Here is a 461,373-nt window from a genome sequence, read left to right on the forward strand (position 1 = left end):
AGCCAAGCGCCGACACCGCCGCTGGCCAGCCAGCGTAGAACGCCAGGTGGGTGAAAACTTCGGCGATCTCCTCTCTGCTCAGGCCGTTTTGCTGGGCGAAGTCGATATGCCAGGGCAGCTGCTGCACCCGTCCCAGCGCCGTCAGGGCGGCCAGGGTGATCAGGCTGCGTTCACGCGGGGAAAGCCCATCACGTTTCCAGATATCATCAAACAGAACTTCCTTACTCAACTCAGCCAGTTTGGGCGCGACGCGGGACAGGGTTTCAGCCGTCAGTGATTTTGCCATGGTGTTTTCTCCGTATTGACAGTCAGACGATACTGGCGCGATAGTTTCTTCCTGAAAATCAAATTATATGCGGCCCACAATCCCGTATTTCAGGACGATCATGAATAAACTCCCCCCGACGCTCGACCTCGACGCCCTGCGCTCTTTCGTTACTGGCATAGAGTGCGGCAGCTTTGCCCAGGCCGCCCTCCACCTGTGTCGCTCCACCTCGGCGGTGAGCGCCCAGCTGAAAAAGCTGGAGCAGCAGTGCGGGGCCGAACTGGTGATGAAAAAGGGCCGCGGCCTGGTGCTGACCCGTGACGGCGAGATCGTCATGGGCTATGCCCGGCGGATGCTGGCGCTGAATGATGAGATGCAGAGTACCCTCAGGGGCGAGCTGGTGCAGGAGGAGATCCGTATCGGCATGCAGGAGGATTTTGGCGAGTCGCTGATGCCGGACATTCTGGGGGCGTTCAAACGTCATCATCCTGGGGTGCGGATCGTTGCCCGGGTGGATCGCAACCGGCCGCTGCTCACCGCCTTCGATGACAATGCCCTCGATATGATCCTGCTGTGGCAGACCCCCGGCGAGCAGCGGCAGGGCCGAACGCTCGGTCAGAGCCAGTTGACGTGGATCCAGCACCCGGATCTCGACATCAGCGCCCTGCTGTCCCGGGGCGAACCCCTGCCGCTGGTGATGTTTGAACACCCCTGCCTGATGCGCGCCCATGCCATCGACTGTCTGAACCGGGCGGGCATCCCCTGGCGGGTGGTGTTTGTCAGCCACAGCCTGAGCGGGATCTGGGCGGCGGTACAGGCGGGGCTTGGCATCACGCTGCGCACGCGTATCGGCATGCCGGGCAACCTGCGGCTAGCCGGGAGCGTACTGCCTACGCCGGGGAGCCTGGGGATCGCCCTGCAACAGAAGGACGTGAGCAAAACCCAGACCCTGCTGGCGCAGCTGATGGAGGAGGCGCTGGTCAGGGTGATGTGATGTGGCGGATCCTCGCCACAGGTTGTCAGTTTTGCGCCAGTACCCCGCCCCCTTTTTCGCCAGGATAAAAACACAACATCACCTGGAGAAAAACCATGCTGCCCAACCCCTCGAAAAAGTACGCCGCCTTTGCCCCCATCGCCTTACCCGATCGCCAGTGGCCGGACAGGACCCTGACCCAAGCCCCGCGCTGGCTCTCCACCGACCTGCGCGATGGCAATCAGGCTCTGGCCGAGCCGATGGATGTCCCGCGTAAGCTGCGCTTCTGGGAGCAGCTGCTGAAATGCGGATTTAAGGAGATCGAGGTGGCGTTTCCCTCCGCCTCAGAGACGGACTTTCAGTTTGTCCGTCAGCTGATTGAGGAGCAGCGCATCCCGGACGATGTCACCATTCAGGTGCTTACCCAGGCCCGCAGCGATCTGATTGAGCGCACCTTTGCCTCGCTGGACGGCGCCAAATGCGCCACGGTGCACCTCTATAACGCCACCGCGCCGCTGTTCCGCGAGCTGGTGTTCCGTCAGAGCAAAGAGGAGATCGTGCAGCTGGCGGTCAGCGCCACGCGCCAGATCCGCGCCCTGTGCGAGGCCAACCCGCAGACGCTTTGGCGCTACGAATACTCGCCGGAAACCTTCTGCTTTACCGAGCCGGAGTTTGCCCTGCAAATCTGTGAGGCGGTGGCGGATGTCTGGGAGCCCTCTTCCGCACGGCCGATGATCATCAACCTGCCCGCCACGGTGGAGGTCAACACCCCCAACGTCTATGCCGATCAGATCGAATACTTCTGCCGCCACTTTACCCGCCGAAGCGAGGTGTGCATTAGCGTCCATCCCCATAACGATCGCGGCAGCGGCGTGGCCAGCGCCGAGCTGGCCCTGCTTGCCGGGGCCGACCGGGTGGAAGGTTGTCTGTTCGGCAACGGGGAGCGCACCGGGAACGTCTGTCTGGTGACGCTGGCGATGAATCTCTATAGCCAGGGGATTTCACCCCAGCTCGATTTCAGCGATATGAAGCAGGTGGTAGAGCTGGTGGAGCAGTGCAACCAGCTGCCGGTCCATCCGCGCCACCCTTATGCCGGTAAGCTGGCGTTTACCGCCTTCTCCGGCTCGCATCAGGATGCGATCAAAAAAGGGTTTCACGCCCGGGAACAGTCGGCCTCCCCGCGGTGGGAGATGCCCTATCTGCCGGTTGACCCGAACGATATCGGCTGTAGCTATGAGGCGGTGATCCGCGTCAACAGCCAGTCCGGCAAAAGCGGCGCGGCCTGGATGCTGGAGCAGAATCATGGCCTGGTACTGCCCCGGGCGTTGCAGCAGGATTTCAGCCGCCACGTTCAGGCGCATACCGACCGGGAAGGGAACGAGATGACGCTGAGTGCCCTGTGGCAGCTCTACCGCGAGCTGTATGGCCCGCATCAGCATGCCCCGCGACAGCTGCTGGATTACCGGACCGAAAGCCAGGCGGACGGTGGGCTGGTACTGTGGGCCCGCGTGCAGACCGCTGACGGGGTGGTGACCTTAGAGGGGAAAGGCAACGGTCTGCTGTCTGCTGCCGCCAGCGCGATAAAAGCCAGCTTCAGTTTGACGTTCGCCATTGAGGATTATCATGAGCATACCCTCGGCAGATGCAGCGAAAGCCGGTCGGCGGCCTATATCCGCTGCAGCTTTAAGCAGGGGGTGAGCCGCTGGGGAACCGGCATCGACAACGATGTCTCCCGGGCGTCGCTTCAGGCCTTGCTGAACGCGTTGCCGGAGAGCGATTCGGGCTGGAAGTAGTCGCTGGGGGCCATGCCAAGGGTGCGACGGAACATGGCGCTGAAGGCGCTGTGACTCTCATAGCCGAGGTCCAGCGCCACCCGCAGCACGGACTGCCCCTGGGCCAGGCGGTTCAGCGCCTCCATCAGCCGCGCCCGGCGCAGCCATTCGCTGAACGCCAGCCCGGTCTGCTGGCGAAAGTGCCGCAGCAGGGTGCGCTCGCTGATATTTAACTGGCTGGCCGCCAGCGCCGTGGTCCAGCGGGTGCCCGGCTCGGCCTGGATCTGGCGACAGAGCGCCAGCAGCGCGGGCGTCACCGGCTCAGGAAGGTTGAACGGCAGCACGCTTATCGTGCGGATTTCATCGAGGATCAGCTCGTAAATGCGCTCTGCCCGGCTGCCCGCCGCATAGCTTTCCGGCAAGTGCAGCGAGGCGATAATCAGCTCGCGCAGCAGGGTGGAAATCTGCACCACCTGACAGACCGACGGCAAATCCGCCCGGGCAAAGGGATCGATAAACAGCGTCCGGGCCGCCACGTTGCCGGTGATCAGCAGGCGGTGGCGGGTCCCGGCAGGCAGCCAGACGCCCCGTCCCGGCGGCACAATCCAGAACCCCTGGGCAGTCTCCACCCGCACCACCCCGCTCAGGGTATGCAGAAGCTGGGCGCAGGTGTGGCTGTGCCAGGGCTCCGTTTCACCATGGATATAATCATGGGCAAAGGGCACCAGCGGGCGCGTGGTAAAGCTGAACTGCTGTTGGGTGGTCATGGTTTATGTATTTTGCGCTATTTGTAGGTTGAGAAAGTCAAAGATCTCTGCGGCTTCGCTGGCAGAAGCAAAAACCCGTTCAGGGATCACCACACAATTATCCTTCTTCATATGGATAAAAATAAACCCATTTTTCCTGTAGCTGTCCTTAACCTTTTTCCAGGTGATCTTGCCGCTGGCATCAGGAGTTATATTTTCGTAAAAGACGCTATTTTTGGTATGACAGAATCAAAGAAAAAGCAAAAATATATCCAAAAGAAGAATAGTCCGAATTACGCCTCCCGGAAATGTGTCTCTCGTCACAATGGCTATTATTTATATTCAATAACTAAGGAGGCCGGAATGACATCAGGAAACACCACTTCAAAACACTACCCACGTCCACCTTTTGTGGAGCAACCACAACAAATGCCTGGACTGGCATCTGAAATGAAACCCATTCCGGATCATGGTGAGACAAGTTATATCGGGTCAGGAAAGCTCGCGGGCAAAAAAGCGCTTATTACCGGGGGTGACTCGGGGATTGGGCGTGCCGTGGCGATCGCTTATGCCCGCGAAGGTGCCGATGTGGCCATTGGTTATTTACCGGAAGAAGAGGCCGATGCTGCGGCGGTTATCGCGCTGATTCAGGCTGAAGGGCGAAAAGCGGTCGCGATCCCGGGTGATATTCGCGTGGAGTCCTTCTGCGATACCCTGGTTGAACGGGCAGTGAGTGAACTGGGCGGTCTCGATATCCTCGTCAACAATGCCGGTCGCCAGCAGTATTGTGAGTCCATCGAAGAGCTGACCACCGCGGCTTTCGATGCGACCTTCAAAACCAACGTTTACGCCCCCTTCTGGATCACGCGTGCCGCCCTGCGCCACCTGACGGAAGGCGCGGTGATTATTAACACCTCCTCGGTTCAGGCCTTCAAGCCCAGCGAAATTCTGCTGGACTACGCCCAGACCAAAGCCTGCAACGTGGCGTTCACCAAATCACTGGCTAAACAGCTGGGTCCGAAAGGCATTCGGGTGAATGCCGTGGCACCGGGCCCTTACTGGACGCCTCTGCAATCCAGCGGCGGTCAACCTCAGGAAAAAGTGCAGCAGTTTGGTGCCGATACGCCACTGGGGCGTCCAGGCCAGCCGGTTGAAATCGCGCCACTCTATGTTCTGCTGGCGTCTGATAGCTGCTCCTATGCCTCTGGTCAGGTGTGGTGCTCCGACGGGGGTACCGGCGTCGCATAATCGGTAATTAAATCTGGCGCGCCTGATGAAGGGTCAGGAATATTATAAAATCCGTTACCTTAAGCGGTAACGGGTTTTTAATCAGCGAGGCTCATTCCTGACATATTTCCCCAGGTGGATGTGTTGCGCAGGAAATTGGTGACTCCCACGTCATCCCGCCGGTACGCTTATTTATTTGAAGCAAAACGTGTCCGGTATAAATTTATCAACTATCCTTAGAGCATTGAATGGATTTCAATATTCAATTTTCAGCTGTTTTATTTTCTTTAACTTTTAGCGATGGTCTCGTTATAAGTTGTATCGATCGGCCCTGAAAGCGTTTCAATGTTGAAGTTGATAATGTTTGCTGTTTTTTCAATCAGTTCCTGGTACTGAACGCATAACAGACCTGCGTTCCGGCGTAAGATTATTTAAAGGACAACAGCTATGACTCACATTCACGATCATTCCACGGTTAACACTCAGTATGTTGATCCGCGTCTGCCCCTGCCCGACGCGAGCAGCAGCAGTGCCGTATCATGGGGCGCCATCTTTGCTGGCGCGGCGGCGGCGGCCTCCCTGTCACTGATTATGCTGATGCTGGGCGCCGGGTTAGGCCTGACGTCCGTTTCGCCATGGGAAAACGAGGGGCTTGATGCCGGAACGGTAGGTATAGCGGCGATAGGGTGGCTGACGTTCACCCAGATCGTGGCGTCAGGGATGGGCGGCTATTTAGCCGGCCGACTGCGCACCAAATGGGTCGGTACCCATACCAATGAAATTTACTTCCGCGATACCGCGCATGGCTTTTTGGCCTGGGCAGTAGCTGCGCTGGTCTCGGCCATGTTGCTGACCTCCACCGTCAGCTCCATCGTGGGAGGAAGCGCTAAGGTCGTGGGTTCCGTGGCGGGCGGTGCTGCCGCAGCCACCGTAGGCGGCGCGGCGGGTATGGCGAATGCCTCCTCCGAAGGCTCAGCTTCACCTATGGACTATTTCGTTAATTCCATGTTCCGCCCGGGTGCCCCGGCTGCAACGCCTGCAACACCTAATACATCTGTCTCGCCAGATGCCTCAGGTGCGGCTCCCGCTGCTCCAGCACCTTCCGCGCCTCAGCAGGATCTCTCTCCAGCACAGATGAAGGAAGTGACCGGTATTTTTGCCAACAGTATCAGCACTGGCCAGTTACCTCAGGAAGATCGTCAGTATGTCGCGCAGCTGATCGCACAACGTACCGGGATCAGTCAGCAAGAGGCTGAGCAGCGGGTACAGGCCACCTATGACAAAGCCCAGGCTAAGTTAAAAGAGACCAAAGAGAAAGCGCAGCAAGCGGCTGATACCGCACGCAAAACCACCAGCTATCTCATGCTCTGGACGTTCATTTCTCTGCTGGCGGGTGCTTTCGTAGCCAGCCTGTGTGCGACCTTCGGTGGCCGTCAACGCGACCTTTAATACTTAATTTTTCAGGAGGTTTATATGCGCTCATTGTTACTGTTCTTTTTAGGCGTTCCGATCCCAATCATTATCCTGATTGCGCTGTTCTGGCACTGATCAGTATCTGACCGGATACATTCAGTTGAAACATAAATGCCCGAAAGGGCATTTATGTTTTCTGCGTGGGTTGCTCCCCCTCCATCAGGAAGGGGGCGTTGCGCAGATCCCGGCGCAGCTGTCCTGGCTTTCAGGTTATTCGCGGACGATAGCGCCCGCATCCTGGCGGATCGTCGGCCCCTCTTTCACCTTCAGGCTGAGTCCTTTGGTCTCAAGTTCGGCGTTGCGAATACGCAGCCCCTGAGCGGCCTCAATACTGACGTTAGTAAAATGGAAGCCGCTGAGCGGAGCTTCCGGGGTGCCAATGATATAGGCTGCCGCCTTGCTGTCACCGGTGGAGGTTAAATTTTCCACGGTGATATTACTGAAGTGTGGCGTGGTGTATTTGTCGAAGGGTTGTTTTGGATCGCTGTCCGGCGGATAGATCTGCTCTCCGAGGGTGAAACCACCCGCCTGGAGCAGCTTGTCGACCTCAGCCTCGACAATAGGCGCGGCTTTATAGTAGGCGGAGAAAACCAGGGGCACTTCGACGTTGTGCATTTTGGTATTGCGGTAAACGATGTTTTTCACCTCGCCCCCCTTACCACGCGGGCTTTTAATGCGGATGCCGTACATCGACCCCTCGAAGGAGTTGTTTTCCACCAGCACGTTATTCACCCCGCCCGCGCTCTCGCTACCGATGGAGATCCCCCGGCCCTGCTTCAGGGTGTTATTGGCGATGTAGATATTATCCACCACACCATTCGGGAAACGGGGGTCCGCTTTTTCCGCTTTGATGGCGATGTGATCGTCGTTGCAATCGATGTAGTTATTGGTGATACGAATATTCTGGCTGTCGATGGGATCAATGGCATCGGTATTTGGCGCATGCCAGGGGGAGAGGATACGCGTCCCGTTAATATCGACATCGTGCGCATAGCGCGTCACCACGTGGAAGCTGGGTGAATGGGTCAGGGTGACCCCATCGATAAGCACGTTGTTCGAGCGCGTAATATAAATCAGCCGTGGCCGATCGGTTCCCCCCTTCTTACCGGTTGCGCGAATGTTTTCCCGCCAGCGCTCCCACCACACGGCACCCTGACCGTCGATGGTCCCTTCTCCAACGATAGCGACATTTTGCGCATCTGCGATGCTGATAAACGGCAGCCAGCCGTTCTCCGCTTCGGCATATTTTGTCTCTTCACCGGCACGATAAGCCGAGACTTCGGTTGATGCGACCAGGGTGGCGTCTTTCTCCAGCTTCAGCTGGATGTTATTGCGCAGAAAAAGCGGGTTGGTCAAAAAATTGCCTTTGGGTACCAGCACGGTACCCCCGCCCGCAGCGGCGCAGTCGTCAATCGCCTTCTGAATGGCCCCGGTGTTGAGGGCAATCTGTAATCGATGCCCCTCCGCGCCATAGTCGGTGACATTACAGACTTTATCGGGAAACTTAACGGAACTCGCAGCCTGCACAGCGTGTAGCGGTATCAGGCTGGCAACAGCGGCGGCAACACACAGAGGTAAAGCGCGGGAAATCATAGCGTCATCCTTTTATGGTCTATTGTTTTGCAAAATTAGCACCGATGTTTCTTTTCTGTGAGTGTGCCGATCACGCTTTACTGCATGTCGTTATTTCGCCTGAAAATTGCGCTGAATTTTTAGGCGCATGACCAGGTTTTCCCGACCTATACCTACCGCAAAGATCAAAAAAACCGTCGCCAATGGTTGCATTATGAAACCAAATGGCGCAGGCTTTATTTAGTTTCATTTTAAAACCAATTAACGTTATCTGAGGTGTCACAATGAGTACGCAACGTTCAACGGCCTTGATTACAGGGGCATCTTCCGGGATTGGCGCGGTCTACGCCGACCGTCTCGCTGCCCGCGGTTACGATCTGGTGCTGGTTGCCCGCCGGGAAGCGCGTCTGCTGGCGCTGGCGGAACAGCTGGAGCAGCGCTATGGCGTGAAGGTGTCCACTCTGACGGCGGATCTTACCGATGAAACGGGGATCCGCGCCGTGGAAGACGTTCTGCGCAGTAACACGGCTATCGACACCCTGGTCAACAATGCCGGAACCGCCCAGATGGCCCCGTTCCTTGCGGGGGATGTGGCGCAGCATCAGGCGATCAACATGCTTAACACCACCGCCCTGATGCGCCTGACGTATGCCCTGCTGCCGCGGCTGGCACAGAACAATCGCGGGACGCTGATTAATATCGCCTCGGTCCTGTCGATCCATGCCCGGGCGGGCAGCGCGCTCTACAGCGCCACCAAAGCCTGGGTGCTGAATTTTACCCGCGGATTGCAGGAGGAGTTTGCCGACAGCCAGGTGCGGATCCAGGCGGTATTACCGGCGGCGACGGCCACCGAGATCTGGGAGCTGTCCGGCATCAGCGCTGACGACCTGCCCGCCGGGTCGGTCATGACCACCGACAATATGGTGGATGCGGCGCTGGCGGGGCTGGATCAGGGAGAGTTGATCACCATCCCGCCGATGCACGATGAAACCCTGTGGACGCGCTACGAAGAGGCGCGGCTGGCGCTGTTTGCCAGCGCCCGTACCGGCGAACCGGCACCGCGCTACCTGTCGCGCTGAGGATTACTGCTTAAGCTGGTCGCCGTACTCGTTCATCCAGGCGGCCAGCGGCGCAAGCGCGCTTTGCAGGGTCAGGCCGAGGTCGGTGATCTGGTACTCCACCCGGGGCGGGATCTCGGCAAACACGGTGCGGGTGACCAGCCCGCGCTGTTCAAACAGACGCAGCTGGCGGGTCAGCTCTTTCTGCGTAATCGGTGCCGCGGCGCGGAGCAGATCGCCAAAGCGCACCGGCGTATTGAGCACAATCAGTCGATAGATAATCGGGATCGCCCACTTGCCGGAGAGCAGACCGATAAAACGGGTCATCGGGCAGGGTTGATGCTGACAATTTTTTTCATCCGCGCAGTTCAGTAATTCCGCCATCGCACACCTTTCGCCTCTTTAGTATCCATTTGGTACCTGGTTTCTTTTGGATACTAACGTTTCTATAGTGCTTTCTCCAGTGACAAATCAGGAGAAGCAAAATGGCTCGTTTAACTGATAAATATACGCTGATCACCGGCGGCACCAGCGGCATTGGTCTGGCAACGGCGCAGGCCTTTCTCGCCGAAGGCGCCCACGTGGCGGTGACCGGGCGCAACCCCCAGACCCGCGCCGAGGCGCAGCGTGTGCTGGGCGATACCGCCTGGGTGATCGACGCCGATGCGGGCGACATCAGCGCCCAGCAGGCGCTGGCGGATACTCTTGCCACACGCTGGCCGCGGCTGGATGCGCTGTTCATCAATGCCGGAGACGTGACGCATGCCCCGCTGGAGGTCTGGCAGGAGGAGACCTGGGATCGGCTGATGGGCACCAACCTCAAGGGGCCATTCTTTTTGATTCAGGCGCTGCTGCCGCTGCTGAACAATCCCTCGTCGGTGATTTTATGCGGTTCGGTCAGCGCCCATATCGGGCTGCCCACCAGCAGCGTCTACGCCGCCAGCAAGGCAGGACTGCTGTCGCTTGCCCGCACCCTCTCCGTTGAGTTATTGCCGCGTGGGATCCGCGTCAACGGCCTGAGCCCGGGCCCGGTGGAAACCCCGGCGCTGAGCAAATTGGGGTTAGACGATGAGGCGCTGAAAACCCTGCAGAGCGATATCGCCAGACTGGTGCCGCTCGGGCGTTTAGGCCGACCTGACGAGCTGGCAAAAGCGGCGCTGTACCTGGCGTCGGACGAGTCCAGCTATACCGTCGGCACCGAACTGCTGGTGGATGGCGGGACGGCTGTCGGGCGGTGATCCCAACCCTGCGACATCGTTGTCGCAGGGTTGCGGTCTCTCTGGCATAGTGAGACAGACGCAACCTGCTGAAAGGAAGAACACTGTGCTCGAACTTCGCCCGAACTGTGAATGGTGTGACCGTGACCTGCCCCCTGACGCCCAGGACGCCAGAATCTGCTCCTTTGAGTGCACCTTCTGCGCCGACTGCGTTGAAACCCATCTCAACCATCGCTGCCCCAACTGCCAGGGCGAGCTGGTGCGCCGCCCGGTGCGCCCGGCCAATAAACTGATCACCTCGCCGGCATCCACCGTGCGGGTCCACGCGCAAAAACGTTCCTGACTCCCCCGCTTCTGACGATGAGGTAAATGATGATCCAGCTGCAGACCGTCCCGGCACCGCGCACTTTCACCGATGTACCCCCGGTGTTGCTCACCGATGCGACGATGCTTGAGCGCAAAGATAAGGTGCTGACCCGCATGAACGAGGCGGGCTATGACGCCCTGGTGATCTATGCCGATAAGGAGCACGGAGCAAATTTCGAGTACCTGACCGGGTTTGTGCCGCGCTTTGAGGAGGGTCTGCTGATTGTGGAGAAAACGGGCGCGGCGACGGCGATCCTGGGCAATGAAAACCTGAAGATGGCGCAGCATTCGCGGCTCCCGGCCACGCTGAAACACTGTCCCTTTTTCTCGCTGCCGAATCAGCCGATGGAGAATGAGGCCTCGCTGGAGACGCTGTTCAGCGACATTGGCCTGCACAAGCTGGAGCGAATCGGGCTGGTCGGCTGGAAAATGTTTACCTCTGCCGGGGCCGATAACCGGCTCCTCTTCGATCTGCCGTACTTTATCGTCGAGGCGCTCAAAAACAGTACCCACGCACAGCTGGAAAACGCCGCGCACCTGTTTATCCGTGGCGATAACGGGGCCCGCGTAACCAACAACGCGAACGAAATCGCCCATTACGAATATGGCGCTAACCTCGCCTCCGGCTGCATGTTGAACGCCTTGAACGCGGTAGAGCCGGGGATCCGCGAAACGGAACTCGGCGCAATGCTCGCGGCAGAGGGCCAGTATCAGACGGTGGTGACCATTGCCGCCGCCGGACAGCGCTTTGAGAAAGCCAACTTCTATCCGACCTATAAAAAGCTGGAGCGCGGCCAGCCGCTGTCGATGACCACCGGTTTTAAAGGCGGGCTGTCGAGCCGGACGGGGTTTGTGATTGCCGACGAGAGCGAGCTGCCTGACGCGCAAAAAGATTATCTGGATCGGGTAGCGAAACCCTATTTTGCCGCGGTCGCCCGCTGGCTTGAGACTCTCCGCATCGGGATGCCGGGCGGCGCGATGTATGCCCATATCGAACAGCACCTTCCCAAAGCGCAGTATGGCTGGCACCTCAATCCGGGGCATCTCAGCGCCGATGAAGAGTGGATGTCCTCGCCGATTTACCCTCACTCCGCCGAGACGCTGAAGAGCGGCATGATCCTGCAGATTGATATTATCCCCTCCGTGCCGGGCTACACCGGGGTTAGCGCCGAGGAGAGCATCGCCCTGGCGGACCCGACGCTGCAAAGCAACATCCAGGCGGCCTACCCGGCGCTGTGGGCGCGGATCCTGACCCGCCGGGCCTATATCCGCGAGGTGCTGAAGATTAATCTCGCGGATGAGGTGATCCCGCTGTCGAATACCGTGGCCTACTTGCGTCCGTTCCTGCTGGCGAAGGAGAAAGCCTTTACCTGCTGAGGCGCTTTTTTGCCCGGCAGCACTGCGCTTGCCGGGCCTGCGAAAGGTCCGGGCAATACATTGGTTGAAGGTAAATATGATCAGAATAATGTGTGATGCAGACGCCCCCGCGCTGGCCCAGCTGTTTCTTGAGGCGCGACGCCGCACCTTTTACTGGGTGGATCCGTCCCGGTTTCAGCTGGATGATTTTGCCCGTCAGACCGAGGGTGAGCAGATTTGGGTGGCAGAGCAGAACGGGCGTCTGTGCGGTTTTATCGCCATCTGGGCTGAAGAGAACTTCGTCCACCACCTTTATGTCGACGAAGCCTGTCACGGTCAGGGGCTGGGGCGCGCCCTGCTGGCGCAGGGGCTGGCGGGCGCGACGCAGCCAGCCTCGCTGAAGGTGGCGACCCGCAACGTCCAGGCGCTGGCATTCTATCACCGGCTGGGCTGGCAGGAGACCGATGAGATGGGCTTCTGTAACATCACCGGCCCGTGGCGCAGGCTGGTGCTGCCGATTTCATTACACTTTCTCAATACTCGCCGGTAATCCCTGGCGCACCGAGGATCCCGTCACCCACTCCAGCCACGGGCCCGGCACTTTGCGGGTGGGGTCAGCAAAACCGAGATCGTTGAGATTTACCCCGAAGGCAATCTGGCTTCGCTGCGCCATCGGCTCGCCATCCAGCCAGTGCTGACGCGCCCCCATCTCCCTGTGTCCGTAGCCATGCTCCATGGCAATCACCCCCGGCATGACGCCGGAAAGTAAGCTCACCTGCGCCTCCACGTGGCCGCCCGGGGTCTGTATCCGTGCAAGGTCGCCGTGTAGCAGGCCAAACCGAGCGCCATCCTGGGGGTGGATAGCCACCAGCCCCGTCGGCTTAACGTGGTGTAGCCGTTCCACGACGGTGCTTGAGCTGCTCATCACGTTCGATTTAAATGACATCAGCTGCATTGGCCACTCCGCGGACGGGTAGACCGCTTCCAGCGGCTGGCCATCAGACAGACGGGCCGGATACCAGGTCGGGCACCCGCTGAAGCGCTCGCCAGTAATGGCATGTTTATAAGCCGCCACCTGCGGGTTCCAGATATGCATCGGTTTCGCCCACTCCGCCCCTACCGTCTCCTCTTTGCGGCCCGAGGCTTCCGGGGCAAAGCGTCCTCCCCGGCTATAGAGAAACGCCACCGGCAGTGCCTCCCGGATCGTTAAAGTCTGTGTGATTGTCGGGAAGATGCGATCCACGCCCGACAGAGCCATATCCTGTTCGTTTGCAGCGGGGAGCGGCTTCTGTCCCGCAAAGGCGATATTGGCAGCGACGCGCAGGTAGTAATCCTCCGCGCGATGGAGAGGGTGCATTTTCCCCTGCGCATCCGGGATGGCGTGGTCGCCAAACCCCGGGAGCTGCATCCGTTTTGCTACCGCGATGCAGAACGCCTCCATGGAGACCGGCTCGCCCCCGGCGGTTTTTGCCGTCGCGGGATCCACCACCGGCCAGCGGGCAGTAGACGTTTTACTTGCCACTCCGCCCCAGGGTGCACTGAATCCCCAGCTTTCGAAATTATGGGTGTCCGGGACGATATAGTCCGCCAGGGCGGTCGTCTCATTCATAAACGCATCGATGGCGATAAACAGCGGCAGGCGCTGCGGATCCGCCAGACGCGCCTCGATCACGGCGCGTAATCCGGGTACGCCGTACAGAGGATTGGTCATGTTGGAGATCCACGCCTTCAGCGGATAGGGATAGCCGTCCAGCGCGGAGGGAAGCAGTTCGGTAAGCTGCCCGGCAACAAAGGGATACCAGGGGGCCCGGGCAGGCCAGGGCGACTGGCCCGCGGCGATTTTCGCCTGGTACTCCTCCGAGCTGGCATAATCCGCTTTACTGCGGGCAATATTTAACCCTTTTGGCGCGACCTTGCCAGGGAACTGCTCCAGGTTGTAACAGGGCCCGTTGGCTTCGCCGTTGAACTTGCCGCCCCCGACGAATACCCCGCCGTTGAGGCTCATGTTCCCCAGCAGCACGTTTAGCATCATCACCGCCCAGGCGTTATAAAATCCATTACCGGACATCATGCCGCCATGGGTGACTACCGCCGCCTTACGCCCATAGCTCGTGAAGGCCGTGGCCAGCGCGACGATCTGATCCACTGCCACCCCGCACTGCTGGCTGTAGGCTTCCAGAGTAAAACGCTGCGCCGACTCTTTCAGGCACTGGAAGCTGCTTTTCACCGTCACCCTGGAACCATCGTGCAGGGTCACCTGCTGCGTCACGAAAAGCGCACCGCGCTCACACTGGCTGACGGGCACCAGCCCGCCCGCCTCATTCATCACCAGTGCCTCATCTGCCTGCCCGTCCCCCCCGTTGAGGTGGGAAAGGTGCAGATGCTGTCCCGCAAGAGGATGGTTTTCATCGGCGATCACCAGCCAGGTGGCGTTGCTCCAGCTCTTCTCCCCGGCGCGGGCCATCGCCTCACGGCTGGTAAGCGTCAGGTACTCTGCGGTATAGCGCTCGTTATCAATGATCCAGCGGATCATCGCCATCGCCAGCGCCGAATCCGTCCCCGGCTTCACCGCCAGCCAGTGACCATGATCGTCCGCCAGCACCGTGGTCAGCGGCAGGGCCGGTGAGACTACCACGTAGTTAAATTTTCGCAGTCGGGCGCTGGCAAGCTGGCGGGCCTGGCGCTTGAAGGGATTACCCGACTGAGCCGGTGAGGTGCCCATAAACAGCGCAAACTCGACGTTTTCCCAGTCCGGTTTGACGTGCGGGTTTTTATCCAGATCGCCCATCAGCGCCCCGGACCCGGCGCGGTAGGCCAGCCCGCAGTAAGCCCCGTGGGCACCAAAGTTCTTCGATCCAAAGCTGTTGAGAGCAAAACGGCGCAGGAAACCATCCCGGCCCTCATCGCTGGTGTTGGTCACCAGCAGCTGATTGGCCTTCGGGCCCCAGGCAGGGTGACGGGCATCCACCGGAGTCGTGAGATCGCGAATGGCGCGCAGCCCGTCCACGTGTCCCTCCCCGAACAGATCCCCACCCTCCACAACCTCTTCGATCAGCTGCTCGAAGCTAATGCGCTGCCATTTCCCCTCGCCGCGTTTGCCCGCGCGTTTCATCGGCGTAAGGAGCCGCAGCGGGCTGGTCAGGCTTTCCAGGAGAGTAGCGCCCCGTGCGCAGGCGGTAGAGCGCGATTCCAGCCCGCTTTCCCCGGCAAGCCGGGTCATCGCCTCGGCAAAGGGCATGGTGCTGGGGAAGGGTTTCTCATGGGAGAGCGGATGCCAGGGGTTACCGGCGATGCGCAGCACCTGGTTAGCCTGTTTGTCCACCCGCACCCGGATACCGCACAATGTCCAGCAGCCAAAGCACTGGGTCATGGAGACGGCCTGGCCGGGGGTATTCTGCCAGCCGTTGCGGACGCTTCCTTCCGGCAAAAGCGAGTTACCGTGGATACGATCGCGAGTCACTTTACCTGAGGTGCCGTTGACCAGCCCCTCAACGGCTCGCCGGGCGACATCACGATAGCTCAGACCGAATGCGGCAAAACCACCGGCGGCTACGCCGATTTTTAGCCATTGACGGCGGGATAACTTAGGCATGCGGGTATCTCCTTGAAAGCCAAGTCACACACTCCCCGAGGACGATCGACAGGGCCAGCCATAAACCAAAGGTGCCGATGATTGCCAGCAGGCCGTCGGTGCCCATCGGCAGGGAATAGTCATTCGTCAGGGCGTTATATTTCGGGATAATTTGCCCACCGATCAGCACTGTCCAGCGCAGCATCCAGCAGAGGATCGCCACCAGCAGCATGTTTGCGAGCATGATAAACAATGAGGGGCGATGTCGACTGGCATACAGCGACATCGTCAGCGTCACCGCCCACAGCAGTATCAGGGCGGTCAGATAAAGGCGGATCTCACCGCCGGGCCGCCACTGCTGACGCAGCGCCTCCCCCGACAGGGTATTACCCAGATACCATGCCAGCATTACCGCACCGAGCAGGACGAGGGTGACAGCTTGCCCCTGCAACAGTCGTCGGGCGAGATCGCGTAGCGCCAGGCCGAGCATCGCCAGCAGCGCGCTCATGGCGCTTAAGAACATCGCCACCGGCAGCCAGTAGCTGAACCACACCGGCCTGGCGTGCACGACGGAGACTTCCCGCCCGGTATAGAGCAGCAGACCGATGGCCGTCAGCGCCGTCGCCAGCGCCAGCGCGCGCAGCAGTCGGGTATTGCCCTTGCGCAGATGAAAAAGCAGGAACCACAGCCCCAGCAGCAGCGTGAAGAGCGGCAAAAAGAGCGCGCCCCAGGGCATCCATGACCAGGGGGTTGGCCAGGCGTAAAAGTGCCAGAAGCGGGCGGTCTGATGAAGATCGGCGGTCAGCGCCAGCGGGGCGGTGATCCCGCAGGTGAGTGCGATGAACAGGCACACCCGCTCAAACTGCTCGCTGTGCCGGTGTCGCAGCCAACGGGCGGCGCAGGCGAGCAGGACGGCGCAGGCGGCAATCCCGATAAAGAAAAAGTACTGCACGGCCCAGGGCAGCCAGGTGATGGGCTGGGGTTGAGCCAGCATCTCAGTAATGATCATATTCCACCTCCTGCCAGAGTGCGGGCTGGGCGCGTCCCTGCAGCGGCGAAACAAAGGTCTCATCCAGCCCGAGATAAAAGACGTGCGGACGGGTGTTATTTTCCGGCTTCAGTACCTTAATGTCGTCCCGGTGCGTTGCCAGCATCCGGCTAAGGGTGCTGCGGGGATCTTTCAGGTCGCCGATGATACGGGCTCCCCCCACGCAGGACTCCACGCAGGCCGGCAACAGTCCGGCTTCAAGGCGATGTGCGCAGAAGGTGCATTTATCCGCCGTCTGGGTGGCGTGATTGATAAACCGGGCGTCATACGGACAGGCCTGGACGCAGTAGGCGCAACCGACGCAGCGAGTGTTGTCGATCACCACGATACCGTCCTTACGCTGGAAGGTGGCCTGCACCGGGCAGACCGGCACGCAAGGCGGATTATCGCAATGGTTGCAGAGCCGGGGCAGCAGCACGTTGGTTACCGCCTCAGAGTCGGCAAGGCGGACCTGATACTGGTTGACGGTAGTGCGAAACGCCCCTTGCGGCGTCTGGTTCTCAATGGTGCAACTCACCGTACAGGACTGGCACCCGATGCAGCGGCGCAGATCGATCAGCATGGCGTAGCGATGCCGATCGGAGCCTTCATGCCGCTCAGGGCCGAACGCAATGCCCGCCTCAGCCAGCGGTATTAGCGCCGCGCCGGCCGTGACAACGCCCATTTGCTGTAAAAACTGGCGCTTACTGATGTCCATATTGCCCTCCACTCAGTGCGCGTAAGAAAAATATCGGGGATGGTATTACCTGACCAAATGTGGTTATTTACAGTCTAAAAATCTGGCCGGGTGGCTCACTATTGTGGTTAACCACATAAACCCGTTGGGCTTGATCTAACGCAAAAGAAAGGGGCAGGTATTGCATGGAACGCAGCGTAAAGATCCTTTTGTTCCTGATGGTTACCAGTCTCACCTCCCCGTTGCTGGCGGCCGAATGGACCATCGGCATCCTCGCCTTACGCGGTGAAACCATCACTCGCACCCAGTGGCAGCCCCTGGTCGACTCGCTTAATCAGGCCGTGCCCGAAGCCCACTTCCGCCTGCTGCCGCTGGATCTCAACGGCATGCGGGAGGCGGTGAACCAGGGCACCATCCAGTTTGTGCTGACCAATCCGGGACAGTTTGTCCAGCTCAACAGCCACTACCACCTGCGCTGGCTGTCATCACTGCGCTCCGGACAGGGCACCACGCTGGAGAGCATGACTACCGGCAGCGCCATTGTGGTCAGAGAGGCCAGCGACATCACCCGCCCACAGGAACTGGTCGGGAAAACGCTGGGGGCGGTAGATGCCCAGGCCTTCGGCGGTTATCTGCTCGGCTATCGGGCGCTGCGCGACGCCGGAGTACAGGTGGATGAAAGCACGGTGCGCTTTGTCGGCTTCCCGGCCGATGCCCTGCTCTACCTGCTGCGTGAGGAGGCCATCCAGGCCGCCATCGTGCCGGTCTGTTTACTTGAGAGCATGGACAGCGAGGGGCTGATCGACAAAAGTCAGTTTCGCGTGCTGCTGCAAAAAAACGTCGCCTTTCACTGTTTGACCAGCACCCCGCTCTATCCCGACTGGTCGTTTGCCGCGCTGCCCGGGGTGGACGATCGGGTGGCGGATGCGGTGACCCGGGCTCTGCTGAGTTCTCCCCGCTGGGGTGCCCCCACCTCCACCAGCGACACCGAAGCCCTGCTGCGCGAACTCAACCGACACCCGGAGCAGCAGCGGATTGGGGAGACGGTTCTCGACTGGATGCGCCAGCACCGGCTGGCTATCGGGCTCTGTTTACTGCTTGTCGTGCTGTTTATCGCCAACTATGGCTGGGTGATGGTGCTGGTAAATCGTCGCGGCAGGGCACTGGAGCAGGCAAACAGTCAGCTGCGCAACCAGCAGCAAACCCTGGAGCAGGCCCGGCAGATGAACATGCTGGGGGAGATGGCCTCTGGATTTGCCCATGAGCTTAACCAGCCGCTGGCGGCAATCCGCATGTATGCCCAGGGCGGGCTGAACCATCTGTCCGCGGCTGAAAACCGTGCTGCCGTAGAGAAGGCACTGGTTAATATTGAATCACAGGCCGAACGCTGCGGGTTGATTATCCGCCACCTGCGGGAGTGGGCCAACCCGGCGCGGCAGGCCGAAAACGCGACGGAAGATTACGCCCCCTGCGATGTTGCCGGGACTATCAGACAGGTGTTAACCCTCCTCCAGCTGGATAAGACCTCACCCGATCTGAGCGTTTATCTTTATAACCACCAGACCGTTCTGCTCGCTCTGCCTCCGGTAGTACTGGAGCAGGTGCTGGCGAATATCATTCTGAACGCGGTTCAGGCGGGTGCCGGCAACCTGTGGATAGACCTGAGTCGCGATGAGCACCAGTATCACATTACCCTGCAGGACGATGCTGGCGGCATCCCCGCAGAGCAGCTTCCTGACCTGTTCCGTCCTTTCCATTCCGGTAAAAAAACGGGGATGGGGCTGGGGCTGGTCATCTGCCAGCGGCTGCTGCGTGGCATCCATGGCGATATCGACGTACACAACCGCCGCGCGCCGGACGGCAGCGAGGGGGTATGCGTAACCCTCAAATTCCCGGCTGACGATAACAACGGAAAACGGCAATGATTCATTTAGTTGACGACGACGAGGCGGTTACCAGCGCCTGTAGCTATTTACTCGAGAGCCTGGGCCATAGCGTCCGCTGCTGGAACCGAAGTGAGCAGTTTCTGCACGACGCCCCGCTGGATACAACGGGCGTCGCCTTGCTGGATATGCGGATGCCGGAGATGGACGGGCATGCGCTCTTTCAGGCCATGCGCGAGGCCAACAGCACCCTGGCGGTGGTTTTTCTCACCGGGCATGGTGACGTGCCGATGGCCGTTCAGGAGATCCAGTCTGGTGCAGTCGATTTTTTACAGAAACCTGTCGCCGCCGGAGCCCTGAAATTGGCCATTGAGAAAGGCTATGCTCACTCGGCGCGCCTGACGCAGACCCACGATCTCAGGCTGCGCTACGCCACCCTTACGCCAAAAGAGAAAGAGGTCGCACACTGCGTCGCCGTCGGCCTGATGAATAAAGATATTGCGCTGAAGATGCATATCGCACTCCGCACGGTGGAAGTTCACCGGGCGCGGGTGATGGAGAAAATGGACGCGAAGAGCATGGCGGAACTGGTGTTGCAGATTAACCGTTCAGGGGTATAAAAAAGCCTGCCGAAGCAGGCTCCTGACTTTACTGCAGCGCCTCCAGAATCTGATACGCCGCCTTCACCCGTTCCGGGTTGGGGTAATTTTTATTCGCCAGCATCACAATGCCGAGATTCTTTTCGGGGATAAAGGCGATGTAGCTGCCAAACCCGCCCGTCGCCCCGGTCTTATGCACCCACGAGGCCCTCACCGGCGGCTGCGCCGGAGTGATGGCTTTAGTATCCCGCGCGGCCAGGGCGTATTGGTTATCTGCCCCCTGCTCCAGCGTCCGGGACGTCACCGGCCAGTTCAGCATCTCCCAGCCCAGTCCCTGATACATCTCCCCTACCTGCCAGTAGCGTGACTGGGCGATCGTAATCCCTTTTTTCAACGACGCGTCCTGGATGTGATCCGGCTGGATGTTGGCCTGCAGCCAGCCCGCCATATCGACGATAGAGGTTTTCACTCCGTAGGCTTCGGCATCCAGCATACCCGGCGAGACGTGGACGGCCTTGCCATCCCGGTAGCCCCAGGCATAGTTCGCCTGTTCACTGGCCGGGACCGTGACCCAGGTATGGTTGAGGTTCAGCGGTTTCAGCACCCGACGGGTGAGCGCCTGCTCAAAATCCATCTTCGAGGGTTTCACCGCCAGGGCGCCGAACAGGCCGATACTGGCGTTGGCATACTGGCGCTTCGTGCCCGGAGCCCACTCCGGCTGCCAGGTCTGATAGTATTTTTCCAGCGACGCGGCGTCGGTGACGCTCTCCGGCACCTGCAGCGGCAGGCCGCCCGCAGTGTAGGTCGCCAGATGCAGCAGCGTGATGCCTTCCCACTGCTTGCCCGATAACGCCGTCCAGTATTTACTGGCCGGATCGCTGAGGGCAATCTCCCCACGCGCCACCGCGTCGCCGCCCAGCACCCCGGTAAAGGTTTTGCTCACCGAACCCAGCTCAAACAGCGTCTGGCGGGTCACGGGTTTGTTCCCGGCGACGTCCGCCTGCCCCCAGGTGAAGAAGTACGGTTTGCCCTGATACAGTACCGCTACCGCCATACCCGGGATCGCCTGCGCCTTCATCAGCGCCGTGATGGTGGGGTTAACCACCTGCGCGACCTGCGCCTCCTCCGGCGTGGTGGCCAACGCGGAGCCGGAGAGGCAGACAAGGAGCATACAGAGCAGAGATTTTTTCATCGGGAGGATCTTTATCGAAAATGGAGGAGGCTATTTTGCAGATCCGACGGAGGAATGTAAAACAGACCAGGGAGCCTGCCCGGCCCCCTGTGGTGATGCTTGATGGTTCCCGTTCCCATTCGGAAAGGGCCCTGTCTGTATCATCAGGCCAGGCTTTCAGGGCAATCGCTTATCGCCCTGGCAACGGGCTCCGCCGCCTTTAAGCAGGTCGCGATATGCATCCATGATGTAATAGCGGAGCTGATCTGCAGGAACAGCCCCCGTCAGCCGGATACCGGCAATATCAAAGGTGGGCACGCTGTTGATATCGCCCTGCCGCGCCAGGTCTTCCAGCTGGATCACCTCCGCCTCTCCTGCGGTACTGAACAGATAATGGCGCGCAGCTTCTTTGTCCATCCCGCACTCGCCCGCCACCTCCGCCAGAACTTCAGAGTCGCCAATATCTCTCCCCTCTTCGAAGAAGGCCTGAAACAGGCGCTTAACCAGCAGGGATCTGGTCAGACCGGCAGGCGCAAACAGCGTCAGTCGATGTGCCGCAAAGGTGTTAGGAACCCGCTGAATGGCCGGATAGTTGAAGGTGACATCGTCCGTTTTCCCCTTCTCGACGGTGTGCTCATCCAGCTGATGTGAATATTCCCAGCTCCCGAATTTAGCCCGGCGATAGGCGACTCGGTCCATGCCCTCCCGCGGCATACCCGGGTTGAGTTCAATGGGCAACCAGTCAACCTCGACCTCAACGTCTTCAGGCAAGGATTGCCGTGCCTTTTCCAGGCGCGCGTCGGCAATCCGGCACCAGGGACAAATAAAATCGGACGTCACTTTGATGGATACTTTCATGTTTCACCTCTCACTGCGGAGAAGGCTAACACTGTTATTTAAAGGTGATAATATGGTTAAAACAGCTAATAGAGTTGCGTAAGGCGCAACGATGCGGGGAGAGTAAAAATGGATATGCTGGCGTCGCTGGAGGCCTTTATCACGGTGGTCGAAGAGGGCGGATTTGCACCGGCGGGCAGAAAGCTGGCCCTGGCGACCTCCTCTGTCACCCGACAAATTGACGGGCTGGAAAAAGTGCTGGGCACGCAACTCCTGACCCGCTCGACCCGAAGCGTGACGTTGACAGCGGCCGGGCACGTTTATTTTGAGCATGCGGTCAGGATCCTCAACGACCTGGAGTACGCCAATCAGGAAGTACGGGACCAGACGGGGGAACCCCGGGGGGTGTTAAGGATCAGCCTGCCGGTCTCGTTTTCCAGGCTGCATATCGCGCCGCTGCTGGCCCCCTTCTCTCGCCGCTATCCGTTAATCTCGCTCGATCTGACCTTTACCGATGAAGTCGTCGATCTGGTGGAAAAGCGGCTAGACTTGACTGTCCGACTGGGCAAAGTCGACTCCCCCAATCTGATCGCGCGCAAGTTGCTCTCCCAGCGTCGGTGCGTCTGCGCCAGCCCGGACTACCTGAAAGCACAGGGTTCACCTGATGCACCTGGGGATCTTAAAAATCATAACTGCCTGATCTTTTCCTACTCTTCCGGCAAAACGAAGTGGTATTTCAACGGGGAGAGCCAGGTCGCCATTGATGTGAAAGGCACGCTGAAGTGCAACAACTCGGAAATATTGCGTGAGGCGGTGTTAAGCGGCTATGGCATCGCGTTGCTGCCTGACTGGCTGATTGGCAAAGATATTGAGGAAGGGAAGCTGATCAGGTTACTGCCGCAATGGCGCGCGGAAGTGAACGACGGGGAGGATGATTCCGCGATTTATGCCATCTACCACCCCACCCGCCGGAACACCAAAAAAGTGAAGGTGTTTGTCGATTTTCTGATCGCGCATCTCGCATCAGAAGCGGAGAGTGAATAGTGCAGATGTCGCAGCATTGCGTCTGACGCAACGTACTTTTGCGTAAACCTCAGGTTCTGTTATCGCTGGCTGTGGGGTATGTTGATGAATATTCAAGGATAAAAATCGCCATATTTGATTTCTAACGCTGCAATCTGGAGTGACATGTATGTCTCAACCGAAGCTGTTTACACCGTTACGTATCCGCAATCTTGAACTTGAAAACCGTATCGTGATCGCCCCTATGTGCCAGTATTCCGCCGATGAGGGCTGCATGACTGACTGGCACACCCTCCATCTGGGGCAACTGGCGCTGTCCGGCGCGGGCCTGCTCACCATTGAGGCGGCGGCCGTCTCCCCCGAAGGCCGCATTACCTACGCCGACGTCGGGCTTTATGATGACAAAACCGAGGAGGCGATGGCCGGGGTGCTGAAGACTATCCGTAAGTGGTCAGATATCCCTGTCGGCATCCAGCTGGCCCATGCGGGCCGGAAAGCCTCAACGTACAAGCCCTGGGATAAGCACGGGCAAATTCCACCCGAGCAGGGAGGCGGCTGGCAAACCTTAGCCCCGTCTGCGGTGCCTTACAGCGAGGGTTATACCATCCCCACCGCCCTCGACAGCAACGGGTTAGCCGAAATCCGCAGCCAGTTCGCGGACGCCGCCAAACGTGCCGCCAGACTGAACATTGACCTGATCCAGATCCACGCCGCGCATGGCTATCTGTTACATCAGTTCCTGTCCCCGCTCTCTAACCAGCGCACGGATAATTACGGCGGATCGCTGGAAAACCGCGCCCGCTTCCCGCTGGAGATCGTCGACGCGGTGCGTGAAGCCTTCCCTGCCGATAAAGCGATCAGCGTGCGTATCTCCGCGACGGACTGGGTCGAGGGCGGATTTAACCTTGAAGAGGCCGTGGAGTTCTCAAAAATGCTGGAAGCTCGTGGAGTGGATGCGATTCACGTCTCCAGCGGCGGTCTGCACCCGGATCAGAAGATTGAGGTCTACCCTGGCTATCAGGTACCGCTGGCGAGAGCTGTGAAAGCGGCCGTGAAAATTCCGGTGGTGGCGGTAGGCTTAATCACCGACCCTGAACATGCGGAGTCCATCGTTGCCAGCGGAGATGCGGATATCATCGGGATCGCGCGTGGCGCGCTCTACAATCCGCGTTGGCCGTGGCATGCCGCGGCGGAGCTGGGTGCCCAGGTGCATGCACCGGATCAGTATCTGCGCTGTCAGCCGCACCAGCTGAAGAATCTGTTTAAGTCCTGATTCTGGTTCTGGGGAGTACTCGTGGCCTACGGGTACTCTTCATGCCTCAGCCCAAAAATGAAAAAACACATACCACTCACAGGAATATGAATTGACGCCAAATCATATATGCCGTGAAGAGGATAAACAAAATAACAAATAGCCAGCTAAACCAGTAAAACGCATTACTTGCTCCCAGGCCCGCGCGCGAGACAACGGCATTATCCCTTGAAACGAAAGCCCCGGACGTCTTACGAAATTGAGCAATATAATAAATGCAATAACCGGGCATGAGGAATATAAAGAGCAGACCACCGGCCTGACGGGAAAAGATCGCGAGCAGCACGCTAACGACTATTATGCCCAAATAGACTACCGCTGCAGTCGTTTCCATTTTTTTTAGTTTATTTCTGATGGCGCTATCATGTAGCCCTTTCCAGCGTCGAAGCGTACTCATACTGAAGGCATATTTTTCGCACAACTCTTTATCAGTGACGCCTTCTTTCACCTGTCGAAGAAAATCTGCGATCTGTTCTTCAGTAAAACGCTTTCTGCTCATAGAGTCTTTTCCTTCGCAGAACAGAGGTGGGATTTGCCCTCATCAGAACGATGAGAAACTGACAAGATGCTGAGTGAGAAAGGGACAGATTTTAGATACAAAAAAGCCCGTTTTCACGGGCTTTTATGCAGGAGAAACGAAAACTTATTGTCAGTATCGATTTCGCCATGAATTTGGCGGAAGCGTAGAGATTCGAACTCTAGAACCCTTTCGGGTCGCCGGTTTTCAAGACCGGTGCCTTCAACCGCTCGGCCACGCTTCCAAAGTGAGGCGCACTATAAACATCTCTGCGCGCTATGTAAAGAGGCAATTGAAGAATTTGATTTTCTTCCAGTATATTGCCCGGCGGCGCTGCGCTTGCACGGGCCTACAAAATTAGCAGGCCGGGTAAGCGCAGCGCCACCCGGCAATACTTACCTCAGAACCAGGCCTCCCACATCGCGCCGACGTTGAAGTCGTCGAGCGTCTCGTCCTGGGTGTTGTTCACGCGCGCGGTGCGTTCGTTATCCACCTTGCCGCCGGTGACGTAGAAGCGCAGCATCGGACGGAACTCCGGCCCCATGGCGATGGAGATGTTCTGCGACAGGGTCAGCTTCCAGCCCTTGTTATCCCCGCCCTTGTCGTAATCCACATGCTGCCAGCCCGCTTCCAGCCAGGTGGAGTGCACGTCGTTCCACCAGTGCATCGGACGCACGATGGCGTTGTAGTTCTTGCGGTTGTCGGTGCTGTCCCGGCTGTTGTCGTAGTCGTGGAAGGCCAGAATGTACTCCACCTGGGTCGCCGGGGTGAACTTGTGCAGCCCTTCGAAGCTGGCGTACACCGTGGTCAGGTCCTCGGTTTTGTTGAACACGCTGTTGTCCGAGTTATCCGAGTAGCGGGCAATCACCTTGTTCACGCCGCTGTCGTTGGTGTGGCTCAGGACCACGCCACCCTGCCAGGCGTTGGTGCGCTCTTCGGTGTCGATGGCCTTCGAGTCAAAGCCGTAGTTGGCGTACAGCTCCAGGTCGACGGGACCGAGCTTCATGCCGTGAATTTTGGAGGTGGCGGCATAGTTGCCCTTGTCGCCGGTGCCGGAGCCGCCGGTACAGGTGATGCGCGACGGGTTGGCCTCGTCATTCATCACCTGCGGGCTGCAGGATTCCACCGCCGCCACGGTGGCCACGTCAAACTGCACGCCGCCGATGTCGAAGTTCTTCACCCCGGCCCCCTGGCCGTCGTGGTTCATCCAGAAGTAGTCGTTGATGCCCTGCTGCGGACGCTGGTGGAAGTCACGCCCGGCCCACAGATAGGCGTTCGGGTTGGATTCCAGAATGTTGGTCACCCCGGCGTAGGCCTTTTTCAGGTTAACCTCGTCGCCCCAGTGGTCGATCATCACGTTGACGTCCCAGATGGCGCCGTTTTCGCCCCTGAAGGCCTTGGAGAGCTGGAACTCGCCGCCGTTGCCTTCGTTACCCAGACGACCAATCGCCGAGGCGCCGTTGTAGGAGCCGTCCACCGCGACATATTTCTGATCGGCGGCCTGGAAGTGCGCCCCGTAGCGGGCATAGCCGGTAAATTTAATCCCGAACGGGATCGCCATGTCCGGGGACTGGGCGGCGCTTTGCGGCTCGGTCACCACGTCGGCTTTTTTCGCCACCGCAGCGTCCATTTTCGCCTGGCGATCCGCCAGGGCTTTATCCACCGCTTTGGCCACAATGGCGTCGATTTGCTCCTGCGTGAACTCCTGGGCGAGAACAGAAATCGGGCAAAGCGCGGCGATAACCGCCATTGTTAATGGAAGTTTTTTAATCATATTCATGGTTATCTCAATATAGTTAAATTTTATTCAGACAATAACCACCCGGTTCCGGACTGACAAAATATGTCGCTATCATCAGAACAAGTTGATTTTATTTTTTTAGGGGCTAGAGGTTTCACACAATTATCGTAAGGCTATCTCCTTCACTCAGATTTATTATTCAAAGCGCGCTCTCGCCAAACGTAGAATGCGACAAATAATTGGCTGGGACATACCCTCTATTTTCCTGGCCGCCTGCTCAATTACGTTATTTCACTATCCGGGTAAGATAATGCTCAAACGTGAAGCGCGTCGCAAAAATACCCTTATGTTTCGACGATCACAGAAGTAAAAAAACATAATTAATTAATTTAAAAACGTAATGGATACCCCGGGCCACCTGTGTCAGAAAGAGCTTAACATTCATAAAACAAATCGGAGATCGGATTAGAATGCGTAAAACGATAATGCAAAGCCGGCATGATGAATATCATAAATTATCGCGTGGCGAGCGTATTGGCTACGGGATGGGGGACTTTGCACAAAACCTGGTGTTTGGCACTATTGGTGGTTTTCTGGCGCTTCACATGTTGACGGTAAATACCATCGGCACTGCGACGGCAGGATTTATATTTCTTTTTGTACGCATCATCAATGTGTTTTGGGATCCGATGGTGGGCACCTATGTTGATAAAAGAAGTTCATCGGCTGGCAAATATCGTCCCTGGATTTTAAGAGCGGGCGTTCCACTCGTTATTCTTTCCGCTTTACTTTTTGCGCCTATTCCCGGCGTAAAAGGTTCCGTTCCCTTTGCTTTTATCGTTTATCTGGCCCTGGATCTGGTTTATTCCGTGGTGAACATTCCTTATGGTTCATTGAATGCTTCCCTGACGCGCGATCCTGAATCTATTGATAAACTGACCAGTACGCGCATGATGCTGGCGAACAGTGCCAATCTTCTGGTTTATACCCTCTTCCCCATGTTTGTCCAGATGGCCTCGCCGAAAGATCGCAGCCTTAAGGATACGGGTTTCTTTGGGCTTGAACTTAATATGGGGAACTATACCGATCCCTCGGCGAATTACGCCTGGTTTGGCGTTTACGCGATCTATATGATAATTGGCGCGGTGGCATTGTTCATTTGTTATAAATTCACCAAAGAACGCGTTGTTGCCTCTGCTGAACAAACGGCCAACGTCAAAACGACAGATTTATTCCTTGAACTCAAAAATAACCGCCCACTGGTTATTCTCGGGCTCTTTTTCATGCTGGCCTTTACCTTCATGTTCTTCATGAATACGGTAAATGGCTTTTTCAATCAGTTTGTGGTCGGCCATTCCGAATGGATGGGTGCAGTTGGCCTTGTCGCGTCCATTCCGGGCATCCTGTTCCCCATTTTTTGGCCGAAACTCAAGAAAATTTTTGGTAAAAAAGGCTTCTTCCACGTTTTCCTCGGCATGTTTATTGTCGGGGAGTTACTGACTTACGTCTGGTCACGCGAGGGTATGCATGATGCGCTCTGGCTGGCTTACATCGCCACCTTCATTAAACAGTGGGGCTTAACCTCGGCGACCGGGTTCATGTGGGCGCTGGTCCCTGAAGTGATTGCTTATGGTGAATTAAAATCCGGCAAGCGCAATGCCGCTATTATCAATGCCATTATGGGGCTCTTTTTCAAGATTGGTTTTACTATCGGCGGAGCGATTCCACTGTGGTTACTGGCGGCCTATGGCTTTAGCGAAACAGGGGCACAACAAAGTGCCAGTGCTATAGACGGAATTATTATTACCGCAGTTTGGATCCCCATCGTATTAGCGGTGATCTCAATGATCGTTATTCATATTTATCCCATCTCAGATAAACACGTCACCGATATCAACCGTCAGCTGGATGAGATACGCGTGTAATTCAAAGATAATTTAGAACTCTGAAAATTAATGAGAAAGGTAGAATGATATGTCACTTATTCAGAACCCTGTCCTGCCTGGTTTTAACCCGGACCCCAGTATTATTCGTGTCGGAGACACCTACTATATCGCAAACTCAACCTTTGAGTGGTTTCCTGGCGTTCGTCTGCATGAGTCAAAAGATCTGCAACACTGGAATCTGCTGCCCAGTCCGTTGTCTACCACCACCCTGTTAGATATGCGCGGCAATCCTTCATCAGGCGGGATTTGGGCTCCGGCGCTCTCTTACGCCGACGGTAAATTCTGGCTGGTTTATACCGATGTGAAAATCACGGAGGGCGCTTTCAAGGACATGACAAATTATCTGACCACCGCCACCGATATTCGTGGTCCCTGGACAGATCCCATCAAACTTAACGGCGTCGGTTTCGATGCATCACTCTTTCATGATGAAGACGGGCGTAAATACCTGGTTCAACAGACCTGGGATCATCGGGAGTATCATCATCCCTTTGATGGCATCACCTTGACGGAGCTGGATACCCGGACACTCAAATTAAAACCAGAAACCGCACGGACGATTTATCGCGGCACTGCCGTGGCACTGGTTGAGGGGCCACATCTCTATAAACTGAACGGCTATTACTATCTCTTTGCCGCTCAGGGGGGGACCGTGTTTACCCATCAGGAGGTGGTTGCGCGTTCCAGAACCTTAGAGGCCAACAGCTTTGAAACAGAGCCAGGCGACGTATTCTTAACCAACGTCGATACGCCGGACAGCTATATCCAGAAGCAGGGGCATGGAGCACTGGTCTCTACCCCCGGCGGGGAGTGGTATTACGCCTCGCTTTGCGCCCGTCCGTGGAATCGTCCGGGTGAGTCGGTTTATGATCCCCGCGGCTGGTCAACGCTGGGCCGGGAAACATCCATTCAGAAAGTGTACTGGGATGACGAGGGCTGGCCACGTATTGCAGGAGGTCATGGTGGCAAGACCTTTGTTGAAGGACCAGCCGATGCCATTTATACAGAAAGCGCTAAAGATCATAGCCAGCACGATGATTTCACCGCTGCGGAACTCGATATTAACTGGAATACCCTTCGCGTTCCGTTCACTGAAAAAATGGGAACCACGGGCGATGGAAGGTTAACGCTAACGGGACAAGGTTCTTTAGCCAATACCCATGATCTTTCGCTGATTGCGCGACGCTGGCAGGCCTTTTATTTTGATGCTCAGGTTAAGGTCAAATTCAATCCATTCAGTTATCAACAGATGGCTGGCTTGACGAATTATTATAATGACCGCCACTGGAGTTTCGTTTTCATTACCTGGAATGAAATTAACGGCCCGGTAATTGAAGTGGGGGAAAATAACCGTGGCAAATATACGTCTTATTTGAAAGATAACGCCATTAAGATCCCGGAAGGAACAGAGTACGTCTGGTTCCGCACCAAAGTTCGCAAGGAAAGTTATACCTATGAGTACAGCTTTGACGGCGTCAGCTTGACTGAGATCCCGGTCAAATTAGATGCTGCGGTTCTTTCCGATGATTATGTCCTGCAAAGCTACGGTGGGTTCTTTACCGGTGCCTTCGTTGGCCTCGCGGCTGTCGACTACTCCGGTTACGACGCCAGCGCAGAGTTTTATGATTTCGTTTATCAGGAGCTGGGGGACAGGTTGACTGGAAATGACGCGTACAGCTGGAACGCAAGCGAATCACGGTTTGGTTAAAGACTGACATACCTGCGTTATCGCAATGATAACGCAGGTTTTAAGGGTCTATCAGGTACGGATGATTTTCAGAATATCTCTTAGTGCCTGACATTAGCACCATGATTATTAGTAGGTTTATCATAAATGATTCAGGTATTGTTGCTGAAATGATTATCATATAATACTTTGAAATTTTCATAGTAACGCTGGTTTTTAAGAAGTTGATTAAATCATTAAGTTTCCTAAAAATATATGCTTAAATTAGCTTCGCGATAGAGTATATGAATAGATGGTTTATGGCGAGTTATATACTTACAGCAAATACAGCATTACTAATAAGAGGCAATAAGATGAAGAAGACACTATTCATAATAATTTTATTGGGAATGAGCGCATCGGTTACTGCCGGTGAAGCGCATTTTTGCGGTTCGCCTGAAGTCAGCGCTCTGGCAAGCGGTCGCCAGGATATTGATGACAGCACCGTTTTCACCTGCGGTGGTGGTGTTAAAGGCACTCTTCCAGAACTGGCAAAACAGGGCTGGAAAATTGTGCAAGTAAGCGATCAGATGGCATCAACTTCCCAGATGGATCCGAGTAAAGCCACTGTCTATTCGCGTTTGATTATACAGAAAGACTGAATGCTTTCGATTGCAGTATATTCTTTATAAACTTAGCGCTACGACAGAACAGAGATTCCCGGCACAAATACCGGGAATCAGAAAAACATCTAATGTCATAAAAGAATAATTGGACAGGATCTTAATCAAAGATAGGGGAACATTTTAAAAGCCGACCATAGGGTATCATTGAGGGCAACAAGCCCAACGGAAATATAGGCCAGTAGCGCGAGAAATCCTGTCAGGTATAAAATGGGCTTTTTAAGTTTTCGCCGGAATTTATAAAAAACGACTGTAGTGATCGCCATCATAATGGCCTGCCACATCAAATGTGTACCCGGATCGTAGGGATTAACCACACTTCCAATCATCATAGGTACAGTAAGAATCGTATAAGCCCCCTTCAGTACAAACCATACGATCCCGCCAGGAACTGCGAGAATACCGCCCTGATAAACTAACATACCCGCAGAATTGAGCCCGGGAATGAGAATTAATCCAAAAATAATTGCCCAAACCATACAGGCGACTATGAGATACCCAATTGCCTGGCCTATAACCTGATCGCCCTCGGGCGACGACTTAAGAGCGGTGTTAGCAAGTTCTGACTGATATTTTTCTTTCCCGTCTGCAATTCGCGCCTGTGATTCAGTATCGTACTGTACATGAGGCCGGGCATTTGTTACATAATTCCCATCACCATCTTGTCTTACACCCATAACAAACCCTCTTTATTATAATTAGCCTTGATGTTTAGTTAACTACTTATTTTCTTATGAGAATTTACTCAAATCTATCTTCAGGTGGATATTGTAACTAAGTAGGAAAGAAAATGAAGATACCAGAGATATTATATTTTCATTGCAATATGAATGATTTTATTCTTAATTGCCATTACTGTTGATTAAATCATTCTTGTCTTAATCCCTGCCCTTACGGCTGGCGGCCGCAAAATTGACCACTGCCTGTCATGACCAGTGGGACCCTGCTCATTGAGCTGGTTAAACTCATTGTTCAAATGACATCAGCTTTTAGTAAAAACAGCAAAACAAAAAGCCCTGCGATATTGCTATCGCAGGGCTTTCAAATTTGGCGGAAGCGTAGAGATTCGAACTCTAGAACCCTTTCGGGTCGCCGGTTTTCAAGACCGGTGCCTTCAACCGCTCGGCCACGCTTCCTAAGTGAGGCGAACTATAAACACCTCCGTATGCGCTGTAAAGTCTGCGCACAATCGTTCGCCTGAAAAATAGTCAAAATGCGTTTAATCGGTTGAACAGACGACATTCTGACCATTTTATCAGCACAAAATCTTACCGCCGATCCTCAGTGCTTTTTGATGTACATGTCTTTGGTGAAATAGTACCCCAGCTTATCCGGCGTAAAGCCCCCTACCCAGGGTTTGACCAGGTGGGTACGAACGTAGTGATAGACCGGGATTGCCGGTACGTCCCGGGCCAGCAGATCTTCAGCCTGCTGATAGAAGGTGCCGCGCTCGGCGGTGGTCTTCGCTTTTGCGGCGTTGTCCAGCGCCTCATCATAGGCCGGATTGCTGTACTGGCTGGTGTTCTGACTGTCGCCAGTACGGAAGTTATTCAGGAAGGTGGCCGCATCGTCGTAATCGGCGATCCAGGCGTAGCGCACCGCATCAAAGTTGTGGGTGTGCATGGTGTCCAGCATCGTTTTCCACTCCTGGTTTTGCAGCTTCGCCTCCACGCCGAGGTTTTTCTTCCACATCGAGCTGGCAGCGATGGCAATCCGCTGGTGCGACTCCGAGGTGTTATACAGCAGATTAAAGCTCAGCGGATGGCTGTCGTTATAGCCCGCCTCGTTCAGCAATTTTTTCGCTTCGGCAATGCGTTTTTCCAGCGGCCAGCTGGCGTAGTCCGGATTGTGCAGTTTGACCCCGCCGATATCCGGCTGGCTGATGACCCACGCCGGACGCTGCCCCTGCCCTAACACCTTCCCGGCGATAATGTCTTTATCCAGCGCCAGGTTCAGCGCCTGACGCACGCGCGGGTCGTTAAACGGCTTGCGGGTGGTGTTGAATTCGTAGTAATAGGTCGCCAGCTGCGGGGAGACATCCAGCTCGCTGCCCAGCGTTTTTTTCAGCTGGGCAAACTGGTTGATCGGCACGGTGTAGACAATATCAATTTCGTCCGCCTTGTAACGGTTGACGTCGGCGGCTTCGGAGGCGATCGGCAGGTATGTCACCTTGTTGATCACCGTATGGGCGTTGTCCCAGTAGCGCGGGTTACGCTCGGCGATGATCCGCTCGTTGACCACCCACTGGCTGAGGGTATAGGCCCCGCTGCTGACAAAGTGCTCCGGCTTGGTCCACTTATCGCCATAGCGGCCAATCAGCACTTTATCGACCGGCACCAGCGACGGGTGCGCCAGCATGGCAAGGAAGGCGGCGTTAGGCTGGTTCAGCGTCACTTCAAGGGTGCTGTCGTTCAGGGCTTTAACTCCCAGGGTGTCAGGAGATTTCTTGCCCTCGGCGATATCGGTGGCGTTCAGCAGATGCATGCTGCCGGGGTAGCTGGCGTACGGCGAAGCAGTTTTGGTATCCACCAGCCTTTGCCAGCTCCAGACCACATCCTGAGCGGTGATGGCGGTGCCGTCGCTCCAGGTGATGCCCGGGCGGAGATGGAACGTCCAGACGGTGTTGTCTTTGTTCTCCCATTTTTCCGCCAGCCGCGGCTGGATCTGCCCGTCCGGCGAGACGCTGACCAGCCCGTCGAACAAATCGCTGATAATATTGAATTCGACGTCGCTTTCAACTTTATGGGGATCGAGCGATGCCGGTTCATTGCCATTATTCCTGACCAGTTCCTGCTTCTCTGCCAGCTCAGTTCCTGCCGGCACGCTGGCAGCAAAGGCCGTTGCGCTTGCGCAAAGGATCCCTGCCGTCAGCAAAGAGAGGGTAAATGTAGCGCGTGATGATGGTTTCATGTCCTTCGCCTTATAGTTTAGTTTTGACGATGCCAAATAACTCTTAGCGTTGCGTCCGGAATAAGGCAATATATTTCAGTGACCTATAAGAGCTTGATCTGATTAATCCTGACGAACCGCAGTTCGTTCTGCATAGATTGCGTTGTGGAATATTTCATGCTGGCTCTACCCCTAACACGCTGAGTAAAGATGGGTAAAACCACTTTGTAACCGGCGCGTCGTTTTCTATTCTTGCCGTTAATTACATCTGTCATAAGAGAGTGACTCATGGATCGTATTATTAGTTCTTCACGCGACCGCACATCGCTGCTCAGCACCCACAAGGTGCTGCGTAATACCTACTTTATGCTCAGCCTGACGCTGGCCTTCTCCGCGCTGACGGCAACCGCCAGCACCGTGCTGATGCTGCCGTCTCCGGGGCTGATCCTGACCCTGGTCGGCATGTACGGTCTGATGTTCCTGACCTACAAAACCGCCGACAAGCCGGTTGGTATTCTGTCTGCGTTCGCCTTTACCGGTTTCCTGGGCTACATCCTGGGGCCAATGCTTAACACCTATCTGTCGGCCGGTATGGGCGATCTGATTGGCCTGGCGCTGGGCGGTACGGCTGCGGTGTTCTTCTGCTGTTCTGCCTATGTCCTGACCACCCGCAAAGACATGTCTTTCCTCGGCGGTATGCTGATGGCGGGCATCGTGGTGGTGCTGATCGGTATGGTGGCGAACATCTTCCTGCAGCTGCCGGCTCTGCACCTGGCCATCAGCGCCGTGTTCATCCTGATCTCCTCCGGGGCGATCCTGATGGAAACCAGCAACATCATTCATGGCGGCGAGACCAACTACATCCGCGCTACCGTGAGCCTGTATGTGTCGCTGTATAACATCTTTGTCAGCCTGCTGAGCATCCTCGGCTTCGCCAGCCGCGATTAACCGACAGTGCTGTATCAAAAGCCCCGCTTATGCGGGGCTTTCTTTTTTGGTAAACTGCCGCGGTTTTCGATAAACCTGTGATGATTATGCTGAACTTTGAAGGTAAAGAGATTGAGACCGATAGCGAAGGCTATCTGAAAGAGACCAGCCAGTGGAGCGAAGGGCTGGCGGCTGTCATTGCCGAAAAAGAGTCTATCGCCCTGACGCCGGAGCACTGGGAAGTGGTGCGGTTCGTGCGTGATTTCTATCTGGAATTTAATACCTCTCCCGCCATTCGCATGCTGGTGAAAGCGATGGCCAATAAGTATGGCGAGGAGAAAGGCAACAGCCGCTATCTGTATCGTCTGTTCCCGAAAGGCCCGGCAAAACAGGCGACCAAGATCGCCGGCCTGCCTAAGCCCGTGAAGTGCATTTAATAGCGAATACCGAAATTAACGTATTCCCGCTCGGGTTGATGTGGTTCTGACAGGACCTTTTCAACCCGGGCGATGCGCGGCCCGCCCGCCTTAAGCCAGGCGAGCAGTTTGTCGACCTGCTCCGCTTCACCGCAGGCTACCACCTCGACGCTGCCGTCATCCATATTGCGCGCGTACCCGGTCAACCCCAGATCTGTGGCTTCACGCTGCGTGCTGTAACGAAAGCCAACCCCCTGAACCGTGCCGTGAACCCACGCGATAGTGCAGACTTTTGCCATACTCTTTCCCCTTATCCGTGCCAGGCCCTGACCACAAGAATAGCAAATTATGGCCTGACGATTAGCGTAACGTTTTGGGTAAACAGCCGTAATGCTGGCGAAAACGGGCCGTAAAACGCGAGCTGGAAAGATACCCGCACTGCATAGCGATCTCACCGACCGGCAGCCGGGTCGACTGAAGCTGAGAGAGCGCCACCGCCATACGCACCTCCTCCACAATCTGGCGAAAGCTGTGCGACTCTTCGCGCAAGCGCCGACGCAGGGTCGGCACGCTGACGGCCAGACGACTGGCAACATCCTGCGCGGTCCATGCCCGGCCGGGTGACATCATGATGAACTGTCGCACCTGTTCCGTGAGATTGATATTGCGCTCGATAAGCAGCGGCCCCGCCACCCCGTCGTGCAGCAGCGCCAGCAGCAGCCCGAAGGCCTGATGCTTTTGCAATTCGTCGGGAAAATCATGCCGCACCGCATGCAGCAGATTGCCCCACATAAAGCCCAGTCCTTCGCTGAGCGGTGCGCAGAGCGAGTCGGTTTTGCTCCGCGGCCACGCCTGCAGGTAACGGGTTTTAAACTCCGCAATAATGTCCGGTGACAACAGCAGCAAATCAGAATGAAAAATACCCTGCGCAGGCTGATTAATGATTTCCATCGGCGTATTGGCCGGGATGATGATTAACTCATCGGGCGTGGCGACCAGGCGGCTATCCTCATGAATAATCACCTTACTGCCGTGCGTAATATGACAGATGGCAGGATAGAAAAGCTTAACCTGGTGCAGGCGATGCATTTTGCTGGCATTGACCTCAGCCGCGGTCAGATGTTTATGTTGAAAATGAAAATCCTGCACCGGGCCACCCCTATCTTGCGTATGTTGCGGTTAATTGCGCCTTCGCCAGCGCGTGGCTGTTGAGCATAAAGCCGACCAGCGCGCCGCTGGCGTTTTCATCAATGGGCAGCTTATCCACATCCAGCGCCCAGACGGTGATCTGGTACGGGTGAGGCTTGTCTCCCTCCGGCGGGCACGCACCGCCAAAGCCAGAGTAACCGAAATCATTACGTCCCTGTACCGCCCCTGCGGGTAATTTCTCGTTATTCTGGTTTCCGGCACCGGCGGGCAGGTCCCGGGTTTGTGCCGGTATGTTCACCACCGTCCAGTGCCACCAGCCGCTGCCGGTCGGCGCTGCGGGATCATAAACGGTAATGGCAAAACTTTTGGTGCCCGGCGGCTGGTTTTTCCATGTCAGCTGCGGCGATTGATTGTCGCCATGACAGCCAAACCCGTTGAAGACCTGATTCTGTGTTAATCGCTGTTCAGCCGAAATATCCCGGCTGTTGAGGCTGAAAGGTAATGCCGCTGAGACAGTAAAACTCATCCCCGCCAGAGTGACTGCTGCGATTGCAATGTGCTTTTTCATTAGAGTTTCCTTTTGCTGAGCTGGAAACCACACTGTAAATCCCGCAGCAAAGGGGTAATGTGCCAGAGCGATTTTGATTTGTGCCGAAACGCTCAATAGTGTCCGCAGATGATTGCCACTGACCATCTGTGCTACTCTACGCGCCATTTCCCTGGAATCGACAGAATAGTAAATTATGAGTGTACGTTTAGTGTTAGCCAAAGGGCGCGATAAATCCTTGTTGCGCCGCCATCCCTGGGTCTTCTCCGGCGCGGTTGCGCGTATGGAAGGCAAAGCCAGTCTCGGTGAAACCATCGATATCGTTGATCATCAGGGGAAATGGTTAGCGCGCGGCGCATACTCGCCAGCATCGCAGATCCGCGCCCGCGTCTGGACCTTCGATAAAGATGAAACCATCGACATCGACTTCTTCGTTCGTCGTCTGCAGCAGGCACAGCAGTGGCGTGACTGGCTGGCAAAACGCGACGGGCTGGACAGCTATCGCCTCATCGCCGGTGAGTCCGACGGCCTACCGGGCGTGACCATCGACCGTTTCGGTAACTTCCTGGTGCTGCAGCTGTTAAGCGCCGGGGCTGAATATCAGCGCGCGGCGTTAATCAGCGCCCTGCAGGCGCAGTATCCCGAGTGCGCCATTTACGATCGCAGCGACGTTGCGGTGCGTAAAAAAGAGGGAATGGAGCTGACCCAGGGCCCGGTCACCGGTGAACTGCCGCCTGCCCTGCTGCCTATCGAAGAGCACGGCATGAAACTGCTGGTGGATATTCAGGGCGGCCATAAGACCGGTTACTACCTCGATCAGCGCGACAGCCGTCTGGCGACCCGCCAGTATGTTGCCGATAAACGTGTACTGAACTGCTTCTCCTACACCGGCGGCTTTGCGGTTTCGGCCCTGATGGGCGGCTGCAGCCAGGTGGTGAGCGTGGATACCTCGCAGGAAGCGCTGGACGTGGCAAAGCAGAACGTTGAGCTGAACAAGCTGGATCTGAGCAAAGCCGAATTTGTCCGCGACGATGTCTTTAAACTGCTGCGCAAATACCGCGACCAGGGCGAGAAGTTTGACGTGATCGTGATGGATCCGCCGAAGTTCGTGGAAAATAAAAACCAGCTGATGGGGGCCTGCCGCGGCTATAAAGACATCAACATGCTGGCGATCCAGCTGCTTAACCCGGGCGGGGTGCTGCTGACCTTCTCCTGTTCTGGCCTAATGACCACCGAATTGTTCCAGAAAATTATCGCCGATGCCGCTGTAGATGCCGGGCGTGATGTACAATTTATAGAGCAGTTCCGTCAGGCGGCCGATCATCCGGTGATCGCTACCTATCCGGAAGGGCTGTATCTGAAAGGATTTGCCTGTCGCATCATGTAACTTGAAAAGTGGAATGTTGCCCTCACCTATAGAGTAAGTAACGTTTCCCGGGAGGTGACTATGATTGCCAGCAAATTCGGTATCGGCCAGCAGGTCCGCCACTCCCTGTTAGGATACCTGGGCGTGGTCGTGGATATCGACCCGGAATATTCCCTCGACGAACCGTCAGCCGATGAGCTGGCGGTGAACGCAGAACTCCGCGCCGCCCCCTGGTACCACGTGGTGATGGAAGACGACGAAGGCCAGGCCGTGCATACCTATCTTGCCGAAGCCCAGCTCAGTGGCGAGCAGCAGGATGAACACCCTGAACAGCCTTCCATGGATGAACTGGCGCAAACGATCCGCAGACAGTTACAGGCCCCGCGCCTGCGCAACTAACGAAAAACCCGGCAGCCAGGCTGACCGGGTTTTTTTTATTACTTCGCCATCCCCAGGCGAGGGATCTCAATTGCCGGACAGCGGTCCATCACCACATTCATGCCTGCGTCTCGCGCCAGCACCGCCGCCTGTTCGTTAATCACCCCGAGCTGTAACCACAGGGTTTTCGCCCCGACCGCAATGGCTTCCTGGGCCACGCCCCAGGCGGCTTCCGAATTACGGAACACATCCACCATATCGATTTTTTCCGGTACCTCCGTCAGGGTGCCATACCCCTGCTGACCTAACAGCGTTTTACCTGCCACTTTTGGCGATACCGGGATCACGTGATAGCCCTGTTCGAGCAGATATTTCATTACCCGGTAACTGGGACGATCGGGCTTGTCGCTCGCGCCTACCAGCGCAATGGTTCGGGTGGTGGAAAGGATCTCCGCAATATCGTTCTGTTTCATGAAATTCCTCCTGGCGTATTCAACATCAATATCAATGCAGTGAGAGCAACCGGCTATCCCATACGTCTGTATGAGGGCAAATTGCCAGATCATATCTATACGTTAGTAAACATGATTGAAGAAAAATTTTGATACATTATTCGAGACGCGAGTCTTTTAAGAGGGCTTTTTATGAAAACCGGCATTGCCTGGAGTCTGTTTGCGCTGCTCATGCCGGTTTGCGTTTTTGCCACAACGCTGCGGCTCTCTACGGACATCGACCTTCTGGTACTGGACGGAAAAAAAGTCTCCAGTTCCCTGCTGCGCGGTGCGGACAGCATCGAGCTGGATAATGGCCCGCATCAGATTGTATTTCGGGTAGAGAAGACCATTCGCCTCGGCAATCATGAAGAACGGGTCTACATCTCCCCTCCGCTGGTCGCCAGCTTTAACACCCAGCGCATCAGTCAGGTTAATTTTAGCCTTCCCCGGCTGGAAACAGAAAAAGAGTCGCAACTTTTTGATCGTTCGCCGCATATTGAATTACTGGATGGCGATGCGACTCCGATTCCGGTGAAGCTGGATATTCTGGCAATTACCGATACGCCGACCGGCGTGAACTATGAGTACGATACCGAGCGTTACAACAAAGCCGGTCATAGCGCCTCGATACCGGAATTCTCCACCACGATGGCCGATGATAGTACCCTGCTGTCCGGCGTATCCGAGCTGGATATGCCGCCACCGCAGTCGCAAAATCTGACCGAGCAGCGACTCAAATACTGGTTTGCTCAGGCCGATCCTGAAACCCGCAGCCGTTTTCTGCAGTGGGCGAAGCAACAACCCTCGTCCTGAGCCGCAATTTTTGCCCCTTTCTCTTGCAGCGTCAGGTGCTTCCAGTAATCTGTAACCAGTTAACTAACGGATAGAGATTATGGAACTCACAACCCGCACACTGCCGGACCGCAAACATATCGCACTGGTGGCGCACGATCACTGCAAACAGATGCTGCTCAACTGGGTGCAGCGTCACAAATCCCTGCTGGAAAAACATCAGCTGTCAGCCACCGGAACCACCGGTAATCTGATCCATCGCGAAACCGGGCTGCAGGTGAATGCCTTGCTGAGCGGCCCGATGGGTGGCGACCAGCAGGTGGGCGCGCTGATTTCAGAGGGGAAGATTGATGTGCTGATCTTCTTCTGGGATCCCCTGAATGCCGTCCCGCACGATCCGGACGTTAAAGCGCTGCTGCGTCTGGCGACGGTGTGGAACATTCCGGTCGCCACCAACCTGTCGACGGCGGACTTTATCATCGCCTCGCCGCAGTTTAACGACCAGGTGGAGATTTTGATCCCGGATTATCAGCGCTATCTGGCTGAACGTCTGAAGTAAGTATCCGCATTGCCGGGTGGCGGCTTCGCCTTACCCGGCTCAGGGTTTGCGCGCCACCGGCACATCGATGTTTTTCAACATGTCGACAAAACGCGAAGGCTGCTCTTTGTTAAACAGCAGCCAGACGCGGTGACGGGCGCGGGTCATCGCCACGTACAAGAGTCGCCGCTCTTCCGCATCGGGAAACTCTTCCACCGCCGGCAGCAGGGCCTGTTCCATCACCGATTCACGCGCAGGTGCCGGGAAACCATCGCTTCCTTCCTGCAATCCCACCACGATCACGTAATCGGCCTGCTGCCCCTTGCTGGCGTGAATGGTCATAAAATCGAGCTGCAGTTTCGGCCAGCGGGTCGCGGCTTTCTCGAGGCTGGCGGGCTTAAGGTGGTGATAGCGCGCCAGCACCATAATGCGCTCTTCCGGCCTGGCGTAACCGCTCAGTTTATCCAGCAGGGCATCGAGCTGATCCTCTGCCAGCAGCGTGACCGCTTTTTTGTCCCCTGCCGTCAGGCTGTTCAGCGGTTTTGCCAGCTGATGCGGGTTCTGCTGGATAAACCGGTTGGCGATCTCGCCGATCCGGTTATTGAAACGGTAGGTGGTATCAAGATCGCAGCGATCGCCCTCGCCAAAGTAGTGGTGGAACGCCGTGGTCAATGACAGCTGCGCCCCGCTAAAGCGGTAGATCGCCTGCCAGTCATCGCCTACGGCAAACAGAGTGGTGTGCTTGTTCTGCGCCCGCAATGCTGCCAGCAGCGCCGCGCGCTGAGGGGAGATATCCTGAAACTCATCCACCAGGATGTGCTTCCACGGACTGATGAAGCGGCCTTTCTCAAGAATAACGATCGCCTGATGGATCAACCCGGAAAAATCGACAGCATTCTCCTCCTTGAGGGCGGTTTTCCACGCTTTTAACAACGGGGCCATTAACTTCACCCGTTTTGTGAACAGGGCCCGCACCTCTTCGGGCGCGCCGGCAATCATCTCGGCCTGCGCACCGCCGTGCATGCGCATCAGGCTCACCCAGCGATCGAGGCGCGGGGCCAGCCGACGTGCCAGCTTCTCGTTTTGCCAGAAACTGCCTTCCGGTACGCTCCAGTCAAGCTCCTCTTCCAGCCACTGACGCCAGCCCTTGGCCTGCGCTTTTTTCTCGCTGCACTGCTGTTGCCATGCCTCGATAAATATCTGCTGTCGCGCCACGGTGTCATTCTCAAGCTTGCTGACGACCGGCACTTTTTTGCTTCCCTGCTGGATGATGTGCAGGGCAAGGGAGTGGAAGGTCCTGGCGGTAATATCCCGGGTGTGCAGCCGGGCCTCGATCCGCTCGTCCATCTCCTGCGCGGCCTTGCGGCCAAACGCCAGGAGTAAGATTTGCTCGGGAGCGGCTTCATTGCGGGTCAGGAGCCAGCCTGCCCGGGCAACCAGCACCGAGGTTTTACCGCTACCGGCTCCCGCCAGCACCAGCAGCGACTGCTCACCGTTAACCACCGCCCGGGCCTGGGCCGGGTTCAGCGGGGATGACTCAATCCCGGCAAAAAAGTCGGCATACTGGCTGAGCATGGCGGTGGTCCACGCCTGGTTATGCGCCAGCCGGCTCTGGTCAATATCCTCCAGCCAGGCCCGACACTGACGCCAGGCTTCCCGGCAGTTATCAAACTCTTCCAGACGGGAAACCGACAGCGGGAGAGCCTGAATCGCCTGGTTAATTTTCTGCTGCAGGCCCAGGGTTTTGTCCCGCGTCAGCCAGCTGTTTTGCGCGTTGCTGGTGGCAATGTCATTCAGCGCGTTTTGCAGCACCTGCGCTGCCACCTCACTCATTTCAGCACTCCATTGCTGCCAGAGCGTGTTCAGATGGTGGTGAAAACGCTGGGTCTCCGCCCACTCCGTCCCGTGCAGACGCACCACTTTCTCTTCGGGCAGGACAAACTCCAGCTCGCCCCAGACCAGGCCGCGCTTACAGTGAATGGCCAGTAGCTGGTTGAAGGGAATAAGATATTCATGGCGTTCACCGGAGACTTTCACTCCGGCGTTGAGCAGAACGACTTTGTCGTACGGATGTTGTGCCAGGCGTTTGCCTAACGAAGTTGCTTTCAGTTCCATGTCCAGCCCGATCCACGACGTGAGTAATTGCCTGATAGTTTAACTGCCAGTTTTCAGGTGCTCCAGCGCAAAAAAACGTTACAATCAGCAGGGCTTCAACATTACGGAAAGAATTGAGGTTTTATGCGTACCGTTCTGAATATTTTGAATTTTGTCCTGGGTGGTTTTGCCACCACGCTCTCCTGGCTGCTGGCGACGCTGATCAGCGTGGTGCTTATCTTCACCCTGCCGCTGACGCGCTCCTGCTGGGAGATCACCAAACTTTCGCTGGTACCTTACGGTAATGAAGCTGTCCATGTCGACGAGCTGGAGCCTGGCAGCAAAAACGCGCTGATGAATACCGGCGGAACGCTGCTTAACATTCTGTGGCTGATCTTCTTCGGCTGGTGGCTGTGTCTGATGCACATTGCGGCGGGTATCGCCCAGTGTATTACGCTTATCGGGATCCCTGTCGGGATTGCCAATTTCAAAATTGCAGCCATCGCCCTGTGGCCTGTCGGACGCCGGGTCGTCCCGGTTGAAGTGGCTCGCGCCGCGCGGGAAGCCAACGCCCGCCGTCGTTTTCCGTAACAAGGACCCCGTGCGCTCATGCTAAGCCCGCTGCTTCGCCGCTACACCCTTAACAGCACCTGGCTGTATAACGCCAGGATCTTTATTGCCCTGTGCGGCAGCACTGCCCTGCCCTGGTGGCTGGGCGATGTGAAGCTGACCATTCCCCTGACGCTGGGCGTCGTGGCCGGGGCGCTGGCCGATCTGGATGACCGTCTCGCCGGTCGGCTGCGCAATCTGGTTATCACGCTGATCTGCTTTTTTATCGCCTCGGCATCTGTGGAACTGCTTTTCCCCTGGCCGTGGCTTTTCGCTATCGGCCTGATGCTCTCTACCAGCGTCTTTATCCTGCTGGGCGGGCTGGGTCAGCGCTACGCTACCATCGCCTTTGGCGCGCTGCTGATTGCTATCTATACCATGCTGGGAGTCTCGCTTTACGACCAGTGGTATCAGCAGCCGGTTCTGCTGTTGCTGGGGGCGGTCTGGTATAACCTGCTTACCCTCTTCGGGCATCTGATCTTCCCCATCCGCCCGCTGCAGGACAACCTGGCCCGCAGCTATGAGCAGCTGGCGCACTATCTGGAGCTCAAGTCCCGGCTTTTCGACCCGGATATTGAAGGTGATGGTCAGGGACCGCTGTACGATGTCGCCCTGGCAAACGGCCAGCTGGTGACCACGCTGAACCAGACTAAGGCCTCGTTGCTTACCCGGTTGCGCGGCGATCGCGGTCAGCGCGGTACCCGCCGAACGTTGCACTACTACTTTGTGGCGCAGGATATTCACGAGCGCGCCAGCTCCTCGCATATTCAGTACGCCGATCTGCGCGAGAAGTTCCGCTACAGCGACGTGATGTTTCGCTTCCAGCGCCTGCTCTCCATGCAGTCCCAGGCCTGCCAGCAGCTGTCGCGATCTATCCTGCTGCGCACGCCCTATCAGCACGATCCGCATTTTGAGCGGGCCTTCACGCACCTGGATGCGGCGCTCGATCGTGTCCAGGCCAGCGGGACCTCTGCCGAACAGATGAAGGCGCTGGGTTTTCTGTTGAACAACCTGCGCGCCATTGACGCCCAGCTCGCCACCATTGAATCTGAGCAGGCGCTGGCCATGCCCCGCAATGATGTGGAAAACCAGCTTGCCGATGACAGCCTGCACGGTTTTAGCGATATGTGGCTGCGGTTAAGCCGCAATTTTTCGCCAGAATCGGCGCTGTTTCGTCATGCGGTGAGGATGTCGGTGGTGCTCTGTATTGGCTATGCCTTTATACAGGTAACCGGCCTTAATCATGGCTACTGGATTTTACTGACCAGCCTGTTTGTCTGCCAGCCCAACTACAATGCCACCCGCCACCGGCTGGCGCTGCGTATTATCGGTACGCTGGTTGGGGTCGCCATTGGGCTGCCGATCCTCTATTTCGTCCCTTCTCTGGAAGGCCAGTTGATCTTAATTGTGATCACCGGGGTGCTGTTTTTTGCGTTTCGCAACGTCCAGTACGCGCACGCCACTATGTTCATCACCCTGCTGGTGTTGCTCTGTTTCAATCTGCTCGGTGAAGGCTTTGAAGTGGCCCTGCCGCGTATTGTCGATACCCTGATTGGCTGCGCCATTGCCTGGGCGGCGGTGAGCTTTATCTGGCCGGACTGGCGTTTCCGTAATCTGCCCCGGGTGCTGGATCAGGCGATGAATGCCAACTGCCGCTATCTGGATGCCATCCTCGAGCAGTACCATCAGGGCCGCGATAACCGCCTGACCTATCGTATCGCCCGACGTGACGCTTACAACCGCGATGCGGAACTGGCGTCGGTGGTTTCGAACATGTCCAGGGAGCCGCGGGCGACAGCGGAAACGCGTGAAGTCGCGTTCCGTCTGTTGTGTCTGAACCATACCTTTACCAGCTATATCTCGGCGCTGGGTGCGCACCGCGAACGGCTGACCAGCCCCGCCATCCTGGCCTTGCTTGATGATGCCGTCTGCTATGTGGATGATGCGCTTCATCAACGTCCGGCGGATGAACCCCGGGTGCAGCAGGCACTGTCCGAACTGGCGCAACGCATTTCGCATATTGAACCGGGTGCCGAGAGCAAAGCGCCACTGGTGCTGCAGCAAATCGGTCTGCTTATCGCGTTGCTGCCAGAAATTTGCCGATTACAGCAGCACGTTAATCAACTGCCGGAGTGAGGGGGGTTCTCCACCGGCAGCTTTTTGTACCACTCCACCAGCTCCCGGCGCCTGTTCTCCGGGAGCGCCGCTTCATGCAGCCCGACAATCGCCCCTTCCAGCGCAAACAGCACCTTGTAGCTCAGGTGCTTGTTAAGCGCTCTGATCTTCAGCCAGCACTTTTCGGCGCCGAGGGTGCGTAACGCTTCTTCGTTGATGATGCCTGCCTCGTTCAGCAGGATCTCAAGCTGAAAGGTGAGATTGGGTAAATCTTTCAGCCTGTCGCGCTTGTATCGCTCGCGGCGCTCCCGCCGCGCGGCTTCGAGGGCAAATGAGGAGAGCTGCAGGAGTTTATCCCGATCCTGCCAGAGCGCCTCATCAACGCGGTAATAGTTCAGCAATACCGCGCGCCCCCGTTTTACCAGCGTTAAGTAAGAGGAGGCATTGTTGACGCAATACTGTGCGCTCTCTTCACAGGCGCGCAGGTATAACTCCCCGTCTGAGACCATGGCAAAGACCGCGTCATCCACCGCCAGGGTGTAGCCGCCAAACAGCGCGCGGTGCTCAACATCACCCAGGGATGAAAGGTATTTCGTAGATTGATAGATCCGCTCATATGATAACTTTTTCATGATATTTCCCTTGTAAATCATGCAGTAATAGTGAATTCATTTGTTAACGGATCCGTTAGCCAAAAAATAGGTAACTTACGATCGAACGGCAAGATGATTTTTCAATCCGTCTGAATAACGAACCAAATTTGCGAGGCGCTTTCCGAAAATGAGGTTGATCTTTAGACGTACAGGGGTTACTGTATATCCATACAGTAACTACAGGGCTGGATTGATTATGTACTCTTCAGGCTATGCAAATCGTTCAACAACTTTCTCTTCTTCCGCGGGCAAAAGTGCACGGAGTTCCGCTGCTGCGTACATGTCCACCGGGTTGATCAGTGAAGTGCTTTACCGTGAAGACCAGCCCATGATGACGCAGCTGTTATTGTTGCCTCTGTTACAGCAGCTTGGTCAGCAGGATCGCTGGCAGCTGTGGCTGACGCCGCAGCAGAGATTGAGCCGGGAATGGGTGCAATCGGCGGGATTACCCCTGACTAAAGTGATGCAGGTGAGCCAGATGGATCCCTGCCATACTGTAGAATCGATGGTGAGGGCCCTGCGTACCGGGAATTACAGCGTGGTGATTGGCTGGTTTACGGAAGAATTAACCGAAACGGAACAACATCGCCTGGCCGAAGCGGCCGAAGAAGGTAACGCACTGGGCTTTATTATGCGTCCCGTACGAATGAATGCTCTGGGCAACGGACACCTTTCTGGGCTAAAAATTCACTCAAATTTGTATCATTGAGTAAAAATAAGAGTTTTCCTGGAATTTTTTTTGCACGCGCTGTACGCCATTGGTTCCCTTTCTAAAAGCCGCGACAAGTCTTGTCTGCCGCGGCTTCCTCCAGTTTAGCATGTCCAAAACTTCGCCATAAATGTTAAATATTGTGTATACAAAACTTTTTTTTTCATATGCCTGACGGAGTTCACACTTGTAAGTTTTCAGGTACGTTGTAGACTTTACATCGCCAGGGGTGCTCGGCCTAAACCGAAGATATCGGTAGCTTTACTCTTTGTCCCCGCCCCCCGGTGAAGGATTTAACCGTGACTCTCATTGAGATTCTCATGGCGATTTTTGGATGATAACGAGGCGCAAAAAATGAAAAAGACAGCTATCGCGATTGCAGTGGCACTGGCAGGTTTCGCTACCGTAGCGCAGGCCGCTCCGAAAGATAATACCTGGTATGCTGGTGGTAAACTGGGCTGGTCTCAGTTCCATGACACTGGCTGGTATAACGACGCTCTGAATAACGACGGCCCAACTCACGAAAGCCAGCTGGGCGCAGGCGCGTTCGGTGGTTATCAGGTTAACCCGTACGTTGGTTTCGAAATGGGTTACGACTGGCTGGGCCGTATGCCTTACAAAGGCGACAACGTTAACGGCGCATTCAAAGCTCAGGGCGTTCAGCTGACTGCTAAACTGGGTTACCCAGTAAATGACGCTGTAGACATCTACACCCGTCTGGGCGGCATGGTATGGCGTGCAGACTCCAGCAACAGCATCGCTGGCGACGACCATGACACTGGCGTATCTCCAGTATTCGCAGGTGGCGTTGAGTGGGCAATGACCCGTGACGTTGCTACCCGTCTGGAATACCAGTGGGTTAACAACATCGGCGACGGCAACACCGTTGGTGTTCGTCCAGACAACGGCATGCTGAGCGTTGGTGTTTCTTACCGCTTCGGTCAGCAGGAAGAAGCAGCGCCAATCGTTGCTCCAGCTCCAGCCCCAGCTCCAGAAGTACAGACCAAGCACTTCACTCTGAAGTCTGACGTTCTGTTCAACTTCAACAAAGCAACCCTGAAACCAGAAGGTCAGCAGGCACTGGATCAGCTGTACACCCAGCTGAGCAACCTGGATCCTAAAGATGGTTCCGTAGTGGTTCTGGGCTTCACCGACCGTATCGGTTCTGACGCTTACAACCAGGGTCTGTCTGAGAAACGTGCTCAGTCCGTTGTTGACTACCTGATCTCTAAAGGTATCCCGGCTAACAAGATCTCCCCACGTGGTATGGGCGAATCTAACCCAGTTACCGGTTCTACCTGTGACAACGTGAAAGCTCGCGCTGCACTGATCGACTGCCTGGCACCAGATCGTCGCGTAGAGATCGAAGTTAAAGGCATCAAAGACGTTGTAACTCAGCCAGCGGCATAAGTTATCGTCTTATAAAAAAACCCCGCCATGTTGCGGGGTTTTTTATTGCCTGAAGAAAACTGAAAGGCTACTTCTTACCGGCCAGCAGCGCCTGTAGATCGGTTTTCAGGGTCGACATCTGACTGGCGTACTTCTCTTTATGTTCCGCATCTTCAATCAGTTGCACGATGGTCTCTGACAAGGTTTTTCCGCGACGCTGGGCAAGCCCGGCCAGACGTTGCCAGACCATAAACTCCAGATCGATCGATTTCTTCCGGGTATGCTGGTGCTCGGCATTAAAATGCCGTTTACGCCGCGCGCGGATGGTCTGCTTCATGCGGTTAAGTAGCGCCGGATTGATGTGTTTATCTATCCAGCCGTTGACCAGAATGGGTTCGTTTTCGAGGGTCAGCAATAAATCTACAGCTTCTTTTGCAGCACTGGCTTCGAGGTAGCACGTGATCAATTCCCCTTCACGGTGTTTTTTGACCAGATACTTCCATTTCCAGCCGCTTTCGAGATTTTCCAGTTGTTGGTATTTCATTGCGATCTCAGTGTGACCGTGTAACTGTGTTCAGAATATCAGTTTTTTGGCAATCTGCTGAAAAGAAATCATATCCTGTGACACGCGGTGATGCATTCATCGCTGGAAACGCCCATTCCCTCATGGGCAGAGCCTGCGCCTTACGGTATACTCCATCGTTTTACTTCTGACTAAAAAACATCAACTTTGACCATTACGAAACTTGCATGGCGTGACCTGGTTCCGGATACCGAAAGCTATCAGGAACTGTTTGCACAGCCAGATCTCGCGAACGAACACGAATATATCCTCAGCGACACACAGCCCCGTTTGCATTACGCAATGGAGCAGATGTTGAGCCCGTGGGCAACTTCACCATTCATGTTATTGAAAGCGCCAGACGAAGCGGAGTATCTGAGTCTTCTGGCGGATGCCATGCGGCAGCTGCAACCAGAAACCGGGACGGTCTTTGGGGGTGAATACAGCATTGATGGGCGTACTGTTACCTTTGCACCGGCAACCGTACCCGATGGCCGTTTTGCGGTCACAGGCAACATTGTTTCGGCGGGCTGGACAGAAGCAGAACAGCTGTTCGGCTGCCTGCGCCAGTTTAACGGTGAGTTGACCCTGCATCCCGGCCTGGTCCATCAGGCCAACGGCGGTGTGTTGCTCATCTCCCTGCGCACGCTTCTGGCCCAGCCTCTGCTGTGGATGCGCCTGAAAAACAGCGTCAGCCAGCAGCGCTTTGACTGGGTGGCGTATGATGAGTCGCGCCCTCTTCCGGTCGCCGTTCCTTCTATGCCGCTCTCTCTAAAAGTGGTGCTGATTGGCGATCGCGAAGCGCTGGCCGATTTCCAGGAGATGGAACCCGAGCTGGCCGACCAGGTGGTGTACAGCGAATTCGAAGACAGCACGCAGATCGCCGATGCCGAAGATATGCTGCAATGGATCCAATGGGTACATGCCGTCTGTCAACGCGCGCAGTTGCCAACGCTGGCGGCCGACGCCTGGCCGGTGCTGATCCGCGAAGCGGTGCGCTATACCGGCGATCAGGAGACCCTTCCGCTTTGTCCTCTGTGGCTTGGCAAACAGCTGCGTGAAGCTGCGGCCATGACCGATGACGGCATCCTTACCGGCGAACAGCTCTCCCAGATGCTGGTGCAGCGAGAGTGGCGTGAAGGCTACCTTGCGGATCGCATGCAGGACGAGATCCTGCTGGAGCAGATCCTGGTCGAAACCGAAGGTGAACGCGTCGGACAGATCAACGCCCTGTCGGTGATTGAGTTCCCTGGCCATCCTCGCGCCTTTGGCGAGCCCTCTCGCATCAGCTGCGTCGTGCACATCGGTGACGGTGAGTTTATCGACGTGGAGCGTAAAGCCGAGCTGGGCGGAAACATTCACGCCAAGGGCATGATGATCATGCAGGCTTATCTGATGTCGGAACTGCAGCTTGAGCAGCAGATCCCCTTCACCGCCTCCCTGACTTTCGAGCAGTCCTACAGCGAAGTCGATGGCGACAGCGCCTCGATGGCAGAGCTCTGCGCGTTAATCAGCGCCCTGGCCGATGTGCCGGTGAATCAGAGCATTGCTATTACCGGTTCAGTGGATCAGTTTGGTCGCGCGCAGCCGGTCGGCGGTCTGAACGAAAAGATCGAAGGCTTCTTTACCGTCTGCCAGCAGCGCGGGCTGAGCGGTAAACAGGGCGTCATTATTCCTCTGCCGAACGTCCGTCATCTCAGCCTCAGTCAGGAGCTGCTGACCGCGGTCGAAGAGGAACAATTCAGCCTCTGGGCGATCGAAGATATAGCAGATGCGCTACCCTTACTGACAAACCTGGAGTGGGATGCCGAAGGGCAGACGACGCTGATGCACACTATCCAGGAGCGTATTGCGCAGGCAACACAGCAGGAAGCACGTCACCGTTATCCCTGGCCGTTACGCTGGTTGAACTGGTTCACGCCAAACTGATCGGACTTGTTCAGCGTACACGTGTTAGCTATCCTGCGTCCTTCACTAAAATAAGGCATACTGAGAACATGGTAGATAAACGCGAATCCTATACAAAAGAAGATCTTCTTGCCTCTGGTCGCGGTGAACTGTTTGGCGCAAAAGGCCCGCAGTTACCGGCCCCGAACATGCTGATGATGGACCGTGTCGTGAAGATGACGGAAACCGGCGGCAACTTCGATAAGGGTTACGTAGAAGCAGAGCTCGATATCAACCCGGACCTGTGGTTCTTTGGGTGCCACTTTATTGGCGATCCGGTGATGCCAGGCTGCCTGGGTCTGGACGCCATGTGGCAGCTGGTTGGTTTTTACCTCGGCTGGCTGGGTGGTGAAGGCAAAGGCCGCGCCCTGGGCGTTGGCGAAGTGAAATTCACCGGTCAGGTTCTGCCGACTGCGAAAAAAGTCACCTACCGTATTCACTTCAAACGCATTGTTAACCGTCGCCTGATTATGGGCCTGGCGGATGGCGAAGTGCTGGTCGATGGTCGTCTGATCTACGCCGCAACTGACCTGAAAGTGGGTCTGTTCCAGGATACTTCCGCCTTCTGATTTTTGCTTTTACACAAGCATAAAACGGCGAAACCTCCGCACTGCGGAGGTTTCTTTTTTTAAAGAGACGCTATCAAGCAAGTACTGCCCTGTCTCCGATGGCTTCTCGCCAGCCCCCTAACCATTGCGACCTCTGATTGATGGTCTGATAGGGACACATTTCTTTAGAACGTCCGGCGATGCCAGCCTGATAACCACGTTGATGAGCCCTTTCAAGGCGATCTCGTTTCTGTCTCTTCATGCCTCGTTTCCCTCATTATTTGATCTGGTGGAAAAGAAAACAGTGATTACAAAACGTGCAATCACAGATAACGAATACCCTGATTCCCGCTTAGCGTCAATGCGCAAAATTCACGCCAGTGTCATAAATGTGACCTGGTCAAAAATTCATTTGTACAAAAAGTGTGACGCGGCACAAGTAACGGCCTGAGTGTAAAACGAAAAAAAAGCCGCAATTAGCCTGACGCTAACTGCGGCCCGGTGCGATGAATTTTACTTATGGCAGACGGGAAATCTCTCTGGCGATACTGGCTGACTCCTGCGCCCAGCCTTGCGCCAACACTTTCACCATCTCATCGTAACCATCCTTCTGCTGCTTCAGCTCCAGATGGAAAGGCCGCTTAATCAGCTGGCCCTGATGGTTGAGCAACCACTCCCCGCTGACGATCACGCTGCCATCATAGCGGCCATGGAAGTTGGTCACATTGACGTTGAGCGTATCCTGATCGCTGCCCAGCGGCTGCGACGCCACCACCCATCCCGGCAGCTGGCTGCTGAGATTGGCGACCAGCGTGTTGCGCAGCTGCTGATCCAGCGGGCTGGCCCACAGGTTGTTGTTAGCGATGACATACTGCACATCGCTGGTCTGATAAACCACGCCGTTACCGGCCAGGTAATCCGGCACCGCCACCTGCTCTACCCACAGCAGGCGATTGCCCTGGCTGGCGACACTTTGCCCCCCCGCCTGCGCCGCCACTGGCAGCTGGTAGTAGCTCTTGTTCTCTGCTGAGCTACAGGCGGTCAGGAGCGCTGCCACTGCGGTGATCGTTAGCCATTTTTTCATTATTTAGCCCCCTTCGGCTCAGGGTCCTTTTTGTCTTTCGCTTCGAATACCAGCGCGTTGCTCTTCGTGTTCAGCGTCTTGAGCACCGGCTGGAGCTCACGCAGAACCTGATCGAGGCGCTGCATATCTGCCACCATCTTGTTGTACGCCGCTGAACCCGGCTGGAAGCCCTGCATACTGCGGTTCAGCTCGCGCAGCGTTTTCTGCATGTCCTGCGGCAGTTGCTGCATGGACTGGCTGGCGGTCAGCTTGTTGAGGTTATCCAGCGTGGTTTGCAGACGACGCATTGTCGCCTGGCTCTCGCTAAGCGTATTGGTGGCCTGCTGAATCATTGGATTGAGCGGCAGGCTGTTGATCTTATCCAGCGTTTCCATCAGACGCTGCTGGATCTGCGCCAGACCACTGCTCACGGTCGGAATGATTTTATAACCCGAGAACTCGCGGATCTCTTTCACCGGCGGCTCTTTCGGGAAGAAGTCCATATCCACGTACAGTGCCCCAGTCACCAGGTTACCGGTTTTGAGCGAGCCACGCAGGCCACGCTTCATCAACCCGTCGATATGCTGAGCGATATCAGGCGTATCGCCAATCTGGTTAATCAGACGCTCCGGCTCGATGCGGATCAGCACCGGAATTCGGAAATCATCATCCAGCATCTGACGCATTCCCGGCGCGAAGAACGGCACTTTGCCGACGGTACCAAGACGGATGCCGCGGAATTCAACCGGCGCGCCCGGCTGCAGGCCACGCACAGAATCCTTGAAGAACATCAGGTAGTCGATATGGTCGGTATAGAGGGAATCCTGAATGCTCTTCTGGTCGTCATACAGTCGGAACGCGGTTTTTTGCGCCACCGGCTGCCCCTGATCCATCCCTTCCGGTACGTCAAAGCTCACTCCGCCGCCAAACAGCGTGGAGAGGGATCCCATCTCGACGCGCATCCCGGCGGAGGTTAAGTCCACGGCGATACCGCTATCTTTCCAGAAGCGGACGTTGCCGGTGACCAGACGATCGTTCGGCGCGTTGATAAACAGCTGGTAGCTGATGGTGCGTTTTTGGGTGTCAAAGGTGCTGGTTTCCACGGAACCTACACGATATCCGCGGAACAGCACCGGATCGCCCGGGCTCAGCTGACCGGCTTTTTTACTGTCGAGGGTCACCCGAATGCCTTTCGCGTCCGGCGGTGCCAGCGGCGGCGAGTCCAGCAGCTGATACTGCCCCGGCTGCGAGCCCTTTTTCCCCGGCTGCAGTTCGATATAGGCCCCGGACAACAGGGTGCCCAGACCGCTGATGCCTTCACGACCCACCTGGGGTTTCACCACCCAGAACACCGAGTCGCCATGCAGCAGCTTCTCCATCCCGGCGTTGAGGCGGGCTGTAATTTCGACGTGCGTCAGGTCGTCAGTGAGGGTTGCGCTTTCGACCACACCCACATCCACGCTGCGGCTCTTGATGGTCGTTTTACCGCCCTCAATCCCCTCAGCGTTGGTGGTGATCAGCGTCACGACCGGGCCCTGGTGGCTGTAATGATAAAACAGGATCCAGGCACCGATCAGCGCGGTCACGATGGGGAAGATCCACACCGGCGACCAGTTCCTGACCTTCTGCACTTTCGCCTCTCCACTCTTATTTTCCATGCTTATTTTCATCCTCATGGCTCGACTGTGGCGCACGATCCCACGATAAACGCGGATCGAAGGTCATGGCCGCAAACATGGTCATTATCACGACCAATGCAAACATTAACGCCCCTATTGCGGGGTAAATACTCATTAGCCCGCCTATCCGCACCAGTGCAGACAGAACGGCAATCACAAACACGTCGATCATCGACCAGCGTCCGACAAACTCGACAACTTCATAAATCAAATGCATCCGCTCGCTATCCCGCTTGCCATGTCCTTTGGCATCCCAACAGAGCCAGGCAATAGCGATCATTTTGAGCGTCGGTACCATGATACTGGCGATAAAAATCACCAGCGCCACGGGATAGGACCCCTCCCCCCACAGCAGGATCACCCCGGCCATGATGGTCGAGGGCATTTCATCGCCCAGCAAATCGGTGATCATAATCGGCAGGATGTTGGCTGGGAGATAGAGCATGACCGAGGTGACGAGCAGTGCCATCGTCCACTGAAGGCTGTTTTTACGCCGCACGTGCCCTTTTGTTTCACAGCGCGGGCAGATCTCCAGGTCAGCCGGGAGGATCGCCGTACAGCAGGGGCAGCGGCGCAGGTTCTGGTTGATCCCCGGCACGCCGACCTTCAGCGTTTGCGGTAGCGCCGGTGCAGGGGCGATATCGTCCCATGCCCAGCGGCGGTCGACACACTGAAATGCACGCAGTTGCAGGATGCAATACAGGCACCAGGGAATAAAACTGAGCCCGATCCCCACGTCGCCGTAGGCCATCAGCTTAACGAAGCTCACCAGTATCCCGGCAAGGAAGATCTCCGCCATTCCCCAGCTTTTTAACTGGAACAGGATCCGCGCCAGCAAGATTTTTAATGCCACCGGCATCTGCACGCGGTTGACGAGCAGTAAAATAATCGTCAGGCAACACGCCGGTACGATCTGGACGAACAGCAGGAAGAACGTACCCAGGCTGGCGTAATCTTCCGAGAACATGACGCGGGGTATCTCCAGTAAATCGACCTCACTGGTGATACCGCCCACTTTCATATAGATAAAGGGAAACAGGTTGGAGAGTAACAGCATGAACAGCGCTGCAATAGCATAAGCAGTGGGACGCTGCCGCGGCGCGTCCCACTCGGTTGTCAGCGTTGCCCCGCATCGTGGGCATGCCGCTTTGTGTCCATGCTCGAGCGCGGGAAGCGCCACGAGCATATCGCACTGGGAACATAAAATATGCCGATCGGCATGGTGATGTTCGCACATACTGGCTCCATGTTTAACTTATGCGCCGTTTTTCAGAGCCTCAAGATATTCCCAGCGTTCAAATGCCTCTTCCAGCGCCTGCTCAGCCTGGGCCATATCGGCCAGGACCTTTTGCGTATGGTCATGCGGCTGGCTAAAGAATGACGCGTCGGCCACCTGAGCCTGCAAACTTTCGAGACTGGCTTCGAGCTCTTCCAGACGCTGCGGCAAGCCTTCCAGTTCGCGCTGTAGGTTATAGCTTAGCTTGTTACCGCCGCGTTTGACATTTTCTGCTTTGGTTACAGCAACTTCCGCTTCACTCTTCACTTTTGGCTGTTTTGTCGCCAGGGACTGCGCCTGTTGCCCACGGGCATCGTGGTAACCGCCCACATAGCGCCCGATACGGCCCTGGCCTTCGAAGATCCAGCATTCGGTCACGGTATTGTCCACGAACTGACGATCGTGGCTGACCAGCATCACCGTTCCCTGATAACTATCAATCAGTTCTTCAAGAAGTTCCAGCGTTTCAACATCAAGATCGTTTGTCGGTTCATCGAGGATCAGCAGGTTGCTGGGTTTCAGGAACAAACGCGCCAGTAACAGGCGATTACGCTCCCCGCCGGAGAGCGCACGAACCGGGGTCATGGCCCGTTTTGGATGGAACAGGAAGTCCTGCAGATAGCCCAGCACATGGCGCGGTTTTCCGTTCACCATCACCTCCTGCTTACCTTCTGCAAGGTTGTCCATCACCGTTTTGTCCGGGTCCAGTTCGGCACGGTGCTGGTCGAAGTAGGCTACTTCCAGCTTGGTTCCGCAGTGGATGCGGCCGCTGTCGGCCTTCAGCTGGTCCAGCATCAGCTTCAGTAGCGTGGTTTTGCCGCAGCCGTTCGGGCCGATAAGCGCGATTTTGTCCCCGCGCTGTACCTGTGCGGAGAAGTCTCTCACCAGCACTTTGCCGTCAACCTGATAGTTAACGTTTTCCATCTCAAAGACGATTTTTCCGGAGCGGCTCGCCTCTTCAACCTGCATCTTCGCGCTGCCCATCACCTCACGGCGTTCGCTGCGCTCACGGCGCATCGCTTTCAGGGCGCGGACGCGGCCTTCGTTACGGGTACGACGGGCTTTAATGCCCTGACGGATCCATACCTCTTCCTGGGCCAGCTTGCGGTCGAACTCGGCGTTTTGCAGCTCTTCTACCCGAAGATTTTCCTCTTTTTCCAGCAGGTAGGTGTCGTAATCGCCCGGATAGGTCACCAGCTTGCCGCGGTCAAGATCGACAATGCGGGTCGCCATGTTGCGAATAAACGAACGGTCGTGCGAGATAAAGATGATGGTGCCGCCGAAGGTTTTCAGGAACCCTTCCAGCCAGTCGATAGTTTCGATATCCAGGTGGTTAGTCGGTTCATCGAGCAGCAGCACTTTTGGCCCGCTGACCAGTGCCCGGCCCAGCGCCGCTTTACGCAGCCAGCCGCCGGAGAGGGAGGCCAGCGGCATGTCCGCTTCCAGCCCTAACTGTGCCAGCACTTCGTTGATGCGATTTTCCAGCTGCCACAGGCCGTGGTGATCCAGCAGCTCCTGCAGACGCGCCATCTCGTTGAGGTTTTTGGTGCTTGGGTCGGTCATCACCAGGTGCGAGATCTCGTGGTAGCCCTTCAGGTACTCCGCCTGCTCGGCGATGCCCTCGGCCACAAAATCATAGACGCTGCCCTGCACGTTACGCGGCGGATCCTGTTGCAGACGCGCCACCACCAGGTCCTGCTCGTAAACGATACGTCCGTCATCCAGCCCCTGCTCGCGGTTCAGGATCTTCATCAGGGTCGATTTACCGGCGCCGTTACGGCCTACCAGACAGACACGTTCGTTATCTTCGATATGCAGTTCTGCGTTATCGAGAAGCGGTGCGTCGCTGAATGACAGCCACGCGCCGTGCATACTAATTAATGACATTTACTTTTCCTTTCAGGCGGCGGTAATCAGCCAGCAGTTGTGGATCTGACGGTTACGGGCAAAATCCTGGGACAGGGTTTTTTGACTGATCTCTTGTGCTTTCAGCCCCAGTTGTTCCAGCCCGTCGTGATCCATGCGGAAGCCGCGCTTGTTGTTCGAGAACATGATGGTGCCGCCCTTACGCAGCATCCGTTTGAGAGCCTTCATCAGCGCCAGGTGGTCGCGCTGAACATCAAAAGACTCTTCCATGCGTTTGGAGTTGGAGAAGGTTGGCGGATCGATAAAGATCAGATCGAACTGCTCTTCCGATTCGCGCAGCCAGCCCAGCACGTCGGCCTGCAGCAGACGGTGCGCCCGGCCGGTCAGGCCGTTGAGACGCAGGTTGCGCTCTGCCCACTCCAGATAGGTGCGGGACATGTCGACGGTGGTGGTGGTGCGTGCGCCGCCCAGACCCGCATGCACGCTGGCGCTGCCGGTATAGGAGAAGAGGTTCAGGAAGTCCTTCCCTTTGCTCATCTGGCCCAGCATGCGGCGGGCGATACGGTGGTCGAGGAACAGACCGGTATCGAGATAATCGGTCAGGTTGACCCACAGGCGCGCATTATATTCGCCCACTTCGATAAACTCGCCCTTGCTGTTCATCTTCTCGTACTGATTTTTACCCTTCTGACGCTCACGCGTTTTCAGGATCAGCTTGTTCGGGGCGATGTTGAGCACGCTGATGGTCGCGGCAATGATATCCAGCATACGCTGACGCGCTTTCTGCGGATCGACGGTTTTTGGCGGGGCGTACTCCTGCACCACCACCCACTCGCCGTAGCGGTCGACCGCCACGTTGTACTCCGGCAGATCGGCGTCATACAGGCGATAGCACTCAATGCCTTCCTGCTTAGCCCATTTTTCAAATTTCTTCAGGTTCTTACGCAGACGGTTGGCGTAATCTTCCGCGATGCTGGCCGGCTTGCTGTCAGCCTCTTTCTCGGCCAGATGGTAGTTCTTCTGCACGCAGTCCAGCGGGCCGTTTTTGGCTTTGAACTGACGCTCGGCGCGCAGCTGCAGGCAGCTCAGCAGCTCCGGCGAGGCGCTGAACAGGGAGAGGTTCCAGCCGCCAAACAGATCCTTCATGGTGCGACCCAGCAGGCTATGCAGGGCAATCAGCGCTGGTTCGCTGTCCAGACGTTCGCCGTACGGCGGGTTGCTGATCACCGTCCCGTACGGGCCTTTCGGCAGCGGATTGGTGAGCTGAGAGACATCCTTCACCTCGAAGGAGACCAGATCACCAATCCCGGCGCGACGGGCGTTGCTGCGTGCGCGTTCAATCACGCGGCTGTCGCTGTCGGAGCCGTAGAAACGGGATTCATAGGCCGCCAGACCTGCGCGGGCGCGGGTCTGGGCTTCGGCTTTGACGTCCTGCCAGGTGGCTTCGTCGTGCTGCGCCCAGCCCTTAAAGCCCCACTGACCGCGGTGCAGGCCCGGTGCGCGGTCGGTTGCCAGCATGGCCGCTTCAATCAGCAGCGTACCGGAACCGCACATCGGATCGAGCAGCGGCGTACCCGGCTGCCAGCCGGAACGCATCACAATGGCCGCCGCCAGGTTCTCTTTGATTGGCGCGATACCCGCCCGGTCGCGGTAGCCGCGCTGGTGCAGGCCTTCGCCACAGAGATCCAGCGCGATACTGGCGATCTCTTTATTCAGACGCACGTTGATACGCAGATCCGGATTTTCACGATCGACGTTCGGACGCTCAAGATTTTTACGGGTAAAGCTGTCGACGATGGCATCTTTCACCTTCAACGCGCCGTACTGGCTGTTGCGGATCTCGTCGTTCAGGCCGCTGAAGTGCACGGCAAAAGTGGCGCCCGGGGCAAAAATTTCTGTCCAGTCGATAGTCTGCACGCCCAGATAGAGATCGAGATCGCTGTAAACCTTACACTCTCTCATCGGCAACATGATGCGTGACGCCAGGCGACTCCACATCAGGCTCTGGTAAATAAGCCGCGTGTCGCCCTGAAAATGGACACCACCCTGAACCACCTGGCACTCTTGCGCGCCCAGGCTTTCCAGTTCAGTTTTTAACAGCTCTTCCAGCCCACGGGCCGTACTGGCAAACAGAGAATTCATATCGTCACTTTTACTCTAAGAAAATTGCTGCGCATTATAGCCAATCTGGGCTCTATGTCATAAAGTTGAGGGCTTATTTTCATTTGAGGGGACGGTGCCGTGGCAACGTTATCCAGGCTTTTCATTCATCCGGTCAAATCCATGCGTGGTATTGGGCTCACGCATGCCTTCGCAGACGTCAGCGGTTTTGCCTACGATCGCATTTTTATGGTCACCGAAGCGGATGGCACGTTCATTACCGCACGCCAGTTCCCGCAGATGGTTCGCTTCACCCCGGCCCCGGTTCAGGATGGCCTGCATCTCACGGCGCCGGACGGTTCCAGTAGTATCGTTCGCTTCAGCGATTTTGCGCCAGCGGATGCCCCTACTGAAGTGTGGGGCAACCACTTTACCGCACGTATCGCCCCGGAGGCGATCAACCGCTGGCTGAGCGAGTTCTTCTCCCGCCCGGTACAGCTCCGCTGGGTCGGGCCTGAAATGACGCGCCGCGTCAAAAATTATGCCGCGGTGCCGCTGTCGTTTGCCGATGGCTTCCCGTTCCTGCTCACCAACGACGCCTCGCTGCGCGATCTGCAAAAGCGCTGCCCGGCCAGCGTACAGATGGAACAGTTCCGCCCGAATATGGTGGTCACCGGCGCAACGGCCTGGGAAGAGGACACCTGGAAAGTGATCCGCATCGGCGACGTCATCTTTGACGTGGTGAAACCCTGCAGCCGCTGCATCTTTACCACCGTCAGCCCGGAAAAGGGGCAGAAGCACCCGGCCGGTGAGCCGCTGAAGACCCTGCAATCCTTCCGCACCGCCCAGGATAACGGCGATGTGGATTTCGGTCAGAACCTGATCCCGCGCTCCAGCGGCGTGATCCGCGTGGGCGATGAGGTGGAGATCCTCTCAACCGGACCCGCCCGGCTCTACGGCGCAGGCGCTGAAGAAGAGGCTACCGAGGTGGAGACGCAGCCCGCAACGGCGGTAACCATCCAGTGGCAGGGTCAGACGATACGCGGTAACAATCAGCAGGTGTTACTGGAGCAGCTGGAACAGGCCGGTATTCGCGTGCCCTATTCCTGTCGTGCGGGGATCTGCGGATGCTGTCGCATCACGCTGGTCGAAGGCGAAGTGAGTGCGCTGAAGAAATCGGCCATCGGCGACGACGGCACCATTTTGTGCTGCAGCTGTGTACCGAAAACCTCCCTCCAGCTGGAAGCTTAAACGGCCTGCTCGAGACTGAAGCTGACCGGCTGGGGTTTCAGTCGGTCGTTCATCACTTTAATCGGGTCGCCCAGTTGCATAGTGCGCCCGGCAATGGTCACCGCTGGCTGCGCCAGCAAACAGAGGGCGGCGTTGTCGCCCGGCTCCACCACCAGCAAATTCACCTGCTCGGCATTTTCGCTCAGGCTGACGCAGGCGGCATCGCCAAGGGTCGGCGACCAGCGCTCACCGTGAGCGAGGAAGTGCCAGCTTTTTGGCATCTGAGGTTTAAGGAAGCGGATCGCCACCAGCGCATTGAGCACCAGTTCGGCGCGTTGCTCTTTCGACAGCTCGAGGTCACGGCACTTCTCTTCAAAGTAAAAATAGAGTGCGGCGTCATCGACGCAAAAACCGGTATCGGCAAAGGCGTCCGGGGTTAACATCCGACGGGCAAAACGAGAACGAAACAACATACCATTGGCAAGATCGAGCATCATACGATCGTGCTCGTCACAGAAATACCAGCGCCAGTTATCGTCAGGTTTAATTCGCATCTGTCTCTCCCGTTCCCGAAACGTCCTGTCTTAAGAAAGTCCTTATTGCCGCTTCGCTTTTTTAACTTCAATAATCAAAGACTACAATGTCTAATAAAGCAACAGTCCGGGAATATAAAACAACCAGAGCTGGAAATAAAGCCCTGGTTGTTAGTGATGCTTAAAGATTAGATATGATTAACGATTTCTTTAATCAGCGGCGGGCCTTTAAAAATAAAGCCGGAATATATCTGCACCAGCGAAGCGCCAGCCGCCATTTTCTCGCGCGCGGCTATCACCGAATCAATCCCCCCCACGCCAATAATCGGCAGGCGACCCATTAATTCCTGCGACAGACGACGAATAATTTCGGTACTTTTTAACTGCACCGGACGCCCGCTCAGGCCACCCATTTCGTCGCAATATTTCATCCCCTGAACCAGGGAACGATCGAGGGTGGTATTGGTGGCAATAACACCATCAATATTATGGCGAACCAGACTGTCGGCAACCTGCGCCAGCTCTTCTTCGGTCAAATCCGGGGCGATTTTAACGGCCACCGGGACATATTTATGGTGCGTCGCCTGGAGTTCATTTTGTTTATTCTTGATGGCGAGTAATAAATCGTCGAGCGCTTCACCGTATTGCAGCGTGCGCAGGCCCGGGGTGTTAGGGGAAGAGATATTCACCGCGATATACCCGGCGTAGGCGTAGACTTTTTCCATACAAATCAGATAGTCATCTTTGCCCTGCTCAACCGGCGTATCTTTATTTTTGCCGATATTAATGCCCAGCACCCCGTCGAAATGGGCTTTTTTTACGTTCTCAACCAGGTGATCGACGCCGAGGTTATTAAAGCCCATGCGGTTGATCAGCCCTTCGGCCTCGACCAGGCGGAACAGGCGCGGCTTGTCGTTACCCGGTTGCGGGCGCGGCGTGACGGTGCCGATTTCGATTGAGCCGAAGCCCATCGCACCCAGTGCATCAATGCACTCACCGTTTTTATCCAGCCCCGCCGCCAGACCCAGTGGGTTTTTAAAGGTTAATCCCATGCAGGTAACCGGCTTCTCCATCACCCGCTGGCGCACCAGCGCTTCGAGTGGGGTTCCGGTAATACGGCGTAATTGCTGGAACGTTAATTCATGAGCGCGCTCAGGATCGAGCTGGAAAAGGGCTTTACGAACGAAGGGGTAGTACATGAACTCTCCTGGATTCCCGGTGTGCAAACCGGGGGCGTATTATCTTCGATCGCAGCGGGAAAGGGAATTGACCTGCGGCAAAAAAAGCGTCATGCCACGCAATCGTTTACTTTTAACCCCTCCTTTATTCATTTTTTGGCATTTATCTTGCGGATAAATCATTTAGTGGAATAAGTCAGCGATGCCACACTGCCAACAAATGTTATCAATGTTAGATAAAAGCAAACAATTGGTTATAAGGAGCATCTATGCGCGTCATAACGTTGGCCGGCAGTCCGCGATTTCCTTCCCGCTCCAGCGCGCTGCTGGAGTACGCCAGGGAGCAACTGACTTCCCTGGATGTGGAAGTGTTCCACTGGAATCTGCATAACTTCGCCCCGGAAGATCTTCTCTATGCCCGCTTCGACAGCCCGGCGCTGAAAACCCTGAATGAGCAACTTAAGGATGCTGACGGGCTGATCGTCGCCACTCCGGTCTATAAAGCCTCCTTTTCCGGTGCCCTGAAAACCCTGCTCGATCTGCTGCCGGAGCGCGCGCTGGAGGGGAAAATCGTTCTGCCGCTGGCCACCGGCGGCACCGTGGCCCATCTGCTGGCGGTGGATTATGCCCTGAAGCCGGTGCTCAACGCTCTGAAGGCACAGGAGATCCTGCACGGCGTGTTTGCCGACGACTCTCAGGTGATCGACTACCAGCACAAGCCCCACTTTACCCCGAATCTGCAAACCCGTCTCGACAGCGCCCTGGAGACCTTCTGGCAGGCGCTGCACCGCCGTGACGTCCAGGTTCCCGCGTTTGGTCTGCACAAAGGAGTTGCCCATGTTTAAATCCCTTGCACGTCTGAGCCTGGCGGGCCTGATTGCTCTCTCCGGCCTGGCGCAGGCTGCCGAGCCCGCGCCCGAGAGCCTGCGTATTGGTTACCAGAAAGGCAGCGTCAGCATGGTGCTGGCGAAAAGCCATCAGCTGCTGGAAAAACGCTACCCGGACACCAAATTCTCCTGGGTGGAGTTCCCGGCAGGCCCGCAGATGCTGGAGGCGCTGAACGTCGGGAGTATCGATCTCGGCAGCACCGGCGATATCCCGCCAATCTTTGCCCAGGCCGCCGGGGCGGATCTGGTCTATGTCGGCGTTGAGCCGCCAAAACCGAAAGCCGAAGTGATCCTGGTGCCTGAAAACAGCCCGATTAAAACCGTGGCGGATCTCAAAGGCCACAAAGTGGCGTTCCAGAAGGGTTCCAGCTCGCACAATCTGCTGTTGCGTGCCCTGCAGCAGGCGGGTCTGACCTTTAAAGATATTCAGCCGATTTATCTTTCACCGGCAGATGCCCGCGCCGCCTTCCAGCAACACAACGTCGATGCCTGGGCAATCTGGGATCCTTACTACTCCGCGGCCCTGCTGCAGGGTGGCGTGAAGGTGCTGAAGGATGGCGAAACCCTGAAACAGACCGGCTCCTTCTATCTGGCCGCTCGCCCTTATGCAGAGAAAAACGGTGAATTTGTGCAGGGCGTGCTGAATACCTTTAGCGAAGCGGATGCGCTCACCCAGAGCCAGCGTCAGGCCAGTATCGCCCTGTTAGCCAAAACGATGGGTCTCCCGGAGCCGGTCATTGCCAGCTACCTGGACCACCGCCCGCCAACCGTCATCAAACCGGTGGATGCCAAAACCGCCGTGTTACAGCAGCAAACCGCTGACCTCTTCTATGACAACCGCCTGGTGCCGAAAAAAATCGATATTCGCGACCGTATCTGGCAACCCACTGCGCAAAAAGGAGCTAAATCATGAGTCTGAATCTGTTCTGGTTTTTACCTACCCACGGTGACGGGCACTATCTGGGCACCGACGAGGGCGCGCGCCCGGTGGATCATGCTTATCTCCAGCAGATTGCCCAGGCCGCAGACCGGATTGGCTTTACCGGGGTACTGATCCCGACCGGACGATCCTGTGAAGATGCATGGCTGGTGGCGGCGTCGATGATCCCGGTGACCCAGCGCCTGAAGTTCCTGGTGGCCCTGCGCCCGAGCGTGACGTCACCGACGGTAGCCGCCCGCCAGGCCGCAACCCTCGACCGCCTGTCGAACGGACGCGCCCTGTTTAACCTGGTGACAGGCAGCGATCCGCAGGAGCTGGCAGGCGATGGCGTCTTCCTCGATCACACCGAGCGTTACGAAGCCTCCTCTGAGTTCACCCACGTCTGGCGTCGCCTGCTGGAGGGGGAAAACATCACCTTCGAGGGTAAACATATTCATGTTCGTGATGCCAAACTCTTCTTCCCGCCGATCCAGCAGCCGCGTCCGCCGCTCTATTTTGGCGGTTCTTCCGACGTCGCGCAGGATCTGGCCGCCGAGCAGGTAGACCTCTACCTCACCTGGGGCGAGCCGCCGGAACTGGTTAAAGAGAAGATCGAGCAGGTGCGCGCCAAAGCCGCGGCCCATGGTCGTAAAGTGCGCTTCGGGATCCGTTTGCACGTGATAGTGCGCGAAACCACTGAAGAGGCATGGCAGGCCGCCGATCGCCTGATCGCCCATCTGGATGATGACACCATTGCTAAAGCCCAGGCCGCCTTTGCCCGTACCGACTCGGTGGGGCAGCACCGGATGGCCTCCCTGCACAACGGCAAGCGAGAGCACCTGGAGATCAGCCCGAACCTGTGGGCCGGCGTGGGGCTGGTGCGCGGCGGCGCGGGTACGGCGTTAGTGGGTGATGGCCCCACCGTGGCGGCGCGTATCAATGAATACGCTGACCTCGGTATCGACAGCTTTATTCTGTCCGGCTATCCGCATCTGGAAGAGGCGTACAAGGTGGGCGAACTGCTGTTCCCGCATCTGGATGTCTCCATTCCGCAGATCCCGCAGCCGCAGCCCCTGTTGCAGCAGGGTGAAGCGGTCGCTAACGAATTTATTCCGCGCAAAGTCGCCCAGAGCTAAGGAGATCCTATGGCTAACCCCTCCCGAAAATGGCTGCTGAGAATTGCGCCCTGGCTGCTCCCTGTGGGTATCGTCCTTATCTGGCAGCTGGCATCCTCTGTGGGTTGGCTGTCGAACCGCATTCTGCCCTCCCCGGAGGGCGTTGTGGAGGCGTTCTGGTCCCTGAGCGCCAGCGGTGAGCTGTGGCAGCATCTGGCGATCAGCTCCTGGCGCGCGGTGATTGGTTTTTCCATCGGCGGATCGATTGGCCTGACGCTGGGCCTGATTAGCGGCCTGTCCCGTTGGGGCGAGCGTCTGCTGGACACCTCCATCCAGATGCTGCGCAACGTGCCGCACCTGGCCCTGATCCCGCTGGTGATCCTGTGGTTTGGTATCGACGAGTCGGCGAAGATTTTTCTCGTCGCCCTCGGCACCCTGTTCCCGATCTATATCAATACCTGGCATGGCATTCGTAATATCGACCGCGGGCTGGTGGAGATGGCGCGCAGCTACGGTTTGTCCGGCTTCGCCCTGTTCATCCATGTCATCCTGCCGGGTGCCCTGCCCTCGATCATGGTCGGCGTGCGTTTCGCCCTCGGCCTGATGTGGCTGACGCTGATCGTGGCGGAAACCATCTCCGCCAACTCCGGGATCGGCTACCTGGCGATGAACGCCCGCGAATTCCTGCAAACCGACGTGGTGGTGGTTGCCATCGTTCTCTACGCCCTGCTCGGCAAACTGGCAGATGTCAGCGCCCAGTGGCTTGAACGCCGCTGGCTGCGCTGGAATCCGGCCTACGCGATAAAGGAGGCACACGCATGAATACGGCTCGCTTAAATCAGGGCACACCGCTGCTGCTCAACGGTGTCACCAAACGCTACGGCGAAAACACCATTCTCAACGAACTGGAACTGCACATTCCCGCCGGGCAATTCGTGGCGGTGGTGGGGCGCAGCGGCGGCGGTAAAAGCACCCTGCTGCGTCTGCTGGCCGGACTGGAGCAGCCGAACGGCGGTGAGCTGCTGGCCGGAAATACCCCGCTGGCGGAGATCCAGGACGATACCCGGATGATGTTCCAGGACGCACGTCTGCTGCCGTGGAAAACGGTGATTGATAACGTCGGGCTGGGGCTGAAAGGCAACTGGAAAGCGCAGGCGCTACAGGCGCTGGCCGCCGTCGGGCTGGACAATCGCGCGGGTGAGTGGCCTGCCGCCCTTTCCGGTGGCCAAAAACAGCGCGTGGCGCTGGCCAGGGCGTTGATCCATCGCCCGGGGCTGTTGCTGCTGGATGAGCCGCTGGGGGCGCTGGATGCGCTGACGCGAATCGAGATGCAGGATCTGATCGTCTCGTTATGGCAGGAGCACGGCTTTACGGTCCTGCTGGTGACCCACGATGTGAGCGAAGCCGTAGCCATGGCCGACCGGGTGCTGCTGATCGAGGATGGCAAGATTGGGCTGGATCTGACGGTGGACATTCCCCGTCCTCGCCGGGTGGGTTCGGCGCGGCTGGCGGAGCTGGAAGCAGAGGTGTTGGATCGGGTGATGAAGCGTGGGGCCAGTGAGGTGCACGCCAGAAAGCACGGATAAAAAAGCCGGGCGGCGCTTACGCTTGCCCGGCCTACGGTTACGTTTTGTAGGCCGGGTAAGGCGAAGCTGCCACCCGGCATTTACAATCAGGCCAGCGCCTTGCTGATCTTCTCGTACAGATCCCCGGACAGATTCTCCAGCCCTTTCAGCTGCTCCAGCGCGGCACGCATCTTCGCCTGACGCTGGGCATCATAGCGCTTCAGACGGATCAGCGGCTCAATCAGACGTGACGCCACCTGCGGGTTACGGCTGTTGAGTTCGGTCAGCATCTCCACCATAAACTGGTAGCCGCTGCCATCTTCCGCATGGAAGGCGGCCGGGTTGCTGCTGGCGAAGGCACCAATCAGGGAACGGACGCGGTTCGGGTTGCTCAGGGTGAATGAGCGGTGGTTGAGCAGGCTGCGCACCTTATTCACCACGTCAGCGGCCGGGCTGGTGGCCTGCAGAATGAACCACTTGTCCATCACCAGACCATCCTGATGCCATTTGTCGTCATACTCCTGCATCAGCGCATCACGGCATGGCAGCTCCGCGGCGACGCTTGCGGCCAGCGCGGCCAGGGCGTCAGTCATGTTGTCAGCCGTGTGATACTGCTGGCTGACCAGCTCGTTGGCGAGCGCCGTCTCGCCAAACGCCAGGTAGCGCAGGCAGGTGTTACGCAGCGCACGCTTGCCGATATCGGCATGCTCAACGCGGTACGCATCCAGCTTGTTGTGGTTGTAGATGGCGAGGAACTCATCCGCCAGCTCGGTTGCCAGGGTACGGGTCAGGGCTTCACGCACTGCCACGATGGCAATCGGGTCGATAATGTCGAACAGCTCGGCGATCTCCGTCGCGGACGGCAGAGTCAGAATTTCAGCCGCCAGCGCCGGGTCGATCTTCTCATCCAGCAGAATGGCGCGTAAGGCATCCGCAACATGGACCGGCAGAGAGAGCGGCTGGCCCTGCTGATGACGGTTAACGTTCAGCTTGATGTAGGTTGCCAGCAGGCTCTGGGCAGCATCCCAGCGCGAGAAGTCGTTACGCGCGTGGCGCATCAGGAAGGTCAGCTGCTGATCGCTCCACTTGTACTCCAGCTTAACCGGCGCGGAGAATTCACACAGCAGCGCAGGCACCGGCTGGAAGTAGACGTTATCAAAGACAAAGGTCTGCTCGGCCTGGGTCACGTTCAGCACGTTATGCACCGGGTGACCGCCTTTCTGCAGCGGGATCACCTTGCCTTCGTTATCGTACAGCTCAATGGCGAACGGAATATGCAGCGGGTGCTTCTCTTCCTGCTCGGCCGTCGGCGGCGTGCGCTGGCTGATGGTCAGGATGTACTGCTCGGTTTCCGGGTTGTAGTCGTCTTTGACGGTCACAATCGGCGTACCGGCCTGGCTGTACCAGCGGCGGAAGTGGGACAGATCGACGTTAGAGGCATCTTCCATCGCCTGCACGAAATCGTCGCAGGTGGCGGCGCTGCCGTCATGACGCTCGAAATAGAGCTGCATCCCTTTCTGGAAATTCACTTCCCCCAGCAGGGTGTGGATCATGCGGATGATTTCGGAACCCTTCTCGTACACCGTCAGGGTGTAGAAGTTGTTCATCTCAATCACTTTGTCCGGACGGATCGGGTGCGCCATTGGGCTGGCATCTTCGGCAAACTGCAGGCCGCGCATGGTGCGCACGTTGTTAATGCGGTTAACCGCGCGTGAGCCCAGATCGGAGCTGAACTCCTGATCGCGGAAGACGGTTAAGCCCTCTTTCAGGCTCAGCTGGAACCAGTCGCGGCAGGTAACGCGGTTGCCGGTCCAGTTATGGAAATATTCGTGACCGATGACGCGCTCGATATCGAGGTAGTCTTTATCGGTGGCGGTATCGGTACGCGCCAGCACGTATTTGGAGTTAAAGACGTTAAGACCTTTGTTCTCCATCGCGCCCATATTAAAGAAGTCGACGGCGACAATCATATAGATGTCGAGGTCATACTCGAGGCCGAAACGCTCTTCGTCCCACTTCATGGAGTTAATCAGCGAGGTCATCGCCCACGGGGCACGATCGAGGTTGCCGCGATCGACAAACAGCTCCAGCGCCACTTCACGGCCGTAACGGGTAGTGAAGGTGTCGCGCAGGACGTCAAAATCGCCCGCCACCAGCGCAAACAGGTAGCAAGGTTTCGGGAACGGATCCTGCCACTGCACCCAGTGACGACCGTTTTCCAGATCCCCCTCGCCGACGCGGTTGCCGTTGGAGAGCAGGAAGGGATAGGTGGCTTTATCAGCAATGATTTTGGTGGTGAAGCGGGCCAGCACATCCGGACGGTCGAGATACCAGGTAATGTGACGGAAACCTTCAGCTTCACACTGGGTACAGAGGGCGACACCCGACTGGTATAACCCCTCCAGCGCGGTATTGGATGCCGGGCTGATTTCATTGACGATGCGTAAGGTAAAACGCTCCGGCAGGTTGTCGAGCACCAGCTGGTTGTTTTCTTCTTTATAGTCAGTCCATGCGGTGTCGTTGACGTGCACCGACACTAAGGTCAGATCTTCGCCATCAAGACGCAGCGGCACCGCCGTGGCGTTATGGCGTGTCACCTGGCTTACCGCCGTGACAACGGTTTTTGTGGCATCCAGGTCAAAAGTCAGATCGATATCGCTAATCAGGTAATCCGGCGCACGGTAGTCGTGGCGGTATTTGGCTTGAGGCTGTTGTGTCATAGAAAACCTTTTGCATCGTTTGTCGAATAACGAGTCAGTCTATTCCTGTTGTGGAAAACGCGCTATGCAGAATGTTCATCTTTTCAGTCACAAACACTCTATTTGCTACATTTATATAACATGCGGCACGAAATGCACTCGACCCGGGTTTAGGCTTATGGTGTGATCGGGGTTCAATAAATCGCTAAACAGGGTATACTCCAGCGGTTTCAATAGTTGTTTATTGTACTAAACGCTCCCGTGAGAGGATGCTATTGCGCGCCTATGACTCGATTCGCTTCACCTGTTCTGCATACGCTGCTGGATACCGACGCGTATAAACTGCACATGCAGCAAGCCGTTTTTCACCGCTACCACGACGTACAGGTGGCGGCTGAGTTCCGCTGCCGGGGTGATGATTTGCTTGGGATCTATGCTGATGCCATTCGTGAGCAAGTCGACGCTATGCAGCATCTCCGTCTGCGGGACGAAGAATTCCAGTGGCTTTCCGGCCTGCCCTTCTTTAAAGAAGACTACCTGCAGTGGCTGCAAAATTTCCGCTACGACCCGACCCAGGTGCAGATCAGCAATGATAACGGCAAGCTGCATATTCGCCTTGAAGGCCCGTGGCGGGAAGTGATCATGTGGGAAGTGCCGCTGCTGGCAGTGATCAGCGAGCTGGTACACCGCTACCGTTCCCCGGAGGCTGGCGTTGAGCAGGCGTTGGCTGAGCTGGAACACAAGCTGGTTGATTTTGCCCAACTGACCGACTCGCTGGATATGTCGCGTTTCCGCCTGATGGATTTCGGCACCCGCCGCCGTTTCTCCCGCGAGGTGCAGCAGGCCATCGTCGAGCGTCTGCAGCAGGAGCCGTGGTTTGTCGGCACCAGCAATTACGATCTGGCCCGCCGTCTGAACCTGACCCCGATGGGTACCCAGGCGCACGAGTGGTTCCAGGCGCATCAGCAGATCAGCCCGGAACTGGCGACCAGCCAACGTGCGGCGCTGGCGGCCTGGCTTGACGAATACCCGGACCAGCTCGGTATCGCCTTAACCGACTGCATCACGATGGATGCCTTCCTGCGCGATTTCGGCCCGGAGTTCGCCACCGCCTATCAGGGGCTGCGCCACGACTCCGGCGATCCGCAGGAGTGGGGTGAGAAAGCCATCGCCCACTATCAGAAACTGGGCATCGACCCGATGAGCAAAGTGCTGGTCTTCTCCGATAATCTCGACCTGCCAAAAGCGGTAGCTCTGTACCGGCACTTCTCCTCACGCATTAATCTGGGCTTTGGCATCGGCACCCGTTTGACCTGCGATATTCCTCAGGTAAAACCGCTGAATATCGTCATTAAACTGGTGGAATGTAACGGCAAGCCGGTGGCGAAACTCTCCGACAGCCCGGGCAAAACCATTTGCCATGACAAAGCCTTTGTGCGGGCGCTGCGCAAAGCGTTTGACCTGCCGCAGGTTAAAAAAGCCAGCTGATTCTTTTCAGGGAGCCTGCCAGGCTCCCTCGCCTGATTTATTTCTTATTTCTTCCCTTATCATTGCGAATTCTGCTTGTCTGATGGCGGATGCCAGGTAACATAGATATCCCCCCATTGAAGGGGATACAGATTTTATTTTTGGACTACATAGAGAGACTATTATGAGCGTTGTGCCTGTAGCCGACGTACTCCAGGGCCGCGTTACCGTTGACAGCGAAGTCACCGTGCGTGGATGGGTGCGTACCCGCCGAGATTCAAAAGCTGGCTTTTCATTCCTCGCCGTTTATGACGGTTCCTGCTTTGATCCTGTACAGGCCGTTATTAATAATTCTCTGCCCAATTACAATCAGGAAGTGCTGCGTCTGACCACCGGCTGTTCCGTGGTAGTGACCGGCAAGATCGTGGCCTCTCAGGGTCAGGGTCAGAGCTATGAACTGCAGGCCACCTCGATTGAAGTGACCGGCTGGGTTGAAGATCCGGATACTTACCCGATGGCGGCAAAACGCCACAGCATCGAGTATCTGCGTGAAGTGGCTCACCTGCGCCCGCGTACCAACATGATTGGTGCCGTGGCCCGCGTTCGTCACACTCTGGCGCAGGCGCTGCACCGTTTCTTTAACGAGCAGGGTTACTTCTGGGTTTCCACTCCGCTGATCACCGCCTCCGACACTGAAGGCGCTGGCGAGATGTTCCGCGTCTCCACGCTGGACATGGAAAACCTGCCGCGCACCCCGGAAGGCAAAGTGGACTATGACAAAGATTTCTTTGGCAAAGAGTCCTTCCTGACCGTATCTGGCCAGCTGAACGGCGAAACCTACGCCTGCGCACTGTCCAAAATCTACACCTTTGGCCCAACCTTCCGGGCCGAGAACTCCAACACCAGCCGTCACCTGGCGGAATTCTGGATGCTGGAGCCGGAAGTGGCCTTTGCCGACCTCGATGACGTGGCTGGCCTGGCGGAAGCGATGCTGAAGTACGTCTTTAACGCGGTGCTCACCGAGCGTGCGGACGACATGAAATTCTTCGCCGAGCGCGTCGACAGCGATGCGATCGCCCGTCTGGAGCGTTTCGTCTCTGCTGATTTCGCCCAGGTTGATTACACCGATGCGGTGAAGATCCTCGAAACCTGCGGCCAGAAATTTGAGAACCCGGTGTACTGGGGTGTTGACCTCTCCTCCGAGCACGAGCGCTACCTGGCTGAGAAACACTTCAAAGCTCCGGTGGTTGTTAAAAACTATCCGAAAGACATTAAGGCGTTCTATATGCGCCTTAACGAAGACGGCAAAACCGTCGCCGCGATGGACGTGCTTGCCCCGGGCATCGGTGAAATCATCGGTGGTTCTCAGCGTGAAGAGCGTCTGGATGTGCTGGATGCGCGCATGGCGGAGATGGGCCTCAACAAAGAGGACTACTGGTGGTATCGCGATTTACGCCGTTACGGCACCGTTCCGCACTCCGGTTTCGGTCTCGGCTTCGAGCGTCTGATCGCTTACGTGACCGGCGTTCAGAACGTGCGTGATGTGATTCCTTTCCCGCGTACTCCGCGCAGCGCCACATTCTGATTAAGTAATACTCAATGGCCAGCCTCTGCTGGCCATTATTTTATCCTGCACTGTCAACTTATGTCAGTTGAAAGTCATCCTCCTTAAAGAGCAACCCCGCAAAATCCTCTTCACTGTTACGCTTTATTTCCATGAAATATCTTTGCACATAAAATAAACTGTAGTCTTATTGCGCCTAATACTCTTCTCAAGCATTAGCACACTTTTTGTGCAAACACTCAGCTATCCAGACGTCTATATTCCGTAATAAGAAAAATAGTGCGCTAATGCTTCGGATCATAAAAAAAGTCATTAGCTAAAATTAAGATAAGCAATTCATATAGATAGAATTAGTGAAGCTTTAATTTTCGCCATTCAACTCTGAACTTTGAGATGCCTCACAAAGTTCCTCAAAATACATGTTTTGTTACACATATTTTCTTTTTGTAACTCTATCTTGATGTTTGTAGCACTTTCAGGGTGGCGGAACGGTAATTTGAATGGAAAGATGCCTGTCAGACACATAAAGACACCAAACTCTCATCAATAGTTCCGGAAATATTTATTGACAGAATTTATTGACGGCAGTGGCGAGTGTCATAAAAAAACCAATGAGGGTAATAAATAATGATGAAGCGCAATATCCTGGCAGTGGTTATCCCTGCCCTGCTGGCAGCCGGTGCAGCTAACGCAGCAGAAATCTATAACAAAAACGCTAACAAGCTGGACTTCTACGGTAAAGCTGTAGGTGAGCACATCTGGACCACCAACGGTGACACCAGCAACGAAGACACCACCTATGCCCGTATCGGCTTCAAAGGCGAAACCCAGATCAACGACCAGATCACTGGTTACGGTCACTGGGAATACAATATGGATGCTTCTAACACTGAAGGTTCTCAGGGTACTAAAACCCGTCTGGCCTTTGCTGGTCTGAACTTCGGTGATGCAGGTTCTATCGACTACGGTCGTAACTACGGCGCAATCTACGACGTCGCAGCTTACACCGATATGCTGGTTGAGTGGGGCGGTGACTCCTGGGTTGCTACCGACAACTTCATGAACGGTCGTGCTACCGGCCTGCTGACCTACCGTAACAGCAACTTCTTTGGTCTGGTTGATGGCCTGAGCTTCGCTCTCCAGTACCAGGGCAAAAACGACCGCAGCAACGCAGTTTCTGCAACCTACACTGACGACGGCCAGCTGATCAACATCGGTCGCGGCGGTAACGGCGCTAAAGGTAACGGCGACGGCTTCAGCTCCTCTGTACAGTATGATTTCGGCGAAGGCTTCGCGCTGTCTGCCGGTTATGAAACTGCTGACCGTACCAACGAGCAGGTTGCCGCTGGCACCTCTGCTGCATGGGCAAGCGCAGGCGGTGACCGTGCTGAAGCATGGGCAACTGCTGCTAAATACGATGCAAACAACGTCTATGCTGCGGTTCAGTACGCTGAAACCACCAACATGACTCGTGAAGCTGACAACAACTTCGCTAACAAAACCCAGAACATCGAAGCTGTGGTTCAGTACCAGTTCGATTTCGGTCTGCGTCCATCCGTGGGTTACGTGCAGTCTAAAGGTAAAGACCTGAAAGCACGTGGCACCTTCTCCGGCGGCGATGCTGACCTGGTGAAATACGTGGAAGTGGGTACCTGGTACTACTTCAACAAGAACATGAACGTGTACGCTGCGTACAAATTCAACCTGCTGGACGACAACAACTACTCTGAGTCTGCTGGTCTGGCGACCGACGACCAGGCTGCTGTTGGTATCGTTTACCAGTTCTAATCAGTACACCACTTTGTTATATGTCTAATAAACAGGGCTTCGGCCCTGTTTTTTTATGCCTGAAAGCCAAAAATGGCGACTTTTGAAAAGCCGCACGCTTTTTGTAGCAAACGGTTGGCATTTTGTAGAACTATCGTTAACCTGATAGCGGATTTCACTTCCGTAACCACAATGGAACTTCGTCATGTTTGAGAACATTACCGCCGCCCCTGCCGACCCAATTCTGGGCCTGGCCGATCTGTTTCGTGCCGATGACCGCCCTGGAAAAATCAACCTGGGGATTGGTGTCTATAAAGATGAGACCGGCAAGACCCCGGTACTGACCAGCGTTAAAAAAGCTGAGCAGTATCTGCTGGAAAACGAAAATACCAAAAACTACCTCGGCATCGACGGTATTCCGGAATTTGGTCGTTGCACTCAGGAGCTGCTGTTCGGCAAAGGCAACGCGATTATCAGCGATAAACGTGCCCGCACTGCACAGACCCCTGGCGGTACGGGTGCCCTGCGCGTGGCGGCGGATTTCCTCGCCAAAAACACCAGCGTAAAAACCGTCTGGGTGAGCAACCCAAGCTGGCCGAACCATAAGAGCGTCTTCAACTCTGCCGGTCTGGAAGTGCGGGAATACGCTTACTACGACGCGGCGAACCACGCTCTCGACTTTGACGGTCTGCTGGCCAGCCTGAGCGAAGCGCAGGCGGGTGATGTGGTGCTGTTCCACGGCTGCTGCCATAACCCGACCGGCATCGATCCGACGCTGGAGCAGTGGGAACAGCTGGCGAAACTGTCCGTCGAAAAAGGCTGGCTGCCGCTGTTCGACTTCGCCTACCAGGGCTTTGCCCGCGGTCTGGAAGAAGACGCCGAAGGCCTGCGCGCGTTCGCCGCGCTGCATAAAGAGCTGATTGTTGCCAGCTCCTACTCCAAGAACTTCGGCCTGTACAACGAGCGCGTAGGTGCCTGTACGCTGGTCGCTGCCGATGAGCAGACCGTCGATCGTGCGTTCAGCCAGATGAAATCCGTTATTCGTGCTAACTACTCCAACCCACCGGCTCACGGTGCGTCTGTGGTTGCGACCATCCTCAGCAATGACGCGCTGCGCGCCATCTGGGAGCAGGAGCTGAACGACATGCGCCAGCGCATCCAGCGTATGCGTCTGCTGTTCGTGAATACCCTGGCGGAGAAAGGTGCGGATCGCGACTTTAGCTTCATCATCAAGCAGAACGGCATGTTCTCCTTCAGCGGCCTGACCAAAGAACAGGTTCTGCGTCTGCGTGAAGAGTTTGGCGTGTACGCGGTGGCTTCCGGACGTGTTAACGTGGCGGGGATGACGCCAGATAACATGGCGCCGCTGTGCGAAGCGATTGTGGCTGTGCTGTAAAACGTTAAGCCGGGCGGCACTGCGTTTGCCCGGCCTGCACGTAGCCCCGGTAAGCGTCAGCGCCACCGGGCAAAAAAAAGCCTGCTTTGAGCAGGCTTTTTTAATGTTCGTTACCAGACCGGCAGTTCATCCTGCAGGAACGGGTTATGCAGCCGCTCGTGGCCCAGCGTCGACATCGGGCCGTGGCCAGCGATAAAGGTCACATCATCGCCCAGCGGCAATAACTTCTCTTTGATCGAGCGGATCAGCTGCGCATGATCGCCACGCGGGAAGTCGCTGCGCCCTACTCCGCCTTTGAAGATCACGTCGCCGGAAATCAGCAGACGCGACTGGTCATCAAAGAAAACAATATGGCCTGGCGTATGGCCCGGGCAGTGTAAGACCTGTAACGCTACATTACCGACGCTGACGGTCTCACCTTCATTCAGCCAGCGATCCGGCGTCAATGGCTGACACTCATCCAGACCAAACATGCGGCTTTGTGCCGGCAAGCCCTGCAGCCAGAACTCATCTTCTTTTTCCGGACCCACGATGGGCACACCGTAGTGTTGCGCCAGCTCGGCCGCGGCACCCACGTGATCGAGATGACCGTGGGTGAGTAAAATCTGCATTAAGGTCACGCCAGCGGCAGCGACTTCCTGTTTGATTTTCTCGGCATCGCCACCGGGATCGACCAGCGCCGCCAGTTTGGTTTGTTCACACCAGATAATCGAACAGTTCTGGGAGAACGCGGTGACCGGAATAATACGGTAGTTCATACTGCTCCTGATTTCGTTATTACCAGTGCCGCAGTGGCCCGGTATCAATATGCACAAAGTTGCTACGTGGGTAATATCCTACACCACCTGCGCGCATAGATAACGCAGCTTTGCGAACATTGGCTAACGAAACGCCTTCAATATGGAAATCCATCGCCTGCCCTTTGGTGTGATAACTTTTTTTAGCGACACCACGGCTGTGGGCGCGTAGTTCGTTATTGGTATCAAGGGAGCGGTAACCGGAGATGAGCTGGACCGGTTTACGGGTGCCCAGCAGGCCCTGCAGGCGGTAAAGCTGATCGAACAATCCTGGATCGATGGCTTTAATCTTATTTGCGCGGAAATCGCGGAAAAAATGATTAAGCTTTGCTAATTCATCCTGAATATAGCCCCGGCCATCAAAAAACTCCGCTTTTATCGACTCACCTGTATGCAGGTTATTTAGCGTCAAAATGCGTGGACGAGGGGTAGAGAGCGTGGCAAATGATGGCGTCGGTAAGATGGCAGCGCCCAGCGCAATGCCCCCTAACGCCAGCAACTTACGGCGATTAGCGTCGAATTTGTCCATGGTAATCAGGTCTACAGGTCAGAGTTATCGTCTATATGCACTACAGCGCACGAAGGGCACCTTACCGGGCAAACCTGTCACCGTCAAGGTAGCCGAATCCAGGAAATACGGGGCTTGCAGCCGCAAGCCCCGTTTTTTTTTCCACTCAGGCTACCAGATTTTTCCGAACTTCTTCATTTACCTGATCAATTGCTCTGCCCGGGGGATAATTTCTGTGTTGGACCGGGCGATCTCATCATAATTGTAAATATCTGTACGATACTGCGTCCGACCGTCCTTGCCGACGAAAGCCGTCAGATAGTACAGATTAACCGGAATATTTTGGCGGATATTCACATAACGCGTGTCGCCCTGCTTCAGCGCGTCGGAGATACGTGTGTCGTTCCAGCCCGCGTCCTGTAACAGCATGTTAGCCAGTTCTGACGCTTTATTTACCCGCACGCAACCGGAGCTGAGTGCCCGAACGTCCTTCTGGAACAGGTTGTGGTTAGGCGTATCGTGCAGATAGATGGCATCCGAGCTGGGCATGTTGAATTTATAACGACCCAACGAGTTATGCGCTCCCGGTGCCTGCTGGAAACGGAACGGCAGATTCGAAGGCGTAATGGTCGCCCAGTCTACCCGCCACGGATCGATGGCCTCTTTACTGTTCCAGCCCCGCAGGACGGTATAGTTGTGGCGTTCAAGATAGCCCGGGTCATCCCGCAGTTTCGGCAGAATATCATTGCGTGCCAGCGTCGGTGGCACATTCCACGGCGGGTTGACCACCACGTTGTTCAGGGCGCTGCTCATCATCGGCGTTTTACGATCCGGACGGCCAACGATGACTCTCGATGCCAGCACTTCGTTGCCGTTCTGATAGTAGACCAGTGAGAAGGCCGGGATATTCACCATAATCCCGGTGGAGAGCGTGGCCGGCAGCAGGCGCAGACGCTGGATGTTCAACGCCAGCACCCCCGCACGCTGAGCAGGAGTGAGATTCAGCGCGTCGCGCGTCCCCTGTCCAATCACGCCGTCCGCGCCCAGCCCCTGGGTGGTCTGGAAGGCTTTAACGGCCTCAACAAGGCTGCGGTCATAGGCGGCCGGCTTGCTGGCGACAGATTTCTTTTTCTTCTCAACCGGCGGGGCTGAAGGACTGACAACCACGCTTTGCGGATCGTCGCCCGGCAGGGCAATTTTAGGCCCGCCGTCAATCACGCCGGAGCGTTGGAGGATTTCACGCAGGGCCGGGACGTCGCTGCTCCACTGCCCCGGACTCAGCCTGGCGGTGCCCTGCAGCTTCGGCCAGGGGCGCGTATCGGCCACCAGCTGGAGTAGCGACTGGTGCATCACCGCATACTGCGGATGCGCCGGGGCAAGTCTGGAGATAAAGTTCGGTACCGTCCCGTTATCCAGCGCCAGCTGCCACTGGTTAATCACCGACAGCGGCGGGGTCGCCATCTTGTAGGGTTTGGTACTGTAGAGCCAGCGGTTGCCGTTGACCGGGATCCCCGCGACAAACTGCAGGTAGCCCATCATCGCATCGGAGAGGATCACGTCCCGCGCCATGCCGGTAACCGCAGGCTGAGTCAGCAGTTCCACCCAGGCGGTAAACTGCGGCTGGAAGCCGGCGATAGCGACTTCGGCAAGCTGCTGCTGGAATGCCCGCACGGCATCGCGATCGTCCCACATGGGCTTCATGTCGCGGGCGGCATACAGCAGCGTAAGCTGATTGAGATAGACCGGAGAGTAGCCCGCCGGCAGCGACGACAGCAGCTGTTCGCGGCGTTGTTCCGCGCTGACATCGGCAGGCAGCGGCCGGATACCGGCCATGATGGCGGTGGCTGGCGATTGTTCCAGCGGTTGTGACAGCGACGTAGGCTGTGCACCCATCGTGGCGGAGCTGTCGACCGGAACCAGTTCGGGCTCATCGGCCCGGGCAGAAAACAGTGGAGCCACTACTACCGTCAGGCACAAACTGAGTGCCGACAGCTGACGACCGTACATTTTTTTCAGCAACATCCCTTGCCCCCTGTTTGCTTTACGACGAGCCCTCATCACCGGGGCTTCAATTCATTATAGGAAGACAGACCGGCACCAGCCTTGCCTTATGTAAAGAAGTTTAAAGTTAACGCAGCCGCCAGTACAAGCTCAAGGAATAAAAAAAGGCGGCCCGGAGGCCGCCATGGTGCACTTTCAGAAACATCAGGACGCGTCAGCGGTCCCCGGAAGAGATTCCGGCGGCTGCGGGGCAAAGCCACGCAGGCCGACAACGTGAACGTGCTCGCTGTTCTGGTAGACCTTACGCACCAGTTTATAGGTGGTGCCTTTCTCCGGACTGATGTTCTCCGGCGCCGCGATAATCAGCTGCATATCCAGACGGTCGCACAGCTCAAACAGGGTGGCAATCGAACGGGCATCCAGACGCGCCGCTTCATCGAGGAACAGCAGGCGGCATGGGGAGATGTCCTTGCCGCGCAGACGCCGGGATTCATCTTCCCAGCTCTGCACCACCATCACCAGAATGGACATCCCGGTACCGATAGCTTCCCCGGTCGACAGGGCACCGGATTCCGCACGCAGCCAGCCGTCGGAGCCACGGTTAACTTCCACCTCCATCTCGAGGTAGTTGCGGTAGTCCAGCAGCTCCTCACCGATGGTTTGTGGCGTACGCTGGCCCATATCGATCTGCGGGTTCAGACGCTGATACAGCTTCGCCAGCGCTTCGGAGAAGGTCAGGCGGTTGCTGTTAAACAGATCCTGATGCTGCTCGTGCTGTTCAGCCAGCACGTCCAGCAGCGTGGCGTGGGCTTCACGCACGTTGACGTTCAGCCGCACGCTGTTGACCTGGCCGAAGGAGACGCTCTGCAGGCCCTGGTTCAGCTGACGAATACGGTTCTGTTCGCGCTGGATCGTCTTGCGGATAATATTGGCCACGCTGCGGGAGCTGATTGCCAGCTTCTGCTCGCGGGAGGTCAGCTCTTCCGTCAGACGGCCCAGCTCGATCTCCATCTGCTCGATGGCTTCGACCGGGTCATCGGTACGAATGATATCCTGACGAATACGCTCGCGCAGATGCTGATAGACCGCCACGAAGAACTGAATTTTGCGCTCAGGACGTTTCGGATCTTCCGACATGCGCAGCACATCGCGCAGGTGTTCGTTATCCGCCACCGCCAGACGCAGTGCACCCAGCGCTTTATCCGACATGGACCGCAGCTCATCACCGGAAAGATAGGCCAGCTCGCGACGGTGCAGACGGCGTTCAACGCCGTTGTCTTTCACCATTCGCATCACGGCGCACCAGCCCGCTTTGGCGGTAACCACCTGCTCGCGCTTCTCGTGGTAGTCGCGTTCCAGCTTGCGCAGGCGACGGGTCAGGTTATCCATCTCTGCTTCGCAGAAGGTCAGCGCTTTTTCCAGCTGGTTGCGACGCGCGCGGTTGTTGCTGAGCTGGGCATGCAGTTCGTCACGACGAATACGCGCCCGCTCCTCTGCCCCGCTGTCGGCGCGCACGCCGATATCCTGCAGCTCTTTGTGCAGGTCGGTCAGCAGCTCTTTCTTGGTATCAAACGAGCTTTTCAGCGACGCCAGCACCTGGCTGTACTGGCTCAACTGGGCGGCATGGCTACGCATCGCCTCACGGGCGCGGGTACGTTCCGCTTCCGCCTGCTCCAGACGGTGGCGCAGCTTCTCGTTCAGATCGCTGTTGCCGTTCAGCATTTCCGCCGAGTCGGAGTAGCTGAAGTGCGCCCGGCGTTGAGCCACTTCGGTCAGGGCAAAGGCCTGCTGACGGGCTTCGCGCTGAACCTGCTGGGACCAGGCGTAATCTTCTTTCAGCTGTTCGAACTGTTCCGGGTCGCTCTGCAGGACGGAGAGCATCGGCTCCAGCCTGGCCAGCTGGTTGCCGTGCTGCTGCACAAAGCGCGCGGCTTCCTGCGCTTCATCGAGGCGCTCCTGGATCTCATCCAGCCGATCGGCAAGGGTATCATCCGCCAGCAGGTTAAGGCGCGGCAGAATGCGGTTCAGGGCAGCGACGCCCTCTTTGGCCTGTTCAAACTGAACGCGGCTCTGCTGGTTGTCGTTTTCGTGAGCGGAAAGCGCCCGTTCAAGCTCGGTACGACGAGTGGTGAACTTGCGGATCTCCGCTTCCGGATCGGCTTCAAAGGCGACGGCCAGATGGCTGCCGATAAAGCGGCTGAACGCCTGGTGCAGGCGCTGGGTTTTCTGCACATCGAACGACAGCGTGGCAAAGCGCTCAGACAGGGACTCGCGCTCGGTATGCAGGCTCTCGATGCGGCTTTCCCGCGCGGCACGGCCAAACAGCGGCAGCGACGGGAAGCGCGAATAACGCCACTGGCGATCGGCGATCTTCACCACCACCGCTTTTTCCAGCTCGTCGACGCCAAAGACGCTGTCATCGAACGACTGCGGATCCCCTTCGATCAGATAGAGATCTTCCGGGCAATCCTCCAGACCTTCGAGCTGGTCGGCGATCAGCGACAGATCCGGCACCACGATAGCGTGGCGGGACGGGCCGTACAGCGCAGAGTAGTACGGCGCATCTTCGAGGCTGACGTCGTCATAAATTTCGGACAGCAGCACGCCGCCAAAACGTTCGGCCAGGGTGTTCAGGCGCGCATCTTCTGCCCCGCCCGGCTGGCTTAACCGCTCAATTTCTTCATCGACGGCACGCTTGCGCGCGCCCACTTCGTCACGCTCAACAATGGCTTCGCGTTCACGCTCCAGCAGCTGCTGGAGGTACTCGGTCACGTCCTGGCTGGATTCGAACTCCTCGCCGCACTGCTCGCTGAGCTGATTGAGGCTGCTCTGGGCTGCCAGCCAGATCGGGGCGCGCTGCATCAGGGTTTGAATTCGCGACTGCAGCTGCTCCAGCTCCTGGCGCAGCGCCATACGCTGTTCACTGGCGCTGGAGACGCTGTCGGACAGCGAGGCGATACGGGCTTCCAGCTCCTGGTGCAGGGCTTCCAGATCGTCAATATCGACCCGTTTCCCCTGACGCTTGCAGAACTCGGCCAGCAGGCGTTCCGCCTCCTGCTGTTCGCGCAGACGTTGTTCCAGCTCGTTCAGGCGCATACGCAGCGGCTGAACCTGTTCCGCCATATGACGCTGATTGACGCCATCGCGCAGCAGCTCGCGGGCCACTTGCCACGCTTCAGCGCGCGCCAGCGGGCCGTTAATGGCCGCCACCAGCTGATAAGCCTGCTCAAACTGGCTATGTGCGGTTTGCGCCACGCTCATTTTCTGCTCGAGATTCAGCAGCTTCTCGGTGGCTTCCTGCTCCTTGGCCTGGAAGGTTTCAAGCCACTGATCCGCGCTCTCCGGAGTCAGATCCGGCAGATGGCAGAGGTCTTTCGCGCGCTGCAGAGCCTGCAGGGCCTGGTTGTACTGAATGGCACGGGTTTGCTGAACGTCAAGCGCCTGCTGGTAATCGGCAAGCTGGCTTTTCAGCTCATCCACTTCCAGCTCGGCGGCTTCGGCGCGTCCTTCGTTCTCTTCCTGCTTGTCGGCAGCTTCGGCCACCACTTCGTTCTGCTCTTCCAGACGAATTTGCAGCTCATCGAGATCCGCTTCGTAGCGCTCAATCTTTTCCTGCTGACGCAGCGCAGTCTGCACCAGGTTCAGGTGATCGCTGGCGGCCTGGTAATCGGCCTCCAGGTCCCCTTCCGCGCCGTTGTGCTCTGACAGCTCACGGGCCATCTCGACGTGCTTGTACTGCTCGGACGCCAGCTGCTGGCGCGAGGTGAACAGCTCGCGGCGATACTCAAGGGCCTGATCCAGATGGATGCGGCGCTCGTTGGCGTGGCGCATGTAGTCGGCCGCCACGTAGTTAGTGGCTTCGCTGATCAGATGCTTGAACAGATCGCGGTCCGACTGGGTCACGCGGATCGCTTCCAGCGTCATGCGGTTTTCACGCAGCGCCGCTTCCATATCCTGGAAGGCCTTACGTACGCCGCTGTTCTCCGGCAACAGGTAGTCGCGCAGGGAACGGGTGATGGCGCTGGAGATCCCGCCATACAGCGAGGCTTCAATCAGGCGATAGTACTTACTACGATCCGAGGCCGAACGCAGACGACGCGCCACGATGCCCAGATCGAACATCAGCGAGTGATAATCGGTAATGGAGTTGAACTGCTTAAACTGCACGCCCTCGATGGCTTCCAGCTTATCTTTCAGCTCCTGGAGCGTCAGCACGCGCGCCTGACGTTCGTTAAGGGTTTCCGTTAACAGGGAGGTTGGCTGAACGGAGGTCGGCAGCCCCTGAATGGCGAACGGCTTAATGTCCACCTTGCGGTCACGCCCGGCGACCTGCTGCAGACGTACGCCGACCACCACGCGCTGGTGACGGGAGTTGATCACGTCCAGCACCGAGTAACAGACACCGGCTTTCAGCTTACCGTGCAGCCCCTTATCGCGGGAGCCGCTGGTCGCACCGGCTTCGGTGGTGTTACGGAAGTGCAGCAGCGTCAGATCCGGTATCAGGGCGGTGACGAACGCCGCCATGGTAGTGGATTTCCCGGCCCCGTTACCGCCCGAGAGCGTGGTCACCAGCTCATCGAGATCAAAGGTGCGGGCAAAGAAACCGTTCCAGTTAATCAGCGTCAGTGAGCGAAATTTACCGCGTTCAATCATTACTCTTCCTCCCCGCTATCCGGCAGATTGTCTTCATGCTCGTCATTGAGCTGCAGATGGTTTTCCACCGGCATCGCTTCGCCATCACGGATCATGCGCAGCTGCGCTTCGCGGGCGTCGTCACCCACGCGCACGTCGGCACCGAAGCGGAACACCGATTCCGTGATGCGGAATTTACTGCTGTCATGGCCCATAAACCACACCATGCCCAGACGGCGCAGGCGGTTCAGGGAGGAGCGCACTTTTTCCTGTAATTTCTGACGGTCAACGTCGGATCCGGTGGAGCGGTTATTCACCAGCTTCAGCAGTTTGCCTTCGTCCGCCAGCGTCAGCAGCTCATCATAGAGCTCCTGCTGGGTGAAGATGCCTTCGTTGGCCAGACGCTCCGGGCTGAGATAGAGGTAGCAGAGTATTTTGCCGACCATCATGTCCAGCTCGGACAGCACCGAGCGCGGGATCAGCGTGGTGGAGCGCGGGCGCAGGTAGAAGAAACCTTCCGGGGCGCGGATCAGCTCCACGTTATAGCGGGCGTAAAACTCTTCCAGGTATTCCTGAAAATCCATCAAAAAGGCGTGATTATCCAGCTCGTCGAGACCAATGTGACGACCGGCACGCAGCTGGCTGTCCAGCGCCGGAAAGATCGGATTTGCCAGCGCCTGGGCCAGCTTAACTGGCATCACGTGTTCAATATTTGTCAATGACATGCGCCTGTACCTTGGCTCCGTAATCGTTAATCGGCTGCCACTTCGGCGGCAGGCCGGTGAAATCTGCTTGCGCGACGCCCAGGCGCACCGCCTGATCGACCACGATGCGGGCAATATCGAAATGGCGCGCACGCGGGTATTGTGCGAGGTAGTCGCGTACCACCAGACCGAGATCCAGCGGGGTGTTTTTGGCTTTGAAGATCGCCAGCTGCGCCTCGATCATCGCCGCAAGCTGCTCCCGAATTTCGTTAAATTCTTCGTATTCCAGATCGGCCGGCAGTTCCCCGGTCACCTCTTCGTCACGCAGGCTCATCTCTTCGTCACGCATATCAAGCAGACGGTCGGCACTGGCGTAGGTCAGCGCCCACGGCGCATCGAAGTAGGTCTGGACCGACTGGCGCAGACGCTGGGCAAAGACGCGGTTTTTATCCATATCGATGGCGGTACGGATAAATTTATGTACGTGGCGGTCATAGCCGATCCACAGGTCGATAGACTGCTGGCCCCAGCTAATAATGCGGTCGAGTTTGCTTTGCAGGTCGAAGACCAGACGATCGACAAAATGCAGGTTGTCATGGGCCAGCGTGGCATCCTGGATGCGCAACAGGTTGGCCTGCAGCTTGTCACCCGCGGCCTCCAGCGTATCCTGCAGTTCACGCAGGGTACCGGAGGTCTCTGACAGCAGCATTTCGCAGCTGGAGATCGCCGCCCGCCAGTCTTTGTTCAGCAGCTGGGCGATGTCGTCCTTCACCAGCTGCTGCTGCTCGTCCATGATGCGCTGGGTCAGATCGATACTGTCGAAAATTTCGGCCACCGAATATTTCAGCGGCGCGTAGACGTTGCGGTGCCAGTGGAACTCGTCGCCGTCTTCGTCAGCGGCATCGGCCGCACGCTTCAGTTCGCCCGCCACAATGGAGAGCTGCATCGAGAGGCGCAGGGTCGAGAATTCGCGCTGGCGAATGTAGTAGTCGGTGATGCCGATGCCCAGGGGCGTCAGGCGATAGATGGCGTTCCCTTCCGCCTGCTCGCTGGTAAAGCGGTTCAGCAGACGTTGACGCACCATATCGTTAATCGCGTTATTGGCACGCACATTAATGGTTTCGCTGGTTTGCTCAAACGCATCACTGACATGGCGGAACGCATCCACCAGTTCGCCCTCGCTCATTTCTCCATCGAGCCGTTCGCCGTTCAGCGTGGCAACCGCCAGCAGAAAAGAGAGTCTGTCTACCGGCAGCGAGAGGGAGAAATCGTTTTTTCGGGCCCAGGCAACCAGTTCGGGGACTGTCTGGGAAAATTCACTCATAAGTTATCCTTGCTCTGCGGCTTGTACGCGGTGACATGTATGTAGCGGCCAAGGCTAATCCAGGGCTCCTGGCGACAGTACCGCGTCTCTAATTCTGTGAGGGCGTCAAAGCACTCATGCTGCTTTTGTTTATCACGCAGATAATCGTGAAACACCCTGATGCCGGTTTTCCCGGCGATCTGCCAGCCCATCGCTTCCAGCCAGCCGTAAACCTGCTGCGGATCGCGCGGAAAGTCCGGCGAAAGCGTGCGCCGTTTCTTTTTGTACATGCCCTGCTGCACATAGCCAAAATTGCCCACCAGCACGTTACGCATCAGCAGGCCGTTGGCGTTGTAGAACATCAGCGACAGCGCGCCGCCGGGGCAGAGTATCGACCACAGCGTCTGCAACAGCGCCTGGGGATCGGCCACCCACTCCAGCACCGCATGAGACAATATCAGATCAACCGGGCTTTCCAAATGTTGAGCGATGTCCTGAGCGGCGCAATGTATAAATTGCATGTTATCGCTCACACCTTTCTCCACCGCGGCGCTTTCGGCACGGGCGATCATCTCTGCCGACAGGTCGCACAGGATGACATGGTGTCCGCGCTCGGCCATTTTTATCGCCGTTTGACCTTCACCGCCACCGGCGTCGAGAACGCGCAATTTTTTCGATCCAAAGCGGGCAAGCAGGATGTCCAGATCCTGCCAGAGGATCGTTTGACGCAGCTGGCCCTTGGTTGTGCCATAAATATTGCGGGCAAACTTTTCCGCGATGTCATCAAAATTGCGATCCCGCATTGGGAGAGCTCCACCCGCTAACAACAAAACCGCTATTTTGTCACAGCCGGGCGGAGAATGAACCTCTCTGGTGTAATATCGCTAACAATCCTCAGCTGTATGGTCAAAAAAGGAGCCAGAAAGGATGCTTTTTACCCTAAAAAAATATATTGGCGGCATGATGCTTCCCCTCCCTCTTCTTCTGCTGTGTATCGCGCTGGGCCTGGGGTTGCTGTGGTTCAGCCGCTTTCAGAAAACCGGTAAAATTATTGCCACGGCCGGCTGGCTGGTGCTGCTGCTGTTAAGCCTGCAGCCGGTGGCGGACGGGCTGCTACGTCCGGTGGAAAATAAGTACCCGACCTGGCAGGGAAATCAGAAGGTTTCGTACATTGTGGTGCTCGGCGGAGGCTATACCTGGGATCCGGACTGGGCGCCCAGCTCTAATCTCATCAATAACAGCCTGCCGCGACTCAACGAAGGGATGCGCCTGTGGCTGGCGAATCCCGGTTCGAAGATGATCTTTACCGGGGCGGCGGCGCAAAGTAATCCGGTGAGCACCGCTGAAGCGGGTGCACGCGTGGCGCAGTCACTGGGCGTGCCGCGCGAGGACATTATCACCCTCGACAGCCCGAAAGATACCGAAGAGGAAGCCGCCGCGGTGAAGCAGGCGATCGGCGATGCCCCGTTCCTGCTGGTGACCTCGGCCTCGCATTTGCCGCGGGCGATGATCTTCTTTGAACAGCAGGGATTACATCCGCTGCCCGCCCCGGCCAACCAGCTGGCGATTAGCGCCCCGCTCAACCCCTGGGAACGGATTATTCCGTCCCCGGTCTGGTTGATGCACAGCGATCGTGTGGGGTATGAGACGCTCGGGCGCGTCTGGCAGTGGCTGAAAGGCCCGTCAGGCGAGCCAGGGCAGGAGTGATTTCGACGCCAGATCGAAGTTGGCGCGGTTAAAGCGTCCGGTATTCACCAGCTGCGCCACTTCGTCCCACAGCAGGTACAGCCAGCGCCGCCAGAGGAATGACTCGGAGACCGGCGCGCGCTGCAAATAGTGCCAGAGGAGATCCTCTGCCAGCCCGCTCTCGCTGAGCCGAAACAGCTCATACTCCCGGGGGGCCCACAGCATCACGCCGGGCCCGACCATCGCCAGCAGCTGATCGCTGCGCGGATCCTTAAGCATACTGCGCAGGGTGAAGTTACCGTGGATCAGCACGCTGTTGTCGTTGAAGCCGTCAAACAGGGCGGGCAGGCATTCGCGGGTCCGAAACAGGATCCGTTTGTCCTGCATGGTCAGGCCAGTGTTGCGGTACTGATTCAGCGTCCCCCACAACACCTCGACCCGCTGGCGATACCAGAGCGGCCACAGGTTCTCCTGGGTGCTGTCCACCGCCCCGACCAGCCCGCCGCTGTCCATCCGGTGCCAGGCCAGCAGCGCTTCGACAATCTGATCCTTAAGCTGTTCCCAGCGTTCCGGCGTGCGGGCCGGGGCTTCAACCGGGACGCCGCGCAGGCGCTCAAGCAGCAGCACGTCAGGCCCAGGATGCTCTTCATGAGTCATCACGCCATACACGGTCGGCATTCTGACCGTACCGCTGCGGGCCAGCATGGAGATTTTCCATGCCAGCTGTCGCGCGACATCCGGTGAAGAGAAGCTTCGCGCCAGTAACGGCATGGGGTTTCCCTGGCTGTCATATAACGACCACAACGTGGTATCCGCTTTTTCATGCACGCATTCCACACGGCTCAGTTTTTCACCCAGCAGATGGCTGAGTTCGGCACGTAGCTGTTCCATTTGATATTACCCCCATTAAGACTACTGCTTTTATAATGAGCGTCTGGCGGGCGGATGTCACTCTTGTGAGGCGATTCTGATGAAGAAATTCGGAAGATAAAACATCCCCCCGAATGGGGGGATGGCGGGAATTAACGCATCTCGGCGCGAACGCGGGCGAGATCTTCTGGCGTATCAACGCCTGTACCAGGCACTTCCTGCGCGACGGCAACATGGATCTTCTCGCCGTACCACAGCACGCGCAGCTGCTCGAGCATCTCGATGTTTTCCAGCGGGCTCGGCTGCCAGGTCACGTAACGGCGAATAAAGCCGGCGCGATAGCCATAAATCCCCAGATGACGCAGGATACTGTCACCAATTTCTTCGCGGGATTGAGCAAAGCGGTCGCGATCCCAGGGAATGGTCGCGCGGGAGAAATAGAGCGCGTAGCCTTCGCCGTCCAGCACCACTTTCACGGCGTTCGGGTTGAACGCCTCTTCGGCGCTGTGCACCGGCACCGCCAGCGTCGCCATCCCCACCTGACGCTGGGCGAGGTTTTCGGCAACCTGGCGAATAATAACCGCCGGGATCATCGGCTCATCGCCCTGCACGTTGACAATCACCGTGTCGTCGCTGAAACCGCATTTCTCCACCACTTCCGCCAGACGCTCGGTGCCGGACTGGTGATCGGCGCGGGTCATGCACACTTCGCCGCCCGCCGCTTCAACCGCACGCGCTACCTCTTCATGATCGGTGGCGACAATAATGCGCTCAGCGCCGGACTCGCGCGCGCGCTCCAGCACGTGGACGATCATCGGCTTACCGTTGATGTCGACCAGCGGTTTACCCGGCAGACGCGTGGAGGCAAAGCGTGCCGGAATGATGACAACAAAACTCATGGTTTGCTCTCTTCGGCCGCCAGCGAACGGGCTTCGGTTTCCAGCAGGACGGGAATGCCGTCGCGCAGGGGGAAGGCAAGGCTGTCCAGTTTGCAGATTAACTCCTGCTTATCCTGGCTGTAGTAGAGTTTGCCGTTGCACACCGGGCAGGCAATAATTTCCAGTAAACGGTGATCCATAGTTCCTCCGTATCAATGATCGGTAAAGCTTACCATATTCCTTTTTCAGACCGCGTCTATTTCCCAGCCACTTCGACAGGCGGCAAAAAGTCCGTCAGGAAGATGACCCAGCGCGATCCGTGTCGCCCCCTGCCAGCCCGCAAAATCGCTGATTGCGGCAGTGAGCCCCTTTTCCAGCGCGGCGCTAACCCGGACACCCTCTTCCAGAAAGAGGGCGATAATCTGCAGCTCACCGGTTTTGCGGTGCATTTTGGCATCCATCCGCCCCACCAGCTGCCCTTTGTGCAGCAGCGGCAGGACGAAATAGCCGTACTGACGTTTTGGCGCCGGGGTATAGCACTCCAGCCGGTAGCTGAAGTTAAACAGCTGCTCTGCGCGTTTGCGATCCCAGACCACCGGATCAAACGGCGAGAGAACGGCGCTGTGGGTGGCGGTGAGTTTCCCCTCTTCGGCCAGGGGAAGCAGCGGCAGCAGATCGGCATGCAGCCACATCTCTCCCAGGGTCTCCACCTCGACGCGCACCACCTGCTGTTGCGCCTGCCAGCGTTCAAGAAGCGGGGCCAATACCGGCTGGCGCAGGCGATAGTAATCGGCTAACCACTGGCCGCGGAAAATGCCTAAGCTGCGGGCGCTGTTTTCCAGCATCACGGCCTCGGCCGCCGCCTGGGTCAGCATATCCCGTCTGTCATCCCACTCCGGCATCACCCGGTGGGTGAGATCGTACACGCGCTGGAAGTTACGCCTTTCGACCACCATTACTTTCCCGGCGGTAAACAGCCCCTCAAGATGACGTTTGTGCGGCTTCCACTCCCACCATCCGCTGGCCCCTTTGCGGGGATGTTCGAAATCGGCGGAACGTACCGGCCCCTTCTCGTGAATATGGGCGATCAGCTGTTCGATTTCCTCCGCGTGTTCCTGCATCCAGGCCTGGCGATATTTCCAGCCCATTTTATCGGGGGAGAGCATCCGGTGACGCACCAGGGCGAAATCGCTGCGCGGCAGGAAGCAGGCCTCATGCGCCCAGTACTCCATCAGCTCGCCCTGACGCAGGGCGTTATCCAGCCATTCGGGCTGATAGCGGCCAAGACGGCTGAACAGCACCAGATACGGGCTGCGGGCCACGATATTGATGGTGTCGATCTGCAGCAGCGACATGCGCTGGATGGTGGTAAGAATATCGGCGGGCTGCGCGCGGCGACGGGGCTTTTTTAAAAGCCCCTGGGCGGCGAGATGAAGATGACGTGCGGCTGAAAGCGTGAGTTGCGGTAAAGCCATGCCATTTCCTGTCAGTTAGTGCGCGGACGAAGCCTCGTTAACCTGGCCTGCGAGGGCGAGAAGTTCCTGTATCAATCGTTCAGGCTGTTCGCCCTGCAGTTCAGCATCAACCGGTAAATACCACCAGTTATCCCGGGCAAAGGCGCGGCATTTCACCGCATCTTTTTCGGTCATGATCAGCGTCTGGCCGGGTGCAGTAAAACCCGCAACCTGCTCCAGGCTCAATGCCTGATGGTCGGCCAGCGGCACCGTATTGAGGAGCCGGGCACCGCAGGCTTCGAGAGTGGCAAAAAAGCGTGGGGGATGGCCGATCCCGGCCATCGCCACCAGATGATTAAGTTCAGCCACGTCGCGTCGTTCGCCGGTCAGCAGATTTACGGCAAGCCCAGGACGAAGCTGCATCGGGATCTCCCCCGCCTGCGCCGTACCGCCATTGACGATAACCGCATCCACAGAGCGCAGACGAGACGCGCGCTCGCGCATCGGCCCGGCAGGTAACCACCAGCCGTTACCAAAGCGGCGCACGCCGTCAATGACTACTATCTCTTTATCCCGGGCCAGGGCGTAGTGCTGCAGCCCATCGTCGGTGATCACAATCTGCACGTTCGTCTGGGTCAGCAGGGCCTGTACCGCCTCGCTACGTACCGGTGAGACCGCCACCGGCGCACCGGTGCGCTGAAAGATCAGCACCGGCTCGTCCCCCGCTTGCGCGGTGGTCGTTTGCGAGGTCAACAGCAACGGATAGCGCTCCGCCTTACCGCCGTATCCCCGGGAGACAACCCCCACGCGAATACCGCGTCGGGTCAACTGTTCCACCAGCCAGATCACCACCGGCGTTTTGCCGTTGCCGCCAGCGGTGAGGTTGCCCACCACCACTACCGGCACGGGAGCACGCCAGGCCCGTTTGAGCCCCACTTTATAGCTGAGGCGGATCAGGCCGCTGACCAGGCCATACAGCCAGGAGAGCGGCAACAGTAGCAGCCAGAGCGGAGACTCACCTGACCAGATGCGGGCAATCATGCGCCAAACTGCATCTTATGAAGTTGCGCATACACACCCTGATGTGCCAGCAGATCGGCATGGCTGCCGCGCTCGACGATGTAGCCATCTTCCACCACCACGATTTCGTCGGCTTTTTCGATGGTCGACAGGCGGTGCGCGATCACCAGCGAGGTACGGTTCTTCTGCAACTCATCCAGCGCAGACTGGATGGCACGTTCGGATTCCGTATCCAGCGCCGAGGTGGCTTCATCGAGGATCAGGATAGGGCTGTCACGCAGCAGCGCACGCGCAATGGCGATACGCTGACGCTGACCACCGGAGAGCAGCACGCCGTTTTCTCCGATAATGGTATCCAGGCCGTTATCCATCTTATTGATGAAGTCCATGGCGTAGGCCATCCGCGCCGCGGCTTCAATCTGCTCACGGCTGTACTCTTCGTTACGGGCGTAGGCGATATTATTGGCTACGGTGTCGTTGAAAAGATGCACATTCTGGGAGACCAGCGCGACCTGATTACGCAGCGACCGCAGGGTGTATTCGCGCAAATCGTGACCATCAATCAGGATCTCACCCTCATCAATATCGTAGAAGCGGGTGATCAGGCTGGCGATGGTCGATTTACCCGAGCCAGAACGGCCCACCAGCGCCACGGTTTTGCCTGCCGGGATCTTCAGATTAATGTTGCGCAGAGCAGGCGTATCGCGACCCGGATAGGTAAAGGTCACGTTGCGGAACTCCACATCGCCGGTTGAGCGCTCGATTACGCGTTTACCTTCGTCTTTTTCCTGTTCGGAATCGAGAATGGCAAACAGCGTCTGACAGGCTGCCATCCCGCGCTGGAACTGGGCGTTAACGTTGGTTAACGATTTCAGCGGACGCATCAGGGCAATCATCGACGAGAAGACCACGGTAATGGTACCGGCGGTTAAGGTTTCCATCACGCTCGGGAAGCTCGCGGCATAGAGCACAAACGCCAGCGCCAGGGAGGCAATAAGCTGAATGATCGGATCGGAGATAGAAGAGGCAGAAACCATCTTCATCCCCTGCAGACGCATCTTATTGCTGACCTTATCGAAGCGCTTGGTTTCCACTTCCTGGCCGCCAAAAATCAGCACCTCTTTGTGCCCTTTCAGCATCTGCTCTGCGCTGGTGGTCACCTGCCCCATCGTGTTCTGCATATTTTTACTGATGCTGCGGAAACGTTTGGAGACGACGCGGATCGCGATCGACACAATCGGTGCCAGCACGATCAGGATCAAGGAGAGCTGCCAGCTGTACCAGAACATCAGGACGAACAGGCCAATGATCGAGGCCCCTTCACGCACCACGGTGATCAGCGCGCTGGAGGAGGAGGAGGCAACCTGCTCGGAGTCGTAAGTAATACGCGACAGCAGAGTACCGGTCGACTGCTTGTCGAAGAACGCTACCGGCATGCCCATCATGTGGCTGAACAGGCGACGGCGCATGGTCATGACCACTTTGCCCGATACCCAGGAGAGGCAGTAGCTGGAGATATAGCTGGTGATGCCGCGTAAAATCATCAGGCCGATAACCACCAGTGGCATCCAGAGCAACACTGAGCGATCCGTTTTACCAAAACCGTCGTCCAGTAACGGTTTGAGGAGCGATAACATGAAGGTATCGCTGGCTGCGTTGAGGATTAACGCTACGCCCGCCACGATAAGGCCCGTTCTGAAGGGTGCAATCACCGGCCAGAGTCGGCGGAAGGTCTGCCACGTGGAGAGATCTTTGTCGTTATGCATTCAAAAAACCAGCATTTGTTGAAATAGCCGCATATTCTACCCGTTATCTCCGGGCGCGCCAAACCACTGATGATACCAACGGGGTAAAATTTGATCCCGTAAGCGTTGGATTTGCCAGCCATGTTGCGAAAATGAAACCGTGATTTGTCCAGATCGGGGCGTTGTTAACCAGAGATACCCCTCCTTTCTGTAACGGCGAGCCACCTTGCCCGAAGGCAGTCGCCACGCGTTATAGCGGGATGCAGACACCAGGGCGATACGCCCACCCACGCGCTGCACCAGAGGGAGTGACGAAGAGGTATTACTGCCATGGTGAGGCACCTGGATAAGTGTAGACGCAAGATATTGCCAGTGATGGCTGAGCATCGCTTTTTCTCCCTGCGCCTCAATATCCCCGGTTAACAACAGGCTATGAGTACCGTCCTCAATTTTGACCACGCAGGAACCGTTATTGCCGCGCTGCGGTGTGGTGGCGAGGGGCCAGTGCGCGCTGAAAGTGAGTCCCTGCCACTGCCAGCGTTCACCGCGAAAACAGGGCTTATGTCCGTCCTGGCGCAGCGGGCTGCGTATCCACATAGCGGGCCACGCCTGACGTAACGACGCCAGCCCACCGATATGGTCCAGGTGTTCATGGCTGACAATCACCCCCTCCGGGCGTAAATGGTGCCAGCGCAGCCAGGGGATAATCAGCTGCTGCGCGCTGTCCCCGCCCGGCCATGCAGGCCCGGTGTCATATAAAATCGCCTTCCCCTGGCGCTCGATAACCACTGCCAGCCCCTGTCCGACATCCAGCATATGCACCTGCCACCCTTCCGTTGTGCTGCCCCGCCATAATGGGCTGGCAGCCAGCACCAGCGCCGACGCACAGACCACCGGGTAAGTTCCTGTGCCGCGCATCCGCCAGGCGATAATGGCGCCCCAGGGCAGCAGAGTCAGCCACCGCCAGCGTTTATCGACCGGGATCCAGCCGTCAGGCAGCGTGGTCAGGAAGCTAAACAGCAGGGACAGCGAGCCATCCGCCAGTGTCCAGACAAGGTGTTCCGCGAGGGGCCATATCCCGAGGTGCAGCCACATCCCCAGCAGAATGAGCGGCACCGAGATAAAGGTCACCAGGGGTACCGCCACCAGATTTGCCACCAGCGATGAGAGGCTAAATCCGTGGAAGACCAGCACCTGCACCGGGAGTAACAGCAGCAGCATGCCAAGCTGCAGGTGCAGCAGATTCACCCCCGCCCTGACTGCCCACGGCCCGGACAGGCGGGGTTTAGGCACCCACTGATACCAGAAAATTAGCACCGCCACCGCAAAGGCCGACAGCAGAAGGCTGTGCGATAAGACTGCCAGCGGATCGACCAGCAGAATGGCGGCGATGCAGACTCGCCATATCTGCCAGGGTGACCAGAGACGCCCGCTCAGCTGTAGCGCCAGGTAGGCCCCCAGCGAAACGACGGTGCGCAGCGCGGGAGGCTGCATCCCGGTGAGCCAGGCATAAAAAGCAGCAAAGCAAAATCCTGCCACCAGCGGGGCGCGCCAGCCCACCCAGCGGGCGGGAATGAAAAATTGTATGCCACGTACCAGCAGCCAGATAACGGATGCCGCCAGCGCAATGTGCAATCCCGAGATCGCCATCAGATGCGATGTGCCCGTTTCCCGCATCAGATTTTTGATTTCTGGCGTCACCGCCAGCCGCTCCCCCATGCCCAGCCCCAGCAAAACCGGGCCCCAGGTATAAGACGAGAGCCGGGTCGTCAGGGTTGCCAGATACCTGGCGCGCAGGCTGCAGCGGGCATCCACCACTTCTGCGGCGGTAAAACGCCCGGTCAGCGGCTGATGCTGCGCCAGGGCGTAACGCTGGGCATCGAATCCGCCTTCATTAAGCTGCCCGTGAACGGGCCGGAGTGTTAGCGTCATCTTCCAGCGTTGCCCGGCGCAGCCCGGTTGCGGCAGCGCGTTGCCATACAGCGTCACGCCCACCGCGGGCAGCTTCGCCCTGCCGTTAAGCCGGACAATACGCGCGTGGTAGATCGTGTCGCTTCCGGCCGCCAGGATCTCTACCACAGCCTTCTGCGGCCCGGTGGTCAGATGCTGCATCGGCCAGACGGCGCTCAGCGCGGCAAGCCCGCCCCAGACAAAAAAGAGCAGCCAGAAGGCCAAATAGCGCGCTATCTGATGGCGGATTAAGGCCAGCAGTATTCCGGCAACGATCGTGGCCTGAAGTACCGGCAGCGCTGGCAGCGCGGGCAACCAGAGCAGCGGTAAGATGGCCAGGATCAGACATGTCGCGAGCGTTGACAAACACATTCACACCTCCCTGTATCAGGGCAGTGTGCGGCGGAATGCATGGCGTGTCAGCCAGGAGAAGATATGGTTGCGGCGCAGGCTGGTGGGAAATGGTCGGTTTGCAGCAAGCGGCCGCAAAAGTTGCGGTGTCGATTCAGGATCGGGAAAACAGAAACAAAAAAAGCACCCGCAGGTGCTTTCTTGAGGTCACTCAGTTTCGCCCGCAGGCCAAACTCAGTCGCCGTAAATATTGGCGCGATCGCGCAGTTCTTTACCCGGCTTAAAGTGCGGAACGTATTTACCTTCCAGCTCTACTTTGTCGCCAGTCTTCGGGTTACGCCCGGTGCGTGGAGCACGATAGTGCAGAGAAAAACTACCGAAACCGCGGATTTCAATGCGCTCGCCCTGTGCAAGAGTGGTCGCCATATGCTCCAGCATCTCTTTTACGGCATCTTCCACTGCTTTAGCAGGTATGTGCGATTGCTGGCTGGCAAGTCTTTCGATCAATTCTGACTTGGTCATGATTCCTCCGGTTCCTTCAAACCCATTAGCTAAACAGCTTAAACAAGGGCGGCCGTAGCCGCCCTTTGTTATTGATTACAGGACGAATCCTGCAATCTGTCAAGTTACTCTACGAGTAACTTATTCGCCTTTAGCTGCTTTGAAAGCTTCAGCCATTGCGTTGTTAGAGAAGTTTGCATCTTCCTGTTTGTTAACAGTTGCGATTGCATCTTTCTCATCAGCTTCGTCTTTAGCACGAACAGACAGGCTAATTGCACGGTTTTTGCGGTCAACGCCGGTGAATTTAGCTTCAACGTCGTCGCCTACGCTCAGAACCAGAGTTGCATCTTCAACGCGGTCACGTGAAGCTTCAGAAGCGCGCAGGTAACCTTCAACGCCGTCAGCCAGTTCTACGGTTGCGCCTTTCGCGTCAACTGCAGTCACTTTACCGTTTACGATTGCGCCTTTCTTGTTCAGTGCAACCCAGTTGTTGAACGGATCTTCTGCGAGCTGTTTAACGCCCAGGGAGATACGCTCACGCTCTGCGTCAACCTGCAGAACAACTGCTGCGATTTCGTCGCCTTTTTTGTATTCACGTACTGCTTCTTCGCCTGCAACGTTCCAGGAGATGTCAGACAGGTGAACCAAGCCGTCGATGCCGCCGTCCAGGCCGATGAAGATACCGAAGTCAGTGATAGACTTGATTTTACCTTCAACACGGTCGCCCTTGTTGTGGGTTTCCGCGAACTGCTGCCATGGGTTGTTTTTGCACTGCTTCAGGCCCAGGGAGATACGACGACGTTCTTCGTCGATATCCAGAACCATAACTTCCACTACATCACCAACGTTAACAACTTTGGATGGGTGGATGTTTTTGTTGGTCCAGTCCATTTCGGAAACGTGAACCAGGCCTTCAACGCCTTCTTCGATTTCAACGAAGCAGCCGTAGTCGGTCAGGTTGGTAACGCGACCAGTCAGTTTAGTACCTTCTGGGTAACGTTTAGCGATAGCAACCCATGGATCTTCGCCCAGCTGTTTCAGGCCGAGGGATACACGAGTACGCTCGCGGTCGAACTTCAGCACTTTAACAGTGATTTCGTCGCCCACGTTCACGATTTCGCTTGGGTGCTTAACGCGTTTCCACGCCATGTCGGTGATGTGCAGCAGGCCATCAACGCCGCCCAGGTCAACGAATGCGCCGTAGTCAGTGAGGTTCTTAACGATACCTTTGACTTCCATGCCTTCCTGCAGGTTTTCCAGCAGCTGATCGCGTTCTGCGCTGTTTTCGGATTCGATAACGGCACGACGGGAAACAACAACGTTGTTACGCTTCTGGTCCAGCTTGATTACTTTGAACTCAAGCTCTTTGCCTTCCAGGTGCAGGGTGTCACGAACTGGACGAACGTCTACCAGTGAACCTGGCAGGAACGCACGAATACCATTCAGCTCAACAGTGAAGCCGCCTTTAACTTTGCCGTTGATAACACCGACTACAGTTTCAGCTTCTTCGTAAGCTTTTTCCAGCGTGATCCAAGCTTCGTGACGTTTAGCTTTCTCACGGGACAGCAGGGTTTCACCGAAGCCGTCTTCTACTGCATCCAGAGCAACGTCAACTTCGTCACCAACCTGGATTTCCAGCTCGCCCTGGGCGTTTTTGAACTGCTCTGCCGGAATGGCGGACTCAGATTTCAGACCGGCGTCAACCAGTACTACGTCTTTGTCGATAGCAACAACAACACCACGAACGATGGAACCCGGACGGGTTTCGATTGTTTTTAAGGATTCTTCAAATAGTTGAGCAAAAGATTCAGTCATGTTTAATCTTCAGGTTAATATTAACGTCCACCTGGCTCCATGCCGGATGGGGTTGTTTCACATACCCGCCGTCAATCCATTGCAGCGGGGGTACTGCTAAATCGGTCGCGATTACGCGATTGCCAGTTTTTGGCGCGCATATTGTAGCGCTTTTTCAATCACTTGCTCAATAGTTAAACTGGTAGAATCCAGAACTAAAGCATCATCTGCAGGAACAAGCGGTGCAACGGCGCGATTGCGGTCGCGATCGTCGCGCTCTTTTATCTCAGACAAAAGACGTTCAAAGTTAACACTAAAGCCCTTTTCCTGCAACTGCAGCATGCGGCGCTGCGCACGCTCTTCCGAGGAAGCGTCAAGGAAAATTTTCACCGGCGCATCAGGGAAAACCACGGTTCCCATGTCGCGTCCGTCAGCGATCAAACCTGGCGCATCGCGGAAGGCGCGCTGGCGGCGTAACAGCGCCTCGCGAACGCGCGGAAAGGCCGCGACCTGAGAGGCGGCGTTCGCCACGTCCTGGGTGCGGATCTCACCGCTGACGTCTTCCCCTTCCAGGATCACTTCAAGGTTGCCGTTGGTGGAGACAAAACGCACGTCCAGATGGGCGGCCAGCGGCACCAGTGCCTCTTCAGAAGCCACATCAACATGGTGATGCAGAGCAGCCAGCGCCAGCACACGATAGATTGCGCCCGAATCTAAAAGATGCCATTGCAATGCTTCCGCCATCGCTTTGCACAGGGTACCTTTACCTGCGCCACTCGGCCCGTCAATGGTGATAACCGGGGCAATTGCCGTCATCTTTTTCTCCTTAAATTAGGCATACCGTTGTGTAAACGCCGCGCATTATACGCGTCAACGCCCACAACTGTTACCTTTGCGTGTAAATTACGAAATGTTTGAAGCTGAGTGTAGAAGAAATGGACGATGACAACGTCAGGAAGCGTAAGTAAATAATTTGCCGCACCGGGCGGTGCGGCAGGAGATGATCAGGCGAGCGTACTGATACGCGCCAGCTGGTCGAAATAGTCCGGGAAGGTTTTCGCGGTGCATTTCGGATCCAGAATGGTGACCGGTGTATCTGACAGGGCCACCAGCGAGAAGCACATTGCCATCCGGTGGTCGTTGTAGGTGCCAATTTCCGCCGCCAGCAGCTGTGCCGGTGGCGTGACGCGGATGTAGTCTTCGCCCTCTTCCACTTCAGCACCCACTTTACGCAGCTCGGTGGCCATGGCGAACAGGCGATCGGTCTCTTTCACACGCCAGTTATAGATATTGCGCATCGTGGTTGTGCCTTTGGCGAACAGGGCCGCCGTGGCAATGGTCATCGCCGCATCGGGAATATGGTTCATGTCCATATCGATGGCGTTCAGTTCACCCCGGGTGCAAGAGATGAAGTCTTCACCCCAGGTGACCACCGCGCCCATCTTCTCCAGCACATCGGCAAAACGAATATCGCCCTGCACACTGTTGCGGCCAATACCGGTCACTTTGACGGTGCCGCCTTTAATGGCACCCGCCGCCAGGAAGTAGGAGGCCGAGGAGGCATCGCCTTCCACCAGGTAGTTACCCGGCGTCTGGTACTGCTGCCCGCCGCGCACCACGAAACGCTGGTAATTGTGGTTTTCTACCTCAACGCCAAAGGTCTTCATCAGGTGCAGCGTGATATCGATATAGGGTTTGGACACCAGCTCACCTTTGATGGTGAGAGTGGTGTCCTGCGGTGCCAGCGGTGCGGTCATCAGCAGCGCGGTCAGGAACTGGCTGGAGACGCTGCCGTCCACCGCCACGTCGCCACCGGTAAAGCCACCGCGCAGACGCAGCGGCGGATAGTTTTCCTGTTCCAGATAATCAATCTGCGCGCCGCCCTGGCGCAGCGCATCCACCAGATGGCCAATCGGACGCTCTTTCATGCGCGGCTCGCCGGTCAGCACGATGTCGTTGCTGCCCAGACAAAGAGCCGCCGCCAGCGGGCGCATGGCCGTACCGGCATTGCCGAGGAACAGCTCCAGCGGCTCAGCAGCGTGCAGTGCCCCGGCGTTGCCCGTCACTTCGCAGCGGGTGCGATCGGCGGACAGGGTATAGTGGACTCCCAACGCTTTCAGCGCATTGAGCATATGGCGAACGTCATCGCTGTCCAGCAGGTTAGTGAGAACAGTGGTGCCGTTAGCCAGCGCTGCCAGCAGCAAAGCGCGGTTCGAGACACTTTTTGAACCAGGCAGATTAATGGTGCCATCTACCCGCGCGATAGGTTGTAACGTCAGGGATTCCATGAAACTTAACTCTCAATTCAACATAATAAAAACCCCGCAGCCAGGCCACGGGGGAATGAACACGGGCGTGATTAACCGTGGCGACGTTCGAAGTCAGTCATGAAGTCGGTCAGCGCCTTAACGCCTTCAATCGGCATGGCGTTATAGATAGACGCACGCATCCCGCCCACTACACGGTGGCCTTTCAGCGCGTGCAGACCTGCAGCGAAGGACTCTTCCAGGAACAGCTTATCGAGATTGCTGTCGGCCAGCTGGAACGGCACGTTCATGCGGGAACGGTTGGCTTTGGCAACGTCATTACGGTAGAAGTCGCTGCCGTCAATCACGCTGTACAGCAGTTCAGATTTCTGCTGGTTGATCTTATCCATCTGCGCCACGCCGCCGTTATTTCTCAGCCATTTAAAGACCAGGCCAGAGAGGTACCAGGCAAAGGTCGGCGGGGTGTTGAACATGGAGTCGTTATCGTTCAGCACGGTGTAATCCAGAATCGACGGGCAGGATTTGTGGGCTTTGCCCAGCAGATCGTCACGAACGATCACCAGCGTCAGACCGGCCGGGCCGATGTTTTTCTGCGCGCCAGCGTAGATCACGCCATAGCGACTGACATCCAGTGGGGAAGAGAGAATAGTGGAGGAGAAGTCCGCCGTGACGACCACGTTCTCACCAAAGTTGGGCTCTTCGTGGATGGCGATCCCGTCAATGGTCTCATTCGGGCAGTAGTGCAGATAGGCCGCATCTGCGGAGAGCTGCCATTCGCTCATTGGCTTCACCGCACGTAAACCGTCGACGGTGACTTTGGCATCAATCACGTTCGGGGAGCAATATTTGTGCGCTTCTTTAACTGCGCTGGCAGCCCAGTAACCGGCATCAACATAGTCCGCGGTGGTTTTGTCGCCCAGCAGGTTTAGCGGAATGCCCGCAAACTGACCGCGCCCGCCGCCGTGGCAGAATAATACTTTGTAATTGGAGGGGATATTCAGCAGGAAACGAAAATCTGCTTCTGCCTCTTCTGCCACCTGAATAAACTCTTTACCCCGGTGACTGACTTCCATCACCGACGTGCCAAGACCGTTCCAGTCGCAAAGTTCCTGTTGCGCCTGTTTGAGCACTTCCGCCGGTAACATTGCCGGACCTGAACTAAAATTAAAGACCTGAGCCATTTCCCCTCACCACGCTAAAAGCCATAAGTTATAACTGTGGATATCGGTTTTATCATTCAGTGACACGCGCCGCAATGTCTAAAGCTTATGACCCGGAAAATGTGCCCGCCGTCACACAATACATTCTGCCAGCGGGCTGTCACAAAACCGACAAAATGGCTGTCAGGTGATCCGTTTGGCCCGACTTACCTTCGTCCATTCCGGATTCGTACACCGTGGGCATAATTGATGCGCCCCGGCCTGTAGCGTCTCAACATGACCACAACGTCGACAGGCATAGTCGCCGACTTCCGGTATTGTCATAAAACGTTCCACAAACTCATCCGGCAGTATGCATAACCCGGGCTTAACCTGGTCATCGTCGTAAAAGTAGACGCTTATCTGCCCGTTGGTCTCCATAATGGCAAGCTTAACCTGCCCCAGTTGCTCGACGCTGCTCACCCGCAGTTCCATAAAAAATTCAAACTCGGTCATGTTGGCACGCTGTACTTTTTCCCAGGCCAGTTTGCCCTCTTCAATAATGGCTACCGGTTTTCCCTCAAGCAGATCTTCCAGTTTTTCACTTTTTGACATCAGCCACATTACCAGCCGGTAAAGCAATGCCAGGGTGACAAAAACGATAAAGACGGGAATCATCGGTACATCGTCATAAAACGCCACGTCACCCGCCGCCGACCCCAGCGTCAGAATGATTAATACTTCAAAGAGCGACATCTGACGCACGCCACGACGCCCGGTAAGTTTGAGGAACAGGAAAACCAGTACAAAGGTATAAAGACTTCGCAGCGCGACCTCGCCTAAAAACTCAACGGGTACTTTATCAAAGGCCATTCGTTGAAGATCGAATGCTTTCATTTTTTATATTCCTTTACAGTAGGTTACTGAATATAAGCATAGCCCAGCCTTTTATTTTCGCCGAAACCGCCGGGGAGATAGCGCCTGCCCTGCAAAACCCGTATCATTGCGCGCTTTCCGTACGATATAAGTGATCGCCATGACTCAAACGTTTATCCCCGGCAAAGACGCCGCCCTGGAAGATTCCATCTCTCGCTTCCAGCAAAAACTGACCGACCTGGGCTTTAACATCGAAGAGGCCTCCTGGCTCAACCCGGTTCCCCACGTCTGGTCCGTGCATATTCGCGATAAAGAGTGCGCGCTGTGCTTTACCAATGGTAAAGGCGCAACCAAAAAAGCGGCGCTGGCCTCTGCGCTGGGTGAATATTTTGAGCGTCTGTCCACCAACTACTTCTTTGCCGATTTCTGGCTGGGCGACACCGTGGCGAATGGTCCATTCGTTCATTACCCCAATGAAAAATGGTTCCCGCTGACCGAAGACGACGAGCTGCCGGAAGGGATCCTCGACGATCGCCTGCGCGCGTTCTACGATCTGGACAACCAGCTGACCGCCAGCATGCTGATCGATCTCCAGTCCGGTAACGAAGATCGCGGTATCTGCGCCTTGCCGTTTACCCGTCAGTCTGACAAGCAAACCGTCTATATTCCGATGAACATTATCGGCAACCTGTATGTCTCCAACGGCATGTCCGCCGGTAACACCCGCAACGAAGCGCGGGTTCAGGGCCTGTCCGAGGTGTTTGAGCGTCATATCAAAAACCGCATTATCGCGGAATCCATCAGCCTGCCGGAGATCCCGGCTGACGTGCTGGCCCGCTACCCGGGCGTGGTGGAGTCGATTGCCAAACTGGAAGCGGAAGGTTTCCCAATCTTTGCCTATGATGGCTCGCTGGGCGGTAAGTACCCGGTGATCTGCGTAGTGCTGTTCAACCCGGCGAACGGCACCTGCTTCGCCTCCTTCGGCGCACACCCGGACTTCGGCGTGGCGCTGGAGCGTACCGTTACCGAACTGCTGCAGGGCCGCAGCCTGAAAGATCTCGACGTGTTTACCCCGCCGACCTTCGACGATGAAGAAGTGGCTGAACACGCCAACCTGGAGACGCACTTCATCGACTCCAGCGGCTCTATCTCCTGGGATATGTTCAAGCAGGACGCAGATTATCCGTTTGTTGACTGGAGCTTCGCGGGTACCACCGAAGAAGAGTTCGCCACGCTGATGGCAATCTTCACGGCTGAAGACCAGGAAGTGTATATCGCGGATTACGAGCACCTGGGCGTCTATGCGTGCCGAATTCTGGTTCCGGGCATGTCCGATATTTATCCGGTGGAAGATCTGTGGCTGGCGAACAACAGCATGGGTGCGCACCTGCGCGAAACTTTGCTGGCCCTGCCGGAGAGTGCGTGGGAGAAAGAGGACTATCTGAACCTCATCACCCAACTGGACGACGAAGGCCACGACGACTTTACCCGTGTACGCGAGCTGCTGGGCCTGGCGACAGGCAAAGATAACGGCTGGTACACCCTGCGTATCGGTGAGCTGAAGGCGATGCTGGCACTGGCGGGCGGCGACCTGGAGCAGGCGCTTATCTGGACCGAGTGGACCATCGAATTCAACGCCTCGGTGTTCAGCGCTGAGCGCGCGAACTACTACCGCTGCCTGCAGACGCTGCTGTTGCTGTCCCAGGAAGAGGATCGTGAGCCGCTGCAGTATCTTAACGCCTTTACCCGTATGTACGGTGCCGAAGCGGTAGAGAACGCCAGCGCAGCCCTGAGCGGCGAAGCGCCATTCCACGGCCTGCAGGCGGTGGATAGCGATCTGAAAGCCTTCCCTGCTCACCAGTCGTTACTGAAGGCCTATGAGAAGCTGCAGAAGGCCAAAAGCAGTTACTGGGCAAAATAACGTCACATAACATGACAAACAGTAGGCGTATACAATCACCTACGTTATATTACGGGGCAATTTTATTGCCCCGTTTTTTTTATTCCTGCGGCAATAAATTTAATTGTAATAATTAAGTTAAATATTGGTAGCTATAATAAAGGCGTCCTGTCGGTTATTGTTACTTTTTATATGAAATACTCCATTATAATTAACTGTCTCAGGGAGCCGTCAGAGAAAAAAATCAAATCATTTTGTAACTTTTAAAATTTATTTTTATACGGATAATCAAACACTTATTCCGCATTTGCTGAAAAACCACGCACTTTGCGGGCCTATAAGCCAGGCGAGATATGATCTACATCAATTTCTCTTCTATAATGCTTTGTTAGTATCTCGTCGCCGACTTAATAAAGAGAGAGTTAGTGTGAAAGCTGACAACCCTTTTGATCTTTTACTCCCAGCTGCCATGGCAAAAGTTGCCGAAGAAGCGGGTGTCTATAAAGCAACGAAACAGCCGATGACGACGTTCTTCCTGGCCATCACTGCCGGGGTATTCATCTCCATCGCCTTTGTTTTCTATATCACCGCCACCACGGGTACTGCCGGGATGCCTTTCGGTATCGCGAAGCTGATTGGCGGCATCTGTTTCTCACTGGGTTTGATCCTCTGCGTTATCTGCGGCGCTGACCTCTTTACCTCGACGGTGCTCATCGTCGTTGCGAAAGCCAGCGGTAAGATCACCTGGGGCCAACTGGCAAAAAACTGGCTCAACGTTTACGTTGGAAACCTGATTGGCTGCCTGCTGTTTGTCCTGTTGATGTGGTTGTCGGGTGAATATATGACCGCCAACGGCGCGTGGGGGCTAAACGTCCTGCAAACCGCCGACCACAAAGTACACCACACATTTATTGAAGCCGTTGCGCTGGGCATTCTTGCCAACCTGATGGTCTGCCTGGCCGTCTGGATGAGCTACTCCGGACGCAGCCTGATGGACAAGGCCATGATTATGGTTCTGCCTGTCGCCATGTTCGTTGCCAGCGGCTTTGAACACAGTATTGCAAACATGTTTATGATTCCTTTCGGTATCGTAATCCGTGACTTTGCCAGCCCGGAATTCTGGACCGCAGTAGGTTCCAGTCCGGAGAGTTTCTCTCACCTGACCGTTATGAACTTCATTACTGATAACCTGATCCCAGTCACAATCGGGAACATTATTGGCGGTGGTCTGCTGGTTGGGTTGACATACTGGGTCATTTACCTGCGTGGCGATAACCATCATTAATGGTTTTCTCAGGCAGTAAATAAAAAATCCACTTAAGAAGGTAGGTGTTACATGTCCGAACTTAATGAAAAGTTAGCCACAGCATGGGAAGGTTTTGCCAAAGGTGATTGGCAGAATGAAGTCAACGTTCGTGATTTCATCCAGAAAAACTACACCCCATATGAAGGTGACGAATCCTTCCTGGCCGGTGCTACCGACGCGACCACTGCCCTGTGGGACAGCGTTATGGAAGGCGTTAAGCAGGAAAACCGCACTCACGCGCCTGTTGATTTCGACACCTCCATCGCGTCCACCATTACTTCTCACGACGCGGGTTATATCAACAAATCCCTCGAGAAGATCGTTGGTCTGCAGACTGAAGCGCCACTGAAACGTGCGATTATCCCGTTCGGTGGTATCAAAATGGTTGAAGGTTCCTGCAAAGCGTATAACCGCGAGCTGGACCCAATGCTGAAGAAAATCTTCACCGAATACCGCAAAACTCACAACCAGGGCGTGTTTGACGTTTACACCAAAGACATCCTGAACTGCCGTAAATCAGGCGTCCTGACCGGTCTGCCAGATGCGTATGGCCGTGGCCGTATCATCGGTGACTACCGTCGCGTTGCGCTGTACGGTATCGACTTCCTGATGAAAGACAAATACGCCCAGTTCCTTTCCCTGCAGTCTGACATGGAAAATGGCGTAAACCTGGAAGCCACTATCCGTCTGCGTGAAGAGATCTCCGAGCAGCACCGTGCGCTGGGTCAGATCAAAGAGATGGCTGCCAAATACGGCTACGACATCTCCGGTCCTGCAACCAACGCTCAGGAAGCTATCCAGTGGACCTACTTCGGTTACCTGGCGGCGGTTAAATCTCAGAACGGCGCAGCAATGTCCTTCGGTCGTGTATCCACCTTCCTGGATGCTTACATCGAACGTGACCTGAAAGCGGGCAAAATCACCGAGCTCGACGCACAGGAAATGATTGACCACCTGGTCATGAAACTGCGTATGGTTCGCTTCCTGCGTACCCCTGAGTATGATGAACTGTTCTCCGGTGACCCAATCTGGGCAACTGAATCTATCGCCGGTATGGGCGTAGATGGCCGTACTCTGGTAACCAAAAGCAGCTTCCGCTTCCTGAACACCCTGTACACTATGGGGCCGTCTCCGGAGCCGAACATCACCATTCTGTGGTCTGAAAAACTGCCACTGAACTTCAAGAAATTCGCTGCTAAAGTCTCCATCGACACCTCTTCTCTGCAGTACGAGAACGATGACCTGATGCGTCCTGACTTCAACAACGACGACTACGCGATCGCTTGCTGCGTAAGCCCAATGGTTGTTGGTAAGCAGATGCAGTTCTTCGGTGCTCGCGCTAACCTCGCGAAAACCATGCTGTATGCAATCAACGGCGGCGTTGATGAAAAACTGAAAATCCAGGTTGGTCCTAAATCTGAACCAATCAAAGGCGATGTGCTGAACTTCGACGAAGTGATGGATCGTATGGATCACTTCATGGACTGGCTGGCTAAACAGTACGTTACCGCACTGAACGTCATCCACTACATGCACGACAAGTACAGCTACGAAGCCTCTCTGATGGCGCTGCACGACCGTGACGTTGTTCGCACCATGGCATGTGGTATCGCAGGTCTGTCCGTTGCGGCTGACTCCCTGTCTGCTATCAAATATGCGAAAGTTAAACCAATTCGTGACGAAGACGGCCTGGCAATCGACTTCGAAATCGACGGCGAATACCCGCAGTTTGGTAACAACGACGCTCGCGTTGATGACATGGCGGTTGACCTGGTAGAACGTTTCATGAAGAAAATTCAGAAACTGACCACCTATCGTAACGCTATCCCGACTCAGTCTGTTCTGACCATCACCTCTAACGTGGTTTATGGTAAGAAAACCGGTAACACCCCAGACGGTCGTCGCGCTGGCGCGCCATTCGGTCCAGGTGCTAACCCAATGCACGGTCGTGACCAGAAAGGTGCTGTTGCCTCTCTGACCTCCGTTGCTAAACTGCCGTTTGCTTACGCGAAAGATGGTATCTCTTACACCTTCTCTATCGTGCCAAATGCGCTGGGTAAAGATGACGAAGTGCGTAAAACCAACCTCGCGGGTCTGATGGATGGTTACTTCCACCACGAAGCGTCCATCGAAGGTGGTCAGCACCTGAACGTGAACGTGATGAACCGTGAAATGCTGCTGGATGCGATGGAACACCCTGAGAAATATCCTCAGCTGACCATCCGTGTTTCTGGCTACGCGGTACGTTTCAACTCGCTGACTAAAGAACAGCAGAAAGACGTAATTACCCGTACTTTCACTCAGTCCATGTAAGTGGATTTGACTGAAATCACGCCGTAAAACGCGTACAATAAAGGCTCCACGCAAGTGGGGCCTTTTTAACACCTGCCGCACCATAGTCTCTTTTGCCCGCTATCTATAATTAATGGATAACAGCCAAAACAGACTCGACACAGCCGCTTGAGTTGTGCACATACACAGGCCCCGGACGGGCCGAATCTGGAGATATCACCGCAATGTCAACTATTGGTCGCATTCACTCCTTTGAGTCCTGTGGCACCGTCGATGGCCCAGGCATCCGCTTTATCACCTTCTTCCAGGGCTGCCTGATGCGCTGCCTCTACTGCCATAACCGCGACACATGGGATACCCACGGTGGCAAAGAAGTTACCGTTGATGAATTAATGAAAGAGGTGGTGACCTATCGCCACTTTATGAATGCATCCGGCGGCGGCGTGACTGCCTCCGGCGGGGAAGCTATCCTGCAGGCAGAGTTCGTTCGCGACTGGTTCCGCGCCTGCCATAAAGAGAGCATTCATACCTGCCTGGATACCAACGGTTTTGTCCGTCGCTACGATCCGGTGATTGATGAGCTGCTGGAAGTGACCGATCTGGTGATGCTGGATCTCAAGCAGATGAACGACGAAATCCACCAGAATCTGGTCGGCGTCTCTAATCATCGCACCCTGGAGTTCGCGAAATACATCTCCGCCAAAGGCATCAAAACCTGGATCCGCTATGTCGTGGTGCCGGGCTGGTCAGATGATGACGACTCTGCCCACCGCCTGGGTGAGTTCACACGTGATATGGGCAACGTTGAGAAAATTGAATTGCTGCCGTACCACGAACTGGGCAAACATAAATGGGTGGCGATGGGCGAAGAGTACAAGCTGGATGGCGTGAAGCCGCCGAAGAAAGAGACCATGGAACGCGTAAAAGGCATTCTGGAGCAGTACGGTCACAAGGTCATGTATTAACAAAACGCCCGGCTTGCACCGGGCGTTTTATTTATTAGTCAAAGACACCATTAATAATGGTGGTCACAATCGCCGTACTCAGCGCAATTAAGACCAGATCCTTTCCGACCACCCGCCATTCATAGCCCGGATAAGAGGGTAATTGACCCAGCATCGAGGCCGGTACAGCCTTTTTCGCGATGCCCGGAGGCAGCGGTTTACCCCGCGCGAGGTTTTTCGCAATCCCCGGCGGCAGGGAATCATAACCCGTTAAGCCATAATTCAACGCCAGATGCCGGGCATGGTCGTAACTGACGCGCGCATCGACATCGTCTTTAACGCTCTTATTTGATTTGCCAGAGTTCTGGTGACCGTTATTTTGCTTGTTACCATGGTTATCAGAATTTCCTTTGCCGGAGTTTCCGTTGCCATGATTGCCGCTATTACCTTGCCCACCACCATTGCCGTGGCCATTTCCATTCCCAGGATTAGCCATAACAGGCGCAGTTGCAAAGGTTAAAGACAACACTACTGCCAGCGCTGTAGTGGTAAAACGACGAGTAGACATGATCGCTGCCTTTGAGTGGTAGAACGCCTCTGAATTATCGCCTCACGCAATAAACAAACAATGCGTAAAACTCTTAGATGTGACAGAGACAAAAAAGCCTGTCAGCGACAGGCTTTTATTTATTCAGGCATGGGCCACCGGCGTGGGATGTTCGCCCGCTTTGCGCAACAGCATGAGCAAATAAATGAATGACACGCTGGCGATCATAATAAACAGCAGATTGTCAGAATAGTTCTGCATCAGCATGGCGGTAAAGGTTGGGCCCAGCAGACTACCGATGGTATAGCTCAGCAGCAGCGCCTGGTTCATGGCCACCAGCTGATGATGCTCCACTTTCTCACAGGCCCAGGCCATCGCCACCGGATAGAGGGTGAAGCCCGCCGCACCCAGAATAAACAGTGCCGGTGCCATGGCGGCATTACTCAGCATGGCGAGACAGCCCATGATCACCACAAAGACCTGAACGCGCAGCACCAGCAGACGCCCAAAGCGGTCGGCAAGGCGGCCAACCGGCCACTGCCCGACAATCCCTGCGCTGACCATCACCGCCATCCAGAATCCGATCCCGGAATCACTGACGCCCTGATGGTTCAGATAGAGCGGCATCAGACCATAGAGCGAGCCCAGCACAATCCCGGAGATAATACAGCCGTTCACCCCGAGACGCGCATGGCGCAGTCTCAGCATCGGCCAGATATGGGTTGCCTCCTGATGCTCGCTGCTCTGGTTCACAATACGCGTAAAGAGCAGCGGCAGAATGGCGGCCAGCACCATGCCGGTTACCCACGGCAGGACGCTCATCAGATCGGTTGGCAGTTTGCTGACCATCAGCTGGCCAAGCACGGTCCCGACGTAATAGACCATCATATAGGCCGCAAGCAGACGGCCACGGTTGCGGGAGGTACCGCTGCACATCAGGGCGCTTTCCACTACCACCCAGATCATGGCGCAGCCGACACCGGCAATAAAGCGCCAGGCCATCCAGCTCCAGAAACCGACCATCAGCCCTAACCCGGCGCAGCCGGCGGCAAAAATAAGTGATGCCAGATAATAACTGCGGTTAAACCCAAAGCGTTTAATCAGGCTTCCCGTCATCAGGGTGCCCAGCAGATTACCGGTGAAAAAGGACGAGCTGACCATACCCACCTGCCAGGTCGGTAAGTTTTCATGGGCGAGCCACAGCGGGACGAGCGTATTTAACACTGCGATCGCGAGGGTCAGCAAAAGCAGGCCACAGAGCAACAGGAGCACTGGCCGGGTATAGGTCGACATGGGTTAAACCGTGAGGAAGTTCAGATTTCGTGCGCATCATGCCACTGGCAAAAACAAAGTCAATCCACCCGATCGAGCCGCGCGCACAATATGTTGCCTGTCGATTTAAAAAACTCATCCTGCTAATGCAAAGTCTGCTATCAATATTAATTATGTATTTGTTTTTGTTTATTTAAGGCCAAAATTAAAACCAAACGACAGTTGAAAAATTTCATGATTGAAAAAAGAAAAGCCGGGCACTAAGTCCCGGCTTTATATAACAATAATCAGCGTTAACTGGCGATAGCCATTCCAACGGTCATATGCAGACCGTAAAACACTCCGCGCCCAATCATCTCTCCCGCCAGCACTAACAAAAATGCCAGCGACAACAGCGGGATTGCGGGCTGATAACCTTTCAGCTGCGGCACGATCCAGCACACCAGCGCCGCCGCCAGCAGTACCACGCGCCAGGCCATCAGCGAGCCGTAATCCGGTACCAGGGCTGAAGCCTGCTGAATAGAACTGTGGATCGTTGCCAGTTCCGCGCCCTGCATCAGCGCCACGACCGTACTCACCGCCAGCGCCAGCAGGGAGACGGCGGGCAGTAAACGCATTGCCCAGCCATCAACGCCCGCCACCCGCAGGAGCAGGAAGCCCAGCAGCGGCCCACCGATAAACATCGTCAGGAAGAAACTCATCGGCGTCCAGACGCTGTACCAGGTCGGAACCGTGTCGATGGTGTTATAGACCCGCACCATCATCCAGACGAACACCACGCCCAGCACCATGGTCACAATCAGCCACAGAGTACGCAAGCCTGCCGGCAGTTTTTTCATTGCCGCCAGCAGCCAGCCCAGCCCGCCAACGGCAAAGAACAGCGCTCCGCTGGCGATCTCGTTACTGAGCGAGGACGCCCCCACGCGGTTCAGCGAGTTGAACGCGCGCAGGGGTGAACCGAGGTGCAGCGTGGAGGCGATAAACCCGATCCCCATCAGCACCCATAAGCCAAACATGCTCAGCACCAGCCGCTGCTGTTGCTCCCGGTTCAGATTGCCGTTTAACAACGCCAGGGCGAGGACGATAAAACCGCCCGCCACACACTGTCCGAAGACCGTAAAAATCATCAGCGGCCATTCATGCCATCCATTTCCCATCTCACACCTCCTGCGGATTGGCCAGATAGCCGGTGATATCACCCGTGGGTCGGCTGTTGGCATTGGGTTTTATCACGATACTCGGCTTCGTGAAGTGCGCCGAGGGCAGCGGGGCGACGGCGGCCAGCTTGCCGTGTTTCTTACGCAGCTCCTCAATCGGGCCGAAGTCCAGCGCCCGCAGCGGGCAGGATTCGACGCAGATTGGCTTGTGGCCCTCTGCCACGCGCTCGTGGCAGCCGTCGCACTTGGTCATATGGCCTTTGGCGGCGTTGTACTGCGGCGCCCCGTACGGGCAGGCCATGTGGCAGTAGCGACAGCCGATGCAGACCTCTTCATTCACCACCACAAAGCCGTCCTCACGCTTGTGCATCGCCCCGCTGGGGCAGACTTTGGTGCAGGCCGGGTCCTCGCAGTGGTTACAGGCAATCGACAGATAGTAGGCAAACACGTTCTGCTGCCAGACGCCGTTGTCCTCCTGCCAGTCGCCGCCCGCGTACTCGTAGATGCGGCGGAAGCTGACGTCCGGGGTCAGGTCCTTGTAATCCTTGCACGCCAGCTCGCAGGTTTTGCACCCGGTGCAGCGGCTGGAATCAATAAAAAATCCATACTGAGTGGTCATCGGCTACTCCTTACGCCTTTTCAACCTGAACCAGGTTACTGTGGGACGGATTGCCTTTCGCCAGCGGCGACGGGCGCTGGGTGGTCAGCACATTAATGCAGCCCGCCTGATCGACGCGGTTTGCATCCGGGTTGTACCAGGCACCTTCGCCTAACGCCACCACACCGGGCAGGATGCGCGGCGTCACTTTGGCTTCGATATGCACTTCGCCACGGCCGTTGAAGATCCGCACCCGGTCGCCATTGGCAATCCCGCGCTGCTTTGCGTCGAGCGGGTTAATCCAGATCTCCTGACGACATGCTGCCTTCAGGACGTCAACGTTGCCGTAGGTGGAGTGCGTTCGCGCTTTGTAGTGGAAGCCGGTCAGCTGCAGCGGATAGTCTTTGCTCTGCGGATCGTCGTAGTTCTCGAAGCCCGGGCTATAAACCGGCAGCGGATGGATCACATCCCCCTGCTCCAGCTCCCAGGTCGCGGCGATCTGCGCCAACTGGGCAGAGTAGATCTCAATTTTGCCGGACGGCGTGGTGAGCGGATTGGCGGTCGGATCGGCGCGGAAGGCTTTATAGGCCACGTGATGCCCTTCCGGGTCACGCTGCTTGAACATACCCTGCTGACGGAACGCATCAAAGGATGGCAGTTCAGGAATGGCCTGCCGGGACTGCTCATACAGATGGCGCATCCACCCTTCCTGCGTGCGCCCTTCGGTGAACTGCTGTTCAACGCCCATGCGTTTCGCCAGCGCGGTGGTCATCTCATAGATGGTTTTGCACTCGAAGCGCGGTTTAATCGCCTGGTCAGCAAAGATTACGTAGGACATGTTGCCGCAGGAGGCATCCAGGGCGAAGTCCATCTGCTCAGAGGCGGTGCAGTCCGGCAGCAGGATATCGGCATACTTCGCCGAGGAGGTCATATGACAATCCACCACCACAATCAGCTCACATTTTTTGTCGTCCTGCAGAATGTCGTGGGTGCGGTTGATCTGCGAGTGCTGGTTGATCAGGCAGTTCCCGGCGTAGTTCCAGATCATCTTGATCGGTACGTCGAGTTTTTCTTTGCCGCGCACCCCGTCGCGGGTGGCGGTCATCTCCGGACCACGTTCGATGGCGTCGGTCCACATAAACATCGAGATACTGGTCTGAACCGGGTTTTCCAGAGTCGGCATGCGCACAAACGGCAGGGAGTACGAGCCTTCACGCGCCCCGCTGTTGCCGCCGTTGATCCCCACATTGCCGGTCAAAATCGCCAGCATGGCGATAGCACGGGAGACCAGCTCGCCATTAGCATGACGCTGCGGGCCCCAACCCTGGGAGATAAAGGCTGGTTTCGCCGTGGCGATTTCACGCGCCAGCTTAACGATACGCGCTTCAGGAATACCGGTAATGGCCGCAGCCCAGGCCGGGGTTTTGGCAATCCCGTCACTGCCCTGGCCCAGAATCCAGGCTTTATAGTGGCCGTTCGCCGGTGCGCCTTCCGGCAGCGTTTTCTCGTCGTAGCCGACACAGTATTTATCGAGGAACGGCTGATCGACGAGGTTCTCTTCGATCATCACCCAGGCCAGAGCAGAGATCAGCGCCGCATCCGTTCCCGGACGGATCGGGATCCACTCATCCTCGCGCCCTGCCCCGGTGTCGGTGTAGCGCGGGTCGATAATGATCATCCGGGCATTCGATTTTTGCCGCGCCTGTTCAACGTAGTAAGTCACCCCGCCGCCGCTCATACGCGTTTCACCCGGGTTGTTGCCGAACAGCACCACCAGCTGACTGTTTTCAATATCCGACGGACTGTTGCCATCGGCCCAGCCGCCGTAGGTGTAGTTAAGACCGGCGGCAATCTGCGCGGTGGAGTAGTCGCCGTAATGGTTGAGGTAGCCCCCACAGCAGTTCATCAGGCGGGCGATCAGGGTTTTGCCCGGCGGCCAGGAGCGGGTCAGGGTCCCGCCGAGGGTGCCGGTGCCGTAGTTGAGATAGATAGACTCGTTGCCGTAGTCTTTAATCAGGCGCTGCATATTACTGGCAATGGTGTCGAAAGCCTCGTCCCAGCTGATGCGCTCGAATTTGCCCTCCCCGCGTTTGCCCACCCGCTTCATGGGATATTTCAGGCGATCGGGGTTATAGACGCGACGGCGCATGGAACGACCGCGCAGGCAGGCGCGAACCTGATGTAAACCCTCGTAGTTATCATCCCCGGTATTGTCGGTCTCGACGTACTTGATCTCGCCATCGATGACATGCATTCGCAACGGGCAGCGACTGCCACAGTTCACCGTACAGGCACTCCAGACCACTTTTTCATCCGGCTTAACCGCAGCAGCGACTTCAACCGCCGATGCCAGGCGGGAAAAAGGCAAAGACAATGCGCTACTGGCAACCGCCAGGCCACCAATCGCGGTGGTTTTCATCAACCCGCGACGGCTCACCTCGGCAGCCAGCAAGGCTTCAGGCGTTTTTATTTTCATAGACTCTCACTTTGATTGCTCACAAAGATCCCTGTGCGGCAGCAACCGCTATATAGATTTTTATATAAGGAGTGATTGCGTTAGCAGAGGTTTATGCTAACCAACTGCCAGGGGAGTATTACCCCTTTGGAGGGAGGGGGTATTGCCTGATGTCAAAAGCGGGGCATAAAAAAAGCGCCCGCAGGCGCTTTTTTACGTTAAGGCAGATTAGCCGATGTACTGCTGACCCTTCATGTAAGGGCGCAGAACTTCAGGAATTTCGATACGACCGTCAGCCTGCTGGTAGTTTTCCAGCACGGCAACCAGCGTACGGCCAACAGCCAGACCAGAACCGTTCAGGGTATGCACCAGACGGGTTTTCTTGTCAGATTTGCTGCGGCAACGTGCCTGCATGCGACGCGCCTGGAAATCGCCAACGTTGGAACAGGAGGAGATTTCACGGTAGGTGTTCTGCGCCGGAACCCACACTTCGAGATCGAAGGTTTTGCAGGCACCAAAGCCCATATCACCGGTGCACAGCGCCATACGACGGTACGGCAGACCCAGCAGCTCCAGCACTTTTTCCGCGTGACCGGTCATCTCTTCCAGCGCATCCATGGAGGTTTCCGGACGCACGATCTGCACCATCTCAACTTTGTCGAACTGGTGCATACGGATCAGACCACGGGTATCACGGCCATAAGAGCCCGCTTCAGAACGGAAGCACGGAGAGTGGGCGGTCAGTTTAATCGGCAGATCGTCTTCGTCGATGATCTCATCACGCACGAGGTTGGTCAGCGGCACTTCTGCGGTTGGGATCAACGCGTAGTTGCTGCTGTCGGCCTCTTCGTCCAGCGGACGGGTATGGAACAGATCGCCGGCAAATTTTGGCAGCTGGCCAGTACCGTACAGGGTATCGTGGTTCACCAGATAAGGAACGTAGGTTTCGCTGTAGCCGTGCTGCTCGGTGTGCAGATCCAGCATGAACTGGGCCAGCGCACGGTGCAGATGGGCAATCTGCCCTTTCATCACCACAAAGCGAGAACCGGTCAGCTTAACCGCGGCCGCAAAATCGAGCCCCGCGTGCATTTCGCCCAGCGTGACGTGATCGCGAACCTCGAAATCGAACTCGCGTGGGGTGCCCCAGCGTTTCACTTCGACGTTGTCGTTTTCGTCTTTACCAACAGGTACGCTGTCGTCAGGGGTATTCGGGATCGCCAGGGCGATATCACGAATTTCGGCCTGAAGAACGTCCAGATCGGCTTTCGCCTGATCCAGCTCTTCACCGAGTTTGTTTACTTCCAGGCGTAATGGCTCAATGTCTTCCCCGCGCGCTTTCGCCTGGCCGATGGATTTCGATCGAGAGTTACGCTCTGCCTGCAAGTTTTCGGTTTGTACCTGCAGAACTTTACGACGCTCTTCAAGAGCGCGCAGCTTATCTACATCCAGTTTAAAGCCCCGGCGTGCCAGTTTTTCAGCGACTGCGTCTGGCTCGTTACGCAGCAGATTGGGATCGAGCATGCTTATCCTGTGCTTATCGAATTAAAAAATAGGAGGAAATGACCGCAGCCTGCGGTCATCAGATACATTGCCAACATTACCGCAACGATCGCCCTAACGGTAGCGTTTTATAGGGCTATTTTGATCCTGTCCGGCAAGCCAGGTGAGCTTTTCGCCAATCTTGCCCTCAAGGCCTCTGTTTGTCGGGCGATAATAGCGCGTTTGTGCCATTTCCTGCGGGAAATACTCCTCCCCGGCGGCGTAGGCGTTGGGCTCGTCATGGGCGTAGCGGTATTGCTGACCGTAACCAAGCTCTTTCATCAGTTTGGTCGGGGCGTTGCGCAGGTGGTCAGGGACATCGTAATCAGGACGTTCGCGGGCATCGGACATCGCCGCTTTGAAGGCGGTATAGACCGCATTGCTTTTCGGGGCACAGGCCAGATAGACAATCGCCTGGGCGATGGCGCGCTCGCCTTCGGCAGGCCCGACGCGGGTGAAGCAGTCCCAGGCGGAGATCGCCACTTGCATCGCACGCGGATCGGCGTTGCCGACATCTTCCGAGGCGATCGCCAGACAGCGACGGGCCACGTACAGCGGATCGCCCCCGGCGGTGATAATGCGCGCATACCAGTAGAGCGCGGCATCGGGTGCGCTGCCGCGTACCGATTTATGCAGCGCCGAGATCAGATCGTAGAAACGGTCGCCTTTATTATCAAAACGCGCGCTGCGTTCGCCAGCGATTTCGGTCAGCAGTGCCGGGAGTAGCACCCGCTTGCCGCTGTCGTCGGCTTCGGCCATATCGGCCATCATTTCCAGGGTATTCAGCGCCCGGCGGGCATCCCCGTTTACCAGTTCGGCAATGGCGCGACGCGTTTCGTCAGGCAGGACAATATCCTGGCCGCCATAGCCGCGGGTCTTATCGTCCATTGCCTGGGTCAGCACCTGCTCAATGTCTTCGGTGGTTAAGGATTTCAGCAGATAGACGCGGGCGCGGGACAACAGCGCGGAGTTGAGTTCAAACGAAGGATTCTCGGTGGTGGCACCGATAAAGGTGATGGTGCCATCTTCAATGTGCGGCAGGAAAGCATCCTGCTGGCTTTTGTTGAAGCGGTGCACCTCATCGACAAACAGGATGGTGCGGCGACCGGCGTTACGGCTCTGGCGGGCACGCTCAATGGCTTCGCGGATCTCTTTCACCCCGGAGGTGACGGCGGAGATGCGCTCGACGTCGGCATCGGCATAGCGGGCAATCACTTCTGCCAGCGTCGTTTTACCGGTGCCCGGCGGCCCCCAGAGGATCATGGAGTGCAGATGCCCGGCCTCAATGGCGCGCGGCAGGGGTTTGCCCGCAGCCAGCAGATGCTGCTGGCCGATATACTGCGCTAAATTTTCTGGCCGCATACGGGCGGCCAGAGGTTGAAACGCATTATCTGAAAAATCGAGCGACAGGTTGCTCACGCACGCCTCTTACTTATTACGTTGGTCATCCACCGTTACGCCCTTCGGCGGGGTAAAGGTGAATTTAGATGCATCAACCGCCCCATTCTGCTGGGATTTCAGCTGATAGCTGCTGCGCTGATCGTCCTGCTCAACCGCACCGAACTGATTGATGGTCCCGTTCGTGCTCACGTTAATGGTGAACTGCTTCAGGTTGCCGTTGTTGCCTTTCGGGGTCAGGACGAAGTCATCGCCGTTCTGTTTAATGTTGTACTGCTGCCAGTCACTGGACTGGTTACGGGCGATCAGCATAAACGGCGTGTTGCTGGCGGCATCTTTCAGCCAGGTCGCCGTGGCCTGCTCAACAAACGGGTTGAAGAACCACAGGGTTTTCCCGTCGGAAACCAGGATGCTCTCGTCCGGCTGCGTCATGTGCCAGTTGAACAGATTTGGACGTTTCACCCACAGGTCACCCTGACCTTCCTGCACCGCATTACCGCTGCCATCAGTCACTTTCTGGGTGAAGCTGGCGTGGAAGCTGCTGACCTTGTCCAGACGGTTTTTCAGGTCGCTGGCGGCATCAGCCCAGACGCTGCTCGCCACAAAGCTGGTCAGTAATGCACAGGTGATAGCAATTTTTTTCATTGGTAGTCCTTACAAAGCGTCATCCCGAAATGGGGGTTTTCTGTCAACCATTCTGGACCTGCCCGCAGGCAGGCGACAGAAGAAAATGCTTAATTATTGCTGATTTACCCATCTTTGCAATCGAGGGGCATTATTCAAACGGCGGTGGGGCAAGCACTTCACGGTTGCCGTTATGCCCCTGCTCGCTGACGATGCCCTGCGCTTCCATCTGCTCGATGATACGCGCCGCACGGTTGTAGCCGATGCGGAACTGACGCTGAACCCCGGAGATGGAGGCTTTGCGTTTTTCGGTGACGAAGTTAACCGCCTGATCGAAAAGCGGATCCAGCTCTTCACCGCTATCTGCGCCGCCGCCACCGCCGCCTTCGCTTTCGCTGTCGGAGGTGATGCCATCGATATATTGTGGACGACCGCGCGCCTTCCAGTCCTGCACCACGGCATGGACTTCCTGGTCACGCACAAAGGCACCGTGGACACGCACCGGCGAGGTGGAGTTCGGACCGGAGTAAAGCATATCCCCCATGCCGAGCAGCGATTCCGCGCCGCCCTGGTCGAGAATGGTACGGGAGTCGATTTTGCTCGACACGGTAAAGGCGATACGGGTCGGAATGTTGGCTTTGATCAGGCCAGTGATCACATCCACCGATGGACGCTGGGTAGCCAGCACCAGGTGGATCCCCGCCGCACGCGCTTTTTGCGCCAGGCGGGCGATCAGCTCTTCCACCTTCTTACCGACGGTCATCATCAGGTCAGCGAACTCATCCACCAGCACCACGATGTACGGCAGTTTTTCCAGCACCGGATGCTCGGCATCCATGCTGTCGCCTGGCTTCCAGTACGGATCCGGGATCGGACGTCCCATCTTCGCCGCTTCGGCGATGATCTCGTTATAACCGGCGAGGTTACGCACGCCCAGCGCGGACATCAGCTTGTAGCGACGCTCCATCTCATTGACGCTCCAGCGCAGGGCGTTGGCGGCATCTTTCATGTCGGTCACAACTTCGGTCAGCAGGTGCGGGATACCTTCGTATACCGAGAGTTCCAGCATTTTCGGGTCGATCATGATGAAGCGCACATCTTCTGGCTGCGCTTTATACAGAATGCTGAGGATCATGGCGTTCACACCGACGGACTTACCAGAGCCCGTCGTACCTGCCACCAGCAGGTGCGGCATTTTCGCCAGATCGGCCACCACCGGCTCACCGGCAATATCTTTACCCAGCACCACGCTCAGCGGGGATGGGTTATCACGGAATTTGGCGTTATCCAACACTTCGCGCAGGTAAACGGTCTGACGTTTTTTGTTCGGCAGCTCCAGGCCGACATAAGGTTTGCCCGGAATAACCTCGACCACGCGCACGGCCACGGTGGAGAGGGAACGCGCCAGGTCGCGGGAGAGGTTAGAGATACGCGCAGCTTTCACCCCCGGGGCAAGGTTCAGCTCGAAACGGGTGATCACCGGGCCTGGGGAATAGTTCACAACATCCGCTTTAATACGGAAATCGGCCAGGCGGAGTTCAACCAGACGCGCCATCTGATCGAGGGCGAAGGTATCCACCGGTTCGACTTCCGTTGGCGGCGGTGTTAACAGATCGAATGACGGCAGCGGCGTAGTCGGTCTTTGCAGCGGACGGCTGTCGCCGTTACGCATCAGCAGCGGATGGATCAGACTCTGCTGAGCCTGAGGCTGGGCCGGTGGCTGCTGCGGCTGTACGGGCTGCTGCGGCTGAGCATATTGCTGTGGCTGAACAGGCTGCTGAGGCTGAGCATATTGCTGCGGCTGAACAGGCTGCTGAGGCTGAGCATATTGCTGCGGCTGAACAGGCTGCTGAGGCTGAGCATGCGGCGGCGGCGTATAGGCCTGGCGCGGCGGCTCGGCTTCCGGCATCACGCCCGGCGTGAACAGCGGTTCGCTTGGCGTATCATCCACCAGATCTTTCATCGGTGAGAATTCAAAATCCGCCAGCGAGAAGGGGTTCGCCCCTGTCGGCTGTTCACCGGCATAACGCTGTTGCTGCGTGGCGGCAAACTGGCGAGCCAGCTCCGCTTCGGCGGCATCATCTTCGTCATCCTGAGTCTGATACTGCTGCGGCTCAGGCTGATATTCCTCGCCGTAACGCTGCTGTTGCTGTTGGGCGAACTGGCGGGCCAGCTCGTCCTGCTGCATTTCATCAGCATCATCTTCGTACTGATCGTCATCATACTGCTGACGACCGGCTTTACGTGCTTCCTCTTCTGCCATTCGCTGAGAAGGCAGCTTGATGCCATACGAGGCCAGTTCACGGCGGGTAGGAACACGCACGCGGTTAGGACGCGGCAGTTGCGGACCAATGCCCTCTTTCACCTGCGGACGCGGAGCGCCGCTGGTTGCCAGGCTGAATAACGGTGCGGCAGCGCTGGCCGCAGCGGCGCCCGCGGTCGTTGCCTGCTGCACGTTCGCCGCAACCGGTGCGACGACGGACGCAGGCTCAACGGCCGGAGCTGGTACAGATGGGATTTCCACCGCTTTGACCGGGGCAGGCTCTTGCACTGGCTCCGGTACCGGCTGATACCAGGCCGCGAGCTGTTCGCGCTCACGGGCACGTTTCTCTTCCACTTCTTCAAAGTAGTAAAGCGGCGGGCGGGACGGTTTGACCTCTTCAGCCGGCGGCGCGTCGACGACCGGCGGAGTGACCACCGGCTCAGGCTGATAGACGGCCTGCTGCGGTTCATACTGCTGCGGCTGCTCATACTGAGGTTGTTCGTACTGAGGCTGCTCGTACTGAGGTTGCTGATATTGCGGTTGTTCGTACTGCGGCTGCGCGTACACCGGTTCAGGCTGATAAGGCGGCTGCCACTGCTCCTGCGGCGCGGCGGCGGCATAAGGCTGTGGCTCCGGCGCATAGACCGGCGCTGCGGGCGCGGCAGGTTCCGCATGCCATTCAACCGCAGGCGGCTGCAGATGGGCATCCGGCATCGACGGAGTGGGTGGCGTCACCGGATCAACCGGGGCAGCAAAGGCCTGCGTGGCGGTAGTCGCCGCGGCAGCAGCGGCAAGCGGCTCTGCTACCGAATGGCCGTTGAGCAGCGGATCGTACTCATCATAGTCGGAGGCCAGGGCGCGATTGCCGGAGAACAGCACATCATCCGGATCGGCAGCCACGCCACGGGCGCTGTAAGCCACCTCTTCGTCGTCCATCCGCTTCCCGGAAAACAGGGCTGCGTCTGTCTTGCGTCCTAATGGATTGGCAAATTTTTCCGCTACGCGCTTACGGCGCGCCAGTGCCCCGCGCATAATGCGCGCGCGACGGGATTCACGGCGCTCGGCGACCGGCTCAGCGTCGTCGTAGTCGTCGTCTTCATACTCTTCGTCAACCCAGGTGTCATCGCGACGGGTACGGTTGCTGGCAAAAGTCAGCACGTTGAGGATCACGCTGCCGATTTTTTCAGCAATGCTGACCCAGGACCAGCCGGTAAACAACGTCAGCCCCGCGCCCCAGATGCAGAGCAGCGCGATGGTGCCACCGCTGCTGTGCAGCATCGGTTGTAAGGCGGTACTCAGCAGGCTGCCGATCACGCCACCGGAGGCAAAATACCAGATGTCATCGGCGTTAATCGCCGCCAGACCGCAGGATGTCAGGATCAGCGCCAGCGCGCCAATCAGGCGCAGCGAGACGGCAAAATAGTCGATGTAGTCATCGTTCTGGCGATGACGCCAGGCAAACCAACAGCCACCAATAATGATGACGGGAAGGGTATAGGCCATCACGCCAAAGATGAAGAACAGCGTATCCGCCAGCCAGGCGCCCGGTACGCCGCCTAAATTATGGATAGGCTCGTGCCATGCGGTCTGTGACCAGCTGGGATCGGAGGGATTGAAACTGAGTAAGGCTGCCATCAACCAGACGGCAAAAAGAGCAACAAGGATCAGTAACGCCTCAAGGAGTCGGCGCCCACTGCTGAGCTTGGTTAAATTGACTTCTTTGTCTTCGGTATATTCCTGGCTCAAAACAGGCTCTCCAGGTATCAGGCAATTCCTGCCTGAGTGCTAAACGGACAACAGTGCCGGGAGGCCCGACACTGTTGCTGTATGGATTACCAGGAGTGTAATCAAAGTACGCTGATAATGCACCTGTTCCGTGTTAGCGCGTCTTAATAACCAGACGATTGCTCTGTTTGACTTCTTCCATTACCACGTAGGTACGGGTGTCGTTCACGCCAGGCAGTCGCAGCAGGGTTTCGCCCAGCAGCTTACGGTATGCAGACATATCAGGTACGCGGGTTTTCAACAGGTAGTCGAAATCACCGGAAACCAGATGACACTCTTGAATTTCTTCAAGTTTTTGCACGGCGGAATTGAACTGCTCAAACACATCCGGCGCACCACGATTCAGAGTAATCTCAACAAAAACCAGAAGTGAGGCATCCAGGTAATGCGGGTTCAGCAGCGCTGTATAGCCCTGAATAAAACCCTGTCTTTCCAGTCGGCGCACACGCTCGAGGCATGGCGTCGGGGAAAGTCCCACACGTTTTGAAAGCTCGACGTTGGAAATACGCCCATCCTTTTGCAATTCATTAAGAATGTTACGATCGATACGGTCGAGATCTTTGCCAGGGCGCTTCTTGCTATCTACCATTATTATTGTCTCTCTGTATTCCTTCCCTAACTCCTGCCAGGACCCTGTGCACTTCACTGTTCAGAGTCTTTCCCCGCGGTTAATCGCATCGCCTGTTTTTTAGTTTGCGCGATCCGATTGGGGTTATGTGGTATGAAGACCGTTGCCCAGAGGCGGTCATCAACATCACGTATGGCATCTGTCCACACCATGCGTAGATTTCGCTGACCCGGTAAAAATGGTGATTTTGTGCATGACTATGCGTTACACAAAGACCGTTTTTTTTCTTCCTTGAATGTTTTCGCAAAAGCGCAGGGGATTGTCAAAGCAAAACATCGATTTTTAGTACAACATGCCGGATATTCATTACGACCGGCGATTAAACCTCATTTTATCGCCGTCGTTTCGAGCGATTAGCCATGATTATTGTTATAAAATCACCTTCTCTGCTCCGCCGTTGATTGGCGAATTCTATTACACACATCGTTAACAAAATCGCTACGCCCTTTTTTTACGACCGCAAATTCCCTACAATCCGGGAAAATGTCTGCCAACAACAATGGGGATCTCATGGGCACGGCCAAACACAGTAAGCTGCTAATCCTTGGTTCTGGACCTGCGGGATACACCGCAGCGGTCTACGCTGCACGCGCTAACCTGCAACCGGTACTGATTACGGGCATGGAAAAAGGCGGTCAGCTGACCACCACCACCGAAGTAGAAAACTGGCCAGGCGATCCTGAAGGCCTGACAGGGCCGCTGCTGATGGAGCGCATGCACGAGCATGCCACCAAATTTGATACTGAAATCATTTTTGACCACATCAACAAGGTCGATCTGCAGAACCGTCCGTTCCGCCTGACCGGTGATAACGCAGAATACACCTGCGACGCCCTGATCGTTGCCACCGGTGCTTCTGCCCGCTATCTGGGCCTGCCGTCCGAAGAAGCCTTCAAAGGTCGCGGCGTTTCCGCCTGCGCCACCTGCGACGGTTTCTTCTATCGCAACCAGAAGGTCGCGGTCATCGGCGGCGGCAATACCGCCGTAGAAGAGGCGCTGTACCTGGCGAACATCGCCTCTGAGGTGCATCTGATTCACCGCCGTGATACCTTCCGCGCGGAAAAAATCCTGATCAAGCGTCTGATGGATAAAGTGGCCAGCGGCAACATCGTGCTGCACACCCACCGCACGCTGGAAGAAGTCACTGGCGACCAGATGGGCGTGGCGGGTCTGCGCATTCGCGATACGCAGAACACCGACAACGTCGAAACGCTGGAAGTGGCCGGTCTGTTTGTTGCCATCGGTCACAGCCCGAACACCGCCATCTTCGACGGTCAGCTGGAGCTGGAGAACGGCTACATCAAAGTGCAGTCGGGGATCCACGGCAATGCCACCCAGACCAGCATCCCGGGCGTGTTCGCTGCGGGCGATGTGATGGACCATATTTATCGTCAGGCGATCACCTCTGCGGGCACCGGTTGTATGGCGGCGCTGGATGCAGAACGTTATCTCGACGGACTGGCCGATCAGAGTAAATAATTTTTACAAATCAGCAACAAACGTAAAAAAGGCGGCGATAAGTCGCCTTTATTGTCTCTGCGTTGTAACATTGCCGTGCCCAATACCTAATAACATCACCTGCTAAGCACGCAATGGAAAAAACCCGTCAACAAGAGCTAACACGCTGGCTGAAACAGCAAAGCGTTCTTTCCCGCCGCTGGCTGAATATTTCCCGTCTTTTAGGGTTTATCAGCGGTGTGTTGATTGTAGGCCAGGCATGGCTGCTGGCTCGCATTCTTAACCATATGATCATGGAAAACATCCCACGCGAGGCCCTGCTGCTGCCTTTCATCGTGCTGGTTCTGGTCTTCATTCTGCGTGCCTGGGTGGTCTGGTTGCGTGAGCGCGTGGGTTTTCACGCCGGACAGAACATCCGCTACGAAATACGCCGCCAGGTGCTCGACAGGTTGCAGGAAGCCGGTCCCGCCTGGATCCAGGGCAAGCCTGCCGGTAGCTGGGCGACGCTTATCCTCGAGCAAATCGACGATATGCATGACTACTACGCCCGCTATCTGCCGCAGATGGCGCTGGCGATCTTCGTTCCCCTGCTGATCGTGCTGGCAATCTTCCCGTATAACTGGGTCGCGGCGCTGATCCTGCTGGGTACCGCGCCGCTGATCCCGCTGTTTATGGCGATGGTCGGCATGGGTGCCGCCGATGCTAACCGCCGCAACTTTCTGGCATTGGGTCGCTTAAGCGGCCACTTCCTCGACCGCCTGCGCGGCATGGAGACGCTGCGCATTTTTGGTCGCGGTGAAGCCGAAACCGACAATATTCGCCATGCCTCTCAGGACTTCCGTCAGCGCACCATGGAGGTGTTACGCCTGGCGTTCTTATCCTCCGGGGTGCTGGAGTTCTTTACCTCCCTGTCGATTGCGCTGGTCGCCGTCTATTTTGGTTTCTCTTATCTGGGTGCCCTCGATTTTGGTCACTACGGCACCGCCGTCACTCTCTCGGCGGGCTTCCTGGCGTTAATTCTGGCCCCGGAGTTCTTCCAGCCGCTGCGCGATCTGGGCACCTTCTATCATGCGAAGGCCCAGGCCGTGGGCGCTGCCGACAGCCTGAAAACCTTCCTTGAAACGCCGCTGGCGCATCCGCAGCGTGGCGACGTGACCCTGAGCACCAGCAAGCCGGTCAGCATTGACGCAGAGAATTTCTGCGTGCTGTCGCCGGAAGGTAAAGTGCTGGCGGGGCCGTTAAACTTTACCCTCGCTGCAGGTCAGCGCGTGGTGCTGGTCGGCACCAGCGGCTCGGGCAAAAGCTCGCTACTGAATGCGTTATCCGGCTTTATGGCTTACAGCGGGTCGCTGCGCATCAACCAGGCCGAGCTCTCCGCGCTCGATCCTGACGAATGGCGCACCCATTTAAGCTGGGTGGGTCAGAACCCGCAGCTCCCGGCGGCCACGCTGCGTGAAAACGTGCTGCTGGCGCGCCCGGATGCCAGCGACGAAGAGCTGCAGTCGGTGCTCGATCGCGCCTGGGTCAGCGAGTTCCTGCCGCTGCTGCCGAACGGCGTGGATACGGTGGTGGGCGATCAGTCGGCGGGGCTTTCCGTCGGCCAGGCGCAACGTATCGCCGTGGCCCGCGCCCTGCTTAACCCCTGTCAGCTTTTACTGCTGGATGAGCCCGCAGCCAGCCTGGACGCGCACAGCGAACAGCGCGTGATGATGGCGCTGGATGCCGCCTCGCAACAGCAAACCACGCTGATGGTGACCCACCAGCTGGAGGGCATCTCCCGCTGGGATCAGATCTGGGTCATGGACAACGGACAGCTTGTCGAGCAGGGTGATTACGCCACGCTCGCGGCGGCACAGGGGCCCTTTGCGGCCCTGCTGGCGAACCGTCAGGAGGAGATCTGATGCGCGCTTTACTGCCTTATCTGGCGCTCTATATGCGCCACAAATGGATGCTAACCCTCGGCGTGGTGCTGGCGATCGTCACCCTGCTGGCCAGTATCGGCCTGCTCACGCTTTCAGGCTGGTTCCTCTCTGCCTCGGCGGTGGCCGGGTTTGCCGGCCTATACAGCTTCAACTATATGTTGCCCGCCGCAGGGGTACGCGGCACGGCCATCACCCGTACCGCCGGACGCTACTTCGAGCGTCTGGTCAGCCATGACGCCACCTTCCGCGTGTTACAGCACCTGCGCGTGACCACCTTCAGCAAGCTGCTGCCCCTCTCCCCTGCCGGGCTGGCACGCTATCGCCAGGGCGAACTGCTGAACCGTGTGGTCGCGGACGTCGATACCCTCGATCACCTCTACCTGCGGGTTATCTCCCCGCTGGTGGGTGCCCTGGTGGTGATCGTGGTCGTTACCCTCGGCCTGTGCCTGCTGGACGTTAACATCGCGCTGGTGCTCGGCGGGATCATGCTCCTGACGCTGTTTCTTCTGCCGCCACTGTTTTACCGCGCCGGGAAACCGACCGGTGAAAACCTGACCCGTCTGCGTGGCGAGTATCGCCAGCAGCTGACGGGCTGGCTGCAGGGACAGGCAGAGCTGACCATCTTTGGCGCCAGCCGTCGCTACCGCGCGCAGATGGAAAACACCGAGCTGAACTGGCACGAAGCCCAGCGCAAACAGTCGGAACTCACGGCTCTGTCTCAGGCGTTGATGCTGTTGATCGGCGGGTTCGCCGTGATGGCGATGCTGTGGATGGCCTCCGGCGGGGTGGGCGATAACACCCAGCCGGGCCCGCTCATTGCGCTGTTTGTCTTCTGTGCGCTGGCGGCGTTCGAAGCGCTGGCCCCCGTCACCGGGGCCTTTCAGCATCTGGGCCAGGTGGTGGCCTCCGCGCTGCGTATCACTCAGATCACCGGTCAGGAGCCTGAAGTGCAGTTCAGTACCGCCGATTCCGACGTGCCTGAGCAGCTGGCTCTCCGTCTTACGGATGTGAGCTTTGCCTATGACAGCCAGGCTCAGCCCGCGCTGGACCATATTAACCTGACCATCCCCGCAGGCGCGCACGTTGCGGTGCTGGGACGTACGGGCTGCGGTAAGTCAACGCTGCTGCAGCTTCTGACCCGGGCCTGGGATCCGGCTCAGGGCCAGATCCTGTTCAACGACACGCCGCTAACAGCGATGAGCGAACCTGCGCTGCGCAAAACGGTGAGCGTGGTGCCGCAGCGGGTCCACCTTTTCAGCGCCACCCTGCGGGATAACCTGCTGTTAGCTGCGCCAGGTGCCGCCGATGACGTGTTAAGCGCAATGCTGGAGAAGGTCGGCCTGCACAAGCTGCTGGAAGACGAAGGTCTGAACAGCTGGCTCGGTGAAGGGGGGCGTCAGCTCTCCGGCGGCGAGCTGCGTCGTCTGGCGATTGCGCGCGCGCTGCTGCACAACGCCCCGCTGATGCTGCTGGACGAACCTACAGAAGGTCTCGACGCAACGACTGAGCGGCAAATCCTTGATTTACTGGAAAAAGAGATGCAGGGCAAAACGGTGCTGATGGTGACGCACCGCCTGCGTGGACTGGCGGATTTCGATCAAATTATTGTGATGGACAACGGACAGATTATTGAGCAAGGTAGTCACGCAGAGCTGTTAGCAAAACAGGGTCGCTACTACCAGTTTAAACAACGTCTGTAGTCTATATTTGAACCGATCCCCACTTCGCGTACTGGAGTTTTGTTGTCATGCGCTTGGTCCAGCTCTCTCGTCATTCTCTTGCGTTCCCTTCTCCGGAAGGGGCGCTGCGTGAACCTAATGGTTTGCTGGCCCTCGGCGGCGATCTGAGCCCGTCGCGTTTATTAATGGCGTACCAGCGCGGGATTTTTCCGTGGTTTTCCCCCGGAGATCCGATCTTATGGTGGTCGCCCGATCCCCGCGCCGTACTGTGGCCGGCACAGTTTCATATCAGCCGCAGCATGAAGCGCTTTCACGCTCACTCCCCCTATCGCGTCACCCTTAATCACGCCTTTGGTCAGGTGATCGAGGGGTGCGCTGCCGATCGCTTTGAAGGAACCTGGATTACCCCCGAGGTGATCACCGCCTATCACCGCCTGCACGAACTGGGTTACGCCCACTCGATTGAGGTGTGGGATAAGGACGAACTGGTGGGCGGGATGTACGGCGTGGCACAGGGCACCCTGTTTTGCGGCGAGTCGATGTTCAGCCGCGCGGTGAATGCCTCGAAAACCGCTCTGCTGGTTTTCTGCGACCGCTTCACTCGCAGCGGCGGCCAGTTGATTGATTGCCAGGTGCTGAACGAGCATACCGCCTCGCTGGGTGCGGTCGAGATCTCCCGCCATGAATATCTGGCTCAACTGGCGACGCTGCGGATGCAGAAATTACCGCAGAATTTCTGGGTCCCCGGCACGTTATTTACGCCTCAAAGATAAATGTTTTCCGCATATTTTTCCTCAAGGTGCTATAATTCTGCCGCAGAGTAGGTTCTGCCTGTTGCCCCGCCGCCGTTTGGGAATAGTTCGCATCCGATAACGCCCTATCGTTTATCCTGCCACCTCCCCTTTACGTATGCGCTTTTCGTACGGTCGAACCGTGACGTCCGGGTAATACGCTGAAACTGCTTTGCTGCGTTTTAAACGCGCAAATCTTTACTTAATTGATGAATTTCGGCATTATCTTGCCGGTTCAAAACTTGGTAGTGATACCCCAGAGGATTAGATGGCCAAAGAAGACAATATTGAAATGCAGGGTACCGTTCTTGAAACGTTGCCTAACACCATGTTTCGCGTAGAACTGGAAAACGGTCACGTTGTTACCGCGCATATCTCCGGTAAAATGCGTAAGAACTATATCCGTATTCTGACGGGCGACAAAGTGACTGTTGAGCTGACCCCGTACGACCTGAGCAAAGGCCGCATTGTCTTCCGTAGTCGCTAAGAGTTTTTCGCCGCGAATGGCGTAGTGTAGTAAGAATAATCAAGGCCGGGATATCCCGGCCTTTTTGTTTTTCTGAACGGTCTTAGTGAACATGCACCACGGTCAGATCGGCCAACATTGCATGGCTGATCTCGTGCAGCAGGCCGGTGAGATGCGGGAGCATATCGCGGTCGAAATGCGACACCAGCAGCACATGGTTTAGCGCCCGGCAGTAATCGCACTGGGCTTCGGTGCTGTCCAGCAGCCACTCCTGTTTGTGCGAAGGTGGGATCTCATCCTCCTCAAGCACGCGAAAATCGCTCATCGATTTTTCCAGTTCACTTCTGAATGCGTCCAGGTATGCCGCAAGACAGCGGCAGACGGGCTGCGTTTGCGGTAGCGAATTACAATCGACCAGGATTTCGGTGAGCAGATTGCAGCGCGCGGCAAGGATGGAAAGATCGAGCGTGCTGAGTTCGAGTTCGCTATAAAGCTGGGTGATGCTGTCATTATCCATAATCATAATCTCCGAAAGTAATTTTTTGCTGACCACCCGAACGCCAACTCAGGCGGTGGACTGAACCAGGTTGGCGTACCGATTACCCTCGGAAAAATCGGCGCTTCAGAGAAGCCCGGGCCCAGCCCACCATATTCTGAACATGCGGATTATATCCGCAGCTTTCAAAAGAGTGAACGAAACCGCTGATGGTTGCGCATGCAACATCATTTCCGAGGTTTGGTCAGGACGCCAATCCTGGCACCTGATTTTGCAGGTGCATCGCCATTCTATTACTGGGGTTTTATCCAGCAATATCTTCATTCAAATTCTGGATAATGACTCGCAAAGTTTTGATGTTGGGTAAGGTGAATATGCGGCTTAAGTAGTCGTTCCGTTCACCTTACGTTCCTTGCTTCTCTGATACGCCTGAACCGGTGAACGTGCCAGGGGGGCTCGCCGCCTCCCCCATGGCAACCCCGGCTCCCGGCAAAGAAAATCGCCGCTTCGCGGTTCCCTCAGCTTATTCCTCCAGGCTTTCGGGTCGGGCACCAGCCTGCATCCATGCAGGCTGGTGCCCTCTCGGCGCGTCCATGCGCCTCGCCCCGGCCTTCCGGAAACGCTTCGGCGATTTTCAGCCGGGCCTGGTCATCGCTGTAACTATCAATTCACCTTTAATAACTTTATCGCTTCAGGTACCCAAAATTACCAACCCGGCCACATCGGTAAAAAACCATAAAAAAACCGGGCTTTCGCCCGGTTTTTATCATCACTCGACAGACTTAGTGAGCCGCTTCCGGCTTGTGCTTCGCCGCACTCTGGAAATCGTACGTCAGCTCGTTCTTCGCCTGATCCAGCGCAACGGTCACCTGACCGCCGTCCACCAGCGAGCCAAACAGCAGCTCGTTAGCCAACGGTTTTTTCAGGTTGTCCTGGATGACACGCGCCATCGGACGCGCACCCATCGCACGATCGTAGCCTTTCTCCGCCAGCCAGTCGCGGGCTTCCTGACTCACTTCCAGGGAGACCCCTTTCTGATCCAGCTGAACCTGCAGCTCGACGATGAACTTATCCACCACCTGATGGATCACCTCGGTAGACAGGTGATCGAACCAGATAATGTTGTCCAGACGGTTACGGAACTCCGGCGTAAAGACCTTCTTGATCTCTTCCATCGCATCGGTGCTGTTATCCTGGTGGATCAGGCCGATGGATTTACGCTCGGTTTCACGTACCCCGGCGTTGGTGGTCATCACCATCACCACGTTACGGAAGTCCGCCTTGCGCCCGTTGTTGTCGGTCAGCGTCCCGTTATCCATCACCTGCAGCAGCAGGTTGAAGACGTCCGGGTGCGCTTTCTCGATCTCATCGAGCAGCAGAACCGCGTGCGGATGCTTGATCACCGCGTCGGTGAGCAGACCGCCCTGGTCAAAGCCCACGTAACCCGGAGGCGCACCGATCAGACGGCTAACGGTGTGACGCTCCATATACTCGGACATATCAAAGCGCAGCAGCTCAATACCCAGCGCTTTAGAGAGCTGCACCGTCACCTCGGTTTTCCCCACGCCGGTTGGACCAGCGAACAGGAAGGAACCAACAGGCTTGTGCTCATGCCCCAGCCCGGCGCGGGCCATCTTGATGGCTTCGGTTAAGGCCTCGATGGCCTTATCCTGCCCGAAGACCAGCATTTTCAGGCGATCGCCGAGGTTTTTCAGCGTGTCGCGGTCGCTCTGAGAAACGCTCTTCTCAGGGATACGCGCGATGCGGGCCACCACGGATTCAATATCCGCCACGTTGACCGTTTTCTTCCGCTTGCTGACCGGCATCAGACGCGCACGCGCGCCCGCTTCGTCGATCACGTCAATCGCTTTATCCGGCAGATGACGGTCGTTGATGTATTTCACCGCCAGCTCCACCGCCGCACGCACCGCTTTCGCGGTATAACGCACGTCGTGGTGCGCTTCGTACTTCGGTTTCAGGCCGTTGATGATCTGCACCGTTTCTTCGACCGACGGTTCAGTAATGTCGATTTTCTGGAAGCGACGCGCCAGAGCACGGTCTTTTTCGAAAATATTGCTGAACTCCTGATAGGTGGTCGAGCCAATCACCCGGATCTTGCCGCTGGAGAGCAGCGGTTTGATCAGGTTGGCGGCATCCACCTGGCCACCCGAGGCCGCACCGGCACCGATGATGGTATGGATCTCGTCGATAAACAGGATGCTGTTAGTATCCTGCTCCAGCTGTTTCAGCAGCGCTTTGAAACGTTTTTCAAAATCACCACGATATTTGGTACCCGCCAGCAGCGAGCCGATATCCAGCGAGTAGATGGTGCAATCGGCAATCACTTCCGGGACATCGCCCTGCACAATGCGCCAGGCGAGCCCTTCGGCGATGGCGGTTTTCCCGACGCCCGATTCCCCCACCAGCAGCGGGTTGTTCTTGCGGCGGCGGCACAGTACCTGAATCGCCCGTTCCAGCTCTTTTTCGCGGCCAATCAGCGGGTCAATACCGCCGACGCGGGCAAGCTGGTTAAGATTGGTGGTGAAGTTTTCCATACGTTCCTCCCCGCCTGCCTGCTCTTCGCTGTTGACCTGATGGCCGGAATCCGATGCCTGATTCGGCTCGTCTTTTCGCGTTCCGTGAGAGATGAAGTTCACCACGTCGAGGCGGCTGACTTCGTGTTTGCGCAGCAGGTAGGCGGCTTGCGACTCCTGCTCGCTGAAGATGGCAACCAGCACGTTGGCACCGGTAACTTCGCTACGTCCGGAGGACTGGACGTGAAATACCGCACGCTGGAGTACACGCTGGAAGCTGAGCGTCGGCTGCGTGTCGCGCTCCTCTTCACTGACGGGCAGTACAGGTGTGGTCTGTTCGATGAAGGCTTCAAGTTCCTGACGCAGCGCCACCAGATCCACGGAGCAGGCTTCAAGCGCTTCGCGGGCGGATGGATTGCTGAGCAGTGCAAGCAGCAAGTGCTCGACCGTCATAAACTCATGTCGGTGCTCACGCGCTCTGGCGAAAGCCATGTTTAAACTGAGTTCCAGTTCTTGATTGAGCATAGGCACCTCCCCCAATTTTCATTGCCTTATTCAGGCTTTTTCCAGCGTACACAGCAACGGATGCTCGTTCTCCCTTGCATACTGGTTCACCATCGCCACCTTCGTCTCTGCGACTTCTGCAGTAAAAACACCGCAGATGGCTTTGCCATGATAGTGAACGGTAAGCATCAGTTGCGTTGCACGTTCTACATCATAAGAAAAGAACTTTTGTAGCACGTCAATAACAAATTCCATCGGCGTGTAGTCATCGTTCATTAACATAACTTTATACATAGATGGCGGTTTTAGCGCGTCGCGCACTTTATCTTCCGCCAGCTTGTCGAAATCGAGCCAGTCGTTCGTCTTACCCATTGTCAGTCGTCATCTTCGTTTACGCTCTCCGGTCGCGGTGCTGATGCTGACAGGAGGCTATACATAACCTGAATCTACCTCAGATGTCAGATAACTCACATCTATTATTGCCATCCGCGATGTCTGTCACAATACCCATCAATAGCGTTAACTGCTTCAAATTTTGACGCATTTTTACCCTCACTTCCCCGGCAAATGCTTGACGCTGCCTTTGGTTTATCTAAATTGTACAGGCGTGAGTTGGCGAGGTTTTGAACAGCCCCCACTCCAGCACCGGTTCATTACATCTAACTCAATAAGATTTACGAAGGATGTCGAAGCATGGAAACGGGTACAGTTAAGTGGTTCAACAACGCCAAAGGGTTTGGTTTTATCTGCCCTGAAGGCGGCGGCGAAGACATCTTCGCGCATTACTCCACCATTCAGATGGATGGTTACAGAACGCTGAAAGCCGGACAAGCCGTTCGGTTCGATGTACACCTCGGGCCAAAGGGCAATCATGCCAGCGTTATTGTGCCCGTCGAAGCAGAAGCGGTGGCGTAGCCCTCTGTTTCATTGTGTACACCCCGCACTCAAAATGCCAGCCCGATGCGCTGGCATTTTTATTTGTGGGCTTCCGTAAGGCCTGTTGTCCGGCGGCGCTGCGCTTGCACGGGCCTACAAATATTTGTGGGCCCACAGACTTACTCCCGGGCTAACGCATCCACCGGATCCAGCCGCGCGGCATTTCTTGCCGGTAACCAGCCAAACAGCACCCCGGTAAAGGTAGAACACAGGAAGGCCGTTAACAGCGCCATCGGTGAAAAACCAATTTCCCAGCCGGGTAAAAACAGCTGCAACGTAAAGGCGATCAACAGGGAGAGCGTAATCCCCAGCGCGCCGCCTACCAGACAGACCAGCACCGCCTCAATTAAAAACTGCTGCAGCACGTCGCTGGCCCGGGCACCGACCGCCATACGGATGCCGATCTCGCGCGTACGCTCCGTCACCGACACCAGCATGATATTCATCACCCCAATCCCCCCGACCAGCAGGGAGATGATCGCCACCAGCGTGAGGAAGAGTTGAAGAGTACGTGTGGTCTTTTCCGCGGTTTTCAAGAGCCCGTCCATGTTCCAGGTGAAGAAATCTTTCTTCCCGTGGCGCAGGGTCAGCAGGCGTTCGAGCTGTTGCTCCGCCATGGCGCTGTCGTAGCCCTCCTTCACCCGGACGGTAATGGAGTTCAGCCACGACTGCCCCATAATGCGCCCGGAGATGGTGGTGTACGGCAGCCAGACGCGCAGAATCTTGCTGCTGCCAAACATCGACTGCTTCTCTTCTGCCACGCCGATCACCGTCGCGGGCATGTTACCCACCAGCACGATCTCGCCCACTACCTTCGCTTTATTGGGGAACAGCTGTCGCCGGGAGTTGGCATCCAGCACCACCACCTGTGCCCGGCCTGCGAGCTGTTCTGCATTGAAGGTGCCCCCCTCGCTGAAGGTCATGCCGTAGACGTTAAAGTAATCACCGCTGACGCCGTTGGCGCTGGCGGCCACGTCGATACTGGCATAGCGCAGACGCAGGTTCTGCGATACCGCCGGGGTGGCGGAGTTGACCCACGGCTGCTTCTGGATCGCCGCCAGATCGTCATACTTCAGCGCCTGCTGATACTGCGGCTCATCGTCGCCAAAGTCTTTCCCGGGATAGACGTCGATGGTGTTGGTGCCGATGGAGCGGATATCCGACAGCACCAGCTGTTTGGCGGCATCCCCCACCACCACAATCGACACCACCGAGGCGATCCCGATGATGATCCCGAGCATGGTCAGCAGGGTACGCATCTTGTTGGCGGCCATCGCCAGCCAGGCCATAGTCAACGCTTCACGGAAACTGCTGGCAAACTGCCGCCAGCCGGACGGCGGAGGCAGCGCTACCTCCTGGCGCCGGGTGGCGTTGAGGGTGGGCGGCGGGTTGCTGACCAGCTCGCCGTCGTGGATCTCCACGATCCGCCCGGCCTGGGAGGCCACCTGCGGATCGTGGGTAACGATGATCACCGTATGCCCCTGATCCCGCAGCTGGTGGAGGATCGCCATGACCTCCTCCCCGGAGTGGCTGTCCAGCGCCCCGGTCGGTTCATCGGCGAGGATCACCTGTCCGCCATTCATCAGCGCCCGGGCGATACTCACCCGCTGCTGCTGGCCGCCGGAGAGCTGCGAAGGCTGGTAATCGACCCGCTCCCCCAGCCCCAGCCGGGTCAGCAGCGCCTGCGCCCGCTCAAGGCGTTTTTTGCGCTCCACGCCGGCATAGACCGCCGGCACTTCGACGTTCTGCGCCGCGCTCAGGTGTGAGAGCAGATGGTAACGCTGGAAGATAAAGCCGAAATGTTCCCGCCGCAGTTTAGCCAGCGCGTCGCTGTCCAGGGTGGCGATGTCGGTCCCGGCCACGCGGTAGGTGCCGCTGGTGGGTTTATCCAGACAGCCGAGAATGTTCATTAGCGTCGATTTACCGGAACCTGAGGCCCCGACAATTGCCACCATCTCCCCGGCCTCAACTCGCAGGGTGATGCCCTTCAGCACCTCCACCGGTCCGTCGCCGGAGGGGTAGCTCCGGCGAATATCATTCAGCTCCAGCAGGGCCGTCATTTCGCCGCCCCGGGCTGGCTCTCGCTGATGACGACCTCCTCACCCTCTTCCAGCCCTTTTACCACCACTACGTCGGTGTCGTTGCGCGAGCCAAGGCTCACCTCACGCTCGCGGGTCTCGCCGTTACGCAGCACCTTCACGTTGTAGCGGTTGTCGCCCACCGGTTCACCCAGCGCCGCCAGCGGGATGGTCAGCACGTTTTTCTCCCCGGCCAGCTGGATATGCACTTGAGCGGTCATGTCCAGACGCAGCACCCCCTGCGGGTTGGGGACTTCAAATCGGGCGTGATAGAAGATGGCGTCGTTCACCTTCTCCGGGGTCGGGAGAATGTCTTTCAGCACCCCTTCATAGCGGGTTTGCGGATCCCCCAGTACGGTAAACCAGGCTTTTTGGCCGGGCTTAAGGTGGATCACATCCGCCTCGGAGACCTGGGCTTTCACCAGCATGGTGCCCATATCCGCCAGGGTCAGGATGTTCGGCGCCTGTTGGGCGGCAATCACCGTCTGCCCCTGCAGGGTGGTAATTTGCGTCACTTCCCCGGCCATCGGGGCGACGATTCGGGTGTAGTCGAGGTTGGTTTTGGCGCTGTCCAGCGAGGCCTGGTTGCGCTTGATCTGCGCATCGATGGTGCCAATCTGCGCCTGCTTGACCGCCAGTTCGGTGACGGAGGTATCCAGATCCTGCTGCGAGATGGCCTGAGTGGTGGCAAGCTGCCGCTGACGGTTCAGGGTCACCTGAGCCAGCTTACGCTCCGCTTCGGCCTGGCTGCGCTGGGCGCGCAGCTCCATCAGGGTCGCCTCTACCTCTTTGATCTGGTTTTCGGCCTGCTCAGGGTCGATGACCCCCAGCAGTTGCCCTTTTTTCACCTTATCGCCAATCTCCACCGACAGCGTTTTCAGCTGGCCGCTGACCTGGGCTCCCACATCCACCTTGCGCAGCGCGTCCAGCTTGCCGGTGGCGAGCACGTTTTGCTGCAGCTCGCCCGGACGGACAATCAGCGTCTGATAGTGTGGCACCGGGGCATTAAGCACCCGCCACAGCCAGAATCCAGCCACCAGTACAATCAGCACCAGCAGCAGAAACAGCTTCCTGCGTTTTCCCTTAAAGTTCATAAATATTCCAAATAGCTATTCTGGCTTACATAACTGTTGATTCTAACTAAACCGTTCCTCAACGGAACCCCTGCTTTCCAGGATGGATGAAAATCGTTGAGGAGAGGTTGATAAAGCCCCTGCTGAAATGAAGATCTGGCAACAAGACCGGAATTTATTATGTCATCCATCGCAGAATCATCCTTTACCCATCAGCCACAACCCAAATCGGGCTGGCAGCTGTTTCAACGCCTGGCCTCCGGAACGCTAACCCCGGGACTTGCCTGGCGCAATCCGGCCTACCGCCGCAAGTTTATGCTGCGATCGCTGATGACGCCATTCAGCACCGCCCGCCTGCTGTCAAATCTGGCCCAGCAGCCGCAGCTGCTGCAGCTATTGCAGGTTCAGCCGGGGTTGCCCTGCCGCCTGCACCGTCCGTGGCTGTCCGTTGCCATCAACCGTCAGCAAACCCTGCAGGCGCTAAGCTGGCACTATCAGACCCTGCAGCGCCAGCTCCCGGTCGCGCTGATGAACGGCTACCTCTCCCGGGAAGGGGTGACGTTGCTGACCCTGACCGGCAAAGACGATCGGCAGTTTACCCTGCGCCTGTGCGCGGATGCTTTTCTGGATAAAGAGGGTGAGGCCACGCTGGCGTTTTGCGACACCGACCAGACGGTGCTGGCGGAGATAACCTTCACACTGTGTCAGATTAACGGCACCGCGACGCTGTTTATCGGCGGGATGCAGGGGGCGAAAGCCTTTGTGCCGCACGAGGCGATCCAGAGCGCCACCAAAGCCTGTCATGGCCTGTTCCCGAAACGCCTGCTGGTGGAGGCCGCCATGACCCTGGGCAGCGTCCTGGCCGTGGAGCAGATCGTGGCGGTCAGCAACAGCACCCACATCTACCGCAGCTGGCGCTATCGCAAGAAAAAAGAGGGGAAACTGCTGGCGGATTACGATAGCTTCTGGGAGTCCCTCGGCGGCGAGCGCACCGACGAGGGCAACTTCCGTCTGCCGCTGGTGATGCCGCGTAAACCGATGGAAGAGATTGCCAGCAAAAAGCGCGCCGAGTACCGCCGCCGCTTTGCCCTGCTGGACAGCCTGATTGAGCAGGTCAACCAGGCGACCCGCCGTTAATCGGCTCTCCCGCGCGCCAGCCACAGCACGCGGGAGAACATTTTCCGCAGCAGGGTTGGCACCGCTTCTACCCCGCGTCGACCGGCCTCCATCGCCACCTCAATCGCCAGATCGGGCTTCGAGGAGCGGTGAATGGCTTTCATGATCACCCGCCGCATGTTCATCGGAATATCGTCGGGCACCATCGCCACCCGATGAAAGACGTCCGCGAAGCCCTGGCGGTACATAAAGTGCTCCATGTCCATGGCGGGCAGCGCCGTCAGGTGCTCGCGCTCCTCCTCCCGGTCGTTATTGATCAGGCCTCGCACGGTGGCGGCATATTTCTTGCCCGCCTCGTCGCCGTCCACCAGCACGTGCCACTCGATGCCCATTCGCCGGGCAAATTTGATCAGCGGTTTTAAGCCCGACTGGGCGAACTCAATCACCTTGATCCCCTCGGCATCGAAGTGGTGGCCGCACTGGCGGGCCAGCTCGTTAATCACCCAGGTTTCGGTCTCTCCTTCCACCAGCAGCCAGCAGCGGGCGAACAGAGAGGAGGCGCGATTAAAGCGAATATGGAAAGCTATCCGGCGGCTGTCTTCGGCGTTCATCCCCCCCGGCCCAAGGCGGAAGGCCGTCACGCGCGACGATTCGCGTACCAGGCGGCAGACGTGCTCCACCGGGGTTAAGGATAAGAGTTCGCCGGAGTTGGTGGTGGTGATGCGCTGTAACGGCAGCAGATTCAGCAGGTGCCACGCCACCGAGAGCATAATCGGGTGCAGGCGCGTCTCGGGATCTTCCACCAGCAGCAGCGGGCGGGCATCCTTGTCCAGCCGGACGGTGCCTTTGGCCTGCAGCAGCGTCGAGAAGAGCCCCAGCAGGATCACCCGGTGCGAACGGCCGCCGGGCCTGTCGATCATTCGGTTGATGATATCGAGATAGCGCCAGCTGCGCTGCTCGTCGTGGGAGCGTCGCCGCATCAGCCGGTTGCGCACCGGCGAGGTGCCCTGCTCGGTAAAGTAGTGCTCCAGCAGCTGCACCATCGCCGACAGCCCCTGGCGGATCTGGCCGTCGGTTAAGTTTTGCGGACGGGCCACCAGCTCCCGGGCCAGATAGTCCAGCTCGCGGGCGGTGACCTCCACGTCGGGCATATTGGGCACCGTGCCGTTGCGGATCCGGCGCATAAAGCGGGCATCGCGCAGGCGCAGCACCGGCATCAGGCGCACCAGATGGCGCGCCCGCTCGTCGATATCCGCCAGCGGCAGCGGGTTGCCGTCATTGTCGAGAAAACCGCGCAGGGTCAGTACGCTGTCGTCATCCGCCAGTTCGCCCTCCAGCCGATAAAAGATGCGCTGGTAGTCGTCATGGCACGGCACCCAGCAGTCGGCCAGCGGGCGATAGCGACGGACGCGATGACGGCCCGGCTCAGATTCACGAAAGGTAAGAATGATATGCAGATGGTGCTCGCGCCCCAGCAGATCCCCGGGGGGAAACCAGAAATCTTCCCGGACAAAATGGTACAGATCGGATTCCGGGGAGAGCAGCAGCGTCAGGGCATCCAGCAGGCTGGATTTACCCCAGGCGTTTTCCCCAATCAGCACGTTATTATGCTCGAGCATCAGCGACAGACGGTTAATGCCGCGGAACCCCACGATTTCCACACGTTCAAGCAACATGTACCCTCCGGGAGAGATGAACTTTTTCCTTTAAGTTATCAGGAGTATAACGTCAGCGCGCCCGGACGGACACCCGATTGTCGGTGGAATAATAAAAAGCAGAAGCCATAAATTAAGAATTGGATGAGTAAGTTTCATTTGAAATAACCGTTCCCGCCGAATACGCTTGCTGCCGGATATTTAAACCGGTTTTGGTTGCCTTAATTTTTAAGGAAACGCAACACATTGCCCTAAATCAAACTTACCTTATTTATTTAACTGGTGAGGAGGAATATTCATTTTAGAATAGGGGCGTTTTAAAAATCATCGCCCCTGTTGGCGATAATAACAATGGCGCAGGATTGCGCGCTTTTTCTTTGAGGTGGTTATGTTCAGAAAATTAGCAGCTGAATGTTTTGGCACGTTCTGGTTGGTATTTGGTGGCTGCGGCAGCGCGGTACTGGCAGCAGGTTTCCCGGAATTAGGTATTGGCTTTGTCGGTGTTTCCCTGGCCTTCGGTTTAACGGTATTAACCATGGCGTATGCCGTGGGGCATATTTCCGGCGGGCATTTTAACCCGGCGGTAACATTAGGGTTGTGGGCAGGCGGTCGTTTTCCGGCGAAAGATATTCTCGGCTATATTATTGCCCAGGTGATTGGCGGAATTATTGCTGCCGCTATTTTGTATCTTATTACCAGCGGTAAAACCGGCTTTGACGCTGCGGCTAGCGGTTTTGCGTCGAACGGGTTTGGCGAACACTCCCCGGGCGGCTTCTCTATGCTGTCTGCCATCGTAATTGAAATCGTGCTGACCGCCGGATTCCTGCTGGTGATCCACGGTGCTACCGACAAACAGGCCCCGGCCGGTTTTGCCCCGATTGCGATTGGCCTGGCCCTGACCCTGATCCACCTGATCAGCATTCCGGTGACCAACACCTCGGTTAACCCGGCGCGCAGCACCGCGGTGGCCATCTTCCAGGGCGGCTGGGCATTGCAGCAGCTGTGGCTGTTCTGGGTGATGCCGATTGTCGGCGGTATTCTCGGCGGCGTGCTGTACCGCACCCTACTGGAAAAACGAGATTAAGATTGTGCGCGTTGTGGTGCCGGGTGGCGGCTACGCCTTACCCGGCCTACGGGACAGTATTTCGTAGGCCGGGCAAGCGAAGCGCCGCCCGGCACTGTTTTCACCTTTACTGAACCGCCTGAATTGGGTAGTGTCACAGCGCCACTCATATAAAGGACCGGTTGTTCATGTTTTCAGGACTCTTAATCATTCTGATCCCGCTGATTGTGGGTTATCTCATTCCTCTTCGTCAGCTGTCTGCTTTAAAACTGATCAACCGTTTACTGAGCTGGATTGTCTACGTCATTCTGTTTTTTATGGGCATCAGCCTCGCCTTCCTCGATAATCTGGCGACCAACCTGCTCTCGATCCTGCATTACTCCGTCATTACGATGGGGGTTATTTTGCTCTGTAATATCGCGGCCCTGTTCTGGCTGGAACGCGTTATTCCGTGGAAAAACCACCATCATCAGGAAAAATTACCCTCGCGTATCGCCATGGCGCTGGAGTCTTTAAAACTCTGCGGCGTGGTGGTGCTCGGTTTTCTGCTGGGGCTGACCGGGTTCGATTTCTTACAGCACGCCACCGAGGCCAGCGAATATACCCTGATCTTCCTGCTGTTCCTGATTGGTATTCAGCTGCGCAATAACGGCATGACCCTGAAACAGATTGTTCTCAACCGGCGCGGCATGATGGTCGCCGTGATCGTGGTGGGGAGCTCGCTGGTGGGCGGGGTGATTAACGCCTTTATCCTCGGCCTGCCGCTCAATACCGCCCTGGCAATGGCCTCCGGGTTTGGCTGGTACTCTCTGTCCGGCATTCTGTTAACCGAATCCTTTGGCCCGGTGATTGGCAGCGCCGCCTTCTTTAACGATCTGGGCCGCGAGCTGATCGCCATTATGCTGATCCCGGGTCTGGTGCGCCGCAGCCGCTCCACGGCGCTAGGCCTGTGCGGTGCCACCTCGATGGACTTTACCCTGCCGGTGCTGCAACGCTCGGGCGGCCTGGAAATGGTGCCAGCCGCCATCGTCCACGGCTTTATCTTAAGCCTGCTGGTGCCAATCATGATGGCCTTCTTCTCCGCCTGATACTTCTTTGGCGGTAGCCTGCTGCCGCCAAAATTGCGCTAAATCAATAACCCTTTCGTTTGTAGCAGAAAGCCCTTTTCTCCGAATCGTCACAGGCATAACCTTAAACATGTATCTAAAATATAACTTTAACAGGTGTGATTATGTTTTGTGTGCAATGTGAACAAACTATCCGTACTCCAGCCGGCAACGGCTGCTCTTACGCACAGGGCATGTGCGGTAAAACCGCCGAAACCTCCGATCTGCAGGATCTGCTGATTGCCGCCCTGCAGGGTTTATCCGCCTGGGCAGTAAAAGCCCGGGAGTACGGCATTATCGACCACTACGTTGATAACTTCGCCCCGCGCGCCTTTTTCTCCACCCTGACCAACGTTAACTTCGATTCACCGCGTATTGTCGGCTATGCCCGCGAAGCCATTGCCCTGCGCGACGCCCTGAAAGCCCAGGCCCTGAATGTGGATGCCAGCGCCCGCGTCGATAACCCGATGGCCGATCTGCAGCTGGTGAGCGACGATCTGGGCGACCTGCAGCGTCAGGCGGCAGACTTTACCCCGAACAAAGACAAAGCGGCGATTGGCGAGAACATCCTCGGCCTGCGTCTGCTGTGCCTGTACGGTCTGAAAGGTGCCGCGGCCTATATGGAGCACGCGCACGTTCTGGATCAGTACGATAACGACATCTACGCCCAGTACCACAAAATCATGGCGTGGCTGGGCACCTGGCCTTCCGATATGAACGCCCTGCTGGAGTGTTCTATGGAGATCGGCCAGATGAACTTCAAAGTGATGAGCATTCTGGATGCCGGTGAGACCACCAAATACGGCCACCCGACGCCTACTCAGGTTAACGTCAAAGCGACCGAAGGTAAGTGCATCCTGATCTCCGGTCACGACCTGAAAGATCTCTACAACCTGCTGGAGCAGACCGACGGCACCGGCGTTAACGTCTATACCCACGGCGAGATGCTGCCTGCCCACGGCTACCCTGAGCTGCGTAAATTCAAACATCTGATCGGTAACTACGGCAGCGGCTGGCAGAACCAGCAGGTGGAGTTCGCCCGCTTCCCGGGCCCAATCGTGATGACCTCTAACTGCATCATCGATCCTACCGTCGGTGCGTATGACGATCGCATCTGGACCCGCAGCATCGTCGGCTGGCCGGGCGTGAGCCACCTCGAGGGTGACGATTTTGGTCCGGTGATTACTCAGGCACAGCAGATGGCGGGCTTCCCGTACAGCGAAATTCCGCACCTGATCACCGTTGGTTTTGGCCGTCAGACCCTGCTGGGCGCGGCGGACTCCCTGATTGATCTGGTGAGCCGTGAAAAACTGCGCCACATCTTCCTGGTCGGCGGCTGCGACGGCGCACGCGGGGAGCGTAACTACTTCACCGATTTCGCCACCAGCGTGCCGGACGACTGCCTGATCCTGACCCTGGCTTGCGGTAAGTACCGTTTCAACAAGCTGGAGTTCGGGGATATCGAAGGTCTGCCGCGTCTGATCGATGCCGGTCAGTGTAACGACGCTTACTCAGCCATCATCCTGGCGGTCACCCTGGCCGAGAAACTGGGCTGCGGCGTGAACGATCTGCCGCTGTCGCTGGTGCTCTCCTGGTTCGAACAGAAAGCGATTGTGATCCTGCTGACCCTGCTGTCGCTGGGCGTGAAAAACATCGTCACCGGCCCGACCGCGCCAGGCTTCTTCACGCCGGATCTGCTGGCCGTCCTCAACGAGAAGTTTGGTCTGCGTTCCGTGACCACCGTTGAAGAAGACATGAAGCAACTGCTGAGCGCGTAAGGAGTAAAAGTATGACGATGCCAACCCATCAGTGCCCATGGCGGATGCAGGTTCATCACATCCATCAGGAAACGCCGGATGTCTGGACGATTTCGCTGCTGTGCCACGACTATTACCCGTACCGCGCCGGGCAGTATGCGCTGGTCAGCGTGCGTAACTCAGCGGAGACGCTGCGGGCGTACACTCTCTCCTCCACGCCGGGTATCAGCGAGTACATCACGCTGACCATTCGCCGCATTGATCAGGGGGCAGGCTCTCAGTGGTTGACGCAGGATGTGAAGCGAGGGGATTACATCTGGCTGTCGGATGCGCAGGGTGATTTCACCTGTGACGATAAGCCGGACGATAAATTCCTGCTGCTGGCTGCCGGCTGCGGCGTGACGCCGGTAATGTCGATGCGCCGCTGGCTGGCGAAACACCGCCCGCAGGCTGACGTACAGGTGATCTTCAGCGTGCGCTCGCCGCAGGATGTGATTTTCGCCGACGAATGGCGTAACTACCCGGTCACGCTGGTGGCCGAAAACAACGCCACGCACGGCTTTGTTGCCGGTCGCCTGAACCGGGAACTGCTGCAAAGCGTGCCGGATATCGCTGCACGTACCGTGATGACCTGTGGTCCTGCGCCCTATATGGACATCGTTGAAGAAGAGGTGAAGGCCCTCGGCGTGACCCGCTTCTTTAAAGAGCAGTTCTTTACCCCGGTCGCGGAAGCTGCCACCAGCGGGCTGAAGTTCACCAAACTGCAGCCCGCGCAGACCTTCTTTGGCCGCGTGGGCAGCACGCTGCTCGAGGCGCTGGAGAGCAATAACGTGCCGGTGGTGGCTGCCTGTCGTGCGGGTGTCTGCGGCTGCTGTAAAACCAGGGTGGTGGACGGGAACTATACCGTCTCCAGCACCATGACGCTGACGGATGCCGAAGTGGCGGAAGGCTATGTGCTGGCCTGCTCCTGTCATCCGCAGGGGGATCTGGTGCTCGCCTGATAAAACGCCCGGTGGCGCTACGCTTACCGGGCCTACATAATCAACATCCCCGATGCGACATCGGGGATGTTTTATTTCCACGCCGGATCGCTCACCACCGAATACCGCCCTGCCCCTAAGCATGCCACCGCCAGCGCGCCCACGAAGAAGTAAACCAGGCTCTCAATCGCCCATGCCCCGACCGCATCCAGCGCGAAGGTTTTGCCTGTACCCACCATCAGCCACGCCACCACCATGGTAAAGGCCAGCACCAGCGCCGCCGGACGGGTAAGGATCCCGAGGATAATCAGGATCGGGGCCACCACTTCGCCAATCAGCACGCCATACGCGATAAAGCCCGGCAGCCCTTTTGCCACCAGCATACCGGCAATGCCTCCCACCCCGTCGATCGCCTTATGCATGCCGTGAAACAGCATTAAGCCCCCCACCGCCAGACGCAGCAGCAGCCTGCCAAAATCCTCATGCGTTAGCGTTTTATTAACAGCCATTAACAATGATTTAACCATCTGAATTTACTCCGTTTTTTATGGGATACCTCACCACAATATGACGAAATGTTGCACATTGAAAGCAACGATTAATGAGGGGGATTAACCGGCATGACGGTCAGTTTCATCTAAGCTTGAAAGCGTTATCACATTCAGGAGACGGACTACCATGAAACAAACCGTGGCGAACTACATTGCAAAAATGCTGGAACAGGCCGGAGTGAAACGGATCTGGGGTGTCACCGGAGATTCCCTCAACGGCCTGAGCGACAGCCTGAACCGGATGGGCACCATCGAGTGGATGCCCACCCGTCATGAGGAGGTCGCCGCGTTCGCCGCCGGGGCCGAGGCGCAGCTTACCGGCGAGCTGGCGGTGTGCGCCGGTTCCTGCGGGCCGGGCAACCTGCACCTGATCAACGGCCTGTTTGATTGCCATCGTAACAACGTCCCGGTGCTGGCCATCGCGGCGCATATTCCGTCGAGTGAAATCGGCAGCGGCTATTTTCAGGAGACGCATCCCCAGGAGCTGTTCCGCGAATGCAGCCACTACTGTGAGCTGGTCTCCACGCCGGAGCAGATCCCGCAGGTGCTGGCCCTGGCCCTGCGTAACGCCATTTTAAACCGCGGCGTTTCGGTGATTGTGCTGCCCGGCGACGTGGCCCTGCAGGCGGCCCCGGAAAGCGCCAGCAGCCACTGGTATCCGGCCCCGCTGCCGGTGGTGACACCCGCCCATGCCGAACTGAAAAAGCTGGCGCAGCTGCTGCGCTACTCCAGCAATATCGCCCTGATGTGCGGCAGCGGCTGCGCCGGAGCCCATGACGAGCTGGTGGAATTTGCCGGCATGCTCAAGGCCCCCATCGTTCACGCCCTGCGCGGCAAAGAGCACGTAGAGTACGATAACCCCTATGATGTGGGGATGACCGGGCTGATCGGCTTCTCGTCCGGGTTCCACACCATGATGAACGCCGACACTCTGGTGCTGCTCGGCACCCGCTTCCCCTATCGCGCCTTCTACCCCACCGACGCGAAAATCATCCAGATCGACATCAACCCGGCCAGCATCGGGGCGCACAGCAAGGTGGATATGGCGCTGGTGGGCGACATTAAGGCCACCCTCGCCGCGCTGATGCCGCTGCTGGAGGAGAAAACCGACCGCAAATTCCTCGACAAAGCCCTAAGCGATTACCGTGACGCGCGCAAGGGGCTGGACGACCTGGCGAAGCCCAGCGACAAGGCGCTGCACCCGCAGTATCTGGCCCAGCAGATCAGCCACTACGCCGCCGAAGATGCCATCTTTACCTGCGACGTAGGGACGCCGACCGTCTGGGCGGCACGCTACCTGAAGATGAACGGCAAGCGCCGTCTGATTGGCTCGTTCAACCACGGCTCGATGGCTAACGCCATGCCGCAGGCGCTGGGCGCCAAAGCCACCGCGCCGGAGCGCCAGGTGGTGGCGATGTGCGGCGACGGCGGCTTCAGCATGCTGATGGGAGATTTCCTCTCGGTGGCGCAGATGAAGCTGCCGATCAAAATCATCGTCTTTAACAACAGCGTGCTGGGCTTTGTGGCGATGGAGATGAAGGCCGGGGGCTATCTGACCGACGGCACCGAGCTGCACGATACCAACTTCGCCGCCATCGCCGAAGCCTGTGGTATCACCGGGATCCGCGTGGAGAAAGCCTCCGAGGTGGACGACGCCCTGCAACGCGCCTTTGCTACCGACGGCCCGGTGCTGGTGGATGTGGTGGTCGCCAAAGACGAACTGGCGATCCCGCCGCAGATCAAACTGGAGCAGGCGAAGGGCTTTAGCCTGTATATGCTGCGCGCCATTATCAGCGGCCGCGGCGACGAAGTTCTGGAGCTAGCCAAAACCAACTGGCTCAGGTAAAACAATCGGCATCGCCTTTAAAATAATAAGGAAATGCCATGATTGATTTACGCAGCGACACCGTTACCCGTCCGAGCCGGGCCATGCTGGAACAGATGCTGGCCGCGCCGGTCGGGGACGACGTCTACGGCGACGACCCCACCGTTAACGAACTCCAGCGCTATGCTGCCGGGCTGAGCGGCCACGAGGCCGCTCTGTTCCTGCCGACCGGCACCCAGGCCAACCTGGTGGCGCTGCTCAGCCACTGCGAACGTGGCGAAGAGTATATCGTCGGTCAGGGGGCGCATAACTACCTGTACGAAGCCGGTGGCGCAGCGGTGCTCGGCAGCATTCAGCCGCAGCCGATCGATGCCGCGCCTGACGGCTCCCTGCCGCTGGACAAAGTGGCTGCCAAAATTAAAGCCGACGACATCCACTTCGCCCGCACCAAACTGCTCAGCCTCGAGAACACCCATAACGGCAAAGTGCTGCCGCGCGAGTACCTGAAAGCAGCGTGGGAATTTACCCGCGAGCGCAAGCTGGGGCTGCACGTCGATGGCGCACGTATCTTTAACGCCGTGGTGGAGTATGGCTGCGAGCTGAAAGAAATAACGCAATATTGCGACTCGTTCACCATTTGTCTCTCCAAAGGGCTGGGCACGCCGGTGGGCTCCCTGCTGGTGGGCAACACCGACTACATCCGGCGCGCCAACCGCTGGCGTAAAATGACCGGCGGCGGCATGCGCCAGGCCGGGATCCTCGCCGCAGCCGGTCTGTACGCCCTGAAAAATAACGTTGCCCGTCTGAAGGACGATCACGACAACGCCGCGTGGATGGCAACGCAGCTGCGCGAGATCGGCGCAGATGTGATGCGTCACGACACTAACATGCTGTTCATCCGCGTCGGGGAAGACAACGCCGCGGCGCTGGGTGAATTCATGAAGGCGCGCGGCGTGCTGATCAACGCCTCGCCAGTGGTGCGTCTGGTAATGCATCTCGACGTCAACCGCGAGCAGCTCGCCGAAGTGGTTGCCCACTGGCAGGCTTTTTTGCAGCGCTAAGGAGCCAACGTGCCGCAACGTATTCTGGTGCTCGGTGCCAGCGGGTATATCGGTCAACATCTGGTGGCCGCCCTCAGCGCGCGCGGGCATCAGGTACGGGCGGCGGCACGCAACGTTGAGCGTCTGCAAAAGCAGGCCCTGCCCAACGTGACCTGCCATACCCTCGATCTCAACTGGCCGCAGGAACTGGCGGCCCTGCTGGAGGGAGTGGATACCCTCTACTATCTGGTGCACAGCATGGGTGAAGGCGGCAACTTCATCGCCCACGAGCGTCAGGTGGCGATGAACGTGCGCGATCTGCTGCTGGAGCACCCGGTTAACCAGATTATTTTCCTCAGCTCCTTGCAGGCCCCGGAGCATGAGCAGTCCGATCACCTGCGCGCCCGGCAGCTGACCGCCGAAACCCTGCGCAGCGCCGGGATCCCGCTCACCGAGCTGCGGGCCGGGATCATCGTCGGGGCGGGCTCTGCCGCCTTCGAGGTGATGCGCGACATGGTCTATAACCTGCCGGTGCTGACCCCGCCGCGCTGGGTGCGCTCCCGCACCACCCCCATTGCGCTGGAGAACCTGCTGCACTATCTGGTGGAACTGCTCAATCACCCGGCCACCGGGCACCGGGTGCTGGAGGCCGCCGGGCCAGAGGTGCTGAGCTATCAGCAGCAGTTCGAACACTTTATGGCGGTGAGTGGCCGTCGCCGTCCGCTGCTCCCCATCCCCTTCCCCACCCGCTGGATTTCGGTGTGGTTTTTAAACGTCATCACCTCCGTGCCGCCGACCACCGCTAAGGCCCTGATCCAGGGGCTGAAGCACGATCTGCTGGCCGACGACCGGGAACTGCGCGCGCTGATCCCCCAGGATTTAATCCGCTTCGATGACGCGGTGCGCAATACCTTGAAAGAAGAGGAGAAGCTGGTCAACTCCAGCGACTGGGGCTACGACGCCTAGGCCTTTGCCCGCTGGCGTCCGGAGTATGGCTACTACCCGAAACAGGCCGGGTGCACGGTAAAAACCGCTGCCAGCCTGAGCGCCTTGTGGGAAGTGGTAAATCAGCTCGGCGGCAAAGAGGGCTACTTCTTTGGCAACGCCCTGTGGCAGACCCGGGCGATGATGGATCGGCTGGTCGGGCATAAGCTGGCGAAAGGCCGCCCGGCAGCGCCATACCTGCAAACCGGCGATGCGGTGGACAGCTGGAAGGTGATTATCGTCGAGCCGGAGAAACAGCTGGCGCTGCTGTTTGGCATGAAAGCCCCGGGCCTCGGGCGGTTGTGCTTTACCCTGAAGGACAAAGGCAGCCACCGGGAGCTGGACGTCCGCGCCTGGTGGCACCCGCACGGGATGCCGGGTCTGTTTTACTGGCTGCTGATGATCCCGGCGCATCTGTTTATCTTCCGGGGCATGGCCCGGCGTATTGCACTTCTGGCAGAACAAAAGACAGAAAAAGTCTGATTAAAACTCCGAATCTTTCACGTTTCCCATTGCATACAGGCGTAATTCACGGAAGAATGCGCACGAAATTCTTTTCAAACAGTGGATCGATATGAAGGTACTGGTTACCGGCGCCACCAGCGGCTTAGGCCGCAATGCGGTGGAGTTTTTGCGCAATAAAGGCATCAGCGTTCGGGCCACCGGTCGCAATGAAGCGATGGGTAAATTGCTGCAAAAAATGGGCGCAGAGTTTGTCCATGCCGATCTGACGGAACTGGTCTCTTCCCAGGCAAAAGTGATGCTGGCCGGGATCGATACGCTGTGGCACTGCTCCAGCTTTACCTCTCCCTGGGGCACCCAGGAAGCCTTCGACCTGGCGAACGTCCGCGCCACCCGCCGTCTGGGCGAGTGGGCCGTGGCCTGGGGGGTGCGCAACTTTGTGCATCTCTCCTCCCCGTCGCTCTATTTCGACTATCACCACCACCGGGACATCCAGGAAGACTTCCGTCCGGCGCGCTACGCCTGCGAATTTGCCCGCAGCAAGGCTGCCAGCGAACAGGTAATCGATCTGCTGGCCCAGTCTAACCCGCATACCCGCTTTACCATCCTGCGCCCGCAGAGTCTGTTTGGCCCGCACGACAAAGTGTTTATTCCGCGCCTGGCGCAGATGATGCACCACTACGGCAGCGTGCTGCTGCCGCGCGGCGGGGATGCGCTGGTGGACATGACCTATTTCGACAACGCCATTCACGCCATGTGGCTGGCGAGCCAGAGCGAATGCGACAGCCTGCCGTCCGGGCGGGCGTACAACATCACCAACGGCGAACCGCGCTCCCTGCGTAGCATTGTGCAGAAGCTGATTGACGAGCTGAACATCCAGTGCCGGATCCGCTCGGTGCCCTACCCGATGCTGGATATCATCGCCCGCAGCATGGAGCGGCTGGGGAACAAGTCGGCAAAAGAGCCCGCCCTGACCCACTACGGGGTGTCGAAACTGAACTTTGATTTTACCCTCGATACGCAACGCGCCGAGAGTGAGCTGGGCTATAAACCGCTGGTGACGCTGGATGAAGGCATTGAGCGCACCGCTGCCTGGCTGCGGGATCACGGTAAGTTACACCGCTGATTATCCCCTGCGGCCGGATTTAAGCTGCTGGTACTTCTGCCACACCTTACGGGCGTACAGCATCCGCTGGGGGTAGTTCTCTTTTTTTAATCCGGCGTTATAGGCTCCCACCGCCTCCCAGCGGTAGCCGTAGACCCGGATCATCCCCGACAAAATCGCGGCCCCGACCCGGATCGAGGTGCAGGGCTCGGTTATCAGGCGAGACTCGTCGATCCCGGCGCGCCTCAGCGCGGCGAAGTGAATGCTGTTAATTTGCATCAGCCCGACATCCCGGGTGCCGTCATGATTCCAGCCCACCGCAGAGGGGTTCATCCCCGACTCGACGTTGGCAATGGCATACAGCAGAAAGGGATCGACGTGATAGCGCTGCCCGGCGCTGTCCCAGCAGTTAGCCAGCGCGCCGTGGCTGAGCAGCACCAGCAGAACAAGTAAGCGTTTCATTTTCATACCCACCAGACGCAAAAAGACGGGGGCCATGCCCCCGTCATCTCAGGTGCGGAAGATTATTTACAGTCTGGTGCCGCGCCCACTTTCACCCAGACGTCGTTCTGGCCCGGTTTATCACCTTTGGTCCACCATTTCGCGCGGTACTCGTTCCCTTCGAAGGTGGTGGTGTCGCCGCCGTTGTAGACCATGGTCGGCATCCAGCCCATTTTCACGGTGCTCATCAGCTCCCAGGCGTCCACGCCGAAGCCCGGCTGGTTGCCCTGAGTCCAGTACTTCGCTTTCCAGACCAGGTTGTCGAAGCTGACGGTGTTGCCGCTGGTGTAGACCTTGCTGCTGCTCCACGCCGGATAGCTGCTGGCGCTGGCATCAACCGGGCTGCTGTCGCAGCTGGAGGCCTCATCCGCAGGCGGTGTCACCTCGTCGGCAGGCTCCTGCGCTTTCGGCGTCACGGTGACCTGGACATTGGCCTGCACCGCGGTTTTACCGTCGCTCACCACCACGCTCAGGGTGTAATCGGTGTTGCTGCTCACCTGCGGGGCGGTAATGCTCAGGTTGGCGGTGTCGGTGCCGGTGGCGTTCATGTCACCCGGTACGCTCCAGGCGTAGCTCAGGGCGTCACCGTCCGGATCTGCCGCCTGGGCATGCAGGGTCAGCGGCTGACCCGCTTCAACCGAGACCGGGGCGATAGCGTTGATCACCGGGGCCTGGTTAGCTTTCGGCGCTTTGTTGACGACCTGCACGTCAGCGGTGCTGCTCAGCCCTTTGCTGTCGGTCACGGTGAGGCGGAACACCAACGTCTGGTCATTCGCCACCGCCGCCACGCTGAAGCTGGCCTGCGCGCTGTTGCTGTTGGACAGGGTGACAGAAGGGCCGGAGATCTGGGTCCATTTGTAGGTCAGGGTATCGCCGTCCTGGTCGCTGGAGGCAGAACCATCCAGGGTCACATTCGCCGGGCCGGTGACCGTCAGGTCGCTGGCGGAGGCTACCGGCGCGTGGTTGGTTGCCGGCGGTACGTCAGAGGAGGAGCCGCTCAGCAGGCTTTCGTTCATCGCATTGAGGATGTCGCCGTTATCGGACTCCAGGGACCAGGCAAACAGGCCGCCCAGGTTCTTGTTGAGCACAAACTTGCCTTTCGCCTCGACGGAACGGGCATCGTCATAGGTGATCAGGGTTCCGCTGGCCTTGTTGAACAGGTATGGCGCTTCCGCGGTAGCGTCATATTTATATTCCCAGCCCGCTTTGCCTTTGTATTTGTTGACGATGTCGCGGTAGTCGACGATACCCGCTTCCCAGGAGCCCGGGATCGCGCCGGTGGCGGTGCCGGTGAACGGGTTGTCGCCGGTGTAGCCGTGAACCCCGGTCCAGCCGCGACCGTACATCGCCGCGCCAACCACGATTTTGCCCGGCTGGACACCCTGGGCCAGCATGGCGTTAACGCTGCCTTCGGTGGTCACACTGTCCGGTTTCCAGGTTGGAGCGTGCAGCCCGGTCTGGTGGCCGAGGTCGGTCATGCTCCAGGAGCCGTAGAAGTCATAGCTCATCAGGAAGATGTAATCCATGTACTTCTGCGCCGCGTTGTAGTCCACGTTGGCGATTTTGCTGGTGCCCGCGCCAATGGCGGAGGTCAGTTCATAGGTGCGGCCGGTCTGGGCGGAGAGCTCGTTGAGCATCGCGCGCAGATCGCGCATCAGAAGGGTGTAGGTCTCTTTATCCACCTGCGGGTTACCCAGCGCCGGGTTCTCACCGCCGCCGCCCGGGAACTCCCAGTCGATGTCCACGCCGTCATAGAATTTCCAGGTTTGCAGGAACTCTTTTACCGAGGAGACGAAGCGGGCGCGGATGGCGCTGTCGTGCATCTGGAAGAAGGGATCGGAGAGGGTCCAGCCGCCAATGGATGGCAGAATTTTCAGGCCCGGATGCGCTTTTTTCAGCGCCATCATCTGACCGTAGGTGCCTTTATAGGCGTCGTCCCAGTTGGACACGCCGGACTGCGGCATCTGCAGCGCGGCCCAGGGATCGTGGATCGCCACGGTGTAATCCGGACGGCCCTGACAGGCTTTCTTCAGCGCTTCCAGCGCGTTACCGGCGCTGGCGTTGATGTTGTCGCCGCAAATGGGAATGAAGCCATAGATAATGTGGTTTACGTTGGCGGCAGGAATTTTATCCACCGGGAATTTGCGGTCGTAGACGCCCCATTCCGGGTAGTAGGCCGCCACCACTTTATCGGAGTGCTGGGCGAAGGATTTATTGTTCTCCTGCAGCGGAGCATTCAACGGCAGCAGATGGCTCCCGTCGGTATCGGCGACGATGATCAGCTTGCTGTCGCTGGTGCTGCATCCGCTGTCGTTACAGAGCTGGACCTGCTCCTGATAGCGACCGCCTTTTTTCACCTTGAAGGTGGCTTTGCCGGAGGCGCTGCCTGCCCCGCTCCAGACTTCCTGACCGTCCAGGAGCACTTTGGCCGTCGTCGGCACATCACCGCTGTAGACGTTCCACTCCACGGTCACGTCGGCACCGTCCTTAACCTTAATCAGCGAGTTATAAACCTGCGCTGACTGATCCACCTCGACAATGGAAAATTTATCATTTCCACTGCTCAGGGTCGGCTTTCCCGGCACCGCGGCAAATACCGGGCTCACCGCCGCAGCGACAAATAAAGCCAGATATTTAGGCTGCATGATTTTCATTATTCATTCCTTTTGCTGTACGTGAACTTAAATAACCATGCGATCCATTCGGCATGGTAAAAGGGTTATTTAACCCGGTGTCACGATATCGCTCGCCGTCCATTTTTTCGCGTTTTCGCTTTCACGAAAAAAACTCAGGAAAAACTTGACCGGCGAATTAAAAGGTGAAAAACGCGTGCTGCAAAATAAATATCGTCAGCCCGGCTAATGCCAGAAACGGACCGAAAGGAATAAGGGTATCATCTTCCTGATGACGAAAGCAGAGCACCCAGCCGAGGATCCCCCCCAGCGCCGCCAGCAGCAGGATCGAGGGTAAGGCCTGCCAGCCGCACCAGGCACCCAGCGCCGCCAGCAGCTTAAAGTCGCCGTAGCCCAGCCCCTCCCGCCCGGTAGTCAGCCGGTGTCCCTGGTAGACCAGCCACAGCGCCAGATAGCCCGCCACCGCGCCATACAGCGCATCGCTGAGCGGCAGCAGGTGAACATGCAGATTCAACAGCAGCCCGGCCCACAGCAGCGGCTGGGTCAGACAGTCCGGCAGCAGCCGCTCCCGCAGGTCGATCATCGCCAGCGGCAGCAGGCCGCACCACAGCAGCCACAGGGCCAGCAGCACCGGCAAACCGGGTATCAGACAGGCGCTGAGGGCAAAAAACAGCCCGCTCAGCAGCTCGGCCATCAGCACCCGCAGGGGGATCCGGACGCGGCAGCAGCGGCAGCGTCCGCCCAGCATCAGCCAGCTCACCAGCGGGATATTTTCCCACCAGCGCAGCCGGTGCTGACACGCCGGGCAGTGCGAGGGAGGATAGAGCAGATTCCCGGCCCCCGCCTCTTCCCGCATCCATCCCGGGAGACGTTCCACCACCACCCCGAGAAAGCTGCCGAGGATCGCCCCCAGCACGCCGCTGGCGGCGCAGATCCCCGGGCTCATCATGCGCTTTTTTTCCAGCTCAGCTGGAGATCCGCTTTCACATCGCTGAGGTGATCCACCGGCGTCAGGGTCATCTTCTCCAGCCGCACCCCGGTGGCGAGATTCATCTCCCGCAGCCAGTTTTTCAGCACATAGACGTTGACCCGGTTAATGGCGAAGGTCAGGGATTGTCCGTCCTGACGCACGTCGCTGAGCGTCAGGTTGATCTCATGGGCGCTGTTTTCCACCGCGCTGCGCGGATTGTTGGTTTTCAACTGCTGAACCTGTAGATGATTTTTGGCAATTTCGTCGCGCATCCAGCGCAACGTCTCCTGTTGGCGGTTGAGCGTCGACTGGCTGCGGCCAATCATGGTGTCCAGCGGCACCATGCCGCCGTAGTAGACCGCGGCACAGCAGAGCGCCGCCGCGCCCACCTTGATCAGGTTGCGCTCGCGAAGGCTGTACTGCTGATAGCGGGTTTTTAACTGCGCTATTTTTGTTTTCATTTATATTTCCCCGTCACAAGCGCGGTATAAGGTGCCGCCGTGGAAACAGGCTCCAGGGCAAAGGCAAACTTCTCGCTCGCCTGCTGCACAAAGTCCTGTAGCTGCTGCGGGTTTTGCGCTTGCACGCTGAGCGTCAGGTTATTTTGCGCGCTGTCGTATTCGATACCCTCTATTTCCATCCCCGGCACGCGGCGTTTAATTTGCTCCAGCGCATCCAGCTGCTGAAATATCCCTTTCTTCTGCTTTTTAATATTCTGACCAAAATGGTATTTGATGTTGCTCTGCTGGCGCAGGCTGGGGAAATGGTGCTGATAGAGCTGCACGATTGCCTGCTGAAGCTGGTTCTCCTCCTGAACCAACATCCAGGCGGTGGCGGCCCGCGGTCCGATCAGCAGCCCGACGCAGAGCAGCGCCATCACAGCGGTCGCCATGCGGCGCTTTTTCGCCGCGCCGCTTGCGGCCTCCCGCAGGTCGAACTCGCCGTGCAGGAGGTTCACCCGGCAGTGTTTCCAGCGCGGCTGGATCAGCACCAGCGGATGCTGCCACGGCAGGGTTTCGCTGCATGTCACCCCGGCCGGAGCCTCCCCGTAGCAGAGGATCTCCCCGGGGCTTTTCCCCAGCAGCAGCGGCAGCATGGCCGGCTCCACCGTACAGGCGCTGGCCTGTCCAACGCGCAGCCAGACCTGCGCCTCCAGCGGCACCAGGGTGTTGCTGTTGGCCTCGCCCGGCAGCAGCCAGCTATCCGGCAGCACCTGCACCACCTTTAGCCCGGCGTCGTGGCAGCGCGCCAGCCACTGATGCATGCGCGGAGCGTCAATCGCCACCGCATCCACCTCGCGCCCGGCTTTGCCCAGCACCGTCCAGTGGAGGGTGTCCACATCGCCGATCAGCGTCTCCTCCGCCATCCAGGAGAAGGGGATGTTGTGTGCCAACTGCCTCTTTTTCGCCAGCGTGAAGTGGCGGAAGATCATCTCGCTCGCCGGTAACAGCAGACAGACCCGCGACGCCAGAGGATGAGTCGCCAGCTCGCGGAGGGCCTGATGTCCATTCAACGCCATCACCTGCTGACTGCCCGATTCGCACCACCATACTTTTGCGTCCTCGTCACTGTCGGGACGCACAAAAATTACCTGTTTCATAGACTCAGACTTGTGTTATTCAATCATTCGGTAACGGCGCTGCCAGGTTCTGACCTCGCCCGCCTCGCGCTCTGCCCGCAGCTGGCTGACCACGCGCAGGGTTAACTCATCGGTGTTGCCGGTGTAGTTAACGCGGAAAAAGCGGCTGTTGACGTCGAGCAGATCGGCGGCCTGTTTCAGCTCGTCCTGCAGCTGCGGAGCGTCACGCGCCAGCAGCTCGCTGAACGCCTTAACGCTCTCCCAGCCCGCCTCCGGACGGGCTTCGATCACCCGCTTCGCCTCCTCTTCGGTCAGCTTGCCGGGGAACAGCGCCGCCAGCAGGCTCGCCTGCTGCGGCGTCAGGGTGTTGACGTCCACCCGGCTGGCGGTGGTCGGCAGGGCGCAGAACAGCGCGCTCACCTTCGGCCACGCCGCCGCCGGAAAGGCGGGCAGCAGCTTGATTTCGCTCAGGCTGAGCATCATCCGGTTCGCCGGCAGGCGCGCGGGCTGGAGCCCGGTCCAGGCGTCATCCTCCTGCCCGGCGTTGGCGGTGGTGGTGTCCTCATCGAGGTAATCCACCAGCTGGCGGTAAATCTCTTCTGCGGTGAGGGCGCCGACCCCGCTGTCGCTGAGCAGTTGCTCGACGATCTGCTCCTGGCGCGGCTTTTCGTTCACCGCTGGCGCGGGCGTCTTGTCCTTGCCGCTGGGGGCAGGCACCGCCAGCAGATTATTAACGTTAAAGCAGTCCTGGGCGTCCTCCACCTGGCTGACCACCGTGTAGTCCTCGCCCTGGGTTTCCAGCGGCTCATGCCACTCGCCTTGCAGGGTGAGGACGCTGTTCTCGCCGCTGAGGGCGGTGAGGAGACGCTGTTTGATCGCCTCCTCCTGGCGCTGCATCGCCCAGCGCAGCTGCTGCTGGCTGACCTGGTAGTGGGTTTTCTGCACGTTGCGGCAGAACTGCTGGCTGATTCGGGCCGCCAGGGCTGACATCATCACCAGCAGGATCAGCACCACCAGCAGGGCAACCCCCTGCTGTTTACGCACCCGGCTCATGGCTGCGCCTCCGGGGCGGGCGGTGTCGGCTCCGCCGGTTTTGCCGCGTCCACCGGCAGCTCGCCCGGAGTGGTAAAGACCCAGCGCCAGCGGTCGCCGCTCGCCATGGTGAGCGTCAGCTCCACGCCGTCCGGCTGGGCATCGCTGTCTTGCCACGCGTTTTGCCAGCCCCCCTGCCAGAAGCGCCACTGCACGGCTTTCACCTCGTTGACGATGGGCACCTCGTCCGGTTTGCTGTTGGCCGGGGCGTCGAAGGTCGGCCAGACGTCGCGCCACAGGCGGCCATCCTCCAGCCGCCAGCGCACGTGCTCCAGCTGGGTCTGGCCGCTGACGCCGTTGAGGGTGGTTATCTCCAGGGCGTTATTTTCCAGGCGAAACGCCCCGGTGCCGTTACGAGGCGCGCGCCCCTGCAGTTGAAAAAAATCCCGCTCCAGCAGGTTCCAGGCACGCTGAAGCTGGTTGAGCTTCGCCGCGCTGACATCGGTGGCGGCGCTGGTGCGCATCGCCCCATCGAGAATTTGCCAGGCCAGGGTGCCGATCACCGCGAAGATGGTCAGCGCAATCATGATCTCCAGCAGGGTGAACCCCTGCTGACGCCGCGTCTGTTTCACTTGTTCTCTCCTGGCGGGACGATCTCCAGCGTCATCACCGGCTGGCCGTCGTCGCCTTCGGCCCAGACGCGGATCTCGTCCACCAGACCGTGCTGAGCGGTTTTCACCCGCTGCTTGCGCCAGATCCAGCGGCGTCCGCCCTGGGTTTCAGTGCCCTCCTCCTCGCTATCGGGGAAGTCGCTCTGCATCAGCTGCGCTTCCGCGAGCTGGTTTTCCGCCACCCAACTGGCCTGTAAGGTATCCGCCAGCCCGTAGGTGAAGCGGACGTTGAGCGACACCGAGTTCATCAGCGCCAGCGCGGCGGTGGAGAAGATTGCCAGGGCGACCATCACCTCCAGCAGCGTCATGCCCTGCTGCGGTCTGTTAGCCATCGTTCTCTACCGTTACCGGGGCCGCGCCCCGGGAGACCACGCGGAAGCGGTGTTGTTTGTCGTCACTTTGCAGCGCCAGGGTGAAGCGGCTGATTTCGCCATCCGGCAAAAAGAGGATCTGCGGATCGGCATCCGGGGTCGCCGCCAGCCGCTGGGGTGAGAGGGAAACGTGCATCGCCTCCGGGAAATCGCCGCGGGTGGTAATTCGCCCGGCGGCTAAAGGCACCCAGCCCCGTTGACCGTTTTTATCTTCGAAGGTGACCAGCTGATAACGATCGGGCGTAATGGTCAGGCCGATAATATTGCCGTCCATCACCGCGCGATCGGATCCATATTCCACAAGGGCTTTTAACTGCTGACCAAATATATCCGCGCCGCTGCGCGATGGAATAGTCGAGACCACCATCATTGCGCAGCTGGCAAATATCACCAGCGCGAGAATAATTTCCAGCAGGGTAAAGCCGCGTTGCTTAGTCATTATTTTTTCGCAAGCGACCAGTTAGTAATATCGTCGGCGGTATTGGCTTCGCCGTCCGGCCCGGCAGAGAAGACATCAATCGCCCCGTGTTCCCCCGGGCTGACCAGCAGATAGTCGTTGCCCCACGGATCCTGCGGCAGGCGGCGGATATAGCCGTCGGCGCGGTAGCCGTTCGGGATTGGCGCGATTTCCGGTTTGCTGACCAGCGCCTGCAGGCCCTGTTCGCTGGTCGGGTAGCGGTGGTTATCGAGCTTATACATATCCAGCGAGCCTTCGAGGGCGACAATATCGCTGGTGGCTTTCTGGCTATCGGCTTTCTCTTTATTGCCCATTAAATTCGGCACCACCATGCTGGCCAGTACCCCGAGAATAACAATCACCACCATTAATTCGAGCAAAGTGAAGCCCGCCTGACGGGTCAGGTTTTTACGTTTCATCGCCATGATTAACCTACCATGTTATTAAGTTGCAGAAGCGGCTGTAATATTGACAGCACGATAAACAGCACAATGGTTGCCATCGACACCACCAGCGCCGGTTCAAAGACCGACAGCGTCAGGGTGATGCGATGCTGTAATGCTGATTCCTGGTTTTCCGCCGCGCGGTCCATTAAATTGCCTAATTCCCCGCTCTCTTCACCGGAGGCGATCATATACAGCATGGTGGGGGGGAATAATTTCGCCTGATCCAGCGCGTTATAGAGAGAAGCCCCCTGACGCACGGTGTCGGCCGCCTGCTCCAGCACCTGCCGGGCATACAGATTGTCGATCCCGTCCATCGCGATATACATCCCCTCCAGCAGCGGCACGCTGCTGGCCTGCAAAATACTCAGGGTGCGGATATAGCGGGCGCTGTTGATGGCGCAGACCAGCTTTTTGATCGGCGCGTTGTTCACCAGCCAGCTGTGCCACCGAAAGCGGTTTTGGCTTTTTCGCAGCCAGGTCTTAAAGCCGATAAAGGCCCCGGCAAAGCCAGCGGCGAGATAAATCCCCCAGGCCTGCAGGAAATCGCTCACCGCAATCAGGGTGCGGGTGGTGATCGGCAGTTGCTGCTTCATGTGGGTGAACTGCTCGATCACCTGCGGCACCACCGCCACCAGCAAAATGCTGATGACCGCAATGGCCACCACCGTCAGGGTGATCGGGTAGACCATCGCCTGAGTGAGCTTGCTTTTCATCTTCTGGCGCTGCTCGTTGTACTCCGCCAGCTTCTCCAGCACCTCGCCGAGGTGGCCGGTTTTTTCCCCGGCCATCACCAGGGTGCAGTAGAGTTTGTCGAAGGTGCGGGGGAACTGGCTGAAGGCGTCGAACAGGGTATGCCCCTCCACCACCTTCTCGCGGATCTCCCCCACCATCGCCGCCAGCTTTTTATCTTCCGTCTGTTTCGCGATGGCCTTCAGGGCGCTCTCCAGCGGCAATGCGGCGTTGACCAGGGTCGAGAGCTGGCGGGTAAACATCGACAGTACCGGCGTTGTGAGCTTCGCCCCGGCGGCCGCTTTACCGCCCGCCGTCTTCTCCCGGGTTTCGCTGATGCTGACCGGCATCAGCTGTTGATCCCGCAGCATCTGGCGCACCTGTTTTTGCCCTTCGGCCTGCAGCGATCCGCGCCGGGTTTTGCCCGCCGCGTCGGTGGCGGTCCATGCGTAGAAGGCCATCAGGCATCCCCTCCCCGCTCGGCGGTCACCCGCATCACCTCTTCCAGGGAGGTGACACCGCTGATGACCTTCAGCAGGCCGTTCTCGCGCAGGCTGTAGGCCTGTTTAAAGAGCTGGGTTTCGATGGACATCTCATCTTTGTCTTCGTGAATGGCCCGGCGCATGGCGCTGTCCACCACCATGAACTCATGAATGCCCGCCCGCCCCTGATAGCCGCTCTGGCGGCAGTGTTCGCAGCCCACCGCGCGCCAGATCGCCTGCGGCGGGGTTGGCATAAAGCTGAACAACACCTGTTCATTGTCGTCCAGCGGACTGGTGGTCCGGCAGTGGCTACACAGCCGACGCACCAGACGCTGGGCAATGACACCGAGCAACGATGATCCGATTAAAAAGGACTCCAGCCCCATATCCCGCAGACGGGTAATGGCCCCGGCGGCGCTGTTGGTGTGCAGGGTGGACATCACCAGGTGCCCGGTCAGGGACGCCTGGACCGCGATTTGTGCGGTTTCGCCGTCGCGGATCTCGCCGATCATCACCACGTCCGGGTCCTGACGCAGAATGGCGCGCAGCCCCCGGGCGAAGGTCATCTCCACGCGGGGGTTAACCTGGGTCTGCCCCACCCCTTCCAGCTCGTACTCGATCGGATCTTCAACGGTCAGGATGTTGCGTTCATGGCCGTTCAGCGCCGACAGAATGGCGTACAGGGTGGTGCTTTTCCCGGAACCGGTGGGCCCGGTGACGAGGATGATGCCGTGGGGGCGGTCAATCAGCCCTTTTAATTTTTCCAGCTCTTCATCAATCAGGCCGAGCCTGTTGATATCTGGCTTAAGATTGCTTTTATCCAGCAGACGCATCACCACCCGCTCGCCGTACTGGGACGGAATGGTGGAGACGCGCACGTCGATGGCCTTGCGGCCAATGCGCAGGGAGATACGCCCGTCCTGGGGCAGACGTTTCTCGGCGATATCCAGTTTTGACATCACCTTGATGCGCGACACCAGCAGCGGGGCGAGCTTGCGCGCCGGTTGCAGCACCGGGCGCAGTACGCCGTCGACGCGAAAACGGATGCTCAGGGTGCGCTCGAAGGTTTCGATATGAATATCCGACGCCCCCTCTTTTACCGCCTCGCCGAGGATGGCGTTGATCAGGCGGATCACCGGCGAGTTTTCGTCGTTATCCAGCAGATCCTCGTTGTCGGGGATCTCCTCGGTCAGGGCCATCAGGTCGATGTCGGCGTCCATGTCGTCCACCAGCTGCTGGGAGACGCCGCTGTTCTGCTGCCAGATCTTCGCCAGCATCTCGTCAAAGGCTTCCGCCGTCAGAACCGTCGGGATAAAGGATCGCCCCAGCACCCGGCGCATCTCCAGCAGGGCAAACGCCGGGGCGTCATCCCGCACCCAGACCCGATCCTGATAAAAGAGGATCCCCTGTGTTTTGGCGTAGTTGCTGGTGCATAGCTCGTGAGTCAGTCCATCCATGTTGTGCCTCGAGGTTACTCTTTAAACGGGTTGCGACTGGCCGGCGTGGTGCTGGCCGCGGTCGGATAAGCGGGCAGCACGGCGTTCCCTTCCGGGGCAACGATGCCCAGCTTTTTCTCCTCCAGCCGCTGCTGCTGACGGGCGCGGATCTGGTCGTATTTCTCTTTCGACGAGGCGCTGTAGGTGTCGTCGTCGCGCAGGACGGTGGTATGGATAAAGACCATCAGGTTACGTTTCGAGGTGTCCTGGGTGGTGTAGCGGAACAGCTGCCCGACCAGCGGCAGATCGCCCAGCAGCGGCACCTTCGAGACGTTCTGCTTGGTGTTGTTCTCCATCAAGCCGCCGAGCACCACGGTCTGGCCGCTGTGCACCATCACTTCGTTATTGATGGTGCGGGTATTGAAGGTCGGGCCGAGGCTGGCATCTTCGGTGGCGCTGGCATCGACGCTGGAGACCTCCTGCTCAATCTTGAGATGAATGATGTCGCCATCGTTAATCTGCGGCACAATTTTCAGCTTGGTGCCGACGGTTTTGCGCTCTACCGAGTTAAAGACGTTGTCGCCGCTGGTGGTCTGGGATCCGGCCAGCACCGGCACATCCTGACCAACGTTGAAGGAGGCCTCTTTGTTATCGAGGGTGACGACGCTCGGGGTTGAAAGAATGTCGTTTTTGCCGTCGCTGGCGAGGGCGGTCATCAGGGCACCAAAGTCGCCGTTAAAGAAACCGGTCGCCAGGCCGGTGAAGCTGGTGCCTTTCATCGAGCCATTCTTGATCTGGCTGATGGGCAGACCGGTGGAGCCAAACTGCACTCCGCCATGTTTGCTGGTCCACTGCACGCCGAGGTCAAGACCGTTTCCGTCCTGGACCTCCGCAATGATCGCCTCCACCAGCACCTGCGGACGACGGATATCCAGCTTGTCGATCACCTTTTCCAGCGAATTCATCACGTTGGGCTGGGCGGTGATCACCAGTGAGTTGGTGGCTTCATCAGCGGTGATGTTCAGATCGCTGCTGGCAGAGGGGGTTTTGCCTTTTGCCGCCCCGGCTTTGTCTTTCAGCTGCTCGCCAATCCCGGTCAGCACCGGCACCACCTTGCTGGCGTTGGCGTATTTGAGGTAGAAGACGCGGGTATTGCCTTCGTTGTTCTGCTCGCGATCCAGTTGCCCCACCAGCGATCGGGTGCGCGCCCGGGCGTCTTCCGGGCCGCTGATGATCAGGCTGTTAGTCTGGTCGTCGGCCACCACTTTGGTCGCCAGCTGCGGCGCGTTCTGCCCTTTTTGCTCTTCGTTGTTAAGGTTGTTCAGCATCTCCGAGAGGGCTTTGGCAGAGGCGTAGCGCAGCGGGACGATCTCCCGGCGCTGCACCCCGGAGCGATCGACGCGCTCCACCAGATCCACCAGCCGGTTGACCACCGAGGCGCGCCCGGTCAGCAACAGCACGTTGGAGGGTTCGAAGTGCACCACGTTGCCAATGCCCGAGGCATCGTTCAGCTGGCGCAGCAGCGGCGCCAGCTCGCGCACCGGCACGTTCTCCATGCGCACCACCCGGGTGATGATCTCATCGCCCTTGCCGGGATTATTGGCATCGGCTACCGGCACCCCGGCGGTACGGGCCACGCTGGAGCGCACCACTTTCACCATGCCGTTATCCATCGGGATCACCGACAGGCCGTAGACATCCAGCACGCTGAGAAAGAACTGGTAATATTCTTCCTCGGTCAGCACGTTATAGGTGCGGACCGAGACGGTGCCCTGCACGGACGGATCGACCAGAATCGTTTTATTCAGGTTGCGGCTTACCGTATCGATAAATTCGCGGATATCGGTATTTTTAAAGCTGGCGCTAAAATTGGCCGCCAGCAGTGAGCTGGAATAGAGCGAGGCGGCGGTCAATACCAGACACGCCCAGGGAATTTTCTTCATGGCTTTGCACTTGTTAATTGTTTAAAACATTAACCCGAATATTTTCAAGGTGAGCGTGACGTCTGACGACGACTTCCGCTTCTCTCATTTTCGACCAGCTGGCGATAATATTTTTCGCCTGTTCTTCTTTCGTCATATCGACGGAATTCACTTTCACCACCACATCGCCTTTTTCCAGTCCGCTGTGGCTGAAAAAAGCCGACGCATGCTTCGGCATAATGTAATAGCCGTTGAGCTGCCCCTTATCGAACCACGGCTTCAGCACCAGATAGTCGTTGAGATGGAGGTGATCGACTCCCGCATCGGCCACGGGCCGGGGGATGGGCGTATCAGGGGGATCGCCTTTGAAATAGTCGGGGCGTTTGAGAGCCAGCGTCTGGGGAGCGCCCTGGTAGCTGATCACCACGTTGTCGGGGTTGATCTCCTCGACCCAGGCATCGTTATAGCCGGTCAGGCTCTCGCCTTCCCGGTAGCTCTGCTGCCCGGAGGGGGTTTTGATGACCGCAAACGACATCCATGCTTCATCACTGCTGATGATCCCCTCCACCTCGGCCCCGAGGGGGGCTGTCACCGTGCGCGGGAGAGCATCCTGATTAACGGCGGGCTGGAACAGGGTAAATTGCTGGGCCTTAACCGGCTCGCTGCTTATCGCATTATCAGGATCCGCGATCTTATCGCTGACTTTTTTATACTCTTTGAAGACCACATATCCCTGTTGTCCACTTAATATCAGCAGAATAAACATTACACAGGGCGTTATGAGTCCATATAAGCGCTGCATCGTCATTATTTAACGGGCCTTTAAAATGCAGAAATACGCAGCCTGACGCTGCACCAGATTTCCGCTCATAGTAATAATGGCCCACCGGTGGCTCCATCGGCTTTGCCATTAACTTTAATGCAGAAAAATATTGACCCTCATCAGGGGGAATGTTAGGCCCGATATTGAGGATATTTTTCTCCAGCCCGGAAATTGACCCTCCTTGCGCCATCCCGTACTTTCGCCAGCGAATATCGGTTTTGTCATTCCAGGGTGTGTTGCTATGTATCTGAGCCATTTTAATTTCGCCGGTCAGCCTTTCAGCAGAGTGACCCGTTCGGCGGGGGAGTTCTTTGTGCCCTACCATCAGGACGTGTTCGGCATGCTGAAGGACAAATCGCGCACGCCGGGGATGATGGGACTGTTTTCCGACGACGAATCCCTGCTCAGCCAGTTCACCCGCGAGCTGCTGGCCCAGACGCCTGCCGGAGTGGCAATCACTGCCTTTCCGACGCTGAGCGCCAGCGCCCTGCTCTATAAGCTCAACCCGAAGAACACCGATGCCAAAAACAGACTTCATGCCATTGATGCCGTGCTGCGCCAATGGCATGAAACCTTCCCGCGCTGTCGCACCCAGGGTCTGGTGCTGAGTATCCAGGCGATCCAGGGGATGCGTGACAGCAGCCGGGAGGTGCTGGGCATGCTGCTTACGCGTGCGCAGGAGTGCGATCTGCCGCTAACGATCCTGCTGACCGGCACCCCGGATCAGGAGGCACACCTGCTGGCGAGTAGCGGCCTCGGTGCCCGGATGCATACGCGCCATACCCTGCGCGCCCTCACCGGCCGCGAGTGTCATCACTATATTCAGGCCCACATCGCCCACCAGGGCGCGGAGGTCTCGCCCTTTACACCGGCCCGCATTCGTCGGATGCGGGCCCTGACCAGAGGTTCCGTCAGCCAGCTGAACGCGCTGGCGCATCTGGCGTTGCTGGCCGCATGGACCGAAAGGGCCGGGCTGGTCGGGACGCGTCATTTGCGCCTCGCGGCGAGGGAAGTGTTACCGGCCCAGGGCCACAAAAAGCGTCTGGCGACAGGGGGACTGTTCGCCTGCGTGATGCTTGCGGCCTGCGGCTGGCATTTCTCCGACGCGCTGACCGCGGCGCTACCCTTTAAACCGCCGGTGCCGGCCAGGTGGATCCCCCAGGCGAGCCATACGCCGTCGCCCACGCAGCCGGTGCTGGAGCGCGAGGTGGTGAACCAGCCGGACGCCATGCATCAGCTCTACACCATGTGGGGATACGATGCCTCCGCCGGGGAGGCGCTGTGCCAGAACGCGGGCCGGGTGAATTTGCAGTGTAAACAGGGCAGCGCGCCGCTGCCGATCCTGGAGCAGGAGGGGTATCCGTGGGTCAGCGAGCTGAAAACCGGGGACCACCTCAACTATGCGGTGGTGGCGCGGGTCGGGAAAGACTCTCTCGATCTACTGATGAACAACCGCACCTGGCAGGTGAGCCGAAACTGGTTCATCCAGCATGCCACCGGCAACTATACCCTGCTGCACCGCCTGACGCCGTCGGGCAAAGAGGCGATCACCGCCGCCAGCAACGGCCAGGACGTGGGCTGGCTCGATGCCCAGCTGAGTCAGGCCCTGAATGAGCCCGAAACGCACGCCCGCGTCTGGACGCAAACCCTCGAGACGCGGACCAAAGCATTCCAGAAAAACATGCACCTGAACGTTGATGGCCTGCCGGGGGAAGAGACCCTGATGCAGTTGATGCGGGTAAATCGCACCACGCCCGCCATTCTGACCTCGCTGAGCGACAGCGCGGTCGCCACGCCGGTTGAGGGGAAAACGTCATAATGTCTACGATATGTCTCGCTGCCCAGCGCAGCTATACCACCGGCGAGGCGGTGTGGTTCTCTTACCGTCTGCCCTCGATAAAAGGAGTGCTGGGGAGCGCGCTGGCCACGCTTCTCTGTCTGTGCGCGATGGTTATCGCCGGACTGTACGCACATCTCTGTTACAACCTGCGTCACCCGGAACCCGCCGCGAAACCGGCAGTCGCCGCCACGCCTGAGACTCAGGTATCGGATATGCACTATGTCTATGTGTCGAAACCCTTCCCGCAGCCGAAGCCAAAACCGCTGCCGATGGCCCCGCTCCCCGCACCGGACCAGAGCCCGATGAGGGATAATGAAGCCGACTGGCAACAGGTGCCAATGGATGAGGATCTGCCCGCTCCCCATGATGACCGCCATACCCCCTCCCTGGAGGAACGGTTTATGCAGGCCGTGAAAGAGCAGCAATTAGATTATTCTCAAGGAAAAATGCCGCCACAGCCGCAAGATGAGACGCTGAATAACGGACAAGGGATACAACAAATCTCCTCCGGCTGAGACGAAGGAGATCGGGCGGGTAAATTTCAGTAACGTTCCGGCAGACTGTTGATGGTAATCAGCTTGCCTTTTTCGACCACAATATAATGGCCTTTCTTAAGGTCGGAGAGAATTTTAATAATGGTGCTGCGGGCCAGGTTAGTATATTCCTGAATATAGTCATAGACGTTAATATCGCGCTTATGCAACAGGATCAAATCGTTAATTTCCAGCAGGAATTCGCGCACCACAGAATAGGCGCTGCGGGCGACCAGCACATCATCACGCTTGCTGAGGATACCGATATACCAGCCCAACACCTGAATCAGTTCTGACCAGAGATTATTTTCACGGATGATGGCTTCAAAATCAGATTTTTTAATGGTGCGGATCACGGTGGGCGTGCGGGCGAGGCCGTACATGTGGGCCGCATTATTGTAGATAGCAGCGACCCCTAAAAGACCCTGGGTGCGCATCGTAAACATGCTTAATTCATCGGAAAGACGGCGGATTTCCACTTCACCACTCACCACCACATGGACATAATCGGTGTCCGCGGTGATGATTTTCTGCCATTTCTTTAAGGTTTTTTCCGGACAATGGGCGGTAGCCGCAATAATTGCCTCTATCGCCTGTTGCGGACGACTGTTCGTTCCGTAGATGCTTAACATTATTATGCCTGTTATCAATTTTTAAAATAAAAGTTATGCGGCGAAAAAAAATATCGCAGCAGATTAAAAGTGACCTGATTCAGATAAAGAGAAATCGTAGAATAGAGTGAGAGTTATTCTCATATTTATTATTTGCTAAATTGCTTAGCAAGCTATAGGTACATAGTAGATGTGGGTAAATTTAAGTCAATTAACTAAAAATGAATTGCGGATGTACTTAAGATTAATCTTAAGTCAAAAAAGATAAGCCGATGTAAAACAGGGAATTTTCCAGGGCTATCCTTGCCCGTACTTTTCCAGCAGCGCTTCCGCAATGGCCATTGTTTCTTTATCAGATACACCATTCCATAATTGCGGGCGAAAATGCATTTGAAACGCCATGATTATTCTTTTTTGCTGTGCCAAAGATATATTCTCCGGCACTTCATATCCGTACCGGGCTAATAGATCGAGCAACGCCGAGGGCTCCACCGGCTGCCAGGGCGACTCGCCGTTAAGGTAGAACGCCACCCGGGCCGGATCCGGCCAGGCACCTATCCCCTGCTGCGCCAGCGCCTGCCAGGGAAACAGCGGCCCGGGATCGTCTTTGCGCTGCGGGGCGATATCCGCATGGGCCACCACGTTCTGCGGCTTGATGTCGTAACGCTGGATAATGTCCTTCGCCAGCGGGATCAGGGCGGCAATCTGCGCCGGTTCAAAGGGCACGAAGCGTTTCTGACCGCCGCTTTTTTGCCAGCCGCGGTTCTCCAGTTCAATGCCAATGGAGGTGTCGTTGATGCGGGTCGCGCCACGCCAGAAGCTGACCCCGGCATGCCAGGCCAGATCGCGCTCCGGCACCAGCTGCCAGATCCGCGGCTTGCCGTTGTGCTGGGGTGGGATCGCCGGGATCAGGTAGTGGGAGCTGACGTTTTTATCGGTCAGGGTGGCCAGCGAGCTGTCAAAGTCGTCGGCGGTGTAGTGGATCACCAGCACCTTGATGCGCGGATAGGCCGCCTGGGCCTGACGTCGGGCATCCACTTCATACGCCCCTTTATCGACGACCCCTTTTTCTGCCGCACAGCCTGCCAGCAGCAGCGCCAGCATGATCGGCCCAATCCCGCTCTTCATCGGCGCGTTTTCACCGCCGTACCGCTGACGCTGACCATCAGCATGCTGGCATCTTTGCCAACGGTTTCGTAGTCGATGTCGATCCCCACGACGGCATCGGCACCCAGCGCCTTCGCCTGCTCGCCAAGTTCTTTAAAGGCGATTTCACGCGCTTTACGCAGCTCTTTTTCATAGGCCCCGGAGCGGCCGCCGACGATATCGCGGATACCGGCAAAGAAGTCGCGGAAGATATTGGCCCCGAGAATGGCTTCGCCGGTGACCACGCCGCAGTATTCGCTGATCGGCTGTCCTTCCAGAGTGGGGGTGGTTGAAAATTGCATATGGGTCTCCTTGTTACAGGCCTAAGCGTATAAGAACAAACCATTATCTCTTCGTTACGCTATCATTTAAAGGTTAGTTAATTATTGCAGCCTAATAAGGAAATCAACATGCGCTATTCTGCTTTGACGCTTTTAGTGCCGTGCGCGCTGCTGCTCAGCGCCTGCACCACTCCGGTCACCCCGGCTTTTAAGGATATCGGAACCCGCAGCGGCAGCTGCATCACCGGCGGCCCGGATGCGGTGGCTCAACAGTTCTATGATTACCGCATTTCGCACCGCAGCAACGACTTCACCGCGCTGCGCCCCTACCTGAGCGATAACCTGGCCCAGCTGCTGAGCGATGCCAGCCGCGATCCACAGCATAAAAATCTGCTGAAAGACGATCCGTTCTCCAGCCGCACCATTGCGCCGCAAACGGCTGAAGTCGCCAGCGCCTCGACCATTCCGAATACCGATGCGCGCAATATTCCGCTGCGGGTGAAACTGACTCAGGGCAGCGAAAGCTGGCAGGATGAAGTGCTGATGATCCGTGAAGGGCAATGCTGGGCGATTGATGACGTGCGCTACCTCGGCGGCAGCGTCCACGCCCCGGCGGGCACCCTGCGCCAGTCTATTGAGAACCGTTAAGCCGATAAAACCCCGCAAAATGTCTGGCATTTCGTGAGGAATGCCGACATTTATTCTCGTCGCCATCTTCGCTCGCTACTTTGTGCTATGTTTAGGGGTAGTTACGGTTTATATTTAACTTTTAACGCATAAATATTGCATAACTATTCTGTCAACGGTACTATTTGCGGCCTCAATTGCTATAGATTGCCTGGATGAGTAAAGACTGCCCCGATGAGTATTCAACTAAACGGCATTAACTGCTTCTACGGCGCACACCAGGCGCTGTTCGACATCACCCTGAATTGTCCTGAGGGCGAAACGCTGGTCCTGCTTGGCCCAAGCGGCGCGGGTAAAAGCTCGCTGCTTCGCGTCCTCAATCTGCTTGAAATGCCGCGCTCCGGTACTCTGGATATCGCCGGTAATCACTTTAATTTTGCCAAAACGCCGTCTGAGAAAGCGATCCGCGATCTGCGTCAGAACGTCGGGATGGTCTTCCAGCAATACAATCTCTGGCCGCACCTTACCGTGCAGCAGAACCTGATCGAAGCCCCGTGCCGCGTGCTCGGTCTCTCCAAAGAGCAGGCCCTGGCCCGTGCCGAGAAGCTGCTGGAGCGTCTGCGTCTGAAGCCGTACAGCGATCGTTATCCGCTGCACCTCTCTGGCGGTCAGCAGCAGCGTGTGGCCATTGCCCGCGCCCTGATGATGGAGCCAGCCGTACTGCTGTTTGATGAACCGACCGCCGCGCTGGATCCGGAGATCACCGCCCAGATCGTCAGCATCATTCGTGAACTGGCGGAAACAAAGATTACTCAGGTGATCGTGACCCACGAAGTGGAAGTGGCGCGCAAAACCGCCAGTCGTGTGGTCTATATGGAAAACGGTCATATCGTTGAGCAAGGGGATGCGAGCTGCTTTGCCCAGCCGCAGACCGACGCGTTCAGAAATTATCTGTCTCACTAATCGAATCGAGAGAACGAACAATGAAAAAAATAGTGATTGCTGCCCTGCTGGCAAGCGTTAGCCTCTCTGCAACAGCGGCTGAGACCATTCGTTTCGCCACCGAAGCCTCCTATCCTCCGTTTGAGTCAATGGATGCCAACAACAAGATCGTCGGCTTCGATGTGGACCTGGCTAACGCCCTCTGTAAAGAGATCGACGCCACCTGTACTTTCGCCAATCAGTCCTTTGACAGCCTGATCCCGAGCCTGAAATTCCGTCGTATCGACGCGGTCATGGCCGGTATGGATATCACCCCCGAGCGTGAAAAGCAGGTTCTGTTCAGCACCCCGTATTATGAGAACTCTGCCCTGTTCATCGGTCAGAAAGGGAAATACGCCTCTATTGAGGCGCTGAAAGGCAAGAAAGTGGGCGTGCAGAACGGCACCACCCACCAGAAATTCATTATGGATAAGCACCCGGAAATCACTACCGTGCCGTACGACAGCTACCAGAACGCCCGTCTGGATCTGCAGAACGGCCGTATTGATGCCGTCTTTGGCGACAACGCGGTGGTCACCGAATGGCTGAAGGCCAACGACAAGCTGGCTGCGGTCGGTGATAAAGTGACGGATAAAGATTATTTCGGCACCGGCCTGGGCATTGCCGTGCGTCAGGGCAACACCGCGCTGCAGCAGAAATTCAACACCGCGCTGGAAAAAGTGAAGCAGGATGGCACGTACGATTCCATCTACAAAAAATGGTTCCAGAAGTAAGAACTGATGAACGAAATTTTTCCATTAGCAAGCGCCGCCGGGATGACCGTCGGCCTTGCCGTTTGTGCGCTGATCATCGGCCTGGTGCTGGCGATGATCTTTGCCGTGTGGGAGTCGGCTAAGTGGCGGCCTGTCGCCTGGACCGGCTCTGCACTGGTGACCCTTCTTCGTGGCCTGCCGGAAATTCTGGTGGTCCTGTTTATCTATTTCGGCTCCTCACAGCTGCTGCTGATGCTGTCGGACGGCTTTACGCTCAATCTGGGCGTGGTGCAGATCCCGATTCAGATGCAGATTGAAAACTTTGACGTCAGCCCGTTCCTGTGCGGCGTGATCGCCCTCTCCCTGCTCTACTCCGCCTATGCCTCGCAGACCTTGCGCGGCGCGCTGAAAGCGGTGCCGGTGGGTCAGTGGGAGTCCGGTCAGGCGCTGGGGCTGTCGAAAACGGCAATCTTCTTCCGTCTGGTGATGCCGCAGATGTGGCGTCACGCCCTGCCGGGCCTCGGCAACCAGTGGCTGGTGCTGCTGAAAGATACCGCCCTGGTGAGCTTAATCAGCGTTAACGATCTGATGCTGCAGACTAAAAGCATCGCCACCCGGACCCAGGAGCCTTTTACCTGGTACATCGTGGCGGCGGCTATCTACCTGGTGATCACGTTGCTCAGTCAGTACATCCTCAAGCGTATTGACCTGCGTGCGACGCGCTTTGAACGGAGACCAGGCTGATGCTGGATTACTTACCCGAACTGATGAAAGGGCTGCACACCAGCCTGACGCTGACCGTCGCTTCGATTATTGTGGCGCTGGTGCTGGCGTTGATTTTCACCATTATCCTGACGCTGAAAACGCCGGTGCTGGTGTGGATCGTGCGCGGCTACATCACCCTGTTTACCGGCACGCCGCTGCTGGTGCAGATCTTCCTGATTTACTACGGCCCGGGCCAGTTCCCGACGCTGCAGGAATACCCGGTGCTGTGGCACCTGCTCTCCGAGCCGTGGCTGTGCGCCCTGCTGGCCCTGTCGCTGAACAGTGCCGCCTATACCACCCAGCTGTTCTACGGCGCGATCCGTGCCATCCCGGACGGGCAGTGGCAATCCTGCGGTGCGCTGGGGATGAGCAAGAAAGATACGCTGGCGATCCTGCTGCCGTACGCCTTCAAGCGCGCCCTCTCCTCCTACTCCAACGAAGTGGTGCTGGTATTCAAGAGTACGTCTCTGGCCTATACCATCACCCTGATGGAAGTGATGGGCCACGGACAGCTGCTGTACGGACGCACCTACGATGTGATGGTGTTTGGTGCCGCGGGGGTGATCTACCTGGTGGTCAACGGCCTGCTGACCCTGCTGATGCGTCTGGTTGAGCGTAGAGCGCTGGCGTTCGAACGTCGCAACTAAAACTGCATACAATGTGATTAAAGAAGGCGGACAAGTCTAATCCCTGTCCGCCTTTTTTTATGGATAAAATAATAGTTAATCATTTTTATTGCATACAAATTCATTCAGTGGCATTGTAACTCCCAGCCGCAGACACGGCACATAATGACAAGATTGACAGACGGGAGCATCACAATGAAAAAGTTAGTTCTGGCCGCTTTACTGGCAACCTTCGCCGCAGGCGCTTCAGCCGCCGATAAAATCAATTTCGGTGTTTCTGCGACTTATCCGCCATTTGAATCGCTGGATGCCAGCAACCAGATCGTCGGCTTTGATATCGATCTCGCGAAAGCGCTCTGTACCCAGATGCAGGCCGAGTGCACCTTTACTAACCACGCCTTTGACAGCCTGATCCCGTCCCTGAAATTCAAGAAATATGACGCGGTGATCTCCGGGATGGACATCACTCCGGAGCGTAGCAAGCAGGTGACCTTCACCGACCCGTACTACGCCAACTCGGCGGTAGTGATTGCGAAGAAAGGGGCTTACAAATCCTTTGATGAGCTGAAAGGCAAGCGCATCGGGATGGAAAACGGCACCACGCACCAGAAATACCTCCAGGACAAGCATCCGGAAGTAAAAACCGTGGCCTATGACAGCTACCAGAACGCGATTATCGACCTGAAGAATGGCCGTATTGATGGCGTGTTTGGCGACACGGCGGTGGTGAATGAGTGGCTGAAAACAAACCCGCAGCTGGGCACCGCAACGGATAAAGTGACCGACCCGCAGTACTTCGGTACCGGTCTGGGCATCGCGGTCCGTCCGGATAACAAAGCCCTGGTGGAAAAACTGAACGGCGCGCTGAAAGCCATTAAAGCCGACGGCACCTATCAGAAAATCAGCGACCAGTGGTTCCCGCAGTAAATGTTTTTTGCCGGGTGGCGGCTTCGCCTTACCCGGCCTACGAATAGTGCGGTTTGTGGTTTTGTAAGCCGGGTAAGCGCAGCGCCACCCGGCATTACTCACAGCGGCACAAAGAAGCGAAAACGAGCCCCTTTCGCCGCCTCCATCAGCCTGATCCCACCCCCGTGCAGCTCCAGCATCCGTTTGACGATCAATAATCCTAACCCGCCGCGATTATCCCGTGACGCCTGCTGGCTCAGCGCCGATGGCCGCATAAACAGCTGATCGCGCAGATGCTCCTCCACGCCCGGCCCGCTGTCATTGACCTCCACCTGCAACTGCTCGCCCTCCAGCCACACTTTCAGGCCGATCTCGCCGCCCGGCGGGGTATGGCGAATGGCGTTATCCAGCAGATTGGTCACCACCCGCTCGATCATCGACAGATCGGCATTGATCATCGGCAGCTGGCGCGGCACGTCGATAACCAGCCGCAGCTGGCGGGTCTCCACCGCCAGGTCAAACTTCTGCGCCACGTCGGAGATCAGCTCCCCGATGGCAAAGCGCTCCCGCTGCGGCTTGATGCTGCCGTGCTCGAGGCGCGCCAGCTCAAACAGCTGCTGGGAGAGATGACGCACTTTGTGCCCCTGACGCAGGGCGATAGAGAGGTAGTGCTGGGTCTCCTGGGCGGAAAGCGTGCCGGATTTCAGCGACAGGGTCTCCAGATACCCCAGCAGCGCGGTCAGCGGAGTGCGCAGATCGTGGGAGATATTGGCGATGAACTCCCGGCGCTGGCGGTCGCTGTCCGCCAGCTGATCCCACTGACTGGCGATCTGCTGCGCCAGTTCGATAAAGGTGTTGCGCAGCAGGGCCACTTCGTCAGACGGGGCGACCTGCGGCGGCTGGGCGGCGAGCTGCTTAATGACGTGCATACTTTCCCTATCGAGGCCACTCACCTCGTCGGTTAACTGCTTCACCGGCCGGGTAACCCAGTACCAGACCAGCCCGCCCGCCAGTGCGCCGAACAGGGCCACCAGCAGCAGCGACCAGGCCACCGTGCTCCACAGGGTTTTGTGCCACGCCCGCTCCGCCAGCGCATTCAGCTCTTCTCCCTGCAAAATGATGTAGAGATAGCCGCGCAGCACGCCGTCCTGGTGCAGCGGCACGGCGCTGAAGACCTTTTCACCCGTCAGGGTGCGGGGATCGTCTCCGTAGACCGGCATCACCCCGCCGCTAAGAAACTGCTGCACCGGGGCAATGGCGAGCTTTTGCCGTTTGATATGCCCCGGCGGTGCGGCGTCGGCGAGGATCTCTCCGTCCGGGGAGAGAATGTAGAGTTCCACGCTGGGGTTAAAAGTCATCAGCCGGTCGAACAGCGGCTTGAGCCGGGTGCGATCCACCTGCCCGTTGGCATCCAGCAGGGTTTCACGCTGGGCGATGTGCTGCGCCAGCCCGCCGGAGAGGCGCTGGATCATGGCATTGCCGTACTGCATGCTGGTCCAGAGCTGCACCGCGCAGGCCACTGCCGCACAGCCCGTCAACAGCAGGATAAACAGCAGGGTCAGACGACGCGTCATTCCGCCTCCCGGGCAAACTTGTAGCCCTTACCCCAGACGGTGCGGATCACCTCCGGCTCGGCGGCGTCTTTTTCAATTTTTACCCGCAGGCGGTTGATGTGGGTGTTAACGGTGTGTTCGTAGCCTTCGTGCTGATATCCCCAGACCTGCTCCAGCAGCGCCAGGCGGGAGAAGACCTCCCCAGGATGACGGGCAAAAAAGTAGAGTAAATCGAACTCGCGCGGCGTCAGGTCAATCGGCTCGCCGTGCAGCAGGACGCTGCGGGCCAGCGGGTCGATGGTCAGCCCGTGGGCGGCGATCAGCCCGGAGGTCTGCTGGCCCATCGCCTGCTGACGGCGGAACAGGGCCCGGATCCGCGCCACCAGCTCCTGCACCGAGAAAGGTTTGGCGAGGTAGTCATCGGCCCCGGTTTCGAGACCCAGAATGCGTTCGGTTTCGCTGCTGCGGGCGCTGATAATAATCACCGGCAGGTAGTGGTCGCGCTGGCGGATCGCCCGGCAGAGAGTCAGCCCGTCAACGTTGGGCAGCATCAGGTCGAGGATCACCGCATCCCAGTGGGCCTGGCCGAGCAGGTGCAGCGCCCTGCCCCCATCCGCCTCGTGGGTGATCACATAGCCTTCGTCTTCTAAATTGAGGCGCAGTAACGCGGCGATATCGCCGTCGTCCTCCACCAGCAGGATCTGCTTCATCGGTCAGCCTTATTCACTCTTAACAGGTAAAGCTTACCCGATTTCCGGGGCGGGAAACGTTCACATTTTGTTTAAGATTGCGCGGGGGTCTCGCCGGGTGGAGGCTGCGCCTTACCCGGCCTACAAAACCGTAGGCCCCAGCGGTTCAGGACTTAATCAACAGCGTCAGCACTTCATAGTGCGCAGTATGGGGGAACATATCGAACAGCTGCACGCGCTCGACGCGGTAGCCGGGCAGATCGCGGAGATCTTTCGCCATCGTCTGGGCATTGCAGCTGGAGTAGATAATAAACGGCGGGGCCATCTGGCTCAGGTAGTCGCACAGCGCCTTGCCGATGCCGCGACGCGGCGGGTTAACCAGCACCAGATCCGGCACGTTGCCCTGGCCGGTGGCGAACTGCGTCGAGTCGAGCGCCTGGAAGCGCAGGTTCGTTAACCCCAGCTCGCTGGCCGACTGGGTAGCGCAGGCAATGGCCTCGGCGGAGATTTCGATCCCGGTCAGCTTCATCTCCGGGGTGGCGCAGTGCAGACCAAAGCCGCCGACGCCGCAAAACAGATCCCACATATGGTTAACCGGCAGCTGACGCACCCAGTCGCGCGCGGTGGCGTACAGCTGGCTGGCGACGGTCGGGTTGGTCTGGAAGAAGCTTTTCGGGCGGATCCACAGCGGCACGTTGTTAAACCGTTCCGCCAGCGCCTGGGCCTCCGTGAGGAAGATCTCCTCCTCGCCCTCCATGATCGCCATATGCACCGGCTGGATGTTGGCGGTAATCACCTTCAGCTGCGGCAGTTGCGCCTGCAAACCCGGCAGCGCCGCGCGCAGCTGGGGCAGCTTGGCGTCGGATCGCAGCACGAAGCGCAGCATCATTGCGCCATCAAGCTGGCTTTCGGTGAGCAGAATGTACTTCAGCTCTCCGCGCTTGCGCTCCACGTTATAGGGCGTGAGGCCCGCACGAGCAATAAAGGGTTTCAGGGCGGCAAAGACCGGGGCGAACGACGCCGGATAGAGCGGGCAGTCGGTCAGATCGACAGGGGTGCCGTCGCGGTGCATCATCCCGAGGAGCGGTTTTTCGACGCTGCCGCTGACCACCATTTTGGCTTTATTGCGAAACGCCTGCTCCGGCCCGCTGACCGGCGCGCACCACTCCGCCACCGGCAGGCCAGACAGTAAAGCCTGCAGATCGGTCATTTTGGCGGAAAGTTGAGAAGAGACCGGCTGCTCTATCCACTGACAGGAGCGGCAGCGACCGGCGTCATAGAGTGCGCACTGCATAACGAAACCTTAATACGTCTGGGGGCAGCGATTATACACGTTATTGCAGACGGAAAAACCGTCGGCTGGCCGCGGGGACAAACAGCAGGCCAAGCACCAGCATGTCGGGCAGCTTTTGCATCACCAGGGTGCGGAAAATCTCGCGTTTTGACTCGCCGGGGATGCTGAACAGTTCCGGATAACCGTAGCCCAGCGACGCGGCCCACAGATAGCCGGTGGCGACAACCTGGGTCAGCAGGTAGACAATCCGCGCCCAGTTACGCCCTTTTACCAGCGAGAAGGCGCAGAAGATCTCGATAAACACCAGCATCAGGCTGGCGAAGAAGACCAGCGTCAGGTTCCATGTCTGGACGCTGCGGTGAATGAACTCGCCCATGCCGCGCACGCCCAGGGTATTGAAAATCATAAACACATCGAGGCAGCGGATCATAATAATGGCGAGCGCCGCCACCTGCACCAGAGCAGGAACATTCAGGCGGGCATGTGACCGACTTGTTTTAGTGAAAAATCCCAACGTGATGTCTTCCATGAAACGATGCCGCGATAACGCGGCATCTCAATTACGCTTCTTTGCAGATTTTAGGCGCTTCAGCCACGCCTTGCACGCTGGATATCGCGCTGTCGCTGTTTTTCAGACCGCGCCATCAGATACCAGGCAATCAGGCCGATGATGCCGACCACGCCCAGAATCAGGGTCGCCAGGGCGTTGATCTCCGGGTTGACCCCCATGCGCACCCTGGAGAAGACCAGCATCGGCAGCGTGGTCGCCCCCGGGCCGGAGACAAAGCTGGCGATCACCAGGTCGTCCAGCGACAGGGTAAAGGCCAGCAGCCAGCCGGAGACCACCGCCGGCATGATCATCGGCAGGGTAATGATGAAGAACACCTTCAGCGGCGTGGCCCCGAGATCCATCGCCGCCTCTTCAATGGAGTGATCCAGCTCGCGCAGGCGCGAGGAGATGACCACCGCCACATAGGCGGTACAGAAGGTGACGTGGGCCAGCCAGATGGTGAGCATGCCGCGATCCGACGGCCAGCCGATGGCGTGCCCCATCGCCACAAACAGCAGCAGCAGCGACAGGCCGGTGATAACGTCGGGCATCACCAGCGGGGCGGTGATCATGAAGGCAAAACCGTTGGCACCGCGGAAACGGCCAAAGCGCACCATCACCACCGCGGCGATGGTGCCGAGGATCGCCGCCATCGTCGCCGCGCAGGCGGCAATGGTCAGGCTGAGCCCTACCGCGCTGATCATCGCCTCGTCATGGAACAGCTCGCCGTACCAGCGCGTGGACCAGCCCGCCCACACCGTCACCAGCTTCGAGCTGTTGAAGGAGTAAATCACCAGCATCAGCATCGGGGCATACAGGAAGGTAAAACCTATCACCAGGATCAGGATCCGCCACGGCGAGCGCACTACCGGTAAGTTGTTCATCCGTGATCTCCCATCTGTTTCTGCTGGTACTTGTGGAACCACATGATCGGCACGATCAGCAGGAGCAGCATCACGATCGCCACCGCCGAGGCCACCGGCCAGTCGCGGTTATTGAAGAACTCCTGCCACAGCACCCGGCCAATCATGATGCTGTCAGGGCCGCCGAGCAGTTCCGGGATCACGAACTCCCCCACTGCCGGAATAAACACCAGCATTGACCCGGCGATAATCCCGCCTTTGGTCAGGGGCACAATCACGGTGAAGAAGGTTTTCATCGGACGAGCACCGAGATCCAGCGCCGCTTCCACCAGCGAATAGTCGATGCGCGTCAGGGCGGTGTAGATCGGCAGCACCATAAACGGCAGATAGGCGTACACGATGCCGATATAGACCGCCAGATTGGTATGCAGAATGGTCAGGGGCTGATCGATAACCCCCAGCCACAGCAGGACGTTGTTCAGCACCCCGTTGTTCTTCAGGATCCCCATCCAGGCATAAACGCGGATCAGGAACGAGGTCCAGGAGGGCAAAATCACCAGCAGCAGCAGGATATTACGCGTCGACGGCTTGCTGTGCGCCACCGCCCAGGCCAGCGGGTAGGCCAGCAGCAGACAGCAGAGGGTCGAGATCGCCGCCACCTGCAATGACTGCAGATAGGCCTCAAAATAGAGCGGATCGTCGGTCAGCTGCAGGAAGTTGCCCAGGTTGAGCATGATCGACAGCTGGCTGTCCCCCCACTCCACCAGATCGCTGTAGGGCGGGATCGCCCGCGCCATCTCTGCCAGGCTGATTTTAAACACAATCAGGAACGGCAGCAGGAACAACAGGATCAGCCACACGTAAGGCAGGGCGATCACCAGCTTGCGCCCGTGGGCCATCTGCATGCGGGTCAGCCAGCTGGTATCAATGCCCGCCGCTACGCGGGTCGCAGGTTCAGGTTTGCTCATCGCCGCTCCTTATACCGTCAGCACAACGCAGCTGTCCGCTTCCCAGCACAGACGCACTTCGTCGCCCCAGGTCGGCAGCCCTTTGCGGTAGCGGTAAGTGTTCTGCAGCTGGGCGCTGATCATCTGCCCGCTCTTGAGACGCACGTGATAGATGGAGAGATCGCCGAGATAGGCAATGTGCACCACCTCCCCCACCGCAAAGTTGTAGCCGTCGGCGGGCGGGGCATCGCAGAGGGTGATTTTTTCCGGGCGCAGGGCTACGTACACGGGCACGTTGTCCACCACCGAATTGTCGGCCGCGACCTTCAGCGGGTGGATCAACCCCGGGGAGTCGAGCACCAGCCCGTCCTCTTCACGGGCTTTCAGCAGCCCCTCGAAGACGTTCATGGAGCCGATAAACTCAGCGCTGTAGCGGGTGGTCGGGTGCTCGTAGATCTCTTCCGGCTCGCCAATCTGCACGAACTTGCCGCGGTTCATGATCGCGATGCGTCCGGCCATGGTCATCGCCTCTTCCTGGTCGTGGGTCACCATCACGCAGGTGGCCCCCACACGCTCGAGAATATCCACCACCTCCAGCTGCATGCGGTCGCGCAGTTTTTTATCCAGCGCCCCCATCGGCTCATCCAGCAGCAGCAGCTTAGGCCGCTTCGCCAGGCTGCGGGCCAGGGCCACACGCTGACGCTGGCCGCCCGAGAGCTGGTGCGGTTTACGCTTCGCGAACTCCTGCATATGCACCAGGCTCAACATCTCGGCGACGCGGGCGGCGATGTCGGCCTTCGGCATTTTGTCCTGCTTCAGGCCAAAGGCGATGTTCTGCTCCACGGTCATGTGCGGGAACAGGGCGTAAGACTGGAACATCATATTGATAGGACGCTGATACGGCGGTACCTGGGAGAGATCCACGCCGTCGAGCATTATCTGCCCGGCGCTGGGCTGTTCAAACCCGGCCAGCATACGCAGCAACGTCGATTTCCCGCAGCCAGATGCGCCCAGCAGGGCAAAAATTTCACCTTTGTAGATAGTCAGGCTGACATCATCCACGGCATTCTGACCATCAAAGGATTTGGTCAGGTTACGGATTTCCAGCAGCGGGGTCAGCGCTTTACGGGTTTTCGCCTGCGGGCGGGGGATCGCGTCGTTCACGGGGTGCTCTCCGGCATCAATCAAACTGGTGCAGGCGCACCAGAACGGTGCGCCTGTTGCCGGGGGCGGTACGCTTACCCGGCCTACGAGGAGCGGTTATTTACCGCTTTTCACTTTGGTCCACGCACGGGTGCGGACGCGGTCGATTTTCGGCTCCTGAACGCTCAGGGTGAACATTTTGGCGCGCACGTCAGCTGGGGGATAGATGCCCGGGTTATCACGCACTTCAGCGCTGACCAGCGAGGTCGCCTCTTTGTTGCCGTTGGCGTAGAAGACGTGGTCTGAGATATGGGCAATAACGTCCGGACGCAGCAGGTAGTTCAGGAACTGATAGGCTTCGTCTTTGTTTTTCGCATCGGCAGGCATCGCGAAGACGTCAAAGAAGGCCATTGCCCCCTCTTTCGGGATCGAATACGCGATATTCACGCCATTTTTCGCCTCTTTGGCGCGATTCGCCGCCTGGAGCACATCCCCTGCCCAGCCGATGGCGACGCAGATATCACCGTTCGCCAGATCGTTGATGTACTGAGACGAGTGGAAGTAACGGATATTTGGACGTAGCTTCAGCAGCAGGTCGGTGGCCGGGCCGGTGTAGTCATCCGCTTTGGTGCTGTTAGGATCCTTGCCGAGGTAGTTCAGGACGGTGGCAAATACCTCTTCCGGGGCATCGAGGAACGACACGCCGCAGCTTTTCAGCTTCTCGAGGTTCTCTGGCTTCAGCACCAGATCCCAGCTGTTCACCGGCGCATCGGCACCCAGCACCTGTTTCACTTTCTCGACGTTGTAGCCAATACCGGTGGTGGCCCACATGTACGGCATGGCGTATTTGTTGTCCGGATCGTGTTTGGCGATGAGTTTCAGCAGCTCGGGATCGAGGTTTTTCCAGCCCGGCAGTTTGCTTTTATCCAGCGGCTGGAACACGCCCGCAGAGAGCTGGCGCTCAAGGAAGCTGGCTGACGGCACCACCAGGTCGAAGCCGGTGCTGCCCGCCATCAGTTTGCCTTCCAGCACTTCGTTGGAATCGAAGACGTCGTAGACGACTTTAATGCCGGTCTCTTTTTCGAAATTCGCCACCGTGTCCGGGGCGATATAATCAGACCAGTTATAGATATGCAGCGTTTTTTGTTCAGCAGCAAGGGTGCCGGCAGAGACCGCCATCAGAGCACCTGCAACCAGACCCGATAACCATTTTTTATTTAAAGCGATCATAGCGGTAATCCTTCTGAAAGCGCGTTAACAAACGCACCAAAAATGAACACTCTTAGCCTATGCAAGAAACGTGCATAATTTATCACTCTGTCTGCAGCAGAAGATGTTACTCGGGTGGCAGTATCTGCTCGCATTTAACAGCATCGCAAGAATAAACTGTAGCTTGTCTCCGTAGCTATAGCTCAGATTAAAAAACGCCTTTTAACAATTTTTTATGCAGTAAATGTCTATGTGATAAGCCGAATTGGCAGGATGGCGGTGAATAATTCTTTAAAGAAAGGTTAAATGCAGCAGAAACGCGGGGGTTATGCAGCCGCCACGACAGCGACTGCCTAAAAGTCAGACAGCTTTAGTGCAGAAAATTGCCCGAAGATTCAGGCTGCTCAGCGCCCTCTTCGGTGTTGTACAGCAGATGATGGGCGCTGGCTTCAAGCATCACCATGGAGATCTGCTCTTCGCTCTGCTGAACGAACGCCGCGAACTGCGGGAAAGTCAGCCCAACGGCTGCGGATAAAGACTGGCAAACCACCAGCTTTGGCAGATTATCATCCTGTATATCGAGAAATGCTTTCACCGTCAAAGAACTGGCATTGATGGCCGACAAATCCGATGCTAACGCCAGCAACGCTGAGGGTTTGACCTCCGCCAGCGCGGAAAAAAGAATGACGTCGTTAATCAGATCGAGCTTGGCATCAAACACACCGTCAAAATTTTGCATGTGCGGCAGGTGCAGCGCCTGGCAGGTGTCGCATTCGAAAAAGCTGACGCCCATGTTGTCGAGCCAGTGACGCAAGGTATCAAGTGTCGGTACTACAAGTGAATCCATAACGGTGGAACCTCTTAAAAAATAACTGTGCGTGTCAGGTCGGTTATCCGCCCGTTTTCAGGCAAAACTCCGGCGTGGCCTGGCGCTCTATCCAGCCGATCATCTTCCCGGCGATATCCATCCCGGTGGTTTTCTCAATGCCTTCCAGCCCCGGTGAGGCATTCACTTCCATCACCAGCGGCCCGCGATCGGCACGTAAGATATCGACCCCGGCTATATCGAGCCCCAGCGTCTGGGCGGCCTTAAGGGCGATCTCCCGCTCGCGGGCGGTGATCTCGACCACCCGGGCAACGCCGCCCCGGTGCAGGTTGGAGCGAAAATCGCCCTCTTTGGCCTGGCGTTCGATGGCCGCAACCACTTCATCGCCCACCACCAGGCAGCGAATGTCGCGCCCTTTCGCCTCCTGGATGTACTCCTGCACCAGAATGTGCGCATTCAGGCCGCGAAACGCATCGATCACGCTCTCTGCCGCCTGACGGGTTTCGGCCAGCACCACGCCAATCCCCTGGGTGCCTTCCACCAGCTTAACCACCAGCGGCGCACCGCCCACCATCTCGATCAGATCGCTGGTGTCGTCGGGGGAGTGGGCAATGCCGGTGATCGGCAGGTCGATCCCCTGACGGGCCAGCAGCTGTAAAGAGCGGAGCTTGTCCCGCGCCCGGGTGATGGCTACGGATTCATTCAGCGGATAGCTGCCAAGCAGCTCAAACTGGCGCAGCGCGGCGGTGCCGTAAAAGGTGATGGCCGATCCAATGCGCGGGATAACCGCGTCAAAGTGCGGTAGCTGACGCCCTTTATAGTGAATGGAGGAGGCCGCCGGGCTGATATTCATATAGCAGGACAGCGGATCGAGGATGTCGACCTGATGGCCGCGCTGCTCCGCCGCGTCACGCAGGCGTTTACACGAATAGAGCGTTCCATCCCGGGACAATATGGCAATTTTCACCCTGCACCTCTCAGACATAATCCGGTAAAAGCCTGCGTATCATACACGCAGGCAGGCGCAGGATGAATGGACTTATCGCGTCGCCCAGCCCTGTTTATGCAAATAGTCGAGAATAAACGGACGGTTTTCTTTGATGATGGTGCGCCGGATATGGTCGCTCCAGGTGTCGCGACGGTTATTGGTCGCGCGGCTGAGGTAGTAGTTCGCCAGCTCCTCGTCGTACTGGGCCAGCACCTCTTGATCGACCGGCTGGTAGTGGTTTTCATGCACCACCATCGCCGCAGGCAGGCGCGGCTTGACGTCCGGGTTATCCGCAGGCCAGCCGAGGCACAGGCCAAACAGCGGCAGAACGTGCTTCGGCAGCTGCAGCAGTTCGGTCACCGCCTCAATGCTGTTGCGGATGCCGCCGATGTAGACGCCACCCAGCCCCAGCGACTCCGCCGCGGTCATCGCGTTCTGCGCCAGCATCGCGGTATCCACCACGCCGAGCAGCAGTTGCTCAGCCAGACCAAGCTGTGCCTCAGGGCAGATTTGCAGATGGCGGTTGAAGTCGGCGCAGAAGACCCAGAACTCCGCCGCCTGGGCGACATGCTGTTGCCCGCCGGTAAGCGTCACCAGCTGTTCACGCATCGCCGGGTCGGTGATGCGGATAATAGAGCTGCACTGCAGGAAGCTGGAGCTGGAGGCCCCCTGCGCGCCGGCAATAATGGCCTCGCGCTGGGCATCGCTGATGGGTTCCTGGGTAAAATGGCGGATGGAGCGGTGGGAACGTAGCAGATCAATCACTGGCGTCATCTTGTCTCTCTTTTCGGGCGTTACTGATATTTTGCCAGTATAGGCAAAGAAAAGGAGGCTGTAATTGGCCAAACATAGCCTGAAGATATCAATGTAACAGGCAGAACCTGCTTTTAATTACCGACAGTTATCGGCAATATAGCGTCATTCGCCGTCTGGCTTAGTTTCAGGAGAGAAAACATGTTTGCAGTGATTTTTGGACGTCCGGGTTGCCCTTACTGTGTGCGCGCAAAAGATCTGGCAGAAAAACTGACCGCTGAGCGTGACGATTTTAACTATCGCTACGTGGACATTCATGCCGAAGGCATCAGCAAAGCCGATCTGGAAAAAACTGTCGGTAAACCGGTTGAAACCGTTCCGCAGATTTTCCTCGACCAGAACCACATCGGCGGCTTTACCGATTTTGAAGCCTACGCCAAAGAGCACCTGGGGCTGTTCGCTGCCCAGTAAGCCTTTCACGCCCTCACTCTGAGGGCGTTTTTACTTTCTCGCGGCGGTTCTCCAGCGCCCGGCGCACAAACAGAAAGAACAACGCTCCTAACGCACACCAGAAAACGCCACTCAACAGCCAGGCCAGCTCCTGCACCAGCGAGCGCGACGAGATAAACATCATTCGCATTACCACCAGGCAGACCGGCGCGGCGAGGATCGCCCCTATCAGCGGCCTGATCACCTCTCCGCCACGGGAGAAGAAGCTGGCTGCGATGCCCGGTAAGATGAAGAAGAGTAATCCCAGTCCAGGGTAACCAGCGGATATAAACGCCCCCCTCACCTTAAACGTCAGACAGACGCAAACCGCGGTGAACAGTAAAAAGCAGCACGCCACTCCAGACCAGTTACGTTTAATATTCAACCTATCCCCCTGTCATTGCGGACTAATACTTTTTCGTCCTTCGGACGCCAATTAGTTGAGTCTCCCGGCATTCCTTGCCAAAATCAGCACGGCATTACGTCATCGCTATCAACGGTGATATTTGTTAAAAATTAACTAATAGTTTGATATTACTTTGTGGGATATATTATAATACGCGGTCAGGAGTGTTACTCCTTCTCCTACAGTGCAAAACAGTAGCCTAAATATCCCACCCATTCAACCACTTACTGGTAAACGAAAAGTTATCCTCCGTGAACATAAACGTCGCAGAATTGTTAAACGGGAATTACATCCTGTTATTATTTGTGGTACTGGCTCTGGGTCTTTGCCTGGGTAAATTACGTCTCGGGTCGATCCAACTCGGTAATTCTATTGGCGTTTTAGTCGTTTCGTTATTATTAGGCCAGCAGCATTTCAGCATTAACACCGACGCCCTGAATCTGGGCTTTATGCTGTTTATTTTTTGTGTCGGCGTCGAAGCCGGACCCAACTTTTTTTCTATTTTCTTCCGCGACGGTAAAAATTATCTGATGCTGGCGCTGGTGATGGTCGGCAGCGCCCTGCTCATCGCGCTGGGTTTAGGCAAACTCTTTGGCTGGGATATCGGCCTGACGGCGGGGATGCTGGCCGGGTCGATGACCTCCACGCCGGTGCTGGTGGGTGCCGGGGATACGCTGCGCCATCTCGGGCTGGATAACGCCCAGCTGTCGCTGGCGCTGGATCACCTCAGCCTCGGCTATGCCCTGACCTATCTGATTGGTCTGGTGAGCCTGATTGTCGGCGCGCGCTATCTGCCAAAATTACAGCATCAGGATCTGCAGACCAGCGCCCAGCAGATCGCCCGCGAGCGCGGTCTGGATACTGACAGCAAACGCAAAGTCTATCTTCCGGTGATCCGCGCCTACCGCGTCGGCCCGGAGCTGGTGGCCTGGGCGGATGGTAAAAACCTGCGCGAGCTGGGGATCTATCGTCAGACCGGCTGCTATATCGAACGTATTCGCCGCAACGGCATTCTGGCGAACCCGGACGGCGACGCGGTGCTGCAGATGGGCGACGACATTGCGCTGGTGGGTTATCCGGATGCGCACGCCCGTCTCGATCCCAGCTTCCGTAACGGCAAAGAGGTGTTCGACCGCGACCTGCTCGACATGCGCATCGTCACCGAAGAGATCGTGGTCAAAAACCACAACGCCGTGGGCCGCCGCCTGGCGCAGCTCAAGCTGACCGATCACGGGTGCTTCCTTAACCGGGTGATCCGCAGTCAGATTGAGATGCCGATTGATGACAACATCGTTCTGAACAAGGGCGATGTGCTGCAGGTGAGCGGCGACACGCGCCGCGTGAAGACCGTCGCCGACCGCATCGGCTTTATCTCCATTCACAGCCAGGTGACCGACCTGCTGGCCTTCTGCGCCTTCTTTATCGTCGGCCTGATGATCGGGATGATCACCTTCCAGTTCAGCAACTTTAGCTTCGGTATCGGCAACGCCGCCGGTCTGCTGTTCGCCGGGATCATGCTCGGCTTCCTGCGAGCCAACCACCCGACCTTCGGCTATATCCCGCAGGGCGCGCTGAACATGGTGAAAGAGTTTGGCCTGATGGTGTTTATGGCAGGCGTCGGCTTAAGCGCGGGCAGCGGCATTGGCCACAGCCTGGGTGCCGTAGGCTGGCAGATGCTGGTGGCCGGGTTGATCGTCAGCCTGGTGCCGGTGGTGATCTGTTTCCTGTTCGGCGCCTACGTGCTGCGCATGAACCGCGCGATGCTGTTTGGCGCGATGATGGGGGCCCGCACCTGTGCGCCCGCGATGGAAATCATCAGCGATACCGCACGCAGCAACATTCCCGCGCTGGGATACGCAGGCACCTATGCCATCGCTAACGTGCTGTTAACCCTGGCGGGGACCTTGATCATCATCATCTGGCCGGGGCTGGGGTAAGGGAGAAATTTGCGCAAGGGCGAAAAAAATTCGCGATGTGCCGAACTTTTCTGCCAGACGTCAGTCATAACTATTGCCACTGCTTTTCTTTGATGTCCCCAATTTGTGGAGCCCATCAACCCCGCCGTTTTGGTTCAAGGTTGATGGGTTTTTTGTTGCCTGCCGTTCAGGCATGAAATCAACGCTCCCCCGCCCCACCCTTCCCCCCAATTACCTGTTACGCTTAATACCTGAGACCAACATTCCCCGAGCCCAAGGAGTACCAATGCTCGCGTTGTACAACACCGCAATCGTGCTATTAACCGTTGCCGCCATGGAGTTAGTCGCCGCCCTTGCGCATAAGTACATCATGCACGGCTGGGGGTGGGGATGGCATGAATCACATCACGAGCCGCGCACCCATTGGTTTGAGGTGAACGATCTCTACGCGGTGGTGTTCGCCGTGCTGGCGATAGTGCTGATTGCGCTGGGGACATGGGGTCTGTGGCCGCTACAGTGGATTGGGGCCGGGATGACGGCTTACGGCGCGCTCTACTTTATGGTGCACGACGGGCTGGTGCATCAGCGCTGGCCGTTCCGCTATATCCCGCGTCGGGGATACCTCAAGCGCCTGTATCTGGCGCACCGCCTGCACCACGCGGTGCGGGGCAAAGAGGAGTGCGTCTCCTTTGGTTTTCTGTATGCGCCGCCGGTTGAAAAATTGCAGGCGACGCTACGCCAGCGCAAGGCGCGTAATGCGGCTAGCGCGGACGCTGCCAGAGCCCGGCCGGACGCGGTGCCGGCGTCGCAAAACGAGAAGTGAGCGCCTGCCCGGCGCCTTTCAGCAGTAATCCTGATTTCTCAATCGCGCTGGTTCCCTGCCGTCTTTCCCAGGCGCGGGAACCCGCCGCGCTCACCTTAATGCCAATCTCACGGTACACCCCATGCGCCGAGGCAATCGCCCAGGCGGATCGCAGGGGCAGCCCGGCCAGCCCCGCGCGGGCAGAGGCGTAATAGGGTTCGGCTTCCGCCACCAGCCGGTAGGCCAGCCGGGCCAGCTTCGGGCGCATCTCAGCGCGCTCAAGCGCATCAGCCGGGATACCCTCCTCTGCCAGCCACCGGGCGGGCAGATAACAGCGGCCCACCCGGGCATCCTCCACGATATCCCTGGCGATATTGGTCAGCTGAAACGCCAGGCCTAAATCACAGGCACGGTCGAGCACGGCTTCATCACGCACGCCCATCACCCGGGCCATCATCAGCCCCACCACCCCCGCCACACGATAGCAGTACTGCAGGGTGTCATCGAAGGTCTCGTAATGGGTCTCGCGCACGTCCATGGCAAAGCCATCAAGATGGTCGTAAGCCAGCTGGAGCGGGATGTTGTGGCCGAGGGCTACCTCCTGAAAGGCGGCGAAAGCGGGTTCGCTCATTTCGCCTCCTTCCCACGCGCGCAGGGTCTGATTTTTGAGCATCTCCAGCCGCTGTTCTGGCAGGGTGCTGTCCACGGGCGTGACGTTAAACCCCAGCTCCTGGCCGTCGATCACGTCGTCGCAATAGCGGCACCAGGCGTAGAGCATCAGCACGCTGCGCCGGGTGGCCGGATCGAAGAGCTTCGCCGCGGTGGCAAAGCTTTTCGAGCCCACGGCGATAGTGTCGATCGCGTGATCCATCAGGGAGGTGTTCATCGGGAGAGCGCCTCCAGCATCAGCCCTGCGGTGGCTTTGGCCGACCCGATCACCCCGGGAATACCCGCGCCCGGATGGGTTCCCGCTCCGACCAGGTAAAGGTTGGGGATCCGGCTGTCGCGATTGTGCGGCCGGAACCAGGCGCTCTGGCGCAGGATCGGTTCGACAGAGAAGGCGGAGCCCAGATGAGCTCCCAACTGGTCACGAAAATCGAAGGGGGTGAAGATGCGGTGGGTCACCAGCTGGCTGCGCAGCCCCGGCATGTAGTGGGCTTCCAGATAAGCAAAAATCCGGTCGCGCAGGCGCGGCCCCTCCACGTCCCAGTCGAGATCCGCAGTGCCCAGGTGGGGCACCGGGGCTAACACGTAATAGCTGCCGCACCCCGGCGGTGCCAGGGAGGGATCGGTGACGCAGGGGGCGTGCAGATAGAGGGAAAAATCGTCCGCCAGGGCGTTTTTATTAAAGATGTCGTCGATCAGTTCTTTGTAGCGTGGCCCGAAACAGACGGTGTGGTGCGCCAGATGGTGCTGCTTGTTCAGGCCAAAATAGAGCACAAACAGGGAATTACTCATCCGCTTGCGCTTGAGCGATGCCGCCCGCGCCGCCCCCGCCGGATGATGCCCCAGCAGCTTCTCATAGGTATGCACCACGTCGGCGTTGGAGGCCACCGCGGCGGTCGGGATGGTCTGGCCGTCTTTTAGCTCCACGGCGCGAATGTGGTCGCCCTCGGCCACCAGCCGGGTCACTTCGGCATTCAGCCGCAGCTCGCCGCCGAGATCCTGATAGAGCTTCACCAGCCCCTGCACCAGCGCCCCGGTTCCGCCCCGGGCAAACCAGACGCCCCACTCCCGCTCAAGGGCGTGGATCAGGGTGTAAATGGACGAGGTGGCAAAAGGGTTACCCCCCACCAGCAGGGAATGAAAGGAGAACGCCTGCCGCAGCTGCTCATTCTCGATAAAGCGCGAGACCATGCCGTAGACGCTGCGCCAGGCCTGCAGGCGGGTGAGCTGCGGCGCGGCGCGGAGCATATCGCGGAAAGAGAGAAACGGCACCGTACCGAGCTTGAGATAGCCCTCGTTAAACACCTCCCGCGAGTAGGCGTGAAACTTGCGGTACCCCTCCACATCGCGCGGGTTGAAGCGTCTGATCTGCTCCTCCAGCCGGGTCTGCACATTGTCGTAATCAAACACCTCGCCCGTCTCCCAGCACAGGCGATAGAACGGCGTGACCGGCAGCAGATCGACATAATCCGCCATCCGCTTTCCGGCGAGGGTAAACAGCTCTTCGATGGCGCTGGGATCGGTGATCACCGTCGGTCCGGCGTCAAAGGTGAATCCTTTATCCTGATAAACGTACGCGCGTCCGCCGGGCTTGTCCCGCTGCTCCAGCAGAAGGGTGGCAATGCCCTGCGCCTGCAGCCGAATGGCCAGCGCTAGTCCGCCAAAACCGGCACCAATAATCACTGTTTTATTCATGGTGAAACGCTCGCATCCGGGGAGTGAGTTTCAGTACGGCGAGCATCGCTTCGCCAACGGGAACGGGGGGCTTACCTGCCAGGATCCGCGCTTTATCGGCCAGGGTCAGTTGCCCGGCGTAAAAGCGGGCAATCAGCCCTTCGTTAAGAGAGTAAAAACGCTGCATCACCTGCCAGCGTTTATCGGCATCTCCCGCCAGGAACAGCATGCGGTTCAGGGCGCGGAAAAAACGCTGCGCATGCCACTGGCGGCGGGCATAGCGATGAATAACGGCAAAGATCGCCGCCGCGCTAATCTCCGCGGTGTTGGCGATGGCCTCGGCCAGCGCCACCGCGTGCGGCAACGAGTAGCCGGTGGTGGCGTGAAACAGCCCGGCGCGCAGGCCGCTGCACGGCTGCGGCTCCCGCGCCTGCCAGTAGGCCGGGAAATCGCCCCCCAGCATAATCGGCAGATGGCCCTGCTCTTCCCGAATCAGGCTCGCCAGGCACCAGCCCTGCTGGCGGGCATAGTCAGCAATGTGCTGCCGCGCGGCGCTGAGATGCAGTTCGGCGGCGTCAATGTAGTGGGTATCTTCGATCAGCAGTTCGGTGGCAGAAAGCGGGAGGGTATAGACAAAACGGTATCCATCCTGCTGATTGACCGTGGCGTCCATCAGTATCGGCCGGGTCAGGCCGTGCGGCTGGCGCAGACGCCACTCCTGGCCGAGGAATGACTGGCTGCCGGTGTTGAGGTGCCTGTCCGGCGTGTAGCCCCGGCCATCAATCACCGCCCGGGCCTGGAACCGGGTACCGTCGGCAAGCGTCACCGTCTCCGGGGTGAGTGCGGTCACGACGGCGTGAGTGTGGAGGTTCAAATCAGCGGCCTCGGTCAGCACGGCGGCAAAACGCGCGGAGGTGATGCTGAGATACTCTCCGGCAAGGGTCCGGTTGAGGTCGGGAAAGCGGACGTCGTACCCCTGCCAGCGATGCGCAATTAAAGGGGCAATCCACTGATGCTGGCCGGGGGTAATGTCACCTTCATGAAAGGACCAGGTATGATTCCCCCCTGGCAGGTCGTCGGCTTCGAGGAGCAGCACCCGCAGCTCCGGGCGCTGTTGCCACAGCCGCAGCGCGATCAGGCCGTTCGCCAGCCCTCCGCCCGCTAATATAAGATCCCATTCGTGCGCCATCAGGTCTGGGCCACCAGCGGGGCCTGACGCAGCTGCGCCAGATTGGCGCTCCCGGTGCAGAAACAGGCGACGCGCAGCTGGTCGATGATCACCTGGAAATGATCGATGACCGCCTCGGGGGAGATTAACGCGCTTTGCAGCACCCCGGCCGCCTGCCCCCCCAGGCTGGCACCCAGGCGGATCGCTTTAGCCACCTCGATACCGTTGGCGATCCCGCCCGAGGCCACCAGCGGCATGTCGGGCAGGGCCTGATGCAGATCCTGTAAGGCCGTCGCAGTAGGGATCCCCCAGTCGGCAAAGGCCATCGCCACCGCCCGGTCGTGGGCAGTGACGGCGCGTTCGCCCTCTACTGCCGCCCAGCTGGTGCCGCCTGCGCCGGCGACATCCAGCATCGCCACCCCCGCCGCGGCCAGCTGACGGGCAACCGGTACCGAAATCCCGTTGCCCACCTCTTTAACCACCACCGGGACGTGCAGCGCCTCGACGGTCTGCTGAATGGCGGCGATCACTCCGCACCAGTTGCGATCCCCGCCATGCTGTAGCGCCTCCTGCAGCGGGTTGAGGTGGATAATCAGCGCATCTGCCGAAAGCGTCTCTACGGCGCGTCTGGCATAGTCGAGGCCCTGGCGGCCAGCGATTTGCGCTGCACCCAGGTTGGCCATCAGCACCACGTCCGGGGCAACGGATCGTAGCTCGCGCGTCAGGCCATAATTTGCCTCGCTCTCCAGCGCCACGCGCTGGGATCCCACCCCCATCGCCAGCCCCAGCGCCTGCGCGGCGAGGGCCAGATGCTGATTGATCTGGCTTGCCCGGCGGGTGCCACCGGTCATGGAGCTGATCAGCAGCGGCGCATTCAGGGTGCGACCCAACAGCCTGGTCGTGAGATCGATATCATCCAGATGCAGTTCGGGCAGCGCGCAGTGGCCGAAGCGCCATTTTTCAAAGCCGTTGGTACACTTTTTTGCGCCGGGTGCGCCGTTCAGTACGATATCGAGATGATCGCTTTTACGTTGCGACAGGCTGCTCATTGACACTCCGACAGGGATAACGACAGGCTCTGGCTGATAAGCATCAGCTGTTTTTCAAACCAGACGTGGACATAGTAGCGGGCGGTATTTCCCGGCTGACAGGCGGTGGCAATATGTTGATCGGCGCTGCGCACATGCTCGCGCAGCCGCAGGAACACGCTTTCTGCCCCCAGCACGGCGACCAGCGTCGATTTATCTTTATCCTGATGGGGATCTTTGCCGTTGGCCGTTGAGCCGTCCGTCAGGTCATCAATCAGCTGGAAGGCCTGGCCGAGATCGCGGGCGAAAAAGCGCAGACGTTCGCTCACCTGAGGCGGCGCATCGGCCGCGATGGCCGCCAGCTGCAGGGTGGCATTGAACAGGCTACTGGTTTTCAACTCATTGGTGAGCAGGATCTCATCGGCATTGCGGCTCTGGCGGGCCTCATTGAGATCGCGAAACTGCCCCTGCACCAGCCCCATATGCCCCACCGAGGCCGAGAGCTCAGCAATCGCCCGCGCTCTTGCCTCGTGCGTCAGGGAAGGCGCGCGGGAGATCACGCAGAAAGCGTGACTCAGCAGGGCCACCGCCGCCAGGATCGCCACGTTTTCACCGTACTGATAGTGAACCGTTGGCCGCCCGCGTCTGAGCATGGCGTTGTCCATGCACGGCATGTCGTCCAGGATCAGGGAGGCGACGTGGACCATCTCAATGGCGCAGGCCAGGTCCAGAAGACCGGTCTGCTCGGTTTTGTAGCCCATATCCGTTGCTGCCAGCAGCAACAACAGCGGGCGCATCCGCTTGCCGGCGACAAGCATGGATTCACGCATGGCCGCATAGACCTGGCCCTCCTGCTCTCCCTCGGGCAAGAGTTGTTCCAGACGCTGTTCAAACGCAGACAGCAGCATTTTTACATCATCTTCATGACTAAGGGTCATAGGGGCTTCCCCGGTGTTAGGTGGCGACGTCCGCAGAAGGGGTAAAAACGCTTGCCGCAGGGTGGATTTACAAAGCGTAGCGTATCCTTCTGCGTTTTGTTGCCCGTCGGGAAAGGGGAAACCAGACTATGCTTTAAAATTCAATAATATCAGATACTTAAAATTAACGTCGCGGAGTAAATTGCACAAAAATTTACATTTGTGGAGATTTTCTGGAACCCGGTTCTTTACGCCCCCTCACCCTCCTCGTAGTCAGGCAGATCCCATCCCCTGGATCCCCCACCAGATTTGGATATTGACGCCTCGTCACAACATGTTAACTTTCCTGAGATTTTTCTCATGGATGGTTGCTAAAAAATAACCAACCAAAACGGACTTACGGATGAATATGTCACGACACACTTTAACCCTGCGTAGCTTTCTGATTCTGGGATTAATTCTTGGGTTAAGTGGCTGTTCCGTCCGTTACGATAAAAACGGCAAAATTCTCTTTAATACCGATCTGGCGAGCGTGCTGGGAAACGAAGTGGGACAGTTTACGCTGGCGGATGGCTCGACCGGCGCATTACGCGAGCTGAACGGTCGCTACAGCCTGAAGTGGAGCAATCTGATGATTGAGCGCCCAATCGAGGGCGTCAGCTGGGCGCGGATCATCAATCAATATCACATCGAAGGGCACACCTTGCTGCTGCTGAAAGTGGCGACCCCCTCCTGCCCGGCGCAGTATCGCCTGGTCGATCTGCAAAGCACCCGTTCCCAGGAGTGGGCCTTCACAGGGGTCTGCGATGCCGGGCCGGACATCACCGCCAGCGCGGACAAACTGCAGCTGAACTTCCTCACCGGCAATCGGATCGAACAGTTCAACTGGCAGCATGGTGAGGTTTACCATCGCCGCCTCCCGGTTCAGCCACCGAAAACCGTGGTGAGCAGCAGTAACGAGAAAGTCAAAACGTCCCGCAAAACGAAAGCGCAGCCCGTGGCAAAGCCAGTCAAACGTACCCCGACTAAAACGGTGGATCCGCTCCCGCCGAAAGTTGCCCAGCCTGAGCTGGACAACTCCCTGCCGACGGAAATCTATGCCCCGACCAAAACCCGTCAGACCAGCCTGGAGCTCAAGTCATGACCGAACAGGTTCAGGAGCAGCAATGGAGGCAGGACGGCATCAAACGATCGGTGCTCCCCGCCTGGCAAAACTGGCTGGTGACGGGCATTACCCTCACCTATCTCATTTGTGAACTGGCGTTCAACTCTCGCCTGCTGGATCTGGTTGGCAGCGTGTCGACGGCCGATGAAGTCCACCATATGGAACGCTACGGGCGGACCTTAACCGCCATCGCGGCGGCGCTGCTGGTGTTACAGTTCTCTCTGGTGGGCCTTGTACGCCTAAAGAAAAGAGGCACGTACCTTACCGCCAAAGCCAGCACCGGCGGAGTGCTGCTGCTGTGCCTGATCGCGGGCACCCTGACGTGGCATGCGGTGGAATGGGTGATTGAACGCCAGGTGTCGAAGAGCACGGGGGAGTTTCGTCAGATGTCCCTGCTGGCGCAGCTCTACCAGCACGCGTTAATTGAAGGCCAGCAGACGCTGGAGGGGATCCCGCTGGACAGCGCCGGTGGACAAGTACAAACCTGGACCAGCCCCTCCGGAAAGGCGTTTCTGGCAACGTTACCGATCCTGTTAAGCGCCTCCGATCGCTACCGTAAGCTGCTGGAAAGCGGTACGGAGCAGAATTTACGCGACAACATCAGCGCGCGGGAAGGCGGGCTGCTGGGCTACTACAAAGCCTGGCTTGAAGCGCGTGAAGAGGTGCATAAACAGTACCTCGCTTACTACAACGACGAGATGGATATCAGTGAAACGGTACGGCTTGAGCAGGCCAAAGCCTGGCAACGCTATGAACGTTCCTTAGAGGCGAAGCGCCTGAAAACCTGGAACGTCCCGCGACGTTATTACGCTACCGTGCGCAATCAGGTTCGCGGCCAGGGTGTTCCCGTCAGCAATGACTGGTCGCCGTCAGATCGTTCCGGCTTTAACGCCGCAGTAGCGAAAGCTGCGCGACAGAAGTACCTCGCCCAGCGGACCGTGGTTTACAAAGGCGTGACTATTCCTAAGCGACTCGACTGGGGCGTCTTCTTCCGCCTGAACGTGGTGCAAAAAGCATTACGTGAAACGCTGCTGCTTCCGGCAAATACGCTGGTTCGGGAGGAGTATCCGCTAACTGACAAGTTGAAAAGCTTCGCCCTTGAGCTGCACACGCCCCACCTTGACGAGGCGGTGAAGCGGCAATTACCTGAGCTGCGGGCGGCTGTAGCAAGCTATAGCGCCGGTGGGGTCAATGAAAAGCTGGGTGAAGATGCTGCCCGGGCGGTGATTGTGCCGCCCATTGCGCTGATGTTCTCTCTGGCGGGGGCGCTCACGCACCTGGCAAAACTGCTCTATTTACTCCTCGTTCCCCTGACGGCGGCAATCTTAACCCGTCGCGCCTCGCGCCCGGTGCGGTTCCTGAATCGCCACCCGCTGGCCTTCCCCGTGGCATTGATTGCGGCTCTGGTGGTCACGTTCGGCGTCATCAATAACAGCATCACGGGATCCGTGGCTTATCAGAACCTGAAAGACGGTTTAGCGGGCGCCAAAATTTCCATTACCGATGAACCCTTACCACTCAGTGGCGGAGCGGTATTGCGGGTGGTGCATGCCGTCAGTATCGGACAGAGCTACAGCTATCCGGTCAATCAATATCTGCGCGAACATGTACTGCAGGGCTTTGATTTCGGCTATGTGACCCGCGACGAGTAGCTGCGCGGCGGACATCACCCTGTTATACCCCCGCTATCCTGCCCACCATCACCCGTAACGCTTCCCGCGTGAGCGGCTGCCGGTCGGTGACAAAATGCAGGGTCATCCCTTCAATGAAGGCGTCCAGCGCGCGGGCGGTGATCGGATCGAACCACTGCTCCAGCGTCGTCTGGCTGGTTTTCATCCAGTCCTGCATCACGGTTTTTAACGAGGGGCTGCGGTTCATAAAGGCATAAAGCTGGTACATCAGCTCCATGTTATGCGGCGTGGTGACCTGGGAGCTGTAAATCAGGGTGGTGATGGACTCACAGGCCATCTCCGGCCCCGTCACCCCGGCAAAGAACTCGCGGTACTGGACCGACATCTGCTGCGTAAACCAGGTGAAGGCCTCTTCAAGCAGCGCATCCATGCCGGAAAAATAGTAGGTCATCGACCCCAGCGGCACCCCGGCGCAGCTGGCGATTTTGCGATGGGTGACGGCGTTGAGACCATGCTCAGCGATGGTGTCGAGGGTAGCCTGCAATATCCGTTCCCGCCGTTGCGGATCGTTGGGTCGTCTGTTCATTTTTACCTCAGCGCATTTATGTACAAATGTACACAAACTTGCTAGTGTTGTCTTCTATGTTGTCCTTCTGGTAACGAACCCATGACCGTCATCTCACCGCGCAAACTTCTGCAACGCCGCCTGTGGGCGCTGTTTATGTTCTTCTTTATCCCCGGCCTGTTAATGGCCTCCTGGGCCACGCGCACCCCAGCCATCCGCGACATTTTGTCGGTCTCGACGGCGGAGATGGGCATCGTGTTGTTTGGCCTGTCGATAGGCTCGATGAGCGGCATTCTCTGTTCCGCCTGGCTGGTTAAGCGCTTCGGTACCCGGACCGTGATCCGCACCACCATGTGCTGCGCGATTGTGGGTATGATGATGCTTAGCGCTGCGCTGTGGTTCGCCTCCCCGCTGGCATTTGCCCTCGGGCTGACGGTGTTTGGCGGTAGTTTTGGCGCAGCGGAAGTGGCGATCAACGTCGAAGGTGCCACCATCGAGCAGGAGATGAACAAAACCGTGCTGCCGATGATGCACGGCTTTTACAGCCTCGGCACCCTGGCCGGTGCCGGTATCGGCATGGCGCTGACCGCCTCCGGCATTGCTGCCACCACCCATACTTTGCTGGCCGCGCTGGTCTGTATCGCCCCGGTTCTGCTGGGGATCACCGCCATCCCGGACGGCAACGGCCGGAACCTCGCAGGTGAGACTAAATCGGGTGAAAAAGGGCTGCCCTTCTGGCGCGATATGCAGCTGATGCTGATTGGCGTGGTGGTGCTGGCAATGGCCTTTGCCGAAGGGTCCGCGAACGACTGGCTGCCGCTGCTGATGGTGGACGGCCACGGCTTCAGCCCTACCTCCGGCTCGCTGATCTACGCCGGGTTTACGCTGGGCATGACCGTCGGGCGCTTTACCGGCGGCTGGTTTATCGACCGCTACAGCCGCGTGACGGTGGTACGCGCCAGCGCCCTGCTGGGCGGACTGGGCATTGCCCTGATTATATTTGTCGATGTCGACTGGGTGGCCGGCGTGTCGGTGGTGCTGTGGGGGCTGGGTGCATCGCTCGGCTTCCCGCTGACTATCTCCGCGGCCAGCGACACCGGCCCGGATGCGCCAGGGCGCGTCAGCGTAGTGGCCACCACCGGCTATCTTGCCTTCCTGGTGGGCCCGCCGCTGCTGGGCTTCCTCGGGGAGCACTACGGCTTACGCAGCGCCATGCTGGTGGTATTAGGATTAGTGATAATTGCCGCGCTGGTCGCCAGGGCGGTTGCCAAACCGGATTCGCAGGCTAAATCTGCCATGGAGAATGGATATGAGCGTTAAACTTATTGCGGTTGATATGGATGGCACCTTCCTGAACGATGCGAAGCAGTACAATCGCGCACGTTTTCTGCGCCAGTACGCGCAGATGAAGGAACAGGGCATACGGTTTGTGGTCGCCAGCGGCAACCAGTACTACCAGCTGATCTCCTTTTTCCCGGAGATCGCCGATGAGATCGCCTTTGTCGCCGAAAACGGCGGCTGGGTGGTCAACGCCGGGGAAGATGTCTACAACGGCGAGCTGACGCAGGAGCAGTTCGCCACCGTGGCGGAGTTCCTCTGCGCCATTCCGGAAGTGGAAGTTATCGCCTGCGGGAAAGGCAGCGCCTACACCCTGAAACACTATGGCGAAGCCTTTCACGATCTGGCGGCCAAATATTATCACCGGCTGGAAAAGGTGGAGAAGTTCGACAACTTTAACGATATCTTCTTCAAGTTTGGGTTAAACGTGCCGGACGACGAGATCCCGCGCATTCAGGCGATGATCCATGAGAAGCTGAGCGATATTATGGTGCCGGTTACCACCGGTCACGGCAGTATCGACCTGATCCTGCCGGGGGTCCACAAAGCCAACGGTCTGCGTCTGTTGCAGGAAGTCTGGGGCATCGACAACAGCGAAGTGGTCGCCTTTGGCGACAGCGGCAACGACGTGGAGATGCTGTCTCAGGCCGGGTTTAGTTTTGCGATGGCGAATGCCCGGGATCACATCAAGGCGGTCGCCCGCTATGAAGCGCCGCACAACAACGACGAAGGGGTGTTGGAGGTAATTGATCGCGTGTTAAACCGTGAGGCCCCGTTCAATTAAGCCCGCAGTTTCGTAGGCCGGGTAAGGCGCAGCCGCCACCCGGCAAAAATGCGGGCACCATGCCCGCTTAATCCGGCTGTAACGAACTGCCCACCCGCTTGTCTTTCAGGAACACAAACATCAGCCCCAGCCACAGAATGCCGTTCGCCAGATTGAACAGGCTGAACAGCCCGTTGCCGCCGCTGCTGAAGGCGTGTTTACTGACTTCGATCCCGACGGTGAAGATCAGCATCTGTAGCATCCCCATCGCCGCCGACACCGTACCTTTGCTCATCTCGCTGGCAAACAGCGTCAGGCGCACCAGCCCGGCATTCGCCAGCCCAATACCAAACGCATAGATGCTCAGCCCGGCGGTCATCCACAGATACGCGTGGGATGACACCACCGTCGCCACCGCGGCCACCACCAGCCCAATCACAATCGGCCAGCCGCCCATGATGATTAACGAGCGCACGCTGCGCCGCGACGTCAGGCGGGCCAGCACGAGGTTACCGACAATCAGCGCGCCGAAAATCGGCACCTGCAGCAGGCCATATTCATAGCTGCTGAGCTTTTCGCCGCTGATGATGATCACCGGCGACTGGGCAATCCATGCCAGCAGCGGCAGGCAGACGAAACCAATCGCCAGCGATCCCGCTACAAAGCGCACGTTTTTCAGCACCAGTTTATAGTCGCGCCCCAGCTCTTTGAGTGACAGCTTTTCCCCGATGCGGGTCGCGGTTTCCGGCATCGCGCGGAACAGACCGTAAAACGAAATCGCTGCCAGGGCGGCAAACAGCACGAACATCCCCTCCCACGGCGCGACGTGAACCCAGGCCGCCCCCACCAGCGGGCCGAGCAGGGGCGCAATCAGCGCCACGTTAGCCATCAGGGCGGTGATTTTAATGCACACCGCCTCCTCAAAGGACTCCTGGATGGCGGCGTAACCGACAGCGCCGATAAAGCACAGGCTCACCCCCTGTAAAAAACGCAGCACCATAAACTGCTCGATGGTTTGCGCCAGCAGGGTCGCCAGGCAGGTGACGATAAACCACACCACCCCGGTCAGCATCACCGGACGACGGCCAATACGATCCGACAGCGGCCCAAGCAGCCACTGCAAGAACATCCCCCCCGCCAGATAGGCGGTCATGGAGGTGGGTACCCACTCGATCCCGGCGTTGTACTGCGCCACCACGGCCAGCATGCCGGGCTGGATCATATCGTTACCGATATAGGTGGAGAATTCGTACAGCACCAGACACAGCGGGAACAGCAGCGCCTGACGCCCGAGGCGCGTGCGGGAAGAAGAACGGTTTAGCATGGAGTCTCAATATCCGATAAAAAATCGCGCAGAGTGTAATGAAATGGCCGCACCAGCGATAGCAGATTAGCGCCGCCGTACCGAAATAAGGCACAAATCGCTGTCGTTTAAGGTTTCCTTAAGTTGCCATCCGTATGCTTAGGCTTTTCCAGTCATTGACCTTAATTATGACACAAATCATCTCCGCTTCAGAATTGTCTAACTTAAAGACTTCTAAGACAAAAGCCCTTTACCGGTTACCGGTTCGTTTTTATGGTTATCAGCTTATTGTGCTGCTGGTTCTGGCCGGGCTTTTTACCTGGCTTTCACGGGATGAAACCCTTGACCGACTGCTGACGGGCTACTGGTTTGACGCCGCGAGCCAGCATTTTCCGCTGCAGCAAAACGCGCTGCTGGATCTGCTCAATCATCGACTGGCGAAATACATGACCATTGCCGTGGCGACAGGCACCCTGCTTTACGGCGCGTACAAACGCAGTCCGCGATTAGTCACCGCAGCGCTGCTGATGGGGCTGGGTACGGCAGTGGTGGGTATCCTGAAAGCCATCAGCCACCACAGCTGCCCCTGGGATCTGGTGGAGTACGGCGGTAAAGCGCTGTCGTATCCCCTGTTTGACTCAGCGCCCCTCGGTAGTGGGCCTGGCCGCTGTTTTCCGGGGGGGCACTCCTCCAGCGGCTTTATGGTGATGGGACTGTTCTTCGCCTTCTGGCGCGAGCGTCCTCGCCTGGCCTGGGGAATGGCGATCGCCGGTGCTGTGCTTGGGCTGGTCATGGGCTATGGCCAGGTGATGCGCGGGGCACATTTCTTCTCGCACAACCTGTGGGCAGGTTGGTGGGTGTGGTTTTCACAGGTGGTGGCTTACGGCCTGGTTTCCACCTGGTTTGCAAAAGAGTAACGAAGGTATGTTAGAAAATCTGAACTACGGACTGTTTGAACTGATTAACGCCACCCCGGCTTCCCCGGAATGGAGCATCGATCTGGCTATCTTCGTGGCGAAGGACCTGATCAGCATTGTCCCGGCGCTGATTGCGATCCTCTGGCTGTGGGGGCCGCGCAAGCAGGTGGGCGCCCAGCGTCAACTGGTGATTAAAATCGCCATGGCGCTGGTGATCAGCATGGCGGCCTCCTGGCTGCTGGGTCATCTGTTCCCCCATGACCGTCCGTTTGTCGATCACGTCGGCTATAACTTCCTGCACCACGCCGCGGATGACTCCTTCCCGAGCGATCACGGTACCGCCATTTTCACCTTTGCCCTGGCGTTCCTGCTCTGGCACCGGGTCTGGTCTGGCATGGTATTGATGCTGGTGGCCTGCGCTATCGCCTGGTCCCGCGTCTATCTTGGGGTCCACTGGCCGATGGATATGCTGGGCGGACTGATGGTCGGGCTGCTGGGTTGCCTGAGCGCGCAGATCCTGTGGAACCTGTTCGGTCAGGCCCTCTACCAACGCCTCTCGCAGCTGTACCGCTTCTGCTTCGCCCTGCCGATCCGCAAAGGCTGGATACGTGACTAATTTGGGTCTCACGAGGTAAACTTGAGCCCCCGGCGTAACGGGGGCTCATTTATCGCTCTGAGGACCTATGGAAACACGACGTGACGAACGGCTGGCTCAACTGATTAATGCGCTCAAGCGCAGCGATAAACTGCATCTGAAAGAGGCAGCCGCACTGCTCGGCGTCTCGGAAATGACCATTCGTCGCGACCTCAACAGTGAAAGCGGGCCCGTGGTGCTGCTCGGCGGCTACATTGTCCTCGAACCCCGCAGCGCCAGCCACTATCTGCTGAGCGACCAAAAAACCCGCCTGGTGGAAGAGAAGCGCAAAGCGGCGCGTCTGGCTGCCTCGCTGGTGCAGCCTCACCAGACCCTGTTTTTTGACTGCGGCACCACCACGCCGTGGATCATCGAAGCCATTGATAACGACCTGCCCTTTACCGGGGTCTGTTACTCCCTGAACACCTTTCTCGCCCTGCAGGAAAAACCCGAGTGCCGGGTGATCCTCTGCGGCGGTGAGTTCCACGCCAGCAATGCCATCTTTAAACCGCTTAACCTGCAGGACACCCTCAGCAACCTGTGTCCGGATATCGCCTTCTACTCCGCGGCAGGCGTGCACGTGCGCCAGGGGGCGACCTGTTTTAATCTGGATGAATTGCCGGTTAAACAGTGGGCGATGAATATGGCCCAGTATCATGTGCTGGTGGTGGATCACAGCAAGGTGGGTAAGGTGCGCCCGGCGCGAATGGGGGAGCTGACGCGCTTTAACGCGATTGTCAGCGACTGCCGTCCGGATGAGGAGCTGGTGACTTATGCTAAGGCGCAGCAGATTAAATTGATGTACTGAGTGCGGTTTATTGCCCGGCGGCGCTGCGCTTGCGCGGGCCTGGGTAAAACCGTAGGCCGGGTAAGGCGAAGCCGCCACCCGGCGCTGTTTTTAACTATTTAAACCAACCGCCAAACCAGTCGTGGAATTTCATCAGCACGTAATCCCACATCCGACCAAAGAACCCGCCCTCTTCTACCGCTTCCATCACAATCAGCGGACGCTGCTCAATGGACTTGCCGTTCAGCTGGAAGTCGATATTGCCGACCACCTGGCCCTTTTTCAGCGGCGCGGTCAGCTGCTTGTCGGTCAGGGTGTAGCTGGCTTTCAGGTTTTTCAGCTGGCCGCGCGGAATGGTGACCGAGCCGCCTTCACCGGCACCGAGATTGACCTCGCTCTTATCGCCAAACCAGACGCGCTGGCTGACAAAGGTAGCATCCGGCTTGATCGGGGTAACGGTTTCGAAGAAGCGGAAGCCCCAGGTGAGCAGTTTTTCTGACTCATTGAAGCGGATGCGGTCGGTTTTGGTGCCCAGCACCACCGAGATCAGACGCATATCGCCCTGGGTTGCCGAGGCCACCAGGTTGTAGCCTGCTCCGGCGGTGGTGCCGGTTTTCATCCCGTCAACGTTGACGTTGCTGCTCCACAGCAGACGGTTGCGGTTCGGCTGGCGGATCTTGTTGAAGGTAAACTCTTTCTCTTTGTGGATCGCGTACTCTTCCGGCACATCATGAATCAGGGCTTTACCCAGCAGCGCCATATCGCGGGCGGTACTGAACTGGCCCGGCGCGTCCAGCCCGTGAACGGTTTTAAAGGTGGTGTTGGTGAGGCCTAATTTCTGCGCGTAGCCATTCATCAAACCAATGAAAGAATCCTGGCTGCCCGCCACATAATCGGCCAGCGCGATGCAGGCATCATTTCCCGACTGAATGATTACCCCTTTGTTCAGATCGGAAACGGCCACCTGATCCCCCGGTTTGAGGAACATCACCGAAGATCCGCGCAGCGCGGGGTTGCCGGTCGCCCAGGCGTCTTTACCGATGGTCACCATGTCGGTGAGCTTAATCTTACCCGCTTTCAGCGCCTGCCCTACGACGTAGCTGGTCATGATTTTGGTCAGGCTGGCAGGATCGAGTTTTTCATCTGCATTGCCTTCTGCCAGCACTTTGCCGCTGGCGTAGTCCATCAGGATCCAGGCGCGGGCATCAACAGGCGGAGCCTCGGGCGCCGCCTGTTCCGCTGCGTACAGCGAAGGTGCAAAAAGGACCAGCAGCGCAGAACCTGCCACCAGACCGCGTAAAGAAAAAGTGTTTCGCATCATAATGCCACCCGAGTTTCCATTCCAAAAATCACGTCACATCGCCGTGCCGCAAGAAGCGATGAGTAATAACCCACTGGAGCCTTAAAAAAAACCAAAAGCGGGTAAAGTTTTTAAAGTTTATGCAATAACAACCCGATACGCTTTGACCACATCGATTTTTTTCGCGTCTGTTGCGTATTGGTTAGGTTTATCTCACCATGTAAAGCCATCAACACGGATTTCATCTTGATATCGGCTTTATTTATAAGGGGTTATTATGATTACTTTGTGGGGCAGGAACAATTCGACCAACGTTAAAAAGGTAATCTGGACGCTCGAGGAGCTGGATTTACCCTTTACGCAGATCATGGCGGGACTGGAACACGGAGTAAATAAAGAGGCCGAGTATCTGGCGATGAACCCCAACGGCCTGGTACCGCTGCTGCGCGACGATGAAACCGACCTGACCCTGTGGGAATCCAACGCCATTGTGCGCTATCTCGCGGCGCAGTACGGTCAGAACCGCCTGTGGATCGATGCCCCGGCGAAGCGTGCCGTCGGCGACAAGTGGATGGACTGGGCCAACCAGACGCTCTCCCCTGCCCACCGGGTGATTTTGATGGGGCTGGTGAGAACCCCGGAAGCCGAGCGTAACTACGCGGCCATTGACGCCGCCAAAGCCACCTGCGAATCCCTGTTGGCCCTGATGGATGATACCCTGGCGACACAGGCGTGGTTCTCGGGCGACGACTTTGGCGTGGGTGATATCGCCGTCGCCCCCTTTGTCTGGAACTTGACCAACATTGGCCTGACGTGGACGCCACGTCCGCATCTGGAACGCTGGCTGGCGAACCTGACCGAGCGTCCGGCCTACCGCAACGTGGTGATGATCCCGGTAACCTGATCTACCCTCTGGACGGGCTGACTTTTAACAGCTGCCCGTCTGATTCATCGGTCAGCACATAGAGATAGCCGTCCGGCCCGACGCGTACATCGCGCACCCGCTGGTTGCGGTCGCCGAGGATCCTCCCCTCTTCCGTGACGCTATTGCCGCTGACGTTGAGCACAATTACATCCTTATCCTTCAGCGCGCCGATAAAGAGTTTGTTCTTCCATTGCGGGAAAACGTCGCTGTTATAGAACGCCATGCCGCTCACCGCCGGGGACTGTTTCCAGACGAACAGCGGCGGCTCGGTTCCCGGGGCCGTTTCCCCTTTCGCTTCCGGGATCGGCAATCCGCTGTAGTTGATGCCGTGGGTCGCCAGCGGCCAGCCGTAGTTTTTGCCTCTTTCCGGGATGTTGATTTCGTCCCCGCCGCGCGGGCCGTGCTCATTGAGCCACAGGGTGTTGCTCCACGGGTTCATCGCCATCCCCTGCGGGTTGCGAATGCCGTAAGACCAGATCTCCGGCCGCGCCTGTTTGTTATTCACGAAGGGATTGTCGTCCGGCACCGCGCCCTGATCGGTCAGACGTACCACTTTGCCCTGCAGCTTATCCAGATCCTGGGCGGTCGGGCGCTGGTTATTCTCGCCTAATCCAACATACAGATAGCCTTTGCCGTCGAACACCAGCCTGCCGCCAAAGTGGTTGCCGGTAGAGAGTTTCGGCTGCTGGCGGAAGACCACCTTAAAGGCCTCCAGCCGGGCGTTATCCTCGCTCAGACGGCCATACCCCACCGCCGTACCCGCTTTTCCGTCGTCGCCCGCTTCGGCATAGCTCAGCCAGACCCGGCGGGAGGTGGCGAAGTCGGGAGCCAGCGCCACGTCAAGTAACCCGCCCTGGCCGCTGTCCCAGACCTTCGGCACCCCGACGATGGGATCCGAGAGGCCCTTGCCCGCCTGCCAGCGCTTAAGCTGTCCGCCTTTCAGGGTGATCAGCATGCCCTGATCCTGCGGCAGGAACGCCAGCGCCCAAGGGTGATCGAGTTTATTTTGCAGCACCGAAACCTGCACTTCGGCGGGCGCGGCACAGAGTGAAGCGGAGATGAGCAACAATGGCAGGGAAATAAGCGAGGATCGACGCATAACGCACTCCTTTTCGACGTATGCCTTAAAGGTAGTCACTCAGCGCAGGGGCATTGTTACTTTTACAAAAGCTTAATCAGATGGGGGAGTTGCCTCCCCCGGGATCAGTTCTGAATCAGCGGTGCATGTGATTTCAGATACTGGATGCAGAGAGTGAGATCGTTCAGACAGTTTTCCAGCTTCTCTGCGTTGACGGCGATGAACGTCGGGCAATCGTGGTTGCCGGTCATCATACAGACGCCTGCGGTGGTGAGCGATCCGGCGGCGCGATACAACATCGCCTGCTCGTCGGCATTGCAGTACGCTCTCAGTTCCGGCGCTTTTTCACGCATGTAGGTACAGAGTTCAAAGAAGTTGTCACGCAGATGGTCGCTTTCGCTGACTGACATATACCCCTTCGCTTTCCTCAACTGCAGATAGGCCGCGAGATCGATGTGGGCATTGATCATCTTGTTAAGAAGATCGCGTTTCAGTCTGTCAACGGACATGCTATTTCCCCCCTTGTCAGCTTTAGAACACCTTCAGATTATGTCTATTTTTTGTGCAATTTAATGCTTCAGGTCAATAATCCGCGACGGACTACTAAAATTTACAATGTTAAAACAGCGGGCGAAGGGAGCAGCGACAAGGCAGGAGATAAGGCTGAGCATAAAATCATGCTTTTACCTCAACGCGCGGATCGGCAAGCCTGCTATTTTTGAGGGGTTATGGGGAAGCGACCGCGTTGAAACAGAGGGCGTATGCCAACGATACCGGTGTCAGAAAAGATAATCTCGTTAAACCGGATCGACCTGAATCTGCTGACGCTTTTTTGCTTGATTTACAGCGTGGGCAGCATCTCGAAGGTGGCGGATATGCTGGACATTTCCGCCTCTGCCGTCAGCCAGTCGCTGCGAAAACTGCGCGAGCAGATGGGGGATAACCTGTTCGTCCGCAGCGGCAACACCCTGTTGCCCACCGTGTATGCGGATGAACTCTATGACAACATCCTGCCGATTATCGACAAGCTCGCCACCCTGCTCCCCCTCTCATCCCGCATTAAAAAGCGACGACTGACTCTCTACACCGAGTCGTTTGTCTCGCCGTTAGTGGTGCCGGAACTGACGCAGAAGATTGTCAGCATGAACGCGGATATCAGCCTGCTGCACCGCACCGCCGAGCTTAACGAAGCCAAAATTACCGAACTGTTGAACATGCGCCAGGCGGATGTGGTGTTCTCCACCTTGTCTGTTGAGAGCAGTAATATTTCTTGCCAGAAGATGAGTGATATGACGCTGGTGTTGATTGCTGCAAAGGATAATCCTCTTTATGGGGATACGGTAACGGAGGAGATGTTCAGGGATGCCAGCCTGGTGGGTTACAACACCAAAAACGAAAAGATTATCTATCATCGCAGCATCGTGGATAAAAAGTTCCGCTCCAGCGAACGCTGTCTGCTGACCACCTCTTTTGCTTCCATCCTACTGATTGTCTCTACCACCGACTGCCTGGGCATTATCCCGGAAAAGGTTTTTGCCACCTATTCCGGGATGTATCAGCTGAAAAGAGTGGCTACGCCCTTTACGTTGCCGCAATTCAGTCTCTATTCGTCCTGCCGGAAAGAGACCAATAAAATGCTCTTTTCCCTGCTGGCCGATTTTTACAGCAGTCAATCGGCCTGACGCCCGGGACGTCATCAGTATTGTTTCGCCTGGTGTCTGGCGAAATCAAACTCATCGGCAATTTTTAATTCAGTGACTAATCTGGACGGAGTCAGCCCGGTGGCAACAGATATATGCGCCAGCTCGACGCCATGGGTGTGGAGGGTTTTGGCCATTTCTAATTTGGATTGCAGATAGATATCTCTCATTACGTACCTCGTGTGTGTTATCGACGAGGTGAAAGATAGGTTATCTGTTTTGCGTATCCAATAAGGGGCCCTTAAAGCCGGGATAAGTAATTCTTAGCCGTTCTCTTCGCCGCACAGGGATCTGTATAAATCCCCGCAAGAACGCTGTACAATCCCTGCCCTGATAACTCCATAACTGACTACTTTTTAATCTATGAGCAATGTTACGCACCAGCCGAAAATCGGCTTCGTCTCGCTGGGCTGCCCGAAAAACCTGGTGGATTCCGAACGCATCCTGACCGAACTTCGCACCGAAGGCTATGACGTCGTACCAAGCTACGACAACGCCGACATGGTGATCGTTAACACCTGCGGCTTTATCGACAGCGCCGTGCAGGAGTCTCTGGAAGCCATCGGTGAAGCACTTACCGAAAACGGCAAGGTGATTGTCACCGGTTGTCTGGGCGCCAAAGTCGATCAAATCCGCGAAGTCCACCCTAAGGTGCTGGAAATCACCGGTCCACACAGCTACGAGCAGGTGCTGGAACATGTGCATCACTATGTACCAAAACCAAAGCACAACCCGTTCCTGAGCCTGGTGCCGGAACAGGGCGTGAAGCTGACCCCGCGTCACTATGCGTACTTAAAAATTTCCGAAGGCTGCAACCACCGCTGCACCTTCTGCATTATCCCGTCCATGCGTGGCGATCTGGTGAGCCGTCCGATTGGTGAAGTGCTGGCCGAAGCCAAACGTCTGGCCGATGCGGGCGTGAAAGAGCTGCTGGTGATCTCCCAGGACACCTCCGCCTACGGCGTGGACGTCAAGCACCGCTCCGGTTTCCACAACGGCGAGCCGGTGAAAACCAGCATGGTCGGTCTGTGCGAACAGCTCTCTAAGCTGGGCATCTGGACGCGTCTGCACTACGTCTATCCGTACCCGCACGTGGACGACGTGATCCCGCTGATGGCGGAAGGCAAAATCCTGCCGTATCTGGATATCCCGCTGCAGCACGCCAGCCCGCGTATTCTGAAGCTGATGAAGCGCCCAGGCTCCGTTGACCGCCAGCTGGCGCGCATCAAGCAGTGGCGTGAGATCTGCCCTGATCTGACCCTGCGCTCCACCTTTATCGTCGGCTTCCCGGGTGAAACCGAAGAAGACTTCCAGATGCTGCTCGACTTCCTGGTTGAAGCGCGTCTGGACCGCGTGGGCTGCTTCAAGTACAGCCCGGTGGAAGGCGCGACCGCCAACGAACTGGCCGATCAGGTGCCGGAAGAGGTGAAAGAGGAGCGCTGGAACCGCTTCATGCAGCTGCAACAGCAGATCTCTGCTGAACGTCTGCAGGAAAAAGTGGGCCGCGAAATTCTGGTGATCATCGATGAAGTGGACGAAGAAGGCGCGATTGGCCGCAGCATGGCCGATGCTCCGGAAATCGACGGCGCGGTCTACCTGAACGGTGAAACCAAAGTGAAACCGGGTGATATCGTGCGCGTGAAGGTTGAAAACGCCGACGAATATGACCTGTGGGGTACGCGGGTTTAATCGACTCTGTGCATAACGCCTGATGGCGCTGCGCTTATCAGGCCTACGGTTTTGTAGGCCCGGCAAGCTTGCGCCGCCGGGCGTTAATTTTAATACTCGAACTGCCGGTAATAACGGCGAATATCCAGACTGTGGCCGGTATAGTGCTCGAAATGGGCAGCCAGACGGTCCACCAGCAAGGTTGAGATCACGCACGGCGCCAGCAGCCAGCGGAACGCATCATCAATCCCCGCCAGCGCGTACTCACGTGGATCGAATACCACCAGGTTATCGGTAATTTTCGCCGCAAAACGCTCAACGCGGTCATCCAGCGCCCGGCATTTGCCCTCGCCTTTCACCAGGAACAGCGGGACGTCTTTCTCCAGCAGCTCCAGCGTGCCGTGGAAGAACTCCGCCGAGGAAACCGATTTGGTGCGCTTCCACTGCATCTCCTCCAGAATACACATCGAGAAAAGATAGACCTCGCCCCACATCTCCGCCCCGCCAATCCACATCATATAGTCGGCGCTGTGATATTTTTGCGCGATGGCATCGGCCTGCGGATCAAATTGCTTTTTGGCGTTGAGGAGATTCTCAGGCAACAGCTCCAGCTGGCTGGCGAAGCGGTCATACTGTTCAAATTCCCCGTTACCCTGTAATAAACGGAAGAATACCCAGTACAGCAGCATGTACTCATATTCCACGCCGTTCTTGTGACGCATCGGAATATGCCAGGTGGCGGCGTCCGCCAGCGGCGAGTCGCTGTTTCTGGTGATCGCCACCACGCGGATCCCCTGGGCTTTGCACCATTCGGCAATGGCCACCGACTCTTTGGTATCGCCCGATTTCGACAGCGTAATCACCACCGAATCTTTATTTAAGCGTTTATGTCCGGCATGAATTAATTCCGCCGCCTGCTCAAGGTAAACCGGTATTTCGGTTAATTCCCGGGCGAAGGCATTTATCGCCATCATTGGCGCGAGCGATCCCCCGACCGAGGCGAAAAATAGCGTGCTGAAGCCCTGCTGAATAATCTCATCAGCAACCTGTTCCGCCTGTTTACGCGCAGCAACAATCTCACGAGCACTGGTCAGGTACTCGTCCTGATTAAAACCTAACATAGTTATTCTCCTTTAGATTTTACTTCTTAACACCCGATCGAAATCGTCGAAAATACGCACCGAGAGATCGATGCCTTTGGCGCAGGCGGTACGCCAGGCCAGTATCTGGAAGGGGACAATCAGCAGCAGCGGCGAGAGCAGATGCGGCAGGCGGCAGTTCAGCGCCAGGGTATCCGGCCCCTCCTCGTCCGTCAGGGTGATCAGAAACGCCCGCTTAACCGCCGGGGCCATATAGTCCCGCAGCGCCCGCAGGCGTGGGTTCGGCGCATCCTCAATAAAGAACATCACATGCTCAGCGTTGGCCTCCAGATAGGGGCCATGCATGTACGCCTCCAGCTCAAAGCCGCCGGACGGCACCCGCACCGTTTCGGTGAACTTGGTCTCAAACTCTTTCGCCACCCCGGTCAGGGCCCCTTCGCCGATGGCGACAAAGCGTGTCCCGGCTTTCAGCGCCTGACTGTGCCGCTCGAAAAACGCCTCCGTGCGGGCAAGGGTGTCGGGGATCGCCGCCGCCAGCTGGTGCAGCGCCTCGAGGTGATCCAGCGTCTCGCGATCGTCGATCTGCTGCTGCGCCCGGGCAAGGGTCAGGGCCACCAGCATCAGATTCAGCACCGTGGCGCTAAAGCCGCGGGTCACGAAGCCCACTTTCTCGATCCCGGTATGGATATCCAGCACCTGGTCGCAGCGGCGGCCAATCGGGCTGTCGGGGTCCGAGGTCAGGGCAAACACCGACAGCCCGGCGGCCTGCACCTTCTCCATCGCCGCCAGGGTCGAGGCGCTTTTCCCGCTCTGGGAAACGACCAGCACCATGTCGGTGTGCGGGTCGATGGCTTCGTAGTGGACAAAGTTGTAAGGCTCCTTGATCTCCACCAGCACGCCGAAGCGGTGTTCAAAGAGGTAGCGGGCGCACATCGCCGCATTCAGCGACGAGCCGGTTGCCAGCACCAGCAGGCGGCGCACCGGATGCTGGCGGGCAAAAGCCTCCACGGACGCCAGATGCTGCGGCCAGGCCCGGAGGATCGCCTCCAGCGCCGCGGGCTGTTCTTCGATATAGGTCATCATTGTCGGTTGCATTGTCTTCTCCGCTTAAAACAGACCAATCCAGGATCCCAGGATCCCCACCAGCGCCATGCCCCCGATGATGGTGAGCGGTTTAACCTTGCGCCCCAGCAGCCAGTAGACAATCCCGAAGCTGATGAGCGGCAGCAGGCAGGGCATGATGTTGTTGATAATGTCCTGAACCCCGGTTTTCGCCTCCCCCGCGCCGAAGGTGATGGGGATGGTGATAGTGATCATCGAGGCGGCCATCGCCCCCACCACCATCAGCCCGATAATCGACGCCCCGTAGGTCAGGCTCTCCATCATTCCGCTCTTCTGCACCCGATGAAGCACCCCGGTGCCGAGCACGTAGCCCCAGCGGGTAAAGAGCCAGCGCACCAGAATGTGCGGCACGTTAAACACCAGCAGGAACAGGATCGGCCCCAGGATGTTGCCCTGCAGCGCCAGGCTGGTGCCGATCCCGGTGGCGATCAGGCGCAGCGTTCCCCAGAAGAAGGAGTCCCCCAGCCCGGCCAGCGGCCCCATCAGCGACGCCTTAACGTTGTCGATCGCCGTGCCGTCCATCTCCTGCTGCTGGCTGTTTTTCTCCTCCATCGCGGTGGTGATGCCCAGCAGCAGGGTGACGATATGCGGCGTGGTATTGAAGAACACCAGGTGGCGTTTTAAGGCCGCGGCCAGCTCTGCCTTTTGCGGGTAGAGCTTCTTCAGCACCGGGATCAGGGCGTAGACAAACGCGAGGTTCATCTGCCGCTCATAGTTCCAGGAAAACTCCATCTGGAACGACCGCCAGAACACACGGCGCAGATCGCGGGCGTTGATGGCGTTCTCATCCTGCACCTGAGGCAGGGTCTCTTCAGAAATCTTCGTCGTCATCGCTGACTCCTTGATCGGTCGTTGGACGAGGGGCGTTTCGCGCAGTTGTGTTAACCATCACCACCGCCACAATGGCACCCAGAATGGCGATCCCGGTGACGGGTATTTTCAGGTACGCCATCAGGGCAAAGCCGAGGAAGAAAAAGGGTGCCACTCTCTTGTTGATCAGCAGCCGGGCGAGCATCGCAAAGCCCAGCGCCGGAATGATCCCCGTCGCCACGCTGAGCCCGTGCTTAATAAACTCCGGGATGGCATCGAGCAGGGATTTCACCGCGCTGCTGCCCACCAGGAACGACACGGTGACCACCGCCGCCAGCATCAGCGACAGGCCAAACCCGGCGATCAGGTGCATTCGCTCAATGCCGCGGGTATCCGCCTGGTCGGCATAGCCGTCGGCCTTCTGGCTGAGCATCGGGATAAACATGCCGAGATAGACGTTCTTCAGCACCAGGGTCAGGGTGGCTATCGGCAGGCCGAGCAGCAGCGCCGTCTCCGTTCCCGCCCCGGAGGTGATAGCAAACGCTACCCCCAGCACCCCGCCGGTGACCACATCCGGCGGAATCGACGCCCCCACCGAAAACGACCCAATAAACGCCAGCTCCAGGGTCGCCCCCATAATGACGCCCGTCTGCACATCGCCTAACACCAGCCCGGTTAACAGGCCGGTGACAATGGGCCGGGAGAGCAGCGAGGTGCCCAGGGCATATTCCGACTGGGCGATAAACGCCACCAGCCCGAGTAAAAGTGCCTCTACCATAGTGAGTCCTCAGGAATTACAGCGATTCCGCTAATAACTGTTTGCGATCGTTTGGCACCTGGCGTATTTCGACTTCCACGCCGCTGCCGACCAGCTGAGTGAGCTTTTCTATTTCGTCCGGCAGCAAATTGATGGCCTTCGAAATGTTCCGCGCCCCCTCTTTCGCTTTAATGCCGCCAAGGTTGATGCTCTTAATCCCCTCCACCTCTGAGGCTAAGCGCCAGGCATCCTCCACCGACTCCACGACAATAAACAGGTGGTACTTGTCGGTAACGCCGCTTTTAATCGCCTCGATTGAGTCGTTGATATTTTTAATCACCAGCTTGACCGACGGCGGCTTGGCCAGCTTGATGGTGGTTTTACGCAGTTCATCGTTGGGCACGCTGTCGTTGGCAATTAAGATGCAGTCCGCCCCGACATATTGCGTCCAGGAAAAGGCTACCTGGCCGTGTAATAAGCGGTGATCAACACGCAGTAACGTAATCATTATTATTCCTCGCGATCAGAAGTCTTTATCTGCCTGTACCGCACTGGCAATGGTGTGATTGCAATACTGAATACTTTCCCGGGCGCTTAATAAGGCGTCATGGATTAATTTTTCAGTATCCTGTTCATCCGCGGAAATAAGCAGGCCGATGACCAGCGGCAAATTAAGGCCGGCGATCAGATGAAATTTCGGCTGATGCAGATAGCGGATAAATTCGTTATTGACGCTGCCGGCAAAAATATCGGTGATCGCTATCACCTCATCCTGGGCGGGTAGCCCGGCGAGCAGCTCCGCCACCTGACGGGTGACGTCCTGGTGCTCGTCGACATAGGCGCAGAGGGTGTAGATGTCCTGCTGCTTGCCGAGGATCAGCTCGACCGAGTCGAGTATCCCGCGGGCTAAGGTGCCGTGACTGGCAAAAATGTAATGTCGTTTCATCCTGTCCTCGAAGCTTATTCCACTTACCAGACAGAGAGTGCAACCCACGTGCCAGGAAAAAGTGGCGCGTGGGCAAGGAGGAGAGAGGGAGGGATTAAAACTCTTGATCTGCCTGAATAAATTCCGTTTCGTGAGTCAGAATATTGTGGATATAACAGAGCTCGACCACCGGGATTTTGACACTATAACTGCTCTCAATGACACTAAAGGCCTGGCGCAACAGCGCCAGCTCGCTTTCAGGACACTGTCGCCCGGCGTAGGTGGTGGGAGAGGCGTTGCGGATCAGCCGCTCAATCAGACAGCTGATGTGGACATAGAGCGCCACCTTGCGTTCGTTCGGCACCTGACAGCCCGCCAGATGCTCATAGCGGAAGACAAACTGCTCCACCTGGTTGATCACTTTAGTGGTATCGAGAATGGTCACCGACTCAATCACCCGCCGCAGGGAGAAGTTCTTCAGCAGCAGGTTGTTGATTTCCGCTACCTGCTCCGCCGTGGCGAGATCGCCAAAGATACGCATCAGCGGCCGCGTCCCCTCCCCGGCAATCAGTGAGTCCAGCGAGATCCACGGCACATCGGGCACCTGCGGGTCGAGAGTGCCGACAATCGCCAGCATGTCGTAGCGGTTAAAGGCCACCGCCCGCTCCCGGGCGTCGCTGAGCATCTCGTAATCGCAGGCGATAATCTCAATCCCCAGCGCCTCCGGGATGCTAGCCTTCAGCAGCTGACAGAGATTGGCCGCCGCGCCGATCCCGGTGATGCAGGTGGTAAGAATCACCCGGGGCTTACTGGCCTGGGGCCAGAAAAGCTGGTGCTCCACCGGCAAATCAGCGCCGATCTCACTGGCAATCTCCTCGATGTGGTGCCCCTGCAGGATCCGCTCCCCGACATACAGTGCCATGCTGGTGGAGACATTGTTCACAATCGCCACCGGGGTGGAGACCCGGCGCTGGAAGTGGCTATGAATGGCGTTCAGCGAGCCCATATCCACCAGGATCATCAGCCCGGAGGCCAGGGCGTTGCTTTCGATGTAGTGCATCACCTGCTGGGCAATCGCCTCCGGGGTGACGTCCAGCGGCATGTCGAAGGATTCAAACACCGTGTGTTTCAACAGGCGGTTCGCCACGTTGGCAATGCTGCTGGCGGTGGCGTAGCCGTGGGCGAGGATCACCGCCCGCGTCACCTGAGACTGGCTCACCGTTCCCGCTTTATGCAGCCACAGCACCAGCAGCAGGGCATCGATGCGCTGGGCGTCGATGTCGAGCTTTTGCGTCAGGGCGGCGATCATCGCCTGGCAGAAGCGGTACAGCAGGGGATATTTTTGCGCGAGAAAATCATCCAGCAGCCGGACCCGCTCCTGGCTCAGAGCCGAGAGCGCGCTCCGGGCGCGGTGCACCAGATAGTGGCTGAGGGCATAGATGCCATTGCCGTTAAACTGGACGTTGAACTGCTGCTCCAGGCGGTAAAACGCCTCCCGCACCTGCTGGGTGGTGAGCTGTAACACCGGCGAGGCGGTAGTGTCCCGGTGGTGAAACACCAGCCTGTCGAACAGGGTTTCGATCTCCTCTCCCATCCGCCGGTGAACCTCCTCCCAACCCGAGCGGCCGCTGAGCACCTCTTCGTAGAGGGCCAGCACCTGACACTGGGTGTCGTGGATCATCCCCTGGGTGCGGTCGTGGGCACGCAACAGCCATAGCAGGTTAGTCTGGGGCTCGATGGTCAGCGGCTCGTCCGCAACGGGCGCGTCGCTCATGACGGGGATGGCGGCCAACACCTTCTCCGGCAGATCCTGAAGGGTGACGCTAATGGCCTCCTGCCCCCGCTGTCGGGCCCAGGCGGCGGCGACCGCATACCTGACCACGTTTTTCAGCTCGCCAACGTTACCGCGATAAAGGGCGTGATGCAGCACCTGCCGCAGACGGGGGGTGAGGTTCAGGCGTGCGTTCAGCTTTTGCGCCTCCCGCCAGAAGAACTGGAGGATCAGGGCCTCTTTTTCCTCACGGGAGCGCGCCTGCAGGTCGGGCAGCGTGACCAGGATCGGAATACGGCGCAGGAAGGTGGTTAAAAAGGTGCTGTGCAGCTCCTCGGTGGTGGCGAAGACCAGCCGCGTGCGGATGGGGCGACCCTGAGCGGTTTCCCCCACCCGGTAGATCTCCTTCCGGTCGAGCCAGGTGAAGAGTTTCTCCTGGCCCTCGGCGTTCAGGCGATGCACCTCGTCGAGAAACAGCATCCCGCCATCGGCGGCCTCGAAGGCCCCCTGCTTGTCGCTTTGCGCCCCGGTAAAGGCCCCTTTCACGTAGCCGAACAGGTTCGCCGCCAGCAGCTCCGGGTTGCTGGCGTACTGGGCGCAGTTGAAGCTGACAAAAGGCGCATCGTCCGCTAGCAGCCCCTGGGAGATGGCGAAGGCGTGCATCAGGTTCGCCATATAGCTTTTGCCGGTGCCGCTCTCTCCGGTGATCAGCAGCGGCAGGCCGCCATCGGGATAAAAGAGCGCGGTTTTCAGCTGGGCAATGGCCTTTTTCAGGCTGCCGTCATGGCCGATCAGCAGGGCAAAGTGGTCCGGCGGCTCCTGCCTGCTGTCGCCGTCGTTCAGCAGCTGGGCGATGCTGTCATATTCGTTCCCGGCCAGGTTGAAAAACTGCTGGCTGAAGGCTCTCTTGTGCAGGAAGTAGACCGGGCGGGTATTGATTTTGACCAGCTCCCCCTGAGCCACCAGCTGGTTCAGATAGTGGCTGGCGGTATTGCGCTTGAGGTCGAACCGCTCGGCCAGGTAGCGGGCGGTAAAGACCTCGCTCAGGTTTTCCGGGTCGAAAAAATCGGTCTGGTTAGCAAGGAAGGTCAGGATTTCGTTGCGCATGGTGTATCCCACGTCTGGCGTATCGTGGGGATATGATGCCCGCAAACCCGCGGGCCGAGGGAGGGCGACGGCGGGGAATGTGCGCTTTTGTGGGGGAGGTCACATGAAAAGCCGGAGGCGGAGGATAGTACGTAGGCCGGGCAAACGCAGTGCCGCCCGGCGCTGTTCAGCAGTCCATTTTTGGACTCATTATGAATTGGTCAAAAAACAAACAGCCGATATCATTCCTGCATCGAGAGGCGACTCATTGGACCACCGCCTCCGTCATGGTAAGGAAGAAATCACCTACTGCCTGTAATTGACTATGCTCTTTTTACTTTTACTCTCCCTGCTTGCGTTTAGTTTCACCTCTTGCTCTGCGTTCAGTTTTGAATTGCCCGCCTCAATGCTAACCCTCAATCGCGACACCGGCTTTTTGCCTTCAACCGCGCCTCATGAGACCGGGCCGCTGCGCACCCGTATCCTTGAGCAATACAACCACTGGAAAGGAACCCGCTATCGGTGGGGCGGTGCCACGCACAATGGCGTGGACTGTTCCGCCCTGATGCAGCACCTGTTCCGGGATGCGGCGCATTTGTCATTACCGCGCACCACCAGGGAGCAGATCCACAGAGGGGTTCAGGTTGAAGAGCTGAGCCTGAAAGCCGGGGACCTGGTGTTTTTCCAGACCGGCGAACACCTGCGCCATGTCGGCGTCTATATCGGCGACCACCAGTTTATTCATGCCTCATCCAGCCAGGGGGTCACCGTTTCTGACCTGAGCGATGACTACTGGCATGCGCACTTCATTACCGCCCGTCGGGTGACGGACAACGCCTGAAACGGCAGCATATCGATTTTTTGCGAGGCGCTTTCCAGGAATGATTTTCCCGGCTTGTCGGTGGGATCTCTCCGCAGTATCTTCCTGATGCGCCTGCAAAATCAGGCGCCGGGATTAGCCTCTCGGGTAAAATTACAGGCGATGTAGTAATATGTCGCGCGCACGGTTGCACCTCAATGGTAGGCCGGGCGGGGGCGTCGCAAGACGCGCCGGTCTCCTGTAATTCCGGTAAGGCTAACTCCGCTCGGTTCTGCCACCATGAGATTAGCCTCTCTGATGGCAGATAAAATGCTAATTACAGGAGGCTGCCACTATGGCTACTATCACAACCCTTGATCATTCTTTATTTACCGTACCTTTTTCCCACAACACGGACTTCACCGAGCTGGCCAACCACTGCGAACGCTTTGCCCATACCCTGCTGGAAACCGACGACCCGGCGGAGAAACTGGCGCTCTGCGCTCGTCTTTCTGCCTGTCTCACGCTGTTACAGCCCACGCTTAACGAGCCCATTCCGCCGCACCTGGTGGAGCGTTTCACCCTGGTCGATCTGCCGTCCCGTCTGCCCGCATTCGAACCGGAAAGCGAGCTGCTCGGGCTGTACTGTCAGACGCTCACGCAGCTGCTGATCAGCAACGCACTGCCGCGGGATATGGCAAAGGTAATGGAAGGGCTGCTGTATGAACTGGTGAATTTCTACGCCGACACGCTGAACGCCCCGCGCTGGCTGCAAACGCCGGACGGGCGCGTGGCGATTGATGCGTTGATTGACTGAGGATGGTCAACGAGGGAATGTGCGCGTTGTTCCCCCCTCTCCCTCAAGTATGTAGGCCGGGCAAACGCAGTGCCGCCCGGCGCTGTTAAAGCGGAGTGCGAAGTGCCGGGTGGCGGCTGCGCCTTACCCGGCCTACGAACTCTTCTCGCCCCCCCTACTGGTGGGCTTTTTGATGTCAGAATTATGCAACTACGACCTGTATTCATATCCTTTTCTGAAGGCGCCTCGCAGGATTGAATTCTGAGCGATTTCCATGGTTTAACATTGTCTATTTGCGGCGTAGGGTATCTGTAAGCCAGCAAACTTGATCGGATGCGGAATGGATTAACTGATGTGAACGTTTCCTCTCAGGATCACGTGCGGGAAAAATGACAGCTAAGGAAGGCTGATGAAATGAGCAATTTATCGCTCCAGGAAGTTCACGAGCATTGCCTGATGACTACCCAAAAAATCATACAAGGTTTCGGTTGGGGTAGCATCGTAGTAGGCGCGTTAAGTCAAAAAGACAGAAATTACCTTTATAAAGAAAGCAGTAACGCTGTTCTAAACTGGCACTGGGGAATGGAGCATTATCATGGAAACGCCAACGATGACGGCATATTAGATATCAGCCTAAAAAGTACGAAGGCTAACGAACCTGGAGCCCTGCATGCAGCGATAATTTGTAAATATGATGCACGCCGGGAAGAGTTTTCCATTTGTATGCTGGAAAATCTGATACCTGATGAAGATACTGCGCTTACAGGCAACATTTTTATTATTGCTCTGATCTATTCGACAGCATTTTGCAGCGTGATGGAACTTGAGGATGTGGTCATACACGACCCACTGGAGGACGTAAAACCACGATATCGATCGTATGGATTCTCACAAGTTTTTTACGCGCCCAATAAAATGTCCTCTGCAGTAATTGATATCCAGGCAATGATTCGACGCAAAGTGATGGGTATCAATTGAGATAAAAATGGACTGTTTGTCAGGCCAACACGACCGCTGTAAACTCTGATGTAATGGTTAAAAATCAACCGGGAGACGTTATGATCAAGCAAAACAAAAAAATCGATTACGTTAAAGCGATGGCTGCCGCCAAGCGTGCCACAGACTTCTGGGCAACGATTGACGGCAATAAACTTGCGCAAGTAGGCCAGCGTGAAAAAGAGAGGGACTTTGTAGGGCCAACAAAGAAGTCTGAATTCGTCAAATCCCGTGCAAACAACTAAATCGTAATCCGGTAGCGAACGTAATCATCCACCGTTGCCAGCTGATCATAGAGCGCCCGGGCCGGATTGCCTGTACGGGTCACCCAGTAGACCTTCGACCAGGCCTTGTCACGCGCTTCGTCAATGATGGCCTTAATCAACGCCCTGCCCGCCCCCTGGCCGCGCGCCGCCTCATCGACAAACAGATCTTCCAGATAGCACAGCGGCCGGGTCACCCAGGTGCCTTCATGCAGCACGCAAATAGCGAATCCCACCACGCCCTGTTCGGTTTCTGCCAGGCGGCAGAACAGACCGGAATCCGGGGATAATATCCGCCGCCATGTCGCCAGCGTCACCGCCTCGTCAAGGTCGGTGCCGTAAAAATCCAGATAGCCCTGCCACAGTGTTAACCACGCGGCGTAATCATCCGCCTGTGCCTCACGAATCTTCACCATCGTTTTATTTCTTGATGTGCCTGAGATTTCCTGATGATAACAAGAATTCCCGCCGAGCTCAGGCAGGATAGTAAAGCTATTTCTGGTAAATATATTGTTACCTGGTTGTTGTACACTCGCGCGCATTAGATTATAAATCGTCACTTTTGAGTGATTTCACTCAACTTTTGTCAACATCAGGGAACATTTATGTCCGTTCAAAAATTATCCAGAACCGCAGCCGTGCTGCTGGGGCTTCTGGGCGTCCTCATTCTGGCTATGGGGATATTCTTCACTTACTACGGTGGGAAGCTGGTCAGCGTCAAGGGCAGCCCCTACTTTCTCATCAGCGGCTGTCTGCTCATCCTCTCCGGAGTGCAAATCCTGCGCCAGCGCCTGAGCGGCGCGGCCCTCTACTTTGTGGTACTGGCGGGCACCGCCCTCTGGGCTCTGTGGGACGTCGGCCTCGACTTCTGGCCGCTGGTCTCGCGTCTGTTGACCCTCGCAGGCATCGCCATTCTGGTGGCGCTCGCCCTGCCCTCGCTGCTGCGCCGCGCCGGTAGAACCCCGTGCTGGAAAGGCGCGGGGGCGATGGCGGCGATACTGGCGGTTGCCTTTGCCGCCACCGTCGGGGGGATGTTTGTCCCGCACGATCCGGTGACGGCCTCGGGCGAACCGCTCCCTCTCACCCCGGTCAAGCCCGGTGAAGAGCAGAAGAACTGGGCCAACTACGGCAATACCCCGGGGGCATCGCGCTTTGTGGCTCTGGATCAGATCACCCGCGATAACGTGAAAGATTTGCAGGTGGCCTGGACCTACCGCACGGGCGATATTCCCGTCAGCCCGAACGGCGGCGGCGCGGAAGATCAGCAGACTCCGCTGCAAATCGGCAATACCCTGTTCCTCTGTACACCGCACAACAACGTGATTGCCGTTGATGCGACCACCGGCAAGGAGTTGTGGAAAACTGAGATCAACGCCAAACAGAAAAAGTGGATGCGTTGTCGCGGCCTGGCGTACTTTGATGCCACAGCCCCGCTGCAGCAGCCAACCCTGCCGGGCTCTTCGCCGGTGGCGGCCGTTTCGCTGCCTGCGGATGCTCAGTGCAAACGCCGGATCATCATGAACAGCGTCACGCCGGAACTGGTGGCCCTGGATGCGGATACCGGTAAATTCTGCGAAGACTTCGGCAATCATGGCCGCGTCAGCCTCAGCGCTCAAATGGGTAAAGGTGCCGACACCGGCCTCTACTATCCCACCTCAGCCCCGACGCTTGCCGGAACCACCGTGGTAGTCGGCGGTCGCGTGGCGGATAACGTGGCGACGGACATGCCGGGCGGCGTGGTGCGCGGCTTCGACGTTATCACCGGCCAGCTGCGCTGGGCCTTCGATCCGGGTAACCCGGACGACCAGCAGGCTCCGCCCGCAGATGAAAACTTCACCCGCTCCACCCCGAACGTCTGGGCCCCGATGTCTTACGATCCGCAGTCCAACACCGTCTATATGCCCACCGGCAGCGCGGCGGTGGACCTGTGGGGCGTGAAGCACAACGATCTGGATCGTAAGTTTGGCGCCTCGATGGTGGCGGTGGATGCCAGCACTGGCAAGGTGAAATGGGTTTACCAGACCGTTCATAACGACCTCTGGGACTTTGACGTCCCGATGCAGCCCACCTTCACTGATTTCCCGACTGCGGATGGCAAAACCACCCCGGCGCTGATCTTCGGCACCAAATCCGGCCAGCTGTTTGTGCTGGATCGCGCGACCGGTCAGCCCTTGACCAAAGTCGAAGAGCGCCAGGTGACCCAGGGCCAGATCCCGAAAGAGATCTACTCCCCGACCCAGCCCTTCTCGGTGGGGATGCCGACCATTGGCGCAGACGTGCTGAAAGAGTCCGACATGTGGGGTGCGACGCCGTTTGACCAGCTGATCTGCCGTATCGAGTTTAAATCCAAACGGTACAACGGCCTGTTTACCCCGCCGGGGGATGACCCGTCCCTGAACCTGCCTGGCTCCTTAGGCGGCATGAACTGGGGCGGACTGTCGATTGACCCGGTAAATCAGTACCTGTTCATCAACGACATGCGCGTGGGCCTCGAAGTTCAGCTTATCCCGGCCTCGCCGGAGATCCAGGGAGCCAAAAACGACGGCAACGAAGCCGCCGCCATCAGCCGCCCGGTGCCGCTGGCCGGTACGCCGTATGCCATTAACGCCAAAGTACGCTTTATGTCGCCGGTGGAAATTCCGTGCCAGAAACCACCGTTTGGTACCCTGACGGCGGTGGATCTGAAAACCCAGAAAATTGCCTGGCAGGTGCCGGTGGGCACGGTGAAGGATACCGGTCCGTTTGGCGTGAAGATGGGGCTGCCTATCCCAATCGGGATGCCGACCATCGGCGGCACCATGGCTACCCAGGGCGGCCTGGTGTTTATCGCCTCCACGCAGGATTACTACCTGCGCGCGTTCGATACCTCTACCGGGAAAGAGGTGTGGAAAGCCCGCCTGCCGGTGGGGAGCCAGAGCACGCCCATCAGCTACAAATCGCCGGTGGATGGCAAGCAATACCTGCTGATCACCGCGGGCGGCGCGCGTAACTCGCCGGATCGCGGCGACTACGTGATTGCGTATAAGCTGCCGTAATAGTTCCGAAACAGCCATCCCTTCGGGGATGGCTTTGCCGAACCAGGCTACTTTTATATCTCGTATCATCACCGGAGATAACAATGAAAGTCTTAATGGTTCTCACCTCGCACAGTGACCTGGGTAATACCGGTAAGAAAACGGGCTTCTGGCTGGAAGAGTTTGCCGCCCCGTATTACATCTTCAAGGATGCGGGGGCCGAGGTGGTGCTGGCCTCCCCGGCAGGCGGCCAGCCGCCGCTGGATCCCAAAAGCGATTCCCCCGATTTTCAGACCGAACTGACCCAGCGCTTTAAAGCCGATCCGGCGGCCCAGCGCGAACTCGCTAACACTCTCAAGCTCGACAGCGTGCGTCAGGATGATTTCGACACCGTCTTCTATCCTGGCGGCCACGGCCCGCTGTGGGATCTGGCCGAGTCACAAACCTCCATCGCCCTGATTGAAGCCTTCACCCGCGCGGGTAAACCGACGGGCTTCGTCTGCCACGCGCCGGGCGTGCTGCGCCATGTGAAGGCCGCTTCCGGCGAGCCGCTGGTCAAGGGCCGTAAGGTGACCGGCTTTACCAACGGCGAAGAGGCCGACGTCGAGCTGACCGACATCGTCCCGTTCCTGGTGGAAGATGAGCTGATCGCCCTGGGCGCTAACTACCAGAAAGGGCCGAACTGGGGATCGTACATTGTTGAAGACGGCCAGTTGATCACCGGGCAGAACCCGGCCAGCTCCGAAGAGGTCGCCAGAGCGTTAGTCAAGGCGCTGCGTTAACCTCCCGCCCGGCCGCTGGCCGGGCCATACTTTTCTGCGCTTTTCGCATAGAGTGTTAAAGACAAAACGGTGCCGGGCTGCCAGGATTTTGCGATTCACACCGGAGATGCTATGAACACCATTATTGACCTGTTTAACGACCATAAAAGCGAGCGCAGTTTTACCGATCAAACTATTGATGATGCCACGCTGGACCGCATCATCAGCACCGCATACCGCGCCCCCACTTCAGTGCACTCCCAGCAGGTGTCGGTCATCGTCACCCGCGATGCCGAAAAGCGGGCGAAGATTTCGCAGATCGCCGGCGGCCAGCCGTGGATTGCCAAAGCCCCGGTGTTTATCACCTTTGTGCTGGATATGTACAAAACCGAGGTCGGCATGAAGCTGGCGGGCAAGGAGCAGGTGGCGCACCAGAGTATTGAGAGCCTGGTGGCCGGCGCAACCGACGTGGGCATTGCCCTCGGCTCTGTAATGGCAGCGGCCCGCTCCGAAGGGCTGGGGATCGTGCCGATTGGCGGCATCCGTCTGCGCCCACAGGAACTGATTGAACTGCTTGAGCTGCCGGAACACACCTTCCCGGTGGCGGGTGTGGTGATCGGTCACGTGGATGTCCCTTCGCATCACAAACCGCGTCTGCCGCTGGAGACCTTCCGCCATGACGAAGCCTATGTCACCGACGGGCTGGAAGCGAAAATCACCCGCTACAATCAGCAGATGACCGAACACTGGCAGGCCATTGACCGTCATGACGGCGATACCTGGAGTGAAAGCGTGAGTGGGTATTATCAGCACATTTACTTCCCGGACGTGCTTCCGGCGCTGATTAAGCAGGGATTTGGCGTGGATAAGTAATGTGTAACATTGCCCGGCGGCGCTGCGCTTGCACGGGCCTACGGGACATGTGCGCGCTGCGGGTATTGCCCGGCGGCGCTGCGCTTGCGCGGGCCTACGGGTTATGTGCCCTTTGTAGGCCGGGTAAGCGCAGCGCCACCCGGCAAAAATGCATCAGGTCGGCATCGAGAAGGTGGTGACCTTATTGGTCTGCGGATCGATAGAGATGATGCAGATAGCAAAGTTGCCGCCAAGGCGGTCTTTACGATCGGAAATACGCAGATTGTAGGTCTCGGAGAACGAGGTATAGCCCGAGGAGTTGGACTCGTTCAGCTTGAAGCCAACAATCTGTTCGAAATAGTCACGGGATTTACCGACGCTGGTTTTGCACTGGTCATTGGTGATGGTGCCGGACTGTTTTGCCGCCGCCGCGGTTTGCGTGCCGGTGGACGATTTCGGCGTCAGGGCCGTATTGACCGCTTTCATCCCGTCACTCATGTTTTTCTGGAAATCGGCGCAAGAAGCAGAAAGTAAAACCATGCCGCATAAAAGGAGCTTTTTCATTGTAATCCTTACAATATTTAACGTTATTGAACCATTAAGCATTATAATTTTTACAAATAGTTAACTCCAGCAAACCTTTTACACGGCATTTTATAACTTACTGAATAACAATACTTTTCACATTAAGTTCTACAATAATTGGTAGGTTATCCCTTAATTCGCGGATCCAGCGCGTCGCGCAACCCATCTCCCAGCAAATTAAACGCCAGCACGGTGAGGAAAATCGCCATGCTCGGGAACAGCGCCACGTGGGGAGCAATCACCATATCGGCCCGCGCCTCGTTGAGCATGGCCCCCCACTCCGGGGTTGGCGGCTGAGCGCCCAGCCCTAAGAACGACAGGCTGGCGGCCGAAATAATCGACACCCCGATACGCATGGTGAAATAGACCACAATCGAGGAGACGGTGCCCGGCAGAATATGGTTGAACAGGATGGTGGTATCGCTGGCCCCGATGCTGCGCGCCGACTCGATAAAGGTCTGCTGCTTCAGCACCAGGGTGTTGCCGCGCACCAGGCGGGCGAAGGCCGGGATCGAGAAGATCGCCACGGCGATAATCACGTTCGCCATACCATTCCCCATCACCGCCACCACCGCAATCGCCAGCAGAATGCCGGGAAAGGCAAAAAGCACGTCGCAGATGCGCATGATTATGCGGTCCCACCAGCCCTCGTAGTACCCCGCCAGCAACCCCAGCACCGTGCCGATAGCCGCGCCGATCAGCACCGCTAACACCCCGGCAGCCAGCGAGATCTGTGCCCCCATCAACACCCGGCTGAAGATATCCCGCCCCAGGGAGTCCACGCCGAACCAGTGCATCATCGACGGGCCTTCGTTCAGGCGGTCGTAGTCGAAGTAGTTCTCCGCATCAAAGGGGACAATCCAGGGGGCCAGCACCGCCACCAGGATCAGCAGCAGGACAAACAGCCCGGCGGCCATCGCCACCGGCTGCTTGCGAAAGCGCCGCCAGAATTCATGCCACGGGGTGCGGATCTGATCCGGTTTAAGCCCCGGCATGGCCTTTAACATGGCCTGCCGACGCCAGTTTAACAGTCGCATCTACTTGTACCTGATAGCGGGATTAATGGCGGCATAGAGCACATCCACCACTAAGTTGATAAGAATAAACTCCAGCGAAAAGAGCAGCACTTCCGCCTGGATCACCGGGTAGTCGCGCATGTCGACGGAATCGACCAGCAAGCGCCCGAGTCCCGGCCAGTTGAAGACCTTTTCCACCACGATCGAGCCGCCGAGCAGGAAGCCAAACTGCAGCCCCATCATGGTCACCACCGGGATCATCGCGTTGCGCAGGCCGTGCTTGAGGATCACCCACTTCTCGCTGACCCCCTTCGCCCGGGCGGTGCGCATGTAATCTTCGTTCAGCACGTCAACAAACGAGGCGCGGGTAAAGCGCGCCATCACCGCCGCCACCGCCGCGCCGAGCGTCAGGGAAGGCAGAATGTAGTGCCGCCAGCTGTCGGCCCCCACGGTGGGCAGCCAGCCCAGCTCAACGGAGAAGACCTGCATCAGCAGCATCCCCAGCGCAAAAGCCGGGAAGGAGATCCCCGTCACCGCCAGCGCCATCCCCAGCCGGTCCGGCCAGCGGTTACGCCAGACGGCGGCCACAATTCCAGCCCCCAGACCAAAGAGTACCGCCCAGACCATACTGGCAATGGTCAGCCAGAAGGTGGGCATAAAGCGGCTGGCGATCTCTTCCGAAACCGGTCGACGCGACACCATCGACGTCCCAAAATCGCCCTGCAGGACGTTGGTGATGTAGTGCCAGAACTGCCGGTAGAGCGGCTGATCCAGCCCCAGCTGCTTACGCACCAGTTCGATGACCGTGGCATCCGCTTCCGGGCCGGCAATCAACCGCGCCGGATCCCCCGGCAGCATATGGACGAATAAAAAGACCAGCACCGCCACAATCAGCAGCGTCGGGATCAGCCCCAGCAGGCGTTTAATCACATAATTCAGCATGCACATTCCTCTCATCCCGCAGGTAGATACCTGCGGGAATGAGTGCTCTATTTCAGATCCGCGTCGTCAAAGCTAAAGCCGGTATCCGGCATGATGTAGAACCCGGTCAGCGCCTTGTTGTGCGCCGAGACCAGCTTCTCAACCACCAGCGGCACCCATGGCGACTCCTTCCAGATGGTGTCCTGCGCATCCTTGTACAGCTTCGCTTTCTCTTCCGGTTGCGTGGTTTTCAGGGCATCGGTCAGATCTTTATCCACCTGCGGGTTGCTGTAGAACGCGGTGTTGAACAGGGTTGGCGGCTGGTTATTGGATGCAAACAGCGGCGACAGCGCCCAGTCGGCTTCGCCAGTGGAGGCCGACCAGCCGGTGTAGAACATCCTCACCCCGCTCTCTTTCTGCCCTTTGCCTTCTACTTCGGCGGCACGCTGTCCGGCATCCATCGCCGTCACCTGGACCTTAATGCCCACCTGTGCCAGCTGCTGCTGGGTAAACTGCAGCACCTTCTGGGCGGTGCTGTGGTTGTGCGACGACCACAGGGTGGTGCTGAAACCGTTCGGGAAGCCCGCCTCTTTCAGCAGCGCCCGCGCTTTTGTCGGGTTGTATTCCCACGGGTGATACTGCTGGGAATAGGCGATAGAGGGCGGCACCACCCCCGTGGCCGGGGTGGCGTAACCGGCGAAGGCCACCTTCACCAGCGCCTCGCGGTTGATGGCGTAGTTAATCGCCTCGCGCACTTTCGGGTTATCGAACGGCTTTTGCGTCACGTTCATGCTGATGTAGCGCTGCATGATCGACGGGCTGGCTACCAGCTCCAGCTTGCTGTTTTTGCTCAGCAGCGCCGCCTGCTCATAGGGGATCGGGAAAGCAAACTGCGCTTCGCCGGTCTGGAGCATGGCCGCGCGGGTGTTGTTATCCACCACCGGACGCCAGGTGATGGTGTCCAGCTTCGGCAGCCCCTGCTGCCAGTATCCGGCGAATTTCTTCACCTTCACAAAGTCGGTCTGGTTCCAGGTCACCAGCTCATACGGGCCGGTACCCACCGGATGGAAGCCGATCTCTTTGCCGTACTTTTTCAGTGCCGCCGGGGAGATCATCGCCGTGGCCGGGTGGGCCAGAATGTTGATAAAGGCCGAGAACGGCTCTTTGAGGGTGATTTTTACCGTAGTGGGATCCACCGCTTCGGTGCTGGCGATGTTTTTATACAGGTTGTAGCGCTTGAGGCTATTTTCCGGGTTGCTGGCGCGATCGAGGTTAGCCTTCACCGCCTCAGCGTTGAAGTCGGTGCCGTCCTGGAACTTCACCCCGCTGCGCAGCTTGATGGTATAGACCAGCCCGTCGTCAGAGACGTTGTAGCTCTCGGCCAGCACGTTTTTCAGGTTCATCTCTTTATCGAGGCCAAACAGCCCCTGATAAAACGACTTCGCCACCGCCTGGGACAGGGTGTCGTTGGCGTCATAAGGATCGAGGGTGGTGAAGTTGGAGGCCACCGCCACCACCACGTCTTTTGCGGCGAAAGCCGGGGTGGCCGCCAGGGCGGCCGTTACGCTCGCGGCTAACAGCCATCTGCGAGCAACAAATGTTGTCATTGTTGTGTTCTCCTGTTGTTCCCTGCTGTTGTGTTCTTTATAGGTGTTTAAAAGCATTGTCCTGGCGAGGCGGGGCGACGAAATGGCCAGGGCCAATCTCCCGCAGCGCCACGCGCTCGGTGACTTCTCCCCGCTTGCGAATGTTGCCCGGCAGTTCGTCCTGCAACAGCACCCGCCGGGCCTGACGATGGGCCGGATCGGCCACCGGTACCGCCGCCATCAGCTTGCGGGTATAAGGGTGCTGCGGATTTTCAAATACCGCCCGCCGCGGGCCAATCTCGACGATCTGCCCGAGATACATTACCGCCACCCGGTGGCTGATGCGCTCCACCACCGCCATATCGTGGGAGATAAACAGAAAGGCGATACCCATCTCCCGCTGGAGATCGAGCAGCAGATTGATGATCTGCGCCCGGATAGAGACATCCAGCGCCGAGACCGACTCGTCGGCAATCACCACCTTCGGGTTGAGCGCCAGGGCGCGGGCAATGCAGATCCGCTGCCGCTGGCCGCCGGAAAATTCATGCGGATAACGCCAGGCGTGCTCCGGTTTGAGGCCGACGCGCTCCAGCAGCCACGCAACCCGCCGCTGGGCGGCCTCGCCCTCCAGCAGGTTATGCACCCGTAGCGGCTCCATAATCGAATAGCCCACCGTCTGGCGGGGATCGAGAGAGGCGTAGGGATCCTGGAAAATAAACTGAATATCCCGCCGCAGATGCTGTAGCTTCCCGGCCGGGAGAGTGTCGATGCGCTCCCCGTTGAAGGTGATGGTGCCCTCCTGGGCCTCCACCAGCCGCAGCAGCGCGCGACCGGTGGTGGACTTACCGCTGCCGGACTCACCCACCAGCGACAGCGTTTCGCCGGGCCAGAGATCGAAGCTGACGTTCTCCACCGCGTGCACTTCGCGCTTAACGCGGTTCAGCAGGCCGCCGCGCAGGGGGAATCGGGTCACCAGGTCGCGCACCTGCAAAATAGGCTCACCGGGCACCACGGTATCCTGCTCGGTTTCAGCCTCCTGAAAACCAGGATTCGCCAGCGAGATCAGCGGAAAACGGCGCGGCAGGTCGCTGCCGTTCATCGCCCCGAGACGCGGGACCGCGGCCAGCAGCGCCCGGGTATAAGGGTGTTCAGGGGAGTGGAATATCTGCTCAACCGGGCCGGCCTCCACCGCCTCGCCCTGGTACATCACCAGCACCCGGTCGGCAATATCCGCCACCACGCCCATGTCATGGGTGATAAAGATCACCCCCATCTCCATCTCCTCCTGCAATACCTTAATGAGCTGCAGGATCTGCGCCTGGATGGTGACGTCCAGCGCGGTGGTGGGCTCATCGGCGATCAGCACCGCCGGACGACAGGAGAGCGCCATGGCGATCATCACCCGCTGGCGCATGCCGCCGGAGAGCTGATGCGGGTAGCGCCCCAGGATGGCGTCCGCCTCCGGGATCCGCACCTGCTCCAGCATGCGTCTGGCTTCGGCCAGCGCCTCTTCGCCGTTCAGCCCCTGGTGCAGACGGATGGATTCAGCGATCTGCTCCCCCACCGGGAAGACCGGGTTGAGGGAGGTCATCGGCTCCTGAAAAATCATGGCGATATCGGCCCCGCGCACGCCGCGCATCTGGGACGAGGTCAGGGTGGTGAGATCGCTCACCTGGCCGTTGCGGCGACGCAGCAGCAGGCTGTCGCACGCCACTTGCCCGCCGGACTGTTCAATCAGGCGCATTAAGGACAGGGCGGTGACCGACTTACCCGAGCCGGACTCCCCGACGATCGCCAGAGTTTCGCCACGTTTCAGCGAAAAGGAGAGATTTTTTACCGCCGGGATCGGCTGCCGCTCATCGGGAAAGGCGACGTTCAGGTTCTGCACCGCCAGCACCTGCTGGCTGTCGAGTTCATCGCTGTGCGGCATCCCTTTCCCCCTTATTCACGGTAAATTCCGGTGCTCGGCGTATCGCCGGCATAGCCCCAGGCACGGTACATGCCTTCGCTGTTGAACGGTAATGCCACGTTGCCCTCGCGATCGACGGCAATCAGTCCGCCGCTGCCCTCCAGCGCCGGAAGTTTTTCCATCACCACCCGCTCGCAGGCTTCGGCCAGGCTTAAGCCGCCGTAGTCCATCAGCGCGGCGATGTCATAGGCGGCCAGGGTGCGAATAAACACTTCCCCGGTGCCGGTACAGGAGACCGCCACGCTGGCGTTATTGGCATAGCAGCCCGCGCCGGGCAACGGGCTGTCGCCCACCCGACCGGGCAGTTTGTTGGTCATCCCGCCGGTAGAGGTGGCGGCGGCCAGGTTCCCGGCCTTGTCCAGCGCCACCGCGCCGACGGTGCCCGTTTTTGTCGATTCATCCAGCGGGGCAGCGTGATCGAGCCGGGTCTCCCCTGCGCTGCGCGCCGCCAGCAGCTGCTGATAGCGTTCGGGAGTGGAGAAAATATCTGGTGAAACCGCCTCCATGCCGTGGGCAAAGGCGAATTTTTCTGCCCCCTCGCCCACCAGCAGGACGTGCGGGCTCTGCTCCATCACCAGACGGGCAGCCAGCACCGGATTGCGCAGATGGCTGACCCCGGCCACGGCCCCCGCTTTCAGGGTTACGCCGTCCATCACGCAGGCATCCAGCTCATGGGTTTCGTCGCGGGTAAACACCGCGCCAATCCCGGCGTTAAACAGGGGGCACTCCTCCAGCAGGCGTACCGCTTCGGTCACCACATCCAGCGCGCTCTCCCCCGCCTCCAGCATCCGCTGGCCGGTTTCTACGATCGACGAGAGCGCCTCGATGTAGCGCCTCTCCTGTTCCTGACTGAGCTGCGCCCGGGTAATTGCCCCTGCGCCGCCGTGGATCGCGATCACTGCATTCCCCATCTACCTCACCTTTGCGGGCGTAACTGCCGCTTTTTCTATAAATATCATTATCGTTGCCGGAACTTCAGATGATTTTTGAATATAGAAAGACGCAACTGTGATGTAAAGGCTAAGCCCATGGTGTCATACAGTTAAGGGCACTTTTCTGCCATAATGGCCGCCTTCGTTATTCTCTCCCTGGAGTGACCCATGGATTTTACCGCCGGACTGATGCCGCTTGAGACGGCACTCACCCAGATGCTCGATCGACTTTCCCCCCTGTCAGAGCAGGAAACCCTGCCGCTGCTGCGCTGTTTTGGCCGCGTGACCGCCGCCGACATCGTCTCCCCCCTCAACGTACCGGGTTTTGATAACTCGGCGATGGACGGCTACGCCGTACGGCTGGCGGATCTGGCGGCAGGTGCCGCGCTGCCGGTGGCGGGTAAAGCCTTTGCCGGTCAACCCTTCCAGGGTGAATGGCCAGCCGGGAGCTGCATCCGCATCATGACCGGGGCCCCGGTACCTGCGGGTTGCGACGCGGTGGTGATGCAGGAGGAGACCGCGCAGAACGACGACGGCGTGCGCTTTACCGCCAGCGTGAAGCCGGGACAAAACATCCGTCGCAGCGGAGAGGACATTACCCTGGGTGCCACCGTCTTCCCGGCGGGCACCCGGCTGACCGCAGCCGAGCTGCCGGTGCTGGCCTCACTGGGTATTGCGGAGATTGCCGTGGTGCGCAAGGTGCGGGTGGCGCTGTTCTCCACCGGCGACGAGCTTCAGCTCCCGGGCCAGCCGCTGGCCGAGGGGCAGATCTACGACACCAACCGTCTGGCGGTGCACCTGATGCTGGAGCAGCTGGGCTGCGAGGTGATCAATCTCGGGATTATCCCGGACGATCCGCAAAAACTGCGTGACGCCTTTATTGAAGCGGATCGCGTGGCCGACGTGGTGCTCAGCTCCGGCGGCGTGTCGGTAGGCGAAGCGGACTACACCAAAACGATTCTCGATGAGCTGGGCGAGATTGGCTTCTGGAAGCTGGCCATCAAGCCGGGCAAACCTTTTGCCTTTGGCAAACTGCCGAACAGCTGGTTCTGCGGCCTGCCGGGGAACCCGGTCTCTGCGGCGCTGACGTTCTATCAGCTGGTGCAGCCGCTGCTGGCGAAGCTCTCCGGCAACCAGGGGCACGGCCTGCCCGCCCGCCAGCGCGTGCGCGCCGCCACCCGGCTGAAAAAATCACCGGGTCGTCTCGACTTCCAGCGCGGCATTCTGGCGCGTAACGCCGACGGCGAACTGGAGGTGCGTACCACCGGCCATCAGGGCTCGCATATTTTCAGCTCCTTCAGCCAGGGCAACTGCTTTATCGTGCTTGAGCGCGAGCGCGGCAACGTGGAAGCGGGCGAGTGGGTTGAGGTTGAGCCGTTTAACGCGCTGTTTGGGGGCTAACCATGACGGTGGAACTGAGCGACCAGGAGATGCTGCGCTACAATCGCCAGATTGTACTGCGCGGCTTTGATTTCGACGGGCAGGAAGCGTTGAAAGCGGCCAACGTGCTGGTGGTCGGCCTCGGCGGGCTGGGCTGCGCGGCGGCGCAGTATCTGGCGGCGGCAGGCGTTGGGCGCATGACGCTGCTCGATTTCGACACCGTGTCGGTGTCCAATCTGCAACGCCAGACCCTGCACAGTGACGCGACGGTTGACCAGCCGAAGGTGGTGTCGGCCCATGCGGCGCTGACGCGCATCAACCCCAACGTTCAGTTCACCCTGATTGACGCCATGCTGGACGACGACGCGCTGTTTGCGCAGATTGCTCTGCACGATCTGGTGCTCGACTGCACCGACAACGTCGCTATCCGTAATCAGCTCAACGCGGGCTGTTTTGCCCATAAAACCCCGCTGGTTTCCGGGGCGGCGATCCGCATGGAGGGGCAGATCAGCGTCTTCACTTACGCCGAGGGTGACCCCTGCTACCGCTGCCTGAGCCGCCTGTTTGGCGAGAACGCCCTGACCTGCGTGGAAGCCGGGGTGATGGCCCCGCTGGTGGGGGTGATAGGTTCGATGCAGGCGATGGAAGCCATCAAGGTGTTGACCCGTTACGGCACGCCCGCAGCGGGGAAAATCGTGATGTACGATGCGATGACCTGCCAGTTCCGCGAGATGAAGCTGATGCGTAACCCGGGGTGTGAGGTTTGTAGCCAGTAAAAAAGTCGGGTGGCGGCTTCGCCTTACCCGACCTACAACGGCTCGAACGTAGGCCGGGTAAGCGCCAGCGCCACCCGGCAAACCCGTCAGATAGACGTCCGTCCAAACGCCCCCTGCCAGTCCTGCTCGAACTTCGCAATGGCCGCATCCACCGCCGGAGAGGTAATCAACTGTTGGGCCACGTCCAGCGGCAGGGTGATGGATTCACAGCCTGCCAGCAGGCAATCCAGCGCCTGGCGCGGGGTTTTGAAGCTCGCCGCCAGCACTTTTGACTGGGGCGCGTGGAGCGTCAGCAGCTGCTGCAGCTCGGCCACCGTCTGGATCCCGTCTCCGCCCTGAGCATCCACGCGGTTCACGTACGGGGCGACATACTCCGCCCCCGCCAGCGCCGCCAGCATCCCCTGCGCCGCGCTGTAGACCGCAGTCCCCAGGGTCGGCACCCCTTGCGCTTTCAGCATTTTGATGGCCGCCAGCCCTTCCGCCGTGACCGGCACTTTCACCACCAGATCGGCAACGATACCGCGCAGCTTCAGCGCGTCTTCCACCATCCCTTCGGCAGTGGGGGCCATCACCTGGGCAAACAGACGCCCCTGACCGCCCATCGCCTCCTGCAGCTGAGGCAGTAACACCTCGATCGGCGTTTTGCCTGCGGCAACAATGCTTGGGTTAGTGGTGACGCCAGCCAGCGGAAACACGCGGGCCAGTTTTTTAACAGCAACAACGTCAGATGTGTCGAGATACAGTTCCATGATCGGGTCCTCAAAAATGACTATGCCGTAACCCTATCACGGTAAAACCTGCCCCGGAGTTGATTTGCGTCAAGATAACTTTCATTCGAAAGTAATTTAATCTTCATACGCAACAAGAGGCGACATTATGATCTTCAACATTCAGCGTTATTCGACCCACGACGGCCCTGGTATTCGTACCGTGGTCTTTATGAAAGGCTGCTCGCTGGGCTGCCGCTGGTGTCAGAATCCGGAGAGCCGCGCCCGGTCGCGGGACCTGCTGTTCGACGCTCGCCTGTGTCTGGAGGGGTGCAACCTCTGTCAGCAAAAAGCGCCTGCGGTCATCGACCGGACGCTGAATGGCCTGGTGATCCACCGCGAAAAACTCGACGACGGTCATCTGGATGCCCTCACCGACTGCTGCCCGACCCAGGCCCTGACCGTCTGCGGCGAGGAGCAGCAGGTGGAGGAGATTATGGCCACCGTCCTGCGTGATAAACCCTTTTACGATCGCAGCGGCGGCGGGATCACCCTCTCCGGCGGCGAACCCTTTATGAACCCGGACCTGGCGCGTCAGCTGTTCCAGACCAGCCACGATCAGGGCATTCACACCGCGGTGGAAACCTGCCTGCATGTGCCCTGGCACTATATCGAGCCGTCATTACCTTACATCGATCTGTTTCTCGCTGACCTGAAACATGTGGACAGCGCGGTGTTTAAGCAGTGGACCGACGGCTCCGCCAGACGGGTGCTGGATAACCTCAAACGCCTGGCCGCGGCGGGAAAACAGCTCACCATTCGCGTGCCGCTGATCCAGGGCTTTAACGCCGATGAGGCCTCGATTACCGCCATCACCAATTTTGCCGCCGACGAACTGAACGTCCGCGACATCCATTTTTTGCCGTACCACACGCTGGGCATGAACAAATACACCCTGCTCGGCCAACCCTACTCTGCCCCAGATAAACCGCTCGATAACCCTGCTTTACTGGGCTTTGCCCGGCAGTATGCCGCCCGGAAAGGGTTAACCGCGACCTTACGAGGATAATATTATGACACAGCTGAATCTTACTACCCTGAGCGATCGCATTAAGGCACATAAAACGGCCCTGGTCCACATCGTTAAGCCGCCGGTCTGTACCGAGCGTGCGCAGCACTACACCGAAATGTACCAGCAGCACATGGACAAGCCGATCCCGGTACGTCGCGCCCTGGCGCTGGCGCATCACCTGGCCGAGCGCACCATCTGGATCAAACATGACGAGCTGATTATCGGCAACCAGGCCAGCGAAGTGCGCGCCGCGCCGATCTTCCCGGAATACACCGTCTCCTGGATTGAGAAAGAGATCGACGATCTCGCCGACCGCCCGGGCGCGGGCTTTGCGGTGAGCGAAGAGAACAAACGCGTTCTGCATGAGCTCTGCCCATGGTGGCGTGGCCAGACGGTGCAGGATCGCTGCTACGGTATGTTCACCGACGAACAGAAAGGTCTGCTGGAAACCGGCATTATCAAAGCCGAAGGCAACATGACCTCCGGCGATGCGCACCTGGCGGTGAACTTCCCGCTGGTACTGGAGAAAGGCCTCGACGGCTTGCGCCACAAGGTGGACGAGCGCCGCTCCCGCATTAACCTCACCTGCCTGGAAGATCTGCACGGCGACCAGTTCCTGAAAGCGATTGATATCGTGCTGGAAGCGGTGAGTCTGCATATCGAACGCTTTGCCGATCTGGCGCGTGAGATGGCTTCAACCGAAACCCGTGAAAGCCGCCGCGACGAGCTGCTGGCAATAGCGGAAAACTGCGATGTGATTGCTCACGAGCCGCCAAAAACCTTCTGGCAGGCGCTGCAGCTGTGCTACTTCATCCAGCTGATTTTGCAGATTGAGTCCAACGGCCACTCGGTGTCGTTTGCCCGTATGGACCAGTATCTCTATCCGTACTACCGTCGCGACGTGGAGCTGAACCAGACCCTGGATCGTGAGCACGCCATTGAGCTGCTGCACAGCTGCTGGCTGAAGCTGCTGGAAGTGAACAAGATCCGCTCCGGCTCGCACTCCAAAGCCTCTGCTGGCAGCCCGCTGTACCAGAACGTCACCATCGGCGGCCAGACGCTGGTCAACGGTGAACCGATGGACGCGGTCAACCCGCTCTCCTACGCCATTCTGGAGTCCTGCGGCCGTCTGCGCTCCACCCAGCCAAACCTGAGCGTGCGCTACCACGCGGGCATGAGCAACGACTTCCTCGACGCCTGCGTGCAGGTGATCCGTTGCGGCTTCGGGATGCCTGCCTTCAATAACGATGAGATCGTGATCCCGGAATTCATCAAGCTCGGCATCGAAAAAGCGGATGCCTACGACTACGCCGCCATCGGCTGTATCGAAACCGCGGTCGGCGGCAAGTGGGGCTACCGCTGCACCGGCATGAGCTTTATCAACTTCGCCCGGGTGATGCTGGCGGCGCTGGAAGGCGGCCGCGATGCCACCAGCGGTAAAGTGTTCCTGCCGCAGGTCAAAGCCCTTTCCGAAGGCAACTTTAATAACTTCGACGAGGTGATGGCCGCCTGGGATCGCCAGATCAAATACTACACCCGCAAATCCATTGAGATTGAGTACGTGGTGGACACCATGCTGGAAGAAAACGTCCACGACATTCTCTGCTCGGCGCTGGTAGACGACTGCATTGAGCGCGCGAAGAGCATCAAGCAGGGCGGCGCGAAGTATGACTGGGTCTCCGGCCTGCAGGTGGGGATCGCCAACCTCGGTAACAGCCTGGCGGCGGTGAAGAAGCTGGTCTTCGATCAGGGCGCTATCGGTCAGCAGCAGCTGGCCGCGGCGCTGGCGGATGACTTTGAGGGGCTGACCCACGAACAGCTGCGTCAGCGTCTGATCAACGGCGCACCGAAGTACGGTAACGACGATGACAGCGTGGATCTGCTGCTGGCTCGCGCCTATCAGACTTACATCGAGGAGCTGAAGCAGTACCACAACCCGCGCTACGGCCGCGGCCCGATCGGCGGCAACTACTACGCCGGCACCTCGTCTATCTCCGCCAACGTACCTTTTGGTGCGGCGACCATGGCGACACCGGACGGGCGTAAAGCGCACACTCCGCTGGCGGAAGGGGCAAGCCCGTCTTCCGGTACCGACCACCTCGGCCCGACGGCGGTCATTGGCTCTGTCGGCAAACTGCCCACCGAAGCCATTCTGGGTGGCGTGCTGCTGAACCAGAAGCTCAACCCGGCGACGCTGGATAACGACAGCGACCGCCAGAAGCTGATGGTGCTGCTGCGCACCTTCTTCGAGGTGCATAAAGGCTGGCACATCCAGTACAACATCGTCTCCCGCGAGACGCTGCTGGACGCGAAGAAACACCCGGACCAGTATCGTGACCTGGTGGTACGTGTGGCGGGTTACTCGGCGTTCTTCACCGCCCTGTCGCCGGATGCGCAGGACGATATTATCGCCCGTACCGAGCATACGCTGTAAAAAAACGCCCGGTGGCGCTGCGCTTACCGGGCCTACAATTCTCCCCGTAGGCCGGGTAAGGCGAAGCCCCCACCCGGCTTTCTGACTTTCATTCGAAATTAAATTTGTGCTCCACGTCACCTTGTTATTAGAATGTTTCAATACGCAGTGATTCAGGAGCGCAATGTATGACCGTAAAAGTTATCGTCACCGATATGGACGGAACTTTCCTTGATGATGCCAAGCAGTACGATCGAGACCGCTTTCAGGCACAGTTTGAGCAGCTTAAAGCCCGTAATATCGAATTCGTTGTCGCCAGCGGCAACCAGTATTACCAGCTGATCTCCTTCTTCCCGGAGCTGAAATCGCAGATCTCTTTTGTGGCGGAAAACGGCGCACTGGTGTTCGATCACGGCGAGCAGATTTTCCATGGCGAGCTGACGAAGCACGAGTCGCAGATTGTGATTGGCGAGCTGCTGAAAGACCCCGCCCTGAACTTCGTTGCCTGCGGGCTGGAAAGCGCTTACGTCAGCGACCAGGCACCCGAGGCGTTCGTCGCGCTGATGTCAAAACACTACCATCGCTTAAAACGCGTCAGCGACTATCGTGACATTGACGACGTGCTGTTTAAGTTCTCCCTGAACCTGCCCGACAGCGATATCCCGAACCTGATTGACGCTCTGCACGTCTCTCTCGACGGCATCATGAAGCCGGTGACCAGCGGATTTGGTTTTGTCGATCTGATCATTCCCGGCCTGCATAAAGCCAACGGCCTCAGCCGCCTGCTGAAGCGCTGGCATATCTCCCCGCAGGCGTGCGTGGCGATTGGCGACAGCGGTAACGACGCCGAAATGCTGAAGTTTGCCCACTACTCCTTTGCGATGGGCAACGCGGGCGAGAGCATTAAAGCCCTCACCCGCTATCAGACCGACGACAATAACCACCAGGGCGCGCTGAATGTGATTCAGGCCGTCCTCGATAACACCCCGCCTTTCAGCCACTGATCCTCCCGCCGGAGCCTGCTCCGGCGAACCTCTCCTCTTTCTCTCCGGGTTGTGCACTTCATCAAGTTTTTTAACTTGCTTTAACTTATTTTTAACCTAAAGTATCACTTGTAATCACTTTTACTTTCGAATGAAAGATAGCGAGGCTGTTATGTCCTTAACCTTTACCAGTGAAACCTTGCCTGCCGACCACAAAGCGGCGATCCGCCAGATGAAACGCGAGCTGCGGGCGCAGATCGGCGACGTGCAGGCGGTGTTCAATCGCCTGAGCGATAAGATTGCCAGCCGGGTGGCAGAAATTAACGCCCTGAAAAGCAAAGGCGATCCTGTCTGGCCGGTGATCCCCTTTGCCGACGTGCAGAGCGGTAACATCAGCCCGGAACAGCGCGAGGCGGTTAAGCGCCGCGGCTGTGCGGTGATCAAAGGTCATTTCCCGCGTGAGCAGGCGCTGGCGTGGGATAACGCGATGCTCGACTATCTGGATCTCAACCGTTTTGATGAGGTTTACAAAGGCCCGGGGGATAACTTCTTCGGCAGCCTGGCCGCGTCGCGCCCGGAGATCTACCCGATCTACTGGTCACACGCGCAGATGGAGGCCCGCCAGAGCGAGCGGATGGCGCAGGTGCAGTCGTTCCTGAACCGTCTGTGGACCTTTGAAAGCAACGGCAAACAGTGGTTCAACCCGGACGTGAGCGTGATCTACCCGGATCGCATTCGCCGCCGTCCGCCGGGAACCACCTCGAAAGGCCTCGGAGCGCACACCGACTCCGGCGCGCTGGAGCGCTGGCTGCTTCCGGCCTATCAGCAGGTCTTCGCCCGGGTGTTTGATGGCAATGTCGATCAGTACGATCCGTGGAATGCCGCGCACCGTACTGAAGTGGAAGAGTACACCGTGGATAACACCACCAAGTGCTCAGTGTTCCGCACCTTCCAGGGCTGGACCGCGCTCTCCGACATGATCCCGGATCAAGGCCTGCTGCACGTGGTGCCGATCCCGGAGGCGATGGCGTATATCCTGCTGCGTCCGCTGCTGGACGACGTGCCGGAAGATGAACTCTGCGGCGTGGCACCGGGGCGCGTACTGCCGATCTCGGAGAAGTGGCATCCGCTGCTGATCGAAGCCTTAACCAGCATTCCGGCGCTGGAAGCGGGTGATTCCGTATGGTGGCACTGCGATGTGATCCACTCGGTGGCCCCGGTTGAGAACCAGCAGGGCTGGGGCAACGTGATGTACATCCCGGCGGCACCGATGTGCGAGAAAAACCTCGCCTACGCGAAGAAGGTCAAAGCGGCGCTGGAAACCGGCGCCTCGCCGGGGGATTTCCCGCGCGAGGATTATGAGGCTGACTGGCAGTCGCGCTTCACCACAGCTGATTTGAACATCCACGGCAAGCGCGCGCTGGGCATGGCTTAAGCGTCGTACAGCCCGTCCCGCTCCACGGCGGTGCGTCGTTTCCCCTGACGTATCCGCCGTACCGACTCCCGCACGGCCAGGGTGCCATTAAGCAACAGCGTTCCGACCGGCGCGTCCGGGCGCATCAGCCGGTGCTGGAGCATATGCACCGCTTCCGTTCCCAGCTCATCGCGCGGCACATGCACCGCCGTTAAGGGCACATCCTGAATCGCCGCCAGATTAAAACCGTCAATGCTCATCACCGAGACATCCTGCGGCACGCGCAGGCCGTGCTTCTGGAGGGCGCTGATGGTGCCCGCCGCCATAAAATCGCCGCCGACCAGAAACGCCGTCGGCAGCGCGTTATCCGGCGTCTGGCTGAGCCAGGCGCTGACCTGCTGCTCAGTCTCTCTGGCGCTAAAGCTCGGCACCACCAGCAGATCGCGCCTGTCGTTGAATGTGAGGTTGTGCCCCTGCCAGGCATCGCGGATCCCCGCCAGCCGCAGCTCCATGGTGTAACGCCGCAGGCAGAGGACGTTCAGTACTTCCCGGTGCCCCATCTCGAACAGGTATTCCGCCGCCAGCTCACCGATGGCACGGTGATCCGGGGAGACGGCGGGCAGACGCTGGCGTCGGTCGCGGCAGTTGATCAGCATGCAGGGTTTACCCACATCCACGGCGAGATCGTGGATGTGCGGATCGTCGATCCCCAGCAGAATGGCGGCCTGGGTCTCCGCTTCGTTCATCCGGGTCAGAAACAGCTGGGCATCACTGTCGAACTCCTCCAGCGCGCAGTAGCGCAGCCTCACCTCATGCAGGCCGAGGGCTTTGCTCATGCTCTGGATCACCCGGTAATAGAAGATGTCGGACCGCTCGTCAAAGGCGCGCTGGGGCGCAAACACCACCAGGCTGTTGAGCAGCAGCCGTCCGGCGGCCATGCCCTCCATCACCCCCAGCTCCCGGGCGCAGGCCAGCACTTTGCTGCGGGCGGCGGGGCTGGTGTTGGCTTTTCCGGCCAGCACCCTCGACACCGTGCTGACCGAAAGCTGGGTACGGGCGGCAATTTGCGCGATTTTTAGCCTTTTCTCCATTCTGTGATCTTGCCCCGATTGTTAAATGAATAAATTTTCATGACGTAGAAATTACGTCATAACTGGCTCAACCAGCATCATCGCAAACTATTGATAACGTTTATGAGAAAACTTGCACAAAATCCGCTACTGCTGACGCTTTTTCTGTCTTAAGTTCAATTTGTCACACAGCTTCCATACTAGTTGTATAGCAACACCATCAAAAACGACAAAGCGGTGTGACACCCTAACCTCCGTACCCCTACAGTCCGTCTGGAGACAGAACAATGAGTCAGGACATCAATCACACCGTCGCGGTCGGCAAAACCCGCCGCGTCATCAAAAACCTGCGCTGGTATGTGCTGGTTCTGTTTTTGCTGGGCGTCACCGTTAACTACATCACCCGTAACTCGTTAGGCATTCTTGCCCCGGAACTGAAAGAGAGCCTCGGCATTACCACGGAACAGTACTCGTGGATTGTCGGTGCCTTCCAGCTCGCCTACACCCTCTTCCAGCCGCTGTGTGGCTGGTTAATCGACGTCATTGGTCTGAAGATTGGCTTTATGGTCTGCGCCGGGATCTGGGCGCTGATGTGTATCTTCCACGCGGGTGCCGGAAGCTGGCTGCACCTGGCTATTCTGCGCTTCTTTATGGGCGCGTCCGAAGCCGCCGCGACCCCGGCGAACGCCAAAACCATCGGTGAATGGTTCCCGAAATCAGAGCGTCCCGTTGCCGCCGGTTGGGCGGGGGTGGGCTTCTCCATCGGGGCGATGCTGGCTCCGCCGATCATCTACTTTGCTCACGCCTCGTTCGGCTGGCAGGGCGCATTTATGTTTACCGGCGTGCTGGCGCTGCTGTGGGTGATCCTGTGGTGGGCGTTCTACCACAATCCGGAGCAGCACCCGAACCTGAGCAAGGACGAACTGGCGTTTATCAAGCAGGATAACGAACCGCCTGCGGTCAAACTGCCTTTCCTGACCGCGCTGAAAACCGTTTCGAAAAACAAACGTTTCTACGGTATCGCCATTACGGCCTTTATGGCGGAGCCGGCCTGGGCGGTGCTGAGCTTCTGGGTGCCGCTGTACCTCGCCAAAGAGCACGGCATGGATCTGAAGCAGATTGCGATGTTTGCCTGGCTGCCGTTCCTCGCCGCCGACCTCGGCAGCGTAGCGAGCGGCTACCTCACCCGTCTCTATACCCGCTGGTTCGGCTGCTCCCGCGTTAACTCGGTGGTGGCAAGCTCGGTCACCGGTGCCTTCCTGATGATCTCCTTAGGCATCGTCGCCCTCACCCGCGACCCCTACATCACCATTGCGCTGATCTCTATCGGCGGTTTCGGGCACCAGATTATCTCCTGCATGCTGAGCGCCCTGGTGGTGGAGTCGTTCGATAAAGGACAGATGGCGACGGTCAACGGCATGCGCGGCTCGGCGGCGTGGATCGCCAGCTTCCTCTTCTCTCTGTTAATCGGGGTGACCGCCGACAAAATCGGCTTTAACCCGCTCTTTATTGCCATGGGCTTCTTCGACCTGATTGGCGCTGTCTTCCTGGTAGCATTTATTGCTGAACGTCGCGCCAAGCGCGCCTGATAGTGGATGTATTGCATATGAAAACCCTGAAAAACTGGACCCTTGATACGCAGTCGGCAAACCATCTGGAACTGCTGGTCGATAATCAGCACCGCCTGTGCCTGTATGTGCTGGAAGAGAACCTGTTCCGCGTGCTGATCAAACGCAAAGGCGGGCTGGCGCTGGACCGCACCTGGAGCATCGCGCCGGAAAAAGACGTGCCGTGGGAGGGTCGCCGCCGTGACGATTTAAGCGGTTTCACCTGCCCGTCCTGGACGCTCACACAGCAGGGTGAGACGCTAACCGTGGCAACCGAACGGCTGCGCGTCACCGTCCACCAGCCGCTGTGGCTGGAGTGGCACTACCGCAATGAGGCGGGCGAGTGGCAGCCGCTGGTCAACGACCGTCCGACCAGCGCTTACCTGCTGAACGCCCACGGTGACGGCGTGGCGCACTACCTTAGCCGTCGTAAGAACGAGCGTTTTTATGGTCTGGGCGAGAAAGCGGGCGATCTGCAGCGCAACGGCAAACGCTACGAGATGCGTAACCTCGACGCCATGGGCTATAACGCCGCCAGCACCGACCCGCTGTACAAGCATATTCCGTTCACCCTCACCCGCCGGGATGACGTGAGTTACGGCCTGTTCTACGACAACCTGAGCAGCTGCTGGCTGGATCTGGGCAACGAGATCGACAACTACCACACTGCCTACCGCCGCTGGCAGGCGGAAGCGGGCGATATCGATTACTACATCTTTACCGGCAAGGGCGTGCTGGACGTCACCAAAGCCTTCGTGCGCCTGACCGGAAAAACGCTGTTCGGGCCAAAATGGAGCCTGGGCTACAGCGGCTCGACCATGCACTACACCGACGCGCCGGACGCGCAAAACCAGCTGATGAACTTCATCCGCCTGTGCGAAGAGCACGCCATTCCGTGCGACTCGTTCCAGCTCTCTTCCGGTTATACCTCCATCAACGGCAAGCGCTACGTCTTCAACTGGAACTATGACAAGGTGCCGCAGCCGAAGGTGATGAGCCAGGCATTCCACGATGCGGGCCTGCGGCTTGCGGCCAACATCAAGCCGTGCCTGCTGCAGGATCACCCGCGCTATAGCGAAGTGGCGGAGAGCGGCCTGTTCATTCGCGATTCAGAGACCGATGCGCCGGAACGTTCCAGCTTCTGGGATGACGAAGGATCGCACCTCGACTTTACCAACCCGCAGACGGTGCAGTGGTGGCAGAACGGCGTCACCACGCAGTTGCTGGAGATGGGCATCGACTCCACCTGGAACGACAACAACGAATATGAAGTGTGGGACGGGGAAGCCCGCTGTCACGGCTTTGGCAAGGAGATCGCCATTAAGCATATACGCCCGGTGATGCCGCTGCTGATGATGCGCGCCTCGCTGGAGGCGCAGCAGCGCTTTGCCCCGGAGAAGCGTCCGTATCTGATCTCCCGCTCCGGCTGCGCCGGGATGCAGCGCTACGTTCAGACCTGGAGCGGCGACAACCGCACCAGCTGGCAGACCCTGCGCTATAACATCCGCATGGGGCTTGGGATGAGCCTGTCCGGGCTGTTCAACATCGGTCACGACGTGGGCGGTTTCTCCGGTGACAAGCCGGACGCCGAGCTGTTCGTGCGCTGGGTGCAGAACGGCGTGATGCATCCACGCTTTACCATTCACTCGTGGAATGATGACCACACCGTGAACGAGCCGTGGATGTACCCGGGCGTGACCCCTGCCATTCGCGGTGCGATTGAGCTGCGCTACCGCCTGCTGCCCTATCTCTACACCCTGCTCTGGCAGGCGCACGCCGATGACGAGCCGATGCTGCGCCCGACCTTCCTCGACCACGAGCACGATGCGCAGACCTTCGAAGAGTGTGATGACTTCCTGCTGGGCCGCGACCTGCTGGTGGCCAGCGTGGTGGAGGCCGGACAGCGCGAGCGCCGTCTCTGGCTGCCGGATAACGAAACCGGCTGGTACGATTTCTATACTCAGGAGTGGTTCGCCGGTGGGCAGTGGATCGTCGTCGACGCGCCGCTGGAAAAACTGCCGCTGCTGGTGCGCGCCGGGGCCGGTCTGCCGCTGAGCGAACGTATTACCCATGTGAGCGCCGAGAAAGATGACACCCGCGAGCTGAAGCTGTTCCCGGTGAAGGGCGTCGGGACAACCACTGGCCTGCTGTTTGAAGATGACGGCGAAAGCTGGGGCTACCAGAACGGCAATGCGCTGTGGGTGGAGTGGGAAATGGTGTGTGACGGGGCAACCATCAACCTGAAGATCAACGGGCGCGGGGATTATCGTCCGGCGTGGAAAGCGCTGAAGGTGTCGTTACCGGTAGGGGAAAAACGTAAGCTGCTGGTGAACGGGGTTGAAGGGAGTGAGTGGGTGATGTAGTGCGGCCTGATGCCCTCACCCTCTCCCACTGGGAGAGGGAATAAAGGCACGACGCCTTTCCCTAAGTATTTCGCGCTGCAGGAAGGCGGCAAACCTGTAAATCCCCGGGAGCTTACATAAGTAAGTGACCGGGGTGAACAGGTGAAGCCAACGCATCTGCAGCGTGAAAGACGACGGGAAATTAGCTATCGATACCTTTGCTGCGCAGATAATCTTCGTAGTTGCCGCTGAAGTCCACCACGCGCTGTGGGGTAATTTCGATCACGCGGGTCGCCAGCGAGCTAACGAACTCACGGTCGTGAGAGACGAAGATCAGGGTGCCCTGATACATCTCCAGCGCCATGTTCAGCGATTCGATGGATTCCATGTCCAGGTGGTTGGTTGGTTCGTCCATCACCAGGATGTTCGGTTTCTGCATCATCAGCTTGCCGAACAGCATACGGCCCTTCTCACCACCGGAAAGCACCTTCGCCGGCTTTTTGATGTCGTCCTGGCTGAACAGCAGACGACCGAGGAAGCTGCGCACCACCTGCTCATCATCGCCTTCCTGCTTCCACTGGCTCATCCAGTCGAAGACGGTCAGATCGTTGTCGAAATCTTCGGCGTGATCCTGAGCGTAGTAACCAATCTGCGCATTCTCGGACCATTTCACGGTGCCGTGATCCGGGGCCAGTTCACCCACCAGGGTCTTCAGCATGGTGGATTTACCCACGCCGTTGGCACCGAGGATAGCGATCTTCTCGCCCACTTCCAGCAGCAGGTTGAAGTTCTTAAACAGCGGACCGTTGTCGAAGCCTTTTGACAGCTCTTCGACGGCCAGCGCGTTACGGAACAGCTTCTTGTCCTGCTCGAAGCGGATGAACGGGTTCTGACGGCTGGAGGCTTTCACTTCATCCAGCTTGATTTTGTCGATCTGACGGGCACGAGACGTTGCCTGACGCGATTTAGAGGCGTTGGCGCTGAAGCGGCTGACGAAGGATTGCAGGTCGGCAATCTGCGCCTTTTTCTTGGCGTTATCCGCCAGCAGACGCTCACGCGCCTGGGTCGCGGCGGTCATGTACTCATCGTAGTTGCCCGCGTAGACGCGCAGCTCGCCGTAGTCCAGATCCGCCATGTGGGTACAAACCATGTTCAGGAAGTGACGGTCGTGCGAGATGATGATCATGGTGCTGTTACGCTCATTCAGCGTCTGCTCCAGCCAGCGAATGGTATCGATGTCCAGGTTGTTCGTTGGTTCGTCGAGCAGCAGGATGTCCGGGTTAGAGAACAGCGCCTGGGCCAGCAGCACACGCAGCTTCCAGCCTGGCGCCACTTCGCTCATCAGACCGTAGTGCTGCTCAACGGGAATGCCCACGCCCAGCAGCAGTTCACCGGCACGGGACTCGGCAGAGTAGCCGTCCATTTCGCCGTACTGCACTTCGAGGTCGGCCACTTTATAGCCGTCTTCTTCGCTCATTTCGGCAAGACCGTAGATGCGGTCGCGCTCCTGCTTCACTTCCCACAGTTCACCGTGGCCCATGATCACCGTGTCGAGAACGGTGAACGCTTCAAAGGCGAACTGATCCTGACGCAGCTTACCGATGCGCTCGTTCGGATCGAGAGAAACGTTGCCCAGCGTCGGCTCTAAATCGCCGCCGAGGATCTTCATGAAGGTGGATTTTCCGCTACCGTTGGCACCAATCAGGCCGTAACGGTTGCCGCCGCCAAATTTGACGGAAATGTTTTCGAACAGCGGCTTACTGCCAAACTGCATAGTGACGTTGCTGGTAACTAACACGGGAGATTCCTGCGAGAAGTGTGATAAACCCGGCATTATGCCACAATTCCGAAATGAGATCCCGTGTAACAACGTAGCGCTAAACTTTAACGAAACGGAAAAAAGTGTGATTTAGTACACATCCGAATTCCATGCGGTCAGGAATGCACATATAATGCGCTCCCTGAACCGTTCAGACTTTTAAACAACCTGCCAAGTGGCACAGATACCTCGCACACCATGAATATTAAATTAACTTCGCTTTTTGCGGCGGCGTTTGCCGTAGTAGGGTTTTGCAAGACCGCTTCTGCTGTCACCTATCCACTGCCAACCGACGGTAGCCGTCTGGTGGGTCAGAACCAGGTTGTGACCGTTGAAGAGGGCAACAGCCAGCCGCTGGAATATTTCGCAGCTGAATACCAACTGGGCCTGTCCAACATGCTTGAGGCTAACCCGGGCGTCGATCCGTACCTGCCGAAGGGCGGTACCGTGCTGAACATTCCTCAGCAGCTGATCCTGCCGGACACCGTGCATGAAGGCATCGTCATCAACAGCGCCGAAATGCGTCTGTACTACTACCCGAAAGGCACCAACACCGTGATCGTGCTGCCAATCGGTATCGGCCAGCTCGGGAAAGATACCCCGATGAACTGGACCACCAAAGTTGAGCGTAAGAAAGCCGGCCCAACCTGGACCCCAACCGCCAAAATGCACGCCGAGTACATTGCCGCGGGCGAGCCGCTGCCAGCCGTTGTTCCTGCTGGCCCGGATAACCCGATGGGTCTGTATGCCCTGTACATCGGTCGTCTGTATGCGATCCACGGCACCAACGCCAACTTCGGTATCGGCCTGCGCGTGAGCCACGGCTGTGTGCGTCTGCGTAACGACGACATCAAGTTCCTGTTCGAGAACGTGCCGGTTGGCACCCGCGTGCAGTTCATCAACGAGCCGGTAAAAGCGACCACCGAGCCGGATGGCAGCCGTTACCTCGAAGTGCATAACCCGCTGTCCACCAGCGAAGATCAGATCGACAACAACGTCACCGTGCCGGTCACCCTGACCAGCAGCGTGCAGGCCATCACCAGCCAGCAGGACGTGGACGCGACCATCGTTGAGCAAGCGATCAACAACCGTTCCGGTATGCCGGTTCGTCTGAACTGATCGTACCAGGAACAATTCTGTCATCACAGTGGAATTGTTCCGTTCACTAAAGCTTCTCTGCTTTATGCCCATCCCGCTGCGGTGAACGTGTTAAGGGGGCTACCGCCGCCCCCTTAACAATCCCAGCTCCCGGCAAAGAAAATCGCCGCTTCGCGGTACCCTCAGCTTATTCCTTTCGGCTTTCGGGTCGGGCGCGATCCTACATCCATGTAGGTCACGCCCTCTCGGCGCATCCATGCGCCTCGCCCCGGCCTACAGGAAACGCTTCGGCGATTTTCAGCCGGACCAGGCGTCTCCTCAACCTTCTCAGCTGCCTGAATGTGGCACAGGTGTTGAGTCCCCGCTGAAATCGGCGAGCCGGAGACCGGATGACCAGGGCTGGACGCCATGGATGGCGGCCAGAGGCGAAGCGAGACAGGACGTCGAGTTGAGCCGACCGCAGGCAGCAGGTCGGGAGGTGAGCGCAGTGCGAAGCACCGATTTCGTTGCGGGCCGCGGGGATTGAAAAGGGGGCCGCGGTGGCCCCCTTTTCACGTTCACAGGTTCTGGAATGTCATATTCTGGTGGACATAAGGTGAACGGAACACGCCACCGAACTTAATCAGAAAACAATAAAAGATTACTGCTGCGCCAGCTGATTACGGCGATACTCCCCCTGCCGTTCCAGCATCCAGCCCGGGTATTCCCGCGGCAGCGCGCTCACCGCATCCAGCTGTTTCAACTCCTCGTCGCTGAGGTGAATCTGGGTCGCGGCAATGTTGTCATCCAGCTGATCCACCCGTTTCGCCCCCACAATCACGCTGCTGACCACCGGCTGATGGAGCAGCCAGGCGAGGGCAATCTGCGCTACAGAAACCCCTTTGCTGTCGGCAATGTGGCGCATCACGTCCACGCAATCAAAGGCCCGCGCTTTATCCACCGGCGGGAAGTCAAACTCCTGGCGACGGCCACCGCCCTGCACCTGCCCGTCGCGGCTATATTTGCCGCTCAGCAAGCCGCCCGCCAGCGGGCTCCAGACCATCAGCCCGACACCTTCGCTTTGCAGCATCGGCACCAGCTCGCGCTCCAGATCGCGGCCCGCAAGGGTGTAGTAAGCCTGCAGGGAGGCAAAACGGGCCAGCCCCAGCCGCTCGGAGATGCCCAGCGCCTTCATGATTTGCCACGCCGCCCAGTTGGATACCCCGATGTAACGCACATGCCCGTGCTGGACGAGGTTGTCCAGGGCATAGAGCGTCTCTTCAATCGGGGTGGCCGGGTCAAAGCCGTGCAGCTGATAGAGATCGATATGATCCAGCTGCATGCGCCGCAGGCTCTCTTTCACGCTGCCGATGATGTGATGACGGGAACTGCCGCGGGAGTTGACCCCGGCGGTACCCGTCTCGCCAAAGACTTTGGTTGCAACGACCACGTTCTCGCGCGGTATCTTCAGATTTTTCAGCGCCTGGCCGGTGATCGCTTCCGAACGCCCTTCGGAATAGACGTTGGCGGTATCGATAAAATTGATCCCCGCGTCCAGCGCGCGGCCCACCAGCTGCTCGGCCTCCTGCTGCTGGAGCTGGCCAATCTTGCCCCACATGCCGCCTTCGCCGCCGAAGGTCATGGTGCCGAGGCAGAGCTCAGAAACAAACAGGCCGGTATTACCCAGTTTTTGATATCGCATTTGACGCTCCTCGTGTGTTGAGTACCCGATAGTTATACCCGGCTCACGCCGACGGCGAATGTGCGGTTCCTGCCCGTTTCTTGCCCAATCCTCTGAACTTATCCGCGCGGGGCATCGCCGAAGACGGCGTAGTCCGGCAGCTGCACCTGCTGATACGGCTCCCAGCCCCCGCCGAGGGCCTTATAAAGCGCCACCAGATCCAGTGCGCTCTGTACCCGGGCCTGATCCCGCTGCTGCTGCGCCTGGGCCAGCTGGCGCTGGGCATCCAGCACGTCGATAAAGGTGGCGATCCCCTGGCGATAGCTGCTGCTCGCCAGGTCGAAGGCGTTTTGCAGCGCATCGATGGTTTTGCTTAATCCCGCCTCCCGCTTCTGGTCGGTGCGGTAGCTGACCAGCGCGTTCTCCACATCGCCCAGCGCGGTAAGCACCGTCTGACGATAGGCCAGCACCGCGGCACCCTGCTGCGCGCGGGCGACCTTCACGCTGGAGACCAGCCGTCCGCCCTGGAAGATGGGGATGGAGACCTGCGGCCCGACGCTGTAGAAGTGGCTGCTCCAGTCGGTGAGCCAGCTGGCTTCGCTGTTACGCAGGCCAAACTGTCCGCTGAGCGAGACGCTGGGGAAGAGCTGCGCCACCGACACGCCGATCTGCGCCGTGGCCGCATGCAGATTCGCCTCGGCCTCACGCACGTCCGGACGTCGCCGCGCCAGGGTGGAGGGGATCCCGGTGGGGACGATTTCCGGCAGCGCGGGCAGCGGCTTGCTGGTCTGCAGCTCGGCGTCCAGCGCGCCCGGCGGTTTGCCGAGCAGGATCGCCAGGCCGTTCATCGCCTGCCGCGCCTGGGCTTCATACTGCGGAAGCTGCGCCTCCAGGTTGCCGAGCTGGGCGCGGGCGTTCTCCACGTCCATTTGCGGCGACAGCCCGCCGCGCTGGCGACTGTCGGTCAGCTCCAGGGTCTGCTGCGCGCTCTCGATCTGGGTGTTAAGGGTGGCGATGCTGCTCTGGGCCCCGCGCAGCTGGAGCCAGCCGCGGGCGACTTCGGCCTCCAGCGACACCAGGGCGTCGTTACGCTGCTCGATGGCCGCCTGCTGTTGGGCATCGGCGGCCTCCACCTGACGGCGCACCTTGCCCCACAGATCCAGCTCCCACTGGGCGTCGAAGCTGCCCTGATAGAGGTTAATCGGCTGGGTTAAGGGCCCCAGCGCGCCGCGTAATTCAGGATCGACATCATCCAGCTGGTCGTACACCCCGTGGGATTTCAGCTCCCCCTCCAGCCCCAGCTGCTGCCGGGTAGCCTGCAGGTTGCCGTTCACCGCCGGGAAGAAGGCCCCACCCGCCTGGTTGATCTGCTCCCGCGCCCCGGCGATACGCAGCACGGTTTGCTGTAGCGACAGGTTGCCGGCAATGGCGCGTTCAATCAGGCTGTCCAGCTGCGGATCGCCGAAGGTTTTCCACCAGCGTGGGTTGATGGCGGTAGACGCGGTTTGCGATTTCGCACTGCCGTCGCCCGGGTCGTTCCAGTGGCTCGGGGTTTGCGGTACGGGCTGCTGGTAGTCGGGCCCCACGGCGCAGCCTGCCAGCAACAGCATTAACATCAGGGGGCTTAAACGTCTGCAAATCATCAGTGTGCTCCTGCTCTCCCCTCGCTCTTAACCGGCGAGAGCAACAAACAAAACGGAATCAATAAGAGGGCCACCACGCTCAGAATGGTGAAGACGTCGATGTAGGCCAGGAATCGCGACTGTTCGATCATCACCTGGTACATGCGTCCGGTGGCGATACCGGCGGGGTCGCCCACCTGGGTGGTAAAGTTCTGCACCGCCTGCGCCATCTCGCGGAGGGTGTGCTGGAACGGCTCATCGAACGCCGAGGTGTGCGAGGCCAGATGGGCACTGTGGGCCTGCGAGCGCTCGGTAATGGCCGCCGTCGAGAGCGAAATGCCGATCGACCCCGCCACGTTGCGGAACATGGTAAACAGCGCCGCGGCGTCGGCGTTCAGCTGCCGGGGGATCGAGATAAAGGCGATGGTGGTGAGGGGCACAAACAGGAACCCCAGCCCAATCGACTGGGCGCTGCGGAACAGCACCAGGGTCTCGAAATCGATATCCGGGGTGAGCGTGCGCGACCAGAAGAACGACACCGCCAGGCAGGTAAAGCCGAAGGCGATGATCCAGCGCGTCTGCACGATGGGCATCAGCTTCAGCACCAGCGGGATGGTCAGGACGATCAGCACCGCACCGGGCGAGAGCACCAGCCCCGACCAGGTGGCGGTATAGCCCAGATCCTGCTGCGCCAGCTGCGGGATCACCACCGAACTGCCGTACAGGATCATGGCCATGCCAGCCATCAGCAGGCTGGAGACCGCGAAGTTCTTATCCTTCATGCAGTGCAAATCCACCACCGGCTTTTTGGCATACAGCAGCCAGTAGATGGCGCCGATAATGCCAATCAGCGTCAGCACCGCGAAGGTGCGGGTGAAGTTGGAGTTAAACCAGTCTTCGTCCTCGCCCCGGTCGAGCATCACCTGCAGGCAGCCCAGACCCAGCGCGATCAGGCCAATCCCGGTCCAGTCGATAGGGATCTTCTCTTTCGACTTGCTCTCCCACGGCGGATCTTCCAGCAGCTGATAGATCGCCAGCACCGTTACGATCCCCACCGGAATGTTGATAAAGAACACCCAGCGCCAGGAGTAGTTGTCGGTGATCCAGCCCCCGAGCGTCGGCCCCAGCACCGGGGCGACGATAATGGCGATGGACGACAGGCCAAAGGCCTTGCCGCGATCTTCCGGCTTAAAGTAGTCGAGCAGCACCGACTGCTGGGTAGGCTGTAGCCCGCCGCCGAAGAAGCCCTGCATGATGCGGAACAGGATGATCTGCCACAGCTCGGTGGCGATCCCGCACAGGAAGGAGCAGACGGTGAACATCACAATGCAGATCAGGAAGAACTGCTTGCGGCCAAAGACCCGGCTGAGAAACGCCGAGATGGGCAGCACGATGCCGTTAGCCACCAGATAGCTGGTGAGCACCCAGGTGGATTCGTCGTAGCTGGCGGAGAGCGAGCCCGCCACGTGCGGCAGGGCCACGTTCACGATGGTGGTGTCGAGGATCTCCATAAACACCGCGAGGGTGACGACGATTGCCACCGCCCACGGGTTACTGGCGGGCCGCCAGTTTTCGTGGCTGTGCTCACTCATTCCACGGTGACCTTGGGTTCAACGGAGAGGCCGAGCGGCAGCGGCTGATTGGGATCCAGCCCTTTATCGATAACGATTTTCACCGGCACGCGCTGGACAATTTTCACGAAGTTGCCGGTGGCGTTCTCCGACGGGAAGGCGGCGAAGCGCGAGCCGCTCCCCTGCTGGATAGAGTCGATATGCCCTTCCAGCTCCAGGTCCGGCCAGGCGTCCACGCTCAGCGTCACCTTGTTGCCGGGGCGCATCCGCTCCAGCTGCGACTCTTTAAAGTTGGCCACCACCCAGATATCGGTGGAGACCAGGGAAAAGAGCGCGGTCCCCGCCTGCACCAGGGTGCCGGTCTGGACGTTGCGTTTGGTGATGTAGCCATCGAAGGGGGCGCGGACCTCGGTATAAGAGAGGTTAAGTTCGGCGGTTTCCAGCTGGGCGCGGGCCTGCTCCACCTGACGCTCCCGGGCTTCGACGTTGGTCTCCTGCTGGCGAATTTGCAGCTGCACCTGGGAGGCCACCTCAAGCTGCGCTTTGGCGCTGGCAAGCTGGGCCTGGGCGCTGCGCAGTTGGGCGTTAGCCGCATCGATGCTCTGTTGGGTGGTGGCGCGGGGATCGACGCCGCGCTGACGGCGATACTCCGCCTGGGCGTTGGCCAGATCCGCCTGGGCTTTAATCACCTGAGCGTTGGCTTCATCGCGCTGGGCGGGATATTGCACCTTCGAGAGGGCCAGCTGCGCCTGGGCCTGATGAAGCTGGGCCTCGGCCAGGCCAAGCTGGGCTTTAGCCTGATCGCGCTGGGCGCTGGTGTCCCGGGGGTCGATCATGACCAGCAGATCGCCCTTTTTCACCCGCTGGTTATCGCGCACCCGCAGCTCAGTGACATAGCCTGCCGTTTTGGGGGCGATGGTGACGGCGTCGCCTTCGGTGAAGGCGTCATCGGTGGTCTCCTGGTTACGGGTCATAAACCACCACACCAGCGCCACAATGACCATCACGATCACCACAATGCCCAGAATAATCAGCGGCTTTTTGCCGGGGCGTTTACGTTCAGTCTCTTTTTTATCGGTGTTTTCAGAGGGTTGATTTTCTTCCGCCATGAACAGCATCCATCCTGTTAGTGAACGGCATCACAATTTATGCCGCTCACTAAAGTTAGGACGTTGCTATACATTTGCCAGGAAAACCTGACAAATTTGGCACTATATGAGAAGGAATAATCCGAATCCGACGAGCGCCGCCCAGGCCAGCATTGGCAGGGACCAGAGGTGGAAGCGCCACCAGATCCGGCGGTCGTTTGCCATCCGCAGGGCGATGAGGTTAGCGAGAGATCCTGGCAGCAGGCCAAAGCCGCCGACATTCACCGCCCACGCCAGCAGCGCCGTTGGCGGCACGTAGTTGAGGAGTAAAATGGTGGACGGCACGTTGCTGATAACCTGCGACAGCCCGATGGCCGTCAGCCAGAGCCCCGGCTGTGACAGATGGCTAACGTTTTGCAGCACGCCCTGTAACGCCGGAACCTGAATCAGCAGGTGCACATCGATAAACATCGCCATAAACACCAGCAGCAGCGTCCAGTCGACGCTGATGAGCACCCGGCGGGCGAGCAGCAGGAAGCCCCCCGCCACCAGCAGCACGCCCCACAGCTCCTGTTTGAGATCGAGCGCCACCAGAAACACCAGATAGAGCGCCAGACAGCTCCATGCCAGCCGCGGCTTCGACTGGGCCGCCGCGCTGCCGCTGTGATAGCGCAGCGGCGTGGCCGGAAAAGCAAACCAGCACAGGGCCAACAGGGTCAGCACCATCACCAGCGCCAGGGGGGCCATCTGCCAGGTAAAGGCGGCAAACGACAGGCCGGACCGCCCCCAGAGCAGGATGTTTTGCGGGTTGCCGATGGGCGTCAACAGCGATCCGGCGTTAACCGCCAGCGCCTCAAAGATGATCAGCCGGTTGACCGGGATTTCGCACAGCTTACGCAGGGTAAGGGTGAGCGGCACCACGATAAACAGCGCCACGTCGTTGGTAAGAAAGGTGGACAGCAGCGCGGCGGAGAGGACCATAAAGAGCGCTAACCGTCGCTCGGTGGCGAAACGGCGCACCATCTTGCGCCCCAGCACATCAAAATAGCCGCTCTGCTCCACCCCTTTGGTCAGCATCATCAGCCCGGCGAGGGTAATAATGGTGTGCCAGTCGATAGCGGCAGGCCAGCGGGCAGGTGCGAAGGGCACCAGAAAACTGAGCCCGACCCCAACCAGCAGTAACAGATGAAAGAAACGATCGCGGGCCAGCGCCCGCAGGCCAGGCAGGGTCATTCTGCGGAGGATCCATGTTTAAGCGTAAAAGCCTGGAACTGTTTCAGCGTCTCTTCGCTGACGTGATGTTCCATCCCCTCGGCGTCACGGCGGGCAATCTCAGGGCTGACGCCCAGCACCAGCAGGAAGTTTTCGACAATCTGATGGCGCTCGCGGCTCGCCTGCGCCAGCTTCTCCCCTTCCGGGGTCAGGAACACCCCGCGCCAGGGGATCATTTCGATCAGGCCGACCGTTGCCAGGCGTTTGAGCATTTTTGCCACCGTCGGCTGCGAGACGCCAAGGCGCGCGGCCATATCCACCTGACGGGCCTCCCCCACTTCGCGGATCAGATCGGAGATCAGCTCGACATAATCGTCGATCAGCTCGCGCCGATGGGCTTCGCGAACCTGACGAAATCCTTCGACATGCTCTTCAACGTTGACCAGTTGCGTCATTTTTTTTGTTGGTGGTTTACCTGCACGGCGGTTCATTGTGCTTCCTCAAGCGGGGGACACATCAAGCGTATCAATAGATAAGCGGCCATTGTAAACCATCGCCCCATAAGCACAAAAAATTAACGACATAGCCGTAGCCATATAACATAGCCTGTGCTATATCTGTATGTAATGCAGTCACCCTTCACGGATCGAAGGGATCAACCCGCAGGAGGTCACGATGAACGAATTCAAGAGGTGTATACGCGTGTTCAGCCACTCTCCCTTTAAAGTACGCTTAATGCTGCTGAATATGATTTGCGACATCATTAACGGCAAACCACAGCAGAACAAACCTTCAAACTAAGCGGCGTCGCGGTACGCCGCTTCATTTTTGTGTCATTTATCCCCTCTATACTGTTCGTCTTCACGCTATGCCCGGACCTTTTTTGCGGAAATGTAATCCTCTTCGCAAAACACCCCCTTTATAACTGTTGACCTTAACGGCCACTGGCTCTATCTTCTTGCAGCCCTGCACTATTTGCGGCTCGCAGATGCGGACCTCCTCTCCCCTTCTACGCATTCTCAGGCAGGTTTTGACCCTTGGCGCCAGGGTGAGCACATGGCGTTTTCACGATAGTGACCTATGAATTTAACCCTGAAAGACACGCTCATTACCCGCAGCCGGGCCTTAAGCCCGTGGACCGGATTCTACTTTTTACAGTCGCTGCTGATTAATATCGCCCTCGGCTATTCATTCAGCCTGCTGTATACCGTCGCTTTCACCTGTATTCTGCATCTGCTCTGGCTGAGCGCGCCGCGCCTGCAAAAGGGGCTGCTCGGGATCTGCTCGCTGATAGCGGCGATGTATTTCCCCTTTGGTCAGGCCTACGGCGCGCCCAACTTTAATACCCTGCTGGCGATGCACTCCACCAACATGGAGGAGTCGACGGAGATCCTCACCATCTTCCCGTGGTACAGCTACGTCGTTGGCCTGTTTATCTTTGCCCTCGGGGTCATCGCCGTGCGCCGCAAGCCGCAGCCCAAAAAGGGTTGGGGAAAAATCGACGGCCTGTGTCTGGTCTTCAGCCTGGTGGCCTTTTTCGTCGCCCCGGTGCAAAACCTGGCCTGGGGTGGCGTCTTCAAGCTGAAAGATACCGGCTACCCGGTGTTTCGCTTTGTCAAAGACGTGGTAGTGAACAACCAGGAAGTGGTGGAAGAGCAGGCCCGGATGGCCGCGCTGTCACAGATGAAGGACACCTGGAACGTGCTGGGGGTGAAACCGAAGTATCACATCTATATGGTGGTGATCGGGGAAAGCGCCCGCCGCGACGCGCTGGGGGCCTTTGGCGGGCACTGGAATAACACGCCGTTTGCCAGCAAGGTTAACGGTACCCTGTTTACCGACTATATTGCCGCCAGCGGTTCAACCCAGAAATCGCTCGGGCTGACGCTCAACCGGGTGGTGGATAATAAGCCGCAGTATCAGGATAACTTTGTCACCCTCGCCAACCGCGCGGGCTTCCAGAGCTGGTGGTTCTCGAACCAGGGGCAGATTGGCGAATACGATACCGCCATCGCCAGTATCGCTAAGCGCGCCGACGAAGTGCATTTCCTGAAAAACGGGGATTTCGAGGCGGATAAAAATACTCGGGACGAGGCGTTACTGAAAATGACCGAACAGGTCTTCAGCAGCCATCGCACCCAGCCGCAGCTGATCGTCCTGCACCTGATGGGCTCCCACCCGCAGGCCTGCGATCGCACCCAGGGGAAATATGCCGAGTTCGTGCAGTCGAAAGAGACCTCGTGCTATCTCTACACCATGACCCAGACCGACGACCTGCTCAGCAAGCTCTATACCCAGCTGCAAAACACCGGCGAGAGCTTCTCAATGGTCTATTTCTCCGATCACGGGCTGGCGTTTAAAGAGCGCGGGAAAGAGGTGCAGTACCTGGCTCATGACGACACTTTCCAGCAGAACTTCCAGGTGCCGTTTATGGTGTTGTCGAGCGATGACAAAGCCCATCGCATCGTCAAGGCGCGCCGTTCCGCGAATGATTTTTTAAGCTTCTTCTCGCAGTGGACCGGGATCAGCGCAAAAGAGATAGTCAGTAAGTATCGCTTTATGTCGAACGACAAAGCGCCGCCGGTGTATGTGACCAACTTTAAGTTACAGAAAGTGGATTACAACCATCTGGGGACGGACCTGTTTGAGACGAAAAGCCGGTAACAGCGGTGCGGCCTGATGCCCTCATCCTGGCCCTTTCCCACGTGGAGAGGGAAAAAAGACAAAAAAAATCCGCCCCTTGAGGCGGATTTTTTACTGGCTCACCGAAGTGATTAGAAGCGGTAACCTACGCCCGCGATCCAGGTGCCAACGTCAACGTTACGGATGCGGCTCTGCTCATAGGAGAAGTCCAGCGCAACGTTTTCGATTGGGTTGAACTGCATACCTGCGCCATAGGAGAAGCCGTAGTCGCTGGTGCTTGCAGAGCGGTTGAAGCCCTGGTTTTCAGTCTGCTGGAATTTACCGTAGCCAACACCCACAACACCGTAGATGCTTGCCCAGTCGTTCAGACGGTAAGCTGGGCCAGCGGTGATGCCGTAGTACTGAGCTTTGTTGTAAGCGCCGTCTTCGGAACGGTCTTTCTCAGTGTAGGTGAAGGAACCGATGGCACCCAGCGGGTTGTTGTCCTGCTCGTAGCGATATTTCAGGTTGAAACCGTTGGTTTTGTTCATCACGCCCTGCATATCGCTCTGAGCGTAACCGCCAGTCACGGTAGAGGTCGCTGCGACAGCGGAACCTGCGGAAACAGCCAGAACAGCTGCCAGTGCTGAAAGACATGCAATTTTTTTCATAACCACCTCAAATGTGCTTCAAGTAAATCCGTAAGTTTTAAATATATCAAAAAAAATTGTGAAACTCTTTGGGATTCGTGATGTCTAACGCGGGTTTTCATGTAACTAAACATTTCCACCAGCAGCTATCTTATTCAAAAAACACCCTTTTTGTGTTTCATTAAGCTGATTTTGCGCGTCAGTCACAATACATTCATCCAGACGATTCCTAATCTGTTACAGGAATCAGTCATTGCTATACGGCTATTTTACGGATTTGCGGCGACTTTTTTTCAACAAAGTCTCAACCGCGCAACGTTATTTCCATTACACTCCCCCTCTTTACTTCCTTTGACACAAATTGACAGGAGAAAGGATGCCTGGGTTGTCTCGCAAGGCGCCAGTCTGGTTGCCCGTAGCTGTCATTCTCATTGCCATGCTCTCAATTCAGAGCGGTGCCTCGCTGGCCAAATCCCTCTTTCCCATCGTGGGTGCTCCTGGCGTGACGGCGCTGCGTATTGCGCTCGGCACCCTGATCCTGGTGGTGATCTTTAAACCCTGGCGATTGCGCTTCAAAAAAGAGCAGCGCCTGCCCCTGCTGCTCTACGGGCTGTCGCTGGGGGCGATGAACTATCTCTTCTACCTGTCGATTCAGACGGTGCCGCTGGGGATCGCCGTGGCGCTGGAGTTTACCGGCCCGCTGGCGGTAGCGCTCTTCTCCTCCCGCCGTCCGGTGGACTTTGTCTGGGTGGTGCTGGCGGTGCTGGGGCTGTGGTTTTTGCTGCCGCTGGGGCAGGACGTCTCGCACGTTGACCTGACCGGTGCGGCGCTGGCGCTGGGAGCGGGGGCCTGCTGGGCGGTCTATATTCTCACCGGACAACGTGCCGGGGAAGAGCACGGCCCGGCCACCGTGGCGCTGGGCTCGCTCATCGCCGCCATCGTCTTTGTGCCGCTGGGGATGGCTCAGGCCACCGAGTCAATCTGGCAGTGGTCGATCCTGCCGGTAGGTCTGGGGGTGGCGGTGCTCTCAACGGCACTTCCCTACTCGCTGGAGATGATCGCCCTGACGCGCCTGCCGACGCGCATTTTCGGCACCCTGATGAGTATGGAACCCGCCCTGGCGGCCATGTCCGGGATGGTGTTCCTCGGCGAAACCTTGACCTTCACCCAGACGCTGGCGCTCTGCTCGATCATTGCCGCCTCGATGGGCTCCACGCTCACCCTACGCCGGGAGAGCAAAGTCGAAGAAGTGGATATCCGCTAGCCGACCTTATTTTGCCGGGGAGCGATTTCCCGGCAAAATATTCCCATTCGCAATACCGTCATTATTTTGAAATATCGCCCCCTCCGCTCTGTAGTCCACTAAAAAATAAGATAAATTTACCCAATCCCATAAATTACCCTCTATTTTCAAGGCATTAGCTATCACAACCCGCCTTTCGCTATTAAACCAATAGGCAGTACCCAATCGCGCCTTCTATAGCCGGTGCTATACTTGATTTCGGAAATTACTTTGGACGCCAACATCAAGAGGAAATGAGATTATGCCTACCGCTAAACTGGTAAAAACAAAAGCACCTAATCTGCTCTATACCCGTAACGATGTCTCTGACAGCGATAAGAAAGCGACGATTGAGTTGCTGAATCGCCAGGTGATCCAGTTTATTGACCTGTCGCTGATTACTAAACAGGCCCACTGGAATATGCGCGGCGCGAACTTTATTGCGGTACACGAGATGCTGGATGGCTTCCGTACTGCCCTGACTACCCACCTGGATACCATGGCTGAACGTGCCGTGCAGCTGGGCGGCGTGGCGCTGGGTACCACTCAGGTGATCAACAGCAAAACCGCACTGAAAAGCTACCCGCTGGATATTCACAGCGTGCAGGACCACCTGAAAGAGCTGGCGGATCGTTACGCTGTCGTGGCTAACGACGTGCGTAAAGCGATTGGTGAAGCGAAAGACGAAGATACCGCAGACATTCTGACCGCCGCATCCCGCGACCTGGATCAGTTCCTGTGGTTCATCGAGTCTAACATCGAGTAAGCCATCGCGTTTTGCTCTTATGCCCTCGCCTCTGGCGGGGGTTTTGCACTTTTATAGTGCAGCCATTTCCCCTTCCCTGCTGCAAACGTAAAGCAATTGTAATAATCACCTCACACAATCGTTAACGAAAGATTGTTTTCTCATCAATATTTGCGCTTAATAGCATAACCGCTAGTAATGGCGTTTTGATGCACCAAAACAGGGCTTCACCGTGGTGCAATCCGTCGACATTGCTACACTTTTTGTGCAACGAAATGCGTACCAGCCCTTTAAAAACAACCTGTTGTAAAGTTGGCACGATTTTTTCATATAGCCGTTCGTTCTCGCAGGGGATCGCCCCGTGGATATAAAAGGAAATGCTATGAAGTCTGTATTAAAAGTTTCACTGGCTGCACTTACCCTGGCTTTTGCGGTCTCTTCTCATGCCGCTGATAAAAAACTGATTGTCGCCACCGACACCGCCTTCGTACCGTTCGAATTTAAACAGGGCGATCAGTACGTGGGCTTTGACGTGGATCTGTGGGCGGCCGTCGCGAAAGAACTGAAACTGGACTACACCCTGAAGCCAATGGACTTCAGCGGCATCGTTCCGGCACTGCAAACCAAAAACGTTGACCTGGCTCTGGCCGGTATCACCATCACTGACGCACGTAAAAAAGCCATCGACTTCTCTGACGGCTACTACAAAAGCGGCCTGCTGGTGATGGTGAAAGCGGACAACAACGACGTGAAAAGCGCCAAAGATCTCGACGGTAAAGTGGTCGCAGTGAAGAGCGGCACCGGTTCTGTTGATTACGCGAAAGCCAACATCAAAACCAAAGACCTGCGCCAGTTCCCGAACATCGACAACGCGTACATGGAGCTGGGCACCAACCGTGCTGACGCCGTGCTGCACGACACGCCAAACATCCTCTACTTCATCAAAACCGCCGGTAACGGCAAGTTCAAAGCGGTAGGTGAGTCTCTGGAAGCCCAGGAATACGGTATCGCCTTCCCGAAAGGCAGCGACGAGCTGCGTACTAAGGTGAACGGCGCGCTGAAAACCCTGAAAGAGAACGGCACGTACAACGAAATCTATAAAAAATGGTTCGGTACTGAACCTAAATAAAACAGCCTGTTAAACAGGAACTGTACTGCCCGGTGGCGCCTGCGCTTACCGGGCCTACAATTTTAGTCATCCCCCTGGCTAATTTTTTGTTTTCACCACGGTATACAGGAACACATCATGCAGTTTGACTGGAGCGCCATCTGGCCTGCCATTCCTCTGTTGCTTGAAGGCGCCAAAATGACCCTGTGGATTTCGGTCCTCGGTCTGGTTGGCGGGTTGATTATCGGCCTCGTTGCCGGTTTTGCCCGCACCTACGGCGGCTGGATAGCCAACCACATCGCACTGGTATTCATCGAAGTGATCCGCGGCACGCCTATTGTGGTGCAGGTGATGTTCATCTACTTCGCCCTGCCGATGGCCTTTACCGATCTGCGCATTGACCCGTTCAGCGCGGCGGTGGTCACCATCATGATCAACTCCGGTGCCTATATCGCGGAAATCACCCGCGGTGCGGTGCTGTCGATCCACAAGGGCTTTAGCGAGGCCGGTCTGGCGCTGGGTCTTTCCCGTCGCGAAACCATCCGCCACGTGATCCTGCCCCTGGCGCTGCGTCGTATGCTGCCGCCGCTGGGCAACCAGTGGATCATCAGCATTAAAGATACCTCGCTGTTTATTGTTATCGGCGTGGCGGAACTGACCCGTCAGGGCCAGGAGATCATTGCCGGTAACTTCCGCGCCCTGGAGATCTGGAGCGCCGTGGCCGTGGTCTATCTGATTATTACCCTGGCACTGAGCTTCGTGCTGCGTCGTCTTGAAAGAAGGATGAAAATCCTGTGATTGAATTTAAAAACGTTTCCAAGCACTTCGGCCAGACCCAGGTGCTGCACAATATCGATCTGACCATCCAGACCGGCGAAGTGGTGGTCATTATCGGGCCATCCGGCTCGGGTAAATCGACCCTGCTGCGCTGCATTAACAAGCTGGAAGAGATCACCAGCGGCGATTTGATTGTCGACGGCCTGAAGGTCAACGACCCGAAGGTGGACGAGCGCCTGATCCGCCAGGAAGCCGGTATGGTCTTCCAGCAGTTCTACCTCTTCCCGCACCTGACGGCGCTGGAGAACGTGATGTTCGGTCCGCTGCGCGTGCGCGGAGCCAACAAAGCGGCCGCCGAGCGGCTTGCAAAAGAGCTGCTGGCAAAAGTAGGTCTGGCAGAGCGCGGGCACCACTACCCGTCCGAGCTCTCCGGTGGTCAGCAACAGCGCGTGGCCATTGCCCGTGCGCTGGCGGTGAAACCGAAGATGATGCTGTTCGATGAGCCAACCTCAGCCCTCGACCCGGAACTGCGCCACGAAGTACTGAAGGTCATGCAGGATCTGGCGGAAGAAGGGATGACGATGGTGATCGTAACCCACGAAATCGGCTTTGCCGAGAAGGTGGCCTCGCGTCTGATCTTTATCGACAAAGGGCGTATTGCCGAAGATGGTAATCCGCAGGCGTTGATCGAAAACCCACCGAGCCAGCGTTTGCAGGATTTCCTCCAGCACGTGTCGTAATCTCATGCCGGGCGGCGCTGACGCTTGCCCGGCCTACGGTTTCTCCGGAATCTTCCCAAAACCCGCTTTCTTCCGCTCGCCTTCTATACTTATCACTTTGCACAATTTTGTCACCGGAGGACACCGTGCCCTGGATCCTGCTGCTTCTGATAAGCCTGTTTTGCCTGCCTGCACAGGCCGTCAGCCTGCCGGGCGTCCCTGCTACCACCACCAGCGAAGCGACCCCCCCGGCCGCCGAACCGGACGTGGAGCAGAAAAAAGCTGCCTATTCTGCGCTGGCGGACGTGCTGGAAAATGACGCCTCGCGCCAGGAGCTGATTTCTCAGCTGCGCACCGTGGCCGCCACGCCGCCGCAGGAGCCGGTGCCGAAAATCACCCCGCCGGAGATCGAAGAAGAGAAAACCGTGCTGGAGAACGTGACCGACATCAGCCGTCATTACGGCGATGCGCTCTCCACCCGCTTCGCCCAACTTTACCGCAACCTGATTGGCTCCCCGCATAAGCCCTTTAACCCGCAGACCTTCGTGGTAGCCGCGCGGCAGTTTCTGCTGCTCGCCGGGTTAGTCTTTGCCTTCTACTGGCTGGTCAGGCTCTGCGCCTGGCCGCTGTACCGCAAGATGGGTAGTTGGGGACGCAGAAAGAACCGGGAAAAAAGCAGCTGGGTTCATCTGCCGCTGACCATCGCCAGCGCCTTTATTATTGACCTGCTGCTGCTGGCCCTGACCCTGTTTGTCGGCCAGATCCTCAGCGAATACCTTAATACCGGCAATCCCACCATCGCGTTCCAGCAGGCGCTGTTCCTCAACGCCTTCGCGGTCATTGAGTTCTTTAAAGCGATCCTGCGGCTGATATTCTGCCCGCGGGTGCCCGACCTGCGCCCCTTTAACATCAGCGATCGCGCCGCCCACTACTGGTCGCTCCGGCTGAGTATTCTGAGCGGCATGATCGGCTATGGCCTGCTGGTGGCCGTGCCCATTATCTCCAATCAGGTTAACGTGCAGATTGGTGCTCTCGCCAACGTGCTGATTATGCTCTGTATCACCGTCTGGGCGCTGTACCTGATTTTTCACAACAAACACGCCATTACCGGGGGGTTACTGCACCTTGCCGACCGCTCGCTGGCCTTTTTCAGTCTGTTTATCCGCGCCTTCGCCCTGGTGTGGCACTGGCTGGCGAGCGCCTACTTTATCGTGCTCTGCTTCTTCTCCCTGTTCGATCCGGGAAACAGCCTCAAGTTTATGATGGGGGCGACCTTCCGCAGCCTGGCGATTGTCGGCGTCGCCGCCTTCGTGTCCGGGCTGCTGTCGCGCTGGCTGGCGAAAACCATCACCCTGTCGCCCCACGTGCAGCGCAGTTATCCGGAGCTGCAAAAGCGGCTCAACGGCTGGATCTCCATGTCGCTGAAGGTGGCGCGGTTCCTGACGGTGAGCGTCGCCATCATGCTGCTGCTCAGTGCCTGGGGGCTGTTCGATTTCTGGAACTGGCTGCACAACGGTGCCGGTGAAAAGACGGTGGATATTCTGATCCGCATCGCGCTGATCCTGTTCTTCTCCGCCATTGGCTGGACGATCCTGGCAAGCCTGATCGAGAACCGGCTCTCCTCGGATATTCATGGTCGTCCCCTGCCCAGCGCCCGCGCCCGCACCCTGCTGACGCTGTTCCGTAACGCGCTGGCGGTGGTGATCAGCACCATCACTATCATGATTGTGCTCTCGGAAATCGGCGTGAATATCGCCCCGCTGCTGGCGGGTGCCGGGGCGCTGGGGCTGGCCATCTCCTTCGGCTCCCAGACCCTGGTGAAAGACATTATTACAGGGATCTTTATTCAGTTTGAAAACGGCATGAATACCGGGGATCTGGTGACTATCGGGCCGCTGACCGGCACGGTGGAGCGGATGTCGATTCGTTCAGTGGGGGTGCGGCAGGATACCGGCGCATACCACATCATCCCCTGGTCTTCGATCACCACCTTCGCCAACTTTGTGCGCGGCATCGGTTCGGTGGTGGCGAACTACGATGTGGACAGGCATGAAGATGCGGAGAAAGCGCAGGCCGCGCTGAAAGCGGCGGTGGATGAGCTGCTGGAGAGAGAGGATATTCGCGGCCTGATTATCGGCGAGCCGTCGTTCGCCGGTATTGTCGGGCTGACCAGCACTGCCTTTACGCTGCGCGTGTCGTTCACCACCCAGCCGCTGAAGCAGTGGACGGTGCGTTTCGCCCTCGACAGCATGGTGAAAAAACATTTCGATCTGGCACAGGTGCGGATGCCGGTGCAGATGTATCAGCTGCTGCCGTCGCCGGGCTCAACATCACAGCCACAGGAACCTACGCTGTAGCCCCGGTAAGCGTCGCGCCACCGGGGGAAGATCGGTTAACGCTGGCGGCGCTTGTCGTTATCCATAAAGGTCCAGGCGATAAAGCGGCTCTGCTTTTGCCCCTGGGCCATCTCTTTTTTCACCACTTTCACCGCGCCGACGTCCGTAAGGGCGCGGTACAGCGGCGGCAGGTTTTCGCTGCGCGACACCAGAGTCGTAAACCACTTCACCTGACGGGCGAACTGGGCGCTTTCGGCAATCATCTTTTTGATAAAGGCCACTTCACCGCCTTCGCACCACAGCTCCTGCTGCTGGCCGCCAAAGTTCAGCGCCGCATCGGCCGCCTGGCCGAGATTGCGACGTTTACGCTCGCTGCCCGCCCGGGCGGATTCCGCCGAATCGTGGAACGGGGGGTTGCACAGGGTAGCATCGTACTGTTCATTTTTATGGATCACCCCGGCAAAAATGGCGGAAGCCTCTTTCTGGCGGCGCAGACGAATTGCGCGGGCCATACCGGGGTTGCCGTTGATGATGGCGGTGGCGTTGGCAAAGGCCTGCGGATCCACTTCGCTGCCGGTGAAGCGCCAGCCGTACTCATGCACGCCAATCAGCGGGTAGATGAGGTTGGAGCCGGTGCCAATATCGAGGATTGTCGCCTGAGCAGGTACCGTGCCGTTATTGCCTTCCGCCAGCAGATCGGCGAGATGGTGGATATAGTCGGCACGCCCCGGCACCGGTGGGCAGAGGTAGCCGTCCGGAATATCCCACTGGGCCACGCCGTAGAAATGGGCAAGCAGCGCTTTGTTCAGCGTCTTTACCGCCTGCGGATCGGCAAAGTTCACCGTCGGCTCGCCCGTTGGGGTGGCGGTGATAAATTCGCGCAGGGCCGGACAGCTCTCGCATAGGGCATTCATATCGTAACGGCTGCGGTGGCGGTTGCGTGGGTGCAACCCCGGCTTCTGGGATGTCATGGCGTTCTCCTGTAAACAGCGGCGTAAGATACCCGTTGCGGGCGCAACGGTAAATATTTCTCTGCGCCGCAGAAGAAAAGGCCAAAAATCAGGCACCTGTATGTCGCTGATTTGTCATTAAATTGTCAAACAATGTCGTTCAAAAAATAAGCAGATGATCATCAGTTTTTTGCTCTAAATCACACTCTGACCCGTTCTACACTTAGTGTGCATCACCCCGTTGTCAATCAGAGGAAGTGATTATGAAAAAATACCTGGTAATGCTTGCTGCCGCTTCACTGGCAGGTGCGTCGTTTGCTGCATGGTCGATTGAATCACTCAGCAACGGCGATACCAGTCAACTGAGGCCAGCGGGAACCGTGCAGGTTTCCGGCGCAAGAAACCTCGACGACCTGCAGGATAAACTGGCTGAAAAAGCACGTGAACAAGGTGCCAAAGGCTATGTTGTTAACTCTGCCAGCGGCGACGACAATATGTTTGGTACGGCCACCATCTACAAGTAGTTCCCCGCTCTGCACGCCACACTGCATCCTCTGGGGTGCAGTTCATTTTTTATCCAAAATTCACTTTGTGAAGATTTTTAGCAGACAATGTAAATTTACGTATTTCATTTTGTTGGCGAGAGTGATAAAACGTCACGCCAAATGATAATGTTTATCACAATTATTATCATTTGTAGGTTCATTACGGATATTCACGTGGCACAGGAACAGGCACAGACCTGCCTGACATCGTAATGGAAACACGATTCTAAAAATTATAAGTCGCTAAACAATATGGATAAAAATCGCAACGTTCCAAACAGCTTCAGCTCGCTGACCTTTTTTGCCGGGCTGTGTATTGGTCTCTCACCGGTAGCAACGGCTATCGCGGCAGACAATAATGATAAACACGCTGACGACACCCTGGTGGTGGAAGCGGCCCAGCCGTCGCTCTATGCGCCGCAGAAGTCTGCTGACGCGAAGTTCAGCCGTCCGGTGGCGGATGCCACCCGCACCATGACCGTCATCTCCGAGCAGGTGCTGAAGGATCAGGGCACCACCAACCTGACCGACGCCCTGAAAAACGTCCCGGGCGTGGGGGCTTTCTTTGCCGGGGAAAACGGCAACTCCACCACCGGGGATGCGGTGTATATGCGCGGCGTGGACACCTCGAACAGCATTTACGTTGACGGGATCCGCGACATCAGCACCACCACGCGCGACACCTTCAATACCGAACAGGTGGAAGTGATTAAAGGGCCATCCGGCAGCGACTACGGACGTAGCGCCCCCAGCGGCTCGATCAATATGATCAGCAAACAGCCGCGCCTGGACTCGGGCATTGATGCCTCCGCCAGCCTCGGCAGCGCGTACATGCGTCGCGGCACCCTCGACATTAACCAGGTGATGGGCGACACCGCGGCGTTTCGTCTGAACCTGATGGGGGAAAAGACCCACGACGCAGGGCGGGATAACGTCAAGAACGAACGCTACGGCGTGGCCCCTTCCCTCGCCTTTGGCCTGGGGACAGAAAACCGTCTGTATCTGAACTACCTGCACGTGACCCAGCACAACACCCCGGACGGCGGTATTCCGACCATCGGGCTGCCGGGCTACTCAGCGCCATCGGCGGGCACCGCGGCGCTGAATCACTCCGGCAAGGTGGACACCAGCAACTTCTACGGTACCGATTCCGATTACGACGACTCCACCTCCGACACCGCCACGATGCGCGTTGAGCACGACTTCAACGACAACACCACCCTGCGTAACACCACGCGCTGGTCGCGGGTGAAGCAGGATTATCTGATGACCGCCGTGATGGGCGGGGCCAGCAACATCACCCAGCCCGATCGCAATAACGTCGACACCTGGACCTGGTCGCGTCTCGCCAACACCAAAGATGTCAGCAACAAGATCCTGACCAACCAGACCAACCTGACGACGAAGTTCTATACCGGCAGCGTCGGGCACGATATCAGCACCGGGGTGGAGTTCACCCGCGAAACCCAGACCAACTACGGCGTGGATGCCATCACTCCGCCGCCAGTGAATATCTATCACCCGAGCAGTAGCGTCAGCCTGGGCGGCCTGAACCGCAGCGGTGCCAATGCCAACGGCCAGACTGATACCTTCGGTCTGTACGCCTTCGATACGCTACAGGTCACCCGGGATATCGAGCTGAACGGCGGGATCCGTCTCGATACCTATCACACGGAATATGACAGCGCCAGCGTCTGCGGCGGCACGGGTCGCGGCGCAGTGGCCTGCCCGGCCGGCAAGCCGAAAGGCTCCCCGGTCACCACCGTGGATACCGCCACCTCGGGCAACCTGGTCAACTGGAAAGCCGGGGCGCTCTATCACCTGACCGAGCACGGCAACGTCTACGTCAACTACGCCATCTCCCAGCAGCCGCCGGGGGGCAATAACTTTGCCCTGGCCCAGGGCGGTACCGGCAGCAGCGCCAACCGCACGGACTTTAAACCGCAGAAGGCCAAAACCAGCGAGCTGGGGACCAAGTGGGAAGTGCTGGATAAACGCCTGCTCCTGACCGCGGCGATCTTCCGCACCGACATCGAAAACGAAGTCGAGCAGAACGATGACGGCACTTACTCCCAGTACGGTAAAAAACGTATCGAAGGCTATGAGCTGTCGGCAGCGGGCAACATCACCCCGGCCTGGCAGGTGATCGGCGGCTATACCCAGCAGCGCGCCAGCGTGCGCACCGGCAGCGACGTGGCCCAGGATGGCAGTTCTTCCCTGCCTTATACCCCGGAACATGCCTTCACCCTGTGGAGCCAGTACCAGGCCACGGATGCGATCTCCGTTGGCGCAGGCGCGCGCTATATCGGCAGTATGCACCGCGGCGCTGACGGCGCGGTCGGGACCCCGTCGTTCACCGAAAGCTACTGGGTGGCCGATGCCAAACTGGGGTATCGCGTTAACCGCAACCTGGATATGCAGCTCAACGTCTACAACCTGTTTGATGAGGACTATGTCGCCTCCATCAACAAGAGTGGCTACCGCTACCATCCGGGCGAGCCACGCACCTTTATGTTAACGGCGAACATGCACTTCTGATCCCGCGTGGGGCTTCGGCCCCACCTTCCGGAGAAACTTTTATGATGTATCACATTCCGGGCGTGCTGAACGCCGATGAGGTGGCGCAGTTCCGCGCCCAGCTGGATCAGGCCCCGTGGATCGACGGCCGTGCCACCGTGGGTAACCAGGGCGCGCAGGTGAAAAACAACCAGCAGGTCGACACTCAAAGCCCGCTGTACGCCTCCCTGCAGGCGGCAGTGTTGCAGGCGGTGAATCAGCACGCGCTGTTTTTTGCCGCCGCCCTGCCGCGCCAGATCTCCAGCCCGCTGTTTAACCGCTATCAGCAGCAGGAGACCTACGGCTTTCACGTTGACGGGGCGGTGCGCAGTCACCCGCAGAGCGGCTGGATGCGGACCGATCTCTCCGCCACCCTCTTCTTAAGCGATCCCGACAGCTACGAGGGCGGCGAGCTGGTCGTGAACGACACCTACGGCCAGCACAGCGTCAAGCTCCCGGCGGGGGATCTGGTGCTCTACCCTTCCAGCAGCCTGCACTGCGTGACGCCGGTGACCGCAGGGGTGCGGGTCGCCTCCTTTATGTGGATCCAGTCGATGATCCGCGATGATAAAAAGCGCGGGATGCTGTTCGAGCTGGACCGCAATATCCAGGCCCTGCGCGCCCGTTCTGGTGAGAGCGATGAAGTGCTCTCCCTGCTCAACCTCTACCATAACCTGCTGCGTGAATGGTCTGAAATCTAGCCCTGCGCCTTGATTGTGCGTTTTTTGACCCCATAGTTACTGTACAGCGCAATATCCTGTCAGGAGGGGTCTATGGCTTCCGGTTGGGCGAATGATGACGCCGTTAATGAACAGATCAACAGTACCATTGAAGATGCGGTGGCGCGGGCGCGGGGCGAGATCCCGCAGGGCGAAAGCCTGAAAAACTGCGAAGAGTGCGGGGAGCCGATCCCCGAGGCGCGGCGCAAAGCGGTGCCCGGCGTGCGGCTGTGCATCGCCTGCCAGCAGGAGAAAGATTCACATAATGCATCCCATGCAGGATATAATCGCAGGGGATCTAAAGACAGCCAGTTGCGATGACTGGCCTGACGGCCACCTCACCGCGCAAGCGGTTACGTCTTTGCGCACGATTTTTCGCCACAGGTTTGGCAAAACGTGCCCTCACTCTTCCCTCTGTAAAGCGCAACGGCAAGAAAGGTAAATTCATTCACTGAATTTATTAATATTCAATAACTTATTTGTCATTCAAATTTTTCGAATGACGACGTCAATTCTCTTCGATTTTATCTCTCGCAAAAAAGCGTGATACTTATCACATCGACGGAACAACGTCCCCTTAACAGAATAACCTGCGAGATACGAACCATGAAAACCATCAAATATGCTGTTGCCGCTGTTGCCCTGACTACCCTCTCCTTCGGTGCTATCGCTGCGGAATCTGTGACCGCTGCGCAGGCAAACAGCATGAACAAAATCGGTGTGGTGAGTGCAGAAGGCGCAACCACGCTGGACGGTCTGGAAGCTCGCCTGGCGGCGAAAGCTGAAGCGGCTGGCGCGACCGGTTATACCATTACCTCCGCTAACACCAACAACAAACTGAGCGGCACCGCGGTTATCTACAAATAACCTGACCCTTATCTCTGCTCTGCTCGCCAGTTCGCTGGCGAGATGCTCCAACCCTCATTGACCCTGTTGTTATTTGTTTGGCCCGTCCATCGCTGGACGGGCTTTTTTTATCTAAAAACTCTGGTTAACCCGCGCCAGCCCGGCCTCGACCGTCTCGACCTGTCCGGTCGCCAGCAGGCAGCAGGCCATCTGTAGCTTCAGAGAGTGCGGCACAGCTTCGCGCCCGGCCAGGCAGCTCTCGATCCAGCGGGCGGTGGTTTCCGGATCTTTGGCCTGCGGCAGGGAGACGTCGCTGTTCTCTTCCCCGCGCTCCAGTATCACCCGGGTGCCCGCCGTGGGATCGATCAGGGTTTGCTGCGGACAGCGCTGCGGGTTGGCGTAGACCTCCCCTTCGGTGCCGTGCATCAACAGTCCCCGGCCACCGATATCGGCAAAGAACGTCGCCACGCGGGCTACGTATTCCGGATGCGAGACGCTGGAGAGCCGCAGGGCCGCATCTTCTTCAAAGGGCGTCGCCAGCTTGGCCAGAGTGTGGGCGCTGTTACGCACCCCCATGCGCCAGCGCATCGCCAGCTGTTTTTCCAGCGGCGGACACAGGGTGCTGATGGGAATATAGACCGGATGATGGCCGTCGAGCTTCGCCTGGGCCTGGCCGCCATGGCGGGTCGGCTCAATGCCCAGCAGGGTGAAAATGGTTTCCGTCAGCACGCGGGTGGGATCTTCGCTCACGCCATGCACCACCACCGGGAACCCCAGCTTTTGCAGCAGAATAGCCAGCAGCGGCGTGAGGTTGGCCTGCTTGCGCGCGCCGTTATAGCTTGGGATCACCACCGGCATCGGCTTCGCCACCGGCGGCGTCAGGCGCAGGGTTTGCGCCTGCATCGCCTCATAGAAGCCGCGCATTTCGGCTTCGCCTTCGCCCTTGATGCGCAGGGCAATCAGAATGCCGCCCAGCTCCAGCTCCGGCACATCACCGTTCAGCATCGCGGTATAGAGCGCCCGGGCGGTCTCCTGATCCAGGTCGCGGGCGTGGTTTTTCCCCCGTCCGACCTCTTTGATAATTTTGCGATAATCCACGTTCAATCTCCTTGTGACACCTTGTTAACACTATAGCCTTGATAAGGTGCCATCGGACAGACATTTCTCTTATCGCCGCCGGGCGAAAACAACGCTATCTATCTGTAATACCAGTAAAAATATAAATTCAACTGCTAATGAGATTACTATTAGTCCGGTCAATAGTTATCCGCCATCAATTAATTTCGTAAATTACCTCCCGATAAAAAGTCGCCCCGCTTTTATCAAAAAGTTAATCACAACGGATGTTATTACCACCGGAATTCACTCAGGAATTATTATGCGTAAAATCGTCTCCGGCACCTTTATTGCCACTGCGTTATGTTGTTCTGTTTCTGCCTGGGCTGCGAACAGCGGCGAGGGGCAAGTTAATTTCACCGGCGAAATCATCGACTCCGCCTGCCAGGTGGTGAATGGCGTCAGCAGCCCGCTGGATGTCTCTCTCGGCAAAGTCTCGCAGACGGCCTTCACCGGTTCAGGCTCCACCACCTCCACCACCCGTTTTGATATCCAGCTGAAAGATTGCCCGGAAACCATCACCAGCGCGGCGATCACCTTTGGTGGCTCCGCTGACGGCACCAATACCAACGTGCTGGCCGTTACGCCGGGTACCGGCGCGGCGACCGGCGTCGGTATTCAGCTGCTGGATAAGACCGAAAACCCGCTGAGCCTGTATAGCGCCTCCACCAGCTATACCTTGCAGTCCGGCACCACCACCAACGATCTGGTATTTGGCGCGCGCTACATCCAGACCGGCAGCACTATCACCGCCGGTCCGGCTAATGCGGTCTCCACCTTTACCGTGATGTACAACTAATCCTGCGACGTCTGGCCCGCCGGGGCCAGGCGTCGCCTGCTTTATTCAGAGTCCCGCCATGCGTAAATCTGTTTTCATCGCTTTCCTGTTCGTTATGACCACCGCCGCGCACGCCGGGGTGATTATCGAGGGGACCCGTTTAATTTATCAGGGAGATAAAAAAGAAGCGTCGTTAGGGATTTCCAACCCGGACCGTCTCGATTACCTGGTGCAGTCCTGGGTAGAGAGCGCCGACAATGCGCGGGATAAGGCACCGTTTCTTATCACCCCACCGCTGTTTCGCCTCGACGGCAAACAGGACAACATCCTGCGCGTGGTGCGCACCGGGGGCAATCTGCCGTCCGATCGTGAGTCGCTCTACTGGCTGAATATCAAATCCATTCCCTCCACCTCCCGGGAAGAGAGCAGCAACACCCTGCAAATTGCCATTAAAACGCGGATCAAACTGATCTACCGCCCGAGCGGGCTGCGCGGCAAGCCGGACGAGGTCGCAGATAAATTACGCTGGCATAAACAGGGCAATAGCCTGGTGGTAAGCAACCCGACGCCGTTTTATATGAACTTCCAGGCCATCAGCGTCGGCGGCAAAAAAGTCGATAATGTCACCTGGGTGGCCCCCGACAGCGACGCGCACTTTGCCGTGCCGGGGGGCATCACCGGGAGCCGGGTCTCCTGGAAAATCATCAACGACTATGGCGCGGTGAGCCACGCCTGGTCTGCGCCGCTGCAATAACCCCCACGCCATGCCCTGGGACTACTCCACCAAAGCGCCCCGCCGCCCCGCGCGCGCCCTGCTGATTGCGCTGGGCTGCGCGCTGCTGGGCGTGGGCGTGCAGCAGGTGCTGGCGGAGGATTATTTCAACCCGGCGCTGCTGGATATCGACACCCCCGGCCAGGGCAAAACCGACCTCTCCCTGTATGAGAAAGGCCCGGGCATTGCGCCGGGGAGTTATCAGGTGGATGTGTATGTGAATAACAACAAGGTCGCCAACAAAAAGATCGCCTTTGACCTGCACCAGACGGCCAACGGCCCGGCCACCCTGCAACCCTGCCTCTCGGTGGAAACCCTCAAGAGCCTGGGTATCCAGAGCGATAAATTCAGCGTCACAAAGGATGACGCCTGTGTCGATCTCTCTGGGTTACCTGCCGCCAGCGCCACCTTCCGTCCCGGCCAGCAGCAGCTGCTGTTGAGCATCCCCCAGGCGGCCATCACCCCGGTGCCCCAGGGGTACGTGGCACCGGAAGAGATGGACAACGGGATCAACGCCTTCCTGCTGAACTACAGCTACTCTGCCGGGGATAGCCGCAGCCGGGGGGATGACGGAGGCCACCAGCGCAATGAGTACCTGAACCTGCGCCCGGGGCTGAACCTCGGGGCCTGGCGTCTGCGCAACTACTCCACCTGGAGCCAGACCCGGGACGATCGCACCACCCAGCACCAGTTTTCTTCGGTCTACAGCTATGCCCAGCGCAATATCCTGTCGCTCGGCAGCGTCGTCACCCTCGGGCAGAGCTCCACCCCCTCAGACGTGTTTGACAGCCTGTCGTTCACCGGGGCGCAGATCGCCTCGGACGATGACATGCTGCCCGACAGCCTGAAGGGCTTCGCCCCGCGCATTCGCGGCGTGGCGCACAGCAACGCCCAGGTGGTGGTCCGCCAGAACGGCTACGTGATCTATCAGAACTATGTCGCCCCCGGCGCGTTCGAGATCAACGATCTCTACCCCACCGGCGGCAGCGGCGATCTGAACGTCACCGTCAAAGAGACCGACGGCAGCGAGCAGCACTTCGTGGTGCCTTACGCCTCGGTGCCGGTATTGCAGCGTGAAGGCCGGTTCAAATACAGCCTGACCGGCGGGCGCTACCGCAGCTATGACCACAGCGTGGAGAAGACCCCGTTCCTGCAGGGCACCGGGATCTACGGCCTGCCGTACGATATCACCGCCTACGGCGGGATGCAGACCAGCCAGTATTACGATGCGCTGGCGCTCGGCACCGGAAAAAACATCGGTGACTGGGGGGCGTTTTCGGTGGACATGACCGAGGCAAAATCGCAAATGCAGGGGCAAAAAACCACCCGGGGCCGCGCCTGGCGGGTGCGCTACAGCAAAGATTTCGCCACCACCGGCACCCACTTTACGGTGGCCGGGTATCGCTACAACAGCGCCGGGTTTGCCACCATGGCCGATGTGTTTGACTCCCACACCCACGACGAAGACTGGACGCCCGCCGACCGGCGACGCACCCGCCAGGAGGCGACCGTCGATCAATCCCTGGGCGGCTCCCTGGGCTCGATGACCTTAAGCCTGGTAAAAGAGAATTACTGGCACAGCGACCAGAGCATGACCTCCCTGAGCGTCGGCTATAACGGCAGCTGGCACGGCATCAGCTACGGTATCAACTATGGTCTGAGCAAAAATGTGCAGGATGAGGACGACGATGACCAGCGGGATAACGAGCAGACCTTCGGCTTTAACGTCTCCGTTCCGCTGGATCGCTGGATGAGCAACACCTGGGTCAACTACACCTTCAACAACAGCAAGCATGACACCAGCCAGAGCGTTGGCCTTAACGGCACCGCGCTGGCGGGCAATAACCTCAGCTGGGGGGTGCAGCAGGGCCACAGCCAGGCTTCCGGCTACAGCACTAACCTGAACAGCGATTACAAAGCCACCTACGGCGAGATGACGGCAGGCTATTCCCAGGACAACCAGCAGCGCCAGCTTAACCTCGGCGTGCAGGGGAGCATGATTGTTCACGCCCACGGCGTCACCCTCGGTCAGCCGATGGGGGATACCGTCGCGCTGGTGGAAGCTCCCGGGGCCAGCGGCACCGGGATCGACAACCAGACCGGGGTCAAAACCGATTTTCGCGGCTATGCCATCGTGCCTTACGTCACCCCGTACCATCACAACACCGTGGCGCTGGATACCGAGAGCCTGCCCGCCGGGGCCGACGTCGGCCAGGCGGCTAAAGTCATCACCCCCACCCGGGGGGCGATTGTGCGTACCCGCTTTGATACCCGCGTCGGCAGCCGGGTGCTGCTGACCCTTACCCGGGCCGACGGTCGTCCGGTGCCCTTTGGTGCCACGGCGGCTCCGGCCAACGACAGCGGCGAATTTATCGTTGGCGACGGCGGCCAGGTCTACCTGACCGGGATGCCCCCCCGCGGGCGCATCAACGTCAGCTGGGGCAAAGGCGCAGACGCGCACTGCTCCGCCCACTATCAACTGCCGTCCCGCTCCGCTGACCCGGTGATTAGCGTCACCGCCCAGTGCGCCTGATGGCGTCGAGGAAAAGATGAAACCCTTCCGTTACGGCTGTGTCCTGGCCCTGTTTGCCGCCCTGTTTCTGTTTATGCCCCGGGCGAAAGCGGCCTGTTCTACCGCGGATCTGCCCTGGACCGCCACCCCGGGTACGCTGACGGTGCCCGCTACGCTTGGGGTCGGCAATGCTATCCCGGGCTCCGCCCGCTCGCACAGGGTAACAGGCCACTGTGATGCCGCCGACGGCGGCAAGCCGATCACCGCCTGCCATCTGGGCGCAGGGGAAGAGATTCCGGGGATGCCGGGGGTGTACCGCAGCGGTATCGAGGGCGTGGGCATTGCGCTGCTGAACAGCGCTGGCCAGCCGGTGCGGGGCCGCGCCGCCCACTGTGACAGCCGCAGCACGCCGCTGGGGTACGTCAGCAGTGACGGCTCCGGCAGCTTCAACCTGTCGCTGACGATGGAGCTGATCAAAACCGCAAATACCACCGGAGAGCAGACGTCAACCTCAGTGCACAACGGCATCTGGTCGCTGGGGATCTACCCGGATGAACAGCTCGGCCAGCTGAACGCCGTGCGCTACGGCGGCCGTCTGGCGCTGAAGGCCACCACCTGCTCGGTGGATCCGCAAAGTCTGGTCGTTACCCTGGGGGATTTCCCGGTAAGCCTCTTCACCCATGTCGGCAGCGCCAGCGACTGGAAAACCTTCAACCTGACCGCAACCTGCACCGACTCGGTGATCATGACCGCGCGGATCACCAGCGCGAATGGGGCCACCTCCATTAGCGACGGTAACGATGTGCTGAATCTCACCCCGGGCAGCGACAGCGCCACCGGCGTGGGCGTGAGAATGAAGATCGGCGGGGTGGCGTTGCGCTACGACTACCCGATCCCCTTTGGCGACCAGACGGTGCCCAACCAGCCGTTCGACCTGCCCTTCGAGGTGCAGTATTACCAGACGGGCGCTCAGGCCACCGCCGGGCGAGCCAACACCATCGCCACTATCGACATTGAGTACCAGTGAGAGCCCGATGAAATATACAGCCCTGATCCTGCTGCTGGCCAGCCTGCCCGCCGCAGCCACCGACGTGATCCTCAGCATTAAAGGCAATATTTACGACACCGCCTGCCAGGTGGACAGCACCAGCCAGAATAAGGTGGTCGATCTCGGCCAGGCGGTAGCCAGTGACTTTAAGGCCGTGGGGGATACGGGCGTGTGGAAGAATTTCGATATTACGATCTCGAACTGCCCGCAGAGCCTGACCCTGGCGACCATCAACCTGGAGGGGCAGCGCGACACGCTTCACCCGTTCAAGTTCGCCAACACCGGCACGGCTAAAGGGCTGGCGCTGGAGCTGGCCGACCGCACCGACGCCATTATTCTGGCACCCGAATCACGCTTTAACGCGGTGATCGACCCGGTCACCCACACCGCCGATTTCCCGATGGCGGCGCGCTATTACGCCTCGCACACCCCGGTGAGCGCCGGTGAGTTTTCAAGCCAGGTGCAGTTTACCTTCACTTACCAGTAGGACCGCGCCTCTTAGCATGGATGCTTTTTTTACGCCCGGCGGCAGGTTTAGCCGGGCGTTTTTTTACCTCGGGCACTTCGGGCTGCTCGATGGGAAACACCGGCAGGGCGTTCAGCAGACGCTTGCCGTAGTTTTTGGTCAGCAGGCGTTTATCATAGATCACCACCTCGCCCCAGCAGCTGTGGCTACGGATCAGACGCCCCACCTGCTGGATCAGGTTGAAAGACGCCGCCGGCAGGCTCTGCACCTCAAACGGGAAGCGGTTGAGGCTTTTCAACCACTCACCCTCGGTGAGCACCACCGGGCTGTCGATAGGTGGGAAGGCAATCTTGTGGATGTGCACCTGGGTCAGGTAATCGCCCTTCAGATCCAGCCCTTCGGCGAAGGACTGGAGCCCCACCAGCACGCTGCGCTCGCCGCTGTCGATACGTTTGCGGTGCAGCTCCACCAGCCGGTAGCGGGGCTGATCTCCCTGCACCAGCAGGAGCAGGCGCAGATCGGTGACGAAGGTTAAAAACAGATTCATCGCCCGGGCGCTGGCGAACAGCACCAGCATGCCGGGGTACTTTTTGCTTTCAAGCTGTTCGCGGAAGTAGGCCGCCATCTCGGCCAGATGATTCTCTTCGTTATCGATCAGCGGCTCATGCTGCATACGCGGGATCACCAGCTTGCCCTGATCGCAGTGGTTGAACGGCGAGTCGAGGGCCACAAAGCGATCCCCCGCTTTTTCCTTCAGGCCGCTCATCTCCTGCAAGCGGGAGAAGCTGTTGAGCGAGCGCAGGGTGGCGGAGGTGACCACCACATGGGGGACGCTGCGCCAGAGCAGCTTTTCCAGCTGGTCGCTGACGCGAATGCCCGCGCAGTGGAAGAAGAGATGCACCTGCCCCTCCCTCACCTCTCGCGTCGCCCACTTAGTGACCGGCGCGCCGGAGGCCTGGGCCATCGATGCCAGCCGCCACAGCTTGCTCTGCCCTTCGAACATGCCCAGGGCGCGGTTCATCTGCAGCAGCACCCGGTGGACGCGCGCCACGTCGTGGGTGCCGGTTTTTTCACTGAGATCGTTTAAAAACAGCTCCGCCAGCCCGCGCAGCTTTTCGATCAGCTGGGCCAGCTCGCGGCAAAGGGACATGATCTCATCCGGCAGCTCGCCCATCTCAAAGCGGTGCTCGGCCTCCTGGCCTGGCGGAAGGTAGAGATTGAGGATGTTGTTCAGCGAGGCGATATGGCTATAAATCGTTTCGCAGTGCTCGCTGAGGCGCTCCGGCACCGCCAGCGGCGGGATAGTTTTCGGGCGGAACTGATCCATGCAGGTGGCGACCAGCTTGCAGAACAGATCGAGCTGCAAACGGAACCAGGGGGCGGTGATCTCGGCGCTCATCTCCAGCGCGTCCCGGGCGACGTCCGGCAGGTGATGGCCTTCATCCAGCACCAGCAGCAGGTGTTTCGGATCCGGCAGGACCGATTCGCTCTCCATCGCCGCCATCACCAGCGCGTGGTTGGCGACCACCACCTCGGCCTCCTGAATCTCACGGCGGGCAACGAAGAACGGGCATTCCCGGTAGTAGTGGCAGTTGCGGTTCAGGCAGCTGGCTTTGTCGGTGCTGAGCCTGCGCCACAGGTCGTCGCTGATGGCCTGATCGGTGTGATCCCGCAGGCCGTCCCACTTGTAACCGTCGAGATCGGTCTTCAGCCTGGCGCACTGCTCCTGCTCGGCTTTGTTGTTGGGGGTCAGCTCGTCATCGAGAAACGCCAGCAGATCCTGCTGGGTCGGTTCGCTGCTGGCGAGGGCCGCCAGATTGCGCGGGCAGACATAGCGCCCGCGCCCGAAGGCGGCGGTAAAGCGCAGCTCGGGGATAATCTTACGCAGCAGGGGCAGGTCTTTGCTGTAGATCTGATCCTGCAGGGCCACGTTGGCGGTACTGACCACCAGCGTCTTTTGTTCTTCCCGGGCGATAGCGATGCCGGGGATCAGGTAGGAGAGGGTTTTACCGACCCCGGTCGGGGCTTCAATCGCCAGATGTCGCCCGTCATCCCCGGCCAGCGTTTTTGCCACATCGGCAATCATCTGCCGTTGCGGTGCGCGGGGGATAAAGTCGGGGATCTGCTGTTGTAGCGCCTTATACCAGGCGGCTATTTGCGCTTTCAGCGCGGCGGTTAAAGCCATGATGAACCTGAAATACTGTATAAACAGCCACTATTGTGGCACTTTCTTCAGCGGGCCGCAAAAGAAAAGCCCGGCTTTACGACCGGGCTTCCAGATTACTGCGCGCTGGCAGGTTTGCGCGGACGGCGTCGGCGCTGGCCTTCCCCTGCCGGTTTCGCGTCACCGTCGCGGCGCGGTGGCTTGCTGGCCGCTTTCGGCGCGCCGCCTTCGCTACGGCGCGGCTGCTGCTGACCGCGACCGCCGCCGCCGCCCTGCCCGCGTCCACCGCCCTGACCACGACCGCCACCCTGGCGACCGTTCTGGATCGGCTCGGCTTTGATCGACGGATCCACGTCATAACCCTCGAGGGCAATGCGCGGGATCTCTTTCTTCAGTAGGCGCTCAATGTCGCGCAGCAGTTTAATCTCATCCACGCAGACCAGCGACAGCGCTTCGCCGGTGGCCGCCGCGCGACCGGTACGGCCAATGCGGTGGACGTAATCTTCCGGCACGTTCGGCAGCTCGTAGTTGACCACGTGCGGCAGCTCTTCGATGTCCAGACCACGGGCGGCGATGTCGGTCGCTACCAGCACGCGGATATCACCGGATTTAAAGTCGGCCAGCGCGCGGGTACGTGCCCCCTGGCTCTTGTTGCCGTGGATCGCCGCGCTGCGGATCCCGTCTTTGTTCAGCTGTTCTGCCAGGTGGTTGGCACCGTGCTTGGTGCGGGTGAAGACCAGCACCTGCTGCCAGTTGCCTTCGCCAATCATCTGCGACAGCAGCTCGCGCTTACGCTTTTTGTCCACCATGTGCACATGCTGGGTCACCTGCTCGGAGGCGGTGTTGCGACGCGCCACTTCCACTTCCAGCGGGTTGTGCAGCAGTTTTTCCGCCAGACCTTTGATCTCATCGGAGAAGGTCGCGGAGAAGAGCAGGTTCTGACGGCGGGCAGGCAGTTTTGCCAGCACGCGACGAATATCGTGGATGAAGCCCATGTCGAGCATGCGGTCGGCTTCGTCGAGCACCAGGATTTCTACGCTGTCGAGCTTGACGGCGTTCTGATGTTCCAGATCGAGCAGACGGCCCGGAGTGGCGATCAGCACGTCAACGCCGCTGCGCAGTTTCATCATCTGCGGGTTAATGCTGACCCCACCGAACACCACCAGCGAGCGGATGTTGAGGTAGCGGCTGTACTCACGCACGTTCTCACCCACCTGGGCGGCAAGTTCACGGGTTGGGGTCAGGATCAGGGCGCGCACCGGGCGACGGCCTTTGGCGTGCGACTCTTTCTGAATCAGACGTTCCAGCAGCGGCAGGGTAAAGCCTGCGGTTTTACCGGTACCGGTCTGGGCGCTGGCCATCAGGTCGCGGCCCGCCAGCACGGCAGGAATGGCCTGCTGCTGAATAGGGGTAGGTTCGCGGTAGCCCTGCTCCGCCACAGCGCGCAGGATTTCCGGGTTCAGGCCAAGGGTATCAAAAGACATAACAACTCCGAACCGCCCCGACCATTTCAGGTGTAGTTTTCAGGGAGATAATGACAAATAGAAGGACAAAAACCACGGTGTCGCGAAGCAGCGGAGTGTAGCAGCTTTTGTGACATGGCGCATAAAATATCCCGCGTTGATTCATCAACGAAATATTTCTCCGGTGACTGGACTTATGGCAAATTTGGCATATTCTTAATCAATCGATTGATTAATTTTATACGCCACGATGAATCCGACTCCGACCACTACCAAAGGCGAGCAGGCCAAAAGCCAGCTGATTGCCGCCGCGCTGGCCCAGTTTGGCGAATACGGGCTGCATGCCACCACCCGCGATATCGCCGCCCAGGCCGGGCAGAACATCGCCGCTATTACTTACTATTTTGGCTCGAAAGAGGATCTGTACCTCGCCTGCGCCCAGTGGATCGCCGACTTCATCGGCACCCACTTCCGCCCCCATGTGGAGGCGGCCACCGCCCTGCTGGAGGAGCCCGCGCCGGATCGCGCCGCCATTCGCGAACTGATCTTAACCGCCTGCAACAACATGATTCAGCTCCTGACCCATGACGATACGCTGAACCTGAGCAAGTTTATCTCCCGGGAGCAGCTCTCCCCTTCCGCCGCTTACCAGCTGGTGCACGATCAGGTTATCGCCCCGATGCACAGCCACCTGACCCGGCTGGTGGCGGCCTATACCGGCCGCGACGCCAGCGACACGCAGACCATCCTGCATACCCATGCCCTGCTGGGCGAAGTGCTCGCCTTTCGCCTCGGGCGGGAGACCATTTTGTTACGCACTGGCTGGACTGAATTTGATGCGGACAAAGCCGCGCAGATAAGCCAGGTCATCACCTGCCACGTTGATCTGATCCTGCAAGGTTTAACCCAAAGGAGCCTGGAGTTATGAAAAAATCGGTTGTTATTGTTCTGGCTGCGGTGGTGGTGCTGGCCGCCGGGATCGGCGGCTGGCTGTGGTATCAGAGCCAGCAGGATAAGACGTTGACCCTGTACGGCAACGTCGATATCCGCACCGTCAACATGAGCTTTCGCGTCGGCGGACGGCTGGCGTCGTTAACCGTGGACGAGGGGGACAGCATCGCCGCCGGGCAGACACTGGGCGAGCTGGATAAAGCCCCGTACCAGAATGCCCTGATGCAGGCTCAGGCGGGCGTCTCCGTGGCCCAGGCGCAATACGATCTTATGCAGGCGGGCTACCGTGATGAAGAGGTGGCTCAGGCCGCCGCCGCCGTCAGGCAGGCCCAGGCCGCCGCAGACTATGCGCAGAACTTCTATAACCGTCAGCAGGGGTTGTGGAAAAGCCGCACCGTGTCGGCCAACGATCTGGAGAACGCCCGCTCCTCGCGCGACCAGGCGCAGGCGACGCTGAAATCGGCCCAGGACAAACTGCGCCAGTACCGCTCCGGCAACCGCGAGCAGGATATCACCCAGGCCAAAGCCAGCCTCGAACAGGCTCAGGCCCAGCTGGCCCAGGCGCAGCTGGATCTGCACGACACCACTCTGGTGGCCCCGGCCAACGGCACCTTGCTAACCCGCGCCGTCGAGCCCGGCAGCATGCTGAACGCGGGCAGCACGGTGCTGACCCTCTCCCTGACCCGCCCGGTGTGGGTGCGCGCTTACGTTAATGAAGCCAGCCTCGGGGAAGCTAAACCGGGGCGCGAGGTGCTGCTGTACACCGATGGTCGTCCCGACAAGCCCTATCACGGGAAAATCGGCTTCGTCTCCCCGACCGCCGAATTCACGCCAAAAACCGTCGAAACCCCGGATCTGCGCACCGATCTGGTCTATCGCCTGCGCATTATCGTTAACGATGCCGACGATGCCCTGCGCCAGGGGATGCCGGTAACGGTCAGCTTCGACAATGGGCAAGCCCATGAGTGATGCGGTGATCCAGCTCTCCGGCCTGGTTAAGCGCTTTGCCGGAATGGACAAACCCGCCGTCGCGCCGCTCGACTGCACCCTGCAAAAGGGCTACGTCACCGGGCTGGTTGGCCCGGACGGCGCGGGTAAAACCACCCTGATGCGGATGCTGGCCGGGCTGCTGAAGCCCGATGACGGCACGGCCAGCGTGCTGGGGCTGGATCCCATCAACGACGATCGCGCCCTGCACGCCATGCTGGGCTACATGCCGCAGAAGTTCGGCCTGTATGAAGATCTGACGGTGATGGAGAACCTGACCCTGTACGCCGACCTGCGCAGCGTCACCGGCGAGACGCGGCAGAAGACCTTTCAGCGCCTGCTCGACTTTACCTCGCTGGGCCCCTTCACCGACCGGCTGGCGGGCAAGCTCTCCGGCGGCATGAAGCAGAAGCTGGGGCTGGCCTGCACCCTGGTCGGGGAACCGAAGGTGCTGCTGCTCGACGAGCCCGGCGTTGGGGTGGACCCCATCTCCCGCCGCGAGCTATGGCAGATGGTGCATGAGCTGGCGGGGGACGGGATGTTGATCCTCTGGAGCACCTCGTACCTCGACGAAGCGGAGCAGTGCCGGGACGTGCTGCTGATGAACGAAGGGGAGCTGCTCTATCAGGGGGATCCCACTCAGCTGACCCGCAGCATGACCGGGCGCAGCCTGCTGCTGCACACGCCCCATGAGAACAACCGCCGCCTGCTGCAGCGGGTGCTGAAGCTGCCCCAGGTAAGCGACGGCATGATTCAGGGTAAATCGGTGCGGGTGATCCTCAAAAAAGAGGCCAGCATGGATGACCTGCGCCAGAGCGCGGATCTGCCGGATCTGGCTATCGAGGAGACCGCCCCACGCTTTGAAGATGCTTTTATCGATCTGCTCGGCGGAGCGGAGACCGCCGAATCCCCGCTGGGGGCGATCCTGCATACCGTGGAGGGCACCCCTGGCGAAACGGTGATCGAAGCCAAATCCCTGACCAAAAAGTTCGGCGATTTTGCCGCCACCGATAATGTGAACTTCGCGGTGAAGCGCGGCGAAATCTTCGGCCTGCTGGGCCCCAACGGGGCGGGGAAATCCACCACCTTCAAAATGATGTGCGGCCTGCTGGTCCCCACCGCCGGGAAGGCGCTGGTGCTGGATATGGATTTGAAGGTCAGCTCCGGCAAGGCGCGCCAGCACCTCGGCTACATGGCGCAAAAATTCTCCCTTTACGGCAACCTCACGGTGGAGCAGAACCTGCGCTTCTTCTCCGGGGTCTACGGCCTGCGCGGGCGGGCGCAGAGTGAGAAGATCGCCCGCATGAGCGAGGCCTTTGGTCTGAGCAACATCGCCAGCCACGCCACCGACGACCTGCCGCTCGGGTTTAAGCAGCGGCTGGCGCTGGCCTGCTCCCTGATGCACGAGCCGGATATTCTGTTTCTCGACGAACCGACCTCCGGGGTCGATCCCCTCACCCGCCGCGAGTTCTGGCTGCATATCAACAGCATGGTGGAGAAAGGGGTCACCGTGATGGTCACCACCCACTTTATGGACGAGGCGGAGTACTGCGACCGCATCGGGCTGGTCTACCGCGGGAAGTTGATTGCCCACGGCACGCCGGACGATCTCAAAGCTCAGGTGGCGGACGCGCAGCAGCCCGACCCCACCATGGAGCAGGCGTTTATTTCGCTGATCAACGACTGGGATAAGGAGCATGGTCATGTCTGATTCTGCCCTCTCCTGGCGTCGGGTGCGCGCCCTGTGTATCAAAGAGACGCGGCAGATCGTGCGCGACCCGAGCAGCTGGCTGATTGCCGTGGTGATCCCCCTGCTGCTGCTGTTTATCTTTGGCTACGGGATTAACCTCGACTCCAGCAAGCTGCGGGTGGGGATCCTGCTGGAGCAGCGCAGCGAAGAGGCGCTCGACTTCACCCATGCCATGACCGGCTCGCCCTATATCGACGCCACCATCAGCGACGATCGCCAGCAGCTGATCCAGATGATGCAGGCCGGGCGCATTCGCGGGCTGATTGTCATCCCGGTGGATTTTGCTGAGCGCATGGCGCGGCCGAACGACACCGCCCCGATCCAGGTGATCACCGACGGCAGCGAGCCCAACACCGCCAACTTTGTGCAGGGCTACAGCGAGGGGATCTGGCAGCTGTGGCAGATGCAGCGGGCGGAAGATCGCGGTGAAACCTTTGAGCCGCTGATCGACGTTCAGACCCGCTACTGGTTTAACCCGGCGGCCATCAGCCAGCACTTTATTATCCCCGGCGCGGTGACCATTATCATGACGGTGATCGGCGCGATCCTCACCTCGCTGGTGATCGCCCGCGAGTGGGAGCGCGGCACCATGGAGGCGCTGCTCTCCACGGAAGTGACGCGCACCGAGCTGCTACTGTGCAAGCTGATCCCCTACTACTTCCTCGGGATGCTGGCGATGCTGCTCTGCATGCTGGTCTCGGTCTTTATTCTCGGGGTGCCCTATCGCGGCTCGCTGCTGGTGCTGTTCATTATTACCAGCCTGTTTTTACTCAGCACCCTGGGGATGGGGCTGTTGATCTCCACCGTCACCCGCAATCAGTTTAACGCCGCTCAGGTGGCGCTGAATGCCGCCTTTTTACCGTCGATTATGCTGTCCGGGTTTATTTTCCAGATCGACAGTATGCCCGCGGTGATCCGCGCGGTGACCTACATCATCCCGGCGCGCTATTTCGTCAGCACCCTGCAAAGCCTGTTCCTGGCGGGCAATATCCCGGTGGTGCTGATTGTGAACCTGCTGTTTTTGATTGCCTCGGCGGTGATGTTTATCGGGCTGACGTGGATGAAAACCAAACGGCGCCTGGATTAGGTTGCGCCCGGTGGCGCTGCGCTTACCGGGCCTACGGGACCCGTTGATTTTGTAGGTCGGGTAAGCGAAAGCGCCACCCGACAAGAGGACGACACTATGTTTCACCGTTTATGGACATTGATCCGCAAAGAGCTGCAGTCCCTGCTGCGCGAGCCGCAGACCCGGGCGATTCTGATTTTGCCGGTGCTGATCCAGGTGCTGCTGTTCCCCTGGGCGGCGACGCTTGAGGTGACCAATGCCACCATCGCCGTCTATAACGAGGATAACGGCAAACATTCGGTGGAGCTGACCCAGCGCTTCGCCCGGGCTAAAGCCTTTACCCACGTGCTGATCCTCAACAGTCCGCAGGAGATCCAGCCGACCATCGACACGCAAAAGGCGCTGCTGCTGGTGCGCTTCCCGGCCGATTTTTCCCGCAACCTCGACACCCTGCAAACCGCCCCCATGCAGCTGATCCTCGACGGGCGTAACTCCAACAGCGCGCAGATTGCCGCCAACTACCTGCAACAGGTGGTGAAGAAGTATCAGCAGGAGCTGATGGAGGGCAAACCGAAACCGAACAACAGCGAGCTGGTGGTGCGCAACTGGTACAACCCGAACCTCGACTACAAATGGTTTGTGGTGCCGTCGCTGATCGCCATGATCACCACTATCGGGGTGATGATTGTCACTTCCCTGTCGGTGGCCCGGGAGCGCGAACAGGGCACGCTGGATCAGCTGCTGGTTTCCCCACTGGCGACCTGGCAGATCTTCGTCGGTAAAGCGGTCCCGGCGCTGATTGTCGCCACATTCCAGGCCAGCATTGTGCTGGCGATTGGCATCTGGGCCTATCACATCCCTTTTGCCGGTTCGCTGGCGCTGTTTTACTTCACGATGGTGATCTACGGATTGTCGCTGGTGGGGTTTGGCCTGTTGATCTCGGCGCTCTGCTCAACCCAGCAGCAGGCATTTATCGGGGTGTTTGTCTTTATGATGCCGGCGATTTTGCTCTCGGGCTATGTCTCACCGGTGGAGAATATGCCGGTGTGGCTGCAGAACTTAACCTGGGTGAACCCGATTCGGCACTTCACCGATATCACCAAGCAGATCTATCTCAAGGATGCGAGTCTGGATATTGTGTGGGGGAGTTTGTGGCCGCTACTGGTGATAGCGGCCGTGACGGGCTCAGTGGCGTACGCGATGTTTAGACGTAATATCGCGTAGCTTTTTGTCTTTGGTTAACAGGGAAACCACCGCAGGCCCTGCAAGGATCGCCAGGCCTGCAACGGCCAGCAAATAGTTGTTTTGCAGTACCCGGGACAACAGCCACAGCACAATGACGGCCGCGCCAAAATACCAGGTGGTGGTGAGCTCTTCGAGCACGTCCGCCACTTCACGCCAGCGCTCTTCATGATGACGTTGTAAAAAGAGCATTAACAGAACGGTTACGCCGTACACCACGCATAACCCTAAGCCGACCCGCACCAGGGTTCCGCTCATCCAGGCCATCACCAGTACGGCCACTACCAATAAATGCAACATAATCTGCCAGCAACTCAGGCCGGTCGCGACGCGTATGCGTTGTTGCCACTTCATGGCACTCTCCTGAAGGATTTTACTCTGCTTGTTCAGACTATCGCACTTTACGGAAAATTCCGTAACACAGCACCTTTTTGTGACGACGACTACACTTTATTTTCATCAGGATAGTGACGCGGGAAGGAGTGTATGGCCCAACAAACCCGGCATTTTTCGCTTAAAGTGTTAACGATCAACATTCATAAGGGATTCGCGGCCTTTAACCGCCGTTTCATTCTGCCCGAACTGCGCGACGCCGTACGTACCGTCAGCGCGGATATTGTCTGCCTGCAGGAGGTGATGGGGGCGCACGAAGTGCATCCGCTACACGTGGAGAACTGGCCCGATACCAGCCACTACGAATTTCTGGCTGACACCATGTGGAGCGATTATGCCTACGGGCGTAACGCCGTCTATCCCGAAGGGCATCACGGCAACGCGATCCTCTCCCGCTATCCCATCGAACACTACGAAAATCACGATGTCTCGGTTGGCGAGAGTGAAAAACGTGGCCTGCTCTACTGCCGGGTTGCCGTGCCGGAGCTGGCCATGCCGCTGCATGTGGCCTCGGTTCACCTGGGCCTGCGCGAGGCACACCGCCAGGCGCAGCTGCAGATGATGGCCGAATGGGTCAACGCCCTGCCCGAAGGGGATCCGGTGGTCGTGGCCGGCGATTTTAACGACTGGCGTCAGCGCGCCAGCCATCCGCTGAAGGCGGAAGCCGGGCTGGAGGAGGTATTCACCCTTGCGCACGGCAGGCCTGCGCGCACCTTCCCGGTAAGGTTCCCGATGCTGCGTCTCGATCGTATCTATGTCAAAAATGCCCATGCCAGCAGCCCAACCGCGCTGGCCCTGAGTAACTGGCGTCATCTCTCCGACCATGCGCCATTAAGTGCGGAGATTCATTTATGAAATGTTCATGGCAAAGCGGTAACCGAATAAAACTGCTGGAAAATGGCGATCAATATTATCCGGCGGTATTTGCCGCCATTGAGAAGGCCCAGAGCCGGGTGCTTCTTGAAACCTTCATCTGGTTCGACGACAACGTGGGCCGCCAGCTGCACGCCGTTATTTTGCGCGCCGCCCAGCGCGGGGTGCATATCGAAGTGCTGCTCGACGGCTACGGTTCTCCCGATCTTGACGACGACTTCGTCGGGGAGCTCACCGCGGCAGGGGTGGTGTTCCGTTATTACGATCCGCGTCCGCCTCTGCTCGGCATGCGCACCAACGTCTTCCGCCGGATGCACCGCAAAATTGTGGTCGTGGATGAGCAGGTGGCCTTTGTCGGCGGGATTAACTACTCCGCTGAACATATGTCGGACTATGGTCCGGAAGCCAAACAGGATTATGCCGTCCAGGTCGAAGGCCCGGTGGTGCAGGACATATTGCAGTTTGTGGTGGAGAACCTGCCCGGCAAAGCCGCGGTGCGTCGCTGGTGGAAGCGGCGTCATCGCGCCGAAGAGAACAGGACCCCGGGCGAAGCCCAGGCGCTGTTCGTCTGGCGCGATAACGAAGAGCACCGGGACGATATTGAGCGCCACTATCTGAAGATGCTGGCCAACGCCCGGCGCGAGGTGATTATCGCCAATGCCTACTTCTTCCCCGGCTATCGTCTGCTGCACGCCATGCGCAATGCGGCCCGGCGCGGGGTGCGGGTGAAGCTCATCGTGCAGGGCGAGCCGGATATGCCGATTGTCACGGTGGGCGCACGCCTGCTGTACAACTATCTGGTGAAAGGTGGCGTGGAGATTTATGAATACCGCCGTCGTCCGCTGCACGGCAAAGTGGCGCTGATGGACGATCACTGGGTGACCGTCGGTTCCAGCAACCTCGATCCTCTCAGCCTGTCGCTGAACCTGGAGGCCAACCTGATTATTCACGATCGCCAGTTTAACCAGACCCTGCGCGACAATCTCTCCGCCATCATCGCCGAGGATTGCGTGCGGGTGGATGAGTCGATGGTGCCGAAACGCACCTGGTGGAACCTGGGCAAAAGCGTGGTGGTGTTCCACTTCCTGCGTCACTTCCCGGCGCTGGTGGGTTGGTTACCGGCCCATACGCCCAAGCTGGCGCAGGTGCCGCCCCCGGTTCAGCCCGAGATGGAGACCCAGGATCGGGTTGAAGCAGGCACCACGGGAGTGAAACCCTGATGAGCAAAAAACATTCGCGCTGGCGTCTGGCAAAAAAGATCCTCACCTGGGTATTTTTTATTGCCGTGGCGGTGCTGCTGGTGGTGTACGCCAAAAAGGTCGACTGGACTGAAGTCTGGAAGGTCATCCGCGACTATGACCGCACGTCACTGATGCTGGCGATCGCGCTGGTGGTGCTGAGCTACCTGCTGTATGGCTGTTACGACCTGCTCGGACGGGTCTACTGCGGGCATAAGCTGGCCAAACGCCAGGTAATGCTGGTGTCGTTTATCTGCTATGCCTTTAACCTGACCCTGAGCACCTGGGTCGGGGGCATTGGGATGCGCTACCGGCTTTACTCCCGTCTGGGGCTGCCCAGCAGCACCATCACCCGCATCTTCTCCCTGAGCATCACCACCAACTGGCTGGGCTATATCCTGCTGGGTGGGGTGATCTTTACCGCCGGGGTGGTGCAGCTCCCCGACCACTGGTATATCGACCAGACGACGCTGCGCATTCTTGGCGTGGTATTGCTGCTGGTGATCGCCGTTTATCTGTGGGCCTGCGCGTTTGCGAAGCGGCGTCATGTGACCATCAAAAAGCAGAAGCTGGTGCTCCCCTCGTGGCGCTTTGCGCTGGCGCAGATGGGGATTTCAGCCGGTAACTGGATGGCGATGGGGGCGATCATCTGGCTGCTGATCGGCGAGGACGTGAACTACTTCTTCGTGCTGGGGGTGCTGCTGGTGAGCAGTATTGCCGGGGTGATTGTCCATATTCCGGCCGGGATTGGCGTGCTGGAGGCGGTGTTTATCGCCCTGCTGGCGGGTGAGCATGTCTCCCACGGGACCATTATCGCCGCCCTGCTGGCTTACCGCATGCTCTATTACTTCCTGCCGCTGGGGCTGGCAACGGTCTGTTATCTGGTGCTGGAGAGCCGGGCGAAAAAGCTAAGAGCCAAAAACGAGCAGCAGATGGCGAAGTGATATCCCCACAACCCAACCCTCTCCCCATAGGGGAGAGGGAGAAGTCGGGCATCATCGTTAACGTCGGTTGCCAAAGATGCGCAGCAGCATCAGGAACAGGTTGATGAAGTCCAGATAGAGGGTCAGCGCCCCGAGAATCGAGTATTTACGCAGGTTTGAACTGTCGCGGACGTCAATCTGCTCCCCGATGTTTTTCAGCTTCTGCGTGTCGTAAGCCGTCAGGCCGACAAACACAATCACCCCGATATAGGTCACCGCCCACGTCAGCGCTTCGCTCTTCAGCCAGAAGTTCACCAGCGACGCCAGCACGATACCAATCAGCGCCATAAACAGCATGTTGCCAAAGCCGCTCAGGTCGCGTTTGGTGGTGTAGCCGTAAAGACTCATCGCGCCAAACATCCCGCCTGCCACCACGAAGGTGCTGGCAATTGACGAGTAGGTGTAAACGATGAAGATGCTGGAGAGCGTCAGGCCGGTGAGCGCCGAATAGAGCATAAACAGCGTGGTCGCCATCCCGGCGCTGAGCTTATGCACCAGCCCGGACAGGACAAACACCAGCGCCAGCTGGGCGATAATCAGCCCAAAGAAGGTGATCTTGCTGGAGAAGACGAACATCATCACGGCAGGCGTGTTGGCTGAGAACCAGGCGACAAAGGCGGTAAGCAGCAATCCGCAGGTCATCCAGCCATAGACCTGCGCCATATAGGTTTGCAGGCCGCTGCGGGTCTGCACGATAGAATCGGAACGGGGAAATCTGTCCATAACGCACTCCTTTTTAAGTGGACACACTGTTATAGCCTAACACATCCCGGCAATCCGGCTACCAGCGGCTGGCGGCTTCCTTGTCGCTGTCCCGGGACTCCACCCAGCGATCCCCTTCCGGGGTGGCTTCGCGCTTCCAGAACGGGGCGCGGGTTTTCAGATAATCCATAATAAACTCGCCTGCAGCAAAGGCGCTGCCGCGATGGGCGCTGGTGACGCCCACGAAGACGATCTCTTCCCCGGGCCACATCTCGCCGATGCGGTGGATCACCGTCACCCGGCCCAGCGGCCAGCGCTCACGGGCCTGGTCGACGATCTCGGCCAGCGCTTTTTCGGTCATGCCCGGATAGTGCTCGAGGGTCAGGGCCTTCACGCTGTCGCCCAGATTATGGTTGCGCACTTTACCGGTGAAGGTGACCACCGCCCCGTCTTCGTCGCGCTCCGCCAGCCAGCTGTACTCCGTGCCGACGCTGAAACGCGCCTGATCGACCACGATTCTGGTATCAGTCATCTCAACCTCCGGTCACCGGTGGGAAGAAGGCCACCTCATCACCCGACTTGACCGGATGGGTGAACTCCACCAGGGTCTGGTTTACCGCCGCCAGCAGTTTTCCCGCGTCCAGCGCCAGCGCCCAGCGGTCGCTCTGCGCCGCCAGATGCGCCCGCAGCGCTTCGACGGTGTCGAACTCCGTATCCAGCGTCAGGCTGTCGGTATTGACCAGCTCGCGCACCTGCGCAAAAAACAGTACCTTAATCATGCTCTTCCGCCCTGAAATCACCAGATTTACCGCCACTTTTCGCCAGCAGGCGAACCGGGCCGATAACCATATCTTTCTGCACCGCTTTGCACATGTCGTAGATGGTTAAGGCCGCCACGGACGCGGCGGTCAAGGCCTCCATCTCCACCCCGGTTTTCCCGGTCAGGCGGCATAAGGATTCGATGCGCACCCGGTTATGCTCCGGCTCGGCCCGCAGGTTAACTTCCACTTTGCTGAGCATCAACGGATGACACAGCGGGATCAGATCCCAGGTGCGTTTCGCTGCCTGGATCCCGGCGATCCGCGCCGTGGCGAAGACATCCCCTTTGTGGTGACTGCCGTCAATGATCATTCCCATGGTCTCAGGGAGCATGGTGACGAACGCTTCCGCGCGCGCCTCACGCACGGTTTCGGCCTTGGCGGAGACGTCCACCATATGGGCTTCGCCCGCGGCGTTAATGTGGGTCAGTTGCGACATAGCTTACTTCTTCAGATGAGGATGGAAATTACACGGACGCGTGCGGGCATCCAGCTGCGGGGCAATGATGTTTTCCCACGCGGTGCGGCAGGCCCTGGTGGAGCCCGGCATGGCAAAAATCACCGTGTTGTTGGCGATCCCGGCCACGGCGCGCGACTGCAGGGTGGAGGTGCCGATCTCTTCAAACGACAGCATGCGGAACACCTCTCCGAAGCCTTCGATCTCACGATCGAACAGCGGCAGCAGCGCTTCCGGGGCCTGATCGCCCGCGGTAAAGCCGGTGCCGCCGGTGATCAGCACCACCTGCACGTTGTCGCTGGCGACCCAGCGCGACACTTCCGCGCGAATGGCGTAGCGGTTCTCTTTGACGATGGCCTTGTCGACGATCTGATGTCCCGCCTCGTGGGCTGCATCGCGCAGCCAGTGGCCGGACGTGTCATCCTCTTCGCCGCGGCGTTCAGAAACGGTAAGGATAGCAATACGCGTCGGGATAAATTCAGCGCTTACCTGACTCATCTTGTGGTTCCTTTTGCGATTACCCGCCGATGTAGGACAGGTTCTGGGTGATCCCGGTGTTGCCCTGATGCAGGAAGTGGGTCTGCTTTTTGTGCATCAGCGCCTCAGAAATGCGTGCTTCCAGCGCAGCCTGCTGGGCGTCATCGGCCAGCAGATCGCGCAGTTCAACGCCGCCGTCGCCAAACAGGCACAGGTGCAGCTTGCCCACCGACGAGACGCGCAGGCGGTTGCAGCTGGCACAGAAGTCTTTTTCATACGGCATGATAAGCCCGATCTCCCCTTCGTAGTCGGGGTGGCAAAAGACCTGCGCCGGGCCATCGCTGCGCTGGCGAAGCTGATGGATCCAGCCGCGTTTAAGCAGTTCATCGCGTAATACCATGCCGGAGATGTGGTGGCGGGAGAACAGATCGCTGCCCTCACCGGTCTCCATCAGCTCAATAAAACGCAGTTGAATGCGGCGGGGTTTGATCCACGCCAGGAAGGTATCCAGCTGATGATGGTTCACATCGCGCATCAGCACGGTGTTGACCTTCACCTTGTCGAAGCCGGCCGCAAAGGCGGCATCGATGCCCTCCATCACCTGGTGGAACTTATCCTGGCCGGTGATAGCGTGAAACTGACGGGCATCCAGACTGTCGACGCTGACGTTGATGGCCGTCAGCCCCGCATCGCGCCACCCGGCAACGTCACGCGCCAGGCGATAACCGTTGGTGGTGACCGCAATCTGGCGGATGGCGTCGTTTTCACGCACCGCGGCGATGATGTCGGTGAAGTCACGGCGCAGCGAAGGCTCACCGCCGGTCAGACGGACCTTTTCAGTGCCCATGGCGGCAAAGGCACGCGTCACGCGGCGCACTTCGTCCACGGAGAGAAAGCCGTTATTGGTGATGCCGCCGGGTTTGTAGCCGTCCGGCAGGCAGTAGGTGCAACGGAAATTGCACACATCGGTAATAGACAAACGCAGGTAAAAAAACTTACGCGCGAATGCATCGGTAAGTTGTGAAGCCATGTACACCTTTCCTGATACGGGAGGCACAGTCATTTCTTTCTGTACCCTGGTGGCGAAACCGCCACGGCCAGAGCACCATATCTGTCGACACAGGCGCAAAGGCTAGAGTGTATGTTTTCGATTTTGAAAACGTGGTTATGCCGATAGTAGCGTGTAAATAGCAGTTTCGCTATTCCGCCGTTCGCTATATAAACTTATATATATCGACATGTTCGTGCCATTTCGTCCCAGAATACGTCATTATCAAATTATTGCATTGATATATGTCATTTTGCCCCGGGCGGAGCATCGTCATTTAGGGGTAGTTGAGTTACTGTTAAGGTGTTCGTCTTACTAAGGAATTTCTATGCGCAATCGCACTTTTGCGGATCTCGATCGCGTTGTCGCTCTCGGCGGCGGCCACGGACTGGGCCGGGTGATGTCCTCGCTGTCATCGCTCGGGTCGCGGCTTACCGGGATCGTGACCACCACCGACAACGGCGGCTCAACCGGGCGCATCAGACGCTCCGAAGGGGGCATCGCCTGGGGTGATATGCGCAACTGTTTAAATCAGCTGATCGCCGAACCCAGCGTCGCCTCAGCGATGTTTGAGTATCGTTTTGGCGGTAATGGCGAACTTTCAGGCCATAACCTCGGAAATCTGATGTTAAAGGCGCTGGATCACCTCAGCGTGCGGCCTCTGGAGGCGATCAATTTAATCCGCAACCTGCTCAAAGTGGATGCGTTTTTGATTCCGATGTCTGAACTTCCGGTGGATTTGATGGCCATCGACAGTAACGACCATGAAGTCTATGGCGAAGTAAATATCGATCAGCTGGTTCTGCCGCCGAAAGAGCTGATGCTCTACCCCACCGTTCCAGCGACCCGCGAAGCGGTGGAGGCCATAGGTGAAGCAGATTTAATTCTGGTTGGCCCGGGTAGTTTTTACACCAGCCTGATGCCGCTGCTGCTGATTAACGAGCTGGCCCAGGCGCTGCGTCGGACGCCCGCCCCGGTGGTCTACATCGGCAATCTGGGGCGCGAACTGAGCCCTGCCGCCGCCGGACTATCGCTGGCCGACAAGCTGGCGCTGATGGAGCAGTACGTCGGGAAGAAGATTATCGATGCAGTGGTGGTTGGTCCTGGCACTGATGTCTCAGGCATGGAAGGCCGGGTGGTGGTGCAGGAGCCGCTCGAGGCGAGCGACATTAAGTATCGCCATGACCGGCATCTGCTGCGGGTGGCGCTGGAGAAGGCGGTGCAGGCGTTGGGCTGAGGTTGTGCGGTCTGTATCGCCCGGTGGCGCTGCGCTTACCGGGCCTACAGGTTAGTGCGGTATGGTGCCCTCATCCCGGCCTTCTCCCACAGGGAGAGGGTGCAAACACTAAAAACGGCAACTATGTTGCCGTTTTGCTTTTATTAGGATGCCGCGATAAACAGGTCCCTGAGCTGATGAAGCTGGTCGCGGATCTGCGCCGCCTCTTCGAACTCCAGATTCTGCGCATGCTGCATCATCTGCCCTTCCAGTTCGTGAATTTTCTGCTGCAGCGCTTTCGGCGTCAGGGCAACGGTATCGGCCTCCACCGGTGAGCGCGACTTGCCGCGACCCTTGGTTTTGGTTTTGGCGATGTTCTGGCCGAGTTGCAAGATATCGACCACCTTCTTGTTCAGACCCTGCGGCGTGATGCCGTGCTCTTCGTTGTAGGCCTGCTGCTTCTCACGACGGCGTTCGGTTTCACCGATCGCTTTCGCCATTGACGGGGTGATCTTGTCGCCATACAGAATCGCTTTGCCGTTGACGTTACGCGCGGCGCGCCCAATGGTCTGGATCAGCGAGCGCTCGGAGCGCAGGAAGCCCTCTTTATCGGCGTCCAGAATCGCCACCAGCGACACTTCTGGCATATCCAGCCCTTCTCGCAGCAGGTTGATCCCCACCAGCACGTCGAACTCGCCCAGGCGCAGGTCGCGGATGATCTCCATACGCTCCACGGTGTCGATATCCGAGTGCAGATAGCGCACCTTCTCGCCGTGCTCCTCGAGGTATTCGGTCAGGTCTTCCGCCATACGTTTGGTCAGGGTGGTGACCAGCACGCGCTCGTTGATGGCGGCGCGGGCGCGGATCTCCGACAGCAGGTCGTCCACCTGGGTGCCAACCGGACGCACTTCGATAATCGGATCCAGCAGGCCGGTCGGACGTACCACCTGATCCACCACTTCGTCGCCGGATTTCTCCAGCTCGTAATTGCCCGGCGTCGCGGAAACGTAGATAGTTTGCGGTGCCAGCGCCTCAAACTCTTCAAACTTCATTGGACGGTTATCCAGCGCGGACGGCAGGCGGAAGCCGTACTCCACAAGGGTCTCTTTACGCGCCCGGTCGCCGCGATACATCCCGCCAATCTGCGGGATGGTCACGTGGGATTCGTCCACCACCAGCAGGCCATCCGCCGGCAGGTAGTCAAACAGGGTTGGCGGCGCCTCGCCCGGCCCGCGCCCAGAGAGATAGCGGGAGTAGTTTTCGATACCGGAACAGTAGCCGAGCTCGTTCATCATCTCGAGATCGAACTGGGTACGCTGGCTGATGCGCTGCTCTTCCAGCAGCTTGTTGTTCTCCAGCAGCGTTTTGCGGCGATCCGCCAGCTCGACTTTGATATCTTCCATCGCCTGCACGATACGCTCGCGCGGGGTCACGTAGTGGGTTTTCGGATAGACGGTGAAGCGCGGAATAATCGACTCCACGTGGCCGGTGAGCGGGTCAAACAGCGACAGCCGCTCCACCTCTTCATCGAACAGCTCCACGCGCAGGGCGAAGTCGTCCGACTCCGCAGGGAAGATGTCGATCACTTCACCGCGAACGCGGAAGGTGCCGCGCTGGAACGCCTGATCGTTGCGGGTGTACTGCAGCTCCGCCAGACGCCGCAGGATGGCGCGCTGATCGATGATCATCCCCTGAGTCAGGTGCAGCATCATCTTCAGGTAGAGATCGGGATCGCCGAGGCCGTAAATGGCGGATACCGAGGCTACTACCACCACGTCACGCCGTTCGAGCAGGGCTTTGGTGGCGGAGAGACGCATCTGCTCGATATGCTCGTTCACCGAGGCATCTTTTTCGATAAAGGTATCGGAGCTGGGGACGTAGGCTTCCGGCTGATAGTAGTCGTAGTACGAGACGAAGTACTCCACCGCGTTTTCCGGGAAGAACTCTTTCATCTCGCCGTACAGCTGTGCGGCCAGGGTTTTGTTGGGTGCCAGCACCATCGTCGGGCGCTGCAGATCGGCGATCACGTTGGCGACGGTAAAGGTTTTACCCGAACCGGTCACCCCCAGCAGCGTCTGGTGCGCAAGCCCATCCTCCAGCCCCTCTTTCAGACGGCGAATCGCTTCGGGCTGATCGCCAGAAGGACGGAAAGCGGAATTCAGTTTGAACGGTTTACTCATGAACGGCGACCTGATGATGATTAATACGGCAGGTGTGTAATTTTACTCCTGATGGCCATTTTTGCCAGTAATTTATACTGGATATAATCCCAGTAACATCTGCGCCATTTTGTGCCAGCACCCGTCAGAATCAAGCAAAGCTGCGTAAAATTTCGACTGCGGCGGGATAAAATTCCAGCAGGGGTGGGTTATCCCCAGAATTTTTTGTTTTTTAACATTTGTCAAGGCGAGCCGCCGGACTTTAGCCCATCAAATTGACACTTTGATGACAATGATTGCTTTTATTTAACGCTTTGATCTGCAATAAAGTTTTCAAAAAGACGCGTTTCGCAGCAATTCAGGCGCAAGCCGCGTATTCTCTCGCTTACCTTGTGTTTTCTAACTCTAATGCACATGGTTATCCACAGGAATAGTGGATAACTGCCTCCAGCCCATACGGAACGTGACTCGGCTCGTTCCCGGTTTTTGCCCACAGCGCGACGGTAAAAAAATTTTATCACCCAATTTTGGCGATCGGATGACAAAAAACAGCTAACGAATTGGTGAGGCACTGCTCACATTTTAGCCAAAATAGCACCTGCACCAGGCGCATCATTGGGGGCACCGATGCAGTGCATCTCCCTGCCCTCGCCAGGCTGAATTTTGAACCTAATCCGAAAAATAAAGGTTTAATCGCTGTTTTCAGGGCAGTGGCAAGAGTCTTGCAGAGTCTCTGCGGACACCGATGCCTGAAAAGGAGCACTACCATGTTAAGCCTGCGCGCCGTAAACCAGTATTACGGGGATCGCCACACCCTGTGGAACGTTGACCTCGATCTGCCGCCCGGCGTCTGTACTGGCGTCGTCGGGCTGCCCGGAATGGGGAAAACCACCCTCGTGAGCTGTATTGCCGGCCTGCTGCCCATCGCCAGCGGCACCATGGTCTGGCACGAGACCCCCGGTGAATTACACCCGGCCGGGGCGGAAATAAGCGTTGTCCCGCAGGACAGGCGGATCTTTTCGCAACTGACGGTGGAGGAGAATCTGCATATTGCCTTGATGGCGAAAGGCGTCGCGGGCGGATCGGTGAGCCGCGACGTGTTTGAGTTCTTTCCGGAGCTCTACCCGCTGCGCCAGCAGCGGGCCTCGGGTCTTAACGACGACCAACAGTACCAGCTGGCACTGGCTAACGCGCTGGTGACCCGCCCTCGCCTGCTGATCCTCGACGAGCCCAGCCGCGGTACCGGGCAGCTGTTTAGCCTCAAGCTGGCGCAGCTGCTGTTGAGGTTCAACCGGGAGCTGGGGCTCTCGGTGCTGCTGGCCGAGCAGCACCTCTCCCTGATCCGTCGGGTGGCGGATCGCTTTTGCCTGCTTTACCGGGGGCGCAACGTGGCCCAGGGCCGGGTCAGCGAGCTGGATGACCCGCTGATTGCCCACTGGATGGGGCCGACGGCGTCAGCGCAGTAAGGTCGAGATATTGCCCGACGGCAGAAGTGTCGGCCTGTTCGCCCAGCCACGGGATCTCGCCCAACAGCGGTGCAGGCAGCACGCGCTGGAGCGTCGCCATGTATTCGGCATGGCGTTTGCCGGGCGGCACCACCCCGTTCGCGACCCAGCCAGCAAAATGCAGCCCCGCCTGCTGAATCGCCTGCGCGGTCAGCATCGCGTGGTTAATGCAGCCCAGCTTCACCCCCACCACCAGGATCACCGGCAGACGCTCGGCCAGCACCCAGTCGGCGAAGGTCTGCGCCTGCGACAGGGGCGTGAACCAGCCGCCCGCCCCTTCCACCAGCACCCAGTCGGCCTGCGCTTCAAGCGTACGTAACCCGGCGGAGAGCGTGCTGAACAGGATCGGGCGCTGCTCGTCGGCGCTGACGATGTGCGGCGAGGTAGGCTCCTCGAAAGTATAGGGGTTCACCGTCGGGTAGCTCAGCGCCACGCTGCTGTTGCGCTGTAGCGCCAGGGCATCGCTGTTGCGCAGCCCTTCTGCAGTCATCTCGCTGCCGGACGCCACCGGTTTGTAGCCAGCGGTGTTGCGGCCCTGCGCCCGCGCCGCCTGTAACAGGGCGGTGCTGGCAACGGTTTTACCGACCTCGGTGTCGGTGCCGGTGACAAAATAACGTTCAGTCACGTTCAATAATTCCATGAAAAAGTTGATAAGAGAGCGGGAATTTTCCCGCCTGCTGGGGCCAGGCCTGCGCCAGCCGCTGCAGCTGGCCACGCGTCAGTGGCCTGTCGGCTCGCCCGGTGTGCAGATGGGTAGCGCCAATCCCTTTCAGGGACTGCATGGCGCTGAGTGCATCGTCAAACAGCAGGGTGACGGTCTGGACCGCACAGCGGTACTGCCAGCCGGACAAGGCGTCGTTCACCTGCTCCCCGGAGAGAAAGCGGTTGGCGTGCGGCCGGGTATCTACGGCCTGCCAGGCCTGATTGAGCTCCGGCAGGGATCCGTTGAGCAGCGTGGTGAAGGCCACCTTGCCTCCCGGCTGCGCCACCCGGTAGAGCTCCGCCAGCGCCTGCGGCAGGCTGGCGCACCACTGCACCGCCAGATGACTCCAGACCAGGCTGAACTGCCCCTCGGCCAGCGGAATGGCTTCGATATCGGCCTGCAGATAGCGATCCGCGGCCTGGTTGCGGCGCGCCTCTTCCAGCATCGGCGCACAGAGATCCATCGCCGTAACATGGCTCCCGGCCTGGCGCCAGGCCAGGCTGTTGCTCCCCGGGCCACAGCCGGCATCCAGCACGCTGGCAAACTGCTGCTCTGCGAGCAGCGCCCGCAGCCCGTCGGCACTTTGCCGCTGGAGTGCGTCGTGGCGCGAGTAGCTGTGCGCCGCCCGGCCAAAGGCGGCGGCAATGGCCTGTTTATTCACTTGCGACATGCAGCGCCTCCAGTAACCCGGTGATATCCGCCGGTTCATGGGCCGCCGTCAGGGTCAGGCGTAAGCGCGCCGTCCCCGCCGGTACGGTAGGCGGGCGAATGGCGGTCACCCAGATCCCCTGCTCTCTGAGGATCCGGGCCAGTTGCAGCGCCCGGGCGTTTTCGCCGACGATCAGCGGCTGAATGGCGCTCCGGGAGGCGGTGATCGCCATCGGCAGATCGCCCGCGCCCGCGCGGAACTGGTCAATCAACGCCGCCAGCCGCTGGCGACGCGCCTCGCCTTCGTCGCTGCGGATCAGGTTGAAGGCCGCCAGCAGCGCCACCGCCTGGGCAGGCGGCATGCTGGTGCTGTAGATGAGGTGCCGGGCGAACTGCAGCAGGTAGTCGGCAACGGAGTCGCTGCACAGTACCGCCGCCCCGCTGACCCCGACGCCTTTGCCGAAGGTCACCACCAGCAGCTCGGGTTTAACGCCCTGGCTGGCAGCGCTTCCGCGCCCCTCGGGCCCGGTGACGCCGATGCCGTGGGCATCATCCACCAGCAGCCAGCTGTCCTGGCGCTGGGCCGCCGCATGGATCTCGCCCAGCGGGGCGCTGTCGCCGTCCATACTGAAGATCCCCTCGGTCACCACCAGCTGCTGCCCGTCGCAGGGTTTATCCAGCAGCGAATCCAGCTGGGCGACATCGTTATGGGCGAAACGCCTGAGCTGGGCCGGGCTGTGGCTGGCGGCCTCCAGCAGCGAGGCGTGGCTTAAGCGGTCGGCGACAATGCGATCCGCTTTGCCGGTCAGGGCGGCAATCAGCGCCTGATTGGCGGCAAAGCCGGAGATAAACAGCAGCGCCCGGGGGTAGCCGAGCCAGTCGGCAAGGTGCTCCTCCAGCGCCTGATGCGCGGGGGTGTAACCGCTGACGTGGCCGGAGCCGCCGCTGCCCACCCCGTACTGATCCGCCCCCTGTTGCCAGGCGCGGATGATGGCGGGGTGCTGGCTCAGGCCGAGATAGTCATTGCCGGAGAAGTTGCAGTACCGCCGCTGCTGGTGGGTGAGAAAGCGCCCCGCGCCGTTCTCCACCGGAGTACGCACCCGCAGGGCGTCTGCCGCCCGGCGTGCGTCGAGGGCGGCATCGATGCGTTGCTGCCAGGTCATACCGTCGCCGCGTTGTAGAACTGGTCGGTGTCGGCGTTAAACAGCTGCTGTTCGAGCTGGTGCTGCTGCTCGTTATCGCCGGTCAGTACCGCCGTCTGCTGCGGGTTGAGCCCCAGCTTGCGGAACAGCTGGACGTCTTTGTCCTCTTCCGGGTTCGGGGTGGTGAGCAGCTTGCAGCCGTAGAAGATCGAGTTGGCCCCGGCCATAAAGCACATCGCCTGGGTCTGCTCGTTCATCTGCTCGCGGCCCGCCGAGAGGCGCACGTAAGAGGTGGGCATCATCACCCGCGCCACCGCAATGGTGCGGATAAAGTCAAAGGCGTCGACGTCGTCGTTGTCGGCCAGCGGGGTGCCCTTCACCTTCACCAGCATGTTGATCGGCACGCTCTCCGGCGGGGTCGGCAGGTTCGCCAGCTGCAGCAGCAGACCGGCGCGATCGGTCACCGTTTCACCTAAGCCCACAATCCCGCCCGAGCAGACCTTAATGCCCGCCTCGCGCACCTTGTCCAGCGTGTCCAGACGCTCCTGATAGGTGCGGGTGGTGATGATATTGCCGTAGAACTCCGGGGAGGTGTCGAGGTTGTGGTTGTAGTAATCCAGCCCCGCCGAGGCCAGACGCTGGGCCTGGGTGTCGTCCAGGGTGCCGAGGGTCATACAGGCTTCAAGCCCCATCGCCTTCACGCCCTGCACCATCTGCTCAAGATAGGGCATGTCGCGCTCGTGCGGGTTTTTCCAGGCCGCGCCCATGCAGAAGCGGGTCGAACCGGCGTTTTTCGCCTGGCGCGCCGACTCCAGCACCTGCTCCACTTCCATCAGGCGCTCGGATTCGAGACCGGTTTTGTAGCGCGCGCTTTGCGGGCAGTATTTGCAGTCTTCCGGGCAGGCCCCGGTCTTGATTGACAGCAGGGTGCTGACCTGCACCTGCTGCGGGTCGAAGTGCTGACGGTGAATTTGCTGCGCTTCAAACAGCAGTTCAAGCAGGGGTTTTTCAAATAATGCAGTGACTTGCGATAGCGTCCAGCGAGTCTGGTGAGCCATGGGGCGTCTCCAAAAGGGGTTTAGTTCAGGATGGGTTCGGGTTATGCTTGTAAACCTAAATGTTTTCAAAATGGTTTACAAGTCGATTATGACAACGGACGATCTCGCCTTCGATCGGCAACACATCTGGCATCCCTATACCTCCATGACCCAGCCCCTGCCGGTCTATCCGGTGACGGAAGCCCACGGCTGCGAGCTGACGCTGGCCAGCGGCGAACAGCTGGTGGACGGCATGTCCTCCTGGTGGGCAGCCATTCATGGTTACAACCACCCGCGGCTGAACGCGGCGATGAAAGCGCAGATTGACCGCATGTCGCACGTGATGTTTGGCGGTATCACCCATCAACCGGCGGTGGATCTCTGCCGTCGGCTGGTGGCAATGACCCCTGAGGCGCTGGAGTGCGTGTTCCTGGCCGACTCCGGCTCGGTGGCGGTGGAAGTGGCGATGAAAATGGCCCTCCAGTACTGGCACGCGAAGGGGGAAAGCCGACAGCGATTCCTCACCTTCCGCAACGGCTACCACGGGGATACCTTCGGGGCGATGTCGGTGTGCGATCCTGATAACTCCATGCACAGCCTGTGGAAAGGCTATCTGCCGGAAAACCTCTTCGCCCCGGCACCGCAGAGCCGCTTTGACGGCGAGTGGGATGAGATGGACATGGTCGGCTTTGCCCGCCTGATGGCCGCCCATCGCCACGAGATTGCGGCGGTGATCCTCGAGCCCATCGTGCAGGGCGCGGGCGGCATGCGCATGTACCATCCCGAGTGGCTAAAGCGCATCCGCAGGATGTGCGACCGCGAGGGGATCCTGCTGATTGCCGACGAAATTGCTACCGGCTTCGGGCGCACCGGCAAGCTGTTTGCCTGCGAGCACGCGGGTATTACGCCGGATATTCTGTGTCTCGGCAAAGCCCTGACCGGCGGCACCATGACGCTGTCCGCTACTCTCACCACCCGTCAGGTGGCGGAGACCATCAGCGACGGCGAAGCCGGCTGCTTTATGCACGGCCCGACCTTTATGGGTAACCCGCTGGCCTGCGCGGTCGCCAGCGAGAGCCTGGCCCTGCTGGAGAGCGGCGAGTGGCAGACCCAGGTCGCCACCATCGAAACCCAGCTGAAGGCGGAGCTGGCGGCGGCCCGGGATTCAGACTTTGTCGCCGACGTGCGGGTGCTGGGGGCTATCGGCGTCATCGAAACCACCCATCCGGTGAATATGGCCGCGCTGCAACGCTTCTTTGTGGCGCGCGGCGTCTGGGTGCGCCCGTTCGGCAAGCTAATCTATCTGATGCCGCCGTATGTGATTCGCCCCGGGCAGCTCAGCAAGCTGACCCGCGCGGTGGTGGATGCGGTTCAGGAATCCGCGCACTTTACGCGTTAGTTTATGCGTTACACTTCGTGCAGGGCTTATTACGGAGGAACAGTATGAAACTCATTAGTCAGGATCTGCGCGACGGCGAAAAACTCCCGCTGCGTCACGTGTTTAACGGCATGGGGTACGAGGGGGATAATATCTCCCCGCATCTGGCGTGGGACGAGGTGCCGTCGGGCACTAAAAGCTTTGTCGTGACCTGCTACGACCCGGATGCCCCTACCGGCTCCGGCTGGTGGCACTGGATCGTCGCCAATATTCCGGCCGATACCCGCGTGCTTCCGCAGGGCTCCGGCTCCTCGCTGGTGGCGCTGCCGGAGGGGGCCGTCGAGACCCGCACCGATTTTGGGAAAGCGGGATACGGCGGCGCAGCGCCGCCTAAAGGCGAAACCCATCGCTATATCTTTACGGTGCATGCGCTGGACGTGGAGAGAATCGAGGTCGATAAAGAGGCGAGCGGCGCGATGGTGGGCTTTAACGTCCATTTCCACACTCTGGGCAGCGCGTCGATTACGGCGATGTACAGTTAAATAAAAAAACCGGCACATTGGCCGGTTTTTTGTAGGCCCGGTAAGCGTAGCGCCACCGGGCAATGCTTAAAGCACTGACGGCAATAACGCCACCAGCCGCCCTTCATCCAACAACCCCATGGCCGCATCAATATCCGGGGCAAAGAAGCGGTCGTCATCATAGTGCGCCACCTGCTCCCGCAGGATGTGCCGCGCCTGCTCCAGCAGCGGGCTGGAGGTCAGACCGTCGCGCAAATCGCAGCCCTGACAGGCCGCCAGCCACTCAACCGCCAGCACGCCGCGGGTGTTGCCCGCCATCTCCCACAAACGGCGACCTGCCGCCGGGGCCATCGAAACATGATCTTCCTGGTTCGCCGAGGTCGGCAGACTGTCCACGCTGTGCGGGTGCGACAGGGCCTTGTTCTCGCTCGCCAGGGCGGCAGCGGTGACCTGGGCAATCATAAACCCGGAGTTCACGCCGCCGTTGCGCACCAGGAACGGCGGCAGCTGGGACATGTGTTTGTCCATCATCAGCGCGATACGGCGCTCGGACAGCGCACCGATTTCGGCAATCGCCAGCGCCAGATTATCCGCCGCCATCGCTACCGGTTCGGCGTGGAAATTGCCCCCGGAGACGACTTCGTTTTCCGCTGCGAACACCAGCGGGTTATCGGAAACGGCATTGGACTCCACCAGCAGCACCTCCGCCGCCTGGCGCAGCTGGGTCAGGCAGGCGCCCATCACCTGCGGCTGACAGCGCAGGGAGTAAGGATCCTGCACCTTGTCGCAGTTGTGGTGCGACTCGGCAATGGCGCTGGTGTCGGTCAGAACGTGACGGAACAGCGCCGCGGCATCGATCTGCCCGCGCTGGCCGCGCACCTCATGAATGCGCGCGTCGAACGGACGACGGGAGCCGAGCACCGCTTCGGTAGTGAGCGCCCCGCAGACCACCGCTGAAGCAAAGAGATCTTCGGCTTCAAACAGGCCGCGCAGGGCAAAGGCGGTGGAGGCCTGGGTGCCGTTCAGCAGCGCCAGCCCCTCTTTCGCCGCCAGCGTCACCGGGGCCAGACCCGCTTTTTGCAGGGCGGTGGCGGCCGGTAGCCACTCCCCACGGTAGCGGGCTTTGCCCTCACCCAGCAGGGTCAGGGACATGTGCGCCAGCGGGGCCAGGTCACCGGAAGCACCGACCGAGCCTTTGGCCGGGATCCAGGGGTAGACGCCGGCATTGACCATGGCAATCAGGGCCTCAATCACGCTCAGGCGGATCCCGGAGAAACCGCGCGCCAGGCTGTTAATTTTCAGCACCATCATCAGGCGCACGATATCGTCATCCAGCGGCTCGCCAACGCCTGCGGCGTGGGACAGCACCAGCGAACGTTGCAGGTTCTCCAGGTCGTGAGTGGCGATGCGCGTCTGCGCCAGCAGGCCAAAACCGGTGTTGATCCCGTAGGCAGTGCGCCCTTCTGCGACAATAGCTTCCACACAGGCAACGCTGTCGTTGATGGCCTTGTGGGCCGCCTCATCGAGCGTCAGCTGGTGCGGCTGTCGCCACACCTGGCGCAGCTGGGCCAGGGTCAGGGTTCCGGGCGTCAGGGTTAAGGCGTTCATCAGTGCTTTCCTTGTTTAGCGGTGATCATCGGCAGGTTCAGGCCCTGCTCTTTCGCGCAGTCGATGGCAATGTCATACCCGGCATCGGCATGGCGCATTACGCCCGTCGCCGGATCGTTATGCAGCACCCGGGCGATACGGGCCGCGGCTTCATCGGTGCCGTCGCAGACGATCACCATCCCGGCATGCTGGGAGAAGCCCATGCCGACGCCGCCGCCGTGGTGCAGCGAGACCCAGGTTGCGCCGCTGGCGGTGTTAAGCAGGGCGTTCAGCAGCGGCCAGTCGGAGACCGCGTCGGAGCCGTCCTGCATCGCTTCGGTTTCACGGTTCGGGCTGGCCACCGAGCCCGAGTCGAGATGGTCGCGACCGATGACGATCGGCGCGGAGACTTCACCGCTGCGAACCATTTCGTTAAAGGCCAGGCCCAGCTTCTGGCGCCACTCCAGCCCAACCCAGCAGATACGCGCCGGCAGGCCCTGGAAGCTGATCCGCTCCCGGGCCATGTCCAGCCAGTGATGCAGATGCTCATCATCGGCGACAATCTCTTTCACTTTGGCGTCGGTTTTGTAGATATCTTCCGGGTCGCCGGAGAGGGCCACCCAGCGGAACGGGCCGATCCCGCGGCAGAACAGCGGGCGGATATAGGCGGGAACAAAGCCCGGGAAGTCGAAAGCGTTGGTCACGCCCATCTCTTTCGCCATCTGACGGATGTTGTTGCCGTAGTCGAAGGTGGGAATGCCCTGCTGGCTGAAGGCCAGCATCGCGCTGACGTGATCGGCCATGGAGCGCTTCGCTGCCAGCACGGTGCCTTCCGGATCCTGCTGCGCTTTCTGCTGGTACTCTTCCCAGCTCCAGCCTTTTGGCAGGTAGCCATGCAGCGGATCGTGGGCGCTGGTCTGGTCGGTGACCAGGTCCGGACGCACGCCGCGGGCTACCAGCTCCGGCACGATATCGGCCGCGTTGCCGCACAGGGCAATCGAGACCGCCTTGCCTTGCTGGGTGTATTTATTGATGCGCGCCAGCGCGTCGTCCAGCGAATCGGCCTGCTCGTCAACGTAACGGGTACGCAGGCGGAAATCGATGCGGCTCTGCTGGCACTCAATGTTCAGGGAGCAGGCCCCCGCCAGAGTGGCCGCCAGCGGCTGCGCGCCGCCCATGCCGCCTAAGCCCGCGGTCAGCACCCAACGCCCTTTCAGGGAGCCGTTATAGTGCTGACGACCAGCCTCGACGAAGGTCTCGTAGGTGCCCTGGACGATGCCCTGGCTGCCGATGTAGATCCAGCTCCCGGCGGTCATCTGGCCATACATCGCCAGCCCTTTCGCATCCAGCTCGTTGAAGTGTTCCCAGGTGGCCCAGTGCGGCACCAGGTTGGAGTTGGCGATTAGCACGCGCGGGGCATTTTCGTGGGTTTTGAACACGCCGACCGGTTTACCGGACTGCACCAGCAGGGTTTCGTCGTTTTCCAGTTCGGTGAGCGCAGCAACAATGGCGTCATAGCACGCCCAGTTGCGCGCCGCACGGCCAATGCCGCCATACACCACCAGCTCGTGAGGATTTTCCGCCACGTCGGGATCGAGGTTGTTCATTAACATGCGCAGCGGGGCTTCGGTGAGCCAGCTTTTCGCATTCAACGTGGTGCCACGGGGGGCGCGGATCTCTTGCTGGCGATACTTACCTGACGACATGGTGTGCTCCTCATTGGGGACAGAATATACACTAAGATATACTTGTATAGACAAGTGCACACAAGGGCAGTTTTAACAATTCTGATACATTTTTGTTATATTGCGTCAGCAATCACGCTTTTAGCTTATGACATGAAATGGCCCTGCAGCCGGTAGCGGTTGCCCGGGAACAGCAGTCGGGCGTGGGAGACAATATGCGAGGCTGACCAGGTACGACGGTGGATCAGCAGGCAGGGATCCTGCTCTTTGATGCGCAGCAGCTCGCACTCCTGCGGCGTGGCGCGTACCGCTTCGACAATATGCTCCCCTTCCGTCAGCGGCGCGACCAGCGACAGATAAGCGTGGGGCGTGGTGGCGGTGTAATCCTGCTTGAGGTAATCCGGCACCAGCGCGGCATTGACGCAGCGATCTTCGATCTGCACCGGGATGTCGTTTTCAAAGTGCAGCATCAGGGAGTGGAAGATGCGGGTGCCCTCTTTGACGTTTAGCGCCGTCGCCTGCGCGGCGCTGGCCTGCGTCTCCTCAAGGAACAGCACCTCGCAGCGGTGCTGATGGTTACGGGAGGCGATCTCATCGGCAATGCTGCGAATCTCAAACAGCGCCGACTGCCCTTTCGGCTCGGCCACAAAGGTACCGACCCCCTGCAGACGCACCAGCAGCCCCTCATCGGTCAGCTCCCGCAGCGCGCGGTTGATGGTCATCCGGCTAAAGCCGAACTGCGCCACCAGCTCCGCCTCGGACGGGATGCGATCGTGCGGACGCCAGACGCCGGTGGCGATCTGATGGCTGATCGCCTGTTTAACCTTTTCATAGAAAGGGGCTGGCGTATTCGCCTGCTGCTGCGGAGCGCGAGAGAACATAGCAATTCCTTAAGCCGTGATAAAAAGTCGAGTATATATAAGCTTTAAGCCCACCAGTGAGCTATTTGCCAGGCCAGCCTTGCGGCGAGCTTCGCCCCCTGACCATCGCGGTCGAAGCCGGGGCTCAACTCCACCAGATCCGCCGCCTGCAGTTTGCCGCTGCGACAAATCCGCTCGATGACCGGGAGCAGATCCCGGGCGGGAACGCCCAGCGCGGCGGGGGCCGACACCGCGGGCATCTCCCCGGCAGGCATCACGTCGAGATCAATGGTGAGGTAGACCCGATCCGCATCCTTAAGGATCTCCTCAAGTACCGGCAGCGCCTGCGGCTGGAAATCGAGATCCTCCACCAGGGTGACGTTAAGCCGCGCTGCTTCATCCCACAGCGCCTGGGTATTGGCCGCACGGCTGACCCCGAGGCAGGCATAGTGAAACTCGCGCTGCTGCTCTGCGCAGTAGAGCGCCAGCTGGCGGAACGGCGTCCCGGAGGTCGCCTGACTGGCGTGACGCAAATCGAGGTGCGCATCGAGATTAATAATCACCACCCGCTCGCCGGGAAAGGCATCCACCACGCCGCGGCCATGGGCCCAGGCGGTTTCATGCCCGCCGCCGAACACCAGGGTGCGCATACCCGCCTTCTGGCAGGCAGTAACCGTCTCGCTCAGCGCCTGCTGGGCGGCCTCCAGCGCCTCCCCTTCGACGCCGATATTGCCCATATCAATCAGCCGCGCGTGGCCCTGATGGCTGGCCATATTGCCCAGCGCCCGGCGTAACACGTCCGGAGCCTGGGCGGCACCGGTCCGGCCCTGATTGCGTCGGACCCCTTCGTCACAGGCAAAGCCGATCAGGGCGATGCCGTCCCCGGAGGGCGTTGGCGTCTCGCTACGTTGCACAGTCTGGAACAGGCGCAGCGCGTTGCTGGCCTCGCTGCTGTCGTCGCGCCCCTGCCAGATGTCAGGTGAAACCGGCTGCCACAGGCTCATTGTACTTTTCCTCTGAATACGCGTTGATAAAGCGGGTTACGCCCCGGCTCATACACCATCTCCACCGGGCTTTTCGCATCCCAGATCGCCAGATCCGCGACAAACCCGGCCTTCAGCTGGCCGTGAGTTTCACCGCGACCCAGCGCTTTAGCCGCGTGCCGGGTTACCCCCGCCCACGCCTCTTCCGGGGTTAAACCAAACTGAACGCAGGCCATGTTCATCGCCAGATGCAGGCTGGCAAAGGGGCTGGTGCCGGGGTTGTAGTCGGTGGCGACGGCCATCGGCACCCCGTGCTGGCGCAGCAGGTCAACCGGCGGGCGCTGGCGCTCCTGCAGGAAGTAAAACGCTCCAGGCAGCAGCACCGCCACGGTGCCGCTCTGCGCCATCGCGTTCACTCCGGCTTCATCAAGATACTCAATATGATCCGCAGACAGCCCGTGGTAACGACTCACCAGCGCGGTGCCGCCGAGGTTAGAGAGCTGCTCGACGTGGCCTTTTATCGGGATCCCCCGGGCCTGAGCCGCCTGGAAAACCCGTTCGCTCTGTTCCGGAGTAAAGCCGACGTTCTCGCAGAAGACATCCACGGCCTCAAATAGGCCTTTTTCCCACAGCTGCGGGAGGGTGTGCTGACACACGTGAGCGATGTATGCATCGGGATCCTGACGATACTCCTTCGGCACGGCGTGGGCGGCCAGCAGCGTCGGGCTGATTTCAATGGGATGGGTGCGCGCCAGACGCTGGGCCACGCGCAGCATCTTCTCTTCCGCCTCGTCGTTGAGGCCGTAACCGGATTTGATCTCAATAGTGGTGACCCCTTCGTGCATCAGCCGCTCCAGACGCTGCCGGGCCAGCTGCTCAAGCTGCTCGGGAGTGCTCTCCCGGGTAGCGGTCACCGTGGCGTTAATCCCGCCGCCCTGAGCGCTGATGGTCTGATACGAAACGCCGTTCAGCCGCTGCTCCCACTCGGCGGCGCGGTCACCACCAAACACCAGATGGGTGTGGCAGTCGATCAGGCCCGGCGTAACCAGCCGCCCCTGTAAATCGCGGACGTTGGGCAGTTCCTGCGGCAGGTCAGATTCTGGCACAATCGCCAGGATGGTCTCACCGCGCACAATTATTGCCCGGTTCTCCAGCAGGCCATAGGCCGTGCCGTGGCTGGGATCCAGGGTCGCGAGGCGCAGGTTACGCCAGATTACGTCGTCGGGATGAAGTTGCAGCATCGGGCTTCCGCTTGTCATGAGTTGTATAGACATTTATTTTCATTCGTGTCGATCTGTCAATCAGCTTTACCGAAATTGTTATTTATTTGTGACAACTTTCCCGCTAAGCATGGGAATAAAAAGTAAGTTTTCTACACTCAACTAAACGTTTCACTAGTATTTTTAGATTATTACTACAGCTATCACAATTTGTCATAATTAGAGTGACATCTATACTAAAAATTAGATTGATAGATGAACGATCGCGTCAAGGGAGTCAGAGCAGAATGAATCATTTCTACCACCTTGTAGAGACAAGCCCCGTTATAAACATAGGTGATGTGAAGGTTGCTGATGACGGAGGTTCTTTCAGTATTGAACGGCCTATGCCCTTTAAAGGCGTATTCATGCTGCTCACCAGTGAAGGCGTGCCAGTATTTGAACCGAATGCCTTCATCCTTCATCGCCGTATCGTTGAGGGGGTAAAAGATATTAAACCAACGTGTTTTCACTTGTTGCGGTATTACCGGTTTCTGGATGCCAACTCCCTCAAGTGGGACGACCATGAAGAACAGCTGCAACGCTATCCCATATTTCTATACCGCGCATATCTCATTGGTGAAATCGAAAGAGGCACACTGAGCCGCAACACAGCCGTGGTTGCATTGTCTATCGCAAGACGTTTTTACCTGTTTTGTTACCGCCATGGCTACATTTCAAAGCTGCCTTTTGAAGTGACAGGCATGACGAAATACGGACAAACGACGACAGACTGCTCTATTCGTAGTCAAACAAGAGATACAAACCTGCAGCCCTTAAACGAACTCGATCTTCAACATGTAAGAGACAACTGGTTTAGCAAAGGGCTGTCCAGAGAATTTCGCCTGATGGTCAGTGTCATGCTCTGCGTAGGGCTTCGAGCAATTGAGGTGACAAATATTAAGCCTGAACATTTTGCTATCCCAAAAGGGTTTAACGGCAAAACATTGACAGGTATCTGGATTGGGTCCGACCACAATTGTAAAACGAAATACGGCACCAACCGTCAGGTATCTATGCCTGTTTGGTTGATGGAATCGATAAACCAATACCATAAAAGTGAGCGATATAAGAAGCGGCAACAACTGTATTTCATGAATACAGGTGACATGAACCCGCCAGCTTTCATCAACAAGGACGGCAAAAGCTTCACGACCCAAAGCCTTAATACACTCTGGGGGAAACTACGAACAGCAATCCAGGAGAACAGCAACCCGCATTTCAAGCACAAGCAGCATGATTGCCGAGCCACCTTTGGAGCCTACAAACTTGATTCTTTGGCACAAATATCAGGTTTGACGATGCTGCAAGCTCTGGAAATCTTAAAGAAAGAAATGGGTCATAAAGATCTGAATACGACCATGCTTTATCTCAAGCATCATGATGGAAATCCGGAGAAGAACCAGATCCCTGAGATAACCATGAATTTGCTGGACGATGAGGTGATTCATGACTGATGATTCAGACCAAAAAGAAAACGCACGCAACTACCGTTCCATCCCTACCACTGAAATGGTTACGGACAATACGCTGACCAACATCACCAAATGGAAGTATATTTGGCAAAATGGATGTGGAGTAAACTGTAGTTGTGACTTTACCGCGTTCAAAGCGTATGCCATCGATGACCATATTCGTTTACTGATTTCTAAGTTTGATCAATCTGGTTGGCGAGAGTCTTCAAAAGTTACGAATTTTGCTCTCGTGCGACGTGTGATGGCGCATGCGTTTAATAAGCAAAGCGGTGAGCAAAAAGCCAAGGTAGAGTTCTCACCGGAAACCTGCACTCAGTTTATTCATGCGCAATACCTGTCTATGAAAAGCACTGGAAATGGTCTGGACGGCAACCCCATTAAGACGACAACACTTGGTCAAATGGGTTCACACATAAATTCAATCTGTAGAAAATTTGGCTTCGGACAAATACCCAAAGCGGCACGAAACCTTAATACCCGATCAGCCGAACTGGATTCTAATAATTACACCGTCAAAGAGCTACGTTCCATTGCTTATGCATTGCTGGAAGACCGCAGCAGGCTGTTATCTTCATATCAGGATGACAGGTTAAAACAGTTTGAAAGACGAGTTATGTTCGACAGACTAGTTTGCAATGCGGTGTTTCTGACTATTTACTATCTGGGCACCGGACAGACGGAAACACTCAGCATGTTTTTAGAGGATGAATGGGTTTGCCAGGCGTCCGGTGCAGGACGCATCACCATTGAGGGCTTTAAGACTCGAGGAGATAAGGTTGAGCTTCGCACATTTACCCCGCGAGCAGTGTGTAAAAGTTTCTTTGAATCACAGCTCGCATGCTCAAAGGCGCATTCCGTAAGTCTTGGCTTAGATAAACATTATTTGTTCCGGAAAATGAACGGCGAAGTGCCTACTGCAGGTAATCTTAATCTTTACGCTAAGAAATACCTGCCCCAACACTCTACGCGCCTCCAGATGTTAATTGAAAGCCGTCCGGACTTTCGGCTGAATTGTATCCTGCTGAAATCCTCCATTAAGCAGTTTGCCGAACAAAGCATGGGCAGAGCGAAGGCAGCGGATAATACGCGCAATGCTCAGTTAACCTTCGATAACTCTAACTACGGCAAAGTCTCCAAGAGTGAAGCAAGAAATCAACTGGCGGTGGGTTTAGTGGCGTTACATTTTTTAGGGGAAAACCCCAGTGGTGGCACAAATCTCGCGGTGGGCAAGGCCAAAGAAGCTGTCTGTAAAGTCCTCTCAAATGAAGAATGGCAGGTGCTAAAGAGTAGCGATACCAGGGCTCAGGTCGTAGAGAATCTCAACGGCGGATTCTGTAAAGGTGAAGACACACCAGAATTTCGGGAGTTTCAGAAGACCGTCAACCGGGCGGGCATTCTCAGTGACGAAGAGAAGTCGGAACTAGGATGTGGCTTTGTCATAAAGTGTTTTGGTTGTGCCAATTTCGGTATTGTCGATGATCCTCATGATATCTGGCGCTTGCTGTCCTTTGAAAAGCGTTTAAATGAAGCCATGCTCGCCCACCGAAATGTTGAGCATTATCTGACCAACTATGGTGAGGTCAAAGCCTGCCTGAATAAACTCAAGGAGCAATTTAAAAAATCGCACCTGGAAACGGCAAAGAAGCAATTGGCGCGCGAATGTCACCCTCTATGGGATGAACAATCAGTTATAGATATATTCAGGGGGTAGTCATGTTCATCATCAGTAGTGATACCGATAAATTCAAAGAATACGCTTTACCTCAAGCCTCTGGTCAGTTTGCAATGCCGACTGACCACACTGTGGTCAGCATTGATAAAAATGGTAAACCGGTGTCTTACTTTGCCGATGATATCTGGGATTACAATGCTTTTTTTAATCGTACGAATGCCTCTAAGAATCTATACAAGATTAACTTTCACCCTGATAAACATAACCCGAAATTGCTCACAGAATTGAAGCAGCGCATCTATTTTCTTATTTGGGGTGCGAAGGGCGAACTTTTGCACATGGAGGACGACACGTTTCGCACATTCGAACAATGCTGGCATATAGCGAAATTTGCAAATGTGGCGATGAGAGTGTTTAAAGATACTGACATTGACTCCTTCTCGTTGTTTAGTAATGAGCTGGTCTTCAGCCAAATACTTCATGAAGGAAAGGCATTTAGCGAGGGCTCATTAAAAATTAATCTTCAGGCACTGAGCGTCCTCACGCAGGTTAATTCGCATTTTCCAGAACATTCACGATTCGAGTTAGGACTGCCGGAAGGTAAAAATTTAAAGCAATTAGCCAAACAATATTCTGTTAGCGGAAAAGGACATAACCCCACGGTGATCCCCGCGATTTATGAGCAACTGATGGGGCGATTAGTGCAGGATGTGAATAGAGCCTACGGAAGACTTCCCTATCTTCAAGATGTCAAAGTGTATGCCAGACAATACGCCCTGACGGACAGAATGGCTGTAAATGAATTCAAGATATTCGAGGGCGCGTGTTTTATGACCCTGTCTGCCTTCACTGGTATGCGTATCACTGAACTCACCCAGATAGATGCCACCTCATATAAGGAAATTGACCTTGACGGTATCACGCTTTGTACGATGCGCTCATGGACGAACAAGCTAGAGAAACTGCGCCGAGAGGATGTGTGGGCTTGTGCACCGATATGCGAAAAAGCATTGAAAGTGCTGGCCACCATTAATGATCACTACCGTTCAATTAAGGGAAATATTCATCGTTCGCCTCGTTTCAGTTTCAAAAGGCACTTTGGGCAGAGTTCTGGCATCAACAATCAGGTAGCCGAGGCTACTTTAAATAGAACAAGTCTAAGTCACTTGTTTTCGAATTACTCAAAGCACCTGGACATTACCTACGACCCTATAGAGATGGATGAAGTATATAAGCTGCTTAATCCAATGGTTTCTGATAGTTATAATCCTATAAAGAAAAAGGAGGACGGTACGTTTTACTGGCATTTTACCACTCACTCGCTCAGACGAACCTTTGCGCATTTTGTTGTGGGAAATGGCCTGGTGTCATTAGCCGCACTTAAGCATCAGTTCAAACATATCAGCCTGGCCATGACGGCGATCTACGCCAGTCACTCTGAGGTGCTTACTCTGATGGGTATAGAAAACCCAGCCAGTATTAAAAAATCCGTGGAAGACGCTGAAATGGAAAGCCACAGAGCCTATCTGCAAGATATGATAGATAATCCAGAACAGCAATCGGGTGGCTTTATGAAGAGCTTTGAGGGAGATCCCAGGGTAATGACAGAAGCACAATTCGATGCACTGGTGAATAGCACTAAAGGGGCTAACAAGTCAGTAGGCTATGGCCGATGTTTTGCGGGTGAAAAGTGTAAGATGACTCATATATTTGAGCCATCAAGTTGCGTGGGACGTGACTGCGAAAACCTGAACATTAATCAGGCCGAAGCCAAATGCTGGCAAGATCGACATAAACGCCTTTGCGAGAACGTGCAGCAGATGAAAAAGTTGGGTTTTTACAACCGCAACACGCTGGCCCGTGAGTTAACCGATATTCGCTCTGCTGAAAAAGTAATGGCAGACCATGATATAGCCTTCGAACGCTTTGATTTAGGAGCATTGTAATGCTTGACGTCAAAACTAAAATTGCAAAGGCCCTTGAAGCGTTAAAAAAAGAGAACAAGAAAATAAACCCGTCGGCGGTGGAAAAACGGGCAGGTGTTGCTAATGGTTCGCTGAAGAACCATCCGGTATTGCGGGAAATTGTGTTGATAGAAAAAAATAAATATCGGCAGTCAAAAAATGATGCAGCACTCATCGTGAAAAACAGACGTAATACCGTTGAAAAAAAACGATATGAAGAACTGGAAACGAAAAACAACAGACTGAAATTAGAGAACAGTCAGTTTCAAGCCGAGATGAAAACGATGGCAGATTCTATTGCGCAATTGACCTGGGAGCTGCATCGTTATCAAACAGCCACACGCAAGGATTCATCGAATGTGCGTACAATCAAAAAGTAATGCTTCCGAAAGGCTCACTGAATATCAGCAAAATCTTTTAAAAAGAATTAATAATGTCGCGGTTTCGCTGATGCCTGAGTTTGAAGATAAAAATCAGGCAGTGGAGGCGTTAATGCTGGATGACGGATCTTTGTTGCAACTGCTCTGTTCCATTCAGATGAAACAGAAAACTCGTACGTCAGACTACGAGGCGCAAGAAGCGCGACGCCGTCGCGAAGATCTGGAGGCTTTTTACAGCGATCTGCAAGAACTCGGCGGCGTTGTGAAAGTGAACTTCGTAGCCGATACGCTGGGCATTACACGCCAGGCCGTGAATGTGCGAGTGAAAAAGAATCAACTTATTGCGTTCAAACGAAACGGTGATTTTATCTTTCCAGTATTCCAGTTCAACGATAAAGGGCTGGTATCCGCGATCTGATTAGCGAAGTGATCGGCGGTAGTCTGATGACTATCGATATTTATAAAGATATTAATGGGTTAAATGCTGTTGCGATTGAGGCTCCGCAGGATGACGCCGCTGAGGCGTTAACACTGGTTTCTGAGCTGCCCGATATTCGCCAACACAGTTTTCTGGATACCGCAGAGAGCGAAGAGAAAAAGCACCTTTATCTGTTGCTGCTGGCGCTAAGTATTGAGAATTCAGCATCACTGAGTAAACAAGGGGCAGAGTTTCTGGCGCAGCTCGGTGAGAAAGCAGGCTGTCCGGCAGTGGCTGAAGAGATCGCCAGCCTGGCCGATAGCGCACACAAATACCAGCAATATCAGCCGGAGATGCTGGCGCTACTGAGTGATGATAACGCGCGTTACAACTGGCTTTTCGATGTCTTTTTCCTGCTAGCACTCTGCGGCAAGACCATTGAAAACCCGCAGGTGATGCGCCTGCTTGGCGCTCTGAAACCTGCACAGTTTAAAGATAATTTCGCCGCTATGTTGACGCTGCTCCACGAAAGTGACGAAACGCAGTTGCTTACCAGCGCTGCGAAATTAAACGCGCTGACGCAGGGGTGGAAAAATATCGTTCGCTACCGCGAGTTGCAATTTAAAGAGTACTTCTCCGCCGCGATTAAACAGCTTTACGCCGCCGATCATGCCGCAACGATGCTGGGCTTTGAGCTGATGAAAATAACGGACAAAGCATCCGACGTGAGCTTCTTTATGGGCTCATTTGAAGGTGACAGCTTCCTTGGCAAAATGGGATCAGCGGTCGGTAGCTCGGCCTATACACTGGGACGCAAATCCTGCCTTTCTGGATTGAATGATTTCCGTAAAAAAGCCAGCGAGTTTATCTCGGCGAACGGTACAGCACTGAGTACCGGCAACGCAATAACCTCACGCTGGGGTTTGCCGACGTTTGACTATGAGGGGCGCATCAGTTATTCCGATTATGAACTGGATAATTCCGCCGAAAACGAAGACTGGTACGATCAATTCAACGAATACCAGAACCAAATTGATAGCGTGTTAACCGACTTTTCGAGGGCTTGTTCCGATGCGGCGGAGCAACTGGAACTCTTTGCCCAGGGTGATTTTGATAGTTCGGTTATTCGCATTAAACAACAAAAACACGCCGAGTGGTTGCAGCAGCAGGAGCAGGAAAAACGCAATAAGCAGTCGGTTACCGTGGTGAAAGCGGGGCAAGAGTACCGACTTAGCATTGACTGGCAGGATGTGGAGAATCCGCCCTGCGATCCGGAAAACATCCGTCATATCAAAACCGACGGCAAAGTGTGGTTAATCGTTGATAACGACGAATGTTTCTACCGCAGCGAGGATCGGCTGAACTGGCAGAGCGTGAACCCCGTTGCATCAGATGAAAGATGCTATGTAAGTAAGATAATTATTGTTGAAGGTGTGTGGGTGATGTTCGGCGGCTCCGGCGCGGGATTCCTCTATTCCCCCGATGCGATTAACTGGCAAAAAAGCCAGTTCCCGGATTTTCCCAATGCCTGGGACTACAGCGCCACCGAGGATCTGGTCTATTTTAATCATCTCTGGTTGTGGCGTTTTAAAGAGCGCAAAGAGTATCAGTACAAGGATGAAGGCTTTTTCTTCGATTCAACGAAAACCTCGACCTACGATAAACCGATGATTTTCTGCGCCGACAATCCGGGCGCAGCATGGCAGCGCTATGACGAGTCGCCGAACTACAGCGAAGGTATCGAGATAGAAAACCTTTGTGCGCTGCCGGGCGTGGATTGCCTATTAGCATTCAGCAAATTCGACAGCTACTACACGTCGGTGAAAAAGCGCCCCAAATCAGAACCGATGATCGAATACCATGTGCCCGGTAAAAACTGGCGCAGTTGCACCTGGCATAGCGAGAAAGAGTTCTACAGCGACGTTCGGGTAACGCGAATGAATGACACGCTGATGTGTTTCTACTCCCGCTATCTACTGACGTCCGATAAAGGCTACGAGTGGAAACGACATGACAACGAAATGCGCGTCGCCGATTGTTTCCACCTCGATGAGATCAGCCTGTTCCCGTCCAGCAATAACCGGCAGGTTATCTACCTGAGCAATAACGGTACGGATTTCAAAGAACTGATGATGGAAGAGGGAAACTGGCAGTATCTCGCAGCCAACGAACAGGGGTTATTGAGTGTATATTCACCGAACTCTCACGAAACACTTCTTCGATTAGGGACGTATATTTGGGCGACCCAAGTGAAGTAACGTAGTCTCGCAACCTTGGGTAAGCCTCATTATTTGCCCGTTATTCAAAGTATAACGGGCATCTTTGAGTTTTTTACAGGAATCATGCGGCTTATGGAATGGCCGAATGTCATTGTTAGAAGCAAGTCCATTCATTAATCATTGCTGATAGCCAATTTTCATATCTGTAATAAGATGGCATCGGTAGGCAAAAATTATACCGATTGAAAACATTCAATAAATAAGCAATACAAAACGCTCCCTGGACGGGAGCGTTTGTACTGTTTTTTATCAGAACATGACCTTCACACTGGCCTGTCCGTTATAACCCTCCGCACTGTTGCCGCTGATACTGCGTGTATACCCTCCCTGAACACCCAGGGCCCCGGGCTGACACTCCAGCCAGCAACTCAGCAAACGTGCCGTCCTGCTACGGACTGAACGTGACATTGCTGCCTGGGGTTGCGGTACCCATATTCAGCTTGCCTTGAGAGCTGAACGTCCGGACCACCGACGGTCGAACCCACCAGCTTACCGGCAGTTCGCTGATGCCGTGCTTCATACTGCGCTCATGGCCCAGGAGTGTGGATGAACCCTGACCGAAGGCCATTTCAGACTGGTTGCCAAAGCGCAGACCGGCGCGGACATGCTGTGCGCTGCCGTGACCAAAATCCACATAGCCTCCATCGTCATGACCGTTGTTCAGGCTGAGCCCCTGCCAGACATACTGCAGCTTTGGCTCCAGTACCAGACTGTTGCTGACACTCAGTGGCAGGCCTGTCTTCGGAGCGGTAAATAGATTCGCCGCTGAGATACCAGCTTTCATCCGTTGTACCGCGGTTCAGAGTGTAGTTATAGGCCCCGGCCTGCAGTTTATGGCCCAGCGCAAAGGCATCACCGATGGTCGTTGCCCCGTTAATGGCATCCACCACTTTAATACCATTGCCGGTGGTGGCCAGGCCCAACCCGCTGTTCCCGGTACTGGTGAAGGGGTCCGCTTGGGAAACGGAAATTATCCTACGTTAAGCCTGTTTTTTGAGATGGCATGACGGGCAGCTATGAGCGAAAAACGGACCTTCAAATCCAAACCGGTTCAATTGATTAACTTTGGCTGTCAGTCAAGCCATCGTTAACATGAATCCGATCGAAAATTCCTTATCGCATTTTTACAAATACGCAGTGGCAAGAAAGATAGATTCTGGCTCATGACAAGTAGAGTTGTTCATTTGTATAAAGAGACTTCGCCTTCAGGACGCGTTTTGAACCTGCGATGCATCCACAGGTATTGCTCAGGAGCACGGAGAATTTCACGCTCGATGATCTTGTTCATATAAGCCGCTGCGGCGACCTTGTCTTCCCTTGGATAGCCTGACAACGGATTGCTGATATACATGTGATAACCTTTTTTATCGCTACGTCGAATCATGCTAAGTGTGATCAAGTGTGCACCAGCGAGTTTTGACAGAGCATACGTTCCGTTCGTCGTGGCTGCTTTTTTTACCGAGAAAAAAGGTGCAAAAACGCTTCCTTTAGACCCATAATCCTGGTCTGGTGCAAACCAAACGGCTTCACCTGCTTTTAGCGCATGAACAAAACCTGATAAATTACGTCGATTAATCATAGCCTTATTTGAACGCATACGCCCTTTTGTCTGTACCCATTCCATTAATGGATCATTGTGTGGGCGATACGTTGCCATCATAGGATGGCATAACCCCATTACTCTTCCACACAACTCAAGGGACATAAAATGAATCCCGACAACCATTACTCCTCTTGTCGCACCGGTCAGGTTTTCAAGCCCTTCGACATCAAACCATTTTTTGACTCTCGCATCGCTCCAGAACCAGGCCATTCCTGTTTCCATCAGTCCCAGCCCGAGAGAAGCAAAGTTTTTATTGACCATCTGGCTCCGGGCAAACGGTGTCATCTCGGGAAAGCACAGTTCGATATTTCTAATCGCAATCCCTTCCCGGCGTTTCAGAAAGGGTCTGGATATTGTTCCAAGGCCAGAGCCCAGAATATGTAAAACCGGGTAAGGAAGTTGAACGAGAAGCCACAGCAGACCCAAACCAGACCAGGTAAGCCAGTGGCGAGGATGAAGTAAATTATGAGTAAAAGTCTGTGCCATAAATTTCCTTAATGCTAATGAAGGTTATAACGCAAAAGGAAAACAATGAGGCAATTTGTCTTTAGCGATACATTTTGTTTTAGACAATTTAAACCCATCTAAATTCAGAAAAAATAATTTTGCAATGCCTGGTAAAGGATTTAAAGAGCCAGGAATGAATTGTAAGTCAGCAAATTTATTCTGTTATAAATCCATGGTTTTATCATTGATACTCAAGGAATTGTCTTCTTGATTCATCATCATCAAGGTACTCAAAAGAAAAAAGCCGAATTTTGGTAAGTTTATAAAACCACTCACAATCGTTTCGTTGAATAATTTCGCCTGGTTTGAAACATATCCCGGATGCCATCCGAATAATCGCATATTTACCATTACTAAACCTGACCCGGTGAATACAGAAAGGTTGACCGGCCTGCCCGTGACAGCTGTTTGACAGGATATGTCCTTCAATAAAAACAGATTTTTTAGATTTCATTATCATACCCTCGACAACTGCAGTACAGGAGAAATGTTGTCATTTCCCGACATCACTGACGTTAAGTGGCAGAAGCTGATCAGCCGCCGATACACCAGCATTCTGAAGGTCTGAACAACAGTCCGCAGGCAGGGCACTCAAGAACCGCATCTTTTCTTAGTTTACCTGCTTTCTGATCGGCTCTGTGTGCGCATACCGGGCAGGCAACATGAACCGGTCTTTCTTTAAAATACCTGAGCCCATTTGTATAAGACATAAATAACTCTCTGAGGAATACATTAATTATTATACGCTTTACTCTAAAAACAGCCGGGTTAAGTTATGTTGATTTATGACTGAATCACGATAGCAGATATTGAAAATTGAACGTCCGATTTATGATATAATACCCTTCCATGAGAAATTTATAATGAAATCAGAAGACACCCTTGACTGGTACCCTTCCCAGCTACCGCCAGTAAAAATTATTCTTGGCGAAGCCGTGCTGGCTGTGGGTAAACAGGGCCGACCGATTAATACCCGAACCTTGCTGGAATACCTTCAGGTCATGCAGGGCAGGCAAAAAAAAAGGGATGACAAAATCGCCATGCAGACAGCGATTGACGTTCTCAGGGATAATCAGCGCATTAACGGCAGACGTTAATGCACCTCCGGGATCAGCGTCAGTTCTGAATGATCTCAACCGTATGGTTTTGTCTATCATCCTTCAGCGGTATTCTGTCATCAGGGAGGAGAACACCATCCAGCGTCACGCAATATTCTGCATCGCCGCGTGAAACACTAATCTGATAATGGCTTTCACCATACTGATATGCCATAGAAAAAGACGACCACGCATCCGGTAACCTGGCATGAACACTAAAGTCAGTGCCGGAACGTTTTATCCCCAGTAATTCCTCGGTAAGTAAACGCCAGGCCCAGCCTGCGGAACCGGTATACCAGCTCCACCCTGCACGTCCGGTATGGGGAGCGACGCTGTAGACATCAGCACTCATGACATAAGGCTCAGCTTTATAAATCCCGACCGAGTCCGCATTCAGGGTGTGATTTATAGGGTTGAGCATTGACCAGAGTTGCCAGGCTCGTTCGGCATTCCCCATTCGGGCAAAGGCCATCACTGCCCAGATGGCGCCATGCGTATACTGCCCTCCGTTTTCCCGCACGCCGGGCAGGTACCCCTGTATGTAGCCCGGATTCGGGCCGTGTCCGTCGAAAGGAGGCGTTAACAGTTTGATCAGCCCTCCTTCGTTATCCACAAGGTGCTTATCCAGCGCCTGCATGGCCTTTGCGCACCGTCCCGGGTCTGCGGCCCCGGACAATACAGACCAGCTCTGCGCAATCGCATCGATCCGGCAGTCCTGAGAGGCTTTCGACCCCAGGGGAGTACCATCATCAAAATACCCGCGCCGGTACCATTCACCATCCCAGGCATGGGCTTCGAGATTGCTTTGCAGACGCAGGGCCTGTGCACGGCACATAGAGGCGACATTCTCATCCATCCTGCGCTCCGCCAGCGCTGCAAACCGCTGCAAAATATCGTACAGGAAGAAGCCCAGCCAGACGCTTTCACCTTTGCCTTCGATACCCACCTGGTTCATCCCGTCATTCCAGTCACCTGCCCCCATCAGCGGCAGGCCGTGCCCCCCGAACCGCTGTCCATACTGAAGAGCTTTGACGCAGTGTAACCAGAGTGTCTCTTCGGTGCCGCTGATGACCGGCGTGTCATAGACTGACTCTTCACCCGGCTGAAGCGGCCGTCCCTCAAGATAAGGAATGCGTGTTTCCAGTGCATCCATATCCCCCGTCGTTTCAACATAGTGGCAAACAGCAAAAGGAAGCCACAGGTAGTCATCGGAACAGCGGGTACGCACACCGTTTCCGTGTGGCGGGTGCCACCAGTGCTGCACGTCACCCTCGATAAATTGCCGTGATGCACAGAGCATTATCTGTTCACGCATTCGATCCGGAGCAGCATGGCTCAGTGCCAGCGTATCCTGCAGCTGATCGCGAAAACCAAATGCCCCACCAGACTGATAGTAACCACTGCGGGCCATAAGACGACAGGCTACTGTCTGATACATTAGCCAGCCATTAACCAGTAAATTTACGGACGTGTCGGGGGTGTTAACCACAATTTTATCGAGCATATTGTGCCAGTGGATATGAACCCGGTTCAGCGCCTGGCGGACCGCATCTTCGTTCATATAATGGGCAAGCGTCTCCTGAGCGCGAGCATGATTCTCAGCAGCGCCAAGGATGAAAATAAAGGTCCTCTGATCGCCGTCGATTAATTTGACGGCAGATTGCACCGCCCCGCAGGGATCCTGGCCGGCGCCCGTCTTACCTGATAGCCTGAGCAGTTTCATCGCAGACGGGGCGTGCAGCGAGCCGTTGCGACCGATAAACTCCCGGCGGTCACCAGTCAGCGAACAGTCATTACCGCTGACGGCAAAAAATGCAGTACGGTCACCGCCGTTATCACCATAAAAGTTGTTCGCCAGTACCCCGCAGCCGCCAGGAACACTGGCTGCCTGTGTCACAATGTGAGGAGCCGAGCGAGGTCGGGATTCACCCAGCGTCCATTCCACATAGCCAGTTACGGAAAGTTTGCGTGTCCGGCCCGACGTATTACTGAGCGTCAGAAGTGCAAGTTTAACCGGCGCGTCTTCGGCAACCAGAACAGTCAACTCGCTGTCTATACCGCTTTCACGATGGGCAAAGACGCTGTAACCAAAACCATGGCGCGTCAGGTAATCACCGTGTCCGCGAACAGGCAAAACCGTTGGCGACCAGTACTCGCCGCTCTCTTCATCGCGCAGATAAAACGCCTCGCCGCTGCGATCGCTCACCGGATCGTTCTCCCAGGGTGTCAACCGGTATTCATGCGCATTTTCATACCAGGTATAGGCCTGTCCCGCCTCTGAAATCACACTGCCAAAACGGGAATTTGCCAGTACGTTTGACCATGGTGCCGGTGTCAGCGCATTTTCCCGCAGGACAATCTGATACTCCCGACCATCCTGAGAAAACCCACCGTATCCGTTGAAATGTTGTAACTGACCGACATCGGGATTCCACTCCTTGTGCTGATTACGTTCCCGGACTGCGTGAGGTACGAATGCTCTGGCCGGAGGTTTGAGAGTATGAATACGCTGATTAAGCTGCTCACCAATTCCACCTGCACGATCATCAAGATAAAGACAGGCCACGCTCATCAAAAGCAACTTATCTTCAGCGGAGAGATGCTCGCCATTACGGACAAAAAGCCCACCCGTTTTATCCAGCAGACTGGCTTCAGCCCCGGCATAAATTAACTCCATAATCTGATTTTGTAATCCCTGCTGATAACCGCCGGGACTGTTATTGAGGATCACCAGATCCACCTCCAGCCCTTTCTGTCTCCAGTACCGGTGTGCCTGAATCAGAGTGGTCACGGCAGCGATACTTTCTTCGCTGGTAATACTCAGCAGCACTATCGGCAGATCGCCTGAAATTGCCCAGCCCCACAGACCGGACTGACCGCGACGGTTGCGGCTGATCGCCTGTCCCTCGACTCGCAGCTCCTGGACAGGGTAAAGCACTGCACTGGCGAGACGATTAAACAACGTGGCATCATCTTCACTGGCATTCATCTGACGTAATACCACCTGACTGTGAGACCTGGCCAGTTCGAAGACGCGATCAGCGATAGGGTAATCGCGGTATTTTTCCAGCAGAGCCAGACTTTGCTGACGGGTCTCGCTGATGCCATAAATGATATCAATCGTGACCGTCTGCCCCGGCTGCATAATGATGGCATGGCGTATCGCCAGTACAGGATCCAGTACTGACCCCGACGTGTTACTAAGCGCTCCTCCAGCCTCTATTGCCAGGGCATCAGCAGGACTTCTGCCACGGCCAAGAAATTTTGCCCTATTCGTTTCAAATGAGACGGTATGAAGTGTATCGCCATGCACCACCATCATGTGAAACAAGCAGGGACTCGGTTCATCCGGGGTGCGCGGGCGCCGGTGGCAAAGAATAGCGTCACGCTCAGGTTCAAGTTCAGTCTGAATAAACAGATTGCTGAATGCCGGGTGTGCCAGATCGCTGGCATCAGGGGCCAGTACCACTTCGGCATAGGTTGTCAGCTCCAGAGAGCGGGGCTGGCGTCCACGATGAATGAGTGTGAGACGTCGCAGTTCAATGTCATCTTCCGGGGAGATAACAATCTGAGTTTTGACGCTGAGTCCACCAAAGGTACGTCTGAATTCAGCACTCGCATCGGTGAATATCACTTCTTCTTCGTGTTCGCTGGCGTTGCCTGTCGGCTGCCAGGTATTGCTCCACACGTTGCCCGTCTGCATATCGCGGATATAGCAGAATGCTCCCCAGTTATCTCGGGTGGTATCACTGCGCCAGCGTGTAAGAGCAATATTTTTCCAGCGACTGTAACCGCCACCGCCTACCGTCAACATCAGATGATATTGACTGTTGGACAGGAGCTGAATATCCGGAGCTGGCGTGTCCACCCCATTGAAAATGCGGGGTTCATAGCGAACGGGTTTGACTCTGCCCTCATGAGATTCAAAATGACGACGTGGGCTGTAGAGATCGAGCGCATCCGGCACGCGCTCCTGTAACAACAGACTCGCTGAACGGAAGGTCGTACTGGACATAAATCGCTCAGTCATGGGGGCCCCAAGCAATACATGGGCCAACGCCTGAAATGCCATGCCCTGGTGATGTGCCATCCAGGACTGAACCACCGCATAGAGCTGACCAGATGCGAGGCGTGAGGGGGTATAATCCAGCGCTTCATAAAAACCATATTCGCCGTGTGCGCCATTTTTTTGCAGCCTGAACAGGTTCTCACAGGCTTTCTGTGGAGAGACCATCAACGCCAGCAATGTGGCATAAGGGGCGACAACCATGTCATCAGCAAGCCCCCTGCGCAGACCGAGGCCCGGCACGCCAAAGGCCTGATACTGATAATTATACTGAACATCAAAAGCATGATAACCAGACTCTGAAACCCCCCAGGGTACTCCGCGTTCTTTCCCCCAGTGGATCTGGCGCATAACTGCCGACTGACTCATCTCATCGAGCAGGCTACCAGGCCAGGTAGGCATTACAAGATTCGGCATCAGGTATTCAAACATGGATCCGCTCCACGACATCAGGGCAGTTTCATTATCAATCGTGGTAAAAAGTCGACCCAGCGCGTACCAGCTTTTAAGAGGAAGTTGATTAGTCGCAATGGCAAGAAAACTGGTCAGGCGAATTTCAGACGGCAGGAGATCATAGTGGCTCTTGTCAGGCGTATTTGTGTCACAGTTATAACCAACACTGAGCAGACTGGTTGCTTCGTTGTACAGGAAGGCGAAATCCATCCGGGCATGTTCATCCAGCCGCTGTTCAAGCTCGGTGATAATATTGAGTCGCATCCGGGCCTGCCCCGTCGCTGATGCAGAGGGTGTTTCTTTACCGGTAAATGTCTCCCGGGCAAGCTCGCTCAGCGTCGGCAGCGTTTGTTTGTTCCAGGATGCAGGTAACCAGCCAAGCAGCAGCGACCACTCATGGCAAAGCTGAACCAGCTGATGCTCCAGATGTCCTGCCCAGCGCATCTGGAGGGGGGCTCCATGATGACATTGCGTGATCAGATGGTTGCTCTGGGTGCGCATGTTTTTCAGCTCGCTGAAAAATGCCTGCGGAGAGAGCGACACCGCGAACAGGTAGTGTTTGCGCAGCAGCCGCAGGCTGTCCGGGGGATTCTGACCCCACTGGTTTTCCAGAATACCCAGCGTATCGTTCAGTCCTTCCAGTATTTGTTGGCTGTTTAAAACAGGCTGATGACGCATGGCGGACAGCCCTGCACGCAGGGTCAACAGATGCCCCGCCAGGTTGCCGCTGTCAACACTCGAGATGTAGCGTGGGCTGAGGGGGGCCAGCGTACGGGTGTCATACCAGTTGTAGAGATGGCCCCGGTAGTGCTCCATTTTATCCAGCGTGTCGAGCGTGAGCGACACGCGCCGGAGCACCTCTCCGCCGGGCAGATAGCCAAAGTCCCATGCCGTCAGGTTAGCCATAAGGGAAAGGCCAATATTGGTAGGGGAAGTGCGATGGGCCACCTTCGGTTGCGGTAGTTCCTGGTAGTTATCAGGCGGAAGCCAGTTCTCTTTTTCTGTGGCAAAGGTTTCAAAAAACGCCCAGATTTCACGGCCAGTCTGGCGTAACAGCTGTTTTTGTTCCTGATTTGGCGAAAACACCTTACGCACGGGCTGGCGACTCAGCCAGCTCATCAGCAGCGGTGCCACACACCATAACATACCGATCGGCAACGCAATTCCCAGCAGTTGTGGTGCAAATTGTCCGGTCAGTATTATCAGCGTCACGCCACAGGCTACATTCAGCCACATCGCCTGATAAAACCGCGCAAAAGCGGGTGTGGACTGATTGCTGTCGTGGCTGTGAATGACCCACTGGCTGAGGCTACGCCTGCTGATCCCCAGTCGCCATAGCGTCACGGCAATCGCCTTCAACGAATATCCGGCTTCGTGTGGCAGTACCGCAAAATTAATCCCGATACCTGACAAACGCTTCAGCGCGCCCGCCCCCACCAGTAACAGATGCGGCTTCAGGCGGCGACGCAGAGGTTTATGCAGAAGATCATGGGCAATGCAGAGGATGGATGGTAATAGCCATATCAGTGAAAGTACGCCCAGCCAGTAAACCGGATTGGGTACCCCAAGCAGGGTAAAGAACAGCAATACCAGTAAAGAGGGGGCGACCAGACTGCGCCGCAGATTATCAAGTAATTTCCAGTAAGAAAGCGCGGTCAGCGGATTCCTGTCTCGGGTTCCATCGGCTTTTCTGACGCGTGGTTTCAGCCAGTTAAGCAGTTGCCAGTCACCCCGGATCCAGCGTGAACGCCGTGCAACATCCGACAAATAATTATTAGGGTATTGTTCGTAGAGCAACACCTCACTCAGCAGACCCGAACGGGCATAGCATCCTTCGAGGAGGTCATGGCTGAGGACCAGATTTTCCGGGCAGGTGTTGGCGGTGGCCTGCATAAAAATATCAACATCGTAAATCCCTTTGCCCACGAACGATCCTTCCCCAAACAGATCCTGATAAATATCCGAAGACATCATCGAATAGGGGTTATTGCCCGGTATGCTGCTGCGCAGCGCTGCGTAACGCCCCTGACCGTTGCGTGGTATCTCCTCTGCAAGGCCGGGTTGCAGAATGCCGAATCCTTTGACAACCCTCTGGCTTACTGGATCATATACTGGCGTATTCAGCGGATGTGCCATTGCCGCGACCAGTTTGTGTGCCGTATCGCGCGGCAGCAACGTATCACTGTCCAGGGTAATAACGTATTTAATGTGACCTGGTAAAAGGTGGGTAGGCATGTCTGCTACGCTGACGAATTGTGTCCCCGGATGGCGTAACCAGCTGTTCAGTAACGCCAGCTTTCCCCGCTTGCGTTCATAGCCCATCCAGGTTCCTTCAGCGGAGTTCCATTCAGGCTGGCGGTGTAGCAGATAAAAACGTGGCCGCCCGGAGGGATAGCGGCGGTTCAGCGCCTGCGTATCGGCGATCGCCTGTCTCAGCAGTATGTGACTTTCTGGCGAGGGTTCATTTTCAGAATCAGCGAAGTCAGTGAGCAGCGCGAACCTGAGATTTTCGTTTTCATTCCCCAGCCAACAGACTTCAAGGCTGGTAAGGAGCTTAGTGAAACTTTGGTGGCTGGTCAGCATGCAGGGGATGACTAACAGGGTGGCGCTGTCAGCGGGAATACCGGTTGAAAAATCCATTCCCGGCAACGGGCGAGGAACACGAAAGCGGGTGGTTGCGTCACTGAGTAAATCACTTATTAACTGAGTTAAAGCGATAATCAAAGGCAGTATCACTGCGATCAACAGCCACTGTGCGCCCTGCATGGCAGTTTCGTGCAAAATTGCCGCGGTTGTTGCGGTGGTCAACAACGCCAGGCTTCCAAGCCATGACAGCAGGGTTATTCTGTTGAAACTGTGCCGCAAGCGTATGAGACTTGAAGTATCTGCCAGGAGATGAATTTCCAGCGCCTGTCGACCTTCGCCTGCGAGATAATAACCAACATGATGTTCCGGTGTATCGGGAGCATTCTTTCCTGACAGCCGCAGTACTCTGTCAGCAACCTCTGGCTCGCTGAGACCACTGTCTCTGGCCAGGACCTCAACAACGTGTCGGTAATGATCCCGGGTATTGAAGTGCATCCGGGGGTAGATCCCGGCAGGATCATTACGTAAAGCCTGTTCGACGACACTTATCGTTTCGGCGAAATCAGCCCAGTCCGTTTCACTCAGTAACCGCAGACCCGCGATGCTGTTGCTGACAGACAGCTGGCTGGCGGCAAGCTGTTGATTAAAGTTATGTATGAGAACGTCGGAGGTGATCCCCTGTTCCCGAAGGCTCTGTTCAACCCAGTTCAGAGGTAACGACAGCGCGTTACCATGCCCCTGCAGGCGCCGCACCAGTTCGGCGACAAACGCACTGGTTAAAGGAGGCCGGGAGCGTGCCATGTCGGCAACTACCATGATTAAATCACCAGGCGCACTCTCGGCGCATTCGAAAATCCTTGTTATCCACGTATCGGCCAGATTTCTGTCCTGCTGCGCTTTTACCACTTCCACGCTTATACGACGAAGATTTTCTATCAGCGCCAGGCGCAGCATTCCCGGTAATGCCCAGACTTCACCTAATGTCAGAGGTGTCACCTGTTGATAAGCTGTGAGATAGCTGGTCAGACTGGCGGCATCCCAGCGGCCATCACCGTGAGCAATAGCCTCTGATGCAATGTTGTAAATTCGTGGGCAATTCAGCGGCGACATCAGCGACGGGAGTCCTTTACCAAAGCTTTTTGGTAAGTGCTGGCGGACAGTGCGTATCTGTTCTTCAATCAGATAGTAATTGTCCAGCAACCACTCTCCGGCGGGCATGATACTGGTCTTTTTACCCGCGTTAAGCTCATAGCAGTTTTGAGTGATGATAGCCTCATTGTCGCCAAGCCTTTTCAGAAGATAATAAGGATGTTTATCCGGTGATAATTTATGGGTTCGCGCCAGCTTCTGACCGTAGCGCTCCATCTGGGCGGTCGAAAAGAGTTCTAACCGCGGAGGACTTTCACCGGCAGGATCGTTCGCTGAAAACGTTACGTTTTCAGCAGCATTCCTCGGAATACGGGAGCGGTTAAACCACACTTTGGGGTTCATTTTCATAGCATTGCTCTGATGCAACGTTAGCACGCAGGAGCAGTTGCGAAATCAGTTCAGAAACGTTCTCTCAGGATGGGCGTCAGGCATCAGGGATTTAACAGCTGCCGGAATCTAACATAAGTATAGGACATGGGCTCTGATCTGCGGTTGTGGTCGAGCTAGCGTCGGGAGATAAACAGAGCTTTACATCCGGGGCAAAGCATGGCTTGGTTGAGTCGGATTTTTGACAACGGCTGTGCTGATTTTAAGCCACAAACAGGACAGGCAGCAGTGGCAGTAGACGCACTGCTGAAGAGTTTCATTGCGTAATTGATAACAGACATGACCATTAACCTTTCAATGAATGAGCTTCACCGTATCACATATGGTTAAGTTTTAATCTATATATTTTGAGGCACAGAAATTCAGGAAAGATAAATGTTCGCAGCCACAGGCCCCCTGTTACCGTTGATCCGGCAAAATTCTATGCGGCTTCCTGGGATGAGTAATTCTGATTCGCGGGAGTTAACGGCTGAAATGTGAAGCAGGACGTCTTTTCGGCCATCAGAGGGGATGATGAGGCCTTTACCGCTGAGAATGTCAAAACTTTTGACAATTCCGGTCATTTTATGGGACAAGTCAATTCCTTATTGAAAACACGTAAATAGTATACATTGAAAATAGCACGCTGCCACTTTTGTTTTCCTTGCAGGATCTCTGGACGGCTAAAATATAATTTGCTTATTATTATTTACCGTGCCTTAATGAATCCCATCAGTTCGATGTAAAAACGAACGTTTAACATTTTTCGGGAAGTCCTCATTACCAGGCGCTATCTCTGATATCCCCTCCTTTTGAGTCCAAACGTTTAATACGATATGTTTGCTATCAATACAATCATTTATAACGGGAGTCAGTATGACCTCAAGAATTAAAGGCCTGGTAAAATGGTTTAACGGAGACAAAGGTTTTGGCTTCATCTCTCCTCTTGATGGCAGTAAAGATATCTTTGTCCATTTTTCTGCGCTTAGCGGCGACAACTTTAAAACTTTATTTGAAGGACAGAAAGTTGAATTCGCCATTCACAGCGGTGACAAAGGTCCTGCTGCTGCAAACGTAATACTTTGCGATAAATAAATCTTTGTGGATCTGCGACAACGATCAAGGATTATTCCTGAGTAGACATACCCATAAATTAAATGTGATAAAAGCCGTTTAATCCTAATATCAGGTCAGCATATTTTTGCATATGTATGAATGTGTTGACCGATTTGATGAGGTGCAGGACTGCTGCATAAAAATTTCAAAACAGAAGCTAACTGCTTGTTAAATAATAAAGTGCGTAAGGGGCGAGGCTGCCTCCGAAAGCATCACGTCTTTATTTTTACCTTAGTGGCATCTACCAGTAAACATCACTGAGAGAAAAGATTAACAGATTCATGGTGGCATATGATAAAAATTCTTGTTTTCTTTAATGCCGAACCCTGTAAAGTCATGACCGTTCTGGAGGGTATATCCTCTATCAGACGAGAATATCCGAACGGTGATGAAGCACATCTTCGGATTATGTCCGCTGGCTTTCCTTCATTAACCGGCGATCATGGTGTTGTTTACGTGGCTTCTGACAGGCAGTTAACGTCGCAGGAGATACTCGATGCTGCCAGGAAATATTTATAGCAGTTTCATTACCTTCTCTGCTTCATGTTTAATTGCGTACCTACCCTATTTATAAGATACAAACAAAAAAAATAAGTAAAAAAACTTTATAGCCTGCTAACCGCAGGCTTTTTTTTCAACACATTCTTTTAAAAATCGCTGTCAAATCAGGAGGTCACACTATGTGCATTGACAAAATACAGATGGCCCTCTACCTCCCTTCATGCTATTTTGCCTCTTATGATGAATCCTTCTGAGCGGCAGGGCAAATTAACCTGATGAATTTTCTAATGGAATGTTCATCATGCACGAACGAAGCAGCGGGTCATAGGGATACCCAAAGGCTTACCGGGAGGCATCGGCATCATATTCATAAGCATCAAGCGATGCAGCAGAGGATTTTTCTCTGGATGTTTTATGCTTCTTGTTTTGTAAGAATTATTGAAAGATTGTTATATATTTAGTCCAGCAATATGTCTGGCAACTATAATGGTTAGTTACTTCCTTTCCGAGTTCGGTGCTTCTTTTAAGGAGGATTTCACTTTTTACAAATTGGTGATTTCTTTAATGACTATAATATTTTCAATACTTATCTTATTTTTGTTAAATAATGCACTCATGAAGTAAGGAGATACAGTTAAATTTCATCTCGAAGATAATCATCTTCTTCCTGAGATAAAACCTAAAGCGAAGCCTATACCGACTGCTATGAGAATACTTGTCGCAGGATATGACTCAACTTTATTCTTCATGCTGTTAGCCCCACTACGTAACGCATCATCGGTTTTAGTAGCGTATTCTTTTACTGTTTCCTTAAATTCATTTTCAGACTTTTCAGGTGAATGGTTAAACATGGCACTCTCCGGTTTGAAATTATTTATTTAAGTATAGTCAACACCCTTAGGAAAATAAAAAGTTGCAGCTAAATAACACGACTTAGATTATTATTTTCTTACAGTGTTTTTTATATATTTAATGAGTATATGCAAACCTAATCGGCGTTACAGTGTAGGGTACCCTATACTATTAAAACCTCATAAAGATAGGATGCCGGAGTAGACTATGCTAACTTATTTAGAGATCCCAACCGCAGATGTCAGGTTGATGCAAGAAGAATGGCAGTATTCCATTAACGAATGGGAAGATGAAGGAGGGGCGTCTGAAAAAATATATAAAGATGTTGACATTCTAAAAAGTAACAATATGGAATTAATTTTTGATTTACTGTGCTTTGAAAATGAAGGGAAATAGTAACGGTAAATATCGTCTTTTCTTTTCTAATGTTCGTATTTGGTTCATCGCCGCCCAGAAACCTTGCCGCAGGAGCAATTCGTAAAGAATACAACCACACATTCGAAACCGCCCTAACTTTATGTATTGATCAAAAAATTCTGGTCAATGCCTTAGCTTTTTCCAAAGACGATTTCCGCGTCGACGCTTACTCTACTTGGTTCGTTAACTTCAAAGAAACAGCCGGAACTTCCTGCATGTATTGACCTGCTCAGCATTAACAAATTCAATAGAGATGTAATAAAATTCCGCTTCTGGCAAAGGGCTGCTGTTGCAGCCCTCACAAATTAAACTTCAATAGACTCAGATATCTCCAGGGCATCATCCACTTCAATACCGAGATAAAGGACTGTACTTTCAAGTTTTTTGTGACCTAACAATAGCTGGATCACTCGAAGATTCTTCGTTTTTTTATAGATCAGATATGGCTTGGTTCTTCGCATAGAATGCGTACTGTACAGAGTCTCGTCGAGACCTAGCTTATCAATCCATCCATGAAAAATACGGTTATATTGCCTGGTTGAGATATGTCGTGAAGAACCGACGCGGGACTGGAACAGATAGTCGCTACTACGTAGATGAGCCATTTTGATCCATGCTGCTACAGCCTCTCTGGTTCCCTTAGTCAGTTCAAACTGAACGGGGCTTCCCGTTTTTTGCTGCAGCACTGTCGCTCTGCCCGAAACAGAGTGCCCATAGGCCACATCAGAAACTTTTAGCTTAACCAGATCACAGCCCCGAAGTTTACTGTCCAGAGCCATGTTAAACAGAGCTAAATCGCGTACTTTTCCTTCCATCTCAAGTCTGATACGGATTCCCCAGATATGAGAGATCTGAAGAGGCCGTTTCTGGCCAATAATACGGCCTTTGTTCCAGGGGGATGTTGTCATGCTCATTCTCCTTTGGGTTAGGAGATGTGATTATGGTTGTCCCATATGAGCGAAAATCGGATGCCCGCATAGCGTAAACAGGCGTCCGATATTTTGAAGTGGGCAGATTACTTAATCCGCTTCCCCGTTTCGTCAATGACCTTCTCGCCATCCTCTTTGGTAAACGCTCCTTTCTGGCCTTCCGGTAGAATATCCAGCACTATTTCTGAAGGGCGGCAAAGACGAGTGCCAAGCGGCGTAACGACAACCGGCCGATTAATCAGGATCGGATGTTGAAGCATGAAATCAATCAACTGCTCATCACTAAATTTCTCTTCATCAAGACCCAGGTGTTCATAAGGCTCAACATTCTTACGCAGTAATGCACGCACCGTAATTCCCATATCTGAAATAAGTTTAATCAGCTCATCACGGGTGGGTGGCGTATCGAGATAATGAATTATCGTCGGTTCGTTGCCGCTGTTACGGATCATCTCCAGCGTGTTGCGTGAGGTGCCACAGGCCGGGTTGTGATAGATGGTAATGTTGCTCATATCAGTATCTCATTACAAAGTGACAGAGAGCCGCCACGCCAGAGCGGCCAGAGTGACAAACAGCACCGGCACAGTCATGACAATGCCGGTCCGGAAGTAATATCCCCAGGTGATCGTCATATTTTTCCGGGCAAGCACATGCAGCCACAGCAGGGTTGCCAGACTGCCTATCGGGGTGATTTTCGGGCCTAAATCGCAGCCAATCACATTGGCATAAATCATTGCCTCTTTGACGACGCCAGTCGCCGCACTCCCGTCAATCGACAGCGCACCAATCAGCACCGTCGGCATATTGTTCATCACTGATGAGAGAAATGCCGTCAGGAAGCCGGTGCCGAACGTCGCTGCCCATAACCCCTTGTCTGCCAGCTGATTCAGCACACCAGACAGGTACTCCGTGAGCCCTGCATTGCGCAGGCCATAGACCACGAGGTACATGCCCAGCGAGAAAATAACGATCTGCCATGGCGCACCGCGCAGGACTTTCCCGGTGTTGATGGCATGGCCTCTTTTCGCCACCACAAACAGCACTGCTGCGCCAGCCGCCGCTATCGCACTGACCGGGATCCCCAGCGGCTCCAGAACAAAGAAACCGACAAGCAGCAATAACAGGACAATCCAGCCCGCCCTGAAGGTTGCCGGATCCTTGATCGCACTGGCTGGTTTCTTCAGCAGCGAAACGTCATACGTTGCCGGAATATCCCTGCGGAAGAAGAAATGCAGCATGGTCAGCGTGGCCGCAATCGCTGCCGCATCCACGGGGATCATAACGGAAGCATACTGCGTAAAGCCCAGACCGAAGAAGTCCGCCGAGACGATATTAACCAGGTTAGAAACAATGAGCGGCAGGCTGGCCGTATCTGCAATAAACCCTGCAGCCATGACAAAGGCCAGTGTCGTGCCCTGGCTGAACCCCAGTGCGAGCAGCATCGCAATCACAATCGGCGTCAGGATCAGCGCGGCGCCGTCATTGGCAAACAACGCAGCAACAGCGGCACCGAGCAAGACTATCCAGGTGAACAGCAGGCGGCCACGTCCGTTACCCCAGCGGGAGACGTGCAGTGCGGCCCATTCAAAGAAGCCGGACTCATCGAGCAGCAGGCTGATGATGATGACCGCAATAAATGCCGTTGTCGCGTTCCAGACGATATTCCAGACAACGGGAATATCAGCGACATGGATGACACCGGTTCCCAGCGCCAGCACTGCCCCGATACTCGCGCTCCAGCCAATACTCAGGCCTCTGGGTTGCCAGATCACCAGTACCAGCGTCAGTAAAAATATACTCCCTGCCAGAAGCATCTCAGACTCCATCATATATGATTATGTAAATATCTTCCTGCCTCAGCAGGAGGTGCAGGCTGATTTATCCAGCCATTCACGCACATCCTCCCGCATACACTGCCAGGACGTTGTGATTGTCTCAGCTGCCCACGCTGGTATGTGGGGTGACAGACGATAGTGGATCCATTTGCCTTCACGACGGTCAAGTACCAGCCCGGCCTCACGAAGGATAGCCATATGTCGCGAGATTTTTGGCTGTGATTCAGAGGTGGCCGCGCAGATATCGCAGACGCACAGTTCACCGGACTCCCGGAGAAGCATGACGATGGTGAGCCGTGTTTTATCCGACAGGATTTTGAAAAGCTGAACAGGTTGTAGCATTTGTCACTCCATTCCCTTTAGAATATACATATGGTAAATCATATGTATTAACTTTGAAATCATCTGGTCTGTCCGGAGGAGAAAAATGGAACAATTTCCTGCCCTGAACACCGAATGCTTTGATCAACACATCGCTGAACGTCTGCACCTGCAGGAGCCACCACGGATTCTGATTCTGTATGGCTCAGTAAGAGAGCGCTCCTACAGCCGTTTTGCCGCGGAAGAAGCTGGTCGCCTGCTGACGGCGATGGGCGCGGAGGTAAAACGCTTTAACCCCTCCGGTTTACCCCTGCCGGATGATGCGCCGGACACGCACCCTAAAGTCACCGAGCTGCGCGGTCTGGTCAGATGGTGTGACGGGATGGTGTGGAGTTCTCCGGAACGGCACGGGGCTATGAGCGCAGTTATGAAGGCGCAGATTGACTGGATACCCTTAAGTGAAGGCGCGGTTCGTCCTTCGCAGGGCAAAACACTTGCGGTAATGCAGGTCTGCGGTGGTTCCCAGTCCTTCAATGCAGTGAACCAGATGCGTATTCTGGGCCGCTGGATGCGGATGTTTACGATACCCAACCAGTCTTCCGTAGCCAGGGCATGGCAAGAGTTCGACGAAAACGGCCGAATGAAACCTTCGTCATGGTATGACCGCATCGTCGATGTAGCCGAGGAGCTGTTTAAAATCACACTGCTGCTTAAGGGACAAACCGGTTATCTTGCGGATCGTTACAGCGAGCGAAAAGAGAGCCATCAGGAGCTTTCATCCCGTGTCAATCAGGACAAAATATAACGTCTGTTATTCGTGAATCCATACTGCATGAGCTTAACAACGTCCGCTATTGGCACTCAGCGGACACTTCATCTTTGCTCAACCCTATGCTTTTAGCTTAGCCCATAGCACTATGGCTGCTTATTGTTAAGTTCAGCAATCAGAGCTGCTTGCTCTGTTTCAGTCATGTTTGCTATCAGCCGGGCTAGTTCCGCTGTCTGCTCGCTTTCACAAAAGAAGTAGTTTATGGGAACGCCAAGCTCATCGGCCATGCGCTTAAGGGTATCTATATCTGGGATATGCCTTCCTTTCTCATAATGGTTCATACGACCACTCGCTGAACTTGGTTCCATGCCAATTCGGATACCCAATTCTCGCTGAGTGATTCCGGCTTTGGTTCTGGCTGTTTTGAGCCTGTCAGGTATCGGGTTTGGGTGAGCCACTTAATCATCATCATTGCCCTAGTGTGCTTAGATTGTCTAAGTTTCACCAGTTTCTGTATACTTAGCAATCCTAAGTTTATGAGTTTGGAATTTTGTTAATGAAGTCTGCAGTAAAATTGCATCCCTATATTTATAATTTATTGATAGATAAGGATTTTAAAGAGTTTAGTGCTACTCAACTAAAGGATGCATTACTGAAAATCACGGATGAATACAGCCAGGTGGGCGAAGCCAGAAAGTTCATCTACCGCCAGCTTCTCCGATTAGAGGCATTAGGATTTATATGTAAAATTGAGAAAATTGATGGGCGTTCCAAGAAATTTTACAAAAAAACGGACCTCTTCTATTCCACTACATTCACATCGGGAAAAATACCCAAGAATTCCCGCCTTCAAGCTGTGTCTGCAACAGTTGAGTCAGCAGCATCTGATGTAGATAACTTTTTGAATGATATTAAGAAAGAAAAACTTATTCATGAGGCGAGGCTCGCTGTTGTTCTTAGCGAAATTGAAGAGTATCAGTCACTTATGGAGCGATTTCCAACAAAGAAAAGCTATCTGAAAGGCCTCTATCAGCTGGCAAAAAATCAGTCGGCTGCATTACTTGGTAGAGTGACGGCTTTGTCAAAAGTGCTTGGGCAGCATAACAATGAGCATCCTTTATGCTGAGGGAATGGCAGAGTCAGTGCGTAGATGCAGTACTAGGTAAATATCAATCTGGATCACCACATTTTTTATGCCTTGCTTGCCCAGGTGCCGGTAAAACAGTGATGGCAGCTGAGGTTGCAAAGCGAATGCTAGAACTCAATTTGGTAGATATCATCATATGCTTTGCCCCTTCAACAGCAGTGGTTTCATCGATAAAAAGCACATTCTCTCATAGATTACAAAGTAGCTTTTGTGGAGGCCTCGGATCTGTTGGAACTGCTTTTACCTATCACAACCTCATGTATTTTGACAAAAAATTCTGGGAATCATTACAACGACACCGGTTATTAATAATTTTTGACGAAATCCATCATTGCTCTGGCGATACTCTCGATAATGCCAATGTTTGGGGAGGGGAAATACTTACTCTAATTCAAAAATGTGCAAGCTATACATTGGCATTAACCGGAACTCCATGGCGAACTGATAATGTACCAATAGTATTATCAAATTACACCGATCCGGACGGTGAGATCTGCTGTGATTACGTGTATGGCCTACATGAAGCCATTATAGATAATGTTTGCCGTAAGCCCAAAATTGCTCTTATTAATAGTGATAATTTAGTTTATTCCTCAGAGGAAACCACAAAAGATTTCGGCTCCATTGTAGAGATACTGAATGAAAATTTAGTTTCTTATCAATCAATACTTTGGCATCCAAAGGCAATGAGCTATGTCATTAAAGCCGGATGTGAAAAACTTCGCGAAATAAGAATGGTCAACTCTGATGCAGGTGGACTAGTGGTTGCTTCATCAGTAGTGCATGCGTACAAACTGATGAATCTTCTGGAAAATGAGTTTGGCCAAAGCGCCACTATAGTGACCTATCATGATAAAGAAGCCCTTTCAAAGATAAAGCAATATCGTCAAGGAACTACCGAATGGATTGTTAGTGTCGGTATGATCAGTGAGGGTACAGATATCCCACGGCTTCAGGTCTGTTGCCACCTGAGCTCCATTAAAACTGAACTTTACTTTAGACAGGTGCTTGGTCGTATTCTTCGTGTAAATCAAAGAAAAAATCAGGAGGCTTGGTTATTTACGATAGCTACAGAAGAATTAACCTTATACTCGGAAAGGTTAGTTAAGGATTTACCTGAAGATTATAAAATTTTGCAGGAATCGCATGAATCACCATCAAAAAAAACAAGTGGTAATTTATTCGAATCGCTAGAAAGAAAGCAGAATAATAATACGAATAAAGAAGAGAACTTTTCTCTTGAAATGGATTTTAATGAAAGCCACCAATCAACCTCCTCAGTAAAAGAGAACACTAATTCATTGAAAATACACTCATTATATCAACAGGTTATAGATGCATTCCTATTCTCAACTAACTAATATGGATATCATTTAATCTATTAGTTTCAGCTTCTAGCCCAGATGCGTTTAACCTGACCTGATAGATGGGTTTTGTCATAGATGAAATTACCAGCGGTCGCGACATTAAGCGCTTAAGCTGCGTGGTTGATTTCACGAAGGAGTGCCTGCCTGTCACCGCCGTTTTTTTAGGATTTCAGGTGTTCAGGTGACTCGTGTTCTAAACAGCATTTCACTATTTCGTGGCTATCTATCGACGATGAAGCTTCAGCACTGAATTGTCAGACTCCACCAGAGCTTGCAGCTCGGTGGCAAAATGGGACATCAGATAGTAAGAAAACACGTATTACCAACTGATGGTTGTATTCACTCTTGCGGGCAGATCACTAGCCCACTTACCTTTGAGTAATGTTCAAATGTTGCACAATTACTCAGCACGTCACCATGTCACGAGTAAAAATCTTTAATCACGTTTGCTCAGAACCGCGCTTATCTGTAATGTGCGCACGGTGGTCAAGTAGAATACGATTAGAAAGCTAGTTAGTTGCAATTTGCAACGACCATCATGCGATCTATCTCGTAATTTTTAGATAAATGATGTGTAATCCTTATCTAAATTTTGATGCTTGATACCTAAAGTCTGCTGACTGAAAAGTTGTGAAAAATAGATAAATGGGCCAAAAGTTAGATGAAACCCTTGTAGGCTGCGCCACACAAAGGTTTTCTAAGTTTTCAATCTAAGTTTTAGTTAGATGTACTTTTAGCCTTTTAATCTTCCCGTTTCGCTCAACTTAGTATAAAAAAGCAGGCTATTTCGGTTATCCCCCTATTGATATGCTTAGCAGGAGCTTTCCCTTGAACATTTCCAGGATTTCTCGTCTGGCACTGGCCCTCGCATTTGGCGTGACGTTGTCTGCGTGCAGCTCTACTCCGCCGGATCAACTGCCTTCTGAACAGGCCGCGCCAGGCACGGCTTCTCGACCGATCCTTTCCGCTGATGAAGCGAAAAACTTCCAGCAGGCTCGCTACTTCACGGCCATGGATCCTAACGCGGCACCGTGGAGTCCTTACGCCATTCGTTTGCCAGAGCAGCCAAACTTTGTGGTTGGCCCGGCGGGAACCCAGGGCGTTACGCATACCACCATTCAGGCAGCCGTCGATGCCGCCATTGCTAAGCACAGCAGCTCCCGTCAGTACATCGCCATTTTACCCGGCGAGTACGAAGGTACCGTGTATGTGCCTGCCGCACCGGGTAGCGTGACCCTGTACGGTACGGGCGACAAACCGATTGATGTAAAAATTGGTCTGGCGATCGACTCTGAGATGGATACCACCACCTGGCGTCGTCTGGTCAATCCGGCCGGGAAATACATGCCTGGCAAACCGGCCTGGTACATGTTTGACCGCTGCCAGAGCAAGCACAGCGCCACCGTTGGCGTGATGTGTTCGGCGGTCTTCTGGTCGCAGAACAACGGCCTGCAGCTGCAGAACCTGACGATTGAAAACAATCTCGGTGACAGCGTGGATGCCGGTAACCACCAGGCGGTAGCCCTGCGCAGCGATGGCGATCAGGTGCAGATCGACAAGGTGAATATTCTGGGCCGTCAGAACACCTTCTTCGTCACCAACAGCGGCGTCGAGAACACCCTGAAAAACAACCGCATCACCCGTACGCTGGTAACCAATAGCTACATTGAAGGCGATGTGGATATTGTCTCCGGTCGCGGTGCGGTGGTGTTTGATAACACCGATTTCCGCGTGATGAATACCCGTACCCAACAGGAAGGCTATGTCTTTGCACCGGCCACCCTGTCGAACATGTTCTACGGCTTCCTGGCAGTAAACAGCCGCTTCACCGCAATGGGTGACGGCGTGGCACAGCTGGGTCGCTCGCTGGATGTGGATTCTGCCTCTAACGGTCAGGTGGTGATCCGCGATAGCGTGATCAACGAAGGCTTTAACATGGCGAAACCCTGGGGCAACGCGGCTATCTCTCAGCGTCCGTATGCGGGTAATACCGGTGCGGTGGATGACAAAGGCAACGTGCAGCGCAACCTGAACGACGCTAACTTCAACCGCATGTGGGAATACAACAACCGCGGTGTCGGCAGCAAAGTGATCGCAGAGCCGAAGCAGTAACAGGATTAGCAAAAAGGGGGAGTTACTCCCCCTTAATGCTGCGGCTGGGCACGTCAGGCACCGGTTTTAAGATACGCATCCAGCAGTTGCAATACTGCAACCATGAGTTGCAGGAACAGAATTACCCATCCCATACTGCTCATACGCCACTCCTTTGGTCAGGAGCACTTCCACTGACTTACCCTTCCGCTGCCTGTCGCCAGTGGGTGTTGGTGTTACCGATGTGCTCCACAGTTAAGGCACTGACGGCACCACCCGCCAGCCAGGACTTTAAAGAAACCTGATTTGCGGAGCTGCTCACATCGAACCAACGACAACACTATAACGTCTGAATACTGTGTATAAAAACAGTTTGGCTTATATTCGGAATTCGTTTACTTTTGTAAAAATAACGTTATTTTTCAAAATGATAACATGAAAGACACCGAATCGCGCTACATCGTGGCTACGGGTAGATTTTACATAGCATCAGGTTGGGGATTAAGATATTGAGGTTGGTGTTTCCGATGTGCTCACCCGGCTACCACCGGGTATAAAAAACCTCGCAATTGCGAGGTTTTTTTATTTCGTCCGCCTTAGTAAGCGTTAACCACCACCCACATTGGCCCCTGGCCAACGGCGTAACGTCCCTTCTCTTCAAGCAGCCCCTGCTCGCCCTGAATCTCATACAGCGCGATATGGTGCGATTTTTGCCCCGCAGCAATCAGGAATTTACCGCTGTGATCGACGTTAAAGCCGCGCGGCTGGGTCTCGGTCGGCTGGAAGCCTTCGATGGCCAGCACGCTACCATCTTCAGAGACGCTGAAAATGGTGATCAGGCTTGAAGTACGGTCGCAGGTATAGAGGTGGCGTCCGTCAGGCGTGATGTGGATATCCGCCCCCCAGCGCGTATCGGTGAAGTCAGCCGGCATCATGTCCAGAGTCTGTACACACTCGATGTTGCCGTGCGGATCGCGCAGCGCCCAGACATCCACCGAGCAGTTCAGCTCATTCACCACGTAGGCGTACTGCTGATTCGGATGGAAGACCATATGACGCGGGCCAGCGCCCTCAACGGTGGTCACTTCGGCCGGCGTTTGCGCAGCCAGCTTACCGTCGTCGCCCAGCGTGAACAGGCAGATACGATCCTGTTTCAGCGCCGGAACCCACAGGGTGCGGTTATCCGGGGAGATGTTGGCCGAGTGGCAACCTTCCAGCCCTTCAACCACCTCAACGGTCTCGGTCGGAATGCCGTCATCCAGGCGGGTCACGCTGACGCAACCGGCATTGTAAGAGCCGCTAAAGATAAAGCGCCCCTGCAGATCGGTTGAAATATGGGTTGGGCTGCCCGGCAGAGCGGCTTCTGCGGTGAACGTCAGGGCACCATCGTCAGGAGAGATACGGTACGCCAGCACACGGAACTCCGGACGCACGCCTACATACAGGAAACGTTTATCCGGGCTGATCACCATCGGCTGAACCTGGCCGGGAACATCGACGACCTGAACCAGGGTGAGTGTACCTTCGGGATTCAGACGCCAGACATGGATCTGCTGGCTCTCAGGACTGGCGGTATAAACGGTTTGTTTCATGAATGCTCCTTTCCTCACTGCGCGTAAAAGTAATGTACCAGGATAGTCTTTTTTAACGGTGAATGCTGAATTTTAGCCAGGAATTTTGCAGCCTTAGTCGCGGGGTGTACCATCTGCACATCCTGCCATTTCAACATTAACCCGGAAGATCAAATGACCTCGCGTGTGATTGCACTGGATTTAGACGGTACGCTATTAACCCCGCAAAAAACCCTGCTCCCCTCTTCTCTCGACGCCCTGAAGCGTGCCCAGGAGGTGGGGTATCAGCTCCTCATCGTGACGGGTCGACATCATGTTGCGATTCATCCTTTTTATCAGGCACTGGCGTTAGATACACCTGCAATTTGTTGTAATGGTACCTATTTGTATGATTATCAAGCAAAAAAGGTTCTGCAGGCCGATCCGTTGCCGGTTCACCAGGCGCTGCAGCTGATCGATCTGCTCGATGAACATGCCATTCACGGCCTGATGTATGTCGACGATGCGATGGTGTACGAACGCCCGACCGGGCATGTGATCCGCACCAGCAACTGGGCCCTGTCGCTGCCGGAAGCGCAGCGTCCGGTGTTCACCCAGGTACCGTCGCTGGCGCAGGCGGCCCGGGACGTTAATGCCATCTGGAAATTTGCCCTGACCGATGAAGACACCGGCAAGCTGAATACCTTCGCTAAACACGTCGAGCAGACGCTGGGCCTGGAGTGTGAATGGTCCTGGCACGATCAGGTGGATATTGCCCGCAAAGGCAACAGCAAGGGCAAACGCCTGGCGCAGTATGTGGAATCCATCGGCGGGTCAATGCAGGATGTCATCGCCTTTGGCGATAACTACAATGACATCAGCATGCTGGAAGCGGCCGGAACCGGGGTGGCGATGGGTAATGCCGATGATGCCGTCAAAGCGCGTGCCAATATCGTGATTGGTGACAACACTACCGACAGCATCGCGCAGTTCATCTATACCCACCTGGTGTGATCAGGTAGTGATCGACACGCTCTTGATCTGAGCGTAGAGCCAGAGGCCAGGTTTGATCCCCAGTTCATCCCTGGCCCACGGGCTGATGCGCGCCCACAGCGTGCGGCTGCCAATTTCCAGCTGGACCTCAACCTGGCCGTTATCGTCGTAACACTGGGCCACTTTGGCGCGCAGAATGTTACGGATACTGCTCTGTAGCGGCGGCTGGAGTACCAGCGACACATCTGACGCCTGAATACGGATGCGCAGGTTGGTATGCAGGGGTTTATCCAGCTTGTTGACCCAGACATGCTGATCGCCAATGGCCAGCGCGGTCATGGCGTAGTGCGGATGGTGCTCCAGCACGCTCACCTTCAGAATGCTGCTCTGCTGCTCCTGCGGCAGCCACGGGTGCATTACGCTGCTGCCCCACACCTCTTCCAGATTACCGAACGCTTTCACGCTGCCGTTTTCCAGCACCAGCACCTTATCGGCCAGATGCAGGATCTCATCCAGCGAGTGGCTGACGTACAGCATCGGAATATTGATTTCGCGCGCCAGGCGCTGCAGATACGGCAGCAGCTCACGCTTGCGGGGAATATCGAGCGAGGCCAGGGGTTCATCCAGCAGCAGCAGCTCCGGGGCGGTGAGTAACGCCCGGCCTATCGCCACGCGCTGCTTTTCCCCACCCGAGAGGGAGGACGGCAGCCGATCAAGCAGGTGTTCAATGCCCAGCAGCGCCACCAGCTTATCGAACTGCCCGGCCATGCTTTTCGCCATGCCGTACCGCAGGTTGCCCAGCACCTTATAGTGCGGAAACAGCCGCGCATCCTGGAAGACATAGCCGATCCGGCGCTTTTCCGGTGCCAGATAAATGCGTTTTTCGACGTCGTTCAGCACCCGATCGTTAAGCACGATCCGCCCGGACTGGGGCCGGGTCAGGCCGCTTATCGCGTTGATCAGCGATGTCTTCCCCGCGCCGGAGACGCCAAAAATGGCGGTGATCCCGCTGGCGGGCAGGGTTTCGTTGAGGGTCAGGCAATGCTCGCCCAGGGTCTGGGTAAAATTGAGTTCCAGCATGGTCAGTTCCCCATCCGTTCACGGCTCAGGCGGGCCAGCCATTCCGACACCAGCAGCGACACCATCGCCAGCACAATGGAGATAATGCAAAGCCGCGCGGCGGCCCCTTCGCCACCGGGGGTCTGGATCAGGGTATACATCGCCGACGGGATAGTCCGCGTTTCGCCGGGGATGTTAGAGACAAAGGTAATGGTTGCGCCAAACTCGCCCAGCGAGCGGGCAAAGGCCAGCACGGTGCCGACAATAATGCCCGGCAGCGTCAGGGGAAGCGTGATGGTCATGAAGACGCGCCAGCGCCCGGCACCGAGCGTGCGGGCGGCCTGTTCGAGCTTCATGTCGACCCCTTCCAGCGCCAGGCGGATCGCCCGCACCATCAGCGGGAAGGACATCACCGCCGCCGCCAGCACCGCCCCGCGCCAGCTGAAGGCAAAGCTGAGGCCGAACCACTCGTACAGACGTTCACCGATAAACCCGCGACGCCCCATGGCGATGAGCAGCAGATAACCGACCACCACCGGCGGCAGCACCAGCGGCAAATGCAACACACTGTCGAGGAGCGCTTTGCCGGGAAACTTACAGCGAACCAGTAACCAGGCGAAGAAGATCCCAAAGGGCAAACTACATGCAACCGCGAGGGAAGAGACTTTCAGGCTCAGCAGCACGGCCTGCCATTCGGGATCGGTCAATATCATTCGTGAGTCGTAAATCCGTAACGTTTAAAGATTGCCGACGCCTGCGGCCCCTTCAGATAATCGTAAAAGGCGCTGACGGTGGCGTTTTTATGTCCATCGACGATGGCAACAGGATATTCCACTTTCTTATGGGAGTCTTCCGGGAAGGTGCCCACCACTTTCACCCCTTTTCCGGCGACCGCATCGGAACCGTAGACGATCCCCAGCGGCGCTTCGTTGCGCTCAACCAGCGCAAGGGCACCACGCACGTCTTCCGCCGGTGCCAGTTTAGCTGACAGCGTCTCCCAGGCACCCAGCTTCTGCAGCGCCTCTTTGGCATAAATGCCCGCCGGCACGTGTTCCGGATCGCCCACCGCCAGACGCCCCTCTTTCAGCAGGCTGGTCCAGTTGGTCTCTTTACTGATGGCAATCTCGCCCTGGGTACTCTCTTTCGGTGCCACGACCACCAGGCTGTTGCCCAGCAGGGTTTCCCGGCTGGCGGTATCCATCGTTTTTTTCTCGACGGCGTAATCCATCCACTTCTGATCGGCAGAGATAAACAGATCGGCAGGTGCGCCTGCTTCAATCTGACGCGCCAGGGTCGAGGAAGAGGCAAAGGACGACACCACCTCGACGTTTTTCTCTTTCTTATACTCCGCCGCAATATCCTGCATCGCGTTGGTCAGGGATGCCGCCGCGAAGACGGTAATTTTGCCTTCATCCGCCAGGGCATGCCCGGTCAGAGTGAGCGTCAGCGTTGCCCCTGCGAAAAGGCGTAACCATGTACGTGCCATTTTAACTCCTTTTGAGTTTCGTTATATACGATGCAATATAACGATAACCCCAGGGTTTTCCCAGCGCTAAATGGTACCGATGCGGGAGTAGATCAAATTGATGCCATAAATGATATCGGCGCGGGAGGGGGAAACTTGAGAGCAAAACGCCCGGTGGAACCGGGCGTTTTTAAAGGGATTTAATGCTGTTTTTTCGGCTGTTTTCTGTGGCCGATATTGGAAAAGATGTTAAACACCTCACCCAGGCCGTAGATGGCACCGAGGATGATAGCCATCACCACTGGCACCATGATCACGGCGAATACCAGACTTTTCAGCAACTCTAACATGGCTTTCTCCAGACAATGTGAATGCCTTATTCTAACCGGAAAAGCGAGAAATACATCCCCTTTTGTGCGGTACAGTTTGCGCCCCGAACGAATTACGTCACAATAACCCTTTTGCCAGGACATTGTTATGCAGGCCGAAATTCTCCTCACCCTACGTCTCCAGCAAAAATTGTTTGCCGATCCTCGCCGCATCGCCCTGCTCAAACAGATTGCGCAAACCGGCTCTATCAGTCAGGGGGCAAAGAATGCCGGCATTAGCTATAAAAGCGCCTGGGATGCCATCAATGAGATGAATACCCTCAGCGAGCAGACGCTGGTCGATCGCGCGACAGGCGGTAAAGGTGGCGGCGGTGCGATCTTGACACGCTACGGTCAGCGGCTGATCCAGCTCTATGATCTGCTGGCGCAAATCCAGCAGAAAGCCTTCGATGTGTTAAGCGACGACGACGCTCTGCCGCTGGACAGCCTGCTCGGTGCCATCTCGCGTTTCTCCTTGCAGACCAGCGCCCGCAACCAGTGGTTTGGCACGATCACCGCCCGCGATGACGATCGCGTCCAGCAGCATGTAGATGTATTGCTCGCCGACGGCACCACCCGTCTGAAAGTGGCCCTCACCGCCCGGAGCGGCGAACGGCTGGGGCTGGATGAGGGCAAAGAGGTGCTGGTGCTGCTGAAGGCTCCTTGGGTCAGCATCACTCAGGACAGAGAAACGGCGAACCAGGCGGATAACCAACTGCCGGGGATCATCAACCATATCGATCGCGGCGACGAGCAGTGTGAAGTGCTGATGACCCTCCCCGATGGCCAGACGCTGTGCGCTACCCTGCCTGTGGCCCAGAGTCAGGGTTTAGAAGAAGGTGCTGAGGCGACCGCATATTTTAATGCTGACCGGGTGATTATCGCCACGTTGTGCTAAGCGCATTGACATTCGCCCCGACAGTGCGTATCCCTGATGCTTATTGCTGCAAAAAATGGGATAAATCATGTCATCATTGCAAATTTCGCAAGGCACGTTTCGTCTTAGCGATACCCGAACGCTCCAGCTCGCGGATTTTACGCTCAATGCCGGTGAAAGCTGGGCGTTCGTTGGCAGTAACGGCAGCGGCAAGTCTGCCCTCGCCCGGGCACTGGCCGGGGAGCTGACGCTGCTGAAGGGCGAACGCCAGAGCACGTTTACTCGCCTGACCCGCCTCTCCTTTGAACAGCTGCAAAAACTGGTCAGCGACGAGTGGCAGCGCAACAACACCGACCTCCTCAGCCCCGGCGAAGAGGACACCGGCCGCACCGCCGCCGAAATCATCCAGGATGAGATCAAAGACGAGGCCCGCTGCCACCAGCTGGCGGAACAGTTCGGCATCGCTCATCTGCTGGAGCGACGCTTTAAATATCTCTCGACCGGCGAAACCCGCAAAACGCTGCTGTGCCAGGCCCTGATGGCCGAACCCGAGCTGCTGATCCTTGATGAGCCTTTCGATGGCCTCGATGTCAAATCGCGCGCGCAGCTGGCGGACCTGCTGGCCTCGCTCAATCAGCAGGGTTACACCCTGGTGCTGGTCCTGAACCGTTTTGACGAGATCCCCGATTTTGTGCAGAACGCCGGGGTGCTGGCCGATTGCAGCCTGACGGCGGTGGGCGAAAAAGCGGCCCTGCTGAAGCAGGCCCTGATTGCCCAGCTGGCGCACAGTGAGAAACTGAACGGCGTGACTCTGCCCGAACCGGATGCGCCCTCTGTGCGCCATGCGCTGCCGCAGGATCAGCCGCGGATTGTGCTTAATGACGGCGTGGTGTCCTATGACGATCGTCCGATCCTTGACCATCTGAGCTGGACGGTGAATCCCGGCGAGCACTGGCAGATTGTCGGCCCTAACGGCGCCGGGAAATCGACCCTGCTGAGCCTGATTACCGGCGATCATCCTCAGGGCTATAGCAACGATCTCACCCTCTTTGGCCGCCGTCGCGGCAGCGGCGAAACCATCTGGGATATCAAAAAGCACATCGGCTACGTCAGCAGCAGCCTGCACCTTGACTACCGGGTCAGCACCACAGTGCGCAACGTGATTCTGTCGGGGTATTTCGACTCCATCGGGATTTATCAGGCGGTTTCAGACAAGCAGCACAAGCTGGCGCAGCAGTGGCTGGATATCCTTGGGATGGATAACCGGGTTGCGGATGCCCCCTTCAGCAGCCTGTCGTGGGGCCAGCAGCGGCTGGCGCTGATCGTGCGCGCGCTGGTGAAACATCCGACCCTGCTGATCCTCGACGAGCCTTTGCAGGGGCTGGATCCGCTTAACCGTCAGCTGATTCGCCGCTTTGTGGATGTGCTGATTAGCGAAGGGGAAACCCAACTGCTGTTTGTCTCCCACCATGCGGAAGATGCCCCCGCCTGTATTACCCACCGCCTGGAGTTCGTCGCCGACGGCGAGCGCTACCGCTACCAGACGGGCCGGGTCTGACATCCTGACGGGGGCCTCGCCCCCGCTTTTTTCGGATAACCTGCAACATCCCTGACCGGACGCTTTGATTTACAATCCTTTTTTAGCCGGAGAGCAGCTGCGTTTTATCCAGTGTAAACGATTCCACTATTTTATCCCATGTCACACTTTCCTGCTCTCTGTTATGCTAGGATTATCTCATACCATAAGCCTAATGGAGCGAAAAATGCGAGTTCTGGTAACAGGTGGTAGCGGTTACATAGGAAGTCATACCTGTGTGCAACTGCTGCAAAACGGCCACGACGTCATCATCCTCGATAACCTGTGCAACAGTAAGCGCAGCGTGCTGCCGGTCATGGAACGCCTGGCCGGTAAACAGCCTGCCTTTGTTGAAGGCGATATTCGTAACGAAGCGCTGATGACTGAGATCCTCCACGATCACGCCATTGACGCGGTGATCCACTTCGCTGGGCTGAAAGCCGTCGGCGAGTCGGTGTCGAAACCGCTGGAGTATTACGACAACAACGTCAACGGTACGCTGCGTCTGGTCTCCGCCATGCGCGCGGCGGGCGTGAAGAACTTCATCTTCAGCTCCTCCGCCACCGTCTATGGCGACCAGCCACAAATCCCTTATGCCGAAAGCTTCCCGACTGGGACGCCGCAAAGCCCGTACGGCAAAAGCAAGCTGATGGTGGAACAGATCCTCACCGACCTGCAAAAAGCCCAGCCGGACTGGAGCATCGCCCTGCTCCGCTACTTCAACCCGGTGGGTGCGCATCCGTCAGGGGATATGGGCGAAGATCCGCAGGGTATTCCGAATAACCTGATGCCGTACATTGCCCAGGTGGCAGTGGGCCGTCGTGATTCGCTGGCGGTATTTGGCAACGACTACCCGACTCCGGACGGTACCGGCGTGCGCGACTACATTCATGTGATGGATCTCGCCGATGGACACGTGGCGGCCATGCAGCAGCTGGCGGATAAACCTGGGGTGCATATTTATAACCTCGGCGCAGGCGTCGGCAGCAGCGTGCTGGATGTGGTTAATGCCTTCAGCGCTGCCTGCGGTAAACCGGTGAGCTATCACTTTGCCCCGCGTCGCGACGGCGATCTGCCCGCCTACTGGGCGGATGCCACCAAGGCTGAGAAAGAGCTTAACTGGCGTGTTTCGCGCACGCTCGATGAAATGGCACAGGATACCTGGCGCTGGCAGTCTCGCCACCCGCAGGGTTACCCGGACTAAGGATCTGTCATGACCCAATTTAACCCCGTCGATCACCCACATCGTCGTTTCAATCCGTTAACCGGGCAGTGGATCCTGGTCTCTCCGCATCGCGCCAAGCGCCCCTGGCAGGGGGCGCAGGAGACGCCTGCTAAGCAGACGCTGCCGCAGCACGATCCGGACTGTTTCCTCTGTCCGGGGAATACCCGCGTCACCGGGGATATCAACCCCGATTACAAAGGTACCTTCGTTTTCACCAACGACTTTGCAGCCCTGATGACCGACACGCCAGACGCGCCGCAGAGTGACGATCCGCTCCTGCGCTGCGAAAGCGCCCGCGGCACCAGCCGGGTGATCTGCTTCTCGCCGGATCACAGTAAAACCCTGCCGGAACTGAGCGTTGAAGCCCTGACCGAGGTAGTGAAAACCTGGCAGGAACAGACCGCCGAACTGGGGCAGAGCTATCCCTGGGTGCAGGTCTTCGAGAACAAAGGCGCGGCGATGGGCTGCTCCAACCCGCATCCGCACGGCCAGGTGTGGGCCAACAGCTTTATGCCTAACGAAGTGGAGCGGGAAGATCGCCTGCAAAAAGCCTATTTCGCTGAGCATCAGTCGCCGATGCTGCTGGACTATGTTCAGCGCGAGCTGGCCGACGGTAGCCGCACCGTGGTGGAGACCGAACACTGGTTAGCCGTGGTGCCGTACTGGGCGGCGTGGCCGTTCGAAACCCTGCTGCTGCCGAAAGCCCAGGTTCTGCGGATCACCGATCTGAGCGAAGCCCAGCGCAGCGATCTGGCTCTGGCGCTGAAAAAACTGACCAGCCGTTACGACAACCTGTTCCAGTGCTCTTTCCCGTACTCCATGGGCTGGCACGGCGCGCCCTTTAATGGCGAAGAGAATCAACACTGGCAGCTGCACGCCCACTTTTATCCGCCGCTGCTGCGCTCCGCGACCGTACGTAAATTTATGGTCGGCTACGAGATGCTGGCGGAAACCCAGCGTGACCTGACGGCGGAACAGGCCGCAGAGCGTCTGCGTGCCGTGAGTGATGTCCATTTTCGCGAATCCGGAGAATAACAATGAGTCTGAAAGATAAAACCCACGCCCTGTTTGCTGAAAAGTTCGGCTACCCTGCCACTCACGCTATTCAGGCTCCAGGCCGCGTTAACCTGATCGGCGAGCACACCGATTATAACGATGGTTTCGTCCTGCCCTGCGCCATTGATTACCAGACGGTGATCAGCTGCGCGAAACGCGACGACCGCAAAGTGCGCGTACTGGCGGCCGATTACGACAACCAGATCGACGAGTTTTCGCTGGATGCGCCTGTGGTTCAGCACGACAGCCAGCAGTGGTCGAACTACGTTCGCGGCGTGGTGAAACACCTGCAGAAGCGCAATAAAAACTTCGGCGGCGCGGATCTGGTGATCAGCGGCAACGTGCCGCAGGGCGCAGGGCTGAGCTCCTCCGCCTCGCTGGAAGTGGCGGTCGGTACCGTCTTCCAGCAGCTGTATCATCTGCCGTTGGACGGCGCGCAGATCGCTCTTAACGGCCAGGAAGCGGAGAACCAGTTCGTCGGCTGTAACTGCGGCATCATGGATCAGCTGATTTCGGCGCTGGGCAAAAAAGGCCACGCGCTGCTGATCGACTGCCGCTCGCTGGGCACCAAAGCGGTCAGCCTGCCAAAAGGCGCGGCGGTGATCATCATTAACAGTAATTTCAAACGCACTCTGGTGGGCAGCGAGTACAACACCCGCCGCGAACAGTGTGAAACCGGCGCGCGCTTCTTCCAGCAGTCCGCGCTGCGTGACGTCTCGCTCACCGAGTTCAATAAAGTGGCCCACGAGCTGGATCCGGTGGTGGCGAAACGCGTGCGTCACGTCCTGACCGAAAACGCCCGTACCGTGGAAGCGGCAACCGCGCTGGAAAAAGGCGATCTGCGCCGGATGGGCGAGCTGATGGCCGAGTCCCATGCCTCCATGCGCGATGACTTCGAAATCACCGTCCCGCAGATCGACACCCTGGTGGAGATTGTTAAAGCGGCGATTGGCCAACAGGGCGGCGTGCGTATGACCGGGGGCGGCTTCGGCGGCTGCGTAGTGGCGCTGGTGCCGGAGGCGTTAGTCCCGGTAGTTCAGCAAGCGGTTGAGCAGCAGTATGAAGCCAAAACCGGCATCAAAGAGACCTTCTATGTTTGCAACGCCTCACAAGGAGCTGGCCAGTGCTAAACGAAACCCCTGTTCTCGCCCCTGACGGCCTGCCGTACCGCCTGTTAACCCTGCGCAACGGCGCGGGGATGGTGGTGACGCTCATGGACTGGGGCGCTACGCTGCTTTCCGCCCGCGTCCCGATGCGCGACGGCAGCGTGCGTGAGACCCTGCTCGGCTGCGCATCGCCTGAGCAATACCCTGAACAAACCGCGTTCCTTGGCGCGTCGGTGGGCCGTTATGCCAACCGCATCGCCAAAAGCCGCTTTGAGCTGGACGGCGTGGGCTATGCGCTGCTGCCAAGCCAGGGCGAAAACCAGCTGCATGGCGGCCCGGACGGCTTCGACAAGCGTCGCTGGCGCATTGCGCAGCAGAACGATAGCGAAGCGCTGCTGACTCTCCACTCCCCGGATGGCGATCAGGGCTTCCCCGGCAACTGCGAGACGAGCGTCCATTATCGCTTAACGGAAGATAACCGGATCGCCATTACCTACCGCGCCACGGTGGATAAGCCCTGCCCGGTCAACCTGACCAACCACGCTTACTTCAACCTCGACGGCGACTGCAGCGACGTGCGTAACCACAGACTGCAACTTCTGGCCCTGCGCTATCTGCCAGTCGATGAAATGGGGATCCCGCAGGAAGGGTTGAAAGCGGTAGCAGACACCAGCTTTGATTTCCGCACCACCAAAGCGATTGCCCAGGATTTCCTGGCGGATGACGATCAGCGCAAGGTGAAAGGTTACGATCATGCGTTCCTGCTCGATGCTCAGGGCGATCTGAGCCAGCCTGCGGCGCACCTGTGGTCTGCCGATGAAAAGCTGCAGATGACGGTCTACACCACCGCCCCTGCCCTGCAATTCTATTCCGGTAACTTCCTCGACGGCACGCCGGCGCGGGAAGATGGTGAATACCGTGCCTGGCAAGGCCTGGCGCTGGAAAGCGAGTTTCTGCCGGACAGCCCGAACCACGCGGAATGGCCGCAGCCCGACTGCATTCTGCGCCCGGGGGAAGAGTACCTCAGCGTCACGGAATATCAGTTTACTGCGCAATAAAAATTGGCCCTCCCACTGGAGGGCTTTTTTTTGCCCATCTTGCTGAAAATAGCGCCAGTTACGGACAAAATCACAACCCCTCATTCACAAGCATCTTACACTGCGACACTATTTTCGCTATGGTTAGGGTTAAGCGTTGCCCGCGGCTCAACCGCGGCAATATAATGAGAATTGTTATCATTCAAATAATGCTTGTTCTGGAGGAGTAAAATATGGCTGTAACTAAGCTGGTTCTGGTACGTCATGGCGAAAGCCAGTGGAACAACGAAAACCGTTTTACCGGTTGGTATGATGTTGACCTGTCCGAGAAAGGCGTTGGCGAAGCGAAAGCGGCGGGTAAACTGCTGAAAGACGAAGGCTTCAGCTTCGATTTTGCGTATACCTCCGTGCTGAAACGTGCCATCCACACCCTGTGGAACGTGCTGGACGAACTGGATCAGGCCTGGCTGCCGGTTGAGAAATCCTGGAAACTGAACGAGCGTCACTACGGTGCGCTGCAGGGTCTGAACAAAGCAGAAACCGCAGAAAAATACGGTGACGAGCAGGTTAAGCAGTGGCGTCGCGGCTTCGCGGTAACACCACCAGAGCTGACCAAAGATGACGAGCGCTACCCGGGCCACGACCCGCGTTACGCGAAACTGACCGATGCAGAACTGCCACAGACCGAAAGCCTGGCGCTGACCATCGATCGCGTTGTGCCTTACTGGAACGAAACCATCCTGCCACGCCTGAAAAGCGGCGAGCGCGTGATCATCGCGGCTCACGGTAACTCCCTGCGTGCGCTGGTGAAATACCTGGACAACATGGGCGAAGACGAAATCCTCGAACTGAACATCCCAACCGGCGTGCCGCTGGTATACGAGTTCGACGAAAACTTCAAACCAATCAAACACTACTATCTGGGTAACGCTGACGAAATCGCGGCTAAAGCGGCGGCCGTTGCGAACCAGGGTAAAGCCAAGTAATAAAAAAGCCCGGTCGCGATGACCGGGCCTTAGGTTCTGAATGCCGGATGATTATCCGGCATTTTTTTATCCGCGACGGGCTTTCACCGCGTTCGCCAGCTGACGCAGCACCGTTTCGGTATCGTCCCAGCCGATGCAGGCATCGGTGACGCTCTTTCCGTAAACCAGCGGCTCGCTGCCTTCCAGATTCTGATTGCCTTCCACCAGGTGACTTTCAATCATCACCCCGATAATGGCCTTTTCACCGCCGGCAATCTGCTGACAGACATCGGTCCCGACGTCCATCTGCTTTTTGAACTGCTTGCTGGAGTTGGCATGGCTGAAGTCGATCATCACCTGTGCCGCCAGGCCTGCTTTATCCAGACCCGCCTTCACTTCCGCGACGTGTGCCGCGCTGTAGTTAGGCTCTTTGCCGCCGCGCAGAATGATATGGCAGTCGCCGTTACCGCTGGTGTTCACAATTGCGGAGTGACCCCATTTGGTGACGGAGAGGAAGCAGTGCGGCGCTCCGGCAGCATTGATGGCGTCGATTGCCACTTTGATGGTGCCGTCGGTGCCGTTTTTAAAGCCGACCGGGCAGGAGAGACCGGACGCCAGCTCACGGTGAACCTGAGATTCAGTGGTACGTGCGCCAATGGCACCCCAGCTCATCAGATCCGCCAGATACTGCGGGGTGATCATGTCGAGGAACTCACCCGCCGCCGGCAGACCGCTGTCGTTGATATCCAGCAGCAGCTTACGGGCAATGCGCAGACCGTCGTTAATCTGGAAGCTGCCGTCCATATGCGGATCGTTAATCAGCCCTTTCCAGCCCACCGTGGTGCGTGGTTTTTCAAAGTAGACGCGCATGACGATTTCCAGCTCATCCTTCAGCGCCTCGCGCAGCGTCAGCAGACGCGCCGCGTACTCTTTCGCCGCAGCAGGATCATGAATGGAGCACGGACCGATTACCACCAGCAGACGATCGTCATTGCCTTTCAGGATCTTATGGATCGCTTTACGGGCATGAGAAACGGTGTTAGCAGCATTTTCGGTGGCAGGAAACTTTTCAAGGAGCGCTACAGGAGGTAATAACTCGTTGATCTCTTTAATACGTAAATCGTCATTCTGATAATTCATCTTCTTTCCGCGTTGCCATATTTTTATAAACGAATGCAATCCCTTCAATCTATCTTGTCAGTCAGGAAGTGTAAACTCGCTTTTACACTACGCACAGATAAATCCTGGAATTCGCTTTAAAAACGCCACAAAGTAGCGAAAAACGAGATACACCCTAAACTTTTTAACTGTATGCACTGCATTTATTACGTTTACCGCGATTCCATACTGACCTAAGTATTGATCATGGCATCTTTAACCACTGAGCACCGTATCGATTTCGCATATGCACTGTGGAAAGAAGTTATCCAGAACATAACGACCAGAACAGGAGCAGCATGATGAAAATGACTAAACTCGCAACCCTTTTCCTGACCGCTTCCCTCACCATGGCAAGCGGTGCTGCGCTGGCCGCTGATTCGGCCGCCGGCTCTGACAGCAATAACGGCCAGGCAAACGCCGCCGCTGACGCCGGTGCGGTAGCGCCTGACGCGCGTCAGAATATTGCGCCAAATAATACCGGCAATAGCCAGATTAATACCGGTTCCGGCACCACGGGTACCACCAGTAGCGGCGGCAGCGGCACCATGCTTAATCCCGATGGGACGAACGCTACTACCAACGGTACCACTACCGGTAGCGGCAATAGCTCTACCACCGGTGGCTCCAACTCCATCATGGGTAATGACGACCCAAGCAAGATGGGTAATGACGGCATGACCAAGGACGATCAGCACAAGAATTCGATGTGTAAAGACGGTAAATGTCCGGATCAGTCCGGTAAAGTGGATGCCGAACGCACTCCACAAGAACAAAAAACTGACGGCACTACCCAGTAATTCAGGGGAATGCGGTTATGATGAAGGAGAGCTACGGCTCTCCTTTATTTTTTGTGCAAAATGTTAAAAAATCTACACTTACAATAATAATGGAACGGGATCATATTCATGGCGCACTCCCACTCGCACGCCTCTTCTTCGCAGGACGACAATGCTAAACGGCTGATGCTGGCCTTCGCCGTTACGGCTACCTTCATGGTCATCGAAGTGATCGGCGGGCTGGTTTCCGGTTCGCTGGCGCTGCTGGCCGATGCCGGACATATGTTAACGGACGCCGCAGCCCTGCTCTTTGCGCTGCTGGCCGTGGTATTTGCCCGTCGCCCGCCCAGTCATGGCCGCACGTTTGGCTGGCTGCGTCTCACTACCCTTGCCGCCTTCGTCAATGCCATTGCGCTGGTGTTGATCACCGTTTTAATCGTCTGGGAAGCCTTCCAGCGTTTCCGCCATCCTCAGCCTGTCGCGGGCGTCACCATGATGGTGGTGGCGGTCGCCGGGTTGATCGCCAATATTCTGGCATTCTGGATTTTGCATCGTGGCAGTCAGGAGAAAAACCTCAACGTGCGGGCCGCGGCGCTGCATGTGCTGGGGGATCTGCTGGGTTCGGTGGGTGCCATCGCCGCGGCGCTGGTGATCCTCTGGACGGGCTGGACGCCCATCGACCCGATACTGTCGATTTTAGTCTCGTGTCTGGTGTTACGCAGTGCCTGGCGATTACTGCAGGAGAGTGTGAATGAGTTGCTGGAAGGGGCCCCGGCGTCGCTGGATATTCCGGCGCTGAAACGTGACTTAAGCCGATCCATTCCTGAAGTGCGCGACGTGCATCATGTTCACGTCTGGATGGTGGGAGAAAAACCGCTGATGACGCTACATGTACAGGTCATTCCACCCCACGATCATGATGCGTTACTGGGGCGTATCCAGCACTTTCTGGAGCACCATTACGCTATCGCACACAGCACTATCCAGATGGAGTACACCCCCTGTAACGGACCGGACTGCCACCTCAACGAGATCCAGTCCGGCCACGCCCATCATCACCACTAAGGTGCCAGCGCGTGGGAACCCCGTTCACGCGCGCTGTTAATCCACATCCTGCTGCCGTTCAGGGCAATAAAGGTGAGGATCATATACTCCAGCGACATGGCATAAACGCCCTGCAGGGCGAAAATCACCACGCTGATCACATTGATGATCACCCACAGCAGCCAGTTTTCGACATATTTGCGGGTCATCAGGATCATCGCGGCAATCGACAGTACCATCATGCACGAATCCCAGAACGGGAAGGCGTCAGGCTGTAGCTCCGGCATAGTGACGTTCAGTCCCAGGCTGCTCATCACCGACACCGCCACGCGGGTCAGGAAGGCGAACACCGGGTCGATATAGATCGTCATCAGGCCAATAGCGACCACGCAGGCGGCCAGCCAGCCGATAGCTTTCGGCAACGGCAGCCAGCGGATCTGTAGCTCCGCCTCCTGCTGACTGTTCTGCCGCGACCAGGCGTACCAGCCATAGATATTGGCCACAAAGAAGAACAGCTGCAGCAGCAGGCTGGCATACAGCTGGATCTGAAAGAAGATAATGGCGAAGAGCGTGACGTTCACCAGGCCAAATGCATAGTTGACGATCTTCTCGAGGCTGGCGAGCCAGATGCAGAGCAGACCGGCAATCGTGCCGACGGCTTCAATCCATGACAAGTCATAGCCGCCGGTACCAATCGGTATATGTACCAGAATGTTTTGCGTGCTAAAAAAATCCATCTTTTACCCCCAGCGTTACGTTACGTTGCTTAAGGACGTAGTGTAGCCGCAAAATCCAGCATCCGGTTAAGCGGAATTAACGCCCCTTCCCGCAGCGCTGGGTCGACATGGATCTCATGCGCCGCGCCGCCCGACTCCAGACCCTCTGCAATCGCCTTCAGCCCGTTCATCGCCATCCACGGACAGTGGGCACAGCTGCGGCAGGTTGCCCCCTCGCCCGCCGTCGGCGCTTCCAGTAGCTCCTTCTCCGGCACCGCCTGCTGCATTTTGTAGAAGATGCCGCGATCGGTGGCGACGATTAGCTGGCGATGCGGCAGCGTTTTCGCCGCATTAATCAGCTGGCTGGTTGAGCCAACCGCATCCGCCATGTTGACGATTGCCTGAGGGGACTCCGGGTGTACCAGCACGGCGGCTTCCGGATAGAGGGCCTTCATGCGCTCCAGGGCCTGGGTTTTAAACTCGTCGTGAACGATACAGGCCCCCTGCCAGCATAGAATGTCAGCCCCGGTCTGTTTCTGGACGTAGTTACCCAGATGTTTGTCCGGCGCCCAGATAATTTTCTCCCCCAGGCTGTCGAGATGCTCAATCAGCTCCACGGCGATGCTGGAGGTCACCACCCAGTCGGCGCGCGCTTTGACCGCGGCAGAAGTGTTGGCGTAGACCACCACGGTTCTGTCCGGATGGGCGTCACAGAAGGCGGTGAATTCGTCGATTGGGCAGCCTAAGTCCAGCGAGCACTCTGCATTGAGGGTCGGCATCAGAATGGTTTTTTCCGGACTGAGGATTTTCGCCGTCTCGCCCATAAAACGCACTCCGGCCACCAGTAACGTCGAAGCCGGATGTTTTGCCCCGAAGCGCGCCATCTCCAGCGAGTCCGAAATACAGCCGCCGGTCTCTTCGGCCAGCTGCTGAATTTCTGGATCGGTGTAGTAGTGCGCCACCATGACCGCATCACGCTCTTTGAGCAGACGCTTTATCTTTTCACGGTAAAACTGCTTCTCGTCCAGGCTCAGCGGAACAGGCTTCGGCGGGAAGGGGTAGATCGCGGCTTCGGGATCAAACATCACACTCATTTTGGCTTCTCGTTTTACTGGCTTAACAATATTGCCTTTCTTTTGCCTGATATAGCAAGACGCAGGGCAATTGTGTTTTCTATACTAAACAAGATAGCCAATCTGGAGTGAAAAGTCACCGAAATTAGGTGCGGATAGCATTTGTCGGGTGGCGGCTTTGCCTTACCGGACCTATAAAAGCTGTAGATAGCAAAAAGGCGCCTTTAGGGCGCCTTTTTACATTGGTGGGTCGTGCAGGATTCGAACCTGCGACCAATTGATTAAAAGTCAACTGCTCTACCAACTGAGCTAACGACCCCTTGCGGGATGTACTTCAATTTTATTCAGGCTGGTGGGTCGTGCAGGATTCGAACCTGCGACCAATTGATTAAAAGTCAACTGCTCTACCAACTGAGCTAACGACCCATTCGGGTGTTGCCTGAATTATCACTCGGAACCAATAAAATTGGTGGGTCGTGCAGGATGACTCGGCTTCGCCTCGCCCTACGGGCCGTTGCTAAAGCAACGTTATCCTTCACGCTTAATATCTGAGTCAGATATTAAAATTGGTGGGTCGTGCAGGATTCGAACCTGCGACCAATTGATTAAAAGTCAACTGCTCTACCAACTGAGCTAACGACCCGAGTGGTGGGTGATGACGGGCTCGAACCGCCGACCCCCTCCGTGTAAAGGAGATGCTCTACCAACTGAGCTAATCACCCACTCTGAACTGCCGGTACTGCTTTTAGTGGTGGGTCGTGCAGGATTCGAACCTGCGACCAATTGATTAAAAGTCAACTGCTCTACCAACTGAGCTAACGACCCACTATTTTGGCTGCTTTTGGGCTGTTTGATATCCCTTGGCAACGGCGGCATATATTACTGATTTAAGAATTCTGCGCAACTAATATTTTGATGAATATCACTTAACTGCTTAGGAAGTATGCGGCAAGACCAGAAAAAACGCGATTTCTGGTCAACCGGCAATCATCCCATCGCAGCAAGACGTTTTTGCGCTTGTTTTGCACCTTCGGTGCCCGGGAACTTAGTGACCACCTGCTGGTAGACGGCCTTCGCTTTCGCGGTGTCGCCTTTGTCCTGCATGATCACCCCGACCTTGTACATCGCGTCAGGGGCTTTCGGTGATTTCGGGTAATTTTTTACTACGGAGGCGAAATAGAACGCCGCGTCGTCTTTTTTACCCTTGTTATAATTCAACTGTCCCAGCCAGTAGTTTGCATTGGGCTGATAGGTGGAATCAGGGTATTTCTTCACGAAGTTCTGAAACGCCGCCATCGCCTCGTCCTGGCGCGAGTTATCCTGCACCAGGGCAATAGCCGCATTGTAGTCAGTATTCGCATCACCGCTCTGTACAGGCGCGCCTGTTGAGGCTGACGCGTCAGCCTGCGGCGTTGCCGTAGCACCAGCTGCACCGGTTTGATCGCCTGTAGCGGGTTGCGCTGCTGCGCCGCCACTGTTCAGGCTATCCATCTGCAGCAGGATCTGCTTCTGACGCTCCACAACCTGATTGAGCTGATACTGGCTTTCCTGGATCTGTCCGCGCAGTGAATCAATATCGGCCTGGTTGTCAGAGAGCTGCTGCTGAAGTTGGGTTAAAAGCTGGCTGTGAGCATTAGAAATACGCTCGAGTTGGGTGACCCGGTCTTCTACCGAGCCTGAGCCGACACTACTGATTGGTGCCTGAGCAAAAGCGGCCCAGGGGGCCGCTATACCAACCAGTAACGACAGACTCAACAGATGATGTCTGAAGTTACTGCTCATGCAATTCTCTTAGTAAACCAGTACGGCACGACGGTTTTTGGAGTAAGCCGCTTCGTCGTGACCCAGTACTGCAGGTTTTTCTTTACCGTAAGAAACGATGGAGATCTGGTCAGCAGAAACGCCTTTACCCTGCAGGTACATTTTAACGGCGTTAGCACGACGCTCACCCAGGGAGATGTTGTACTCAGGAGTACCACGTTCATCCGCGTGACCTTCTACGGTGACTTTGTAAGATGGGTTGCTACGCAGGAAGTTAGCGTGCGCATCCAGCATCGCAGCGAAGTCAGAACGGATGTCGAACTTGTCCAGATCGAAGTAAACAATGTTGTTCTGCTGCAGCTGCTGCATCTGAAGACGCGCTTGCTCTTCAGAAGACATATTGCCGTTGCCGTTTGCGTCCATACCGGTGCCGGCACCCATCATGCCTTCGCCGCTCTGGTCGTTGCTGGCGTTCTTGTTAGAAGAACACGCTGCGATTGCCATAACAGGCAGAGCGATCATCAGCCCTTTCAGCACTTTGTTCAGTTGCATTTCTATGATTCCTTTATTATTCAATTAATTATTATTACAGGTACGGCGACCAGGCAGGTGATTTTACCTGTCCATCAGTTGCCGGAATACGCGCTTTGAAACGCCCATCGGTAGAAACCAGATTCAGCACGGATCCCATCCCCTGAGAAGAGCTGTAGATAACCATAGTGCCGTTAGGTGCCAGACTTGGCGTTTCATCCAGGAAAGTTGACGACAGAACCTGCACGCCACCCCCGCCCAGATCTTGTTTGGCAATGTGCTGCTGACCGCCGGCCGAGCTGACCATTACCATAAACTTACCGTCAGCGCTCACGTCAGCGTCCTGGTTCTGAGAACCTTCCCAGGTGATACGCTGCGGTGCACCGCCGTTGATATTCACTTTATAAACCTGTGGACGACCTGCCTGGTCAGAGGTAAAGGCCAGGTTCTGGCTGTCCGGGAACCACGTTGGTTCGGTGTTGTTGCTGCGACCGTCGGTGACCTGACGGATCTGGCCGGAGCCGATATCCATCACGTACAGGTTCAGGCTACCGGTTTTAGACAGGGCAAACGCCAGTTTAGAACCGTCCGGCGAGAATGCCGGTGCGCCGTTGTGACGTGGGAACGAAGCAACCTGACGCACTGCGCCGTTAGACAGCGTCTGGATAACCAGCGCTGAACGACCGCTTTCGAAGGTTACGTACGCCAGCTTGGAACCGTCCGGTGACCAGGCCGGAGACATCAGCGGCTGCGGTGAACGGTGAACGGTGAACTGGTTGTAGCCATCGTAGTCAGAGACGCGCAGCTCATACGGGAACTGGCCGCCGTTGGTCTGCACAACATAAGCGATACGGGTGCGGAATGCGCCTTTGATGCTGGTCAGCTTCTCAAACACTTCATCACTCGCCGTGTGGCCCGCATAGCGCAGCCACTGCTTATTCACCTTGTAGGTGTTCTGTGCCAGAACGGTACCCGGTGCGCCGCCGGTATCAACCAGCTGGTAAGCCACGGTATAACCGCCGTCCGGGTTAGGCGTAACCTGACCCACGACCACCGCATCGATACCCAGCGCAGACCATGCCGCTGGCTGCAGCTCAGCTGCAGTGCCCGGCTGCTGTGGCAGACGAGAACGATCTAACGGGTTAAATTTACCGCTGTTGCGCAGGTCAGCAGCAACAATGCCACCCACATCTTCCGGCGCAGCGCCCGGCCCTTTCCACTGGAACGGAACCACACCAATCGGACGTGCCGAGTCCACCCCCTGGGTGATCTCGATACGCACTTCTGCGTGCAGCACAGCTGCCCACAGCATAAAGAAACCTACTGCTACACGTAATGCCTGCTTCATCATGTCTCCCATATCCGGGTAACCTTACCCGCGATAATTTAGCAGAATGTTAACAAACCCAAATAAACAAAACTACCAATCTACAGCCTCAAACGTAGACTGTTTTGCCAACTTTAGCGGGAAAATCGCTACAGTTTGAAGTCCAGTTTGGCATCTTTTACTTTTTCATAAACAGCCTGACTAGGCGGTTTAGGAATTCTGGCAGTTTTAGCCGCTGTCAGAGCAGCCTGACACAACGCAGGATCGCCGCCTTCTTCAGTCACGTCCAGCAGCAGGCCGTCCGGTGCAAGCTTGATATGCAGCACACAGGATTTACCGGCATACAGGTCAGCGCCGTATAAGCGGCTCTGAATAGCGTTACGGATTTGCGATGCATAAGCACTGATATCAGCGCCAGATGCGCCGCCATTAGCGCCACTTGTTCCGCTATCTTTTGCCGGCTGGCCGTTACCTTTGGCTCCGCCTGATTTCGGCGCATTCTTACCTGAGCTCAAATCGCCGAACAGGTCGTCAACGTCCGAAGCGGCTGCTTTTTCCGCGGCGGCTTTTTCCGCGGCGGCTTTTTTCGCTGCTGCAGCTTTCGCGGCGGCAGCTTTGTCAGCAGCAGCTTTATCGGCAGCGGCCTTTTTCTCTGCAGCAGCTTTTTCGGCCGCGGCTTTTTTATCAGCGGCGGCTTTTTCTGCAGCAGCAGCTTTCTTCTCAGCAGCGGCTTTTTCTGCAGCAGCAGCTTTCTTCTCAGCAGCGGCTTTTTCTGCGGCAGCAGCTTTCTCAGCAGCGGCTTTTTCAGCTGCAGCAGCCTTTTTAGCCGCTTCGGCAGCCGCTTTCTTCTCGGCTTCCTGGGCTGCTTGTTTGGCTGCTTCAGCTTCCGCTTTTTTCTGTGCGTCAGCGGCAGCTTTCTTCGCAGCTTCGGCTTCTACTTTCTTCTTCGCATCCGCAGCCGCTTTCGCTGCTTCAGCTTCCGCCTGTTTTTGCGCATCGGCAGCGGCTTTTTTCGCGGCTAATGCAGCAGCGTCCGCGGCTTGTTTTGCCGCCTCAGCAGCTTGCTTCGCCTGAGCATCGGCCTGCGCTTTGGCATCCGCTGCGGCTTTGGCTGCCGCCTCTTCCGCCTGCTTCTGTTTTTCCTGAGCTTGCTTCGCTGCGGCTTCAGCCTGTTTCTGCTGCTCCGCCTGCTCTTTCGCCGCTTCCTGCGCCTGCAAACGCTCTTTCTCAAGCTGCTTCAGACGTTCCTGCTCGGCGGCCTGCTTTTCACGCAGCTCTTCCGCCTGCTGTTGCGCCTGCTTTTCGCGTTGCTCTTCAGCACGTTTTGCACTCGCCTGCTGTTGCTGCTGGCGGTTATAGTTTTGCACCACCGCGCCGGGATCGACCATCACGGCATCGATGGATGAACCTCCCCCACCGCCGGCAGCGGTATCGAGATGCTCATCGAACGAACTCCAGATCAGTGCTGCAAAAAGAATGACATGCAGCACCGCCGAGATAATGATCGCCCGCTTAAGCTTATCGTTTTGTTCGGTTGCCTTTGACACTATGGGTTCCCAAAAACTCTGTTGTGTACGCAGATGATCAAATAGGCTGCGTCATCAAGCCAACTGACTTAACGCCCGCGCTATGCAACAGGTTCAGCGCTTTTATTATTTCATCGTAAGGCACGTCTTTCGCACCACCGATTAAGAAGACCGTTTTCGGATTGGACTGCAGACGTCGTTGCGCTTCGGCAATGACCTGCTCCGGCGGCAGCTGATCAAGACGATCCTTTTCAACCACCACGCTGTACTGCCCTACTCCGGATACCTCAATGATGACCGGTGGATCGTCATTGGTGCTTACAGCCTGAGATTCTGTCGCATCCGGCAGATCAACCTCAACGCTCTGGGTAATGATGGGTGCTGTGGCCATAAAGATCAGCAGCAGCACCAGCAGCACGTCCAGCAGCGGTACAATGTTGATTTCGGACTTCAGTTCGCGACGACCCCGTCCACGCTGTCTGGCCATGGTTTACCCCTTGTTGCTCTCGGTGCTGGTAAACGCCTGGCGGTGCAGAATCGCGGTGAACTCTTCCATGAAGTTGTCGTAGTTCAGTTCCAGTTTGTTCACACGCTGATTCAGGCGGTTATAGGCCATAACTGCTGGAATTGCGGCAAACAGACCGATAGCGGTCGCGATCAGCGCTTCTGCGATACCCGGCGCAACCATCTGCAGCGTCGCCTGTTTTACCGCACCCAGGGCGATAAAGGCGTGCATGATCCCCCAGACCGTACCAAACAGACCAATATACGGGCTGATGGAGCCGACGGTACCCAGGAACGGGATGTGTGTTTCCAGCGTTTCCAGCTCACGGTTCATCGAAATGCGCATCGCACGGGATGCCCCTTCAACGACCGCTTCCGGCGCATGGTTGTTAGCGCGGTGCAAACGGGCGAACTCTTTGAAGCCGCTATAGAAAATTTGCTCGGAGCCGGAGAGGTTTTCACGACGCCCCTGGCTTTCCTGATACAAACGGGAAAGTTCGATACCGGACCAGAACTTATCTTCAAAGGCTTCCGCTTCGCGGCCTGCCGCATTGAGGATACGGGTTCTCTGGATGATGATGGCCCAGGATGCGATTGAGAAACCAATCAAAATCAACATGATAAGTTTAACCAGAAGGCTTGCCTTCAGGAACAAATCAAGGATATTCATGTCAGTCACTGCTTAAACTCCGCGACAATAGACTTAGGAAGCGCACGAGGCTTCATGATGAGTGGATCAACACAGACAATCAGGACTTCAGCTTCGTTCAGTACCGTATTTTCTGCATTGACGATCCGCTGCGTGAAAACCATTGAGGTTCCGCGCATTGATGTTATTTCTGTTTGGACTTCGAGCATATCGTCGAGTCTGGCAGGTGCAAAATACTCCAGCGTCATCTTGCGTACCACGAAGGCAACTCGCTCCGCCAGCAGGACCTGCTGGCTAAAGTGATGATGGCGCAGCATCTCAGTGCGTGCTCGTTCATAAAAGGCAACGTAGCTGGCGTGGTAAACCACACCACCGGCGTCAGTGTCTTCGTAGTAGACACGAACCGGCCATCGAAACAGCGTTGTATTCACTTTATATCCCGGTAATACAAATGAGTTAGAGCTTTTAAACTTCGCTACTATACGCGCGGGAATGGTGGTTTGGAATGGGGGAAAGTAAACGGAGAGTAAATATTTATGGGCCGGGGTAAGCCCATAATATTAACGGATAGTTCTTATTCAGTTGAAAAAGAAAATCAGGCCGACGAGAAGGACCACATCAGCGATCAGCGGGCAGAAGATGCCCTGCCAGTGAACGGCTTTCGGCCGAAAGCCAACGCCGTGGATCACCCCGGCGCACACTGCCCACATGATGAGAAAACCGTGCCAGATTTCAAGCTCGCTGGTTTTCGCCGCGAAGCGCGACGGGTCCCAGAAGATGCAACCTGCCAGCAGCAAAGCCATCACTAAGGAAAGCGCCCTGAGCGGGCGCTTGTCCATGATCCCGTAGAGATACGCGATCATCAGTGCTTTTCTTCACCGGCTTTGGACGCTTCAACATGCTCAAGCGCCAGGGCGGTAATCACACCAAATGCACAGGCAAGAAGCGTTCCTAAAATCCATGCGAAATACCACATATTCAGCTCCTTCCTTAATACATAGAGTGAGTGTTGCTTTCGATATGTTCTTTCGTGATACGACCGTACATTTTCCAGTAACACCACGCGGTGTAAGCCAGAATGATCGGTACGAACACGGCAGCCACAAACGTCATCAGGTTCAGGGTCATCTGACTGGAGGTGGCATCCCACATCGTCAGACTCGCATTCATCATGGTGCTGGATGGCATCACGAATGGGAACATCGCGATACCGGCCGTCAGGATGATGCACGCCAGCGTCAGTGAAGAGAAGACGAATGCCCATGCGCCTTTTTCCATGCGGGAGGTCAGCAGGGTCAGCAGCGGCAGCACCACGCCCAGGGCCGGAATAGCCCACAGAACCGGCGTATGATTGAAGTTCACCAGCCAGGCACCTGCCTGACGAGCCACTTCTTTGGTCAGCGGGTTCGATGGCGCGGTATGGTTAATCGCGGAAGTCACCACGTAACCATCGATGCCGAACATCACCCAAACACCGGCCAGCGCGAAGCCAACCAGGGTCACCAGAGCCGCAATCTGCGAGACGGCGCGGGAACGCAGGTGCAGTTCACCCACGGTACGCATCTGCAGGTAAGTGGCACCCTGAGTCAGGATCATCGCCACGCTGACCACGCCTGCCAGCAGACCGAACGGGTTCAGCAGCTGGAAGAAGTTGCCGGTGTAGTACAGGCGCATATATTCATCGAGGTGGAACGGCACGCCCTGCAGCAGGTTGCCGAACGCCACGCCGATCACCAGCGGCGGCACGAAGCTACCGATGAAGATGCCCCAGTCCCACATGTTGCGCCAGCGGGTGTCTTCGATCTTCGAGCGGTAGTCAAAACCAACCGGACGGAAGAACAACGACGCCAGCACCAGGATCATCGCCACATAGAAGCCGGAGAACGCAGCCGCGTAGACCATCGGCCAGGCAGCGAACAGCGCGCCGCCTGCGGTGATCAGCCACACCTGGTTACCGTCCCAGTGCGGGGCGATGGAGTTAATCATAATTCGACGCTCGGTATCATTACGACCGAGGAAGCGGGTGAGCATGCCCACCCCCATGTCGAAACCGTCAGTGACCGCAAAGCCAATCAGTAAGATCCCGACCAGCAGCCACCAGATAAAACGCAATACTTCATAATCGATCATTTGACGACTCCTGTCTTAGCGTGCCGGCTGAGAAGCCACGGTGGACTGCTCGTAGTGGTAGCGACCGGTTTTCAGGCTGCTTGGGCCAAGGCGCGCAAACTTGAACATCAGGAACAGTTCAGCCACCAGGAACAGGGTATACAGGCCACAAATCAGCAGCATGGAGAAAATCAGATCCCCGGCGGTCAGGGAGGAGTTCGCTACCGCGGTTGGCAGTACCTCACCGATAGCCCACGGCTGACGACCGTATTCCGCAACAAACCAGCCGGACTCGATGGCGATCCATGGCAGCGGCATGCCGTACAGGGCAGAACGCAGCAGCCATTTACGCTGACCGATACGGTTACGAATCACCGACCAGAAGGAGGCAGCAATAATCAGCAGCATGATGATGCCGCAGCCAACCATGATACGGAACGCGAAGTACAGCGGCGCCACGCGTGGAATCGAGTCTTTGGTGGCCATCTGAATCTGCTCTTCCGTCGCGTCAGAGACATTCGGGGTATAGCGTTTCAGCAGCAGGCCGTAACCGAGGTCTTTTTTCACGTTGTTGAACTGGTCGCGAACGGACTGATCGGTCGAACCGGAACGCAGCTGCTCCAGCAGGGAGTAAGCTTTCATCCCGTTACGGATACGCTCTTCATGCTGCACCAGCAGATCTTTCAGGCCGATAACCGGCGTATCCACAGAGCGGGTGGCAATGATGCCCAACGCATAAGGGATCTGAATAGCAAAGTGGTTTTCCTGCGCATCCTGATCGGGAATACCAAACAGGGTAAAGGCTGCCGGAGCCGGTTGGGTTTCCCACTCTGCTTCGATTGCCGCCAGTTTGGTTTTCTGCACGTCGCCCATCTCGTAGCCGGATTCATCACCCAGCACGATAACGGAGAGGATTGCCGCCATACCGAAGCTCGCCGCGATGGCGAAGGAGCGCTTGGCAAAGGCGAAGTCACGACCGCGCAGCATGTAGTAGGAGCTGATGCCCAGCACGAACATCGCGCCGCAGACATAGCCAGACGCCACGGTGTGAACAAATTTCACCTGGGCAACCGGGTTCAGCACCAGCTCGGAGAAGCTGACCATCTCCATACGCATGGTTTCGAAGTTGAAATCAGATGCGATAGGGTTCTGCATCCAGCCGTTGGCCACCAGGATCCACAGTGCGGACAGGTTAGAGCCTAAGGCAACCAGCCAGGTGACAGCCATATGCTGCACTTTACCCAGACGGTCCCAGCCAAAGAAGAACAGACCTACAAAGGTGGATTCGAGGAAGAAGGCCATCAGACCTTCAATGGCCAGCGGCGCACCGAAGATATCCCCGACATAGTGGGAATAGTAAGACCAGTTAGTCCCGAACTGGAACTCCATGGTCAGACCGGTGGCCACGCCCAGCGCAAAGTTGATACCAAACAACTTGCCCCAGAACTTGGTCATATCTTTATAAATCTGTTTGCCGGAAAGGACGTAGACCGTCTCCATAATGGCCAGCAGGAACGCCATACCGAGCGTCAGTGGCACAAACAGGAAGTGGTACATCGCGGTCAAGGCAAACTGTAAGCGCGACAGTTCGACTATATCTAACATCATGACTCCTTGCTCATCGCATGAAGACTCCGGGAGTGGATCCCGTTAGAAAAGATCCACACACATGCCCCAATACAAAAAATTATCAGCTTCCTTTCTTCGTTACTTAATCTTCCCAGGAGGAAAAAGCCATGATGAAAGGTTACAGATACGTTAATAAAAACCCGAAATTGATCCCGTAAATATATTACGCTGCAAAACCCTTACAATAAACAGGTTTTTATTGGAAGTGTTTTACATTTTACGACGGTGATCAATATATAGCGAATTTACCACTTTTCGACCAGATTGATCGGGAGCAATTTAACGCTTTTTGACGTCCTTTTCCAGGCATTAAATATTGATATAAATCAATATTGATGGGCCGTGTTAAAGGTGTTTCTTGATGGTGAATCTAATGACTTTTTTGTTAAGTTTATGTTGGCATCATGGACAAATAGTTATTGAATCTGCACTGTAATATCAATAAAAGTGACTTAAATTAACCTGAGATATGCTGTGATTTTAATAAGCGCCAAACCGGTAAGCGTAGTCACTCAGTTGCACTTATTCAAATGATGGATAGCTGGATAATTAAATAACATTTATTTTACTTTTGAGCGCCTTTAAATTAACACCAAGCTGTAATCATTTTGCAAAGTTCAAAAATAAAAAAGGCCATCTTACGATGGCCAACCATGTCGAAACGGACATTTATTATGTCAAAGCTCCCCGCACGGGGAGCAGAGAGGATTTACTTAATGATGGATTTCAGGGCTTCACCGATGTCAGCCAGGCTGCGTACGGTTTTCACGCCTGCGGCTTCCAGCGCTGCGAATTTCTCATCCGCAGTCCCTTTGCCGCCCGCGATGATGGCGCCAGCGTGGCCCATACGCTTGCCTTTCGGCGCAGTCACACCCGCGATATAGCCCACAACCGGCTTAGTCACGTGATCTTTGATGTAAGCAGCCGCTTCTTCTTCTGCGCTACCGCCGATCTCACCGATCATTACGATGGCTTCAGTCTGCGGGTCTTCCTGGAACAGCTTCAGGATGTCGATGAAGTTAGAGCCCGGGATTGGGTCGCCGCCGATGCCCACACAGGTGGACTGGCCGAAACCGTAGTCGGTGGTCTGCTTAACCGCTTCATAGGTCAGGGTACCGGAACGTGAGACGATGCCCACTTTGCCCGGCTTGTGAATGTGGCCCGGCATGATGCCGATTTTGCATTCGCCTGGGGTGATCACGCCCGGGCAGTTTGGCCCGATCATGCGCACGCCTGCTTCGTCCAGCTTCACTTTCACGGTCAGCATATCCAGAGTCGGGATGCCTTCGGTAATGGTGATGATCAGTTTGATGCCTGCGTCGATGGCTTCCAGAATGGAGTCTTTGCAGAACGGAGCCGGAACGTAGATGACGGTGGCGGTCGCGCCAGTCGCTTCTACGGCTTCACGTACGGTGTTGAACACCGGCAGGCCCAGATGCGTGGTGCCGCCTTTACCTGGGGTTACGCCGCCAACCATCTGCGTACCGTAGGCAATCGCCTGCTCAGAGTGGAATGAACCCTGGCTACCGGTGAAGCCCTGGCAGATGACCTTGGTATCTTTATTAATTAAAACGGACATTATTTCCCCTCCACTGCGGCAACTACCTGCTGAGCGGCATCCGTCAGACTTTTCGCTGCAATAATATTCAGGCCGCTGTCAGCCAGTTTTTTCGCGCCGAGTTCAGCGTTGTTCCCTTCCAGACGTACAACAACCGGGACGTTAACGCCCACTTCTTCTACCGCACCGATGATGCCGTCAGCGATCAGGTCGCAACGTACGATGCCGCCGAAGATGTTCACCAGAACCGCTTTCACGTTGTCGTCAGAGAGGATGATTTTGAAGGCTTCGGTCACGCGCTCTTTGGTCGCGCCGCCGCCCACGTCGAGGAAGTTTGCCGGCTCGCCGCCGTGCAGCTTAACGATGTCCATGGTGCCCATTGCCAGGCCCGCACCGTTAACCATGCAGCCGATGTTGCCATCCAGCGCCACGTAGTTCAGTTCCCACTGTGCAGCCTGCGCTTCACGTGGATCTTCCTGAGACTGGTCGCGCATTTCGCGCAGATCGGCCTGGCGGAACAGTGCGTTGCCGTCAGCGCCCAGTTTGCCATCGAGGCAGATCAGGTCGCCCTGCTTGGTGATCACCAGCGGGTTGATCTCGATCAGAGCCAGATCGCGCTCGAGGAAGATGTTAGCCAGACCCATGAAGATTTTGGTGAATTGCTGCACCAGTTTACCTTCCAGACCCAGTTTGAATGCCAGCTCGCGTCCCTGGTAAGGCATTGGGCCTGCCAGCGGATCGATAGCGACTTTATGGATCAGGTGCGGAGTCTCTTCCGCCACTTTCTCGATTTCCACGCCGCCTTCGGTAGAGGCCATGAACACCACGCGACGGGAGCTACGGTCAACGACGGCACCGAGGTACAGTTCTTTTGCAATGTCGGTCGCCGCTTCAACCAGGATCTGGTTAACCGGCTGGCCGCTCGCGTCTGTCTGGTAGGTCACCAGACGTTTGCCCAGCCAATGCTCTGCAAACGCACGGATCTCTTCTTTACTGTTAACGACCTTCACACCGCCCGCTTTACCACGGCCGCCAGCGTGAACCTGACATTTCACTACCCAAGGACCGGCGCCGATTTTAGATGCGGCTTCTTCTGCTTCGCGAGGGGTATTGCAGGCATAACCCACCGGAGCCGGTAAGCCATACCGGGCAAACAGCTGTTTTGCCTGATATTCATGTAAGTTCATGTGTTCTATCCATCCTTCAGGGTAATCGTTAGGTCATGCTTTTGTAGGCCCGGCAAGCAAAGCGCCGCCGGGCAATGGTGCTAAAACTAAACGTCCAGCAGCAGACGCGTTGGATCTTCCAGCAGCTCTTTAATGGCAACCAGGAAGCCCACGGATTCGCGGCCGTCGATCAGACGGTGATCGTAAGAGAGCGCCAGATACATCATCGGCAGGATCTCCACTTTACCGTCAACCGCCATCGGACGATCTTTGATGGCGTGCATGCCCAGGATCGCGCTCTGCGGTGGGTTGATGATCGGAGTAGACATCAGCGAGCCGAATACGCCGCCGTTGGTAATGGTGAAGTTACCGCCGGTCAGGTCATCTACGGTCAGCTTGCCGTCACGGCCTTTCACTGCCAGTTCTTTGATATTCTTCTCGATGTCCGCCATGCCCAGGGTGTCCACATCACGCAGAACCGGGGTCACCAGGCCGCGCGGAGTAGAAACCGCCATGCTCACGTCGAAGTAGTTGTGATAGACCACATCATCGCCGTCGATGGACGCGTTCACTTCCGGGTAGCGTTTCAGCGCTTCAACCACCGCTTTCACGTAGAAGGACATAAAGCCCAGACGGATACCGTGACGTTTTTCAAACGCGTCACCGTACTGCTTACGCAGGTCCATGATTGGCTTCATGTTCACTTCGTTGAAGGTGGTCAGCATCGCGGTGGAGTTTTTCGCTTCCAGCAGACGCTCGGCCACACGCTTACGCAGGCGAGTCATTGGCACGCGTTTTTCGCTACGGGCACCCAGAGCAGGCTGTGCTGCCGGTGCTGCCACAGGGGCTTTCGCTTCTGCCTGAGCAGGCGCTTTCGCCAGGTGTTTGTCGATATCTTCGCGGGTCAGACGACCGCCGACACCGGTACCTTTGATGGCTGCCGGATCAAGGCTGTGTTCAGCCAGCAGGCGACGGATCGCCGGGCTGAGCGCGTCGTTAGACTGTTCTTCCAGAGAGGCCTGCTGGCGCTGAGCCGGCGTAGAGGCTTTCTCTTCAGATTTCGCGCTGGACTCTTTGCCCGCGCTGTTGCCTTCACGCAGGCGACCCAGGATCTGGCGAGAGGTCACGGTTGTGCCTTCATCTTCCAGGACTGCATCCAGAATGCCATCCGCCGATGCCGGTACTTCCAGTACCACTTTGTCAGTTTCGATTTCTACCAGCACTTCATCGCGCTTAACGGCGTCGCCTGGTTTTTTGTGCCAGGTGGCGACGGTCGCATCTGCTACAGATTCAGGCAGGTCGGGAACAAGAATATCTACGCTACTCATTATGTATCCTTTAATTAATCGACGTTCAGCGCGTCATTGACCAGATCTTGTTGCTGCTTCTGGTGAACGGACATATACCCTACCGCCGGAGAGGCGGAGGCCGGGCGACCTGCGTAACGCAGGGCAGACCCAAATGGAATCACTTCACGGAAATGATGCTGGCTGCAGTACCATGCGCCCTGGTTAAGCGGCTCTTCCTGGCACCAGACAAAATCATGTACGTGAGCATATTGTTTCAGCACGTCCTGCATCGCCTGATGCGGGAACGGATAAAGCTGTTCGATACGCACGATGGCGACATCTTTCTGATCGTTCTTACGGCGCTGTTCCAGCAGGTCGTAGTAAACCTTACCAGAACACATCACCACGCGTTTAACCGCCTGTGGATCCAGCTCGTCAATCTCGCCAATCGCCGGCAGGAAGGTGCCGTTTGCCAGCTCATCCAGGCTGGAGACCGCCAGCGGGTGACGCAGCAGGGATTTCGGCGACATGACCACCAGCGGACGGCGCATACCGCGCAGCGCCTGACGACGCAGCATGTGGTAAACCTGAGCCGGGGTGGACGGCACGCAAACCTGCATGTTCTGCTCAGCGCAGAGTTGCAGATAACGTTCCAGACGCGCGGAGGAGTGCTCCGGCCCCTGCCCTTCGTAGCCGTGCGGCAGCAGCATCACCAGGCCACACATACGGCCCCACTTCTGTTCGCCAGAGGAGATGAACTGGTCGATAACCACCTGCGCACCGTTGGCGAAGTCGCCGAACTGCGCTTCCCAGATGGTCAGGGTGCGGGGTTCTGCGGTGGCGTAACCGTATTCAAACGCCAGGACCGCTTCTTCAGACAGCACGGAATCCCAGACCTTAAACTGGCCCTGACCGTTGTGCACGTGCTGCAGCGGGGTGTAGGTGGAACCGTTGGTCTGGTTATGAATAACCGCGTGGCGGTGGAAGAAGGTGCCACGACCGGCATCTTCACCGGACAGACGAACCGGAATGCCTTCGTCAACCAGGGTCGCATAGGCCAGGTTTTCTGCCCCGCCCCAGTCGAACAGCTTCTCGCCTGCCGCCATGGACTGACGGTCAGAGTAGATTTTCTGCACGCGGGACTGCATTTCGATCGCTTCAGGTACAGTGCTGATGCGTTTTGCCAGCTCCTGCAGACGCTTCATCTCGACCTTGTTCGGGTAGCTCTCATCCCACTCGTGGTTGAGGTACGGCGACCAGGTAAAGGAGTGCATGTTCATCGGACGCAGCTCTTTCACCACGCACTCGCCGGCATCCAGCGCATCACGGTAGAGATTGACCATCTCGGTGGCATCTTCCAGCGTAACCACTTTCTCGCTTTCCAGCTTGTCAGCATAGATTTTGCGCGGGGTCGGATGCTTTTTGATTTTCTGGTACATCAGCGGCTGGGTTGCACTCGGCTCGTCCGCTTCGTTATGGCCGTGACGGCGATAGCAGAACAGGTCGATGAGCACGTCACGCTTGAAGGTGTTACGGAAGTCCAGCGCCAGACGGGTGACGAAAGCCACGGCTTCCGGGTCATCCGCGTTAACGTGGAAGATCGGTGCCTGAACCATCTTACCGATGTCGGTGCAGTATGGCGTGGAACGCGCATCCAGTGGGTTGGAGGTGGTGAAGCCCACCTGGTTGTTGATCACGATGCGAACGGTACCGCCCACTTCGTAACCACGTGCTTTCGACATGTTCAGGGTTTCCTGAACCACGCCCTGACCGGTGATCGCCGCATCGCCGTGAATGGTGATTGGCAGCACTTTGTTACTGCTCGGCTCGTCCAGACGATCCAGACGCGCGCGCACGGAGCCGATCACTACCGGGCTCACGATCTCGAGGTGCGATGGGTTAAACGCCAGCGCCATGTGGACCAGGCCGCCTTTGGTTTCGATATCCGATGAGAAGCCCATGTGGTACTTCACGTCACCGGTACCGAGGTGTTCTTTATGTTTGCCCGCGAATTCGTCGAACAGATCCTGCGGCTTTTTACCCAGCACGTTGATCAGCACGTTCAGACGACCACGGTGCGCCATACCCAGCACCACTTCGCGGGTCCCGCTGTTGCCCGCATGGCGGATCAGCTCTTTCAGCATTGGTACCAGCGCATCGCCGCCTTCCAGCGAGAAGCGTTTTGCACCCGGGAATTTGGCACCGAGGTAGCGCTCCAGCCCTTCTGCGGCGGTCAGTTCGCTCAGGAAGCGTTTTTTCTCGTCGGCATTGAAGGTGGATTTACCGGCAACCGATTCAATGCGCTGCTGGATCCAGCGTTTCTCTTCGGTGGAGGTGATGTGCATATATTCCGCACCGATAGAGCCGCAGTAGGTCTGCTTCAGCGCAGTCAGCAGCTCGCCCAGCTTCATCGTGTCTTTGCCGATGGCGAAAGAACCTACGTTGAAGGTTTCCTGGAAATCAGCTTCGGTCAGATCGTGATAAGCCGGATCGAGATCTGCCACACGCTCCTGCTGCCACAACCCCAGCGGATCCAGATTCGCATGCTGGTGGCCACGGAAACGGTAGGCGTTAATCAGCTGCAGGACTTTAACCTGCTTTGCATTGGTGTCAGGGTCGGAGATGGCGGAAGAGTAACGTGAGGCATCCTTCGCCAGACGACGGAAATAATCACGTGTTTTGGAATGAAATTGATCCGGTTTGACTCCTGTTCCAGGTAACTGCTGGAACATCGAACGCCAGTTAGCGTCCACTGAGTCAGGGTCGGTTAAGAAGTCTTCATAGAGCTGTTCAATCCAGCTTTGGTTTGCACCAGAGAGGAATGAAGAGTCCAGCCAGGCTTTCATTGCGCCGTTCTGCATCGTGATCCCTTAAGCATTTTTATGCTTACTTTCGCCGTAGAAACTACCACGCACACCACGTGTACGTGCCGGGGTTCACCTGCGAGCTCTTCTTTATATAGCGGCTCGCGAAGGAACCTTTAGAAACTGTCTAAACTTCAGGGCAGTTTTTAAAGGTTTCTGCATTTTGCCCGGTGACGCTACGCTTACCGGGCCTACGTAACAGTAGGCCGGATAAGCGCAGCGCCATCCGGCGTTGTTACTTACGCACTGCGCTGCAACAACATCGACTTAATGTGGCCGATGGCGCGCGTCGGGTTCAGCCCCTTAGGACATACACTGACGCAGTTCATGATGCTGTGGCAGCGGAATACGCTGAAAGCATCACTCAGCCCTTCCAGGCGGTTGTCGGTTTCGGTATCACGGCTGTCAATCAGGAAGCGATACGCTGCCAGCAGGCCAGCCGGGCCGATAAACTTGTCCGGGTTCCACCAGAACGACGGGCAAGAGGTCGAACAACATGCGCAGAGAATACACTCATACAGGCCATCGAGTTTTTCACGCTGCTCTGGCGACTGTAAATGCTCGCGAGCGGGTGGATTTTGCCCATTATTCAACAAGTAAGGCTTAATCTTCTCATATTGTGCATAGAATTGCCCCATGTCCACCACCAAATCACGCACCACCGGCAGGCCTGGCAGAGGACGGATAACAATTTTCTGACCAGGACGGTTGAGCGCCGAGATCGGGGTGATACAGGCCAGACCGTTTTTGCCATTCATGTTCAGGCCGTCGGAGCCACAAACCCCTTCACGGCAGGAACGACGGAATGACAGTGTCGGATCTTTTTCCTTCAGCTGCATTAAGGCATCAAGCAGCATCATGTCGCGACCTTCTTCCGCTTCCAGGGTGTAATCCTGCATACGCGGAGCGTCATCAACATCCGGGTTATAACGATAAACTGAGAATTCGAGTTTCATTGTCCTGTCTCCGCATTAATAAGTACGAATCTTCGGCGGGAACGCCGGACGCAGTTTCGGTTCCATATTGACGCTACGACGTGTCATGGATTCCGACTCTGGCAGATACAGGGAATGGCACAGCCAGTTTTCGTCGTCACGATCCGGGAAGTCGAAGCGGCTATGCGCGCCACGGCTTTCGGTACGGAAGTTTGCAGAGACCGCGGTTGCATAAGCGGTTTCCATCAGGTTATCCAGCTCCAGACACTCGACGCGCTGGGTGTTGAACTCGCTGGAGGTATCGTCCAGACGGGCATTTTTCAGACGCTCGCGGATCGCTTTCAGCTGCTCAAGCCCTTTCGCCATCGCATCGCCTTCACGGAATACCGAGAAGTTGTGCTGCATGCACTCCTGCAGCGCCTTACGGATTTCCACCGGATCTTCGCCGTTGCGGTTACCGTTCCAGCGATTCAGACGCTCCAGAGAGGCGTCGATATTGGCGTCGGTGGCATCACGCAGCGGACCCTGCTCGGCAATGGACTCCTGCAGATGCAGACCCACCGCACGACCAAACACCACCAGGTCGAGCAGGGAGTTGCCGCCCAGACGGTTGGCACCGTGTACAGATACGCAGGCAATTTCGCCTACCGCGAACAGGCCCGGAATCACCACATCTTCGCCCTGCTCGTTCACGGTCAGCGCCTGGCCGGTCACTTTGGTCGGAATACCGCCCATCATGTAGTGGCAGGTTGGGATAACCGGAATCGGCTCTTTCACCGGGTCGACGTGAGCGAAGGTGCGGGACAGCTCCAGAATGCCCGGCAGACGGGATTCCAGCACCTCTTTACCCAGATGGTCGAGTTTCAGCTTCGCGTGTGGACCCCATGGGCCGTCACAGCCGCGGCCTTCACGGATTTCGATCATGATGGAACGCGCCACCACGTCACGACCCGCCAGGTCTTTCGCATTCGGGGCATAACGCTCCATGAAGCGCTCGCCGTGTTTGTTCAGCAGGTAGCCACCTTCACCACGGCAGCCTTCCGTCACCAGAACGCCTGCACCGGCGATACCGGTTGGGTGGAACTGCCACATCTCCATATCCTGCACCGGCACGCCAGCGCGGATTGCCATACCGACACCGTCACCGGTGTTGATATGGGCGTTAGTGGTGGACTGGTAAATACGGCCTGCCCCGCCGGTGGCCAACACGGTGGCGCGGGCTTTGAAGTAGACCACTTCACCGGTTTCGATGCACAGCGCGGTACAACCAACGATCGCGCCATCTTCGTTTTTCACCAGATCCAGCGCATACCATTCGGAGAAGATGGTGGTCTTGTTCTTAAGGTTCTGCTGATACAGGGTATGCAGCAGGGCGTGACCGGTACGGTCAGCCGCAGCCGCGGTACGTGCCGCCTGCTCGCCGCCGAAATCTTTCGACTGGCCGCCAAACGGACGTTGATAGATGGTGCCATTTTCCAGGCGGGAGAACGGCAGACCCATATGGTCCAGCTCCAGAATCGCTTCCGGGCCGGTTTTACACATATATTCAATGGCGTCCTGGTCACCGATGTAATCGGAGCCTTTCACCGTGTCGTACATATGCCATTCCCAGTTATCTTCATGGGTATTACCGAGCGCTACGGTGATACCACCCTGCGCAGATACGGTATGGGAACGGGTCGGGAAGACTTTAGAAAGCAGCGCACAGCTCTGGCCGCTCTGGGAAATTTGCAGCGCCGCGCGCATACCTGCGCCACCGGCACCAATCACTACAGCATCAAATTCTCTGACTGGCAGTTTCATCACACACCCCACACCACAACGAATCCATAAATAACGTAAACCGCAAGCGCAACCACGATAGCCAGTTGCAGAACGAGGCGAATCGCCACGGGTTTAACGTAGTCGGTCAATACCTGCCACATGCCAATCCATGCGTGGATCAGGATGGAGGCCAGCGCCAGCAGGGTGAAGACTTTGGTGAATGCCGAACCGAAGAAACCGGTCCAGATTTCCCACGTCAGGTCGCCGCTGGTGGCAAAGAAACCGATCAGGTAGATGATGTAGAGGGTGAGAACGATAGCGGTAGCACGGACCAGAATGAAGTCATGTACGCCGTTGCGTCCAAATGCGGAGGCGTTGCTTACCATACGAGAACTCCTGCGAGAAGTGCGAGCACGACAGTGATGACAAATGAAATGTTAGCGGTGCGTTTGCCAGCTTCGAAGGTCTCTTCCAGATAGCCGAAGTCCATCAGCATGTGGCGGACACCGCCAACAACGTGATAGGCCAGCGCGGTCAGGATGCCCCACATGATAAATTTCACGAAGAAACCGTTCATGATGTCGGAGGCCTGCTGGAATCCTTCCGGAGACGAGAGGCTGGTACCCAGTAACCATAACAGGATACCCACCGCGACAAACGTGATCACACCGGATACACGATGAAGGATGGACGCTATTGCCGTTACGGGGAATCGGATCGTTTTGAGATCCAGATTGACAGGTCTTTGTTTTTTCACATTTCTTATCATGAATAACGCCCACATGCTGTTCTTATAGTTTCCTTCCTCCGGACTGCGATGCGGGTCAGACAGCGTGCCTTTTATATAACTGTGCGTCATGCAAAACATTGCTTCCAGATGCTTAAATGACACGTTACAACGCTGGTTGGCTCGGGATTGCAGGGTTTTCCGGAGACCTGGCGGCAGTATAGGCCGTTCACAAAATCATTACAATTAACCTACATACAGTTTGTCTGGTTTTATGCGGAACAGTGATCAGGGTCACGATAACAACATCTTTTTAATTTTTAATCATCTGATTTGACAAATGTTAAACATTATTGTTACAAACATCACCAGAAAAGGCATATAATGCGCAAAAGTTATGAGGTCTCTCTTTCACCTGAGAATAAGTTATGTAACAGTGTGATGGTATTGACCGAAGTTATCAGGACAGTTATTAGTGATATACAGGTTTGAATAATTCGGACTGCACAAACACTGATTTGCTGTTATTTCTCTGATTTCTCATTTGTTTACCTGCTAGCGCCATTGCTCTGTACCCTGGTTTCTCCTCGTGAGCTGAGCGGCGAGCCAAATAACAAACTGGTAACAATGATAAATTAGCTGAATGCAAATCCGGTTAAGGGCAGTCTTAAGCAATAAGGCGCTAAGGAGACCGTAAATGGCTGATACTAAGGCAAAACTCACCCTAAATGGTGACGCTGCTATTGAACTGGATGTGCTAAAAGGCACGCTCGGTCAGGATGTTATTGATATCCGTACGTTGGGTTCAAAAGGTGTCTTCACCTTCGACCCGGGTTTCACCTCTACCGCATCTTGCGAGTCTAAAATCACCTATATCGACGGTGACGAAGGCATCCTGCTGCACCGCGGTTTCCCCATCGATCAATTAGCCACTGAGTCCAACTATCTGGAAGTGTGCTACATCCTGCTGAACGGCGAAAAGCCGACCCAGGAACAGTACGATGAGTTCAAAACCACCGTTACCCGCCACACCATGATTCATGAGCAGATCACCCGTCTGTTCCATGCGTTCCGTCGTGATTCGCATCCGATGGCGGTAATGTGCGGCATCACCGGCGCGCTGGCTGCGTTCTACCATGACTCCCTGGACGTCAATAACCCACGTCACCGCGATATCGCCGCATTCCGTCTGCTGTCCAAAATGCCTACCATGGCCGCGATGTGTTACAAATACTCCATCGGACAGCCGTTTGTTTATCCCCGTAACGACCTCTCCTACGCCGGTAACTTCCTGCGTATGATGTTCGCTACGCCGTGCGAAGAGTACGAAGTGAACCCGGTGCTGGAACGCGCTATGGATCGTATTCTGATCCTGCATGCTGACCACGAGCAGAACGCCTCTACCTCTACCGTGCGTACCGCGGGCTCCTCCGGCGCTAACCCGTTCGCCTGTATCGCAGCAGGTATTGCCTCCCTGTGGGGACCGGCCCACGGCGGCGCGAACGAAGCCGCACTGAAGATGCTGGAAGAGATCAGCTCCGTTGAGCACATTCCTGAATTCGTACGTCGTGCGAAAGACAAGAATGACTCCTTCCGTCTGATGGGCTTCGGTCACCGTGTTTACAAAAACTACGATCCGCGCGCAACCGTGATGCGTGAAACCTGCCATGAAGTACTGAAAGAGCTGGGCACCAAAGATGACCTGCTGCAGGTAGCGATGGAGCTGGAGCACATCGCGCTGAACGACCCGTACTTCATCGAGAAGAAACTCTACCCGAACGTCGACTTCTACTCCGGTATCATCCTGAAAGCGATGGGCATTCCGTCTTCCATGTTTACCGTGATCTTCGCGATGGCGCGTACCGTGGGCTGGATTGCACACTGGAACGAAATGCACACCGACGGGATGAAAATTGCGCGTCCACGTCAGCTGTACACCGGCTACGAGCAGCGTAATTTCGAAACGGATATTACCAAACGCTAACAAAAACGCCCGGCGGCGCGACGCTTGCCGGGCCTACAAAAGCGATGTAGGCCGGGTAAGCGTTAGCGCCACCCGGCTTTTTTATGTCTGGCACCCTGGACACCAGTAAAACGGCCTCGATGACAGCGTCGTTTTCTCAATTACCCCACCGCAGCGCTCACACTTTTTGCCCGCCCGATGAAACACCTTAAACCGGAACAACGCCCCGTGATGCTTCTTGTCATTTACCACCCCGCGGGTGTTGTACGACAGTCGCGGGATATCCAGCAGGGCGTGGGACAGGGCATCGAGCTGTTGTTCGGTGAGCTGTGACGCCTTGTGCTGCGCCGCCAGCCCTACATGCCACAGGATCTCGACCCGCAAATAGTTGCCTAAACCGGCCAGAAACCCCTGATCCAGCAGCAGCCCGGAAAACTGCCGGTTGCGGAATTTTGCTGACAACAAGCGCGCTTTCACATCGTCTGCCGTCAGGCGTAAATCCAGCACATCCGGCCCGACCCGCTGCAGAAAGGGATGGGTGCTGAGCTGTTCCGGCAGCAGCATCTCAATATCCGAGGCGCTGTAGAGCAGAATGGTTTTATCCGCGGTCTGAAGCTTTACGCGCAGCACCCGTGTGGTCTGCGGCTCCTGACCGGTCTCCGCTACCCGCCAGACGCCGTAAAGCTGGTTATGGCTGTAGAGCGTCAGCTGGTTAGAAAAGTGCGTCAGCAGCGCTTTGCCGCGCGTCTCCAGCTGCGTAACCTTCTCCCCGATAAGCCGGGACTCAAAGGGTTTTAACTGAGGAAAAGCAAACCACACGTCGGTGAGCGGTTTGCCTTTTATCGCCGCCTCCAGGCTATCCGCCGCGCGGCGGATCTCTGGTCCTTCTGGCATGGTAACTCCTTGGTTAGTGCGTCGCGCCGCCCACCACTTTGATGTCGTGCGCCTGACGCAGCGCCACCGCAATGGCAATCTCCAGCGCCTGCTTCAGGGTTTGCCTCGCCATGCTCGGGGCACCAGGATGCGCCGCCGCCTGCTCGGGCAGGTACGGAATATGGATAAACCCGCCTTTCACCTCTGGTCGGTCAGCCAGCTTGTGCAGCACGCCATACATCACGTGATTACAGACGAAGGTGCCAGCGGTCTGCGAAACCGAAGCAGGAATACCGGCCTCGCGCAGCGCCTCGACCATGGCCTTGATCGGCAGCGTGCTGAACCAGGCCGCCGGGCCGTCCGGCACGATAGCGACATCCACGGGCTGCTGCCCGCGGTTATCCGGGATGCGGGCGTCATCAACGTTGATCGCCACCCGCTCGACGGTCACATCCACGCGGCCCCCGGCCTGGCCTATCGCCAGCACCACGGAGGGCTGAAGCGCGTCGATGGCCGCATTCAGTACCTCTAACGACTCGCCAAAAACGCAGGGCAGCTGCCGCGCCACCACCCGGCAGTCGTCAATAATCATCCCATCCAGCAGCTTCACCACTTCCCAGGACGGGTTAACGGTTTCGCCGCCAAAGGGCTCAAATCCCGTGATTAATACGGTTTGCATCATTTCTCCTTACAGGAACATCAGGAAGTAGAGCAGAAACACGTTGGCGATCAGCAGCAGCACCCCGGTAGGGATCTGCGCTTTGATGACCGCATTTTTATCCGGCAGCTCCAGCAGCGCGGCGGGCACGATGTTGAAGTTGGCCGCCATCGGCGTCATCAGGGTACCGCAGTAGCCGGAGAACATGCCTATCGCCGCCATGACCGCCGGGTTGCCGCCATGTTGCAGCACCAGGATCGGAATGCCGATCCCGGCAGTAACAATCGGGAAGGCAGCAAAGGCATTGCCCATCACCATGGTCAGCAGCGCCATGCCCACAGCATAGACCACCACCGCGATAAACCGGCTGTCGACCGCCAGATAGGTCTGGGTAAGCCAGGAAATCCCCTCCCCGACCCCGGCGGCAGTAAACAGCAGGCCAAGGGTGGCGAGGATCTGCGGCAGAATAAAGGCCCAGCCAATAGAGTCGAGCAGACGGCGCGCCTCCTGCAGGGGCTGATGCACCTTTTCGTGGGTCATTTTGACCGCCATAGCCAGTCCCACCAGCGAGCCAACGGTCATCGAGAACAGCGTCACCAGCGTCGAGTGGTTGCCCGGCCCGAACAGCGTCTCCTGCAGGCCCGGAATGTGGTTAAACATCAGTACGCCCACGACCGTCACCACCGGAATGGCCAGCGCCGGTAAGAACAGGCGATTGCCGAGACGCTTCGCGCTGCTCTCGCGCTCTTCAGGGGTGCGCTGGTGATAGCTGCCCAGCCGCACGCCGCCAAAGCCGGCGATCAGCGCCAGCCCGACCACCGCTACACCCACCGCGATATGGACGGTGCGTTTGTCGCCCACCAGATCGTAGGTCCAGTTGCCGAGCAGGAACAGCAGGCCGTAGATGCCCCAGAACAGGCCGGTCGTGATACGCCGCGGGTTGGCTTTATCGCGAAACGACATCAGCGCCACGATCAGCAGGATCAGGCCTGCCAGCCAGTAGAGATAGCTTTGCTGGAAGTTCATTTCGCTGCTCCCTGCACTTTAGCCAGCTCACGCTGCAGATGCTTATCCAGGCGGTACAGGCGGGTGGCGTGGATCGCAAAGGCGCAGAGCGCGGTCGGGATCCCCCACAGGGCGATGTGCAGTGGTTCGGTCTGGATCCCGCCGGATTCGAGCATAAAGTTATGCATAAAGATGATGGCACCAAAGGCGACAAAGATATCTTCGCCAAAGAACAGCCCGACGTTGTCGGTGGCTGCCGACATCGCCCGCAGGCGATAGCGCACCGCCCCCGGCAGTTCGCCATACTGTTTTTCTGCCGCCCCTTCCGCCATCGGTGCCAGCAGCGGGCGCACCATCTGCGGATGGCCGCCGAGGCTGGTCAGCCCCATTGCCGCGGTCGCTTCCCGGACAAACAGATAGACGATCAGCAGACGACCGGCGGTGGCGCTGTGGATCTTCGCGATCCACGCCTGCGCCCGCTCTTTCAGGCCGTGGCGCTCCAGCAGGCCGATAACCGCCAGCGGGATCAGCAGGATGTACGGCAGGTTACGGGTATTGAGGAACCCCTCCCCCAGCTTTTCCAGAATGGTGGCGATGGGCATTTGCGCCGCGAGGCCAGTGACGATCCCGGCGACAATGACCACCAGCACCGGGTTAAAGCGTAAAAGAAACCCGACCACAATCACCGCGATACCGATGAGTGGCCAGAGGGACAGCGTCTCTGCCATGATGTTTTTCCTGTTGTGTTTGCAGGTGTGCGTTATGCACTGATTTTTATATTGTTTGCTTCAAATTCTGTACTCAGGCGACGGGCAAAGGCCAGCGCATGTTCTCCGTCACCGTGGATGCACACCGTCTGCGCGTGCACGATTGCCCATTCGCCGGTGATACTTTTCACCCGGCCGCGCTGGATCATCTCCAGGGTTTGCGCCAGGGCCTGATCTTCATCCGCGATCAGCGCCCCGGGCTGGGTACGCGGCACCAGGCTGCCGTCCGCCTGATATCCGCGATCGGCAAACACCTCTTCCCGGGTAATCAGGCCATAACGCGTCCCGGCACGGATCAGCTCGCTCCCCGCCAGCCCCACCAGAATCAAATCCGGATCGACGGTAGCGATGGCCCGGGCGATGGCATCGGCCAGGTCGCGATCTTTTGCCGCCTGGTTATAGAGCATGCCGTGAGGTTTGACGTGACGCAGCTGCCCCCCTTCGGCGCGAACGATCGCCGCCAGGGCACCAATCTGGTACAGCATCTGCGCGTAGACCGTCTCCGGCGGCAGGGACATGGCCGTGCGGCCAAAGTTTTCCCGATCCGGGAAGCTCGGGTGCGCCCCGATGGCGACCCCGTTTTTCAGCGCCTCACGCACGCAGGACAGCATGGTCCGGGCATCGCCGGCATGAAAACCGCAGGCGATGTTGGCCGACGACACCAGCTGTAACAACGCGGCATCGCTGCCGCAGCCTTCGCCTAAATCGGCATTTAAATCAACCGCGATCATGCAACCTCCACGCCAGCTGTTCGATGTACTGCCTCTGTATGCGTCGCGCATCGAGCGCCTCTTCCAGCGTACAGGGGACAAAGTGGATTGGCTGTCCGAGCGGGGCCTGCGCCAGGTGGTACATGTCGGCCTCGATGATGCAGGCGATCCGCGGATAGCCTCCGGTGGTCTGGGCGTCATTCATCAGCACAATCGGCTGCCCGTTGTGCGGCACCTGGATAACGCCCGGCAGCAGGCCGTGCGACAGCATCTCACGCTCGGTGGTGCGCACCAGCTTCTGCCCCTGCAGGCGATAGCCCATACGGTTACTCTGCGGGCTGAGCTGCCACGGCAGTCGCCAGAGCGCATCCTGCGAGGCTTTATCAAACTCGTGATACTCCGGCCCCGGCAAGGCGCGCACGCGGTTATCCCACAGCAGCTGCTTTACGCCCTGCGCTTCAAGGAACCTGCGCCCGCCGGGCCGGACGGCCAGCCGATCGCCATCTTTCAGCAGACGCCCTTCGTGGCCGCCGAGGCCCACCTTCAGATCGGTGCTGAGGGAGTTCATCACCGACGGTACGTCAATGCCGCCTGCAATCGCCAGATAGCTGCGCATGCCGCGGCGGGGGCGATTGAGGGTAAGCTGTTGTCCGGCTTTCACCGGCAGACGCCAGCCGGTCCAGACCGCCGCGCCGTCAAGCCGGGCGTCACAGCCCGCGCCGGTCAGGGCAAACCAGCCGTCCTGTTCAAATTCGAAAGTACACTGCCCGAGGGTGATCTCCAGCGCGGCATCGTCCGGGTCGTTGCCCACCAGGATATTGCCAATCTGCAGGGCCGGTTTATCCAGCGCGCCGCAGTAGCTGATCCCCGACTGGCGAAAACCGATGCGCCCGCCGTCCTGCACCGAGGTATAGAGTCCTGCGCGAAGTATTTTTAGCATACCCCCTCCTTCTGCGGGATAAACCGCACGGTATCGCCCGGTCGCAGCAGCACCGGCTCGTCACGATGTGGATCGAACAGCGGCAACGGGGTGTGCCCAATCAGCTGCCAGCCGCCAGGCGTCGCTAACGGGTAAATGCCGGTTTGCGCCCCGCCAATCCCCACCGAGCCTGCCGGTACCTGCAGCCGTGGTTCATCCCGGCGCGGGGTTGCCAGCTGCTCAGGCAGCCCGCCCAGATAAGGGAAGCCCGGCTGAAAACCTAAAAACCAGACCACATAATCAATGGACGAGTGGAGTTCCACGACCTGTTTCTCGGTTAACCCCGCGTGCCGGGCCACCTCGCCCAGATCGGGGCCCACAGCGGTACCATAGACCACGGGGATTTCGATATAGCGGGACTCGGGCTCGAGCGCCTCGCTCTCCTCCCACCAGCGCTGCAGACGCTCAATAGCATCCAGCGCCAGCGAGTGGGGATTGCGAAGCACTACGGTGATGTTATTCATCCCGGGAATGGCTTCCACCACCTCGGGGATTTCACCCAGTCGCTGAGTTAAGCGCCAGATCCGCTTTTGCGTCGCCAGGGTGACCGGCGGCTCCAGTTCCAGCACCACGGCGGTTTCGCCTAACAGATAACAACGTGCTCTCTGCACTTATACACCTCTCATCAGGCTGGATTAGGGATATCCACAAAGGTGACATCCAGGTCAGTGGCTTCCGTCAGCCATTCGCCGAGGGCGCGAATGCCGCCGCGTTCTGTAGCATGGTGTCCCGCCGCATAGAAATGCAGCCCCTGCTCCCGGGCAGAGTGAATGGTCTGCTCCGACACTTCGCCGGTAATAAAGGCATCGACGCCAAAACGCGCCGCGCTGTCGATAAAGCCCTGCCCGCCGCCGGTACACCAGGCGACGCGCTGTACCCGGTCCGGCCCGGTATCGCCGCTCCAGAGCGGACGACGCCCCAGCCGGGCTTCAATCCAGGATGCCAGCTCGAGGCCCGGTACCGGCATGGAGAGTTCGCCCCAGGGGACCAGCGGCTCGATTTCACCCATGATGTTAATGCCGAGTAGCGCCGCCAGCTGGGCGTTGTTCCCCAGCTCCGGGTGGGCGTCCAGCGGCAGGTGCCAGCCGTAGAGGTTGATATCGTTTTCCAGCAGCGTTTTCAGACGGTTACGCTTCATGCCGCGGATCACCGGGGATTCGCCTTTCCAGAAATAGCCGTGGTGGACAATCACCGCATCGGCTTTCTGGCGCACCGCTTCATCAATCAGCGCCTGGCTTGCGGTCACGCCGGTGACAATTTTCTGCACCTGCTCACGCCCTTCCACCTGCAGGCCGTTCGGCGCGTAGTCACTGAAGCTCGCGCTGTTCAGTTTGTCGTTGATCAGTTTTTCCAGTTCACTGTTTTTCATTGTTACTCCCTTACGCTTTTCGGGCGGCTTCATACGCTGCCAGCGTGGCGACGCGTGCCTGTTTATGATCGACAACCGGGCGCGGGTAATCGAGGGTGATCCCCTGTTTGTCCGCCCAGTTCCAGGGGTCATGGATGGCCTTGTCCGGCACCCTGGCCAGCTCAGGCAGCCAGCGGCGGATAAACACGCCGTCGGTATCGAACTTCTGCCCCTGGGTTGTCGGGTTAAAAATACGAAAATAGGGTGCGGCATCGGTTCCGGTTGACGCCGCCCACTGCCAGCCGCCGTTGTTGGCGGCCAGATCGCCATCGATCAGCTGCGACATAAAGTAACGTTCCCCGGCTCGCCAGTCGATCAGCAGGTCTTTCACCAGGAAGCTGGCGGTAATCATCCGCAGGCGGTTGTGCATCCAGCCGGTTTCATTCAGCTGACGCATGGCAGCATCGACGATCGGATAGCCGGTCTGTCCATATTGCCAGGCCTGCAACGGGTCATCGTCTGACTGCCATTTCACGTTATCAGTCCAACGAATGAATGGTCGATATTTACATAAATCAGGGTGATACGTCATCAGATGACGATAAAACTCTCGCCAGATCAGCTCGTTTAACCAGACCGAGCCGGGGCCGCCCTCCAGCGCCTGAGGCTGTTCGGCCAGCAATCTGTGCAGGCACTGACGGGGTGACAATACCCCCAACGCCAGACAAGCGGAGAGACGGCTGGTGCCTTCTATCGCCGGAAAATCACGCTGCGTCTCATAGTTGCCCGCCTCGTGCTGACAGAACTGGCGCAGCCGGGCTATCGCCTCTTTCTCGCTCGCCGGGAACAGCGCGGCATCGAACGCCTGCTGCGGGTAGTTGAATTCCAGCGCTACCGGCGTAACCTTCTCGCCCTCACGCGCGGCAGGTGCCGCCGCACACTCGGGCAGCCCCTCTTTCAGCCGCCGCAGCCAGGCGTTTTTAAAGGGCGTAAATACCTTATACATCTCGTGATTGCCGGTCATCACGCTGCCGGGGGGAAGGATAACGCTGTCGTCGAACCCCTGGCAGATTACGTCCTCCAGCACGCGTTCGAGCTGGCGATCGCGCTGCTGCTCGTTCAGTTCGTACTGGTAGTTATAAAAAAGATGGGTGACCTCATGCCCGGCACAGAGCTGCGCTACTTTGTCAGCCTGCGCCGCAAAATCAGCGACTTCGGCATACAGCAGTGGAATGCCTTTATCAGCCAGCTGCTGCTGTAGATCGTCAAGATGGGCGTGAAGAAACGCGGCCTGACGCGGCGCCATAGCGTGCTGGTGCCACTGTTGCGGCGTGGCGATGAAAAGCGCCAGTACGCGGGCATTTTTGTCGCGACAGGCGGCGGCAAGCGCCAGGTTGTCGTGGATGCGCAAATCGGCGCGAAACCAGACCAGATGGGTGGCCATAACACTCCAGTATTATCGTCTGTAACATCTCCAGGTCATCGAGGATACTTCGCTTTAACAAGTGTAGCCATAATGGAATAAAAAAGGCCGCCCTGATGGCGGCCTTAACGCTACTTGTCCTGCGTGAATGCGGTAAGAATAACGAACCCGGCTGGATCGTCACTTCTTACCACCAATACGCTGGCGACAATGAACGCGATACATAGATAGCGTTTCATTATGCGGTCCCTGCAAATTAACCGCTCCACCGTTCACCACCGGTGATAATCCGGCAGACACAAGCTCTGGTAAGAGTTGCAACGGTTGTTGATAGACCTTTTCCGGGACCGGTGCCCATTTGCGAGATGGCGAAAAGGGACGGCTCATAATAGAAGGTCTGACCCAGTGTTAAACCTGTCGTGGGCTTCTTTAAGAATATGTTTAGGTTACGTAATTTGACCCGGAGTTATCTCTCAGCGAGAATGGCCTTCTCTGGTAGAGTTGCAGTCTTCCCAACGGACCGCGAATCCCGAGGGATAAAAAAACCGCCACATTGCTGTGGCGGTTTTTTTATTGCTGCGGTGCTGTGTGTAGTCTTGCTTAAAACTTAATAAAAATCACAAACGGCTTTTTCAGCCTGCTCCATCCACACCGGTTTATCGCTGGTTTTAGCCCAGACGCGATGCAGGTAGCTATAAAAACGAGACCGTTCTTTCCAGAAAAGCATCACTGGTAACGCCAGAACACCCGCTACAACAGCGAAAGTGCGGCGAATAAAAACGATATGTGCCGGATATGCTTTGTAAAATTCCATCATTTTCTCCCCTTTATCTGGCCGGAAACCCTCTCCGGAAAAGTAAGACTGGTTATCTGATGAAAATAGTAACGCTTTGGCTGTAATTTTACTACTCATCCGACCACTTTTGGCATCCATTTAGTGAATATTTACACTTCACTCCGTAATTAAGTTACAGAAAAGTTAAATTTATACTAACCATTAGTTAAATTAGGGTCTTATCCCTCTTTATACTTTTTTTACACCTTCCCCGCCGATTTTTGCGAAATCTTTGCGAGCGAAATTTTACCCTTTGCACCATTACTAACGTCACCCGGAGGTGAATTGTGAGTGCAGGTGTAATTGCGGGCATCGTGCTGGTGTTCCTGTTACTGGGATATCTTATTTATGCCCTGTTGAACGCGGAGGCATTCTGATGGCTGCCCAGGGATTTCTGCTTATTGCCGGCTTTCTGCTGGTGCTATTCATACTTGCCCGCCCGCTGGGGATGTGGCTGGCGCGGATGATAAACGGCCTGCCGCTGCCCGGGGTGCAGACCCTGGACGCGGGACTGCTGCGAATGCTCGGGATCGGCACCGCAGAGATGGGCTGGCGTCACTACCTGCTGGCGATCCTGCTGCTGAACGGGGTAGGCCTGGTGGCCCTGTTCGCCATGTTAATGCTGCAGGGTTATCTGCCGCTCAATCCACAGCAGCTGCCGGGACTCTCCTGGCATCTGGCGCTGAACACCGCGGTGAGTTTTGTCAGCAATACCAACTGGCAGTCCTATGCCGGGGAGACCACCCTGAGCTACTTCAGCCAGATGGCGGGTCTGACGGTGCAAAACTTCCTCTCGGCGGCCAGCGGCATTGCGGTGATCTTCGCCCTCACCCGCGCTTTTGCTCGCCAGAATATCACCACGCTGGGTAACGCCTGGGTCGATCTGACCCGCATCACCCTGTGGGTGTTGCTGCCGCTGTCGTTGATCATCGCGTTGCTGTTTATCCAGCAGGGCGTGCTGCAAAACCTGCTGCCTTATCAGCCCTTCACCTCGCTGGAGGGAGCCAGACAGCTGCTGCCGATGGGGCCGGTGGCCTCTCAGGAGGCGATCAAAATGCTCGGCACTAACGGGGGCGGCTTCTTTAATGCCAACTCTGCCCACCCGTTTGAGAACCCGACGGCACTGACGAACGCCGTGCAGATGCTGGCGATCTTCCTGATCCCCGCCGCACTGTGCTTTGCCTTTGGCGATGCGGTCAGCGATCGCCGCCAGGGGCATGCGATCCTCTGGACCATGTCCATTATCTTTGCGATCTGCGCCGCGCTGGTGATGTGGGCGGAATGGCAGGGCAACAGCCACTTTATGCTGCTGGGAGCGGACAGCAACAGCAATATGGAGGGCAAAGAGAGCCGCTTTGGCATACTCGCCAGCAGCCTGTACGCCGTGGTCACCACCGCCGCCTCCTGCGGGGCGGTCAACGCCATGCATGACTCCTTCACCGCGCTGGGTGGGATGATCCCGCTGTGGCTGATGCAGATCGGTGAAGTGGTATTTGGCGGCGTCGGTTCGGGCCTGTACGGCATGCTGCTGTTCGTGCTGCTGGCGGTATTTATCGCCGGGCTGATGATTGGCCGCACCCCGGAATATCTGGGTAAGAAAATCGACGTGCGGGAGATGAAGCTGACCGCGCTGGCGATCCTCGTCACCCCGGCGCTGGTGCTGCTCGGCACCGCGCTGGCGCTGATGACCGAGGCGGGACGCAGCGGCATTTTCAACCCCGGGATCCACGGGTTCAGCGAGGTGCTGTATGCGGTTTCGTCGGCGGCCAACAACAATGGCAGCGCCTTTGCGGGCCTGAGCGCCAACTCGCCGTTCTGGAACTGTCTGCTGGCGTTCTGCATGTTAATCGGACGCTTTGGGGTAATTATCCCGGTGATGGCTATCGCCGGATCGCTGGTGAATAAGACCCGCCAGCCCGCCTCGGGCGGCACCTTACCGACCCACGGCGCGCTGTTTGTTGGCCTGCTGATCGGCACCGTCCTGCTGGTGGGTGCCCTCACCTTTATCCCCGCCCTCGCCTTAGGCCCGGTTGCGGAACATCTCTCTTTACGCTGATTTTGCGGAGTATTGGTCATGAGTCGTAAGCAACTGGCCCTGCTCGAACCTTCGCTGGTTCGTCAGGCGCTGATGGATGCGGTTAAAAAAGTCGACCCGCGCGTACAGTGGCGCAACCCGGTGATGTTTATCGTCTGGCTGGGCAGCCTGCTGACCACCCTGCTGGCCCTTGCCATGGCGGGTGGAGTGCTGCCAGGAAGCGCCACCTTTACCGCGGCGATCAGCCTGTGGCTGTGGTTCACCGTGCTGTTTGCCAACGTCGCCGAGGCGCTGGCAGAAGGCCGCAGCAAAGCGCAGGCCAACAGCCTCAAAGGGGTGCAGAAAACGGCGTTTGCCCGCAAGCTGCGCGAAGCCAGATACGGTGCCGGGACCGACAGAGTTCCGGCGGACACGCTGCGCAAAGGCGACATCGTGCTGGTGGAGGCCGGGGACATTATCCCCTGCGACGGAGAGGTCATTGAAGGGGGCGCCTCGGTGGATGAGAGCGCGATCACCGGCGAATCTGCGCCGGTGATCCGCGAGTCCGGCGGCGATTTTGCCTCGGTCACCGGCGGGACGCGCATTCTCTCCGACTGGCTGGTGATCCAGTGCAGCGTTAACCCTGGCGAGACCTTCCTCGACCGGATGATCGCTATGGTGGAAGGGGCCCAGCGGCGGAAAACCCCGAACGAGATCGCCCTGACCATCCTGCTGGTGGCGCTGACCATCGTCTTCCTGCTGGCGACCGCCACTCTGTGGCCCTTCTCCTCATATGGCGGCACGGCGGTGAGCGTCACCGTGCTGGTTGCCCTGCTGGTCTGCCTGATCCCGACCACCATCGGTGGCCTGCTGTCGGCCATCGGCGTGGCGGGCATGAGCCGGATGCTGGCGGCCAACGTCATCGCCACCAGCGGCCGGGCGGTGGAGGCGGCGGGCGACGTGGACGTGCTGCTGCTGGATAAAACCGGCACTATCACCCTCGGCAACCGTCAGGCCTCGGAATTCCTGCCCGCCCCGGGCGTGGACGAAAAAACGCTGGCCGACGCGGCCCAGCTGGCCTCGCTGGCGGATGAAACCCCGGAAGGCCGCAGCATCGTGATCCTCGCCAAGCAGCGCTTTAACCTGCGCCAGCGCGACGTGCAGAGTCTGCATGCCACCTTTGTCCCCTTTACGGCGCAGACGCGGATGAGCGGGATTAACATTCAGGACCGGCTGATCCGCAAGGGCTCGGTGGATGCCATTCGCAGGCATATCGCCGCCAACAACGGTCACTTCCCGCCTCAGGTCGATACCCTGGTGGAGAACGTCGCCCGGCAGGGGGCCACGCCGCTGGTGGTGGCCGAAGGCGCGACGGTGCTGGGGGTGATCGCCCTGAAGGACATTGTTAAAGGGGGCATCAAGGAGCGTTTTGCCCAGCTGCGCAAAATGGGCATTAAAACGGTAATGATCACCGGGGACAACCGTCTGACCGCCGCCGCCATTGCCGCCGAGGCGGGGGTGGATGATTTTCTCTCTGAGGCCACACCCGAGGCCAAACTGGCGCTGATCCGCCAGTACCAGGCTGAAGGACGGCTGGTGGCAATGACCGGGGACGGCACCAACGACGCCCCGGCCCTCGCCCAGGCGGATGTGGCGGTAGCAATGAACTCCGGTACCCAGGCGGCTAAAGAGGCCGGGAACATGGTCGACCTCGACTCCAACCCGACCAAGCTGATTGAGGTGGTGCATATCGGCAAACAGATGCTGATGACCCGGGGCTCGCTGACCACCTTCAGCATCGCCAACGACGTGGCGAAATACTTTGCCATTATTCCGGCGGCGTTTGCGGCGACCTATCCGCAGCTGAACGCCCTGAACGTGATGCACCTGCACTCCCCCGCCTCGGCGATCCTGAGCGCGGTGATCTTTAACGCGCTGATCATTGTCTTTCTGATCCCGCTGGCGCTGAAGGGGGTGGGCTACAAGCCGCTCACTGCCGCCGCCATGCTGCGCCGCAATCTGTGGATCTACGGTCTGGGTGGGCTGGTGGTGCCCTTTATCGGCATTAAGGCTATCGACCTGGTGCTCACCCTGTTCGGGCTGGTTTAAGAGGAAAATCAAATGGCTATGTTACGTCCCGCTATACTGTTGTTTATTCTGCTGGCCCTTGTCACCGGCGGCGTCTACCCGCTGGTGACCACCGCTCTGGGCCAGTGGTGGTTTGCCGACCAGGCCAATGGTTCGCTAATCCACCAGCAGGGGGAGATCCGCGGTTCACGGCTGATTGGGCAAGCGTTTACCGGAGCAGGCTACTTTCATGGCCGTCCTTCCGCCACGGCTGAAAGCCCGTATAATCCGCTGGCCTCGGGCGGCAGTAACCTGGCGGGCAGCAACCCTGAGCTGGATAACGCCATTCGCGCCCGCGTGGCGGCCTTACGGGTCGCCAATCCGCAGGCCAGCCAGGCGGTGCCGGTTGAGCTGGTCACCGCCTCCGCCAGCGGGCTGGACTACAGCCTGACGCCGCAGGCGGTCGCCTGGCAGATCCCGCGCGTGGCGCAGGCGCGTCAGCTCGCGCCCGCCCAGCTCAGCCAGCTGGTGGCAGAGCATACGCAAAAACCGCTCTTCAGCGCGATGGGCGGCGCGGTGGTCAACATTGTTGAATTAAATCTGGCGCTGGACGCACTAAGGAAAAACTAAATGATCGACGAGCCTCAGCGCCCGGACCCGGACAAACTGCTGGAGCAGGCTGCCGCTCCCCATCGCGGCAAGCTGAAAATTTTCTTCGGTGCCTGCGCGGGGGTCGGCAAGACCTTCGCCATGCTCAGTGAAGCGCAGCGTCTGCGCGCCCAGGGGCTCGATATTCTGATCGGCGTGGCGGAGACCCACGGTCGCCAGGAGACCGCCGCCCTGCTGGCCGGACTGGCGACCCAGCCGCCCCGTCGCATTCACCATCGCGGACGGCTGGTGACGGAGTTTGATCTCGATGCCGCCCTCGCCCGCCGCCCGGCGCTGATCCTGATGGACGAGCTGGCGCACAGCAATGCCCCCGGCTCGCGCCACCCTAAACGCTGGCAGGACGTCGAGGAGCTGCTGGAGGCGGGCATCGATGTCTTTACCACCGTTAACGTCCAGCATCTTGAGAGCCTTAACGACGTGGTCAGCGGCGTTACCGGCATTCAGGTCCGGGAGACCGTCCCGGATCCGTTCTTCGACGCCGCGGACGAAGTGGTTCTGGTGGATTTGCCCCCGGACGATCTGCGCCAGCGCCTGCACGAAGGCAAGGTTTATATCGCCGGGCAGGCGGAGCGGGCAATCGAACACTTCTTCCGTAAAGGCAATTTGATCGCCCTGCGCGAGCTGGCCCTGCGCCGCACCGCCGACCGGGTGGACGATCAGATGCGGGCCTGGCGCGACCATCAGGGTGAGGAAAAAGTCTGGCATACCCGGGATGCGATTCTGCTCTGTATCGGCCACGGCAGCGGCAATGAGAAGCTGGTGCGCACCGCCGCGCGTCTGGCGGCGAAGTTCGGCAGCGTCTGGCATGCCGTCTACGTCGAGACACCGCAGCTGCACCGCCTGCCGGAGAACCAGCGCCGCGCCATTCTCAGCGCCCTGCGTCTGGCCCAGGAGCTGGGCGCCGAAACCGCCACTCTGGCCGAACAGGCGGAAGATAAAGCCATCCTGCGCTACGCCCGGGAGCATAACCTCGGCAAAATTGTTATCGGCAGACGTTCACATCGCCGCTGGTTCAGCCGGGATACCTTTGCCGATAAGCTGGCCCAGCGCGCCCCCGACCTCGACCTACTGATCGTCGCTCTTGACGACAAACCCGCAGCCCTGCCCGCCAGAACCCCGGATAACCGGACGTTCAGCGATAAATGGCGGATCCAGCTGCGCGGCTGTCTTGTGGCGGTCCTGCTCTGCGCCCTGATCACCTTTATCGCCAGCCAGTGGCTACCCGATTTTGATGCCGCCAACCTGGTGATGATCTATCTGCTGGGGGTGGTGGTGGTGGCGCTGTTTTACGGCCGCTGGCCGTCGGTGCTGGCAACGGTGATCAACGTGGTCAGCTTCGATCTCTTTTTCATCGCCCCGCGCGGCACCCTGGCGGTGTCGGATGTCCAGTACGTTCTCACCTTCGCCGTGATGCTGGCGGTGGGCCTGCTGATCGGCAACCTGACAGCGGGGGTGCGCTATCAGGCGCGGATCGCCCGCTACCGCGAGCAGCGCACCCGCCATCTGTATGAGATGTCGAAGGCGCTGGCGGTGGGCCGCACGCCGCAGGATATCGCTCAGACCAGCCAGCAGTTTATCCACTCCACCTTTCACGCCCGCAGCCTGATCCTGGTGCCGGATCGCGAGGGCGCGCTGCGCCCGCTCTCTCCCGCCTCGGGCATGACCCCCTGGGATGAAGCCATCGCCCGCTGGAGCTTCGACAAGGGCCAGCCCGCCGGGGCGGGAACCGACACCCTGCCCGGCGTGCCGTATCTTATCCTGCCGCTGCAGCACCAGGGAGTGGCTATCGTCGAGCCGTCCAACCTGCGCCAGCTGATGATCCCCGAGCAGCAGCGTCTGCTGGAGACCTTTACCCTGCTGGTCGCCAATGCCCTTGAACGCCTGGCGTTGACCACCAGCGAAGAGCAGGCGCGATTAGCCAGCGAGCGGGAGAGCATTCGTAACTCCCTGCTGGCGGCCCTCTCGCACGATCTGCGCACGCCGCTGACGGTGCTGTTCGGCCAGTCGGAGATCCTGACCCTCGACCTTGCGGCAGAGGGCTCGCGCCACGCCCCCCAGGCCAGCGAGATCCGCCAGCACGTGCTGAATACCACCCGCCTGGTGAACAACCTGCTGGATATGGCGCGGATCCAGTCCGGCGGTTTTAACCTGAAGAAAGAGTGGCTGACCCTGGAAGAGGTGATCGGCAGCGCCTTAAAAACCCTGGAGCCGGGGCTCGGTGGGCGGCATATCGCGCTCGATATGTCAGATCCCCTGGCCTTGATCCACGTGGATGGCCCGCTGTTCGAGCGGGTACTGATTAACCTGCTGGAGAACGCCGGCAAGTACGCGGGGAGCAGAGCGCAAATCGGCATTCACGCCAGCGTCACCCCTGACCAGCTGCAGCTGGAGGTGTGGGATACCGGCCCCGGCATTCCGGTGGGTCAGGAACAGGCTATCTTTGATAAGTTCGCCCGCGGGAATAAGGAGTCCGCCATTCCCGGCGTCGGGCTGGGGCTGGCCATCTGCCAGGCGATTGTTGAGGTACACGGTGGCACCATCACGGCCCATAACCGCCCCGAAGGGGGGGCCGGATTTTGTGTTACACTGCCGCGCGACACGCCACCTGAACTGAATGAATTTCCAGAGGATCTGTGATTAACGTTCTGATTGTTGAAGATGAACTCGCCATCAGCCGTTTTCTGCGCGCCGCGCTGGAAGGTGAAGGCCTGCGCGTATACGATGCCGGAACCTTGCAGCGGGGCCTGATTGAAGCCGCCACCCGCAAGCCGGATCTGGTGATCCTCGATTTGGGTCTGCCGGACGGCGACGGCCTCGACTTTATCCGCGAAGTGCGCCAGTGGAGCCAGATGCCGATCATTGTGCTCTCGGCGCGTCTGGAAGAGACCGACAAAATTGCCGCGCTTGATGCCGGAGCCGACGACTATCTCAGCAAGCCCTTTGGCATTGGCGAACTGCAGGCGCGCCTGCGCGTCGCCCTGCGCCGCCACGCCACCACCGCTCCCGCCGATCCGGTATATCGCTTTTCCGATATTCGCGTCGATCTGGCGTCACGACGAATTCAGCGCGGTGAGGCGGAAATCCACCTGACCCCAATCGAGTTCCGCCTTCTGGCGGTGCTGCTGAACAATCACGGTAAAGTCCTCACCCAGCGCCAGCTGTTAAGCCAGGTCTGGGGGCCAAATGCGGTGGAGCATAGTCACTACCTGCGCATATATATGGGGCATCTTCGGCAGAAACTCGAGGTGGATCCCGCGCGCCCTCGCCATTTATTAACTGAAACCGGTATCGGTTATCGGTTTATGCTATGAATAACCATTCAAATTAATTTCACTTAAAATAAAAAAAATCGAATATTTATATCCAAAGAAAAGATTGCGAAGGCCGGATCTTATTTTTTCGGCAACGCAAAACAATTAAAATACATAAAATTAACACAATTCACACGAAACAGCGTTTTGATCTGCGCTCTACATGAAATGCGGAGATTTATTTCTTAAATGATCCTATAATATTGATCATCTTCACGGTTTGCCCCCCTTTTCCGGATAAAATGACCACGCTTTCAATTACTGAAAGGGAAAAGTAAAAATGGAAAACAACAATCGTTTTATGCCTCACATAAGGCGGGTAACGCATATCATGAAGTTTGCCCACCGCAACTGCTTTGACTTTCATCTCTTCAACGCCCGGTAGTCCTTCGACTTCTGGCGCACTTGCTTACAGGCATCCCTAAAAAGATCGCTTTTACAGCCGGTTGGCTGTGAACCCGTGCGCTTATTCCCCTTGATTCAGACGCATCCGTCACCGGACGGACTGGATTTTATTGTGCAAAAAGCAATGTCCTGATTTTTTTATCAGCGGCCCGACTTTGCTTTTTTTCCGGTATATAGCGATTTCTTATTTATAGAAATCGAAGGACCCTTATTACCTAAAATAAAGAGTGAAAGATGAAAACGTTAAAAATTGCCACCAGCCGTACCTGCCCACACTGTTTTACTACCACCCGTGACATAGTGGATGTAAACGACTCGGATTATATCGACGTCGCTGCGGTGGTGCTGGCGGTGAGCGATATTGAAAACGGCACGATCGAAAAAATAGACGCGACGGGTTTTAATATTCCCGTATTTATTTCCACCCATAAAGAAGAGATTGTTCCGGCAGAGTATTTATCGCGCATTCAGGGCGTTTTTGAATGTGCCGACAACTGCAATGATTTCTACGGACGCCAGCTGGAAGCGGCCGCGCAGAAGTACGAAACGCAGCTGCGTCCGCCGTTCTTCCGCGCGCTGGTGGATTACGTCGCCCAGGGCAACAGCGCCTTTGACTGCCCGGGGCATCAGGGCGGGCAGTTCTTCCGTCGTCATCCGGCGGGTAATCAGTTTGTCGATTTCTTTGGTGAGACGCTGTTCCGCTCCGACCTGTGCAATGCCGATGTGGCGATGGGCGATCTACTGATCCACGAAGGCGCGCCGTGTATCGCCCAGCAGCATGCGGCGAAAGTCTTTAATGCGGATAAAACCTACTTCGTGCTGAATGGGACGTCCTCTTCCAACAAGGTGGTGCTTAACGCCCTGCTCACCCCGGATGATCTGGTGCTGTTCGATCGTAATAACCATAAATCCAACCACCACGGGGCGCTGTTGCAGGCCGGGGCCACACCGGTCTATCTCGAAACCGCGCGTAACCCGTACGGCTTTATCGGCGGTATCGATGCCCACTGCTTTGAAGAGAGCTATCTGCGCGAGCTGGTGTCAGAGGTGGCGCCGGGCCGGGCACGTGACCAACGTCCGTTCCGCCTGGCGGTGATCCAGCTCGGCACCTACGATGGCACCATCTATAACGCCCGTCAGGTGGTGGATAAGATTGGTCATCTCTGCGATTACATCCTGTTTGACTCTGCCTGGGTAGGTTACGAGCAGTTTATCCCGATGATGGCGGACTGCTCCCCGCTGCTGCTGGAGCTGGACGAGAACGACCCGGGCATTCTGGTCACCCAGTCGGTGCATAAACAGCAGGCGGGTTTCTCCCAGACTTCGCAGATCCACAAGAAAGACCGCCACATTAAAGGCCAGCAGCGTTATGTCCCGCATAAACGTCTGAACAACGCCTTTATGATGCACGCCTCCACCAGCCCGTTCTATCCGCTGTTTGCCGCCTTGGATATCAACGCCCGGATGCATGAGGGGCAAAGCGGCCGCAACATGTGGATGGACTGCGTGGTGAACGGTATCGAGGCGCGCAAGCTGATCCTGCAAAACTGCCAGTTCATTCGCCCGTTTGTGCCGGAAACGGTGGATGGCCGTCCATGGGAAAGTGCCGACACCGCCGACATTGCCACCAATCTGCGCTTCTTCCACTTCGTACCGGGCGAGAACTGGCACGCTTTTGAAGGCTACGCCGAGCACCAGTACTTTATCGATCCGTGCAAACTGCTGCTGACTACGCCGGGGATCAATGCCCGCACCGGTGAGTATGACGATTTCGGCGTTCCGGCCACCATTCTGGCTAACTTCCTGCGTGAAAACGGCATCGTCCCGGAGAAATGCGATCTCAACTCGATCCTGTTCCTGCTCACCCCTGCGGAAGATATGGGTAAGCTGCAGCAGCTGGTCGCCCAGCTGGTGCGCTTCGAGAAACTGCTCCAGACCGATGCTCCGCTGAAAGAGGTGCTGCCGTCGATCTGTAAACAGTACCCGGAACGCTACGCCGGTTACACCCTGCGCCAGATCTGTCAGGAGATGCATGAGCTGTACGCCCGCCATAACGTGAAGCAGTTGCAGAAAGAGATGTTCCGTAAATCGCACTTCCCACGGGTGATGATGAACCCGCAGGACGCCAACTACGCCTACCTGCGCGGCGAGGTCGAGCTGGTCTCCCTGCGCGATGCGGAAGGCCTGATTGCCGCTGAAGGTGCCCTCCCTTATCCGCCGGGCGTGCTGTGTGTGGTTCCGGGTGAGATCTGGGGTGGATCGGTGCTGCGCTACTTCGCCGCTCTCGAAGAGGGGATCAACCTGCTGCCGGGCTTTGCCCCGGAACTGCAGGGCGTCTACGTCGAAGAGTGTGACGGACGTAAACAGGTTCGCTGCTACGTCATCAAACAACCTGCCGCTCAGCCCGCGCTGCTGAAAGGAGAGACATTATGAGTAAATCCAACAAAATGGGGGTGGTGCAGCTCACCATCCTCACCATGGTCAACATGATGGGCTCCGGCATTATCATGCTTCCCACCAAGCTTGCGGAGGTGGGGACCATCTCGATCATCTCCTGGCTGGTGACGGCGGTAGGTTCGATGGCGCTGGCGTGGGCCTTCGCCAAGTGCGGGATGTTCAGCCGCAAGTCAGGCGGGATGGGCGGCTATGCCGAATATGCCTTCGGTAAGTCGGGTAACTTTATGGCCAACTATACCTACGGCGTATCGTTGCTGATCGCTAACGTCGCCATTGCGATTTCGGCGGTGGGTTACGGTACCGAGTTATTCGGCGCAACGCTGAGCCCGGTACAAATTGGTTTAGCCACCATCGGCGTGCTGTGGATCTGCACCGTCGCCAACTTTGGCGGGGCGCGCATTACCGGACAGCTCAGCAGCATTACCGTCTGGGGCGTGATCATCCCGGTGGTCGGGCTGTGCATCATCGGCTGGTTCTGGTTTAGCCCGACGCTGTACGCCAACTCCTGGAACCCGCACCATGTGCCGTTCTTCACCGCCGTAGGCTCGTCCATCGCCATGACGTTATGGGCCTTCCTCGGGCTGGAATCCGCCTGTGCTAACGCCGAAGTGGTGGAAAATCCGGAGAAGAACGTGCCGATTGCGGTGCTGGGCGGAACTCTGGGCGCGGCGGTGATCTATATCGTCTCCACCAACGTGATTGCCGGGATTGTGCCGAACATGGATCTCGCCAACTCTACCGCGCCGTTCGGGCTGGCCTTCGCGCAGATGTTCACTCCGGAAGTCGGGAAAGTGATCATGGGTCTGATGGTAATGTCGTGCTGCGGTTCACTCCTCGGCTGGCAGTTCACCATCGCCCAGGTGTTTAAAACCTCGGCCGACGCGGGTTACTTCCCGAAAATCTTCTCCCGCGTCACCAAATCAGAAGCACCGGTGCAAGGGATGCTGGCGATTGTTGTCTTCCAGAGCGGTCTGTCGCTGATGACCATCAGCCCGTCGCTGAACAGCCAGTTCAACGTGCTGGTCAACCTGGCGGTGGTGACCAATATCATCCCGTACATTCTGTCGATGGCGGCGCTGGTGATTATTCAGAAGGTGGCGAAAGTCGACCCGGGCAAAGCGAAGGTGGCCAATATTGTGGCGCTGGTGGGGGCAATTTACAGTTTCTATGCCCTCTACTCTTCCGGCCAGGAAGCGATGCTGTACGGGGCGATGGTGACCTTTATGGGCTGGACGCTCTACGGGCTGGTATCGCCGCGCTTTGAGCTAAAGAATAAACTGAGCTAATAAAAAAACGGCAACCCCAGGGTTGCCGTTTGAATTTCCAGGCCGGGCAAACGCAGCGCCGCCCGGCACACCTACCGCACTTATGCGTTTTTCAGCACTTCACTCACAATCTCCACCGCTTCTTTCTCGATCAGCTGACGGTGCTCGTCGCCAAGGAAGCTTTCACAGTAGATTTTGTACGCATCTTCGGTACCGGATGGACGGGCTGCGAACCAGCCGTTCTCGGTCATCACCTTCAGGCCGCCAATCGACGCGCCGTTACCCGGTGCTGCCGTCAGACGGGCAGTGATCGGGTCACCCGCCAGGGTGCTGGCACTGACCATTTCAGGAGACAGTTTAGACAGCGCCGCTTTCTGTGCAGAAGTAGCAGAAGCCTGCAGACGGTTATAGCTCGGGGCACCGAAACGGGCTGCCAGCTCGTTGTAGTGCTCCTGCGGGTTCTTACCGGTGACGGCAGTGATTTCCGCTGCCAGCAGGCACATGATGATGCCATCTTTGTCGGTAGACCACGGCGTACCGTTGAAGCGCAGGAAGGATGCCCCCGCGCTCTCTTCGCCGCCAAAACCGAAGCTGCCGTCGAACAGACCATCCACAAACCACTTGAAGCCCACCGGCACTTCCACCAGCTTGCGGCCCAGGTCGTTCACCACGCGGTCGATCATGGCGGAGGAGACCAGGGTTTTACCCACGGCAACCTCTGCGCCCCACTGTGGACGATGCTGGAACAGGTAGTTGATGGCAACGGCCAGGTAGTGGTTCGGGTTCATCAGCCCCGCCGGGGTGACGATGCCGTGACGGTCGTAGTCCGGGTCGTTGGCGAAGGCGAGGTCGAACTTGTCGCGCAGCGCCAGCAGGCCGGCCATCGCGCACTCAGAGGAGCAGTCCATGCGGATCGCGCCGTCTTTATCGAGGTGCATAAAGCGGAAGGTCTGATCGACATGGTCGTTAACGATGGTCAGATCCAGCTTGTAGTGCTCGGCAATACGTTTCCAGTATTCGATACCGGAACCGCCGAGCGGATCAACGCCCAGCTTCAGACCGGCTTTCTGGATCGCCGCCATATCGACGATATCCGCCAGCCCTTCGACGAACGGCTGCACCAGATCCTGCTCTTTCACGTGGCCGGAGGCCATCGCCTCGTCCAGGGAAATACGCTTCACGCCTTTCAGGCCGTCGGCCAGCAGGGCGTTGGCGCGATCTTCCACCACTTTGGTGACGTTGGTGTCAGCCGGGCCGCCATTAGGTGGATTGTATTTGATGCCGCCATCTTCCGGCGGGTTGTGGGACGGCGTGATCACAATACCATCCGCCTGCGCGCCACCTTTCTGGTTATGCACCAGAATAGCGTTTGAGACCGCAGGGGTCGGGGTATAGCCGTTGTTTTCCTGAATCACGACGTCCACGCCGTTGGCGGCCAGCACTTCCAACACGGAAATAAAGGCTGGCTCTGACAGGGCGTGGGTATCTTTACCAACGTAGCACGGACCGGTGATGCCATTTTTGGCACGCTCTTCCGCGATGGCCTGAGCAATGGCCAGAATATGCGGCTCGTTAAAGCTGTGACGTACCGCACTGCCGCGGTGCCCGGATGTACCAAACTTCACTGCGTGTTCTGCGTTACCCACTTCCGGCTTCAGCACGTAGTACTGCGCGGTAAGCTGGGCGACGTTAATCAAATCGCTCTGTTGTGCAGGTTGACCCGCACGATTGTGATTTGCCATTGCCTGGTCCTTCTGATGCAAGGGTTAGATAGTGCCGCAAACCTTATCAGTCAATTCCGCCGGGAACTGCATGGATTGCATGATGTGTTCGATCATGCTGCGCTTGCGTCCGGTGTTGGTATTGGTGATCACCCAGTACGGTGTACCAGGCAGGTGCTTGGGCTTAGTTTGATTGCCATTCTGTAACAGCGTTTGCTCGTCAGCCGCGAAATAGACGCGGGTACGACCGTGAAGTGACTCCGTCGCGTCGGCAAATGCGTTGTTATCCAGTGAATAGAGTGTAGTCAGCACCAGCATAAAGCGGTTAACCGCTTTCTTCTGCTCAGCGTATTCGTCGGAAAGCAGTAATTCGCGCATCGCACGCACTTTGTCTTTTACCGGTGACAGCGGCTTTTCCTGCGCAACCGCAGCGGGCTGGCGCGATTCTTTGATGGCCGGAGCGGCAGACTGCGAGGCGGCGGCAATTTTCAGCATGCGCCGTAAAATGTCGGACGCGCTCTCACCAATGTGCCGCGTCTGGCTGGCGATATACTGATAAAGCTCGTCATCAACTTCGATTGTTTTCATCTTAATCCAGTGCGATATCTTATCTGAATACAAGTCGTTGGGAGTATAAGTTCAAAACCCAACAGCGGATAGCGTCAAGCCAGAATGGCGGCAAAAGTCAGAATTAACTGTTTCCTTGCAGCCGGGCGGCAGAATGGTCAACATGATACCCTAACCTGACATACGTAAAAAAAGAACTTTGCCATGAAATTGAATACCCGAGCGCAATCTGCACAATCGCCGCACAATAATTCTCCCATCGTCCTGGTGCATGGCCTGTTTGGCAGCCTGGATAACCTTGGCGTGCTGGCACGGGATCTGGTGACCGACCACGCGCTGTTGCAGGTAGATATGCGCAACCACGGTCTGTCGCCGCGTTCGCCGCAGATGACCTACGCCGATATGGCCAAGGATCTGCTGGATACTCTGGATGAGCACAATATAGAAAAGGCGATCCTGATTGGTCATTCAATGGGCGGCAAAGCGGTGATGGCGCTGACGGCGCTCGCGCCAGAGCGAATTGCCGGGCTGGTGGTGATCGACGTCGCGCCGGTCGATTACGACGTGCGTCGCCACGATGAGATCTTCGCCGCCATTAACGCCGTCACGGACGCAGGCGTCAGCACTCGCCAGCAGGCCGCGACGGTGATGCGTGAACATCTGGACGAAGAAGGTGTCGTGCAGTTCCTGCTGAAATCCTTTGTCGATGGCCAGTGGCGCTTCAACGTGCCGGTGCTCTGGGATCAGTACAACCAGATCGTCGGCTGGCAGCCGGTAGCGGCGTGGCCGCACCCCACCCTGTTTATTACCGGCGGTAATTCGCCGTATGTGACCGAGGCGTACCGTGAGGCGCTGCTGGGGCAATTCCCTCAGGCGCGGGCGCACGTGATTGCCGGGGCCGGACACTGGGTCCATGCTGAAAAACCGGACGCGGTGCTGCGCGCTATCCGCCGTTACCTCGCTGACATCGAAAATTGATTAAAAAGAGAGCGACTGGTCGCCTGCGGGCCTCCAGTCGTTGGCGTGCCGTTTTCGGTGATGTATGATGGCGCGCTTATCGCCCGGGCATTAGCAGGGTGTCTTGTTTCCCCCGAAGTCTCAGAATCATGGCCAAAGAACACACGGACCGCACGACAATAGATCTGTTCGCGAATGAGCGTCGCCCGGGACGACCGAAAACCAATCCGCTATCGCGTGATGAACAGCTGCGCATCAATAAGCGCAATCAGCTTAAACGCGATAAAAGTCGTGGGCTTAAACGCGTCGAGCTGAAACTGAACGCTGACGCCGTCGATGCGCTGAACGAGCTGGCGAATGCCCGTGAGATCAGCCGCAGTGAGCTTATCGAAGAGATGCTGATCGCGCAGCTCGGGAAATGGCACGGCAAAGCTTAAGTCAGAAAACTCCCCTTCTTGTTGCTTTCATGTAGCACAGAGTGCAGTCCTGCGTGATAGCAGTTTCCGCAGGCTTCTCTGTTCTGCTATGATTGCCCTTATCCGTGGCTAAATTGCGCCACCATACCATTAAGTATCAAGAGGTTATTTTACTCATGGCAATCATCGGCATTTTTTTCGGCAGCGACACGGGTAACACCGAGAACATCGCAAAAAACATTCAAAAACAGTTAGGTAAAGACGTTGCCGATGTGCATGACATTGCGAAAAGCAGCAAAGAAGATATCGAAGGTTACGATATTCTGCTGCTGGGCATCCCGACCTGGTATTACGGTGAAGCGCAGTGTGACTGGGACGACTTCTTCCCGTCTCTGGAAGAGATCGACTTCAACGGCAAACTGGTGGCCCTGTTCGGCTGTGGCGATCAGGAAGACTACGCAGAGTACTTCTGCGATGCCCTCGGCACCATTCGCGACATCATTGAGCCACGCGGCGCGGTGATCGTGGGTCACTGGCCAACCGCCGGTTACCACTTCGAAGCCTCCAAAGGTCTGGCCGATGATAACCACTTCGTGGGCCTCGCCATCGACGAAGATCGCCAGCCGGAACTGACCGCCGAGCGTGTCGACAAATGGGTGAAACAGGTTCGCGAAGAGCTGCACCTCGACGACATCCTCAATGCCTGATGATGTCGCGGCGCAACGCTAAAGTTGCGCCGCATTGATAGGTAATACCAATCAAAATAATTGCTACAAATTTTTAACTTTTGCTGCCATACCTGTACAATGATCCAGGAGTAAACGGGGAACCTTGTAACAACTTTGTTGGCGGTACCACGTTTTTATAAGCATACTTTACTTGAGACTTGCAGTTTTCATTACGCCATGGCACTTCTATAATGAGACGCATTATCCCAGGTGCATTTTCTGTCACTTCTTCCTTAGAAGTGAATCGTTTAGCAACAGGACAGATTCCGCATGACTGACAACAACACCGCATTAAAGAAGGCCGGACTGAAAGTCACGCTTCCACGGTTAAAAATCCTGGAAGTGCTTCAGGGTCCGGATAACCATCATGTCAGTGCGGAAGACTTATACAAGCGTCTGATCGACATGGGCGAAGAGATTGGTCTGGCTACCGTTTACCGTGTACTGAACCAGTTCGACGATGCAGGCATCGTTACGCGTCATAATTTCGAAGGCGGTAAATCCGTATTTGAACTGACGCAGCAGCATCATCACGATCACCTGATTTGCCTCGACTGCGGCAAAGTGATCGAATTCAGCGATGATTCCATCGAATTACGTCAGCGCGAAATTGCCGCACGTCATGGCATTCGTCTGACCAACCACAGTCTGTACCTGTATGGCCACTGTGCCGAAGGCGACTGCCGCGAAGATGACCACGCGCACGACACGAAATAATCTCCGCTAAGACTCTGAGCCAACCTGACGGTTGGCTTTTTTTTTGCCTGTCATTATGTCAAAAAGCCCGGTGGCGCTGCGCTTACACGGGCCTACCAGGGTGAAATCTCCCGTAGGCCCGGTAAGCAAAGCGCCACCGGGCGTTAAAGACAGCGGATTACTTGCTGTTATTACTGCGAATCTCCTGCCAGATTTTATCGCAGTTTTTGGTCACGTCCTGATTGTTACCCGTTTTACGCGCCTGGATACAGGCCTGGTAATCCGCCACCCGGACGGTTTCCTGGGTCGCAAACTGTTGGTGCGCCTTCTCCTGACGCAGCACGTCCAGCACGCTCTGGCAGGCTTCGAGTTTCTCAGGCGATCCTTCAGCGGTATTGATGCAGGCGCTGTAGGCCTCTTTCAGACGGGTGTCTTCTTTCTGGGTTTGCGGTTGTGCGCAGGCGGCCAGTCCTGATGCCAGCACCGCGACCAGTACGATTCTTTTCAGCATAACGGTTCCAGTCAGGCGGGGATCGCCCCCGCCCGGGTTGTCATCAGAAGATGGTGAACGGGGCGATAACCATAAACTTCACGTCACGCTCGTCCTGGAAGATGTTGCCGTAGCCGCCGCCGTAGCTTGGGATATCGGAGTGGTTGTCATACTGCGTGAAGTGCAGTTTGAACATAGTCCCTTTCGCGCGACCGTCCTGCAGGGTGTAGCTCGCATCCAGGCTGTAGGCAGACTCTTTGATCTTGTTCGAGGCGATATCTTCACGCTGACCGGCGCTGTTGATTAACCAGTCTGCCGGTTTCGCGTCCCAGGCGTAGACATAGGATGCGCCGACGCTCCAGCCCGCCAGGTTCCAGTTGCTCAGGTCATACATCGCCCCGAAGAAGACCGCTTTTTCGCCGTTGGCGTTAAAGTCGGAGCGGTTATCCCACCACACGTCCAGACGCCCGTTGGAAGAGGCATAGGTTGGCGTCATACGCTGCAGGAAGTAACCCTGCTGACCTTCCGCCTTCACGTAGGTCCCTTCCAGACGCAAATCGACCTGACCGACTTTGTAGCCCAGCGTCAGCGCCTGCAGCCATGCCGTACCGTCGTAGATATCGTTCACGGTGCCGCTGTCGGCTTTATCACGCGTACCGTAGAACTGATAGGTCGTTGAGAGCGGGCCACCCACGATATCAAGCTTGTAGCTGGCTTTGGCAAAGTACTGATCGATGAAACCTTCAGCCTGACCAAAGGCGGCTTCGAGAATCAGGTTATTTTTGAAATCGTACTTCGCGCCGAAGGAGTGGAGATAGTCGACGCGGGTTTTTCTGTCATTCTGATAGAACTTGTCCATCTCAAGGTGCCACGGCGCTTTATATTCGTTAGTCCACATGTAAGAGAAACTCAACGCGCCGCTATCACCGTAGTCAAAGTTGGCCCCGGCTTCGGCACCCTGATAGGTACCTGGCATAAAGCTCCAGTGCGGCGCTAACAGGGTTTGCCCGGTTGGTTGCAGCCAGCCGCCGCGCGCCCATACCGGACCGTATTTAAATTTTGCCGCCGCTTTGTACAGGCTGATCCCGCTCTTATCGCCGGACCAGTCCTCTTTATAGGCTTTGTTGCTGGAGGAGAAAGCTATTTCGTTCGGATGGCCGCTGTCGCCATTTTCCGCCATTTCGATGGCTGTGAACGCAGCCAGATCGAGACCGAACATATCGGCAGCATAGCCGGACTGGAAATCAAGGTTGGCGTTCCAGGTGGAGTGTGCGAGGTTAGTTTTGTATTTGTCTGACTCGACATCTTTGCGGTCACGTTCACGCTGCCAGTAATAGACACCGCCCGTGAGGGTAGAATCATCAATGAAACCTTCGGCCTGGGCTTTTGGAGAAACCATCCAGCCTGACATTGCTGTAACACCGGCGATAGCCAGCGCAAGCGCACTACGTTTGCCACTAAACGTACGCATAATTAATCCTCTTTGACGTATTCAAAGCGCCTTAAACGGCGAAAAACAAAAAAGTAAAAAGTGGAGGTAACCGGAAATACCCGCTTACATCTCCTGTTCTTAGACTATTTTTCGCGACGCGAATTATCAATGCTTTTCAGCGATCAAAAGTCAGGATTATGACAAAGCGCACATATTTGGTTGCGATTTGTAACAAAGGAGATGGGGAAGAATTTTTATTTAAAATAATGTGCAGAATGAGCGATTTATTTTTAATAAATACAGGTTATCTACCGTTAACAGTAGTGGAATTGGATAATTTGCGAAAAGGTAGAGAAAGAGAAGTGTTTTAAGATACAGAATTAATTCGCATCGCGAAGATTTGAAGGATTAATGGCTTTATGGCAGGCAAAAAAAACGCCGCAGTGCGCGGCGTTTTTCAAAGACGAAAGGGATTACTCGCCCGCTTTCGCCCAGGTATCACGCAGGCCGACGGTACGGTTAAATACCAGTTTGTCAGCGGTTGCGTAGCGGCTGTCGAGGCAGAAGTAGCCTTCGCGCTCGAACTGATAAGCATGACCGGCAACGGCCGCTTTCAGGGAGGGCTCGGCAAAGCCCTGTTTGATCACCAGTGAATCCGGGTTAATCACTTCCAGGAAATCCTCTGCCGCGCCCGGGTTTGGCACGCTGAACAGACGATCGTATAGGCGGATTTCAACCGGCAGCGCATGTGCCGCGCTCACCCAGTGGATCACACCCTTCACCTTGCGACCGTCGGCCGGATCCTTACTCAGGGTCTCGGCATCGTAGGTGCAGAAGATAGTGGTGATGTTGCCTTCAGCGTCTTTCTCAACGCGCTCGGCTTTGATCACGTAGGCATTACGCAGGCGCACTTCTTTACCCATCACCAGACGCTTGTACTGCTTGTTAGCTTCTTCACGGAAGTCGGCGCGATCGATCCAGATCTCTGCGCTGAACGGCACGTCACGGCTGCCCATCTCCGGTTTGCTCGGATGGTTCGGCATGGTCACCAGCTCGCTTTCACCCTGCGGATAGTTTTCGATAACCAGTTTCACCGGATCGATAACCGCCATGGCGCGCGGGGCATTGTCGTTCAGATCTTCGCGGATACAGGATTCCAGCGACGCTATCTCAATGGTGTTGTCCTGCTTGGTCACGCCGATGCGTTTGCAGAACTCACGGATAGAGGCCGCGGTATAGCCACGACGACGCAGACCGGAGATGGTCGGCATACGCGGGTCATCCCAGCCTTCAACGTGCTTGTCGGTCACCAGCAGGTTCAGCTTACGCTTGGACATCACGGTGTATTCCAGATTCAGACGAGAGAACTCGTACTGACGCGGATGCACCGGAATAGAGATGTTGTCCAGCACCCAGTCGTACAGGCGACGGTTGTCCTGGAACTCCAGAGTACAGAGTGAGTGGGTAATGCCTTCCAGCGCATCGCTGATGCAGTGGGTGAAGTCGTACATCGGGTAGATGCACCACTTGCTGCCGGTCTGGTGGTGATCGGCAAACTTAATGCGGTACAGCACCGGATCGCGCATCACGATAAACGGCGAGGCCATGTCGATTTTGGCACGCAGACAGGCTTTACCCTCTTCGAAACCACCAGCACGCATTTTTTCAAACAGCGCCAGGTTCTCTTCCACGCTGCGATCGCGGAACGGGCTGTTTTTGCCCGGCGCGGTCAGCGAGCCGCGGTATTCGCGGATTTCGTCAGCGGACAGCTCGTCGACGTAGGCCAGGCCTTTGTTGATCAGCTCCACGGCGTAGGCGTACAGCTGATCAAAATAGTCAGAGGAGTAGCAGATGTCGCCAGACCAGTTGAAGCCCAACCATTGCACGTCGTTCTTAATGGACTCTACGTATTCGATATCTTCTTTCACCGGGTTGGTGTCATCGAAACGCAGGTTGCATTGACCCTGGTAGTCCTGCGCGATGCCGAAGTTCAGGCAGATCGATTTCGCGTGACCAATGTGCAGGTAGCCGTTCGGCTCCGGCGGAAAACGGGTATGAACTGTGGTGTGCTTACCGGTGGCCAGATCTTCATCAATGATCTGACGGATAAAGTTGCTCGGGCGGGCTTCAGCCTCACTCATCGTGGATTCCTCAAAGCGTAAACGACGTATAACGGCATATGATCTTATAAGCCGGGCGTAGTGACAACCTTTAGTTACGCAAAAAAAGGTCTCAGAAGAGAATTATCGGGGCGATTGCTGCAAAAAAAAGCGGCGGGGATATCCCCGCCGCTCAGGCATTAACGCTGACTCAGGAGCACTTATTTGCCTTTAATTTCATACAGAGGTGTCTGACCGGCAACAACCTGGCCCTGCGCCTTGATCACCAGGCCGCTGAAGTCGTCGATATTGCTGCAGACAACCGGGCTGATCATGGAGCGCGCATTGGCGTTCAGGTAGTCGAGATCCATTTCCAGAACCGGCTGACCAGCAACCACTTCTGCACCCTCTTCCACCAGGCGTTTGAAGCCCTGGCCACCCAGCGCAACGGTATCGATACCCATGTGGACAACGATCTCCGCGCCTTTCTCTGTTTCCAGGCAGAACGCGTGGTTGGTGTTAAAGATTTTGACGATAGTCCCGGCTGCCGGGGAGACCACGGTTTTATCCGTTGGTTTCACCGCCACGCCATCACCGACGGCTTTGCTGGCGAAGGCTTCATCAGGCACCTGCTCCAGGGCAACCACTTCACCGGTTACCGGGGAAACCAGCGCGGCGATGGTAGTGGCATTAGGAACAGCCTGTGGCTTAACGGCAGCAGCAGGTGCTGCGGCTGGCGCTGGTGCAGCTTCAGCAGCGGCAACCGGACCAGTAGTTTTCATGGCGTTAGCGATTTTCTCAGCCACAAAGCCGACGATGATCTGCACGCTGGTTTTGTTCAGGCGGATCACGCCAGACGCACCCAGGCGTTTCGCCATCGCTTCGTTCACCAGAGAAGAGTCTTTCACGTTCAGACGCAGACGGGTGATGCAGGCATCAATACCGGTCAGGTTGTCGGAACCGCCGACGGCCGCGATGTACTGACGCGCCAGACCGGAAACGTCTTCCGTCGCGGTACCGCTCACGTTCACGTCCTGACCATCCGCTTCGCTACCGGCAACCGCCAGCTCACGACCCGGGGTCATCAGGTTGAATTTAGTGATGGTGAAGCGGAACACCACGTAGTAGATCACGAAGAACGCCAGACCCTGCAGGATCAGCATGTACCAGTGAACCGCCAGCGGGTTACGGGACGACAGCACCATATCCACCAGACCCGCACTGAAGCCGAAGCCGGCAATCCACTGCATGCTTGCGGCGATGAACACGGAGATACCGGTCAGCACGGCGTGGATTACGTACAGTACCGGGGCAACGAACATGAAGGAGAATTCCAGCGGCTCGGTGATACCGGTGAAGAAGGCCGCGAATGCGCCCGCCATCATGATACCCAGCACTTTCGCTTTGTTCTCTGGACGCGCGCAGTGGTAGATCGCCAGCGCAGCACCCGGCAGACCGAACATCATAATCGGGAAGAAGCCCGCCTGATAACGACCGGTGATACCGACAACCGCTTTACCTGCTTCGATGGACTGTGCGCCGCCGAGGAAGTTAGGGATGTCGTTAATGCCCGCAACGTCAAACCAGAACACGGAGTTCAGGGCGTGGTGCAGACCGACCGGGATCAGCAGACGGTTGAAGAACGCATACACGCCCGCACCGACGGAACCCAGTTTCTGGATGTGCTCACCGAAGTTCACCAGACCGTCGAAGATCACCGGCCAGATGTACATCAGGATGAAAGCAACAACAATCATCACGAAGGAGGTCAGGATCGGCACCAGACGACGACCGCTGAAGAAGGAGAGTGCTTTTGGCAACTCAACGCTACTGAAGCGGTTGTACAGTTCAGCGGAGATGATACCCACCAGGATACCCACGAACTGGTTGCTGATCTTACCGAAAGCTGCAGGAACCTGGTCCGCAGGGATCTTCTGGATCATCGAAACCGCAGCCGGGGAGCAGAGCGTGGTCAACACAAGGAAGCCCACAAAACCGGTCAGTGCCGCAGCACCGTCTTTATCTTTGGACATACCATAAGCCACACCAATGGCAAACAGTACGGACATGTTATCGATAATGGCAGAACCGGACTTGATGAAGAACGCCGCGAGCGCGTTGTCTCCACCCCAACCCACCGGGTCAATCCAGTAACCGACACCCATTAGTATTGCTGCCGCTGGCAGCGTGGCGACCGGCACCATTAAGGCGCGGCCAACCTTTTGTAAGTAACCTAAAATGCTCAATTTGTTCCCCCTATGAGACCCCGTTAACGGTGTATTCTCAGCTGTGTTTTTATTGTGTCACTAACTTGTAAATACAGTTGATGATTCACTGGCTGATTGAGTGTGTGGAAAATTAATTCGTATCGCAAATTAAACGCGTACTTTTTGTGAGTTTTGTCACCAAATATTGTTTATCCCCCTCCCCTCCACTGGCAAACTGCCAAAACTTATTTTATGATACGAAAAATCAGGACGGATTGCCCCCTCCCGGCGTGACCAGGTTAGTCTTAATCATACCCGGACAAGCAATCCGCCAACTTTTATCAAACTTCAGAGGTGAATAATGAGACTGATCCCCCTGGCAACTGCAGAACAAGTCGGTAAATGGGCTGCCCGCCATATCGTAAACCGTATCAATGCGTTCAAACCGACTGCCGATCGTCCTTTTGTACTGGGTTTACCAACCGGTGGCACACCTCTTACCGCCTATAAAGCCCTGGTGGAGATGCATAAAGCGGGCCAGGTAAGCTTCGAACATGTTGTCACCTTCAACATGGATGAGTATGTTGGCCTGCCAAAAGATCATCCGGAAAGCTACCACAGCTTCATGCACCGTAATTTCTTTGATCACATTGATATTCAGCCGGGAAATATTAACCTGCTGGATGGTAATGCGCCGGATATTGATGCTGAGTGCCGTCATTATGAAGAAAAAATTCGCGCTTACGGCAAAATTCACCTGTTCATGGGTGGCGTGGGCAACGATGGTCATATCGCGTTTAACGAACCGGCCTCTTCGCTGGCGTCCCGTACCCGTATCAAAACCCTGACTCATGACACCCGTGTGGCAAACTCCCGTTTCTTTGATGGCGACGTGAACCAGGTGCCAAAATACGCCCTGACCGTTGGCGTGGGTACCCTGCTGGATGCCGAAGAAGTGATGATTCTGGTGCTGGGCAGCGTGAAAGCGCAGGCGCTGCAGGCGGCCGTTGAAGGCAACGTCAACCACATGTGGACCATCAGCTGCCTGCAGCTGCATCCGAAAGCAGTAGTGGTGTGCGATGAGCCGTCCACCATGGAACTGAAAGTGAAGACGCTGAAATATTTCAACGAATTAGAAGCAGAAAACATTAAAGGTCTGTAATGTAACGCCGCCTCTGTTCGCAGAGGCGGGATGCTATTTTTATACCGGGGGTCGTTATGTACGCTTTAACCCACGGTCGGATTTATACCGGCCATGAAATTCTGGATGACCATGCGATTGTGATCGCAAATGGCCTGATTGAACGTGTCTGCCCGCTGGCCGAGCTGCCGGCGGAAATAGAACAACGCTCGCTCAATGGGGCAATCCTCTCCCCCGGTTTTATCGACGTACAGCTTAACGGCTGTGGCGGCGTGCAGTTCAATGATACAGCGGAAGCCGTTACGGTTGAGACGCTGGAGATTATGCAGCGCGCCAACGAAAGATCGGGCTGCACCAGCTACCTGCCTACGCTTATCACCACCAGCGACGATCTGATGAAACAGGGCATTCGCGTGATGCGTGAATACCTGGCGAAGTATCCGCACCAGGCGCTGGGCCTGCACCTTGAAGGTCCGTGGCTGAATATCGTCAAGAAAGGCACCCATAATCCGAGCTTCGTGCGTAAACCTGACGACGAGCTGGTCGATTACATGTGCGCCAACGCGGATGTGATCACCAAAGTGACCCTGGCACCCGAGATGGTCGACCCTGAAGTCATCCGCAAGCTGGCGGGCGCAGGCATTGTGGTCTCTGCCGGGCACTCCAACGCCACGCTGAAAGAGGCCAAAGTAGGCTTCCGGGCCGGTATCACCTTCGCCACCCACCTTTATAACGCCATGCCGTATATCACCGGGCGCGAGCCGGGTCTGGCCGGGGCTATCTTCGACGAGCCGGACGTCTACTGCGGCATCATTGCCGACGGGTTACACGTCGATTATGCCAACGTACGTAACGCCAAGCGTCTGAAAGGCGACAAGTTGTGCCTGGTCACAGATGCCACAGCACCCGCAGGGGCAAATATTGAACAGTTCATTTTTGCTGGTAAAACAATATACTACCGGAATGGACTGTGTGTGGATGAGAACGGAACCTTAAGCGGTTCAGCTCTGACCATGATCGAAGGCGTGCGCAATCTGGTGGAACATTGCAGCATTGCTCTGGATGAAGTGTTGCGTATGGCAACCCTCTATCCGGCCCGCGCGATTGGCGTGGACAAGCAGCTGGGCAGCATTGCCCCGGGCATGGTGGCTAACCTCACCGCATTCACACACGATTATAAAATCATCAAGACCATCGTTAATGGTAACGAGGTCGTCACAGAGTAAGTAAACGTATGACACCTGGCGGACAAGCTCAAATTGGTAACGTTGATCTGGTAAAGCAGCTGAACAGTGCTGCGGTATATCGACTGATTGACCAGCATGGACCCATCTCGCGGATCCAGATTGCAGAACAGAGCCAGCTTGCCCCCGCCAGCGTAACGAAAATTACCCGCCAGCTCATTGAGCGCGGGCTGATCAAAGAAGTAGACCAGCAGGCCTCCACCGGGGGCCGGCGCGCCATCTCGATTGTCACCGAAACCCGCAATTTTCACGCCATCGGCGTGCGCCTTGGCCGCCATGACGCCACCCTGACGCTGTACGATCTGAGCAGCAAAGCGGTCGCTGAAGAGCACTACTCCCTGCCGGAACGCACGCAGGAGACCCTCGAGCACGCCCTGCTCAACGCCATTGAACTGTTTATCGAATCCTGCCAGCGCAAGATCCGCGAGCTGATTGCCATTTCGGTGATCCTGCCCGGGCTTGTCGACCCTGAAAGCGGCGTTATCCGCTATATGCCGCATATTCAGGTTGAAAACTGGGGGTTGATCGACGCCCTGGAAAAACGCTTCGCTGTAACCTGCTTTGTGGGTCACGACATTCGCAGCCTGGCGCTGGCTGAGCACTACTTTGGTGCGAGCCAGGATTGTGAAGACTCTATTCTGGTGCGCGTGCACCGGGGAACAGGGGCCGGGATCATCTCCAACGGGCGCATTTTTATTGGTCGGAACGGTAACGTCGGCGAGATTGGCCACATTCAGGTCGATCCGCTGGGGGAGCGCTGCCACTGCGGTAACTTTGGTTGCCTGGAAACCGTAGCCGCCAACGCCGCCATCGAGCAGCGCGTGCGTCACCTGCTGGAGCAGGGCTACCAGAGCCGCGTCACGCTGGATGACTGTAAAATCAATGCTATCTGCAAAGCCGCCAACAAGGGAGACGCGCTGGCCAGCGAAGTGATCGAGCAGGTTGGCCGCCATCTCGGCAAAACCATCGCCATCGCCATCAACCTGTTTAACCCGCAAAAAGTGGTGATCGCCGGCGAAATTACCGAAGCCGAAAAGGTACTGCTGCCCGCCATTGAAGGATGCATTAATACCCAGGCGCTGAAGGCGTTTCGTCAGAATCTGCCGGTGGTGCGCTCGGCGCTGAACGACCGCTCCGCCATTGGTGCCTTTGCGCTGGTAAAACGCGCCATGCTTAACGGTATCCTGTTGCAGCGTTTGCTGGAAGGCTGACAGCGTTTTATAGTGTCGCCTTCTTTTTTTTGATGTCGGGAAGTCCATGACCATTAAGAATGTTATTTGTGATATCGATGGCGTGCTGATGCACGACAATGTTGCCGTGCCGGGCGCAGCAGAATTTCTTAACCGCATCATGGAAAAAGGCATGCCGCTGGTGCTGCTCACCAACTTCCCGTCGCAGACCGGGCAGGATCTGGCAAACCGTTTTGCTACCGCCGGTGTCGATGTGCCCGACAGCGTGTTCTACACCTCGGCGATGGCGACCGCAGATTTTCTGAAGCGTCAGGAAGGCAAAAAAGCCTATGTGGTGGGCGAAGGTGCGCTGATCCATGAGCTATACAAAGCCGGTTTTACCATCACCGATGTGAATCCCGATTTCGTGATCGTCGGTGAGACGCGCTCCTATAACTGGGAGATGATGCACAAGGCCGCGTTTTTCGTCGCCAACGGGGCCCGCTTTATCGCCACCAACCCGGATACCCACGGTCGCGGCTTTTATCCGGCCTGTGGCGCGCTCTGTGCCGGGATTGAGAAGATGACCGGACGCATGCCGTTTTATGTCGGCAAGCCCAGCCCGTGGATCATTCGCGCGGCACTGAACAAAATGCAGGCCCACTCGGAAGATACGGTGATCGTGGGCGACAACCTGCGCACCGATATTCTCGCCGGCTTCCAGGCCGGGCTGGAGACCATTCTGGTGCTGTCGGGGGTATCAACCCTCGATGATATTGATTCAATGCCGTTCCGGCCGAGCTGGATTTATCCTTCGGTCGCGGAAATTGATGTTCTGTAACCTGAAACCACGTCCCCGGACGTGGTTTTTTCATTTTAGCGCGGCAGAAACAGCATCACATCTAATCAAAATCGCCATTCATTGAATAATCCGCAATAATACTGCTCAAGTCATACGCTTTTTTCAACATTCGGTAATGACGATTGCACTTTTTCACTTTTACCCGGCAAAACGCTTGCCGCTCCTGCCCTTTTACGGCATTTTCATAAGCAAGCAACATCACACTGCAACAGGGTTAATGGAGAAGGTTATGTGTTCAATTTTCGGCGTACTGGATATTAAAACTGACGCAGGCGAACTGCGTAAAAAGGCACTGGAGTTATCCCGTCTGATGCGCCATCGCGGCCCGGACTGGTCCGGTGTATACGCCAGCGATAAAGCGATTCTGGCCCATGAACGTCTGTCGATTGTTGACGTTAACGCCGGTGCTCAGCCGCTCTATAACGAGAAAAAAACCCATGCCCTGGCGGTCAACGGTGAGATCTACAACCACCAGGCGCTGCGTGCCGAGTACGGCGATCGCTATGCCTTCCAGACCGGTTCCGACTGTGAAGTGATCCTGGCGCTGTACCAGGAAAAAGGCCCGGAATTCCTCGATGAGCTGCAGGGGATGTTCGCCTTCGCCCTGTACGACAGCGAAAAAGATGCGTATCTGATTGGCCGCGACCATATCGGGATCATCCCGCTGTATATGGGTCACGATGAATTCGGCAACTTCTATGTGGCCTCCGAGATGAAAGCCCTGGTGCCGGTGTGCCGCACCATTAAAGAGTTCCCGGCAGGCAGCTTCCTGTGGAGCAAAGATGGCGAGATCCGCTCTTACTATCAGCGCGACTGGTTCGATTACGATGCCGTTAAAGACAACGTCACCGACAAAGTGGAGCTGACCCAGGCCCTGGAAGAGGCGGTAAAAAGCCATCTGATGTCAGACGTGCCTTACGGCGTGCTGCTCTCTGGCGGTCTGGACTCGTCCGTGATCTCGGCGATCACCAAAAAATATGCCGCCCGCCGCGTGGAAGATCAGGAGCGTTCTGAAGCCTGGTGGCCGCAGCTGCACTCCTTCGCTGTCGGTCTGGAAGGATCTCCGGACCTGAAAGCCGCCCAGGAAGTGGCTAACCATCTCGGTACCGTGCACCATGAAATTCACTTTACGGTGCAGGAAGGGCTGGATGCGATCCGTGACGTTATCTATCACATTGAAACCTATGACGTGACCACTATCCGCGCCTCCACGCCGATGTACCTGATGTCGCGTAAAATCAAAGCCATGGGCATCAAAATGGTGCTCTCCGGCGAAGGGTCTGACGAAGTATTTGGCGGTTACCTGTACTTCCATAAAGCGCCAGATGCCAAAGAGCTGCACGAAGAGACGGTACGTAAGCTGCAGGCGCTGCACATGTTTGACTGCGCCCGTGCCAACAAAGCGATGTCCGCCTGGGGCGTGGAAGCGCGCGTGCCGTTCCTGGATAAGAAATTCCTCGACGTGGCCATGCGTATCAACCCGCAGGACAAGATGTGCGGCAACGGCAAGATGGAAAAACATATCCTGCGCGAGTGTTTTGAATCTTATCTGCCGGCAAGCGTGGCCTGGCGTCAGAAAGAGCAGTTCTCGGACGGCGTAGGTTACAGCTGGATCGATACCCTGAAAGAGGTGGCCGCGAAGCAGATTTCCGACCAACAACTGGAAACGGCCAGCTTCCGCTTCCCGTACAACACGCCGGGATCGAAAGAAGCCTACCTGTACCGTGAGATCTTCGAAGAGCTGTTCCCGCTGCCAAGCGCAGCCGAGTGTGTCCCGGGTGGTCCTTCCGTGGCCTGCTCCTCTGCAAAAGCCATTGAGTGGGATGAAGCCTTCAAAACCATGAACGATCCGTCAGGACGTGCCGTGGGTGTGCACCAGTCCGCGTATAAATAAGCAAAAAGAATTGCCATGAGGCCCTGCGGGGCCTCTTTTTTTGCCTCGCATTTCGCTGGACAAAATCGATTAATAACCAATAATTGCCGAATATTCGGCCACGCTGTTCGCAACCTAACCAAACAGTCACATTCCAGACATTTTCGATGAAAAAGGTGTTGACGCTGTAAGGGTCTATACGCATAATGCGCCCCGCAACGCCGATAAGGTAACGCGAAAAAAAGATGGCTACGTAGCTCAGTTGGTTAGAGCACATCACTCATAATGATGGGGTCACAGGTTCGAATCCCGTCGTAGCCACCATCTTTTTTGCGGGAGTGGCGAAATTGGTAGACGCACCAGATTTAGGTTCTGGCGCCGCAAGGTGTGCGAGTTCAAGTCTCGCCTCCCGCACCATTCCCATAAAAGCGTTGCACGGATGGGGTATCGCCAAGCGGTAAGGCACCGGTTTTTGATACCGGCATTCCCTGGTTCGAATCCAGGTACCCCAGCCATATTTCTTCGATTTTGCGGTTCTCCGCGGTTATTGGGGTATCGCCAAGCGGTAAGGCACCGGTTTTTGATACCGGCATTCCCTGGTTCGAATCCAGGTACCCCAGCCATCGAAGAAAGCAGTCTGGCTACGTAGCTCAGTTGGTTAGAGCACATCACTCATAATGATGGGGTCACAGGTTCGAATCCCGTCGTAGCCACCAAATTAGTAAACTATCGAGTTATTCGGTAGCCTAGAAAAAATTGTTGGGGTATCGCCAAGCGGTAAGGCTCTGGTTTCTGATACCAGCATTCCGAGGTTCGAATCCTCGTACCCCAGCCAATTTAAAAAGTCGTTAGATGATATTTGTTTAACGCAATTGGGGTGTCGCCAAGCGGTAAGGCACTGGTTTCTGATACCAGCATTCCGGGGTTCGAATCCCTGCACCCCAGCCACACTAAAAAAGCTCGCTTCGGCGAGCTTTTTGCTTTTCTGCGTTTCTGAAAGTTATGCCGGGTGGCGGCTTCGCCTTACCCGACCTACAACAGTTTTAAAGTCCTAAGGCGTACTTCAGCGCCTGACGTTTCAGCCCGCCTGCACGCTGCGCCGCCATCAATCCCACGTTACGCAGGATGCGCAGCGGTCCCAGATCGTTGCTGAACCCGGCGTAAAACAGATCCATCCCCGACTGCATAATGAAGTTGTCCGCCATCCGTCGGGTCTGATAACGCTTAAGCACCTGATGGCTGGCCCAGGCTTCGCCGTGGGTGCGGGCGTTGCTGAGGACATCGATCAGCGCATCGACGTCGCGATAGCCAAGGTTTACCCCCTGCCCCGCCAACGGATGAATGGTGTGCGCCGCATCGCCCACCAGCGCCAGACCTTCCTGTGCGTACTGCAGGGCGTGACGGCGCGTCAGCGGGAAGGCACCCGCAGCGACCGGCGTGACGGTCCCAAGACGTGCCGGGAAGTGGTGGGCGATTTCGCGCTGCAACTGCTCCATTGATAGCCCCTGCAGCTGGCGAATACGGGCCGGGGTGTCGTACCACACCAGCGAGGCCCAGCGATCGAACAGCGGTAAAAATGCGTGCGGGCCGTTAGGGGTAAAGTGCTGCCAGGTGCTGTCGCCCGGATCGTTTTCGCAGTCGACGGTGATCAGCATGCAGGATTGTTGATATTGCCAGGCGTGAATGCCGATCCCCGCCAGCTCCCGTACCCGGGAATTAGCCCCGTCGGCACCCACCAGCAGTTTCACCGCCAGCTGCTCGCCGCTATCCAGCTCAATCAGGTGCTGGTCGTTGTGGCGGTGCAGATGCTTCACCGACGCAGGTACCCGCAGCGTAACCTGCGGATGGGCCTCGAGTGCCTGCCAGAGCGCCTGCTGCAGAACGGTATTTTCAACCATATACCCCAGCAGCGGGAGTTTCAGCTCCGCAGCGTCAAACACCACATGGGCATTTTCCCACTCCCAGGTCTCCAGACGGCGATACGGGTGCGCGCGCATGGCGAGGATAGCGTCCCAGACGCCCAGGCCGCGGAGCAGATCGACCGACGCGGCGCTGATGGCTGAGATGCGCACATCCGGCTGCTGAGAAGCGTCAAAGGCTGGCGGCGTCGCTTGTTCGATAACCGTTACGTCGAAACCCTGTTGCGCCAGCCCCAGCGCCAGCGCCCCGCCGACCATACCGCCGCCGACAACGGCGATCCCGGTTTGTTGGATAGTCATGGTCATTTGTCCTTATTTGAGAATCCCTTAAGTTTACCGGATTTTTTCGCCCTGAGTCCGGGAACCTTCATACTGGTCACAACCGCACCAAAGCATTACAATACGCGCCCTGCAATCCTGAGCACGAGCAAGTCGATGACAAAAAAACTCCATATTAAAACCTGGGGCTGTCAGATGAACGAATATGATTCATCCAAGATGGCCGATCTGCTGGATGCCACCCATGGGTATCAACTCACCGACGTGGCGGAAGAGGCAGACGTGTTGCTGCTGAACACCTGCTCGATCCGTGAGAAGGCGCAGGAGAAAGTCTTTCATCAGTTAGGTCGCTGGAAGCTGATCAAACAAAAAAGACCCGAAGTGATCATCGGTGTCGGCGGCTGTGTCGCCTCGCAGGAAGGCAAGCTGATCCGTCAGCGCGCCCACTACGTCGATATTATTTTTGGCCCGCAGACCCTGCACCGTCTGCCAGAGATGATCAACGCCGTGCGCGGGACCGGCCAGCGCAAAGCGATCATCGACGTCAGCTTCCCGGAAATCGAAAAATTTGACCGTCTGCCGGAACCGCGTGCGGATGGCCCGACCGCCTTCGTCTCCATCATGGAAGGCTGCAACAAATACTGTACCTACTGCGTGGTGCCTTACACCCGCGGTGAGGAAGTCAGCCGCCCTTGCGACGACATTCTCTTTGAAATTGCGCAGCTGGCGGCGCAGGGCGTACGTGAAGTGAACCTGCTCGGGCAGAACGTAAACGCCTGGCGCGGCGAGAACTATGACGGCAGCACCGGCTCCTTTGCTGAACTGCTGCGTCTGGTGGCAGCCATCGACGGCATCGATCGCATTCGCTTCACCACCAGCCACCCGATTGAATTCACCGATGACATCATTGATGTCTACCGTGATACGCCGGAGCTGGTGAGCTTCCTGCACCTGCCGATCCAGTGCGGCTCTGACCGCGTGCTGAACCTGATGGGCCGCACCCACACCGCGCTGGAATATAAAGCGATCATCCGCAAGCTGCGTGAAGCGCGCCCGGATATTCAGATCAGCTCTGACTTTATCGTTGGCTTCCCTGGCGAAACGGACGAGGATTTCGAACGCACCATGAAGGTGATTGGTGATGTGAACTTCGACGTGAGCTATAGCTTCATCTTCTCGGCCCGCCCGGGTACGCCTGCCGCTGATATGGTGGATGACGTGCCGGATGAGGTGAAAAAGCAGCGGCTGTATATTCTGCAGGATCGCATTAACCAGCAGGCCAACGCCTGGAGCCGCCGGATGCTCGGCACCGTGCAGCGCGTGCTGGTGGAAGGCACTTCACGTAAGAGCATTATGCAGCTCTCTGGCCGTACGGAGAACAACCGCGTGGTGAACTTCGAAGGCACGCCGGATCTGGTGGGCAAGTTCGTGGATATCGAGATCCTCGAGGTACTGACCAACTCCCTGCGTGGCAAACTGGTGCGCACCGAAGATGAAATGGGCCTGCGGGTCGTTGAATCCCCGGCGTCGGTGATTGCCCGTACCCGTAAAGAAAGCGATCTGGGCGTCGGCGTTTATCAGCCATAGCCCCTCTGGCCTGCCATTTGTGGCAGGCCTTGTTTTCCCCTCTTCTCTCCCCCATATCCTTCGCAATGCTTGCGCCTTTATTCTGTGGCGTGAATACTTTCATAAGACAGACCCACTGCCTTATGACACCCGAGACATTAAGAGGAACGGTTTGAATATAGATACACGTGAAATTACCCTTGAGCCAGCAGACAACGCTCGCCTGCTGAGCCTGTGCGGGCCGTTTGATGACAACATCAAACATCTGGAGCGACGTCTGGGTATCGAGATTAATCGTCGCGATAACCAGTTCAAACTCACCGGACGCGCCATTTGCGTCAATGCCGCTGCGGATATTCTCCGTAGCCTGTACGTGGATACCGCCCCGATGCGCGGTGAAACTCAGGATATTGAGCCGGAACAGATCCATCTGGCGATCAAAGAGTCGCGGGTTCTGGAGCAGAGTGCGGAGAGCGTGCCGGATTTCGGCAAAGCGATTCACATCCAGACCAAGCGTGGCGTCATTAAGCCACGCACGCCAAACCAGGCGCAGTACATCGCCAATATTCTCGATCATGACATCACCTTCGGCGTTGGCCCGGCGGGTACGGGTAAAACCTACCTCGCAGTGGCAGCGGCCGTGGATTCCCTGGAGCGCCAGGAGATCCGCCGTATTCTGCTTACCCGTCCGGCGGTTGAGGCGGGCGAAAAGCTGGGCTTCCTGCCTGGCGACCTGAGCCAGAAGGTCGATCCTTACCTGCGCCCGCTGTACGATGCGCTGTTTGAGATGCTCGGCTTTGAGAAGGTCGAAAAACTGATTGAACGTAACGTCATTGAAGTGGCTCCGCTGGCCTACATGCGCGGCCGCACCCTGAACGATGCGTTCATCATCCTGGATGAGAGCCAGAACACCACCATCGAACAGATGAAGATGTTCCTGACCCGTATTGGCTTCAACTCCAAAGCGGTGATCACCGGGGATATCACACAGGTCGACCTGCCGCGCAGCACCAAATCGGGTCTGCGTCACGCCATCGAAGTGCTGTCCGAAGTGGACGAAATCAGCTTTAACTTCTTCCACAGCGAAGACGTGGTGCGTCACCCGGTGGTGGCGCGCATCGTTACGGCGTATGAAGCATGGGAAGCAGCAGATCAAAAACGTAAAGCAGAGCAGGCCGCGGAACGTAAACGCGAAGCCCAGGAGCAAGAGCAGAAATGAGTCAGGTGATCCTCGATTTACAGCTGGCCTGTGAAGACAATTCCGGTTTGCCGGAAGAGAGCCAGTTCCAGGCGTGGCTGAACGCCGTCATCCCGCAGTTCCAGGAAGAGTCAGAAGTGACGATTCGCCTGGTGGATGAGGCAGAAAGCCACGACCTGAACCTGACCTATCGCGGGAAAGATAAGCCGACCAACGTGCTCTCTTTCCCGTTTGAAGCGCCGCCTGGCATCGAACTGCCGCTGCTGGGTGATTTAATCATCTGCCGGCAGGTGGTGGAGCAGGAAGCAAAGGAGCAGCAGAAGCCGCTCGAGGCCCACTGGGCGCACATGGTGGTGCACGGGAGCCTGCATCTGCTGGGCTACGATCACATTGAAGATGACGAAGCGGAAGAGATGGAGTCCCTCGAGACAGAGATAATGCTTGCTCTGGGCTATGAGGATCCGTACATTGCCGAGAAAGAGTAGTCTGTTCGGCGGTTTTGCGCCGGAGTGACATAATGTGCCGTCGTGTCAGACCCAGGTCCGCGACGGCAGTTTTTAAATCAACATGAGAACCCTTAACAAACGCCATGAGCGACGACAATTCACACAGTAGCGACACTCCAACCAGCAAAAAGGGATTTTTCTCCCTCCTCCTGAGCCAGCTGTTCCACGGGGAACCTAAAAACCGTGACGAACTTCTGGAGCTGATCCGTGACTCCGGGCAGAACGATCTTATCGACGAAGATACGCGCGAAATGCTCGAAGGGGTGATGGACATCGCTGACCAACGCGTTCGCGATATCATGATCCCCCGCTCGCAGATGATTACCCTGAAACGCAACCAGACCCTGGAAGAGTGCCTCGACGTCATTATCGAGTCTGCCCACTCGCGTTTCCCGGTCATCAGCGAAGATAAAGATCACATCGAGGGGATCCTGATGGCCAAAGATCTGCTGCCGTTTATGCGCAGCGAGTCTGAAGCCTTCAGTATGGAAAAAGTGTTACGTCCGGCGGTGGTTGTTCCGGAAAGCAAGCGGGTGGACCGCATGCTGAAAGAGTTTCGCTCTCAACGTTATCACATGGCGATTGTTATCGATGAGTTTGGCGGCGTTTCGGGCCTGGTCACCATCGAAGATATTCTTGAACTGATCGTAGGTGAAATCGAAGACGAATATGACGAAGAAGAGGATATCGACTTCCGTCAGCTGAGCCGCCACACCTGGACCGTACGGGCGCTGGCACCAATCGAAGATTTCAACGACACCTTCGGCACCCACTTCAGCGATGAAGAGGTGGATACCATCGGCGGTCTGGTGATGCAGGCCTTTGGGCACCTTCCGGCACGCGGTGAGACCGTGGAAATAGACGGTTACCAGTTCAAGGTCGCCATGGCCGACAGTCGACGTATTATTCAGGTTCATGTAAGAATGCCGGACGATGCTCCGCAACCCACACTGGATGATTGATTTAAATGGCATTTGCCCCATTGTTTGAACGCCAGCGCGTACGTCTGCTGCTGGCGCTAATCCTCGGAGCCAGCGGTACGCTGGCTTTTTCCCCTTATGACTTCTGGCCTGCAGCCCTCCTCTCCCTGATGGGGTTACAAGGGCTGACGCTTAACCGACGCCCGGTACAGGCGGCGGCGATTGGCTATTTCTGGGGTCTGGGCCTGTTTGGCTCCGGTATTAACTGGGTTTACGTCAGTATCGCGCAATTTGGCGGCATGCCGGGTCCGGTCAATGTCTTCCTCGTGGTACTGCTGGCGGCTTACCTTTCGCTCTATACCGGTCTGTTTGCCGGTATTTTGTCGCGCCTGTGGCCGAAAACCAGCTGGCTGCGGGTGGCGATTGCCGCTCCGGTGGTCTGGCAGTGCAGCGAATTCCTGCGCGGCTGGGTGTTAACCGGCTTCCCCTGGCTGCAGTTCGGCTACAGCCAGATTGACGGCCCGCTGAAAGGGCTGGCGCCGGTGATGGGCGTTGAGGCAATCAACTTCCTCTTGATGGTGGTGAGCGGCCTGCTGGTACTGGCGCTGGTGCAGCGCAACTGGCGTCCGCTGGCGGCGGCGCTGATCCTCTTTGCCCTGCCGTTCCCGCTGCGCTATATCCAGTGGTTTACCCTTGAGCCGGAACGTGCCACCCAGGTATCGATGGTGCAGGGGAATATTCCTCAGTCGCTGAAATGGGATGAAGGTCAGCTGGTCAACACCCTGAAAATTTATCTGGATGCCACCCAAAAAGAGATGGGCAAATCCCAGCTGATTATCTGGCCAGAGTCGGCGATCCCGGATCTGGAGATCAACCAGCAGCGTTTTCTCGGCATGATGGACGATCTGCTGCGCGCCCGTGACACCACGCTGATCACCGGTATTGTCGATGCGCGTCTGAACAAGCAGAACCGTTACGACACTTACAACACCATCATTACGCTGGGGAAAGACAACCCGTACAGCTACGAATCGACCAACCGCTACAATAAAAATCACCTGGTGCCGTTCGGTGAGTTTGTGCCGCTGGAGTCGATTCTGCGTCCGCTGGCCCCGTTCTTCGATTTACCCATGTCCTCGTTTAGCCGGGGCTCTTACGTTCAGCCTCAGCTGAGCGCCCACGGCTTCCTGCTGACCGCTGCCATTTGCTACGAGATCATCCTCGGCGAACAGGTGCGGGATAATTTCCGTCCGAACACCGACTATCTGCTGACCATCTCTAACGATGCCTGGTTCGGTAAGTCGATCGGCCCGTGGCAGCACTTCCAGATGGCACGTATGCGCTCGCTGGAGCTGGCGCGCCCGCTGCTGCGCAGCACCAACAACGGTATTACCGCCGTGATTGGTCCGCAGGGGGAAATTCAGGCCATGCTGCCGCAGTTCACCCGCGACGTGCTGACGGCAAAAGTCACGCCGACCAGCGGACTGACGCCGTACGCCCGTACCGGCAACTGGCCGCTGTGGATCCTGACCGTGCTGTTCGGCTTTGGCACCGTGCTGATGAGCCTTCGTCAGCGTCGTAAGTAACATTTCCTCTCTGTTGCCGGGTGGCGGCTTCGCCTTACCCGGCCTACTTTTTTAGGCCCGGCAAGCAACGCACCGCCGGGCAATTCCCCGCACCCCCAATTCTGGCACGTCTATTGCTTTGTTTATTCAAGCAAACGCGATTTGGCTTAATGTGCAACCGGGTCGCACCAGCGTAGATCACCGGAAGCACCGAAACGGTGCAACGGCAGATTTATGCCTCTGAATGGTGCGGCGCGCTTCGCAAAAATAAACAATAACGCTGCAAAATCTTTACATTAAGCCAAACTAAATGTTAACAAACACGTATAACACTGCACTCGTATCGCGCGAGTTATAACAACATCACACCGAATATCAATGCGCACCTGACGCTGATAAAAAAGGAGTTGGATATGCAATTACGTAAACTGGCCACAGCAATGCTGGTAATGGGATTGTCTGCAGGCGTGGTGCACGCCGAAGATGCTGCCCCGGCAGCGGGCGGTACCCTGGAAAAGATCGCGAAAAACGGCGTGATTGTGGTCGGCCACCGTGAATCCTCTGTTCCATTCTCATACTACGACAACACGCAAAAGGTCGTGGGTTACTCTCAGGCTTACTCCAACGCCATCGTTGACGCGGTGAAGAAAAAACTGAACAAGCCGGATCTGGAAGTGAAGCTGATCCCAATCACTTCGCAAAACCGTATCCCGCTGCTGCAAAATGGCACCTTCGATTTTGAGTGTGGTTCCACCACCAACAACCTTGAGCGTCAGAAACAGGCTGCCTTCTCCGACACCATCTTCGTGGTCGGTACCCGTCTGCTGACCAAAAAAGGCGGCGAGATTAAAGACTTCGCCGATCTGAAAGGCAAAGCCGTCGTTGTGACCTCCGGTACCACCTCTGAAGTGCTGCTGCACAAGCTGAACGAAGAGAAGAAAATGGACATGCGCATCATCAGCGCCAAAGACCACGGTGACTCTTTCCGTACCCTGGAGAGCGGTCGTGCGGTGGCCTTTATGATGGATGATGCCCTGCTGGCCGGTGAGCGTGCGAAAGCGAAGAAACCAGACAACTGGGAAATCGTCGGCACCGCGCAGTCCAAAGAGGCCTATGGCTGCATGATGCGTAAAGATGACGCGGAATTTAAGAAACTGGTCGATGACACCATCGCTCAGGTTCAGACCTCCGGCGACGCGGAAAAATGGTTCGATAAGTGGTTCAAGAACCCAATCCCACCAAAAAATCTGAACATGAACTTTGAGCTGTCTGACGACATGAAGGCGCTGTTTAAAGAACCGAATGACAAGGCACTTAACTAATTAGAACCATTAAGGGGCGGGACCTCCTGCCCTCTCGATTGTCGGGAAGCGCGGACAGACTAAACGCTGAGTGGTCGTTCCCCACTCAGCGCGATGATTAAAGCCTCTCACCAATCTTCGAGGGTAGCGCTGCTACCCTTTTTTTTCTGGAGTTTATTATGTCAATCGACTGGAACTGGGGCATTTTTCTGCAGCAAGCCCCGTTCGGCAACACCACCTATCTTGGCTGGCTGTGGAGCGGTTTTCAGGTCACGGTCGCACTGTCGATCACCGCCTGGATCATTGCCTTCCTCGTCGGCTCGCTGTTCGGTATTTTACGTACCGTGCCTAACCGTTTTCTCTCCTCGCTGGGAACCTGTTACGTCGAACTGTTCCGTAACGTTCCGTTAATCGTGCAGTTCTTTACCTGGTATCTGGTTATCCCGGAACTGCTGCCGGAAGATATCGGCATGTGGTTCAAGTCGGAGCTGGATCCTAACGTTCAGTTCTTTGTCTCCTCCATGCTCTGTCTGGGCCTGTTTACCGCCGCCCGCGTGTGCGAGCAGGTGCGCGCGGCGATCCAGTCCCTGCCCCGTGGACAGAAAAATGCTGCCCTGGCGATGGGCCTGACCTTACCGCAGGCTTATCGCTATGTGCTGCTGCCGAACGCCTATCGCGTGATTGTCCCGCCGATGACCTCGGAGATGATGAACCTGGTGAAAAACTCGGCCATCGCCTCCACCATCGGTCTGGTGGACATGGCCGCGCAGGCGGGCAAGCTGCTGGATTACTCCGCCCACGCGTGGGAATCCTTCACCGCCATTACCCTGGCGTATGTGCTGATTAATGCCGTGATTATGCTGGTGATGAACCTGGTTGAACGTAAAATTCGCCTGCCGGGCAACCTGGGGGGAAAATAATGTACGAGTTTGACTGGAGTTCCATTGTTCCTTCCATGCCCTACCTGATTGATGGCCTGATCATCACTCTGAAGATCACCCTGACGGCAGTGATTATCGGGATAGTCTGGGGCACCCTGCTGGCGGTGATGCGTCTGTCGAGTTTCAAGCCTGTCGCCTGGTTTGCCACTGCCTACGTCAACGTGTTCCGTTCGATCCCGCTGGTGATGGTGCTGCTGTGGTTCTACCTGATCGTGCCGGGGTTGTTGCAGGATGTGCTGGGCCTGTCGCCGAAATCGGATATCCGTCTGATCTCAGCGATGGTGGCCTTCTCGATGTTTGAGGCGGCGTACTATTCAGAAATTATCCGCGCCGGGATCCAGAGTATCTCCCGCGGACAATCCAGCGCCGCCCTGGCATTAGGCATGACCCACTGGCAGTCGATGAAGCTCATCATTCTGCCGCAGGCGTTCCGCGCCATGGTTCCGCTGCTGCTGACTCAGGGTATCGTGCTGTTCCAGGATACCTCTCTGGTCTATGTGTTGAGCCTGGCAGACTTCTTCCGCACCGCCTCCACCATCGGTGAACGCGATGGTACTCAGGTTGAGATGATCCTGTTCGCAGGTGCGGTCTATTTTGCAATTAGTTTAAGCGCGTCGCTGTTGGTCAGCTGGCTGAAGAAAAGGACAGTGTAATGATTTCCCTGAAAAATGTTTCTAAATGGTATGGGCACTTTCAGGTGCTGACCGACTGCTCCACGGAAGTGAAAAAAGGTGAAGTGGTGGTGGTTTGCGGGCCGTCGGGCTCGGGAAAATCCACCCTGATCAAAACCGTGAACGGCCTTGAGCCGGTGCAGCAGGGCGAGATTATCGTCAACGGCACCAAAGTGAATGACAAGAAAACCAACCTGGCGAAGCTGCGTTCTAACGTCGGGATGGTATTCCAGCATTTCGAGCTGTTCCCGCATCTGTCGATCATTGAAAACCTGACCCTTGCGCAGGTAAAAGTGCTCAAACGCGATAAAGCGGTCGCCCGTGAAAAAGGGCTCAAACTGCTGGAGCGCGTGGGGCTTCTTGCCCATGCAGATAAGTTCCCGGCACAGTTGTCCGGCGGCCAACAGCAGCGTGTGGCGATTGCCCGCGCCCTCTGTATGGATCCGGTGGCCATGCTGTTCGATGAACCGACTTCCGCGCTCGACCCGGAGATGATTAATGAAGTTCTGGACGTCATGGTGCAGCTGGCGCAAGAAGGCATGACCATGATGGTGGTCACTCACGAAATGGGCTTTGCGCGTAAAGTAGCGAATCGCGTGATCTTTATGGATGAAGGTAAAATCGTGGAGGACTCCGCGAAAGAGGAGTTCTTTGCTAACCCGCAATCCGATCGCGCCAAAGATTTCCTCGCGAAAATCCTGCACTAATCTCCCCGGTGCGCAATCGCAGGATTGCGCACCGCTTCACGCTTTTCATCTGTTTATCTCGTCTGCTTCCCCTTTCAGCGTTAGCCTTGTCGCAAAATAACACTGAGAAATGGAGAATCCTATGGCACTGCCCATTATCCTCGATTGCGATCCGGGTCATGATGACGCGATTGCACTCGTTCTTGCCCTTGCCTCACCAGAACTGGACGTTAAAGCCGTAACCTCTTCTGCCGGTAATCAAACACCCGACAAGACGCTGCATAATGTTCTGCGCATGCTGACCCTGCTAAAACGCACCGACATTCCGGTGGCCGGTGGCGCGGTAAAACCGCTGATGCGCGAGTTAATCATTGCCGACAATGTTCACGGGGAGAGTGGGCTTGATGGCCCCGCCCTGCCTGAACCTGGCTTCGCGCCGCAAAACTGCACCGCCGTCGAGCTGATGGCCAGGGTGTTGCGTGAAAGTCCTGAGCCGGTAACGATTGTTGCGACTGGCCCGCAAACCAACGTTGCTCTGCTACTGAATAGCCACCCGGAACTGCATGCCAGAATTGCCCGCATTGTGATTATGGGTGGAGCGATGGGATTAGGTAACTGGACGCCGACGGCAGAATTCAACATCTTTGTTGATCCTGAGGCGGCCGAAATTGTCTTCCAGTCCGGGGTACCGGTGGTGATGGCCGGACTGGACATCACGCATCAGGCGCAAATTATGGCCGAGGATATCGAGCGTTTTCGCCAGATTGGCAACCCGGTGGCCACCACCGTGGCCGAACTGCTGGACTTCTTCATGGAGTACCATAAAGCGGAGAAATGGGGCTTTAAGGGCGCGCCGTTGCACGATCCCTGCACCATCGCCTGGCTGCTGAAACCGGAGCTATTCACCGCCATCGAACGGTGGGTCGGCGTCGAAACGCAGGGCCAATATACTCAGGGGATGACCGTCGTGGATTACTACTTTTTAACCGGCCGTCGTCCCAATGCAACGGTATTAATTAATCTTAACCGCCAGGCATTTGTTGATTTGCTGGCGGAGCGACTGACGTTTTACCGTTAATGTATTCTCCTGCGCTCCCGTCACCTGACAGGAGCGCAAGTTTTTACCCCTCACGCCACATTCGCTCCTCACTTCAACGTTCATTTCATAAAAAATTAAGAAAAAGACGCGTATTCGGGCAGCAAAACTTCCGCTATTATCACCCTCTTTTATCAGGCCGGCCTTTGGGCACGATTTAATTTTCCTCAAAACAACTTTAATTTTACTTCACCTGATATTTCTATATTCTGCCCGTTGAATTTGGCGTGTCTATTGGGATGGATCCTGATAATGCCGCCCGTTATATTAATCATTAAAGAAACGGAACTTCTTAATGTTAAAGACATGCCTTCTTTTTATTAGTGGCCTCTTTTTTTATTTGATTGCCAGTATCAATTGCCACGCCAGTGACGATCGTCCTGCGACTAACCAGACGGAACAGGATAAGGCTCGCCAGTCATTATTAATGCCCTCATCGCAGGAATATGCGGTGAGTAGTACCTCCTCAAAGGCGCAAACACTTCATTTTCCGCACGAAGAGGTCTGTAAATATATTAATGAGATCGTCATCCAGTCGGACGATGACAAACTCACCCATAAGTTACTAGGGAAATTAACCCGCCAGGCCACCTCTAAATGCCTGGGTATTAAAAGCATTCAGCTGCTGGCGCGGGCATTACAAAACGAACTTATTGCGCGTGGCTACGTGACCTCGCTGATTGATATTCCCCCTCAGGAGATGGTGGATGGCGTTCTTACCTTAACGCTGGTTTATGGCCGGGTAGGTGAAATGACCTTCGATAGCAACACGCAAAACGACACCACCAGCCTGTGGAATACCCTGCCCACCTCTTCAGGCGACATCCTGAGGTTGCCGGACTTAGAAATGGGGATGGCAAATATGCAGCGGCTTCCCGGTTCGTCTGCACATATGAAATTGCAGCCGGGCAAACATTACGCTGAGAGTGACATCATCATCACCCGTAAGCTGGATAAAATGTGGCAAATTGGCGCCTGGCTGGACGATGCCGGTAGCCGGGCCAGTGGCCGCTATCAGGGCGGTGCGGCGCTCTATCTTTACGATTTAACCTCGCTGGACGATATCCTGTATCTCGCCGCGGGTGGCGATGTGGAATACAACCAGAAAAACGACGGTAACCACAACAGCAGCATCTATTACTCTGTTCCTTTGGGTTACTGGACTATCAGTGCCTATGCATCGCACAGCACTTACCTGCAGCAATTTAAGGGAAATTACTCTGTCACCGATTATGAGAGTAAAAATCGCTACTACAGCGCAACGGTTGAGCGCCTGCTCTCCCATACACGAATACAAAAAACGTCGCTCAGCGCCAGAATATTTAAAAGCAGCTCCCACTACTATTTTGGCGGCAGCGAGCTGGCCGTGATGCGCAAGCAGAATCCGGCGTGGGAGCTGGGCGTACGCCATCAACGCTATTTTGACAATAAGGTGGTGGATGCCGGTATCACCCTCCAGCATCACTTCGGCTGGTTAAGTTCAACCGCCACGCCTGAAGAGAAAGCGGGACTCTATAATAAACAGGCCCGCGTGATGCGTGCCGATATAAAAGGATTAATGAAGTTTAACGCCACCGGGGACAATTTTACCTGGGCTCCCCAACTCAACGTACAGATAAGCCCTGACAACTTATCGACAGATAACACCTTTAATATTGGCAGCCGATGGTCAGTGCGTGGTTTTGATGGTGAAAATACGTTATCCAGCAGCCAGGGATGGTTTTTGCGTAATGATTTAATCTGGCAGACGCCTGTCTCTGACCAGCAAGTCTATCTGGGGCTGGACATAGGTAAAATTATTGGCAGCGATCGCTATCAAAAAGGAAAAGTTCTCTCCGGCGCTGTCGTCGGATTACGTGGTGAGTTAATGGCAACGCAATACGATATGTTTATCGGCACGCCAATATCAAAACCGGAAAATTATCATACTGATGCACTTAACATGGGCTTCTCGTTGCAATGGAGGTATTAATCTTCTTAATTAAATATTAACTGCTCAGATAGATCTCACTTATTGAAGAATCAATTTAAAGGAATAAATTATGTTCAAGTTTAAGCTCTCTTATGTTGCATTTGCATCAGTCCTGGCCTCAACCTGCGTATATGCTGATCCAACCTCCTGGACTCATCAATCTGGTGCAACCGTAATTGATATTGAAGCCCCTAATGCAGCGGGGGTTTCGCACAATATGTATCGCGAATTTAACGTCAGCGACAAAGGCACCGTTCTGAATAACAGTGCAACTGATGTTTCTCATGCCTCCCTGGGCAATCTCACTAAAAACAACAATCTGGCAGGGGGGAAAGCGGCTACCGTTATTCTCAATGAAGTTATTTCAAATAAATCCAGCGCACTGAATGGTTTTATCGAAGTTAATGGTCAGAAAGCAGATGTGATTATTGCCAACCCGAACGGGATCTCCTGCTCCGGCTGTAGCTTTATCAACACCAACAAAGCTGTACTGACAACCGGTAACGTTAAGCTGAGCGACACGGGTGCCATTGCCAGCTATAACGTCACCGGCGGCAGAATTAACGTTGATTCTCGTGGCATGAATGCAGCCGACAGCTATGCCGTGCTGCTGGCCGATGCCATTAGCCTGAACGGGGTTGTTAATGCCTCAAATGCCCTGATCTCCGCAGGTAACTCTACGCTGGACAACACCACGGGGGTGGTGACGTCAGCCGGTAAATCGGCAAATCTGATGCAGCTCCTGATTCCAGAGTACAGCATCGACATCTCCAGCCTGGGCGGGGTCAAAGCGAATAACATCACCATGGTGGGCAACAACCTGGGCTTTGGCGTGCGTAACAAAGGGGCGGTTGTCGCCAATAGTACCCTCGCCATGACCAGCTATGGCTCGCTGATCAACGAAGGGGCCATCAATGGCAACGGTTATGTAACGCAGTTGGTTTCCGCTGGCGAACTGAAAAACTCAGGCACAATTGCCACCAATAACATCGCCGCTATTAAAAGCATGGGCGCACTGAGTAACGCTGGCACGATCAGTAACACCTCCCAGATGACGATCTCCTCTACAGGTAACCTGGAAAACACCGGCACCATTTCGGGCACTAACGCCTTGTCCGTCAGTACCAGCGGCGATCTGACCACCACGTACGGTTCGAAACTGAAATCTGATAATCAGCTCTCTGTCGCTGCGCTGGGGAATATCACTAACGGCGGCTCTACCTACGCCCTAAACACTAACATGGCCTTCGGCGGCGAAAGCTTAAAGGTCACCGGAAACATCCTGGGTCAGAATACACTGCTGATTCAGGCCGCCAAAAATGGTACCGCCACCAGCGGCGAAATTACCAACGCTGGCACCATCTCAGGCAACAATGTCACGGTAACCACTGAGGGAACGCTGGCAAGCACTGCGGGAAGTACCTTGAGAGGGGAAACTTCATTAAACACGCACAGTTACTGGCTGAATAATCTCGGCAGCATCAGTACGGGTGACAACGGCGAGATGTATCTCGACAACATGGTACTGACGAATAATAAAGCCTACATCGTTGGCGGAAAGAATATCCATATTAATACCTATCTGGATATGGTGAATACCGGGACTATCCAGTCTTACGGAGACCTGACCATCGATACGCAAAATTTTGGCACTATCACTAACCAGAATTACATCGTGGCGAATGGCACCATGACCCTGAAGGCCAAAAAGGTGGTGAACGGCGGTTACAGATGTGGCTTCCTGAACATGTCGACTTGTGGTGTAGGTACGCTGGCGGCGAACAAGCTGATCCTCAACTCTTCCCATAACTACGCAACCGATATGGGGGGTAAGCAGAGCTTCAAATCTATAGAGACCAACACCGTTAAGTAATTAACCCCTTAATAAGGGTGCGCACAGGCTGCGCACCCTTATTATTTAAACCGCGCAACCATTACGGCTCGAATGGCCGACGCTGGAATTGATCGTGACCACACTTTGGGCAGACCGGTAGCAGGTCCGGAGTATAAACCGCCAGATGAAAATGGCAGTTCTCGCACACCAGATTCCCCAACCCAACCACTTCGCCACTATGATAGACCCCATGGTGGTTGAGATCCTGGAACACCTCGCGCCACTCCAGCTGCGTTTTATCAGTGATATCCGCCAGCTCCTGCCACAGGCTCTCTTTGATCACCCGCATAAAGACGCTGTCAGCGACCTCATCCTGGCTCTCTTCGTAGCTGCGGGCGAACTCTTCCAGATCGCGGCGCACCGCGCGGGTTACCTCTTCCACTTCGGTACGTGTTAACTCACCCGTCTGCGTCACCCTCAGGCGTGCCTGCTCGACGAGCGCATCGATATCACGCTCACCATTACGCAGACGTTCAGTTAATGTGGCGACCAGTTCACGGTAAAATTGAGCAACCTTGTTCATCATTTGCCTCCCGGGTAAGTAACTCTCTCTAATGATAGACCTTATTTGCGCCCCGCTTTGTCAGGTCATCCACACTCTGCGTAAATTCCTGCAAGGCGCTTTTGAGGTAAAGGCTGTTTTGACGCGGGCGTTTGGGCTATGCTATGCGGATCTGAATTACCACATCCATTGGCTACGTTTGTAGCTGTATTGAACACAGGACCACTGGCTGCCATGCAAGAGCAATACCGCCCGGAAGAGATAGAATCGAAAGTCCAGCAACACTGGGACGAGAAGCGCACTTTTGAAGTCACCGAAGACGAGAGCAAAGAGAAGTATTACTGCCTGTCGATGCTTCCCTATCCTTCTGGCCGACTACACATGGGCCACGTGCGTAACTACACCATCGGTGATGTGATCGCCCGCTATCAGCGCATGCTGGGCAAAAACGTTCTGCAGCCGATTGGCTGGGATGCGTTTGGTCTGCCGGCTGAAGGCGCTGCGGTAAAAAACAACACTGCGCCAGCGCCATGGACCTACGACAACATCGCCTACATGAAAAACCAGCTCAAGATGCTGGGCTTCGGCTATGACTGGAGCCGCGAGCTGGCGACCTGCACCCCGGAATACTACCGCTGGGAACAGAAGTTCTTCACCGAGCTCTACAAAAAAGGGCTGGTCTACAAAAAAACCTCCGCCGTTAACTGGTGTCCGAACGATCAGACCGTTCTGGCGAACGAACAGGTTATCGACGGCTGCTGCTGGCGCTGCGACACCAAGGTTGAGCGTAAAGAGATCCCGCAGTGGTTTATTAAGATCACCGCTTACGCCGACGAACTGCTGAGCGATCTGGACAATCTGGACCACTGGCCAGATACCGTGAAAACCATGCAGCGCAACTGGATCGGTCGTTCTGAAGGCGTTGAAATCACCTTTAACGTTGAGAACTACGATCAGAAGCTGACCGTCTACACCACCCGTCCGGACACCTTTATGGGCGCGACCTACCTGGCCGTGGCCGCAGGTCACCCGCTGGCGCAGAAAGCGGCAGAGAACAATCCGGAACTGGCTGCCTTCATCGACGAATGCCGCAACACCAAAGTGGCCGAAGCCGATATGGCGACCATGGAGAAGAAAGGCGTTGCCACCGGTTTCTACGCCACGCACCCGCTTACTGGTGAAGCAATCCCGGTCTGGGCTGCTAACTTCGTGCTGATGGAGTACGGTACGGGCGCGGTGATGGCCGTTCCGGGTCACGATCAGCGCGACTACGAATTTGCTACCAAATACAACCTGGCGATCAAGCCGGTTATCCTTGCGGCAGATGGCAGCGAGCCGGATCTGTCCGAACAGGCGCTGACCGAAAAAGGCACCCTGTTTAACTCCGGTGAGTTCAGCGGCCTGAGCTTCGAAGAGGGCTTCAACGCGATTGCCGACAAACTGGCAGAACTGGGCGTGGGTGAGCGTAAAGTGAACTACCGTCTGCGCGACTGGGGCGTTTCCCGTCAGCGTTACTGGGGCGCTCCAATTCCGATGGTCACCCTGGAAGATGGCACCGTGATCCCAACGCCGGAAGATCAGCTCCCGGTGATCCTGCCGGAAGACGTGGTCATGGACGGCATCACCAGTCCGATCAAAGCCGATCCAGAGTGGGCGAAAACCACCGTGAACGGCATGCCTGCGCTGCGTGAAACCGATACCTTCGACACCTTTATGGAGTCCTCCTGGTACTACGCGCGCTATACCTGCCCGCAGTATCAGGAAGGCATGCTGGATTCCAAAGCGGCAAACTACTGGCTGCCGGTCGATATCTATATCGGCGGGATCGAACACGCCATCATGCACCTGCTCTATTTCCGCTTCTTCCACAAGCTGATGCGCGATGCGGGCCTGGTGAACTCTGACGAGCCAGCGAAACAGCTGCTGTGTCAGGGCATGGTGCTGGCGGATGCCTTCTACTACGTGGGTGCGAACGGCGAGCGTAACTGGGTCTCCCCGGTTGATGCCATCGTTGAGCGCGACGAGAAAGGCCGCATCGTTAAGGCGAAAGATGCCGCGGGCCATGAGCTGGTCTATACCGGCATGAGCAAAATGTCGAAGTCCAAAAACAACGGCATTGACCCGCAGGTGATGGTTGAGCGTTACGGCGCCGATACCGTACGTCTGTTCATGATGTTTGCCTCCCCGGCAGACATGACCCTCGAGTGGCAGGAGTCCGGCGTGGAAGGGGCTAACCGCTTCCTGAAACGTGTCTGGAAACTGGTTTACGAGCACACCTCTCAGGGTGAGGCACCGGCACTGGATACCGCAGCACTGACGGAAGATCAGCAGGCGCTGCGTCGTGATGTTCATAAAACTATTGCGAAAGTGACCGATGATATTGGTCGCCGTCAGACCTTCAATACCGCAATTGCGGCTATTATGGAATTGATGAACAAGCTGGCGAAAGCCCCGCAGGAAGGCGAGCAGGATCGTGCCTTAATGCGTGAAGCGCTGCTGGCGGTTGTCCGTATGCTGAACCCGTTCACCCCTCACGCCAGCTTTACCCTGTGGCAGGAGCTGAACGGCGAAGGCGATATCGACAATGCACCATGGCCGGTGGCGGATGAATCCGCAATGGTGGAAAACACCACTCTGGTCGTAGTGCAGGTCAACGGCAAAGTTCGCGGTAAAATTACTGTTCCGGTTGATGCAACCGAAGAGCAGGTCCGCGAGCGTGCTGGCCAGGAAACTCTGGTGGCGAAATATCTCGATGGCGTTACCGTACGTAAAGTGATCTACGTGCCCGGTAAACTGCTGAACCTGGTCGTTGGCTAAGCGCGGGAGGAAGCGTGCGACAACTGGCAACATTACTGTTATCGCTGGCGGTGTTGGTCACCGCCGGCTGTGGCTGGCACCTGCGCAACACTACACAGGTGCCGGAACAGATGAAAACCATGATTTTCGATTCGGGCGATCCAAATGGTCCGCTGAGCCGTGCCATTCGTAATCAGCTGCGTCTTAACGGCGTTGACCTGATCGAAAAAGGGACGCTGCGCCAGGATATACCGTCATTCCGCGTATTAAGCTCTACCCTGAGCCAGGATACCGCCTCCATCTTCCAGGATGGTCGTACTGCGGAATACCAGATGGTGATGGAAGTCCACGCCGCGGTACTGATCCCGGGTAGCGATATTTACCCTATCAGCACCAAGGTCTACCGTTCGTTCTTCGATAACCCGCAGACTGCGCTGGCGAAAGACGCCGAGCAGACCATTATCATTAACGAAATGTATGACAAGGCAGCGGAGCAGCTGATCCGTAAGCTGCCAAGCGTGCATACCGCTGAAAAAGAGAATGACCTTAAAGCTCAGCCTTCCGCTCAGCCCACGGCATCCTCACCTCGCGTCTCCACGACGCTGGGTCAGTAATGCTCAGGTTGTACCCTGAACAACTCCGCGCGCAGCTCAATGAAGGGCTGCGCGCGGCGTATCTGCTTCTCGGAAACGATCCGCTGCTGCTGCAGGAAAGCCAGGACGCCGTTCGTCAGCTGGCGGCGACGCAGGGCTTTGACGAGCACCACAGTTTCACTCTGGATAACAGCACCGACTGGCAGGAGATCTTCTCCCTTTGCCAGGCGATGAGTCTGTTTGCCACCCGGCAAACCCTGCTTATTCAGCTCCCGGAAAACGGCCCCAATGCGGCCATCAACGAACAGCTGGCCACGCTGGTGAGTTTGCTGCACAGCGATCTTCTGCTGATTGTTCGCGGCAACAAGCTGACTAAAGCCCAGGAGAATGCCGCCTGGTTTACCGCGCTGGCAAACCACTCGGTGCTGGTGACCTGCCAGACGCCGGAGCAGGCTCATCTGCCAAAATGGGTCGCGGCCCGGGCTAAGCAGAACAATCTGCAGCTTGATGACGCGGCAAACCAGCTGCTCTGTTACTGCTACGAAGGCAACCTGCTGGCCCTTGCCCAGGCCCTCGAGCGGCTGTCGCTGCTCTGGCCGGATGGCAAACTGACCCTGCCGCGCGTCGAGCAGGCGGTTAACGACGCAGCCCACTTCACTCCTTTCCACTGGGTCGACGCCCTGCTGTCGGCGAAGAGCAAGCGCGCCCTGCATATCCTGCAACAGTTGCGCCTCGAAGGCAGCGAGCCGGTGATCCTGCTCAGAACCCTGCAGCGGGAGCTGCTGCTGCTGCTGACCCTGAAGCGTCAGTCCGCACACACGCCTTTGCGCGCGCTGTTTGATAAACATCGTGTCTGGCAGAACCGTCGCGTCATGACCACCGAGGCCCTCAACCGCCTGAGCTCGGAACAGCTGCGCCAGGCCGTTCAACTGCTGACGCGTACCGAGCTGACCCTGAAGCAGGATTACGGCCAGTCGATCTGGTCCGAGCTGGAAAGCCTTTCGCTGCTGCTGTGCCACAAAGCGCTGGCCGATATTTTTATAGAAGGGTAAGAGATGCACACTCTCCAGGCCCTGTTTGGCGGCACCTTTGACCCGATACACTACGGGCATCTGAAACCGGTCGAGATTCTGGCGAACCAGATTGGCCTGCAGCGCGTCACTATTATGCCGAACAATGTGCCGCCCCACCGTCCGCAACCCGAAGCCAGTCCGGCACAGCGCAAAGCGATGCTGCAGCTGGCGATTGCCGATAAGCCGCTGTTTCGCCTTGATGAGCGCGAGCTGCGCCGGGACACCCCGTCCTATACAGCCGAAACGCTGCAGGCGTGGCGCAGCGAACAGGGGCCGGAGAGGCCGCTGGCGTTTATCATCGGCCAGGACTCGCTGCTCAACTTCCCGACCTGGTATCAGTATCAGACGATCCTCGATAACAGTCACTTAATCGTCTGCCGTCGCCCGGGTTATTCCCTGACGATGAAAGAGGCGCAGCATCAGCAGTGGCTGGAGCAGCACCTGACGTACCAGGTTGAGGATCTGCATAGCCAGCCGGCCGGTAAAATTTATCTCGCGGAAACGCCGTGGTTTGATATTTCGGCCACCCTGATCCGTCAGCGTCTGCAGCAGGGCCTCCCCTGTGATGAGATGTTACCGGCTGCGGTGCTGGGTTACATACAGCAGCAGGGTCTGTATCAGAAAAGCAGCAACTGACTGGACGGCGGGAGAAAAAGCGCGCCATTCGCGCTCTCGCCATTGACACCCCCGTCCAGGCTGATATCCTCCGCTGCCAGACTTCCCGCCAGCACTGTTTTACAAAAACTGTTTTACAAAAATGGCGATGCAATCTCCGGCATAGGGTGGGATGATACCCGCCTTCGCAGGCCCGTCCGGTGACATTTGTCCCGACGCTGCGGCCAGTTCAGGTATACTGTCTGGCTACGAATTTACAGTTATTCAATCTCACTTTCCCAGGGGGAAAACTTGCAGGGTAAAGCACTCCAGGATTTTGTTATCGACAAAATTGATGACCTGAAAGGTCAGGACATCATCGCCATCGACGTTCAGGGCAAATCAAGCATCACCGATTGCATGATTATCTGCACCGGTACCTCCACTCGCCACGTTGCTTCCATCGCTGACCATGTGGTTCAGGAATCCCGCGCTGCCGGCATGCTGCCGCTGGGCGTAGAAGGCGAAGCGACCGCTGACTGGGTCGTCGTTGACCTTGGCGATGTGATTGTCCACGTCATGCAGGAAGAGAGCCGTCGCCTGTATGAGCTGGAAAAACTCTGGGGTTGATGCGTGAAGCTGCAACTGGTAGCCGTCGGCACAAAAATGCCCGACTGGGTACAAACGGGGTTTACTGAATATCTGCGTCGTTTTCCGAAAGACATGCCGTTTGAGCTGGTGGAGATCCCCGCCGGCAAACGCGGCAAAAACGCAGATATAAAACGCATTCTCGACAAAGAGGGTGAACTGATGCTGGCTGCCGCAGGCAAAAACCGCATCGTCACGCTCGACATTCCGGGCAAGCCCTGGGATACACCGCAGCTGGCGCATGAACTTGAGCGCTGGAAGCAGGACGGTCGCGACGTCAGCCTGTTAATTGGCGGTCCGGAGGGGTTATCTCCCGCCTGCAAAGCGGCAGCAGAACAGAGTTGGTCTCTCTCCGCGCTGACGCTGCCCCACCCGCTGGTTCGGGTGTTGGTCGCTGAAAGCCTCTATCGCGCGTGGAGCATCACGACTAACCATCCTTATCACCGTGAGTAATGATGACGTCCTGGATAAATTAAGCAGCGGATGAAACTACAGAATTCTTTTCGCGACTATACGGCTGAGTCCGCGCTGTTTGTGCGCCGGGCGCTGGTCGCCTTTTTGGGGATTTTGCTGCTGACTGGCGTGCTCATCGCCAACCTCTATAATCTGCAGATTGTCCGTTTTACCGATTACCAGACCCGCTCCAACGAAAACCGCATCAAACTCGTCCCTATCGCCCCCAGCCGCGGCATTATCTACGATCGCAACGGGACGCCACTGGCGCTGAACCGCACGATCTACCAGATTGAAATGATGCCGGAGAAGGTCGATAACGTACAGGATACCCTCGACGCGCTGCGTGGCGTGGTAGACCTGAATGACGACGATATTGCCGCCTTCAAAAAAGAACGCTCCCGCTCGCATCGCTTTACGTCGATCCCGGTAAAAACCAACCTCACCGAGGTGCAGGTGGCCCGTTTCGCCGTGAACCAATACCGCTTCCCCGGCGTAGAAGTTAAAGGCTACAAACGCCGCTTCTACCCGTACGGCTCTGCCCTGACCCACGTCATCGGCTATGTCTCGAAAATCAACGATAAAGACGTTGACCGGCTGGACAAAGACGGCAAGCTCGCCAACTACGCGGCGACGCACGATATTGGCAAGCTGGGCATCGAGCGCTATTACGAAGATATACTCCACGGCCAGACCGGTTATGAAGAGGTTGAGGTCAACAACCGTGGCAGGGTGATCCGCCAGCTGAAAGAGGTGCCGCCCCAGGCCGGGCATGACATCTATCTGACCCTGGATCTCAAACTCCAGCAGTATGTTGAAACCCTGCTGGCCGGTAGCCGTGCGGCGGTCATTGTGAGCGATCCGCGCAGCGGCAGCATTCTGGCGCTGGTCTCGACCCCAAGCTATGACCCGAACCTGTTCGTCGATGGCATCTCCAGCAAGGACTACTCTGGCCTGCTCAACGATCCGAACACGCCGCTGGTCAACCGCGCGACGCAGGGGGTCTATCCGCCAGCCTCAACGGTTAAACCGTACGTTGCCGTCTCCGCCCTGAGCGCCGGGGTGATCACCCGCAATACTGGTCTCTTCGATCCGGGCTGGTGGCAGTTGCCTGGCTCGGAAAAACGCTACCGCGACTGGAAGAAGTGGGGCCACGGTCATCTGAACGTCACCAAATCGCTGGAGGAGTCGGCAGATACCTTCTTCTATCAGGTCGCCTACGACATGGGCATCGACCGTCTTTCGGAATGGATGGGTAAATTTGGCTATGGTCACTACACCGGTATCGACCTGTCGGAAGAGCGTTCCGGCAACATGCCAACCCGCGAATGGAAGCTGAAACGTTTTAAAAAGCCCTGGTATCAGGGGGACACCATTCCGGTCGGGATCGGCCAGGGTTACTGGACTGCCACCCCAATCCAGATGAACAAAGCGCTGATGATCCTCATTAACGACGGGGTGGTGAAAGTGCCGCACCTGCTGATGAGCACCGTTGAAGACGGCAAAAAAGTGCCGTGGTCGCAGCCGCATGAACCGCCGGTGGGCGATATTCACTCCGGTTACTGGGAAATTGCCAAAGACGGGATGTACGGCGTAGCCAACCGCGCGAACGGTACGGCGCACAAGTACTTTGCTGGCGCCCCCTATAAAATCGCGGCGAAATCCGGTACCGCTCAGGTCTTCGGCCTGAAGGCGAACGAAACCTATAACGCGCATAAAATTGCTGAACGTCTGCGTGACCATAAGCTGATGATTGCGTTTGCTCCCTATGATAACCCGCAGGTCGCCGTGTCGATTATTCTGGAAAACGGCGGTGCAGGCCCGGCGGTCGGTACCATCATGCGCCAGATCCTCGACCACATCATGCTGGGTGATAACAACACTGACTTGCCGAGTGAAAGCCCGGCTGCCGCCGGCGCGGAGGACCAATAATCGTGACGGATAATCCGAATAAAAAATCGCTGTGGGACAAGATCCACATCGACCCCGCCATGCTGCTGATCCTGCTGGCCCTGCTGGTCTACAGTGCACTGGTCATCTGGAGCGCCAGCGGCCAGGATCTCGGCATGACGGAGCGCAAGATTGGCCAGATCACCATGGGTCTGGTGATCATGGTGGTCATGGCGCAGATCCCTCCGCGGGTTTACGAGGGCTGGGCGCCCTATCTCTATATTTTCTGTATTATTCTGCTGGTGGCGGTAGATGCCTTTGGCGCTATCTCGAAAGGGGCGCAGCGCTGGCTCGACCTCGGTATTGTGCGTTTTCAGCCCTCGGAGATCGCGAAAATCGCCGTTCCCCTGATGGTGGCTCGCTTCATTAACCGTGACGTCTGCCCGCCGTCGCTGAAAAATACCGCTATCGCGCTGGTGCTGATCTTCCTGCCGACGCTGCTGGTAGCCGCACAGCCGGACCTCGGCACCTCAATTCTGATCGCCCTCTCCGGCCTGTTTGTGCTGTTCCTCTCCGGGCTGAGCTGGCGGCTTATCGGCATTGCGGTAGTGCTGGTCGCCGCCTTTATCCCGATCCTGTGGTTCTTCCTGATGCACGATTATCAGCGCCAGCGCGTGATGATGTTGCTCGATCCGGAGAGCGACCCGCTCGGGGCAGGCTATCATATTATACAGTCGAAGATTGCGATCGGCTCTGGCGGCCTGCGCGGTAAGGGCTGGCTGCACGGAACCCAGTCGCAGCTTGAGTTTCTGCCCGAACGCCACACCGACTTTATCTTCGCGGTTCTGGCGGAAGAGTTAGGCCTGGTCGGGATATTGATCCTGCTGGCGCTCTACCTACTGCTCATCATGCGCGGATTGTGGATCGCTGCCCGGGCGCAAACCACCTTTGGCCGGGTAATGGCCGGTGGCTTGATGTTGATTTTATTCGTTTATGTTTTCGTAAATATTGGTATGGTGAGCGGTATTCTGCCGGTGGTAGGCGTACCGCTTCCGCTGGTGAGTTACGGAGGCTCGGCCCTGATCGTTCTGATGGCCGGGTTCGGGATCGTGATGTCGATCCACACACACAGAAAAATGTTGTCAAAAAGCGTATAAGGGGCACGCAATGCGTAAGCAGTGGTCTGGGATCTGCATCGCAGTGAGTTTACTGGCAGCCTGTACAAGTGACGATGGTCAGCAGCAAGCGACCGTCGCACCGGCGCAGCCGGCAGTTTGTAATGGTCCGGTGGTTGAGATCAGCGGGGCCGATCCGCGTTTTGAACCGCTGAGCGCCACCGCCAATCAGGATTACGAACGCGACGGTAAAAGCTACAAAATCGTTCAGGATCCTTCCCGATTCAGTCAGGCAGGGCTGGCGGCGATTTATGACGCCGAGCCGGGCAGCAACCTGACCGCCAGCGGCGAAGCCTTCGACCCGATGCAGCTCACCGCTGCGCATCCGACGCTGCCGATCCCGAGCTATGCCCGTATCACCAACCTGGCGAACGGCCGGATGATCGTGGTGCGTATCAACGATCGTGGCCCGTACGGCAACGATCGTGCGATCTCGCTGTCGCGCGCTGCGGCCGACCGGTTGAATACCTCTAATAACACCAAAGTACGTATCGACCCGATTATTGTCACTCAGGACGGTTCGCTCTCTGGCCCGGGAATGGCCTGTACCACCGTGGCTAAACAGACCTATGCCCTGCCCGCGCGTCCCGATCTGAGCAGCGGAATGGGTGCCGCGTCGTCCGTTTCCGAACCTGCACCGCAGGGTGACGTGCATCCCATCAGTAATGACACGCTGAAAAGCGAAGACAGCATGGGCGCACCGGTCAGCAGCAGCGGCTTCCTTGGCGCACCGACCACCCTCGCCCCGGGCGTGCTGGAAGGCAGCGAACCGCCAGCGCCTCAGCCGGTCGTCACCGCACCGGTGAACGCGACGGCACCGGTTACTGCCCCTGTTTCTGCCCCGACTCAGGCTCCGGTTGCGGCGCCCGTTTCTGCCCCAGCCCAGGCCGGTGGCTACGTCGTGCAGGTTGGTGCGGTCAGCGACCAGGCTCGTGCTCAGCAGTATCAGCAGCGTCTCGGCCAGCAGTTTGGCGTACCGGGCCGCGTTGAGCAGAATGGCGCAGTATGGCGTATTCAGCTAGGCCCGTTTGCCAGCAAATCTGAAGCGGCGGCCCTGCAGCAACGTCTGCAGAATGAAGCGCAGTTACAGTCATTTATCGCTGTTGCAAAATGATTAATCAGCGGTATCCGAATTGTCAGTATTTGTCATGTTGATTCACACTCTCATGCTGAAAGTCGGATGCCTGCCTGTATAGCATTTGCTATAGTAAGGCACTTTTTTTAATTCCATCACGGATGTCGTTGTTCTGACCATGAAGACCACTTTCTCCGCTCGTTTTATGCAGCGCATGGCGCTCGCTACGGCGCTTTGCGCAGCCACGCTCTCAGTTGCTCACGCCGATGACCTGAATATCAAGACCATGATCCCGGGCGTTCCGCAGATCGACGCGGAATCCTACATCCTGATCGATTACAACTCCGGCAAAGTGTTGGCTGAACAGAACGCGGATGCACGACGCGACCCGGCCAGCCTGACCAAAATGATGACCAGCTACGTCATCGGTCAGGCCATGAAAGCAGGTAAATTCAAAGAGACCGACCTGGTGACCATCGGTAACGATGCGTGGGCTACCGGCAACCCGGTGTTTAAAGGTTCATCTCTGATGTTCCTGAAACCCGGCATGCAGGTTCCCGTCTCCCAGCTGATCCGTGGTATCAACCTGCAGTCCGGTAACGACGCCTGCGTGGCAATGGCAGACTTCGCCGCGGGTAGCCAGGATGCCTTCGTCGGCCTGATGAACAGCTACGTTTCCGCGTTGGGCCTGAAAAACAGCCACTTCCAGACCGTTCACGGCCTGGATGCTGACGGTCAGTACAGCTCCGCACGCGATATGGCCCTGATTGGCCAGGCGCTGATCCGCGACGTGCCGAACGAGTACACCATCTATAAAGAGAAAGAGTTTACCTTTAACGGTATTCGTCAGACCAACCGCAACGGCCTGCTGTGGGATAACAGCCTGAACGTTGACGGCATCAAAACGGGTCACACCGACAAAGCCGGTTACAACCTGGTAGCCTCTGCCACCGAAGGCCAGATGCGTCTGATCTCTGCGGTAATGGGCGGTCGTACCTTCAAAGGCCGTGAAACCGAGAGCAAGAAGCTGCTGACCTGGGGCTTCCGCTTCTTCGAAACCGTGAACCCACTGAAAGCGGGTAAAGAGTTCGCCTCTGAGCCGGTGTGGTTTGGCGATAACGATCGCGCCTCTCTGGGCGTCGATAAAGATCTCTACCTGACCATCCCACGTGGCCGCATGAAAGACCTGAAGGCCAGCTATGTACTGACCGCCAGCGAACTGCACGCGCCGCTGAAGAAAAACCAGGTTGTGGGCACCATCAACTTCCAGCTCGATGGTAAAACCATCGATCAGCGCCCACTAGTGGTGCTGGACGAAATCCCGGAAGGCAATTTCTTCGGCAAAATCATTGATTACATTAAATTGATGTTCCATCACTGGTTTGGTTAAGAATTGAACACTTGAAAGTGTGATTTCCGTCCCCATATACTATGTAACCTGATAACTCCCACCCGATGTGGGAGTTATTATTTTTTTGACGTACTGCCGGAGCTCACATGAAAACCAAACTTAACGAACTGCTTGAATTCCCTACTCCTTTTACTTACAAAGTAATGGGACAGGCGTTGCCTGAGCTGGTTGATCAGGTGGTTGAAGTGGTACAGCGCCATGCGCCAGGCGACTACTCTCCGACGGTGAAACCAAGCAGCAAAGGCAACTACCACTCCGTGTCCATCACCATCACGGCAACGCATATTGAACAAGTCGAGACGCTGTACGAAGAGCTCGGTAATATCGATATCGTCCGTATGGTGCTGTAACGCCTTTCGGTTACCCGCATCGCCGGGTAACCTGTTTTCCCTCTGTGATATACTCCCCGCTACAGTTTGTCCCTTCGTTCGGAGATATCGTTTTGTATCAGGATACTATTCTCGTCCGCCAGCTTGGGCTGCAGCCCTATGAACCTGTCTCCCAGGCTATGCATGAATTCACTGACACGCGCGACGAGAACACGCCGGATGAGATCTGGCTGGTAGAGCATCCCCCGGTGTTTACCCAGGGTCAGGCCGGGAAAGCAGAGCATCTGCTGATGCCGGGTGATATTCCGGTGATCCAGAGCGATCGTGGCGGGCAGATCACTTACCACGGGCCAGGTCAACAGGTGATGTATGTCCTGCTCAACCTGAAACGCAGGAAGCTCGGCGTGCGGGAACTGGTGACACTGCTTGAACAGACGGTGGTCAATACGCTGGCCGAATTTAATATTGAGGCGCACCCGCGCGCGGACGCACCCGGCGTCTATGTCGGCGACATGAAAATATGTTCACTCGGGTTGCGTATTCGTAAAGGATGCTCTTTTCACGGTCTGGCATTAAATATCAATATGGATCTTTCGCCTTTCCAGCGCATCAATCCGTGTGGGTATGCGGGGATGGAAATGACCCAAATGCGTCAGTGGGTTGAGAACATTACCCCAGAAATTGCGCGCCCTTATTTGCTTAATGCTTTTTTAGCACTGCTAAACAATCCGCCCCATAAATATATTCCTGCTTAATTATCTCCTCCCGTTGGCTCATTATTTGATGGGCCATACTTATTTGACGGCTTTTACCCTTTACAACATTCGGTAGTTTCTATATTTTCAAAAAGCATGGATAACGCCTGCGCAAAGGTCAGACAAATCAATGATTTCATTTAAGAATGTTAATTCTCAAAAACAGATTATCCATAACAATAAGCACATTATTTAATTTCAACTATTATTTGTATTGTGAATGAATAGGGAGGAATGGCGTGGATAATAATAATTTTCCAGATAAACGCTTGAGCGATCCAGGCAGTGAAGCAAAACCACAAATTTTTCGGACTTTACGCAATATCGATCTCAACTTATTGACGATTTTTGAGGCGGTTTATGTCCACAAAGGCATCGTTAATGCTGCGAAAATTCTTAATCTCACTCCCTCAGCAATAAGCCAATCCATTCAAAAGTTGCGGGCAATTTTCCCCGACCCGTTGTTTATTCGTAAAGGCCAGGGCGTGACCCCCACCGCCTACGCCACACATCTGCATGAATACATCAGCCAGGGGCTGGAATCGATTCTCGGGGCGCTGGATTTAACCGGCAGCTACGATAAGCAGCGGACCATCACCATTGGCACTACCCCAACCGTCGGGGCACTGGTGATGCCGCCGATCTACCAGGCCGTAAAGATGCATGCGCCGCATCTGATGCTGCGTAATATTTCGGTTAATGACGCCGAGACGCAGCTAGGGCAGTTCCAGACCGACCTGATTGTAGACAGCAACGCCCTGAATGCCCGCGCCCTGAGCCACAATGTCCTTTTCGCTGACAGACTGTTGCTGATTTGCCGTAAACACCATCCGGCCCTGAGTCAGGCCGCCACGGTGGAGAACCTGCAGCAATACGAGCAAACGTTGCTGATGCTGGAAGGACAAAACCTGAATGGACTGCGGCAACGCATCAACGACATTTTCCCGGAAAAGCAGGTCGACTTCAGCAGTTACAATCTCTTTACGATTGCCGCCCTGATCGGCAGCAGTGACCTGATTGGTATCATCCCCGAGCGTCTGTTTAATCTGGTACGCCACTGCTGGCCGCTGGAGCAGATCCCCTTCGCCCCGCTGAACGCTGAGTGCGTTGAAATCTCCCTGTATTACAACAAGCTGAGCCTGCGCGACCCGGTACTTGAAAATCTGATTAACGTCATCCGCCAGGCCTTCTGAACAGCGACCATGACCCGCAAAGCCGCGCTGCCCCACACAAAAGGCACTAAACAACAACTATTTTACAATTTGGCGACCGGGCAGGCTGCTTTATCGGCCGTTTCAATGATATACTGCCTGTCGTTCGTTCAAAAATAGTTGATAAATACAACATTCCCTTGAATTGAAACGCTTTCCTTCGATTTTCGCAACTGGAAGACGCACGCTATGAGTAAACCCATTGTGATGGAACGTGGTGTTAAATACCGCGATGCCGATAAAATGGCCCTAATCCCGGTTAAAAACGTGGCTACGGAGCGCGAAGCGCTGTTAAGAAAACCGGCCTGGATGAAGATCAAACTTCCGGCGGACTCTTCGCGTATTCAGGGAATCAAAGCGGCGATGCGCAAAAACGGCCTTCACTCCGTATGTGAAGAGGCCTCCTGCCCGAACCTTGCTGAATGTTTTAACCACGGCACCGCGACCTTTATGATCCTCGGCGCAATTTGTACCCGCCGCTGCCCGTTCTGTGACGTTGCCCATGGTCGTCCTGTTGCCCCTGACGCCAATGAACCCCAGAAGCTGGGTCAGACGATTGCTGATATGGCGCTGCGCTACGTGGTAATCACCTCCGTTGACCGTGACGATCTGCGCGACGGTGGGGCTCAGCACTTTGCCGACTGCATCACCGCTATCCGCGAAAAAAGCCCAAACATCAAAATCGAAACGCTGGTGCCCGACTTCCGTGGCCGTATGGACCGCGCGCTTGAGATCCTCAACGCCAACCCGCCAGACGTGTTCAACCACAACCTGGAAAACGTACCGCGCCTCTATCGCCAGGTGCGTCCGGGTGCCGATTACAACTGGTCGCTGAAGCTGCTGGAGCGTTTTAAAGAAGCGCATCCGGAGATCCCAACTAAATCCGGTCTGATGGTCGGTCTGGGTGAAACCAACGAAGAGATCATCGAAGTGATGCGCGACCTGCGTCGTCACGGCGTCACCATGCTGACGCTGGGTCAGTATCTGCAGCCAAGCCGTCACCACCTGCCGGTACAGCGCTACGTGAGCCCGGAAGAGTTCGACGAGATGAAAGCCGAAGCGATGGCGATGGGCTTTACCCATGCAGCCTGCGGCCCGTTCGTGCGTTCGTCCTACCACGCCGACATGCAGGCGAAAGGCGAAGAAGTGAAGTAACCCCGTCACAAAGGTTTACATTTCACCCATAAAAAAACCGGCCTGAGCCGGTTTTTTTCTATCGCAAGCCATGAGGCGTGGTCGTTACTCTTTGTGAGAGAGTTTCTCGGCAGCGATATCCGCATCGGCTTTCTTAGCCGTGGCGTCATCGTCATTCATTGCCTTCTTAAAGCCTTTGATGGCAGCACCCAGGTCTCCGCCCAGCGTACGTAATTTCTTGGTACCAAACAGCAGGACAACCAGTGCGGCTACCACCAGCAGTTTGGTAATACTAATCTCACCCATAGATACCTTCTTGACGTAAACAGGCTGCGTTTCGCGCCTTAAAAACCTGACGTTATTAACGGTCATTTGACGCCCGCACACAATAGCAATCTGTAACAAGGTGAATCAAGCGTTGTTTAAAAAACGTCATAATAATTGCGCAGGCGCGAAGCGTCGGTTGCGCAGGACCGGCAGCTGCTGACGCGCCAGGGTAACGCGTTCCCGGCTAATATCGGCAAACAGCAGCGCTGGTCCCTCAGCCGCAGCCGCAACTGTCACCCCCAAAGGGTCGATAATACGGCTCTGGCCAATATTCTTGTTGCCGCACTCCCCTGCTGCCACCACATAGCAGGTCGTATCCAGCGCCCTGGCCGCCAGCAGCGTTGACCAGTGGTGCTCCTTAAGCGGCCCTCTGACCCAGGCCGCAGGCAGGACCAGCACCTCCGCCCCTGCCAGCGCCAGATTTAATGCCATCTCCGGGAAGCGTAAATCGTAGCAGGTCATTAACCCCAGACGGATGCCCTCGATGTCGATGAGCGGCGGTATGCTCGTGCCCGCATCCACCAGCCTGGACTCCTGGATACTGAACGCATCGTAAAGATGTAGCTTGGCGTATTGCTCAACGATCCTGCCGCCACGCAGCACCACCAGGGTGTTTATCGCTCTGCCTGCGGTTGAGGGGACATGCACGGTCAGCACCGTGGTCATCTGGTTTCGGGCACTCTCCGCCAGCAACAGCGTCAAAAAACCGCCGTCGAGCGGCTGGGCCGACTTTACGGAGAGATCGGGATCGTTATCATCCCGAGCCAGTAAGGCTTCCGGCAGCACCAGTAGCGATGCGCCCCGCGCTGCCGCCTGCGCCATCAGCGAAACGCAGGTTTCGGCATTTGTCTGCCAGTTTGCCGTTACTGCAAATTGTCCAACCGCAACATACATATTTTCCCCTTACCTCAAACGGCGTTACACTCAGGATCCTTACACATCAAATAGCAGGTATTGTTCGTGTTTCAACTTCTTTTAGCCGTTTTTATCGGTGGGGGCACAGGAAGCGTGGCGCGCTGGCTGTTGAGCATGCGATTGAACCCTCTGCATCAGCAGATCCCGTTCGGTACGCTCACGGCTAACCTTATTGGCGCTTTTATCATTGGGCTGGGGCTGGCGTGGTTCAACCGCATGACCCACATCGATCCGGTATGGAAGCTATTGATCACTACCGGTTTCTGCGGCGGCCTGACGACGTTCTCAACGTTTTCCGCCGAGGTGGTATTTCTGTTGCAGGATGGTCGCGCAGCCTGGGCGCTGCTGAACATTGCGGTTAACCTTCTGGGTTCGTTAATGATGACCGCGCTCGCATTTTGGCTAATTTCTGCGGTTAACGCTCACTAAAGATCCGGGCCTTAATGTTGGCTTAATTTTTCTCAGGCAACCTGTCACCACTTACACTGAGGGTGACGCAATGAAAGAGAAAATAACAAATGCGGGAATGGTAGTGCTGAGCGTGGCGATCCTTGCCAGCTTTTTGAGACTGTACTTGTTTAGCTAAGCCTGAACGAAAAAAACCCGCTCAGTGAGCGGGTTTTGAAATTCTTGCTGGTCTCGTCTGAATTACAGAGCGATGACGTTAGCAGCAGAAGGGCCTTTGGCACCGTTAGTGATTTCAAACTCAACGCGCTGACCTTCAGCCAGGGTTTTGAAACCATTGCTCTGGATTGCAGAGAAGTGTACGAACACGTCTTTGCTGCCATCTTCCGGAGTAATGAAACCGAATCCTTTGGATTCATTAAACCACTTAACGTTACCTTTAATCTTAGACATCAAAATTACCTTTACATGAAAATTGGACACAAATGCTGTGTCGGGTATCAGTACAACAATTGTGAGCGGTTTTGTCCAGCGCCTTTTTGAAGAAAAGTGACAAAAGTCGCGTTAATTTTTGCCCCCCCATTTTTATCCTTTCTACTTCGGCAGATGGCTATTAAATCACCAGTGCGTAACGTTTTTTCAGTTAAAACTGGAAGCGCATCCAGGCGAAGTAGACGTTGCCGTTGTTATAAGTGCCCGGGATATAGGTCATCTGGAAAGTGGCCGGGCCGTACCCCACGGATGCCAGCGGCAGAACCAGCGGGACGGGGATGTAATTCCAGTTATCACGCGCCGTCACGGCAGCGGTAAAACCGAGACCGAGGTGGAAATTATCGTCGGCCAGCGGACGCCAGGTTTTCTCCCAGCCGTAGCCCGCGATGGGCTCCCATTTATTGTAGGAATCTTTAAACGCCATCGCGTAAAGGCCATGCCAGTTCCCCTTTTCATCCCAGCGCGACTGGCCAAACCCCGCGCCCCACGGACGCTCATTGTAGCGGTCGGTCTTCTCTTTGTCGTAAGCAAAGCGGGCATGCCAGGTAATGGCAGGCACATAGAGATCGTAATGCTGGGGTGCTTCCCAGGTTTCAATCATATCGTTATGGATAGTTTTGACCCAGGCTCTCAGGGGAGGTACGTCTTTAGCCGCTGCCACAGTCGAAAACGTTAACTGAGCAAAAATAAATGTAAAAACAAGGATAAATTTATTAATAATTGTCACGTTCTCATTACCACTTAACTATTCTGCGTGTTCTCGCCCAGATTAGGGGAAAAACAAACCTGACGGCATGAGCGTTTATCTTAATTATTAAGTCAAACAGCTAAGAATAATCTTGGTAACAGAATGTGCGCCTTAAATATTTAAGGCGCAATTAAGAAAAATTAACGTTGATGCAATAACTTATATCGCACATCAATAATCAACATTGATTACCGCGCCGCCGCCAGGCCCGTCACCGCTGGGCTGCACCGATTTTGTATGGCAGACGTCGGGTGTTTTTCCTTTTATTTATCCCTCCCGAATTTAAAGCGATATAAATACCTGAAATAATAAGAAAGCGATCAATAGCTTAGCTTTAATTCTGCTCCGCATAGTAATGATGCCTGCGCAACCAGATGAGCTTGTAGGCCGCCGGAATAATAAACAGGGATAACAGCGGTGCCGTTATCATTCCCCCGATCATGGGTGCCGCGATCCGGCTCATCACTTCCGAACCCGCGCCGCTTCCCCAGAGAATCGGCAATAAACCCGCAATGATAACCGCCACGGTCATGGCCTTGGGTCGAACCCGCAGTACGGCGCCATGATAGAGCGCCTCATCAAGCCTTTCGGGCGTTAACGTCTCCTTACGGGACAACGCCGGGTGCGCTTCAACGGCGTGTCGCAGATACATCAGCATGACCACGCCAAACTCTGCCGCCACCCCGGCCAGGGCGATAAATCCGGTCCCGGTCGCGACAGACATATGGAAGCCCTGCCAGTAGAGGAACCATATTCCCCCGACCAGGGCGAACGGCAGACTCATCAGGATCAGCACCGCCTCATCCACGCGACGAAACGCCAGATAGAGCAGAATGAAGATGATCATCACCGTCATCGGCACCATCAGCTTCAGTTTTTTGTTGGCGTGCTCCAGCAGTTCAAACTGGCCGGAGAAGGACACGCTGGTACCCGGCTTCAACTTCACGTTCTGACTGATGGCCGTCTTAATGTCGTTCACCACCGACACCATGTCCCTGCCGCGGGCATCGATATAGATCCAGCTGGCAGGCCGGGCATTTTCCGTTTTCAGCATCGTGGGGCCGGAAACCACGTTAATCTCCGCCACATCGCCCAACGTGATTTGCTGCTTCATCGGCGTCAGGATCGGCATCTGCTTTAACGCGACCGGACTGTTCCGGTAGTCATGCGGATAGCGAATATTGATCGGGTATCGGGCCACGCCTTCTACCGTTTCACCCACCGTCGCGCCGCCGATGGCCGAGGAGACGAACAGCTGTACATCACCCACGGTCATCCCGTAGCGGGAGGCTTTTTCCCGGTTGATATCGATATCAATGTAGCGCCCGCCCTCCAGCCGTTCCGCCAGAGCTGACACCACGCCCGGCACGGTTTTGGCTACCGTCTCGATGCTCTGGGCCGTGGCATCGATATCCGCCAGAACGGTTCCTGACACCTTGATACCTATCGGGCTTTTGATCCCGGTGGAAAGCATGTCTATCCGGTTGCGGATCGGCGGAACCCACAGGTTCGCCAGGCCAGGCAAACGGACGGTCTTATCGAGCTCGTCAATAATCTTGTCAATCGTCATGCCGGGCCGCCACTGCTCCTCAGGTTTGAGCTGAATGGTGGTTTCCACCATTTCGAGCGGCGCGGAGTCCGTGGCGGTCTCGGCCTTACCGGTTTTGCCAAAAACAGAGGCCACTTCAGGGACGGTTTTGATGAGCTTGTCCGTGGTCTGTAACAGCGCCGCCGCTTCTGCCGGAGAGACGCCGGGCAACGCCGAAGGCATATACAGCAGATCGCCCTCATTGATCTTCGGCAGGAACTCGCCGCCCACCTGGCTCAGGGGCCAGATAACCGTGAAGATGGATAAAGCCGCAACCAGCAGGGTTGTTTTGGGCCACTGAAGCACCCTGAGCAGAAGCGGATGATAGGCTTTGATCAGTAACCTGTTCAGCGGATTGCTGGTCTCGGCGGGTATTTTCCCCCGGATCCAGAACCCCATCAGAATCGGAATGACGATAATGGCCAGCGCCGCCGCCCCTGCCATAGAATAGGTTTTCGTAAAGGCCAGCGGACCAAACAGCCGCCCTTCCTGCCCTTCGAGGGTAAAAATTGGGATGAAAGACAGGGTGATGATCAGCAGGCTGATAAACAAAGCTGGCCCCACTTCAACGGAGGCATCGGTGATGACCTTCCAGCGGGTGGCATTATCAATCTGCTCACCCGGATGCTGATGATCCCACTCTTCCAGCCGTTTATGCGCGTTTTCAATCATCACGATAGCGGCATCCACCATCGCCCCGACGGCAATAGCAATGCCTCCCAGGGACATGATATTGGCGTTCAGCCCCTGGAAATGCATGATGATAAAGGCGATACACAGGCCAAGTGGCAGAGAGATAATCGCCACCAGGGCAGAACGGATGTGCCACAGGAACAGCACACACACGATGGCCACCACAATAAACTCTTCAAGCAATTTATAGCTGAGGTTATCAATGGCCCGGTCGATGAGCTGGCTGCGATCGTAGGTTGTCACAATCTCAACCCCTTCCGGCAGGCTGGCCTTCAGCGTCTCCAGCTTATCTTTCACCGCGGTGATAACGTCGCGCGCGTTTTTACCCGAGCGCAGGATCACCACGCCACCGGCGACCTCTCCCTGACCGTTAAGCTCGGCAATACCGCGGCGCATTTCCGGCCCCGTTTGTACCCGGGCAACATCGCGCAAGTAAACCGGTACCCCGTTTTCGCCGGTTTTCAGGACGATGTTATTGAAATCATCAATGCTCTGGAGATAGCCACTGGCACGGACCATGTACTCCGCTTCCGCCATTTCAACAGATGAGCCACCGGCTTCCTGGTTAGACGACGCAAGGGCCTGCTTAACCTCCGGCAGGCTGATGCCGTACTGAGCCAGCTTTAACGGGTTGACCTGAATCTGATACTGCTTCACGACGCCGCCTACCGACGCCACCTCGGCAACATCAGGAAGGGTCTTCAGTTCAAATTTCAGGAACCAGTCCTGCAGAGAGCGCAATTCGGAAAGGTCATGCTTTCCACTGCGATCCACCAGCGCATATTCAAAAATCCAGCCCACACCCGTGGCATCCGGGCCGATTTCGGCGCTCACGCCAGCAGGCAGTTTGCCCTGAACCTGGTTCAGGTACTCCAGCACGCGAGAACGGGCCCAGTAGAGATCGGTGCCATCTTCAAAAATGACGTACACGTACGAATCCCCGAACTGGGAAAAACCACGCACGGTCTTTGCGCCGGGCACCGACAGCATGGTGGTAGTGAGCGGATAGGTAACCTGGTTTTCAACAATTTGCGGGGCCTGGCCGGGATAGCTGGTTTTAATAATCACCTGAACGTCAGACAGATCGGGCAGTGCATCCACCGGCGTATTGATGATGGTCCATGTTCCCCAGACGCTGAGAAACAGCGCCCCCATCATGACGAGGAGACGGTTGGCGACGGACCGCCGGATAATCCATTCAATCATGGTCACTCCCTCGACGCATACGTTCCAGCGCACCGCTGATATTGGCTTCAGAATCAATCAGGAACAGACCACTGACGACGACCGAATCCCCTTCGTTCAGGCCACTACCGATACCCGCCTGTTGCTGAGATTCGTGCAGAACCTGGATCTTCTTCGGTACAAACCGACCTTCAGCATCGACAGTAATCACCCGCTGCTCATTACCGGTGTCGATCACGGCCTGGCTCGGTATCAGCAGCATTTGCTGGCTTTGAGTATTCAGTTTCAGCCAGGCATTCATGCCCGGCTTAAGCAGTTTATCCGTGTTGGCAACCTGCAGGCGGACCTGCAAGGTTCGGGTGGTTGGATCCACGTTGGGAAGAATGCTCCATTTCTCAACATGGAACGCTTTATCCGGATAAGCCGGCACCGAAATGTCAAACTGGGACGTGTCTTTGAGGAGATAAGCGATGGACTCCGGGACAGCCGCGCTAATCCAGACCGGGTCCATACCCTGTATCTGCGCCACCACCTTTTCTTTGGAGATATTCATCCCGCTGCGCAGATCAAAAGCAGTAATAACACCGTCTATCGGCGCCTTGAGGCTAAATCGGGTCTGGATACGCCGCGATGTGCGCAGCCTCTGAATATCCTCTTCCGGCATACCTGTCAGACGAAGCCGTTCCAGCACCCCTTTAAGCTGCGTGGGCGTCCCCCCGGTACCGGATAGCAGGAGGTATTCACTTTGGGCTTCCACCCATTCCGGAATGGTAATATCAATAAGCGGCGTCCCTTTCCTGACACGATCGCCAATCGTCAGGGGATACACTTTTTCAACGAAGCCATCAGAACGCGCCTGCACAATGACAAACTGATAGTCGTTATAGCTGACATTGGCCGGGAACGTCCGGGAATACCCCAGGGTTCCGCGGGTCACTTTTTGCGTTTTTAATCCAAGATTCTGAACCTGGGTGGGATCGATACGAATTCCCTCACCGCTCTCCCCCTCGTTTTCATCGGCATATTTAGGCACCAGATCCATATCCATAAAAGGGGATTTCCCCGGTTTATCGAATTGTGTATCCGGCTTCATCGGGTCATACCAGAAAAGTATCTTTCGTTCCGGCGAGGTCGTTTCTGTTTTTTCAGACGCATGAATGTACTGCCACGCCGTAACTGAAATCAGCCCTCCTGCGATAAGGCTGCTGACTATCATGGCAGCATATTTTAGTTTTAAAGAGGCCATGCCGTTTCTCGCTATTTAATGCTCTTGAGTAAAGAGAGATTGCCCTGCTGAACAAACGAGAAATTCACCTGGTTGCCGACTTTTAAGGCCTTAATACTCTCGTCAGCCTGAATAAAGGTGAAACGCATGGTCATCGCGGGCCAGCCAATTTCCGGGATGGCTTCATGAGAAATCGTGACTTTTTTATTCGTGAGATCAATGTCCTTCACGATGCCGGTCCCGGTGACAATCTGCTCCGAGGTCCCTTCGCTGGCAGCATGCATCTCCGCGTGCTGATGAACCTCCGCCTGTAGGCTGGCAGAAAACATAATGGAGATCGCACCGAATACAACGGCCTTAAGTGAATTGCGCATGTTTATTTTCCTGTTTAATTAAATACCGTTATTCGACCCAACCGCCGCCCAGTGCGGTGAAGAGAGTAATTTCATTAACCTGCCGGGCATAAATAAGATCGAGAATGTTTTGCTGCGTGGAGAACAGCGAACGTTCCGCGTCTAATACTTCGATATAGCTAACCGCGCCGCTGGAATATAATCCCCTGGCACGCTGCACGGTTATTTGTAGCGAAGCGAGATAGCGCTGTTGTGCTTCAAGTTGCTGGCCGATGCTGACCCGCAATGCGAGCGCGTCAGCCACCTCCTTAAATGCGTTCTGAATTTTTTGTTGGTAATTTACAACCGACTGCTGCTGGCGAATTTCAGCCAGCTTCAGGTTGGCTTTATTCCTGCCGGCATTAAAAATGGGGATGTCAATTTTGGGGACGAAATTCCACATTCCGCTCGCAGGCGTAAAGAGGCTCGACAATTCCGTACTGCTGGCAGAAAGCCCGCTCGTCAGGGTAATGGACGGGAAAAAGGCCGCTCTTGCCGCACCGATATTCGCATCAGCCGCTTTCAGCAGGTATTCCGCCTCCATAATATCCGGACGCTGAAGCAGGATCTCTGATGACAGATTGGGCGGCAGTTTTACCGGCATGATATCGCCATCGTGCATCCCTTTTTCCGCAGGAAGAGCGGAATAGGTTCCGAGAACCAACTGCAGTGCATTACTTGCCTGTGCCAGGTCACCTTCGCGTTTGGCAATCTCTGCCCGAGTGCTTTCGATCTGCCCGCGGGCCTGTTCGAGCGCCAGCACATTTGTACTGCCTGTCACCAGCTGTTGC

At 57.0% G+C, this 461,373-nt stretch carries 415 protein-coding genes, 14 tRNA genes, 3 pseudogenes and 1 riboswitch (2 of these 433 cut by a window edge); of the genes and pseudogenes, 205 read left to right on the forward strand and 227 right to left on the reverse strand.

The window, feature by feature from the left end:
• Positions 1–286 carry the 5' portion of a carboxymuconolactone decarboxylase family protein gene (locus WFO70_RS08740; RefSeq protein ID WP_337015667.1) on the reverse strand. 17 nt of this gene lie to the left of the window's left edge, so only the first 286 of its 303 coding nucleotides appear in the window; the start codon lies at positions 284–286; its stop codon lies beyond the left edge, outside the window.
• A 100-nt stretch (positions 287–386) separates the two neighbouring features.
• Between WFO70_RS08740 and WFO70_RS08745 the strand changes: the two genes are divergently transcribed.
• Together WFO70_RS08745 and leuA are read left to right on the forward strand one after the other, a co-directional pair.
• Complete coding sequence (locus WFO70_RS08745) at positions 387–1,259, forward strand: LysR substrate-binding domain-containing protein (protein WP_337015668.1); 873 nt, start codon at positions 387–389, stop codon at positions 1,257–1,259.
• 95 nt (positions 1,260–1,354) lie between these two features.
• Positions 1,355–3,031 (forward strand): 2-isopropylmalate synthase, encoded by a 1,677-nt coding sequence (gene leuA, locus WFO70_RS08750; RefSeq protein WP_337015669.1) that lies wholly within the window; start codon positions 1,355–1,357, stop codon positions 3,029–3,031.
• On the opposite strand, the gene WFO70_RS08755 is transcribed toward leuA, so the two are convergent.
• Together WFO70_RS08755 and WFO70_RS22485 are read right to left on the reverse strand one after the other, a co-directional pair.
• Positions 2,983–3,777 (reverse strand): AraC family transcriptional regulator, encoded by a 795-nt coding sequence (locus WFO70_RS08755; protein WP_337015670.1) that lies wholly within the window; start codon positions 3,775–3,777, stop codon positions 2,983–2,985. The two genes, leuA and WFO70_RS08755, sit on opposite strands and share 49 nt — an antisense overlap.
• Positions 3,778–3,780: 3 nt before the next feature.
• Entirely contained in the window at positions 3,781–3,969 is a 189-nt protein-coding gene (locus WFO70_RS22485; RefSeq protein WP_442913370.1) for a YcxB family protein, read from the reverse strand.
• A 150-nt stretch (positions 3,970–4,119) separates the two neighbouring features.
• Between WFO70_RS22485 and WFO70_RS08760 the strand changes: the two genes are divergently transcribed.
• Together WFO70_RS08760 and WFO70_RS08765 are read left to right on the forward strand one after the other, a co-directional pair.
• Positions 4,120–5,004 (forward strand): SDR family oxidoreductase, encoded by an 885-nt coding sequence (locus tag WFO70_RS08760; protein WP_337015671.1) that lies wholly within the window; start codon positions 4,120–4,122, stop codon positions 5,002–5,004.
• Between the two features lie 426 nt (positions 5,005–5,430).
• Positions 5,431–6,432: a hypothetical protein gene (locus tag WFO70_RS08765; RefSeq protein WP_337015672.1), complete on the forward strand. Its 1,002-nt coding sequence runs from the start codon at positions 5,431–5,433 to the stop codon at positions 6,430–6,432.
• Between the two features lie 234 nt (positions 6,433–6,666).
• Here WFO70_RS08765 and WFO70_RS08770 read toward each other — a convergent pair whose 3' ends face one another.
• Complete coding sequence (locus WFO70_RS08770; protein ID WP_337015673.1) at positions 6,667–8,049, reverse strand: glycoside hydrolase family 28 protein; 1,383 nt, start codon at positions 8,047–8,049, stop codon at positions 6,667–6,669.
• 263 nt (positions 8,050–8,312) lie between these two features.
• Here WFO70_RS08770 and WFO70_RS08775 point away from each other — a divergent pair, with 263 nt between their 5' ends.
• The gene (locus WFO70_RS08775; RefSeq protein WP_337015674.1) at positions 8,313–9,107 is read left to right on the forward strand and encodes an SDR family NAD(P)-dependent oxidoreductase; all 795 of its coding nucleotides are present in this window, start codon (positions 8,313–8,315) and stop codon (positions 9,105–9,107) included.
• Between the two features lie 3 nt (positions 9,108–9,110).
• Here the strand turns inward: WFO70_RS08775 and WFO70_RS08780 are convergent, their stop codons facing one another.
• Positions 9,111–9,470 (reverse strand): winged helix-turn-helix transcriptional regulator, encoded by a 360-nt coding sequence (locus tag WFO70_RS08780; protein WP_307762532.1) that lies wholly within the window; start codon positions 9,468–9,470, stop codon positions 9,111–9,113.
• A 101-nt stretch (positions 9,471–9,571) separates the two neighbouring features.
• Here WFO70_RS08780 and WFO70_RS08785 point away from each other — a divergent pair, with 101 nt between their 5' ends.
• The 4 genes from WFO70_RS08785 (at position 9,572) to WFO70_RS08800 (ending at position 12,575) form a co-directional block, all read left to right on the forward strand.
• Positions 9,572–10,324 (forward strand): SDR family oxidoreductase, encoded by a 753-nt coding sequence (locus tag WFO70_RS08785; RefSeq protein WP_337015675.1) that lies wholly within the window; start codon positions 9,572–9,574, stop codon positions 10,322–10,324.
• A gap of 85 nt (positions 10,325–10,409) precedes the next feature.
• A complete protein-coding gene (locus WFO70_RS08790; RefSeq protein ID WP_337015677.1) occupies positions 10,410–10,646 on the forward strand; it encodes a DUF1272 domain-containing protein in 237 nt (78 codons plus the stop codon).
• 26 nt (positions 10,647–10,672) lie between these two features.
• The gene (locus WFO70_RS08795; protein ID WP_337015678.1) at positions 10,673–12,046 is read left to right on the forward strand and encodes a M24 family metallopeptidase; all 1,374 of its coding nucleotides are present in this window, start codon (positions 10,673–10,675) and stop codon (positions 12,044–12,046) included.
• 76 nt (positions 12,047–12,122) lie between these two features.
• A complete protein-coding gene (locus WFO70_RS08800; protein WP_337015679.1) occupies positions 12,123–12,575 on the forward strand; it encodes a GNAT family N-acetyltransferase in 453 nt (150 codons plus the stop codon).
• On the opposite strand, the gene ttrA is transcribed toward WFO70_RS08800, so the two are convergent.
• From ttrA to ttrB, 3 genes are read right to left on the reverse strand one after another with little or no spacing between them, the layout of a single operon-like run.
• Entirely contained in the window at positions 12,549–15,617 is a 3,069-nt protein-coding gene (ttrA, locus tag WFO70_RS08805; RefSeq protein WP_337015680.1) for a tetrathionate reductase subunit TtrA, read from the reverse strand. The genes WFO70_RS08800 and ttrA overlap by 27 nt on opposite strands.
• Positions 15,610–16,605 (reverse strand): tetrathionate reductase subunit TtrC, encoded by a 996-nt coding sequence (gene ttrC / locus WFO70_RS08810; RefSeq protein WP_337015681.1) that lies wholly within the window; start codon positions 16,603–16,605, stop codon positions 15,610–15,612. Before ttrC ends, ttrA begins: the two co-directional genes overlap by 8 nt.
• On the reverse strand, positions 16,592–17,341 hold the full coding sequence (gene ttrB / locus WFO70_RS08815) for a tetrathionate reductase subunit TtrB (RefSeq protein WP_337015682.1): 750 nt from the start codon (positions 17,339–17,341) through the stop codon (positions 16,592–16,594). Before ttrB ends, ttrC begins: the two co-directional genes overlap by 14 nt.
• Before the next feature lie 164 nt (positions 17,342–17,505).
• Here ttrB and ttrS point away from each other — a divergent pair, with 164 nt between their 5' ends.
• Positions 17,506–19,245, forward strand: a complete 1,740-nt coding sequence (ttrS, locus tag WFO70_RS08820; protein ID WP_337015683.1) for a tetrathionate respiration histidine kinase TtrS — start codon at positions 17,506–17,508, stop codon at positions 19,243–19,245.
• Positions 19,242–19,823: a tetrathionate respiration response regulator TtrR gene (gene ttrR / locus WFO70_RS08825; protein WP_337015684.1), complete on the forward strand. Its 582-nt coding sequence runs from the start codon at positions 19,242–19,244 to the stop codon at positions 19,821–19,823. Before ttrS ends, ttrR begins: the two co-directional genes overlap by 4 nt.
• A gap of 28 nt (positions 19,824–19,851) precedes the next feature.
• On the opposite strand, the gene ampC is transcribed toward ttrR, so the two are convergent.
• Both ampC and WFO70_RS08835 read right to left on the reverse strand, forming a co-directional pair.
• Positions 19,852–20,994: a CMY2/MIR/ACT/EC family class C beta-lactamase gene (gene ampC / locus WFO70_RS08830; protein WP_337015685.1), complete on the reverse strand. Its 1,143-nt coding sequence runs from the start codon at positions 20,992–20,994 to the stop codon at positions 19,852–19,854.
• A gap of 156 nt (positions 20,995–21,150) precedes the next feature.
• Entirely contained in the window at positions 21,151–21,831 is a 681-nt protein-coding gene (locus WFO70_RS08835; RefSeq protein ID WP_337015686.1) for a DsbA family oxidoreductase, read from the reverse strand.
• A 108-nt stretch (positions 21,832–21,939) separates the two neighbouring features.
• Between WFO70_RS08835 and WFO70_RS08840 the strand changes: the two genes are divergently transcribed.
• Positions 21,940–22,854, forward strand: a complete 915-nt coding sequence (locus WFO70_RS08840; RefSeq protein WP_337015688.1) for a LysR family transcriptional regulator — start codon at positions 21,940–21,942, stop codon at positions 22,852–22,854.
• A 148-nt stretch (positions 22,855–23,002) separates the two neighbouring features.
• On the forward strand, positions 23,003–24,106 hold the full coding sequence (locus WFO70_RS08845; protein ID WP_337015689.1) for an NADH:flavin oxidoreductase/NADH oxidase: 1,104 nt from the start codon (positions 23,003–23,005) through the stop codon (positions 24,104–24,106).
• Positions 24,107–24,182: 76 nt separating this feature from the next.
• On the opposite strand, the gene WFO70_RS08850 is transcribed toward WFO70_RS08845, so the two are convergent.
• The 3 genes from WFO70_RS08850 to WFO70_RS08860 form a co-directional block, all read right to left on the reverse strand.
• Positions 24,183–24,644 (reverse strand): transposase, encoded by a 462-nt coding sequence (locus WFO70_RS08850; RefSeq protein WP_337015690.1) that lies wholly within the window; start codon positions 24,642–24,644, stop codon positions 24,183–24,185.
• Positions 24,645–24,818: 174 nt separating this feature from the next.
• Positions 24,819–24,906 (reverse strand) — tRNA-Ser (locus tag WFO70_RS08855).
• 156 nt (positions 24,907–25,062) lie between these two features.
• Entirely contained in the window at positions 25,063–26,442 is a 1,380-nt protein-coding gene (locus WFO70_RS08860) for a carbohydrate porin (RefSeq protein WP_337015691.1), read from the reverse strand.
• Positions 26,443–26,888: 446 nt separating this feature from the next.
• Here WFO70_RS08860 and WFO70_RS08865 point away from each other — a divergent pair, with 446 nt between their 5' ends.
• The 3 genes from WFO70_RS08865 (at position 26,889) to WFO70_RS08875 (ending at position 30,677) form a co-directional block, all read left to right on the forward strand.
• Entirely contained in the window at positions 26,889–28,328 is a 1,440-nt protein-coding gene (locus WFO70_RS08865; RefSeq protein ID WP_337016650.1) for an MFS transporter, read from the forward strand.
• A 49-nt stretch (positions 28,329–28,377) separates the two neighbouring features.
• The gene (locus tag WFO70_RS08870) at positions 28,378–30,057 is read left to right on the forward strand and encodes a glycoside hydrolase family 43 protein (RefSeq protein WP_337015692.1); all 1,680 of its coding nucleotides are present in this window, start codon (positions 28,378–28,380) and stop codon (positions 30,055–30,057) included.
• Between the two features lie 332 nt (positions 30,058–30,389).
• Positions 30,390–30,677 carry a hypothetical protein gene (locus WFO70_RS08875; RefSeq protein ID WP_337015693.1) on the forward strand — a complete coding sequence of 96 codons (288 nt, stop codon included), beginning with the start codon at positions 30,390–30,392 and terminating at the stop codon, positions 30,675–30,677.
• A gap of 125 nt (positions 30,678–30,802) precedes the next feature.
• On the opposite strand, the gene WFO70_RS08880 is transcribed toward WFO70_RS08875, so the two are convergent.
• The 3 genes from WFO70_RS08880 to WFO70_RS08890 form a co-directional block, all read right to left on the reverse strand.
• A complete protein-coding gene (locus WFO70_RS08880) occupies positions 30,803–31,375 on the reverse strand; it encodes a hypothetical protein (RefSeq protein WP_337015694.1) in 573 nt (190 codons plus the stop codon).
• A gap of 371 nt (positions 31,376–31,746) precedes the next feature.
• Positions 31,747–31,834 (reverse strand) — tRNA-Ser (locus tag WFO70_RS08885).
• A 145-nt stretch (positions 31,835–31,979) separates the two neighbouring features.
• Positions 31,980–33,608 carry an ABC transporter substrate-binding protein gene (locus WFO70_RS08890; protein ID WP_337015695.1) on the reverse strand — a complete coding sequence of 543 codons (1,629 nt, stop codon included), beginning with the start codon at positions 33,606–33,608 and terminating at the stop codon, positions 31,980–31,982.
• 267 nt (positions 33,609–33,875) lie between these two features.
• On the opposite strand from WFO70_RS08890, the gene yccA reads away from it, so the two are divergent.
• Both yccA and tusE read left to right on the forward strand, forming a co-directional pair.
• Positions 33,876–34,535 carry an FtsH protease modulator YccA gene (gene yccA, locus WFO70_RS08895; RefSeq protein ID WP_039029428.1) on the forward strand — a complete coding sequence of 220 codons (660 nt, stop codon included), beginning with the start codon at positions 33,876–33,878 and terminating at the stop codon, positions 34,533–34,535.
• Positions 34,536–34,621: 86 nt separating this feature from the next.
• Positions 34,622–34,951, forward strand: a complete 330-nt coding sequence (gene tusE, locus WFO70_RS08900; RefSeq protein WP_032617485.1) for a sulfurtransferase TusE — start codon at positions 34,622–34,624, stop codon at positions 34,949–34,951.
• Here tusE and yccX read toward each other — a convergent pair.
• The 3 genes from yccX to WFO70_RS08915 all read right to left on the reverse strand — a co-directional run bounded on the left by yccX (position 34,948) and on the right by WFO70_RS08915 (position 36,647).
• Positions 34,948–35,229: an acylphosphatase gene (yccX, locus tag WFO70_RS08905; RefSeq protein ID WP_337015696.1), complete on the reverse strand. Its 282-nt coding sequence runs from the start codon at positions 35,227–35,229 to the stop codon at positions 34,948–34,950. The genes tusE and yccX overlap by 4 nt on opposite strands.
• 61 nt (positions 35,230–35,290) lie before the next feature.
• Positions 35,291–36,019, reverse strand: a complete 729-nt coding sequence (locus tag WFO70_RS08910; RefSeq protein WP_442913371.1) for a helix-turn-helix transcriptional regulator — start codon at positions 36,017–36,019, stop codon at positions 35,291–35,293.
• 70 nt (positions 36,020–36,089) lie between these two features.
• Positions 36,090–36,647 carry a kinase inhibitor gene (locus WFO70_RS08915; RefSeq protein ID WP_337015698.1) on the reverse strand — a complete coding sequence of 186 codons (558 nt, stop codon included), beginning with the start codon at positions 36,645–36,647 and terminating at the stop codon, positions 36,090–36,092.
• 175 nt (positions 36,648–36,822) lie between these two features.
• Between WFO70_RS08915 and rlmI the strand changes: the two genes are divergently transcribed.
• Both rlmI and hspQ read left to right on the forward strand, forming a co-directional pair.
• Positions 36,823–38,013, forward strand: coding sequence for a 23S rRNA (cytosine(1962)-C(5))-methyltransferase RlmI (gene rlmI / locus WFO70_RS08920; protein WP_337015699.1), 1,191 nt, complete (start codon positions 36,823–36,825; stop codon positions 38,011–38,013).
• Positions 38,014–38,073: 60 nt separating this feature from the next.
• Positions 38,074–38,391 (forward strand): heat shock protein HspQ, encoded by a 318-nt coding sequence (gene hspQ / locus WFO70_RS08925; RefSeq protein ID WP_032617412.1) that lies wholly within the window; start codon positions 38,074–38,076, stop codon positions 38,389–38,391.
• Between the two features lie 38 nt (positions 38,392–38,429).
• Here hspQ and WFO70_RS08930 read toward each other — a convergent pair whose 3' ends face one another.
• Positions 38,430–38,843: a CoA-binding protein gene (locus WFO70_RS08930; protein ID WP_337015700.1), complete on the reverse strand. Its 414-nt coding sequence runs from the start codon at positions 38,841–38,843 to the stop codon at positions 38,430–38,432.
• 171 nt (positions 38,844–39,014) lie between these two features.
• Here WFO70_RS08930 and csgI point away from each other — a divergent pair, with 171 nt between their 5' ends.
• Both csgI and mgsA read left to right on the forward strand, forming a co-directional pair.
• Positions 39,015–39,677: a curli synthesis inhibitor gene (csgI, locus tag WFO70_RS08935; protein ID WP_337015701.1), complete on the forward strand. Its 663-nt coding sequence runs from the start codon at positions 39,015–39,017 to the stop codon at positions 39,675–39,677.
• Between the two features lie 79 nt (positions 39,678–39,756).
• Complete coding sequence (gene mgsA, locus WFO70_RS08940; RefSeq protein ID WP_337015702.1) at positions 39,757–40,215, forward strand: methylglyoxal synthase; 459 nt, start codon at positions 39,757–39,759, stop codon at positions 40,213–40,215.
• A gap of 39 nt (positions 40,216–40,254) precedes the next feature.
• Here mgsA and helD read toward each other — a convergent pair whose 3' ends face one another.
• Entirely contained in the window at positions 40,255–42,309 is a 2,055-nt protein-coding gene (gene helD, locus WFO70_RS08945; RefSeq protein ID WP_337015703.1) for a DNA helicase IV, read from the reverse strand.
• A gap of 123 nt (positions 42,310–42,432) precedes the next feature.
• On the opposite strand from helD, the gene WFO70_RS08950 reads away from it, so the two are divergent.
• Both WFO70_RS08950 and yccS read left to right on the forward strand, forming a co-directional pair.
• Complete coding sequence (locus WFO70_RS08950; RefSeq protein ID WP_337015705.1) at positions 42,433–42,879, forward strand: YccF domain-containing protein; 447 nt, start codon at positions 42,433–42,435, stop codon at positions 42,877–42,879.
• Between the two features lie 18 nt (positions 42,880–42,897).
• Positions 42,898–45,033, forward strand: coding sequence for a YccS family putative transporter (gene yccS, locus WFO70_RS08955; RefSeq protein ID WP_337015706.1), 2,136 nt, complete (start codon positions 42,898–42,900; stop codon positions 45,031–45,033).
• Here the strand turns inward: yccS and WFO70_RS08960 are convergent.
• A complete protein-coding gene (locus WFO70_RS08960; RefSeq protein WP_337015707.1) occupies positions 45,018–45,644 on the reverse strand; it encodes a TfoX/Sxy family DNA transformation protein in 627 nt (208 codons plus the stop codon). The two genes, yccS and WFO70_RS08960, sit on opposite strands and share 16 nt — an antisense overlap.
• Positions 45,645–45,861: 217 nt before the next feature.
• Between WFO70_RS08960 and sulA the strand changes: the two genes are divergently transcribed.
• Together sulA and ompA are read left to right on the forward strand one after the other, a co-directional pair.
• Entirely contained in the window at positions 45,862–46,374 is a 513-nt protein-coding gene (gene sulA, locus WFO70_RS08965; protein WP_337015708.1) for an SOS-induced cell division inhibitor SulA, read from the forward strand.
• Positions 46,375–46,728: 354 nt separating this feature from the next.
• Complete coding sequence (gene ompA / locus WFO70_RS08970; protein WP_103181059.1) at positions 46,729–47,784, forward strand: porin OmpA; 1,056 nt, start codon at positions 46,729–46,731, stop codon at positions 47,782–47,784.
• 67 nt (positions 47,785–47,851) lie between these two features.
• Here the strand turns inward: ompA and matP are convergent, their stop codons facing one another.
• Positions 47,852–48,307, reverse strand: coding sequence for a macrodomain Ter protein MatP (gene matP / locus WFO70_RS08975; RefSeq protein ID WP_337015709.1), 456 nt, complete (start codon positions 48,305–48,307; stop codon positions 47,852–47,854).
• A gap of 186 nt (positions 48,308–48,493) precedes the next feature.
• Here matP and WFO70_RS08980 point away from each other — a divergent pair, with 186 nt between their 5' ends.
• Together WFO70_RS08980 and fabA are read left to right on the forward strand one after the other, a co-directional pair.
• A complete protein-coding gene (locus WFO70_RS08980; RefSeq protein WP_337015710.1) occupies positions 48,494–50,254 on the forward strand; it encodes a Lon protease family protein in 1,761 nt (586 codons plus the stop codon).
• Between the two features lie 68 nt (positions 50,255–50,322).
• Positions 50,323–50,841 carry a 3-hydroxyacyl-[acyl-carrier-protein] dehydratase FabA gene (gene fabA / locus WFO70_RS08985; RefSeq protein ID WP_271269456.1) on the forward strand — a complete coding sequence of 173 codons (519 nt, stop codon included), beginning with the start codon at positions 50,323–50,325 and terminating at the stop codon, positions 50,839–50,841.
• A gap of 73 nt (positions 50,842–50,914) precedes the next feature.
• On the opposite strand, the gene rmf is transcribed toward fabA, so the two are convergent.
• From rmf to rlmKL, 6 genes are all read right to left on the reverse strand, one after another.
• The gene (rmf, locus tag WFO70_RS08990) at positions 50,915–51,082 is read right to left on the reverse strand and encodes a ribosome modulation factor (protein WP_032617397.1); all 168 of its coding nucleotides are present in this window, start codon (positions 51,080–51,082) and stop codon (positions 50,915–50,917) included.
• A gap of 255 nt (positions 51,083–51,337) precedes the next feature.
• Positions 51,338–51,904, reverse strand: coding sequence for a membrane integrity-associated transporter subunit PqiC (pqiC, locus tag WFO70_RS08995; RefSeq protein WP_337015712.1), 567 nt, complete (start codon positions 51,902–51,904; stop codon positions 51,338–51,340).
• Positions 51,904–53,541 (reverse strand): intermembrane transport protein PqiB, encoded by a 1,638-nt coding sequence (gene pqiB, locus WFO70_RS09000; protein WP_337015713.1) that lies wholly within the window; start codon positions 53,539–53,541, stop codon positions 51,904–51,906. Before pqiB ends, pqiC begins: the two co-directional genes overlap by 1 nt.
• Positions 53,531–54,799, reverse strand: a complete 1,269-nt coding sequence (gene pqiA / locus WFO70_RS09005; protein WP_337015714.1) for a membrane integrity-associated transporter subunit PqiA — start codon at positions 54,797–54,799, stop codon at positions 53,531–53,533. The genes pqiB and pqiA overlap by 11 nt, the downstream gene beginning before the upstream one ends.
• Positions 54,800–54,817: 18 nt before the next feature.
• A complete protein-coding gene (locus tag WFO70_RS09010; protein WP_337015715.1) occupies positions 54,818–56,725 on the reverse strand; it encodes an ABC transporter ATP-binding protein in 1,908 nt (635 codons plus the stop codon).
• A gap of 12 nt (positions 56,726–56,737) precedes the next feature.
• Positions 56,738–58,846: a bifunctional 23S rRNA (guanine(2069)-N(7))-methyltransferase RlmK/23S rRNA (guanine(2445)-N(2))-methyltransferase RlmL gene (gene rlmKL, locus WFO70_RS09015; protein ID WP_337015716.1), complete on the reverse strand. Its 2,109-nt coding sequence runs from the start codon at positions 58,844–58,846 to the stop codon at positions 56,738–56,740.
• Positions 58,847–58,945: 99 nt separating this feature from the next.
• Between rlmKL and WFO70_RS09020 the strand changes: the two genes are divergently transcribed.
• Positions 58,946–60,055: a YcbX family protein gene (locus tag WFO70_RS09020; RefSeq protein ID WP_337015718.1), complete on the forward strand. Its 1,110-nt coding sequence runs from the start codon at positions 58,946–58,948 to the stop codon at positions 60,053–60,055.
• Here WFO70_RS09020 and zapC read toward each other — a convergent pair.
• Complete coding sequence (gene zapC, locus WFO70_RS09025) at positions 60,052–60,588, reverse strand: cell division protein ZapC (protein WP_337015720.1); 537 nt, start codon at positions 60,586–60,588, stop codon at positions 60,052–60,054. The genes WFO70_RS09020 and zapC overlap by 4 nt on opposite strands.
• Positions 60,589–60,755: 167 nt before the next feature.
• A complete protein-coding gene (gene pyrD, locus WFO70_RS09030; RefSeq protein ID WP_337015722.1) occupies positions 60,756–61,766 on the reverse strand; it encodes a quinone-dependent dihydroorotate dehydrogenase in 1,011 nt (336 codons plus the stop codon).
• Between the two features lie 248 nt (positions 61,767–62,014).
• On the opposite strand from pyrD, the gene ssuE reads away from it, so the two are divergent.
• Genes ssuE through ssuB form a run of 5 tightly spaced genes read left to right on the forward strand, consistent with a single transcriptional unit; the run spans position 62,015 to position 66,252 of the window.
• Positions 62,015–62,590 carry an NADPH-dependent FMN reductase gene (ssuE, locus tag WFO70_RS09035; RefSeq protein WP_337015724.1) on the forward strand — a complete coding sequence of 192 codons (576 nt, stop codon included), beginning with the start codon at positions 62,015–62,017 and terminating at the stop codon, positions 62,588–62,590.
• The gene (locus WFO70_RS09040; RefSeq protein ID WP_337015725.1) at positions 62,583–63,545 is read left to right on the forward strand and encodes a sulfonate ABC transporter substrate-binding protein; all 963 of its coding nucleotides are present in this window, start codon (positions 62,583–62,585) and stop codon (positions 63,543–63,545) included. The genes ssuE and WFO70_RS09040 overlap by 8 nt, the downstream gene beginning before the upstream one ends.
• Positions 63,542–64,687, forward strand: a complete 1,146-nt coding sequence (ssuD, locus tag WFO70_RS09045) for an FMNH2-dependent alkanesulfonate monooxygenase (RefSeq protein WP_337015726.1) — start codon at positions 63,542–63,544, stop codon at positions 64,685–64,687. Before WFO70_RS09040 ends, ssuD begins: the two co-directional genes overlap by 4 nt.
• Positions 64,688–64,696: 9 nt before the next feature.
• The gene (ssuC, locus tag WFO70_RS09050) at positions 64,697–65,488 is read left to right on the forward strand and encodes an aliphatic sulfonate ABC transporter permease SsuC (protein ID WP_337015727.1); all 792 of its coding nucleotides are present in this window, start codon (positions 64,697–64,699) and stop codon (positions 65,486–65,488) included.
• On the forward strand, positions 65,485–66,252 hold the full coding sequence (ssuB, locus tag WFO70_RS09055) for an aliphatic sulfonates ABC transporter ATP-binding protein (protein ID WP_337015728.1): 768 nt from the start codon (positions 65,485–65,487) through the stop codon (positions 66,250–66,252). The genes ssuC and ssuB overlap by 4 nt, the downstream gene beginning before the upstream one ends.
• 86 nt (positions 66,253–66,338) lie before the next feature.
• On the opposite strand, the gene pepN is transcribed toward ssuB, so the two are convergent.
• Complete coding sequence (gene pepN / locus WFO70_RS09060; RefSeq protein ID WP_337015729.1) at positions 66,339–68,951, reverse strand: aminopeptidase N; 2,613 nt, start codon at positions 68,949–68,951, stop codon at positions 66,339–66,341.
• Positions 68,952–69,215: 264 nt separating this feature from the next.
• Between pepN and pncB the strand changes: the two genes are divergently transcribed.
• The 4 genes from pncB (at position 69,216) to WFO70_RS09080 (ending at position 75,124) form a co-directional block, all read left to right on the forward strand.
• Positions 69,216–70,418: a nicotinate phosphoribosyltransferase gene (pncB, locus tag WFO70_RS09065; protein WP_337015730.1), complete on the forward strand. Its 1,203-nt coding sequence runs from the start codon at positions 69,216–69,218 to the stop codon at positions 70,416–70,418.
• A 163-nt stretch (positions 70,419–70,581) separates the two neighbouring features.
• Positions 70,582–71,982, forward strand: a complete 1,401-nt coding sequence (asnS, locus tag WFO70_RS09070; protein ID WP_337015731.1) for an asparagine--tRNA ligase — start codon at positions 70,582–70,584, stop codon at positions 71,980–71,982.
• A 609-nt stretch (positions 71,983–72,591) separates the two neighbouring features.
• Positions 72,592–73,749, forward strand: a complete 1,158-nt coding sequence (locus tag WFO70_RS09075; protein WP_442913372.1) for a porin — start codon at positions 72,592–72,594, stop codon at positions 73,747–73,749.
• Positions 73,750–73,933: 184 nt separating this feature from the next.
• A complete protein-coding gene (locus WFO70_RS09080) occupies positions 73,934–75,124 on the forward strand; it encodes an amino acid aminotransferase (RefSeq protein WP_156263346.1) in 1,191 nt (396 codons plus the stop codon).
• 110 nt (positions 75,125–75,234) lie between these two features.
• Here the strand turns inward: WFO70_RS09080 and WFO70_RS09085 are convergent, their stop codons facing one another.
• From WFO70_RS09085 to cmoM, 7 genes are all read right to left on the reverse strand, one after another.
• On the reverse strand, positions 75,235–75,882 hold the full coding sequence (locus WFO70_RS09085) for an MBL fold metallo-hydrolase (protein ID WP_337015734.1): 648 nt from the start codon (positions 75,880–75,882) through the stop codon (positions 75,235–75,237).
• Between the two features lie 19 nt (positions 75,883–75,901).
• Entirely contained in the window at positions 75,902–76,450 is a 549-nt protein-coding gene (locus WFO70_RS09090; RefSeq protein WP_337015735.1) for a YcbK family protein, read from the reverse strand.
• A gap of 177 nt (positions 76,451–76,627) precedes the next feature.
• Positions 76,628–78,451 carry a L,D-transpeptidase gene (ldtD, locus tag WFO70_RS09095; RefSeq protein WP_337015737.1) on the reverse strand — a complete coding sequence of 608 codons (1,824 nt, stop codon included), beginning with the start codon at positions 78,449–78,451 and terminating at the stop codon, positions 76,628–76,630.
• 183 nt (positions 78,452–78,634) lie between these two features.
• Positions 78,635–83,083 carry a chromosome partition protein MukB gene (gene mukB / locus WFO70_RS09100; RefSeq protein ID WP_337015739.1) on the reverse strand — a complete coding sequence of 1,483 codons (4,449 nt, stop codon included), beginning with the start codon at positions 83,081–83,083 and terminating at the stop codon, positions 78,635–78,637.
• Positions 83,083–83,787, reverse strand: coding sequence for a chromosome partition protein MukE (gene mukE / locus WFO70_RS09105; RefSeq protein WP_337015740.1), 705 nt, complete (start codon positions 83,785–83,787; stop codon positions 83,083–83,085). Before mukE ends, mukB begins: the two co-directional genes overlap by 1 nt.
• On the reverse strand, positions 83,768–85,090 hold the full coding sequence (gene mukF, locus WFO70_RS09110; RefSeq protein ID WP_333850262.1) for a chromosome partition protein MukF: 1,323 nt from the start codon (positions 85,088–85,090) through the stop codon (positions 83,768–83,770). Before mukF ends, mukE begins: the two co-directional genes overlap by 20 nt.
• Positions 85,087–85,872 (reverse strand): tRNA uridine 5-oxyacetic acid(34) methyltransferase CmoM, encoded by a 786-nt coding sequence (cmoM, locus tag WFO70_RS09115; protein ID WP_337015741.1) that lies wholly within the window; start codon positions 85,870–85,872, stop codon positions 85,087–85,089. Before cmoM ends, mukF begins: the two co-directional genes overlap by 4 nt.
• A 124-nt stretch (positions 85,873–85,996) precedes the next feature.
• On the opposite strand from cmoM, the gene elyC reads away from it, so the two are divergent.
• Positions 85,997–86,776: an envelope biogenesis factor ElyC gene (gene elyC / locus WFO70_RS09120; RefSeq protein WP_337015742.1), complete on the forward strand. Its 780-nt coding sequence runs from the start codon at positions 85,997–85,999 to the stop codon at positions 86,774–86,776.
• Here elyC and WFO70_RS09125 read toward each other — a convergent pair.
• From WFO70_RS09125 to WFO70_RS09185, 13 genes are all read right to left on the reverse strand, one after another.
• Positions 86,753–87,646: a YcbJ family phosphotransferase gene (locus WFO70_RS09125; RefSeq protein ID WP_337015743.1), complete on the reverse strand. Its 894-nt coding sequence runs from the start codon at positions 87,644–87,646 to the stop codon at positions 86,753–86,755. The two genes, elyC and WFO70_RS09125, sit on opposite strands and share 24 nt — an antisense overlap.
• Before the next feature lie 131 nt (positions 87,647–87,777).
• Positions 87,778–88,524 carry a 3-deoxy-manno-octulosonate cytidylyltransferase gene (kdsB, locus tag WFO70_RS09130; protein WP_337015744.1) on the reverse strand — a complete coding sequence of 249 codons (747 nt, stop codon included), beginning with the start codon at positions 88,522–88,524 and terminating at the stop codon, positions 87,778–87,780.
• Entirely contained in the window at positions 88,521–88,703 is a 183-nt protein-coding gene (gene ycaR / locus WFO70_RS09135; protein ID WP_039029479.1) for a protein YcaR, read from the reverse strand. Before ycaR ends, kdsB begins: the two co-directional genes overlap by 4 nt.
• Before the next feature lie 45 nt (positions 88,704–88,748).
• Positions 88,749–89,978, reverse strand: a complete 1,230-nt coding sequence (locus WFO70_RS09140; protein ID WP_337015746.1) for a winged helix-turn-helix domain-containing protein — start codon at positions 89,976–89,978, stop codon at positions 88,749–88,751.
• Between the two features lie 15 nt (positions 89,979–89,993).
• The gene (gene lpxK / locus WFO70_RS09145; protein WP_337015747.1) at positions 89,994–90,998 is read right to left on the reverse strand and encodes a tetraacyldisaccharide 4'-kinase; all 1,005 of its coding nucleotides are present in this window, start codon (positions 90,996–90,998) and stop codon (positions 89,994–89,996) included.
• On the reverse strand, positions 90,995–92,743 hold the full coding sequence (gene msbA, locus WFO70_RS09150) for a lipid A ABC transporter ATP-binding protein/permease MsbA (protein ID WP_337015748.1): 1,749 nt from the start codon (positions 92,741–92,743) through the stop codon (positions 90,995–90,997). The genes lpxK and msbA overlap by 4 nt, the downstream gene beginning before the upstream one ends.
• Before the next feature lie 36 nt (positions 92,744–92,779).
• Entirely contained in the window at positions 92,780–95,044 is a 2,265-nt protein-coding gene (locus tag WFO70_RS09155) for a ComEC family protein (protein ID WP_337015749.1), read from the reverse strand.
• Between the two features lie 213 nt (positions 95,045–95,257).
• Entirely contained in the window at positions 95,258–95,545 is a 288-nt protein-coding gene (ihfB, locus tag WFO70_RS09160) for an integration host factor subunit beta (protein WP_032617358.1), read from the reverse strand.
• A gap of 120 nt (positions 95,546–95,665) precedes the next feature.
• On the reverse strand, positions 95,666–97,339 hold the full coding sequence (gene rpsA / locus WFO70_RS09165) for a 30S ribosomal protein S1 (protein WP_010429251.1): 1,674 nt from the start codon (positions 97,337–97,339) through the stop codon (positions 95,666–95,668).
• A gap of 111 nt (positions 97,340–97,450) precedes the next feature.
• Positions 97,451–98,134 (reverse strand): (d)CMP kinase, encoded by a 684-nt coding sequence (gene cmk, locus WFO70_RS09170; RefSeq protein WP_032617356.1) that lies wholly within the window; start codon positions 98,132–98,134, stop codon positions 97,451–97,453.
• A 188-nt stretch (positions 98,135–98,322) separates the two neighbouring features.
• Entirely contained in the window at positions 98,323–99,606 is a 1,284-nt protein-coding gene (gene aroA, locus WFO70_RS09175; RefSeq protein ID WP_337015750.1) for a 3-phosphoshikimate 1-carboxyvinyltransferase, read from the reverse strand.
• Positions 99,607–99,677: 71 nt separating this feature from the next.
• A complete protein-coding gene (gene serC / locus WFO70_RS09180) occupies positions 99,678–100,766 on the reverse strand; it encodes a 3-phosphoserine/phosphohydroxythreonine transaminase (RefSeq protein WP_337015751.1) in 1,089 nt (362 codons plus the stop codon).
• A 162-nt stretch (positions 100,767–100,928) separates the two neighbouring features.
• On the reverse strand, positions 100,929–101,621 hold the full coding sequence (locus tag WFO70_RS09185; protein WP_337015752.1) for a DUF421 domain-containing protein: 693 nt from the start codon (positions 101,619–101,621) through the stop codon (positions 100,929–100,931).
• Between the two features lie 139 nt (positions 101,622–101,760).
• Here WFO70_RS09185 and ycaO point away from each other — a divergent pair, with 139 nt between their 5' ends.
• From ycaO to pflA, 4 genes are all read left to right on the forward strand, one after another.
• On the forward strand, positions 101,761–103,521 hold the full coding sequence (ycaO, locus tag WFO70_RS09190; protein ID WP_337015753.1) for a 30S ribosomal protein S12 methylthiotransferase accessory factor YcaO: 1,761 nt from the start codon (positions 101,761–101,763) through the stop codon (positions 103,519–103,521).
• A 406-nt stretch (positions 103,522–103,927) separates the two neighbouring features.
• The gene (gene focA / locus WFO70_RS09195; RefSeq protein ID WP_262663819.1) at positions 103,928–104,785 is read left to right on the forward strand and encodes a formate transporter FocA; all 858 of its coding nucleotides are present in this window, start codon (positions 103,928–103,930) and stop codon (positions 104,783–104,785) included.
• Positions 104,786–104,836: 51 nt separating this feature from the next.
• Positions 104,837–107,119, forward strand: a complete 2,283-nt coding sequence (gene pflB, locus WFO70_RS09200; protein WP_337015754.1) for a formate C-acetyltransferase — start codon at positions 104,837–104,839, stop codon at positions 107,117–107,119.
• Between the two features lie 203 nt (positions 107,120–107,322).
• Entirely contained in the window at positions 107,323–108,063 is a 741-nt protein-coding gene (gene pflA, locus WFO70_RS09205; RefSeq protein ID WP_142488912.1) for a pyruvate formate lyase 1-activating protein, read from the forward strand.
• 34 nt (positions 108,064–108,097) lie between these two features.
• Here pflA and WFO70_RS09210 read toward each other — a convergent pair whose 3' ends face one another.
• The 10 genes from WFO70_RS09210 to lrp form a co-directional block, all read right to left on the reverse strand.
• Complete coding sequence (locus WFO70_RS09210) at positions 108,098–108,610, reverse strand: anti-virulence regulator CigR family protein (RefSeq protein WP_337015755.1); 513 nt, start codon at positions 108,608–108,610, stop codon at positions 108,098–108,100.
• Between the two features lie 123 nt (positions 108,611–108,733).
• The gene (locus tag WFO70_RS09215) at positions 108,734–109,882 is read right to left on the reverse strand and encodes an MFS transporter (RefSeq protein ID WP_337015756.1); all 1,149 of its coding nucleotides are present in this window, start codon (positions 109,880–109,882) and stop codon (positions 108,734–108,736) included.
• A 272-nt stretch (positions 109,883–110,154) separates the two neighbouring features.
• Complete coding sequence (locus WFO70_RS09220) at positions 110,155–111,018, reverse strand: dimethyl sulfoxide reductase anchor subunit family protein (RefSeq protein ID WP_337015757.1); 864 nt, start codon at positions 111,016–111,018, stop codon at positions 110,155–110,157.
• Between the two features lies 1 nt (position 111,019).
• Positions 111,020–111,637, reverse strand: a complete 618-nt coding sequence (locus WFO70_RS09225; RefSeq protein WP_337015759.1) for a DMSO/selenate family reductase complex B subunit — start codon at positions 111,635–111,637, stop codon at positions 111,020–111,022.
• Positions 111,638–111,647: 10 nt separating this feature from the next.
• Complete coding sequence (gene dmsA / locus WFO70_RS09230) at positions 111,648–114,092, reverse strand: dimethylsulfoxide reductase subunit A (RefSeq protein WP_337015760.1); 2,445 nt, start codon at positions 114,090–114,092, stop codon at positions 111,648–111,650.
• 207 nt (positions 114,093–114,299) lie between these two features.
• The gene (serS, locus tag WFO70_RS09235; protein ID WP_337015762.1) at positions 114,300–115,592 is read right to left on the reverse strand and encodes a serine--tRNA ligase; all 1,293 of its coding nucleotides are present in this window, start codon (positions 115,590–115,592) and stop codon (positions 114,300–114,302) included.
• Positions 115,593–115,685: 93 nt separating this feature from the next.
• A complete protein-coding gene (gene rarA, locus WFO70_RS09240; RefSeq protein WP_337015763.1) occupies positions 115,686–117,029 on the reverse strand; it encodes a replication-associated recombination protein RarA in 1,344 nt (447 codons plus the stop codon).
• A gap of 9 nt (positions 117,030–117,038) precedes the next feature.
• The gene (gene lolA / locus WFO70_RS09245; protein WP_333850289.1) at positions 117,039–117,653 is read right to left on the reverse strand and encodes an outer membrane lipoprotein chaperone LolA; all 615 of its coding nucleotides are present in this window, start codon (positions 117,651–117,653) and stop codon (positions 117,039–117,041) included.
• 130 nt (positions 117,654–117,783) lie between these two features.
• Positions 117,784–121,641: a DNA translocase FtsK gene (ftsK, locus tag WFO70_RS09250; protein ID WP_337015764.1), complete on the reverse strand. Its 3,858-nt coding sequence runs from the start codon at positions 121,639–121,641 to the stop codon at positions 117,784–117,786.
• Positions 121,642–121,774: 133 nt separating this feature from the next.
• Positions 121,775–122,269 carry a leucine-responsive transcriptional regulator Lrp gene (lrp, locus tag WFO70_RS09255; protein ID WP_002439523.1) on the reverse strand — a complete coding sequence of 165 codons (495 nt, stop codon included), beginning with the start codon at positions 122,267–122,269 and terminating at the stop codon, positions 121,775–121,777.
• A 549-nt stretch (positions 122,270–122,818) separates the two neighbouring features.
• Here lrp and trxB point away from each other — a divergent pair.
• From trxB to infA, 5 genes are all read left to right on the forward strand, one after another.
• On the forward strand, positions 122,819–123,787 hold the full coding sequence (gene trxB, locus WFO70_RS09260; protein ID WP_337015765.1) for a thioredoxin-disulfide reductase: 969 nt from the start codon (positions 122,819–122,821) through the stop codon (positions 123,785–123,787).
• A gap of 113 nt (positions 123,788–123,900) precedes the next feature.
• Entirely contained in the window at positions 123,901–125,667 is a 1,767-nt protein-coding gene (gene cydD, locus WFO70_RS09265; protein ID WP_337015767.1) for a heme ABC transporter permease/ATP-binding protein CydD, read from the forward strand.
• A complete protein-coding gene (cydC, locus tag WFO70_RS09270; protein ID WP_337015769.1) occupies positions 125,667–127,388 on the forward strand; it encodes a heme ABC transporter ATP-binding protein/permease CydC in 1,722 nt (573 codons plus the stop codon). The genes cydD and cydC overlap by 1 nt, the downstream gene beginning before the upstream one ends.
• 47 nt (positions 127,389–127,435) lie before the next feature.
• Complete coding sequence (gene aat / locus WFO70_RS09275) at positions 127,436–128,140, forward strand: leucyl/phenylalanyl-tRNA--protein transferase (RefSeq protein WP_337015771.1); 705 nt, start codon at positions 127,436–127,438, stop codon at positions 128,138–128,140.
• A gap of 286 nt (positions 128,141–128,426) precedes the next feature.
• Complete coding sequence (gene infA / locus WFO70_RS09285) at positions 128,427–128,645, forward strand: translation initiation factor IF-1 (protein ID WP_001040187.1); 219 nt, start codon at positions 128,427–128,429, stop codon at positions 128,643–128,645.
• A gap of 82 nt (positions 128,646–128,727) precedes the next feature.
• Here the strand turns inward: infA and WFO70_RS09290 are convergent, their stop codons facing one another.
• The 3 genes from WFO70_RS09290 to clpS form a co-directional block, all read right to left on the reverse strand.
• Positions 128,728–129,141, reverse strand: coding sequence for a hypothetical protein (locus tag WFO70_RS09290; protein ID WP_337016651.1), 414 nt, complete (start codon positions 129,139–129,141; stop codon positions 128,728–128,730).
• A gap of 761 nt (positions 129,142–129,902) precedes the next feature.
• Entirely contained in the window at positions 129,903–132,179 is a 2,277-nt protein-coding gene (gene clpA, locus WFO70_RS09295; protein WP_032617326.1) for an ATP-dependent Clp protease ATP-binding subunit ClpA, read from the reverse strand.
• 30 nt (positions 132,180–132,209) lie between these two features.
• Positions 132,210–132,530, reverse strand: a complete 321-nt coding sequence (gene clpS, locus WFO70_RS09300) for an ATP-dependent Clp protease adapter ClpS (RefSeq protein WP_032617325.1) — start codon at positions 132,528–132,530, stop codon at positions 132,210–132,212.
• Between the two features lie 321 nt (positions 132,531–132,851).
• Between clpS and cspD the strand changes: the two genes are divergently transcribed.
• The gene (gene cspD, locus WFO70_RS09305; RefSeq protein ID WP_271282086.1) at positions 132,852–133,073 is read left to right on the forward strand and encodes a cold shock-like protein CspD; all 222 of its coding nucleotides are present in this window, start codon (positions 132,852–132,854) and stop codon (positions 133,071–133,073) included.
• A gap of 140 nt (positions 133,074–133,213) precedes the next feature.
• Here the strand turns inward: cspD and macB are convergent, their stop codons facing one another.
• Together macB and macA are read right to left on the reverse strand one after the other, a co-directional pair.
• On the reverse strand, positions 133,214–135,154 hold the full coding sequence (gene macB / locus WFO70_RS09310) for a macrolide ABC transporter ATP-binding protein/permease MacB (protein WP_337015776.1): 1,941 nt from the start codon (positions 135,152–135,154) through the stop codon (positions 133,214–133,216).
• On the reverse strand, positions 135,151–136,266 hold the full coding sequence (gene macA / locus WFO70_RS09315; protein WP_337015778.1) for a macrolide transporter subunit MacA: 1,116 nt from the start codon (positions 136,264–136,266) through the stop codon (positions 135,151–135,153). The genes macB and macA overlap by 4 nt, the downstream gene beginning before the upstream one ends.
• A gap of 159 nt (positions 136,267–136,425) precedes the next feature.
• Between macA and WFO70_RS09320 the strand changes: the two genes are divergently transcribed.
• Positions 136,426–137,382 carry a VirK/YbjX family protein gene (locus tag WFO70_RS09320; RefSeq protein ID WP_337015780.1) on the forward strand — a complete coding sequence of 319 codons (957 nt, stop codon included), beginning with the start codon at positions 136,426–136,428 and terminating at the stop codon, positions 137,380–137,382.
• On the opposite strand, the gene WFO70_RS09325 is transcribed toward WFO70_RS09320, so the two are convergent.
• A complete protein-coding gene (locus tag WFO70_RS09325; RefSeq protein WP_337015782.1) occupies positions 137,379–139,037 on the reverse strand; it encodes an ATP-dependent endonuclease in 1,659 nt (552 codons plus the stop codon). The genes WFO70_RS09320 and WFO70_RS09325 overlap by 4 nt on opposite strands.
• A gap of 367 nt (positions 139,038–139,404) precedes the next feature.
• Here WFO70_RS09325 and aqpZ point away from each other — a divergent pair, with 367 nt between their 5' ends.
• From aqpZ to hcr, 4 genes are all read left to right on the forward strand, one after another.
• Positions 139,405–140,100, forward strand: a complete 696-nt coding sequence (gene aqpZ / locus WFO70_RS09330; RefSeq protein WP_337015783.1) for an aquaporin Z — start codon at positions 139,405–139,407, stop codon at positions 140,098–140,100.
• Positions 140,101–140,267: 167 nt separating this feature from the next.
• Positions 140,268–141,167, forward strand: coding sequence for a lysine exporter LysO family protein (locus tag WFO70_RS09335; RefSeq protein WP_337015784.1), 900 nt, complete (start codon positions 140,268–140,270; stop codon positions 141,165–141,167).
• 143 nt (positions 141,168–141,310) lie between these two features.
• Complete coding sequence (hcp, locus tag WFO70_RS09340; protein ID WP_337015786.1) at positions 141,311–142,963, forward strand: hydroxylamine reductase; 1,653 nt, start codon at positions 141,311–141,313, stop codon at positions 142,961–142,963.
• Between the two features lie 11 nt (positions 142,964–142,974).
• Positions 142,975–143,943 (forward strand): NADH oxidoreductase, encoded by a 969-nt coding sequence (gene hcr / locus WFO70_RS09345; RefSeq protein ID WP_337015788.1) that lies wholly within the window; start codon positions 142,975–142,977, stop codon positions 143,941–143,943.
• Positions 143,944–144,014: 71 nt separating this feature from the next.
• On the opposite strand, the gene WFO70_RS09350 is transcribed toward hcr, so the two are convergent.
• Positions 144,015–144,449 carry a DoxX family protein gene (locus tag WFO70_RS09350; RefSeq protein ID WP_337015789.1) on the reverse strand — a complete coding sequence of 145 codons (435 nt, stop codon included), beginning with the start codon at positions 144,447–144,449 and terminating at the stop codon, positions 144,015–144,017.
• A 151-nt stretch (positions 144,450–144,600) separates the two neighbouring features.
• On the opposite strand from WFO70_RS09350, the gene poxB reads away from it, so the two are divergent.
• The 4 genes and pseudogenes from poxB (at position 144,601) to WFO70_RS09370 (ending at position 149,910) form a co-directional block, all read left to right on the forward strand.
• Complete coding sequence (poxB, locus tag WFO70_RS09355) at positions 144,601–146,319, forward strand: ubiquinone-dependent pyruvate dehydrogenase (RefSeq protein WP_337015790.1); 1,719 nt, start codon at positions 144,601–144,603, stop codon at positions 146,317–146,319.
• A gap of 38 nt (positions 146,320–146,357) precedes the next feature.
• Positions 146,358–147,359, forward strand: a complete 1,002-nt coding sequence (gene ltaE, locus WFO70_RS09360) for a low-specificity L-threonine aldolase (protein WP_337015792.1) — start codon at positions 146,358–146,360, stop codon at positions 147,357–147,359.
• Between the two features lie 9 nt (positions 147,360–147,368).
• Positions 147,369–148,805 (forward strand): annotated as a pseudogene (locus WFO70_RS09365) (DUF2867 domain-containing protein).
• Between the two features lie 91 nt (positions 148,806–148,896).
• On the forward strand, positions 148,897–149,910 hold the full coding sequence (locus tag WFO70_RS09370; RefSeq protein WP_337015794.1) for an NAD-dependent epimerase/dehydratase family protein: 1,014 nt from the start codon (positions 148,897–148,899) through the stop codon (positions 149,908–149,910).
• Here WFO70_RS09370 and iagB read toward each other — a convergent pair whose 3' ends face one another.
• From iagB to WFO70_RS09445, 15 genes are all read right to left on the reverse strand, one after another.
• Entirely contained in the window at positions 149,911–150,351 is a 441-nt protein-coding gene (gene iagB, locus WFO70_RS09375) for a type III secretion system invasion protein IagB (protein WP_337015797.1), read from the reverse strand. It lies immediately after the preceding gene.
• Positions 150,352–150,413: 62 nt separating this feature from the next.
• Positions 150,414–153,044 carry a glycosyl hydrolase family 18 protein gene (locus tag WFO70_RS09380; protein ID WP_337015798.1) on the reverse strand — a complete coding sequence of 877 codons (2,631 nt, stop codon included), beginning with the start codon at positions 153,042–153,044 and terminating at the stop codon, positions 150,414–150,416.
• Positions 153,045–153,201: 157 nt separating this feature from the next.
• A complete protein-coding gene (locus tag WFO70_RS09385) occupies positions 153,202–153,972 on the reverse strand; it encodes a prepilin peptidase (RefSeq protein WP_337015799.1) in 771 nt (256 codons plus the stop codon).
• Entirely contained in the window at positions 153,969–154,454 is a 486-nt protein-coding gene (locus WFO70_RS09390; RefSeq protein ID WP_337015801.1) for a type II secretion system protein M, read from the reverse strand. Before WFO70_RS09390 ends, WFO70_RS09385 begins: the two co-directional genes overlap by 4 nt.
• Positions 154,451–155,593 (reverse strand): type II secretion system protein GspL, encoded by a 1,143-nt coding sequence (gene gspL / locus WFO70_RS09395; RefSeq protein WP_337015803.1) that lies wholly within the window; start codon positions 155,591–155,593, stop codon positions 154,451–154,453. The genes WFO70_RS09390 and gspL overlap by 4 nt, the downstream gene beginning before the upstream one ends.
• Positions 155,594–155,608: 15 nt before the next feature.
• Complete coding sequence (gene gspK / locus WFO70_RS09400; RefSeq protein ID WP_337015804.1) at positions 155,609–156,625, reverse strand: type II secretion system minor pseudopilin GspK; 1,017 nt, start codon at positions 156,623–156,625, stop codon at positions 155,609–155,611.
• Positions 156,622–157,236: a type II secretion system minor pseudopilin GspJ gene (gene gspJ, locus WFO70_RS09405; protein ID WP_337015805.1), complete on the reverse strand. Its 615-nt coding sequence runs from the start codon at positions 157,234–157,236 to the stop codon at positions 156,622–156,624. Before gspJ ends, gspK begins: the two co-directional genes overlap by 4 nt.
• A complete protein-coding gene (gene gspI / locus WFO70_RS09410) occupies positions 157,233–157,607 on the reverse strand; it encodes a type II secretion system minor pseudopilin GspI (protein ID WP_337015806.1) in 375 nt (124 codons plus the stop codon). Before gspI ends, gspJ begins: the two co-directional genes overlap by 4 nt.
• Positions 157,600–158,085 carry a type II secretion system minor pseudopilin GspH gene (gene gspH, locus WFO70_RS09415; RefSeq protein ID WP_337015807.1) on the reverse strand — a complete coding sequence of 162 codons (486 nt, stop codon included), beginning with the start codon at positions 158,083–158,085 and terminating at the stop codon, positions 157,600–157,602. Before gspH ends, gspI begins: the two co-directional genes overlap by 8 nt.
• Positions 158,085–158,528, reverse strand: coding sequence for a type II secretion system major pseudopilin GspG (gene gspG / locus WFO70_RS09420; RefSeq protein WP_337015808.1), 444 nt, complete (start codon positions 158,526–158,528; stop codon positions 158,085–158,087). Before gspG ends, gspH begins: the two co-directional genes overlap by 1 nt.
• A 2-nt stretch (positions 158,529–158,530) precedes the next feature.
• Positions 158,531–159,739 carry a type II secretion system inner membrane protein GspF gene (gene gspF, locus WFO70_RS09425; protein ID WP_337015809.1) on the reverse strand — a complete coding sequence of 403 codons (1,209 nt, stop codon included), beginning with the start codon at positions 159,737–159,739 and terminating at the stop codon, positions 158,531–158,533.
• A complete protein-coding gene (gene gspE / locus WFO70_RS09430; protein WP_337015810.1) occupies positions 159,739–161,217 on the reverse strand; it encodes a type II secretion system ATPase GspE in 1,479 nt (492 codons plus the stop codon). The genes gspF and gspE overlap by 1 nt, the downstream gene beginning before the upstream one ends.
• A gap of 14 nt (positions 161,218–161,231) precedes the next feature.
• Positions 161,232–163,139 (reverse strand): type II secretion system secretin GspD, encoded by a 1,908-nt coding sequence (gspD, locus tag WFO70_RS09435; protein ID WP_337015811.1) that lies wholly within the window; start codon positions 163,137–163,139, stop codon positions 161,232–161,234.
• A gap of 13 nt (positions 163,140–163,152) precedes the next feature.
• Entirely contained in the window at positions 163,153–163,884 is a 732-nt protein-coding gene (gspC, locus tag WFO70_RS09440; protein WP_337015812.1) for a type II secretion system protein GspC, read from the reverse strand.
• Positions 163,826–164,197 (reverse strand): hypothetical protein, encoded by a 372-nt coding sequence (locus tag WFO70_RS09445; RefSeq protein ID WP_337015814.1) that lies wholly within the window; start codon positions 164,195–164,197, stop codon positions 163,826–163,828. The genes gspC and WFO70_RS09445 overlap by 59 nt, the downstream gene beginning before the upstream one ends.
• Between WFO70_RS09445 and WFO70_RS09450 the strand changes: the two genes are divergently transcribed.
• Both WFO70_RS09450 and WFO70_RS09455 read left to right on the forward strand, forming a co-directional pair.
• Positions 164,183–165,760 (forward strand): ExeA family protein, encoded by a 1,578-nt coding sequence (locus tag WFO70_RS09450; protein WP_337015815.1) that lies wholly within the window; start codon positions 164,183–164,185, stop codon positions 165,758–165,760. The two genes, WFO70_RS09445 and WFO70_RS09450, sit on opposite strands and share 15 nt — an antisense overlap.
• Positions 165,760–166,296: a hypothetical protein gene (locus tag WFO70_RS09455; protein WP_337015816.1), complete on the forward strand. Its 537-nt coding sequence runs from the start codon at positions 165,760–165,762 to the stop codon at positions 166,294–166,296. Before WFO70_RS09450 ends, WFO70_RS09455 begins: the two co-directional genes overlap by 1 nt.
• Positions 166,297–166,322: 26 nt before the next feature.
• Here the strand turns inward: WFO70_RS09455 and WFO70_RS09460 are convergent, their stop codons facing one another.
• The 3 genes from WFO70_RS09460 to WFO70_RS09470 all read right to left on the reverse strand — a co-directional run bounded on the left by WFO70_RS09460 (position 166,323) and on the right by WFO70_RS09470 (position 168,373).
• On the reverse strand, positions 166,323–166,946 hold the full coding sequence (locus WFO70_RS09460; protein ID WP_337015818.1) for a helix-turn-helix domain-containing protein: 624 nt from the start codon (positions 166,944–166,946) through the stop codon (positions 166,323–166,325).
• Between the two features lie 276 nt (positions 166,947–167,222).
• Positions 167,223–168,053 carry an N-acetylmuramoyl-L-alanine amidase gene (locus WFO70_RS09465; protein WP_337015819.1) on the reverse strand — a complete coding sequence of 277 codons (831 nt, stop codon included), beginning with the start codon at positions 168,051–168,053 and terminating at the stop codon, positions 167,223–167,225.
• Complete coding sequence (locus WFO70_RS09470; RefSeq protein WP_271269368.1) at positions 168,050–168,373, reverse strand: heavy metal-binding domain-containing protein; 324 nt, start codon at positions 168,371–168,373, stop codon at positions 168,050–168,052. The genes WFO70_RS09465 and WFO70_RS09470 overlap by 4 nt, the downstream gene beginning before the upstream one ends.
• A 108-nt stretch (positions 168,374–168,481) precedes the next feature.
• Here WFO70_RS09470 and WFO70_RS09475 point away from each other — a divergent pair, with 108 nt between their 5' ends.
• The 6 genes from WFO70_RS09475 (at position 168,482) to artJ (ending at position 172,991) form a co-directional block, all read left to right on the forward strand.
• Entirely contained in the window at positions 168,482–169,000 is a 519-nt protein-coding gene (locus WFO70_RS09475; RefSeq protein WP_337015820.1) for a lipoprotein, read from the forward strand.
• 213 nt (positions 169,001–169,213) lie between these two features.
• Positions 169,214–169,942: an arginine ABC transporter ATP-binding protein ArtP gene (gene artP, locus WFO70_RS09480; protein WP_337015821.1), complete on the forward strand. Its 729-nt coding sequence runs from the start codon at positions 169,214–169,216 to the stop codon at positions 169,940–169,942.
• A 20-nt stretch (positions 169,943–169,962) separates the two neighbouring features.
• Positions 169,963–170,694: an arginine ABC transporter substrate-binding protein ArtI gene (gene artI / locus WFO70_RS09485; protein ID WP_337015822.1), complete on the forward strand. Its 732-nt coding sequence runs from the start codon at positions 169,963–169,965 to the stop codon at positions 170,692–170,694.
• A 6-nt stretch (positions 170,695–170,700) separates the two neighbouring features.
• Entirely contained in the window at positions 170,701–171,417 is a 717-nt protein-coding gene (gene artQ / locus WFO70_RS09490; protein WP_032617286.1) for an arginine ABC transporter permease ArtQ, read from the forward strand.
• Positions 171,417–172,085 carry an arginine ABC transporter permease ArtM gene (gene artM / locus WFO70_RS09495; protein WP_333850369.1) on the forward strand — a complete coding sequence of 223 codons (669 nt, stop codon included), beginning with the start codon at positions 171,417–171,419 and terminating at the stop codon, positions 172,083–172,085. The genes artQ and artM overlap by 1 nt, the downstream gene beginning before the upstream one ends.
• A 174-nt stretch (positions 172,086–172,259) precedes the next feature.
• Positions 172,260–172,991: an arginine ABC transporter substrate-binding protein ArtJ gene (gene artJ / locus WFO70_RS09500; RefSeq protein WP_142488860.1), complete on the forward strand. Its 732-nt coding sequence runs from the start codon at positions 172,260–172,262 to the stop codon at positions 172,989–172,991.
• A 98-nt stretch (positions 172,992–173,089) separates the two neighbouring features.
• Here the strand turns inward: artJ and WFO70_RS09505 are convergent, their stop codons facing one another.
• The 11 genes from WFO70_RS09505 to nfsA all read right to left on the reverse strand — a co-directional run bounded on the left by WFO70_RS09505 (position 173,090) and on the right by nfsA (position 183,806).
• Positions 173,090–174,544 carry a sensor histidine kinase gene (locus tag WFO70_RS09505; protein WP_337015824.1) on the reverse strand — a complete coding sequence of 485 codons (1,455 nt, stop codon included), beginning with the start codon at positions 174,542–174,544 and terminating at the stop codon, positions 173,090–173,092.
• On the reverse strand, positions 174,541–175,233 hold the full coding sequence (locus WFO70_RS09510; RefSeq protein WP_337015825.1) for a response regulator transcription factor: 693 nt from the start codon (positions 175,231–175,233) through the stop codon (positions 174,541–174,543). Before WFO70_RS09510 ends, WFO70_RS09505 begins: the two co-directional genes overlap by 4 nt.
• Before the next feature lie 145 nt (positions 175,234–175,378).
• Positions 175,379–176,506 (reverse strand): 23S rRNA (uracil(747)-C(5))-methyltransferase RlmC, encoded by a 1,128-nt coding sequence (gene rlmC, locus WFO70_RS09515; protein ID WP_337015827.1) that lies wholly within the window; start codon positions 176,504–176,506, stop codon positions 175,379–175,381.
• A gap of 40 nt (positions 176,507–176,546) precedes the next feature.
• Positions 176,547–177,035 (reverse strand): YbjO family protein, encoded by a 489-nt coding sequence (locus WFO70_RS09520; protein ID WP_337015828.1) that lies wholly within the window; start codon positions 177,033–177,035, stop codon positions 176,547–176,549.
• Between the two features lie 59 nt (positions 177,036–177,094).
• A complete protein-coding gene (gene potI / locus WFO70_RS09525; protein ID WP_337015829.1) occupies positions 177,095–177,940 on the reverse strand; it encodes a putrescine ABC transporter permease PotI in 846 nt (281 codons plus the stop codon).
• Positions 177,937–178,887: a putrescine ABC transporter permease PotH gene (gene potH / locus WFO70_RS09530; protein WP_337015830.1), complete on the reverse strand. Its 951-nt coding sequence runs from the start codon at positions 178,885–178,887 to the stop codon at positions 177,937–177,939. The genes potI and potH overlap by 4 nt, the downstream gene beginning before the upstream one ends.
• A gap of 9 nt (positions 178,888–178,896) precedes the next feature.
• Positions 178,897–180,030, reverse strand: coding sequence for a putrescine ABC transporter ATP-binding subunit PotG (potG, locus tag WFO70_RS09535; protein WP_337015831.1), 1,134 nt, complete (start codon positions 180,028–180,030; stop codon positions 178,897–178,899).
• Between the two features lie 96 nt (positions 180,031–180,126).
• A complete protein-coding gene (potF, locus tag WFO70_RS09540) occupies positions 180,127–181,239 on the reverse strand; it encodes a spermidine/putrescine ABC transporter substrate-binding protein PotF (protein ID WP_231312782.1) in 1,113 nt (370 codons plus the stop codon).
• Between the two features lie 349 nt (positions 181,240–181,588).
• Positions 181,589–182,065, reverse strand: a complete 477-nt coding sequence (locus WFO70_RS09545; protein ID WP_337015833.1) for a YbjN domain-containing protein — start codon at positions 182,063–182,065, stop codon at positions 181,589–181,591.
• A 43-nt stretch (positions 182,066–182,108) separates the two neighbouring features.
• Complete coding sequence (gene rimK / locus WFO70_RS09550; RefSeq protein WP_337015834.1) at positions 182,109–183,011, reverse strand: 30S ribosomal protein S6--L-glutamate ligase; 903 nt, start codon at positions 183,009–183,011, stop codon at positions 182,109–182,111.
• Between the two features lie 72 nt (positions 183,012–183,083).
• Complete coding sequence (gene nfsA / locus WFO70_RS09555) at positions 183,084–183,806, reverse strand: oxygen-insensitive NADPH nitroreductase (protein ID WP_337015835.1); 723 nt, start codon at positions 183,804–183,806, stop codon at positions 183,084–183,086.
• Positions 183,807–183,986: 180 nt separating this feature from the next.
• Between nfsA and WFO70_RS09560 the strand changes: the two genes are divergently transcribed.
• Complete coding sequence (locus WFO70_RS09560; protein WP_337015837.1) at positions 183,987–184,256, forward strand: GrxA family glutaredoxin; 270 nt, start codon at positions 183,987–183,989, stop codon at positions 184,254–184,256.
• 13 nt (positions 184,257–184,269) lie between these two features.
• On the opposite strand, the gene WFO70_RS09565 is transcribed toward WFO70_RS09560, so the two are convergent.
• Complete coding sequence (locus tag WFO70_RS09565) at positions 184,270–184,659, reverse strand: inner membrane protein YbjM (RefSeq protein WP_337015838.1); 390 nt, start codon at positions 184,657–184,659, stop codon at positions 184,270–184,272.
• Between the two features lie 272 nt (positions 184,660–184,931).
• Between WFO70_RS09565 and WFO70_RS09570 the strand changes: the two genes are divergently transcribed.
• Both WFO70_RS09570 and WFO70_RS09575 read left to right on the forward strand, forming a co-directional pair.
• On the forward strand, positions 184,932–186,617 hold the full coding sequence (locus tag WFO70_RS09570) for an aspartate:alanine antiporter (RefSeq protein ID WP_039029554.1): 1,686 nt from the start codon (positions 184,932–184,934) through the stop codon (positions 186,615–186,617).
• Between the two features lie 265 nt (positions 186,618–186,882).
• Entirely contained in the window at positions 186,883–187,419 is a 537-nt protein-coding gene (locus WFO70_RS09575) for a sterol desaturase family protein (RefSeq protein ID WP_337015839.1), read from the forward strand.
• Here the strand turns inward: WFO70_RS09575 and crtB are convergent.
• Genes crtB through WFO70_RS09600 form a run of 5 tightly spaced genes read right to left on the reverse strand, consistent with a single transcriptional unit; the run spans position 187,358 to position 192,872 of the window.
• On the reverse strand, positions 187,358–188,284 hold the full coding sequence (gene crtB / locus WFO70_RS09580) for a 15-cis-phytoene synthase CrtB (RefSeq protein ID WP_337015840.1): 927 nt from the start codon (positions 188,282–188,284) through the stop codon (positions 187,358–187,360). The genes WFO70_RS09575 and crtB overlap by 62 nt on opposite strands.
• Positions 188,281–189,759, reverse strand: a complete 1,479-nt coding sequence (locus tag WFO70_RS09585) for a phytoene desaturase (protein ID WP_337015841.1) — start codon at positions 189,757–189,759, stop codon at positions 188,281–188,283. The genes crtB and WFO70_RS09585 overlap by 4 nt, the downstream gene beginning before the upstream one ends.
• Positions 189,752–190,927, reverse strand: a complete 1,176-nt coding sequence (gene crtY / locus WFO70_RS09590) for a lycopene beta-cyclase CrtY (protein WP_337015842.1) — start codon at positions 190,925–190,927, stop codon at positions 189,752–189,754. The genes WFO70_RS09585 and crtY overlap by 8 nt, the downstream gene beginning before the upstream one ends.
• Entirely contained in the window at positions 190,927–191,955 is a 1,029-nt protein-coding gene (gene fni, locus WFO70_RS09595; protein WP_337015843.1) for a type 2 isopentenyl-diphosphate Delta-isomerase, read from the reverse strand. The genes crtY and fni overlap by 1 nt, the downstream gene beginning before the upstream one ends.
• A complete protein-coding gene (locus WFO70_RS09600) occupies positions 191,952–192,872 on the reverse strand; it encodes a polyprenyl synthetase family protein (RefSeq protein WP_337015844.1) in 921 nt (306 codons plus the stop codon). The genes fni and WFO70_RS09600 overlap by 4 nt, the downstream gene beginning before the upstream one ends.
• 388 nt (positions 192,873–193,260) lie before the next feature.
• On the opposite strand from WFO70_RS09600, the gene WFO70_RS09605 reads away from it, so the two are divergent.
• Positions 193,261–193,995 (forward strand): hypothetical protein, encoded by a 735-nt coding sequence (locus WFO70_RS09605; RefSeq protein ID WP_337015845.1) that lies wholly within the window; start codon positions 193,261–193,263, stop codon positions 193,993–193,995.
• Positions 193,992–195,668 (forward strand): hypothetical protein, encoded by a 1,677-nt coding sequence (locus tag WFO70_RS09610; RefSeq protein WP_337015846.1) that lies wholly within the window; start codon positions 193,992–193,994, stop codon positions 195,666–195,668. Before WFO70_RS09605 ends, WFO70_RS09610 begins: the two co-directional genes overlap by 4 nt.
• A 22-nt stretch (positions 195,669–195,690) precedes the next feature.
• Here the strand turns inward: WFO70_RS09610 and WFO70_RS09615 are convergent, their stop codons facing one another.
• Complete coding sequence (locus WFO70_RS09615) at positions 195,691–196,233, reverse strand: TetR/AcrR family transcriptional regulator (protein WP_337015847.1); 543 nt, start codon at positions 196,231–196,233, stop codon at positions 195,691–195,693.
• A gap of 81 nt (positions 196,234–196,314) precedes the next feature.
• Here WFO70_RS09615 and WFO70_RS09620 point away from each other — a divergent pair, with 81 nt between their 5' ends.
• Positions 196,315–197,532: an MFS transporter gene (locus WFO70_RS09620; RefSeq protein WP_337015848.1), complete on the forward strand. Its 1,218-nt coding sequence runs from the start codon at positions 196,315–196,317 to the stop codon at positions 197,530–197,532.
• The gene (locus WFO70_RS09625; RefSeq protein ID WP_337015849.1) at positions 197,522–198,334 is read left to right on the forward strand and encodes a Cof-type HAD-IIB family hydrolase; all 813 of its coding nucleotides are present in this window, start codon (positions 197,522–197,524) and stop codon (positions 198,332–198,334) included. The genes WFO70_RS09620 and WFO70_RS09625 overlap by 11 nt, the downstream gene beginning before the upstream one ends.
• Before the next feature lie 67 nt (positions 198,335–198,401).
• On the opposite strand, the gene WFO70_RS09630 is transcribed toward WFO70_RS09625, so the two are convergent.
• On the reverse strand, positions 198,402–199,637 hold the full coding sequence (locus tag WFO70_RS09630; RefSeq protein WP_337015850.1) for an MFS transporter: 1,236 nt from the start codon (positions 199,635–199,637) through the stop codon (positions 198,402–198,404).
• A gap of 167 nt (positions 199,638–199,804) precedes the next feature.
• Between WFO70_RS09630 and WFO70_RS09635 the strand changes: the two genes are divergently transcribed.
• The 3 genes from WFO70_RS09635 to deoR all read left to right on the forward strand — a co-directional run bounded on the left by WFO70_RS09635 (position 199,805) and on the right by deoR (position 201,975).
• The gene (locus WFO70_RS09635; protein ID WP_337015851.1) at positions 199,805–200,533 is read left to right on the forward strand and encodes a phosphatase PAP2 family protein; all 729 of its coding nucleotides are present in this window, start codon (positions 199,805–199,807) and stop codon (positions 200,531–200,533) included.
• 7 nt (positions 200,534–200,540) lie between these two features.
• Positions 200,541–201,149: an undecaprenyl-diphosphate phosphatase gene (ybjG, locus tag WFO70_RS09640; RefSeq protein ID WP_337015852.1), complete on the forward strand. Its 609-nt coding sequence runs from the start codon at positions 200,541–200,543 to the stop codon at positions 201,147–201,149.
• A 67-nt stretch (positions 201,150–201,216) separates the two neighbouring features.
• Entirely contained in the window at positions 201,217–201,975 is a 759-nt protein-coding gene (deoR, locus tag WFO70_RS09645; protein WP_337015853.1) for a DNA-binding transcriptional repressor DeoR, read from the forward strand.
• A gap of 94 nt (positions 201,976–202,069) precedes the next feature.
• Here deoR and dacC read toward each other — a convergent pair whose 3' ends face one another.
• A complete protein-coding gene (gene dacC, locus WFO70_RS09650; protein ID WP_337015854.1) occupies positions 202,070–203,275 on the reverse strand; it encodes a serine-type D-Ala-D-Ala carboxypeptidase in 1,206 nt (401 codons plus the stop codon).
• Positions 203,276–203,531: 256 nt separating this feature from the next.
• Here dacC and WFO70_RS09655 point away from each other — a divergent pair, with 256 nt between their 5' ends.
• Positions 203,532–204,158 carry a glutathione S-transferase family protein gene (locus WFO70_RS09655; RefSeq protein WP_337015855.1) on the forward strand — a complete coding sequence of 209 codons (627 nt, stop codon included), beginning with the start codon at positions 203,532–203,534 and terminating at the stop codon, positions 204,156–204,158.
• Position 204,159: 1 nt separating this feature from the next.
• Here WFO70_RS09655 and WFO70_RS09660 read toward each other — a convergent pair whose 3' ends face one another.
• Positions 204,160–205,278, reverse strand: a complete 1,119-nt coding sequence (locus tag WFO70_RS09660) for a PQQ-dependent sugar dehydrogenase (protein WP_337015856.1) — start codon at positions 205,276–205,278, stop codon at positions 204,160–204,162.
• A 104-nt stretch (positions 205,279–205,382) separates the two neighbouring features.
• Positions 205,383–205,766 (reverse strand): biofilm formation regulator BssR, encoded by a 384-nt coding sequence (gene bssR / locus WFO70_RS09665; protein ID WP_337015857.1) that lies wholly within the window; start codon positions 205,764–205,766, stop codon positions 205,383–205,385.
• 252 nt (positions 205,767–206,018) lie between these two features.
• Here bssR and WFO70_RS09670 point away from each other — a divergent pair, with 252 nt between their 5' ends.
• Positions 206,019–206,939: a LysR family transcriptional regulator gene (locus tag WFO70_RS09670; RefSeq protein ID WP_337015858.1), complete on the forward strand. Its 921-nt coding sequence runs from the start codon at positions 206,019–206,021 to the stop codon at positions 206,937–206,939.
• A 14-nt stretch (positions 206,940–206,953) separates the two neighbouring features.
• Here WFO70_RS09670 and WFO70_RS09675 read toward each other — a convergent pair whose 3' ends face one another.
• Positions 206,954–207,127, reverse strand: a complete 174-nt coding sequence (locus tag WFO70_RS09675) for a glycine cleavage system protein T (protein ID WP_337015859.1) — start codon at positions 207,125–207,127, stop codon at positions 206,954–206,956.
• A gap of 193 nt (positions 207,128–207,320) precedes the next feature.
• Here WFO70_RS09675 and rimO point away from each other — a divergent pair, with 193 nt between their 5' ends.
• The gene (gene rimO, locus WFO70_RS09680; RefSeq protein WP_262673089.1) at positions 207,321–208,646 is read left to right on the forward strand and encodes a 30S ribosomal protein S12 methylthiotransferase RimO; all 1,326 of its coding nucleotides are present in this window, start codon (positions 207,321–207,323) and stop codon (positions 208,644–208,646) included.
• Between the two features lie 89 nt (positions 208,647–208,735).
• Here rimO and WFO70_RS09685 read toward each other — a convergent pair whose 3' ends face one another.
• From WFO70_RS09685 to WFO70_RS09715, 7 genes are all read right to left on the reverse strand, one after another.
• On the reverse strand, positions 208,736–209,746 hold the full coding sequence (locus WFO70_RS09685) for an SIS domain-containing protein (protein ID WP_337015860.1): 1,011 nt from the start codon (positions 209,744–209,746) through the stop codon (positions 208,736–208,738).
• Positions 209,747–209,758: 12 nt separating this feature from the next.
• Positions 209,759–210,820: an SIS domain-containing protein gene (locus tag WFO70_RS09690; protein WP_337015861.1), complete on the reverse strand. Its 1,062-nt coding sequence runs from the start codon at positions 210,818–210,820 to the stop codon at positions 209,759–209,761.
• A gap of 12 nt (positions 210,821–210,832) precedes the next feature.
• Positions 210,833–211,678, reverse strand: coding sequence for a PTS system mannose/fructose/sorbose family transporter subunit IID (locus WFO70_RS09695; RefSeq protein WP_337015862.1), 846 nt, complete (start codon positions 211,676–211,678; stop codon positions 210,833–210,835).
• Complete coding sequence (locus WFO70_RS09700; protein WP_337015864.1) at positions 211,659–212,435, reverse strand: PTS mannose/fructose/sorbose/N-acetylgalactosamine transporter subunit IIC; 777 nt, start codon at positions 212,433–212,435, stop codon at positions 211,659–211,661. Before WFO70_RS09700 ends, WFO70_RS09695 begins: the two co-directional genes overlap by 20 nt.
• A gap of 16 nt (positions 212,436–212,451) precedes the next feature.
• Complete coding sequence (locus tag WFO70_RS09705; RefSeq protein ID WP_337015865.1) at positions 212,452–212,922, reverse strand: PTS sugar transporter subunit IIB; 471 nt, start codon at positions 212,920–212,922, stop codon at positions 212,452–212,454.
• 15 nt (positions 212,923–212,937) lie between these two features.
• Positions 212,938–213,360, reverse strand: coding sequence for a PTS sugar transporter subunit IIA (locus WFO70_RS09710; RefSeq protein ID WP_337015866.1), 423 nt, complete (start codon positions 213,358–213,360; stop codon positions 212,938–212,940).
• A gap of 94 nt (positions 213,361–213,454) precedes the next feature.
• The gene (locus WFO70_RS09715; RefSeq protein WP_337015867.1) at positions 213,455–216,217 is read right to left on the reverse strand and encodes a sigma 54-interacting transcriptional regulator; all 2,763 of its coding nucleotides are present in this window, start codon (positions 216,215–216,217) and stop codon (positions 213,455–213,457) included.
• Positions 216,218–216,521: 304 nt separating this feature from the next.
• Between WFO70_RS09715 and WFO70_RS09720 the strand changes: the two genes are divergently transcribed.
• The 5 genes from WFO70_RS09720 to WFO70_RS09735 all read left to right on the forward strand — a co-directional run bounded on the left by WFO70_RS09720 (position 216,522) and on the right by WFO70_RS09735 (position 219,032).
• Complete coding sequence (locus WFO70_RS09720; protein ID WP_442913358.1) at positions 216,522–217,037, forward strand: NlpC/P60 family protein; 516 nt, start codon at positions 216,522–216,524, stop codon at positions 217,035–217,037.
• Between the two features lie 65 nt (positions 217,038–217,102).
• Complete coding sequence (locus WFO70_RS22490; RefSeq protein WP_442913373.1) at positions 217,103–217,324, forward strand: ash family protein; 222 nt, start codon at positions 217,103–217,105, stop codon at positions 217,322–217,324.
• A gap of 26 nt (positions 217,325–217,350) precedes the next feature.
• The gene (locus WFO70_RS09725) at positions 217,351–217,812 is read left to right on the forward strand and encodes a hypothetical protein (RefSeq protein ID WP_337015869.1); all 462 of its coding nucleotides are present in this window, start codon (positions 217,351–217,353) and stop codon (positions 217,810–217,812) included.
• Positions 217,813–218,205: 393 nt separating this feature from the next.
• Positions 218,206–218,769 carry a hypothetical protein gene (locus tag WFO70_RS09730; protein WP_337015871.1) on the forward strand — a complete coding sequence of 188 codons (564 nt, stop codon included), beginning with the start codon at positions 218,206–218,208 and terminating at the stop codon, positions 218,767–218,769.
• Positions 218,770–218,849: 80 nt separating this feature from the next.
• Entirely contained in the window at positions 218,850–219,032 is a 183-nt protein-coding gene (locus tag WFO70_RS09735) for a hypothetical protein (protein WP_337015872.1), read from the forward strand.
• Here WFO70_RS09735 and WFO70_RS09740 read toward each other — a convergent pair.
• The gene (locus WFO70_RS09740) at positions 219,029–219,466 is read right to left on the reverse strand and encodes a GNAT family N-acetyltransferase (protein WP_337015873.1); all 438 of its coding nucleotides are present in this window, start codon (positions 219,464–219,466) and stop codon (positions 219,029–219,031) included. The genes WFO70_RS09735 and WFO70_RS09740 overlap by 4 nt on opposite strands.
• 189 nt (positions 219,467–219,655) lie before the next feature.
• Here WFO70_RS09740 and WFO70_RS09745 point away from each other — a divergent pair, with 189 nt between their 5' ends.
• The 3 genes from WFO70_RS09745 to WFO70_RS09755 all read left to right on the forward strand — a co-directional run bounded on the left by WFO70_RS09745 (position 219,656) and on the right by WFO70_RS09755 (position 223,698).
• Positions 219,656–222,085 carry a membrane-bound PQQ-dependent dehydrogenase, glucose/quinate/shikimate family gene (locus WFO70_RS09745; RefSeq protein WP_337015875.1) on the forward strand — a complete coding sequence of 810 codons (2,430 nt, stop codon included), beginning with the start codon at positions 219,656–219,658 and terminating at the stop codon, positions 222,083–222,085.
• 83 nt (positions 222,086–222,168) lie between these two features.
• Positions 222,169–222,846 carry a type 1 glutamine amidotransferase domain-containing protein gene (locus WFO70_RS09750; protein WP_337015876.1) on the forward strand — a complete coding sequence of 226 codons (678 nt, stop codon included), beginning with the start codon at positions 222,169–222,171 and terminating at the stop codon, positions 222,844–222,846.
• A 111-nt stretch (positions 222,847–222,957) separates the two neighbouring features.
• Entirely contained in the window at positions 222,958–223,698 is a 741-nt protein-coding gene (locus tag WFO70_RS09755; RefSeq protein ID WP_337015877.1) for a nitroreductase family protein, read from the forward strand.
• A gap of 153 nt (positions 223,699–223,851) precedes the next feature.
• Here WFO70_RS09755 and WFO70_RS09760 read toward each other — a convergent pair whose 3' ends face one another.
• The 6 genes from WFO70_RS09760 to iaaA form a co-directional block, all read right to left on the reverse strand.
• The gene (locus WFO70_RS09760; RefSeq protein ID WP_337015878.1) at positions 223,852–224,241 is read right to left on the reverse strand and encodes a hypothetical protein; all 390 of its coding nucleotides are present in this window, start codon (positions 224,239–224,241) and stop codon (positions 223,852–223,854) included.
• A 146-nt stretch (positions 224,242–224,387) separates the two neighbouring features.
• A complete protein-coding gene (gene gsiD, locus WFO70_RS09765) occupies positions 224,388–225,299 on the reverse strand; it encodes a glutathione ABC transporter permease GsiD (protein WP_337015879.1) in 912 nt (303 codons plus the stop codon).
• The gene (gsiC, locus tag WFO70_RS09770; protein ID WP_337015880.1) at positions 225,300–226,220 is read right to left on the reverse strand and encodes a glutathione ABC transporter permease GsiC; all 921 of its coding nucleotides are present in this window, start codon (positions 226,218–226,220) and stop codon (positions 225,300–225,302) included.
• A 47-nt stretch (positions 226,221–226,267) separates the two neighbouring features.
• Complete coding sequence (gene gsiB, locus WFO70_RS09775; RefSeq protein WP_337015882.1) at positions 226,268–227,806, reverse strand: glutathione ABC transporter substrate-binding protein GsiB; 1,539 nt, start codon at positions 227,804–227,806, stop codon at positions 226,268–226,270.
• A gap of 37 nt (positions 227,807–227,843) precedes the next feature.
• Positions 227,844–229,715 (reverse strand): glutathione ABC transporter ATP-binding protein GsiA, encoded by a 1,872-nt coding sequence (gene gsiA / locus WFO70_RS09780; protein ID WP_337015883.1) that lies wholly within the window; start codon positions 229,713–229,715, stop codon positions 227,844–227,846.
• Positions 229,716–229,726: 11 nt separating this feature from the next.
• On the reverse strand, positions 229,727–230,665 hold the full coding sequence (gene iaaA, locus WFO70_RS09785; RefSeq protein ID WP_337015884.1) for a beta-aspartyl-peptidase: 939 nt from the start codon (positions 230,663–230,665) through the stop codon (positions 229,727–229,729).
• A 189-nt stretch (positions 230,666–230,854) separates the two neighbouring features.
• Between iaaA and moeA the strand changes: the two genes are divergently transcribed.
• Positions 230,855–232,087, forward strand: coding sequence for a molybdopterin molybdotransferase MoeA (gene moeA / locus WFO70_RS09790; protein ID WP_337015885.1), 1,233 nt, complete (start codon positions 230,855–230,857; stop codon positions 232,085–232,087).
• 2 nt (positions 232,088–232,089) lie between these two features.
• Complete coding sequence (gene moeB, locus WFO70_RS09795; protein WP_337015886.1) at positions 232,090–232,842, forward strand: molybdopterin-synthase adenylyltransferase MoeB; 753 nt, start codon at positions 232,090–232,092, stop codon at positions 232,840–232,842.
• An 86-nt stretch (positions 232,843–232,928) separates the two neighbouring features.
• Here moeB and fsa read toward each other — a convergent pair whose 3' ends face one another.
• Positions 232,929–233,591, reverse strand: coding sequence for a fructose-6-phosphate aldolase (gene fsa / locus WFO70_RS09800; RefSeq protein WP_337015888.1), 663 nt, complete (start codon positions 233,589–233,591; stop codon positions 232,929–232,931).
• 127 nt (positions 233,592–233,718) lie between these two features.
• On the opposite strand from fsa, the gene WFO70_RS09805 reads away from it, so the two are divergent.
• The 4 genes from WFO70_RS09805 (at position 233,719) to WFO70_RS09820 (ending at position 239,452) form a co-directional block, all read left to right on the forward strand.
• Entirely contained in the window at positions 233,719–234,618 is a 900-nt protein-coding gene (locus WFO70_RS09805) for a glycyl-radical enzyme activating protein (protein ID WP_337015889.1), read from the forward strand.
• Positions 234,619–234,622: 4 nt separating this feature from the next.
• On the forward strand, positions 234,623–237,055 hold the full coding sequence (locus WFO70_RS09810; RefSeq protein WP_337015890.1) for a formate C-acetyltransferase/glycerol dehydratase family glycyl radical enzyme: 2,433 nt from the start codon (positions 234,623–234,625) through the stop codon (positions 237,053–237,055).
• A 167-nt stretch (positions 237,056–237,222) separates the two neighbouring features.
• Positions 237,223–238,038, forward strand: coding sequence for a Cof-type HAD-IIB family hydrolase (locus WFO70_RS09815; RefSeq protein ID WP_337015891.1), 816 nt, complete (start codon positions 237,223–237,225; stop codon positions 238,036–238,038).
• A gap of 151 nt (positions 238,039–238,189) precedes the next feature.
• Positions 238,190–239,452 (forward strand): DUF1479 domain-containing protein, encoded by a 1,263-nt coding sequence (locus WFO70_RS09820; RefSeq protein ID WP_337015892.1) that lies wholly within the window; start codon positions 238,190–238,192, stop codon positions 239,450–239,452.
• On the opposite strand, the gene WFO70_RS09825 is transcribed toward WFO70_RS09820, so the two are convergent.
• The gene (locus WFO70_RS09825) at positions 239,449–240,522 is read right to left on the reverse strand and encodes a LacI family DNA-binding transcriptional regulator (RefSeq protein WP_337015893.1); all 1,074 of its coding nucleotides are present in this window, start codon (positions 240,520–240,522) and stop codon (positions 239,449–239,451) included. The two genes, WFO70_RS09820 and WFO70_RS09825, sit on opposite strands and share 4 nt — an antisense overlap.
• Positions 240,523–240,788: 266 nt before the next feature.
• Here WFO70_RS09825 and WFO70_RS09830 point away from each other — a divergent pair, with 266 nt between their 5' ends.
• The gene (locus WFO70_RS09830; RefSeq protein ID WP_337015895.1) at positions 240,789–242,090 is read left to right on the forward strand and encodes an MFS transporter; all 1,302 of its coding nucleotides are present in this window, start codon (positions 240,789–240,791) and stop codon (positions 242,088–242,090) included.
• Between the two features lie 17 nt (positions 242,091–242,107).
• On the forward strand, positions 242,108–244,471 hold the full coding sequence (locus WFO70_RS09835; protein WP_337015896.1) for a glycoside hydrolase family 31 protein: 2,364 nt from the start codon (positions 242,108–242,110) through the stop codon (positions 244,469–244,471).
• Between the two features lie 181 nt (positions 244,472–244,652).
• Here WFO70_RS09835 and WFO70_RS09840 read toward each other — a convergent pair whose 3' ends face one another.
• Positions 244,653–246,248 carry an ABC-F family ATPase gene (locus WFO70_RS09840; RefSeq protein WP_337015897.1) on the reverse strand — a complete coding sequence of 532 codons (1,596 nt, stop codon included), beginning with the start codon at positions 246,246–246,248 and terminating at the stop codon, positions 244,653–244,655.
• A 219-nt stretch (positions 246,249–246,467) separates the two neighbouring features.
• Here WFO70_RS09840 and ldtB point away from each other — a divergent pair, with 219 nt between their 5' ends.
• Complete coding sequence (gene ldtB / locus WFO70_RS09845; protein WP_337015898.1) at positions 246,468–247,388, forward strand: L,D-transpeptidase; 921 nt, start codon at positions 246,468–246,470, stop codon at positions 247,386–247,388.
• A 619-nt stretch (positions 247,389–248,007) separates the two neighbouring features.
• On the opposite strand, the gene WFO70_RS09850 is transcribed toward ldtB, so the two are convergent.
• The 6 genes from WFO70_RS09850 to mntR form a co-directional block, all read right to left on the reverse strand.
• Positions 248,008–249,048 carry an aldo/keto reductase gene (locus WFO70_RS09850; protein WP_337015899.1) on the reverse strand — a complete coding sequence of 347 codons (1,041 nt, stop codon included), beginning with the start codon at positions 249,046–249,048 and terminating at the stop codon, positions 248,008–248,010.
• A gap of 98 nt (positions 249,049–249,146) precedes the next feature.
• The gene (locus WFO70_RS09855) at positions 249,147–250,670 is read right to left on the reverse strand and encodes an efflux transporter outer membrane subunit (RefSeq protein ID WP_337015900.1); all 1,524 of its coding nucleotides are present in this window, start codon (positions 250,668–250,670) and stop codon (positions 249,147–249,149) included.
• Positions 250,670–252,241, reverse strand: a complete 1,572-nt coding sequence (locus WFO70_RS09860; protein ID WP_337015901.1) for a DHA2 family efflux MFS transporter permease subunit — start codon at positions 252,239–252,241, stop codon at positions 250,670–250,672. Before WFO70_RS09860 ends, WFO70_RS09855 begins: the two co-directional genes overlap by 1 nt.
• Positions 252,238–253,329: an HlyD family secretion protein gene (locus tag WFO70_RS09865; protein ID WP_337015902.1), complete on the reverse strand. Its 1,092-nt coding sequence runs from the start codon at positions 253,327–253,329 to the stop codon at positions 252,238–252,240. Before WFO70_RS09865 ends, WFO70_RS09860 begins: the two co-directional genes overlap by 4 nt.
• 102 nt (positions 253,330–253,431) lie before the next feature.
• Entirely contained in the window at positions 253,432–254,541 is a 1,110-nt protein-coding gene (locus tag WFO70_RS09870; RefSeq protein ID WP_337015903.1) for an anion transporter, read from the reverse strand.
• On the reverse strand, positions 254,538–255,011 hold the full coding sequence (gene mntR / locus WFO70_RS09875) for a manganese-binding transcriptional regulator MntR (protein WP_337015905.1): 474 nt from the start codon (positions 255,009–255,011) through the stop codon (positions 254,538–254,540). The genes WFO70_RS09870 and mntR overlap by 4 nt, the downstream gene beginning before the upstream one ends.
• A gap of 184 nt (positions 255,012–255,195) precedes the next feature.
• On the opposite strand from mntR, the gene mntS reads away from it, so the two are divergent.
• The gene (gene mntS / locus WFO70_RS09880; protein WP_106992457.1) at positions 255,196–255,321 is read left to right on the forward strand and encodes a manganase accumulation protein MntS; all 126 of its coding nucleotides are present in this window, start codon (positions 255,196–255,198) and stop codon (positions 255,319–255,321) included.
• Positions 255,322–255,600: 279 nt separating this feature from the next.
• Positions 255,601–257,184 carry a phosphoethanolamine transferase gene (locus tag WFO70_RS09885; protein ID WP_337015906.1) on the forward strand — a complete coding sequence of 528 codons (1,584 nt, stop codon included), beginning with the start codon at positions 255,601–255,603 and terminating at the stop codon, positions 257,182–257,184.
• 110 nt (positions 257,185–257,294) lie between these two features.
• Here the strand turns inward: WFO70_RS09885 and ompX are convergent, their stop codons facing one another.
• Entirely contained in the window at positions 257,295–257,813 is a 519-nt protein-coding gene (gene ompX / locus WFO70_RS09890) for an outer membrane protein OmpX (RefSeq protein ID WP_337015907.1), read from the reverse strand.
• A 355-nt stretch (positions 257,814–258,168) separates the two neighbouring features.
• Here ompX and rhtA point away from each other — a divergent pair, with 355 nt between their 5' ends.
• From rhtA to ybiO, 6 genes are all read left to right on the forward strand, one after another.
• On the forward strand, positions 258,169–259,056 hold the full coding sequence (gene rhtA / locus WFO70_RS09895) for a threonine/homoserine exporter RhtA (protein WP_337015908.1): 888 nt from the start codon (positions 258,169–258,171) through the stop codon (positions 259,054–259,056).
• A 280-nt stretch (positions 259,057–259,336) separates the two neighbouring features.
• Positions 259,337–259,840, forward strand: coding sequence for a DNA starvation/stationary phase protection protein Dps (dps, locus tag WFO70_RS09900; RefSeq protein ID WP_142488788.1), 504 nt, complete (start codon positions 259,337–259,339; stop codon positions 259,838–259,840).
• Positions 259,841–260,201: 361 nt separating this feature from the next.
• The gene (gene glnH / locus WFO70_RS09905; protein ID WP_337015910.1) at positions 260,202–260,948 is read left to right on the forward strand and encodes a glutamine ABC transporter substrate-binding protein GlnH; all 747 of its coding nucleotides are present in this window, start codon (positions 260,202–260,204) and stop codon (positions 260,946–260,948) included.
• 117 nt (positions 260,949–261,065) lie between these two features.
• The gene (gene glnP, locus WFO70_RS09910) at positions 261,066–261,725 is read left to right on the forward strand and encodes a glutamine ABC transporter permease GlnP (RefSeq protein WP_337015911.1); all 660 of its coding nucleotides are present in this window, start codon (positions 261,066–261,068) and stop codon (positions 261,723–261,725) included.
• Positions 261,722–262,444 (forward strand): glutamine ABC transporter ATP-binding protein GlnQ, encoded by a 723-nt coding sequence (glnQ, locus tag WFO70_RS09915; RefSeq protein WP_337015912.1) that lies wholly within the window; start codon positions 261,722–261,724, stop codon positions 262,442–262,444. Before glnP ends, glnQ begins: the two co-directional genes overlap by 4 nt.
• A 125-nt stretch (positions 262,445–262,569) precedes the next feature.
• On the forward strand, positions 262,570–264,780 hold the full coding sequence (gene ybiO / locus WFO70_RS09920; protein WP_337015913.1) for a mechanosensitive channel protein: 2,211 nt from the start codon (positions 262,570–262,572) through the stop codon (positions 264,778–264,780).
• Between the two features lie 35 nt (positions 264,781–264,815).
• On the opposite strand, the gene rlmF is transcribed toward ybiO, so the two are convergent.
• Positions 264,816–265,730, reverse strand: coding sequence for a 23S rRNA (adenine(1618)-N(6))-methyltransferase RlmF (gene rlmF, locus WFO70_RS09925; protein WP_337015914.1), 915 nt, complete (start codon positions 265,728–265,730; stop codon positions 264,816–264,818).
• 242 nt (positions 265,731–265,972) lie between these two features.
• Here rlmF and mcbA point away from each other — a divergent pair, with 242 nt between their 5' ends.
• The 5 genes from mcbA to ybiJ all read left to right on the forward strand — a co-directional run bounded on the left by mcbA (position 265,973) and on the right by ybiJ (position 270,396).
• Positions 265,973–266,233 (forward strand): DUF1471 family periplasmic protein McbA, encoded by a 261-nt coding sequence (gene mcbA, locus WFO70_RS09930; RefSeq protein WP_337015915.1) that lies wholly within the window; start codon positions 265,973–265,975, stop codon positions 266,231–266,233.
• A 273-nt stretch (positions 266,234–266,506) separates the two neighbouring features.
• On the forward strand, positions 266,507–268,792 hold the full coding sequence (locus WFO70_RS09935; RefSeq protein ID WP_337015916.1) for a catecholate siderophore receptor Fiu: 2,286 nt from the start codon (positions 266,507–266,509) through the stop codon (positions 268,790–268,792).
• A 41-nt stretch (positions 268,793–268,833) separates the two neighbouring features.
• Positions 268,834–269,511, forward strand: coding sequence for a PKHD-type hydroxylase YbiX (gene ybiX, locus WFO70_RS09940; RefSeq protein ID WP_337015917.1), 678 nt, complete (start codon positions 268,834–268,836; stop codon positions 269,509–269,511).
• A gap of 72 nt (positions 269,512–269,583) precedes the next feature.
• Positions 269,584–269,850: a DksA/TraR family C4-type zinc finger protein gene (locus WFO70_RS09945; RefSeq protein ID WP_337015918.1), complete on the forward strand. Its 267-nt coding sequence runs from the start codon at positions 269,584–269,586 to the stop codon at positions 269,848–269,850.
• Positions 269,851–270,135: 285 nt separating this feature from the next.
• Positions 270,136–270,396, forward strand: coding sequence for a DUF1471 family protein YbiJ (gene ybiJ / locus WFO70_RS09950; RefSeq protein ID WP_337015919.1), 261 nt, complete (start codon positions 270,136–270,138; stop codon positions 270,394–270,396).
• Positions 270,397–270,507: 111 nt separating this feature from the next.
• On the opposite strand, the gene ybiB is transcribed toward ybiJ, so the two are convergent.
• Complete coding sequence (ybiB, locus tag WFO70_RS09955; RefSeq protein WP_337015920.1) at positions 270,508–271,473, reverse strand: DNA-binding protein YbiB; 966 nt, start codon at positions 271,471–271,473, stop codon at positions 270,508–270,510.
• Positions 271,474–271,753: 280 nt separating this feature from the next.
• Between ybiB and WFO70_RS09960 the strand changes: the two genes are divergently transcribed.
• The 5 genes from WFO70_RS09960 to WFO70_RS09980 are packed head-to-tail and all read left to right on the forward strand — an operon-like array spanning position 271,754 to position 277,088.
• Positions 271,754–272,290 (forward strand): fimbrial protein, encoded by a 537-nt coding sequence (locus WFO70_RS09960; protein ID WP_337015921.1) that lies wholly within the window; start codon positions 271,754–271,756, stop codon positions 272,288–272,290.
• Between the two features lie 58 nt (positions 272,291–272,348).
• Entirely contained in the window at positions 272,349–273,023 is a 675-nt protein-coding gene (locus tag WFO70_RS09965; protein ID WP_337015922.1) for a fimbrial biogenesis chaperone, read from the forward strand.
• Between the two features lie 10 nt (positions 273,024–273,033).
• Positions 273,034–275,574 (forward strand): fimbria/pilus outer membrane usher protein, encoded by a 2,541-nt coding sequence (locus tag WFO70_RS09970; protein WP_337015923.1) that lies wholly within the window; start codon positions 273,034–273,036, stop codon positions 275,572–275,574.
• A 16-nt stretch (positions 275,575–275,590) separates the two neighbouring features.
• On the forward strand, positions 275,591–276,580 hold the full coding sequence (locus WFO70_RS09975) for a fimbrial protein (RefSeq protein ID WP_337015924.1): 990 nt from the start codon (positions 275,591–275,593) through the stop codon (positions 276,578–276,580).
• A 7-nt stretch (positions 276,581–276,587) separates the two neighbouring features.
• Positions 276,588–277,088, forward strand: a complete 501-nt coding sequence (locus WFO70_RS09980) for a fimbrial protein (protein WP_337015925.1) — start codon at positions 276,588–276,590, stop codon at positions 277,086–277,088.
• On the opposite strand, the gene dinG is transcribed toward WFO70_RS09980, so the two are convergent.
• A complete protein-coding gene (gene dinG / locus WFO70_RS09985; protein ID WP_337015927.1) occupies positions 277,075–279,252 on the reverse strand; it encodes an ATP-dependent DNA helicase DinG in 2,178 nt (725 codons plus the stop codon). The two genes, WFO70_RS09980 and dinG, sit on opposite strands and share 14 nt — an antisense overlap.
• A gap of 95 nt (positions 279,253–279,347) precedes the next feature.
• A complete protein-coding gene (rhlE, locus tag WFO70_RS09990) occupies positions 279,348–280,715 on the reverse strand; it encodes an ATP-dependent RNA helicase RhlE (protein ID WP_337015928.1) in 1,368 nt (455 codons plus the stop codon).
• A gap of 229 nt (positions 280,716–280,944) precedes the next feature.
• Here rhlE and cecR point away from each other — a divergent pair, with 229 nt between their 5' ends.
• The 5 genes from cecR to WFO70_RS10015 all read left to right on the forward strand — a co-directional run bounded on the left by cecR (position 280,945) and on the right by WFO70_RS10015 (position 286,672).
• Positions 280,945–281,622 (forward strand): transcriptional regulator CecR, encoded by a 678-nt coding sequence (gene cecR / locus WFO70_RS09995; RefSeq protein WP_337015929.1) that lies wholly within the window; start codon positions 280,945–280,947, stop codon positions 281,620–281,622.
• Complete coding sequence (hlyD, locus tag WFO70_RS10000; protein ID WP_337015930.1) at positions 281,619–282,614, forward strand: secretion protein HlyD; 996 nt, start codon at positions 281,619–281,621, stop codon at positions 282,612–282,614. The genes cecR and hlyD overlap by 4 nt, the downstream gene beginning before the upstream one ends.
• A complete protein-coding gene (locus tag WFO70_RS10005) occupies positions 282,607–284,343 on the forward strand; it encodes an ATP-binding cassette domain-containing protein (RefSeq protein ID WP_337015931.1) in 1,737 nt (578 codons plus the stop codon). Before hlyD ends, WFO70_RS10005 begins: the two co-directional genes overlap by 8 nt.
• Positions 284,336–285,469 carry an ABC transporter permease gene (locus tag WFO70_RS10010; RefSeq protein WP_337015932.1) on the forward strand — a complete coding sequence of 378 codons (1,134 nt, stop codon included), beginning with the start codon at positions 284,336–284,338 and terminating at the stop codon, positions 285,467–285,469. Before WFO70_RS10005 ends, WFO70_RS10010 begins: the two co-directional genes overlap by 8 nt.
• Positions 285,470–285,565: 96 nt before the next feature.
• Positions 285,566–286,672: an ABC transporter permease gene (locus tag WFO70_RS10015; RefSeq protein ID WP_337015933.1), complete on the forward strand. Its 1,107-nt coding sequence runs from the start codon at positions 285,566–285,568 to the stop codon at positions 286,670–286,672.
• Here WFO70_RS10015 and WFO70_RS10020 read toward each other — a convergent pair.
• Entirely contained in the window at positions 286,634–287,044 is a 411-nt protein-coding gene (locus tag WFO70_RS10020; RefSeq protein WP_337015935.1) for a YbhQ family protein, read from the reverse strand. The genes WFO70_RS10015 and WFO70_RS10020 overlap by 39 nt on opposite strands.
• Positions 287,045–287,176: 132 nt before the next feature.
• On the opposite strand from WFO70_RS10020, the gene WFO70_RS10025 reads away from it, so the two are divergent.
• The 3 genes from WFO70_RS10025 to WFO70_RS10035 are packed head-to-tail and all read left to right on the forward strand — an operon-like array spanning position 287,177 to position 290,138.
• On the forward strand, positions 287,177–287,938 hold the full coding sequence (locus WFO70_RS10025; RefSeq protein ID WP_337015936.1) for an endonuclease/exonuclease/phosphatase family protein: 762 nt from the start codon (positions 287,177–287,179) through the stop codon (positions 287,936–287,938).
• Positions 287,935–289,176 carry a cardiolipin synthase ClsB gene (clsB, locus tag WFO70_RS10030; protein WP_337015937.1) on the forward strand — a complete coding sequence of 414 codons (1,242 nt, stop codon included), beginning with the start codon at positions 287,935–287,937 and terminating at the stop codon, positions 289,174–289,176. The genes WFO70_RS10025 and clsB overlap by 4 nt, the downstream gene beginning before the upstream one ends.
• A complete protein-coding gene (locus WFO70_RS10035; RefSeq protein ID WP_337015938.1) occupies positions 289,176–290,138 on the forward strand; it encodes a lysylphosphatidylglycerol synthase transmembrane domain-containing protein in 963 nt (320 codons plus the stop codon). Before clsB ends, WFO70_RS10035 begins: the two co-directional genes overlap by 1 nt.
• A 57-nt stretch (positions 290,139–290,195) precedes the next feature.
• Here WFO70_RS10035 and WFO70_RS10040 read toward each other — a convergent pair whose 3' ends face one another.
• The 6 genes from WFO70_RS10040 to moaA form a co-directional block, all read right to left on the reverse strand.
• A complete protein-coding gene (locus tag WFO70_RS10040) occupies positions 290,196–290,900 on the reverse strand; it encodes a Bax inhibitor-1/YccA family protein (RefSeq protein ID WP_337015939.1) in 705 nt (234 codons plus the stop codon).
• A gap of 58 nt (positions 290,901–290,958) precedes the next feature.
• Positions 290,959–291,411: a molybdopterin synthase catalytic subunit MoaE gene (gene moaE / locus WFO70_RS10045; protein WP_337015940.1), complete on the reverse strand. Its 453-nt coding sequence runs from the start codon at positions 291,409–291,411 to the stop codon at positions 290,959–290,961.
• 1 nt (position 291,412) lies between these two features.
• Positions 291,413–291,658 (reverse strand): molybdopterin synthase sulfur carrier subunit, encoded by a 246-nt coding sequence (gene moaD / locus WFO70_RS10050; RefSeq protein WP_337015941.1) that lies wholly within the window; start codon positions 291,656–291,658, stop codon positions 291,413–291,415.
• Positions 291,651–292,136, reverse strand: coding sequence for a cyclic pyranopterin monophosphate synthase MoaC (moaC, locus tag WFO70_RS10055; protein ID WP_337015943.1), 486 nt, complete (start codon positions 292,134–292,136; stop codon positions 291,651–291,653). The genes moaD and moaC overlap by 8 nt, the downstream gene beginning before the upstream one ends.
• Positions 292,137–292,139: 3 nt before the next feature.
• Positions 292,140–292,652: a molybdenum cofactor biosynthesis protein B gene (gene moaB, locus WFO70_RS10060; protein WP_337015944.1), complete on the reverse strand. Its 513-nt coding sequence runs from the start codon at positions 292,650–292,652 to the stop codon at positions 292,140–292,142.
• A 19-nt stretch (positions 292,653–292,671) separates the two neighbouring features.
• Positions 292,672–293,661, reverse strand: coding sequence for a GTP 3',8-cyclase MoaA (gene moaA, locus WFO70_RS10065; RefSeq protein WP_337015945.1), 990 nt, complete (start codon positions 293,659–293,661; stop codon positions 292,672–292,674).
• Positions 293,649–293,783, reverse strand: a riboswitch (molybdenum cofactor riboswitch). It overlaps the preceding gene by 13 nt.
• Before the next feature lie 224 nt (positions 293,784–294,007).
• On the opposite strand from moaA, the gene yvcK reads away from it, so the two are divergent.
• Entirely contained in the window at positions 294,008–294,916 is a 909-nt protein-coding gene (yvcK, locus tag WFO70_RS10070) for a uridine diphosphate-N-acetylglucosamine-binding protein YvcK (RefSeq protein ID WP_337015947.1), read from the forward strand.
• 143 nt (positions 294,917–295,059) lie between these two features.
• Here the strand turns inward: yvcK and uvrB are convergent, their stop codons facing one another.
• On the reverse strand, positions 295,060–297,075 hold the full coding sequence (gene uvrB / locus WFO70_RS10075) for an excinuclease ABC subunit UvrB (protein ID WP_337015948.1): 2,016 nt from the start codon (positions 297,073–297,075) through the stop codon (positions 295,060–295,062).
• Positions 297,076–297,821: 746 nt separating this feature from the next.
• On the opposite strand from uvrB, the gene WFO70_RS10080 reads away from it, so the two are divergent.
• Positions 297,822–298,520: an ABC transporter ATP-binding protein gene (locus tag WFO70_RS10080; protein WP_337015949.1), complete on the forward strand. Its 699-nt coding sequence runs from the start codon at positions 297,822–297,824 to the stop codon at positions 298,518–298,520.
• Here the strand turns inward: WFO70_RS10080 and bioD are convergent.
• Genes bioD through bioB form a run of 4 tightly spaced genes read right to left on the reverse strand, consistent with a single transcriptional unit; the run spans position 298,459 to position 302,110 of the window.
• A complete protein-coding gene (bioD, locus tag WFO70_RS10085) occupies positions 298,459–299,184 on the reverse strand; it encodes a dethiobiotin synthase (protein ID WP_337015951.1) in 726 nt (241 codons plus the stop codon). The genes WFO70_RS10080 and bioD overlap by 62 nt on opposite strands.
• Entirely contained in the window at positions 299,177–299,932 is a 756-nt protein-coding gene (bioC, locus tag WFO70_RS10090) for a malonyl-ACP O-methyltransferase BioC (protein WP_337015952.1), read from the reverse strand. The genes bioD and bioC overlap by 8 nt, the downstream gene beginning before the upstream one ends.
• The gene (gene bioF, locus WFO70_RS10095; protein ID WP_337015953.1) at positions 299,916–301,073 is read right to left on the reverse strand and encodes an 8-amino-7-oxononanoate synthase; all 1,158 of its coding nucleotides are present in this window, start codon (positions 301,071–301,073) and stop codon (positions 299,916–299,918) included. Before bioF ends, bioC begins: the two co-directional genes overlap by 17 nt.
• A complete protein-coding gene (gene bioB, locus WFO70_RS10100; protein ID WP_337015954.1) occupies positions 301,070–302,110 on the reverse strand; it encodes a biotin synthase BioB in 1,041 nt (346 codons plus the stop codon). The genes bioF and bioB overlap by 4 nt, the downstream gene beginning before the upstream one ends.
• 70 nt (positions 302,111–302,180) lie before the next feature.
• Between bioB and bioA the strand changes: the two genes are divergently transcribed.
• The gene (bioA, locus tag WFO70_RS10105; protein ID WP_337016652.1) at positions 302,181–303,488 is read left to right on the forward strand and encodes an adenosylmethionine--8-amino-7-oxononanoate transaminase; all 1,308 of its coding nucleotides are present in this window, start codon (positions 302,181–302,183) and stop codon (positions 303,486–303,488) included.
• 44 nt (positions 303,489–303,532) lie between these two features.
• Positions 303,533–304,009: a kinase inhibitor gene (locus WFO70_RS10110; RefSeq protein ID WP_337015955.1), complete on the forward strand. Its 477-nt coding sequence runs from the start codon at positions 303,533–303,535 to the stop codon at positions 304,007–304,009.
• Between the two features lie 66 nt (positions 304,010–304,075).
• Here the strand turns inward: WFO70_RS10110 and hutH are convergent, their stop codons facing one another.
• The 5 genes from hutH to hutI form a co-directional block, all read right to left on the reverse strand.
• Positions 304,076–305,596 carry a histidine ammonia-lyase gene (gene hutH, locus WFO70_RS10115; protein ID WP_337015956.1) on the reverse strand — a complete coding sequence of 507 codons (1,521 nt, stop codon included), beginning with the start codon at positions 305,594–305,596 and terminating at the stop codon, positions 304,076–304,078.
• The gene (hutU, locus tag WFO70_RS10120) at positions 305,596–307,281 is read right to left on the reverse strand and encodes a urocanate hydratase (protein ID WP_337015958.1); all 1,686 of its coding nucleotides are present in this window, start codon (positions 307,279–307,281) and stop codon (positions 305,596–305,598) included. Before hutU ends, hutH begins: the two co-directional genes overlap by 1 nt.
• A gap of 125 nt (positions 307,282–307,406) precedes the next feature.
• Positions 307,407–308,141, reverse strand: a complete 735-nt coding sequence (locus WFO70_RS10125) for a histidine utilization repressor (RefSeq protein WP_337015959.1) — start codon at positions 308,139–308,141, stop codon at positions 307,407–307,409.
• A gap of 44 nt (positions 308,142–308,185) precedes the next feature.
• On the reverse strand, positions 308,186–309,124 hold the full coding sequence (hutG, locus tag WFO70_RS10130) for a formimidoylglutamase (RefSeq protein WP_337015960.1): 939 nt from the start codon (positions 309,122–309,124) through the stop codon (positions 308,186–308,188).
• Positions 309,121–310,344: an imidazolonepropionase gene (gene hutI, locus WFO70_RS10135; RefSeq protein ID WP_337016653.1), complete on the reverse strand. Its 1,224-nt coding sequence runs from the start codon at positions 310,342–310,344 to the stop codon at positions 309,121–309,123. The genes hutG and hutI overlap by 4 nt, the downstream gene beginning before the upstream one ends.
• Positions 310,345–310,610: 266 nt before the next feature.
• Here hutI and WFO70_RS10140 point away from each other — a divergent pair, with 266 nt between their 5' ends.
• Genes WFO70_RS10140 through WFO70_RS10165 form a run of 6 tightly spaced genes read left to right on the forward strand, consistent with a single transcriptional unit; the run spans position 310,611 to position 318,529 of the window.
• Positions 310,611–311,819, forward strand: coding sequence for a tyrosine-type recombinase/integrase (locus WFO70_RS10140; RefSeq protein WP_337015961.1), 1,209 nt, complete (start codon positions 310,611–310,613; stop codon positions 311,817–311,819).
• Positions 311,812–313,548, forward strand: a complete 1,737-nt coding sequence (locus WFO70_RS10145) for a hypothetical protein (RefSeq protein WP_337015962.1) — start codon at positions 311,812–311,814, stop codon at positions 313,546–313,548. Before WFO70_RS10140 ends, WFO70_RS10145 begins: the two co-directional genes overlap by 8 nt.
• 2 nt (positions 313,549–313,550) lie before the next feature.
• Positions 313,551–315,455 (forward strand): site-specific integrase, encoded by a 1,905-nt coding sequence (locus WFO70_RS10150; protein WP_337015963.1) that lies wholly within the window; start codon positions 313,551–313,553, stop codon positions 315,453–315,455.
• The gene (locus tag WFO70_RS10155; RefSeq protein ID WP_337015964.1) at positions 315,455–315,853 is read left to right on the forward strand and encodes a hypothetical protein; all 399 of its coding nucleotides are present in this window, start codon (positions 315,455–315,457) and stop codon (positions 315,851–315,853) included. The genes WFO70_RS10150 and WFO70_RS10155 overlap by 1 nt, the downstream gene beginning before the upstream one ends.
• Positions 315,831–316,271: a hypothetical protein gene (locus tag WFO70_RS10160; protein ID WP_337015965.1), complete on the forward strand. Its 441-nt coding sequence runs from the start codon at positions 315,831–315,833 to the stop codon at positions 316,269–316,271. Before WFO70_RS10155 ends, WFO70_RS10160 begins: the two co-directional genes overlap by 23 nt.
• Before the next feature lie 26 nt (positions 316,272–316,297).
• Entirely contained in the window at positions 316,298–318,529 is a 2,232-nt protein-coding gene (locus WFO70_RS10165) for a hypothetical protein (protein WP_337015966.1), read from the forward strand.
• Positions 318,530–318,799: 270 nt separating this feature from the next.
• On the opposite strand, the pseudogene WFO70_RS10170 reads toward WFO70_RS10165, so the two are convergent.
• The 4 genes and pseudogenes from WFO70_RS10170 to WFO70_RS22495 all read right to left on the reverse strand — a co-directional run.
• Positions 318,800–319,497, reverse strand: a pseudogene (locus tag WFO70_RS10170) (autotransporter adhesin Ag43); the annotation flags it as partial.
• A 233-nt stretch (positions 319,498–319,730) separates the two neighbouring features.
• On the reverse strand, positions 319,731–320,639 hold the full coding sequence (gene lpxP, locus WFO70_RS10175) for a kdo(2)-lipid IV(A) palmitoleoyltransferase (RefSeq protein ID WP_106995981.1): 909 nt from the start codon (positions 320,637–320,639) through the stop codon (positions 319,731–319,733).
• Between the two features lie 202 nt (positions 320,640–320,841).
• Positions 320,842–321,114, reverse strand: coding sequence for a hypothetical protein (locus WFO70_RS10180; RefSeq protein WP_280713838.1), 273 nt, complete (start codon positions 321,112–321,114; stop codon positions 320,842–320,844).
• A 79-nt stretch (positions 321,115–321,193) separates the two neighbouring features.
• Positions 321,194–321,370 (reverse strand): YnfU family zinc-binding protein, encoded by a 177-nt coding sequence (locus WFO70_RS22495; protein ID WP_213076229.1) that lies wholly within the window; start codon positions 321,368–321,370, stop codon positions 321,194–321,196.
• 153 nt (positions 321,371–321,523) lie between these two features.
• Here WFO70_RS22495 and WFO70_RS10185 point away from each other — a divergent pair, with 153 nt between their 5' ends.
• Complete coding sequence (locus tag WFO70_RS10185; RefSeq protein WP_032992301.1) at positions 321,524–321,757, forward strand: hypothetical protein; 234 nt, start codon at positions 321,524–321,526, stop codon at positions 321,755–321,757.
• 19 nt (positions 321,758–321,776) lie between these two features.
• Here WFO70_RS10185 and WFO70_RS10190 read toward each other — a convergent pair whose 3' ends face one another.
• The 3 genes from WFO70_RS10190 to cspF form a co-directional block, all read right to left on the reverse strand.
• Positions 321,777–330,359 (reverse strand): GH36-type glycosyl hydrolase domain-containing protein, encoded by an 8,583-nt coding sequence (locus tag WFO70_RS10190; RefSeq protein WP_312805869.1) that lies wholly within the window; start codon positions 330,357–330,359, stop codon positions 321,777–321,779.
• 155 nt (positions 330,360–330,514) lie between these two features.
• Positions 330,515–330,685, reverse strand: coding sequence for a YnfU family zinc-binding protein (locus WFO70_RS10195; RefSeq protein WP_312077865.1), 171 nt, complete (start codon positions 330,683–330,685; stop codon positions 330,515–330,517).
• Between the two features lie 75 nt (positions 330,686–330,760).
• Complete coding sequence (gene cspF / locus WFO70_RS10200; RefSeq protein WP_106995984.1) at positions 330,761–330,973, reverse strand: cold shock-like protein CspF; 213 nt, start codon at positions 330,971–330,973, stop codon at positions 330,761–330,763.
• A 280-nt stretch (positions 330,974–331,253) separates the two neighbouring features.
• Between cspF and WFO70_RS10205 the strand changes: the two genes are divergently transcribed.
• Both WFO70_RS10205 and WFO70_RS10210 read left to right on the forward strand, forming a co-directional pair.
• Complete coding sequence (locus WFO70_RS10205) at positions 331,254–331,472, forward strand: cold shock domain-containing protein (protein WP_106995985.1); 219 nt, start codon at positions 331,254–331,256, stop codon at positions 331,470–331,472.
• Between the two features lie 312 nt (positions 331,473–331,784).
• A complete protein-coding gene (locus WFO70_RS10210) occupies positions 331,785–332,012 on the forward strand; it encodes a hypothetical protein (RefSeq protein ID WP_106995986.1) in 228 nt (75 codons plus the stop codon).
• Between the two features lie 638 nt (positions 332,013–332,650).
• Here the strand turns inward: WFO70_RS10210 and WFO70_RS10215 are convergent.
• On the reverse strand, positions 332,651–332,845 hold the full coding sequence (locus tag WFO70_RS10215) for a hypothetical protein (RefSeq protein WP_023479757.1): 195 nt from the start codon (positions 332,843–332,845) through the stop codon (positions 332,651–332,653).
• Between the two features lie 208 nt (positions 332,846–333,053).
• Between WFO70_RS10215 and WFO70_RS10220 the strand changes: the two genes are divergently transcribed.
• A complete protein-coding gene (locus WFO70_RS10220) occupies positions 333,054–333,242 on the forward strand; it encodes a hypothetical protein (protein WP_023479866.1) in 189 nt (62 codons plus the stop codon).
• Positions 333,243–333,568: 326 nt separating this feature from the next.
• Here WFO70_RS10220 and WFO70_RS10225 read toward each other — a convergent pair whose 3' ends face one another.
• The 4 genes from WFO70_RS10225 to WFO70_RS10240 all read right to left on the reverse strand — a co-directional run bounded on the left by WFO70_RS10225 (position 333,569) and on the right by WFO70_RS10240 (position 336,369).
• Positions 333,569–334,171, reverse strand: coding sequence for a site-specific integrase (locus WFO70_RS10225; RefSeq protein ID WP_023479883.1), 603 nt, complete (start codon positions 334,169–334,171; stop codon positions 333,569–333,571).
• A 107-nt stretch (positions 334,172–334,278) separates the two neighbouring features.
• On the reverse strand, positions 334,279–334,704 hold the full coding sequence (gene arsC, locus WFO70_RS10230; RefSeq protein ID WP_023479704.1) for a glutaredoxin-dependent arsenate reductase: 426 nt from the start codon (positions 334,702–334,704) through the stop codon (positions 334,279–334,281).
• A 12-nt stretch (positions 334,705–334,716) separates the two neighbouring features.
• On the reverse strand, positions 334,717–336,006 hold the full coding sequence (locus WFO70_RS10235; RefSeq protein WP_023479682.1) for an arsenic transporter: 1,290 nt from the start codon (positions 336,004–336,006) through the stop codon (positions 334,717–334,719).
• Between the two features lie 42 nt (positions 336,007–336,048).
• Entirely contained in the window at positions 336,049–336,369 is a 321-nt protein-coding gene (locus WFO70_RS10240; RefSeq protein ID WP_023479906.1) for a transcriptional regulator, read from the reverse strand.
• An 85-nt stretch (positions 336,370–336,454) separates the two neighbouring features.
• Between WFO70_RS10240 and arsH the strand changes: the two genes are divergently transcribed.
• Positions 336,455–337,153: an arsenical resistance protein ArsH gene (gene arsH, locus WFO70_RS10245; RefSeq protein ID WP_262671742.1), complete on the forward strand. Its 699-nt coding sequence runs from the start codon at positions 336,455–336,457 to the stop codon at positions 337,151–337,153.
• 110 nt (positions 337,154–337,263) lie between these two features.
• On the opposite strand, the gene WFO70_RS10250 is transcribed toward arsH, so the two are convergent.
• Positions 337,264–337,575, reverse strand: coding sequence for a helix-turn-helix domain-containing protein (locus WFO70_RS10250; protein ID WP_312077879.1), 312 nt, complete (start codon positions 337,573–337,575; stop codon positions 337,264–337,266).
• Positions 337,576–337,673: 98 nt separating this feature from the next.
• On the opposite strand from WFO70_RS10250, the gene WFO70_RS10255 reads away from it, so the two are divergent.
• The 4 genes and pseudogenes from WFO70_RS10255 (at position 337,674) to WFO70_RS10270 (ending at position 341,743) form a co-directional block, all read left to right on the forward strand.
• The gene (locus WFO70_RS10255; protein WP_312077880.1) at positions 337,674–338,243 is read left to right on the forward strand and encodes a hypothetical protein; all 570 of its coding nucleotides are present in this window, start codon (positions 337,674–337,676) and stop codon (positions 338,241–338,243) included.
• A complete protein-coding gene (locus WFO70_RS10260) occupies positions 338,237–339,625 on the forward strand; it encodes a DEAD/DEAH box helicase (protein WP_337015968.1) in 1,389 nt (462 codons plus the stop codon). Before WFO70_RS10255 ends, WFO70_RS10260 begins: the two co-directional genes overlap by 7 nt.
• A gap of 65 nt (positions 339,626–339,690) precedes the next feature.
• Positions 339,691–339,869, forward strand: a pseudogene (locus tag WFO70_RS22500) (IS3 family transposase); the annotation flags it as partial.
• A 569-nt stretch (positions 339,870–340,438) separates the two neighbouring features.
• On the forward strand, positions 340,439–341,743 hold the full coding sequence (locus WFO70_RS10270) for a putative acyl-CoA thioester hydrolase (protein ID WP_442913360.1): 1,305 nt from the start codon (positions 340,439–340,441) through the stop codon (positions 341,741–341,743).
• Positions 341,744–341,796: 53 nt separating this feature from the next.
• Here WFO70_RS10270 and tisB read toward each other — a convergent pair whose 3' ends face one another.
• Together tisB and pgl are read right to left on the reverse strand one after the other, a co-directional pair.
• Positions 341,797–341,886 (reverse strand): type I toxin-antitoxin system toxin TisB, encoded by a 90-nt coding sequence (gene tisB / locus WFO70_RS10275; RefSeq protein ID WP_142488739.1) that lies wholly within the window; start codon positions 341,884–341,886, stop codon positions 341,797–341,799.
• Between the two features lie 432 nt (positions 341,887–342,318).
• Entirely contained in the window at positions 342,319–343,314 is a 996-nt protein-coding gene (gene pgl, locus WFO70_RS10280) for a 6-phosphogluconolactonase (protein ID WP_337015971.1), read from the reverse strand.
• 153 nt (positions 343,315–343,467) lie between these two features.
• On the opposite strand from pgl, the gene WFO70_RS10285 reads away from it, so the two are divergent.
• Complete coding sequence (locus WFO70_RS10285) at positions 343,468–344,286, forward strand: pyridoxal phosphatase (protein WP_337015972.1); 819 nt, start codon at positions 343,468–343,470, stop codon at positions 344,284–344,286.
• On the opposite strand, the gene modC is transcribed toward WFO70_RS10285, so the two are convergent.
• The 4 genes from modC to WFO70_RS10305 form a co-directional block, all read right to left on the reverse strand.
• On the reverse strand, positions 344,287–345,345 hold the full coding sequence (gene modC / locus WFO70_RS10290; protein ID WP_337015973.1) for a molybdenum ABC transporter ATP-binding protein ModC: 1,059 nt from the start codon (positions 345,343–345,345) through the stop codon (positions 344,287–344,289).
• A gap of 2 nt (positions 345,346–345,347) precedes the next feature.
• Complete coding sequence (modB, locus tag WFO70_RS10295) at positions 345,348–346,037, reverse strand: molybdate ABC transporter permease subunit (RefSeq protein WP_337015975.1); 690 nt, start codon at positions 346,035–346,037, stop codon at positions 345,348–345,350.
• A complete protein-coding gene (modA, locus tag WFO70_RS10300; RefSeq protein WP_337015976.1) occupies positions 346,034–346,810 on the reverse strand; it encodes a molybdate ABC transporter substrate-binding protein in 777 nt (258 codons plus the stop codon). The genes modB and modA overlap by 4 nt, the downstream gene beginning before the upstream one ends.
• Positions 346,811–346,989: 179 nt before the next feature.
• Positions 346,990–347,139, reverse strand: coding sequence for an AcrZ family multidrug efflux pump-associated protein (locus WFO70_RS10305; RefSeq protein ID WP_039029358.1), 150 nt, complete (start codon positions 347,137–347,139; stop codon positions 346,990–346,992).
• Positions 347,140–347,266: 127 nt separating this feature from the next.
• Between WFO70_RS10305 and modE the strand changes: the two genes are divergently transcribed.
• The 7 genes from modE to gpmA all read left to right on the forward strand — a co-directional run bounded on the left by modE (position 347,267) and on the right by gpmA (position 355,020).
• Complete coding sequence (gene modE / locus WFO70_RS10310) at positions 347,267–348,055, forward strand: molybdenum-dependent transcriptional regulator (RefSeq protein ID WP_337015977.1); 789 nt, start codon at positions 347,267–347,269, stop codon at positions 348,053–348,055.
• A gap of 67 nt (positions 348,056–348,122) precedes the next feature.
• Complete coding sequence (gene modF / locus WFO70_RS10315; protein WP_337015978.1) at positions 348,123–349,592, forward strand: molybdate ABC transporter ATP-binding protein ModF; 1,470 nt, start codon at positions 348,123–348,125, stop codon at positions 349,590–349,592.
• A 205-nt stretch (positions 349,593–349,797) separates the two neighbouring features.
• The gene (gene galE, locus WFO70_RS10320; protein WP_337015979.1) at positions 349,798–350,814 is read left to right on the forward strand and encodes a UDP-glucose 4-epimerase GalE; all 1,017 of its coding nucleotides are present in this window, start codon (positions 349,798–349,800) and stop codon (positions 350,812–350,814) included.
• A 9-nt stretch (positions 350,815–350,823) separates the two neighbouring features.
• Positions 350,824–351,870 (forward strand): galactose-1-phosphate uridylyltransferase, encoded by a 1,047-nt coding sequence (gene galT / locus WFO70_RS10325; protein WP_337015980.1) that lies wholly within the window; start codon positions 350,824–350,826, stop codon positions 351,868–351,870.
• A gap of 2 nt (positions 351,871–351,872) precedes the next feature.
• Positions 351,873–353,021: a galactokinase gene (galK, locus tag WFO70_RS10330; RefSeq protein ID WP_337015981.1), complete on the forward strand. Its 1,149-nt coding sequence runs from the start codon at positions 351,873–351,875 to the stop codon at positions 353,019–353,021.
• Positions 353,015–354,055 (forward strand): galactose-1-epimerase, encoded by a 1,041-nt coding sequence (gene galM / locus WFO70_RS10335; RefSeq protein WP_337015983.1) that lies wholly within the window; start codon positions 353,015–353,017, stop codon positions 354,053–354,055. Before galK ends, galM begins: the two co-directional genes overlap by 7 nt.
• 212 nt (positions 354,056–354,267) lie before the next feature.
• Positions 354,268–355,020, forward strand: a complete 753-nt coding sequence (gene gpmA, locus WFO70_RS10340; protein WP_032617105.1) for a 2,3-diphosphoglycerate-dependent phosphoglycerate mutase — start codon at positions 354,268–354,270, stop codon at positions 355,018–355,020.
• A gap of 66 nt (positions 355,021–355,086) precedes the next feature.
• Here the strand turns inward: gpmA and aroG are convergent, their stop codons facing one another.
• Positions 355,087–356,139, reverse strand: a complete 1,053-nt coding sequence (gene aroG / locus WFO70_RS10345) for a 3-deoxy-7-phosphoheptulonate synthase AroG (RefSeq protein WP_039029350.1) — start codon at positions 356,137–356,139, stop codon at positions 355,087–355,089.
• A gap of 320 nt (positions 356,140–356,459) precedes the next feature.
• Between aroG and WFO70_RS10350 the strand changes: the two genes are divergently transcribed.
• Positions 356,460–356,957, forward strand: a complete 498-nt coding sequence (locus WFO70_RS10350) for a protein YbgS (RefSeq protein ID WP_337016654.1) — start codon at positions 356,460–356,462, stop codon at positions 356,955–356,957.
• A gap of 108 nt (positions 356,958–357,065) precedes the next feature.
• A complete protein-coding gene (gene zitB, locus WFO70_RS10355) occupies positions 357,066–358,001 on the forward strand; it encodes a CDF family zinc transporter ZitB (RefSeq protein ID WP_337015985.1) in 936 nt (311 codons plus the stop codon).
• On the opposite strand, the gene pnuC is transcribed toward zitB, so the two are convergent.
• The 26 genes from pnuC to sdhC all read right to left on the reverse strand — a co-directional run bounded on the left by pnuC (position 357,998) and on the right by sdhC (position 380,165).
• Positions 357,998–358,717 (reverse strand): nicotinamide riboside transporter PnuC, encoded by a 720-nt coding sequence (gene pnuC / locus WFO70_RS10360; protein ID WP_337015987.1) that lies wholly within the window; start codon positions 358,715–358,717, stop codon positions 357,998–358,000. The two genes, zitB and pnuC, sit on opposite strands and share 4 nt — an antisense overlap.
• A 29-nt stretch (positions 358,718–358,746) precedes the next feature.
• Positions 358,747–359,790: a quinolinate synthase NadA gene (nadA, locus tag WFO70_RS10365; RefSeq protein WP_337015989.1), complete on the reverse strand. Its 1,044-nt coding sequence runs from the start codon at positions 359,788–359,790 to the stop codon at positions 358,747–358,749.
• Between the two features lie 222 nt (positions 359,791–360,012).
• Positions 360,013–360,088, reverse strand: a tRNA-Lys gene (locus WFO70_RS10370).
• Between the two features lie 31 nt (positions 360,089–360,119).
• Positions 360,120–360,195: transfer RNA gene (locus WFO70_RS10375), tRNA-Lys, on the reverse strand.
• Positions 360,196–360,336: 141 nt separating this feature from the next.
• Positions 360,337–360,412: transfer RNA gene (locus WFO70_RS10380), tRNA-Lys, on the reverse strand.
• Between the two features lie 3 nt (positions 360,413–360,415).
• Positions 360,416–360,491 (reverse strand) — tRNA-Val (locus tag WFO70_RS10385).
• Between the two features lie 27 nt (positions 360,492–360,518).
• Positions 360,519–360,594 (reverse strand) — tRNA-Lys (locus WFO70_RS10390).
• Between the two features lie 162 nt (positions 360,595–360,756).
• The gene (gene cpoB, locus WFO70_RS10395; RefSeq protein ID WP_337015991.1) at positions 360,757–361,551 is read right to left on the reverse strand and encodes a cell division protein CpoB; all 795 of its coding nucleotides are present in this window, start codon (positions 361,549–361,551) and stop codon (positions 360,757–360,759) included.
• A 9-nt stretch (positions 361,552–361,560) separates the two neighbouring features.
• On the reverse strand, positions 361,561–362,082 hold the full coding sequence (pal, locus tag WFO70_RS10400) for a peptidoglycan-associated lipoprotein Pal (RefSeq protein ID WP_032617096.1): 522 nt from the start codon (positions 362,080–362,082) through the stop codon (positions 361,561–361,563).
• A gap of 34 nt (positions 362,083–362,116) precedes the next feature.
• Positions 362,117–363,409 carry a Tol-Pal system beta propeller repeat protein TolB gene (tolB, locus tag WFO70_RS10405; RefSeq protein ID WP_337016655.1) on the reverse strand — a complete coding sequence of 431 codons (1,293 nt, stop codon included), beginning with the start codon at positions 363,407–363,409 and terminating at the stop codon, positions 362,117–362,119.
• Positions 363,410–363,537: 128 nt separating this feature from the next.
• Positions 363,538–364,935 (reverse strand): cell envelope integrity protein TolA, encoded by a 1,398-nt coding sequence (gene tolA, locus WFO70_RS10410; RefSeq protein ID WP_337015992.1) that lies wholly within the window; start codon positions 364,933–364,935, stop codon positions 363,538–363,540.
• A 37-nt stretch (positions 364,936–364,972) separates the two neighbouring features.
• Entirely contained in the window at positions 364,973–365,401 is a 429-nt protein-coding gene (gene tolR, locus WFO70_RS10415) for a colicin uptake protein TolR (RefSeq protein ID WP_032617094.1), read from the reverse strand.
• Between the two features lie 3 nt (positions 365,402–365,404).
• Positions 365,405–366,097 (reverse strand): Tol-Pal system protein TolQ, encoded by a 693-nt coding sequence (gene tolQ, locus WFO70_RS10420; protein ID WP_072036639.1) that lies wholly within the window; start codon positions 366,095–366,097, stop codon positions 365,405–365,407.
• Positions 366,094–366,498 carry a tol-pal system-associated acyl-CoA thioesterase gene (gene ybgC, locus WFO70_RS10425; RefSeq protein WP_012016634.1) on the reverse strand — a complete coding sequence of 135 codons (405 nt, stop codon included), beginning with the start codon at positions 366,496–366,498 and terminating at the stop codon, positions 366,094–366,096. The genes tolQ and ybgC overlap by 4 nt, the downstream gene beginning before the upstream one ends.
• Before the next feature lie 147 nt (positions 366,499–366,645).
• Positions 366,646–366,930 (reverse strand): cyd operon protein YbgE, encoded by a 285-nt coding sequence (gene ybgE, locus WFO70_RS10430; RefSeq protein ID WP_142488721.1) that lies wholly within the window; start codon positions 366,928–366,930, stop codon positions 366,646–366,648.
• The gene (cydX, locus tag WFO70_RS10435; protein WP_006177208.1) at positions 366,930–367,043 is read right to left on the reverse strand and encodes a cytochrome bd-I oxidase subunit CydX; all 114 of its coding nucleotides are present in this window, start codon (positions 367,041–367,043) and stop codon (positions 366,930–366,932) included. Before cydX ends, ybgE begins: the two co-directional genes overlap by 1 nt.
• A 14-nt stretch (positions 367,044–367,057) precedes the next feature.
• The gene (cydB, locus tag WFO70_RS10440) at positions 367,058–368,197 is read right to left on the reverse strand and encodes a cytochrome d ubiquinol oxidase subunit II (protein WP_337015994.1); all 1,140 of its coding nucleotides are present in this window, start codon (positions 368,195–368,197) and stop codon (positions 367,058–367,060) included.
• Between the two features lie 15 nt (positions 368,198–368,212).
• Entirely contained in the window at positions 368,213–369,781 is a 1,569-nt protein-coding gene (gene cydA / locus WFO70_RS10445) for a cytochrome ubiquinol oxidase subunit I (RefSeq protein ID WP_333850523.1), read from the reverse strand.
• 733 nt (positions 369,782–370,514) lie between these two features.
• Complete coding sequence (sucD, locus tag WFO70_RS10450; protein WP_032617085.1) at positions 370,515–371,384, reverse strand: succinate--CoA ligase subunit alpha; 870 nt, start codon at positions 371,382–371,384, stop codon at positions 370,515–370,517.
• Entirely contained in the window at positions 371,384–372,550 is a 1,167-nt protein-coding gene (gene sucC / locus WFO70_RS10455) for an ADP-forming succinate--CoA ligase subunit beta (RefSeq protein ID WP_142488718.1), read from the reverse strand. Before sucC ends, sucD begins: the two co-directional genes overlap by 1 nt.
• A gap of 86 nt (positions 372,551–372,636) precedes the next feature.
• Positions 372,637–373,857 carry a 2-oxoglutarate dehydrogenase complex dihydrolipoyllysine-residue succinyltransferase gene (odhB, locus tag WFO70_RS10460; RefSeq protein WP_337015995.1) on the reverse strand — a complete coding sequence of 407 codons (1,221 nt, stop codon included), beginning with the start codon at positions 373,855–373,857 and terminating at the stop codon, positions 372,637–372,639.
• A gap of 14 nt (positions 373,858–373,871) precedes the next feature.
• The gene (gene sucA, locus WFO70_RS10465; RefSeq protein WP_337015997.1) at positions 373,872–376,679 is read right to left on the reverse strand and encodes a 2-oxoglutarate dehydrogenase E1 component; all 2,808 of its coding nucleotides are present in this window, start codon (positions 376,677–376,679) and stop codon (positions 373,872–373,874) included.
• A 242-nt stretch (positions 376,680–376,921) separates the two neighbouring features.
• Positions 376,922–377,638, reverse strand: coding sequence for a succinate dehydrogenase iron-sulfur subunit SdhB (gene sdhB, locus WFO70_RS10470; RefSeq protein ID WP_103178719.1), 717 nt, complete (start codon positions 377,636–377,638; stop codon positions 376,922–376,924).
• 15 nt (positions 377,639–377,653) lie between these two features.
• Entirely contained in the window at positions 377,654–379,420 is a 1,767-nt protein-coding gene (sdhA, locus tag WFO70_RS10475) for a succinate dehydrogenase flavoprotein subunit (RefSeq protein ID WP_337015998.1), read from the reverse strand.
• Entirely contained in the window at positions 379,420–379,767 is a 348-nt protein-coding gene (gene sdhD, locus WFO70_RS10480) for a succinate dehydrogenase membrane anchor subunit (protein ID WP_337015999.1), read from the reverse strand. The genes sdhA and sdhD overlap by 1 nt, the downstream gene beginning before the upstream one ends.
• On the reverse strand, positions 379,761–380,165 hold the full coding sequence (gene sdhC, locus WFO70_RS10485) for a succinate dehydrogenase cytochrome b556 subunit (RefSeq protein ID WP_337016656.1): 405 nt from the start codon (positions 380,163–380,165) through the stop codon (positions 379,761–379,763). The genes sdhD and sdhC overlap by 7 nt, the downstream gene beginning before the upstream one ends.
• Positions 380,166–380,492: 327 nt before the next feature.
• Between sdhC and WFO70_RS22505 the strand changes: the two genes are divergently transcribed.
• Together WFO70_RS22505 and WFO70_RS10490 are read left to right on the forward strand one after the other, a co-directional pair.
• Positions 380,493–380,600, forward strand: a complete 108-nt coding sequence (locus WFO70_RS22505) for a hypothetical protein (protein WP_418936630.1) — start codon at positions 380,493–380,495, stop codon at positions 380,598–380,600.
• Positions 380,601–380,805: 205 nt separating this feature from the next.
• Positions 380,806–382,092: a citrate synthase gene (locus tag WFO70_RS10490; RefSeq protein ID WP_337016000.1), complete on the forward strand. Its 1,287-nt coding sequence runs from the start codon at positions 380,806–380,808 to the stop codon at positions 382,090–382,092.
• Positions 382,093–382,173: 81 nt separating this feature from the next.
• On the opposite strand, the gene nei is transcribed toward WFO70_RS10490, so the two are convergent.
• From nei to WFO70_RS10540, 10 genes are all read right to left on the reverse strand, one after another.
• A complete protein-coding gene (nei, locus tag WFO70_RS10495; RefSeq protein WP_337016002.1) occupies positions 382,174–382,965 on the reverse strand; it encodes an endonuclease VIII in 792 nt (263 codons plus the stop codon).
• A gap of 13 nt (positions 382,966–382,978) precedes the next feature.
• Positions 382,979–383,623 (reverse strand): pyroglutamyl-peptidase I, encoded by a 645-nt coding sequence (pcp, locus tag WFO70_RS10500; protein ID WP_337016003.1) that lies wholly within the window; start codon positions 383,621–383,623, stop codon positions 382,979–382,981.
• 9 nt (positions 383,624–383,632) lie between these two features.
• Positions 383,633–384,628, reverse strand: coding sequence for a DUF979 domain-containing protein (locus WFO70_RS10505; protein ID WP_337016004.1), 996 nt, complete (start codon positions 384,626–384,628; stop codon positions 383,633–383,635).
• The gene (locus WFO70_RS10510) at positions 384,625–385,335 is read right to left on the reverse strand and encodes a DUF969 domain-containing protein (RefSeq protein WP_337016005.1); all 711 of its coding nucleotides are present in this window, start codon (positions 385,333–385,335) and stop codon (positions 384,625–384,627) included. The genes WFO70_RS10505 and WFO70_RS10510 overlap by 4 nt, the downstream gene beginning before the upstream one ends.
• 32 nt (positions 385,336–385,367) lie before the next feature.
• Entirely contained in the window at positions 385,368–386,102 is a 735-nt protein-coding gene (gene pxpA, locus WFO70_RS10515) for a 5-oxoprolinase subunit PxpA (protein WP_337016657.1), read from the reverse strand.
• On the reverse strand, positions 386,092–387,024 hold the full coding sequence (gene pxpC / locus WFO70_RS10520; RefSeq protein WP_337016006.1) for a 5-oxoprolinase subunit PxpC: 933 nt from the start codon (positions 387,022–387,024) through the stop codon (positions 386,092–386,094). The genes pxpA and pxpC overlap by 11 nt, the downstream gene beginning before the upstream one ends.
• Positions 387,018–387,674 (reverse strand): 5-oxoprolinase subunit PxpB, encoded by a 657-nt coding sequence (gene pxpB / locus WFO70_RS10525; RefSeq protein WP_337016007.1) that lies wholly within the window; start codon positions 387,672–387,674, stop codon positions 387,018–387,020. The genes pxpC and pxpB overlap by 7 nt, the downstream gene beginning before the upstream one ends.
• 14 nt (positions 387,675–387,688) lie before the next feature.
• Positions 387,689–388,432: a type 2 GTP cyclohydrolase I gene (locus tag WFO70_RS10530; RefSeq protein WP_337016009.1), complete on the reverse strand. Its 744-nt coding sequence runs from the start codon at positions 388,430–388,432 to the stop codon at positions 387,689–387,691.
• A 10-nt stretch (positions 388,433–388,442) separates the two neighbouring features.
• Positions 388,443–389,855, reverse strand: a complete 1,413-nt coding sequence (phrB, locus tag WFO70_RS10535; protein ID WP_337016010.1) for a deoxyribodipyrimidine photo-lyase — start codon at positions 389,853–389,855, stop codon at positions 388,443–388,445.
• A 586-nt stretch (positions 389,856–390,441) separates the two neighbouring features.
• Positions 390,442–390,648, reverse strand: coding sequence for a YbfA family protein (locus WFO70_RS10540; RefSeq protein ID WP_337016658.1), 207 nt, complete (start codon positions 390,646–390,648; stop codon positions 390,442–390,444).
• A 308-nt stretch (positions 390,649–390,956) separates the two neighbouring features.
• On the opposite strand from WFO70_RS10540, the gene kdpF reads away from it, so the two are divergent.
• The 9 genes from kdpF to potE all read left to right on the forward strand — a co-directional run bounded on the left by kdpF (position 390,957) and on the right by potE (position 402,878).
• Positions 390,957–391,046, forward strand: a complete 90-nt coding sequence (gene kdpF, locus WFO70_RS10545) for a K(+)-transporting ATPase subunit F (RefSeq protein WP_071886481.1) — start codon at positions 390,957–390,959, stop codon at positions 391,044–391,046.
• Positions 391,046–392,725, forward strand: coding sequence for a potassium-transporting ATPase subunit KdpA (gene kdpA / locus WFO70_RS10550; RefSeq protein WP_337016011.1), 1,680 nt, complete (start codon positions 391,046–391,048; stop codon positions 392,723–392,725). Before kdpF ends, kdpA begins: the two co-directional genes overlap by 1 nt.
• Before the next feature lie 18 nt (positions 392,726–392,743).
• Positions 392,744–394,792 carry a potassium-transporting ATPase subunit KdpB gene (gene kdpB / locus WFO70_RS10555; protein WP_337016013.1) on the forward strand — a complete coding sequence of 683 codons (2,049 nt, stop codon included), beginning with the start codon at positions 392,744–392,746 and terminating at the stop codon, positions 394,790–394,792.
• 12 nt (positions 394,793–394,804) lie between these two features.
• A complete protein-coding gene (gene kdpC, locus WFO70_RS10560) occupies positions 394,805–395,380 on the forward strand; it encodes a potassium-transporting ATPase subunit KdpC (RefSeq protein WP_337016014.1) in 576 nt (191 codons plus the stop codon).
• Positions 395,381–398,056: a two-component system sensor histidine kinase KdpD gene (kdpD, locus tag WFO70_RS10565; RefSeq protein WP_337016015.1), complete on the forward strand. Its 2,676-nt coding sequence runs from the start codon at positions 395,381–395,383 to the stop codon at positions 398,054–398,056.
• Positions 398,053–398,730: a two-component system response regulator KdpE gene (gene kdpE, locus WFO70_RS10570; RefSeq protein ID WP_337016017.1), complete on the forward strand. Its 678-nt coding sequence runs from the start codon at positions 398,053–398,055 to the stop codon at positions 398,728–398,730. The genes kdpD and kdpE overlap by 4 nt, the downstream gene beginning before the upstream one ends.
• A 280-nt stretch (positions 398,731–399,010) precedes the next feature.
• The gene (gene speFL, locus WFO70_RS10575; RefSeq protein ID WP_138369585.1) at positions 399,011–399,115 is read left to right on the forward strand and encodes a leader peptide SpeFL; all 105 of its coding nucleotides are present in this window, start codon (positions 399,011–399,013) and stop codon (positions 399,113–399,115) included.
• A 254-nt stretch (positions 399,116–399,369) separates the two neighbouring features.
• Positions 399,370–401,568, forward strand: coding sequence for an ornithine decarboxylase SpeF (speF, locus tag WFO70_RS10580; RefSeq protein WP_337016018.1), 2,199 nt, complete (start codon positions 399,370–399,372; stop codon positions 401,566–401,568).
• Positions 401,565–402,878 (forward strand): putrescine-ornithine antiporter, encoded by a 1,314-nt coding sequence (gene potE, locus WFO70_RS10585; protein ID WP_337016019.1) that lies wholly within the window; start codon positions 401,565–401,567, stop codon positions 402,876–402,878. The genes speF and potE overlap by 4 nt, the downstream gene beginning before the upstream one ends.
• Positions 402,879–402,958: 80 nt before the next feature.
• Here potE and pgm read toward each other — a convergent pair whose 3' ends face one another.
• Together pgm and seqA are read right to left on the reverse strand one after the other, a co-directional pair.
• Positions 402,959–404,599 (reverse strand): phosphoglucomutase (alpha-D-glucose-1,6-bisphosphate-dependent), encoded by a 1,641-nt coding sequence (gene pgm, locus WFO70_RS10590; RefSeq protein ID WP_337016020.1) that lies wholly within the window; start codon positions 404,597–404,599, stop codon positions 402,959–402,961.
• Between the two features lie 24 nt (positions 404,600–404,623).
• Positions 404,624–405,166, reverse strand: a complete 543-nt coding sequence (seqA, locus tag WFO70_RS10595; protein ID WP_337016022.1) for a replication initiation negative regulator SeqA — start codon at positions 405,164–405,166, stop codon at positions 404,624–404,626.
• A gap of 183 nt (positions 405,167–405,349) precedes the next feature.
• Here seqA and ybfF point away from each other — a divergent pair, with 183 nt between their 5' ends.
• The 4 genes from ybfF to fur all read left to right on the forward strand — a co-directional run bounded on the left by ybfF (position 405,350) and on the right by fur (position 407,963).
• The gene (gene ybfF, locus WFO70_RS10600; RefSeq protein ID WP_337016023.1) at positions 405,350–406,123 is read left to right on the forward strand and encodes an esterase; all 774 of its coding nucleotides are present in this window, start codon (positions 405,350–405,352) and stop codon (positions 406,121–406,123) included.
• Between the two features lie 128 nt (positions 406,124–406,251).
• Positions 406,252–406,539: a LexA regulated protein gene (gene ybfE, locus WFO70_RS10605; protein ID WP_337016024.1), complete on the forward strand. Its 288-nt coding sequence runs from the start codon at positions 406,252–406,254 to the stop codon at positions 406,537–406,539.
• A gap of 155 nt (positions 406,540–406,694) precedes the next feature.
• Positions 406,695–407,225 (forward strand): flavodoxin FldA, encoded by a 531-nt coding sequence (gene fldA / locus WFO70_RS10610; RefSeq protein WP_337016026.1) that lies wholly within the window; start codon positions 406,695–406,697, stop codon positions 407,223–407,225.
• Between the two features lie 291 nt (positions 407,226–407,516).
• Positions 407,517–407,963, forward strand: a complete 447-nt coding sequence (gene fur, locus WFO70_RS10615; RefSeq protein WP_032617055.1) for a ferric iron uptake transcriptional regulator — start codon at positions 407,517–407,519, stop codon at positions 407,961–407,963.
• A gap of 157 nt (positions 407,964–408,120) precedes the next feature.
• On the opposite strand, the gene chiQ is transcribed toward fur, so the two are convergent.
• The 4 genes from chiQ to nagE form a co-directional block, all read right to left on the reverse strand.
• Positions 408,121–408,450, reverse strand: a complete 330-nt coding sequence (chiQ, locus tag WFO70_RS10620; protein ID WP_442913374.1) for a ChiQ/YbfN family lipoprotein — start codon at positions 408,448–408,450, stop codon at positions 408,121–408,123.
• Between the two features lie 46 nt (positions 408,451–408,496).
• On the reverse strand, positions 408,497–409,903 hold the full coding sequence (gene chiP, locus WFO70_RS10625; RefSeq protein WP_337016028.1) for a chitoporin ChiP: 1,407 nt from the start codon (positions 409,901–409,903) through the stop codon (positions 408,497–408,499).
• Positions 409,904–410,337: 434 nt separating this feature from the next.
• Positions 410,338–412,005 carry a glutamine--tRNA ligase gene (glnS, locus tag WFO70_RS10630; RefSeq protein ID WP_337016029.1) on the reverse strand — a complete coding sequence of 556 codons (1,668 nt, stop codon included), beginning with the start codon at positions 412,003–412,005 and terminating at the stop codon, positions 410,338–410,340.
• Between the two features lie 179 nt (positions 412,006–412,184).
• On the reverse strand, positions 412,185–414,209 hold the full coding sequence (gene nagE / locus WFO70_RS10635) for an N-acetylglucosamine-specific PTS transporter subunit IIBC (protein ID WP_337016031.1): 2,025 nt from the start codon (positions 414,207–414,209) through the stop codon (positions 412,185–412,187).
• A 322-nt stretch (positions 414,210–414,531) separates the two neighbouring features.
• Here nagE and nagB point away from each other — a divergent pair, with 322 nt between their 5' ends.
• The 12 genes from nagB to WFO70_RS10695 all read left to right on the forward strand — a co-directional run bounded on the left by nagB (position 414,532) and on the right by WFO70_RS10695 (position 421,407).
• A complete protein-coding gene (gene nagB, locus WFO70_RS10640; protein WP_337016032.1) occupies positions 414,532–415,332 on the forward strand; it encodes a glucosamine-6-phosphate deaminase in 801 nt (266 codons plus the stop codon).
• Positions 415,333–415,388: 56 nt separating this feature from the next.
• A complete protein-coding gene (gene nagA, locus WFO70_RS10645) occupies positions 415,389–416,537 on the forward strand; it encodes an N-acetylglucosamine-6-phosphate deacetylase (protein ID WP_337016033.1) in 1,149 nt (382 codons plus the stop codon).
• An 8-nt stretch (positions 416,538–416,545) separates the two neighbouring features.
• A complete protein-coding gene (nagC, locus tag WFO70_RS10650) occupies positions 416,546–417,766 on the forward strand; it encodes a DNA-binding transcriptional regulator NagC (RefSeq protein ID WP_337016034.1) in 1,221 nt (406 codons plus the stop codon).
• 46 nt (positions 417,767–417,812) lie between these two features.
• Positions 417,813–418,565: a ribonucleotide monophosphatase NagD gene (gene nagD / locus WFO70_RS10655; protein WP_333850571.1), complete on the forward strand. Its 753-nt coding sequence runs from the start codon at positions 417,813–417,815 to the stop codon at positions 418,563–418,565.
• Between the two features lie 250 nt (positions 418,566–418,815).
• Positions 418,816–420,480: an asparagine synthase B gene (gene asnB / locus WFO70_RS10660; protein ID WP_333850573.1), complete on the forward strand. Its 1,665-nt coding sequence runs from the start codon at positions 418,816–418,818 to the stop codon at positions 420,478–420,480.
• A 226-nt stretch (positions 420,481–420,706) separates the two neighbouring features.
• Positions 420,707–420,783: transfer RNA gene (locus tag WFO70_RS10665), tRNA-Met, on the forward strand.
• Between the two features lie 8 nt (positions 420,784–420,791).
• Positions 420,792–420,876, forward strand: a tRNA-Leu gene (locus WFO70_RS10670).
• A gap of 23 nt (positions 420,877–420,899) precedes the next feature.
• Positions 420,900–420,974 (forward strand) — tRNA-Gln (locus WFO70_RS10675).
• Between the two features lie 33 nt (positions 420,975–421,007).
• A tRNA-Gln gene (locus tag WFO70_RS10680) sits at positions 421,008–421,082 on the forward strand.
• 16 nt (positions 421,083–421,098) lie between these two features.
• Positions 421,099–421,175, forward strand: a tRNA-Met gene (locus WFO70_RS10685).
• 44 nt (positions 421,176–421,219) lie between these two features.
• Positions 421,220–421,294 (forward strand) — tRNA-Gln (locus WFO70_RS10690).
• Positions 421,295–421,332: 38 nt separating this feature from the next.
• Positions 421,333–421,407: transfer RNA gene (locus WFO70_RS10695), tRNA-Gln, on the forward strand.
• Between the two features lie 95 nt (positions 421,408–421,502).
• On the opposite strand, the gene ubiF is transcribed toward WFO70_RS10695, so the two are convergent.
• Positions 421,503–422,678, reverse strand: a complete 1,176-nt coding sequence (ubiF, locus tag WFO70_RS10700; RefSeq protein WP_337016035.1) for a 3-demethoxyubiquinol 3-hydroxylase — start codon at positions 422,676–422,678, stop codon at positions 421,503–421,505.
• Positions 422,679–422,813: 135 nt separating this feature from the next.
• On the opposite strand from ubiF, the gene miaB reads away from it, so the two are divergent.
• The 12 genes from miaB to WFO70_RS10760 all read left to right on the forward strand — a co-directional run bounded on the left by miaB (position 422,814) and on the right by WFO70_RS10760 (position 436,952).
• Positions 422,814–424,244 (forward strand): tRNA (N6-isopentenyl adenosine(37)-C2)-methylthiotransferase MiaB, encoded by a 1,431-nt coding sequence (gene miaB / locus WFO70_RS10705; protein WP_337016037.1) that lies wholly within the window; start codon positions 422,814–422,816, stop codon positions 424,242–424,244.
• Positions 424,245–424,395: 151 nt separating this feature from the next.
• Positions 424,396–425,442 (forward strand): PhoH family protein, encoded by a 1,047-nt coding sequence (locus tag WFO70_RS10710; protein ID WP_337016038.1) that lies wholly within the window; start codon positions 424,396–424,398, stop codon positions 425,440–425,442.
• Entirely contained in the window at positions 425,439–425,906 is a 468-nt protein-coding gene (gene ybeY / locus WFO70_RS10715; protein ID WP_337016039.1) for an rRNA maturation RNase YbeY, read from the forward strand. Before WFO70_RS10710 ends, ybeY begins: the two co-directional genes overlap by 4 nt.
• Before the next feature lie 104 nt (positions 425,907–426,010).
• On the forward strand, positions 426,011–426,889 hold the full coding sequence (gene corC, locus WFO70_RS10720; protein WP_142488683.1) for a CNNM family magnesium/cobalt transport protein CorC: 879 nt from the start codon (positions 426,011–426,013) through the stop codon (positions 426,887–426,889).
• 5 nt (positions 426,890–426,894) lie between these two features.
• Entirely contained in the window at positions 426,895–428,433 is a 1,539-nt protein-coding gene (gene lnt / locus WFO70_RS10725) for an apolipoprotein N-acyltransferase (protein WP_337016040.1), read from the forward strand.
• A gap of 392 nt (positions 428,434–428,825) precedes the next feature.
• Positions 428,826–429,734, forward strand: coding sequence for an amino acid ABC transporter substrate-binding protein (locus tag WFO70_RS10730; protein ID WP_185902340.1), 909 nt, complete (start codon positions 428,826–428,828; stop codon positions 429,732–429,734).
• Between the two features lie 158 nt (positions 429,735–429,892).
• The gene (gltJ, locus tag WFO70_RS10735) at positions 429,893–430,633 is read left to right on the forward strand and encodes a glutamate/aspartate ABC transporter permease GltJ (protein ID WP_337016041.1); all 741 of its coding nucleotides are present in this window, start codon (positions 429,893–429,895) and stop codon (positions 430,631–430,633) included.
• Positions 430,633–431,307, forward strand: coding sequence for a glutamate/aspartate ABC transporter permease GltK (gene gltK / locus WFO70_RS10740; RefSeq protein ID WP_337016042.1), 675 nt, complete (start codon positions 430,633–430,635; stop codon positions 431,305–431,307). Before gltJ ends, gltK begins: the two co-directional genes overlap by 1 nt.
• Complete coding sequence (locus WFO70_RS10745) at positions 431,307–432,032, forward strand: amino acid ABC transporter ATP-binding protein (protein WP_337016043.1); 726 nt, start codon at positions 431,307–431,309, stop codon at positions 432,030–432,032. Before gltK ends, WFO70_RS10745 begins: the two co-directional genes overlap by 1 nt.
• A gap of 121 nt (positions 432,033–432,153) precedes the next feature.
• Positions 432,154–433,089: a pyrimidine-specific ribonucleoside hydrolase RihA gene (gene rihA, locus WFO70_RS10750; protein WP_337016044.1), complete on the forward strand. Its 936-nt coding sequence runs from the start codon at positions 432,154–432,156 to the stop codon at positions 433,087–433,089.
• Positions 433,090–433,402: 313 nt separating this feature from the next.
• Positions 433,403–435,079 (forward strand): ShlB/FhaC/HecB family hemolysin secretion/activation protein, encoded by a 1,677-nt coding sequence (locus tag WFO70_RS10755; protein ID WP_337016045.1) that lies wholly within the window; start codon positions 433,403–433,405, stop codon positions 435,077–435,079.
• 70 nt (positions 435,080–435,149) lie between these two features.
• Positions 435,150–436,952, forward strand: coding sequence for a two-partner secretion domain-containing protein (locus WFO70_RS10760; protein ID WP_337016046.1), 1,803 nt, complete (start codon positions 435,150–435,152; stop codon positions 436,950–436,952).
• 61 nt (positions 436,953–437,013) lie between these two features.
• On the opposite strand, the gene WFO70_RS10765 is transcribed toward WFO70_RS10760, so the two are convergent.
• Positions 437,014–437,496 carry a zinc ribbon-containing protein gene (locus WFO70_RS10765; RefSeq protein ID WP_337016048.1) on the reverse strand — a complete coding sequence of 161 codons (483 nt, stop codon included), beginning with the start codon at positions 437,494–437,496 and terminating at the stop codon, positions 437,014–437,016.
• 213 nt (positions 437,497–437,709) lie between these two features.
• Here WFO70_RS10765 and leuS point away from each other — a divergent pair, with 213 nt between their 5' ends.
• The 14 genes from leuS to lipA all read left to right on the forward strand — a co-directional run bounded on the left by leuS (position 437,710) and on the right by lipA (position 452,633).
• The gene (leuS, locus tag WFO70_RS10770; protein ID WP_337016049.1) at positions 437,710–440,292 is read left to right on the forward strand and encodes a leucine--tRNA ligase; all 2,583 of its coding nucleotides are present in this window, start codon (positions 437,710–437,712) and stop codon (positions 440,290–440,292) included.
• Between the two features lie 14 nt (positions 440,293–440,306).
• Positions 440,307–440,885 carry an LPS assembly lipoprotein LptE gene (gene lptE / locus WFO70_RS10775; RefSeq protein ID WP_337016050.1) on the forward strand — a complete coding sequence of 193 codons (579 nt, stop codon included), beginning with the start codon at positions 440,307–440,309 and terminating at the stop codon, positions 440,883–440,885.
• Entirely contained in the window at positions 440,885–441,916 is a 1,032-nt protein-coding gene (gene holA / locus WFO70_RS10780; RefSeq protein ID WP_337016051.1) for a DNA polymerase III subunit delta, read from the forward strand. Before lptE ends, holA begins: the two co-directional genes overlap by 1 nt.
• Positions 441,917–441,919: 3 nt before the next feature.
• Complete coding sequence (nadD, locus tag WFO70_RS10785) at positions 441,920–442,573, forward strand: nicotinate-nucleotide adenylyltransferase (RefSeq protein WP_337016052.1); 654 nt, start codon at positions 441,920–441,922, stop codon at positions 442,571–442,573.
• A 270-nt stretch (positions 442,574–442,843) separates the two neighbouring features.
• Complete coding sequence (gene rsfS / locus WFO70_RS10790) at positions 442,844–443,161, forward strand: ribosome silencing factor (RefSeq protein ID WP_032617029.1); 318 nt, start codon at positions 442,844–442,846, stop codon at positions 443,159–443,161.
• A gap of 3 nt (positions 443,162–443,164) precedes the next feature.
• Positions 443,165–443,632 (forward strand): 23S rRNA (pseudouridine(1915)-N(3))-methyltransferase RlmH, encoded by a 468-nt coding sequence (gene rlmH / locus WFO70_RS10795; protein WP_003858701.1) that lies wholly within the window; start codon positions 443,165–443,167, stop codon positions 443,630–443,632.
• Positions 443,633–443,662: 30 nt separating this feature from the next.
• Positions 443,663–445,564 carry a peptidoglycan DD-transpeptidase MrdA gene (gene mrdA / locus WFO70_RS10800; protein ID WP_337016053.1) on the forward strand — a complete coding sequence of 634 codons (1,902 nt, stop codon included), beginning with the start codon at positions 443,663–443,665 and terminating at the stop codon, positions 445,562–445,564.
• Positions 445,565–445,566: 2 nt separating this feature from the next.
• Positions 445,567–446,679 (forward strand): peptidoglycan glycosyltransferase MrdB, encoded by a 1,113-nt coding sequence (mrdB, locus tag WFO70_RS10805; RefSeq protein ID WP_039031364.1) that lies wholly within the window; start codon positions 445,567–445,569, stop codon positions 446,677–446,679.
• 10 nt (positions 446,680–446,689) lie between these two features.
• On the forward strand, positions 446,690–447,811 hold the full coding sequence (gene rlpA, locus WFO70_RS10810) for an endolytic peptidoglycan transglycosylase RlpA (protein WP_337016054.1): 1,122 nt from the start codon (positions 446,690–446,692) through the stop codon (positions 447,809–447,811).
• Positions 447,812–447,950: 139 nt separating this feature from the next.
• A complete protein-coding gene (gene dacA, locus WFO70_RS10815) occupies positions 447,951–449,162 on the forward strand; it encodes a D-alanyl-D-alanine carboxypeptidase DacA (RefSeq protein ID WP_337016056.1) in 1,212 nt (403 codons plus the stop codon).
• Positions 449,163–449,269: 107 nt separating this feature from the next.
• A complete protein-coding gene (ybeD, locus tag WFO70_RS10820; RefSeq protein WP_003022706.1) occupies positions 449,270–449,533 on the forward strand; it encodes a DUF493 family protein YbeD in 264 nt (87 codons plus the stop codon).
• 92 nt (positions 449,534–449,625) lie between these two features.
• The gene (gene lipB, locus WFO70_RS10825) at positions 449,626–450,267 is read left to right on the forward strand and encodes a lipoyl(octanoyl) transferase LipB (RefSeq protein WP_337016058.1); all 642 of its coding nucleotides are present in this window, start codon (positions 449,626–449,628) and stop codon (positions 450,265–450,267) included.
• Positions 450,268–450,506: 239 nt separating this feature from the next.
• The gene (locus WFO70_RS10830) at positions 450,507–451,460 is read left to right on the forward strand and encodes a YbeF family transcriptional regulator (protein WP_337016060.1); all 954 of its coding nucleotides are present in this window, start codon (positions 450,507–450,509) and stop codon (positions 451,458–451,460) included.
• A 207-nt stretch (positions 451,461–451,667) separates the two neighbouring features.
• Complete coding sequence (gene lipA, locus WFO70_RS10835) at positions 451,668–452,633, forward strand: lipoyl synthase (RefSeq protein WP_337016061.1); 966 nt, start codon at positions 451,668–451,670, stop codon at positions 452,631–452,633.
• Between the two features lie 84 nt (positions 452,634–452,717).
• Here the strand turns inward: lipA and tatE are convergent, their stop codons facing one another.
• Complete coding sequence (gene tatE, locus WFO70_RS10840; RefSeq protein WP_333850676.1) at positions 452,718–452,918, reverse strand: twin-arginine translocase subunit TatE; 201 nt, start codon at positions 452,916–452,918, stop codon at positions 452,718–452,720.
• 126 nt (positions 452,919–453,044) lie between these two features.
• Complete coding sequence (locus tag WFO70_RS10845; RefSeq protein WP_337016062.1) at positions 453,045–453,833, reverse strand: deaminated glutathione amidase; 789 nt, start codon at positions 453,831–453,833, stop codon at positions 453,045–453,047.
• A gap of 66 nt (positions 453,834–453,899) precedes the next feature.
• Between WFO70_RS10845 and crcB the strand changes: the two genes are divergently transcribed.
• Positions 453,900–454,283 carry a fluoride efflux transporter CrcB gene (crcB, locus tag WFO70_RS10850; RefSeq protein ID WP_106992321.1) on the forward strand — a complete coding sequence of 128 codons (384 nt, stop codon included), beginning with the start codon at positions 453,900–453,902 and terminating at the stop codon, positions 454,281–454,283.
• A 219-nt stretch (positions 454,284–454,502) separates the two neighbouring features.
• Here crcB and cspE read toward each other — a convergent pair whose 3' ends face one another.
• The 6 genes from cspE to WFO70_RS10880 form a co-directional block, all read right to left on the reverse strand.
• Positions 454,503–454,712, reverse strand: a complete 210-nt coding sequence (gene cspE, locus WFO70_RS10855) for a transcription antiterminator/RNA stability regulator CspE (protein ID WP_002439184.1) — start codon at positions 454,710–454,712, stop codon at positions 454,503–454,505.
• 190 nt (positions 454,713–454,902) lie between these two features.
• Positions 454,903–455,478 (reverse strand): lipid IV(A) palmitoyltransferase PagP, encoded by a 576-nt coding sequence (gene pagP, locus WFO70_RS10860; protein ID WP_442913361.1) that lies wholly within the window; start codon positions 455,476–455,478, stop codon positions 454,903–454,905.
• Between the two features lie 355 nt (positions 455,479–455,833).
• Positions 455,834–458,986 (reverse strand): Cu(+)/Ag(+) efflux RND transporter permease subunit SilA, encoded by a 3,153-nt coding sequence (gene silA / locus WFO70_RS10865; protein ID WP_337016065.1) that lies wholly within the window; start codon positions 458,984–458,986, stop codon positions 455,834–455,836.
• Positions 458,979–460,211, reverse strand: coding sequence for an efflux RND transporter periplasmic adaptor subunit (locus WFO70_RS10870; protein ID WP_337016067.1), 1,233 nt, complete (start codon positions 460,209–460,211; stop codon positions 458,979–458,981). The genes silA and WFO70_RS10870 overlap by 8 nt, the downstream gene beginning before the upstream one ends.
• An 11-nt stretch (positions 460,212–460,222) precedes the next feature.
• Positions 460,223–460,564 carry a cation efflux system protein CusF gene (gene cusF, locus WFO70_RS10875; RefSeq protein ID WP_337016068.1) on the reverse strand — a complete coding sequence of 114 codons (342 nt, stop codon included), beginning with the start codon at positions 460,562–460,564 and terminating at the stop codon, positions 460,223–460,225.
• A gap of 28 nt (positions 460,565–460,592) precedes the next feature.
• On the reverse strand, positions 460,593–461,373 hold the 3' portion of the coding sequence (locus WFO70_RS10880) for an efflux transporter outer membrane subunit (protein ID WP_337016069.1). Its footprint extends 605 nt past the window's final position; the window shows 781 of its 1,386 coding nt (coding positions 606–1,386); the start codon falls outside the window, past its right edge; the stop codon is at positions 460,593–460,595.

Source organism: Leclercia sp. AS011 (assembly GCF_037152535.1).
GTDB lineage: Bacteria > Pseudomonadota > Gammaproteobacteria > Enterobacterales > Enterobacteriaceae > Enterobacter.

What these genes read in the sequence shown, in the direction of transcription:
- WFO70_RS09685 (WP_337015860.1), bottom strand. Translation starts at nt 209,746, where the DNA reads ATGTTAGGTTTTAATCAGGACGAGTACCTGACCAGTGCTCGTGAGATT.
- WFO70_RS09380 (WP_337015798.1), bottom strand. Translation starts at nt 153,044, where the DNA reads ATGAAAATCATGCAGCCTAAATATCTGGCTTTATTTGTCGCTGCGGCG.
- WFO70_RS09215 (WP_337015756.1), bottom strand. Translation starts at nt 109,882, where the DNA reads ATGTCGACCTATACCCGGCCAGTGCTCCTGTTGCTCTGTGGCCTGCTT.
- WFO70_RS08950 (WP_337015705.1), top strand. Translation starts at nt 42,433, where the DNA reads ATGCGTACCGTTCTGAATATTTTGAATTTTGTCCTGGGTGGTTTTGCC.
- seqA (WP_337016022.1), bottom strand. Translation starts at nt 405,166, where the DNA reads ATGAAAACAATCGAAGTTGATGACGAGCTTTATCAGTATATCGCCAGC.
- bioF (WP_337015953.1), bottom strand. Translation starts at nt 301,073, where the DNA reads ATGACCTGGCAGCAACGCATCGATGCCGCCCTCGACGCACGCCGGGCG.
- ubiF (WP_337016035.1), bottom strand. Translation starts at nt 422,678, where the DNA reads ATGACTATCCAACAAACCGGGATCGCCGTTGTCGGCGGCGGTATGGTC.
- WFO70_RS10270 (WP_442913360.1), top strand. Translation starts at nt 340,439, where the DNA reads ATGCTTAGCAGGAGCTTTCCCTTGAACATTTCCAGGATTTCTCGTCTG.
- hutI (WP_337016653.1), bottom strand. Translation starts at nt 310,344, where the DNA reads ATGCTGCAACTTCATCCCGACGACGTAATCTGGCGTAACCTGCGCCTC.
- cusF (WP_337016068.1), bottom strand. Translation starts at nt 460,564, where the DNA reads ATGCGCAATTCACTTAAGGCCGTTGTATTCGGTGCGATCTCCATTATG.
- WFO70_RS10490 (WP_337016000.1), top strand. Translation starts at nt 380,806, where the DNA reads ATGGCTGATACTAAGGCAAAACTCACCCTAAATGGTGACGCTGCTATT.
- WFO70_RS10755 (WP_337016045.1), top strand. Translation starts at nt 433,403, where the DNA reads ATGTTAAAGACATGCCTTCTTTTTATTAGTGGCCTCTTTTTTTATTTG.
- WFO70_RS09325 (WP_337015782.1), bottom strand. Translation starts at nt 139,037, where the DNA reads ATGTTGCTTGAACGTGTGGAAATCGTGGGGTTCCGCGGCATTAACCGT.
- tatE (WP_333850676.1), bottom strand. Translation starts at nt 452,918, where the DNA reads ATGGGTGAGATTAGTATTACCAAACTGCTGGTGGTAGCCGCACTGGTT.
- WFO70_RS09755 (WP_337015877.1), top strand. Translation starts at nt 222,958, where the DNA reads ATGAACACCATTATTGACCTGTTTAACGACCATAAAAGCGAGCGCAGT.
- ltaE (WP_337015792.1), top strand. Translation starts at nt 146,358, where the DNA reads ATGATTGATTTACGCAGCGACACCGTTACCCGTCCGAGCCGGGCCATG.
- iagB (WP_337015797.1), bottom strand. Translation starts at nt 150,351, where the DNA reads ATGAAACGCTTACTTGTTCTGCTGGTGCTGCTCAGCCACGGCGCGCTG.
- WFO70_RS08860 (WP_337015691.1), bottom strand. Translation starts at nt 26,442, where the DNA reads ATGAATATGATTAAAAAACTTCCATTAACAATGGCGGTTATCGCCGCG.
- glnS (WP_337016029.1), bottom strand. Translation starts at nt 412,005, where the DNA reads ATGAGTGAGGCTGAAGCCCGCCCGAGCAACTTTATCCGTCAGATCATT.
- ompX (WP_337015907.1), bottom strand. Translation starts at nt 257,813, where the DNA reads ATGAAAAAAATTGCATGTCTTTCAGCACTGGCAGCTGTTCTGGCTGTT.
- WFO70_RS08930 (WP_337015700.1), bottom strand. Translation starts at nt 38,843, where the DNA reads ATGAAACAGAACGATATTGCGGAGATCCTTTCCACCACCCGAACCATT.
- WFO70_RS10215 (WP_023479757.1), bottom strand. Translation starts at nt 332,845, where the DNA reads ATGTTTAACCATTCACCTGAAAAGTCTGAAAATGAATTTAAGGAAACA.
- WFO70_RS10845 (WP_337016062.1), bottom strand. Translation starts at nt 453,833, where the DNA reads ATGTATGTTGCGGTTGGACAATTTGCAGTAACGGCAAACTGGCAGACA.
- cydB (WP_337015994.1), bottom strand. Translation starts at nt 368,197, where the DNA reads ATGATCGATTATGAAGTATTGCGTTTTATCTGGTGGCTGCTGGTCGGG.
- WFO70_RS10190 (WP_312805869.1), bottom strand. Translation starts at nt 330,359, where the DNA reads ATGAAAATGAACCCCAAAGTGTGGTTTAACCGCTCCCGTATTCCGAGG.
- WFO70_RS09810 (WP_337015890.1), top strand. Translation starts at nt 234,623, where the DNA reads ATGACACAGCTGAATCTTACTACCCTGAGCGATCGCATTAAGGCACAT.
- modF (WP_337015978.1), top strand. Translation starts at nt 348,123, where the DNA reads ATGTCATCATTGCAAATTTCGCAAGGCACGTTTCGTCTTAGCGATACC.
- WFO70_RS09675 (WP_337015859.1), bottom strand. Translation starts at nt 207,127, where the DNA reads ATGAGAGATATCTATCTGCAATCCAAATTAGAAATGGCCAAAACCCTC.
- msbA (WP_337015748.1), bottom strand. Translation starts at nt 92,743, where the DNA reads ATGCATAACGACAAAGATCTCTCCACGTGGCAGACCTTCCGCCGACTC.
- arsC (WP_023479704.1), bottom strand. Translation starts at nt 334,704, where the DNA reads ATGAGCAACATTACCATCTATCACAACCCGGCCTGTGGCACCTCACGC.
- gspC (WP_337015812.1), bottom strand. Translation starts at nt 163,884, where the DNA reads ATGTTTATTCTGCTGATATTAAGTGGACAACAGGGATATGTGGTCTTC.
- WFO70_RS09760 (WP_337015878.1), bottom strand. Translation starts at nt 224,241, where the DNA reads ATGAAAAAGCTCCTTTTATGCGGCATGGTTTTACTTTCTGCTTCTTGC.
- WFO70_RS09225 (WP_337015759.1), bottom strand. Translation starts at nt 111,637, where the DNA reads ATGACCACTCAGTATGGATTTTTTATTGATTCCAGCCGCTGCACCGGG.
- hutG (WP_337015960.1), bottom strand. Translation starts at nt 309,124, where the DNA reads ATGAGCCTGTGGCAGCCGGTTTCACCTGACATCTGGCAGGGGCGCGAC.
- WFO70_RS09445 (WP_337015814.1), bottom strand. Translation starts at nt 164,197, where the DNA reads ATGGCTCAGATACATAGCAACACACCCTGGAATGACAAAACCGATATT.
- ybeD (WP_003022706.1), top strand. Translation starts at nt 449,270, where the DNA reads ATGAAAACCAAACTTAACGAACTGCTTGAATTCCCTACTCCTTTTACT.
- WFO70_RS10025 (WP_337015936.1), top strand. Translation starts at nt 287,177, where the DNA reads ATGGCCCAACAAACCCGGCATTTTTCGCTTAAAGTGTTAACGATCAAC.
- hutU (WP_337015958.1), bottom strand. Translation starts at nt 307,281, where the DNA reads ATGTCGTCAGGTAAGTATCGCCAGCAAGAGATCCGCGCCCCCCGTGGC.
- rhtA (WP_337015908.1), top strand. Translation starts at nt 258,169, where the DNA reads ATGCCTGGGTTGTCTCGCAAGGCGCCAGTCTGGTTGCCCGTAGCTGTC.
- fur (WP_032617055.1), top strand. Translation starts at nt 407,517, where the DNA reads ATGACTGACAACAACACCGCATTAAAGAAGGCCGGACTGAAAGTCACG.
- hspQ (WP_032617412.1), top strand. Translation starts at nt 38,074, where the DNA reads ATGATTGCCAGCAAATTCGGTATCGGCCAGCAGGTCCGCCACTCCCTG.
- artJ (WP_142488860.1), top strand. Translation starts at nt 172,260, where the DNA reads ATGAAAAAGTTAGTTCTGGCCGCTTTACTGGCAACCTTCGCCGCAGGC.
- macA (WP_337015778.1), bottom strand. Translation starts at nt 136,266, where the DNA reads ATGAACTTTAAGGGAAAACGCAGGAAGCTGTTTCTGCTGCTGGTGCTG.
- WFO70_RS09610 (WP_337015846.1), top strand. Translation starts at nt 193,992, where the DNA reads ATGACCGAACAGGTTCAGGAGCAGCAATGGAGGCAGGACGGCATCAAA.
- gspI (WP_337015806.1), bottom strand. Translation starts at nt 157,607, where the DNA reads ATGGCTAACAGACCGCAGCAGGGCATGACGCTGCTGGAGGTGATGGTC.
- WFO70_RS08795 (WP_337015678.1), top strand. Translation starts at nt 10,673, where the DNA reads ATGATGATCCAGCTGCAGACCGTCCCGGCACCGCGCACTTTCACCGAT.
- WFO70_RS08870 (WP_337015692.1), top strand. Translation starts at nt 28,378, where the DNA reads ATGTCACTTATTCAGAACCCTGTCCTGCCTGGTTTTAACCCGGACCCC.
- WFO70_RS08770 (WP_337015673.1), bottom strand. Translation starts at nt 8,049, where the DNA reads ATGATTTCCCGCGCTTTACCTCTGTGTGTTGCCGCCGCTGTTGCCAGC.
- arsH (WP_262671742.1), top strand. Translation starts at nt 336,455, where the DNA reads ATGGAACAATTTCCTGCCCTGAACACCGAATGCTTTGATCAACACATC.
- WFO70_RS09935 (WP_337015916.1), top strand. Translation starts at nt 266,507, where the DNA reads ATGGATAAAAATCGCAACGTTCCAAACAGCTTCAGCTCGCTGACCTTT.
- rlmKL (WP_337015716.1), bottom strand. Translation starts at nt 58,846, where the DNA reads ATGAATTCTCTGTTTGCCAGTACGGCCCGTGGGCTGGAAGAGCTGTTA.
- WFO70_RS09630 (WP_337015850.1), bottom strand. Translation starts at nt 199,637, where the DNA reads ATGCTAAACCGTTCTTCTTCCCGCACGCGCCTCGGGCGTCAGGCGCTG.
- WFO70_RS09520 (WP_337015828.1), bottom strand. Translation starts at nt 177,035, where the DNA reads ATGGAAGACATCACGTTGGGATTTTTCACTAAAACAAGTCGGTCACAT.
- WFO70_RS22505 (WP_418936630.1), top strand. Translation starts at nt 380,493, where the DNA reads ATGCGCAAAAGTTATGAGGTCTCTCTTTCACCTGAGAATAAGTTATGT.
- artM (WP_333850369.1), top strand. Translation starts at nt 171,417, where the DNA reads ATGCTGGATTACTTACCCGAACTGATGAAAGGGCTGCACACCAGCCTG.
- WFO70_RS10160 (WP_337015965.1), top strand. Translation starts at nt 315,831, where the DNA reads ATGTGCGTACAATCAAAAAGTAATGCTTCCGAAAGGCTCACTGAATAT.
- WFO70_RS10540 (WP_337016658.1), bottom strand. Translation starts at nt 390,648, where the DNA reads ATGGAATTTTACAAAGCATATCCGGCACATATCGTTTTTATTCGCCGC.
- ybjG (WP_337015852.1), top strand. Translation starts at nt 200,541, where the DNA reads ATGTTAGAAAATCTGAACTACGGACTGTTTGAACTGATTAACGCCACC.
- pepN (WP_337015729.1), bottom strand. Translation starts at nt 68,951, where the DNA reads ATGACACAACAGCCTCAAGCCAAATACCGCCACGACTACCGTGCGCCG.
- potE (WP_337016019.1), top strand. Translation starts at nt 401,565, where the DNA reads ATGAGTAAATCCAACAAAATGGGGGTGGTGCAGCTCACCATCCTCACC.
- rimO (WP_262673089.1), top strand. Translation starts at nt 207,321, where the DNA reads ATGAGCAATGTTACGCACCAGCCGAAAATCGGCTTCGTCTCGCTGGGC.
- WFO70_RS09725 (WP_337015869.1), top strand. Translation starts at nt 217,351, where the DNA reads ATGGCTACTATCACAACCCTTGATCATTCTTTATTTACCGTACCTTTT.
- potI (WP_337015829.1), bottom strand. Translation starts at nt 177,940, where the DNA reads ATGAACAACTTACCGGTAGTGCGCTCGCCGTGGCGGATCCTGATCCTG.
- WFO70_RS09465 (WP_337015819.1), bottom strand. Translation starts at nt 168,053, where the DNA reads ATGAAGAGCGGGATTGGGCCGATCATGCTGGCGCTGCTGCTGGCAGGC.
- dps (WP_142488788.1), top strand. Translation starts at nt 259,337, where the DNA reads ATGCCTACCGCTAAACTGGTAAAAACAAAAGCACCTAATCTGCTCTAT.
- gsiC (WP_337015880.1), bottom strand. Translation starts at nt 226,220, where the DNA reads ATGCTGAATTATGTGATTAAACGCCTGCTGGGGCTGATCCCGACGCTG.
- WFO70_RS10145 (WP_337015962.1), top strand. Translation starts at nt 311,812, where the DNA reads ATGACTGATGATTCAGACCAAAAAGAAAACGCACGCAACTACCGTTCC.
- rpsA (WP_010429251.1), bottom strand. Translation starts at nt 97,339, where the DNA reads ATGACTGAATCTTTTGCTCAACTATTTGAAGAATCCTTAAAAACAATC.
- ybiX (WP_337015917.1), top strand. Translation starts at nt 268,834, where the DNA reads ATGATGTATCACATTCCGGGCGTGCTGAACGCCGATGAGGTGGCGCAG.
- aat (WP_337015771.1), top strand. Translation starts at nt 127,436, where the DNA reads ATGCGCTTGGTCCAGCTCTCTCGTCATTCTCTTGCGTTCCCTTCTCCG.
- dinG (WP_337015927.1), bottom strand. Translation starts at nt 279,252, where the DNA reads ATGGCTTTAACCGCCGCGCTGAAAGCGCAAATAGCCGCCTGGTATAAG.
- serC (WP_337015751.1), bottom strand. Translation starts at nt 100,766, where the DNA reads ATGGCTCAGGTCTTTAATTTTAGTTCAGGTCCGGCAATGTTACCGGCG.
- WFO70_RS10195 (WP_312077865.1), bottom strand. Translation starts at nt 330,685, where the DNA reads ATGGTCATGTCTGTTATCAATTACGCAATGAAACTCTTCAGCAGTGCG.
- WFO70_RS09945 (WP_337015918.1), top strand. Translation starts at nt 269,584, where the DNA reads ATGGCTTCCGGTTGGGCGAATGATGACGCCGTTAATGAACAGATCAAC.
- lnt (WP_337016040.1), top strand. Translation starts at nt 426,895, where the DNA reads ATGGCATTTGCCCCATTGTTTGAACGCCAGCGCGTACGTCTGCTGCTG.
- clpS (WP_032617325.1), bottom strand. Translation starts at nt 132,530, where the DNA reads ATGGGTAAGACGAACGACTGGCTCGATTTCGACAAGCTGGCGGAAGAT.
- WFO70_RS09040 (WP_337015725.1), top strand. Translation starts at nt 62,583, where the DNA reads ATGTTTAAATCCCTTGCACGTCTGAGCCTGGCGGGCCTGATTGCTCTC.
- cydD (WP_337015767.1), top strand. Translation starts at nt 123,901, where the DNA reads ATGGAAAAAACCCGTCAACAAGAGCTAACACGCTGGCTGAAACAGCAA.
- WFO70_RS09290 (WP_337016651.1), bottom strand. Translation starts at nt 129,141, where the DNA reads ATGGATAATGACAGCATCACCCAGCTTTATAGCGAACTCGAACTCAGC.
- WFO70_RS09320 (WP_337015780.1), top strand. Translation starts at nt 136,426, where the DNA reads ATGTCATCCATCGCAGAATCATCCTTTACCCATCAGCCACAACCCAAA.
- WFO70_RS10150 (WP_337015963.1), top strand. Translation starts at nt 313,551, where the DNA reads ATGTTCATCATCAGTAGTGATACCGATAAATTCAAAGAATACGCTTTA.
- WFO70_RS09855 (WP_337015900.1), bottom strand. Translation starts at nt 250,670, where the DNA reads ATGATTTGCAGACGTTTAAGCCCCCTGATGTTAATGCTGTTGCTGGCA.
- WFO70_RS10870 (WP_337016067.1), bottom strand. Translation starts at nt 460,211, where the DNA reads ATGGCCTCTTTAAAACTAAAATATGCTGCCATGATAGTCAGCAGCCTT.
- crtY (WP_337015842.1), bottom strand. Translation starts at nt 190,927, where the DNA reads ATGGCGCACGAATGGGATCTTATATTAGCGGGCGGAGGGCTGGCGAAC.
- mukE (WP_337015740.1), bottom strand. Translation starts at nt 83,787, where the DNA reads ATGTCATTGACAAATATTGAACACGTGATGCCAGTTAAGCTGGCCCAG.
- matP (WP_337015709.1), bottom strand. Translation starts at nt 48,307, where the DNA reads ATGAAATACCAACAACTGGAAAATCTCGAAAGCGGCTGGAAATGGAAG.
- WFO70_RS09615 (WP_337015847.1), bottom strand. Translation starts at nt 196,233, where the DNA reads ATGAACAGACGACCCAACGATCCGCAACGGCGGGAACGGATATTGCAG.
- hutH (WP_337015956.1), bottom strand. Translation starts at nt 305,596, where the DNA reads ATGAACGCCTTAACCCTGACGCCCGGAACCCTGACCCTGGCCCAGCTG.
- cydC (WP_337015769.1), top strand. Translation starts at nt 125,667, where the DNA reads ATGCGCGCTTTACTGCCTTATCTGGCGCTCTATATGCGCCACAAATGG.
- gltK (WP_337016042.1), top strand. Translation starts at nt 430,633, where the DNA reads ATGTACGAGTTTGACTGGAGTTCCATTGTTCCTTCCATGCCCTACCTG.
- WFO70_RS09620 (WP_337015848.1), top strand. Translation starts at nt 196,315, where the DNA reads ATGACCGTCATCTCACCGCGCAAACTTCTGCAACGCCGCCTGTGGGCG.
- WFO70_RS09075 (WP_442913372.1), top strand. Translation starts at nt 72,592, where the DNA reads ATGAAGCGCAATATCCTGGCAGTGGTTATCCCTGCCCTGCTGGCAGCC.
- WFO70_RS10015 (WP_337015933.1), top strand. Translation starts at nt 285,566, where the DNA reads ATGTTTCACCGTTTATGGACATTGATCCGCAAAGAGCTGCAGTCCCTG.
- ybiJ (WP_337015919.1), top strand. Translation starts at nt 270,136, where the DNA reads ATGAAAACCATCAAATATGCTGTTGCCGCTGTTGCCCTGACTACCCTC.
- pqiA (WP_337015714.1), bottom strand. Translation starts at nt 54,799, where the DNA reads ATGTGCGAACATCACCATGCCGATCGGCATATTTTATGTTCCCAGTGC.
- ybeY (WP_337016039.1), top strand. Translation starts at nt 425,439, where the DNA reads ATGAGTCAGGTGATCCTCGATTTACAGCTGGCCTGTGAAGACAATTCC.
- infA (WP_001040187.1), top strand. Translation starts at nt 128,427, where the DNA reads ATGGCCAAAGAAGACAATATTGAAATGCAGGGTACCGTTCTTGAAACG.
- rihA (WP_337016044.1), top strand. Translation starts at nt 432,154, where the DNA reads ATGGCACTGCCCATTATCCTCGATTGCGATCCGGGTCATGATGACGCG.
- iaaA (WP_337015884.1), bottom strand. Translation starts at nt 230,665, where the DNA reads ATGGGGAATGCAGTGATCGCGATCCACGGCGGCGCAGGGGCAATTACC.
- moaD (WP_337015941.1), bottom strand. Translation starts at nt 291,658, where the DNA reads ATGATTAAGGTACTGTTTTTTGCGCAGGTGCGCGAGCTGGTCAATACC.
- pgl (WP_337015971.1), bottom strand. Translation starts at nt 343,314, where the DNA reads ATGAAACAAACCGTTTATACCGCCAGTCCTGAGAGCCAGCAGATCCAT.
- WFO70_RS08775 (WP_337015674.1), top strand. Translation starts at nt 8,313, where the DNA reads ATGAGTACGCAACGTTCAACGGCCTTGATTACAGGGGCATCTTCCGGG.
- corC (WP_142488683.1), top strand. Translation starts at nt 426,011, where the DNA reads ATGAGCGACGACAATTCACACAGTAGCGACACTCCAACCAGCAAAAAG.
- artQ (WP_032617286.1), top strand. Translation starts at nt 170,701, where the DNA reads ATGAACGAAATTTTTCCATTAGCAAGCGCCGCCGGGATGACCGTCGGC.
- tolR (WP_032617094.1), bottom strand. Translation starts at nt 365,401, where the DNA reads ATGGCCAGACAGCGTGGACGGGGTCGTCGCGAACTGAAGTCCGAAATC.
- dacA (WP_337016056.1), top strand. Translation starts at nt 447,951, where the DNA reads ATGAAGACCACTTTCTCCGCTCGTTTTATGCAGCGCATGGCGCTCGCT.
- WFO70_RS09505 (WP_337015824.1), bottom strand. Translation starts at nt 174,544, where the DNA reads ATGACGCGTCGTCTGACCCTGCTGTTTATCCTGCTGTTGACGGGCTGT.
- WFO70_RS10745 (WP_337016043.1), top strand. Translation starts at nt 431,307, where the DNA reads ATGATTTCCCTGAAAAATGTTTCTAAATGGTATGGGCACTTTCAGGTG.
- artI (WP_337015822.1), top strand. Translation starts at nt 169,963, where the DNA reads ATGAAAAAAATAGTGATTGCTGCCCTGCTGGCAAGCGTTAGCCTCTCT.
- WFO70_RS10125 (WP_337015959.1), bottom strand. Translation starts at nt 308,141, where the DNA reads ATGTTCTCTCGCGCTCCGCAGCAGCAGGCGAATACGCCAGCCCCTTTC.
- ycaO (WP_337015753.1), top strand. Translation starts at nt 101,761, where the DNA reads ATGACTCAAACGTTTATCCCCGGCAAAGACGCCGCCCTGGAAGATTCC.
- WFO70_RS09655 (WP_337015855.1), top strand. Translation starts at nt 203,532, where the DNA reads ATGATTACTTTGTGGGGCAGGAACAATTCGACCAACGTTAAAAAGGTA.
- WFO70_RS09600 (WP_337015844.1), bottom strand. Translation starts at nt 192,872, where the DNA reads ATGACCCTTAGTCATGAAGATGATGTAAAAATGCTGCTGTCTGCGTTT.
- WFO70_RS09385 (WP_337015799.1), bottom strand. Translation starts at nt 153,972, where the DNA reads ATGATGAGCCCGGGGATCTGCGCCGCCAGCGGCGTGCTGGGGGCGATC.
- speF (WP_337016018.1), top strand. Translation starts at nt 399,370, where the DNA reads ATGAAAACGTTAAAAATTGCCACCAGCCGTACCTGCCCACACTGTTTT.
- WFO70_RS09090 (WP_337015735.1), bottom strand. Translation starts at nt 76,450, where the DNA reads ATGGACAAATTCGACGCTAATCGCCGTAAGTTGCTGGCGTTAGGGGGC.
- cspE (WP_002439184.1), bottom strand. Translation starts at nt 454,712, where the DNA reads ATGTCTAAGATTAAAGGTAACGTTAAGTGGTTTAATGAATCCAAAGGA.
- WFO70_RS10530 (WP_337016009.1), bottom strand. Translation starts at nt 388,432, where the DNA reads ATGAAAAACAGTGAACTGGAAAAACTGATCAACGACAAACTGAACAGC.
- cmk (WP_032617356.1), bottom strand. Translation starts at nt 98,134, where the DNA reads ATGACGGCAATTGCCCCGGTTATCACCATTGACGGGCCGAGTGGCGCA.
- WFO70_RS09870 (WP_337015903.1), bottom strand. Translation starts at nt 254,541, where the DNA reads ATGACCCTGCCTGGCCTGCGGGCGCTGGCCCGCGATCGTTTCTTTCAT.
- WFO70_RS10225 (WP_023479883.1), bottom strand. Translation starts at nt 334,171, where the DNA reads ATGACAACATCCCCCTGGAACAAAGGCCGTATTATTGGCCAGAAACGG.
- lrp (WP_002439523.1), bottom strand. Translation starts at nt 122,269, where the DNA reads ATGGTAGATAGCAAGAAGCGCCCTGGCAAAGATCTCGACCGTATCGAT.
- WFO70_RS10220 (WP_023479866.1), top strand. Translation starts at nt 333,054, where the DNA reads ATGCTAACTTATTTAGAGATCCCAACCGCAGATGTCAGGTTGATGCAA.
- WFO70_RS10255 (WP_312077880.1), top strand. Translation starts at nt 337,674, where the DNA reads ATGAAGTCTGCAGTAAAATTGCATCCCTATATTTATAATTTATTGATA.
- glnH (WP_337015910.1), top strand. Translation starts at nt 260,202, where the DNA reads ATGAAGTCTGTATTAAAAGTTTCACTGGCTGCACTTACCCTGGCTTTT.
- WFO70_RS10165 (WP_337015966.1), top strand. Translation starts at nt 316,298, where the DNA reads ATGACTATCGATATTTATAAAGATATTAATGGGTTAAATGCTGTTGCG.
- modA (WP_337015976.1), bottom strand. Translation starts at nt 346,810, where the DNA reads ATGGCACGTACATGGTTACGCCTTTTCGCAGGGGCAACGCTGACGCTC.
- ycaR (WP_039029479.1), bottom strand. Translation starts at nt 88,703, where the DNA reads ATGGATCACCGTTTACTGGAAATTATTGCCTGCCCGGTGTGCAACGGC.
- fsa (WP_337015888.1), bottom strand. Translation starts at nt 233,591, where the DNA reads ATGGAACTGTATCTCGACACATCTGACGTTGTTGCTGTTAAAAAACTG.
- rlmI (WP_337015699.1), top strand. Translation starts at nt 36,823, where the DNA reads ATGAGTGTACGTTTAGTGTTAGCCAAAGGGCGCGATAAATCCTTGTTG.
- lolA (WP_333850289.1), bottom strand. Translation starts at nt 117,653, where the DNA reads ATGAAAAAAATTGCTATCACCTGTGCATTACTGACCAGCTTTGTGGCG.
- WFO70_RS09735 (WP_337015872.1), top strand. Translation starts at nt 218,850, where the DNA reads ATGATCAAGCAAAACAAAAAAATCGATTACGTTAAAGCGATGGCTGCC.
- WFO70_RS09010 (WP_337015715.1), bottom strand. Translation starts at nt 56,725, where the DNA reads ATGTCATTAATTAGTATGCACGGCGCGTGGCTGTCATTCAGCGACGCA.
- ompA (WP_103181059.1), top strand. Translation starts at nt 46,729, where the DNA reads ATGAAAAAGACAGCTATCGCGATTGCAGTGGCACTGGCAGGTTTCGCT.
- WFO70_RS09715 (WP_337015867.1), bottom strand. Translation starts at nt 216,217, where the DNA reads ATGCGCAACGAAATCCTGACCTTCCTTGCTAACCAGACCGATTTTTTC.
- rlmF (WP_337015914.1), bottom strand. Translation starts at nt 265,730, where the DNA reads ATGACATCCCAGAAGCCGGGGTTGCACCCACGCAACCGCCACCGCAGC.
- mukB (WP_337015739.1), bottom strand. Translation starts at nt 83,083, where the DNA reads ATGATTGAACGCGGTAAATTTCGCTCACTGACGCTGATTAACTGGAAC.
- ssuB (WP_337015728.1), top strand. Translation starts at nt 65,485, where the DNA reads ATGAATACGGCTCGCTTAAATCAGGGCACACCGCTGCTGCTCAACGGT.
- pqiB (WP_337015713.1), bottom strand. Translation starts at nt 53,541, where the DNA reads ATGGAAAATAAGAGTGGAGAGGCGAAAGTGCAGAAGGTCAGGAACTGG.
- WFO70_RS09850 (WP_337015899.1), bottom strand. Translation starts at nt 249,048, where the DNA reads ATGCGATATCAAAAACTGGGTAATACCGGCCTGTTTGTTTCTGAGCTC.
- WFO70_RS09450 (WP_337015815.1), top strand. Translation starts at nt 164,183, where the DNA reads ATGTATCTGAGCCATTTTAATTTCGCCGGTCAGCCTTTCAGCAGAGTG.
- WFO70_RS09545 (WP_337015833.1), bottom strand. Translation starts at nt 182,065, where the DNA reads ATGGATTCACTTGTAGTACCGACACTTGATACCTTGCGTCACTGGCTC.
- ttrR (WP_337015684.1), top strand. Translation starts at nt 19,242, where the DNA reads ATGATTCATTTAGTTGACGACGACGAGGCGGTTACCAGCGCCTGTAGC.
- mgsA (WP_337015702.1), top strand. Translation starts at nt 39,757, where the DNA reads ATGGAACTCACAACCCGCACACTGCCGGACCGCAAACATATCGCACTG.
- sdhA (WP_337015998.1), bottom strand. Translation starts at nt 379,420, where the DNA reads ATGAAACTGCCAGTCAGAGAATTTGATGCTGTAGTGATTGGTGCCGGT.
- WFO70_RS10235 (WP_023479682.1), bottom strand. Translation starts at nt 336,006, where the DNA reads ATGCTTCTGGCAGGGAGTATATTTTTACTGACGCTGGTACTGGTGATC.
- lpxK (WP_337015747.1), bottom strand. Translation starts at nt 90,998, where the DNA reads ATGATTGCCCGCATCTGGTCAGGTGAGTCTCCGCTCTGGCTGCTACTG.
- bssR (WP_337015857.1), bottom strand. Translation starts at nt 205,766, where the DNA reads ATGTCCGTTGACAGACTGAAACGCGATCTTCTTAACAAGATGATCAAT.
- WFO70_RS08915 (WP_337015698.1), bottom strand. Translation starts at nt 36,647, where the DNA reads ATGAAAAAGCACATTGCAATCGCAGCAGTCACTCTGGCGGGGATGAGT.
- rmf (WP_032617397.1), bottom strand. Translation starts at nt 51,082, where the DNA reads ATGAAGAGACAGAAACGAGATCGCCTTGAAAGGGCTCATCAACGTGGT.
- clsB (WP_337015937.1), top strand. Translation starts at nt 287,935, where the DNA reads ATGAAATGTTCATGGCAAAGCGGTAACCGAATAAAACTGCTGGAAAAT.
- ttrA (WP_337015680.1), bottom strand. Translation starts at nt 15,617, where the DNA reads ATGCCTAAGTTATCCCGCCGTCAATGGCTAAAAATCGGCGTAGCCGCC.
- WFO70_RS09560 (WP_337015837.1), top strand. Translation starts at nt 183,987, where the DNA reads ATGTTTGCAGTGATTTTTGGACGTCCGGGTTGCCCTTACTGTGTGCGC.
- WFO70_RS10185 (WP_032992301.1), top strand. Translation starts at nt 321,524, where the DNA reads ATGAAATCAGAAGACACCCTTGACTGGTACCCTTCCCAGCTACCGCCA.
- WFO70_RS08840 (WP_337015688.1), top strand. Translation starts at nt 21,940, where the DNA reads ATGGATATGCTGGCGTCGCTGGAGGCCTTTATCACGGTGGTCGAAGAG.
- gsiA (WP_337015883.1), bottom strand. Translation starts at nt 229,715, where the DNA reads ATGCCGCACAGCGATGAACTCGACAGCCAGCAGGTGCTGGCGGTGCAG.
- WFO70_RS09185 (WP_337015752.1), bottom strand. Translation starts at nt 101,621, where the DNA reads ATGAAAGCATTCGATCTTCAACGAATGGCCTTTGATAAAGTACCCGTT.
- WFO70_RS10730 (WP_185902340.1), top strand. Translation starts at nt 428,826, where the DNA reads ATGCAATTACGTAAACTGGCCACAGCAATGCTGGTAATGGGATTGTCT.
- sucD (WP_032617085.1), bottom strand. Translation starts at nt 371,384, where the DNA reads ATGTCCGTTTTAATTAATAAAGATACCAAGGTCATCTGCCAGGGCTTC.
- potF (WP_231312782.1), bottom strand. Translation starts at nt 181,239, where the DNA reads ATGATCGCTTTAAATAAAAAATGGTTATCGGGTCTGGTTGCAGGTGCT.
- gspK (WP_337015804.1), bottom strand. Translation starts at nt 156,625, where the DNA reads ATGAGCCGGGTGCGTAAACAGCAGGGGGTTGCCCTGCTGGTGGTGCTG.
- gpmA (WP_032617105.1), top strand. Translation starts at nt 354,268, where the DNA reads ATGGCTGTAACTAAGCTGGTTCTGGTACGTCATGGCGAAAGCCAGTGG.
- pal (WP_032617096.1), bottom strand. Translation starts at nt 362,082, where the DNA reads ATGCAACTGAACAAAGTGCTGAAAGGGCTGATGATCGCTCTGCCTGTT.
- gspE (WP_337015810.1), bottom strand. Translation starts at nt 161,217, where the DNA reads ATGGATGGACTGACTCACGAGCTATGCACCAGCAACTACGCCAAAACA.
- pnuC (WP_337015987.1), bottom strand. Translation starts at nt 358,717, where the DNA reads ATGGATTTTTTTAGCACGCAAAACATTCTGGTACATATACCGATTGGT.
- fldA (WP_337016026.1), top strand. Translation starts at nt 406,695, where the DNA reads ATGGCAATCATCGGCATTTTTTTCGGCAGCGACACGGGTAACACCGAG.
- ybgE (WP_142488721.1), bottom strand. Translation starts at nt 366,930, where the DNA reads ATGATCGCGTATCTCTACGGGATCATGGACAAGCGCCCGCTCAGGGCG.
- ldtB (WP_337015898.1), top strand. Translation starts at nt 246,468, where the DNA reads ATGAATATTAAATTAACTTCGCTTTTTGCGGCGGCGTTTGCCGTAGTA.
- WFO70_RS08755 (WP_337015670.1), bottom strand. Translation starts at nt 3,777, where the DNA reads ATGACCACCCAACAGCAGTTCAGCTTTACCACGCGCCCGCTGGTGCCC.
- lipA (WP_337016061.1), top strand. Translation starts at nt 451,668, where the DNA reads ATGAGTAAACCCATTGTGATGGAACGTGGTGTTAAATACCGCGATGCC.
- WFO70_RS09745 (WP_337015875.1), top strand. Translation starts at nt 219,656, where the DNA reads ATGTCCGTTCAAAAATTATCCAGAACCGCAGCCGTGCTGCTGGGGCTT.
- WFO70_RS09125 (WP_337015743.1), bottom strand. Translation starts at nt 87,646, where the DNA reads ATGGAACAGCTACGTGCCGAACTCAGCCATCTGCTGGGTGAAAAACTG.
- WFO70_RS09625 (WP_337015849.1), top strand. Translation starts at nt 197,522, where the DNA reads ATGAGCGTTAAACTTATTGCGGTTGATATGGATGGCACCTTCCTGAAC.
- WFO70_RS09700 (WP_337015864.1), bottom strand. Translation starts at nt 212,435, where the DNA reads ATGGTAGAGGCACTTTTACTCGGGCTGGTGGCGTTTATCGCCCAGTCG.
- kdsB (WP_337015744.1), bottom strand. Translation starts at nt 88,524, where the DNA reads ATGAGTTTTGTTGTCATCATTCCGGCACGCTTTGCCTCCACGCGTCTG.
- ttrC (WP_337015681.1), bottom strand. Translation starts at nt 16,605, where the DNA reads ATGATCATTACTGAGATGCTGGCTCAACCCCAGCCCATCACCTGGCTG.
- ybfE (WP_337016024.1), top strand. Translation starts at nt 406,252, where the DNA reads ATGGCCAAAGAACACACGGACCGCACGACAATAGATCTGTTCGCGAAT.
- cmoM (WP_337015741.1), bottom strand. Translation starts at nt 85,872, where the DNA reads ATGCGGGATCGCAATTTTGATGACATCGCGGAAAAGTTTGCCCGCAAT.
- macB (WP_337015776.1), bottom strand. Translation starts at nt 135,154, where the DNA reads ATGACGGCCCTGCTGGAGCTGAATGATATTCGCCGGAGCTACCCCTCC.
- WFO70_RS09455 (WP_337015816.1), top strand. Translation starts at nt 165,760, where the DNA reads ATGTCTACGATATGTCTCGCTGCCCAGCGCAGCTATACCACCGGCGAG.
- cecR (WP_337015929.1), top strand. Translation starts at nt 280,945, where the DNA reads ATGAATCCGACTCCGACCACTACCAAAGGCGAGCAGGCCAAAAGCCAG.
- WFO70_RS09975 (WP_337015924.1), top strand. Translation starts at nt 275,591, where the DNA reads ATGAAACCCTTCCGTTACGGCTGTGTCCTGGCCCTGTTTGCCGCCCTG.
- WFO70_RS08785 (WP_337015675.1), top strand. Translation starts at nt 9,572, where the DNA reads ATGGCTCGTTTAACTGATAAATATACGCTGATCACCGGCGGCACCAGC.
- crtB (WP_337015840.1), bottom strand. Translation starts at nt 188,284, where the DNA reads ATGAACACCTCCCTGATGGATCACGCGATCGACACTATCGCCGTGGGC.
- gltJ (WP_337016041.1), top strand. Translation starts at nt 429,893, where the DNA reads ATGTCAATCGACTGGAACTGGGGCATTTTTCTGCAGCAAGCCCCGTTC.
- asnS (WP_337015731.1), top strand. Translation starts at nt 70,582, where the DNA reads ATGAGCGTTGTGCCTGTAGCCGACGTACTCCAGGGCCGCGTTACCGTT.
- ihfB (WP_032617358.1), bottom strand. Translation starts at nt 95,545, where the DNA reads ATGACCAAGTCAGAATTGATCGAAAGACTTGCCAGCCAGCAATCGCAC.
- gsiB (WP_337015882.1), bottom strand. Translation starts at nt 227,806, where the DNA reads ATGACAACATTTGTTGCTCGCAGATGGCTGTTAGCCGCGAGCGTAACG.
- leuA (WP_337015669.1), top strand. Translation starts at nt 1,355, where the DNA reads ATGCTGCCCAACCCCTCGAAAAAGTACGCCGCCTTTGCCCCCATCGCC.
- gsiD (WP_337015879.1), bottom strand. Translation starts at nt 225,299, where the DNA reads ATGCGACTGTTAAACTGGCGTCGGCAGGCCATGTTAAAGGCCATGCCG.
- WFO70_RS09720 (WP_442913358.1), top strand. Translation starts at nt 216,522, where the DNA reads ATGCTCTTTTTACTTTTACTCTCCCTGCTTGCGTTTAGTTTCACCTCT.
- ssuE (WP_337015724.1), top strand. Translation starts at nt 62,015, where the DNA reads ATGCGCGTCATAACGTTGGCCGGCAGTCCGCGATTTCCTTCCCGCTCC.
- WFO70_RS09140 (WP_337015746.1), bottom strand. Translation starts at nt 89,978, where the DNA reads ATGGCTTTACCGCAACTCACGCTTTCAGCCGCACGTCATCTTCATCTC.
- miaB (WP_337016037.1), top strand. Translation starts at nt 422,814, where the DNA reads ATGACAAAAAAACTCCATATTAAAACCTGGGGCTGTCAGATGAACGAA.
- artP (WP_337015821.1), top strand. Translation starts at nt 169,214, where the DNA reads ATGAGTATTCAACTAAACGGCATTAACTGCTTCTACGGCGCACACCAG.
- bioB (WP_337015954.1), bottom strand. Translation starts at nt 302,110, where the DNA reads ATGGCTCACCAGACTCGCTGGACGCTATCGCAAGTCACTGCATTATTT.
- rhlE (WP_337015928.1), bottom strand. Translation starts at nt 280,715, where the DNA reads ATGTCTTTTGATACCCTTGGCCTGAACCCGGAAATCCTGCGCGCTGTG.
- WFO70_RS08910 (WP_442913371.1), bottom strand. Translation starts at nt 36,019, where the DNA reads ATGCATCGCCTGCACCAGGTTAAGCTTTTCTATCCTGCCATCTGTCAT.
- pcp (WP_337016003.1), bottom strand. Translation starts at nt 383,623, where the DNA reads ATGCAAACCGTATTAATCACGGGATTTGAGCCCTTTGGCGGCGAAACC.
- modC (WP_337015973.1), bottom strand. Translation starts at nt 345,345, where the DNA reads ATGCTGGAACTCAATTTTACCCAGACCCTGGGCGAGCATTGCCTGACC.
- WFO70_RS10155 (WP_337015964.1), top strand. Translation starts at nt 315,455, where the DNA reads ATGCTTGACGTCAAAACTAAAATTGCAAAGGCCCTTGAAGCGTTAAAA.
- nei (WP_337016002.1), bottom strand. Translation starts at nt 382,965, where the DNA reads ATGCCAGAAGGACCAGAGATCCGCCGCGCGGCGGATAGCCTGGAGGCG.
- WFO70_RS10510 (WP_337016005.1), bottom strand. Translation starts at nt 385,335, where the DNA reads ATGGCAGAGACGCTGTCCCTCTGGCCACTCATCGGTATCGCGGTGATT.
- pncB (WP_337015730.1), top strand. Translation starts at nt 69,216, where the DNA reads ATGACTCGATTCGCTTCACCTGTTCTGCATACGCTGCTGGATACCGAC.
- WFO70_RS09820 (WP_337015892.1), top strand. Translation starts at nt 238,190, where the DNA reads ATGTCCTTAACCTTTACCAGTGAAACCTTGCCTGCCGACCACAAAGCG.
- ttrS (WP_337015683.1), top strand. Translation starts at nt 17,506, where the DNA reads ATGGAACGCAGCGTAAAGATCCTTTTGTTCCTGATGGTTACCAGTCTC.
- zitB (WP_337015985.1), top strand. Translation starts at nt 357,066, where the DNA reads ATGGCGCACTCCCACTCGCACGCCTCTTCTTCGCAGGACGACAATGCT.
- nagD (WP_333850571.1), top strand. Translation starts at nt 417,813, where the DNA reads ATGACCATTAAGAATGTTATTTGTGATATCGATGGCGTGCTGATGCAC.
- WFO70_RS08960 (WP_337015707.1), bottom strand. Translation starts at nt 45,644, where the DNA reads ATGAAAAAGTTATCATATGAGCGGATCTATCAATCTACGAAATACCTT.
- WFO70_RS09335 (WP_337015784.1), top strand. Translation starts at nt 140,268, where the DNA reads ATGTTTTCAGGACTCTTAATCATTCTGATCCCGCTGATTGTGGGTTAT.
- lpxP (WP_106995981.1), bottom strand. Translation starts at nt 320,639, where the DNA reads ATGGCACAGACTTTTACTCATAATTTACTTCATCCTCGCCACTGGCTT.
- WFO70_RS09470 (WP_271269368.1), bottom strand. Translation starts at nt 168,373, where the DNA reads ATGCAATTTTCAACCACCCCCACTCTGGAAGGACAGCCGATCAGCGAA.
- WFO70_RS09660 (WP_337015856.1), bottom strand. Translation starts at nt 205,278, where the DNA reads ATGCGTCGATCCTCGCTTATTTCCCTGCCATTGTTGCTCATCTCCGCT.
- WFO70_RS10210 (WP_106995986.1), top strand. Translation starts at nt 331,785, where the DNA reads ATGATAAAAATTCTTGTTTTCTTTAATGCCGAACCCTGTAAAGTCATG.
- WFO70_RS10020 (WP_337015935.1), bottom strand. Translation starts at nt 287,044, where the DNA reads ATGAAGTGGCAACAACGCATACGCGTCGCGACCGGCCTGAGTTGCTGG.
- WFO70_RS09710 (WP_337015866.1), bottom strand. Translation starts at nt 213,360, where the DNA reads ATGAAACGACATTACATTTTTGCCAGTCACGGCACCTTAGCCCGCGGG.
- kdpD (WP_337016015.1), top strand. Translation starts at nt 395,381, where the DNA reads ATGATCGACGAGCCTCAGCGCCCGGACCCGGACAAACTGCTGGAGCAG.
- ldtD (WP_337015737.1), bottom strand. Translation starts at nt 78,451, where the DNA reads ATGTTGCTGAAAAAAATGTACGGTCGTCAGCTGTCGGCACTCAGTTTG.
- WFO70_RS10110 (WP_337015955.1), top strand. Translation starts at nt 303,533, where the DNA reads ATGAAACTCATTAGTCAGGATCTGCGCGACGGCGAAAAACTCCCGCTG.
- WFO70_RS08835 (WP_337015686.1), bottom strand. Translation starts at nt 21,831, where the DNA reads ATGAAAGTATCCATCAAAGTGACGTCCGATTTTATTTGTCCCTGGTGC.
- WFO70_RS09705 (WP_337015865.1), bottom strand. Translation starts at nt 212,922, where the DNA reads ATGATTACGTTACTGCGTGTTGATCACCGCTTATTACACGGCCAGGTA.
- bioC (WP_337015952.1), bottom strand. Translation starts at nt 299,932, where the DNA reads ATGTCGCAAGTGAATAAACAGGCCATTGCCGCCGCCTTTGGCCGGGCG.
- WFO70_RS09835 (WP_337015896.1), top strand. Translation starts at nt 242,108, where the DNA reads ATGAAAACCCTGAAAAACTGGACCCTTGATACGCAGTCGGCAAACCAT.
- mukF (WP_333850262.1), bottom strand. Translation starts at nt 85,090, where the DNA reads ATGAGTGAATTTTCCCAGACAGTCCCCGAACTGGTTGCCTGGGCCCGA.
- WFO70_RS22495 (WP_213076229.1), bottom strand. Translation starts at nt 321,370, where the DNA reads ATGTCTTATACAAATGGGCTCAGGTATTTTAAAGAAAGACCGGTTCAT.
- gspG (WP_337015808.1), bottom strand. Translation starts at nt 158,528, where the DNA reads ATGGCGATGAAACGTAAAAACCTGACCCGTCAGGCGGGCTTCACTTTG.
- WFO70_RS09740 (WP_337015873.1), bottom strand. Translation starts at nt 219,466, where the DNA reads ATGGTGAAGATTCGTGAGGCACAGGCGGATGATTACGCCGCGTGGTTA.
- WFO70_RS09350 (WP_337015789.1), bottom strand. Translation starts at nt 144,449, where the DNA reads ATGGTTAAATCATTGTTAATGGCTGTTAATAAAACGCTAACGCATGAG.
- WFO70_RS08760 (WP_337015671.1), top strand. Translation starts at nt 4,120, where the DNA reads ATGACATCAGGAAACACCACTTCAAAACACTACCCACGTCCACCTTTT.
- WFO70_RS09805 (WP_337015889.1), top strand. Translation starts at nt 233,719, where the DNA reads ATGATCTTCAACATTCAGCGTTATTCGACCCACGACGGCCCTGGTATT.
- WFO70_RS09575 (WP_337015839.1), top strand. Translation starts at nt 186,883, where the DNA reads ATGCTCGCGTTGTACAACACCGCAATCGTGCTATTAACCGTTGCCGCC.
- sucA (WP_337015997.1), bottom strand. Translation starts at nt 376,679, where the DNA reads ATGCAGAACGGCGCAATGAAAGCCTGGCTGGACTCTTCATTCCTCTCT.
- sdhB (WP_103178719.1), bottom strand. Translation starts at nt 377,638, where the DNA reads ATGAAACTCGAATTCTCAGTTTATCGTTATAACCCGGATGTTGATGAC.
- WFO70_RS09220 (WP_337015757.1), bottom strand. Translation starts at nt 111,018, where the DNA reads ATGGGAAATGGATGGCATGAATGGCCGCTGATGATTTTTACGGTCTTC.
- leuS (WP_337016049.1), top strand. Translation starts at nt 437,710, where the DNA reads ATGCAAGAGCAATACCGCCCGGAAGAGATAGAATCGAAAGTCCAGCAA.
- yccS (WP_337015706.1), top strand. Translation starts at nt 42,898, where the DNA reads ATGCTAAGCCCGCTGCTTCGCCGCTACACCCTTAACAGCACCTGGCTG.
- nagA (WP_337016033.1), top strand. Translation starts at nt 415,389, where the DNA reads ATGTACGCTTTAACCCACGGTCGGATTTATACCGGCCATGAAATTCTG.
- WFO70_RS09690 (WP_337015861.1), bottom strand. Translation starts at nt 210,820, where the DNA reads ATGCAACCGACAATGATGACCTATATCGAAGAACAGCCCGCGGCGCTG.
- kdpB (WP_337016013.1), top strand. Translation starts at nt 392,744, where the DNA reads ATGAGTCGTAAGCAACTGGCCCTGCTCGAACCTTCGCTGGTTCGTCAG.
- elyC (WP_337015742.1), top strand. Translation starts at nt 85,997, where the DNA reads ATGCTTTTTACCCTAAAAAAATATATTGGCGGCATGATGCTTCCCCTC.
- WFO70_RS09510 (WP_337015825.1), bottom strand. Translation starts at nt 175,233, where the DNA reads ATGAAGCAGATCCTGCTGGTGGAGGACGACGGCGATATCGCCGCGTTA.
- WFO70_RS09695 (WP_337015862.1), bottom strand. Translation starts at nt 211,678, where the DNA reads ATGACGACGAAGATTTCTGAAGAGACCCTGCCTCAGGTGCAGGATGAG.
- csgI (WP_337015701.1), top strand. Translation starts at nt 39,015, where the DNA reads ATGAAAACCGGCATTGCCTGGAGTCTGTTTGCGCTGCTCATGCCGGTT.
- mntS (WP_106992457.1), top strand. Translation starts at nt 255,196, where the DNA reads ATGAACGAATTCAAGAGGTGTATACGCGTGTTCAGCCACTCTCCCTTT.
- sdhD (WP_337015999.1), bottom strand. Translation starts at nt 379,767, where the DNA reads ATGGTAAGCAACGCCTCCGCATTTGGACGCAACGGCGTACATGACTTC.
- WFO70_RS09080 (WP_156263346.1), top strand. Translation starts at nt 73,934, where the DNA reads ATGTTTGAGAACATTACCGCCGCCCCTGCCGACCCAATTCTGGGCCTG.
- gspD (WP_337015811.1), bottom strand. Translation starts at nt 163,139, where the DNA reads ATGAAGAAAATTCCCTGGGCGTGTCTGGTATTGACCGCCGCCTCGCTC.
- rlpA (WP_337016054.1), top strand. Translation starts at nt 446,690, where the DNA reads ATGCGTAAGCAGTGGTCTGGGATCTGCATCGCAGTGAGTTTACTGGCA.
- ttrB (WP_337015682.1), bottom strand. Translation starts at nt 17,341, where the DNA reads ATGGACATCAGTAAGCGCCAGTTTTTACAGCAAATGGGCGTTGTCACG.
- poxB (WP_337015790.1), top strand. Translation starts at nt 144,601, where the DNA reads ATGAAACAAACCGTGGCGAACTACATTGCAAAAATGCTGGAACAGGCC.
- trxB (WP_337015765.1), top strand. Translation starts at nt 122,819, where the DNA reads ATGGGCACGGCCAAACACAGTAAGCTGCTAATCCTTGGTTCTGGACCT.
- yccA (WP_039029428.1), top strand. Translation starts at nt 33,876, where the DNA reads ATGGATCGTATTATTAGTTCTTCACGCGACCGCACATCGCTGCTCAGC.
- WFO70_RS09965 (WP_337015922.1), top strand. Translation starts at nt 272,349, where the DNA reads ATGCGTAAATCTGTTTTCATCGCTTTCCTGTTCGTTATGACCACCGCC.
- WFO70_RS10260 (WP_337015968.1), top strand. Translation starts at nt 338,237, where the DNA reads ATGCTGAGGGAATGGCAGAGTCAGTGCGTAGATGCAGTACTAGGTAAA.
- WFO70_RS09860 (WP_337015901.1), bottom strand. Translation starts at nt 252,241, where the DNA reads ATGAGTGAGCACAGCCACGAAAACTGGCGGCCCGCCAGTAACCCGTGG.
- fabA (WP_271269456.1), top strand. Translation starts at nt 50,323, where the DNA reads ATGGTAGATAAACGCGAATCCTATACAAAAGAAGATCTTCTTGCCTCT.
- WFO70_RS09635 (WP_337015851.1), top strand. Translation starts at nt 199,805, where the DNA reads ATGACACAAATCATCTCCGCTTCAGAATTGTCTAACTTAAAGACTTCT.
- WFO70_RS09815 (WP_337015891.1), top strand. Translation starts at nt 237,223, where the DNA reads ATGACCGTAAAAGTTATCGTCACCGATATGGACGGAACTTTCCTTGAT.
- WFO70_RS08880 (WP_337015694.1), bottom strand. Translation starts at nt 31,375, where the DNA reads ATGGGTGTAAGACAAGATGGTGATGGGAATTATGTAACAAATGCCCGG.
- WFO70_RS08890 (WP_337015695.1), bottom strand. Translation starts at nt 33,608, where the DNA reads ATGAAACCATCATCACGCGCTACATTTACCCTCTCTTTGCTGACGGCA.
- tolB (WP_337016655.1), bottom strand. Translation starts at nt 363,409, where the DNA reads ATGAAGCAGGCATTACGTGTAGCAGTAGGTTTCTTTATGCTGTGGGCA.
- odhB (WP_337015995.1), bottom strand. Translation starts at nt 373,857, where the DNA reads ATGAGTAGCGTAGATATTCTTGTTCCCGACCTGCCTGAATCTGTAGCA.
- WFO70_RS10005 (WP_337015931.1), top strand. Translation starts at nt 282,607, where the DNA reads ATGAGTGATGCGGTGATCCAGCTCTCCGGCCTGGTTAAGCGCTTTGCC.
- WFO70_RS10505 (WP_337016004.1), bottom strand. Translation starts at nt 384,628, where the DNA reads ATGAACTTCCAGCAAAGCTATCTCTACTGGCTGGCAGGCCTGATCCTG.
- WFO70_RS08865 (WP_337016650.1), top strand. Translation starts at nt 26,889, where the DNA reads ATGCAAAGCCGGCATGATGAATATCATAAATTATCGCGTGGCGAGCGT.
- rlmC (WP_337015827.1), bottom strand. Translation starts at nt 176,506, where the DNA reads ATGCAGTGCGCACTCTATGACGCCGGTCGCTGCCGCTCCTGTCAGTGG.
- WFO70_RS09670 (WP_337015858.1), top strand. Translation starts at nt 206,019, where the DNA reads ATGCCAACGATACCGGTGTCAGAAAAGATAATCTCGTTAAACCGGATC.
- chiP (WP_337016028.1), bottom strand. Translation starts at nt 409,903, where the DNA reads ATGCGTACGTTTAGTGGCAAACGTAGTGCGCTTGCGCTGGCTATCGCC.
- WFO70_RS09370 (WP_337015794.1), top strand. Translation starts at nt 148,897, where the DNA reads ATGAAGGTACTGGTTACCGGCGCCACCAGCGGCTTAGGCCGCAATGCG.
- pyrD (WP_337015722.1), bottom strand. Translation starts at nt 61,766, where the DNA reads ATGTACTACCCCTTCGTTCGTAAAGCCCTTTTCCAGCTCGATCCTGAG.
- speFL (WP_138369585.1), top strand. Translation starts at nt 399,011, where the DNA reads ATGGAAAACAACAATCGTTTTATGCCTCACATAAGGCGGGTAACGCAT.
- helD (WP_337015703.1), bottom strand. Translation starts at nt 42,309, where the DNA reads ATGGAACTGAAAGCAACTTCGTTAGGCAAACGCCTGGCACAACATCCG.
- cydX (WP_006177208.1), bottom strand. Translation starts at nt 367,043, where the DNA reads ATGTGGTATTTCGCATGGATTTTAGGAACGCTTCTTGCCTGTGCATTT.
- mrdA (WP_337016053.1), top strand. Translation starts at nt 443,663, where the DNA reads ATGAAACTACAGAATTCTTTTCGCGACTATACGGCTGAGTCCGCGCTG.
- WFO70_RS09980 (WP_337015925.1), top strand. Translation starts at nt 276,588, where the DNA reads ATGAAATATACAGCCCTGATCCTGCTGCTGGCCAGCCTGCCCGCCGCA.
- WFO70_RS10240 (WP_023479906.1), bottom strand. Translation starts at nt 336,369, where the DNA reads ATGCTACAACCTGTTCAGCTTTTCAAAATCCTGTCGGATAAAACACGG.
- WFO70_RS09830 (WP_337015895.1), top strand. Translation starts at nt 240,789, where the DNA reads ATGAGTCAGGACATCAATCACACCGTCGCGGTCGGCAAAACCCGCCGC.
- phrB (WP_337016010.1), bottom strand. Translation starts at nt 389,855, where the DNA reads ATGGCCACCCATCTGGTCTGGTTTCGCGCCGATTTGCGCATCCACGAC.
- WFO70_RS09885 (WP_337015906.1), top strand. Translation starts at nt 255,601, where the DNA reads ATGAATTTAACCCTGAAAGACACGCTCATTACCCGCAGCCGGGCCTTA.
- glnP (WP_337015911.1), top strand. Translation starts at nt 261,066, where the DNA reads ATGCAGTTTGACTGGAGCGCCATCTGGCCTGCCATTCCTCTGTTGCTT.
- WFO70_RS08875 (WP_337015693.1), top strand. Translation starts at nt 30,390, where the DNA reads ATGAAGAAGACACTATTCATAATAATTTTATTGGGAATGAGCGCATCG.
- tusE (WP_032617485.1), top strand. Translation starts at nt 34,622, where the DNA reads ATGCTGAACTTTGAAGGTAAAGAGATTGAGACCGATAGCGAAGGCTAT.
- nfsA (WP_337015835.1), bottom strand. Translation starts at nt 183,806, where the DNA reads ATGACGCCAGTGATTGATCTGCTACGTTCCCACCGCTCCATCCGCCAT.
- cydA (WP_333850523.1), bottom strand. Translation starts at nt 369,781, where the DNA reads ATGTTAGATATAGTCGAACTGTCGCGCTTACAGTTTGCCTTGACCGCG.
- silA (WP_337016065.1), bottom strand. Translation starts at nt 458,986, where the DNA reads ATGATTGAATGGATTATCCGGCGGTCCGTCGCCAACCGTCTCCTCGTC.
- moaB (WP_337015944.1), bottom strand. Translation starts at nt 292,652, where the DNA reads ATGAGTCAGGTAAGCGCTGAATTTATCCCGACGCGTATTGCTATCCTT.
- WFO70_RS10040 (WP_337015939.1), bottom strand. Translation starts at nt 290,900, where the DNA reads ATGGACAGATTTCCCCGTTCCGATTCTATCGTGCAGACCCGCAGCGGC.
- WFO70_RS08780 (WP_307762532.1), bottom strand. Translation starts at nt 9,470, where the DNA reads ATGGCGGAATTACTGAACTGCGCGGATGAAAAAAATTGTCAGCATCAA.
- WFO70_RS08765 (WP_337015672.1), top strand. Translation starts at nt 5,431, where the DNA reads ATGACTCACATTCACGATCATTCCACGGTTAACACTCAGTATGTTGAT.
- WFO70_RS10760 (WP_337016046.1), top strand. Translation starts at nt 435,150, where the DNA reads ATGTTCAAGTTTAAGCTCTCTTATGTTGCATTTGCATCAGTCCTGGCC.
- pxpC (WP_337016006.1), bottom strand. Translation starts at nt 387,024, where the DNA reads ATGCTAAAAATACTTCGCGCAGGACTCTATACCTCGGTGCAGGACGGC.
- dacC (WP_337015854.1), bottom strand. Translation starts at nt 203,275, where the DNA reads ATGATGCGAAACACTTTTTCTTTACGCGGTCTGGTGGCAGGTTCTGCG.
- galK (WP_337015981.1), top strand. Translation starts at nt 351,873, where the DNA reads ATGAGTCTGAAAGATAAAACCCACGCCCTGTTTGCTGAAAAGTTCGGC.
- sucC (WP_142488718.1), bottom strand. Translation starts at nt 372,550, where the DNA reads ATGAACTTACATGAATATCAGGCAAAACAGCTGTTTGCCCGGTATGGC.
- WFO70_RS08800 (WP_337015679.1), top strand. Translation starts at nt 12,123, where the DNA reads ATGATCAGAATAATGTGTGATGCAGACGCCCCCGCGCTGGCCCAGCTG.
- pflB (WP_337015754.1), top strand. Translation starts at nt 104,837, where the DNA reads ATGTCCGAACTTAATGAAAAGTTAGCCACAGCATGGGAAGGTTTTGCC.
- dmsA (WP_337015760.1), bottom strand. Translation starts at nt 114,092, where the DNA reads ATGAAAATAAAAACGCCTGAAGCCTTGCTGGCTGCCGAGGTGAGCCGT.
- galE (WP_337015979.1), top strand. Translation starts at nt 349,798, where the DNA reads ATGCGAGTTCTGGTAACAGGTGGTAGCGGTTACATAGGAAGTCATACC.
- tisB (WP_142488739.1), bottom strand. Translation starts at nt 341,886, where the DNA reads ATGAGCAGTATGGGATGGGTAATTCTGTTCCTGCAACTCATGGTTGCA.
- cpoB (WP_337015991.1), bottom strand. Translation starts at nt 361,551, where the DNA reads ATGAGCAGTAACTTCAGACATCATCTGTTGAGTCTGTCGTTACTGGTT.
- WFO70_RS09605 (WP_337015845.1), top strand. Translation starts at nt 193,261, where the DNA reads ATGTCACGACACACTTTAACCCTGCGTAGCTTTCTGATTCTGGGATTA.
- WFO70_RS09475 (WP_337015820.1), top strand. Translation starts at nt 168,482, where the DNA reads ATGCGCTATTCTGCTTTGACGCTTTTAGTGCCGTGCGCGCTGCTGCTC.
- mcbA (WP_337015915.1), top strand. Translation starts at nt 265,973, where the DNA reads ATGAAAAAATACCTGGTAATGCTTGCTGCCGCTTCACTGGCAGGTGCG.
- ampC (WP_337015685.1), bottom strand. Translation starts at nt 20,994, where the DNA reads ATGAAAAAATCTCTGCTCTGTATGCTCCTTGTCTGCCTCTCCGGCTCC.
- deoR (WP_337015853.1), top strand. Translation starts at nt 201,217, where the DNA reads ATGGAAACACGACGTGACGAACGGCTGGCTCAACTGATTAATGCGCTC.
- WFO70_RS08845 (WP_337015689.1), top strand. Translation starts at nt 23,003, where the DNA reads ATGTCTCAACCGAAGCTGTTTACACCGTTACGTATCCGCAATCTTGAA.
- uvrB (WP_337015948.1), bottom strand. Translation starts at nt 297,075, where the DNA reads ATGAGTAAACCGTTCAAACTGAATTCCGCTTTCCGTCCTTCTGGCGAT.
- galT (WP_337015980.1), top strand. Translation starts at nt 350,824, where the DNA reads ATGACCCAATTTAACCCCGTCGATCACCCACATCGTCGTTTCAATCCG.
- sulA (WP_337015708.1), top strand. Translation starts at nt 45,862, where the DNA reads ATGTACTCTTCAGGCTATGCAAATCGTTCAACAACTTTCTCTTCTTCC.
- WFO70_RS10180 (WP_280713838.1), bottom strand. Translation starts at nt 321,114, where the DNA reads ATGAAATCTAAAAAATCTGTTTTTATTGAAGGACATATCCTGTCAAAC.
- moeA (WP_337015885.1), top strand. Translation starts at nt 230,855, where the DNA reads ATGGATTTTACCGCCGGACTGATGCCGCTTGAGACGGCACTCACCCAG.
- moaC (WP_337015943.1), bottom strand. Translation starts at nt 292,136, where the DNA reads ATGTCGCAACTGACCCACATTAACGCCGCGGGCGAAGCCCATATGGTG.
- ssuD (WP_337015726.1), top strand. Translation starts at nt 63,542, where the DNA reads ATGAGTCTGAATCTGTTCTGGTTTTTACCTACCCACGGTGACGGGCAC.
- asnB (WP_333850573.1), top strand. Translation starts at nt 418,816, where the DNA reads ATGTGTTCAATTTTCGGCGTACTGGATATTAAAACTGACGCAGGCGAA.
- yccX (WP_337015696.1), bottom strand. Translation starts at nt 35,229, where the DNA reads ATGGCAAAAGTCTGCACTATCGCGTGGGTTCACGGCACGGTTCAGGGG.
- WFO70_RS10205 (WP_106995985.1), top strand. Translation starts at nt 331,254, where the DNA reads ATGACCTCAAGAATTAAAGGCCTGGTAAAATGGTTTAACGGAGACAAA.
- hlyD (WP_337015930.1), top strand. Translation starts at nt 281,619, where the DNA reads ATGAAAAAATCGGTTGTTATTGTTCTGGCTGCGGTGGTGGTGCTGGCC.
- WFO70_RS10765 (WP_337016048.1), bottom strand. Translation starts at nt 437,496, where the DNA reads ATGAACAAGGTTGCTCAATTTTACCGTGAACTGGTCGCCACATTAACT.
- WFO70_RS09825 (WP_337015893.1), bottom strand. Translation starts at nt 240,522, where the DNA reads ATGGAGAAAAGGCTAAAAATCGCGCAAATTGCCGCCCGTACCCAGCTT.
- WFO70_RS09460 (WP_337015818.1), bottom strand. Translation starts at nt 166,946, where the DNA reads ATGTTAAGCATCTACGGAACGAACAGTCGTCCGCAACAGGCGATAGAG.
- WFO70_RS09085 (WP_337015734.1), bottom strand. Translation starts at nt 75,882, where the DNA reads ATGAACTACCGTATTATTCCGGTCACCGCGTTCTCCCAGAACTGTTCG.
- yvcK (WP_337015947.1), top strand. Translation starts at nt 294,008, where the DNA reads ATGCGCAATCGCACTTTTGCGGATCTCGATCGCGTTGTCGCTCTCGGC.
- holA (WP_337016051.1), top strand. Translation starts at nt 440,885, where the DNA reads ATGCTCAGGTTGTACCCTGAACAACTCCGCGCGCAGCTCAATGAAGGG.
- aroA (WP_337015750.1), bottom strand. Translation starts at nt 99,606, where the DNA reads ATGGAATCCCTGACGTTACAACCTATCGCGCGGGTAGATGGCACCATT.
- pflA (WP_142488912.1), top strand. Translation starts at nt 107,323, where the DNA reads ATGTCAACTATTGGTCGCATTCACTCCTTTGAGTCCTGTGGCACCGTC.
- gspL (WP_337015803.1), bottom strand. Translation starts at nt 155,593, where the DNA reads ATGAAACAGGTAATTTTTGTGCGTCCCGACAGTGACGAGGACGCAAAA.
- WFO70_RS09155 (WP_337015749.1), bottom strand. Translation starts at nt 95,044, where the DNA reads ATGTGTTTGTCAACGCTCGCGACATGTCTGATCCTGGCCATCTTACCG.
- sdhC (WP_337016656.1), bottom strand. Translation starts at nt 380,165, where the DNA reads ATGTGGGCGTTATTCATGATAAGAAATGTGAAAAAACAAAGACCTGTC.
- WFO70_RS09865 (WP_337015902.1), bottom strand. Translation starts at nt 253,329, where the DNA reads ATGGCGGAAGAAAATCAACCCTCTGAAAACACCGATAAAAAAGAGACT.
- bioA (WP_337016652.1), top strand. Translation starts at nt 302,181, where the DNA reads ATGGTTTACAAGTCGATTATGACAACGGACGATCTCGCCTTCGATCGG.
- modB (WP_337015975.1), bottom strand. Translation starts at nt 346,037, where the DNA reads ATGATATTGACCGATCCCGAATGGCAGGCCGTGCTGCTGAGCCTGAAA.
- zapC (WP_337015720.1), bottom strand. Translation starts at nt 60,588, where the DNA reads ATGCGAATTAAACCTGACGATAACTGGCGCTGGTATTTCTGTGACGAG.
- WFO70_RS09585 (WP_337015841.1), bottom strand. Translation starts at nt 189,759, where the DNA reads ATGAATAAAACAGTGATTATTGGTGCCGGTTTTGGCGGACTAGCGCTG.
- WFO70_RS09390 (WP_337015801.1), bottom strand. Translation starts at nt 154,454, where the DNA reads ATGAAAACAAAAATAGCGCAGTTAAAAACCCGCTATCAGCAGTACAGC.
- WFO70_RS10140 (WP_337015961.1), top strand. Translation starts at nt 310,611, where the DNA reads ATGAATCATTTCTACCACCTTGTAGAGACAAGCCCCGTTATAAACATA.
- WFO70_RS09960 (WP_337015921.1), top strand. Translation starts at nt 271,754, where the DNA reads ATGCGTAAAATCGTCTCCGGCACCTTTATTGCCACTGCGTTATGTTGT.
- WFO70_RS09970 (WP_337015923.1), top strand. Translation starts at nt 273,034, where the DNA reads ATGCCCTGGGACTACTCCACCAAAGCGCCCCGCCGCCCCGCGCGCGCC.
- gspF (WP_337015809.1), bottom strand. Translation starts at nt 159,739, where the DNA reads ATGGCCTTCTACGCATGGACCGCCACCGACGCGGCGGGCAAAACCCGG.
- pgm (WP_337016020.1), bottom strand. Translation starts at nt 404,599, where the DNA reads ATGGCAAATCACAATCGTGCGGGTCAACCTGCACAACAGAGCGATTTG.
- WFO70_RS08745 (WP_337015668.1), top strand. Translation starts at nt 387, where the DNA reads ATGAATAAACTCCCCCCGACGCTCGACCTCGACGCCCTGCGCTCTTTC.
- WFO70_RS09750 (WP_337015876.1), top strand. Translation starts at nt 222,169, where the DNA reads ATGAAAGTCTTAATGGTTCTCACCTCGCACAGTGACCTGGGTAATACC.
- WFO70_RS09210 (WP_337015755.1), bottom strand. Translation starts at nt 108,610, where the DNA reads ATGTCTACTCGTCGTTTTACCACTACAGCGCTGGCAGTAGTGTTGTCT.
- potH (WP_337015830.1), bottom strand. Translation starts at nt 178,887, where the DNA reads ATGAGCAAACCTGAACCTGCGACCCGCGTAGCGGCGGGCATTGATACC.
- WFO70_RS10080 (WP_337015949.1), top strand. Translation starts at nt 297,822, where the DNA reads ATGTTAAGCCTGCGCGCCGTAAACCAGTATTACGGGGATCGCCACACC.
- WFO70_RS10305 (WP_039029358.1), bottom strand. Translation starts at nt 347,139, where the DNA reads ATGTTAGAGTTGCTGAAAAGTCTGGTATTCGCCGTGATCATGGTGCCA.
- kdpC (WP_337016014.1), top strand. Translation starts at nt 394,805, where the DNA reads ATGGCTATGTTACGTCCCGCTATACTGTTGTTTATTCTGCTGGCCCTT.
- nadD (WP_337016052.1), top strand. Translation starts at nt 441,920, where the DNA reads ATGCACACTCTCCAGGCCCTGTTTGGCGGCACCTTTGACCCGATACAC.
- nagB (WP_337016032.1), top strand. Translation starts at nt 414,532, where the DNA reads ATGAGACTGATCCCCCTGGCAACTGCAGAACAAGTCGGTAAATGGGCT.
- cspD (WP_271282086.1), top strand. Translation starts at nt 132,852, where the DNA reads ATGGAAACGGGTACAGTTAAGTGGTTCAACAACGCCAAAGGGTTTGGT.
- pqiC (WP_337015712.1), bottom strand. Translation starts at nt 51,904, where the DNA reads ATGAAAAAATGGCTAACGATCACCGCAGTGGCAGCGCTCCTGACCGCC.
- mntR (WP_337015905.1), bottom strand. Translation starts at nt 255,011, where the DNA reads ATGAACCGCCGTGCAGGTAAACCACCAACAAAAAAAATGACGCAACTG.
- WFO70_RS10035 (WP_337015938.1), top strand. Translation starts at nt 289,176, where the DNA reads ATGAGCAAAAAACATTCGCGCTGGCGTCTGGCAAAAAAGATCCTCACC.
- nagC (WP_337016034.1), top strand. Translation starts at nt 416,546, where the DNA reads ATGACACCTGGCGGACAAGCTCAAATTGGTAACGTTGATCTGGTAAAG.
- WFO70_RS08850 (WP_337015690.1), bottom strand. Translation starts at nt 24,644, where the DNA reads ATGAGCAGAAAGCGTTTTACTGAAGAACAGATCGCAGATTTTCTTCGA.
- nadA (WP_337015989.1), bottom strand. Translation starts at nt 359,790, where the DNA reads ATGAGTGTGATGTTTGATCCCGAAGCCGCGATCTACCCCTTCCCGCCG.
- WFO70_RS10010 (WP_337015932.1), top strand. Translation starts at nt 284,336, where the DNA reads ATGTCTGATTCTGCCCTCTCCTGGCGTCGGGTGCGCGCCCTGTGTATC.
- gspH (WP_337015807.1), bottom strand. Translation starts at nt 158,085, where the DNA reads ATGACTAAGCAACGCGGCTTTACCCTGCTGGAAATTATTCTCGCGCTG.
- kdpA (WP_337016011.1), top strand. Translation starts at nt 391,046, where the DNA reads ATGGCTGCCCAGGGATTTCTGCTTATTGCCGGCTTTCTGCTGGTGCTA.
- ybfF (WP_337016023.1), top strand. Translation starts at nt 405,350, where the DNA reads ATGAAATTGAATACCCGAGCGCAATCTGCACAATCGCCGCACAATAAT.
- serS (WP_337015762.1), bottom strand. Translation starts at nt 115,592, where the DNA reads ATGCTCGATCCCAATCTGCTGCGTAACGAGCCAGACGCAGTCGCTGAA.
- aqpZ (WP_337015783.1), top strand. Translation starts at nt 139,405, where the DNA reads ATGTTCAGAAAATTAGCAGCTGAATGTTTTGGCACGTTCTGGTTGGTA.
- WFO70_RS10350 (WP_337016654.1), top strand. Translation starts at nt 356,460, where the DNA reads ATGAAAATGACTAAACTCGCAACCCTTTTCCTGACCGCTTCCCTCACC.
- aroG (WP_039029350.1), bottom strand. Translation starts at nt 356,139, where the DNA reads ATGAATTATCAGAATGACGATTTACGTATTAAAGAGATCAACGAGTTA.
- moaA (WP_337015945.1), bottom strand. Translation starts at nt 293,661, where the DNA reads ATGGCTTCACAACTTACCGATGCATTCGCGCGTAAGTTTTTTTACCTG.
- WFO70_RS09730 (WP_337015871.1), top strand. Translation starts at nt 218,206, where the DNA reads ATGAGCAATTTATCGCTCCAGGAAGTTCACGAGCATTGCCTGATGACT.
- clpA (WP_032617326.1), bottom strand. Translation starts at nt 132,179, where the DNA reads ATGCTCAATCAAGAACTGGAACTCAGTTTAAACATGGCTTTCGCCAGA.
- ssuC (WP_337015727.1), top strand. Translation starts at nt 64,697, where the DNA reads ATGGCTAACCCCTCCCGAAAATGGCTGCTGAGAATTGCGCCCTGGCTG.
- fni (WP_337015843.1), bottom strand. Translation starts at nt 191,955, where the DNA reads ATGAGCAGCCTGTCGCAACGTAAAAGCGATCATCTCGATATCGTACTG.
- modE (WP_337015977.1), top strand. Translation starts at nt 347,267, where the DNA reads ATGCAGGCCGAAATTCTCCTCACCCTACGTCTCCAGCAAAAATTGTTT.
- hcr (WP_337015788.1), top strand. Translation starts at nt 142,975, where the DNA reads ATGACGATGCCAACCCATCAGTGCCCATGGCGGATGCAGGTTCATCAC.
- hcp (WP_337015786.1), top strand. Translation starts at nt 141,311, where the DNA reads ATGTTTTGTGTGCAATGTGAACAAACTATCCGTACTCCAGCCGGCAAC.
- WFO70_RS10285 (WP_337015972.1), top strand. Translation starts at nt 343,468, where the DNA reads ATGACCTCGCGTGTGATTGCACTGGATTTAGACGGTACGCTATTAACC.
- moaE (WP_337015940.1), bottom strand. Translation starts at nt 291,411, where the DNA reads ATGACTGATACCAGAATCGTGGTCGATCAGGCGCGTTTCAGCGTCGGC.
- moeB (WP_337015886.1), top strand. Translation starts at nt 232,090, where the DNA reads ATGACGGTGGAACTGAGCGACCAGGAGATGCTGCGCTACAATCGCCAG.